This window comes from Rheinheimera pacifica, from assembly GCF_900108485.1.
GTDB lineage: Bacteria > Pseudomonadota > Gammaproteobacteria > Enterobacterales > Alteromonadaceae > Alishewanella > Alishewanella pacifica.
The window spans coordinates 1-361,581 of record NZ_FNXF01000004.1 but is presented as its reverse complement, the minus strand read 5'-3'; the positions used below and the strand labels follow the sequence as shown (position 1 = coordinate 361,581).

General features: G+C 48.7%; 344 protein-coding genes, 6 tRNA genes, 1 other RNA gene and 2 riboswitches. Of the genes, 123 read left to right on the top strand and 228 right to left on the bottom strand.

Translation table 11 applies throughout. From position 1 onward, the window contains the following. On the top strand, positions 1-288 hold a 288-nt coding region (locus BLW68_RS08160; protein ID WP_143039935.1), incomplete at its 5' end, for a transposase. On the opposite strand, the gene BLW68_RS08155 is transcribed toward BLW68_RS08160, so the two are convergent. The 3 genes from BLW68_RS08155 to BLW68_RS08145 all read right to left on the bottom strand — a co-directional run bounded on the left by BLW68_RS08155 (position 265) and on the right by BLW68_RS08145 (position 2,293). Then, the gene (locus BLW68_RS08155) at positions 265-795 is read right to left on the bottom strand and encodes a hypothetical protein (protein WP_092792129.1); all 531 of its coding nucleotides are present in this window, start codon (positions 793-795) and stop codon (positions 265-267) included. The two genes, BLW68_RS08160 and BLW68_RS08155, sit on opposite strands and share 24 nt — an antisense overlap. A gap of 85 nt (positions 796-880) precedes the next feature. Beyond that, the gene (locus BLW68_RS08150) at positions 881-1,366 is read right to left on the bottom strand and encodes a hypothetical protein (RefSeq protein WP_143039934.1); all 486 of its coding nucleotides are present in this window, start codon (positions 1,364-1,366) and stop codon (positions 881-883) included. Positions 1,367-1,462: 96 nt separating this feature from the next. Beyond that, positions 1,463-2,293, bottom strand: coding sequence for a hypothetical protein (locus tag BLW68_RS08145; RefSeq protein ID WP_092792125.1), 831 nt, complete (start codon positions 2,291-2,293; stop codon positions 1,463-1,465). 350 nt (positions 2,294-2,643) lie between these two features. Here BLW68_RS08145 and gloA point away from each other — a divergent pair, with 350 nt between their 5' ends. Beyond that, positions 2,644-3,045 (top strand): lactoylglutathione lyase, encoded by a 402-nt coding sequence (gene gloA / locus BLW68_RS08140; protein ID WP_092792123.1) that lies wholly within the window; start codon positions 2,644-2,646, stop codon positions 3,043-3,045. Between the two features lie 43 nt (positions 3,046-3,088). On the opposite strand, the gene BLW68_RS08135 is transcribed toward gloA, so the two are convergent. The 34 genes from BLW68_RS08135 to BLW68_RS07975 form a co-directional block, all read right to left on the bottom strand. Next, positions 3,089-3,883, bottom strand: coding sequence for a substrate-binding periplasmic protein (locus BLW68_RS08135; protein ID WP_092792121.1), 795 nt, complete (start codon positions 3,881-3,883; stop codon positions 3,089-3,091). A 112-nt stretch (positions 3,884-3,995) separates the two neighbouring features. Beyond that, complete coding sequence (locus BLW68_RS08130; protein WP_092792119.1) at positions 3,996-4,886, bottom strand: aspartoacylase; 891 nt, start codon at positions 4,884-4,886, stop codon at positions 3,996-3,998. Between the two features lie 133 nt (positions 4,887-5,019). Continuing rightward, entirely contained in the window at positions 5,020-5,226 is a 207-nt protein-coding gene (locus BLW68_RS08125) for a bacterioferritin-associated ferredoxin (RefSeq protein WP_092792117.1), read from the bottom strand. A 138-nt stretch (positions 5,227-5,364) separates the two neighbouring features. Further along, on the bottom strand, positions 5,365-6,567 hold the full coding sequence (locus BLW68_RS08120) for an ABC transporter permease (RefSeq protein WP_092792115.1): 1,203 nt from the start codon (positions 6,565-6,567) through the stop codon (positions 5,365-5,367). Between the two features lie 2 nt (positions 6,568-6,569). Beyond that, on the bottom strand, positions 6,570-7,376 hold the full coding sequence (locus BLW68_RS08115) for an ABC transporter ATP-binding protein (RefSeq protein WP_092792113.1): 807 nt from the start codon (positions 7,374-7,376) through the stop codon (positions 6,570-6,572). 23 nt (positions 7,377-7,399) lie between these two features. Then, positions 7,400-7,654, bottom strand: a complete 255-nt coding sequence (locus tag BLW68_RS21560) for a DUF3025 domain-containing protein (protein ID WP_281246197.1) — start codon at positions 7,652-7,654, stop codon at positions 7,400-7,402. Then, the gene (locus BLW68_RS08105; protein ID WP_092792111.1) at positions 7,627-8,154 is read right to left on the bottom strand and encodes a hypothetical protein; all 528 of its coding nucleotides are present in this window, start codon (positions 8,152-8,154) and stop codon (positions 7,627-7,629) included. Before BLW68_RS08105 ends, BLW68_RS21560 begins: the two co-directional genes overlap by 28 nt. Further along, positions 8,151-8,657 carry a hypothetical protein gene (locus BLW68_RS08100; RefSeq protein WP_092792109.1) on the bottom strand — a complete coding sequence of 169 codons (507 nt, stop codon included), beginning with the start codon at positions 8,655-8,657 and terminating at the stop codon, positions 8,151-8,153. Before BLW68_RS08100 ends, BLW68_RS08105 begins: the two co-directional genes overlap by 4 nt. A gap of 110 nt (positions 8,658-8,767) precedes the next feature. Next, positions 8,768-9,718: a hypothetical protein gene (locus BLW68_RS08095; RefSeq protein WP_092792108.1), complete on the bottom strand. Its 951-nt coding sequence runs from the start codon at positions 9,716-9,718 to the stop codon at positions 8,768-8,770. Next, positions 9,715-10,314 carry a hypothetical protein gene (locus BLW68_RS08090; RefSeq protein WP_092792107.1) on the bottom strand — a complete coding sequence of 200 codons (600 nt, stop codon included), beginning with the start codon at positions 10,312-10,314 and terminating at the stop codon, positions 9,715-9,717. Before BLW68_RS08090 ends, BLW68_RS08095 begins: the two co-directional genes overlap by 4 nt. Positions 10,315-10,599: 285 nt before the next feature. Further along, complete coding sequence (locus tag BLW68_RS08085; protein WP_092792105.1) at positions 10,600-10,968, bottom strand: hypothetical protein; 369 nt, start codon at positions 10,966-10,968, stop codon at positions 10,600-10,602. 284 nt (positions 10,969-11,252) lie between these two features. Further along, on the bottom strand, positions 11,253-11,423 hold the full coding sequence (locus tag BLW68_RS21090) for a Flp family type IVb pilin (RefSeq protein ID WP_177172185.1): 171 nt from the start codon (positions 11,421-11,423) through the stop codon (positions 11,253-11,255). A 73-nt stretch (positions 11,424-11,496) separates the two neighbouring features. Further along, complete coding sequence (locus BLW68_RS08080; protein ID WP_092792104.1) at positions 11,497-11,934, bottom strand: hypothetical protein; 438 nt, start codon at positions 11,932-11,934, stop codon at positions 11,497-11,499. A 530-nt stretch (positions 11,935-12,464) separates the two neighbouring features. Further along, on the bottom strand, positions 12,465-12,992 hold the full coding sequence (locus tag BLW68_RS08075; RefSeq protein ID WP_092792102.1) for a hypothetical protein: 528 nt from the start codon (positions 12,990-12,992) through the stop codon (positions 12,465-12,467). Continuing rightward, positions 12,989-13,495, bottom strand: a complete 507-nt coding sequence (locus tag BLW68_RS08070; protein ID WP_092792101.1) for a hypothetical protein — start codon at positions 13,493-13,495, stop codon at positions 12,989-12,991. The genes BLW68_RS08075 and BLW68_RS08070 overlap by 4 nt, the downstream gene beginning before the upstream one ends. Positions 13,496-13,503: 8 nt before the next feature. Continuing rightward, the gene (locus tag BLW68_RS21085) at positions 13,504-14,574 is read right to left on the bottom strand and encodes a hypothetical protein (RefSeq protein WP_177172184.1); all 1,071 of its coding nucleotides are present in this window, start codon (positions 14,572-14,574) and stop codon (positions 13,504-13,506) included. A 59-nt stretch (positions 14,575-14,633) separates the two neighbouring features. Then, positions 14,634-15,527, bottom strand: a complete 894-nt coding sequence (locus BLW68_RS08060) for an OmpA family protein (RefSeq protein ID WP_177172183.1) — start codon at positions 15,525-15,527, stop codon at positions 14,634-14,636. A 14-nt stretch (positions 15,528-15,541) separates the two neighbouring features. Then, positions 15,542-16,309 carry a TadE/TadG family type IV pilus assembly protein gene (locus BLW68_RS08055; RefSeq protein WP_092792097.1) on the bottom strand — a complete coding sequence of 256 codons (768 nt, stop codon included), beginning with the start codon at positions 16,307-16,309 and terminating at the stop codon, positions 15,542-15,544. Next, positions 16,290-16,748 carry a tetratricopeptide repeat protein gene (locus tag BLW68_RS08050; RefSeq protein WP_092792096.1) on the bottom strand — a complete coding sequence of 153 codons (459 nt, stop codon included), beginning with the start codon at positions 16,746-16,748 and terminating at the stop codon, positions 16,290-16,292. The genes BLW68_RS08055 and BLW68_RS08050 overlap by 20 nt, the downstream gene beginning before the upstream one ends. Further along, positions 16,745-17,098, bottom strand: coding sequence for a DUF192 domain-containing protein (locus BLW68_RS08045; protein ID WP_092792093.1), 354 nt, complete (start codon positions 17,096-17,098; stop codon positions 16,745-16,747). Before BLW68_RS08045 ends, BLW68_RS08050 begins: the two co-directional genes overlap by 4 nt. Position 17,099: 1 nt before the next feature. After that, positions 17,100-17,978 carry a type II secretion system F family protein gene (locus BLW68_RS08040; protein ID WP_092792091.1) on the bottom strand — a complete coding sequence of 293 codons (879 nt, stop codon included), beginning with the start codon at positions 17,976-17,978 and terminating at the stop codon, positions 17,100-17,102. After that, positions 17,971-18,825 (bottom strand): type II secretion system F family protein, encoded by an 855-nt coding sequence (locus tag BLW68_RS08035; protein ID WP_092792089.1) that lies wholly within the window; start codon positions 18,823-18,825, stop codon positions 17,971-17,973. Before BLW68_RS08035 ends, BLW68_RS08040 begins: the two co-directional genes overlap by 8 nt. A gap of 2 nt (positions 18,826-18,827) precedes the next feature. Beyond that, positions 18,828-20,534 (bottom strand): TadA family conjugal transfer-associated ATPase, encoded by a 1,707-nt coding sequence (locus BLW68_RS08030; RefSeq protein ID WP_092792087.1) that lies wholly within the window; start codon positions 20,532-20,534, stop codon positions 18,828-18,830. Positions 20,535-20,542: 8 nt separating this feature from the next. Continuing rightward, positions 20,543-21,853, bottom strand: a complete 1,311-nt coding sequence (locus tag BLW68_RS08025) for a type II and III secretion system protein family protein (RefSeq protein ID WP_092792085.1) — start codon at positions 21,851-21,853, stop codon at positions 20,543-20,545. A 1-nt stretch (position 21,854) separates the two neighbouring features. Beyond that, on the bottom strand, positions 21,855-22,811 hold the full coding sequence (cpaB, locus tag BLW68_RS08020) for a Flp pilus assembly protein CpaB (RefSeq protein WP_092792083.1): 957 nt from the start codon (positions 22,809-22,811) through the stop codon (positions 21,855-21,857). A 6-nt stretch (positions 22,812-22,817) separates the two neighbouring features. Beyond that, entirely contained in the window at positions 22,818-23,090 is a 273-nt protein-coding gene (locus tag BLW68_RS08015; RefSeq protein ID WP_092792081.1) for a hypothetical protein, read from the bottom strand. Further along, on the bottom strand, positions 23,090-23,773 hold the full coding sequence (locus tag BLW68_RS08010; protein ID WP_143039933.1) for a hypothetical protein: 684 nt from the start codon (positions 23,771-23,773) through the stop codon (positions 23,090-23,092). Before BLW68_RS08010 ends, BLW68_RS08015 begins: the two co-directional genes overlap by 1 nt. A gap of 11 nt (positions 23,774-23,784) precedes the next feature. Then, entirely contained in the window at positions 23,785-24,702 is a 918-nt protein-coding gene (locus tag BLW68_RS08005) for a hypothetical protein (RefSeq protein ID WP_092792077.1), read from the bottom strand. Between the two features lie 19 nt (positions 24,703-24,721). Then, positions 24,722-25,393, bottom strand: a complete 672-nt coding sequence (locus tag BLW68_RS08000; protein WP_143039932.1) for a hypothetical protein — start codon at positions 25,391-25,393, stop codon at positions 24,722-24,724. Continuing rightward, positions 25,390-25,938 (bottom strand): hypothetical protein, encoded by a 549-nt coding sequence (locus tag BLW68_RS07995; protein ID WP_092792073.1) that lies wholly within the window; start codon positions 25,936-25,938, stop codon positions 25,390-25,392. The genes BLW68_RS08000 and BLW68_RS07995 overlap by 4 nt, the downstream gene beginning before the upstream one ends. Positions 25,939-25,949: 11 nt before the next feature. Then, the gene (locus BLW68_RS07990; RefSeq protein ID WP_092792071.1) at positions 25,950-27,587 is read right to left on the bottom strand and encodes a pilus assembly protein TadG-related protein; all 1,638 of its coding nucleotides are present in this window, start codon (positions 27,585-27,587) and stop codon (positions 25,950-25,952) included. Between the two features lie 124 nt (positions 27,588-27,711). Beyond that, entirely contained in the window at positions 27,712-27,984 is a 273-nt protein-coding gene (locus tag BLW68_RS07985) for a pilus assembly protein (RefSeq protein WP_092792068.1), read from the bottom strand. A gap of 184 nt (positions 27,985-28,168) precedes the next feature. After that, on the bottom strand, positions 28,169-28,795 hold the full coding sequence (locus BLW68_RS07980; RefSeq protein ID WP_092792065.1) for a helix-turn-helix transcriptional regulator: 627 nt from the start codon (positions 28,793-28,795) through the stop codon (positions 28,169-28,171). 626 nt (positions 28,796-29,421) lie between these two features. After that, entirely contained in the window at positions 29,422-29,970 is a 549-nt protein-coding gene (locus BLW68_RS07975; protein WP_092792063.1) for a hypothetical protein, read from the bottom strand. A 337-nt stretch (positions 29,971-30,307) separates the two neighbouring features. Between BLW68_RS07975 and BLW68_RS07970 the strand changes: the two genes are divergently transcribed. Continuing rightward, a complete protein-coding gene (locus tag BLW68_RS07970; protein ID WP_092792061.1) occupies positions 30,308-31,807 on the top strand; it encodes an OmpA family protein in 1,500 nt (499 codons plus the stop codon). Here the strand turns inward: BLW68_RS07970 and BLW68_RS07965 are convergent. Next, positions 31,799-32,626, bottom strand: a complete 828-nt coding sequence (locus BLW68_RS07965) for a DUF3025 domain-containing protein (protein ID WP_092792059.1) — start codon at positions 32,624-32,626, stop codon at positions 31,799-31,801. The two genes, BLW68_RS07970 and BLW68_RS07965, sit on opposite strands and share 9 nt — an antisense overlap. A gap of 295 nt (positions 32,627-32,921) precedes the next feature. On the opposite strand from BLW68_RS07965, the gene asnB reads away from it, so the two are divergent. Further along, positions 32,922-34,586, top strand: a complete 1,665-nt coding sequence (asnB, locus tag BLW68_RS07960; protein ID WP_092792057.1) for an asparagine synthase B — start codon at positions 32,922-32,924, stop codon at positions 34,584-34,586. 69 nt (positions 34,587-34,655) lie between these two features. Here asnB and BLW68_RS07955 read toward each other — a convergent pair whose 3' ends face one another. After that, positions 34,656-37,844, bottom strand: coding sequence for an efflux RND transporter permease subunit (locus BLW68_RS07955; protein ID WP_092792056.1), 3,189 nt, complete (start codon positions 37,842-37,844; stop codon positions 34,656-34,658). Positions 37,845-37,847: 3 nt separating this feature from the next. Next, positions 37,848-39,068, bottom strand: a complete 1,221-nt coding sequence (locus BLW68_RS07950) for an efflux RND transporter periplasmic adaptor subunit (RefSeq protein ID WP_092792054.1) — start codon at positions 39,066-39,068, stop codon at positions 37,848-37,850. Between the two features lie 459 nt (positions 39,069-39,527). Here BLW68_RS07950 and BLW68_RS07945 point away from each other — a divergent pair, with 459 nt between their 5' ends. After that, complete coding sequence (locus BLW68_RS07945) at positions 39,528-39,836, top strand: isoamylase early set domain-containing protein (RefSeq protein WP_068230823.1); 309 nt, start codon at positions 39,528-39,530, stop codon at positions 39,834-39,836. A 51-nt stretch (positions 39,837-39,887) separates the two neighbouring features. Here BLW68_RS07945 and BLW68_RS07940 read toward each other — a convergent pair whose 3' ends face one another. Continuing rightward, the gene (locus BLW68_RS07940; RefSeq protein ID WP_092792052.1) at positions 39,888-41,003 is read right to left on the bottom strand and encodes a beta-ketoacyl-ACP synthase III; all 1,116 of its coding nucleotides are present in this window, start codon (positions 41,001-41,003) and stop codon (positions 39,888-39,890) included. A gap of 223 nt (positions 41,004-41,226) precedes the next feature. Between BLW68_RS07940 and tamA the strand changes: the two genes are divergently transcribed. Together tamA and tamB are read left to right on the top strand one after the other, a co-directional pair. Beyond that, entirely contained in the window at positions 41,227-42,951 is a 1,725-nt protein-coding gene (gene tamA, locus BLW68_RS07935; protein WP_092792050.1) for an autotransporter assembly complex protein TamA, read from the top strand. Beyond that, the gene (gene tamB, locus BLW68_RS07930; protein ID WP_092792048.1) at positions 42,948-46,700 is read left to right on the top strand and encodes an autotransporter assembly complex protein TamB; all 3,753 of its coding nucleotides are present in this window, start codon (positions 42,948-42,950) and stop codon (positions 46,698-46,700) included. The genes tamA and tamB overlap by 4 nt, the downstream gene beginning before the upstream one ends. Here the strand turns inward: tamB and BLW68_RS07925 are convergent. Further along, positions 46,697-47,464, bottom strand: coding sequence for a methyltransferase (locus BLW68_RS07925; RefSeq protein ID WP_092792046.1), 768 nt, complete (start codon positions 47,462-47,464; stop codon positions 46,697-46,699). The genes tamB and BLW68_RS07925 overlap by 4 nt on opposite strands. After that, a complete protein-coding gene (locus BLW68_RS07920; protein ID WP_092792186.1) occupies positions 47,461-48,231 on the bottom strand; it encodes a Nif3-like dinuclear metal center hexameric protein in 771 nt (256 codons plus the stop codon). Before BLW68_RS07920 ends, BLW68_RS07925 begins: the two co-directional genes overlap by 4 nt. A 136-nt stretch (positions 48,232-48,367) precedes the next feature. On the opposite strand from BLW68_RS07920, the gene BLW68_RS07915 reads away from it, so the two are divergent. Next, positions 48,368-48,745, top strand: a complete 378-nt coding sequence (locus BLW68_RS07915; RefSeq protein ID WP_092792045.1) for a hypothetical protein — start codon at positions 48,368-48,370, stop codon at positions 48,743-48,745. 6 nt (positions 48,746-48,751) lie between these two features. On the opposite strand, the gene BLW68_RS07910 is transcribed toward BLW68_RS07915, so the two are convergent. Further along, positions 48,752-50,011, bottom strand: coding sequence for a glycosyltransferase family 4 protein (locus BLW68_RS07910; protein ID WP_177172181.1), 1,260 nt, complete (start codon positions 50,009-50,011; stop codon positions 48,752-48,754). A 109-nt stretch (positions 50,012-50,120) separates the two neighbouring features. Between BLW68_RS07910 and trhA the strand changes: the two genes are divergently transcribed. Then, positions 50,121-50,762 (top strand): PAQR family membrane homeostasis protein TrhA, encoded by a 642-nt coding sequence (gene trhA, locus BLW68_RS07905; protein ID WP_092792043.1) that lies wholly within the window; start codon positions 50,121-50,123, stop codon positions 50,760-50,762. 36 nt (positions 50,763-50,798) lie between these two features. Here the strand turns inward: trhA and BLW68_RS07900 are convergent, their stop codons facing one another. Together BLW68_RS07900 and BLW68_RS07895 are read right to left on the bottom strand one after the other, a co-directional pair. Beyond that, positions 50,799-52,382: a S8 family serine peptidase gene (locus BLW68_RS07900; protein ID WP_092792182.1), complete on the bottom strand. Its 1,584-nt coding sequence runs from the start codon at positions 52,380-52,382 to the stop codon at positions 50,799-50,801. 242 nt (positions 52,383-52,624) lie between these two features. Continuing rightward, entirely contained in the window at positions 52,625-55,882 is a 3,258-nt protein-coding gene (locus BLW68_RS07895; RefSeq protein WP_092792041.1) for a sensor histidine kinase, read from the bottom strand. Between the two features lie 243 nt (positions 55,883-56,125). Here BLW68_RS07895 and trxB point away from each other — a divergent pair, with 243 nt between their 5' ends. From trxB to infA, 4 genes are all read left to right on the top strand, one after another. Further along, entirely contained in the window at positions 56,126-57,082 is a 957-nt protein-coding gene (gene trxB, locus BLW68_RS07890) for a thioredoxin-disulfide reductase (protein ID WP_092792039.1), read from the top strand. Positions 57,083-57,095: 13 nt separating this feature from the next. Then, positions 57,096-57,818: a leucyl/phenylalanyl-tRNA--protein transferase gene (gene aat / locus BLW68_RS07885; protein ID WP_092792037.1), complete on the top strand. Its 723-nt coding sequence runs from the start codon at positions 57,096-57,098 to the stop codon at positions 57,816-57,818. Continuing rightward, positions 57,811-58,512 (top strand): arginyltransferase, encoded by a 702-nt coding sequence (locus BLW68_RS07880; RefSeq protein ID WP_092792035.1) that lies wholly within the window; start codon positions 57,811-57,813, stop codon positions 58,510-58,512. Before aat ends, BLW68_RS07880 begins: the two co-directional genes overlap by 8 nt. Positions 58,513-58,606: 94 nt before the next feature. After that, entirely contained in the window at positions 58,607-58,825 is a 219-nt protein-coding gene (gene infA / locus BLW68_RS07875) for a translation initiation factor IF-1 (RefSeq protein ID WP_008610216.1), read from the top strand. A gap of 85 nt (positions 58,826-58,910) precedes the next feature. On the opposite strand, the gene clpA is transcribed toward infA, so the two are convergent. Then, entirely contained in the window at positions 58,911-61,178 is a 2,268-nt protein-coding gene (gene clpA / locus BLW68_RS07870; RefSeq protein ID WP_092792034.1) for an ATP-dependent Clp protease ATP-binding subunit ClpA, read from the bottom strand. Positions 61,179-61,232: 54 nt separating this feature from the next. Beyond that, positions 61,233-61,553, bottom strand: coding sequence for an ATP-dependent Clp protease adapter ClpS (clpS, locus tag BLW68_RS07865; protein WP_068230788.1), 321 nt, complete (start codon positions 61,551-61,553; stop codon positions 61,233-61,235). Positions 61,554-61,744: 191 nt separating this feature from the next. Here clpS and cspD point away from each other — a divergent pair, with 191 nt between their 5' ends. Beyond that, a complete protein-coding gene (gene cspD, locus BLW68_RS07860; protein WP_068230786.1) occupies positions 61,745-61,963 on the top strand; it encodes a cold shock domain-containing protein CspD in 219 nt (72 codons plus the stop codon). A 75-nt stretch (positions 61,964-62,038) separates the two neighbouring features. On the opposite strand, the gene BLW68_RS07855 is transcribed toward cspD, so the two are convergent. Beyond that, positions 62,039-64,267, bottom strand: a complete 2,229-nt coding sequence (locus tag BLW68_RS07855) for an NADP-dependent isocitrate dehydrogenase (protein ID WP_092792032.1) — start codon at positions 64,265-64,267, stop codon at positions 62,039-62,041. Between the two features lie 200 nt (positions 64,268-64,467). Here BLW68_RS07855 and BLW68_RS07850 point away from each other — a divergent pair, with 200 nt between their 5' ends. The 6 genes from BLW68_RS07850 (at position 64,468) to BLW68_RS07825 (ending at position 69,955) form a co-directional block, all read left to right on the top strand. Beyond that, on the top strand, positions 64,468-65,064 hold the full coding sequence (locus BLW68_RS07850; RefSeq protein ID WP_245728296.1) for a pseudouridine synthase: 597 nt from the start codon (positions 64,468-64,470) through the stop codon (positions 65,062-65,064). 16 nt (positions 65,065-65,080) lie between these two features. Beyond that, on the top strand, positions 65,081-65,536 hold the full coding sequence (locus BLW68_RS07845) for an NUDIX domain-containing protein (RefSeq protein WP_092792028.1): 456 nt from the start codon (positions 65,081-65,083) through the stop codon (positions 65,534-65,536). A 68-nt stretch (positions 65,537-65,604) separates the two neighbouring features. Next, a complete protein-coding gene (gene mnmA, locus BLW68_RS07840; RefSeq protein WP_092792026.1) occupies positions 65,605-66,729 on the top strand; it encodes a tRNA 2-thiouridine(34) synthase MnmA in 1,125 nt (374 codons plus the stop codon). A 1-nt stretch (position 66,730) separates the two neighbouring features. Further along, entirely contained in the window at positions 66,731-67,369 is a 639-nt protein-coding gene (gene hflD / locus BLW68_RS07835; RefSeq protein WP_092792024.1) for a high frequency lysogenization protein HflD, read from the top strand. A gap of 8 nt (positions 67,370-67,377) precedes the next feature. Further along, positions 67,378-68,748, top strand: coding sequence for an adenylosuccinate lyase (gene purB, locus BLW68_RS07830; protein WP_092792022.1), 1,371 nt, complete (start codon positions 67,378-67,380; stop codon positions 68,746-68,748). A 52-nt stretch (positions 68,749-68,800) separates the two neighbouring features. Next, positions 68,801-69,955, top strand: coding sequence for a ribosomal protein uL16 3-hydroxylase (locus tag BLW68_RS07825; RefSeq protein ID WP_092792019.1), 1,155 nt, complete (start codon positions 68,801-68,803; stop codon positions 69,953-69,955). 79 nt (positions 69,956-70,034) lie between these two features. Here the strand turns inward: BLW68_RS07825 and BLW68_RS07820 are convergent, their stop codons facing one another. Further along, positions 70,035-70,463: a DUF4826 family protein gene (locus BLW68_RS07820; RefSeq protein ID WP_092792016.1), complete on the bottom strand. Its 429-nt coding sequence runs from the start codon at positions 70,461-70,463 to the stop codon at positions 70,035-70,037. Between the two features lie 239 nt (positions 70,464-70,702). Here BLW68_RS07820 and BLW68_RS07815 point away from each other — a divergent pair, with 239 nt between their 5' ends. Then, positions 70,703-71,746, top strand: coding sequence for a Leu/Phe/Val dehydrogenase (locus tag BLW68_RS07815; RefSeq protein ID WP_092792013.1), 1,044 nt, complete (start codon positions 70,703-70,705; stop codon positions 71,744-71,746). A 45-nt stretch (positions 71,747-71,791) separates the two neighbouring features. Here the strand turns inward: BLW68_RS07815 and BLW68_RS07810 are convergent, their stop codons facing one another. Further along, a complete protein-coding gene (locus tag BLW68_RS07810) occupies positions 71,792-72,637 on the bottom strand; it encodes a patatin-like phospholipase family protein (RefSeq protein ID WP_092792010.1) in 846 nt (281 codons plus the stop codon). Positions 72,638-72,773: 136 nt separating this feature from the next. Here BLW68_RS07810 and BLW68_RS07805 point away from each other — a divergent pair, with 136 nt between their 5' ends. From BLW68_RS07805 to prsR, 3 genes are read left to right on the top strand one after another with little or no spacing between them, the layout of a single operon-like run. Beyond that, positions 72,774-73,520, top strand: coding sequence for a S1 family peptidase (locus tag BLW68_RS07805; RefSeq protein WP_092792007.1), 747 nt, complete (start codon positions 72,774-72,776; stop codon positions 73,518-73,520). A 38-nt stretch (positions 73,521-73,558) separates the two neighbouring features. Continuing rightward, positions 73,559-75,580: an XrtA/PEP-CTERM system histidine kinase PrsK gene (gene prsK / locus BLW68_RS07800; protein WP_092792003.1), complete on the top strand. Its 2,022-nt coding sequence runs from the start codon at positions 73,559-73,561 to the stop codon at positions 75,578-75,580. 34 nt (positions 75,581-75,614) lie between these two features. Then, on the top strand, positions 75,615-76,973 hold the full coding sequence (gene prsR / locus BLW68_RS07795; RefSeq protein WP_092791999.1) for a PEP-CTERM-box response regulator transcription factor: 1,359 nt from the start codon (positions 75,615-75,617) through the stop codon (positions 76,971-76,973). A 56-nt stretch (positions 76,974-77,029) separates the two neighbouring features. Here prsR and BLW68_RS07790 read toward each other — a convergent pair whose 3' ends face one another. The 10 genes from BLW68_RS07790 to tkt form a co-directional block, all read right to left on the bottom strand. After that, complete coding sequence (locus tag BLW68_RS07790) at positions 77,030-78,286, bottom strand: tetratricopeptide repeat protein (protein ID WP_092791996.1); 1,257 nt, start codon at positions 78,284-78,286, stop codon at positions 77,030-77,032. A gap of 1 nt (position 78,287) precedes the next feature. Continuing rightward, a complete protein-coding gene (locus BLW68_RS07785; protein WP_092791994.1) occupies positions 78,288-78,905 on the bottom strand; it encodes an energy transducer TonB in 618 nt (205 codons plus the stop codon). A 2-nt stretch (positions 78,906-78,907) separates the two neighbouring features. Continuing rightward, positions 78,908-79,312, bottom strand: coding sequence for an ExbD/TolR family protein (locus tag BLW68_RS07780; protein ID WP_092791992.1), 405 nt, complete (start codon positions 79,310-79,312; stop codon positions 78,908-78,910). Positions 79,313-79,324: 12 nt separating this feature from the next. Continuing rightward, positions 79,325-79,852 (bottom strand): MotA/TolQ/ExbB proton channel family protein, encoded by a 528-nt coding sequence (locus BLW68_RS07775; RefSeq protein ID WP_215397333.1) that lies wholly within the window; start codon positions 79,850-79,852, stop codon positions 79,325-79,327. Continuing rightward, positions 79,852-81,219 carry a MotA/TolQ/ExbB proton channel family protein gene (locus tag BLW68_RS07770; RefSeq protein ID WP_092791990.1) on the bottom strand — a complete coding sequence of 456 codons (1,368 nt, stop codon included), beginning with the start codon at positions 81,217-81,219 and terminating at the stop codon, positions 79,852-79,854. The genes BLW68_RS07775 and BLW68_RS07770 overlap by 1 nt, the downstream gene beginning before the upstream one ends. Positions 81,220-81,225: 6 nt before the next feature. After that, the gene (locus BLW68_RS07765) at positions 81,226-81,996 is read right to left on the bottom strand and encodes a DUF3450 domain-containing protein (RefSeq protein WP_092791988.1); all 771 of its coding nucleotides are present in this window, start codon (positions 81,994-81,996) and stop codon (positions 81,226-81,228) included. A gap of 248 nt (positions 81,997-82,244) precedes the next feature. Further along, entirely contained in the window at positions 82,245-83,309 is a 1,065-nt protein-coding gene (gene fba, locus BLW68_RS07760) for a class II fructose-bisphosphate aldolase (RefSeq protein WP_092791986.1), read from the bottom strand. A gap of 45 nt (positions 83,310-83,354) precedes the next feature. After that, positions 83,355-84,536 (bottom strand): phosphoglycerate kinase, encoded by a 1,182-nt coding sequence (locus BLW68_RS07755; RefSeq protein ID WP_092791984.1) that lies wholly within the window; start codon positions 84,534-84,536, stop codon positions 83,355-83,357. 13 nt (positions 84,537-84,549) lie between these two features. Continuing rightward, a complete protein-coding gene (epd, locus tag BLW68_RS07750) occupies positions 84,550-85,566 on the bottom strand; it encodes an erythrose-4-phosphate dehydrogenase (protein ID WP_092791982.1) in 1,017 nt (338 codons plus the stop codon). Positions 85,567-85,654: 88 nt separating this feature from the next. Continuing rightward, positions 85,655-87,652 carry a transketolase gene (gene tkt / locus BLW68_RS07745; RefSeq protein ID WP_092791980.1) on the bottom strand — a complete coding sequence of 666 codons (1,998 nt, stop codon included), beginning with the start codon at positions 87,650-87,652 and terminating at the stop codon, positions 85,655-85,657. A gap of 332 nt (positions 87,653-87,984) precedes the next feature. Between tkt and metK the strand changes: the two genes are divergently transcribed. The 10 genes from metK (at position 87,985) to BLW68_RS07695 (ending at position 96,175) form a co-directional block, all read left to right on the top strand. Further along, positions 87,985-89,133, top strand: a complete 1,149-nt coding sequence (metK, locus tag BLW68_RS07740) for a methionine adenosyltransferase (protein WP_092791978.1) — start codon at positions 87,985-87,987, stop codon at positions 89,131-89,133. A gap of 184 nt (positions 89,134-89,317) precedes the next feature. Further along, complete coding sequence (locus BLW68_RS07735; protein WP_092791976.1) at positions 89,318-90,889, top strand: AbgT family transporter; 1,572 nt, start codon at positions 89,318-89,320, stop codon at positions 90,887-90,889. A 106-nt stretch (positions 90,890-90,995) separates the two neighbouring features. Further along, entirely contained in the window at positions 90,996-91,724 is a 729-nt protein-coding gene (gene rsmE, locus BLW68_RS07730; RefSeq protein WP_092791974.1) for a 16S rRNA (uracil(1498)-N(3))-methyltransferase, read from the top strand. Positions 91,725-91,733: 9 nt separating this feature from the next. Beyond that, on the top strand, positions 91,734-92,696 hold the full coding sequence (gene gshB / locus BLW68_RS07725; protein ID WP_092791972.1) for a glutathione synthase: 963 nt from the start codon (positions 91,734-91,736) through the stop codon (positions 92,694-92,696). A gap of 24 nt (positions 92,697-92,720) precedes the next feature. Next, positions 92,721-93,278: a YqgE/AlgH family protein gene (locus tag BLW68_RS07720; RefSeq protein ID WP_092791969.1), complete on the top strand. Its 558-nt coding sequence runs from the start codon at positions 92,721-92,723 to the stop codon at positions 93,276-93,278. Beyond that, the gene (gene ruvX, locus BLW68_RS07715) at positions 93,278-93,694 is read left to right on the top strand and encodes a Holliday junction resolvase RuvX (protein ID WP_068230712.1); all 417 of its coding nucleotides are present in this window, start codon (positions 93,278-93,280) and stop codon (positions 93,692-93,694) included. The genes BLW68_RS07720 and ruvX overlap by 1 nt, the downstream gene beginning before the upstream one ends. Then, on the top strand, positions 93,678-93,920 hold the full coding sequence (locus BLW68_RS07710) for a DUF1653 domain-containing protein (protein WP_092791966.1): 243 nt from the start codon (positions 93,678-93,680) through the stop codon (positions 93,918-93,920). The genes ruvX and BLW68_RS07710 overlap by 17 nt, the downstream gene beginning before the upstream one ends. A 135-nt stretch (positions 93,921-94,055) precedes the next feature. Continuing rightward, a complete protein-coding gene (locus BLW68_RS07705) occupies positions 94,056-94,307 on the top strand; it encodes a superinfection immunity protein (RefSeq protein WP_092791964.1) in 252 nt (83 codons plus the stop codon). Positions 94,308-94,443: 136 nt separating this feature from the next. Beyond that, the gene (locus BLW68_RS07700; protein WP_177172180.1) at positions 94,444-95,469 is read left to right on the top strand and encodes a sensor histidine kinase; all 1,026 of its coding nucleotides are present in this window, start codon (positions 94,444-94,446) and stop codon (positions 95,467-95,469) included. Further along, positions 95,462-96,175, top strand: a complete 714-nt coding sequence (locus BLW68_RS07695; protein ID WP_092791960.1) for a LytR/AlgR family response regulator transcription factor — start codon at positions 95,462-95,464, stop codon at positions 96,173-96,175. The genes BLW68_RS07700 and BLW68_RS07695 overlap by 8 nt, the downstream gene beginning before the upstream one ends. 18 nt (positions 96,176-96,193) lie before the next feature. Here the strand turns inward: BLW68_RS07695 and BLW68_RS07690 are convergent, their stop codons facing one another. Next, entirely contained in the window at positions 96,194-97,078 is an 885-nt protein-coding gene (locus BLW68_RS07690; RefSeq protein ID WP_092791959.1) for a tRNA/rRNA methyltransferase, read from the bottom strand. Between the two features lie 139 nt (positions 97,079-97,217). Between BLW68_RS07690 and BLW68_RS07685 the strand changes: the two genes are divergently transcribed. Both BLW68_RS07685 and BLW68_RS07680 read left to right on the top strand, forming a co-directional pair. Next, positions 97,218-98,054: a 23S rRNA (adenine(2030)-N(6))-methyltransferase RlmJ gene (locus BLW68_RS07685; protein WP_092791956.1), complete on the top strand. Its 837-nt coding sequence runs from the start codon at positions 97,218-97,220 to the stop codon at positions 98,052-98,054. Positions 98,055-98,070: 16 nt separating this feature from the next. Further along, positions 98,071-98,871 (top strand): S1/P1 nuclease, encoded by an 801-nt coding sequence (locus BLW68_RS07680; RefSeq protein ID WP_092791954.1) that lies wholly within the window; start codon positions 98,071-98,073, stop codon positions 98,869-98,871. Here BLW68_RS07680 and BLW68_RS07675 read toward each other — a convergent pair. The 5 genes from BLW68_RS07675 to imuA are packed head-to-tail and all read right to left on the bottom strand — an operon-like array spanning position 98,844 to position 105,699. Further along, entirely contained in the window at positions 98,844-99,974 is a 1,131-nt protein-coding gene (locus BLW68_RS07675; protein WP_092791953.1) for a dienelactone hydrolase family protein, read from the bottom strand. The genes BLW68_RS07680 and BLW68_RS07675 overlap by 28 nt on opposite strands. Then, the gene (locus tag BLW68_RS07670) at positions 99,974-100,519 is read right to left on the bottom strand and encodes an isochorismatase family protein (protein WP_092791951.1); all 546 of its coding nucleotides are present in this window, start codon (positions 100,517-100,519) and stop codon (positions 99,974-99,976) included. The genes BLW68_RS07675 and BLW68_RS07670 overlap by 1 nt, the downstream gene beginning before the upstream one ends. Positions 100,520-100,530: 11 nt before the next feature. Next, positions 100,531-103,620 (bottom strand): error-prone DNA polymerase, encoded by a 3,090-nt coding sequence (locus BLW68_RS07665; protein WP_092791950.1) that lies wholly within the window; start codon positions 103,618-103,620, stop codon positions 100,531-100,533. 11 nt (positions 103,621-103,631) lie between these two features. Further along, positions 103,632-105,011: a Y-family DNA polymerase gene (locus BLW68_RS07660; protein WP_245728295.1), complete on the bottom strand. Its 1,380-nt coding sequence runs from the start codon at positions 105,009-105,011 to the stop codon at positions 103,632-103,634. Between the two features lie 19 nt (positions 105,012-105,030). Next, positions 105,031-105,699, bottom strand: a complete 669-nt coding sequence (gene imuA / locus BLW68_RS07655) for a translesion DNA synthesis-associated protein ImuA (protein ID WP_092791946.1) — start codon at positions 105,697-105,699, stop codon at positions 105,031-105,033. A 139-nt stretch (positions 105,700-105,838) separates the two neighbouring features. On the opposite strand from imuA, the gene BLW68_RS07650 reads away from it, so the two are divergent. Then, the gene (locus tag BLW68_RS07650; protein WP_092791943.1) at positions 105,839-106,150 is read left to right on the top strand and encodes a hypothetical protein; all 312 of its coding nucleotides are present in this window, start codon (positions 105,839-105,841) and stop codon (positions 106,148-106,150) included. On the opposite strand, the gene rlmC is transcribed toward BLW68_RS07650, so the two are convergent. The 13 genes from rlmC to BLW68_RS07585 form a co-directional block, all read right to left on the bottom strand. Continuing rightward, complete coding sequence (gene rlmC, locus BLW68_RS07645; protein ID WP_092791940.1) at positions 106,147-107,292, bottom strand: 23S rRNA (uracil(747)-C(5))-methyltransferase RlmC; 1,146 nt, start codon at positions 107,290-107,292, stop codon at positions 106,147-106,149. The genes BLW68_RS07650 and rlmC overlap by 4 nt on opposite strands. Positions 107,293-107,355: 63 nt before the next feature. Further along, positions 107,356-109,677 carry a penicillin-binding protein 1C gene (gene pbpC / locus BLW68_RS07640; protein WP_092791938.1) on the bottom strand — a complete coding sequence of 774 codons (2,322 nt, stop codon included), beginning with the start codon at positions 109,675-109,677 and terminating at the stop codon, positions 107,356-107,358. 30 nt (positions 109,678-109,707) lie between these two features. Continuing rightward, positions 109,708-115,542: an alpha-2-macroglobulin family protein gene (locus tag BLW68_RS07635; RefSeq protein WP_092791936.1), complete on the bottom strand. Its 5,835-nt coding sequence runs from the start codon at positions 115,540-115,542 to the stop codon at positions 109,708-109,710. A 127-nt stretch (positions 115,543-115,669) separates the two neighbouring features. After that, positions 115,670-116,191 (bottom strand): RNA 2',3'-cyclic phosphodiesterase, encoded by a 522-nt coding sequence (gene thpR / locus BLW68_RS07630; protein ID WP_092791933.1) that lies wholly within the window; start codon positions 116,189-116,191, stop codon positions 115,670-115,672. Then, positions 116,191-118,485: a YgiQ family radical SAM protein gene (locus BLW68_RS07625; RefSeq protein WP_092791931.1), complete on the bottom strand. Its 2,295-nt coding sequence runs from the start codon at positions 118,483-118,485 to the stop codon at positions 116,191-116,193. Before BLW68_RS07625 ends, thpR begins: the two co-directional genes overlap by 1 nt. A 181-nt stretch (positions 118,486-118,666) precedes the next feature. Continuing rightward, on the bottom strand, positions 118,667-119,320 hold the full coding sequence (locus BLW68_RS07620) for a hypothetical protein (protein WP_092791928.1): 654 nt from the start codon (positions 119,318-119,320) through the stop codon (positions 118,667-118,669). A gap of 194 nt (positions 119,321-119,514) precedes the next feature. Beyond that, the gene (nadS, locus tag BLW68_RS07615; protein ID WP_092791925.1) at positions 119,515-119,799 is read right to left on the bottom strand and encodes a NadS family protein; all 285 of its coding nucleotides are present in this window, start codon (positions 119,797-119,799) and stop codon (positions 119,515-119,517) included. Positions 119,800-119,829: 30 nt separating this feature from the next. Beyond that, positions 119,830-120,123 (bottom strand): addiction module antidote protein, encoded by a 294-nt coding sequence (locus tag BLW68_RS07610; RefSeq protein WP_092791923.1) that lies wholly within the window; start codon positions 120,121-120,123, stop codon positions 119,830-119,832. A 1-nt stretch (position 120,124) separates the two neighbouring features. Beyond that, positions 120,125-120,427, bottom strand: a complete 303-nt coding sequence (locus tag BLW68_RS07605; protein WP_092791921.1) for a type II toxin-antitoxin system RelE/ParE family toxin — start codon at positions 120,425-120,427, stop codon at positions 120,125-120,127. A 331-nt stretch (positions 120,428-120,758) separates the two neighbouring features. Further along, a complete protein-coding gene (gene lepB / locus BLW68_RS07600) occupies positions 120,759-121,679 on the bottom strand; it encodes a signal peptidase I (protein ID WP_092791919.1) in 921 nt (306 codons plus the stop codon). 218 nt (positions 121,680-121,897) lie between these two features. After that, complete coding sequence (gene nadS / locus BLW68_RS07595; protein ID WP_092791917.1) at positions 121,898-122,179, bottom strand: NadS family protein; 282 nt, start codon at positions 122,177-122,179, stop codon at positions 121,898-121,900. 93 nt (positions 122,180-122,272) lie between these two features. Further along, positions 122,273-122,854 carry a HutD/Ves family protein gene (locus BLW68_RS07590; protein ID WP_092791915.1) on the bottom strand — a complete coding sequence of 194 codons (582 nt, stop codon included), beginning with the start codon at positions 122,852-122,854 and terminating at the stop codon, positions 122,273-122,275. 62 nt (positions 122,855-122,916) lie between these two features. After that, on the bottom strand, positions 122,917-123,306 hold the full coding sequence (locus tag BLW68_RS07585; RefSeq protein ID WP_092792178.1) for a DUF1622 domain-containing protein: 390 nt from the start codon (positions 123,304-123,306) through the stop codon (positions 122,917-122,919). Positions 123,307-123,501: 195 nt separating this feature from the next. On the opposite strand from BLW68_RS07585, the gene BLW68_RS07580 reads away from it, so the two are divergent. After that, entirely contained in the window at positions 123,502-123,840 is a 339-nt protein-coding gene (locus BLW68_RS07580) for a YajD family HNH nuclease (protein WP_092791913.1), read from the top strand. Between the two features lie 46 nt (positions 123,841-123,886). Here the strand turns inward: BLW68_RS07580 and BLW68_RS07575 are convergent, their stop codons facing one another. Then, positions 123,887-124,837 (bottom strand): helix-turn-helix transcriptional regulator, encoded by a 951-nt coding sequence (locus tag BLW68_RS07575; RefSeq protein ID WP_092791911.1) that lies wholly within the window; start codon positions 124,835-124,837, stop codon positions 123,887-123,889. 174 nt (positions 124,838-125,011) lie between these two features. Between BLW68_RS07575 and BLW68_RS07570 the strand changes: the two genes are divergently transcribed. Next, positions 125,012-125,635 (top strand): glutathione S-transferase family protein, encoded by a 624-nt coding sequence (locus tag BLW68_RS07570; RefSeq protein WP_092791909.1) that lies wholly within the window; start codon positions 125,012-125,014, stop codon positions 125,633-125,635. Between the two features lie 44 nt (positions 125,636-125,679). Here the strand turns inward: BLW68_RS07570 and BLW68_RS07565 are convergent, their stop codons facing one another. Beyond that, positions 125,680-126,153 carry an NYN domain-containing protein gene (locus BLW68_RS07565; RefSeq protein WP_092791907.1) on the bottom strand — a complete coding sequence of 158 codons (474 nt, stop codon included), beginning with the start codon at positions 126,151-126,153 and terminating at the stop codon, positions 125,680-125,682. 285 nt (positions 126,154-126,438) lie between these two features. Between BLW68_RS07565 and katG the strand changes: the two genes are divergently transcribed. Next, positions 126,439-128,664, top strand: coding sequence for a catalase/peroxidase HPI (gene katG, locus BLW68_RS07560; RefSeq protein ID WP_092791906.1), 2,226 nt, complete (start codon positions 126,439-126,441; stop codon positions 128,662-128,664). 93 nt (positions 128,665-128,757) lie between these two features. Here katG and BLW68_RS07555 read toward each other — a convergent pair whose 3' ends face one another. Next, positions 128,758-129,567, bottom strand: coding sequence for a TlpA family protein disulfide reductase (locus tag BLW68_RS07555; RefSeq protein ID WP_092791904.1), 810 nt, complete (start codon positions 129,565-129,567; stop codon positions 128,758-128,760). Beyond that, a complete protein-coding gene (gene dsbG / locus BLW68_RS07550; protein ID WP_092792176.1) occupies positions 129,564-130,322 on the bottom strand; it encodes a thiol:disulfide interchange protein DsbG in 759 nt (252 codons plus the stop codon). Before dsbG ends, BLW68_RS07555 begins: the two co-directional genes overlap by 4 nt. A gap of 113 nt (positions 130,323-130,435) precedes the next feature. Here dsbG and BLW68_RS07545 point away from each other — a divergent pair, with 113 nt between their 5' ends. Both BLW68_RS07545 and BLW68_RS07540 read left to right on the top strand, forming a co-directional pair. Continuing rightward, the gene (locus BLW68_RS07545; protein ID WP_092791901.1) at positions 130,436-131,125 is read left to right on the top strand and encodes a response regulator transcription factor; all 690 of its coding nucleotides are present in this window, start codon (positions 130,436-130,438) and stop codon (positions 131,123-131,125) included. After that, positions 131,122-132,423, top strand: coding sequence for an ATP-binding protein (locus tag BLW68_RS07540; protein ID WP_092791899.1), 1,302 nt, complete (start codon positions 131,122-131,124; stop codon positions 132,421-132,423). The genes BLW68_RS07545 and BLW68_RS07540 overlap by 4 nt, the downstream gene beginning before the upstream one ends. Positions 132,424-132,428: 5 nt before the next feature. Here the strand turns inward: BLW68_RS07540 and ybaK are convergent, their stop codons facing one another. Further along, entirely contained in the window at positions 132,429-132,899 is a 471-nt protein-coding gene (ybaK, locus tag BLW68_RS07535) for a Cys-tRNA(Pro) deacylase (RefSeq protein WP_092791897.1), read from the bottom strand. Between the two features lie 132 nt (positions 132,900-133,031). Between ybaK and BLW68_RS07530 the strand changes: the two genes are divergently transcribed. After that, complete coding sequence (locus BLW68_RS07530; protein WP_092791895.1) at positions 133,032-133,829, top strand: DODA-type extradiol aromatic ring-opening family dioxygenase; 798 nt, start codon at positions 133,032-133,034, stop codon at positions 133,827-133,829. A gap of 110 nt (positions 133,830-133,939) precedes the next feature. Here BLW68_RS07530 and BLW68_RS07525 read toward each other — a convergent pair whose 3' ends face one another. From BLW68_RS07525 to BLW68_RS07515, 3 genes are all read right to left on the bottom strand, one after another. Then, positions 133,940-135,136 carry a M56 family metallopeptidase gene (locus tag BLW68_RS07525; protein WP_092791893.1) on the bottom strand — a complete coding sequence of 399 codons (1,197 nt, stop codon included), beginning with the start codon at positions 135,134-135,136 and terminating at the stop codon, positions 133,940-133,942. Continuing rightward, the gene (locus tag BLW68_RS07520) at positions 135,129-135,509 is read right to left on the bottom strand and encodes a BlaI/MecI/CopY family transcriptional regulator (protein WP_092791890.1); all 381 of its coding nucleotides are present in this window, start codon (positions 135,507-135,509) and stop codon (positions 135,129-135,131) included. The genes BLW68_RS07525 and BLW68_RS07520 overlap by 8 nt, the downstream gene beginning before the upstream one ends. Positions 135,510-135,595: 86 nt before the next feature. Beyond that, a complete protein-coding gene (locus tag BLW68_RS07515) occupies positions 135,596-136,621 on the bottom strand; it encodes a GlxA family transcriptional regulator (RefSeq protein WP_092791888.1) in 1,026 nt (341 codons plus the stop codon). Between the two features lie 122 nt (positions 136,622-136,743). Between BLW68_RS07515 and BLW68_RS07510 the strand changes: the two genes are divergently transcribed. Both BLW68_RS07510 and BLW68_RS07505 read left to right on the top strand, forming a co-directional pair. Further along, entirely contained in the window at positions 136,744-136,935 is a 192-nt protein-coding gene (locus BLW68_RS07510; RefSeq protein WP_092791886.1) for a hypothetical protein, read from the top strand. Positions 136,936-136,988: 53 nt separating this feature from the next. Next, the gene (locus tag BLW68_RS07505) at positions 136,989-137,636 is read left to right on the top strand and encodes an energy-coupling factor ABC transporter permease (protein WP_092791884.1); all 648 of its coding nucleotides are present in this window, start codon (positions 136,989-136,991) and stop codon (positions 137,634-137,636) included. A 52-nt stretch (positions 137,637-137,688) separates the two neighbouring features. Here BLW68_RS07505 and BLW68_RS07500 read toward each other — a convergent pair whose 3' ends face one another. The 5 genes from BLW68_RS07500 to BLW68_RS07480 form a co-directional block, all read right to left on the bottom strand. Next, entirely contained in the window at positions 137,689-138,039 is a 351-nt protein-coding gene (locus BLW68_RS07500) for a DUF4870 family protein (RefSeq protein ID WP_092791882.1), read from the bottom strand. Positions 138,040-138,181: 142 nt separating this feature from the next. Next, a complete protein-coding gene (locus BLW68_RS07495) occupies positions 138,182-138,793 on the bottom strand; it encodes a TMEM165/GDT1 family protein (RefSeq protein WP_245728294.1) in 612 nt (203 codons plus the stop codon). A gap of 255 nt (positions 138,794-139,048) precedes the next feature. Next, positions 139,049-142,102 carry an efflux RND transporter permease subunit gene (locus tag BLW68_RS07490; protein WP_092791878.1) on the bottom strand — a complete coding sequence of 1,018 codons (3,054 nt, stop codon included), beginning with the start codon at positions 142,100-142,102 and terminating at the stop codon, positions 139,049-139,051. Further along, complete coding sequence (locus BLW68_RS07485) at positions 142,099-145,362, bottom strand: efflux RND transporter permease subunit (RefSeq protein ID WP_092791876.1); 3,264 nt, start codon at positions 145,360-145,362, stop codon at positions 142,099-142,101. The genes BLW68_RS07490 and BLW68_RS07485 overlap by 4 nt, the downstream gene beginning before the upstream one ends. Before the next feature lie 192 nt (positions 145,363-145,554). Then, the gene (locus tag BLW68_RS07480) at positions 145,555-146,625 is read right to left on the bottom strand and encodes an efflux RND transporter periplasmic adaptor subunit (RefSeq protein WP_092791874.1); all 1,071 of its coding nucleotides are present in this window, start codon (positions 146,623-146,625) and stop codon (positions 145,555-145,557) included. 284 nt (positions 146,626-146,909) lie between these two features. Here BLW68_RS07480 and BLW68_RS07475 point away from each other — a divergent pair, with 284 nt between their 5' ends. Beyond that, positions 146,910-148,379 (top strand): OmpP1/FadL family transporter, encoded by a 1,470-nt coding sequence (locus BLW68_RS07475; RefSeq protein WP_092791872.1) that lies wholly within the window; start codon positions 146,910-146,912, stop codon positions 148,377-148,379. 75 nt (positions 148,380-148,454) lie between these two features. Here BLW68_RS07475 and BLW68_RS07470 read toward each other — a convergent pair whose 3' ends face one another. Then, positions 148,455-149,768: a DUF4397 domain-containing protein gene (locus BLW68_RS07470; protein WP_092791870.1), complete on the bottom strand. Its 1,314-nt coding sequence runs from the start codon at positions 149,766-149,768 to the stop codon at positions 148,455-148,457. A 235-nt stretch (positions 149,769-150,003) separates the two neighbouring features. On the opposite strand from BLW68_RS07470, the gene BLW68_RS07465 reads away from it, so the two are divergent. Continuing rightward, complete coding sequence (locus tag BLW68_RS07465; protein ID WP_092791868.1) at positions 150,004-151,257, top strand: alkaline phosphatase family protein; 1,254 nt, start codon at positions 150,004-150,006, stop codon at positions 151,255-151,257. Between the two features lie 35 nt (positions 151,258-151,292). On the opposite strand, the gene BLW68_RS07460 is transcribed toward BLW68_RS07465, so the two are convergent. Together BLW68_RS07460 and BLW68_RS07455 are read right to left on the bottom strand one after the other, a co-directional pair. After that, a complete protein-coding gene (locus BLW68_RS07460; RefSeq protein WP_092791866.1) occupies positions 151,293-151,715 on the bottom strand; it encodes a hypothetical protein in 423 nt (140 codons plus the stop codon). Positions 151,716-151,936: 221 nt separating this feature from the next. Next, a complete protein-coding gene (locus BLW68_RS07455) occupies positions 151,937-152,575 on the bottom strand; it encodes an NAD(P)-dependent oxidoreductase (RefSeq protein ID WP_092791863.1) in 639 nt (212 codons plus the stop codon). A 116-nt stretch (positions 152,576-152,691) separates the two neighbouring features. Between BLW68_RS07455 and BLW68_RS07450 the strand changes: the two genes are divergently transcribed. Beyond that, the gene (locus tag BLW68_RS07450; RefSeq protein WP_092791861.1) at positions 152,692-153,606 is read left to right on the top strand and encodes a LysR family transcriptional regulator; all 915 of its coding nucleotides are present in this window, start codon (positions 152,692-152,694) and stop codon (positions 153,604-153,606) included. Between the two features lie 89 nt (positions 153,607-153,695). On the opposite strand, the gene BLW68_RS07445 is transcribed toward BLW68_RS07450, so the two are convergent. After that, a complete protein-coding gene (locus tag BLW68_RS07445) occupies positions 153,696-154,700 on the bottom strand; it encodes a GlxA family transcriptional regulator (protein WP_092792174.1) in 1,005 nt (334 codons plus the stop codon). A gap of 151 nt (positions 154,701-154,851) precedes the next feature. On the opposite strand from BLW68_RS07445, the gene BLW68_RS07440 reads away from it, so the two are divergent. Continuing rightward, positions 154,852-155,742, top strand: coding sequence for an MBL fold metallo-hydrolase (locus tag BLW68_RS07440; RefSeq protein WP_092791859.1), 891 nt, complete (start codon positions 154,852-154,854; stop codon positions 155,740-155,742). Between the two features lie 287 nt (positions 155,743-156,029). On the opposite strand, the gene BLW68_RS07435 is transcribed toward BLW68_RS07440, so the two are convergent. The 5 genes from BLW68_RS07435 to BLW68_RS07415 all read right to left on the bottom strand — a co-directional run bounded on the left by BLW68_RS07435 (position 156,030) and on the right by BLW68_RS07415 (position 161,508). Next, a complete protein-coding gene (locus BLW68_RS07435) occupies positions 156,030-157,490 on the bottom strand; it encodes an SEL1-like repeat protein (protein WP_143039931.1) in 1,461 nt (486 codons plus the stop codon). A 45-nt stretch (positions 157,491-157,535) separates the two neighbouring features. Further along, positions 157,536-158,258 carry a DUF4328 domain-containing protein gene (locus BLW68_RS07430; RefSeq protein WP_143039930.1) on the bottom strand — a complete coding sequence of 241 codons (723 nt, stop codon included), beginning with the start codon at positions 158,256-158,258 and terminating at the stop codon, positions 157,536-157,538. A 43-nt stretch (positions 158,259-158,301) separates the two neighbouring features. Further along, positions 158,302-158,667, bottom strand: a complete 366-nt coding sequence (locus tag BLW68_RS07425; RefSeq protein WP_068230427.1) for a hypothetical protein — start codon at positions 158,665-158,667, stop codon at positions 158,302-158,304. Between the two features lie 84 nt (positions 158,668-158,751). Beyond that, positions 158,752-158,847, bottom strand: a riboswitch (cyclic di-GMP riboswitch). 147 nt (positions 158,848-158,994) lie between these two features. Continuing rightward, positions 158,995-160,203, bottom strand: coding sequence for an MFS transporter (locus BLW68_RS07420; protein WP_092791854.1), 1,209 nt, complete (start codon positions 160,201-160,203; stop codon positions 158,995-158,997). Positions 160,204-160,455: 252 nt separating this feature from the next. Further along, complete coding sequence (locus BLW68_RS07415; protein WP_092791852.1) at positions 160,456-161,508, bottom strand: aldo/keto reductase; 1,053 nt, start codon at positions 161,506-161,508, stop codon at positions 160,456-160,458. Positions 161,509-161,870: 362 nt separating this feature from the next. Between BLW68_RS07415 and BLW68_RS07410 the strand changes: the two genes are divergently transcribed. Further along, positions 161,871-162,323 (top strand): ferritin-like domain-containing protein, encoded by a 453-nt coding sequence (locus tag BLW68_RS07410; protein WP_092791850.1) that lies wholly within the window; start codon positions 161,871-161,873, stop codon positions 162,321-162,323. 67 nt (positions 162,324-162,390) lie between these two features. On the opposite strand, the gene BLW68_RS07405 is transcribed toward BLW68_RS07410, so the two are convergent. Further along, positions 162,391-164,160 (bottom strand): N-acetylglutaminylglutamine amidotransferase, encoded by a 1,770-nt coding sequence (locus tag BLW68_RS07405; protein WP_092792171.1) that lies wholly within the window; start codon positions 164,158-164,160, stop codon positions 162,391-162,393. 218 nt (positions 164,161-164,378) lie between these two features. Between BLW68_RS07405 and BLW68_RS07400 the strand changes: the two genes are divergently transcribed. From BLW68_RS07400 to BLW68_RS07390, 3 genes are all read left to right on the top strand, one after another. After that, on the top strand, positions 164,379-165,332 hold the full coding sequence (locus BLW68_RS07400; RefSeq protein WP_092791848.1) for an ATP-grasp domain-containing protein: 954 nt from the start codon (positions 164,379-164,381) through the stop codon (positions 165,330-165,332). Next, positions 165,317-166,150, top strand: coding sequence for a class II glutamine amidotransferase (locus BLW68_RS07395; protein WP_092791847.1), 834 nt, complete (start codon positions 165,317-165,319; stop codon positions 166,148-166,150). The genes BLW68_RS07400 and BLW68_RS07395 overlap by 16 nt, the downstream gene beginning before the upstream one ends. Positions 166,151-166,256: 106 nt before the next feature. Next, positions 166,257-166,667, top strand: coding sequence for a hypothetical protein (locus BLW68_RS07390; protein WP_092791845.1), 411 nt, complete (start codon positions 166,257-166,259; stop codon positions 166,665-166,667). On the opposite strand, the gene BLW68_RS07385 is transcribed toward BLW68_RS07390, so the two are convergent. Next, positions 166,664-167,767 (bottom strand): endonuclease/exonuclease/phosphatase family protein, encoded by a 1,104-nt coding sequence (locus tag BLW68_RS07385; RefSeq protein ID WP_092791842.1) that lies wholly within the window; start codon positions 167,765-167,767, stop codon positions 166,664-166,666. The genes BLW68_RS07390 and BLW68_RS07385 overlap by 4 nt on opposite strands. A gap of 181 nt (positions 167,768-167,948) precedes the next feature. Next, positions 167,949-168,482 (bottom strand): OmpA family protein, encoded by a 534-nt coding sequence (locus BLW68_RS07380; protein ID WP_092791839.1) that lies wholly within the window; start codon positions 168,480-168,482, stop codon positions 167,949-167,951. Positions 168,483-168,838: 356 nt separating this feature from the next. On the opposite strand from BLW68_RS07380, the gene BLW68_RS07375 reads away from it, so the two are divergent. The 5 genes from BLW68_RS07375 (at position 168,839) to BLW68_RS07355 (ending at position 171,996) form a co-directional block, all read left to right on the top strand. Further along, a complete protein-coding gene (locus BLW68_RS07375) occupies positions 168,839-169,249 on the top strand; it encodes a GreA/GreB family elongation factor (protein WP_092791836.1) in 411 nt (136 codons plus the stop codon). After that, positions 169,249-169,650, top strand: coding sequence for a nucleoside diphosphate kinase regulator (gene rnk / locus BLW68_RS07370; protein WP_092791833.1), 402 nt, complete (start codon positions 169,249-169,251; stop codon positions 169,648-169,650). Before BLW68_RS07375 ends, rnk begins: the two co-directional genes overlap by 1 nt. A gap of 126 nt (positions 169,651-169,776) precedes the next feature. Beyond that, entirely contained in the window at positions 169,777-170,172 is a 396-nt protein-coding gene (locus BLW68_RS07365) for a glutaredoxin domain-containing protein (RefSeq protein ID WP_092791830.1), read from the top strand. Positions 170,173-170,258: 86 nt separating this feature from the next. Beyond that, positions 170,259-171,017 (top strand): class I SAM-dependent DNA methyltransferase, encoded by a 759-nt coding sequence (locus tag BLW68_RS07360; protein WP_281246196.1) that lies wholly within the window; start codon positions 170,259-170,261, stop codon positions 171,015-171,017. 142 nt (positions 171,018-171,159) lie between these two features. Beyond that, entirely contained in the window at positions 171,160-171,996 is an 837-nt protein-coding gene (locus BLW68_RS07355; RefSeq protein ID WP_092791824.1) for an NHL repeat-containing protein, read from the top strand. A 20-nt stretch (positions 171,997-172,016) separates the two neighbouring features. On the opposite strand, the gene BLW68_RS07350 is transcribed toward BLW68_RS07355, so the two are convergent. The 9 genes from BLW68_RS07350 to BLW68_RS07310 form a co-directional block, all read right to left on the bottom strand. Further along, positions 172,017-173,009, bottom strand: coding sequence for a family 43 glycosylhydrolase (locus tag BLW68_RS07350; protein WP_092791821.1), 993 nt, complete (start codon positions 173,007-173,009; stop codon positions 172,017-172,019). A gap of 117 nt (positions 173,010-173,126) precedes the next feature. Then, on the bottom strand, positions 173,127-173,636 hold the full coding sequence (locus BLW68_RS07345) for a phosphoglycerate mutase family protein (protein ID WP_092791818.1): 510 nt from the start codon (positions 173,634-173,636) through the stop codon (positions 173,127-173,129). After that, on the bottom strand, positions 173,623-174,183 hold the full coding sequence (locus BLW68_RS07340) for a GNAT family N-acetyltransferase (protein WP_092791815.1): 561 nt from the start codon (positions 174,181-174,183) through the stop codon (positions 173,623-173,625). Before BLW68_RS07340 ends, BLW68_RS07345 begins: the two co-directional genes overlap by 14 nt. 39 nt (positions 174,184-174,222) lie before the next feature. Next, the gene (locus tag BLW68_RS07335; protein ID WP_092791813.1) at positions 174,223-176,265 is read right to left on the bottom strand and encodes a bifunctional 2',3'-cyclic-nucleotide 2'-phosphodiesterase/3'-nucleotidase; all 2,043 of its coding nucleotides are present in this window, start codon (positions 176,263-176,265) and stop codon (positions 174,223-174,225) included. A 2-nt stretch (positions 176,266-176,267) separates the two neighbouring features. Next, positions 176,268-178,604, bottom strand: a complete 2,337-nt coding sequence (locus tag BLW68_RS07330; protein ID WP_218141328.1) for a DPP IV N-terminal domain-containing protein — start codon at positions 178,602-178,604, stop codon at positions 176,268-176,270. Between the two features lie 124 nt (positions 178,605-178,728). Further along, positions 178,729-179,082, bottom strand: a complete 354-nt coding sequence (locus tag BLW68_RS07325; protein ID WP_092791812.1) for a BON domain-containing protein — start codon at positions 179,080-179,082, stop codon at positions 178,729-178,731. An 83-nt stretch (positions 179,083-179,165) separates the two neighbouring features. Beyond that, positions 179,166-180,434: a DEAD/DEAH box helicase gene (locus BLW68_RS07320; RefSeq protein ID WP_092791810.1), complete on the bottom strand. Its 1,269-nt coding sequence runs from the start codon at positions 180,432-180,434 to the stop codon at positions 179,166-179,168. A 57-nt stretch (positions 180,435-180,491) separates the two neighbouring features. Continuing rightward, complete coding sequence (locus BLW68_RS07315) at positions 180,492-180,797, bottom strand: DUF6172 family protein (RefSeq protein ID WP_092792165.1); 306 nt, start codon at positions 180,795-180,797, stop codon at positions 180,492-180,494. A gap of 195 nt (positions 180,798-180,992) precedes the next feature. Further along, positions 180,993-181,304 (bottom strand): cupin domain-containing protein, encoded by a 312-nt coding sequence (locus BLW68_RS07310; protein WP_092791809.1) that lies wholly within the window; start codon positions 181,302-181,304, stop codon positions 180,993-180,995. 221 nt (positions 181,305-181,525) lie between these two features. On the opposite strand from BLW68_RS07310, the gene BLW68_RS07305 reads away from it, so the two are divergent. Further along, on the top strand, positions 181,526-181,984 hold the full coding sequence (locus BLW68_RS07305; RefSeq protein WP_092791808.1) for a CreA family protein: 459 nt from the start codon (positions 181,526-181,528) through the stop codon (positions 181,982-181,984). 282 nt (positions 181,985-182,266) lie between these two features. Beyond that, the gene (locus tag BLW68_RS07300) at positions 182,267-182,893 is read left to right on the top strand and encodes a substrate-binding periplasmic protein (protein ID WP_177172179.1); all 627 of its coding nucleotides are present in this window, start codon (positions 182,267-182,269) and stop codon (positions 182,891-182,893) included. Between the two features lie 102 nt (positions 182,894-182,995). Here BLW68_RS07300 and BLW68_RS07295 read toward each other — a convergent pair whose 3' ends face one another. From BLW68_RS07295 to BLW68_RS07250, 10 genes are all read right to left on the bottom strand, one after another. Continuing rightward, positions 182,996-183,493 carry a DUF2059 domain-containing protein gene (locus BLW68_RS07295; protein ID WP_092791803.1) on the bottom strand — a complete coding sequence of 166 codons (498 nt, stop codon included), beginning with the start codon at positions 183,491-183,493 and terminating at the stop codon, positions 182,996-182,998. Positions 183,494-183,775: 282 nt separating this feature from the next. Beyond that, positions 183,776-184,408 carry a hypothetical protein gene (locus BLW68_RS07290; protein WP_143039929.1) on the bottom strand — a complete coding sequence of 211 codons (633 nt, stop codon included), beginning with the start codon at positions 184,406-184,408 and terminating at the stop codon, positions 183,776-183,778. A 162-nt stretch (positions 184,409-184,570) separates the two neighbouring features. Further along, positions 184,571-184,870: a HigA family addiction module antitoxin gene (locus tag BLW68_RS07285; protein ID WP_092791799.1), complete on the bottom strand. Its 300-nt coding sequence runs from the start codon at positions 184,868-184,870 to the stop codon at positions 184,571-184,573. A 10-nt stretch (positions 184,871-184,880) separates the two neighbouring features. Then, positions 184,881-185,159 (bottom strand): type II toxin-antitoxin system RelE/ParE family toxin, encoded by a 279-nt coding sequence (locus BLW68_RS07280; protein ID WP_092791797.1) that lies wholly within the window; start codon positions 185,157-185,159, stop codon positions 184,881-184,883. A 131-nt stretch (positions 185,160-185,290) separates the two neighbouring features. Beyond that, positions 185,291-188,182, bottom strand: coding sequence for an aminomethyl-transferring glycine dehydrogenase (gene gcvP, locus BLW68_RS07275; protein WP_092791795.1), 2,892 nt, complete (start codon positions 188,180-188,182; stop codon positions 185,291-185,293). Between the two features lie 105 nt (positions 188,183-188,287). Continuing rightward, positions 188,288-188,674 carry a glycine cleavage system protein GcvH gene (gene gcvH / locus BLW68_RS07270; protein WP_068230331.1) on the bottom strand — a complete coding sequence of 129 codons (387 nt, stop codon included), beginning with the start codon at positions 188,672-188,674 and terminating at the stop codon, positions 188,288-188,290. Positions 188,675-188,734: 60 nt separating this feature from the next. Beyond that, positions 188,735-189,814, bottom strand: a complete 1,080-nt coding sequence (gcvT, locus tag BLW68_RS07265; protein ID WP_092791793.1) for a glycine cleavage system aminomethyltransferase GcvT — start codon at positions 189,812-189,814, stop codon at positions 188,735-188,737. Between the two features lie 189 nt (positions 189,815-190,003). After that, on the bottom strand, positions 190,004-191,227 hold the full coding sequence (locus BLW68_RS07260; protein WP_092791791.1) for an FAD-dependent monooxygenase: 1,224 nt from the start codon (positions 191,225-191,227) through the stop codon (positions 190,004-190,006). Position 191,228: 1 nt separating this feature from the next. After that, positions 191,229-192,425 carry a 2-octaprenyl-6-methoxyphenyl hydroxylase gene (ubiH, locus tag BLW68_RS07255; RefSeq protein ID WP_092791788.1) on the bottom strand — a complete coding sequence of 399 codons (1,197 nt, stop codon included), beginning with the start codon at positions 192,423-192,425 and terminating at the stop codon, positions 191,229-191,231. Then, positions 192,426-193,007: a UPF0149 family protein gene (locus tag BLW68_RS07250; protein WP_092792162.1), complete on the bottom strand. Its 582-nt coding sequence runs from the start codon at positions 193,005-193,007 to the stop codon at positions 192,426-192,428. Between the two features lie 195 nt (positions 193,008-193,202). Here BLW68_RS07250 and ssrS point away from each other — a divergent pair. The 4 genes from ssrS (at position 193,203) to serA (ending at position 196,268) form a co-directional block, all read left to right on the top strand. Then, a non-coding RNA gene (gene ssrS / locus BLW68_RS07245) (6S RNA) lies at positions 193,203-193,387 on the top strand. Positions 193,388-193,423: 36 nt separating this feature from the next. Further along, complete coding sequence (locus tag BLW68_RS07240; RefSeq protein WP_092791785.1) at positions 193,424-194,044, top strand: 5-formyltetrahydrofolate cyclo-ligase; 621 nt, start codon at positions 193,424-193,426, stop codon at positions 194,042-194,044. 258 nt (positions 194,045-194,302) lie between these two features. After that, positions 194,303-194,959, top strand: coding sequence for a ribose-5-phosphate isomerase RpiA (gene rpiA / locus BLW68_RS07235; protein ID WP_092791783.1), 657 nt, complete (start codon positions 194,303-194,305; stop codon positions 194,957-194,959). 82 nt (positions 194,960-195,041) lie between these two features. Beyond that, positions 195,042-196,268 carry a phosphoglycerate dehydrogenase gene (serA, locus tag BLW68_RS07230; protein WP_092791780.1) on the top strand — a complete coding sequence of 409 codons (1,227 nt, stop codon included), beginning with the start codon at positions 195,042-195,044 and terminating at the stop codon, positions 196,266-196,268. 56 nt (positions 196,269-196,324) lie between these two features. On the opposite strand, the gene BLW68_RS07225 is transcribed toward serA, so the two are convergent. Then, a complete protein-coding gene (locus BLW68_RS07225; protein ID WP_092791776.1) occupies positions 196,325-197,122 on the bottom strand; it encodes a DUF481 domain-containing protein in 798 nt (265 codons plus the stop codon). Positions 197,123-197,289: 167 nt separating this feature from the next. After that, positions 197,290-198,708, bottom strand: a complete 1,419-nt coding sequence (gltX, locus tag BLW68_RS07220) for a glutamate--tRNA ligase (protein ID WP_092791773.1) — start codon at positions 198,706-198,708, stop codon at positions 197,290-197,292. Between the two features lie 200 nt (positions 198,709-198,908). Here gltX and BLW68_RS07215 point away from each other — a divergent pair. From BLW68_RS07215 to BLW68_RS07205, 3 genes are all read left to right on the top strand, one after another. Next, positions 198,909-198,984: transfer RNA gene (locus BLW68_RS07215), tRNA-Val, on the top strand. A 118-nt stretch (positions 198,985-199,102) separates the two neighbouring features. Continuing rightward, a tRNA-Val gene (locus tag BLW68_RS07210) sits at positions 199,103-199,178 on the top strand. Positions 199,179-199,599: 421 nt separating this feature from the next. Beyond that, the gene (locus tag BLW68_RS07205; RefSeq protein ID WP_092791771.1) at positions 199,600-201,225 is read left to right on the top strand and encodes a response regulator; all 1,626 of its coding nucleotides are present in this window, start codon (positions 199,600-199,602) and stop codon (positions 201,223-201,225) included. On the opposite strand, the gene BLW68_RS07200 is transcribed toward BLW68_RS07205, so the two are convergent. The 10 genes from BLW68_RS07200 to BLW68_RS07155 form a co-directional block, all read right to left on the bottom strand. Further along, positions 201,222-201,710 (bottom strand): DUF2919 family protein, encoded by a 489-nt coding sequence (locus tag BLW68_RS07200; protein ID WP_092791769.1) that lies wholly within the window; start codon positions 201,708-201,710, stop codon positions 201,222-201,224. The two genes, BLW68_RS07205 and BLW68_RS07200, sit on opposite strands and share 4 nt — an antisense overlap. Beyond that, on the bottom strand, positions 201,707-202,042 hold the full coding sequence (locus BLW68_RS07195) for a DUF3392 domain-containing protein (RefSeq protein WP_092791767.1): 336 nt from the start codon (positions 202,040-202,042) through the stop codon (positions 201,707-201,709). Before BLW68_RS07195 ends, BLW68_RS07200 begins: the two co-directional genes overlap by 4 nt. 1 nt (position 202,043) lies before the next feature. Continuing rightward, the gene (gene ligA / locus BLW68_RS07190; protein ID WP_092792159.1) at positions 202,044-204,077 is read right to left on the bottom strand and encodes an NAD-dependent DNA ligase LigA; all 2,034 of its coding nucleotides are present in this window, start codon (positions 204,075-204,077) and stop codon (positions 202,044-202,046) included. A gap of 108 nt (positions 204,078-204,185) precedes the next feature. After that, entirely contained in the window at positions 204,186-205,091 is a 906-nt protein-coding gene (gene zipA, locus BLW68_RS07185) for a cell division protein ZipA (RefSeq protein WP_092791765.1), read from the bottom strand. A 14-nt stretch (positions 205,092-205,105) separates the two neighbouring features. Then, positions 205,106-208,519, bottom strand: a complete 3,414-nt coding sequence (smc, locus tag BLW68_RS07180) for a chromosome segregation protein SMC (protein WP_092791763.1) — start codon at positions 208,517-208,519, stop codon at positions 205,106-205,108. A 93-nt stretch (positions 208,520-208,612) separates the two neighbouring features. Then, positions 208,613-209,230 carry a mechanosensitive ion channel domain-containing protein gene (locus tag BLW68_RS07175; protein ID WP_218141327.1) on the bottom strand — a complete coding sequence of 206 codons (618 nt, stop codon included), beginning with the start codon at positions 209,228-209,230 and terminating at the stop codon, positions 208,613-208,615. 24 nt (positions 209,231-209,254) lie between these two features. Continuing rightward, complete coding sequence (locus BLW68_RS07170; protein ID WP_092791760.1) at positions 209,255-209,749, bottom strand: YcgN family cysteine cluster protein; 495 nt, start codon at positions 209,747-209,749, stop codon at positions 209,255-209,257. 2 nt (positions 209,750-209,751) lie between these two features. Continuing rightward, positions 209,752-210,414, bottom strand: coding sequence for a fumarylacetoacetate hydrolase family protein (locus BLW68_RS07165; RefSeq protein WP_092791758.1), 663 nt, complete (start codon positions 210,412-210,414; stop codon positions 209,752-209,754). Between the two features lie 5 nt (positions 210,415-210,419). After that, positions 210,420-211,448 carry a lytic murein transglycosylase gene (locus tag BLW68_RS07160; RefSeq protein ID WP_092791756.1) on the bottom strand — a complete coding sequence of 343 codons (1,029 nt, stop codon included), beginning with the start codon at positions 211,446-211,448 and terminating at the stop codon, positions 210,420-210,422. A 25-nt stretch (positions 211,449-211,473) separates the two neighbouring features. Beyond that, positions 211,474-211,746 carry a YcgL domain-containing protein gene (locus tag BLW68_RS07155; protein WP_092791754.1) on the bottom strand — a complete coding sequence of 91 codons (273 nt, stop codon included), beginning with the start codon at positions 211,744-211,746 and terminating at the stop codon, positions 211,474-211,476. 165 nt (positions 211,747-211,911) lie between these two features. Between BLW68_RS07155 and minC the strand changes: the two genes are divergently transcribed. The 3 genes from minC to minE are packed head-to-tail and all read left to right on the top strand — an operon-like array spanning position 211,912 to position 213,703. After that, a complete protein-coding gene (gene minC, locus BLW68_RS07150; RefSeq protein ID WP_092791752.1) occupies positions 211,912-212,619 on the top strand; it encodes a septum site-determining protein MinC in 708 nt (235 codons plus the stop codon). 10 nt (positions 212,620-212,629) lie between these two features. After that, positions 212,630-213,439 (top strand): septum site-determining protein MinD, encoded by an 810-nt coding sequence (gene minD / locus BLW68_RS07145; protein ID WP_092791750.1) that lies wholly within the window; start codon positions 212,630-212,632, stop codon positions 213,437-213,439. Between the two features lie 3 nt (positions 213,440-213,442). After that, positions 213,443-213,703: a cell division topological specificity factor MinE gene (gene minE, locus BLW68_RS07140; RefSeq protein ID WP_068230267.1), complete on the top strand. Its 261-nt coding sequence runs from the start codon at positions 213,443-213,445 to the stop codon at positions 213,701-213,703. Positions 213,704-213,772: 69 nt separating this feature from the next. Here the strand turns inward: minE and BLW68_RS07135 are convergent, their stop codons facing one another. The 5 genes from BLW68_RS07135 to BLW68_RS07115 all read right to left on the bottom strand — a co-directional run bounded on the left by BLW68_RS07135 (position 213,773) and on the right by BLW68_RS07115 (position 221,235). Beyond that, positions 213,773-215,698: an alpha/beta hydrolase family protein gene (locus BLW68_RS07135; RefSeq protein WP_092791748.1), complete on the bottom strand. Its 1,926-nt coding sequence runs from the start codon at positions 215,696-215,698 to the stop codon at positions 213,773-213,775. A gap of 144 nt (positions 215,699-215,842) precedes the next feature. Then, positions 215,843-217,228: a DUF4397 domain-containing protein gene (locus BLW68_RS07130; protein ID WP_092791747.1), complete on the bottom strand. Its 1,386-nt coding sequence runs from the start codon at positions 217,226-217,228 to the stop codon at positions 215,843-215,845. Positions 217,229-217,374: 146 nt separating this feature from the next. After that, on the bottom strand, positions 217,375-218,508 hold the full coding sequence (gene rnd, locus BLW68_RS07125) for a ribonuclease D (RefSeq protein WP_092791745.1): 1,134 nt from the start codon (positions 218,506-218,508) through the stop codon (positions 217,375-217,377). Positions 218,509-218,571: 63 nt separating this feature from the next. After that, positions 218,572-220,227 carry a long-chain-fatty-acid--CoA ligase FadD gene (gene fadD / locus BLW68_RS07120; RefSeq protein WP_092791744.1) on the bottom strand — a complete coding sequence of 552 codons (1,656 nt, stop codon included), beginning with the start codon at positions 220,225-220,227 and terminating at the stop codon, positions 218,572-218,574. Positions 220,228-220,383: 156 nt separating this feature from the next. Continuing rightward, positions 220,384-221,235, bottom strand: coding sequence for a class I SAM-dependent methyltransferase (locus tag BLW68_RS07115; protein WP_245728293.1), 852 nt, complete (start codon positions 221,233-221,235; stop codon positions 220,384-220,386). A gap of 274 nt (positions 221,236-221,509) precedes the next feature. Between BLW68_RS07115 and BLW68_RS07110 the strand changes: the two genes are divergently transcribed. Continuing rightward, the gene (locus tag BLW68_RS07110; RefSeq protein WP_092791743.1) at positions 221,510-222,808 is read left to right on the top strand and encodes an alkaline phosphatase; all 1,299 of its coding nucleotides are present in this window, start codon (positions 221,510-221,512) and stop codon (positions 222,806-222,808) included. Positions 222,809-223,016: 208 nt separating this feature from the next. On the opposite strand, the gene BLW68_RS07105 is transcribed toward BLW68_RS07110, so the two are convergent. The 7 genes from BLW68_RS07105 to BLW68_RS07075 all read right to left on the bottom strand — a co-directional run bounded on the left by BLW68_RS07105 (position 223,017) and on the right by BLW68_RS07075 (position 228,154). Then, positions 223,017-223,529 (bottom strand): chalcone isomerase family protein, encoded by a 513-nt coding sequence (locus BLW68_RS07105; protein ID WP_092791741.1) that lies wholly within the window; start codon positions 223,527-223,529, stop codon positions 223,017-223,019. Continuing rightward, positions 223,513-224,013, bottom strand: coding sequence for a DUF2878 domain-containing protein (locus BLW68_RS07100; protein ID WP_092792151.1), 501 nt, complete (start codon positions 224,011-224,013; stop codon positions 223,513-223,515). Before BLW68_RS07100 ends, BLW68_RS07105 begins: the two co-directional genes overlap by 17 nt. Further along, positions 224,013-224,750, bottom strand: coding sequence for an SDR family NAD(P)-dependent oxidoreductase (locus BLW68_RS07095; protein WP_092791739.1), 738 nt, complete (start codon positions 224,748-224,750; stop codon positions 224,013-224,015). The genes BLW68_RS07100 and BLW68_RS07095 overlap by 1 nt, the downstream gene beginning before the upstream one ends. A gap of 61 nt (positions 224,751-224,811) precedes the next feature. Next, complete coding sequence (locus BLW68_RS07090; protein WP_092791737.1) at positions 224,812-225,114, bottom strand: hypothetical protein; 303 nt, start codon at positions 225,112-225,114, stop codon at positions 224,812-224,814. Positions 225,115-225,176: 62 nt separating this feature from the next. After that, complete coding sequence (tsaB, locus tag BLW68_RS07085; RefSeq protein WP_245728292.1) at positions 225,177-225,884, bottom strand: tRNA (adenosine(37)-N6)-threonylcarbamoyltransferase complex dimerization subunit type 1 TsaB; 708 nt, start codon at positions 225,882-225,884, stop codon at positions 225,177-225,179. Next, a complete protein-coding gene (yoaA, locus tag BLW68_RS07080; RefSeq protein WP_092791735.1) occupies positions 225,877-227,811 on the bottom strand; it encodes a DNA repair helicase YoaA in 1,935 nt (644 codons plus the stop codon). Before yoaA ends, tsaB begins: the two co-directional genes overlap by 8 nt. Positions 227,812-227,902: 91 nt before the next feature. Beyond that, the gene (locus BLW68_RS07075; protein ID WP_068230237.1) at positions 227,903-228,154 is read right to left on the bottom strand and encodes a hypothetical protein; all 252 of its coding nucleotides are present in this window, start codon (positions 228,152-228,154) and stop codon (positions 227,903-227,905) included. A gap of 453 nt (positions 228,155-228,607) precedes the next feature. Here BLW68_RS07075 and hisG point away from each other — a divergent pair, with 453 nt between their 5' ends. From hisG to BLW68_RS07025, 10 genes are all read left to right on the top strand, one after another. Then, on the top strand, positions 228,608-229,516 hold the full coding sequence (hisG, locus tag BLW68_RS07070) for an ATP phosphoribosyltransferase (RefSeq protein WP_092791733.1): 909 nt from the start codon (positions 228,608-228,610) through the stop codon (positions 229,514-229,516). A 2-nt stretch (positions 229,517-229,518) separates the two neighbouring features. Beyond that, positions 229,519-230,841, top strand: a complete 1,323-nt coding sequence (hisD, locus tag BLW68_RS07065) for a histidinol dehydrogenase (RefSeq protein WP_092791731.1) — start codon at positions 229,519-229,521, stop codon at positions 230,839-230,841. Positions 230,842-230,844: 3 nt separating this feature from the next. Beyond that, the gene (gene hisC, locus BLW68_RS07060) at positions 230,845-231,960 is read left to right on the top strand and encodes a histidinol-phosphate transaminase (RefSeq protein WP_092791729.1); all 1,116 of its coding nucleotides are present in this window, start codon (positions 230,845-230,847) and stop codon (positions 231,958-231,960) included. Further along, on the top strand, positions 231,957-233,027 hold the full coding sequence (gene hisB / locus BLW68_RS07055) for a bifunctional histidinol-phosphatase/imidazoleglycerol-phosphate dehydratase HisB (protein ID WP_092791727.1): 1,071 nt from the start codon (positions 231,957-231,959) through the stop codon (positions 233,025-233,027). The genes hisC and hisB overlap by 4 nt, the downstream gene beginning before the upstream one ends. Further along, positions 233,027-233,620 (top strand): imidazole glycerol phosphate synthase subunit HisH, encoded by a 594-nt coding sequence (hisH, locus tag BLW68_RS07050; RefSeq protein WP_092791725.1) that lies wholly within the window; start codon positions 233,027-233,029, stop codon positions 233,618-233,620. Before hisB ends, hisH begins: the two co-directional genes overlap by 1 nt. Next, positions 233,617-234,354: a 1-(5-phosphoribosyl)-5-[(5-phosphoribosylamino)methylideneamino]imidazole-4-carboxamide isomerase gene (hisA, locus tag BLW68_RS07045; protein ID WP_092791723.1), complete on the top strand. Its 738-nt coding sequence runs from the start codon at positions 233,617-233,619 to the stop codon at positions 234,352-234,354. Before hisH ends, hisA begins: the two co-directional genes overlap by 4 nt. Next, positions 234,336-235,109, top strand: a complete 774-nt coding sequence (gene hisF / locus BLW68_RS07040; protein WP_092791721.1) for an imidazole glycerol phosphate synthase subunit HisF — start codon at positions 234,336-234,338, stop codon at positions 235,107-235,109. Before hisA ends, hisF begins: the two co-directional genes overlap by 19 nt. Before the next feature lie 13 nt (positions 235,110-235,122). Then, the gene (hisIE, locus tag BLW68_RS07035) at positions 235,123-235,737 is read left to right on the top strand and encodes a bifunctional phosphoribosyl-AMP cyclohydrolase/phosphoribosyl-ATP diphosphatase HisIE (RefSeq protein WP_092792146.1); all 615 of its coding nucleotides are present in this window, start codon (positions 235,123-235,125) and stop codon (positions 235,735-235,737) included. 161 nt (positions 235,738-235,898) lie between these two features. Continuing rightward, positions 235,899-237,377 (top strand): sensor domain-containing diguanylate cyclase, encoded by a 1,479-nt coding sequence (locus BLW68_RS07030; RefSeq protein ID WP_092791719.1) that lies wholly within the window; start codon positions 235,899-235,901, stop codon positions 237,375-237,377. Positions 237,378-237,530: 153 nt separating this feature from the next. Beyond that, a complete protein-coding gene (locus tag BLW68_RS07025) occupies positions 237,531-239,684 on the top strand; it encodes a S46 family peptidase (RefSeq protein ID WP_092791717.1) in 2,154 nt (717 codons plus the stop codon). 170 nt (positions 239,685-239,854) lie between these two features. Here the strand turns inward: BLW68_RS07025 and BLW68_RS07020 are convergent, their stop codons facing one another. Both BLW68_RS07020 and BLW68_RS07015 read right to left on the bottom strand, forming a co-directional pair. Continuing rightward, positions 239,855-240,286, bottom strand: a complete 432-nt coding sequence (locus tag BLW68_RS07020) for a CBS domain-containing protein (protein ID WP_092791715.1) — start codon at positions 240,284-240,286, stop codon at positions 239,855-239,857. Between the two features lie 82 nt (positions 240,287-240,368). Beyond that, complete coding sequence (locus tag BLW68_RS07015; protein WP_218141325.1) at positions 240,369-241,232, bottom strand: EamA family transporter; 864 nt, start codon at positions 241,230-241,232, stop codon at positions 240,369-240,371. A gap of 313 nt (positions 241,233-241,545) precedes the next feature. On the opposite strand from BLW68_RS07015, the gene BLW68_RS07010 reads away from it, so the two are divergent. Beyond that, positions 241,546-242,829: a DUF3422 family protein gene (locus BLW68_RS07010; protein WP_092791713.1), complete on the top strand. Its 1,284-nt coding sequence runs from the start codon at positions 241,546-241,548 to the stop codon at positions 242,827-242,829. Between the two features lie 84 nt (positions 242,830-242,913). Beyond that, positions 242,914-243,609 carry a lytic transglycosylase domain-containing protein gene (locus BLW68_RS07005; RefSeq protein ID WP_245728291.1) on the top strand — a complete coding sequence of 232 codons (696 nt, stop codon included), beginning with the start codon at positions 242,914-242,916 and terminating at the stop codon, positions 243,607-243,609. 3 nt (positions 243,610-243,612) lie between these two features. Here the strand turns inward: BLW68_RS07005 and BLW68_RS07000 are convergent, their stop codons facing one another. The 3 genes from BLW68_RS07000 to BLW68_RS06990 are packed head-to-tail and all read right to left on the bottom strand — an operon-like array spanning position 243,613 to position 246,245. Then, entirely contained in the window at positions 243,613-244,035 is a 423-nt protein-coding gene (locus BLW68_RS07000; protein WP_092791711.1) for a CBS domain-containing protein, read from the bottom strand. A gap of 26 nt (positions 244,036-244,061) precedes the next feature. Beyond that, complete coding sequence (locus BLW68_RS06995) at positions 244,062-245,186, bottom strand: PilT/PilU family type 4a pilus ATPase (RefSeq protein ID WP_092791709.1); 1,125 nt, start codon at positions 245,184-245,186, stop codon at positions 244,062-244,064. A gap of 6 nt (positions 245,187-245,192) precedes the next feature. Continuing rightward, on the bottom strand, positions 245,193-246,245 hold the full coding sequence (locus BLW68_RS06990; RefSeq protein WP_068230172.1) for a type IV pilus twitching motility protein PilT: 1,053 nt from the start codon (positions 246,243-246,245) through the stop codon (positions 245,193-245,195). Positions 246,246-246,275: 30 nt separating this feature from the next. Between BLW68_RS06990 and BLW68_RS06985 the strand changes: the two genes are divergently transcribed. From BLW68_RS06985 to BLW68_RS06940, 10 genes are all read left to right on the top strand, one after another. Beyond that, on the top strand, positions 246,276-246,962 hold the full coding sequence (locus tag BLW68_RS06985; RefSeq protein WP_092791707.1) for a YggS family pyridoxal phosphate-dependent enzyme: 687 nt from the start codon (positions 246,276-246,278) through the stop codon (positions 246,960-246,962). Between the two features lie 8 nt (positions 246,963-246,970). After that, positions 246,971-247,786, top strand: a complete 816-nt coding sequence (gene proC, locus BLW68_RS06980; protein ID WP_092791705.1) for a pyrroline-5-carboxylate reductase — start codon at positions 246,971-246,973, stop codon at positions 247,784-247,786. A gap of 38 nt (positions 247,787-247,824) precedes the next feature. After that, entirely contained in the window at positions 247,825-248,364 is a 540-nt protein-coding gene (locus tag BLW68_RS06975) for a YggT family protein (protein WP_092791703.1), read from the top strand. Then, a complete protein-coding gene (gene yggU / locus BLW68_RS06970) occupies positions 248,361-248,657 on the top strand; it encodes a DUF167 family protein YggU (protein WP_092791701.1) in 297 nt (98 codons plus the stop codon). Before BLW68_RS06975 ends, yggU begins: the two co-directional genes overlap by 4 nt. Positions 248,658-248,698: 41 nt before the next feature. Next, positions 248,699-249,121, top strand: a complete 423-nt coding sequence (locus tag BLW68_RS06965; protein ID WP_092791699.1) for a DUF4426 domain-containing protein — start codon at positions 248,699-248,701, stop codon at positions 249,119-249,121. Between the two features lie 12 nt (positions 249,122-249,133). Beyond that, on the top strand, positions 249,134-249,730 hold the full coding sequence (rdgB, locus tag BLW68_RS06960) for an RdgB/HAM1 family non-canonical purine NTP pyrophosphatase (protein WP_092791697.1): 597 nt from the start codon (positions 249,134-249,136) through the stop codon (positions 249,728-249,730). 2 nt (positions 249,731-249,732) lie between these two features. After that, positions 249,733-250,875 (top strand): radical SAM family heme chaperone HemW, encoded by a 1,143-nt coding sequence (gene hemW, locus BLW68_RS06955; protein WP_092791694.1) that lies wholly within the window; start codon positions 249,733-249,735, stop codon positions 250,873-250,875. A gap of 95 nt (positions 250,876-250,970) precedes the next feature. Then, positions 250,971-252,818: a DUF885 domain-containing protein gene (locus BLW68_RS06950; RefSeq protein WP_092791691.1), complete on the top strand. Its 1,848-nt coding sequence runs from the start codon at positions 250,971-250,973 to the stop codon at positions 252,816-252,818. A 373-nt stretch (positions 252,819-253,191) separates the two neighbouring features. Then, complete coding sequence (locus BLW68_RS06945) at positions 253,192-253,365, top strand: YqaE/Pmp3 family membrane protein (protein WP_092791688.1); 174 nt, start codon at positions 253,192-253,194, stop codon at positions 253,363-253,365. Between the two features lie 47 nt (positions 253,366-253,412). Continuing rightward, on the top strand, positions 253,413-253,901 hold the full coding sequence (locus BLW68_RS06940; RefSeq protein WP_092791685.1) for a pyridoxamine 5'-phosphate oxidase family protein: 489 nt from the start codon (positions 253,413-253,415) through the stop codon (positions 253,899-253,901). 72 nt (positions 253,902-253,973) lie between these two features. On the opposite strand, the gene BLW68_RS06935 is transcribed toward BLW68_RS06940, so the two are convergent. From BLW68_RS06935 to BLW68_RS06910, 6 genes are all read right to left on the bottom strand, one after another. Next, positions 253,974-254,513, bottom strand: coding sequence for a DUF924 family protein (locus tag BLW68_RS06935; protein WP_218141324.1), 540 nt, complete (start codon positions 254,511-254,513; stop codon positions 253,974-253,976). Between the two features lie 11 nt (positions 254,514-254,524). Continuing rightward, positions 254,525-255,256, bottom strand: a complete 732-nt coding sequence (locus BLW68_RS06930; RefSeq protein WP_092791683.1) for an SDR family oxidoreductase — start codon at positions 255,254-255,256, stop codon at positions 254,525-254,527. 10 nt (positions 255,257-255,266) lie between these two features. After that, positions 255,267-255,788: a type II toxin-antitoxin system antitoxin DhiA gene (gene dhiA, locus BLW68_RS06925; RefSeq protein ID WP_092791680.1), complete on the bottom strand. Its 522-nt coding sequence runs from the start codon at positions 255,786-255,788 to the stop codon at positions 255,267-255,269. After that, positions 255,782-256,051, bottom strand: coding sequence for a type II toxin-antitoxin system toxin DhiT (dhiT, locus tag BLW68_RS06920; RefSeq protein WP_177172178.1), 270 nt, complete (start codon positions 256,049-256,051; stop codon positions 255,782-255,784). The genes dhiA and dhiT overlap by 7 nt, the downstream gene beginning before the upstream one ends. 121 nt (positions 256,052-256,172) lie before the next feature. Further along, a complete protein-coding gene (locus BLW68_RS06915) occupies positions 256,173-256,577 on the bottom strand; it encodes a VOC family protein (protein WP_092791677.1) in 405 nt (134 codons plus the stop codon). Positions 256,578-256,799: 222 nt separating this feature from the next. After that, a complete protein-coding gene (locus tag BLW68_RS06910) occupies positions 256,800-258,197 on the bottom strand; it encodes an aminotransferase-like domain-containing protein (protein WP_218141323.1) in 1,398 nt (465 codons plus the stop codon). 134 nt (positions 258,198-258,331) lie between these two features. On the opposite strand from BLW68_RS06910, the gene ccoG reads away from it, so the two are divergent. The 3 genes from ccoG (at position 258,332) to msrA (ending at position 262,849) form a co-directional block, all read left to right on the top strand. Next, positions 258,332-259,708, top strand: a complete 1,377-nt coding sequence (gene ccoG / locus BLW68_RS06905) for a cytochrome c oxidase accessory protein CcoG (RefSeq protein WP_092791673.1) — start codon at positions 258,332-258,334, stop codon at positions 259,706-259,708. 201 nt (positions 259,709-259,909) lie between these two features. After that, positions 259,910-262,174, top strand: a complete 2,265-nt coding sequence (locus BLW68_RS06900) for a GGDEF domain-containing phosphodiesterase (protein ID WP_092791671.1) — start codon at positions 259,910-259,912, stop codon at positions 262,172-262,174. A gap of 135 nt (positions 262,175-262,309) precedes the next feature. Then, entirely contained in the window at positions 262,310-262,849 is a 540-nt protein-coding gene (gene msrA / locus BLW68_RS06895; protein ID WP_092791669.1) for a peptide-methionine (S)-S-oxide reductase MsrA, read from the top strand. A 37-nt stretch (positions 262,850-262,886) separates the two neighbouring features. Here msrA and BLW68_RS06890 read toward each other — a convergent pair whose 3' ends face one another. Together BLW68_RS06890 and BLW68_RS06885 are read right to left on the bottom strand one after the other, a co-directional pair. Beyond that, on the bottom strand, positions 262,887-264,674 hold the full coding sequence (locus BLW68_RS06890) for a TonB-dependent receptor domain-containing protein (RefSeq protein ID WP_092791667.1): 1,788 nt from the start codon (positions 264,672-264,674) through the stop codon (positions 262,887-262,889). A 38-nt stretch (positions 264,675-264,712) separates the two neighbouring features. Continuing rightward, positions 264,713-264,898: riboswitch (cobalamin riboswitch) on the bottom strand. Between the two features lie 64 nt (positions 264,899-264,962). Then, the gene (locus tag BLW68_RS06885; RefSeq protein ID WP_092791665.1) at positions 264,963-265,445 is read right to left on the bottom strand and encodes a YajQ family cyclic di-GMP-binding protein; all 483 of its coding nucleotides are present in this window, start codon (positions 265,443-265,445) and stop codon (positions 264,963-264,965) included. Between the two features lie 93 nt (positions 265,446-265,538). On the opposite strand from BLW68_RS06885, the gene BLW68_RS06880 reads away from it, so the two are divergent. Next, on the top strand, positions 265,539-265,895 hold the full coding sequence (locus BLW68_RS06880; RefSeq protein WP_092792137.1) for a VanZ family protein: 357 nt from the start codon (positions 265,539-265,541) through the stop codon (positions 265,893-265,895). Beyond that, entirely contained in the window at positions 265,862-266,758 is an 897-nt protein-coding gene (locus tag BLW68_RS06875; protein WP_092791663.1) for a ketopantoate reductase family protein, read from the top strand. Before BLW68_RS06880 ends, BLW68_RS06875 begins: the two co-directional genes overlap by 34 nt. A gap of 2 nt (positions 266,759-266,760) precedes the next feature. On the opposite strand, the gene thiI is transcribed toward BLW68_RS06875, so the two are convergent. From thiI to pomA, 3 genes are all read right to left on the bottom strand, one after another. Then, positions 266,761-268,233, bottom strand: coding sequence for a tRNA uracil 4-sulfurtransferase ThiI (gene thiI / locus BLW68_RS06870; RefSeq protein ID WP_092791662.1), 1,473 nt, complete (start codon positions 268,231-268,233; stop codon positions 266,761-266,763). Between the two features lie 91 nt (positions 268,234-268,324). After that, positions 268,325-269,290, bottom strand: coding sequence for a flagellar motor protein MotB (locus BLW68_RS06865; RefSeq protein WP_092791660.1), 966 nt, complete (start codon positions 269,288-269,290; stop codon positions 268,325-268,327). Positions 269,291-269,293: 3 nt separating this feature from the next. Beyond that, the gene (gene pomA / locus BLW68_RS06860) at positions 269,294-270,061 is read right to left on the bottom strand and encodes a flagellar motor protein PomA (RefSeq protein ID WP_092791658.1); all 768 of its coding nucleotides are present in this window, start codon (positions 270,059-270,061) and stop codon (positions 269,294-269,296) included. 199 nt (positions 270,062-270,260) lie between these two features. Between pomA and xseB the strand changes: the two genes are divergently transcribed. From xseB to dxs, 3 genes are read left to right on the top strand one after another with little or no spacing between them, the layout of a single operon-like run. Next, the gene (xseB, locus tag BLW68_RS06855) at positions 270,261-270,506 is read left to right on the top strand and encodes an exodeoxyribonuclease VII small subunit (protein ID WP_068230093.1); all 246 of its coding nucleotides are present in this window, start codon (positions 270,261-270,263) and stop codon (positions 270,504-270,506) included. A 1-nt stretch (position 270,507) separates the two neighbouring features. Then, positions 270,508-271,395, top strand: a complete 888-nt coding sequence (gene ispA / locus BLW68_RS06850) for a (2E,6E)-farnesyl diphosphate synthase (protein ID WP_092791657.1) — start codon at positions 270,508-270,510, stop codon at positions 271,393-271,395. A 14-nt stretch (positions 271,396-271,409) separates the two neighbouring features. Beyond that, complete coding sequence (dxs, locus tag BLW68_RS06845) at positions 271,410-273,269, top strand: 1-deoxy-D-xylulose-5-phosphate synthase (RefSeq protein WP_092791655.1); 1,860 nt, start codon at positions 271,410-271,412, stop codon at positions 273,267-273,269. 59 nt (positions 273,270-273,328) lie between these two features. On the opposite strand, the gene BLW68_RS06840 is transcribed toward dxs, so the two are convergent. The 10 genes from BLW68_RS06840 to glyA all read right to left on the bottom strand — a co-directional run bounded on the left by BLW68_RS06840 (position 273,329) and on the right by glyA (position 283,596). Next, the gene (locus tag BLW68_RS06840; protein ID WP_092791653.1) at positions 273,329-276,361 is read right to left on the bottom strand and encodes a ligand-binding sensor domain-containing protein; all 3,033 of its coding nucleotides are present in this window, start codon (positions 276,359-276,361) and stop codon (positions 273,329-273,331) included. A gap of 26 nt (positions 276,362-276,387) precedes the next feature. After that, on the bottom strand, positions 276,388-276,867 hold the full coding sequence (locus BLW68_RS06835) for a phosphatidylglycerophosphatase A family protein (protein WP_092791651.1): 480 nt from the start codon (positions 276,865-276,867) through the stop codon (positions 276,388-276,390). Continuing rightward, positions 276,864-277,826, bottom strand: coding sequence for a thiamine-phosphate kinase (gene thiL, locus BLW68_RS06830; protein ID WP_092791649.1), 963 nt, complete (start codon positions 277,824-277,826; stop codon positions 276,864-276,866). Before thiL ends, BLW68_RS06835 begins: the two co-directional genes overlap by 4 nt. Before the next feature lie 33 nt (positions 277,827-277,859). Next, the gene (gene nusB, locus BLW68_RS06825; RefSeq protein WP_092791647.1) at positions 277,860-278,273 is read right to left on the bottom strand and encodes a transcription antitermination factor NusB; all 414 of its coding nucleotides are present in this window, start codon (positions 278,271-278,273) and stop codon (positions 277,860-277,862) included. Between the two features lie 17 nt (positions 278,274-278,290). Next, entirely contained in the window at positions 278,291-278,755 is a 465-nt protein-coding gene (ribH, locus tag BLW68_RS06820) for a 6,7-dimethyl-8-ribityllumazine synthase (protein WP_068230076.1), read from the bottom strand. Positions 278,756-278,873: 118 nt separating this feature from the next. After that, positions 278,874-279,983 carry a bifunctional 3,4-dihydroxy-2-butanone-4-phosphate synthase/GTP cyclohydrolase II gene (ribBA, locus tag BLW68_RS06815; protein WP_092791645.1) on the bottom strand — a complete coding sequence of 370 codons (1,110 nt, stop codon included), beginning with the start codon at positions 279,981-279,983 and terminating at the stop codon, positions 278,874-278,876. A 12-nt stretch (positions 279,984-279,995) separates the two neighbouring features. Beyond that, complete coding sequence (locus BLW68_RS06810; protein ID WP_092791643.1) at positions 279,996-280,646, bottom strand: riboflavin synthase; 651 nt, start codon at positions 280,644-280,646, stop codon at positions 279,996-279,998. A 3-nt stretch (positions 280,647-280,649) separates the two neighbouring features. Then, positions 280,650-281,792 carry a bifunctional diaminohydroxyphosphoribosylaminopyrimidine deaminase/5-amino-6-(5-phosphoribosylamino)uracil reductase RibD gene (ribD, locus tag BLW68_RS06805; RefSeq protein ID WP_092791641.1) on the bottom strand — a complete coding sequence of 381 codons (1,143 nt, stop codon included), beginning with the start codon at positions 281,790-281,792 and terminating at the stop codon, positions 280,650-280,652. Further along, complete coding sequence (gene nrdR, locus BLW68_RS06800; protein WP_068231240.1) at positions 281,792-282,247, bottom strand: transcriptional regulator NrdR; 456 nt, start codon at positions 282,245-282,247, stop codon at positions 281,792-281,794. The genes ribD and nrdR overlap by 1 nt, the downstream gene beginning before the upstream one ends. 95 nt (positions 282,248-282,342) lie before the next feature. Continuing rightward, complete coding sequence (gene glyA, locus BLW68_RS06795; RefSeq protein WP_092791639.1) at positions 282,343-283,596, bottom strand: serine hydroxymethyltransferase; 1,254 nt, start codon at positions 283,594-283,596, stop codon at positions 282,343-282,345. Positions 283,597-283,838: 242 nt separating this feature from the next. Here glyA and dinB point away from each other — a divergent pair, with 242 nt between their 5' ends. Next, on the top strand, positions 283,839-284,903 hold the full coding sequence (gene dinB / locus BLW68_RS06790; protein ID WP_092791636.1) for a DNA polymerase IV: 1,065 nt from the start codon (positions 283,839-283,841) through the stop codon (positions 284,901-284,903). Between the two features lie 65 nt (positions 284,904-284,968). Here the strand turns inward: dinB and BLW68_RS06785 are convergent, their stop codons facing one another. Beyond that, positions 284,969-285,181 carry a cold-shock protein gene (locus BLW68_RS06785; protein WP_068230058.1) on the bottom strand — a complete coding sequence of 71 codons (213 nt, stop codon included), beginning with the start codon at positions 285,179-285,181 and terminating at the stop codon, positions 284,969-284,971. Positions 285,182-285,452: 271 nt separating this feature from the next. Then, on the bottom strand, positions 285,453-286,763 hold the full coding sequence (locus tag BLW68_RS06780) for a DEAD/DEAH box helicase (RefSeq protein WP_092791634.1): 1,311 nt from the start codon (positions 286,761-286,763) through the stop codon (positions 285,453-285,455). Between the two features lie 146 nt (positions 286,764-286,909). On the opposite strand from BLW68_RS06780, the gene BLW68_RS06775 reads away from it, so the two are divergent. Together BLW68_RS06775 and BLW68_RS06770 are read left to right on the top strand one after the other, a co-directional pair. Then, on the top strand, positions 286,910-287,443 hold the full coding sequence (locus BLW68_RS06775; RefSeq protein ID WP_068230054.1) for a DUF2058 domain-containing protein: 534 nt from the start codon (positions 286,910-286,912) through the stop codon (positions 287,441-287,443). A 33-nt stretch (positions 287,444-287,476) separates the two neighbouring features. Continuing rightward, entirely contained in the window at positions 287,477-287,986 is a 510-nt protein-coding gene (locus tag BLW68_RS06770; protein WP_092791632.1) for a GNAT family N-acetyltransferase, read from the top strand. Here BLW68_RS06770 and BLW68_RS06765 read toward each other — a convergent pair. Then, positions 287,983-288,717: a class I SAM-dependent methyltransferase gene (locus BLW68_RS06765; RefSeq protein WP_092791630.1), complete on the bottom strand. Its 735-nt coding sequence runs from the start codon at positions 288,715-288,717 to the stop codon at positions 287,983-287,985. The two genes, BLW68_RS06770 and BLW68_RS06765, sit on opposite strands and share 4 nt — an antisense overlap. Positions 288,718-288,756: 39 nt before the next feature. On the opposite strand from BLW68_RS06765, the gene gloB reads away from it, so the two are divergent. From gloB to BLW68_RS06750, 3 genes are read left to right on the top strand one after another with little or no spacing between them, the layout of a single operon-like run. Beyond that, on the top strand, positions 288,757-289,524 hold the full coding sequence (gene gloB / locus BLW68_RS06760; RefSeq protein ID WP_092791628.1) for a hydroxyacylglutathione hydrolase: 768 nt from the start codon (positions 288,757-288,759) through the stop codon (positions 289,522-289,524). A 56-nt stretch (positions 289,525-289,580) separates the two neighbouring features. Further along, complete coding sequence (locus BLW68_RS06755; protein WP_092791626.1) at positions 289,581-291,185, top strand: LysM peptidoglycan-binding domain-containing protein; 1,605 nt, start codon at positions 289,581-289,583, stop codon at positions 291,183-291,185. A 21-nt stretch (positions 291,186-291,206) separates the two neighbouring features. Then, entirely contained in the window at positions 291,207-291,689 is a 483-nt protein-coding gene (locus BLW68_RS06750; protein ID WP_092791624.1) for a hypothetical protein, read from the top strand. A gap of 5 nt (positions 291,690-291,694) precedes the next feature. Here the strand turns inward: BLW68_RS06750 and BLW68_RS06745 are convergent, their stop codons facing one another. The 15 genes from BLW68_RS06745 to pspA form a co-directional block, all read right to left on the bottom strand. Beyond that, on the bottom strand, positions 291,695-291,907 hold the full coding sequence (locus BLW68_RS06745; RefSeq protein WP_092791622.1) for a hypothetical protein: 213 nt from the start codon (positions 291,905-291,907) through the stop codon (positions 291,695-291,697). A gap of 37 nt (positions 291,908-291,944) precedes the next feature. Further along, positions 291,945-292,871, bottom strand: coding sequence for a chemotaxis protein (locus tag BLW68_RS06740; RefSeq protein WP_092791620.1), 927 nt, complete (start codon positions 292,869-292,871; stop codon positions 291,945-291,947). A gap of 209 nt (positions 292,872-293,080) precedes the next feature. After that, entirely contained in the window at positions 293,081-293,725 is a 645-nt protein-coding gene (gene maiA, locus BLW68_RS06735) for a maleylacetoacetate isomerase (RefSeq protein WP_092791618.1), read from the bottom strand. 154 nt (positions 293,726-293,879) lie between these two features. Continuing rightward, a complete protein-coding gene (locus tag BLW68_RS06730) occupies positions 293,880-294,896 on the bottom strand; it encodes a fumarylacetoacetate hydrolase family protein (RefSeq protein WP_092791616.1) in 1,017 nt (338 codons plus the stop codon). 2 nt (positions 294,897-294,898) lie between these two features. Then, positions 294,899-296,047 carry a homogentisate 1,2-dioxygenase gene (locus BLW68_RS06725; RefSeq protein ID WP_092791614.1) on the bottom strand — a complete coding sequence of 383 codons (1,149 nt, stop codon included), beginning with the start codon at positions 296,045-296,047 and terminating at the stop codon, positions 294,899-294,901. After that, on the bottom strand, positions 296,040-297,113 hold the full coding sequence (gene hppD, locus BLW68_RS06720; protein ID WP_092791612.1) for a 4-hydroxyphenylpyruvate dioxygenase: 1,074 nt from the start codon (positions 297,111-297,113) through the stop codon (positions 296,040-296,042). Before hppD ends, BLW68_RS06725 begins: the two co-directional genes overlap by 8 nt. 214 nt (positions 297,114-297,327) lie before the next feature. Next, positions 297,328-298,890 carry a transcriptional regulator TyrR gene (gene tyrR / locus BLW68_RS06715; RefSeq protein WP_092791610.1) on the bottom strand — a complete coding sequence of 521 codons (1,563 nt, stop codon included), beginning with the start codon at positions 298,888-298,890 and terminating at the stop codon, positions 297,328-297,330. A gap of 199 nt (positions 298,891-299,089) precedes the next feature. Further along, positions 299,090-299,431 (bottom strand): 4a-hydroxytetrahydrobiopterin dehydratase, encoded by a 342-nt coding sequence (locus BLW68_RS06710; protein ID WP_068230013.1) that lies wholly within the window; start codon positions 299,429-299,431, stop codon positions 299,090-299,092. 9 nt (positions 299,432-299,440) lie between these two features. Then, positions 299,441-300,241, bottom strand: a complete 801-nt coding sequence (gene phhA, locus BLW68_RS06705; protein ID WP_092791608.1) for a phenylalanine 4-monooxygenase — start codon at positions 300,239-300,241, stop codon at positions 299,441-299,443. Between the two features lie 184 nt (positions 300,242-300,425). Then, positions 300,426-301,622: a trans-sulfuration enzyme family protein gene (locus tag BLW68_RS06700; protein ID WP_092791605.1), complete on the bottom strand. Its 1,197-nt coding sequence runs from the start codon at positions 301,620-301,622 to the stop codon at positions 300,426-300,428. Between the two features lie 103 nt (positions 301,623-301,725). Next, positions 301,726-302,739 (bottom strand): TIGR01620 family protein, encoded by a 1,014-nt coding sequence (locus BLW68_RS06695; protein ID WP_092791602.1) that lies wholly within the window; start codon positions 302,737-302,739, stop codon positions 301,726-301,728. Next, the gene (locus BLW68_RS06690) at positions 302,736-304,115 is read right to left on the bottom strand and encodes a YcjX family GTP-binding protein (RefSeq protein WP_092791599.1); all 1,380 of its coding nucleotides are present in this window, start codon (positions 304,113-304,115) and stop codon (positions 302,736-302,738) included. The genes BLW68_RS06695 and BLW68_RS06690 overlap by 4 nt, the downstream gene beginning before the upstream one ends. 18 nt (positions 304,116-304,133) lie before the next feature. Beyond that, on the bottom strand, positions 304,134-304,550 hold the full coding sequence (pspC, locus tag BLW68_RS06685) for an envelope stress response membrane protein PspC (protein WP_092791597.1): 417 nt from the start codon (positions 304,548-304,550) through the stop codon (positions 304,134-304,136). Further along, entirely contained in the window at positions 304,543-304,779 is a 237-nt protein-coding gene (pspB, locus tag BLW68_RS06680; protein ID WP_068229994.1) for an envelope stress response membrane protein PspB, read from the bottom strand. Before pspB ends, pspC begins: the two co-directional genes overlap by 8 nt. Positions 304,780-304,803: 24 nt before the next feature. Next, positions 304,804-305,475: a phage shock protein PspA gene (gene pspA / locus BLW68_RS06675; protein WP_092791595.1), complete on the bottom strand. Its 672-nt coding sequence runs from the start codon at positions 305,473-305,475 to the stop codon at positions 304,804-304,806. A gap of 184 nt (positions 305,476-305,659) precedes the next feature. Between pspA and pspF the strand changes: the two genes are divergently transcribed. From pspF to BLW68_RS06645, 6 genes are read left to right on the top strand one after another with little or no spacing between them, the layout of a single operon-like run. Next, entirely contained in the window at positions 305,660-306,745 is a 1,086-nt protein-coding gene (gene pspF, locus BLW68_RS06670; protein ID WP_092791592.1) for a phage shock protein operon transcriptional activator, read from the top strand. Positions 306,746-306,792: 47 nt separating this feature from the next. Beyond that, complete coding sequence (locus BLW68_RS06665) at positions 306,793-308,385, top strand: ABC transporter substrate-binding protein (RefSeq protein ID WP_245728290.1); 1,593 nt, start codon at positions 306,793-306,795, stop codon at positions 308,383-308,385. Next, entirely contained in the window at positions 308,382-309,398 is a 1,017-nt protein-coding gene (locus tag BLW68_RS06660; RefSeq protein ID WP_092791588.1) for an ABC transporter permease, read from the top strand. Before BLW68_RS06665 ends, BLW68_RS06660 begins: the two co-directional genes overlap by 4 nt. A 1-nt stretch (position 309,399) precedes the next feature. Then, positions 309,400-310,296 (top strand): ABC transporter permease subunit, encoded by an 897-nt coding sequence (locus BLW68_RS06655; protein ID WP_092791585.1) that lies wholly within the window; start codon positions 309,400-309,402, stop codon positions 310,294-310,296. Further along, on the top strand, positions 310,296-311,291 hold the full coding sequence (locus tag BLW68_RS06650) for a peptide ABC transporter ATP-binding protein (protein ID WP_092791581.1): 996 nt from the start codon (positions 310,296-310,298) through the stop codon (positions 311,289-311,291). Before BLW68_RS06655 ends, BLW68_RS06650 begins: the two co-directional genes overlap by 1 nt. Further along, entirely contained in the window at positions 311,288-312,055 is a 768-nt protein-coding gene (locus BLW68_RS06645; RefSeq protein WP_092791578.1) for an ATP-binding cassette domain-containing protein, read from the top strand. Before BLW68_RS06650 ends, BLW68_RS06645 begins: the two co-directional genes overlap by 4 nt. Before the next feature lie 48 nt (positions 312,056-312,103). On the opposite strand, the gene BLW68_RS06640 is transcribed toward BLW68_RS06645, so the two are convergent. The 13 genes from BLW68_RS06640 to BLW68_RS06580 form a co-directional block, all read right to left on the bottom strand. Beyond that, positions 312,104-314,011, bottom strand: a complete 1,908-nt coding sequence (locus tag BLW68_RS06640) for a SurA N-terminal domain-containing protein (RefSeq protein ID WP_092791576.1) — start codon at positions 314,009-314,011, stop codon at positions 312,104-312,106. Positions 314,012-314,201: 190 nt separating this feature from the next. After that, positions 314,202-314,474, bottom strand: coding sequence for a nucleoid-associated protein HU-beta (hupB, locus tag BLW68_RS06635; RefSeq protein WP_008220336.1), 273 nt, complete (start codon positions 314,472-314,474; stop codon positions 314,202-314,204). A gap of 209 nt (positions 314,475-314,683) precedes the next feature. After that, positions 314,684-317,080: an endopeptidase La gene (gene lon / locus BLW68_RS06630; RefSeq protein WP_092791574.1), complete on the bottom strand. Its 2,397-nt coding sequence runs from the start codon at positions 317,078-317,080 to the stop codon at positions 314,684-314,686. Positions 317,081-317,207: 127 nt separating this feature from the next. Continuing rightward, on the bottom strand, positions 317,208-318,488 hold the full coding sequence (gene clpX / locus BLW68_RS06625; protein ID WP_092791572.1) for an ATP-dependent protease ATP-binding subunit ClpX: 1,281 nt from the start codon (positions 318,486-318,488) through the stop codon (positions 317,208-317,210). A 54-nt stretch (positions 318,489-318,542) separates the two neighbouring features. Further along, positions 318,543-319,166, bottom strand: a complete 624-nt coding sequence (clpP, locus tag BLW68_RS06620) for an ATP-dependent Clp endopeptidase proteolytic subunit ClpP (RefSeq protein WP_197412113.1) — start codon at positions 319,164-319,166, stop codon at positions 318,543-318,545. Between the two features lie 105 nt (positions 319,167-319,271). Beyond that, entirely contained in the window at positions 319,272-320,582 is a 1,311-nt protein-coding gene (gene tig, locus BLW68_RS06615) for a trigger factor (protein WP_092791570.1), read from the bottom strand. 240 nt (positions 320,583-320,822) lie between these two features. Further along, entirely contained in the window at positions 320,823-322,076 is a 1,254-nt protein-coding gene (locus tag BLW68_RS06610) for a glutamate-5-semialdehyde dehydrogenase (RefSeq protein WP_092791568.1), read from the bottom strand. Then, positions 322,073-323,194 carry a glutamate 5-kinase gene (proB, locus tag BLW68_RS06605; RefSeq protein ID WP_092791566.1) on the bottom strand — a complete coding sequence of 374 codons (1,122 nt, stop codon included), beginning with the start codon at positions 323,192-323,194 and terminating at the stop codon, positions 322,073-322,075. Before proB ends, BLW68_RS06610 begins: the two co-directional genes overlap by 4 nt. A 211-nt stretch (positions 323,195-323,405) precedes the next feature. Next, positions 323,406-323,906 carry a GNAT family N-acetyltransferase gene (locus BLW68_RS06600; RefSeq protein ID WP_092792135.1) on the bottom strand — a complete coding sequence of 167 codons (501 nt, stop codon included), beginning with the start codon at positions 323,904-323,906 and terminating at the stop codon, positions 323,406-323,408. A gap of 297 nt (positions 323,907-324,203) precedes the next feature. After that, positions 324,204-324,280 (bottom strand) — tRNA-Pro (locus BLW68_RS06595). 23 nt (positions 324,281-324,303) lie between these two features. Then, positions 324,304-324,379 (bottom strand) — tRNA-His (locus BLW68_RS06590). A gap of 25 nt (positions 324,380-324,404) precedes the next feature. Continuing rightward, positions 324,405-324,481: transfer RNA gene (locus BLW68_RS06585), tRNA-Arg, on the bottom strand. Between the two features lie 66 nt (positions 324,482-324,547). Then, a tRNA-Pro gene (locus tag BLW68_RS06580) sits at positions 324,548-324,624 on the bottom strand. A 189-nt stretch (positions 324,625-324,813) separates the two neighbouring features. On the opposite strand from BLW68_RS06580, the gene folD reads away from it, so the two are divergent. Continuing rightward, the gene (gene folD / locus BLW68_RS06575; protein ID WP_068229955.1) at positions 324,814-325,671 is read left to right on the top strand and encodes a bifunctional methylenetetrahydrofolate dehydrogenase/methenyltetrahydrofolate cyclohydrolase FolD; all 858 of its coding nucleotides are present in this window, start codon (positions 324,814-324,816) and stop codon (positions 325,669-325,671) included. Between the two features lie 331 nt (positions 325,672-326,002). Then, positions 326,003-327,133, top strand: coding sequence for a serine hydrolase domain-containing protein (locus BLW68_RS06570; RefSeq protein WP_092791564.1), 1,131 nt, complete (start codon positions 326,003-326,005; stop codon positions 327,131-327,133). Between the two features lie 37 nt (positions 327,134-327,170). Here BLW68_RS06570 and BLW68_RS06565 read toward each other — a convergent pair whose 3' ends face one another. Continuing rightward, complete coding sequence (locus BLW68_RS06565) at positions 327,171-328,778, bottom strand: winged helix-turn-helix domain-containing protein (RefSeq protein WP_092791562.1); 1,608 nt, start codon at positions 328,776-328,778, stop codon at positions 327,171-327,173. A gap of 234 nt (positions 328,779-329,012) precedes the next feature. On the opposite strand from BLW68_RS06565, the gene BLW68_RS06560 reads away from it, so the two are divergent. The 4 genes from BLW68_RS06560 (at position 329,013) to BLW68_RS06545 (ending at position 332,828) form a co-directional block, all read left to right on the top strand. Next, positions 329,013-329,450, top strand: a complete 438-nt coding sequence (locus tag BLW68_RS06560) for a BlaI/MecI/CopY family transcriptional regulator (protein ID WP_245728289.1) — start codon at positions 329,013-329,015, stop codon at positions 329,448-329,450. Between the two features lies 1 nt (position 329,451). Beyond that, positions 329,452-330,843 (top strand): M23/M56 family metallopeptidase, encoded by a 1,392-nt coding sequence (locus tag BLW68_RS06555; RefSeq protein WP_092791560.1) that lies wholly within the window; start codon positions 329,452-329,454, stop codon positions 330,841-330,843. A gap of 99 nt (positions 330,844-330,942) precedes the next feature. After that, entirely contained in the window at positions 330,943-331,890 is a 948-nt protein-coding gene (locus BLW68_RS06550; RefSeq protein WP_092791558.1) for an alpha/beta hydrolase, read from the top strand. Between the two features lie 200 nt (positions 331,891-332,090). After that, positions 332,091-332,828 (top strand): hypothetical protein, encoded by a 738-nt coding sequence (locus BLW68_RS06545; RefSeq protein ID WP_092791556.1) that lies wholly within the window; start codon positions 332,091-332,093, stop codon positions 332,826-332,828. A 270-nt stretch (positions 332,829-333,098) separates the two neighbouring features. Here the strand turns inward: BLW68_RS06545 and BLW68_RS06540 are convergent, their stop codons facing one another. The 16 genes from BLW68_RS06540 to manD all read right to left on the bottom strand — a co-directional run bounded on the left by BLW68_RS06540 (position 333,099) and on the right by manD (position 353,182). Further along, a complete protein-coding gene (locus tag BLW68_RS06540; protein ID WP_092791554.1) occupies positions 333,099-334,070 on the bottom strand; it encodes a YiiX/YebB-like N1pC/P60 family cysteine hydrolase in 972 nt (323 codons plus the stop codon). A 90-nt stretch (positions 334,071-334,160) separates the two neighbouring features. Next, complete coding sequence (locus tag BLW68_RS06535) at positions 334,161-334,634, bottom strand: hypothetical protein (RefSeq protein WP_092791552.1); 474 nt, start codon at positions 334,632-334,634, stop codon at positions 334,161-334,163. Positions 334,635-334,771: 137 nt separating this feature from the next. After that, the gene (locus tag BLW68_RS06530; protein WP_143039928.1) at positions 334,772-335,014 is read right to left on the bottom strand and encodes a hypothetical protein; all 243 of its coding nucleotides are present in this window, start codon (positions 335,012-335,014) and stop codon (positions 334,772-334,774) included. A gap of 112 nt (positions 335,015-335,126) precedes the next feature. Then, positions 335,127-335,837 (bottom strand): hypothetical protein, encoded by a 711-nt coding sequence (locus BLW68_RS06525; RefSeq protein ID WP_092791548.1) that lies wholly within the window; start codon positions 335,835-335,837, stop codon positions 335,127-335,129. A gap of 388 nt (positions 335,838-336,225) precedes the next feature. Then, a complete protein-coding gene (locus BLW68_RS06520) occupies positions 336,226-337,173 on the bottom strand; it encodes an alpha/beta hydrolase (protein ID WP_092791546.1) in 948 nt (315 codons plus the stop codon). 61 nt (positions 337,174-337,234) lie between these two features. Further along, a complete protein-coding gene (locus tag BLW68_RS06515) occupies positions 337,235-338,401 on the bottom strand; it encodes a glycoside hydrolase family 43 protein (RefSeq protein ID WP_092791544.1) in 1,167 nt (388 codons plus the stop codon). A gap of 124 nt (positions 338,402-338,525) precedes the next feature. Further along, complete coding sequence (locus BLW68_RS06510) at positions 338,526-340,001, bottom strand: CehA/McbA family metallohydrolase domain-containing protein (RefSeq protein ID WP_177172177.1); 1,476 nt, start codon at positions 339,999-340,001, stop codon at positions 338,526-338,528. A gap of 4 nt (positions 340,002-340,005) precedes the next feature. Further along, entirely contained in the window at positions 340,006-341,319 is a 1,314-nt protein-coding gene (locus tag BLW68_RS06505; RefSeq protein ID WP_092791542.1) for a sugar MFS transporter, read from the bottom strand. Beyond that, positions 341,316-342,485, bottom strand: coding sequence for an N-acetylglucosamine-6-phosphate deacetylase (gene nagA, locus BLW68_RS06500; RefSeq protein ID WP_092791540.1), 1,170 nt, complete (start codon positions 342,483-342,485; stop codon positions 341,316-341,318). Before nagA ends, BLW68_RS06505 begins: the two co-directional genes overlap by 4 nt. Positions 342,486-342,509: 24 nt before the next feature. After that, complete coding sequence (gene nagB-II / locus BLW68_RS06495; RefSeq protein ID WP_092791537.1) at positions 342,510-343,502, bottom strand: glucosamine-6-phosphate deaminase NagB-II; 993 nt, start codon at positions 343,500-343,502, stop codon at positions 342,510-342,512. Beyond that, positions 343,499-344,389 (bottom strand): glucosamine kinase nucleotide-binding domain-containing protein, encoded by an 891-nt coding sequence (locus BLW68_RS06490; RefSeq protein ID WP_177172176.1) that lies wholly within the window; start codon positions 344,387-344,389, stop codon positions 343,499-343,501. The genes nagB-II and BLW68_RS06490 overlap by 4 nt, the downstream gene beginning before the upstream one ends. A gap of 32 nt (positions 344,390-344,421) precedes the next feature. After that, entirely contained in the window at positions 344,422-345,498 is a 1,077-nt protein-coding gene (locus tag BLW68_RS06485) for an acyltransferase family protein (protein WP_092791529.1), read from the bottom strand. Positions 345,499-345,511: 13 nt separating this feature from the next. Continuing rightward, positions 345,512-347,809: an alpha-N-acetylglucosaminidase gene (locus BLW68_RS06480; RefSeq protein WP_143039927.1), complete on the bottom strand. Its 2,298-nt coding sequence runs from the start codon at positions 347,807-347,809 to the stop codon at positions 345,512-345,514. Between the two features lie 80 nt (positions 347,810-347,889). Further along, positions 347,890-350,550, bottom strand: a complete 2,661-nt coding sequence (locus tag BLW68_RS06475; protein ID WP_092791523.1) for a TonB-dependent receptor — start codon at positions 350,548-350,550, stop codon at positions 347,890-347,892. Between the two features lie 187 nt (positions 350,551-350,737). Continuing rightward, positions 350,738-351,757: a LacI family DNA-binding transcriptional regulator gene (locus BLW68_RS06470; protein ID WP_068231220.1), complete on the bottom strand. Its 1,020-nt coding sequence runs from the start codon at positions 351,755-351,757 to the stop codon at positions 350,738-350,740. 216 nt (positions 351,758-351,973) lie between these two features. Next, complete coding sequence (gene manD / locus BLW68_RS06465) at positions 351,974-353,182, bottom strand: D-mannonate dehydratase ManD (protein WP_092791522.1); 1,209 nt, start codon at positions 353,180-353,182, stop codon at positions 351,974-351,976. 202 nt (positions 353,183-353,384) lie between these two features. On the opposite strand from manD, the gene BLW68_RS06460 reads away from it, so the two are divergent. Continuing rightward, positions 353,385-354,134 carry a FadR/GntR family transcriptional regulator gene (locus BLW68_RS06460; RefSeq protein WP_177172175.1) on the top strand — a complete coding sequence of 250 codons (750 nt, stop codon included), beginning with the start codon at positions 353,385-353,387 and terminating at the stop codon, positions 354,132-354,134. A gap of 19 nt (positions 354,135-354,153) precedes the next feature. Here BLW68_RS06460 and BLW68_RS06455 read toward each other — a convergent pair whose 3' ends face one another. Continuing rightward, positions 354,154-355,548 (bottom strand): MATE family efflux transporter, encoded by a 1,395-nt coding sequence (locus tag BLW68_RS06455; RefSeq protein WP_092791518.1) that lies wholly within the window; start codon positions 355,546-355,548, stop codon positions 354,154-354,156. A 134-nt stretch (positions 355,549-355,682) separates the two neighbouring features. Between BLW68_RS06455 and BLW68_RS06450 the strand changes: the two genes are divergently transcribed. Both BLW68_RS06450 and BLW68_RS06445 read left to right on the top strand, forming a co-directional pair. After that, the gene (locus BLW68_RS06450; RefSeq protein WP_092791516.1) at positions 355,683-356,567 is read left to right on the top strand and encodes a LysR family transcriptional regulator; all 885 of its coding nucleotides are present in this window, start codon (positions 355,683-355,685) and stop codon (positions 356,565-356,567) included. A gap of 290 nt (positions 356,568-356,857) precedes the next feature. Beyond that, the gene (locus tag BLW68_RS06445) at positions 356,858-357,913 is read left to right on the top strand and encodes an alpha/beta hydrolase family protein (RefSeq protein ID WP_092791514.1); all 1,056 of its coding nucleotides are present in this window, start codon (positions 356,858-356,860) and stop codon (positions 357,911-357,913) included. Between the two features lie 78 nt (positions 357,914-357,991). On the opposite strand, the gene BLW68_RS06440 is transcribed toward BLW68_RS06445, so the two are convergent. Beyond that, positions 357,992-358,300 (bottom strand): helix-turn-helix domain-containing protein, encoded by a 309-nt coding sequence (locus tag BLW68_RS06440; protein ID WP_092791512.1) that lies wholly within the window; start codon positions 358,298-358,300, stop codon positions 357,992-357,994. Continuing rightward, the gene (locus tag BLW68_RS06435) at positions 358,290-358,607 is read right to left on the bottom strand and encodes a transcriptional regulator (RefSeq protein ID WP_177172174.1); all 318 of its coding nucleotides are present in this window, start codon (positions 358,605-358,607) and stop codon (positions 358,290-358,292) included. Before BLW68_RS06435 ends, BLW68_RS06440 begins: the two co-directional genes overlap by 11 nt. Before the next feature lie 184 nt (positions 358,608-358,791). Here BLW68_RS06435 and BLW68_RS06430 point away from each other — a divergent pair, with 184 nt between their 5' ends. Beyond that, entirely contained in the window at positions 358,792-359,154 is a 363-nt protein-coding gene (locus tag BLW68_RS06430) for a hypothetical protein (RefSeq protein ID WP_092791510.1), read from the top strand. A gap of 118 nt (positions 359,155-359,272) precedes the next feature. On the opposite strand, the gene BLW68_RS06425 is transcribed toward BLW68_RS06430, so the two are convergent. The 3 genes from BLW68_RS06425 to BLW68_RS06415 form a co-directional block, all read right to left on the bottom strand. Further along, complete coding sequence (locus BLW68_RS06425; protein WP_092791508.1) at positions 359,273-360,562, bottom strand: hypothetical protein; 1,290 nt, start codon at positions 360,560-360,562, stop codon at positions 359,273-359,275. An 88-nt stretch (positions 360,563-360,650) separates the two neighbouring features. Further along, the gene (locus tag BLW68_RS06420; protein ID WP_092791506.1) at positions 360,651-361,316 is read right to left on the bottom strand and encodes a hypothetical protein; all 666 of its coding nucleotides are present in this window, start codon (positions 361,314-361,316) and stop codon (positions 360,651-360,653) included. Between the two features lie 27 nt (positions 361,317-361,343). Beyond that, the coding region (locus BLW68_RS06415) for an ATP-binding protein (protein ID WP_177172173.1) at positions 361,344-361,581 on the bottom strand (238 nt) is incomplete at its 5' end.

The window sequence follows — 361,581 nt, the reverse complement described above, 5'->3', positions numbered from 1 at the left end:
TCCTGGCGCAACAAATGGCAAACGCTATCAGCCTATTTTAAATACCCTGACTACGTCAGAACGGCTATCTACACCACCAATGCCGTGGAAGCCGTGCATCGCCAGTTCCGTAAACTGACCAAAACCAAGGGCGGATTCGCCAATGAAAACAGTTTGCTTAAGCTGCTTTATGCCGGTATCTTGCAGGCATCTGAGCGTTGGACACACCCGGTGCAAAACTGGAATCTGACGCTGTCACAGCTGTCGATACACTTCGAGGGGCGCTTAGACGCTCATATCGACCTGTGACCAAGCTGACACAGAATATTGAACACCCTCTGTTGTTACCTTGCCGTAGTAAGGGTTATTTTCGTAGCCCTCAAAACTTCGACCTGTTCTTTGTGCTATTTCCTCTACTAAATCTAGATCAAGATCATCTTCATCAAGCATCAATATTTCAAAGAGCGTATCTGAAGCCTTAATAGGAACATGCTGCTTAGTCGGAAGCGCAGCTTGGAGTTGCTCATAAACCGCGCGAATAATCCAAGTATCTACAACCTTTGGATCAAACTCTCTTGCAAATTCACAAATTGATAATCCATTACGCTCCTTGCACAGGTCAATAAAATGCCTTTCTACTTTGGGCTGATCGATTGCACTCCATACAACCACTAGTAAAGCTATTCCCGCAATAACAGCAAGATACCAAGGCTGGTATAAAACAATCGCCAATGAAACTGCAAGAAAGGCAATCAGAGCTGCTTTACTTGCTTTTCTAGGTTCGTACTTGGGCATAAACCTTGATGCTTGCTTCATACTTCACCTTGCAACGTAACGCCACGCGCATGCGCGCGAACTTGTGAGCGTCGCAGGGGCCGCAGGCCCCGAATGACGCGGTTTGTTATATTTTTTTGTGAACAACAATCGGCTCCCCTAACGCAAACCACTTCTCAGCCCACATAGATTCCCAGTCCGCTTTTTCTTCTATGTTTAAGTTGTTTATATCACTATTTACTTGATCAAGATCGATAAACATGGAACAACCGCCAGTCACGTAGAGACCATCGCTTGATACATGTGAAAATATAAGAAATCTACTTCCGATTTTCGGCGCTGGACCACCACAAGAATTAGTCTCTATATTAGTTTTTATAAACAAGACTCGCGGCACATCATGACTTTTCCAGACATCATGAACATGCATTTCTGTCTTATAAAATGCAGAACTCCAATCACCTGCAACTTTCTCAGCTTTTATGGCTGTAGCCGAGAAAATTGCATCATACTGTTGGAACTCTTCATCGAAACTTTTAGCTTTACTGACGCAAGAACAAGCAAACGCGTGCGTTGATATAATTGAAAGCAAAAGAAAGATACAAATTTTCAAAATGCGAGCCCCTGCAAAATATAACGCCGCTAGCACGCGCGGCTACGAAATGAAGGCGAAGCCGCAATGCAGTAGACGTCGCCGTGACTGGCCTTGTTATGTACGTTGTCGAATTTGACCACTGAGCTTGCTCTTAACCAACCTCGAATTAGGAGAGTATTTCTCAAGTAGCGCCTTTACCAAAAGCTCATCAGCAAATGAACAAAGCGGACCTAGTGTAATTGTAAGGCATGAAAGTTTTTTGGGACAAATGTCTACGTCTATAAACTCAGTTTCAGGAGCTAATCCACGGTAGATAGAATTGATAGCTGCATTTGATATTTCAGGAATATTTTGAGTTGAAAAACCGCCTGCTGGAGGAGGAAAGGCCAAAAGGTTGTACCTATATTCTTCTTGAAATGCCCAGACCTTATTTTTGTGAATAGCTAGATCACCTGCGCTGGGAATGCTCATATTTGCAGTCCCATCTGGATTTACTTTTAAATCAACAGCGTTCTCATACATACCCGTGACATCGTCTACATACTCTACCGCCTTTCCAAAATGTTCCTTCATTAAGAAACTGGGCATGATGAAATATTTATCAGACATCATTTGATTAAGAGGTATGGGAGATAAGGTATCATCTGTAACCGAAATATTTAAACCGGGCATTTCCGATGGATTTGGTTTCCTCATATGAAAAGGATCATAGCTAAACGTGATTCGAACACCTTTCATATCTGAAGTGTACATTTTCCATAACGGAATGCTTTCTTCCTCGTTAATAGTCCAGCAGCTTATGTAGATAAAACGGGAAAGATCATACTTACCGTAATTTTTTGATTCTTGTATGTCATCCACATTAGTTAAACGATTAAATCGAATCTTTTTAGAGTTTAGAATCAATGCAAGCGTTTCTATCATCGTGTAATGATGTTTGTTCATTCAAGTCCCTTGAGTACATAACGCTTATTAGACGGGTCGACCCGCTTTTAAATACAGGTTAACCTGCCTTTGTAAATTTAATGTACAGAACATTACACCGCTTCTTTAAAACTTACAATAACTTACAGGTACAGCTTATATTTGTGCCAGCGACAAATACGGGTTAACCCGCCTAACAAAGCACGAACCGGGCTTGGGCATTATATGCATACAAATACAGCGATTTTCAGACGTTAAATACCAACACCAATATCCGCTTTTGGCACTCTGCTATCCTGCCAGGGCAGCAGAATATGTTACCATTACCCCCTGCACTGCGAGTTTTAAGACCAAACCGGATAGGAGTTTGTATGAGAATGCTACATACCATGCTGCGCGTGGGTAACCTGGAAAAATCACTGGCGTTTTATACTGAAGTGCTGGGCATGAAACTGCTGCGCCAGTCAGAAAACACTGAGTATAAATATACGCTGGCGTTTGTGGGCTACGGTGACGAGAGCGAAAATACCGTGCTAGAACTGACGTATAACTGGGGTACCGACAGCTACGACTTAGGCAATGCCTATGGCCATATCGCACTGGAAGTGGAAAACGTATACGACGCCTGCGATAAAATACGCGCTAAAGGTGGCGTAATAAGCCGCGAGCCGGGCCCTGTAAAAGGTGGCACCACTGAAATTGCCTTTGTGCGCGATCCGGATAACTACGCTATAGAACTGATCCAGAAAAAAGACAGTTACGACACGCTTTAAGTTTGCCACAAAGTAAACAGCATAAAGCCAGCGTAAGCTGGCTTTAGTATTTTGGCTGAGCGGCAAAGTCTTCCAGCCGCCGGATAATCTGCTCGCTATACACAGGCTGGTAAAGCTTGCGCATGGTGCCATCGCGGTAGCTTTGCTCCAGTGCCGCTTGCCAGCGTGCAATACGCTCGTCTGACACATTGCGGGAAAACGCTAAATAGCGTCTACGCTCGCTAAAGTACTTCAGCATAACCAACTGGCTGCCAGCCGCTGCGGCATTGGCCGAAAACTCCGGAGCCGACAGCTCGCTGACAGCCATTAAATCGGCCCGGCCTAACAGCAGCATATCCAGACAATCGCCGGATTTACTGGTGAGTATCAGGTTTTTTCCTTCGGTAAAACCCAGCGCTTTAATTTCATCTATAGTGGCAGAATTACGATAATTACAGGCGATATAGTTTCCTGGCAACACAGTCAGGGGCGATATCTCCCCCAGGCGGTGTTTTAAGCCGTATAAAGCCATCTGATAATGCTTAAGCGGCCCAACCCATTTAAACCAGGGGTCACGCTCGGCTGTGCGCACGGTTTCAAACAACACTATATTAGGCCCAGCTTTGGCAATGTTCAGCGCCCGCCCCCAGGGCATCAGCTCAATATCACCGGGTTCATTTAGCCGTTGTTGCAGTATACGCACCAGGCTGGCTGTTACGCCGCTGACCTCGCCCTCCTCGTTCAGATACTCTCCCGGCGGGTTGTGCTCGGTAAGAAAACGCAGCGGCTGTGCCTTTACCACACAGCCTGAAACACATAACACTACACTTAGCACCCAGGCGCTTAATTTAACGTTCATTCGGCACCATTGACATAGCCAGACTGAATCATCGATAACAGTTTAATAACACAGTGATTGCCAAAAGAAAACTATAATAATTAACATGATACAGATGTCAGACCAAACAGTATTACTCCAGCGTAATAACAACTTTTTCATTTAATGACATCGCCAGATTATTGTCGTAATAGGCAGCTTCGTTAATAAAGGTTGGGTATACCGTCACGTCACCGTCGTAATAAATCTCAGTGCCATCAAACAGGGTAAAGATCGGATCGCCGGGGTTAATTGGCTGATAATCTTTGTCCTGCACATTTTTATGCACCATGCCCAGGCGCTCACCTTTTTCATTCATTGGCAGTTTAATGCTGTGCAGATAACGAAAAGCTTCTGTCTGTTTTGGTAACGCCGGCAAGGTATTGCTGTTGTACAGCTGAACAAAGTCAAGAATATGCCGCGTCATGGTGTCCATCAGCTCCAGCACGTCCTGGCGTAATACTGATTGTGGCTGTGGCCCTACTTCTACCAGTACACCGTAACGGCCAACAGTACACATCAGCGCGTGATCTTCGGCGGCAAAGTGATCTTCGTCACGGGAAATTATCGCTTCAGGCATCACCATTTTTACATAAGCGGCCAGCTGGTTATAAAACGGCCCTGCCTGGGTCAGTATTAAACAAGCGCCCATATTGCTGGTGGTGTTGTGTAAATCAATCAGTAAATCGGTTTTGGCGTTGCCCTTAGGGCCAAGCCGGGAATTAAGCACCTTGGCGCGGCTTTGTTCGTAATTGGCAAGCTCGGGGTTGGCTAAATCGGTATTTTTAAACTGGCGGTTTAAATCACTGTGCAGATAACGTTTGTTAGCATAATGCGCTTCTGGGTTGGCCCATACCAGTTCGGTATTAAAACTGGCGCGGCTGACTAAATCTGGCTTAGCCTGATATTGCTTAACTAAATAAATACCTGAAAATTCATTACCATGCACACCACCAACAATGGCAACCTGATTAATTTTATCCATAATTTTTCCATAACTGCTGCGGTTATACCAAGCATGAGCTTAGCCTAAATCAATAGCGTTATTATGACCAGTGCAGAGCGGAAAAAGAATAGAGACAGAATTTAAATGCCTGAAATAAGCATATAAATGCAAATTATGCAGCAGGTTGTGCCAGTTCTAAAGAGGCGTCGGAAATACGGACCAGTTCGTTATGTAGAATTTGTTGCGCCTGACAGGTACATTTACCACATTGGCTACCCACACCGGTGCACATTTTCAGTTCACGCATGGTGGATACACCTTCAGCCACTTTTTGTTTAATGGCCTTATCGGTAACAGCTTTACATAAGCACACGTACATAACAGTACTCCGTTAACACAACGCCGCCATTTTAATATTATTAAGAACCATTATCAATAGTATTTGTAAAATGGAATCTGTCGTAATAACAACGCCGGCAAAAGCCGGCGTTGTGTGGGTGCTAAAGCCTTGGCAGTATTAGCGAAACAGCACTTTCTCTTGTTGGAACCAGTGCACGCAAAATGCAATCAAGGCTGCCGCTATCGCTACAGACGAAGCAAAAATAAGGCAAATTAAGCTCAGCTCAGCAGTGCCTTTCATTAACTCTTTAATTGCAAGAGCAATATTAGTAATAGGCACAAGAGCGGTGCTGGCTGTTAACTCTATCCCAGGTGCCATAGCTACCATCAGAGGCATTAACACGATAATAGTTAGAGGACTGATATAGTTTTGCGCTTCTTTAAACGTGCGGGCGTAAATTGAAATGGCCAACAGCAAAGCAGCAAACATTGCTGAAGTAGGAAGTAAAAGCAAGAACATTAACATTAAGTCCGATACTGCTATGCTTTGCACTATATCAACAACAGCATCTGTTTTACTGAGGCCACCAATCACCATTCCCCAAAGACCTAAACTGGCAACTGTTATTAACGCCGTTAGCAACGCCGTGGTAAGTATCGTCATAAACTTACCAAGCACTAACGCCGTACGGGAAATAGGACAAATCAATAACGTTTCTAATGTTCCCCTTTCCTTTTCACCAGCGCCTATGTCTACAGCAGGATAGGCTGCGCCACTAAAGCAAAGTAAAATCAGCGCATAAGCCAAGATTGCACCTATCTTTTCACCAACATTTTCGCGTTTGTCAGCAGAATCCACTTTAACTACTTTTACCGGCTTTATAATGGCCGGCAATGCTCTCTCGTCAAGATCCAATTGCTTCAGCGAACGCTTTTGTAAGTCTTCGGTATAGCCCTGCAATACTTCATTAAAATAGTTAAACATAAAGTCATACTGTGAAGATTGGTTGTAAATAATTTTCCAGTCAACTTGCTCAAGCTGATTTTGTTTTTTGCTATTATCTGCCGGAATAATAACTGCAACATCAATTTTATCTTGCTTAATTGCCTCAATAAGCTGTGCTTCAGTGGTAGCAGAAACTTCCATTTGCTTAAAGTTTTTATGATAAAAAAGCGCCTCAGCAAACTCCGGAGCCTGCTCTTTGTTTACAATGACATATCGATGCTCTTGCTGTTTAGCCTTATTCGCGGTAAACGCCATCACGCTTCCAACGATACCAAACAACATCGGAAAAATGAAAATAGGTAGCAATATCACAAAAATAAGTGTTTTTTTATCGCGCACCAGCTCTAGCAGTTCTTTAAAATACACTTGCCACATAATTAAGCTACTCCCTGCTTTTCCGCACTAACATCACGCTTTAATAAAGATAGAAACGCTTCGCGTAAATCACCATTGCCGGATAACGCCCTGAACTGGCCGATATCACCGGAAAAAGCACTGATGCCTTTATCAATAACCACCACTCTGTCGCAAAGTGATGCCACTTCATCCAGATGGTGGGTAGAAAAAATCACCGGCGTACCGGCGGCTTTTAAGCCTTTGATAAAATCCAGCACCGTTTGCACTGTCATAATATCGAGCCCGGTGGTGGGCTCATCCAGAATCACCACTTTAGGGCTGTGCACCACAGCGCGGGCAATAGCGGTTTTTTGTTTCATACCGGTCGACATATTGTCGGCACGGCGGTTGGCAAAATCATGCATATTGAGCAGCGTAAACAGCTCGTCGATACGCTGCTTTAAGGCGCTCTCTTTCATGCCGTGCAAACGGCCAAAATAGGCGATATTTTCAAAGGCGGTTAGTTTGCCATACAGGCCGGTATCGGCCGATAAAAAACCGATTTGCTGGCGGGCTTTTACCGGCTGTTTTAATACATCAACGCCATTTAGCAGCACTGAGCCGGCATCAGGTTTTAATGCCGTAGACAGCATACGTAAAGTGGTGGTTTTACCGGCACCATTTGGCCCCAGCAGCCCCAACACTTCACCCGCGCCGCAGCTAAAGCTGACATTGCGCACCGAGTGAAACGCCTCTTTGCTGTAACGTACGTCTTGTTTTTCGGTATCCGATAACTTGCTGTTTTTACCCAGTGCAAACGCCTTGGCTAAATCCTGAATATCAATCATGCAACTGTCCTGTTGTCGGGGCTTTAGCGCTGACGCTTTGGCCGGAAATAGTCAGTATTGTGGTAAAACCCCGCTGTTTCATTGTCGTTATACCAGCGCGGTACGCCCAGCAACGGCAAAGGCGTTAGTTGTTGATTATCAAGAAGTACTGCCTCGTTAGCAATTTGTTCATGCAATTTTGCATCAACAAAACTGTAAGCAGCTGTTAAAACCGTTTTACAAGATGATGCATCGACACCGCCGTAAGGTTTTAGCAGCCTTGTTTGACATACCCCCAATTCGACTGGATATCCTGCTCAATCAGAACTCCCGGCGTTTGCACCCGCACACCAAATAAATCAAACTTAAACCGTTTAAGCTGTTCTGGCTTGATATCAAAGTAATCGTATAAATTTACACTAATAGTAACCGACTGCCGGGGTGGCAGTTCCAGCATCTGAGGGGCTTTGTCGCGGGTGTAAAGGTATTTTTGCCGACCAGTAAATAATGCCAGGCTGTCATCCTGGTTTTGTACAATAAAATGGTTCACCACATAGCTACCATCTTCGGCAAACTTATGTGCAGGCAGCATTAAGTTGAAGATATACTTCGGGGTGTCTTTATGCACAATATGGGTAGCATTCATTATCTCCACTTTAGCAATAAAGCGCTTACCCGGCGCTTCGCACTGCAAACTCAGTGTCGCCGGCAGATAGTTATCGTAAATCAACGTCCGCTTTTCTGCTGCATAGGCAGAGCCAAACATCAGTAACAAATACAGCACCCATAAAGGCTTCATTGGCGCGGCTCCCTTGTGCAGTAATCATCAAAATTCATTCTGTCTGACTCCACGCGTATAGACCGGATACTTCCGTCGGCAAACTCAACACCACCCCAATAACTCGTATACCAAATACGATTAAAACCCTCTTTCGGGATATAGTATTGCTCATCGAGATTTATAATACTTTGTAAAACTCCACCCGCCGGCAGCACCACACTAATATCCTCCAGCACCCGGTTTTCATAATGAAACGAATTTATTCTATCCCGCCGCGCAAGATCATTATTGGTAAAAATCTTAAAGCTATAGCTATTCCAGTAGCCAGCAGGGTCAACGTCTGCTAACTGCAATCGCAGCGGTTCATTAACGCGGTTGTAAAAACGCACTGTCGCCACATAGGGCCGCTCGCAGGTGAACTCCATCTCCACAGCAATAATATTCTCCAGTGCAGGTGCAAAGTCTTGCTTGGCCGACAATAAGGGTGCAAACGCTAACAATAAAACATACCAACGGCGCATATAGCCTCCTACCATTCCTGAGCTAACAACACTTTTAAAAAGTAATAACCATCAAGAATATACAGCAAGCGATGTAACAGGCCGAAGAGTCCGGATTTCTGACGTTTCAACTAATGAGTCTCTCGACATAATTTATCGCCTGCTTCGTGTCTCGAAAAACCCATAGTTGCTGTTTGCCCCTTTCGAAGGTGTGAATTCACTGTCAAATGAACCACATCTGCAGAAAGATTATGTTCAATTAGGCAAGGTATGGTGATGGTTAATTTATTTATTGCTTCATTAACGGTTACCAACGGATAGGAAAAACCGGAAAAGCGTAAATTCTTTTCTTTAATCGTCGAATCAATAACAACTAAATCACCTGATGGCATTGATAACCTATAAGCAACAGGCAAAGCATCAACAATTGTATTTTCTATTGATAATTTACCCAAAAAAGCTTCTGACTCGTAATAGAAAATTTGGCTACCGTAATAAGGCTTAGAAAGAGACATTGCTGGAAAATTAAATACAACATTTTCATTATATTCAGATTTTGAATCTCTAGCCGAAGGCTCTTTATACTCCCGCATAAATTCACGATATTGTTGCTCAAGTTTTACCCCGTCTTGATAGGTGTCGTCGACTGTAAGCTTAAAATTACCCCGCCCGCTAATATTTAACTTAACTAACTTAAAATACTCTTGCGCAAAACCGTCAACAAACGTTATGGATCGCGGTTCATCCATTTGCCAAACCATTGAAATACAATCTTGCTGAAACTCAGGACAATCTTTTTTTAGCATGATTGCATTCTGGTCAGTTAAAGACTTCAAAGGTAACTGTCGAAGTTCTTCTGATAAAAACTGCCAACTACCAGTTGCCGTAGTCATTGCAACTTCACTGATAACTCTTTGATTATCTTGCACCGTGGTTGAAAACACTATCGTAGTTTTACCATAAGGCTTCGGCAGCGTAGCTAAGATCTCATACTTTGTCCAAGGCAGATTATTTTGTGAGTACACAAAAAAACTACTGCAGGCTAAAAATAAATAAAATATCTTAGCGATGGTGATACTCATTCACAACCTCCTGCTGTTGGAGCTATAAAACAACTTCTCGCTTTACGCTGATAAGAATTAATTTCATTTATAAACTCTGTATCAAGTGCATTTAATCTACCTTCAACAGGATCACGCCTGAAAATACCTAGCGCGTTAAAATTATCAACCTGCCATGTAGTTGCATTAATCTCACTTTGCCATCTGAATCTGTTATCAATAGCTAAGCCAAGTTGCTTTCGGTAATTAATGTCATAAACATGAACTATTTCATGACCAACGATTGAAGCAAAGTGACGCTCTTCAAGTGGGTTATCTGGTCCCGTCAACTCAAGAACATTCACGAGGATAGTATCAGGATCGGTTGACTTAACCTGCATTAAACCGGGAATAGTATTATCTACTTTAAAGCGAATATTTTTTCCTTCAGGGAAGTAACTTTCAAACATCTGCAGTACTCCAAAACTTTCAACCGCCGCTTTAATAAAATTTAGATTATCACTTTGATAAATGGCCTTAACTAAAGATTCCGGTTCAGAACAGTCATCTGCCAAAGCCGATGCCGCCCACACATACATAGTGCCAGAGGCTTTTTGTGCTGCTGTCGCCGGGCACATGCCGCCACCTGAGCCCGAGCCAGAACCGCCTGAACTTCCACCACGGGCGTAGTAATCACCGAAGCCCTTATCCCGGCTGGCATCATCACGCGCTTTGCCGGCGTAGCTTTAGGCTAAATCCAGCATATCGCCCTTCTCTTGCTCTGGCCAATGACAACACCTGTTTATATACAGCTGTACCTGTGGCGTCTGCATGACCCACCACCACAAAGCTGCTGTTGGGGTATTGCCTGCAGCTACGCGCCTATATGCTGAAGTATCGCGGAAACCTCAGAAAGCGGGATCCTATTCTACGACAACAGCCCCCCCAGACCAGTCACAGTAATAAGCCACACCAAGGAAGTACTGTTCTCTTAACCATTGTTCATTAATTTCAGCTCTATCTTCAAATCGATACTTAACAGTAACTGTATAATTGTAGTTCAACAGGGGTTCCCTCAACTCTGTAACAATCCCATTCAGGCGTTGTGAACAAGCATCCGCCTGCTGCCTTTCTATTGTATGAAAATCAAGGCTTAGCATTACAGGTTGATTTACTGGCAAGGTTGAAATGTCATTTAAAAAACGTCTACTTAAATGCTTTAAACTAAACTCACAGTCAGCGCCAAACACAGGGGATATCGTAATAATAAATAAAAAATACAATAATCTCATACACACCTCACAACCAATGAAGATGGTGGTCTACCCGACAAAATTCGCCATAGTACTTCGCCATAAAATCGTTAGTTTTGCTAATCACATCAAGCTCTGAATGGAGCAACGGCAGTGTATTATGTATGAGCTCATGTACAACTATTCTTTGCAAACTAAACTTCACTTGTACACCTGCTGCACGGTGATCATCATTTTTTTCAATATAATCGTCAACACAATTAAACCAATCATCGTCGCTAAGATGTCCACACACCGTTTCCTCAAAATCACCTAAGTTTGCGTTATATGTCGTTCGTTCCCTGCCCTGCCAATTCCTGTGTAATAGCCGCCATCTGGCTGCGCTGTACACCACCAAAATAGCGAAACGCTGTAATACCGCTTATAGCGACTAACGCTACTATAATGGCATATTCTGTCATGCTCTGGCCCAGCGCCAGCCGCCGTTTCATCATCTGAAAACGTCTTTGTCACTTATGTCGGTGTCAATACAAAGAAAGTTATAAGTACTTTTAGCTAAAGATAGTCTTATTTCAGATTGGCAAGATCTCGAAAATCTTTAATGTAGACTCTCGTTTTCTCGTCTATATTTCGGGGTTCAATACTCATGCTCTTACAAAAAGTAAAAAAACCTCGCGCATCAGTTACAAATATATAGCGGGCGCCGACTGAGATAGTACCTCCACAAGAAGATTCGCTTAAGTTAGTACTGACATTAAATTTTCTTTCATCAGTCAGCCCTTTGAATCGTTCTTCAACCTCAACATCAGCGACAACATAAGAATAAGCTCCTTCATGCTTCATAAGCTTTGCAGAAGTTACAATTCCTATGAAAATATACTTATTGAATTCAAAATTCAGCATATCCAGCGCTGTAATTTCACTACAACTACAAGCATTAGCCCTACTAAAAAAAAGTGACAAAATAAAACCAAAAACCAACAGAGTACGCAAAAAGTATTTCATTTTTTATTCCTTACAAATCGAAAGGTAACGATTTAAAAACCACCACAAGAATAAATCTTCAAAATTAAACAGCTTTAATTTTTTTAAATTTACAAAAGCTGCAGAAATAAGATCTCAAGAAAGTATGTATCCATAATATTCTCTTTCAGCTTTTCATCGCGCTCTGACGTCCATGGTGGCATATGCAGAACTTCCAGTCGCCGACTCTCAACGTGTTCGATAGCGGCTTCTAATGTCAGATGCCTATCATGCACCACACCTACTTTATGTGAATACTCATGTACGATAGTTCCAGTTTATGTTTTTGCTCCGTATTTAATATATCAGCATCGCCAGACAATGCCGTGATTAGCTTGGCTAATACCGGCAATGCGGTTGTAACTCTATCTTCAAATTAATAACATGGCTAATGCATTGACATGAATCCGCTACCACCAACACCGTCTTACGAAAAGACGCGCTTTTCATCACATCAAACAACAAAGGTGCCTCAGTGCCTTTGTTGTTTGCCAGCGTCTAGGCCGCAGGTGTTAGCAGCCTTCGTTGAGATATACCCAATTCGACTGGATATCCTGTTCCATCAGGCTAAAAGGCGTGTGCACCCGCACACCAAATAAATCAAACTTAACCCGTTTAAGCTGTTCTGGCTTGATATCAAAGTAATCGTATAAATTTACGCTAATAGTAACCGACTGCCGGGGCGCCAGCTCCCGCATTTGAGGGGCTTTGTCGCGGGTGTAAAGGTATTTTTGCCGACCAGTAAATAATGCCAGGCTGTCATCCTGGTTTTGTACAATAAAATGGTTCACCACATAGCTACCATCCTCGGCAAACTTATGTGCAGGTAGCAATAAGCTGAATATATACTTCGGGGTGTCTTTATGCACAATATGGGTAGCATTCATTATCTCCACTTTAGCAATAAGGCGCTTACCCGGCGCTTCGCACTGCAAACTCAGTGTCGCCGGCAGATAGTTATCGTAAATCAACGTCCGCTTTTCTGCTGCATAGACAGAACCAAACATCAGTAACAAATACAGCACCCATAACGGCTTCATTGGCTTTGCTCCCTTATACAGTAATCATCAAAATTCATTCTGTCTGACTCAAGACTTATCCAGCGCTTACTACCATCGGCAAACTCGACATCCTCCCAATAACTACTGAAGCGAATAGAGGTAAAGCCCTGTTCCGGGATAATAAATTGCTCGTCCAGGTTAATAATGCTTTGTAAAACCCCGCCCGCCGGCAGCACCACACTAATGTCCTCCAGCACCCGGTTTTCATAATGAAACGAATTTAGCCGGTCCCGTCGCGCACGACCATTATGCGTGTCAATCTTAAATTCATAAGAATTCCAATAACCGGCCGGGTCAACCCTTATAAGCCGCCCCCGCAGCGGTTCATTAACGCGGTTGTAAAAACGCACTGTCGCCACATAGGGCCGCTGGCAGGTAAATTCCAACTCTACAGCAATAGCGTTCTCCAAAGCCGGCACAACGTCTTTGTTAGCTGACACATATGGCACAAACAGCAAAAATAAAACAATCCAAACGCGCATATGGCCTCCTACCATTCCTGAGCTAGCAACACTTCTAAGAAGTAGAGCTCGTCAATATTGTCTTTCAATGCTTCTTCCCGTTCCGGATCAAAAGGTGACATATAGAGTACTTTAAGCCTATCACGCTCAACATGAGCTGGTGTAAAACCTTTTTTATGATCCAGTCCTACCTTATGTGCATACTCATGCACTATGGTTAAAGCCTGTTCTTTAGGGTTATCTTTGAAGAAATCCTCTGGCAGATAAACATTTCGATTCACAATATTGTAACCGCCCTTAATGCCTGACGCGCTTGCCCTGAATACTTTCGAGGAGTCATCCCTTGCATGTTTCAGTTCAGTATCTATAGCTTGAATAACCGGTAACAATTCACTTTGCAAAAAGCTAAAGAGCATATCACCGCTACCACTTAAACCATAAAACCGGGCTATCCGCTCTCGCAATGCTTTTTGCTCTGCACTTAATGCATCACCATCGCCGGACAACGCTGTGATTAGCTTGGCTATGCGCGGCAGTGCAGTTGTAACTCTATCTTTAAACAGCTCTTTTTCACTATTAATTAAAGGTGATACTTTGATGGTTAAACTAAACTCTTCATGTATGACCCATTCCCGACACTCTTCTTCACTTTGTGCTGCCCACACATACATAGTGCCAGAGGCTTTTTGTGCTGCTGTCGCCGGGCACATGCCACCACCTCCGCCCGGAGGTGGGAAAATACCACCGCCAGGTGGAGTCCAGCCTCCTCCTGGTGGCGTCCAACCACCTCCTCCTTCACCTGAGCCCCCACCTGAGCCCGTGCCAGAACCGCCGCCTGTACTTCCACCACCGGCATAGTAATCACCCAAGCCCTTATCACGACTGGCATCATCACGCGCTTTGCTGGCGTAGCTTTGGGCTAAATCCAGCATATCGCCCGAATCCTGCCCTGCCAATTCCTGTGTAATAGCCGCTACCTGGCTGCGCTGTACTCCACCAAAATAGCGAAACGCTGTAATACCGCTTATTGCTACCAGCGCCACTATAATAATGTATTCTGTCATGCTCTGGCCTAGCGCCTGCCGCCGTAGAGTTATCATCAGCAAACATCCCTGTAAAGAAGGTTTAAATAAATGACCTGGCTACCGTCGCGGCAGCGTTAATTCGCTGCTACTAACACCGTTTTACGAAATGATGCATCCGAACCGGTGATACCCGCACCTGCTGCACTCAGCTGCCGGGCATCAACACCGTGCTGTGTTATCAGTTGCTTACGCACTTGTTCGGCCCTTGCTAGTGACAACGATTGATTATACAGCTCATTGCCACTGGTGTCGGCATGGCCTACCACCACAAAATGTTGTTGTGGATCAGCCTGTAATTGCGCAGCCATATGCCGCAGCGTAGCGTCAGAACCAGCCAAAGGTATGCTGCTGTCCAGCGCAAAATACAGCGTGCTACCGGTTACCAGTTGTTCAGCTTTATAATTGAACACCTCGTTAAACAACACCATATCCAGCATATGCCGTAATGAGGTGTCCGCCATAATCATATCGGCAACAACCCGTGGCTGACCATCAAGGTCGGCCACATGCAGCGCCACATAACCCATACCAATAGCTGCCGGTGCTTTGGCCAGTATATAAAACTGCGTGCCAGACTCGCCGTCTAACAATGGATCGGTCAGCGCTTGCCAACCTCTGATATCACCGCATATCTGTGCCTTGCATTGATACTCACTGACAAAACCATAGCGGGCAATTTTTTGCTGCAAGATGTCAAATAAAAACTGCGCAGTTAATGTTCGGCTGTAATCAGCAATTTTACGTAGATGTAACCCTGCCGCTGTTACCGTAGCCGAAGGATAATAGCCTTCTGAATGGCTTTCGCTGGACAGTTCACGGAGCATCACCGGTCCGGCAATCAGCTGATGCTCAGCACGTAGCCACTCTCGCTGCTTGACCAGTTCGCTTTGTAACGGAGCTTTAGCCTGAACTTGTCCGCATACCAACAGCAGCCACAGCCAGCTACTACGTTTAATAATATTAACCACTTGTAAGATCCTCATTAATTTAAATTACTGCCGTCTGAAACAACATGGCTTTGCATTCGAATAGTTGACTGAGACGTGAGCGCCATATACACACCACCATTCGCTAAACCAATAGCGTTACAAGTCTTCTGCTCATCGCTGGCAGTAAGAATACCGCCCCAAAAGCCTGACACCGCCGTATTAATTAGATTTTTCAATAACGGTACTTTCATGTTGTAACACCAGGCAGTTTTAATTTTCAATAGATTTGCATCCTGCACATTCATGTCAATCTCTTCACCACCTGAATTTAATTTCACACTTTGTGCAGATCGAAATAATAAATTATCATTCGGGATAAACTCATGCTCAGAAAAATTTGTTTCATACTGCAACTTCACTGAGCGCTTCACTTTAAAACGATCAAATATTGCTTGGGTTGGGCTAATAATGCTGACACTTTTAACATTGAATGCAGGCACTTTATCTATTGCCACCGCCATCGCTTTAGCCGTTCCATACGCAACTGACATATTAACCATTGCTAATGCGCTATCATCAACAGTTTTTCCTTTCATATACAGTGGCGTCATACCTTTTGCCAGCGCATCCCGCATTGGTGCGATTCGCGCATGATGCAAAGCCCCGGCCCTCGCAGCTTCAAATGTAGCAGTGTTAAGAGTCGCTTTAGCGCGATAAATGTAAGCAAACTCAAAGATGCCAAACAATAAGATAAAAAATATTGGCATCACAATAATAAATTCAGTAATTGATTGGCCACGGTTACCTTTCAGTGTCATCATGCCGGTTGCCTGATACTTTATTTAACTGTAACTGTAATTGCAGCAAATACTGATAATACGGTGAATCGGGCGCGATTTCTTGCTCTGCTATATCCAGCGTTGCAACTGCTTGCTTAACACGTACTAATGCAAGATTATGCCACGCACGGCCATCGGATCTATCAGCCGCCAGTGCTTGTTCATACTTTATTACTGCAGCATCCAACCTTCCTTGTCGACTATAAATATTACCCAACTTAAAATTTGCTTCACTATAATCAGGGTTGCGCTGCAACACCTGTAAATATAATGTTTCTGCAGTATTCAACCTGGCCTCATTATAGGCTTGGGTAGCTTGAGCCACTAACCGATAGAAAGACTGCTCTACAGGTTGCTCAAGCGGTGCAGAACTGCAAGCCGTTAGCGTTACCACGCCAACCAGATACCACCATTTATTCATTTATCCCTCACCACTAACTGCTGACCAACGGTTAAACTCATATATGCTATTGCACCTGCCGCAAGTTCCAGCGTGTGGCTGGCGCCGGCGTCAGAGCACCAACTAAAGGGGGCAAGTTCAGACACCGTACTGGTAATAACGAAGTCTTTGTCTATAAACACCACATCTATGCGATAGCGCATAAAAAACATATGGACTGCATGACAATTCGCCAACAGCATTCCCTGAGACAGTTGTAATGCGGGGCGGCCTATCAGCCCACGTAAGCGCCCCCAAAAACCTGCGGGCAACCATAGATGGGATAACAAAAGTTCATCCGAAAACCGATACAAAGCTTTATCTTTTAACACTTCACATAATGTCCATTAATTGGGTAACTATAGGAAAAAACAAAATAATGAATGTTGTCGGGAAGATAAACAGCACTAAAGGCCCCACTAATTTTACCGGTGCCTGCATCGCCAATTTCTCCGCACGCTGAAATCGCTCAACCCGACGTTGATCTGCTTGTATTCTTAACGTATTACCCACACTGGCGCCGGACTTTTCTGCATGCGCCAGGGCAGAGACAAGATTTGCTATCTCGCGCACCTGCACCCTTTCACTCATATTCCGCAGAGCTTCCAGTTTGCCCACCCCGGCTTTAACATCACGTAGCACTTTACTAAACTCAATATTCAGCGCCCCTGGCGGGCCTTTTTCTACTGCCTGCACTAAAGCCCCATTTAGATTCATCCCGGCTTCTACAGCCATAGTAATGAAGTCCAGGTATACCGGTAACATTCGGATAATTTCTTTTTCTATTTTCTTACGCCTGTCTGTTAAGTTAATTTCCGGAAATATAAAACCAAACAGCGCAAAGCCTAAAGGCACCAAACCAGGTGATATGTCCAACATTGTCATACACCACCATGAAAACAGCATAAATAACAATGCAGAACACAGTTTCACACCAAAAAATTGCTGAGGTGTCATCAGGTAACCTAAACCTGACTGACGTAACCGTATTTTAGTTTTTTCAATGTACTCCACGCCAAGATGCTCACCGATGTAATATGCAAAGAAATTAATTACCGGCCAGCATAGCCGCATTAACAATGGCAACGGATCCATATATTCACGGTCATCTGTCGGAATAGTTTTACGGATCTGAGCTATTGCATACACTGCGATAAAAACCGCCATAGCGACAACCACGCTAATTATTAAGGTAATAGATTTTTCAGACATCAATATTCACTATCTTACGAATAAAAAAGTAACCCAGGGCTTCCAGCGTTATAACTACCCCCACAACCACCCAGCCGTACCATGTTTGCCACAACAAAGCCATTTGCTCCGGTTCCATTTGATACAATACTAAACCCAGCAGAATAGGCAGGCCGGTCATAACATAACCCTGTGCCCTCCCCTGGGCTGTTAACGCGTCTATTTTTCCTTCCATCTCCAGCTTTCGCCTTAAAGTATCCGCCATTCTCTCGATTGTTTCTGCCAAGTTACCCCCTATTTCCCGTGATATTTTCATACCGGAAATTACCAGCTTCAAGTCAATCAGAGGAATACGTTGATACATGTTGTCTAACGCGTCAGCAAAGCTGACCCCTATCCGCACTTCACGCATAAAAAGATCAAACTCCTGACGAATAGGCCCTTTCATTTCAACTACTACTGATTCAATAGACTGCGTCAGGCTGCCGCCGGATTTCATCGCTGTTGCCGTCGCCTGAAGCATATCCGGCAGCTCTTGTAAAAATGATTTACGGCGACGGCGTTGTAGAATACGGAACACAATCGGCGGGGAAAAACCAGCTACTACACTAGAAATTAACGCCGGCGCCCAATGCCCCAGCATTAAAAAAACCAGGAAAAACACCGCCGCCAAGAAGGCAATATTCATCATGAACAGCTTTTCAGGCTCAATAAATAAAAATAAGTCAGACAATTTTATTTTAGCATTTTCAGTAAAGTTGGTGCGGTACAAACCAACAGCTCTGCTAAACAATACAGACACTATCCACGCAAGGATCGCTGCGGAGAAGGCAAAAAATAACGCCAGCAGCAGTACTTCTGTACTCATGCTCATAGCAGCTCGCGCCCTTCGGCAAAAATGGCAAGGTCAATATCAATGCCGCGCTTAGCCAAATCTTCATAGAACTGCGGTACGATACCGGTAGTTACAAACTTCCCTTGCACCCGTCCTTGTTCGTCATATCCAGTTTGTTGAAAGCGGAAAATCTCGCCCAACTGTACGCGATTACCTTCAACCCCTGAAACTTCGCAGATACTCGTCACTTTTCGGGTGCCACAGGCGAAGCGGGTTTGTTGCACAATAATATTTACAGCTGAAGATATTTGTTCACGAATAGCGAGAATTGGCAATTCCATACCGGCCATCATTACCATGACTTCTAAACGAGAGATACAATCACGCGGGCTGTTCGCGTGCGCCGTAGTTAAAGAACCATCATGGCCCGTATTCATTGCCTGCAACATATCCAGCGCTTCGCCGCCTCGGCATTCGCCTACAACTATTCTATCTGGCCGCATTCGCAAACAGTTTTTAACTAATTCCCGAATAGGTACTTCACCTTTACCTTCCTGATTTGATGGCCTGGCTTCAAGTGAAATTAAATTTTCCTGATACAGCTTCAGTTCAGCCGCATCCTCTACAGTAATAACCCGCTCATGTCTTGGAATAAAGTTGGACAGCACATTGAGCAGAGTTGTTTTACCCGACCCTGTCCCACCCGATATAATAATATTCTGTTTGTGTTTAACGGCCATTTCCAAGAAACGCACCATAACTTCATTCACCGAACCAAAATTAACTATGTGCTGTGCCGTAAGCTTCTCCTTCATAAACTTACGGATAGTAATACAAGGGCCTTTAAGCGCTATTGGCGGTACCACAGCGTTCACCCTAGAGCCATCTTTTAATCGTGCATCTACCGTTGGCGAAGCCTCGTCTATGCGTCTGCCTAAAGGGGTTACAATACGTTCAATTGCAGCCAAAACAGCTTTATCGTCAGTAAACGTGACTTCAGAACGGTAAATCCGCCCTGCTTTTTCGTAAAAAATTTCATCTGCCGCATTTACCATTATCTCGCTGATATCCTCAATCGCGATCAGCGACTCCAACGGGCCAAGCCCTACAGCTTCATTTAATACCTGTTCGGCTAATTGAGCTCTATTAATATTTATTGTAATATCAGCCATCTGTTCAATAATATTTTGAATCATTCGCTCAGTAAAAGAGCGCAGCTCATCATCCGACATACTGTTAACATTAATCCGCCGTAAATCCATTTGCTTTAACAGCTCAGCATGCACCTTGCTTCTTAAAGACCGTAGTTCTGATACATGCTGTTTAATTTCAGTAGCGGCAACCGCTGTGTGAGTGGTTTCATCAGACACTAACGGCATGGGTTGTACAGCTACAGTTTTATCTGTCAGCGCCACAACTGGCTGCTGTGGCTTATAATCCATATCACGCTTGGGCGTCTTTACTTTAATGGTGTAAGCATTAATTTCAATCAAATCAGTATCTGACAGCGGCCCATAGTCTTTTATGAACTCGCCGTTGACCCTCACTCCTGCCTTACCACTGATATCCGAAATATGTACACCATCGTCATTACGTTGCAGCCTGGCGTGCTTTTTTGCTACAAACCAGCCATGCAGGTTAACGAGACAGTCTTCATCTTTACCTAAAAAGCAACTTTCTGTTTGGCAAACAACATCAGCTACTCTGGTACCTTTATGGGTTTGTACGTTTATATGAAACATAGACACCCTTAATTTAACAATTGGTCGGTAATGGAATCAGCAGAGCGCAGCTGCTGCAGTTCTGATAATTGCTTAGTGACACTTTCAGGCAATTCTGTTAACACCCCGGCAATACGTGGTGTAACCAAAATAATTAACTCAGTGCGTCCCTCAATAAAATTACGTGAGGTAAACAGCTCGCCTATAATAGGAATATCGCCCAATAACGGCAGTTTACTTACTGCTTTACTGTCTTCAGTTTTCATTAAACCGGAAATCACCATAGTTTCGCCGCTACGCAAATTCACCACGGACTCGGTATTGCGCGTTAAGATGCCCGGAATACCATTTACCACCGTAGCAAAATCAATAGAACTCATTTCTGCCCGCACACGGGAAATAATATTACCGTCATCATCTGTTACTGGTTCAATATCAAGCTGAATACCATAATCCTGCATTTCAATCATTGGCTGGCCAAACTGATTCAATACCGCGATAGGAAACTGCCCACCTGACTGGAAGCTGGCCATCTCGCCACTGCGGGTACTTAAAGAAGGTTCGGCTAACATTCTGGCATTACCATCTTCTTTGAGTAAATTAATCATCGAGCTAATACCTGTCATAATGCCTGCATAAGAGTGAGCAGAAGCAGAGCCCAGACTAATCGCCGCTGGCGAGCCCTCAAACAAATCGATAAATGGGTTACCCTCACGGGCATAAGCGAAAGCCCCGTTGGCTTTAAAATTATGCACATAGCCTATTGAAGGCCCAAAAATACTACTGTCCCACTTAATACCTAATTGTTTGGTATACTTTTTATTAATTTCCAGCACCTGAACTTTCATGCTAATCATATCTTTAAATTCAACTTGCTCCGGTCGTACTAAAGACATCACATTTGGAAATTTGGTTATATGACTTTCGAACAGGTCTTTATCTTCCGGACGGACTTTACCTTCGGCAATAATAAAACCGCTTTCATGACGAAATGCTACATGAACAAAACTTTTAAAAATTGAACGCAGCTGCGTTAACTGCCTGTGTACATCTGCCGCCAATATACTGACTAAATAAGAATGTTTGCGCTCGCCCCGAGTCCAAATATGCAACTCGGTGTCCCCGGCCGCTTTGGGGATTAACAGCAGTTCACCGTTATCCAGCACAGTAGTACCTAAAATAGCGTCCTGGCCTATCGCCACCCGCGTAATATCACCGGGTTCAAGCGTTTTTACGGCCCCGACGTAAGTCTCTATTGTTTGTACCGAGGCTTCACCATCTGTAGCAAATACCAACACGGCCACACTACACAAAGTCCAAAAAGGGTTGAAAAACTTCATATTAATTTACTACCTGCGATGTTATTTGACTGGGCCGTATAACCAGAGGAACAGATACGTTACCAGTTGAGGTTCCTGTACGCGCGTCCAAGGTTTCTACTGTCATTTGCCGTACAGTAAGTCCGCCGTCAGCGCCACTGCTGCCGACAATCAATTGATAGCCCCCCATTACGCCTCGATTACCTTTTTTTATAAAATCAGCCAGGGTTAACGCATTACCTTTCATACGTGAATTATCTTCTTTGCCTCTGAGCATAAATGCCAGTTCGCCACTGTCCCTCGCTAATGTAAGCAGAGCCGCATCACGATAATTTACGCCTACCGTAACAGTGCCATAATCCAAAACAGCACTACCGTTTTTAAAATGAAAAAAGTCCTCGTCCCGAGTAAGCAACGAAACAGCATCTACCGACAAAACCCGCACTTTCTGTAACAGTGGCAACATTTGTTTTCCATCCATTGCGCTATGCCCTGGCGGGTCCTGCAATAATAAAATATCAACAAAGTCGCCCGGCAGCAGCATGCCGGATACCGCGTTTAAATTGTCAATGTCAATAGTCACAGCGCGCTCTGCAGGCCCCAGCAAATCAGAAAACCTGGCAATGCTATGGCCGCCAAGATAATGTGCGACCAACGGCTCGCCCTGCGACATAGCAAATGTTGTAATGCGGCCATTTACTGCAGAAAACTGCGCTGGTGTGATGACCGCGCCCGATACAAACTCAGCATCCACATCTGCAACCGCCATATTATCCGGACCAACCGCCTCACCAGGTGCCACATCACGAGAGGCCACAACAATAGTGATGGTTTCGCCCATCTCACGACGGGCCTCTGAGCGGATAATTGACTCTTTATTAGCCAGATATTGGCTGGCCAGCCAAAATGCCAATGCGGCGACCCCCAAAGCTATAACCAGCAACAGCCAACTTTTTTTACTTTGATCTACAGTAACCACGTAATGCTACTCCGAGACAGTTAAGGGTTTCATCTTTGCTGGCAACGGCTGAGCTGCCTGATGTTGTGCCGATATCAACGGCAAATCCGTCTGCAAATGGCTCAATGACTGTGCATATAGGTAGCTAGCATGATCCTGCTTTACGCCAGCGGTCAGCATCTGTAATACATTGCGGCTCTCGCCAGACACTTTGTCGCTGTATGGCATCAAGAACAACGTAACCAGTACAAACAAACCAACCAAATATTCAACAGCGCCAAATCCTTTTACTTTTTTCATTACACCCCCGTTTGAATCACCAGTAATTGGGTGACCCCGTTTACCCGAGTTACCGTTATATTCATCTCTGTATTGCCTTTTTTTACAATAAGCCCGCCAGCTTGCCGGTTTGCATCCTGTACAAAAGTGCTGATCCAACCGTCTGACTCCAGTCTTCGTTGGTAGAAAGCAACATTGGCGCTTACCGACAGCTTATTATGCAGCCATAGCATCCTGGTTTTGCGGCCGCCATCATCCGACGTCATATCATTAAGAACTTCGGTACCGCCAGGCATAGCAAAACCACTGCCCAAGGTAATTTTGTTGACTTTACTTACCGTTGGCAGATTCGATAACGAAATAAAGCCCTCTATAATACTGCTGGGTTGCTGGTTAATGCTGTACTGCACGGTATAAAGCAGACCTTTGTGCAAATGTGAAATAACATGCAGGCCCTCTACTTCTACCACCCGTATTTCATCCTGCCATTGCTGGCGGTAAAACGTTTCAATATCCTTAGCTGACTTAGCGGTAGTAAAGCCACTTACTGACATCGCCACGCCATTAAATTGCATTTGATCTGCCACGATGTGCAGGTTAAAAAACTCTGGCACGGGGAATTCGCGCTGCGATGCCATGGCAGTACAGCAAAATAAGGTAAAAACAAAAAAGCTCCATCTCTGGAAAGAACTAACTAATCGCATCCATGCATCCTTTATTCTCTATAGCGGTAACGGTAGGAGCGAAGTTGCGAATCAATACGCTGCACGCATTGTGACGGCGTAGATACTCTGCCCCGGCGGTCTATTACTCCCAAGCGCGAGCACGGTATAGCATCCACCTCTACCTTACCCAGCTGCAAATAGTCACTGCCTAGCTCTTTAGCCAGTGGGAAAAAACTGATTAAACCAAGAACACGATCAAAGCCAATATCATCCATAAAGCTGGTAATGGGCACCAGGCCCCGAATAGTCGATTGTGCCTGCGCTGGGCCGCCAATAGTCCAGCCTTCTGCTAACAAGGCATTTTGTCGGCGCGGGTTTAATGCCTCGGTGCCCAGCTCACTAAACCAGCTTAGTGGTTTAAGTTTTATCCCAACTTCAGCCTGATACAAACCCTCGGTGTTCAAACTAAACCCTGGTAGTAAACTAATAGCGTTCACCACTTTTTCCTGTAGCTCAGCCACACCAGATAACCCATGCTGAGTTGTAGCATGAGTTACCACAAAATGACTGCCCTCCGCTGCCGGCTCGTACATACTAACGCGCTTGGCTGTTGCTCTATCTGTTAACCTTAAGTTTGGATTAAGCGGCTCTGCTAATTCGGCGTCACGCTGCGCCAGCTTAATTGCTACATCTTTTGCCGATAGTATTCTGTTCTGAATTTCTGCTGCAATGTCACTGTCATTTTTGACCGGCGCATAGGCAACCGCCTCAGCAGGCAAAGCCTGAAAATAGGCGGTGCGCTCCCATACCGAGTAACGCGCCGACTGTTCCATATACTGGCGGCTTTCTATATAGCTAAATAACACCGGCAATAGCATTATCAGTGGCATAATAATAAAACCGGTTACTACCACAAACTCCGCCAGTACACCGCCTTTTTGCTGCCTGCTACCCTGCGCTAAGTTCATCTGTTCTTCGCCTAAAGGTTTATTGTTGCAAGCTAATAGGGTTATTCCGATATCTTTCGGACCAATGTGTATTAGGTAGCGCAATACACCATTGCCAAAAAGCTTCATTTATTGCGCGGTTGTCTTCTTTACTCAGTGTTGCTTTGTACTGCTTCACTAAACCAATATAAAAAAGGCCCAAGTCGTTATCTAATGATTCACCTTTCCTTTCGATATGCGTTGCTTCATCCTCTTTAAACATATTCATTAAAGTGGCAGTTTCAAAATTGTATTTGTCAGCTAGCCCGTCTAGCTTACCCAGCCCTACTAAACCACCTACACTGTCGTGACAATCGCGAACTTGCTTGTCAATATGTTTATTGGCAGCCAGCATTTCCAGGCGGCCATAACCAACATAAGCAGCCTGCAAACCTGTTTTCCCATCCAGCTTATCTGCCGGAAATAACGCAGGCTGCGACCAGTGAATATTATGCTCGGCCACCAGTTCTGCCGCGCTGGCATTGCCACTGCTGGCCTTCACCTCGTCCGCAGCGTCTATTATTTCCATACCTTGCTGTACGGCGACCGCAGCGTCTTTATATTCCTGCGCTTTATTCGCGACATCACTATCGCCACAGGCATTAAGTACGAATAAACTAATCCCAAAAGTTAACATTGATGTATGGCGTAATATCTTAGTGGTGAATATCATGGATATCCCATCTCCCTGTCGGCTTCACGTTGAAGACGTGCATCAAGTTTGTCTTGTGCTTCCTTAGTAAATAAATTAACTGGCAGTTCAGCCAAACAATGTCCCCAGTATTTGTCCTGCAACTTTTTTAAACTTTTTCTTGTGTAGCCGGTATAGTTTTTTTCTGCAAAATCACGCACCTGCCATCCCGAAACTAAAGTACCGTCTTCAGGATCTCGAATCTGTTTGTCATCAATATCGCGCATACTGTAATCTGACTCGGTAAAAGCGATTTCTTCACCTCCCTTTTTAAAAGCATCAAGCCAACTTGGGAGATGACTTGCTCTCAGCTTGCATTCCATCATCTTTTGATACATATGAAACTGACCATTGGCTATAGCTTCATACAACGCCTTTCGTTCCACCGGCTTATTCCAATGGAAATTCTGGTAATATCTGAAATCTTCTGCTTGCTCTTTTTTTGGCATTAGCAGTGATGGCTTTGCAATGACAAAAGGGCTAACAAATAAAGTAGTCAAAGTGATCAATAGTAATTTTTTAAACATAAATGAATCCTTTAAAACACCTTGTCTACAAGCACTGGTAGCGCTGCTTGTTCAGACGGTGCAAGAGTGGTTTGCCAAAATGGGTTGTATAAGTTGGCGTATTCGCGCAAGCCGTCATGTCGGCCCCATTGAATTTGCCAGGGCGCAGTGCGGCCGCGCACAGCCGGTTCTTGTGGCCGGGCAAAGTAACTTTTGGCACTGGCCATGGCATATAAACGGTTCGACGGCACCGAGCCGGTTTCAGCAATATCAAAGGTACTGCTACGGGTAAAATCGGTGGCATCAGCTTCAATATTGCGCCGCAGCCGCAATGCACTGGCGGGTTTAGAGATAAATAGCGTAAATGCGGGCATCTCATCCACTTTCTTATCTGAAGTAAGATCATGAAAATCGATCAGGCCGGTGGTATCTTTGATATTATTTTCCTCGTAGGACTCTGAACGGTGCCCACCTATAGCAGGGAGTCTTAACATCCTGAAAGCATTATTGTTGCTGCTGGCTGCGCCCCAACCCCGCAAATTGCCATTACTGTTATAATTCACATTCTGCCAGTTATTATTGGCTGTATGAGTATGCTGCATAGAATTTCGCAGTGCCCGGTCAGAATAATATCCAAAGGTGTTACCACTAATATCCTTATTTAGTGCATGAGCAGCACCCCAGCCCAAGGGTAGCTCAGTGGTTGTAGAGCCGAATATATAGCGCCAACGCTGCCAGGCGGAAATAGTATCAGCGGCGGTCCAGTTCCAGTGCACAGCATTTCTGCGTCTGGTGCCATCAGGTGGCATAGCAAAAAAATCAGAGCCACCATTTTTTTCTGCCCAGGCACTCATTATTCCCAAATTAAACCGACCAAACCATCGATAGGACCGCTGTGCACTAAAGCCGTCTCTCGAGTCATTTACCAGGTTGCCAAACTCAAAAAAGCGCTGAGTGGTTTTTTCATTACCACCAAACCGGCTTTGTTTAACTTTATCGCGGTCATAGCTTGCTATGGTCGTGTTCCAGTTATCAAAAAAAGCTTTAACGTTAAACGCAGATAAAATCACTGAGTTATCAACATCAGGATCGTTGCGGGTTAAAATATCTTCGTAAACCGCCTGAGCTGAGCCTAACGTCATACCATGATTCGCCAACTGTAAGCCGCCAAGAGCAGTGATAATGCCCTCTTGCAAAGCGATAAACCCGCTACCGCGCTCCAGTACTGAAACCATGGTGGCGGTTACCCGGGCAATGACATCTGTTATTCTGGCAATAACCGTACCCACACCGGGGAATAACTCCGCCAAATCACCAAGCGTTTCAATGTTTTGAGCAAATTCGTTTACCGCGCTACTCCATGACACCAGGCCAATATACTGACCAATCGCTACTTGGTTGGCCACCATAGCGCGGTTAGTAATGGCGATCATATTGTGATCACGGGTTTGGGTATTAACAACACTGTAGACGGTGTTATCAGCGGTGTTTTGCAAACGAATGCGCTCGGTTGCCACCCAGCCACTGTCATACAGCGAATACACCGCCAGCATAATGGCAGCGAAGAAAAATAGTATTAAAACGGAGGCGTAACCATCCTGCTTACCTAACCCAACGGGCTGTTTACCGATTTTTTTAACAGAACAGACTATTGAAAGGGTATAAGACATAAATTACTCATCCGTAAGCGCCACATTGATAATGCGCAGCAGTCCTAAAGCCGACAACTTTTTACTGGTAGACAAAAAACAGCCTGCCCTGATACGTTATTTAACCGGGACAAGCTGTTTAGATTTAATTCCCGCCTTTGGTAGCAGTTTGGTCGTACGTACTTAAACTCACATCCGTTGCAGCAACAGTTTTAGCTTTCTCACCCGCATCAGCCGCAACTTTTACTGCTGCAGCACTTTCCTTACCACCCAATTCAGAAGCCATAGCGGCGACTTGATTGCGGGCAGTTTTACCAAATAATGTAAAAGCACCAATAGCAGCTATAGCAATCAGTGCCACTATGATGATGTACTCTGTCATACCCTGACCTTTAACGCGTTTATTAATAACTCTCATGCTCACTCTCCATTTTTAACACAAAATTCACCTATAATTATATTAATAAATCACAAAAACAAAATACTCCATTTTAATTAAAAATAAATTAAATTTAGTTTCAATTAATAAAAATAATACTCCTTATGGAGCATGAAAATTAGCTAACAGATTGAAAATTTATGATTTTTAACGTGGGATTTAGTTACTCCGTGTTAAACAAGGCACTAAGCTGAGTTCGATTTTTAACTTTTGCTTTTCGTAAAATGCTTTGCATATGGGTTTTAACTGTATTTGGCGAGAGATGTAGGCTGGCGGCAATTTCAACATTTGCCAAGCCTTCAGAAGAAAGCTTAGCAATTAACTTTTCCTTTTTTGTTAAATTATGCAATGAATCTGAGAGCTTTTGCGTTCTTCGTTTCTGTAGTTGCTTGTAAACTAACTGCTCCAGCGCGGCACGTGAGTACCAAAGCCCCCCTTCATTTGCGACCCTAAGAGCTTTAACCATTTGGTCTAACGTCATATTAAGCGACATCACACCAATAAAACCTTGGTCTAAAGCAAAGACCTCTGCTACACGTGGATCTGAGTCTACCAATAACATCAGCGGTTGTTCTGATGTTACCGCCTTTATATCTATGCTAGCTAAGCCATCATCTACAATATTGCCAGACGCACGAAGTAACAACCATCGAGGTTCTGTTTCTCGCTGAATATAACTACTTAAGCCTGATATAGTTATCTGGCAATATGAAACAGAAAGTAAATCTAAACAGCTAAACACTGAAGCCAGGCCAGCATTTGTATCAGAAATAATTAAAACATCTGCCATTTATCATCCTTAATTTTAACTGTTACATCAACCTGCGATGCCTATTCCTGCCCGCAAAAAAATCACAATTTAACCACCTAACAAACCCTTTATAACGCACAACCAATCACACAAACCACCATAAAAGACATATTTACCCAAAAAATAAACAAAAACACTTTAACTAACGAATCAACCATGTCTTAGCTGCGCTGTACAGCACCAAAATAGCGAAACGCCGTAATACCGCTTATTGCTACCAGCGCCACTATAATGAGGTATTCTGTCATGCTCTGGCCCTGCCACCGTAGAGTTATCATCAGCAAACATCCCTGTAAAGAAAGTTTAAATAAGTGGCATGGCTAACTTCGGCAGGATTAATCCGCTGCTATTAACTATAAGTGGCATAATAATAAAGCCGGGGACTACCACAAACTCTGCAAGTACCCCGCCTTTTTTTGCCTGCTACCTTGCGCTAAGTTCATCTGTTCTTCGCTTAAAGGTTTATTATTGCAAGCTAATAGGGTTATTCCGATACCTTTCGGACCAATGTGTGCCACCACAAGCGCTTAGCATTAGTAAGCTGGCAGGTAGTGTTGAGGCCATACACTTGCGAAAAGAAGGGCGTAAAAGTGAGGTTTGTACTTTCATGGGTAGGCCATCTCTCTGTCTATTTCGGCCTGATTCTTGGCCTCAAGAAAATCTCGCGCTTCTTTGGTAAACAGTTTTACCGGTAGCTTAGCCAGACAATGGCTAAAAAACCCGTCCTGTAACTTAGCTAAATTTTTGCCGGTATAACCTACATAGTGCTTTTCGGCATAATCCCTTACCAGCCATTTTGACACATGATTACCGTCATCCGGATCGTGTATCTGATTATCATCCATATCCCGCATGTCAAAATCAGACTCGGTGTAACCAACTTCCTGCGACCCTTTTTTAAAGGCAGTAAGCCACTGTTCTAAATTATCAGCTTCTATTTGGCAAGTAGCTAACTTTTCCAGCATATGGTATTGGCCATTAGCTTTAGCTTCATAAATCGTTTTGCGCTCTATCGGTGTATCCCATTTATAAGGCTGGTAGTAGCGCATATCTTCCGGCTGCTCTTCTTTGGGCATTAGCAAGCGCGATTGTGCAGTGGCATAGGGGGTTAGCAGCACGGCACAAACCGCTACTGCAAATACGTGTTTAAACATCAACATCTCCAAATATCATTATCTGTTACAGCACACCAGCCGTGATTGAAAGTGGCAGTACCCTTTCATCTGACGGGGTCAAAGTATGCTACGGCCTCTTACTACCGAGTCGTGTAGCCAGCCTGCGCAGTACTGAATGATCCACTTTGCGCCCCAGCAGACGTTGTATCGGGCTCGAACCGGACCGAAAACTGCTGGCAGAGAATCATATAGCGGTTTACCTTGGCGATAACCAAGGTTATCATTTAAAAATAATACTAATCAATAAATTAACTAAAAATACTTTAATATATCAACTAAAATCCATTTAACTTAAATTTTTAACATTGAGGGTGTTATGCATTACCTGATTTTAAGCTTGCTTTTTGTTACAAGTTTTTCCCTGTTAGCCAAGTCAGATCATCCGCTGGTATCAGACTACCCGGGGGCCAGTATTTATCACCATGCTGTTAGTAACTACACTGACGTGGTGATACCACAGCATAAGGTGACTAACGACAAAGCTTTTAGTGGCGTCACAGTTACTGGCAAACAAACCGGGCATATTTATCGTATTCAAGGCGAGCATTCAGCTTTACATATTGCGGAAAATTATCTGGATGTGGTAAAGCGCTTAAATGCCAAGTTACTGTTATTGTGTCGTTCAGACTGCGGCCGCAGCTTTTCAACAAAATTAATACATGAATTACACTGGAGCAGTAGTATTTTCGGCAATTTATCCGACTTTTCCAGTTTTGATAAAGAACATTATTATATTCTGGCGCAACTAGGGCCTGACGATGCCCCCACTTATTTACAGTGGTTTATTAAACAGGCATCCGGCGACACCGTTGAGTTAGGCCAGATTATTACCGAGCCCCAGCAGTTGCAGTTGGGTCTGGTCAAAGTGTTTGAAGATGCTATCACTCCTGAGCCCATGCCAAGCCCTGCAGCCACTAGTTTAGGACCAGACCAGGCAAAAGGCGGCGATCACCCGCTTATTTCACGCTATAGTGGTGCCAAGCTTACTCATAGCAAGGTAACCGAGCACACTGAAGTACGACTGGCCACCGGCATTGCTGATGAACATAGACAAGTACCGCAGTTAGTTCTGGCTGGAAAGTCAACCTTGTTGCATTACGAGGCGAGTAAAGACCAATCTACTTTACAGATATTTCGTAATTATCAACAAGCACTAGAAAATGCAGGCTTTAAGCTGATATTTAGTTGCGAACATCAGGCCTGCGGCGACAATCAGTTAGCATTATTATGGCAAGGCAGCCCCGAGCGGAACCGCTTTAAAGGTTACTTAACTAACAGCAACTCCGCCAGAGACGATTACCGTATGCTTACGGCTTATAAAACAGTACATGAGCAGGATATCTATCTGTCGGTCGCTGTAAAGAAACACAATGAGTATAGCAATGTTGATATAGCCCACGATATTATTGAGCTAAGCACCATACAAACCAACCGGGTAAGTATTGATACCGCCTACCTGCAGAACGAACTGAGCCGCAGTGGCAAAGTAGTATTGCATGGTTTACATTTCGCCAGCGACAGTGCCACCCTGTTACCTGAGTCTGCCGATTCATTAAAGGTAATAGCTGCATACCTGACCCAACACGCCGAACAAGCCTTTTATGTGGTGGGCCACACTGATAACAGTGGTAGCCATAGCCACAATATACAGCTATCAAAAGCGCGTGCTGACAGCATTTTACAAGCGCTGGTTAAGCAAGGTATTAAAGCCGACAGGCTGCTGGCCGAAGGTGTTGGCGCTATGTCGCCGCAACAACATAATGGCAACGCCGGGGGTAAAGCAATAAACCGTCGGGTAGAACTGGTGTTACGGTAGCTTCTGTGTGCTACGCATGGGACGAAAATAGTCGTGGTTGAGATAAAACTGCGGCTGTTCGTTGGCTGCACACCACTTCGGCACACCCAGCAGGGGTAATGGTGTTAATTGCTCAGTGCATAGCAATGCACCATTATCAATCAGTGAGCAAAGCTGGTCATCAACGTACGCATAAGCAGCTGTTAAAGGCCACTGGCTAAAGCCGGCCGGCACTTCAATAAACAGAGCTTTAGCCGTTAAACCAATAAAAGGCGCCGTTGCCATTTCGTATATGGCATGGCCGAAAATCATTGGCCTTATGCCCTGCCACCAGTCACTGCGCTGCTGTACAAAGCTTTGCTGCCACTGATGTTGGCGCAGCAGTTCAGCATGTTCAAATGCAGCAGGTTCAAGGCATATAACCAGGCCGCATTCATCGAACAGCGTCAGTTTATTACGCAGTTTGCTACGCTGTTTCAGACCGTGCTGAGCAATTTCTGCCATATGCAGCTGATTTAACAGCGCTTTGGTTTTTGGGAATAAACACCAGATCAGCGCACCAAAAAAGTCGTGCCAGTTGTCCTTGCGGGTAGGTATGCACTGAGTGGCATAAATATATTCTTCATAGTAGCGGCCATCGGCGCTAATCGTGTCGTTATCGACAAAGCTCACGCCAGACTGCGGTAAGCACTGATTAAGCCAGCCAATATCAGGGTAATCTGTTAACTGCCCAAAGCGGAAACGCTGACATAAATCAGCAAATATCGGGTTGCCAAGCAGCAACGCTGTGTTCCAGTCTGCCGGGGGCGTAAAGCGGTTTTTTACTTCAGTTTTTTGCATAAGCCGTCTTGTCTGTTGCTGTCGCTGAAAACCCTCAGCATAAATTACTTATAAAAAGCGCGAAAAAGCGCTTGCAATTTTAGCATGGCATGGCACATTCAAGGGGTGCGTTTAGACGTACATACTGCCAAAACCACCCGTCATCTTTCAACCTACACGGGTGTTGGCTGCGACAATGCCCCCTATCACTTAGTTTAACTAAGCTCAAGGGATGAATTGTCTTGCCGCCTACGTGTAAGTTGAAATCTATAGGGTACAAAATGTGTTTACACAAAATTAATTAATAGAGGTTATCATGTGTTCGATATTCGGGGTGCTTGACATCAAAACTGATGTTAAAGCCTTGCGCCAGCAGGCGCTGCAGTTATCCAAGTTATTACGTCACCGCGGGCCAGACTGGTCTGGCGTGTGGAATAACGACAATGCCATTTTAGTGCACGAGCGCCTGGCGATTGTAGATACTGAAAATGGCGCCCAGCCCCTGATTAATGATAATCGAAATCACATTCTGGCAGTGAATGGTGAGATCTACAATCATAAGCAGCTCGAAAAAGAGCTGGCAAGCCCTTATCCATTCAAAACCAAGTCAGACTGTGAAGTAATATTACCGTTATACCTGGAGCACGGCGCTGATTTTATTGATCAGTTGCAAGGCATGTTTGCCTTTATTTTGTATGATGCCGAGCAAAACCGTTACCTGATTGCGCGTGACCATATTGGTATTATTCCGCTGTACTATGGCTACGACGAGCACGGCCAGCTGTTTGTCGCCTCAGAGCTAAAAGCTCTGGTGCCGGTATGTAAGCAAATTAAAGAGTTCCCGCCGGGCCATTACTTCGACAGTAAAGTTGGCGAACTGCGCAAGTATTATCAGCGTGACTGGCAAAGCTATGATGCCGTAAAAGATAACCCGGCCAGTTTAACTGAGCTAAAAGCTGCGCTGGAACACAGCGTAAAAAGCCACTTAATGTCTGACGTGCCCTATGGCGTATTGCTATCCGGCGGGCTGGACTCCTCGCTTATTTCAGCCATTGCCCAGCAATTTGCCAAGCGCCGGGTTGAAGATAACGACGAATCTGAAGCCTGGTGGCCACGCTTACACTCTTTTGCTGTTGGCCTGGCTGGCTCACCAGACTTAATTGCCGCGCAAAAAGTGGCAGATGCTATCGGTACCGTGCACCATACTGTGCACTTTACCGTGCAGGAAGGTTTAGACGCACTGCGTGACGTGGTGTATTTCCTTGAAACCTATGATGTAACAACCATTCGTGCCTCAACGCCAATGTATCTGATGGCACGTAAAATTAAAGCCACCGGCATTAAAATGGTATTGTCGGGTGAAGGCTCAGATGAGCTGTTCGGCGGCTATTTGTACTTCCATAAAGCGCCCAATGCGAAAGAGTTTCATGAAGAAACCTTACGTAAACTGGACCGGTTGCATATGTTTGACTGCAACCGCGCCAACAAAGCGATGTCGGCCTGGGGTATAGAAGCCCGGGTACCGTTTCTCGACAAAGACTTTATGGATGTCGCCATGCGCTTAAACCCACAACAAAAAATGTGTGGTGGCGGTAAAATGGAAAAACACATCCTGCGCCAAGCGTTTGATGGCCTGCTGCCAAATGAAATTTTATGGCGCCAGAAAGAACAGTTCTCTGACGGTGTCGGCTACAGCTGGATTGACAGCTTAAAAGCCCATGCCGAAAAAGAAGTGTCCGATCAGCAAATGGCCACTGCCAGCTTCCGCTTCCCGGTGAACACACCAGACAGCAAAGAAGCCTATTACTACCGGGTGATCTTTGAAGAGCACTTCCCGCATGCCGGCGCTATTGCCTGCGTACCGGGTGGTAAATCTGTTGCTTGCTCTACACCGGAAGCGCTGGCCTGGGATGCAAAAATGGCGCAAATGACCGATCCTTCCGGCCGCGCCGTACGCGATGTACATACCCAAGCTTATTAAGCTGTAAGCAAAACAACAAGGCCACGCAATTGCGTGGCCTTTTTTATGCGTCAGGTTATGTGCGGAACACTATTTCTGAAACTGTTCCTGTTGTGCCTGTGGCGCTACACGGGTATCAATTTTACGTTCTTTGCTGCGGAACAGGTTTTTCACGTCTTCCAGTATTACATACAGCGCCGGTATTAATATCAGAGTAATAATGGTGGCAAATAAAATACCAAACGCCAGCGACACCGCCATTGGCACAACAATTTTTGCCTGTAAGCTTCTCTCCAGTACTATCGGTGCCAGACCGACAAAGGTGGTAAGCGAGGTGAGCAATATTGCCCGAAACCGCTGCGCACCGGCTTGGGACACCGCCTGACGGATAGATAACCCCTCCTCACGCGCCCGGTTAACAAAGTCGACCATTACCAGCGAGTCATTTACTACCACACCGGCCAGCGCCACCAGGCCAAAGATAGACATAATGCTCATGCTCAGGCCAAGCACCATATGGCCGATCACTGCACCGACCAAACCAAACGGGATCACGCTCATAATAATCAGCGGCTGGCTGTACGATTTCAGCGGAATAGCCATTAAGGCATAAATACAGAACAGCGCAAACACCCCGGCTTTCATCAGGTCAACCTGAGCGTCCATTTCATCCTGGCTGGCCCCGTCAAGCTCACCGGTTACACCTTCATATTTAGCCGTCACTTCTGCGATTACCGTACGGCGCATTTCGCCTACGACTTTGCCAGGTTCAATGGTCGATTTATCGGCCGCGGCAGTAATAGTAACGGCACGCTCACCATTTACCCGGTTTATGGCGCTGAAACTGGGCTGCATGGTATAGCTGGCCACCTGATTAAACGGAATTTCGCCGCCATCAGCCGTACGAATGCGCATATTTTCCAGGCTGCCGACAGAGCTGCGTTCAGTACGTGGGTAACGCACCATCACTTTTACTTCTTCGCCATCGCGCTGTACCCGCTGCGCTTCAGCACCGTAAAAGCCATAACGTACCTGACGGGCCACATCTGACAGGGTTAAACCGAGTAAATGTGCTTCAGGTTTTAACTGCAGTACAATTTCGTCATTGCCGCCGAGTAAATTATCTTCAATATCATAAACACCGGCATACTCGGCTAACCGGCCTTTTAGCTCTTCGGTGGCCAGTTTCAGGTTGTCCAGATTGGTGCCACGAAGCTGCAAGGCAATGTCAGCCCCGCCGCCGCCAGCAGTTGAAGCATTAATCTTAAAGGCTTTCACACCGGGAATATCCGGCATTTCGGCACGCCAGCGGTTAGCAATTTCAAAACCATCAATTTCACGGCCTTCGCTTTTTTCCAGTTCAACCACCAACTGGCCGGCAGTGTCACTGTTTAAAAATACTAAGCGGTGCTTGATAATACTGTCGTTGTATTCTGCATATAACTTGTCGTTGGCCCGTACCAGTGCGGCTTCAGCTTCGCGCAGCGCATTTACTGTTGCCTGATTAGACGAACCTTCCTGCATGGTTAAATTGGCATTGATAAAGTCACTGGGGATATCGGGGAAAAACACCCAGCGCACAAAACCCCCGCCGAGCACACCAAACATCAGGATCAACATAGCCATAAAAGCGGCCATAGTGACATAACGGTAATGAATGCAGCGCTCAACAAACGGCTGATACCATTTTTGGATAAAGTGGTTCAGGCCGGACATCACTTTCATCCGCACGGCTTTTAGCGCATTGCTGCAAGCGCGACCACAGCTGTAAAAAATGCCTCTGCGCTGCGGATCCCACGGCTTGGTATCCATATTGACAATATGCGATGGCAAAATTAACTTGGACTCTACCAGCGAGAAAATCAGGCAAAGCACCACGACCCAGGCGATAGAGCCCCAAATTGGTGCCTGTGCACCACCTACCATTAACATAGGGGCAAATGCCGCTATGGTGGTTAACACGCCAAATGTAGCTGGCATGGCCACTTTTTTCGCCCCGGCAATGACCGAATCTACCGATTTACCGCGCTTTTCAATTTCGCTGTAGGCACTTTCGCCAATAATAATCGCGTCGTCGACTACTATCCCCAGCACGAGAATAAAACCGAACAAACTGATCATATTGATCGACACATTAAACATCGGTAGCGGTAGCATCGCCATAGCACCGAGGAAACACACCGGAATACCCACCATTACCCAGAATGCAATACGGAACTCCAGAAACAGTGTCAGTGCCAGCAATACCAAAAAAGCACCCATCACCAGGTTGTTGCTCATTAAATCGAGCCGGCCTTGCAGGTAGTAACTGGAATCGCCCCAATGCGCGATAGAAACGGACGACGGTAATTGTTTTTGTTTGCGCTCAACGTAAGCTTTTACCTGATCGGCAATTTTCAGTGTGTTGTCATCCCCCACTGCGGCAACCCGGATAGACACCGAATTTTTACCATCGAAGGTTGATAAATCTTCCCGTTCAATAAAACCATCGTTGATAGTGGCAATATCTTTTAACGCTAAGCGCGTGCCATCAGCAAAGGTTAGCAGCACTATGTCTTCAAAATCTTGTGAAAAGTAGGCCTGGCCTTTGGTACGCAGCAGGATATTGCCGCTGTCAGACTTAATCGACCCACCGGGTAAATCAACAGAGCTGCCGCGAATAGCACTGACAACCTGATCAAAGGTCAGCCCGTATTCTTTTAACTTTAACTCAGACAACTCAACAGACACTTCATAGTCGCGGGCGCCAACCACTTCCACTTTACTAACGCCCGGCAATTTACGCAGCTCATCGCGGATATCTTTAGACAACTCTTTTAACGTACGTTCAGTGGCATCGCCATACAACGACAACCACATAACATCGCTTTCAAACCGCACCCGGTACACTACCGGCTTTTCGGTTTGCTCCGGCAAGGATGAAATGGCCGAAACCTGGGTTTTAATTTCATCCATAACCTCCTGCACGTTGTAGTTATTGGCAATTTCAGCCCGCACTGTTGCCAGGCCTTCAACTGCAGTTGAGCGAATGCGCTTAATACCGTTAACACCACGCAGGCTCTCTTCAATTTTATCAATAACACCACTTTCTACTTCCTGAGGTGCCGCCCCCAGATAAGGCACGCGGATATTAACCTGCTCCAGTAATATTTCAGGAAACATCTGTTTTTTTATAGTAAAAACGGAGGCGATACCGGCAACCAGAATAATCGCCATCAGTAAGTTAGCCGCCACGCTGTTACGGGCAAACCAGGATATTAAACCCTTGTTGGTATCCATGCCTTACTCCTTGCCCTGGCTGGCCAGAACTGCGGTTTCAGGCTTAACGGCGCTTTCTGCTACTTGTTCGTTTACATCAGAAGCAACACGCACTACAGTGCCGGCCAGCGGGTTAGCAATAGCCGAGGTCGCCAGACGATCACCGTCAATAAAACCAGAACGGATATAAGCCGAGTGCTCGTCAGAGCGCTCAACGATCACCGGGCGAAATTGCAGTTGGCTATCTTTGTCGACTACCAGTACCTGCTGTTGTGCCAGCAGTAAATGCCGCGGGATCACCACTACTTGCTCGGTGGCATCTCCTAAAATTTGTGCCTGCACAAAACGGCCAAAACGCAACGGTGACTGCTTGCGGCTAATACGCTGATAAGGATCGGTAACTTCAGCAACGGCATAAATTACCCGGCTGCGTTCATCCAGCACACCTTCGGTGCGTACCAACCGGGCCGGCCATTGCATAATCTGGCCGGCAACCGCCGCGGTCAGCACGACTTCAGGCTGATTGCTGTTTTGCGTAAAATCAGGGATCTGTAAAAAGGCTAAATCGTTATCGGTCAGTGGTAACCTGATTTCAGCGATGTCAGTGCCGTAAATCATACCAACACTGGTACCACGGCTGATAAACTGCCCCAGGTTAGCATCGCGGCTTTTCACCATACCAGAGTAAGGCGCACGGATTTCTGTACGGGCTAAGTCGCGGTTAGCACGTTCCAGTTCAGCTTCTGCTGAACGCACTGTTGCCAGCGCTCCCGCCAGTTGCGGCCGGCGCAAACCCAACTCCGGAGCTTTACCGGCGGTAAAAGAGCGCCATTCTTCTTCGGCAACACGGCCGCGGGCTTTTTCTTCTTCCAGTGCCGACTGGGCATTGGCTAAACTGGCCTCTGCCGCCTTAACGTTGGTTAGATAGTCAGCTTGTTCTACCCGTACCAGTAAATCGCCTTTATTAAAAAAACCACCTTCAACGAAGTTTTCCGCCACTTCAACAATACGGCCATTCACTTCCGAACTTAAATTGGTTTCCAGTTTTGGCCGCACTGTACCTTGCGACTGAATACGGTAAATCAGGTCTTGCGAGGCAATCTGCTGCGCATTAACCAGTATGCCCGGGCGTTGCTCCTCTTTTTTCTCAGGAGGTTTTCGCATACTTGCCAGACCTATTGCCGCAACGACCGCCATTACGATAACGGCCACCGGAACAATGATTTTTATAATTTTTGCTGCCATGTTGTTTCCCACGATGCTGTTTTACTGACGCCATACTAAAACGCCAGCACAATAAAGTAACCTTGCGAATGTTACGCTTTGTATCAGTAACCGCAATGGCAGACTACTCTACAGAAATGATTCTGTAACCAGGCCACGCGGGATCGCATGGCAAAGCCTTATTTGTTGCGGTGCGGCCACTATTTTAGCCACGCCGGCGTTGCCGGTTTGTGCAAATAGCCATGTCCGCAGTGTAATATCTTGTTACAACTGCAGTTCTTTATTGTTGTACAGCCAAAAGTAAAAAAATAGTTATATCAACCTGCAAAATGGTTATTTGCCGTAGCGCGAAAAATTTTCTATGTTGGTGCTATAGCTGTTCTGATCATTAATTAACCATAAGGCTGGCAACACTGAATAACATTGGCCGGCTACAACAGTTTTAGTTAAGCATAATCCGTCACAATTTGAGGGCAATCTATGAGCATCAGTAAGCAATATTTAAAAACCAAACCACTGTGCAAAGTTACTTTTACGTTACCGGCCCATCGCGGTATTTCGGCAGAACAAGTAGCACTGCTGGGAGAATTTAATGACTGGGATCCGGCAGCGCTACCGATGAAAAAAAGTAAAAGTGGTGATTTTACTGCAACCGTCAATCTGGAGAAAAACAAGGAATATCAGTTCCGCTACCTGGTTAATGGTGGCACCTGGCTAAATGATGAAGCCGCAGACTGCTATCAGCCTTCGCCGGTGTCTTACGACAATAATTCGGTGGTCAGGCTGTAATATATTTTGGGATGACATCAGGCCGCAAAGCGGCCTGTGTTATTTTAACGCTCAGCACTTTTGTAATAGCAAACAGCCTACTGAATAACCTGCACCAAACGAGCACAAAATAGCATGATCACCCTGTTGCAAACCTTGTTTGTTCTTGTGAAACGCAATAACTGAACCGGCTGACGCCGTATTGGCATAGGTATCCAGCACCAGCGGCGCTTCCTCTGGCAAGGGATCACGGCCAAGAATTTTCTTTGCGGCAAAGATATTCATATTAATATTGGCCTGATGCAGCCATAAACGCTTTAACTGCTCTGGCGCTACCTGCTGTGCGGCCATTTCTGCCAGTATCACATCCGCTACTATCGGTAGCAGCTCTTTAAATACTTTGCGCCCTTGTTGTTTAAAAAACGGCGCCAGCGGGTCTGGTGGCAAACAATGTTCGGTATAGCCGACATCGCAACGGATATTATTAGAAAATTCGGTTTTAAGCCGCATGCCATTAATACGCCAGGCATTGTCACTGCTGCAACTTTCTTCAGCTTCAATAATGGTGGCGGTGCAAACGTCACCAAAAATAAAATGGCTGTCGCGGCTACGGTAATTTACCTGCGGCGAGGCAAATTCCGGGTTAACCACCAGCACCACTTTGGCCGTTCCACCGCGAATAGCATTTACCGCATTGCTGATAGCAAAAGTAGCGGAAGAACAAGCTACATTCATGTCAAAAGCATAACCGGCGGCGCCCAGTTGTTGCTGTAACTCAATTGATAATGCCGGATAAGAGCGCTGCATATTCGAGGCGGCGCAAATGATCAGATCAATATCAGCGGCAGTTTTATTCGCCTGCGCCATGGCCTCACGGGCGGCGACAACGGCCATTTCTACCATTTCCGGCAATTGATCTTCGCTGCGCCGGGCGAACACCGGCTGCATAACGGCGGGATCTAAAATGCCGTCTTTGTACAACACATGGCGCGCTTTAATGCCAGAGGCTTTTTCAATAAATTCACAACTGGAATGCTCCAGCGCGGCAACGTCGCCGTTGGCGATAGCAACAGACTGCTCAGCATTAAATTGATCAACATACTGGTTATAACTGGCGACGAGTTCTTCGTTAGTAATAACCTGCTCTGGCGTAAATAAACCAGAGCCACTGATAACAACATTTTTCATAGTACTAACCTTGTCTGATAACGGTTTTACTACCGTTTTAAAAGTGCCGTCAGTATAACTGAAGTTACACTCTCAGTTGTACCCTGGCGTTATATTACCGGCTTATTCAGTCACGATTTATGCTGCGCGGTGTACATTAGCAAGGACTGTAAGCCATAATAGCGCCAGTATTCACATATCTTTCATTATTTTGCTTATTTTAATACGGGATTTCTCAAGGCGGATGCAAAACCCAGGCTTACTGATCACTGCAGTGCTGGCAGCCACGCTAGGCATTAATTCGATCGCTTACGCGGAGTCATCATATCAATTTAAAATTAACGGCTTAAGCGGCCCTTTATACGACAATGTGGCTATTTACCTGCAAAAATACAGCGACGCCGACAATATGCCCGGCGTGCGTTTTCAGGCCACGGTGGAGCAGGAAGTGCATACCGCTATGCAAGCTCTGGGCTATTACGACAACCAGGTTACCGTTACCCACAACGCCGCCCAACCCAGGCTACTGCAAGTTAATGTGAAAACCGGTGAGCCGGTACGTATTGCGAAAAGTGATATTGAACTGTCTGGCGACGCCACCACAGATGCCGATTTTAAAGCCCTGCTCGCAGCACAGGCACCTAAACAAGGCCAGATACTGCACCATGGTGCTTATGATGGTTTTAAAAGTGCGTTAAAAAGCCTGGCTATGCGTAAAGGCTATTTTGACGCTGATTTTGAACTGGCGCGGCTTGAAGTAGCTCCAGAGTTAAAACAAGCCTTTGTGCATGTCCATTTTAATGCCGGTAAGCGCTACAAATTTGGTGCAGTAAGCTTTAGTGGCAACCAGATAGACGAACCGAGGTTGCAATCTTTAGTGCCTTTTGCCGAAAATGAATACTATCTGGCCAGTGAGCTGGGTGAGTTTAACCAGGCGCTGGCGGCTACCGGCTGGTTTTCTTCAATACTGGTAGAGGCTGATACATCGGAGATGCAGGATTTTACCCTGCCAATTAACGTGGCGCTGGAGCCAGAGCGGCGCAATATTATCGAAACCGGTATTGGTTATTCCACTGATGTGAAAACCAGGCTGAAACTAAACTGGAATAAGCCCTGGTTAAACTCTGCCGGCCATAGCCTGAGCAGTAAGCTGGCATTATCTGAAATAGAACAAAGCGTAGAAGCAGCATACAAATTACCGCTGGCCAATGTTGCTACTGATTTTTATCAGGTGCAGCTTGGTTTTCGTAATCGTGATAATCAGGACACCAAAAGCCGCGAGTCAAACCTGGTGTTGGAGCGCCACTGGTTGCTACGCAGCGACTGGTACCGTATCGCCTCTGTACGCTGGTTATATGAAGACTTTGTGCAGGCCGATCAAAACGATACTATCAGCCTGATTATGCCCGGTTTAAGCTACAGCCGTACCAAGCAGTCGGGCGGTTCAATGCCCTCTTCCGCCAACCGCTTATTGTTTGGTGTTGAAGTGTCAGATGAGAGCTGGGGCTCCGATGCCAGCTTTTTCCGTTTGCGCGGCCGTGCCGGCTGGATAGGCAGTGCTGGTAATAACCATCGTTTTGTAACCCGCGTTGATGCCGGCGCTATCTTGATGGAAAGCTTGTCACAACTGCCACCATCACTGCGTTTTTTTGCTGGTGGTGATAACAGCATCCGGGGTTATGGCTATGAGACTGTATCGCCACGCAACAGTGACAATGAGCTGACCGGCGGCCGCTATATGGTAACCAGCGCACTGGAATACCAATACCGGGTTAAAGGCAACTGGTGGCTGGCAGCATTCACTGATTACGGCAGTGCCTGGGACGATAGCCCCGACTGGGTGCAAGGCGTGGGTATGGGGGTGCGCTGGGCTTCGCCGGTGGGCCCTGTTCGCATTGATTTTGCCTGGGGCCTGGACGACCCGGGCAGAGGCTTCCAGCTGCATTTTGCATTAGGGCCTGAATTATGAGTTGGCAAACCACCAAGCGTTGGCTAAAACGCAGCTTAAAATGGCTGAACTGGACACTGTTAATCCCGTGTGCCGTATTAACCCTATTACTTTTCACTCTGCTTTACACCCCAGCCGGTTTACGTTTTAACCTGTGGCTGGCGCAGCATTTTGTTAGCGGTTTTAGTGTTGAGCGCAGCGAAGGCAGTGTACTGGGCGGTAACACCTTATATGATCTGCGCTGGCAGGATACCTCCACCCACCTGACGTTGGAGCAAAGCACACTGCAAATTAATAATGGCTGCTTTTTGCGCTTAACACTTTGTGTTGAGCAACTGACGTTACAAGGCATGCAACTTGAGATTGCAGCTAGCGACACCCCGCCCCCGCAGGATGCCCCCGCCCCTGCAAGCGGTTTATGGCTGCCATTTGCTATTGATATCAAGCAATTACAATTGAACAACGCCAGTGTGGCCGTTAGTGGTACTACATTAAACTGGCAACAATTTAGCACCAGCGCACAGCTGTGGGGCAATAAAGTACAACTTAACCAGCCGCGCTGGCATAAAGTGACATTAGCCCTGCCACCAACTACCGATACGCCAGCCAATGAACCCTTTGCCTACCTGGCGCCGGTATTAAGTGATATCAGGCTACCACTGAGTTTATTTGTTGATCGTTTCCGCCTGACAGATTTTACACTGCAGCAGCCGGAGCAGCAGACTATTAGTGAGCTGACCTTCAGCCTGCAAATGTCGCCAGAGCAAATAAACCTGACTCAGCTGGATATCAGCCACCCGATGGCCACGCTAAATGCCTCGGCCAGACTGCAGCCAAGCGGCAATTATCCGCTCAAAGCCGATATACGGCTGCGACTACTGGATACACAACTGGCCGGACAACGGCTGCGCGTTACCCTGGATGGCTCACTGGCCGACTTGCAACTGCAAGCCTATGCCAGCGAATTGCTTGAGGCTGACTTATCATTGTGGCTTAACCTGCTGGACAACACACTGCCGCTGCGGGCCAGCTTAAATGCAGCTCAGCTGCAATGGCCGCTTTCGGGCCAGGCCGACATCCAACTGGGCCAACTGGAAATAACAGCAAACGGTGATCTGGAGCAGTTACTTTTCTCCAGTCAGGTCGCACTAAGCGGTAAGCAAATACCACAAGCCAATATACAACTGAGCGGCCGCAGCAGCTTAACTGACGTCACGCTCGACAGCTTAATCATTAACACTCTTGGCGGTGAGCTTCGCGCCGAGGCAGAGCTTAGCTGGCAACAACAATTAAGCTGGCTGGGTAAGCTGCAGTTAACGCGGGTTCAGCCCGGCCAGTTCTGGCCGGACTATAGCGGCGAGCTAAATGGCAATATGCAGTTCAACGGCAACCTGACACCACAAGGTGGCTGGCAACTGGCACTGCCGCAGCTGGAACTTAACGGCACACTGCGTGACTATAAACTGCTGCTTGAAGGCAGCCTCACCGCGGCAGACCTGACAGGGCAAGGTGACTACCAGATAAACACTCCAGGCCTGACACTACGCCATGCGCAAAACCAGATCCAACTGACCGGCTCGCTGGATAAAGAATGGCAACTGGCAATGAACGTTGCCATACCTGCACTGGAGCAAACCATAAGTGGCGCCAACGGGGAAATCAATGCTGACTTCAGGCTCAGCGGCAAGCGCGACACACCACAGCTTAAAGGCACACTTAATGCCCGCGATCTGCAGTGGCAGGATGCCAGCCTGGAGCAGTTAACAGTGGATACCGATCTGAGCTTAAGCAGTGAGCAAAATCTAACGACGGCACTAACATTACAGGCCACTAACGGCAAATATCAGCAGCAAAATGTTGATCAGCTAAACCTGACCCTGAACGGCACAGAGTTACGCCATCAACTGACACTGGAACTGGCCAGCCCAGAGCATAATGCCAGTATTGCCATGACGGGCAGCTTAAAAGCGGGCGAATACTGGCAAGGCAGGCTGGTATCAGCACAGTTGGACAGCCTGCTGGGGCCATGGCAACTGGTTGACAGCACCGCTCTGGATTACCGCTTTGCCAACGCGCGCTTAACCGTACAGCCACACTGCTGGCAACAGGAGCAGGCGAACCTGTGTGCCATCAAGCCACTAAAACTCAGTGCAGAACATATAGAGCTGGACCTTGCCCTACAGCAATTTGATCTGTCAGCCCTGGATAGCTTTTTGCCCGAACAAATGGCAGTACAAGGCAGTGCTGATGCGCAAGTCAGTGCCAACTGGCAACAAGGCAAACAGCCGCAAGCGCAGGTTAAACTCAATGGCACCAGTGGCAACTGGCAATATCAGATCGAACAACCGCTAACACTGGGCTGGCAAAGCTGGCAGCTGGAAGCTGCCCTGGCCAAAGATACCTTAACCAGTACTTTGCAATTGCAACTGGATAACAACGCCAGCTTGCAAACTGAAGCCACCATCACCGACGTACAATCCTCTTCGCGTAATGTAGAAGGTAGACTGCTGCTGCAACAATTCAGCCTGGCCTTTTTACAACCACTGCTGGAGCAAAGCAGTGAGCTGGCCGGCATACTTAACAGCGACTTACGCTTTAATGGTGATTTAACCAACCCGGCCATTAACGGCAACCTGGCGCTAAGTGGGTTTAAACTCTCTGGCAGAGAGGCACCACTAGACGTTACCGATGCCAATATAGAACTGAAGTTTGCCGGGCAACAAGCCACTCTGGAAGGTCTGGTGACAACCAGCAAAGGCGAAATTAATCTGAATGGCGATGCACAATGGCCGCAACTGGATAACTGGCAAGCCGCACTTAAAGTCAAAGGCGATGAGCTAAGCCTGCAAATTCCTCAGGCGCGGCTGCAAATAGCGCCAGATTTAACCCTGACTGCCAAGCCAGGCCTGACATCACTTAAAGGCACAGTGCAAATTCCTGCTGCCCGGATCAGCATCGACAGCCTGCCACAAACTGCTGTCGGACTATCAAATGATCTGGTGTTACTGGATGAACATTTGCAACCAATCCCGGCAGAAGAAAAAACCGCTTTTGCTCTGCAAACTGATATTAATGTTGTGCTTGGCAGAAGAGTGCAATTATCGGCCTTTGGTCTGGAAACCCGCCTCAGCGGCAACTTAAGGGTGCGCCAACAGCCTAACCAGCAACCTACGGTGAACGGCGATGTAAACCTGCAAAATGGTACCTTTCGGGCCTATGGCCAGGATTTACTGATCCGCCAGGGAAAAATGAGCTTTAATGGCCCATCTGATCAACCCTTCCTAAATGTGGAAGCTATCCGTAACCCTGACAACATAGAAGACAATGTTATCGCCGGCATTCGTGTTACCGGCCCGGCCGATGAGCCAATCATTACCATTTTCTCTGAGCCGGCCAAACCGCAGGCTAATGCACTGGCGTATTTGCTAATGGGCCGCGATATCGGCAGTGATTCAGGCAGCACCGGTGCAGCCCTGACTACCAGCCTGATCGGCATGTCTATTTCGTCTACCGGCGCTTTAGTCGGCGAGTTAGGCGAGGCCTTTGGTGTGCGTGACCTGACACTGGATACCGCTGGTGCCGGGGATGACTCTCAGGTAACAGTGAGCGGTTATTTATCACGCGATTTGCAGATAAAATACGGTTACGGCATTTTTAATGCTATCGGCGAGTTTACCCTGCGCTACCGGCTGATGCGCAGCCTTTATCTGGAAGCTGTCACCAGCCTGGATAATGCCGTGGATTTACTGTACAAATTTGAATTTGATTAATCGGCCCTGAGTAATACATGCTGATAGCGTCCCAACGAGGCATAGGGCTCAGTACGGTTGTACTGCAGTTCCAGTGCCAGCAGCTGTTCAAAATGGCTTTGTTGCTGGCTGCGATCTTGCAGGTAATCATGAAAACAACGCACCCCGGTTTTAGCCAACAAGCGAAAACCGGCGTGTTCACACCAACGCAGCACATCCTGCGGTGGTAGTGGATGCTGCGGGTTTAAACTGACTTTTTTCTTCACCTGAAAATCTGCTGCGACATAATCAAAATTACCAAACAAAATATTGCCGAAGCGTTTGGCATCTTTGTTATAAAACATCAAAGATAATACTCCGCCCGGTGCCACCAGCTTGCGCAGCTGGGCAATAGCCAACTCGGGCTGAGCCAGCCACTCCAGCATAGCGTGACACAATACCAGCCGGTATTGTCGTTGGTGCGTTGCAGCCAGCTCTGCCAGCCCTATCTGGCTAAATGTTAGCTGCGTCAGGCCCAGCTCTTTCGCTTGCTGCTGTGCCAGCTGCAGCATCTGGGCAGAAATATCGGTCAGATGCACGCTATGGCCCTGCGCAGCCAGTGCCAGAGCTAACTGGCCCTGGCCTGCGCCAACATCGAGGATCTGACAAGGCTGTTGCAATACTTCAAGTTCAGCTAAATCACGCAACAGCACCAACTGGCGCAACTTGCCCTTGGTACTGTTGTATATATTGCGGCTAAACTTGGCGGCTATGCCATCAAAGCTACGATCGGTTTTTTGCTTCATGCCGGGTTATCAATATCAATAAATTGCACTTCCAGCCCCAATTGGCGGGCAATAAATTCGCCCAGTGCTTTTACGCCATAACGCTCTGTCGCATGATGGCCGGCGGCAATAAAATGAATGCCCAGCTCACGTGACAAATGAATAGTTTGTTCTGACACCTCGCCGCTGATAAACAACTGGGCGCCGGCAGCGGCAGCCTGCTCGATATAGCTCTGGCCACCACCTGTGCACCAGGCCAGTTTGCTGACAATATTACTGGCGGTACTGGGGTCAACAGCATGCAGCAACACCTGACGTTGCAAGGTTTTTTCCAGTTGTTGTGCAATTTGAGCAACACTCAGCGCCACCGCCAGTTCGCCCTGCATCAATACGCCGTTTGGCTCGGCTGCAGCAACAGCGGTAATATTTTCTGCGTTAAGTAATAAGCCTAATTGTGCGTTATTGCCAAGCAGCGGGTGCACATCCAGCGGTAAATGATAGGCCAGTAAATTAATATCATGGCGCAGCAGGGTTTGCAGGCGTTTTTTCTTGATCCCGGTAACCTGGGCAGTTTCATTTTTCCAGAAATAACCGTGGTGCACCAGTATTGCATCGGCATTTATGGCAACTGCAGCATCAAGTAAGGCCTGGCTGGCGGTAACTCCGGTTACCACACGGCTAATCCGGGCTTTACCCTCAACCTGCAAACCGTTGGGACAATAATCCCGGATTTTTTCACTTTGTAATTCGTTGTTCAGAAATCTGACTAACTGGTCGCGATCTATCATCGGCTGGTTTTCCGCTGCTGTTAATAGCCGCATTGTACTGCAACAGGTAAAAAAATCAGGCACATTTGTCTAACAGTGGCAAAATGTTGTATAAATAGCGAGCTAGTTGCTTAAATAATGTCTGTTAAGGATCCGTATGAGTAAATTGGACAAAGATCAGGTTGTTGCTGAATTTACCGCAGCCTACAAAGCTAAGTTTGGTAAAGCGCCACAACTGGAACAAAAACCCGGCTGGTTCAGCGTAGATGGAGATAAGAATATCCGTCTGGCAGAGCTGGCTGAATTAGGTGCCAGTTACAGTGCTGACAAAGCTACAACCCAAAGTACAGCTAAAGCCAAACCGGCAGCAGAGAAAAAAGCTGCCCCGGCCAAAGCTTCAGCCAAACCAGCTAAAAAACCTGCCGCCAAGCCTGCAAAAGCAGCCAAGACTAAAAGTGGTAATGGCCAGTCTGCAGCTGATATCTGGGCTGCACGGTTGGACGACAAACAACGCCAGCCCCGCGGCTATCGTTAACCAGCGTCAGTCTGGCTGTGTTAATGCAGCCAGACGCGTTTTTGCTTCAATCCACTGCCCCATAAATTTGGTACTGCGATAGTTATGATGCCTGAGCATCAGCCCGGTAAAATTCGCCTGGCGGTGAGGTTCTAACTGCTGCATTAAGTCGTTAAGCTGTTGCCAAATACGTGATTCATGTTGAGCCAGACTAAATTTTTCCTGCACTATATTAAAGCCAGCACCTTGCGCCCGTTGCCAAAGTTCACGCTGCTGATACAAACTTACCGCTGCCTGAGCGATGGTATCGCTATCTTGTGCAATAACACCGCCCCAATCGCCCTGTAGGGTCATCCCCTCTGCACCCACCGCAGTGGTTACATTGGGCGTGCCGCAGCGCATAGCGTCCAGCAGCTTACCTTTTAACCCGGCACCAAATGCCAGTGGTGCCAAACACACCCGGGCTTGTTGCATCACCGCTAAGGCATCAGCCGCCCAGCCCTTAATTAAAAACCCCTGCCTGGGGTTATGTAGCGCTGTGGCTTTGGGCGGCGGATAAGCCCCATAAATATGCAGCTCTGCCTGCGGCAGTTGTTGGCGGATTAACGGCCAAATCTCCTGCTTTAACCACAATACAGAGTGCCAGTTAGGAGCATGGCGGAAATTACCAATAGCGATAAAGTGTTGCCGCCTGTCAAAATCAGGCACTGGTGTTAGCGGTAATTCATCAAGCAAAAACGGGCAGTAGCACAGCAACGCCGGTGGCACTTTATAATGTTGCTGCAATAATTGCAGTTCAAACTCTGAAATGACCAAGGTTATATCACAGCGGTAAATGGCGGCTATTTCACGCAGCGCCAGTTCTGAATTTAAATCCTCTGCGACCATGTCTTTACCGGCATTAAAACTGTGCTGACGGGCATCACGCAGCGCATGGCAATCTTCCATATCCAGAATACGTAATGCCTGCGGGCAGGCCTGCTCTACCCGCCAGCCAAATTGCTCTTCCAGCATAAAGCGATCAAACATCACCGCTTGCGGTGCTTGCTGGCTTATCCACAGCTCAAAGCTACTGTCGTTTAAACTGATACTGTGCTCAGTTACGCCCAGCTCTGCCAGCGGATAACGATGCTGCCCCGGCTCAGCCGCACTGGCAAATTGAACCTGCCAACCTCGCGCCAAAAACAGCCGGATTAAACTCAGCATGCGGTAACCGGCAGCAGATGAGTTTGGCTCTGGCCAGACATAACCAATTATAATTAATAATGGCACCTTGCTAAGGGGCATAGCACCTCCGGACAAAACCGCCATTCTAACGGCAATTGATGTCAGGTAACAACTTGGCAGCGGGCTATGTCGTGCTAAGATACAGCATGCTTTGCGCAGGCAACCTGATATGACGACGACACCTTACTCCCCCATCGAAGAACACTTACATGCAATAAGCCACGGCATTGGCGCAATACTCAGCGTTGTGGCATTGATATTAATGCTGCAGCTATCTGTGCAGGCTAACGACAACTGGCGTTTGTTTAGCAGTATTATTTATGGCAGCAGCCTGATCTTGTTGTACAGCAGCTCTACGCTATATCACTCAATTCACCGTATTGAGATTAAACATCGGCTGCGGCAGCTGGACCATGCAGCAATTTTTATTCTTATTGCCGGTACCTATACCCCATTTACGTTAGTAAATTTACGTGATGACTGGGGCTTGCCACTGTTTGGCCTGATCTGGCTGGTCGCTCTGGCCGGCGTAATAATAGAGCTGGCTACAGCACTAAAATACAAAAAATTGTCATTGGGGTTGTATCTGGGGATGGGCTGGCTGGTGATTATTGCGATACAGCCGATGCTAAATAATGTTGATACCGGTGGCATGCTGTTATTGCTCGCAGGTGGCTTAAGTTACTCTTTTGGCGTTATATTTTATGCCTGGAAACGGCTTTTTATGCACCATGCTATCTGGCATTTATTTGTGCTCGGTGGCAGTGTACTGCATTTTCTCGCGGTGTATTACTACGTACTACCGGTTTAAAAAACAGGCCGGATTATTCCGGCCTGTTTGACGTTATCAGTACTGATAACTGAAGGTTACACCACTAAAGGCCGAGTAAGCACGGATCCCCACATGCCAGGTACCGGCTTGTGGATTATTAATGGTACAGACCTCATTATTGCCAGTAAGATAAGGCCGGCAGCTATAGGTTGTTGTGCTGGGTTCAGCACCATAGTTAACATATAAATCTGCATCGCCGGTGCCGCCAGAGATCTGGAAGGTTACTGTTGATACACCTGACGGGATTTGATAACTGCCTCTTAACCACTGGCCGCTGGTTGCCGACAGGTTAGGGAATGTCGCGCCACCAGTTGGTGGTGGGTTATTGCCGCCACCGCCGCAACCATTGTTGGTTAAGTAATCATGCGCCGCTTTAGCTTTTACAATACCCCAACCGTAAGAGGTATCACGCCCGGCTGCACCGCGGTCTTCCGCAGTAGCATTAAGCGCATTACGAATTTGTGCCGCAGTACATTGTGGGTGATTACTCCATACCAGCGCGGCAACACCGGCAACGTGAGGTGAAGCCATTGACGTACCACTGATACTGTTGTAACCGCCATTGTTCCAGGTGGAATTAACGCTAACGCCCGGGCCGGAAATTTCAACCTGAGAGTTGCGCTGTGAAAAGCTGGCTAAGGCACCGCTGGAGTTTACCGCTGCAACAGACACCACGGCGTTATAAGACGCCGGGTATGAGAAGCTGGTATTGCCAGCATTACCCGCAGCTGCCACTAACAACATGCCGCCATTGTAAAAGTTGGTCATGGCCGTATTTTCAGTCTGGTTAGACGAACCACCGCCCAGACTCATGTTTACTACTTTAGCGCCAGCATCTTTACAAGACTGAATAGCCGTGATCAGGTTTGACGCTGTGGTCCAATTGCCAGAATTATTGAAGATTTTAACAATGTGCACCCCAGCCTGACCGGAGCCAATAACGCCGACTACTCCGCTGTTATTGTTTAACGCCACCATAGTACCGGCAACATGAGTACCGTGACCGTTACCGTCCTGATACCAGTTACCATGGCCGGAAAACGAATACCCTGTTACACCAGAGTTTTGTAAATCTTCATGGCCAGACGTCCAACCGGTATCAATAACACACACTTTTGTATTGCCGGCACTGCCATCACTTACCTGATTGGCCTGCACCATGGTAATACCATAAGGTGTAGTTTGTGCCATCGGCGTGATGACATCCATCAGATAGCGTTTATGGTCTTCTTCAATGTATTCAACGTCAGGATTAGCCTGCAATAGCTTTAGCTGTTTAGGTGTCAGCTCGGCCACACTGGCGTGCACCGATTTTAAATGCGACAGCGCATTTACGTTGGCTTTTTGCAGTACTTGCTGCGCACGTTGTACCGAAAATTCAGCACGCTGCTCTGTGCCGGTAGCACTCATCTGTGCCACTGGTTCTTTAAATTTAATAATGTAACGGTTAGTTTTATCTTCTGTCAGCTCAACCAGGCTAAATTCACGCTCTGCTGCTGGCTCTGCTTTTTTTATACCTTCTGCTACAGCTACCGACGTCAGGCTAAGTGCAAAACAACCAGCAGACGCAACTGCCAGTATAGTTGTCATTTTTTTCATCGTGTTTTTCATTATAGTGCCCTTGGATTATAAGTTAAGGTCCATGTTGTACGTTCCGCGTCCTGCTGCTTAGCAATTAACCAGATAACCGTCATTGCCACCATTACAAAGGTCTTATAAATAATTTACAAATGTATGAGATAAACCCATTCCGGAAAAAATAGACAACTATCAGAAACAAAATAGTTTTTTGAGGTACAGTGCTGAAGTTAAAATTGATGATAAATACGTTTGTTAAAAAATCAGCCCATTACCGCAGGCTCATACTGCTGGGCTAGTTTGAACCAAAATACAGTGCCTTGCCCTGTTGAAGAGGTAAAGCCAATTTGGCCATGATGATTTTCGATGATCTTTTTACAGATCGCCAGGCCAAGCCCGGTGCCTTCTTTCGCCCGGCTGTCAGAGGAATCCGCCTGAGAAAACTTACCAAAGATATGCTTTTGAAATTCCGCCGGAATACCGCTGCCAAAATCTTCAACTTCAAACCTTATGCTTTGCTGCATCTCAACCAAGCGCACTATTACTACGCCTTGCGCCGCTGAAAACTTCACCGCATTGGAAATAAGGTTGTCAATTACCTGCCGTAGCCGCAGCGCATCGGCCTCTACCCATAAAGGTTGTTCCGGCTCAGATGCCAGTTGCAGTTCAACCTGATAACGGCTGGCATAAGGCTGCATTGCATTAACAGCGTGCCGGGTTAGCGCGCTGATATCCACTCTGGTGATATTCAACGTGAAGGTGCCGGCGGCAAATTTTTGTAAATCCAGTAAATCGTTAATCAACTGAGCCAGACGTTCACTGTTAGTTTGGGCAGTGTGCAGCATATCCTGATACAGCGCAGAATCCGCAGTGACAACCTTTTGCGTAATCAGCCCTATAGCGCCCCGTATCGCAGTAAGCGGGGTGCGTAATTCATGGCTTACCGTGGCAATAAACTCATCTTTTAGGGTATCCAGCCGTTTTAACTCCTGGTTGGTTTTTGCCAGCTCATCCAGGCTGCGCTCCAATTGCCTGGTTCGTAGCGACAGCGTAACAGAACTCTCCTCCAGTGCCCGGGTGCGTTCAGTAACCCGGGTTTCCAGCACAGTTTGTGCTTTAGCTTTATTTTCTACTGCCGCCTGCAGCAAACGGTTTATTTGTCTGACATGGCGTAAACGATACTGATGCATCAGCCACAGCAACAGGCTTGCAAGTGCAATCAGCGAATACACCACCCAGCTTTGCTGCCACCAATGTGGCAGAACATTTAAGGTGGCTACCTTTACCGGCTCACTGAAAACACCATGATTATTGGATGCTTTCAACCACAACGGATAGGTGCCAACCGGCAGGTTTGCGTAAAAAGCACTATTACGCTCATTCGCAATAACCCAGCTTTTATCAATACCTTCAAGCTGATATTGAAACTGGTTACGCTGTGGGTCCTGATAATCCAGAGCACTGAATTCAAAATTCATCGTATGCTGATCCGGCGACAACTTAATCACATCCCAGGGCTGCTTATGCGGTTTTGTTTGCAGTAGTTGGTAGTCAATCACCAGTGCTGATAACACCGGGTTTGGTATTCTCTGGTTACTTTGCAGCTGTTCGGGCTTTACCACTACCAGCCCGGCAATAGCACCAAATAAAATACCGCTGTCATCAGCAAATACCGCGTTGGTATTTAACTCAGAACTTACCATACCGTCATTACGGTTATAGTGAATAAAATGCGGCTGTCCGGCTAGCCTCAGCGCCAGCCCCTTCGGAGTCATAACCCATAGTTGCTGCTCTTGTTGCAACGCCCCCAGAATATCATTGTCCGGTAAGCTATCCTGTATTGTCAGCAACTGTTGCTCTGCTGTTGTCAGGTTAACCAGTAATAAGCCCTCGCGGGTGCAAACAGCCAGCTGCTCTGCATATTCACTGACACAGTGAACATCATTGTGCGGCAATCGTATACCCGAAGCGGCCGTTGTGTTGTGCTGCATAACGTTATCTGTAGCTAAATCTATCTGAAACAACCCACTATAACGTGTTGCCACCCATAGCTGCTGCGAAGAGCCAACAAACAGTTTTTGTACTGCATTACCCACCATATTGTCTGACAACCGGGTTAACCAGCGTTTGGCTTGCTGACGTTCAGGCTGCCAGGCTATAACGCCTTCTCCCCACATGCCCAGATAAAACCGGCCGGCAGCATCAATATGTAAATCTCTTACATTACGATTTACTACCTTAGCCAGCTCGAATGGCTCATCGGTTTTTATCAGCTCTGCCGTACCGTTATATTTTAACAACCCGGTATCAGAGGCAATATAAACCTCGCTCTGCGGTGTTGCGGCTATGGCGTTCACTCTGCTGCCCGTGCGGAAGAACTGGAAATCTCCGGTTGGCAGTTTAATACGATATATGCCATTCGAACTGCCAAGCCAAAGCGCATCTGGCTGTTTAAAAATAGCGGTAACAGAAAATGTTTTTTGTTCAGCCAGCGCCGCGGAGAAAGCACTGATATCATCAAATGCCTTACTGGATAAAATATTGCGAAACAACCCACTTTCCCGTGAACCCAGCCACAGCACACCGGAGTTATCCTGCAGGATACTGCGTACATTGACATTACCTAACTCGGCTGGTTTTACGCCATGCCCGGCCTGATGGTGTGGCGGCACACGATACAAGCCACTGTAACTACCGACCAATAAATCGTTGGTAGTGTTATCAGATGACAGTATGTTAATTAATGGCTCTGGCTCACCGCGCTGAGACAAAGGCACCGGCACAAACTGTTGCTGGCGGTTAAACAAAAACAACCCTTGCCGGCTGCCAACCCATAACTGTTGCCCCAGGGCATAAACCGCACGGATTTCGTTATCCCGGCTAAAATTAGCGGGTACTGAGTTGTCTGTATAGTTGACTAACTGATATACCGAACTTAAGCCTTTATCTGGCTGCCAGCTATGTAAACCGGCGGAGGTACCAACCCAGATCACCCCATCAGGCGTTTGGGTTAAACTCCAGATCCGCTGATCTGCCAATGCCTGTTCAGGCCCGGCCTGGCCGATATTCGTGATCTGAAACTGAGCATCTATCCGGCTTAAACCCGATGTAGTACCCACCCAGATATTACCGTCTGCGTCTTGCAACAAGCCCTGAATTTGATTTCCAGCCAACCCGTTTTCACTGGTATAACGGGTTAACTCTCCGGTTTGGGCATCCAGCCTTGACAGCCCAAGGCCCCAGGTACCGGCCCAGATATTATCGGCATTATCAATCAGTACCACGCCAACATCAGGTGTCTGATGACGTTGCAACTCGGTAGCGGTGAGCACAGCAAATTCAACAAAGCGGTAGCCGTCGTAGCGTAATAAGCCCGAGTTAGTCGAGCCAAGCCATAAAAAGCCGGTGCTGTCTTGTTTAACACTATAGATAGTGGCATTGGGCAGGCCGTCGTCAACGCCGATACGGACATAGTGCTGTTCAGCCGATGCGCCAGTGCAATATGCCAGCCACACCAACATACAGCGCACAATGAAAACTATCCCTATTTTCTGACCGTGCAAAATGCCCCCGACACTATCTGACAATCCAAGCAGCTAATATTAAAGCAGTTAAACTAAGCGGTACAGGCTAACCATAGCATAGCAAGCCAGGCTTTACAGTACGGCATAGATTAAATGTCTGGTGCCACTTTCGCTTGGGGTTGCATTCTTTTAGAATCGTCGCCATTACCGCTTTTAATTACGTAGTTTTCGGAGAAGTTCATGTCTGATGTTAAACACAGTCGCCTGCTTATTTTAGGTTCAGGCCCTGCTGGCTATACTGCTGCGGTTTATGCAGCCCGCGCTAACCTTAATCCGGTTTTAATTACCGGCATGCAGCAAGGTGGCCAACTGACCACCACTACTGAAGTAGAAAACTGGCCGGGTGATGCACATGGTTTAACCGGACCAGCCTTAATGGACCGTATGCGTGAACATGCTGAAACTTTTAATACTGAAATTGTGTTTGATCATATTCACACAGTAAACCTGCAGCAGCGACCTTTCACGCTTACCGGGGATAACGCCGTTTACAGCTGTGATGCACTGATTATTTGTACCGGTGCTTCAGCTAAATACCTTGGCCTACCGTCAGAGCAGGCATTCAGTGGCCGGGGTGTATCAGCCTGTGCTACCTGCGATGGCTTTTTCTACCGTAACCAGAAAGTCGCCGTAATAGGCGGTGGTAATACCGCCGTAGAAGAAGCCTTGTACCTGTCTAATATTGCTGCTGAAGTGCATTTGGTACACCGGCGTGACAGCTTTAAAGCCGAGAAAATTCTGATCGACCGTTTAATGGCCAAAGTAAACAACGGCAATATTGTATTACACACTCACTGTGAACTGGGCGAAGTGCTGGGCGATGACATGGGTGTAACCGGCGTACGGTTAACCTCAACCAAAGGCGAAGCAGATAAAGACTTAGCATTGCAGGGCGTGTTTATTGCCATTGGCCATAAACCCAACACTGACATTTTTGCCGGACAACTGGAGATGAATGGCGGTTACTTAAAAGTACAAAGCGGTACTGAAGGCAACGCGACGCAAACCAGTATTGCCGGTGTGTTTGCTGCCGGTGATGTATCGGATCATATTTACCGCCAGGCCATTACCTCTGCCGGTACCGGTTGTATGGCCGCCTTGGATGCCGAGCGTTATCTGGACGCGCTGAGCAAGTAAACAGGTCGCGCCTGTGACCATTTATTTGCCGCAGCTATCAGCCCACGATGTCAGCTTCCCTGCGCTGCATCGTGCGCTGGCCGAGCCTGATGGCTTGCTGGCAATGGGCGGAGATTTATCTGCGCCCCGCCTTATCAATGCTTACGCACATGGTATTTTTCCCTGGTTTAGTGAAGGCGATCCGTTATTGTGGTGGAGCCCCTCTGTGCGCGCCGCTTTTGCCCCCGATAGCCTCCAACTAAACCGCACGCTGAGAAAACAAATTAACCGCCATCAGCTACGCTTTAGTATCAATACCGCATTTACGCAGGTAATAGCACAATGCGCAGCTCCCAGAGCACGCCAACCCGCTACCTGGATCCTGCCCCAAATGCAGCAAGCCTATCTGCAATTACACTTACAGGGGCACGCCCACAGTATTGAAGTGTGGCAACAGGACCGCTTAGTTGGCGGTTTATACGGCGTGCTGGTTGGCAGCCTGTTTTGTGGTGAGTCGATGTTTAACCGGTTGCCGGATACCGCCAAACTGGCATTAGTTGCCCTGCAGCAACATTTACAGCAGGTTGCACCCGGCTGGATTGACTGCCAGTTACCTAACCCGTTTCTTATGCAGTTGGGGGCAAAAGAGATGTCACGTAATCACTATGTACAGTTGTTACAGCAATACCGCCAGCAAATAACACCGCCATCTCACTGGCAAGCCCGCACTATCGAATTGGACAGTGCCAATGCATGAGCTACGTTTTGGCCTGACAGCACCAGCCCCCTGCAGTTATCTGGATGCACAGCAGGAACAACTGGTGTTTTTACTGCCAGAGCAGCCAGTCAGTGCAGCGCTGTACCAGCAATTGCTTGAGCTTAATTTTCGCCGCAGCGGCGAGCAGGTTTACACACCACACTGCCCGGCATGCCGCGCCTGTGAGTCAGTACGCATTAACCCTGCTGCTTTTAATGGCAGCCGCAGCCAGCGCCGTTTACTTAATAAAGCGCAGCGTATCGGTTGGCAATACAAACTGAGCGCCGGTGCCAGCACAGATTATTTCCCGTTGTTTGCCGCTTACATCAGCCATAAACATGCTGATGGCAGTATGTACCCACCCGAGCAGGCTCAACTGGATGCCATGTTAAGTTGCTCATGGTTAAAAGTACGTTATCTGGAACAATACTATCAGCAGCAATTAGTGGCAGTAACTATTGTTGATGAAACAACAGAGGCTTATTCGGCGGTGTACACCTTTTTTCATCCCGATGTCTGTGCGCTCTCTCCCGGTATTTTAGCCATATTGTATTTATTGCAATGTGCCAGGCAGGATCAGAAAAACTGGTTGTATCTGGGTTATCAGATTAATGCCTGCCAGAAAATGGCCTATAAGGCCGCTTTTTTGCCGCAACAACGTTTTATTCAGGGACAATGGCATTCATTTGGCTAAAAAAGCGCTTGTTGCTTTACTTATGCCGATGATTTCGGCACAATCTGCGCAGTTTTTTTATGGTTCACCCAATATTAAGAGGCAAGTACGCTGAATGGCGAAGGAAGACGTAATTGAAATGCAAGGTACCATTTTGGATACCCTGCCAAATACCATGTTCAAAGTTGAACTGGAAAACGGCCATGTCGTTATCGCTCATATCTCAGGTAAAATGCGTAAAAACTATATCCGTATTTTAACCGGCGATAAAGTAACCGTAGAATTAACACCATACGACTTAACTAAAGGCCGTATCGTGTTCCGCCAGCGCTAAGCCGGCTTTTTTGCATTATGCCAGATAACACAAACCCGGCCTTGGCCGGGTTTACTGTTTTGCTGTAAAGCGATTTGCGTTAGCGTCAATCTGCCAGTGCAGCTTCTTCTGTGGTCTGATAAACAAAGCTTAGCTGACCATCAACCAGATCTACCCGCACATCACCACCATGCAGTAAACGGCCGAACAGAATTTCGTTCGCCAGCGGCTTTTTAAGCTGCTCCTGAATAACCCGGGCCATTGGCCGCGCCCCCATTGCATGGTCGTAACCTTTATCTGCCAGCCATTGCCTTGCCGCGCTGCTTAACTCCATTGATACCTGCTTTTTATCCAGTTGTACCTGTAAGTCACAGATAAACTTATCAACAATTTGCAGAATAATGTCCGCACCCAGATGTTGAAACCAGATAATGCCATCTAGCCGGTTTCTGAACTCCGGACTAAAAGTACGGTTTATTTCCGACAGCGCATCATGGCTATGATCTTGCTGTTTAAAGCCTATCGATTTACGGATGGTTTCCTGCACACCGGCATTGGTGGTCATTACCAGTACCACATTACGAAAATCAATCTTGCGGCCATTATTGTCGGTTAAGGTACCGTGGTCCATTACCTGCAGCAGAATATTATAAATATCGCTGTGGGCTTTTTCGATTTCATCCAGCAGCACTACTGAATACGGATGTTTTGACACGGCATCGGTCAGTAAACCGCCCTGCTCAAACCCAACATAACCAGGTGGCGCCCCGATTAAACGGCTGATAGCGTGGCGCTCCATATACTCCGACATATCAAACCGCAGCAGTTCAACACCCAGCGCTTTAGCCAGCTGTTTCGTCACTTCCGTTTTACCTACCCCGGTCGGGCCGGCAAACAGGAAGTTACCTATCGGTTTTTCTTCGTTGCCAAGGCCAGAGCGCGATAAGCGGATAGCCGAGGTTAGCACTTCAATTGGCTCATTCTGACCAAATACCACCAGTTTTAAATTGCGATCTAAATTCGCCAGCACATCTTTGTCTGATGCCGATACCGACTTCTCCGGAATACGCGCCATTTTGGCAATCACATGCTCAATTTCCGGCACATTGATGACTTTTTTACGCTTAGATACCGGCAATAACCGTTGGCTGGCACCGGCTTCATCTATCACATCTATAGCTTTGTCCGGTAAATGGCGCTCATTAATGTATTTGGCCGATAATTCAGCCGCCGCGCGGATTGCCTTTTGCGTATAGCGCACATTGTGATGTTGCTCGTAGCGCTCTTTTAAGCCGAGCAAAATCCGGGTGGTATCTTCCACACTCGGTTCAGCCACATCAATTTTCTGGAAACGACGCACCAGTGCGGTGTCTTTTTCAAAAATGCTTTTAAATTCCTGATAAGTGGTAGAGCCCATACAACGCAAACGGCCACTGGACAGCAGCGGTTTAATCAGGTTACTGGCATCCATCACACCACCGGAAGCCGCCCCGGCACCGATGACGGTATGAATTTCATCAATAAATAAAATAGCGTCCTTTTCCCGCTCCAGCTCTTTTAGTAAAGACTTCAGCCGTTTTTCAAAGTCGCCACGGTATTTGGTACCTGCCAGCAAAGCGCCCATATCGAGCGAGTAAATAGTGGCGTTGGCAATAACTTCCGGCACTTCTTTGTGCACAATACGGTACGCCAGGCCTTCGGCAATAGCGGTTTTACCCACACCGGCTTCCCCTACCAGCAGCGGGTTATTTTTCTTACGCCGGCACAATACCTGAATGGCCCGTTCAACTTCATGTTCACGGCCAATTAATGGGTCAATGTGGCCGTTTTTGGCCTGAACATTCAAGTTAGCGGTAAAGTTTTCCAGATACTTACTTTCGTCGCTTAGTGTTTCGCCGGCCTCTTCTGCCGTGTGTTCATCATGTTGCTCTAACTTTTCAGTTTTGGTTACACCATGAGAAATAAAATTCACCACATCCAGGCGGCTAATATCAATTTTCTTCAGTAAATATACCGCTTGTGATTCCTGCTCACTAAAAATTGCCACCAGCACATTAGCACCTGTCACCTCAGCTTTACCGGATGACTGTACATGAAACACCGCACGCTGCAGCACACGCTGAAAACCCAACGTAGGCTGGGTATCACGCTCCATTTCACCGTCGGGTAGCACAGGTGTGGTTGAATCAATAAAGCTGCCCAGTTCCAGCCGTAGTTTTTCAATATTTGCGCCACAAGAACGTAGCGCGTCACCGGCGGCCGGGTTGTCAAGCAACGCCAACAGCAAGTGTTCTACCGTCATATATTCATGACGGCGCTCACGCGCAAACCTGAAAGCCAAATTCAGAGTTAACTCAAGATCTTTATTTAACATACACCACTCCTAATCCACCTGAGTAACGACACCAGAATCATGCCAGGACTTACCTTAAGCGCGCTCCATGGTACAGAGCAGCGGGTGTTGATGCTCTTTCGCATACTGCGTCACCTGCTGCACTTTAGTTTCCGCAATTTCTGCGGTAAAAACACCACAAACCCCTTTCCCTTCGTAATGTACTTTTAACATTACCTCAGTTGCCTGTTCATACTGCATATTAAAAAAACGGCTTAACACATCAATGACAAAATCCATCGGGGTGTAATCGTCGTTATGCAGTACTACCTTATACATTGGTGGCGGAGCCACACGTTGCCGTGTCAGTTCCTCTAAACCACCATGTTGTACGTTACCTTCTTTATTTCCGCTCATAAACTATAGCCATGCCTGCGTATTCCATCAAAGGAGCTTTGGGTTAAATATTGGTAAAATTTTGGTTTAATTTTGCAAATAACTTGACTACATGGTCAAATTATCTACATTAGTTGTTGGGATCAACAACAATCCCGCCGTAAAGACTAAGAATACAGAATTTAGCTAACTTAGAGAAGGAAGTAAGTTGTATGGCTACCGGTAAAGTAAAATGGTTCAATAACGCCAAAGGATTTGGATTTATCCGTGAAGATGGCCGTGATGAAGATATCTTTGCTCATTATTCAACCATTAGTATGGATGGCTACCGCACGCTAAAGGCTGGACAAGACGTTGAGTTTGACTTGTCCGAGGGCCCGAAAGGCTTACACGCTGTGAATATTAAACTGCCCGGTGATTTGACAGAATAATATATTTGCTGTGCTGTAACCCAGACCGACAAAAAAAGCAGGCATAATGCCTGCTTTTGCTTATCTGCCAGCGTATTAAACGTTAGCCAGTGCCTGGTTAAAGGTATGGCTTGGCCGCATGGCTTTAGACGCCAGTTCCGGGTTTGGCCGATAGTAACCACCAATATCTACCGCTTTACCTTGTGCGCCATTAAGCTCCGCAACAATTGTTGCTTCTTGCTGTTGCAGTACTGTTGCCAGTTTGGCAAAACGGCTTTGTAACTCCGCATCAGCATTTTGCGCAGCTAAAGCCTCTGCCCAGTACATAGCCAGATAGAAGTGGCTGCCACGGTTATCCAGTTCGCCCAGCTTACGTCGTGGTGACTTATCGTTATCAAGGAACTTGGCCGTCGCAGCGTCCAATGCATCAGCCAACACTTTAGCTTTGTTGTTGCCGGTAACCTGGCTTAAATGCTCCAGTGATGCTGCCAGCGCTAAAAACTCGCCCAACGAATCCCAGCGTAAATAGTCTTCTTCGATAAACTGCTCAACGTGTTTCGGGGCTGAGCCGCCGGCGCCGGTTTCAAACAGGCCGCCACCGTTCATTAAAGGCACTACTGACAACATTTTAGCACTGGTGCCCAGCTCTAAAATCGGGAATAAGTCGGTTAGGTAGTCACGCAGTACGTTACCGGTTACTGAAATAGTATCCAGCCCCTGCTTAATACGTTGCAGTGAAAAACGGGTTGCTTCAACCGGTGACAGGATCTGAATATCCAGACCACTGGTATCGTGGTCTTGCAGATACGCTTTTACCTTGGTAATCAGCTGAGCATCATGCGCGCGGGCACTGTCTAACCAGAATACCGCTGGCGTGTTGCTTAAGCGGGCACGGTTTACAGCCAGTTTAACCCAATCGCGGATTGGCGCATCTTTTACCTGACACATACGCCAGATATCGCCCTGCTCTACGCTGTGTTCAAACACCACGTCACCTTTGCTGTTCAGTACCTGCACTTTACCATCGGCAGCAACTTCAAAGGTTTTATCGTGTGAACCGTACTCTTCGGCCTTTTGTGCCATCAGGCCAACATTCGGCACTGAGCCCATGGTGCGCGGGTCAAAGGCACCGTTTTTCTTACAAAAATCGATAGTTTCCTGGTACACACCTGCGTAGCAACGATCCGGGATCAGCGCTTTGGTATCTTTTAACTTGCCATCCGGGCCCCACATCTGGCCTGAACTGCGGATCATTGCCGGCATAGAAGCATCGATAATAATATCGCTTGGTACATGCAGGTTGGTGATACCTTTATCTGAATTAACCATCGCCAGTGCTGGCTGTGCAGCGTAACAGGCTTTAATATCTGCCAGCACTTCGTCTTGCTTAGCCTGTGGCAGCGTAGCAACCTTGGCAAACATATCACCGGCGCCGTTGTTAACATCAACACCCAGCTCAGCAAACAGCGTAGCGTGTTTATCAAACACCGTTTTAAAGAATACCGTTACCGCATGGCCAAACATTATTGGGTCTGATACTTTCATCATGGTGGCTTTTAAATGCAAGGATAACAGCACGTCTTGCTGTTTAGCCGCAGCAATTTCGCGCTGATAAAACTCACGCAGTGCATTTTTGCTCATCGTAGCAGCATCAATTACTTCAGCGGCCAGTACCGCAACTTTGTCTTTTAATACTGATACAGTGCCATCTTTGGCGACATGCTGAATTTTCAGCGTATCAGCATGAGCAAAAGTGGCTGATTTTTCGCTGCCGTAAAAATCGCCCTGTGTCATATGAGCAACATGAGAGGCCGAGCCAGATGCCCAGGCGCCCATACTGTGTGGGTTTTTCTTAGCATACTGCTTAACCGATGCAGGAGCACGGCGATCAGAGTTACCTTCACGCAGTACCGGGTTTACCGCACTGCCTTTAATTTTGTCGTAGCGCGCTTTAACATCACGCTCTTGCTCAGTCTTGGCTTCAGCCGGATAATCCGGCAGAGCATAACCCTGCTGCTGCAATTCTTTAATGGCTGCTTTTAACTGTGGAATAGACGCACTGATATTCGGCAGCTTAATAATATTTGCTTCAGGCTGATTCGCCAGCTCACCAAGCTCTGTCAGGGCGTCAGCAATGCGTTGTTCAGGTTTTAAGAAATCAGGGAAGTTGGCAATAATACGGCCAGACAGAGAAATATCACGGGTTTCTACCGCGATACCAGCCGCAGCAGAAAATGCCTGTACGATAGGTAGTAACGAATAGGTGGCAAGTGCTGGTGCTTCGTCTGTTTCAGTGTAGATAATTTTTGCAATTTCGTTTGACATGTTAGTTCCTGTAATGTGTTTGCGATCAGCTGGCTGATGCTGGCCAGTTCGCACCTTCATCCGGGCGATGTTGATGTTTTAAACGCATTTGTTGCTAAGCGGCGGTAGTATAGCAGCATGACATTCAATAAAATAGGCAGCCGGATGCTATGAATTTCAGAGACAAAAATACAGTGAAACCGTTGCGCAGCAGGCAGAATTTGCAAAATAATCCATATACGAAAAAACGCAATACGACCAAGGTCGGACAGCCGGTATTAGTGTTGTTCAACAAACCTTTTGACGTACTGTGTCAGTTTACCGATAACAGCACACCTGCGCGTGCTACCCTGGCAGATTTTATCACTGTGCCTGACGTGTATGCCGCCGGCCGGCTTGACCGCGACAGCGAAGGGCTTTTGCTGCTGACTAACTGTGGTAAAACCCAGCATCAGATTACCGATCCTAAACATAAAATGGCCAAAACCTACTGGGTACAACTTGAGGGTAATATCAGCGACGACGCTCTGGCACAGTTAAGCTCAGGCGTGCAGTTAAATGATGGCCCCACTTTACCCGCAACAGCGCAGCGCTTACCTGAGCCTGATGTCTGGCCGCGGCAGCCACCGGTGCGCCAGCGCGCCAACATTCCTACCTGCTGGATAAGTCTGACCATTACCGAAGGCCGTAACCGTCAGGTAAGGCGGATGACTGCCGCAGTGGGTTTCCCAACGTTGCGCTTAATCCGCGCACAAATTGGCGATTGGCACCTTAATCAATTAGCGCCGGGCCAATTTACCGTAATGGATCTTAAATAAGGATAGCCACCAACTCATGAGCAGAGAACTGCTACATCTTACCGTTGCTGCCATAGTGTATTTTGAGCACAAATTTTTACTGGTAGAAGAGCGCGATAAACTAACCGGACAGCGGGTACTGAACCAACCGGCAGGCCATGTTGAGCAGGATGAAGATTTGCTTAGCGCAGTAAAACGCGAACTGTTTGAAGAAACCGGTTTGGCGCTTGAACCCTCGGCCTGGTTGGGTATTTCGCAGTTAAAAGCGGCTAATGGTCATCGCTATGTGCGGCTGAATATAGTGTTTGAGCCCACCAGCCTGCCAGCACAGTACCAACCACAAGACAGCGATATTCTGGCATTGCACTGGTATAGTGCAACTGAACTGTTACAAACAGCCTTGCCGCTTCGCAGCCGTTTAGTCAGTGACGCTATCAGCTTATATACAGAAGGGGTACGCCTACCGCTGTCGCTGATCCAACCAACGCGATAACATGCGCAGCGGATAAATTTAATGTATAATCCGCGCCTTGTTTTTCCGGCCTTCAAAAGTGCAGTGTTATGCCAGATACCCGCTTAACTGACAGCTCAGCTAACAGCAGTAAAAAAGTCATCGTCGGCATGTCCGGCGGCGTAGATTCTTCCGTTTCAGCCTACCTGTTGCTACAGCAGGGTTATCAGGTTGAAGGCCTGTTTATGAAAAACTGGGAAGAAGACGATAACGACGAATACTGTGCAGCAGCTGAAGATATGCGCGATGCACAGGCCGTTTGCGACAAACTGGGTATAGTGCTGCATAAGGTGAATTTTGCTGCAGAGTACTGGGACAATGTTTTTGAGTACTTTCTGGCTGAATATAAAGCCGGCCGCACCCCTAACCCGGACATCATGTGCAATAAAGAAATTAAATTTAAAGCCTTTCTCGAGTTTGCTGCCGAAGCGCTGGGCGCAGATTATATTGCCACCGGCCACTATGTACAGCGGCGTTATGTTGATGGCCACTGGCAATTATTGCGCGGCCTGGACAACAATAAAGATCAAAGCTATTTCCTCTACACCATTGGTGAAGAGCATGTGGCACAAACGCTGTTTCCGGTGGGCGAGCTGGAAAAACCCGCCGTACGCGCGATTGCCGAACAGCAGGGTTTAGTTACCCACGATAAAAAAGACAGCACCGGTATTTGCTTTATCGGCGAGCGTAAATTTAAAGATTTTCTGCAGCAATACCTGCCGGCACAACCGGGCGATATCGTTTCGGTAGACGGCGATATTATCGGCCGCCATGAAGGCCTGATGTACCATACTCTGGGCCAGCGTAAGGGCCTGGGCATTGGCGGCCTGCGCGATGGCGGCGACGAGCCCTGGTATGTGGTTGGCAAAAATCTGGATACCAACCAGCTAATTGTGGCTCAGGGCCATGACCATCCGGGTTTATTATCTAAAGGTTTAATCGCTAACCAGTTGCACTGGACAGATCGTAAAGGCCCGCAACACACTTTGCGCTGCACGGTGAAAACCCGTTACCGCCAGACTGATATTGCCTGCAGCTTAACGCCTCTTGCCAACGGCAGCGTTGAAGTGCTTTTTGATACGCCACAAAAAGCAGTAACGCCTGGCCAGTCGGCCGTATTTTATCTTGACGATGTTTGCCTTGGCGGCGGCATTATTGATGTGGCTCTGAACTAATATGCAATACTCTCTTTCAACACAAATTATCGCTTTAGCCGGGTTAACTCAGGCACTGAAACTGGTGCAAACGGTCGCCCGCAGTACCACCGTAGATAAAGAGCTTCTGAGCACAATGCTGCACAGCGTTGCCGTTGTCGATGCTGAAGATCCATTGCAAATATATGGTAATCAGCCTGCCAACCTGAAAACCGGTTTACAGCTTATTGTTGACCAATTGGGCGACAAACCACAAAAAGATGTCGAACTGACGCGCTACATTGTCGGCGTACTGGCATTGGAGCGTAAACTAAGCAAAACGCCGGCTAATCTGAAAAAGCTTGGCGATAAACTGCAGCATTTAGAACGCCAGTTACAGCATTTCAGTATTACTGATGACAATATGCTGGCCAATCTGGCCGATATTTACTCTGATTGCATCAGCAGTTTAGGCGGCCGCATTCAGATCTATGGCCAACCTGAATTACTTAAGCTACCTGCCGTACAGCACAAAGTACGGGCGCTGTTGTTAGCCGCCATCCGCTCGGCGGTGTTATGGCGCCAGGCCGGTGGTAGCCGCCTTAACTTTATCTTTAAACGTCGCAAGCTGGTCGCGCAAGCAAAAGACATGCTGGCGCAACTGCCCTCATCAAGCTTATAGGAGCCTGTATGCAACTGAATGCCCTAACCGCTATTTCCCCCGTTGACGGGCGCTATGGCAGCAAAACTGTAGATTTACGCAACTACTTCAGTGAGTTTGGCTTAATTAAGTATCGCGTGATGGTAGAAGTACGTTGGTTACAGCAACTTGCCGCGACAACCCAGATTGCTGAAGTGCCCGCCTTATCTGCCGAGGCTAACCTTGTCCTGAATGACATTGTCGACAATTTCAGCTTAAGCGACGCTGAGCGGGTAAAAGAAATTGAACGCACCACCAACCACGATGTTAAAGCGGTTGAGTACCTGTTAAAAGAAAAAGTGGCCGACAATGCAGAGCTCTCTGCAATCAGTGAATTTATTCACTTTGCCTGTACGTCAGAAGATATCAACAACCTGTCGCACGGTCTGATGTTAAGCGAAGCCCGCGCTAATGTATTGCTACCGCAATGTGATGCGCTGTTAGACGCCATTAAGCAGTTAGCTAATCAGCATAAAACCGTGCCGATGATGGCGCGCACGCATGGCCAGCCAGCCTCACCTACTACCATGGGTAAAGAGATGGCGAATGTTTATATGCGCTTAAAACGCCAGCGTGATCAGATTGCCGGCGTAGAAATTCTTGGCAAACTTAATGGTGCAGTGGGTAACTACAATGCGCACTTATCGGCTTACCCACAGCTTAACTGGCATCAGCTGTCAGAGCAGTTTGTCACCGGTTTAGGCTTAAGCTGGAATGCGTTTACCACCCAGATTGAACCGCATGACTATATTGCTGAACTGTTTGACGCTGTAGCCCGCTTTAATACCATTTTGCTCGATTTTGATCGCGATGTTTGGGGTTACATTGCGCTGGGTCACTTTAAACAGCGCACTATTGCCGGTGAAATTGGCTCTTCGACCATGCCTCATAAAGTTAACCCAATCGACTTTGAGAACTCAGAGGGCAACCTGGGTATTGCTAATGCGCTGTTTAATCACTTGTCAGCTAAATTGCCAGTGTCGCGCTGGCAGCGTGACCTGACCGACTCTACCGTACTGCGTAATCTGGGTATGGGTTTTGGTTATACCGTTATTGCCTATCAGGCCACGTTAAAAGGCATCAGCAAGCTGGAAGTAAACGAAGCTAACCTGCGCGCTGAACTGGATGCCAACTGGGAATTGCTGGCCGAGCCGGTACAAACCGTTATGCGTAAATATGCTATTGAGCAACCGTATGAAAAGCTAAAAGAGTTAACCCGTGGTAAGCGTATTACACAGGCAGACTTACATGTGTTTATTGATAAGCTGGCATTACCCGACCAGGTAAAAGAGCAACTTAAGCAGCTAACGCCCGCCAATTATATTGGTGCTGCGGTAGAAATAACCGCCACGCTACAGTAACAGGCTAACAATAAGGCGCTGAATTCAGCGCCTTTTTTCTCAGGAATATCAAATGTATCAATTAAATTTGGCTGAACCTGGCATCACTGAATTTCTTAATGAATACTGGCAAAAAAAACCACTGCTGATTAAAGGTGGTTTTAAACATTTTGCCGATCCACTCACTGCAGATGAACTGGCTGGCCTGGCACTGGAAGAAGAAATTGAATCACGCATAGTCAGCTGTGCAGATAAACAATGGGATATGCAAACCGGCCCGTTTGAAGATTTCTCTGCTTTTGGCGATAAAGACTGGACCCTACTGGTACAAGCCGTTGATCACTGGCACCCAGAGGCCGCTAAGCTGCTGGACCCGTTTCGTTTTATCCCCAACTGGCGTATTGATGATCTGATGGTAAGCTTTTCAGCACCCGGTGGCGGTGTTGGCCCACATTTAGATCAGTACGATGTGTTTATTATTCAGGGTGAAGGCAAACGCCACTGGCGTGTTGGTATGCCAGATGCCAGCCTGCAGCAATTATGCCCTCACCCGCGTTTACTGCAGGTAAGCCCTTTTACAGCCTGTATTGACGTTATTACAGAGCCCGGCGATATTTTATATATTCCGCCAGGCTGCCCGCATGAGGGCATCAGCATTGAAAACAGCCTGAACTACTCTGTTGGTTTTCGCGCTCCGGCCCAAAAAGATCTGCTTACCGGCCTGGCCGATCACCTGATTGATCATGACATCACTGGAAAACGCTTTACCGATGCAGGGCGCAATAGCGCGCAATCGGTTGGGGTGATTACAGATGATGATCTGAGCAAAGTGCAGCAGTTACTACAACAACTGGTAAGTGATAAAACCATGCTACCGCATTGGTTTGGCAATTTAATTACCCGCGCCAAACATGAGCTGGATTTAAACGAGCCCGACCCGCATTACGGCGTCGATGAAATTGGCGAATACCTTGACGAAGGTTCAGTGTTAAGCCGTACCGGCGGCCTGCGCTGCTGTTATTATCAGCAAGCTGCTGATAGCGATATTCTGCTGTTTATTAATGGTGAACAAACCACGCTGCCAGCAAATGAGCTGCTCACTGCACAATTATTGTGTGATTACACTGAGCTGCAATCAGAGCAGAACCTGCATTTTAACCAGTCAGCCGAGCGACTGATGTTGTTGACCAGCTTAATTAATCAGGGTTATTGGTATTTTAGTGAGTAAATGCACGACACCTTAAAATATTGATAAAAAAAACCGCAAATAATGCGGTTTTTTATTATTCGTAAAGCAATAAATACAGTTAACTGACAGCTTCTGCCTGCCAAAGCTGATCCTGGCTGAACATATCGTACAGGCTATGTGCGCGGTTAATCAGCAAATTGGCAAAATCCTGCTGGGTTTTATCCTTGATGCCGGCATCAATAATCTGCTGGGCTTTTAGCTGCCAGTGCATTGAAAACGCTCTTACCGCATCTCTGGCGTTAGGCGCGGCAGCAAACGCCATATGATCGGTCGGCAGGTCGCCACTTATTACCCAATATGACTGCTTATCTTTAGTATTTAGCTTCCATACCGCCATATAAGGTGGCAAATAGCGGCTTTCTGACGCGGCAACATTGTCGGGTACTATACCTTTGCTGGCTAAATACTCGTTGGCCTTCTGAAACTGTGCTCTTACCCATTCTGCACGGGCTTGTTCAATTTGTTGCGAAGTTAACTGCTCACTCATTATACGACGTCCTGCTTGTAAGTTTTTGCTACTTTAGGTGACTGGCCACCGACAATCAAGTGTTGTCATACATTGTCGACAATCGCCTGGACAGACCAGATATTTTTTTGGTTTGATTCTGGTGAAACCGGGGTTGAAATGCTACATTTCGCCGCGCAAAAATGCCGCCTTCTGTGCGGCCATTAACCAGACATAATGGCCTGAGTATTTCAGGCTATCAATAAGCGGAGAAATCAGTCGTGGCGGTATTTAATCATTCTGAATTCGATAATCATGAACAGGTTGTATTTTGCAGCGATGCAGAAACCGGTTTAAAAGCAATTATTGCCGTGCATAGCACTGCACTTGGCCCGGCTGTAGGCGGCTGCCGCTTATGGGACTATGTCTCCGACGATGCTGCTTTGCATGATGTTCTGCGTTTATCCCGCGGTATGACCTACAAAAATGCTATGGCTGGCTTGCCTTTAGGCGGTGGCAAATCTGTTATTATCGGCGATGCGAAAAAAATTAAATCCGAAGCATTATTCCGTGCCTTTGGCCGTATGATCCACCGGCTGTCTGGCAGCTATTACAGTGCCGAAGACGTTAATATTACTACCGGCGATATTATGATCGTCAATAAAGAAACCCCTTTTGTTGCAGGTCTGGAAGGTAAAAGTGGTAACCCGGCACCTTTTACTGCTTTGGGTACCTATCGTGGTATTAAAGCTGCGGCTAAACACCAGTTTGGCTCTGACGATTTAACCGGCAAAACAGTTGCAGTACAGGGCCTTGGCAGTGTGGGGTTCTATTTATGCGAACACCTGCATAAAGAAGGCGCTAAGTTAATTGTTACTGATATTAATCAGGATGCCGTACAGCGCGCTGTAAGCCAATTTGGCGCTACTGCTGTGGGCCTGGATGAGATATATGCTGCGGATGCCGATATCTATGCACCTTGCGCTCTGGGTGCCACAATTAACGACGACACCATTGCGCAGTTAAAAGCCCGTATTGTTGCCGGCTGTGCCAATAATCAGTTAAAAGAAGCCCGTCATGGCGACGTTTTGCGCCAAAAAGGTATTTTGTACGCGCCGGATTACGTTATTAACGCCGGTGGTATTATTAATGTTGCCTCTGAAATGCGGCCCCAGGGTTACAGCGTTGAAGAATCAACGGCGAAAGTAAACGCTATCTACGATACGCTGCTGAATATTTTCCAACGCGCTGATGCAGAAAACCAAGCTACCAGCCTGGTGGCTGATTTAATGGCGCAGGAAATTATTCGCCGCGGCAAGCAATAATCGCTTAACGCAACCTACCTTAAAGCCACTGTCGCAGTGGCTTTTTTATTGCGTCTCAAATAACCCTGCCAACTTTAACGGCACTATGGCGCAAGCGGTCTGATAACCGGTGTCAAATAACTGCAGCTTCTGCTCTACAGTCAGGGCAAAATCGACAGCCGAGATGCTGCCGGTGTTGATCACTATCGTATTGTGCCAGTATTCAGCGTGTACATACTCGCGTGATACTGCGCTCATAAAGGTGCGGATCAGCATATAAATATACGATATCAGCGGGAAATAACGGCTGGTTTGTACAGGTTTGGCTTCAGCATCACTTTTTAACCGAAAGCAAATAAGCGGCAGCCCCGAGCCTGACCAGTCATGGTGCAAGGCATCTTCAGACAAAATGACCCCATCGGTCATAATATGATTTTTAAACGGCTGAAACGAAAAAAACAGCGGAATAGACATAGAAAAACGCACGGCCTTCGACACTTTAAGATGTGGTGTGTATAGCCGGTTAAACACCACGGGGCCCCCACCGTTAATATCTGTTGCCAGTACATGCAAATCATAGGGTAGATCGGCAAAGGTGACACCTTGCAACTGTTTGTCGAGCCAGGCTTCAAATTTATCACCATTACATAAGCCGCCGGTGCGCAATAGTGATGTAACTGAAAAACTCCAGAATTGCCTGAAATCAGTTTGCAATGCCAGTGCTTTGAGGCTGGCAAGATCCCAGCCGGTTGCATAAAGTGCCGCGACGATACTACCGCCAGACACGCCCACCAGATGCCGGAAACGAAATTGCATATCCTGCAACGCCTGTAGTATGCCAATATAACAACTGAGCCGGGTACCGCCACCCGAGAAGATAGGCACTATCTCTTTACCTGTACTAACTGGCATACAGCATCCTTTGCCTGAATATCCACTCCTTAGTATGGGGCAAATTCCGCTGCTTGCCATATAACACTGCAGCTATTTCAAGCAAATTGGGCTAGTATAGTGCCCTAACACAATAACTTAGATAGGGAATGTCTGAATGAAATATAAAGCACTATTGTGTATTGCACTGCTGTGGCATCTGGCCTTACCGGCTCAAGCTGCGCTGCAGGACAGCATCAAAAAAATAAAACCCTCTGTCGTGGCTATAGGTGTGTTTAGTCCGCTGGCATCGCCTCGTGTCAGGTTGGTTGGCACCGGTTTTGTTGTCGCCGATGGCAGTAAAATAGTGACTAATTATCATGTCATTGCCACAGCTCCGGATGTAAAACGCAACGAATCCTATGTTGTTTTATCCGGCCAGGCTGACAATATCCAAATTCACCAGATTATCGACACTAAAACGCAAACAGCTCATGACTTAGCGGTATTGACGATCGAGGCCAAATTGCCTGCGGCGACACTGGCCGATGCCGAATTTATTAATGAAGGAACTGAAATCGCCTTTACCGGTTTTCCTATTAGCGCCGTACTGGGCTTATACCCCGCTACCCACAGAGGTATAATTTCCGCGGTAACCCCCATTGCAATCCCGGCTGATCACTCCGGCCAGCTACAAGCTTCTGCGCTGCGTCAATTGCGCCAGCCTTTTATGGTGTATCAACTGGATGCAACAGCTTACCCTGGCAATAGCGGTAGCCCTTTGTTTGATGCAAACACCGCTCAGGTAATAGGCATTATTAATAAGGTATATGTGAAATCGACCAGAGAAGCGGTACTGAGCGATCCAAGCGGCATCACTTATGCTATTCCGGTAAAATTTTTGCTGCCATTACTAACGCAATAAGCAGCAAACACATTTTCAGCTTTTATGGATAGACTCAGATGGATTTATTAACAGAACTGGCGCTGGACCGGATTGGCTTTGGCTTAGCCTGTGTTGCTAACTTGTTTTTCTTTCTGCTGACACTCGCTACCCGGGTTAAAAACCTGCCACGCTCACTGCTGCTGGCCTGGTCGCTGTTTAATACAGTATGGGCAGCCTATTATATGCTGACAGGCTTTGCGCCATACGTTACGCCGGTATCTTTGCTATTAGAGCTCAGCCGGAATCTGGTGTTGCTGTTATTTTTACTGGCGGCACTTGGCAGTGCCGAGCAATCATTAAGCTTGCTGCTGAAAAAGCGCTCCGTACAGTTGTTAGTGCTCACCATAAGCTGCTGGGCATTACTGTGTTACCTGCAGCTGATTTCGATGAACCTGATTTTTACCGGCAGCCTGGCTATCTGCGTGCTGCAACTGGCATTGCTGGAAACAATGTACCGTAAAGCCGCTGCCAACCGCTGGCAATATAAACCTCTGGTGCTGGGCATAACGGTTTGCGCATTATTCGACTTTATTCTGCTGGCTGAATCGGCATTATTTGGTCAGGTAGATAACCAGCTCTGGTCAGCCCGCGGTTTTGTTTATGCTGCCATAGTACCGCTGCTGATTATTTCAGTGCGCCGCGTACAGGCCTGGGGCATCAATGTGTATGTGTCACGGGATATCGTGCTGCAAAGTTCGCTGGTGCTTGCTGCAGGTATCTACCTTTGCCTTATCGCTGTTGCAGGCTTTTATATTCGTTATATCGGTGGCACCTGGTCAAACCTGCTGCAAACTACCTTTTTAGTGCTGGGTTTTGCTATGTTAGCCGTATTGCTGTTGTCCGGTGCAGTAAGACGTAAACTAAAAGTATTTATTGAAAAACATTTCTTTGCTAACAAGTTTGATTATCGTGTGAAATGGCTGGAGCTGACACGACAATTACGGCTTGTCGATATTACCAAATCAGATCAATACCAGACTATTTTGCAAACCTGGATAAACTCTGTCAATTACAGCCGGGGCTGTCTGGTCAAACTGGAGGGCACTTCTGCGCTAACCACACTGGCCCGTATTAACCGCCCTGCACTGAATAACAGTGAAACAGAATTACTAAAACAATATGTACAACAATTTGCCGGTAAAAACTGGATAGTCGATCTGGCAGATAAAAAAGACCCATTTTGTCAAAAACATAATTTAAGTGACATTGATATCCAGTTAATTATTCCTATCCACTCCGACAATGATCTTTGGGGCTTGTGTCTGATAAACGCACCGGATGTAGACCGTCAGTATCTCAACTGGGAGCTGCGTGACTACCTGATGCTGGTGGCAGAGCAGATATCCAGCTATCTGCAGTTAATGCAAGCCAGCCAGAAGCTCAGTGAAAATGCCCAATTTGCTGCCTTTAGCCGGATGTCAGCTTTTGTTGTCCACGATCTGAAAAACATCAAAGCACAAATTGATTTAATGCTGACAAACAGCATAAAACACCGGACTAATCCTGAGTTTATCAATGACAGCTTCGATACGCTCGCCGCTATGCAGCAACGCTTGCAGAATATGTTGTCACAACTGAGCAGCAAACGGGCTGAGTCAAGTCAGGATACTATGATCAGTATTTCATCTGTTGTACGCGAGGTGATCACTCAGCGCTGTGCAGCCAAACAGCCGCTACCTCAATATAACGTGAGACGTGATGCAGAGTTGGTGTTAAACAAAGAACGTTTTGCCAGTGTGCTCTACCACTTAATTGATAACGCCCAGCATGCTACAGCCAGCGACGGTAAAATACTGATTGATGTTAACTGCGACGACTCACAGCTGTACATCAGCATCCAGGACACTGGCTGCGGTATGTCAGCTGAATTTATCAGCGAGCGTTTATTTAAGCCATTTGACTCAACAAAAGGTAATGCGGGTATGGGCGTAGGTGCCTATGATGCGCTACACTTTGCCAGACAGCATAATGGCCAGTTGCAGGTAGAAAGTACAGAAGGAGTGGGAACTACCTTTACGCTTATTCTTCCTTTACACTAATCACGTTTATTGATGTAAATACAAGGACTGTTTTATGAAGACCTTATTGGTCATAGAAGATGATATTGGCATCCAGAAGCAGCTGAAATGGAGTTTACCGGACTACGAACTGGTGTTTGCTCAGGACCGTTCTTCAGCACTGACACAACTAAGGCGGTATGAGCCAGAGGTTGTCACACTCGATCTTGGTTTACCTCCCGATCCGGCAAATGCAACCGAAGGCCTGGCGTGTTTAAGTGAAATACTGTCACTACAGCCAAACTGCAAAGTTATTGTCATCACCGGTAGCAATGATAACGATCATGCGCTTAAAGCTGTTGCGCTGGGCGCTTATGACTATTATCAAAAGCCGATTAATATCGATGTTTTAAATGTGATCCTGACCAGAGCCTTTAAACTTAGTCAGCTAGAAACAGAAAATCAGGCACTAAAAGCCGCCGGCGGCACAAGCAGCGATATTATTGGCAATAGTGATGCCATTATGCGCGCCTGTCGTACAGTAGAAAAAATAGCACCGACAGAAATTACCACTTTATTACTTGGCGAAAGTGGTACTGGTAAAGAAGTGTTTGCCCGGGCTATTCACCGCCAAAGTCCAAGGGTAAATAAACCTTTCGTGGCCATTAACTGCGCATCGATACCAGAGAATTTACTGGAAAGCGAACTGTTCGGTTATGAAAAAGGCGCTTTTACCGGCGCTAATAAAACCACGTTGGGCAAAATAGAATGTGCTAACGGCGGAACACTGCTGCTGGACGAAATCGGCGACATGCCACTGAGCCTGCAAGCCAAAATGCTACGCTTTTTACAGGAAAGGGTTATTGAGCGTGTGGGCGGACGTCAGGAAATAGAAGTCGATGTCAGAGTAATTTGCGCAACACACCGTAATTTGGCGGAAATGGTTGCAGTACAAAGTTTCCGCGAAGATTTATATTATCGGGTAAGTGAAATAACCCTGGCAATACCCCCGTTACGCCAGCGTGGCCACGATATTATTGTTATCGCTAAAGCATTACTGACGAAATTCAATATAGAGTTTAACAGCCACGTACAGGGCTTTTCAGACTGTGCTATGCAAGCTATGTTGCAGCATCCTTGGCCAGGTAATATTCGTGAACTGCAAAATAAGCTTAAATCAGCGGTAATACTGGCAGATAGCAAACTGATTACTGCGGACGATTTAGGCCTTAGCAACAAGGAAATGGTAAAAACCAGCACACTGCGTAAAGTAAGAGAGCAAGCAGAAACACAGGCGATACGCCAGGCTTATACACTTGCTAATGGCAACTTATCTAAAACATCAGACTTGCTGGGTATCACCAGGCCGACTCTTTATGCGTTAATTGATAAGTATCGCCTGCATGATTTAAGAAATGCTGAAGCTGAAATCTGAAATCTGAAATCTGTATAGAGTAGTTAAAAAAAACCCCACTTAAGTGGGGTTTTTTATTACAGCGTAATGCCGTTTTGCTTGGCTTTATCTTTGATATAAGATTCCCAGCCCCGCACCTGGCGCGACATAGCAGGATCTTTCTTCGCATTCATCAATGCAGCATAAGCTTCTTTATATTTCTTCTGATAGAAATAAGCATCCACTAAGCTCATATAGACACCGCTTGGTTTATCAACATTCATTGATAATGCTTTGTCATAAGCAGCAATAGCTTCATTATACTTCTGCACAGCAGAGTAAGCTGAACCCTGACGACGATATGCATCTGCGTCATTCGTCAGCTTAGCAACTTCGCCATAGTAATTAGCAGCCTTTAAAAACTCGCGTGCAGCCTGATAATTTGAAGCAATAAAAGTCAGGTTGGTTTTATCTTTCTTAACCAAACCGCTCTTCATATACTTTTCCATTATTGTAGCGGCTTTATAAGGAATGTTGTTATTCGCATACATCTGCGCCAACATTCTTATTTCAGAGTCTTTTTCCAGATACCCCTGCGAATAGGCTAATTGCAATGTAGACAATGATTTGCCAAATTCTTCAGTCAAGGTATAAAAATTACCCAGATAAACCCAGAATTGCTTATTTTCAGGGAAAAGCTGCACCATGGTTTCCACTACCGCTACTAACTCTTTGTAACGTTTAGTTTCATACAAAGCAGCCATCTTAAGCTGATAAGGCCCTTCAATCGGCTTAGGCGCAAAACGAATTGCATCATCTGCCGGTGCTAAAACCTTAGCATGCTGATCCATCAGATAATAAGCGTTCGCAATACGCATATAAGCATCTGAATTTTGCTCACCTGTGAACATCATCCAGTCTTCATAAGCTTTTATTGCAGCCTGATACTGCTTATCTTGCAATAACATATCTGCTAAAAGCTTCATAGAAGCCGACTGGTCAGCAAAAGTAAGTACATCTGGTTTTACTGCCAGCGTCAGATACTTGATTGCCTGCTTTTCGTCTTTGGTAGCATATAAGTTACCCAAAAAGCGATTCAGCGTAGCGGTATCAAACTCATTACTTGATTTAGCATTAAGCAACAAAGCGATTGCTTCATCCAGCTTCTCTTCGTTATACAGATCAAAGGCGCTAACCAGAACTTTACCAACCCGCTCGCCAACAATTTGTGTCTTACGGGCTTTACGTTCTTCTACTTTTGCCATATTTGGCTGTACAGCTGCAGAAACCGGTAAACACGCGCCTAACACTGTCATTACAACAAGAGCTGAAGTAAGTTTTTTAAACTTAGTCATATTAACCCCCTGCCATATCTAGTGTGAAGTCCAGCTGAACTTGTTGGCCAGTTTGCTTTAACGGCTTACCATCAACAACTTTCGGGCTGTATTTCCAGCGACGCAGTGCGCGGATAGCTTCACGGTCAAACACCCGGCGCGGCTCCGCTTCAATCACTTCTACTTCATCAACACTACCGTCTTCCATAATGCTGAAACGAAGTTTAACCCAGCCTTGCAAACCATCACGTGCAGCCTGCACAGGATAGCGCGGCTCAATACGAACGATTGGCGTTGCATCACCATCCCGCATCATGCCGGAAGGATCGCCTAACCCGCCTGCGCCTGCACCTAAACTAAGCCCAGGCATATTGAAACCTATTGCACCCGCAGCGTTAGCTGTTTCAGGCTCTGGCTGAGGCGCTTTAGGCGGCTGAGCCGGTGGTGGTGGTGGTGGCGGCGGTGGTGGCCGCCGGGTCTGTGTCTCTGAGTCAGGCGGCGTAGTGTTAATTTCAATAACAATACGCTCTTGCTCAACCGCTTTACGATCGCCACTCGACTTAAGTAAAGTGGCCATCATTAAGAACAACAGAAACGTTACCACACCACCGATTATTAACGATGTCAGGAAACGTACCATAATTACTTAGTCTCCCCGGCTATACTAATCACCAGAGATGGGTCAGCCGCTTTAATCTGATCCATAACTTCCATCACTATCCCGTGCTTAGCTTCTTTATCTGCCTGCACAATAATAGTGTCTGTTGGTGACTCTGCTCTTAGCCGTTCAATGTTCGCTGAAACACGCTCAACATCAACTGTGCGCTTATCCATCCAGATCTCACCGTTTGCACGGATAGCAATAAAGATAGTTGCGCTTGGCTTCTTTTGTGCCTGAGCAGCTTCAGGTTTATTTACGTCAATACCGGCTTCTTTTACGAAAGAAGTGGTAACGATAAAGAAGATCAACATGATGAAAACGATATCCATCATCGGCGTAATATCGATCTCTGCCGTTTCAGCTTCGCGAATACGTTTGCGGGCCATAAAAAACTCTCTTTAATGATGCGGTAAGCTATCGGCCAGGCTTGCTTTTTCTCGCTTCACCTGAACGTCTAACCGCGCACTGAAAAATACACCTGATATCGCCGCAACCAGCCCCGACATTGTCGGTATAGTCGCCATAGAGATACCTGTTGCCATGGTTCTTGGGTTACCTGTTCCCTGTGTCGCCATAATATCGAACACAGCAATCATCCCGGTAACCGTTCCCAACAATCCAACCAGTGGACACAGTGCAACCAAGGTTTTAATGAGCAGCATACGCTGATCTAATTTATCTGACGCCTCGGAAATCCAGCAATCACGGATCTTATGCGCATACCATGATGTGGTATCTGCTCTGGCATCCCAGCGGGCGATGATATCCTTTTTTAGCTTCGGATATTCAGCCTTAAGAAACCAGAACCGCTCTATCATCAATACCCACATGACGAAGAGTACCAGGGCGACAACGTATAACACGTTGCCACCGGTATGGATAAAATCCTGAACAGATTCCCACAGCTCTACTAGCTGGAGTATCATTAGGCTTTCTCCTTCTCCGCATGCGCAGCAATAATGCCAGCAGCCTGCTCATCTAAAATGTGCAGAATTGACTTGGCTTTTGAAGACACAATAGAGTGTACAAATAATAATGGAATTGCAGCAATAAGACCCTGAGCAGTTGTTACCAGTGCCAGAGAGATTGAACCGGCCATCAGCTTCGGATCACCTGTTCCGTACAGTGTAATTTGCTGGAACGTCAGAATCATACCGATAACAGTACCTAACAGGCCCAGTAACGGAGCCACTGCTGAGAACAACTTAATTAAACCGATACCACGCTCTACTTTTGGTGTTTCACGCAGGATAGCTTCGTCCAGTTTCAGCTCCAGGTTTTCTACATCAGCCGTTCTGTTCTCATGATATACACGCAGGATACGGCCCAGTGGATTGCTGTCTGACGGATTAGCCAGGTTTTTCAGTTGAGAGCGAATTTTGCCACCAACAACACTCAGAACAATAATACGCTCAAGCGCAATTAACATACCGATAAAGAATACCACAGTAATAATAATACCAACCTCTTCGCCTGCTAGGTAGTATTCAAACAAGGTGGAACGCTGTTGGTTTAAACGCAGTAAGCTGTTGCCTTTAGTCGGATCTAAATACAGACCAGCAATTTCACCACTTTTTGCCTTATGATATGCAGCTACAGAATTATGAATTTTAGACTGTGGCTGACGACCCAGAGGTTGGATTTGATCCGTGTCACTATTAAGGACCAGATACTCTGAATCAGTAGTCAGATGGAAAGTACCAAAACGCGTAACACGCTTAGTTTCAGTACCGCCATCCAGCTTAACTACCTGAGCATCAAACTTGGCAACTTTACCTGACTCAGTCATTTCAGTCAGTAATGCCATCCACAGCTCTTCCATCTCACCTAAAGTAGGTAATTCAGTAGCTGAGGCAACACTACGTAACGGTACGTCACGTCCAGGGTACTGTGCACTAACGATTGAACCCGTAATAGCACCGATAGACTGGTTAGCTGACTGGCGAACAACACCAAACAACTCGCCCATAGTACCCAGTGCACTTTCTAATTCCTGCTGCTTCTGACCGATCAGAATATCGTTGTCAGCGTATTCTTTTTGTAAACGCTTACCACGATTCTCTTCTTCAGTGAACTGTCTTTTAGCCGTATTTAGCAAGGCTTGCTTGTCGGCACGCTCTGCCAGAAACGCACGCTCACGCTCCTGATTAGCACGACCTTCAACGGTACGCTCTTTCTTTAATTGTTCTAGTAACTGATCCAACTTTTCGGTGTTGGCCGTTGCGTTAAAAGCAATACCAGCGGACAGAGTTACCGCTGCGGCAATTAACATTGACTTAAATGCTTGTTTCATGTGTTCTTACTCCGCTGCGATAAGTGGTACGCGATCCATCTCAAGCGTGGCTTCACGACGCGCCATCTTGATAAACTGAGATACTGATGACAGGTAAGAACCTGGCAGTTGTTCCCAGCTTGATGTTTGCTTGTTCCACACCCAGCCAGCGTTACCATCAAGTGCCAGCGCCATTAATGACAGGCGACCAACATGAACATAATCTACGGTGATTTCCTGACCATTCATTGGCAATGAACCCTGGAATGACGCCACTTCTGAACCGTAACCAACTTCAATGCTGTACGCTTCCAGAATTTGACGATACTGCTCAGATAATTGCACATCTGAACGGCCCATCAGTTCACGTAAATTCTCTACGCGGGCAATACGGCGCTCGGTACGCAGAGGAATATCAGCTTTAACAAACTCTTCCAGTGCATCAATCATGCGGAACATCAAAGGAACAGTACCTTTGCGGGTATCTTCCAGACCGTTAATCTGACGCTGAACAGAGTCTATCTGACGTTTCTGGTCGGCAACCAGAGTAGCTAAAAAGTCGTTATAAACTTTCAGGTTTTCAGTTTGATCAGTAACCTGACGGTACTCACCTAATAATTCCTGAGACTGCTCATATATAGTATTAATTTTTTCTTGAGACTGCACTGCTGCGCGCTGGATCTGACTACCTTCCTGGTGCAAAGCTTTTAAATCTGTTGCCAGTGCACTCGCCGAAAGGGCGAAAGTACCGGCCAGAGCTGTTGCAACAAGACTCTTGCGAATTTTATTGTTAAACATAGTTCCCAACCAATTATTGCTGATTAACGTAACCTGAAGTTGTAAGGACCCTGCCGTTCTTACAGACAGAAAAGGCCCTCGGTTAGAGGGTAAACCATCCGCATCATTACAGGTAAAAACGCCCTTGTCAATATAACACAGGCGTCTGAATGTCTGCTCTGATGCAGCTATTTATATGGCTTAGCCCCAAATTTATGCGCTATTAAACAAATAAGGTTCTATTTGTTATAGTTCATTAATTTTTTAGCTTATTTTATGTTCGGCGTCAGTTTCCCTGACACATATAACGCCACCATATCGTCCAGTGATATAGCTTTGATTTTACTGCCATGGCCTGCAGCGTTAAACGCTTCATACCGGGCAATACAAATTTCAGTCATCGCTTTTACCGATGCCTGTAAATATTTACGCGGGTCAAACTCTGCCGGGTGCTGTGCCATGTAACGGCGAATTGCGCCGGTAGAAGCCAACCGCAAGTCGGTATCAATATTTACCTTACGCACACCATATTTAATGCCTTGCTGAATTTGCTCCACCGGCACACCATAAGTCTCCGGAATTTTACCGCCATTTTCATTGATAATCTGCAGCCATTCCTGTGGTACTGAAGACGAACCATGCATTACCAGATGCGTATCAGGAATACGTTCGTGGATGGCTTTAATACGATCAATCGCCAGGATATCTCCTGTTGGCGGCCGGCTGAACTTATAAGCACCGTGTGAGGTGCCACAAGCTATCGCCAAAGCATCAACCTGGGTTTCCCTTACAAACTGTGCCGCTTCTTCCGGATCAGTCAGCATTTGATCATGACTTAGGATGCAATCAGCACCTATGCCATCTTCTTCACCGGCTGCTCCGGTTTCCAGTGAGCCTAAACAACCTAACTCGCCCTCTACCGACACACCACACGCATGCGCTATTTCTACAACTTTGCGCGTTACATTGGCGTTGTAAGCGTAATCCATTGGTGTTTTGCCATCTTCGCCTAATGAACCATCCATCATTACAGAAGAAAAACCCAATTGAATAGAGCGCTGACAAACACCCAGTGAGGTACCGTGATCCTGATGCATAACGACCGGAATATGCGGAAACTCTTCTACTGCAGCCAGAATTAGGTGGCGTAAAAACGGTGCACCGGCATATTTACGGGCCCCGGCTGAAGCCTGCACAATAACAGGGCTATCGGTTTTATCCGCTGCCAGCATAATAGCGCGCATTTGCTCAAGGTTATTTACGTTAAAAGCTGGTATGCCGTAGCTAAACTCAGCAGCGTGATCCAGCATTTGACGCAGGGAAATAAGGGCCATGAAATCCTCTCTTAATCTTTTAGGGTACAGTTATTAAAGGTATTATTATTGTGTTTTGCCGCGCTGTTCCAGTATAGCTACTGCTGGCAGGGTTTTACCCTCTAAAAACTCCAGAAAGGCCCCGCCACCAGTTGAAATATAAGAAATTTTGTCTGCAATATTATATTTATCTATCGCTGCCAGCGTATCGCCGCCACCGGCAATCGAGAAGGCGTCACTATCTGCAATCGCCTGTGCCAACTCTTTAGTTCCGGCAGCAAACTGCTCGAATTCAAATACACCTACCGGGCCGTTCCAGACGATAGTGCCAGCTGACTTTAAAATTTTAACCAGTTGTGCCGTTGTATCCGGGCCGATATCAAAAATCATATCACCATCATCAACCGCAGATACCGGTTTTAATGTGGCAACTGTAGTTTCACTAAATGCCTGCCCCACGACAACATCGGTTGGTACCGGAATATTGCCGCCACGGGCTCTGGCTTGTGCCATTAAACGCTGTGCTTCAGGGATTAAATCGGCTTCATACAGCGATTTACCGACATTATTACCATTAGCTGCAATAAAGGTGTTGGCAATGCCGCCGCCAACAATGAGCTGATCGACAATACCGGACAACGATTCCAATACTGTCAGCTTGGTAGACACTTTAGAGCCACCAACAATAGCAACCAGTGGCCGTTTCGGGTTTTTAAGTGCCGCCGCTAAGGCATCCAGCTCTGCCACCAACAGTGGGCCAGCACAAGCTACCGGGGCAAATTTAGCCACACCATGGGTTGACGCCTGAGCACGATGCGCGGTACCAAAGGCATCCATCACGAATACGTCACAAAGTGCTGCCAGCTTTTGCGCTAAAACGTCATCGTTTTTGCCTTCGCCCTTGTTAAAGCGCACGTTTTCAAACACCACCACCTCACCGGCGTTAATGTCGATACCATCAAGATAATTTACAGCTAAGCGTACCGGAGCCGCTAAGGCCTCTGCCAGATAATCCACCACGGGTTGCATGGATGATTCAGCATCATACACGCCCTCTTCTGGCCGGCCCAGGTGCGACATTACCATCACTTTAGCGCCTTTGCTCAGTGCCAGTTCAATAGTGGGTATTGCTGCTTTTAGGCGTGCATCCGAGGTTACTTTGCCATTTTTAACCGGTACATTTAAATCTTCGCGGATCAGCACGCGTTTGCTGTTAAGATCCAGATCGCTCATGCGAATAACAGACATTTCAAGCTCCTTATTATAAAGTCGGTTGCATCATGGCTCGCGCCGTGTCAATCATACGATTGGCAAAACCCCATTCGTTATCACACCACACCAGACATTTTACCAGCCGTTTATGGCTAACCCGGGTTTGCGAGCCATCAACAATGCAGGAATGCGCATCGTGGTTAAAATCCACTGACACCAAAGGCTCTTCTGTGTAATCCAGAATACCGGCCAGCTCACCAAAGCGGGCTTGCTGCAGCGCCTGATTCACCGCACTGATACTGACATCCTGATGCAGTGTCACACTTAAATCCATCGCCGTCACGTTTACCGTAGGTACCCGCACAGCTATTGCTTCAAAACGGCCGGCAAATTGCGGCAGTATGCGCTCAATCCCCAGTGCCAGCTTGGTATCTACCGGTATTATCGACTGGCTGGCAGAGCGGGTACGGCGTAAATCCGGATGGTAAGCATCTATTACCTGCTGATCATTCATTGACGCATGAATAGTAGTAATAGTGCCACTTTCTACGCCAAAATACTGATCCAGCACCTGAATAACCGGCACTATGCAGTTAGTAGTACAAGACCCTGCCGACACCACTGTCATATCCGCCGTTAAGCTGCTCTGGTTGATGCCATAGATAATAGTGGCGTCAATATCGGTATCTGCCGGGTGTGAGAACAGCACCTTTTTGGCACCTGCAGTTAAATGCCAGCTGGCATGCTCACGGCTGTGAAATACGCCGGTACATTCTAATACCACATCTATGTCAAGCTCACTCCAGGGCAGTGCCAGCGGATCGGCTTCTGCAAATAACGCTATGCTTGCACCATCAACGTTAATACCACCCTCATATGAACTGACGCTGAAACCAAAACGTCCGTGCGAAGTATCATACTTCAACAAATGCGCTACACCTTTTGCATCTGCCAGCTCATTAATGGCCACAACGTTAAGTTCATGTTGCCAGCCATTTTCATAAATAGCGCGTAAAATATTGCGCCCAATACGGCCAAAACCGTTTATTGCCAGTCTTATTGCCATCACACCACGCCATCAATACGCAAAAAATTACCACAAAAAAATGTATGACAAAAAAATGGGACCAAAGCTGATCCCATTTTATTAACTATTACGCCAGTAGCTGTTCTGCCGCCTCGAGCACTTTTGCAGTGGTAATACCAAAGTGTTCAAATAACTGCTCAGCCGGTGCTGATTCGCCAAAACTGGTCATGCCGATAATTTTGCCGGTTAAACCGACATATTTATACCAGCAGTCGGTAATACCGGCTTCTACGGCAATTCGTTTGCTTACTGCTGCCGGTAATACGGCTTCACGGTAAGCGGCATCCTGTTGTTCAAACACATCTGTTGATGGCATAGACACTACACGTACCGCCTTGCCCTGCTCGCTCAGCTTAGCTGCAGCTTGCATTGCCAGCTCAACTTCAGAGCCGGTGGCGATAATAATCAGTTCTGGCGTGCCATTGCAGTCACGCAGGATATAACCACCGCGCGTAATATCAGCCAGTTGCTGTGCATTACGCTGCTGTTGTGCCAGGTTCTGCCGGGTAAAAATTAAAGTGCTTGGGCCATCAGTGCGTTCAATCGCCGCTTTCCAGGCTACTGCAGACTCTACCTGGTCACACGGGCGCCAGTTCATCAAATTTGGCGTAGCGCGCAGCGCAGCTAATTGCTCTACCGGTTGGTGTGTTGGGCCATCTTCACCTAAACCAATAGAATCGTGGGTATAAACGAAGATTACCCGTTGCTTCATCAACGCGGCCATCCGCACCGCATTACGGGCATATTCCATAAACATTAAAAAGGTGGCACCGTAAGGTACAAAGCCGCCGTGCAGTGCAATACCGTTCATAATGGCCGACATGCCAAACTCACGCACACCGTAATAAATGTAGTTACCACTGGCATCAACACCGGTAAGTGGTTTGGAGCCTGACCAGATAGTCAGGTTAGAACCGGCTAAATCCGCCGAGCCGCCCATAAATTCCGGCAGTATAGGGCCAAAAGCATTCAGTGTATTTTGTGAGGCTTTACGGCTGGCAATATTGGCAGGATTAGCTTGTAGCTGATTAATATACGCCTGAGATTTCTCTGCCCAGTCTGATGGTAAATCACCGGCTACACGGCGGCTGAATTCTGCGGCTTGTTCAGGAAATGCTGCGCTATAACGAGCAAACAGCTGCTGCCAATCTTGCTGCTGTGCGCTGCCTTTGGCTTTGGCATCCCAATCGGCATAAATGTCAGCCGGAATATCAAACGGCGCATGCGGCCACTGCAGAAAATCACGGGCTGCGGCAATTTCAGTATCGCCCAGTGGCGCACCATGGCAATCATGGCTGCCACCTTTATTCGGCGCACCATAGCCTATAACGGTACGGCAACAGATCAGGGTTGGTTTACCGGTTTCGGCTTGTGCCTGTTTAATCGCGGCTTCTATAGCGGCGGCATCGTGGCCATCAACATTGCTGATCACCTGCCAGCCATATGCTGCAAACCGTGCAGGGGTATTGTCGGTAAACCAGCCTTCAACATGACCATCAATAGAAATACCGTTGTCATCCCAAAACGCAATCAGCTTACCTAAACCTAAGGTACCCGCTAAAGAACAGGCTTCGTGAGAGATACCTTCCATCAAGCAACCGTCACCTAAAAAGGTGTAAGTATGATGATCAACAATGTCGTAACCCGGCTGGTTAAACTGCGCGGCTAAGGCTTTTTCTGCAATCGCCATACCTACTGCATTGGTAATGCCCTGGCCCAGCGGGCCTGTAGTGGTCTCCACCCCCGGCGCATAACCGTATTCCGGGTGGCCAGGCGTCCTGGAGTGTAGCTGACGGAATTGCTTTAAATCGTCGATACTTAAATCATAACCACTTAAATGTAACAAAGAATACAACAGCATTGAGCCATGGCCGTTTGACAGAATAAAACGGTCACGGTTTGGCCACTTTGGATCCTGCGGGTTATGCCGGAGAAAATCACGCCATAACACTTCGGCAATGTCAGCCATACCCATAGGGGCACCCGGATGACCTGATTTAGCTTTTTGCACCGCATCCATGCTAAGCGCACGGATCGCATTGGCGAGTTGTTTACGAGATGGCATGTTCACTCCTGACATTGCGCGGCTTCTGTGTGACGAAGCAGATTATTATTTAGCTGAAATGTTAAGGCAGAAAGAGCGCTATTTTCCCAGAGCCCCTGCCAGATGGCAAATTTAAATCTGCTGGCATGAAGAATTTTCAGTCATGCAGATCTAACTGTCTGTACTAACGTAATAAGCAACTTAAAATAGCATTAAAGACGTCTGGGTGGCAGATTTTTCTGGCAATGCTTTAACGCATTCTCTAGAATACCCGCCTATTTTTTTGAGTTCGGCATGGCACTTTACGCCGTAACGGACTTAACTGCATTAACCTTATTTTTGGAATACAACAGATGGCACAACACATTTTTACTTCTGAGTCGGTATCTGAAGGACATCCGGATAAAATTGCCGATCAGATTTCTGACGCCGTACTGGATGCAATCCTGGAACAAGATCCTAAAGCCCGCGTGGCATGCGAAACCTTCGTTAAAACCGGTATGGTGCTGGTAGGTGGTGAAATTACTACTTCTGCCTGGGTTGATATTGAAGAAATTACCCGCAAAACCGTGCGTGAAATTGGTTACGTACACTCAGATATGGGCTTTGATGCCGATTCATGTGCAGTATTAAATGCCATTGGTAAGCAATCACCTGATATTAACCAGGGTGTAGACCGCGCGGATCCAAAAGAACAAGGCGCCGGTGATCAGGGTTTAATGTTTGGCTACGCCAGCAACGAAACTGACGTGTTAATGCCAGCCCCTATTACCTATTCTCACCGTTTGGTGCAGCGCCAGGCACAGGTGCGTAAAGACGGCACTCTGCCTTGGCTGCGCCCGGATGCGAAATCCCAGTTAAGCTTTATTTATGAAGACGGCAAGCCGGTGGGGATTGATGCGGTAGTATTGTCTACCCAGCACTGCGATACCATCAGCACAGCAGATCTGCGTGAAGCCGTAATGGAAACCATTATTAAACCGGTACTGCCAGCTGAATGGTTAACCAGCAAAACTAAATTTTTTATCAACCCGACCGGCCGTTTTGTTATTGGCGGGCCGATGGGCGATTGCGGCTTAACCGGCCGTAAAATTATCGTTGACTCATACGGTGGTATGGCACGTCACGGTGGCGGTGCTTTCTCCGGTAAAGATCCGTCAAAAGTAGACCGTTCAGCCGCTTACGCAGCGCGTTATGTGGCAAAAAACATTGTTGCTGCCGGCCTGGCAGATCGCTGTGAACTTCAGGTGTCTTACGCTATCGGCGTGGCAGAGCCTACTTCTATCAGTCTGGAAACCTTCGGCACCAGCAAACTGAGTGAAGATCAGCTGATTAAGCTGGTGCGCGAACATTTTGACCTGCGCCCTTACGGCCTGATTGAAATGTTACAGCTGGAACGGCCAATATACCTGCCAACCGCGGCTTATGGCCACTTCGGCCGTGATGAGTTCCCGTGGGAGCAAACAGACAAAGCCGAGTTACTGCGCCAGTACGCCAAGTAATTTTTGCCTGTCAGTCACATAAAAGGAGAGCCCGGCTCTCCTTTTTCACACTTGCTGTTAGCAAAGCAGAAGAGTAATTTCGCCTTATCATCCGGCCCTTTTTGTGTATGATAAGCCGTTATGTTGTATCCGGGGTCCTCTGTCGGTGAGCAGAGCGAAACAAAACTATAAGAAAGGAACATGTATGTCTCAACAAAACGCCGCCGCTGAAAAAAGCAGCTGGCTCAATCGTGCGCTTAACGCCATTGAAGTGGTAGGTAATAAACTACCCGATCCAGCCGTGTTATTTGCTTTATTAATGTTTGTTGTCTGGGGCCTGTCCTGGGCCCTGGCCGGTGTCAGCTTTAATGAAGTTGACCCCCGCACCGGTGCAGCTATTCAGGTAAATAACCTGCTGGCGGCAGATTCACTTACAGGTTTTATGGCCAAAATGGTCAATACCTTTGTTACCTTCCCGCCGCTGGGTGTGGTACTGGTTGCCATGCTGGGCTTAGGTGTAGCGGAATATACTGGCTACATAAATGCTGGCTTACGCTCCATTTTATCGGTAACGCCAAAAATGCTGTTAACACCGGTGCTGGTAGCAGTAGGTGTATTAAGCCATATGGCCGTAGATGCAGGTTACGTACTGGTTATTCCGCTGGGTGCGGTAATTTTCTATGCCGCCGGCCGTCATCCGCTGGCGGGTATCGCTGCAGCCTTTGCCGGTGTCTCCGGTGGTTTCTCTGCCACCATACTGCCATCAAGCCTTGACCCGCTGTTGTCTGGTTTAACTCAGGCTTCTGCACGTTTGTCGTCAGATCCGGCAGCAGCAGAGCTGGTGATAAGCCCGTTGAATAACTTTTACTTCACCACAGCCTCTACCGTGTTAGTTGTTATTATCGGCTGGGTTCTGACCGATAAATTTATTGAACCACGTTTAAAAGCCACTGCCGTAGATGCCGATGCAGCCGATCTGCCGAAAATGGACGTTTTAAAAGACAATGAGCGCAAAGGCTTACGCTGGGCTACCTTTGCCATGGTATTAAGTGCGGTGCTGTTGGTGGTATCGGCTATGCCGGAAACCTCAGCCTGGCGCTCACCGGTAAATGGTGAACTCACCCACTCTGCCGCCCCGTTGATGCAATCTATCGTGGGAATTATCTTTGTGTTCTTTTTAATTCCCGGTGTGGTGTATGGCTATGTATCTGGCAATGCCAAAGATCACCGCGATATTATCAAGGGCATGAGCAAAGCCATGAGCGGCATGGGCTATTACATTGTAATGGCATTTTTCTGTGCTCAATTTATCTATGCTTTTGGCCAGTCTAACCTCGGCGCCCTGCTGGCGATTAAAGGCGCTAACTGGTTACAGGAAATGGCTTTCCCGATGGGCTTTACTCTGATCGGTATCGTGTTTTTATCCGGCTTTGTTAACCTGTTAGTTGGCTCAGCTTCAGCTAAGTGGGCGCTGATTGGCGCCATTATGGTGCCTATGCTGATGGAGCTTGGCGTATCGCCGGACTTAACTCAGGCCGCTTACCGTGTGGGTGATTCTTCTACCAATATTATTACTCCGTTGCTGCCGTACTTCCCTTTAATCGTGGTGTTTTGCCAAAAGTATGTTAAATCAACCGGTATCGGTACCCTTATCGCACTGATGCTGCCGTACTCTGTTGCCATGCTGATATTGTGGACTGCTTTCCTGCTCGGTTTCTGGGCGTTGGACATTCCACTGGGTGTGGGTGCCAGTTACAGCTACCCTGCGGTAAACTAATCCGCGTTTAACTTTAACAACCCTGCTGCCGGCAGGGTTTGTTTTTTCTGTTGCTCGCAGTTGCCGCCTGCTACCATAACGGCATTGTTCAGTTGCTGAAGTTTTTATGCGTATTCCAAGAATTTATCACCATGGTGCCATTGCACTTAACCACGAATTTGCCCTGGATGACGATGCGGCCAACCATGTTGGCCGGGTGCTGCGCATGCCAGTTGGCAGCGAGCTGTTGTTGTTTAATGGCGATGGCTTTAACTACCCGGCACGTATCAGCAGCAGCGATAAAAAGCGCGTTAATGTTATTGCCACAACACAGCTGGAAAACCCGGTCGAGTCGCCACTGAAAATTCATCTGGGCCAGGGTATATCGCGCGGTGACAGAATGGATTTTGCCATTCAAAAAGCGGTAGAGCTTGGCGTTACTGAAATTACCCCGCTGTTTACCGAGCGTTGTGGCGTAAAGCTGGACGGCGAGCGTTTAGCTAAACGTAACGAGCAATGGCAAAAAATTGCTGTCAGCGCCTGTGAGCAAAGCGGCCGCAGTGTCGTGCCAACCGTGCATCCGGCCATTTCACTGGACAGCTGGCTTAGCCAAAGCACAAAAGAATTAAAGCTGACCTTGCATCCTTGGGCCAAAGACACCATTAAGACGCTTATACCCAACCACAATATCCGGTTAGTAATAGGCCCTGAAGGCGGTTTCAGTGAACAGGAAATGGCGCAAACCACGGCGGCCGGTTTTAGCGGCATTCAGTTGGGGCCACGCGTACTGCGCACTGAAACTGCAGCACTTACCGCTATCAGTGCATTACAACTGCAATTTGGCGATCTGGCCTGAGGATACAGCATGAGTAAACCGATAAAACTTGGCATAGTGATGGACCCTATTTCGGCCATCAATATCAAAAAAGACTCCAGTTTTGCCATGTTGCTGCAAGCACAGCAACGTGGTTATCAAATTCACTATATGGAAATGGCCGATTTATACCTGCTGGAAGGCCAGGCCCGCGCTGCAACTAAGTTATTAACGGTACAGCAAGATCCGGCTGGTTGGTATCAGTTTGGTACTGAACAGGATCTTGCCCTTAGCGAGCTGGATGTGATCTTAATGCGTAAAGATCCGCCGTTTGATACCGAGTATATCTACGCTACCTACATACTGGAACGGGCAGAAGATGAAGGTACGTTAATTGTTAATAAACCGCAAAGCCTGCGCGATGCCAACGAGAAGCTGTACACCAGCTGGTTTAGCCAACATACGCCAAAAACCCTGGTTAGCCGTGACGCCAAACGCTTAAAAGCGTTTTATCAGGCCGAGCAAGACGTGATCTTAAAGCCGCTGGATGGTATGGGCGGCGCGTCAATTTTTCGCTTAAAACCGGGTGATGCCAACGTCAGCGTGATCATCGAAACGCTTACCGAACATGGCAGCCGCTATGCTATGGCGCAGCGCTTTATCCCCGAAATAAGCCAGGGCGATAAACGAATACTGGTGGTAAACGGTAAACCCGTGCCATACTGTTTAGCACGTATTCCGGCAAGTGGTGAAACCCGTGGCAACCTCGCAGCAGGTGGTCGTGGTGAAGCCAGACCTTTGTCAGATTCTGACTGGGCCATTGCCAATGCGGTAGCACCCACGCTAAAAGCAAAAGGACTGATTTTTGTCGGTCTGGATGTCATAGGCGACAAGTTAACTGAAATTAACGTTACCAGCCCAACCTGTATCCGCGAAATTGAAGCGGCGTTTCCAATCAGCATCACCGGTTTGTTATTTGATGAAATTGAACAGCTGCTGGCAGCCCGCCAGTGACAACCACGTTGTAACGAGGTCACTATGCAGAGTTTTCAGAATCATTTTTTAATTGCTATGCCGTCATTAGATGATCCACTGTTTAAACGCAGTGTCGCCTATATTTGTGAGCACAATGATGAAGGCGCCATGGGTATTGTGATTAACCACCCGCTGGATGTGAAAGTAGCCGATTTGCTGCAGCAACTGCAAATTGAATACAACACCGAAAGCCCGGCGGCAACTGCCCATGTTTGCGCCGGTGGCCCGGTGCAACACGACAGAGGCTTTGTGCTGCATACCGCCAAAGAAGGTTACGCCAGCAGTATGCGGCTGAACGACAGCCTGATGGTGACAACATCAAAAGATATTCTGTTTGATTTAACTACAGCACAAGCGCCGGAAAAGTTTATTCTGGCGCTTGGTTATGCCGGCTGGACCGCAGGCCAGTTAGAACAAGAAATTGCCGACAACGCCTGGTTAATTATTCCGGCCGACAGCGATATTATTTTTGATCTAACCCACGCCGAAAAATGGCAAAGTGCTACGGCAAAAATTGGTATTAAGCCCTGGCAACTAACTAACGAGGCCGGTCACGCTTAATGAGTCGCACCATTTTAACCTTTGATTACGGTACCAAAAGCATCGGCGTGGCGGTAGGTCAGGAACTTACCGGCACCGCCTCACTGCTTAGCGCATTAAAAGCCCAGGATGGCACCCCCGATTGGGCAGTGCTGGAAAAGCTGATTAACGAGTGGAAACCACAGTTATTGCTGGTAGGGTTACCGCTGAATATGGACGGCACCGAGCAGCCATTTACCGTGCGCACACGCAAATTTGCCAACCGCCTGCATGGCCGTTTTGGCCTGCCGGTAGAGCTGCACGATGAGCGCTTAACTACCACAGAAGCCCGCAGCATGCTGTTTGCCGACGGCGGCTACCGTAATTTAGCCAAAGACAAAGTAGACAGTTTATCGGCCAAAATTATCTTCGAGAGCTGGTATGAACAACGCGCCTAAACCACCTGTTCAGCCTGGTTACTATCAGCATTATAAAGGTGCGTATTATCAGGTAATTGACTGTGCACGCCACAGCGAAACCGAACAGTGGCTGGTAATTTATCGTGCGCTGTATGGCGATTTCGGCCTTTGGGCCCGGCCGCTGGATATGTTTACTGAAAACGTTGTAATTGCCGGTGAATTACTGCCGCGTTTTCAGTACCTGGGCCAAACTAAACCAGAATAACCGACCCACTAACACCCTGTTTTATCCCCGGTTTTACCTCTTATCACCGTTTTTTACCGTTAATCACTTTTTTACCCTGTGCTGTGTTACGGGCAAGTATTCTTGCTATGTCACCACCAACAACAGGACAGCACCATGTTTGAACAAACTGAGTTTTTTCACCAACTAAGCCAGATGAGCCCGTTACTCTGGGTAGCCTTTATCCCCGCCTTTCTGGCGATTTATTTTTTACCCAGCATTATTGCCGGCTTTCTCAATCGCCGGCATCTGGGCAAAATATTTCTGGCCAATATCCCGGCCGGCTTTTCCTTAATAGCCTGGATGGCACTTATTGTCTGGGCTTTTACCGGTAAACAGAAAAAAGCGGCTGAACAAGTTACGCAATAGATAGTACACTGTGTTTATTCAGGTTTTTGCTTGCGCAAGTACTACGACAGCAACTATGACAACACTAACAACATTTCGCCGTAGCATCGCACCAGACAATTGCAGCAGCGCCTATTTATGGGCGCAGCTGTTTACAATGTTGATTTATCTCAGCTATTTTGTGGCCTATACCCTCCCCTTGCTAACGCCGGAACAGCCCCGCTTATATTGGCTGTTTTTGGTGAAATACAGTATTGAAGCGGCCTGCTTTGTATTGTTCAGCCATCTGTTGCTACGCCCGGTGTTAAAAGCGGTAAATATACGAACATCAAAACGCTGGCTGCTGTTTGCGTTACTAATGTTACTGGCTGCAGCATTACAAACTGCTATGTCTTTCTACTTGTCCAACATTGAGGCGCTTAAAGCTACTGATATAAGCAAGATAACAGTGTTATCGGAAAAGCACGACTCGCCGCTGCAAATGACTTTTAGTACCAGCTTTATGCTGATGGCCTTAACTGCCTCTTTTAGTGTGATGTATCTGGTGTGGGGAGCTGGCTATATTGCCTGGCAAAGCCGGCAGGCGCGTAAAGCATTGCAGCAACAGATGCAACAGGCACAGCTACAGCAACTGACTAACCAGCTTAGCCCGCACTTTTTATTTAATGCCTTTAACAGCATCCGCGCGCTGATTTTTGAAGATCAGCATAAAGCTGCTGATACGGTAACGCGGTTATCTGAGCTGTTTCGTTTTCACCTGCAGGCGCATTTACAGCCCGAGTCCACCCTGGCGCAGGAATGGCAGTTAACAGAGCAATACCTGGCCATTGAGCAAGTGCGGCTGGAGCAACGCCTGCAATTTAGCTGCGACATAGATAGCAGCCTCTGGCAACACAAACTGCCCACGCTAAGTCTGCTAACCCTGGTAGAAAACGCGGTTAAACATGGCATTGCGCCCAATATTGCACCCGGTAAGCTTTACATCAGTGCTAAGGCGACCGGTAAAGGCTGGCAACTAAGCGTAACCAACACCACCGCCGATGCAACGCAACAAGCCGGCACCGCAACAGGGCTGAGTAATTTACGCCAGCGCCTGCAGTTAATGTACGCCGGCAAAGCCGTGTTGCAGTTGCAGCAGGCTGATAATCAATTTAGTGCACAGTTGGAGTTTGGCCATGTATAACTGCCTGTTGGTCGATGACGAGCGCCTGGCCCGCAGCGAGTTAAAACGTCTGCTTAAGGCGTACCCGCAATGCGTTATTGTGGCAGAAGCCGGCAGTGGCGAAGAAGCCTTACAGCACCTGGCTGCTATGTCAATTGATCTGGTGTTTCTTGATATCCAAATGCCGGGTTTAACCGGCCTGCAACTGGCAGAGCATATTCCGGCTAATACTCAATTTATCTTTTGCACTGCCTTTAATAGCTTTGCTTTAGATGCATTTGAGCTAAACGCAGTAGATTATCTGCTAAAACCAATAGCACCTGAGCGGCTGGCTAAAGCGCTGCAAAAACTACGCCCGGCAAATGCCGATGCAGCGCCGCACTTTTTAGCAGAACAACATGGTATTTTGCTTAAATTCGGCGACAGCCAGCGTGTGGTAAGGCTAAACGAAATCAGCCGGTTTGAAAGCATCGGCAACCATGCTGCGGTGTATACGCCTTATGGCAAAAGCTTTATTCACAGCTCACTGGCAAAGATTGAACAAAAGCTCGACCCCGCGCTGTTTTTTAAAGCCAGCCGCGCCGACATAGTGCGTATCAGCGCTATCAGCCACATTGAGCCGGCGATAGCCGACGGCGGTTTAATTGCCATCTTGCAAGACGGCCAGCAGGTCGACGTAAGCCGGCGCCAGGCGCAGCAGCTAAAACAGCAGTTTAGTGCGTTTTAGCCGCTAACGTTTTAGCCACTAGAGCTGCTGGCGGTACCATTCGCCTAAGATCAGGCTGGCGGCTACGCTAACGTTCAGTGATTCCACTTTGCCCGAGCCTGGTATTTGCAGTGCGATATCGGCGCTTTTAGCGACGTTTTTTGACACGCCAAACATCTCTTCACCAAATACAATCACAACCTTGGCTGGAAGCGTGCTTTGATACAGCGAGGTGCCAGCATGGCTGGAGGTGGTAATAAGTGTATAACCGGCTTCTTTGCACAGCTGTAATGCCAGTGGCAGGTTGTCGCAACTTAAACCATCAACAAATTCACCACCGCCCTCAGCCGTGCGCAGTGCCGCGCCCGACTGCAGCAACTCCGGTTGTTTCATAATAATGCCGCCCACGCCAAAGTGCGCGCAGCTGCGCGTTATTGCGCCTAAATTGTGTGGGTTACCCACACCATCCAGTGCCAGCAAACAGTCGCGCTTACGGCTTTTTTGCTGCAAATACGCCGCCAGACTTTGCTGTGGTTTACGTTTTACCAGCAGCACTACGCCGCCGTGATGGCCGCTACCGGCTACTTTTTCCAGCTCAGCGTCATCAACAATATGGTAGGCCTTTTTAGCCGCGGCTAAATACTTCATTACATCAGCAAACTTTGCAGCCATCTGCTGTGACACATACAGCCGGATCAGTGCATCCGGGCGCTGATTAAATAACACCCGGCAAGCGTTTTCGCCGTACACCTTACCTTCGTCTTCCTGCACGCTACGCACGGCTTTAAACGGCTGCGCTTTATCAGTTGCAGGGCGTTTAGTTTTATTGGCTACAGGCCTGGTGTTTTTAGCACCGGCATCTTTGGTCCAGGGCTTGTGCAGAGGATTGGCCGCTTTGCCGCTTTTTGGCTTGTGTTGTGACATAAAATATCCTGCTGGCACCGCACAGCGGTGAAAATCAATAATGCGGCGGATTTTACCAGCTGCGAGGCAACAATACTTGTATTTTTCTGCGTGCGCAGTATGCTGACGGCCTTCAAATTTGCCGCTACAGGCCTTGTTTATGCTTAGTTATCGCCACAGTTATCATGCCGGTAATCATGCCGATGTGGTTAAACATCTGGTACAGGTGGCCATTGTTGACTACCTGCTGCAAAAAGATAAACCCTTTTGCTACCACGACAGCCATGCCGGCGCTGGCTTGTACAGCTTGCTGGCCGAACAGGCGCAAAAAACCGGCGAATACGCAGGTGGTATAGGTAAACTGTGGCAGTATCAGGCAACAAGCCCGGCACTGGCGCACTATATTGCACTGATAAAACAGCTGAATCCGGACGGCGAGCTGGCGTTTTACCCCGGCTCACCGAAAATTGCCGCTATGCTGCTACGTAATGGCGACAGCATTCAGGCTACCGAGCTGCACCCAACCGATTACCCCATTCTGGCCAGCCAGTTTGCCCGGCGCCGCCATAGCCGGATTGAGCATATGGATGCCTGGGCCGGTTTTAAAGCCATGCTGCCACCGCTGCATAAGCGCGGCCTGGTATTGATAGACCCACCCTACGAGCTGAAAACCGAATACCAGGATGTAGTAGTCGGCTTACAAAGCGCTTATCAGCGTTTTCCACAGGCGACCTATGCTATCTGGTATCCGGTAATAGAGCGCGCGGCGGTGGAAGCCTTTATCAGCGCTATTGTCGCTACCGGCATTAAAGATCAGCTACGCATTGAATACTGCCCGCAACCTGATAAAGCTGGCTTTGGTATGACCGGCAGCGGTATGCTGGTGATTAACCCGCCCTATACACTGGCGGCAGATATAAAGCAGGCACTGGCCGAGCTAAGCCCGCTGCTAAGCGCTGAGGGTGAATTTCAGGTGCATCAGTTAGTAACGGAATAACTTTGTGGAGTAGGTTATGCGTGTATTACTCGCTGCTCTGCTGCTAATAATCAGCCTGCCGGGCCAGGCGTTTAGCAAAACCGGCCATCAGCTGATTTGCGATATGGCATATCAGCTGGCAAGCGAAGATACCCGTTTGCAAATTGATAGCCTGTTACAACACACGCCCTACTCCGGTTTTGGCCCTGCCTGTTCATGGGCCGATGATATCCGCTTACAGCCAGAGTTTGCCTGGAGCTCGCCGCATCATTATGTCAATATGCGCCGCGGCGAAACTGCGGTTAGCATGGCGCATTGCCCACCACAAGGCTGTATTTTATCGGCGATTAACGATATGCAGCAGCGTTTGTATAACAACAATAACGACTGGCAGGCACTGCTGTTTCTGGCGCATCATCTGGGCGATTTGCACCAGCCGTTACATGTTAGCTTTTTGGATGATTTAGGCGGCAATCGCACGGCAGTGTATTTTTTTGGCTTGCCAAATAACCTGCATGGCGTTTGGGATTTTGCCCTGTTAAAACAGGCCGGTTATGAAACCGAGCATGATTCTCAAACAGGGCATACTAAAACAGCTACGCTGCTGAACACTATAAGCGCCGCGCAGCAGGCAAGCTGGCAACAAGGCGATGTGCTTAGCTGGGCAAATGAGTCGGCAAGCCTGACTATCGATATTTACCAGCGTTACCGGCCCGGAATGCTGCTGGGTGATGACTATATGCTGCTGTATCTGGACACCCTGGAACAACGCCTGCAACAAGCAGCTGTGCGTCTGGCGCTGCTGCTCGATCAGTCCCTTGGCGGCACCGCTAACTGAGTAGCTAACCAGCTAAACACCTGTTGTTGTTGTTCTGCGTTAAATTCATGGCCATAGTGCGGATACAGTGTAGTTGTCAGCTTATCTGCTGCGCCATGCGCCTGCCACACTTTTGCCAGTTGCTGATACGCCTGCTCTACCCCGGCTTGCGGCATCAGTTTGTCTTTAGCGCCATTAATAAACAGCATCGCTTTGGGTGCGGCCAGCGCCGCAATATCGGGCAGATCTAATTTTGCCGCCAGGCCCGGGTGCAGCATATAAAACGCTGATTGGCCTTTAAGAATATTATTACCGGGCGTGAGTAAATGCCGGTAACTGTTTAGCCAGGCTACGGCCACACCGGCTTTTATATCGTCGGTTAAGGCGGCCAGTTGCCAGGCACGAAAAGCCCCCATCGAAAACCCCAGCACCGCCAGGCGCGAATTATCAACCTCTGGCAACTGGTTTAAATACTGTACCAGGCGTAAATCTTCATAAGCCGCCATGCCGGCCAGCGAGCGGCCAAGCATAAACATATTGCCGGCCAATGCCTGCTGGGCGTCAAATTCTACCGGGCCGCGGTCACTCCAGCCCAAGGTATCGGCAGCTATCACCAGATAGCCCTGTTTGGCCAGTGCATCGCCAACGTAGTTGCCGCTAAAGTGCTTGTTTACCCATTGCTCTGCGCTTGCGCCGCGGCTATCTGCAGCCAAGGGTTTAATCAGTTTTTCTTTGCCAATATCAAAGCGGGCACCGTGATCGTGCAGCAGTAATACCGCTGGCGCAGGCTTAGCCGCATCGGGTTGTAATAGCAGCAGTTGTACCCGGCTTTGTTTAGTTAGCTGCACTGACCACAGCTGTGCGCTGTAACCATTGCGCTCTTCGGTTTTAAGTAGCTCGGCGGCAAAATCAACCGGTTCATCCGGCCATAGCAGTGCCTCGCGCAGTGCAGCCCGGCCCTGAGTGCGCCAGTGCTGAATATCGCTAAACTGCTCTGGTTGCCAGCTTAGCGGATAGGTTGTTTGTGGTATCAGTTGCTGATAAAAATCTGGCAGTTGCTGGTCAATCAGGTTATCGGCCTGCAATGGCAGCGCCAAAACTAACAGTAATAAGCCGTAGCGCATTAACGGATCCAGCCTTTGCTTATTTGGCGAAAAGTGTCTGTGCCGCAACATTCCAGCCACTCAAATGCCAGCATTTCTTTGCTGATAATCTGCGCCCCGGCCTGCTGCATGCGGCTAAGCGCCAGCTGTTTATTTTGCTCGGTGCGCGAGCCTACCGCTTCCACGACCACAAATACCTGATAGCCCAGCGCCAATAAATCTATTACCGACTGCAGCACACAAACATGCGCCTCGGTGCCCAGCACCACTATTTGCTTGCGCTCAGTGCAGGCCAGGCTGCTGGCAATATGCGGCTCTTTTAGTGCACTAAAGTGCATTTTTTGCAGCACCTGCGCTTCGGGGATCAGCTCTGCCAGCGCAGGCAGCGTGGCGCCAATACCTTGCGGATATTGCTCGGTGGCCCACACCGGCACTTCCAGTTGCAGTGCTACCTGCAATACCCAGGCAGCCGCTTGCTCAACTTCTTTATGTTCAAAAATAGCTGGTGCCAGCTTTTGCTGCATATCAATTAGTAACACCAGGCTTTGTGATGCTTGCAGTAACATAGCAGTTCCCGTTAATGAAAATCGCGTGAGGACAAACTAAGTTCGGCCAAAAGCGCGGATAAGTCAACCAGCTTACCGGCGATAATATGGGTTACTTCACCCTCGCGCTGTAAAATACCGTCTACCTGCAGGATATGCGCCGTTAAAAAGGTTTTCTGTTGCGCCTGGGCTGTGGCCAGCCATACCAGCACATTGGCGGTGCCGGTTTCATCCTCCAGCGACATAAAAGTTACCCCGGCTGCCGTGCCCGGCCGTTGGCGTAATGTTACCAGGCCGCTAACCCGCACCGGGCTGTTATGCCTTACCTGTGTAAGCCCTGCCACCGGTATGCTGCGGGGTAATTTATTGGCCTGGCGCAGTAACGCCATCGGATGCACTGCCAAGGTCAGGCCGGTGGCGGCATAGTCTTCCAGTACTTCGGCAACCGGGCCCGGTGCGGCTAAATAGCTGGGCTCTGCCTCGGCTATCTGCTGGGCAAGCCCTGTGGTTTCGGCACTAAACAGCGGTAAGCTATGCTGGTTATCCATCAGTTGCCAGCGGCTGTTATAACGATCACCACTGATACTGCTTAGCGCATTCGCGCTGGCTAACGCCTGTAAACTGCTGTGGCTAAGCCCGGTTTGGCGCAACTGGGCTAAATCCCGAAAGCCGCCGGCCGGGCGCAGCGTTAACAGCAACTGCGCCGCCGCTTTGCTAAAGCCTTTTACCTGGCGTAAACCCAGCCGTATTGCTTTACCTTGCTGCTCCAGGCTGTAATCCCACTGCGATTGGTTTACACATACCGGCAACACCGTCACGCCGTGGCGCCTGGCGTCCTGCAGCAATTGCGACGGCGTGTAAAACCCCATCGGGTAACTGTTAAGCAGTGCTGTGCAAAACGCCGCCGGATAATAGTATTTCAGCCAGGCCGACACATAGGCCAGTACGGCAAAGCTGGCCGAATGCGATTCGGGAAAACCATATTCACCAAAGCCGCAAATTTGCTGATAAATGCGCTCAGCATATTGCTGGGTGTAGCCGCGGCTTTGCATGCCGTCGATCAGCTTATGTTTAAACTGCAGCAGCTCGCCGGTTTTTTTCCAGCTGGCCATGGCACGGCGCAGCTGATCGGCCTCACCACCGGTAAAACCGGCCGCTACCATTGCCAGTTGGATCACCTGCTCCTGAAAAATAGGCACGCCCAGAGTGCGGCTTAATACGCTTTGTACTTCTGCCGAAGGGTACTCTACCGCCTCTTCACCGTGGCGGCGCTTTAAATACGGGTGCACCATATCGCCCTGAATAGGCCCGGGCCGTACTATGGCTATTTGCACCACCAAATCGTAGTAACAGGCCGGGCGCAGCCGCGGCAGCATGCTCATCTGGGCGCGCGACTCTATCTGAAACAGCCCGATAGTGTCGGCTTTTTGTATCATCTGATACACCGCCGCATCATCGCCCCGCGCGCTGATGCCGGCAATGCTTAAATCCTGTTGTTCATGCTGTTTTAGCAACGTAAAACACTTACGTATTGCTGTTAACATACCCAATGCCAGCACATCTACTTTTAACAGTTCCAGCGTTTCTAAATCGTCTTTATCCCACTGGATCACCGTTCTGTCGGCCATGGCGGCATTCTCTACCGGCACCAGCTCATACAAAGGCCCCTGGGAGATAACAAAGCCGCCAACATGCTGCGACAGATGCCGTGGTGCACCGCGCAGCTGCTCTACCAGTGTAATCAGCTGTTGTGTGGTTTGGCTGTTGCTATCCAGCCCCAGCGCCGCTAACTGTTGCTGCCAGCTTAAGTTTGGGTCACGCCGCTGAATATTTTTTATTAAAAAATCCAGCTGGCTTAATGGTAACCCCAGCGCTTTACCCACATCACGCAGCGCACTTTTAAAACGGTAGCTAATTACGGTGGCAGCCAGAGCAGCACGTTCACGGCCATACTTCTGATACAGATACTGGATCACTTCTTCACGGCGCTCGTGTTCAAAATCAACGTCTATATCGGGCGGTTCTTTGCGTTCGCGTGATAAAAAGCGCTCAAACAATACCTGAATTTTATCCGGATCAACGGCAGTTATCTCCAGGCAATAACACACTACCGAGTTAGCCGCCGAGCCACGGCCCTGATATAAAATGGCCTTACTTTTGGCAAACTGCACCAGATCGTAAATGGTCAGAAAAAAGTATTCGTAGTTAAGCTCAGTGATCAGTGCCATCTCTTTATCAATAATGGCCTGCACCCGCTTTGGCACCCCGGCAGGAAAACGCAATTTACTGCCCTGCACTACCAGCCCCGCTAAATAACTGGCCGCTGTTTCGCCTGCAGGCACCAGCTCGCTGGGGTACTGATATTTCAGCTCATCCAGTGAAAAAGTGCAGCGCGCGGCAATAACACAGCTTTGCTGTAATAAAGCGGTGCTAAAGAGTTTTTCCAGTTTGGCCAATGGCCGCAGCGCACGCTCGGCGTTGCTTAATAATTGCCGGCCCAGCTCTGCAATTGGCTTACCGGCTTTAATGGCGCTAACACAATGCTGCAGCGCCAACCGCTGTGGTATATGCATTAACACCGCACCACAGCACACCGCCTTTAGCTGGTATTGCTGCGCTAATTGCTGGCAATACGTAGTAAAGGCCGCTTCGTTATGGCTAAGCTGGCGGCGCATAGCCAGCCATAACCTGTCACTGTGATATTTTTGCAGCCAATTGGCCCAGTAGTTATCACTTTCGCTATCACCAGCCGGTAACCACAACAGCAGGCAATGCTTTAATGACATTAAATCCCACTCGGTTAAGCAATATTCGCCCTTACTACTGCGCCGCCGGGCATTGGTAATCACGCGGCACAGCTCGGCGTAAGCGGTTTTATCCGGGCACAGTAGTACCAGCTCCAGTTTATCTAACTGAAAGTAACTGCCGACAATCAGCTTAATATTCAGCGCTTGATCGTTAATCTGCCGGTAAGCCCGCACTATACCAGCCACCGAGCATTCATCCGTCAGGGCCAGCGCGTCATAACCCAGCGCAGCGGCCTGCTGCACCAGCTCCTCTGGGCTGGAGGCGCCGTGCAAAAAACTAAAATGGCTTTGACAAAACAGTTCGGCATAATTCATCGGCGCACCCGTCAGCTAAAAATACCCTGCACAAACCATTGCTGCTGTGCCGTGCGGTACAGCCACAACCATTGGCCTTTGCTGTTGCGGCCAATAAAGTAATCACGTTGGGCATCCAGCGCCCAGCCGTCTGGGCATAGCCGCTCCGGGCCATGGCTTATTTCTACCGTTTCGGTTAACTGTTGTGGTTTTGCCAGTAAAAATGCCGGCCGAAGCGCTAAGGCTGTTACCGCGGATTTGCCTGCCAGCAAAGGTAACGGCCGCTGGCTGGCCTGCTCTGGCAGGTGCTGGTTTTGTAATGTCAGGCCGCTGACGCAGTGATAACCTAAGCGGGCTTGTAGCAGCGACACCAGCTGCAATGGCGATACCGCACCCGGCACCGGCTGAAACAGATCATCACTTTGGCTCTGTTGCGCTACAAAAGCAGTGACCTCCAGTTGCAGGCCTGACACCGGTTCAGTCAGTTTTAGTTTATCCAGCTGTAACTGACATAGCTTTAGCCAGTTAGCCGCGCGATACTCGCCCTGCGCCGAGCCAATACTTAACCGGTGTGCTGGCATACCACGGAACAACAAACTCAGTTGCAACTGATGGCAGGCCGCATTTATCCGCTGTAGTTGCTGCTCCAGTTGCTGCAACAGAGCCTGTAGCGGCTTGCTAAGCACCGCAGTATCTATAATGTCGTACAACAGTTCGACATAACGGCTAAAGCTGTGCTCTGGCTTGATATAGTGCAACGCATGATAAAAGCTGCCACGTAAACGCCCCAGATAGCTGAGTAAACTGCTGTCAAAACGGCGGGCCAGCTCAGCCTGCGCTAGCGCCAGCAACTGGCCAAGCGTATTAATACCTAAACGCTGCAATTGCTGCTGGCTGTCAGTATCGAGCTCAGTAAAGCGAAGTGGGCTGTGATTTAGGGCCGTCGCAAGTGCATCAGGCTCCCCGGTCAGTAAATTTAACTGTTGCCGGGCCAGGCATTTGGCAGCAAAAGGGGTAGCGCCACTGGCGTAATAATAACGGTAAGGTAATAACTTCAGCTCGCGGCTCAGGGCCTGCCAGTAACCGGCTAAACCCTGATACAGCTGCAGCATATTGCACAGCCGGATATACAAGCCATCGGGCGGGTCCAGCGCTATATCAGCCGTTACCTGATACAACTGCTGCGCCACGCTTTGTAAAATATTCAGCTGCAACTGCGGCTGATACGGCAACAGCTGCAGGTTAGGACACAGCGCTGCAGCGGTACCCAGCGCCATATTCAGCGCAATACCACGCTGCCCGGCCACAGCGTTAAGCTGCACAATGCAGTGTTGCTCATTCACCACCGCCACTGGCAGCTGTTGTGCTGCTTCGCAGCCCAGGCTGTCGGGTTGCAGGGCCGGAAATTGCAAGTACAGATACAGCGCCAGACTAGCTGGCCTTGCGCCTGGCCTGCCAGTGTTGCTCAGTGGTAAAGCACAAGCCGGGCCAGCGGTTTTGCATATCTACCAGAAAAGGCGCAGCAGGCCAGCCACCTTTGCGTTTTTGCACACTTAGCAGCACGCCCTGGCGATGCGGTTGCAGCTTAATGCTTAAATTTACCGGTAAACTTAGCCCGTCCATTGGCCGGCGTAGTAATATCACACTGGCAGCGCCCTGCTCGGCCGCCAGTTGCAACCGCCTGGCCTGTGCCAGTTTCAGCGGTACCTGCCACAGCAATACCGAAGCACAGCAGCCGCTTTGCAGGCACTGCTCTGCTGCCCACAACGCATCTTTACTGGTTTTTGGTGTAACAATTACTAACTGTGACAACACTATACCGGCAGCACAAAGCATATCGGCGCAAGGCTGTGCCGGAGGCGAAATAAGCACTAACAAACGGCCACTGCTTTGTTGTTGCTGCAAATACGGCAACAGCAAACGCAGCTCACCAATGCCCGGCCCGGTTTGAATATCAATTAAGCCGCTGGCCGGAAAGCCACCGGCTAATTGCTGATCTAACTCAGCATAACCAGACGACACCGCCTGATAGGCAGTGTGCTGGCTATTGCCCTGCCATACCAGCTGCCGCCGTGCTAATTGCTCTAATAAAGCTGACATAAGCCACCCACATACTGTATTTAAATACAGTATATATTATCAAAAGCAGGAAGCAAGCACTGCCAAAGCCGCGGCTAGTTAAGCTGGCATTAAGCCGGGCCTGTTACAAAGGCAGCAAGCAAATAACGAGGTAGTTAACATGAAAACAGCCATTTTTGTGTTGTGCAGCGCTGCATTACTGTTTAGCCAGCTAGCACATGCCAAGCCGGATCAGGATAAAGGCTTGCCACCAGGCCTGGCAAAAAAGCTGGATAAGGGCCAGCCACTGCCACCGGGCTGGCAGAAAAAACTGTCACCCGGCCAGCTGCTGGCAGAAGAATATTACCGGCGTGGACGAGTGATCAGCCGCCCGAACACCGATGGCATCATCACTGTACAAATTGAAGGCACTATTATTGAGCTGTTTGAACACAGCCGTGAAATTGTCCGCATTCTGGACGGCAAACGTTAAGCATGTTTAACCAACAATGTCAGCACTTCATAATGGCTGCTGTGGGCAAACATATCAAACAGCTGCACTTTTAAAAGCTTATAGTCTGGCAATGCCGTAAGGTCTTGTGCCAGCGTTTGGGCATTACAACTGGAGTAAATCAGCCAGTGCGGCGCTAAGCGTTGTATATCCTGACATAACTCCTTACCCAACCCCCGCCGTGGCGGGTTAACCACCAGTAAATCCGGTGCCTGTGCTGCCGCCTTGGCAAAAGCTGCTGAATCCAATGCCTGAAACCGCACCCGGGTTAAACCCAGCTCATTAGCAGAGCGCTGTGCGCTGGCAATGGCTTTTTCTGCTATTTCAATCCCGTTTAGCTGTTGCGCTGCTGTCACGACATGCAGACCAAAGCCGCCCACGCCACAGAATAAATCCCAGATCTGCTTAAATTCGCCCTGCTGCTGTTGCAGCTGTGCCGCCCAATCTGCGGCTGTTTGGTAAAGCGCAGCAGCCATCACCGGCTGGGTTTGAAAAAAGCTTTGCGGGGTTAAATACAGCGGCACCTGATTTAACTGCTCGGCCAACAGCGTCTGCTCAGTCAGGATAATTTCTTCTTCGCCCTCCAGCAGCGCCGCTGGCTTGGGTTGCAGGTTAACCGAGCACACTTCAAGCTCTGGCCACTGCGCCAATAGCCAGGGCAGATGTTTTTTAATTGACGCCAGACAATTTTTTGAGCGCAATACAAAGCGCAGCATAAAACGGCCGCTGTGCAGGCTTTGGCTAAGCAGAATAAACTTCAGCTCACCGCGACGGGCACTAATATCGTAAGGGGTTAAATTCGCACGTTGGATAAAGGCTTTACACAGCGCAAAGGCTGGCGCAAACGCTGGCGGATACAGCGGGCAATCGGCTAAATCAACCGCTTCGCCCTGAGCATTCACAATGCCCAGCACTGGCTGCTCTGCCGTACCCAGCGCCACCATTTTGGCTTTATAACGAAAACCCTGCTCAGCCGATGCCACCGGCTCAAGCAGCTGTGCCGGTTTAAAGTCAGCCAGTAAGTCAGTTAACTGCTGCTGCTTTAATACCAGTTGCGCCGGATAGGGTTTATCCAGCCAATGGCAAGACTGACAGCGCTTAGCTGCAAAATGAACACAATGCATGGGTTATCCGCGGCAGTGAAAAATCGGCGCCATTCTAGCGCAGACTGCCGCTGTACGCACCCGCTACTGTACGCGCAAGCGCAGGCTGGCCACACCGCCCAAATCATCTACCACACGCAATTGAAATTCACCGGCTTCGCCTTGCCAGAATAAAGTCTCACCCGGCGTTACCGAGCCCAGATAACGGCTGTCAATAAACCAGTGCGCCTTGGTTACTGCGCCATCAAAGCTGGCTTGCAGGGCAATTTTTTGCTGCTCAGCTGTTTTACCTAACTGATAAGTTAACGCCTGCTGCGGTGAGCGGATTTGCGGTGCCTGTTGCGATGACGGCGACAGGCCGGTACAGGCATGCTGATAAGCCGGCGGCGGGGTTAATACAATACCGGACAGCTGATAAGCGCGGGCAATATCCGATGGCCAGAATTCAAATACTTTCAGCGCTGTTTGTGGTGGCTGGTGGTTACAGGCACGCAGCCCGGTGTCGGTATACACCGGCACGGCGCGGTGCACATCGGATACTTTAATTGGCGATACGCCGGGAATAAACCAGCCGGGCCGGGTTTGCGGGCAGTATTTATTGGGCAGCTCACCGCTGCGGCTGCACAATGCCACTTGCTTAAGGTTTAGCTTACTGCCTGCGGTGAACAAACGTTGCTCCGCTTGTCTATCGCGCGGCAACAGTGCCAACAGTTCAAATAACAACGGGCCGGCAGCTGTGCGCCCCACCAGATTAGGGTTGCTGCTGCCATCAAAATTGCCCAGCCATACCGCCAGCACATAATCACCGCTAAGCGCAATGGACCAGGCATCACGAAACGCATAAGAAGTACCGGTTTTCCATGCTACCGGCGTGCTATCTGTCAGTTCGCTCAGTAAACCGGCCTGTGGTTTGGCATGCTGGCGCAGCATGTCCAGCGTTAAAAACGCCGCTTCTGCGCTTAACAACAGTTGGGGTGCCGCCGCTGCTGGCTCTGCCTGCCACTGCAGTGCCTGCCAGTTACCGCCATTGCCCAGCATGGCATACAGCTGCACCAGCTGCTGCATACTCAGCTCCATACCGCCCAGCACCAGGGCCAGGCCGTAGTGCTCGGCGTTATAGCTTAACGGCACCTGTGCCTGTTTTAGCCAGTGGTAAAAATCCGGTTTGGTTAAACTGGCCTGTAACTGCACAGCCGGAACATTGCGGCTGTTAATCAGCGCTTCAGTGGCATTAACCGGGCCGACAAACTGGCGGTCGAAGTTTTCCGGGTTAAAACTGCCATAACGGCGCGGTAAATCGGTTAGCAGGCTTTGCGGATGAATAACACCCTGCTGCAGCGCCAACGCATAAACAAACGGCTTTAGCGCTGAACCCGGTGAGCGCAGCGCTGTTACACCATCAACCTGACCAGAGATCGCCGCATTATAAAAATCGGCCGAGCCAATCCAGGCCTGCACCTGCATGGTGCTGCGTTTTACCAGCAATACACTGGCGTTACTAAAGCCTTTATCGGCGTTACGGCGTAAATAGGCGGTAACCAGTTGCTGCATACGCTGCTGTAAATGTGGTTGCAGGCTGGTATAAAAGCGGCCTTCGACCTGGCGCTGAGCCTGTAACTGATTAATAAAATGCGGCGCAGCGTAGGCTAAATCGGCACGCTGATAAAACTTCAGCGGCAAACTTAAACGCTGTGCTGCGCCTGGCTCAGCAGAGGGATAATATTGCAACCACAGTGCCGCTAAGCGTTGGCGCGCCAGTTCTAATTGCTGCTCGCCTTTGGTACTTAGCGGGCTGCGCTGGTTCGGGTTTTGCGGAATAACACTTAGCGCTAAAGCTTCGCCCAGCGTTAGCCGCTGCGCTTCTTTACCAAAGTAAATCAGGCTGGCGGCGGCGACACCTTCAATATTGCCGCCGTAAGGTGCGTAGTTAAAGTAGGCTTCTAAAATCTCGTCTTTGCTAAAATGCCGCTCCAGATAAAGCGCATACGCCAGTTGCTGTAACTTACCGCTAAAGCTGCTGGTATTCAGATTAAAGCGCAGCCGCGCCAGTTGCATACTTAGGGTTGACGCGCCCTGACGCCGGCCACCTTTAACCACACCTTGCCAGAACGCGCGGCCAACGGCACTGATATCAACACCGAAATGATTATAGAACTGCCGGTCTTCATACAACAATGTGGCTTGCTGTAGCGCCGGAGCAATATCAGCTAATGGCAGACGCAGCCGGTAGCGCTGATCGGCCGCCAGCCGCAGGCTTAATAAGTCGCCATTGGCAGCAAAATAAGCACTGCTTTGCAGGTACTGGCTATAAAGCGCTGGCTTTGGCGATAACAGCAGCACTAATGCCGGTAGCAATAATATAACCACTACCCCTGCCAGCACCCTGCCTAACCACTTTTTTAACATCCCGTGTTGCACTACAGCCCCGGCAAAGTGTTAATTTACAGCAGCTGCGGTTACCACAAAGCGCCCGGCCGCTGTGCTGGCATACACTGACAAATCGTACATTGATTGTGCCGATACCGTTGGCAGCACAAAATTACCGGCGGCGGTTACTTTTACCTGATAACGCAGCTCAGTCATTTGCGGGCCAAAACCGGCGTAGTACACCACGCGGTCTTCACGGATATCAACATAGTCAGCGCGCCAGGGTCCGCTTTGGCGCGGTACTGAACTGCGCACCACAGCAAAACCGGCTGGCAGTAAATCGACTACCGCCACATTGCTGTGCCAACCGTCGGTTAAACTGCGCAGGCGCAGGCGCACGGTAAGCTCATCACCTTGTTTGGCAGTGCTCACCACTTTGCCGTCGGCATCAAGATAATCGCGCACTACCTCCAACTGCTGCGCTACGGCTTTAGCAGGCGCTGTTTTAGCAAAACCGGCTTCGCTTAGCGCATAAAACAGCTGCTGCTGGCTCTCTATCAGTATTTGCTCTGCTGCTGTGGTAAAAGCAGCACGCGGTATAGCGCTTTGGTTATCCGCCGGCGTTAGCGCCGTACGCGCAGCTTTGCCATCTAACTGATAAAACTTTGGTGGCGTGGCGGTAGCTTCGGTTTGTAACTGACCATAGGCTGACAACGCCAGCACCGTATAGGCCGAGGCAATGGTGTTATAATCGCCTTTAAACACCGGCTGCAATAACTGTAAAATGGCTTTACCATCCAGCGCTTTGGCTTGCTCAGCAAAATGGCTGGACAATAAATACACGTACTGCGCATCCAGGCTTAGCTGAGACTGAAACGCCGGGTTAGCAAAAGGCGGCAGCGGTGTGGCAATACGCGCCAGATAACCGCTTTGCAGCGCTGAGGTTTTACCTAAACGGTAACCGGATAACAAGCCGCGGGCCAGCTCTGGTTTTTGCAACAACTGATAACTGGCAGCAATATAAATAGCGGTAATATCAGCCTGCCACGCTTGTTTATGCTGTTTTTCCAGCCGTTCGTGTAATTCAACCAAATAATTGGTGGTGACTTCGCCGCTGCGGGTTAACAGGTAAATCGCATTGGCACGCAGGCGGGCCTGATACAAATTGGCGCCGCTTTGCCGCGCGACATTGCGCAAATACTCCAGCCCCTGACTGTACAGGTAATCCGGCACGGCCAGCCCCTGCTCGCGTGCGGCTAACAGGAAATGCATGACATAAATACTGGGGAAGTCGGCACTGCTGTAACCGCCGGGCCAAAAGCTAAAGCCGCCATCGCTTTGCTGGCGCTCAGCCAGCTTCTGGATCAGCACGGCAAATTTTTCGTTCAGCACCGGCCACTGCGCCTGATACGACGGTTGCTGCACTAACCCCACCCACGGGAACACCTGCGACACCACCTGTTCGGTACAACCGTGTGGATATTGCGCGAGATAATCGGTAAAGCTCTCGGCCAGCACCAGCGGGTTAGCCGAGGCAACAACATGTTGCCGGGCGAATTCGGCATACAGCGGATAACGGGTGTTAAGTGTTACCGGGCCTTTATCAGCAAAACCGGCCTGTAGCGTGGTGTGATAATGGCTGGCCGGGCGGATACTCAGGCTGATACTGCGGCTGGCCTGCTCGGTTAGCTCACCCTGCTGGTAGGTCGCACTAAAGCTTAAGCTGGCCTCGCCTGGTACTTCGCCGGCTTTTAAGCGAAAACGTGCACTTTGCTCGCTATTTTCGCTAATGCTAAGCAATTGCTCAGTTTCACCCACGGCAATAAGGCTATCAGGTAAAGTAAGCTGCACTTTAATGGCGGCATCCGGGCCCGAGCCTTTTACGCCATTCGCTACCGACACGCTGATATCAAACTCATCGCCGGGGGCTGCACTGGTAAGTACATCCGGGGTTAACACAAAGGGGCCGCGCACACGTAAATCCTGGCTGACCGCAGACAGTGCTTCATCGCTTACCGCTACCGCCATCAGTTTTAAATTGCCGCTAAAGCTGGCCGGCACTGTTACCTGCTGGGTAGCCAGTTCAGTACCGGCTTTTACCACGCCCAGCCAGAATACGCCAGGCTGCTCGGCCCTGCGGGCAAAGGGATTTAAGTTGCTGTCCAGCATTGCTGCTGCCATAGCACGGCGTGCGCTGTCACCGCCTACACCGGCTAACTGGCGTTTAAGTGCGCTAAATTCCGGCAGGATTAAATCGAGCATTTGCATACTGCGCACCTGCAAGGCGCGCTTTTGCAGGTAATGCGATAACGGATCGGGCAATTCGTAAGCTGCCACCTGCAAAATACCCTGATCCACGCCATACAGCAGTAAGTCGGCCGGCCGGTCGGTTTTATAGCCCAGCGTAAAGGCTTTACCGGGGCGCACTTCTTCCGGTGCTACCAGGCTAATGTTCAGCTCGCGCTTGCTGCGGTCAATATTAAACGGCACCACAGCGTAACTGAGCGGGCTGACAAAAAGTGCATCGGAATCGGCGCCACGCACAAAGCTAACGTTAATATAGGCATTACCTTCAATACCCTCTGGCAGCACTATATGCTGAATGCTGCTGGTGGTATCGGCGGTAAACCAGCTAAAGGCATGCACTTTATCGCTTTCAATGCTGATTAAGCCACTGCCGGTATAAGGGGCAGTAATATTCAGTTCAATGCGCTCACCCGCTTTATAATCGGTTTTATCCAGCCGCACGTTAAGTGCAGCGTTTTTCTCCAGCATAGCGCTGATATTACCAGCGCCTATTACGCTAAACGCCAGTTTACCCAGCAGCTGATCGCCTTTTAACAGTTGCAGCTCAAAATCACCGGCCGTGTCAGTTGGCAACTGATATTCAGTACCCTCTGTGGCAATGCTAAATGGCGTTTCGCTTACTGTTAGCTCCTGCACTATGCTCTGGTACTGGTAGGTGCCATCGTTTTGTTTAACTAAGCTAGATAATGGCCGTTTCTCTACCAGTTTCAGTGTTAATTCATTCAGCGCTATCTGCGCTAAACTGTTGTTAATGGCGATAAACTGCAAACTACGGCTTTGCTGTCTTTTCAGGTAGCTTAGCTCGCCATCGCTTTTTACCCCTACCAGCTCATTTAACGGCGATACCAGTGCGCTGCGTCTGTTTTGCACACTTTTTCCACCGCCGCCATCAAAACCTTCGGTGGTCAGCACCAGCCGGTAAGTACCACCGCTGTATTGCTCAAGCGGCAGCGTAAAACTGGCTTTACCGTCGGCATCGGTTTGCTGCTCATCCAGGCTCTGCCGTACACTGTTGCTGTTAAGTTGCTGCTCCTGCGGGGCAATAAAGCGATAATCTTTATATTCACTAAAGCTAAAACCTGCCGGGATCAGTTCAAATTTGGCGGTTACCCGGCGCTGCTGTGCCGGGGTGCCAAACAGGTTATCCAGTTGCACTTGCGCCACTAAATTTTGTGGCGATAACCAGCCTTTGCCCTGCTGGTTAAAACTGCTGCTGATTTTCAGAGTGTCGGGCTGAAATTCTTCCACTACAAAGCTAACCGAGCCTAAGTGCCGCTCGGTATTGCCCTTGCTGTCAAGCAGGCTGATATTGGCATAATAATTACCGGTGTCACTGTGTGGCTGGGTGTCCAGGCTAAAGGTGTGCATACCACGGCCACTTAAACTGAAGTTTTGCTGCCAGAAAGTACTGCCACGCGGCCCCTGCACCTGTATTTTTAACGGCAGCTTTTGCTCGGCCAGCGACAAATCGTTATGGCGGATAATGGCCGCCAGTTGCACCTGCTCACCGGGCCGGTAAATACCCCGGTCGCTAAACATATAAGCGCTTAATGCTTTGGCGCTGTTTTCATCCTGATAACGGCCACTGGTATTAAATTTGGAATAATCCAACTGGCGACTATAGCGATCATACGGAATAAAGCTGCTATCGGTTACGCCATTACTGCTGCGGCTAACCAGGTACACCACCGGCTGGCGTTCGCGTACAAAACCGCTGGTTTTGTCTAAGTTTACACTGCCCTGGGCATTGGTGGTGCCGCTTAACACCGCTACACCATTTTTGCCCAGCAGCTCTACTTTGGCGCCGGCTACCGGTTTGCCATCGGCCACCGACATGACAAATACCTGCTGGCTGCTGTCGCTGTTGTGTTTTACCAGTAAGCCTAAATCGGTTACCAGCACCAACCGCTTATCCAGTTGCTGGCCTTCGCTTTTCGGCCGGGCCGGGTCAAATTCGGTTAACTGAATAAAAAACACCCCCATGCCCGCTTCAGCCAGATACGGCTTTAACGCTAACGACAGGTAATTTGCCTGCTTGGCGTGGCTATTGGCCAGCGTAAAGGTTTTCTCGTAACTGCTGCTGATATTGCTTTCATCAAAGTTATAGTTGTAAAAATATGGCTGGCTGATATCGCCACCAGTCTGGCTGATAAAGTGGTTTAGCTCGCCCGGCAGCAATTTATGCAGTTTTACCCGCACGCCCTTAACGCCACGGCTTAGCAACTGCAAGGTTTGCTCACCGCTTAGCGTTAGCATGGCACCTTCACCCACTATCCGAGCTTCTTTCGGATACTGTGGCGCCTGCACCACAGCGCGGTATTCACTGGCCAGGGTAAAATCACTGGTCGATGATAAGCCTTTGGCTACACTAACAAACAGGCTTTGGCCTGGTGGCACATCCAGCTTAATGCTAAAGGCACTGTCGTTGGCTTCCGGCGTGGGCATCAGCTCAAAGCTGTGCAGGCTGGCTTGCTGTAATACGCTGCTGCTGACTTCGCCCGGCGCCCAATAGTTAGAATTACGCTGTGGGTGTTTTGGCAATACATACAGTTTCAGTTTGTTTTGCAGCTCGGTGCGGCTGATGCGATCAGTAAAACTTAACAGCAGCATTTGCTCTGGTTCTTGCTCGAGCTGTTGCTCAGAGCTACGGATAATGTCGGTGCGCAGCTCTTCTACTTTTAAAAAGCTGGTTTTATCCGGCACTAACAGCTGTTGGCTGTTTTCCCGGCTGGTTTTGCCACTGCCGTGTTGTGCTTTTACCCCGGCTTTTAATAACACAGTTAAATATTGCTCGCGCTCTGGCAGCGTTAACGCTGCCGATTGCAGATAGAGCTCGCGGCCGGTTTTATCTGCGCTGATGCTAAAATCCAGTGGCTTACCTTTGCTGCGAACATCACCGCCATCGGGGCGCATGGTCATCGACAGCTGGCTTTTCACGCTGTCGATATCTACCGGGTGGCTGAAATTTAACGTAGCGACTATTTGCCGGGTGGCTTGTTCGGTGGGGTGCTGATAAAAACGTAAGCGGTTAATAGCGCCGGTAAGTGGCACAGTATCAAAACTGTATTGTTGTTCTGCCAGTAAGGTACCGGCTGCAAAAATACTTTTATCCAGCTTAAGCTGGTAACGTTGCCCGGCGGGCCAGGCCTGTTGTGGGGTAAAAATTAGCGTGTTGTCATCCTGCCACAGCCACTTGCCAGCTATGGCCGGGCTTAAGCTGACACCTTCGCTTAATTCTTCGCCAATTAAATCCAGCCGGGCCGCTGAAAGCTGCGGTACCGGTGCAATGCGCCCGGCCTGATCGCTCATGTCATAGTTAAACTGCACGCGCAGTGCGGTGGGCTGCTCAACGTTGTCCTGATAATGCCCCAGTGCCGGGCTTTGCACAGTTGCCTTCACTTTTAGCGGTTTGGGTAATTGCTGATAGTAGTAATAACCAGCAACAGCGGCGGCAATAAGCACAACTAACGCCACTACAGCGCCCCAGAACTTAGCCGGGCGCTGCTTTACATAGTGACAAAACTGATGCAGCCAGTCAGGGGCCGTCCAGTTTACCGAGCCAAAAATTTTACGCAAAAATGACGCTGAGGCAGGCATAACCAATCCTTGTTAACGGGGTGTCGTTGTTCGGGTGTGTGCGCCGAGTATAAGTGGCGAAAATTAATCACTGATGAACTATAGCAGGTTGAGATAAAACTCTTAATCCCCTGAGGCTAAAGAGTTGTTATATCAGCATAAAGTGATAAAGCGGCAAATACTGCAAGCGCCCATCCCACTGCGTTGAATGGTACAGGACAAATTCATTGATCTGCAAAGTTAATGGCGCCAGCTGCTGATAATAATCTTCTGCACATACCGCGTGGCGCGCCAGAGTAATATGCGGCCGGTAGTTATCATGGCTATCGCTAAAGCCTTCTGCTTTACACAACGCCGCCACCTGCTGTTGTAACTGCAACAGTGCATCGGGTATTACCGAAGGCGCCAGATAAAGAATTTTCGGTTTGGCAAAGCAAGCCAGATGATCCAGCGTCAGGCTAAAGGCCGGTGCTTTAATTTGCTGTGCCGCTGCAACCAGCCGTTGTTGCTGGGTGGTATTAACCTGACCTAAGAAAAACAACGTTAAATGCAGGTTGTCGCTATCAACGGCTCTGGCCGCCGGGCATAAACCCAGCGCCTGCTGCTGATACGGCAGCAACTGCTGTTGCTGCGCCGGGGAGAACTTTAGGCTGAAAAACAGCCGCTGCATCAGCCTTTAGACCGCGGCGGGCTCTTCTGGCCCTGAGCTTTGCCTGCAGGGCTTTTAGCGGCAGGTTTGCCACTGGCGTTAAACGGCTTGTTACCCTGCGGCTTTTTGCCTTGCTTGTCGTCTTTTTCCCATGTTTCACGCTGGCTACGCTTAGCAATGGCCTTAGCCGCCGGGTTTAAACCGGTGTGACGGCTAAGTGCTGGTTGGCCACCTTTTTGTGGCTTTTTAAACTGCTCGTCTTTGCCCTCTTCCGGCACCAAACAGCCTTTGCTGCGGCCAATTAAATGCTTTAAGCCCATTTTAATTAAGGCTTCGCGAATTTGCGGCCAGCCTTTGGGGTCGTGGTAGCGCAGTATGGCTTTATGTAAGCGGCGCTGGCGCTCGCCTTTAGGCACCGCTACCACTTCATCATTGGCTTTGTTGATGTTTTTCAGCGAGTTCATTTCCGTGTGGTAAATGGTGGTCGCGTTCGCCATTGGGCTGGGGTAAAAGTTTTGTACCTGGTCCAGTTTAAAGTCACGCTCTTTTAACCACAGCGCCAGGTTAATCATATCCATATCGGTGGTGCCCGGGTGGGCAGCAATAAAATACGGAATTAAAAATTGCTCTTTACCGGCCTCTTTACTAAAGCGGTCGAACATTTCTTTAAATTTATCATAAGCACCCATGCCAGGCTTCATCATCTTCGACAACGGGCCACTTTCGGTGTGCTCGGGCGCGATTTTTAAATAGCCGCCAACATGGTGCTGCACCAGCTCGCGTACATAGTTCGGGTCTTCTACTGCTAAGTCGTAACGCACGCCGGAGGCCACCAACACTTTTTTAATGCCAGGCAAAGTACGCGCTTCGCGGTACAGCTCTACCGTCGGGCTCTGGTCGGTGTCCATATGCTCGCAAATGGTCGGGTACACGCAGCTTGGCCGGCGGCAAGTTTGCTCGGCTTTCGGGTTTTTACAGTTTAAGCGGTACATATTGGCCGTGGGGCCGCCAAGATCGGATATCACGCCTGTAAAGCCCGGTACTTTATCGCGAATATCCTTGATCTCCTGCATGATCGATTCTTTCGAGCGGCTTTGAATAATGCGGCCTTCATGCTCGGTAATAGAGCAAAACGAGCAACCACCAAAGCAGCCGCGCATAATATTCACCGAGGTTTTAATCATCTCGTAGGCCGGAATTTTCTCCTTGCCATACACCGGGTGCGGCACGCGCTGATACGGCAAGCCAAAGACTAAATCCATCTCTTCTGTAGAAAGCGGAAATGCCGGCGGGTTAACCCAGATATGCCGGTCGCCATGGCGCTGCATTATCGCACGGGCACAACCCGGGTTAGTTTCCTGGTGCAAAATGCGCGAAGCATGAGCATACAGCGGCTTATTTACGCTTACCTGCTCAAACGCCGGCAGCTTAACGTAGGTTTGCTCCCAAGGTTTTTGCCGTGGCGGCTGCACTAAAATCGGTTTGGCTTCTACTTCAGCGGGTTTACTCAGATCAATACCGGCTTTGGCATATTCCGAATAACTGCTGCAGCCAACATCATCGGCGCCATAAGGGTTGGAGATAGGGTCAATTTTGCCGATTTTATCAATAGCGGTAGAGTCCACACCGCGCCAGCCGGGTAATGGCTCTTTACGGATCACAGCCGTGCCACGCACATCGTGGATCTCGCTTACCGGCACACCAGAGGCAATACGATGTGCTACTTCGATTAATGGCCGCTCGGCATTGCCGTAGATTAAAATATCGGCCTTGGCGTCAAAAATAACTGAACGGCGCACTTTTTCTGACCAGTAATCATAGTGCGCAATACGGCGCAGGCTGGCTTCAATACCACCAATAATTACCGGCACATCTTTATAGGCTTCTTTACAGCGCTGGGTGTACACGGTAACCGCCCGGTCCGGCCGCTTGCCGCCAATGTCACCGGCGGTATAAGCATCGTCATGGCGCAGCTTTTTATCGGCGGTGTAGCGGTTAATCATCGAGTCCATATTACCGGCAGACACCCCGTAAAACAGGTTTGGTTTGCCCAGCCGCATAAAGTCGTCTTTGCTGTGCCAATCCGGCTGACAAATCAGGCCAACGCGGTAGCCCTGGGCTTCTAACATACGTCCTACTACCGCCATACCAAAGCTGGGGTGGTCTACATAGGCATCGCCTACTACCAAAATAACATCGCAGCTGTCCCAGCCCAGTTTATCCATCTCGGCGCGCGACATAGGTAAAAACGGCGCCGTGCCATAGCACTCGGCCCAGTATTTCGGGTAGCTGAATAAGTCACGCTCAGGCGCCATGCGTGCTACAGGGGCAGACTTGCGGGAAACGGTAGTAGCAACAGTGGACATAAATTAAGCACCAGAGTGTATCAAGGGCGCGTATTATACAAGGAGTGCAAGGGAAAGGCGAATGGTGGTAAGTTCTAATTGGCGCGTAAATCTCTCACGTAAAAATTCAATTTTTTACAATAGGTTGGACTTACACAAATACACCTAGTACTGCAGAATATAGAATCAGAAAAATTGACCATGCCTGCATTGTATAGCCACCGACATGAATTTCCTTCACCTTACCCAGCACGTGGTCACTACGTTGTTCAATATCGGATTCAAGCCGTTTAACACTGTCATTCACGTGACTTTCTAGCCGTCTTCTTTCCTCAGCTTCTTTAGCGATAGCTTTTCTGTGTATCTCAAGCGATGTTTCAATTTCTGCCAATCGTTCCTCAATGGAAATATCAGCTTTTTTAAATGTCATACTGACATCGCTGCCAACGTAAAAAAGAGGTACCCCCACCTCAACTTTCATTGAGTACTTTTGCTTGAACCACAAACGCCACCAAGCTTTTAGTTTGTTAAAAAAATACCCTACTAATTTAGTGCCAATGAGTGCGTTTAATTTTTTGTCCAGGTCCCACAAGAGAAGACCGATACCAGCGAACTGCGATAGAGCGATTGCAATTTTCCAAACCAGTTCGCTGGTATCTGAGGACATACAAGCAACATCGTAGTGTTCCCAGCACGTTTGAGAATATCTAAAGTACCAATACGTAAGCCATGAAATGGCCAGCATTGAGATGATGTGTATAGGTCCTCGGAGCAGCGCTCGCCAGCGTCCTTTCAGATGTTTCATTCAAAATGTCCTTATATCAATCAGGATCAAATCATGCCTTTGCCAGACTCTCTCAACTCCCACTAAACCAAGTTAGCCAGCCTTAAACTTGCTGTTACATTTACCGAAAAACCAAACTTGGTCAAGGCTTTATTTGCTGCAAAAACTAAGGGCGCGATTATGCGCCCTTACACTGATTTGGTGTACCGGCCAGTTTAGTGCGGTGCCAGTTGGTGGTAAAACTCGGGGTTGTCCTGAATAGTAGCCAACACTTTGGCGGCCAGGCCAGTTGGGTTACGCCTTTTACTCTCCCAGCTTTTAATGGTATCGACACTGGTACCCAGCGCTTGGGCTAACTGCGCCTGAGTAATGGCTAAACTTTCGCGCAGGGTTTTAACATCTGCCACTTTATGGCGGGTGACCCGGCTTGGAGCCTTACGCCCGTGTTTAATATCCACCGCTTCGGTCAGAGAATCCTTTAGCTCGTTAAAGATACTCATACTACACCTCGCACATTGCCCGATGACAATTTAAGCCGCTGGCTTGACACTGAATTGCAAGCCAAGTGCTTTGGCGACTTTTAGTACCGTGCTTAATTGCGGATTGCCATCAACGGATAGTGCTTTATATAAGCTCTCGCGACCCAGGCCGGTATCGCGCGCCAATGTGGCCATGCCTTTCGCACGAGCAATGTCACCCAGCGCTTTGGCAACAAAGCTGGCATCACCATCACATTCGGCTATTGAGGCCTCAAGATAAGCCGCCATCTCCTCTGGTGTACGCAGGTGCTCTGCTACATCGTAATCTTGCAGTTTTATGCTCATGTTACACCTCAAGGTTGTTTATCAATTGATACGCTAAATCGATATCGCCGCGCTGGCTTGCTTTATCGCCGCCACACAACAGAATGATCAGCACATTGTGCCGTTGCGTGTAGTACACCCTGTACCCTGGCCCAACATCAATTTTCAGCTCAGACACGCCCAACTTTAAATTGCGATAGACACCAGGATTACCAGCGGCAAGACGTTGTATCCGGGCCTGAATGCGTGCTCTGCCCTGAATATCTTTTAGGCCATCCAGCCAGCAGCTAAACTGCTCTGTTGCTTTAATTTGTTTTATGCTCATAGTGTATCCCTCAAGATACTTTTTGCAAGGTTATCTTGTGTTACAAGCAAATCTTGTAAGCGCACGCATGAAAAACTCACTAAATATTAACTTATACTCAACCTTAGCAATTGTTATAAAGTAAGCAAATTTTTGACAGGATGGCGTTAGGTTGTTGTATTGGTTCAAATACCAATTGCAAAAAAACAACCTTATCGAGGCTTTATCTTCAGAAAAAACTAAGGGCGCAATAATGCGCCCTTAAGTTGGATTGGTGTGGTGGCTAATTTAGTATGCAATCTGTTACCGGCTGAGCTAAAGGTTAATCGCAGCGGCCACACTGTGCGGTTAGTTAAAATATATACACCGCTTTACCCACTATATTTTGCTCAGGCACAAAGCCCCAGTATCTGCTGTCCAGACTATTGTCGCGATTATCGCCCATAACAAAATAATGCCCCGCCGGAACTTGCCATTCACCCAGGCGCATGCCCTGCTGACGGAAGTAATGTTGTATAAAGTCGGGTTTAGCTGTGTTCTGCTGGATTTGATACTTTTGCCCGTCCAGCGTCTCCTGATATTGTGAAATCTCACTCGCAGCTGCGCTATCCAATTCCACATTATCAATCAGCTCGTATTCTAAGCAGCCATCACATGCTCTGGTTAGATATAGGCGTTTATGTTGATAGTAAATTTTATCTCCCGGACCGGCTATTACCCGCTTAATAAAGTCTGGTGTTTCATTTCCGGGCTTTTTAAACACAACTATGTCACCACGTTGCACTGTCGCGGTTGATTTAGTTTGCAACACAGGTATTCCAGCATAAGAGTAGTTGCCATAACCATTTTTACTAACAACCACATAATCTCCGGTATTTAACGCCGGGCTCATTGATGCAGCGGGAATAGAGTAAAAGTCATAAAAAAACGTTTTCGTAACGAAAAGTGAAAAATATACCGTTACTACGCAGAGTAACGTTGCCCACCAACTAGCGCACCAGCTTCTTTTTTGTGAAACATCATACTTAGCACTAAGGATATACGCATGTATGGCACAAGCGATGGTAATGGCGTATGGCCAATGCTGAGCTTTGCCACCTTCTGAAAATAGTGCCGCGCTTATTGGATGCTGCGTAAGAAAAATGCAGCCCAGTGTCAGAGCCAGATAATAGAAAAAATAGCGTGGCCGGTTTACGTATAAAAATACGAAGGGTTGAAACAGCAATCCAAACAATACGGCAATCCAGCTGTTAGGTTTCCATTCTGTATACACATTACTTCCTTAAAAAAACGCCGAATCTGAAAAAACCTTCGGGGGCAGATCCAATTGTTACAATTCGCCGGAGCCGTTTAACTGCCACCGAGTAACGCTAGTCAGTTTCATATTTCCGCTACATTCACCGAAAAACCAAACCTGGTCAAGGCTTTATTTGCTGCAAAAACAAAGGGCTCAATAATGCACCTTTACGATGATTTGGTGTACTTGCCTGTTTAGTGCGCTGCCAGTTGGTGGTAGAACTCGGGGTTATCCTGAATAGTAGCCAGCACCTTGGCGGCAAGGCCGGTTGGGTTGCGGCGCTTGCTCTCCCAGCTTTTTATCGTATCAACACTGGTACCCAACGCTTGGGCTAACTGGGCCTGGGTAATGGCTAAACTTTCGCGCAGGGTTTTAACATCCGCCACTTCATAGCGGGTTACCCGGCTTGCTTGTTTTCGACCTTGCTTAATATCCACCGCTTCGGTCAGAGAATCCTTTAGCTCGAAGATACTCATACTACACCTCGCCTCGCCAGAAAAAGAGTACAGTGTACACCAAATGTACTTATTCGCTAATGCAGTTACTAATCAGAGTAAAATGCTGCGTGGTTATGTCGGCTTGGCCGACAAACCGATATAAACAACCTGTGCGCTATCACTGCTGCTTAACTGCACACTGCCCGCCTCATCAATCAAGCTAAGTGTATGCTGCGCTTCCAGCGTTATGCGCTTTTCGCCCAGCACTGCATTTACGCTGCCGCTGGCAATATAGATAAGCGTTTGCGGGCTTAGCGGCAAGGTTTGTACAGCGCTGCTAATAGTCAGTACCTGCAGCTGCGCCTGCACAGCATCGCGGCGGGTCATCAGGTTAAAGTCGCGCACGGCGCCATTTACTAAACTGCAGTGAATGGTAGTTTCACCGGCAAAGGAAAACGGCATAAGTGGCGCATCCAGTACCTGCGGGTTATCGCCCACACCATGTAAACAAAAGCCCTCGCCGGTAAGCAGCAGAATTATGCGGTCGATATTATCAAAACGGGAGAACGGGCCGTCGCTGGCTACTTCTGCAATAGATAAGCGCCATAGCATACCGTTGGCGTCGTCCTGTCGGCACAGCTGATGGGTAATGCCGCCGCCGTTTTGCCAGCGCTGGGTTTGCCATTGTTCTGGCGTGATAATTTCTAGGCTCATAGTGTCTCAATTAAATACGCTGGCCAAAAAGGCTACTTAACTTTATATGCCTTGGTTAATTGTTAATTGCCTGCACCATTTTTGGTTTCAGAGCCAGCCTGCTGCCAGGGCCATTTGCCGGTTAACTCCAGCTCCAGGGTAAAGCTTAAAAAGGTGCGGATTAACACCACCAGCGCCAGTACCCCCACGTTTTCAAAGGTAAGCTCCACCGCAACAGTATGAATAATGTCTGCCGCGATTAAAAACTCCAGCCCCAGCAAGATGCCCCGCCCCAGCTGCTGGCGCACCTGTTGCTGGATATCGCTCACTGCATCACCTTTTACCAGCCGTATGCCGGCATGCACCAGGGCGTAAATAGCAATGACAGTAATAATAGCAATGCCCAACAGCTCAATTGCCATGGCACACCACTCTGGCACTGAGCCAGCCATATTCGTTATTCCGTTTGTCATTTGTGCTCCTTTACTGCATTCAAACAGCTTTATTTTGCAATACCATGCAAAGCTTTGGCCAGCAAGACAATGTGGCTTTAAACTGCCAAAACAAGCATTGCTTAAGCGTGTATGGCTGTTAAAATCAAGCCATCTTTTATAACACAGCATGGGTATAACCCGCCGTGTTACTAAACCAAGTTAAGCAGGACAATTATGAGCAAAACCAACAGCGGTGCACAGGCCTATCAGCAACAAGAACAAGGTTATCGCGACAAGGCGTTAAAAATGTACCCCTGGGTATGCGGCCGTTGTGCCCGTGAGTTTGTGCATTCTAATTTGCGCGAATTAACGGTGCATCATATTGATCACAACCACAGCAATAACCCCTCCGATGGCAGCAACTGGGAGTTACTCTGTATTTATTGCCATGATAATGAGCACAATAAATTCCACGAGTTTGTGCTGTATGGCGGCACTACCGAGCAAAAAGTGGCACCGGCTACCCACAACCCTTTTGCCGATTTAAAAGCCTTGCTGAACAAGCCTAAGTGATATTTGCCAGCACGCTGGCGAAGCGCGAACCAGGGCAATGCTAACATTAACGCTGTGCAATGTTCATCAAACGCTCAGCCTGCTGCTTTAACGCGAGTTTTAGTTCAGGCGGCTCGATAATACTAAAATCAAACGGCAGTTGGCTTAGCCACTGCGCTAAGCAATAACAGCTGTCGGTGCGGGTGCTTAGCAGTAAGCCTTCGGCTTGAGGCTTTAACATCGATGCCGTTTCACCCATCGCCTGTGCTGCTGTGTGTTTGTCAGTATGCAGCATGACCTGCACATCTAAATTGCCCGGCATACCATAGAGGCTGCTGGTAAAATGCTCTGCCGTATCAAAATTCGCTGGCCGGTTAAAGCACTGCTGCAGCAATTCGATCTGTTGCAGACGATCCAGCCGGAAGGTTCGCAGCTCTTGCCTCAGGTGACAATAGCCACTCATATACCAGCGGCCGCTGCGAAACAGCAAACCGTATGGGTCAACTTGTCTGAAAACCGGCGCTTGCTGATAAGAGGCATAACGGATAGTAACCGAACGCTGCTGCTCCAGTGCATCTAATAACGGTGCCAGGTGCTGGCCAGATGTTTCAGTGTCAGATGCTGGCAATATTACTTTGATATTGTCGGCAATGGCCCGGGCGCGGGATTTCAGTTTAGCTGGCATAACCCGCTCCAGCTTGGCCTGAACGCTGCTGATGGCAACCTGCGTATCGGCCAGATTAAGGTTGTGTGCGGCCAATAAGCCCAGCGACAATGCCAGAGTTTCGTCATTGGTAAACATCATTGGCGGTAGTTTAAAACCGGCCACCAACATATAACCGCCGTCGCAGCCCTGCTCGGTAGTAACCGGAATACCCAATTGTTCCAGCGCCTGAATATAACGGCGCACTGTACGCTTATCTACCCCCAGCCTTGCAGCTAGCTCAGTGCCGCTTAAACGGCCATGAGACTGCAGCAGCTCTAGCAGGCTAAGCACTCGGATAGTCGGGCCGCTCATGTATATCTGCACCTGTTAATTTACGCTTCCTGTTGTTACTAACAGACACAAAATATAACCGATAATTAGGACGTATTCTGTCCTATTTGAGTTTTACAGTACCCAGGTAGCGAAAAAACCGCCAACAACCCACACTTATTAACGACAAAAAATAAGCAACAAGGAGTAAATAAAATGAAACCATTAACCTTATATACCAACCCGCAGTCGCGTGGCCGTATTATCCGCTGGATGCTGGAAGAGCTGAATGTACCTTACGAGGTAAAAGTGCTGCAGTATGGCCCTGAAATAAAATCGGCTGAATTTCTGGCACTAAACCCGATGGGCAAAGTACCGGTAATTACCCATGGTGATGTGGTAGTAACCGAAGCCGCCGCCATTTGTGCCTACCTGGCCGATCAGTTTGCCGACAAGCAACTGGCCCCTGCGCCCGATAGCCCGCAGCGCGGCAACTATTACCGCTGGTTGTTTTTTGCTGCCGGCCCGCTGGAGATGGCCACCACTGCCAAAGCCTATAATTGGCGCCTTGATGCCGACAACGCAGCCGCTGCAGGTTGTGGCCTGTATCAGGATACGTTAAATGCGCTGGAAACCGCTTTAACACAGGGCCCTTATATTTGTGGTGAGCAATTTACTGCGGCTGATGTGTATGTGGGCAGCCATATTGAGTGGGGTATGATGTTTGATACGCTGGAAAAACGGCCTGCTTTTACTGAGTACGTACAACGGTTGCAAGCACGGGAAGCTGCCATTAAAGCCAATCAACTGGATGATGCCCTGCTGCCAGAACCGGCCTAAGCATAAGTGCTTACGCGCCAGGCAACTGCAAAACCTGGCGCTTACTATAGCAGCAGTGCTTCGTCAATCGCAATAAACCGTGTAGCGGCTTTCATCAGCGCCTGGGCAGTTAAACCTTCTACACCGTATACCTCTACTTCGGTTTGGTACTTAGTGGTAAGTTTGTCTGCCAGCAGGCCAAAATCGCCATCGCCGGAGGCCAGCACCAGCACATCACTGTGCTGGCCGTACTCGATAGCATCCAGCGTTATACCCACATCCCAGTCACCTTTGGCGCTGCCATCGGCGCGCTGAATAAACGGCTTTAGTTTTACCTCAAAGCCGATGGCACGCAGAATATTTTGAAACTGGCGCTGTTTTTCATCACCGCGATCTATGGCATAAGCGATGGCTTTAACGACAGTACGCCCGGCGGTTACCTGGCGCCAAAAAGCGTTATAGTCAAAATTGCGCTGCCAGGCTTCACGGCTGGTGTAGTAGATGTTTTGTACATCTACCAAAATGGTAACGCTGGTCATGGCAAGCCTCTATTTGGCAATAGCCTGTAAGCTAACCGGCAAAGCATAAGGGTGCAACCCTTTTTACGCTGCCACAGCAAAGCCATTTGATTTGAACCATCCTATATAACCACAGACAAACCGACTGAAAACATTAACTAAATTTGTAATAGTCAATTCGAAAAAACGATTAGCACGATAGACAAAAGTGGCTTTCGCAGTTTAACCGTCAGGTCTATATTCAATGCATTATCAAAGCAGGTGCATGCAGTAGCCCTGAAAAACCCACGTTGCAAGGAGTAAAATATGGATAACAACAATAACGGCTCAGCCGGAAAATGCCCGGTGATGCACGGCGGTAACACCAAAGTTGGTGGTGCCGGCACCAAAAATATGGACTGGTGGCCTAACCAGCTTAACCTGAAAATTTTGCACCAGAACGACAAGAAATCGAACCCGCTGGGTGAAGATTTTAACTACGCTGAAGAATTTAAAAAACTTGATCTGGCAGCAGTAAAAAAAGATCTTGAGCATGTAATGACCGACTCACAAGACTGGTGGCCGGCAGATTACGGCCATTACGGACCTTTTATGATCCGTATGGCATGGCACGCTGCAGGCACCTACCGCACCGGTGATGGCCGTGGCGGTGCCTCTACCGGCAACCAGCGTTTTGCACCGCTAAACAGCTGGCCGGATAACGGCAACCTGGATAAAGCCCGCCGCTTGCTGTGGCCGGTAAAACAAAAATACGGTAACAAATTATCCTGGGCCGACTTATTTATTTTAGCCGGTAACGTTGCGCTGGAATCAATGGGCTTTAAAACCTTTGGTTATGGCGGCGGCCGGGCCGACATTTTTGAGCCGGAAGAAGATGTCTACTGGGGCGCTGAAACTGAGTGGCTGGCCACCAGCGACAAGCCTAACAGCCGTTACTCCGGCGAGCGCGATCTGGAAAACCCGTTGGCTGCTGTGCAAATGGGCCTGATCTACGTTAACCCGGAAGGCCCGGATGGCAACCCCGATCCATTAGGCTCTGGCCGTGATGTGCGTGAAACCTTCGCCCGGATGGCAATGAATGACTACGAAACCGTGGCATTAACCGCCGGTGGCCACACCTTTGGTAAATCACATGGTGCCGGTGATGCAGCTAACGTAGGCGCAGAGCCTGAAGCTGCGCCTATCGAACAAATGGGTTTGGGCTGGAAAAACAGTTTTAAAAGCGGTAAAGGCCGCGACACTATTACCAGTGGTATTGAAGGCCCCTGGACACCAACCCCCACCCGTTGGGATCACAGTTACTTTGGCGTATTGTTTGGTTATGACTGGCAGTTGGTTAAAAGCCCGGCCGGTGCGCATCAGTGGGCAGCAGTAAACCTTGCTGACAGAGATCATGCGCCGGATGTTGAAGATGCCAGCCAGCGTACCGTACTGGCGATGACAACTGCCGATATAGCCATGCGTGAAGACCCGGCTTACCGTAAAATTTCTGAGCATTTCCATAAAAACCCGGCCGAGTTTGCCGATGCCTTTGCCCGTGCCTGGTTTAAATTAACCCACCGCGATATGGGGCCAAAATCACGGTACCTGGGGCCGGAAGTACCAGCAGAAGATTTGATCTGGCAAGATCCGGTACCAGCGGTAGATCACGAGCTGGTTAATGACGCGGATATTGCTCAGCTAAAAACGACTATTCTGGCATCCGGTTTAAGCGTATCGCAACTGGTATATACCGCCTGGTCGTCAGCCTCTACCTTCCGTGGTTCAGACTGCCGTGGTGGTGCCAACGGTGCCCGTATCCGCTTAGCGCCACAAAAAGACTGGCAGGTAAACCAACCGGCCCAGTTGCAACAGGTGCTAAGTGTACTTGGCACTATTGCGCAAAACTTTAATGCTACGCAAAGCGGTAATAAAAAGATATCGCTGGCTGATATCATTGTACTGGCAGGCGTAGCCGCAATTGAAAAAGCCGCTAATGATGCCGGTGTAACCGTTGCTGTACCTTTTGCCCCTGGCCGTACTGATGCTACAGACGAGCAAACCGATGCAGAATCATTCGATGTGCTGGAGCCGGTTGCAGATGGCTTTCGTAACTATATGAAAAAGGCTTACACGATATCAGCTGAAGAGCTGCTGCTGGACAAAGCGCAACTGTTAACCTTAACCGCACCGGAAATGACAGTATTAGTCGGTGGTATGCGGGTACTGGATGCTAACTACGGCCAGAGCAAACACGGCGTATTTACGGCAAAACCCGGCACGCTAAGCAATGACTTCTTTGTTAACCTGCTGGATATGAATACACAGTGGGCTCCGGTGTCAAAAGACGCCCAGCAGTTTGAGGGCACTGATCGTAAAACCGGTCAGGTAAAATGGACTGCCAGCCGCGTCGATCTGATTTTTGGTTCTAATTCACAACTGCGCGCTATTGCCGAAGTGTATGGCGCCAGCGATGCGAAACAAAAATTTGTCACAGACTTTGTAAAAGCCTGGACCAAAGTAATGAATGCCGATCGCTTTGATTTAAAGTAATCACTGCCCTAAATAGGTGATAAGCAACAAACGGGCGCCGACACAGCGCCCGTTTTTTATGGATACTTTTTTATAGGTACTTTTTATGGCTGTTTAAAGTGAACTGTTACGCAGCTTGCTGATAGCAGCTGCCAGACTGGCATCAGATACCTCGCCCATATGGCTGTCTACCAGCTGGCCCTGTGCATCAAAATACAGCGTTACCGGCAGGCCAAAAGCACCGAACTGCTGCGGCACCTGCCCGGTGGTATCCAGCAGCACCTGCGAAAACTGTAACGACATTTGCGCTAAAAACTGTTTTACCGTGTCGGCGGGTTCACGCTGGTTTATCAGCACAAAATTAATATCAGGGTTGTTTTGTTCAGCTTTGGCCAATACCGGCATTTCACGCCGGCATGGTGGGCACCAGGTGGCCCAGAGGTTAACAATGGTAAGCTGGCCTTTGCTTTGCTGCAGGTTAACACTGCTACCATCTAACTGCGACAGCACGACATCGGGCAATTGCGCCTGTTGTCTGCCTACCGTCACCACGGTGATTAATACCGCAAATAGCGCTACGGTAGAAAGCGCACCGCTTAGCAAAGCTTTACGCTGTTTTGGGTAACGCTTTATCTGCAGCATAAGCATAATCATGGCAGCCAGTAAGGTAGCCGAAAAATCAAAACCCCGGTCGCGGATATCCAGCATTTGCCAGAAAGAGTCATAACTTTGCATAAAACGCAGTACAAAAACGATACGGCCAAATAGCAGGCTTACCAGCAACACGGTTAGCAACTGATCAGTAACCGGGCTTTGCTGCCTTTTCGCCACCAGAGAAGCGACAATCAGGCCCACTACAACACTAAACAACAACAGCAACGGCGGCACCGGTAACGCCAGCGGCCCTATATTAATGGCAATCATAAGTCTCCGAACATAGCTGCCAATATTGTGGCAGAGGGCATACCCTGTATCATCTGAATATCACCGTTAACATCACGGTAGAAACTGGTTGGTGTAGCAGCTACCCCCAGTTGTTGCATTAATACATTGTTTTTTAAAATAACGGCTTCACCTTTAGCTACCGCTGCGTTATCTATTTTGCTACCACCTTGCTCATAGCGCTGAATATGTTGCTGCAATGCCATAGCTGGGTCTTTCGCTCCGAGAATATTCGCAGCTTTGGCTAAACTATCCTGGCGTAAAATACCCACCATAACATGGCGAAGCTGTACCTGGCCTTTGTCGATAAAAGGCGCCGCCGCCTGGCGCAAACGATGGCAAAACGGGCAATTTGGATCAGTAAAGGTATAAATAATACGCGGTGCATCTGCTTTACCATCGGCCACCCAATCTGCCTGTTCCAGTTGCTGCCAGGCCAGGTTATTTTGCGGCGCACTGATTAACCGCTGCAACGCAGCCGTACCCAAGTCTTCACCTTTTGCGTTAATTAAACTGCCAATAAGTGCATGTTGGTTATCCGGCGTCAGGTAAATACTCAGCTCCCGGCCCTGCACTTTGGCGGCATAACCTTTAACACCCGCTTCAGTTTCAAAGGTACCGGCAATGGTAACACCTTGCTGCTTAATATACTTTATTACTGCGGGCTCTTCTGCAGCGCTGACGTAGCTGCTAAAACCGCTGGTTAACAGAAAAATACTGATACTCAAATTATTCATGGCAAGCTCCAACATGTTATGTTGCAGCAAAACTATGGGCTTTAGATTAAGTCAGCATTAATTCTGACTTAATCCTGTTAAACCATACTGATGCCCTCAAACCGGAGGCACCTATGCAGCTACTACTGATTGAAGATGACGCAGCAATTGCCAACGCCTTGATTGTCGCGTTGCAACTGCAACATTTCGAGGTGTATCACGCCGAAACGGCTACTTCTGCCGGGTTGGCAGTTAACGCATTTAACTTTGATATTATTATTCTGGATTTAACCTTACCTGACGGTGATGGCATAACCCTATTACGCAATTGGCGTGCAGCCAACATACTGACACCAGTACTTATTTTATCTGCCAGAGATCAAACTGCAGATAAAGTACGCGGCTTGCAGCAAGGCGCTGATGATTACCTGCTCAAGCCGTTTGACTTTGATGAATTGGTTGCCAGACTGCATTCATTACTGCGGCGCAGTGTAGGTAAAGCCAGCGCTATGCTGCAATACGGCCCTTTACAATTTGACCCGTCTGCAATGCAGGTTTATCTGAATAAACAGCCTGTCTCTCTAACCCAGAGAGAGGTGCGTTTGCTGGCTAAATTTATCTATTCACCCAGACAAATACTGACTACCGCACAACTGGAAGTGGCAATGTCGGGCCACGACAGCGAACTGGAAAGCAACGCGCTTAATGTGCATATTTACCATTTACGCCGCAAGCTGGGTGCCAACGTTATAGATACAGTACGGGGCCTGGGCTATCGGCTAGGTTCAGCGTTAAGCACAGACAACATGGCTAAACACCCATGAGTTTAAAACAGCGCCTGCTGGTTATGTTATTGCTGTCATTCAGCCTGCTGTGGAGTGTATCGGCATACTGGCTGTTTGTTGATCTATCAAAACAAATGCAACATACGCTGGACCAGCGCCTGGCTGCATCTGCCCGTATGGTGGCAGGTTTGCTAAATCAGCTGCCCCAGGGCTGGCAACAAAATAGCTCAGCCGTAGAATTGCCGGATATGCCTGCGGTTGCCTGTGAAATAAGCCTGAAAACCGGCGAAGTGCTGCTAAAAACCCATGCCGGGCTCAGTAGCAGTATGCGCCAGGCAGACAGCGGCTACAGCCTGCACCAAAAAGGCGGCGAAGCATGGCGGGTGTACACGCTAAAAAGTGACGAGCTGGTGATCCGCACTGCAGACCGGATAGCCGAGCGCCAGGCATTGTCGTGGCAAATTCTGCTCACTGCGGGCCTGCCTTTTATTATTGCGCTCTGTGGTAGCCTGCTGCTGGCAGCTTATGGTATTCACCGTGGTTTAAAACCCTTGCTGGCTCTGAGCGTTAAACTTAAACAGCACAACCCGCTAAGCAGCGAGCCTATCGCTATTCCATCAGCCCCGGCAGAGTTAACACCGGTACTTAATGCGCTGAACCATCACCTGGCTTACAGCAGCCAGCTGATCAGGCGGGAGCAAGCCTTTGCTGCCAATGCGGCACATGAACTGCGCACACCGCTTACCGCCATTAAAACCCATGCGGCGATCAGTAAACAGCTTTGCCAACCAGGCCCTGCGGCCGAACATCTTATATTGCTTGGTAACAGTGTTTTGCAATTACAACATACTGTTGAACAATTACTGCTACTGGCACGGCTGGACTCTGCCGGGAACTGGCCGGATGAACCAAGCCAGCCTCTGGCAGAAATTATTGCCCAGGCCTTGTCTAAGCTTAACAATATAGACCGGGTTGAATGCCTCAATATTGCACCGGTTTGCCCTGCACTACCGGCTGAGCTGCTGAGTGTTATGCTGCGTAATCTGTTGGATAACGCATTAAAATACAGCCTTAATACCGGCCTGGTGTGCCTTGATACTGCGGTTGAGCAATCAACTTTACACATACATATCAGTGATCCTGGCCCCGGAATCAGTGCAGATGATCTTAAGCAGGCCATGCAGCCTTTCTGGCGTAAAGGGCAAATACAGGGCAGCGGCCTTGGGTTGACACTGGTACAGAGTATTTGCCAACGGTTTAATGCCACACTCAGCTTTAGCCACACCCCGCAAGGGTTTACCGCTACGCTGACTGTGCCGCTGCAAAACCACAGATAGCTATGTTAACTCTGACACAGCGGTGCAAACTGTGCATTGAGCAGCCGACACAAATCTTCCGCGCTTAACTCAATTTCCAGCCCGCGCCGCCCGGCGCTAACATAAATAGTGGCAAACTGTTGCGCTGAGCTGTCAATAACAGTGGGCAACAGCTTTTTTTGCCCCAGCGGGCTCACCCCACCTAACACATAGCCAGTGCTACGCATCACATCTGCAGCATTGGCCATATCGGCCTTTTTTGCGCCCAGTGCCTTGGCAAGCTGTTTCATGCTGAGCAGTTGATCTACCGGCAATATTGCCACCGCCAGTTGTTTGCTATCCAGACTTAGCACCAGGGTTTTAAATACCTGCTGCGGCAATAGGCCAAGCTTTTCTGCCGCTTCCAGCCCGTAAGAAGCTGCGGCCGGATCATGCTGATACTGATGCACCTGATGCGCAATGCCACGCTGTTTAGCCAACTCAATTGCCGGTGTCATACAGCACTCCTTTTTGCATATTATTCGATTTTATCTGTTAAAAGTTGAGTTATTTCGCAACTTTTAATCTATTGCATAGCACGGTTAGCAAGCGTAGCCTGAACATATTATTTTGCCAACGAGCACAACGCAATGACCCCAACTCTGGCACCTGTATTGTATTTACCCCACGGCGGCGGGCCTTTACCTTTACTTGGCGACCCAAACCACCAAGCCCTGACACAATTTATTACCGGGCTTGGCAATAAACTGGCCCCACCTGCCGCCATACTGGTAATTAGTGCACACTGGGAAACTGCCCAACCGGCGCTTACTGCAGCTGACAACCCGGCATTGTTATTTGATTACTCCGGCTTTCCGGCGCAAAGCTATCAGCTTAGCTACCCTGCCCCCGGCGCACCAGAACTGGCAGCCGAAATAGCAGAAAAACTGCAGCAAGCCGGTTTTAGCACACAGCTAAATACCAGCCGCGGCTGGGATCATGGTGTTTTTGTGCCGCTACTTATGCTGCGCCCGCAAGCTGATATTCCTGTGCTGCAGTTATCATTGCTAAAAGGCCTTGATGCCAAAACGCATATCGCCTTGGGTGAAGCGATCAGCTTTTTACGCGCGCAAAACGTGCTGATTATCGGCTCAGGTATGAGCTTTCATAATATGCAGGCGTTTTTTAATACCAACCTGGTAAGCGATGCGCAGTTAGAGGCGTTTAATCAGTATTTTATCGACAGCCTGCAACCACAGTACAGTTATGCAGAGCAGGTGCAGCGGCTGATTAACTGGCAGCAAGCGCCTGATGCCCGATTAATGCACCCGCGCGAAGAACACCTGCTGCCGCTGCACGTTTGCTTTGGTGCCGCCAAAGGCGGTACAGCGCATGTACTGTTTAATGACAAAGTATTAAATAAAACTGTACTGGCGTTTGGCTGGTAAAACACCGACGCCCAAATGCAATAAAGCAGCGCCCTTAAACGGCACTGCGGTGTTAACGCTGCTTTATTGCACTTCTATCCAACTTGTATCCAACTTGTTTTGCTACACCATCAGCCCTTTTTTGCGGCCGGTGTTACGCTAACCCGCTCGATATCTGCTTGTACGGTATCCAGCTCAAAATCCAGTTGCACCATTTGCGCCAGATGCAGCTTGCCGGTAGCGGTATACTGCCATTGCGTCAGGGCACGTAATGCCTCTTTGTCAAATACCTGTTCAGGACTCGATTTCACGACACTGGCATTGATCACTTTACCTTGTGCATCGACATCAAATTTAATCTGCACATAACCTGAGATCCCCTGTTCTGCAGCTTGCAGTGGATAACGGGGTTCAATGCGCATAACCGCAGCAAGCTGTTGTGTTTTGCTAACACCAGCCATAACCGGTTGTTGCAGCAATAATGTAGCAGCAATCACCAGTGCCATTGCTCCCAGCACCACTGTTTTGCTGATACCTTGCTGACGCTGTAATTGCGTAATGCGTTGTTTCATAGTGTTAAAGTCTCCATAGTGATGAGTAAGCGGCCACCAGTTTGCTGATGACTGCTGCGTACTGCTTAATAAGGCATAACCATAAGCAATTCTTTCTGCCTTGCTGGCATTTTTTGTTACCAGTGCATCGCAGGCCAGCTCCTGGGCGTTGCGGTATTGCCGATACGCCAGCCACACCAACGGGTTAAACCAAAACAGGCTAACCAATACCAGAGCCAGGTAATTAAGATGTAAGTCGCCGCGGCGCCAGTGTGTCAGCTCGTGTTGCAGGATCAGTCGCTGCTGAGTTGCGTCAAAGCGGGTAAAAAAATCATGCGGCAGTATAATTCGTGGCGTAATTAAACCGGTGATATAAGGCCCGCTGCTGCTATCCGCCTGACGGCAATACGCTGGCGTATTAGTGCCACTAAGCGGCGCTGCACGGTTAAACTGAGCGCGGCCGCTAATATAACTAAGCAACAGAAAACTGCTGCACAGCATTACCCCGGCAAGCCATAACCAAAACAGCCAGTTAATGTTACCTGCTGCTGCCGTGAGTTGCTGTATTCCTACCTGATAGCGCTTAATGGCACCCGCTTCAACAACCTGCGGCAGTAGCGAGGTAATGGAAGCACAAAGCAGCAGAAGTGGCACTGCAGCCCACAAGGCATAAAGGGTGCGAGCCCCGAGGGGCTTAAGCAGATATTGCTGTGCTAACAACAAAGCGATGAGCAGTAGCGATAACGGCACCGACATTTGTAACAGGTAATCAGTCATGGCGCTGCTCCTGCTCCCATTCCGCAATCAATTGCTTTAGCTGCTGCACATCATCGGCGTTGAGTTTATTCTGGCTGGCAAAACCGGCTACCAGCGGTGCGACACGGCCGGCAAATATACGCTCAACAAAAGATCGGCCCTGCTGCAGCTGATAATCCTGCTCGGCAATAAGCGGGTAATATAAATAGGCCCTGCCATCTTTATCAAAGCCCAATGCACCTTTGCTTACCAGACGGTTCAGCAGTGTTTTTACGGTTTTCTCGTGCCAGTCTTTATCATTGCCCAGCGCTGCAACCACGTCGTTGGCGCTTAGCGGCTGACGCTGCCACAACACCTGCATTACGCTAAGTTCGGCATTGCTGATTTCGATCATATAAAAACACCTTATGGATTACACCTGTAATACATTTAATATTACAGATGTAATCTATAGGCGCAAGCTGTTGCTAAAATTATTTTTCAGGTTTCTGCAACAAGGCGTTCTGTCGGGCAGCAGTTAAAGGTGTCACCGAGCATAAACTTTTGCCGGTATTGGCTGGGGGTAAGTTCGGTGTAATTAAGAAATAACTTGCGAAACGAGCTGACATCTTCATAGCCCACTTGCAACACAATTTGCTCTATTGGCTGGTTAGTAGTTTCCAGCAAACGCTTGGCTTGCTCTACCCGTAAGCGCTGCAAATAATTCAGTGGCGTGTCATTCAGTGCGGTTTTAAAGCGGCGCAGCAAGGTGCGCTTGGTCAGATGAAACTGCTCTGCTAATTGATCCAGTACAAAAGGCTGCGCCAAATGCTGGCTAAGGTAGGTCTGAATTTGCACAATTAACGAATCGTTATGCTGCAAACCGATGGATAAGTCCATGTAGGGCACCTGCGAGGTGCGGTTGGGATCGGTCAGCATAATTTTTGCCATCTGCCGGGCAAACTGCTCGCCAGCTAACTGTTCGGTTAGCGCCAGGCACAAATTAATATAAGAGGTGGTGGCCCCGGCAGTTAGCAGGTTGCCATCCTGCACCAGCAGTTTATTCAGCTGCAAATGCACATTGGGGTGCAGGCTTTGGAATATCTCTTTAAAAAACCAGCTGCTGGTGGCATTGCGGTGATCCAGCAAGCCGCTGCCCGCCAGGATATAAGTACCGGTACAACTGGCCGCAATTAAACTGCCCCGCTCTGCTGCCTGATGTAAACCACTGTAATAGGCTGCTGATTGGGCGGCCAGTGCTGCCAGCTCGGCACGCCGGTACGCATAAGCTGGCGGTAAAATCAGCGCATCGGCCTGTTGCCACGGATGTGGCTGAACGGCTAACTCCACACCCGGCTTTAATTTAAGTGCCCTACCGTCTGGCGACACTGGGTAGCAATGAAACAACGGTGTTACTGTCTGCTGCTGCAACGCCCATAGCACATTGCAGTATTCAAAATAATCCAGCAGAGCAAATACATCGCTGCTGATGCTGTTGTGGTTAGCCAGTATGGCAATCTGTTTCATCTGTTTATCCTGCGCCGGCAATTTGTCACTATTCACCTTATTTTTATCAATAGTGACACTGCATTATTGTAAAGGCAAGGCCTAGAATAACCGGGACCTTAACAATACCAACAGGAGGCAGTATGAATAGCCTGACAACAAAATGGCTGACTATAGCCACATGGCTGGTGAGCTGGCTGGTTATTTTCTGGATCAACTTTGCCGCAGAGTTATCGCTGATGATGCACTTTTTTGCCATACCGGTGTTGCTGCTTAGCACGGCACTGGGTGCTGGCCGCTATCTGGAGCACTCTGACCACAACAGCGATGACTGAGCGGTAAACAGCCGTTACAATCAGAGGATGTTAGTACGGCGGAATACCAAACAATGACCAGCTGGCAAATTGCAGGCGCCTTTAGTGCATTAGCGGTATTGCTATATTTTTACCCGCGTGAGTTTATGCCCAAACTGAAGGCAGAGCCGGGTTACCAGCATTTTGTTTTCGCCTCGGTAGTGGTGCTGAGTTTATTGTGGAGTGTGCAGGCCGGTATTCAACCCGGGCTGAATTTGCATTTTTTGCTGCTTACAACCTTAGTACTGTGCCATGGCTGGCGTATTGCTAACTGGATTTGCCTGCTGCCGATGCTGTTATTGATAGCTTTTGGCAAACTGCCCTGGGCTGATGCCGGTTTATATGCATTGGTCAGTTTTATTCTGCCGGGTTTATTTAGTTATACGTTGTTTTTAGCCAGCTATCGTTATTTAACCCGCCACCTGTTTGTTTATATTTTTGTCGCCGGTTTTCTTACTGCGGCACTAACGATAGTGCTGCAAATCAGCCTTACATCGCTGTGGTTTGGCCTGGAGGGGCGTTACAGCTGGCATATTATAACCAATGATTACTGGCTATTAGCCCTGCTTATCTGGTTTCCCGAAGCACTGCTTAATGGCAGCGCAATAACACTGATGGCCATTTACCGGCCACACTGGCTGCGCACCTTTTATGATCGGGAATATTTATCACCCGAGCGTTAAAAGCGCCACAAAAAAAGCGAAGCACCTGGCTTCGCTTTTTAATGTTGGACGCTTAAAACATCCAGGTTTGTTCGTCCAGCACAGGCTCTTGTTTTTCCAGCTGTTTTAGCCCTTTAACGCTGCGGATAATTAACCACACTACCCAAAACAGCCAGATTAACCAGCCAACCAGCACAACAGTCAGTACTGCTGCTACAATCAAAAATACCAGCCCCATCCAGAAAGTACGGATTTGAAAGCGATAATGGCTTTGCAGCCAATCCGGGCCATCTTCTTTATTCACATAAGCAACGATAACGCCGATAATACCGGTAATACCAAACAATAAACCCACCAGATACAGAATATATACCAGCTTCGCCGTTGACGAATTAACTGCTGGCACTGCATTAAAGTCATTCATGACTTAGTCTCCTTTACTTCAGATATTGTTATTTTTAATAAAACCAGCGTCAACCCGATGTTAAGCTGACTCAACAGTTTCGTTAAGCAACATATCGGTAAATACAAGCTTAATCAATGGCTTCAATGCGCTAAACTGTTATTTACCCCAACATCATAAGCTGGTCAGAGCAGATAATATAAAACCCGAGCAGCATAAATACGGCACAAGCAGTACGGCGCGCCCAGTGCAGCGAGATTTTTTGCAGCAACCAGCTACCGGCATACACTACCGGCACATTGGCGGCCAGCATGCCCAGCGTAGTGCCTACAATCACCATCCATACCGCATTTTCAAAACTGGCGGCCAGTATAACGGTAGCAATTTGGGTTTTATCGCCAATTTCGGCCAGAAAAAACAACACGCAGCTGGCGGTAAAAGCGCCAAACCGCAGCACGCTGGTATCACCGCTATCGTCTTTATCAGGAATTAACAGCCATAGCGCTACCGCAATAAAAGAGCCGCCCAGCAGCCAGTTATGCCAGCCTGGCGGAATAAATTGCGCCACCCATACACCCAGCCACGCCGATGCCGCATGGTTAAGTAAGGTAGCTACTAAAATACCGGCGATAATCGCGCTTTTAGAGCGAAACCGGGCAGCAAGAAATAAAGAGAGTAACTGGGTTTTATCGCCAATTTCAGCAATTGCTACGGCGGTAAAAGAGGATAAGAAGGCTTCCATCAACTGCACCTTAGCGGGACATACATAAGACACAGCACCGGCTCCCGCTTTGGGCCAGTAATGTGTCTTAAGTCTCATCAATTCAAAGCAGGCTTTGAACGATACGGCCATGTGCAGGGGGCACAAGTATGTTGACCGTAGCGCAACCGTATAATACGGTTGCAGATTACTCCCTTAAGGCAGCGCGCATTCTAGTGAGTTTGCGCGCGTCTGTAAAGCGCTAATCAGCCACCTCACGCATGACAAGGATAACGCGGTTTGCTCATATCAACCCGCCTTATATTATCCTCATGCCCAGACTTTATCAGCCCAGCGTTTGGCGTTAGCGCGCCAGTTGGCCCAGGTATTTATCAGGTTAACCAGGCCCCAGTATGTCAGTGGCACCAGCACTAAACTGGTCAGGGTTGAAAACAACAAGCCGCCGATAATAGCAATGGCCATTGGCGCATAGCTTGGGCCGTCGCCGCCTATTTGGGTGCCGCCCATCGCCAGCGGTAATAAGCCCAAAACGGTGGTAGATACCGTCATCAGTATTGGCCGCAACCGCGATTCGCTGGCACTGATGATCAGTTCACGCAGGCTGGCCTCTGGCTGCTCCTGCCGGTCCTGATTGATCCTGTCTACCAGTACTATGCCGTTGTTTACCACTATGCCCATTAGTACCAGCATACCTATCATACCCATAATGCCCATGGTGGTGCCGGTAAACATAAAGGTCCAGAACACGCCTACCAGCGAAAACAATAACGAACCTATTACTGCTGTAGGTAACAGCAAGGATTCAAATAACGCCGCCATTACCAGGTAGATCATGGCAACAGCCAGCAACATATTGACCATCATCACCTGCTGCGATTCATCCTGCTGCTGAAAACTGCCCTGAAACGACCAGCGGTAGCCCGGTGGCAAAGCCAGTTTATCCATCACCTTTTTAATGTCTTCGCGTGCAGTATCCATTTTGTAATCTTTGGCCAGATTCATTCTGATGGCGATGCCGGTCTGGCGGTCAAAGCGGCGAATTTGATCCAGCCTTGGCATAGTGGTCAGCACGGCCAGTTGCTGCAAACTTATAACTACTCCGTCTTTGTTCAGTATTGGTAATGCCGACAGTTCAGCCAGTGAATGGCTTACCTTTTCATCGTACAGCACCCGCATTAACAGCTCGCCCTGCTCGGCACTTCTGAAGGTACGCAGGTTGGTGCCGCGTAGCGCCAGCGATACGGCATTAGCCACCTGCTGCGCATTTAAACCATGGCGCTGCAGTTGGTCGAGCTTTAACGTGATCTGAATTTCCTGCTGGCCGTGGGCAATCTCCGAGCTGACATCCTCCAGCCCGGTAACGGCAGCCAGCATCGGCTCAATATCGGCAGCCAGTTTTAGCAGTACTTCAGTAGAGCTGCCCAGTAAATGCACCTGCATACCCCCATTGTTGCCCCAGCCAAAAGAGGGTTTTGATCTTACCAGCGCTGGCCAGTCTTTGCGGATAGCATCTTTTAGCTGTGCCAGCGGTTGGCTTAGCTGGGGTTTTAAAATAATAATCGAGTTGGCATAACCGGCCCGGTAGTAACTGTACACCGACTCAATATCAAACTTGTCTTTGTTGGCATATAAATAGGCTTCCATAATGCTGACTTCAGCCTCTACTTCGCCCAGCGCATAGTTACCCTGCACATTGTAATTTAAAAAAATGCGGTCGCTGTCTTCGTTGTCGTTATCTCCACCCGATACCGCGCCCATAGGCACCACTATGCTGCCAAGCAACAACACAGCAATAAGTGCTGACCAGCGCGGGTGATACATAACCCAGCCCAGTGTTTTGCGGTATTTCGCTTCCAGCGCACCAGCCTGCTGCTGTTTTACCGGTTGCATGGTTAAGCGGGTGGTTAACAGCGGGATCAGTGTTAAGGCAATCAGCAGGCTAACCGCCAGACACAGGCAGATGGCAATGGCTACATGCTCTAAAAAGATGGTCAGTTCCATTTTCTGGCCAAGAATATTGGGCAAAAATACAATAGCAGTAGTCGCCGTACCGGCCACTACTGCCAGGCTTACCCGGCGCACACCGCGTGCGGTAGCCGTTTTTACATCACCACCGGCAGCGCGCTCACGAAAAATACTCTCGGTTACCACTACGGCGTTATCTACCAGCATGCCCACGGCCAGCATCAGCCCCATCATGCTGAGAATATTTAAGCTGTAGCCGAAGAAATACATAATGCCCAGCGCTATACAAATAGATACCGGCACGGCCAGTACCACCACCATAGTGGTGCCAATATGGCGCAAAAACAGATACAGCACGGCAAAGGATAATAGCGCTCCTACACCACCGGCGCTGAGTAAATCAGCCAGCGACGTTGTTACGCCTTTGGCGGTGTCGTCCATAATGTACAGGCTGATGCCATTAAACGCCGGATCGTCATCAGCAGCCTGCACCACTGCCAGCGCAGCTTTGGCCACTTCAACCAGGTTAGCACCCGACTCTTTATATACATTCATGCCCACCGCGTAGGTTTGATCCAGATGGCGGCCATCTTCACGTTTTGGCAGCTCCAGCTGCACTGTGGCCACTTCACGCAAGCTTAAGCCAGGGCGCAGCGGTAACGAGGCTATTTCTTCCAACTCACGGTACTCGCCTACCGGTTTTACCAGAATACTGTTGTCAATATTGCGCAGCTCACCGGCGGTCATGGCAAAGTTATAGCCCTGCAGCGTGCTTACCAGTGCAGCAGCATCAATATTCAGCGCGCGCATTTTATCCGGGTTAAGCCGAATTACTACCTGGCGTTTTTCCACACCGTACAGCTCAACTTTCGATACGCCCTGCACCCGCTCCAGTGGCCGCTTTATTTGCCGCTCCAGCAGATCGTACGCCATCGCCAGATCGCGTTCGCTGGAAATACGCAGCTGAAATATCGGCATATCGTTGGTGTTAAACTGAAACACCAGCACACGCTCAACATCTTTGGGCAGCAAATGGCGGATGCTGTCTAACCGCTCACGCACCTCAATGCTTTTGCTGTTAATGTTTTCTTCCCACTTAAATTCCAGCGACACCTCAGCGCTGTTTTCATTTGACCAGGAGCGCATTTGCTTAATGCCGGTTACCGTGGCCAGCGCCTCTTCCAGCGGCCGGGTAATAAGACGCTCAATTTCGGTAGGGGTGGCATTGTTGTACGGCACATTAATAAAAATTTGTGGAATATCAATACCCGGGAATTTCTCCAGCGGCAGCATACGGCTGGCAATTACGCCAAACACCAGCATTGATAAAAATATCATGCAAATGGTAACCGGCCGTGTCAGCGCAAAGCGGGTTATAGCAAGCGGTTGCTGGCTCATACGCTGATCTCCTGGTTACGGGTTTCCTGTATAACCGGCGTATCACGGCTAACCAGCGCATACAACACCGGAATAAACAGCAATGTCAGCATAGTGGCCAGCGCTAAACCAAAGATCACGGTAATCGCCATAGGCGCACGGATTTCACTGCCATCACCACCGCCCAGCGCCATCGGTAACAAACCCAGAATGGTGGTTAAAGTAGTCATTAATACCGGCCGTAAACGGCTGGCACCGGCTTCAATAACCGCCTGCTGCAATGCTATACCTTCGCCACGCAGTTGGTTAATGCGATCAATCAGTACAATGGCGTTATTTACCACTATACCGGCCAGCATAATAAGGCCAATAAATACAATAACAGACAGCCTGGTATCGGTAAGCCATAAGCCCAGAATGGCACCGGCACCGGCCAGCGGCACGGTAAACAGGATCAACAGCGGTTGTAGCAGGTTTTCAAATTGCGATGCCATAACCAGATACACTAAAAATACCGCCAGTAACAGCGCCATAGTTAATGAGGTATAAGCGCGTTGCATTTCTTCGCTTTGGCCCATTACCGCCGCCGTTACGCCGTAGGGCAAACGCTGTGCAGCTAAAATGGCGGCCGCATTTTGGGTGGCTTGCTCTAAGTCACCAAAGGCCAGGTTAGCACTTACCACGGCAACCCGTTGCTGGCCAATGCGGGTAATTTCGCTGGGGCCGGTTTCGCGCTCGATACGCGCAACAGCAGACAATGGCAACGGCCTGGCACTGCCGGGGTTAATAATCAGCTGTGCCAGTTGCTGCTCGGTTTGCCGGTATTGCTCAGCCAACCGCACGCGAATATCCACTTTACGGTCATTTACCGAATACTGCCCGGCCAGTTCACCACCAACATAAGCCGCCACTCTTTTGGCTACTTCGTGCGATGTCATGCCCAGTTGCGACAGCAAACCATGGTTAAAATACAGCGTAATTTCAGGTTGGCCGGGGCGCAGGCTGGTTTTTACATCAGTAAAACGTGAATCGGCTTCCAGCGCGGCAACCAGGTTGTCGGCTGCGGTTTTCAGCTCTGGCAGCTCATAGCCGGATAATTCAACCTCCAGCGGCGTGCTAAAGCTAAACAGCTGTGGCCGGTCTATTTTCACGGTAACGTCAGGCAACTGCGCCAGATAATCACGTAAAGTGGCTATTACCTGCTGTTCTTGCTGCGCATCTGTACCGTTTTGCAGCACTATATTCAAGCGGCCCCAGTGGCTGCCGCCAATGCTGGGATCGACCGTCATTTGTGCACCGGTACCGGCCTGGGCATAGCTGCGCTTTACCGCGCTTTGCTCTGCCGCAATCGCCGCCAGCCGTACTAATACTTTGTCGGTTTGCTCAATAGAGCTGCCTACCGGCAGTTGTACTTCAACATAAAACTCACCCTGGCTCATAGCGGGTATCACATCTGCTCCCAGCCGGGGTAACAAGGCAAAACAGGCACCGGCCAATGCCAGCGTAACCACTATCGTGACGCCTTTTAGCGCCAGCGCACCTTGCAGTGCATAGCGGTACAGCGCCTCCAGGCGGTTAAGCAGCCACTGTACCGCCCAAAGCAGAGGTTTAAATACCAGCGCCAGAGTGCGGCTGATCAGACGGAATACTAAGGTGAGCGCCGCAACCAGCAGCAACATTAAACCGCGCAACGCCCGGCCCAGCATACGCAACGGCCAGGTTGGCCAGTAATACCAGCGACGGATTTGTGGTGCAGTGTCTGGCTCTGATACCGGTGCCAGCGCATCAGCTTTAGCTTTACCCTCGCGTGCCGCCATAGTAGGAATAAGGGTTAACGCCACCACTAACGAAGCCAGTAAGGCAAAGGTGACCGTTAATGCCTGATCGCGAAACAGCTGGCCGGCAATACCTTCAACAAACACCAGCGGGAAAAACACTGCCACCGTAGTTAACGTAGAGGCCGTAATGGCCATCGCCACTTCACGGGTGCCGGTTTTAGCCGCGGTAAAGGCATCTTTGCCCTGCTCTTTGTGCCGGGCAATGTTCTCCAGCACCACTATGGCGTTGTCTACCAGCAAACCTACCGCCAGAGCTATACCGCCCAGGCTCATCATGTTCAGCGTAATACCCTGACCGTACATCAGATTAAAGGTAGCGATAACCGATACCGGTATCGATATAGAGATAATCAGCGTGGCCCAGACATTCCGTAAAAACAGATACAGCACCAGCATTGCCAGCAAACCACCGATAACAGCGGAGGATTTCACCTCATCAATGGCCTGTTTAATAAATTCAGACTGGTCATACACCAGGGTTAAGCGGTACCCGGCAGGCAGGGATTTTTCCAACCGGGGTAATTGTGCCAGCAGGGTTTTAGCTACCTGCACGGTATTGGCATCGCCCTCTTTATAAATGGCGACTTCTATCGCTTCTTTGCCATCGATATAGGTAATGCTTTGGCGGTCAACAAAGCTGTCGCGCACTTCAGCAATATCCGATAAACGGATCTGGCTGCCACCTACTTCTGCCACATATAAGTTTTCAATTTGCTGCAGGTTGGCAAACTGATTAATGGTACGCACCAGATAGTCGTAGCTGGGCGTTTCTAACCTGCCACCGGCCTGATTAAGGTTTTCCTGACGTAAACGCTCGGTGATCTGGCTGATATCCAGTTGCAACTGGCTGAGCTTTTCCGGATTAAGCAGAATTTGTATTTCCTGGCTCAAACCACCATCGGGCCGCACAGCGGCTACGCCGGGTAATGATTCCAGCGCCCGGCGTAAATCTTCTTCGGCAAAAGTACGCAGGCTAACCAGTTGCGCCGGGCTTAGCGCTTCTCCGGCGTTATCACGGCTTAATGCCAGCCGCACTATGGGATCAAGGTTAGGGTTAAAGCGCAATAACAAAGGCTTTTCAATTTCCAGCGGCAGCAGCAGTACGTCGAGTTTTTCCCGTACTTCCAGCGCGGCCAGATCCATATCGGTGCCCCAGTCGAATTCCATCACCACATCAGAGCGGCCTGAACGCGACACCGATTGGACTTTGCGTACGCCTTTAACAATACCGACAGACTCTTCAATCGGTTTACTCACCAGCTGCTCTACTTCGGCCGGGGCAGCACCAACAAATTCAGTACGTACAGTTAACGACGGATAAGATAGGTCCGGCAGTAAATTTACTGCCAGGCGGCCGGCGGCCACCAAACCAAAGAGTAAAATACCCAGTGTAAACATCCAGATAGTAACGGGGCGGGTTACAGCTATATCAACCAGCTTCATGGCATCAGGTCCTGTGTGCTTATATTATTGTTTTAATTATTCAAAAGTGTGTAGTTGAGTCACTTGAGTTGGCGAGAACCGGTTTACCCACACCAACACGCCGTGAACCCATCCCTGGGGGCTCGATTCGGCCTTCCTGGCCTGCAACGGTTGGCTTAGGGTAAGCCGATTCTCGCTGATAAAGTCCGGCTATTAAAACTCGCGTACTGTTACCACATTTACCAGCGCATCATCTTTCAATGCTGATTGCCCGGCAATCACCACCTGATCACCCAGTGCCAGGCCTGACAGTATTTCTACAGTATTATCAGCCTGATACCCCAAATGCACTTGCTTACGGCTAACTTTGTTTTCGCTGTCAATCACAAACACAGCCTGGCTGTTGTCAGTGTTCATCAGTGCGCGCTTGGGCAGTAATAATGCATCGGCTTTAACATCAAACTGTAACTGCACCTGGGCAAACATACCTGGTTTTAACTGCTGCTGTTCGTTAGCCACTTTTAATACCGCCCGCACCGTGCCAGAGCCAGCATCCACTACCGGAGAAATACGCACCAGTTCAGCGCTTACCGGTGTCATACCGGCAAATTGCAGCAACGCGGTTTGGCCAACACGGGCCTGCGCCAGTTGCTGCTCGGGCAAATGCACTACCGCTTCCAGTTGCTGGTTAGACACTATATGAAACAATGACTGGGTAACATGCTGGTTTACCAGCTGGCCGGTTTTAACATAACGGCGTGATACTACACCAGCAATTGGTGCGCGAATTTCGGTTTCTTTCAGCGCCAGCTCAGCCAGGTTTACCGTAGCCTGCAACGCGTCGTGCTGCCATTGCAGTTTTTCAAATACGTCGGCACTGATCAGTTTGCGCTGGTGCATTTCTTCCATGCGTTTTAATTCGCTGCTCAGGCGGTTTAATTCGGCTTTCTCTTTATTCAGGCTGTATTGCTGGCGCTCATTGTCCAGCACGGCAAGCAACTGGCCAGCGCTAACCTCATCACCTTCTTCCACCAGAATACGTTGCACTATGCCTACTGCTTTGCTGATCACTTCTGCTTCTGCCCGCGCTTCCAGTGTAGCCGTGGTGCGGTAGCTGCTACTGATTTCGCCATTGCGGGTCAGGGCGGCTTCTACCGGTACGGCGATAACAGCCTCAGCCGTCGTGGCGGCCGTTGAGCTGTTGGCCTGATTGCAGCCGGTTAACAAAACACTGGCCAGAATGGCAGCAGCAGCGGTTAGTTTAAAACTGTGTGACGTTTTCATGATTCATCCTTTGGAAAACAAAAAACTGAGCAAGTTAACACAGCTAATGCAGAGGCCATGCCAGCACCAAAAATAATAAATTCATTAATATTTTCAACGATATAAAAAACATTCATGCTGTTCTCCATTTTTGATGCCAGTTTTACTTGGTTAAAAACACTATTTTTTAGTCATTAACATCACGTTCAGCACGACCAAACTACAATTACGTGAGAGCTAGAGCCTGTACTCTAAGGTCTGACCTCTTTATACTGCGCTCTTTTTCACGTTCAACAGGTGTATATATGATTAGAAAATCTGCCGTTTCCTTAGCCGTTCTTTCCGCCCTTGTCAGTGTGACGGCCCACGCTGAAGGTTATAAATTATTCGAACAATCGGTCAGCAGCATGGGTAATGCTTATGCTGGCCGTGGTGCACAAATTACTGACGCCACTCTGGTTTACTCTAACCCTGCCGCCTTAACACAACTGGACGGTGCGCAATTGTCCGGTGGCCTTAATTTAATTAGCGCTAAAACCAATTACCGTAATGCGCAGGCACAAAGTGCAAATGGTCAGTCTGTTGTTGGTCGTACCGACGGTGAAAATAGTTTGAATGAACTGGTCCCTTTTGTGTTTTACAGCGATAAAGTGTCAGACAGATTAAGCTGGGGTATTGGTTTTTATGTACCCTTCGGCTTGTCATCTGATTACGACGATGATTTTGTTGGCCGCTACTTTGCCGATGAAACTGCCGTGCAGGTATTAAGCCTGCAGCCCGCTATTGGTTATAAATTAAATGAGCAATGGTCTATTGGTGGCGGTATTTCTATTAACCGCGCTGAAGGGACTTTATCTAAATTTAAAGATCACAGCGGCTTATGTGAGCTGGGTGAGCAAACTACTAACGCCATGTTTGGCGCACCGGTATACAACGATGCTTATTGCAACAGCCACTACAAAGTAGAAGGTGACGATATCGCCTTTGGTTATACGCTGGGTATTCACGGTGAACCGGTTGCCGGCACCCGCCTGGCACTAACCTACCACTCTGCGGTACGTTTTACCTTAAAGGGTGATTCAGAAATTACCAACACCCCTATTACCGGTGCTAATGTGGTAGGCAACCCTAACTATATGGTAGTGGCGCCAAACCTGCCGGCTATTGATTTATCTACCGGCAAACTGGCAGCAAACAGCCGCCTGACTGAAGCCAGCAAACTGGCGTTAACCACCCCGGCCAGTGCCGCTTTTAGCCTTGACCGACAGGTAACCGAAGCACTGTCACTGCAATTTAGCGCCGCCTGGACCCAGTGGAGCGAGTTTCAAAGCATAGATATTGTTAGCGACGACGCTAACCCTAGCATTTCGTTAAACACGCAATCAGCGGCAAACCTGAATGCTGAAGGTTATATTGGTTACATCCCGGAATACTGGCAAAACAGCTGGTCGTTTGCTGTGGGTGCTACCTATGTTTACCAGAGCGATTTAACGTTAAAAGCCGGTGTAGCGTTTGATGAAAACCCCATCAGCCAGGAACACAAAACCGCGCGTATTCCAACCGATGACCGGGTATGGGTAACAGTAGGCGCTAACTGGCAACTGGCAGATAACCTGAGCCTGGATTTCGCCTATGGCTACCTGTTTACCGGCGATGTCAGTGTGAACGAGCGTGAATACAACGTGCAGGATCAAGCCTTATATAACAGCGGCTATCAGGGCGAGTACAGTAATAAAGGCCAGCTATTTGCCGTTCAGGCCAATTACCGCTTTTAAGTTAGCAAACCCAACAAAGCAAAAAGGCGATCAGATGATCGCCTTTTTATTATCTGTGTTTTATCCGCTATTAAATTAATGCACCAGCTTTAATTTATAGCCTGACGGTGCAGCGTCATCTTGCTCGGCCAGCAGCATATAGTGCTCGCCCGGCGTTAACATTATGCTGTCGGTTTTATCCAGCAAGGTGGTACTGCCATTTTCTGCTACCTGCACCAACGCTATAGCGTAGTAGTCTTTTGGCAGGCTCAGGGTTTGTTGCTTTTTAAATGCCAGGTTTTTCACGTTGTATCTGGCATTGGCAATGGTTTCATTTGAACGGACAAAATAAAACTGCAATTGGGTAAAGTCTGCTACCAGGTTAGCAACTACCACATCATGGGCCTGCACCTGCGGTTTATCCGGTTCGGTCACGCTTAACGCTTCTACATTCTGTTTCTCATTGGCATATAACAACACAGCTTTACTGTTACCCGCGGCCACACTTAATAACGCGCTGTTTAGTAATAAAGCACCATCGCTGTCACGGGCCGATAAACTGTAGTCACCTTTTACCAGTGGCAAATAACCACTTAACTGGCCGGCAGCGACACTGGCAACGTTCTGGTTATCCAGGGCTACATTGATGTCCTGCTCCAGGCTGTTATATAAACGGAACTGGGCACTGGCATCGGTGTGATCATAAGCTGCTACGGTAGAAGAGTTCAGCACCACATCCACAGACAATTGCCCGGCTAACGGGCCAAACTTGTCACGTATAATCAGTACATAATTGCTGGTGTAAGCAAAATTGACGCCCTTAGCAACAAAAAGCGGCGTATTGCCACCTGCCTGTGTCAGGTACACATTAAATTTACCCAGCTCTTTACCGTTGGCAACTGAACTGACTTCCTGAAAAGATAACGAATCAACCAACTCGGCATCGGCAAAGCCTTTACTCTCGGCGCTAAGGTGGACATCCAGCGTTGGATACTGTGCAGATAAATTGGCCAAATGTAGCTTAAATTGTTTATCCAGGCTTTCATCACGCTTAAAGCTCAGGCTCAGATAATCAAACTGCGCGTCTTTTTGCGTAAGTATAAACAGAGTTTTATTACCCTCAGCCAGCGACATCTCTTTACTAAGCAATTTGTCAGCACTGGCCACATCGGCCAGTTCCAGTGTGTACGAATCGGGTGCTACAGCAACCAACGCACTGACATCTCCGTAAGTGGCAGTACCAATTGCTTTATCACCGGCTTTTAGCGAGGTGTTACCAGCATTAGCAGCACCATTGTAAAACTGCAGATAAGTTTCTGCTGTAGCATTATCACTGCTGCTGCCACCGCAGCCGGCCAAGCCCAGCAAGGCGCCAAGCGCCAACAGCCGTAAAGAGTAAACTGATTTCATGTAATCTTCCTGAGGGTAAAGTAACAACGGCTCAGATTAAGGATTTAACGCACTTAACGCTATGGCGCTTTACTATTCAAAACAGTTGGTTACGCTTAGTTACAAACTGGCTTTTTACGCTTTTAATTTTTGCACTGTGTTTTGTAGCATTTAGCTGGCACTTTGTCGGATCTGTCATCTTAGTTTGTTATTCAGATCGTACACTGCATACAGTTTTTACCGGAACCCCTTAGCTATGATCTTGTTGCGTATTATACAAATTACCCTGCTATTCAGCCTGATACCGGCAACCGCGGTTAAAGCAGAACAACCCGACAGCCTGCTGCTGATTTCAATAGATGGTTTTGCCGCACAGTACCTGCAGCAATACCCTGCTGCTAATATACATAAGCTGGCTGAGGAAGGCTTAACCGCAGAAAGCATGCAGCCGGTGTTCCCCAGCAAAACTTTTCCGAACCACTACAGCATTGTTACCGGCCTGTACCCGGCTAACCACGGTATTGTAGAAAACAATATATTTGATGCAGATTTCAATGCGACTTTCCGGCTAAGCAAGGCTGAAGAAGTAACCAATGCCCGCTGGTGGCAAGGCGAACCGGTGTGGGTTACGGCTGAATCTCAGGGCGTAAAAGCAGCCACGTATTTTTATCCCGGCTCAGAAGCAGCAATAAAAAATGTGCGTCCAAGCTACTGGCAACGCTATGACGGCAATGTCAGCCACAACGACAGAGTAGACTCAGTACTGCAATGGCTGGATTTACCCGCAGCAGAGCGGCCACGTTTTTTAACGCTGTATTTTAGTGCTGTAGATGATGCTGGCCACGCCTATGGCCCCAACTCGGCCGAAGTAGCCGCCGCTATAGCTGACGTTGATCAGGCAATTGGCCGCCTGCTGGCCGGTTTAACCCGGCGCGGCTTGTACAATAAGCTGAATATTATGCTGTTATCCGATCACGGCATGGTAGAAACTCCGCCGCAGCAAACTATCGTACTGGATAAGCTGTTTAACAGCAGTGACGCCGCCCTGACATTGTGGACAGCGGAAATTGTGTCTATCTTTCCCGCCGAAGGCAAACTGGAGCACATTTATCAGCAGTTAAGCCGCAGCTTACCGGCGCAGGCTAAAGTGTATAAAAAGGCTGATTTGCCCGCACGCTGGCACTATCAGAACAGTAAACGCATAGCGCCGCTGCTGGTGATCCCCGAGCCGGGCTGGCGGTTAATTCAGCAAAAAGCAGAGACTAACTACCAGCAAATGGCCGCCGAAGGCAAAACCAGTGGCAGCCATGGCTACGACAACGCCAGTGCATCTATGCAGGCTATTTTTATTGGCCACGGCCCGGCGTTTAAGGCCGGTAAAACTATTCCGGCGTTTAGTAATATTGAGCTGTATAACCTGATGTGCCGCATATTAGGGCTAACCCCCGCCGCTAACGACGGTAACCCGGCCTGGCCCGATTCTGTGTTGGGTAATACTGAGGCTAAATAACCGGTTTAATATCAACTGGCAGCTACGGTGGCCAGTTAAAGTTTATCCAGTTTAAAAAATACGCCATCCCACAACGTATAAGCCGTATTGTTCTCTGCTTTAATCAGCACTGCGCCTGGCGCCAGCCAGTCTGACGGACAACCAACGGTAAGTACTTCTGTGGCATCACCAACTATACTAAGCTGCACAAACCGGGCCCGGTACAACGAATAAAATTCGTCTTCCGCTAAAGTTGTAAGGGTAAATTGCGGCTTGTCGCATACTTCATCGGCAAAGCTCACTTTAGTATCGGTATAGGTTGCCTTAGTGCCAAACCAGGCTTTGGCGTCGTCCATGCCCATTGCACTGATGCCCGGGAATTTTGCATCGGTTACCCGCCACTGTCCCTGGTACCATTTGTTGTTATCATTTGAGCAAGACAACAGAAATAACATTAGTAGCAAGCTGATATAACGCATTAATAGCTCCTTAAGTTAGCCGACACATAAAAATCAGAATTAAATGGAACAGTAACCAAGCCAGCAAAGTTAATCAATACGGTGATGTTTCAGCGTTCTCATCTGTTTTAAATGCACCTTGCCACTGTCAATATAAAAAGCTAAAAAATGTACAAAGCTGATGTATCGCCGTAATTGAACTACCCGGCTTGGGTAACCGGGTAAATTCTGCTTGGAGCTGGCTAGTATGCCACGCTAAAACGCTTATTTATATGCTGCGGTTGCTCAACTTCATCCAGCATAGCTACAGCATAATCGCCGTTTGAGATACGGCTGTTACCTGCGCTGTCGGTGAGTAAATTATCTGAGCCCAAGCGGAAGCGGCCGGTTTTATCGCCAGGGAAAATCTCTGCCGCCGGTGATAAAAAGCTCCAGCTGAGCGCATTTTGCCCGCGCAGTTGTTGCAGTACTTCAGCGGCACCTTCGGCAGTAGCGCGATATTCCGCCGGAAAATCAGGGCTATCCAGTAAGCGGCTGCCATCGGGTAGCAGTAAGGTTGCTGCACCACCAACTACCAGCAAACGCCCCACCTTGCCTGCCGTTGCCGCGTTAAATACCGAATTAAATGCCTGTAAATAGTAGCCCTTTACGTCTTGCTGGGCGTGGCCGCTAAAGGCGCTGATCACTATGGCTTTGCCGGTAAGCAGTTTGGTTAACGCCGCGGTATCGTTAATATCCAGCCCTACCACCGTTAAGCCCGCTTTAGCCTCTACGCGCTCTGGCCGGTTTACCACCGCCGTTACCGTGTGGCCACGTGCTAATGCCTCTGCCGTAATGGCCGAGCCGATAAAACCTGATGCGCCTAAAATTACCAGTTCCATACTATTTCCTCACAAGGTTGCTGTCTGAACAATTAATGTGCAGGCATTATCGCGGCTCGATTAACATAGAAAAATAGCTTAATATTAAAATCACTGTTTAATAAATTAAAACAATCATGCCAAATCAAGCGGATCTAAATAGCCTGCAACTGGTGCAGCGTTTACAGCAGGCCGGCAGCTTTACCGCTGCGGCGGAACAACTAGGCTGCAGCAAAACTACTATTAGCCTGCAATTAAAAGCGCTGGAGCAGCAATTGGGGATCGCGCTGTTTCGCCGCACCACGCGCCAGCTTAGCTTAACCCGCGCCGGCGAGCAGCTGCTGCGCGACTGTCTGCCACTGCTGGACGAGCTGCAACAAGCGCTACAGCAATTGCAAAGCAGCGACAAGGTATTACAGGGCAAGCTGGTATTAAGCGCACCGGAAGACTACACCAACCGCATCCTGGCCCCCGCCGTGGTGGCCTTTATGGCGCTGCATCCGGCCTTAGAGGTGGAGTTTCGCAGCAGCGATCAGGTTAAAGATTTAATCAAAGAAGGTATCGATTTAAGCATTCGCGCCGGCTGGTTAAAAGACTCCGGCCAGCATGCCCGCAAGCTTGGCAACTTTGAGCAATGGCTACTGGCCGCCCCGGGCTATCTGGCCCAAGCCGGCACACCACAGCAACCGGCCGATTTAGCCAGCCAGCGCTTTATCGCTTTTACACCGCTTAGCCAGCCGCAGCAGTGGACTTTTAGCCAAACTAACCTGCAAACCGGGGCCACACAGCAGGTCAGCCAGTATTTGCCGGCAGCGCTTAAAACCAGCTCCACGCAAACGATAACAGCACTTATGCTGGCCGGTGCCGGCATGGGCATACTGCCCGACTACAGCGCCCGCGACCTGGTAAGCAGCGGCCAGTTGATCCGCCTACTGCCGGACTGGAGCTTAGCGCAAGCCGGTATTTACGCCGTATACCCGCCAGGCCGCTTTCGCCCGGCACGGGTAACCGCCTTTGTCGATTTTTTGCAGCAGTATCAGCAGTTGGTTTAGCGAATAGACTGTAATCCGTAGAACGAATAGGTCCAGTTTGTGCCAACAGCGGATATAAAAAAAGCTGTCATTTTATCGAATACAACTCATCACCCTTGAGAAGTTTTTTTCTTTACCGCAAAAGGTTCATTAGTATCGATGAGCTTCTCTGTGCCGAAGGTTTTCCGCCATGCACCAGGTGAAACGGCATGGCGTTGTTTGAAATGTTGCCGGAACGAAGTGGCGGTTTGAAATCCAACCTGCGTTGCTATTTGCTCAATTGACAGCGCTGTTGTTTCCAGCAACTCACGACTGCGTTGCAAGCGTTCTTTTGTTAGCCATTCTACAACCGTCATGCCCGTTGCTTTTTGGAATCGTCTGGTAAAGGTTCGTCTGCTCATCCCAGCCAGAGCAGAAAGTTCATCTATATTTTGTGATCTGGCGATGTTCTTACGCAGGTAATCCAGCAGCGTGTTTATCTGAGCTTCAGATGTTGAGCGGGCTATCGGATATTCTATAAATTGTGCCTGCCCCCCTTCACGATGAGGTGGGACTACCAGCAGTCGTGCTACCCGGTTGGCAATTTTTGCACCAAAAAATTTTCTGACAATATATAAACAGCAATCTAAGCCTGCACCTATGCCTGCCGAGGTAATTATCCTGTCGTCTTCAGTATAAAGCGCATTGGTGTCTAAATGCACTCCGGGAAATCGGCGGTTAAAATCTTGTTCGGCTAACCAGTGAGTACACGCCTTTTTTTCATTTAACAACCCTGCATAGGCCAAAGCGTAGGTGCCGTAACATAGCCCCACCAGGTAAGCCCCTCGTTGGTAAGCCGCTATGAGTGACTCCATCAGATTAGCTGCAGGCGGCTCGTCCAGCTTATGCCAACCCGGTACAATGATAATATCCATTGTGTTCAGTAACTCCAGGCCACCATCTGGTTGTGCCTGCATCCCTCGCTCAGCTTTGGCCACTTCACCATCAGGCGCGACAAGATATAAATCGAACAGCAGATCTTCAGGAAATATTGAGCCAAAAATCATCTGAGGCACGGAGATATGAAACGGACTGAATAACGGATAGAGTATCAAACCGACTTTTAGCTTTGTCATAACGGTCCCCGCAAGCTTTGAGATTGGAAGTATAACAAATTTTGGCCCAATTCTTTCGAACATTGTCATTCAGGTCAATTTTTACCTGAACAGCCCCCCGCTATCATGTGCACAGTGTTTTCACCAAACCTTATTAATATGGAGCCTAGTTATGAAACTACGAAACCTAATTTCCGGCATTGTCGTTGGTGCTGTTCTGATCAGCGGAACTACAGCAGCGCAGGCTGAGCAAAAAAACAGCGACACAGCAACCAAGCAAACACAAATTCAGCTAATTCGAAATGCCACGCTAAAAATTACTTATGCGGATACCACCTTCCTGATAGATCCGATGTTAGCGGAGAAAGGGGCTTATCCCGGCTTTGAAGGCACCTATCGTAGCCACATCAGAAATCCGATGATTGATTTGCCCATGACAGTTGCCGATGTTATTGCCGGCGTAGATGCGATTATTGTAACGCATACCCACTTAGACCACTGGGATGATGCCGCCCAGCAACTGTTGCCCAAAGAGCTGCCTATCTTTACTCAGAATGCGGCAGACGCTGAACTGATCAGATCGCAAGGGTTTAAGCAGGTTAGTGTGCTTGCCCAAAGCGCAGACTTTGCCGGTATTACCTTAACGAAAACCGGCGGCCAGCACGGTACCAATGAAATGTATACCATCGCACCGTTAGCCGAAGCCTTGGGTGATGCCATGGGGGTTATACTTCAGGCTCCGGGTTATAAAACGACCTATGTAGTGGGTGACACAGTGTGGCATGCCGATGTAGAACAAGCGCTGGACAACTATCAACCGGAAATTGTTATCCTTAATACAGGCTATGCGCAGCTCGAAGGTTTTGAACGCTCAATCATTATGGGTAAAGACGATGTAATCCGCGTTAATGCACTGGTACCAAAAGCAGCAATTATCGGTGTGCACATGGATGCTGTGAACCATGCTGCGCTTTCACGTGAGGAACTTCGCGTCTTCGTAAATGAGAAAGGTATTGCTGACAGCGTAAAAGTACCGGCGGATGGAGAGATACTGAAGTTTTGATTAGTTGGGGTCGGTATACACTGATATTCATTTGTGAGGTACAGAGTTTGTAATGATGTTGGATGCTGTCATTTGTTTGATGACAGCATTCTGCATTTTTCTTCCTGTTCACTCATTTTAGTCTGCAGAATGTCGGCTCTTCGATCTTAGCCGCCTGGCCACTGGAGAGTATGGGATCGGAGCTAGTACAGCTAATAAACCAATAAGCGGCTAATCGCAATTTCTGCTAGCGGCCGTTTTTTATAGTTATTGTCGGGTTTTCGCTCTGCCTGCTGCTTTGCACCAGCTTAGCTACACGCCTTCAGGTTTCGGGTTAAGCCAATCTCTTTTTGCTGCTCAAGGGCGACATTGCTACCCAGGTCTGCGGCTTTTTTAAGCCAGGCCAGCCCTTCCATTCTGCTATTTTGGCAATACAGTATTTTGCCAAGAATTGCGGCCGCTTCGATATGGCCCTGCTTGGCTGCTTGTTCTAAAAAGGAAATTGCCAGTTTGCTATTGCTCCTTACCAGTCTTTTAAAGACTTTATAAGACGCCTCAGCATTTTGAAATTTAATAGACATAACTTTGAGAATTTCCAGAGCTTTATCTTCATCAATTTCAACCTGAATACTACCGGTGTAGTACCCGGTATTCGCATAGCGTTCATTAAAGTCATGGATATTGTAGTGAAACTCAGCACTCTCAACGGCATACAGTAGATTGTCCAGCTCATCGAATAACAAGGATCCAAGATCAGCTAACTGTGTGCGATAACGTTGCACAATATCGCTTTGGGTAACGATGTGATTGGCTGCCGCTAGCAGCTCATCCGCCCCGTCTATCTTTGCAGCAGCAAGCTGTTTTGAGAACGCTATGGCTTGTTGTTTAAACGCTTCAGCTCTAAGGTGTTGCGCCAGGGAAGAATAGATAGCCAGTTCTTTTTCAACTGCAGGGCGATGGCCAAGTAAGGCTGCGTTATGCCGCCAAAATCTGGCGTCGTTTTCGTATTTATCGTTGCCGGCAAGCTGCTCAGCATCCGATCCAAACCGATATGCTTCATCAACGATTGACCACCAAAGAATTTGAAACTGTATATCACCCGATTCTGCTTTGGTCCGTATAAGTATTGCCTCTTTTGTTGGCGCGTAATAAGTTCCGAACTTGTGGCCTGAAGCCAGATCATTACCTGCCAACCAATTCCTGATCGAGCCAGCTTTTCCCAAGGTGCATTTTTCAGTAACAGATAAGTAGTTATTCTGTTCGATACTTTTTAAACAAGCATTATTGGGCAGCATAAAATATAAGTATGACAGAGCAGGCAAAGAAAAAAGCACGAGCAAAGGCAGCGCGGCTTTTCTCAAGCTAGATGCTTCCTTAAGCTGAAAAGGCTTAATTGAATGCTCACTGATGGCTTGCCATTCGAGTTTTGTCAGAGACTTTTTACTTGTTACAAATGCCACTCCAAATGGTATTGGCCCAGCCAGAAACCAAATCACTTTAGCCTGGAGCAAAAGCCCTACAGCAATGTATGCAACCCCGACAACCAACATCACGGGAATTCGGGCAGCGGAGGAATATAAACGCCCCACATACCGGGCAAACAGCCCGGCGATAGCCGGAAACACAAAGCAGGCGACGATAAGACTCAGAATGAAATGCTGCACCAGCAAGAGCAAGAACAATGTTGCCGGTACTAGTCCAATAACAGCTGCCAAAAGAGCGAATATTGGTTTTTCTTGCTGAACAAGTTTAGTGTACGCTTGTTCCATTTCTGCTCTTTCATACCGCATGGGAATACCTTGTTAACACAACATTTAAAGCCCGACTACGGCATCTGCTTGCTGCGGCTCGTTGGCAGGCTGATCTTTCGCTGCGGTAATCGCCCGTTGCTGGAATTGAGAGATCCGATTAACCAGCATTAATGTTACAGCAGCCAGAGCAATAGTAATTATCTCGCCTGCCTGACCGAGCAGGTTTAAGTTCAGCACTTCCGACAGCGGCATATTGTCCATTTTTCTCATCTGCCGGAATAAATATTGACTAAAAAAATTATTTACTAACCAGCAGAACCACCATAAAGGTAAAATCAGAGAACTGGCTGTTAAAGGAACATTTTTGGGTGACTCACTTACCTGCCATATTTCGCTCATTGCCTGATAAGGCTTCCACAGAGAAAACACCGGGATAAAAAACCAGCCAACCGACCAACCCGGAGAAAACTCCATGGTTATGTTGGTCAGTTGCTTTGCATTGTAACTAACCCGGTGTATCCATTTCAGAATAAGAAAGCCCGAAATAATAAAAACAACAAAATATAGGATACCCACAACCCTCTGACGAGCGTCATTGGCTATTGCATCAGCTGCAGCCGCCTGCTTAGAGCTGTAAAAACCCTGCTGAAAATTCTGCAATAGCTGATATTCGAGCCAGCCGGAAAACATGGCAATGATGGCTAAAACTATCTGCGCATACAAACAATACCTGACCCAACGGGTTAAGGCTGAGGCGTCTTTGACACCCGAATTTATAGTGTTCAAAATATATCCTTTGTGACAAGGTACTGACGTAATTGCATTTCGGTTACTTAGCGAGCTTCATTGGCGGCATTGTCATCCAGTTATCGTAGTATTTTACCTGCGTTGCCTTAAAACATTCGTCAACCTGCTCTTTCTCAGCATGCAGGGTTTTACACTGGGCATAGTGTGAATCTGCGCCAGTTTCATATAATCTTTTGGCGAGATACATACTCATCATAGCGTCGTAGTCACATCTGTTATTAGCAGCCTTATCTTGCTTCAGCTCGTCAGCTAAGGCCGAGATGCAGCGCTGTTTAAGCTTATCCTGATGCTCCGCAGTAGATATAAATGGTTTACTACTGCATGCAACCAAGGTCAAAGCGGTAGTTACAATAATGATTAGTCTCATATTTCCCTCAAAATAATTCATGGCCTGTTTTCAAGGGGAAACTGCTTAGAAAACATCCTTTTTATCAAAGGTTGTTTGAAATATATCCAAGATACATAGCTAAGCGAATGCAACCACTGCCATCATGCACTTTTCATAGAAAAGTTTTTAGATCAGTAGCTTTGCGTCCTGCCCTTTCGGTACAGTTTGCCCTTTAATTGTCTTAGCCTGTGAAGAAGCACTTAACAAAGTGTGAACTCAAGCTGAACACGCTGAAGCTATACAAATAATTACAAATTGACAAGTTATTTTTTAACGACTCCGGTTACCGTCTTGCAAGGCAAAATGACAGTTGCATAAGTAACGGCATCACTGGCTGCGGCGCATATCCGGCAGCCATACTGCCAGCATGCCCAATAGCGGCAACCAGGCACAAAGCTTAAAAATGTAGGTAATGCTGGTGGCGTCGGCCAGGATGCCCAGCACCGCGGCGGCAATACCGCTAAAGCCAAACATCATGCCGTAAAAAATACCTGAGATCATACCGATATTGCCCGGTACCAGCTCTTGTGCAAACACGATAATGGCAGAAAACGCCGACGACATTACCAAGCCTATCAGCACTGTCAGTACCGCTACACCAAACAGATTGCTGTAGGGCAACAACAAGGTTAGCGGTGCTGCGCCTAAAATAGATACCCAGATCACCGGTTTGCGGCCAATTCTGTCGCCCACCGGGCCGCCTATTACGGTGCCCACTGCTACAGCGGCCAGAAACAGAAATAAAAATAACTGCGAGTCGGCAACCGACACGGCAAATTTTTCAATCAGATAAAAGGTATAAAAATTACTCAGGCAAGTCATATACACATACTTGGAAAACACCAGCAGTGCCAATACCAGCAACGCCTGTTTGGTTTGCCGTGGCGATAAACCGTTATCTGCAACTACGCTGCTGCGCTTGTGCGCCGAGGCATGTGAGGCAATAACCCAACGGCTAACCCGCTGCAGCACAATAATGCCGACAATGGCAAACAGACAAAACCAACCTATGCTGCCCTGGCCGCGCGGAATAATAATCAGTGCCGCTAACAGTGGCCCGAGCGCCGAACCGGCATTGCCGCCCACCTGAAACACCGCCTGCGCCAGGCCATAACGGCCACCGGAGGCCATACGGGCCACCCTTGATGCTTCAGGGTGAAAGGTAGATGAACCCAGGCCAATCATCGCTGATGCCAGCAGCAACATGCTAAAGCTGTTTACCATACTCAGCATAGCCAGACCCAACAGCGTAAATACCATGCCAAGCGGCAATAAGCCCGGTTTAGGGTGTTTGTCGGTATAAAAGCCTACAGCGGGCTGTAACAGCGACGCGGTGATTTGAAAAATCAGCGTGATCAGGCCAATCTGGGCAAAACTCAGCAGATACTGCTGTTTTAACATCGGATAAATAGCCGGTAATACCGCCTGGATCAGATCGTTTAGCAAATGCACAAAACTAACCGCCCCAACCACCGGCAGGGCCAGTGCAGCAGGTGCTGCAGCTAAAGACGCCGCAGCCTTGGTAACGCCTGTCATAATTCTCCGGCGACGGGTAAATGTAAAAGGCGGCCAGTATATACTATCGGAACATTAGCAGAACACCGCCAAGCGCCAGGTTGCTGTTTAGCGGCGACATTTGCCGCAGTCCGGCTTCATATATGTTTCGCCTGTATTGCTACTGCTCCCTCCCTTGTTAGTAGCAGTGCTGGGTACCAAATACCGCTAACGGTTTAATAAAAATGCTTTGCTGAGCACCTGCCCCAAACAACAGCCGGTGCGGTTTCAATGCTAAAACGGTGCCGGGTATTGCTGTAAAAACAACGCCATATCATCCAACACAGCGTCGGTTAGTGGCAGTGCAAATGCCGCTATATTCTGCTGCAGCTGGGCCATGCTGGTAGCACCGATAATGGTAGAGCTAACGCCATCTACCTGGTTAATCCAGGCCAGTGCCAGTGCAGGCGCTGACATACTATGGCTGTGCGCCAATGCAGTAAAAGCCGCAATTGCGCTGTTTGACTGTGGCGTATCACGAAACAAACCGTTGCGCTGCAGCATACTCCAGCGAGTGCCCTGCGGGCGGGCACCATTAAGATATTTACCGCTTAAAGCACCGCCAGCCAACGGCGACCAGGGTAAATAGGCGATGTTTTCATGTACACACTGCTCAATTAAATAGGGCCAGTCTTTGGTATGCAACGGGCTGAATTCATTCTGAATAGATACCATGCGGGGTAAATTGTTCTCTGCGCTGAGGCTAAGGTATTGGCTGATACCCCAGGGTGTTTCGTTTGACAGCCCACAAAAGCGGATTTTACCGGCCTTTACACAGTTATCCAGCGCATGCAGCAAACCCAGCATCTGTTCAGTTTGTTGCTCGCCGTTAACGGCAGAAAACCCAATACGGCCAACCCGGTGCTTACCAAAATGCGGCGACACCCGGTTAGGCCAGTGCAATTGATATAAGTCGAGATAGTCGGTTTGTAAGCGTTGCAGTGAGGCATCTACCGCTTGCAACAAGGTAGCCGGTGTCATATCGCCGCCACCGCGCACGTGCATCAGGCCATTACCTGCCATTTTACTTGCCAGCACAATATCGCTGCGTTTGCTGTGGTTACGGCTAAGCCAGTCACCTATAATACGCTCTGTGCTGCCATAGGTATCGGCCGTAGGCGGAATGGCGTACATTTCAGCGGTATCAATAAAATTAACGCCCTGTGCCAGCGCGTAGTTAAGCTGGGCATCAGCATCGGCTTGGTTGTTCTGACAACCCCAGGTCATACTGCCTAAACACACTCTTGATATCTTAAGCTTGCTGCTGCCCAAAACGGAATATTGCATAACGACCTCTTTAATCTTATAACCACCGGCTGTTGTAACCTGTGCGGCACCTTAGCCCAATAGCAAAGCGCAGGCAACTTGGAGGTAAAAATTACCTATTTGTTAATTAAAATATGAAATTAATGCTGTTGCTTGTTTTGGCCAGGCCTTAACAGCCAGCTTTCCTGCGCTCAGTGGGGCATAAAATAAAGCCATACTAATCAATTAACTAAATAGAATTCCTTTGTTCTCTTGGGCTTATTTCTCAGCCTGGCCCACATACTGCACCGGTACTATTGTCCTGCTGCCTGGACATGTTCACCACCGGTTGACCAATACGGGTTACCGCTGAAGTTTTTCACTTAATTAAGGAGAACCTAACTATGGCACAGTTAAATACCCCAGAAATGAAGCATGTTTCCGATATTATTCAGGTGCTCAACAGCGGCATTGAGTTTTACAGCGACGCTAAGGAAAAAGTTAAAGATCAGCATCTGGCTCAGTTTTTTGATCGCATGTTAAATGCGCGCCGCATGGTAAAAGAGCGTTTACAGCCATTTGCCGTGCAGGAAGATGGTAAGCGCGAAGAAGGTTCTGCCTTTTCAGTTGAAGCGCGTAAAGTGTATACCAAAGTAATTGGTGCTATGTCGTCTGACAAAGATCATACCTATATCAGCCAGCTGGAAGAAGTTGAGGATAAAACCCTCGAAGAAATCCGAGCTGCGTTGAAAGAGAATCAGCCCCCGCAATTTGAAGCGGCGTTGTTGCAATCTATGGCAACCATGCAGGAATGCCATGATGAAATGCGCTCTCTGAAAAAGGCAACCAGCCATTAAGGTTGTAATTTAACTGCCTTTAAAAAGCCCCGCTGGCGGTTAACGTTAGCGGGACTTTGCTGTTGGGCTACTGAATATTATGCTGTTGCAACCACATTTCTAATAGCGTGACCTGCCACAATTTTGAACCAAAGCGTCCACTGAATTGTTCGGGCCGGGCCAGCATGGTGTCAATGTAATCCATATTAAACAATTGCCGCTGGCGTGCCACCGGCTGGCTAAATACTTCTTTAGCCAGTTGCAGATATTCACCTTGCATTTGGCGCAGTGCCGGCACCGGGAAATAGCCTTTGGGCCGGTCAATCACCGCGGCCGGAATAATCTCTCTGGCTACCTGCTTTAACAAATACTTACCACCGTCACGTAATTTCAGTTGGTGCGGCATCTGAAACGCCAGCTCTACTAATTCGTGATCCAAAAATGGCACCCGCGCTTCCAGGCCAAATGCCATGGTCATGTTATCTACCCGTTTTAACGGATCATCTACCAGCATAGCGGCGGTATCCAGATGCAACGCCTTATCTACCGGCAACTGGTCATCACAGCTGGCAAAATACTGCTGAATATAGCTTAGTGAATAGTTTCGCCGGCAATATTCAGGCGCCAGCACTTGTGCTAAGTGCGCTTCATCCCAGGAAAAATACGCATCGGCGTAGCACTGCGCCGCATTGCTGTCAGTGGTGTTTGTCATTGGCGGATACCAGTGATAACCGGCAAATACCTCATCAGCGCCCTGCCCGCTTTGCACCACCTTAACATGCTGGCTTACCGCTTGGGCCAGCAAATAAAAACCAATCACATCATGGCTTACCATCGGCTCTGACATCGCCTCAATACAGGGCCGCAAATGCTTAAGCAAGGTGTTATGTCTGGCATAAATTTTGTGGTGCCGGGTATCGTAGTGGCTGGCAATAAGGTCAGAGTATTTAAACTCATTGCCCTCTTCTTCTGCCACATTGTCAAAACCAATAGAAAAGGTATACAGCTGCTTTTGCCCCAGCTCGCTAAGCATACCAACCAGTAACGATGAGTCCAGCCCGCCAGATAACAGCACGCCCACCGGCACATCGGCTTCCAGCCGGCGCCTGGCACTGGCAAACAGCGCTTCTTTTAACGCTTGCTGCCAATCCTGTTCGCTGCGGCGGTTACTGTCATCAACGTCGCTATGCAGTTGCCAGTAACGGCCCTGCTGAATGTCGCCTGAGGCACTCACCTTCATCCAATGGCCGGGCTGCAACTTATGCACATCGCTAAACAAGGTATCTGCGCCAATAATGGCCCGGAATGACATATATTGATGTACACCCCGCGGGTTAAGTTTGCTGGGTACTTCTGCACACTTTAGTAATGATGGTAAGGTAGATGAAAACCAAAACCCGTTACCGTTATGGTGATAATACAACGGCTTAATACCCAGCCTATCGCGGGCAAAGAAGGTACTGTTGCTGTCGCGGTGCCAGATGGCAAAAGCAAACATACCATTAAACCGCGCCATACAGTGCTCTTGCCACTGGGCGTAGGCTTTTAAAATAACTTCGGTATCACTGGTAGAAAAAAACTGATGCCCCAATTGCTCCAACTCGTGGCGCAGGGCTTTGTAATTATAAATACAACCATTAAACACTATGGTTAACCCAAGCGCGGCATCATGCATTGGCTGTGCCCCGGCCGCAGTTAAATCAATAACTTTAAGCCGCTGGTGGCCAAAACAAACATTCCCCTGTGCTGCCAGGCCCCTGCCATCTGGCCCACGCACTGCCAACACATCTAACATCGCATCAACATAATGCGTTGATGCCTTACCCTGAAAACTAATTTCTCCTGCTATTCCACACATACTTATCCTCTGCATTAATTGCTTACGGCAGCGGGTAAAACCAGCCCAAACTGCCCTGAATTTCAGCATATCTGACAACATCATCAGGCTTTGACCTTAAGCCAACCTAATGCAGACTTTTTAAGTGTAGCCTTAATTGGCGGCCCTTACCGGGCAATACACCAATTTTCTTGTGCTACACTTAACTTTTAATCAACAATTGCCGAGGTTTAGTTGACGTGAATATTTGTATTTTATCGACCGATCAGGAGAAAGATGATCATCGGCTGCTGGAAGCGGCACGGGCCAAAGGCCATACTGCTGAGTTATATAATATCCGTGACATCAGTATGGTGCTGGATACCGACAAACCCACTATTTGCTGGCGCGACAAAGACATTACCAAAACCTTCGACGCTATTATCCCGCGCTTAAATGTTAACTTTACGGATTACGGCACTAACGTATTACAGCAATTTATTTGCGGCCGCACTTACGTTAGCGAATCACCTGCTGCGCTGCGGCTGGGCCGCGACAAATTAAAGTGTTTGCAGTACCTGCTGGCCAGGGGCTTGCCCTTCCCCGCAACCGGCATTGCCTACACGCCACATGGTTTTCGCCAATTGGCTAAAGTTATCGGTATGCCGATGATTATTAAGCTGATTGAAAGCACCGAAGGCACCGGTATTTTTCTGGTAAACAGCTTAAAAGAGATGGATAACATCGTCAGAACGTTCAGCCAGTTAGGCGCGTCCTACATTATTCAGCGCTTTGTCGCAGAAGCTGCCGGCACTGATATCAGAGCTTTTGTCGTTGGCGGTAAAGTAGTAGCCAGCATGTGCCGCCGCTCACAGGATGGCGATTTCAGATCAAATGTTGCGCTGGGTGGCTGCTCTGAACCTTATAAGCTAACCGCAGCCGAAGAGCAGATGGTGTTATCTGCCACGGCATCTATTGGTATCAATGTCTCCGGCGTGGATTTTGTTCGCTCTAACCAGGGGCCGTTGTTACTGGAAATTAATGTATCACCCGACTTTACCGGTGAGCAGGGCATTGAGAAGATAACCGGCATTAACATTGCTGATGCCATTATTGATTTTGCCGTGTCGCAGGTACATGGTTTTTATGAACAGCGCTTTAGCAGCGCCCGGGTACTGGAATCTCCGCGAGGTATCTTATGTGCCGATGGATAGCCTATACCGGTAAACCAATCTATCTGGATACTCTGGTTACCAAACCCGACCATTCGCTGGTAGTACAAAGCCGGCATAGCCAGATGAATTACACTAACAGCGGCCAGCGACTAAGCACGAATGGTGACGGCTTTGGTATTGGCTGGTATGACAAACGCGCCAGCCCGGGCCTGTTTAAAGATGATTTACCCGCCTGGCACAATACCAACTTGAATAATTTATGTCATCAGGTTAAATCTCATACCTTTATGGCACATATCAGAGCCACCACCACAGGAGATATCCAGCGTAGCAATTGCCATCCATTTAGTTATAAAAACTGGTTGTTTCAGCACAATGGCCATGTCAGCCACTTTCCTAAGTTGCGCCGCCAGCTGCAACTGAAAATTGCGCCAAAGTTGTACCCGCACTTACAGGGCACTACAGACAGTGAAACATTCTTTTTGCTGGCACTCACTTATGGCTTAGTGGAAAACCCCAAAGCAGCGATGCAAAAAATGGTGGCAGAAGTACTGCAAACGTTAAATCAGATTGATAAAAAAGGGGTACTAAACCTGTCCTGTGCTATCTCTGACGGCCATAAGCTTTATACGCTGCGATACTCACATAACGAGGCGCCCATGACGCAGTTTGTGTCAACAGACGCCAGCTGCCTGGCAGAATTTGACGACTCCAAACCACGAATTCCGTCTGGCAGTACTATAGTGGTATCAGAGCCACTGGATAATGTCAGTGATAAGTGGACAAAGATCGACAGCAACACTTTTACCACTATCTACCGTAACAACGTTACAACTGAGCGCTTTATGGACGATTAATACGTGGCTGGCACAAGGCCGCGGCGAATATAACGGGCGGCCACTAGCCGCAGTGCGGCGTTTTGTATCATAATCGCCACAGTTATTTTTAGCTTAAAGAGTGATTATGAAAATTATCAGTAGCCTGACCGCCATCCTGTTGGCTGTTGCATTAACTGCCTGCTCTGACACCCCGGGCGAGACTAAACTGAAACAACTGCTACAACAGCAGTATGATGCCAGATATGCTGGCTTAATGGATATTAACGACGTAAAGAAGCTTAATGGCTGGTCGGACAGTGATAAGCACTACACCGCAGAGGTGGCTTACAATATTGCGTTTAAAAAGTCTTTTGCTGCTTTTATGAACGAGCAAACCGAACAGCCCGGCAACCCACTGGAAAAAATGGTAACCGGCATGTCTGCCGGTATGTTAAAGCTGCAATACGGCGATTTTAAAGCCGGAGACAAATATCAGGTAAAACAACAAACCCTGACTTTACGCATGACAGAAAACGGCTGGATGTTAACTAACTAAGCCACTGGTGCACCGGCAGAACGCTCCGGCCGGTGCACTTGCTCTGGTAATACTGCCTGCTCAGCTAAATCACTTTTAACCAGCTGCATATCGTCCGGTTCAAGCGTTACGGTTTGCTCACCGGTGGTTTCTTCTTCCAAAGATAAGGTGATTAACAGCGGAAAGTGGTCTGAACCTATATTAGGTAAACGCTTTATTTGCTGTAAACTAAAGTGCCGGCTGTGAAACAGGTGATCCAATGGCCAGCGAACAAAAGGGTAAGCGGCATGAAAACTATTAAACATGCCCCGCCCGATACGTGGATCGACTAAACCACTTACTTTGCGAAATAAACGAGTTGTTTCTGACCAGGCAACGTCATTCAGATCACCGGTAACAATCAGCGGTTGCTTACACTGCGCCACACTAACGGCCAGTACCAGCAGCTCTGCATCGCGCTCAGAAGAACTTTCATTTTCGGTTGGGCTTGGCGGCGCCGGATGAACAAAATGCATCACTACCCGCAGGCCGCGGCTTAGCTCTACCTCGGCATGAATAGAAGGCACATCCGGCTCAACTAAAAACTGTACTGCGCCATTGTGCAGCGGTAAACGTGAATACACATGCATGCCATATAAGTTGTCCAGCGGACACTTGATGCTGTGCGGGTAATCAATGCTTAGCGTATCCAGTTGCTGCTGCCACCACAGATCAGACTCCAGCGTTACCAGTACATCAGGTTTATGTTGCTGTACCAGCTCAATAAGGGCTGGCGCATTACGGTTTGTCATCAATACATTAGCCGTAATTATTGACACTGTTTGCCTGTTGGCGCTGGCAGCTTTGGTTAACGGTACTTCTGTGCGGTGTAAGCGGGTATACGGCCAAATCCACCAGGCCTGTACAGCAAGACAGCCCAGATTCAGTAATATCAACACCTGGCTGGCTCCCTGCGTTACATCAAGCATGGCCAGTTGCATAACCAATAACAGGCCACTGAGCACCGCCAGCTGCAGACGGGGGAAATCCAGCCCACGTACTAACCAGTGTTTAATGCGGCTAAGAGGTAACAGGGTAAGTAACAACAAGATGGCAGTTAATACAGCAAAACTGGACAGCATTGATTATTCCGTTTCGTTAATAGTGTTTAACCCTAACTGATCCCATCGCCACAGGCAATGCAAAAGCATAGTCTGCAAACAGCTGGCCGGTGTTACGCCACCAACAACGTAATCAGCAGCCAACATAAACAACAACGGCCACCCGCAGGCAGCCGTTGTTGTTTATACTTAAAAGTAACGATTAGAACGCCACTACCAGCTCCACCCGACGGTTGGCTACTCTGCCCTGCGCCGTTTTGTTATCCGCTATCGGCTCTGATGGCCCACGGCCTTCAGCTAGCAGTTGCTCAGCCGCTAAACCCTGCTGCTGCATAAAAGCCATAACCTGCTCTGCCCGTTGTTGTGATAGTTTGTTGTTATAAGCCAACTGGCCGGAGCTATCGGTGTGCCCAAGCACGGTTACATGTTGATAAGTTATGCCTTTTAACGATTCTACTACTGCGCTTAACTGACGCTGTAATTCATTCCTGATACTGGCGCCGTCGTGCGAAAACGCCGTAATACCGGGGAAAGACACTTTAATAGCATTGTCAGCCAGCTCTGCCGTTGTTATACCCGCCACAGGTTGCAACCGGGCTGCAAACAATGTTTGTGACCTGGCCGTTTCCGCATTTACCGCCGCAGAACCTGCTGCAGTGTTGTTTGAAGTGCTGACACAACCGGTTGATATTAACGCCGCAATAACTGCGACGGAAAGCGATAACATGCGCAACATTTACACCCCGTTATTTAATGTTAAATACTGGCGCATACTTTAATAGCTTCACCCAACCCAATAAACACTTTTATTTAACAATAAGCAAAATAAACTACTTACTTATTTTCAATTATTCTGTTAGCTGTTTACTTAAAGTAGTGAGATACCTGATTGAACTTTAGCCCCAAATCCACTATGGTATCGCCATGCAAAGCCCTGAATGTTTTACTGCCTGCACGCCATGCGTGCTACGCCCTTACAATATTGCTATCGCCTTCCATTCCTGGGCCGGTTTTGCCCTGCGCAAAGCCGGCTGAACACTTTTTCTGCTTAAACCCTTGATGTCATTTTCGTTTCTCTGAACCGGAGCTTCGATGTTTTTCTGTTATCCCAAACGGCCTTATGGCGTCGTTAGCCGTGCTATTGCAGCACTGGCCTGCCAGCAACTGTTACCACTTAGTGTGTTGCAACTGGCAAACATTATGCATTTTATTGCCGACGATACGGCCCGGCACCGGCTTAGCAATAATGCCAGTTGTATCCGGCCTGGCAGTTCAGTGGAGCTGCACAATACCGACACCAACGAACGAGGCTGGTTGCAAGTGGTTTATCCGGCACAAGCCAGTTATCGCCGGGGCTGTATTTCTATTGTCTCGCCGTTAGGGGCTGCGCTGATTGGCAAGGCCCCCGAGGCCAGTATTGAGCTTACCGTACTGCGCCAGCGCCTGCATTTTCGCGTGCTGACAGTACTAAACGTAACACACCGACAACCCAGGAGATCTTAATGAAAACACCCGATATCACAGTGTCTACCACCGACTTTGACCGGCTGGATCAGTTGCTTAACGGCCTGCCTGCAGAGAGTATTGCCAGCAACACGCTGCGTCAGGAGCTGGAACGAGCCAATGTAGTAGCGCCACAACAATTACCTGACAATGTGGTAAGCATGAATTCTACTGTACGTTTTAGCTTTGCTGATGGTAAAAGCAGCTGTTTAACGCTGGTATACCCAAAAGATGCCGCCCAGAGCAGTACCATTTCAATACTGGCGCCGGTAGGCAGTGCTTTGCTGGGCCTGCGCGTAGGCGATAGTATTAACTGGCCACTGCCCGGTGGCGATATGTCAACGATCACAGTAGACGAAGTGCTGTATCAACCAGAGCGCGAAGGCGCTTACCACCGCTGATTTGCGCTATGCTGCGGTTATGCTGTTACAGCTAGCCGCAGCACAGGCATAACAACCGGCAAAATGTTACACTAATGCCGCTATTGCCGTATTGGCCGATAAACCCTTTAACCAGCAGAGTAGTATATGCGTTTATTTTTCCGCTTAATCCGTCTGATTTTAACCCCTTTTATGCTGTTAACCGAAAAGCTGACTACGCCCAAAGCCATAGTGCGCAGCGATGCTGAGCAAGCAGCTGTAGATGACGCCTGCCGCCAACTGGCACTGTACCAGTTCAGCGCCTGCCCGTTTTGCATTAAGGTACGTAAAGAAATGGCGCGGCTGGGGCTTAATATCAGCAAGCGCGATGCGCAGCATAACCCGCAATACCGTAGCGAGCTGGAAAACGGCGGTGGCAAAATTAAAGTGCCCTGCCTGCGCATTGAAACCGTCACTGGCGAGGTACAATGGCTATATGAGTCAGCTGATATTATCGCTTATTTACAGCAGCGGTTTGAGCACGTCTCAGCTACAGCGCAGTAACCGCCGCAGTCTGATAATCCTGCTTCGCAAAAAGGTTTAACTGCTATAAAATGCGCCACCTTAGTTTGCGTGGGCAGTAAACAGCGATGATGTCGTCCAATGCGTTATACACCGATTTATCCGGCTACTATGATTTAATGTGTTGCGACATCAACTACCCGGCGCAAAGTAATACCGTACACCGGCTGCACCAGTTGCTGGGTAATGGTGGCAAAGCCCATCTCGATTTAGCCTGTGGCACCGGCCCGCATATCCGCCACTTTATTAATTACGGCTACCACAGCATCGGGCTGGATTTAAACCAACCCATGCTGGATTTAGCAAAGGCGCGCTGCCCGCAAGCTCATTTTATGCTGCAAAATATGTGCAGTTTTACGCTGGATAAGCCGGTTGACCTTATCAGCTGCTTTTTATATTCCATTCATTACAGTGCCGGTATTGATCAGCTAAAACGGTGTATTGCCAGTGTTTATGCAGCACTGAACGCAGGCGGAGTGTTCTGCTTTAATGCGGTAGACAAAGACAAAATTTGCAACCACAGCGCCGTGCGTCACAGTACCACACACGACAACAGCCACTTTGAGTTTGAATCGCTGTGGCACTACAGCGGTAGCGGTGAGCAACAAGCGCTTAAGCTGCGCATTGCCAAAACCAGTGCCGGCAATACTCAGCTATGGCAGGATGAGCACCCTATGGTGGCCATCAACTTTGCCGAACTGCAAGCGCTGCTGTTGCCTTACTTTGAGGTGCATATATTAGCGCACGACTACGACAAAATATCACCATGGGACAACACCTCCGGCAACGCCTTATTTGCCTGTGTAAAACGCTGTTTCCCCGCGTAGTAGGCCACCTTACCGGCACTACAACAGTTTCAAATATGGAAAACTGCAGCTGTTAACTTTGCCGATAGCGGCTGCGGTTCGCATTGTGCCGCCCTGCACGCTATGCTGGCGACTTTACTAATGCCGCCCGGAGTTAATACAGATGAAAAAATATTTATCACTTTTACTGACTTTGTCCCTCCCCCTTAGCGCAAAACCGCAATTAGAATTACTCTGGCAAACTGAAGGCTTGCGCGTGCCAGAGTCGGTGCTGGTGCATCAGCAGCAAAATGATAAGTTTTTATTTGTGTCTGAAATTGATGGCGAGGGTAATGCGGCCGATGGCGAAGGTGGTGTAGCACTGCTAAATACCGATGGCAGCATGCGCGAGCATAACTGGCTGCGCGGTTTAAATGCCCCCAAAGGTTTGGCACAATACCAGGGCAAACTTTATGTAGCAGACTTAACCGAACTGGTGATTATTGATATTGCCACCGCTAAGGTTACGGCAAAAATTCCCGCGCCGGATGCGGTATTTTTAAATGACGTAACAGTAGATGAGCACGGCGTGGTGTATATCTCTGATACACGCAAAAACCGTGTGTATAAATATGCCGAGGGCAGCATCAGTATCTGGCTGGAAGATATTATTGCCGCTAACGGTTTAAAGAGTATCGGCAGCGACTTGTACATAGCTGCGGCAGACTTATTGCTAAAAGCGGATAAAAACGGCGAAATAACGCAAATAGCCAAAGGCTTCTCACAACGCGCCGACGGCTTGGAGCCGGTAGGTAACGGTGATTTTATTGTCAGCTGCTGGGCCGGTATTATCTATTACGTATACGCCGATGGCAGGATGGAAGCTATACTCGACACGCAGCAGCAAAAACTCAATACCGCCGATATCGGCTGGGATGCCAAAACTAACACCCTGTACGTACCGACTTTTTTCGGTAATTCAGTTAGTGCTTATAAGTTAACCCTGCCAGCGAAAAACTAAGCGCTGGCAGCTAAGCCGTATTAACGGCTTGTGGGTTTGCCCACACCTGTATCCGTTCTTTGTACCGGTTTAATAGTACCGTCGGCGTTAAACTGCAGATATTCTGCAGCGACATGGCGCTGGCGTTTATTGCAACCAGCTTCAGGGGTGTCGAGCCAGCGATGGTAAAACAGTAGCCACTGGCCGTTATACTGCACGATAGAATGATGATTGTTGCTCTGGTGCTCCTGCGCCATAAACTCGCCGCGGTACGTCCAGGGGCCAACCGGGCTGGTTGCCGTATAGTACGTTAGCACACGGTTATTTTCCGGCATGGTAAAGTAGTACAGGCCATTACGCTTAAATACCCAGGGGCCTTCCATTTTCGGTTCGTACCCGCCCATATCCATTTTAATAAAATCGCCGTCAATGCCACGCATATCGTCACGCATTTTTACCACGCGGTAGTCAAAATCAATACCATGGAAATACAGATAGGCCGTGCCGTCATCGTCAATAAATAACGCCGGATCATTGGCATAAGGCGTTCGCCATAGCGGTGCGCCTATCACGTCTTTAAAAGGCCCGGCGGGCGAATCGCTCTCTGCCACACCTATGCCCATCCACTTAGTGCTGTTTTTCGGGTTTGCTCTGTCTTTCACTCCGGTACCTGCCGGAAACACTAAGTAGTATTTACCGTTTTTGTAAGCAGCATCCGGTGCCCAGGCATAGTCATCGGCCCAGGCCAGATCGTCCACCGACAATACCGCGCCGTGGGCTGTCCAGTCGGTCAGGTTGTCGGTAGAAAACACATGCCAGTCTTTCATATGAAAATCTGCCTGGCATTCTTCATCATGCGAAGTGTAAAGATAGAGCCGGCCATCCTGCCAGACATGAGCCGACGGATCTGCAGTGCGAATGGGTTTGTTATCAAGCAGCAAACCAAAGTCCAGCGGGTTTTGCGCCAGCGCCGGAGTAATTATCACAATGGCCGCAATAACTAACGCAGCGCGCACGCGATCAAGTTTTAGCATATTCAGTACCAAAATTAGCGGAGTAATGCCTTATGCTGGCCTAAAGCATGCCGCTAACACCAGTACCATCGCCGGTTAATTAGCTAATGTTCCAGATATGAAACCCGTTGGCTATTGTCAGGAGCCGCTGGCTTGCTGGCAGATAAAGGCTTGCCGCTTAAGCGTTACACTGCTCTGCTCGCCCAGTTGTAGTTGGTAGAGTAAGCTGTACTCCTGCTCTGTTAATGCTGCCATGTCGATACCGCTAAGTAGCGATACCAGCTGTGGCACGGTGTTACTATGCCCTACTACCAGCACTGGTTGTGTATGTTTCAGTAACAGCTGCTGTAACTGCTCTGGCTGGCGCGGATCATAATTATTTACCGGTAGTTGTTTGTGCTCGGCAACGGCTGCAGCCGTTTGCCGGGTGCGCTGATACGGTGTGGCATACACGGCGGCCAGGGGAATGTTGGCAAAGTAATCAGCCAGTGCTTGTGCTCTGGCCCGGCCGCATTCTGACAAAGGCGGATCTTTACTGTCGTCTTGCTTTTCGGCATGGCGCACCAGATAAACTGTGTCAGCACTTAGCTGCAGAGCCAATAAACAGCTTAGCGCACCAAACCAGGCCAAGAGTTTATTGAGTTTCAACTTGAGGAACATCCATGCGGTACAACACAGCATCTACATCCCCCAGCGCATCGCGGTGCAGATAGCGTTTTACAAACTGCATACCCAATTTACGCATAACGCCAATTGAGCCGGCGTTATCCGGCACGGCAATAGCCGACAAAAACCGGACATTGCTATTGTTTGCCAGCACCGCATCGGCCACAGCCCGGGCGGCTTCGCTGGCATAACCCTGCCCCCAGTATGGCCGCTTAAAACGCCAGCCAAGTTCAACGTCATCGCGGCTTGGCGTGGCGGTATTAAAACCCATCGGCCGTATTAATACCCAGCCGATATAAGCGTTATCTTCTAACCGCCGCACCTGCCAGATACCATAGCCTTGCGCCGGGCTGCGGTACTGCATCATCCGCGGTATAAATATATCAACAATGGTTTGCATTGTTGTAAGCTTGCCACCGTTGAGGTAGCGCATAACTTCCTGATCCTGATCTACTTCAAACAGCAACCCGGCATCCTGTTCAGACAGCAGGGTAAAACTCAGCCTGTTGCTTGCAGCAATTTTCAACATACTCTTTCACTCTTTTCTACTATTGCGCTCTGGTCGTATCTACTGCAGCTCAATACGGTACTGGGCAAACCCCAGCTCGTCGGTGCCCAGCTTGGTCATGGGCCACTGCTTATAGCGGCGGACAAAGTCTTCTGCTGTTTTGCTGTCTTGCGTGCTAAAGCGGATATCCAGCACCGCGCTGCCGGCAACAGGCAGCAAACGCCAGTTATTGTCGGCCGCCGGGTTTACCTGGCCGCTGTATTGCCCGCTGGCCGCATCGTAGCCGGATTGCTGCCCGATATAACTTACCAGCGCTTCACGGTTGCTGTCGGGCAACTCCATTACTACATGCTCGCTGCCGGTACCGGCAAAACGGCCACCAAAAGCGCGGTAATTATTGGTTGCCACTATAAACTGCTTTTCGGCCAATGCTTTACCGCTAAATACTTTGCCGCTGTTGTCGGTATAACTCAGGTTAACAATACGCGAGGCAGTTGCGTTTAGCAGCTCACAGTCGCGGCCAAATTTAGCTGGCTGGGTCACATCTATCTGATAGTTTACGCCATCGATTACATCAAAATTGTAGGTCGGGTGTTCATAGTTAATCAGCTGTTGTGGTGCACTGCTGGTCACATCAATGCGGTTAAACTGGTTGGCCGAGCATTCCAGCCAGTCTTTTAATTCAGCACCGCTGAGTTTTACCGCCACCACAGTGTTGGGGTAAAGATATAAGTCTGCAGCATTGCGAAAGCTTAACGTACCGGCCGACACCTGAATGTACTGCTGCGCATCTGTCGGTGAGCTGCGCCGCCCGCCAGCTTTAAACGGCGATGCTGCCGATAGCACCGGCATATGCTGCAGCTCTGCCGGTAGCATAGCAGTAACTTTGGCTATCTGGGCGTTAGCTACAATTTGCACTGTAGGGTCATCCTGTACCTGGGCCAGAAAGCTATACATATCGGCCGACGCCACACCTATAGGCCGCTGCATAAAGTCAATTGTGCCCTGGTGTGCCTGCTGCACTGCGGTGTGAATACGTTTATCGGCCACCACCAGCGGTGCTTTTTTCACCCCGTCATAAATCGCTATGGCTTTGGCAGTGGCATCAGTTACCTGCCATTTGCCATGTTGCAGGCTAAGAGTAAAATCTACCTGGCCCATATTGTCGCCCCAACGCCCCGGCATTACGGCGGCAACGCCGTTAAGCAGGCCTTTTTCAATATCCGCCCCCGGCAAGTCACTGTAACGGGATGACGGAAAAACAGAATGGCTGTGGCCAAACAGCACCGCATCAATATCCGGCACCCGGGTAATGGCATACACTGCGTTTTCCGCATTCGCATCACCCGGGTTTTCGCTGGAGCCAATACCAGAGTGCGGGATAGCAATAACCAGATCGGCACCCTGCGCTTTCATTTGCGGCACCAGTTTTATTGCCGTTTCCACAATACCGGCCGCACGTACTTTGCCGGTTAAATGTTGTTTATCCCACAGCATAATCTGCGGCGGTACAAAGCCAATATAACCAATTTTTATACTGTGTTGATTACCTGCGGTATCTGTTACCACAGTGTCTTTGATAAGGTAAGGTGTAAATAAATGCTCGCCCTGTTTTATGCCGTTCCAGCACTGCGGCTGTGCACAATACACATTGGCATTAATATACGGAAAAGCGGCACCGGCCAGTGCTTTTTGCAGAAAATCCAGGCCGTAATTAAACTCGTGGTTGCCAATATTGCCCACATCGTATTGCAGTACATTCATGGCCTGATACACCGGGTGTACTTCGCCGTCAGCCAGGCCTTTGTGTGCAGCATAATCGCCCATCGGGCTGCCCTGAATTAAATCGCCGTTATCCACCAGCACGGTGTTAACGGCCCCCTGCCGGGCGACTGCTATCAGGCCAGCTGTGCGCGCCAGGCCAATGCTGGGATCTTGGGCGGCGGTGTAGTAGTTATAGTCCATAACATTGGCGTGCAGATCAGAGGTTTCCAGCACCCGCAGTTTTACCGTCACCGCTTGTTGTGGGGTGCTAACAGCACAAGACATCACACTCAGTGCCGCTGCTGACAGGCCTAATAAAGAGAAAGACACTTTAAACATAGTTAAATCCCGGCTTTTGCAGCCTGGCCAGAACCCAAAGTATTCCAGTCAGGTGTTGGCTGCTGTTGTAAATGACGCAGAAAAAAATCAAACTGGCGCCGCTGTATATAACGAATTGGGCCGCTGGAGCGCCCGGTACTGTGCTCTCCGCCCGGCACCAGCAGTAAATCAAAATCTTTGCCGGCGTTAATGAGTGCATTAACCAGTTGCATGGTAGAGGCCGGATCAACATTACTGTCCTGCTCGCCGTTAATGATCAGCAGTTGGCCCTGCAGCTTTGCTGCATGTTCTGTTACCGACGAGGCAGCATAATGCGGCCCTACCGGGTAGCCCATCCACTGTTCATTCCAGCTTATTTTATCCATACGATTGTCATAACAACCGGCATACGCCACACCTGTGGTATAAACCTCCGGATGAAACAGCAGCGCTGCTACCGTACTCTGACCACCGGCCGAAGCCCCATAAATGCCCACGCCTGCGGCCATATTGTACCAGGGGAATTGCTGAGCCGCGGCCTGATGCCACAAAATCCGGTCCGGAAAGCCGGAGTCGGCCAGGTTTTGCCAGGCCACATCATGAAAGGCTTTAGAGCGGTTGCTGGTGCCCATACCGTCAATTTGTACTACCACAAAGCCTAAATCGGCCAGCGCCTGCATACCTATTACTTTATCGCCGCCGGCATGAAAACCAAACGGCCAAAAGCTTTTGGGCACAAAGCTGTCGTGCGGCCCGGCGTAAATATTTTCAATTACCGGGTATTGCAGCTTAGGGTTAAAGTTTTGCGGCGTAACGATTAAACCCCAGATATCGGTTTTACCATCACGCCCTTTCGCCACAAACGGCTGTGGCGTTTTAAAACCGGCCTGGGTTAAACGGCTGATATCCGCTTTAGCCAGGGTGCGCAGCAATTTGCCATCACTGGCGCGGCGCAGTTCCGCCACGTTGGGTAAGTCTACCCGCGAATACAGATCGATATAATATTGCCGGTCAGCCGAAAAGCTCAGCTGATGATTAGCATTAGCGCTGGTAAGAGCGGTAAGGCCGCTGCCATCGAAGTTAATCCGGTAATAATGCACAAAATAAGGATCCTGCCCGGCATTGATGCCACTGGCAGCAAACCACAGTTGCTGCGCCTGCTCATCGATATGCAGCACCTCGCGTACACGCCAGCCGCCTTTAGTGATTTGGTTGTTTAACTTGCCGTCTTTGTTATACCAGTACAAATGCGCCCAACCGTCCTGCTCTGACAGCCAGATAAAACCCTGCTCCGGCGTTTGCAGCGGCTGATAAAATGCCGACCACTGATCAATAAAGGTGTTGCTGCGCTCTGTCAGTAGTGCCTTCGGCTGCGCCGTTTTGGCATCTACGGCAATAATACGCGCCAACTGGTGGCCGCGCTCGGTATAACGAAAGGTAAAACGGCTGCTGTCGGCCTGCCATTGCACGTTGTCCAGCATATAAGGCTGGCTGAACAGCTGGTTGTCTATCTGGGTTGCCTTCGCGGTTTTTAGCTGTAGCAGTACCGGCTGGTCAATGTCTACTGCATCACCGGGTTTGGGGTAAAGCTGAGTCAGGGTTTTGGGTTCCAGCTGATCTTGCGGCGATGATAAAACACGGCTAACAAAGCGTGCGGTACCGGGTTTTACTTTCATTACCAACAAAGCCGAGCTATCGGGCGCCCAGCGGATAGATTCAGCATCGTAAAACTGCGCTGCAGTGCCGTCCTGGCTTTGGTACTTAACCGTGCCATCTGCTGCCGTAACCACCAGATTATGCGCTATTACCTGCGCCTGATAAGCTGCATCGGGCGATTTACGTGCCGGATTGTGCGCTGGCGTGCGTAAATCTCTTACCACACCAAAGGCTTTAGGCTGATTTTGCCGGGTTAAGCTTTCACATGCTGTGCCGTTAAGCGCACACTGCCAACTTTGGTCATCATAATAAAACTGGATCTGCTGGCCATTATCGCTGTAGCGGAAACTATCAAACGGCAGTTGCAGCGCATTAAACGGCTGCCCTGTAGCAGCAGTTAATGCTTGGCTTATTAGCTGATGATCAAAAGCAGCTTCAGGTTTTGCCGCCGTTACCGTATCGCGGTAGAACATAAAACCGCCTTCCACGCTTAACTTGTAGTGAAAGCTGTGGCCAGTGGCGGCCCATTGCGGTTCCAGCATCAGATTGCGGGTAAGGTTAATCCAGTTATCGCGCAGCGACAGCGAACGCTCAATCTGTGCAGGGCTAACGTTCTGTGCCTGAGCAATGCCCGGCAGCAGCGTAATACTGCCGAACAGCATGGTGATACTGCATATGGCATTGCAATAACCGCTTAATTTCATAGGTGTTAATTCCATTACTCTGCTAAGTAAGGCTAACCTATAGAAAAACAGCGCTAAACAAAAGCGGCAAAAATAAATTCACGCTTAAAACACCACCACATCAGCCAGAAACACGGCTATCAGGCTAGTTATTTTTTACACTTATTTTATTTTGCACCGTATGCGCGCCCGCCGTGGCTAACGTGATCTGCTCGGCCAGCATACGTTGCTCTGGCGTATTTACTTCACCCACCAGCGTCACATCGCCTTTACGGGTTTCAATATGAAAGTTAAATGGCTTAAGCTGCTCTTCACGCTGCAGCGCCGCCATTACCGCACTGGACACATTGGCATCGTCCGCCAGGCCTTCTTTAACTACCACATTGTTTTCCGGCACGCCGGTTTTTTCATTAATAACATTTTTTTCGCAACCCGCCAGGCCAGCGGCCAATACACAGATTAAGCCCAACGCAATAACCGGTTTTACTGACGTATTCATAACTTACTCCTTAAAGATGTGAGTTTTAATACCGTTAAACACCATTAAGCGTGGCACAAAACTATGAACATGGCCTGACTAAGCTACTTAGCGCGCTGTGGCTTAGCTTTAGGCTTGGCCTTGTGGGACTTTTCCAGCTCTATCACGGTTTCGGTTGCTTTGTTAGAACGCCCGGTTAGTACCTTACGTGAGATACTTTTTAGCAGTGAACCACGGTTACTTACTTCAAAGCCCGGCTTAACGATACGCTTAATAGCGCTACCCATCAGCTTTTGAATACGCTCTAAGCTTTGCTCTTCTTCACGGCTGACAAAAGAAATAGCCGTGCCAGCTGCGCCTGCCCGGCCGGTGCGGCCGATACGGTGCACGTAGTCTTCCGGTAAATAAGGCAGGTTAAAGTTAATAACATAATCCAGCCCCTGAATATCCAAACCACGGGCGGCTACTTCAGTAGCAATTAACACCTGTAACTTAGCCGATTTAAAATCAGCAATAGCACGGCGGCGCGCGCCCTGGCTTTTATCGCCATGGCATACTGCGGCGTCAATTTTGCGCTGTTGCAAGCCGGCTAACAGTTGGTCGGCCTGCTCTTTGGTGCTGGTAAATACCAACACCTGAAACCAGTTGTGTTCTGCCAGCAGCTGCTCAAATAATTCAATTTTGCGGTTTTCTTCTACCGGATACACCACATGGTTTACCGTATCGGCTGCACTATTGGTTTTAGCCACACGGATTTGCTGATGATTATTTAAAATTTTGTGCGACAGCTCATTTACCGCAGGTGAGGTAGTAGCAGAAAACAGCAAAGTCTGGCGTTTAGCGGCTGTCATTTGCAGCAACTTCAGCACATCGGTGCTAAAGCCCATATCCAGCATGCGGTCGGCTTCGTCCAGCACCACAAATTCCACGTCACTTAAGATCACATTACCCAGGGCCAGATGTTCTAACAACCGGCCGGGGGTGCTTATCACCATATCAACGCCGGCGGTTAATTTATTTGCCTGGCCACCCATTTTTACGCCACCGTATAATGCCGTAACACTTAATGGCAAAAACTGCGCGTAGCTACTTATCGCATTGGCTAACTGCTCGGCTAATTCGCGGGTTGGTGTAAGGACCAGCGCTCGCGGGCGGCGTTCCTCTGTGGCTTTTGGCGTGTCCAGCATGCGTTGCAGCAGCGGAATAGCAAAGGCGGCGGTTTTACCGGTACCGGTTTGCGCGGTAACCTGTAAATCTTTACCGCGCCGAGCCGGCACAATCGCCTGAGCCTGTACCGGTGTCATCTCACTGTAACCGCATTCAACCAGCGCGCGCAGTAAATCCGGCGCTAAATCTAACGATGAAAATTGCATAAAAGTTCCTCTGTAGCACAGCCACAGTCAAAATAAGGGGGAAGCTGGTGATAAAAATCAGTCTGCGGCTTCGTCATGTAAACGTGGCTTATGCTGGCAAGCTCTGGCCAGAATTTCGACATAGAATTCCGCCAGCTGCTGTGCTGCGGCAGCATCAATATGTTTATTGATTTCAGAGGTAAAAATCTTCTCTGCTACCTGTTCTGAGGCGCCAAAGCGGCAATCGAACGTCCAGTAGTTCATACCGTCAGGCAGCGCTTTACGGCGCTCTCTGGCCAGATACTTTTTAATCTCGTACTTAATGGCATCGGTTAAACGGGCCGTATTCAGCTTAGAGTGAGTTAAAGCGAATGTTTTTTTCATCAAAATTCCTACAGGTGTGCACTCAAAAGCTGAACGCGCTAATAAACCGCGCATTGTACATGGATAAACCAAAGATAACTGCCACTATCTGCTGTTTGGCAGCAAAATCTAAGCAGTAAGCAACAACAACATTAGTGCAGCAAGAGCAGCACTAAGCGTAATGTATGCAGTGCTGATGTTAAAGAAAATGACTAACTAAACACTACCGGCCGTTTCTACCACTAAAATGCGTGCTTCACCTACCGGATGCGCAACATGCTCGCAGCCGATACCGGCGTAAAAAATATCACCGGCCTCTAACCGGCTAACCTGCTCTGTGCCAGCTTCGCGGTAATGCATATCCACAGCACCGTCCAGTACCACAAACACTTCTTCACCGTTATTGATATGCCACTTATACGGCTGATTGGTCCAGTGCAGCCGGGTAGTAATGCCGTTCATATTGGCAATATCCAGCGCGCCCCAGGCGCGGCTGGCGGTAAAATCTTTACTGCGGATTATTTTCATTACTTACCTTTATTGGTGCAGATATCCGGGTCTTATCAGTGCTTTGCTGCGTAAATTTAACTACCCTGTCCTGGGCCTGACAATAAACAACTCAACATAGAAAATAAAGCCCGCTTTGCTATGGTTTGGCTTTTTTTCCAGCGGTTTACGTGCCAGTATCGACATAATCAAAGTGTTGAAATAATTAAGTACAGCCAGACTTAAACTCAAGGAGCCCCACCATGCGCGCTGTTTACTGTGTATTACTGCTGCTGATGCTGGCAGGTTGTAACAAAAATGAAGTGGGCGACGTATCACTGGGCCTGTTTACCACCAAAGATATTAAGCTTGATGCCCTTGTCGACCCGGTGGTAACAGGCGTTACTTGTCATGTATCCAGTATCGAAGCCAACCTGAACTTGTCCGACCCGTCTGACAGCTCTATCGCCTGTCGCCAGACCGGCCCCATCACAGCCGATATGATTGCCAAAATAGATAAGAGTAAAAACGGTGAGGTGCTGTTTACCAAATCAAAAAGTATCTTCTTTAAAACCATGAAGATCCGCCGTATTTTCGACGCTGAAAACCAAACCCTGATGTATCTGTCCTACTCCACCAAAGAAACCTCCGGCAGCTTTAAGCACAGCTTATCGACCGTGCCGCTGTGGGGAACAGATGCCTATAGCGCGAAGGCGCAATAACGGGCGTGTAAGCTGGCAGTTGGTTAGCCTTGCATACGCCTTGCCTTGAGCCCATGCAGAATTAGAAATATTAACCTTAGTGTGCCACACTACAAAGTGTAAGAATAAGGAGAATTCTCTGCCTATGGTTTGATACCAATCCCACAGACAGACTCAGTACAATGTCGTCCGGAAGTTAATAATCCTATGAGACATTCAACCTGGTTCACACGGCTGCCTTTTTTGTTACTGTGCATTGGGGCAGCATTAAATACCAAGACAATTTTTGCCTATGAAAAACTTGTGCTTGCAGTCCCTGTTTTCCCTCCTTACAGCTACATTGATGAACAACAGCAATTAACCGGCAGCGGTACTGCAAAGGTAAAACAGTTACTTGAGTCTATGGGGCTTGAATACCAGTTCAGGGTAGTGGCCAATCATGGTGTAGCAACGGATTTAATGCAGAAAGGGCTGGTAGACGGTTTCTTTCTGGCAACGCAAAATCAGGCCAGAGACCAGGTAGGGGTAATGAGCGCCGCAGTAATGTACAACAACTGGACCTGGTTTTATATGCATGACAGCCCCCTCTCGCCAGCAAACCCTCATTTTCGTACTCAGGCAAAAATAGGTACGCGTTTAAATACCAATACCTATCAGTGGTTGCTGGACAATGACTACCTGATAGCAGCTAAAACCAGCGAGGCTTCAACTCTGATCATGATGCTGACAAACAAACGACTGGATGCGGTATTCTTGTCTGCGGACGTATTTTGGCATGCCCTAACCGAAGCGGGTATAGACAGGAGCCTGGTGCATCACACAACCCAATCGAGTCAGCCATTCAGTTGTTATTTCTCGAAGGCTTACTTAGCCAGAAATTCAGGGTTTCTGGAGCAATTTAATCACTTAGCAGTAACGGCGAAGGATTAGATATACCGCAGAATCGATATGGGCAGGTTCATTGATATTCCGGTAAAAGCAATTCAGCTGCGTACCAATGAAACTGCCCTTTTTGATCAGCTACGGTTATGTTTACTCACTTTTTTCTCTGGCTTTTTTCAAATCTGCAGCAAGTTGTTTTGCCATTACCTGAATTTCTGAAATTGTTTGCTGCATCATAGCCTGGGACATTTGCATAGACTCCTGCGTAACTACTGGCAGTTTTTTAATTATTGCCTTACCTGTATCGGTGCGATAGAACTTGAGCATATCGGACACCTCTTTTTCAGTAAAATTACGATCGTAAATATCAATGACCATCGGCTTCATTTGTTCCCAGCTCATAGTTTCACGCATGATATTAGTCATTTTGCTGAAATACTCATCGTATATTGGTTGCTCCGACGGTTGCACTCCCATTTGAGTAGACATATTCTGCATAACTACTTCCATTTGGGAGTACATAGTATCTACAACTGAATCCATATTCATTATTTGAACAAACTCTTCCAATTGTTCTTGCTTTGCATTTCTATCAGCTTGAACATTGATAGAGAACACTGTCAAAATCACTAAAACAAAATATCTCATTTCTTTATCCTTTTTAATTGTGTGACTGAAAGCTTTCTGTCGTGGGAGCTTTATCGTGCCATGTGAGCGGTTCCAATATAATTTGTTAACGAATCATGGACAAGTAGCCTCCTGTTACCTTGTAATTTCAAGGAAATAACAAAATTAAGTTACATATCAGCTTTTGGCTCATTGCTGCACCAGCAGCTTTGTTGGAATCATTAGAGCAACAGTAAAATAAAAAATAATCTCTAATGACTTAGATATTATTTCACCCGTTTCAGTGACTTGAGAATTGAGCTATTAAGGTGGACAACGAACCAGAGATAAAGACTCAAGCCCGAGCCAACCAACACGAACTTTGATACAAACCAGATCACCTTTTTTATAGCCCTCATATGTATACTTACCTACTCGGATTTGTAGCTTTTCCTTTCTATCTTGCATCACTAAATAACGTCCCGGAGGTCTGCTAGTACTGTGATATTTTCTTACTAACGGTCCTGAAGTGATGGCCTCCATTTTCGCTGGTCCAAGTTCATTTAACAACGGAACAAATGCTATTGAATAGCAAATAGCTGTTATAGCAATAGCTTCAGTATCCATTTTATGTGGCAGCACCCAAACAACAATGAATACAAGGGTAGTAGCGGGAACAAGGAGTAGAGTAAACAGCCCATAGTTTGTTATCTCCATGTCAGTCAAAACACGCAGCGCAACGCACGAGATCACGAAAAAAGACGGAAGAGCCAAATTACTTCTTCGATCAACTAACTTTACATCTTTGAGAACAAAAAGCTTCGGTATAAAAAGACTTAGCAAAACAGCAGACGGGAAAAAGAGCATGCCCGAGACGATGGCAAGATAGTCATGGCGAGGGAAAAAAACTATCCAGATACAGAGTCCAGCAGTAAAACAGAATAAAAATAATTTCAATTTCAAAGCATTATACTCGATCGATGGGGTCAATATTATCGATATTGCAGCCAGTAACATCCTCCAACAACATTCCCCTACTGATTATTGTACATAGTGAACTCAAGATAACTGCTATTTAGCGACAAGATCAAACGCTGTCTGGAATAGCTATGTTTACGTTCAAGCTGCATGGGGTGAAATATCTTTACTGATTTGCTCACCACTTAGTTGCTCGGCCAGTTTAAGGTCGTATATCGCCTGCAGATTAAGCCAGCTTTGGGCATCGCCGCCAAAATAGCGAGCCAGCCGAAGTGCCGTGTCGGCAGTAACACCGCGTTTTTCACGCACTATTTCGTTGATCCGTGCCGGTGTTACCCGAAGCGCCTGTGCTAAGGCATTGGCACTCATATTTAGTGGTAACAAATAATCTTCACGCAATACTTCACCAGGGTGTACTGCGCGCATGCCGTTTTTAAACATAACTCCCCCGTTAGTGATAATCGACAATTTCAAGGTCCCATGCATTACCGTCATGCCAGCGGAAACACAACCGCCATTGCTCGTTAATGCGAATACTATACTGCCCCGCACGGTTACCCTTTAAAGGCTCCAGCCTGTTTCCGGGTGGGCTACGCAAAAACTCTAATGTTGTTGCGGCTTCTAACTGAGTCAACTTGCGCGTGGCAACTTTTACAATAGCGGACCACCGGCTGGATTTGCCGGTTTCAAACAGTTGTTGTGTATCCGCACATTTAAAACTTTTGATCATAACCAATCATATATCGATAATCGATAAACTGCAAACTTGTCTTTTATACACAAACCAGCCGGTCTTAGCTGATAAAAAAACCCCGGCACGCTGGCCGGGGCTTTCAGTTATTACTGCAAAACACTAAACGCTTACCGATACGCTTCCGGGCTTGGGCAGGAGCAGATCAGGTTGCGGTCGCCGTATACGTCGTCGATACGGGTAACCGTTGGCCAGAACTTGTTCTCTGCTACAAAGGCTACCGGGAAGGCGGCGTATTGGCGCTCGTAGGCTCGGTCCCATGCCGGGTCGAAAATGTCTTGCATGGTATGCGGTGCATAGGCCAGAGGGTTGTTGTCCACTGTCCACTCGCCGGCTTCTACCTTGGCAATTTCGCTACGGATGGTGCTCATCGCTTCAATAAACTTATCCAGCTCGGCTTTGCTTTCTGATTCGGTTGGTTCAATCATCAGCGTGCCGGCTACCGGGAAGCTCATCGTTGGTGAGTGGTAGCCAAAGTCCATTAAACGCTTGGCAATATCCATCTCGGTAATGCCGCTGGCTTCTTTAAGCGGACGAATGTCGATAATACACTCGTGAGCCACACGGCCGTTAGTACCGCGGTACAGTACCGGGAATAACGGGTCGAGTTTTTTCGCCATGTAGTTTGCGTTCAGGATGGCGTATTGCGTGGCTTGTTTTAAGCCCTCGCCGCCCATCATGGCAATGTACATCCAGCTGATTGGCAATATACCAGCGCTACCGAACGGTGCGGCTGATACCGCTCCGTTGTTACTACCGGTGCCATCAATGCTTACCACTGCATGGTTAGGCAGGAATGGCGCTAAATGGCTTTTTACGCCAATAGGACCCATGCCCGGGCCGCCACCGCCGTGTGGAATACAGAAAGTTTTGTGCAGGTTTAAGTGCGATACGTCTGAGCCGATAAAGCCAGGTGCGGTTAAGCCTACCTGAGCATTCATATTGGCGCCGTCCATATACACCTGACCGCCGTAGCTGTGAATAACGTCGCACAGCTCACGGATACTCTCTTCAAATACACCGTGCGTAGATGGATAGGTAACCATAATGGCGGCTAAGCGGTCGCCTACTTCGGCGGCTTTGGCTTTTAAATCGTTCATGTCGATATTGCCGCGCTTGTCACACTCTACCAGTACTACGTCGTAGCTGGTCATGGCGGCAGTGGCCGGGTTAGTACCGTGCGCCGATACCGGAATTAAACATATATTACGATGGCCTTCGCCGCGGCTTTCGTGGTACTTACGAATAGCCACCATACCGGCGTACTCACCCTGGGCACCGGAGTTTGGCTGCATAGAGATATTGTCGTAACCGGTAATGTTTACCAGCCAGTCGCCCAGTTGGTTAATCATCTCGTAATAGCCTTCGGCCTGGTCGCGTGGCACAAACGGGTGCAACGAGCCAAACTCAGGCCAGGTTACCGGGATCATCTCGGCGGTGGCGTTTAGCTTCATGGTGCATGAGCCAAGCGAAATCATCGAGTGATTCAGCGATAAGTCTTTGTTTTCCAGCTTTTTGATATAACGCAGCATCTCAGTTTCGCTGTGATACTGGTTAAATACCGGGTGGCCCAGCACGCTGTCGTTACGCACTAAATCGGCCGGAATTGACTTGCTACCGTCTTTAACAATAGCGCTGTCCAGCGTGTCTACGTTTAAACCGTGGCCTGTGCCCAGTACGATATCAAACAGCTCTGCGATGTCGCTGCTGTTGGTCGCTTCATGGAAGCTTACCGCTAAAGAATCAGCAACGTCGGTACGCAGGTTAACACCGGCCGCTAAAGCACGGCTAACTACTGCAGCACGATCGCTTACTTTAAAGGTGATGGTGTCAAACCAGTGGCTATTTACTAATGCCACGTCTTTGGCTTGTAAGCCGGCAGCGAAAATATCGGCATTGCGGTGAATACGCTGCGCGATATTTTTCAGCCCCTGTGGGCCGTGGTATACCGCGTAGAATGAGGCCATATTGGCCAGCAACACCTGGGCAGTACAGATGTTCGAGTTAGCTTTTTCGCGGCGGATATGTTGCTCGCGCGTTTGCATCGCCATACGCAGTGCCTGATTACCGCGACGGTCTTTCGACACACCGATAATACGGCCCGGCATAGAGCGTTTGTACGCATCACGGGTAGCAAAAAACGCGGCGTGCGGGCCACCGTAGGCCATAGGCACACCAAAACGCTGGGCGCTGCCCAATACCACGTCTGCACCTAACTGGCCCGGCGCTTTTAACAGCATCAGTGCCATAGGATCGGTAGCCACAGCGACAATGGCTTTTTTCGCCTGTAACTGCGCAATTAATTCGCTGTCGTTACGGATATCGCCGTTAGTGGTTGGGTATTGAATTAAGGCACCGAATACGTCGTGCGCAGCAGCATCGGCCGCTTTGCCTACCAGGATGTCAAAACCGAACATTTCGGCGCGGGTTTTAACTACGTCGATAGTTTGCGGGTGCACATCATCGCTAATAAAGTACAGGTTAGACTTGCTCTTGGTTACGCGCTTGGCCAAAGCCATAGCTTCAGCGGCGGCGGTAGCTTCGTCCAGCAACGAGGCGCTGGCCAGCTCCATACCGGTTAAATCCAGCGTTAATTGCTGGAAGTTTAACAGCGATTCTAACCGGCCCTGGGCAATTTCCGGCTGGTATGGCGTGTAAGCCGTGTACCAGCCCGGGTTTTCCAGCACATTACGCAGGATCACATTCGGCGTTAACGTTGGGTGATAACCCATACCAATGTAAGATTTGAACATTTTGTTCTTTGCCGCAGCTTGCTTTAATACAGCTAACGCATCGGCTTCAGTGCGCGCCGGGCCGGTGGCCAGTGGCGTCGTCAGGCGGATATCCGCCGGTACCGTTTGGGCAATCAGCGCTTCAATGCTGTCTACACCCAGCTCACTTAGCATGGCAGCGGTTTCTGCCGCGTCCGGGCCGATATGGCGCTGAATAAATTCGTCGTGGTTCGCAAGTTGCGACAGGGTTTTCACAGCGGAGTTGGTCATGCCTTGAATGTCCTGGTAAGGTTTTGTTGCTACTAAAAGTTAAGCCCCGTGGCTTAACAGGTAACTACTACGGGCACGGGGCTTAAACGGATTTGCTAAGTTGGCTTACTCGTCGATAGAGTTTTTGTAGCCGGCAGCGTCTAACAGTGCTGACAGTTCAGCGGTATCAGACACTTTAATTTTAAACATCCAGCCATCTTCGTACGGGCTGCTGTTTACCAGCTCTGGTGAGTCGGCCAGTGCTTCGTTTACTTCAACAATTTCACCTGACAGCGGCGCATAAATATCAGAGGCAGCTTTTACTGACTCGGCTACGGCGCAGTCATCGCCCTGAGTTACGGCATCGCCTACGTCTGGTAATTCAACAAACACCATATCACCCAGCAGGCCCTGGGCATGCTCAGTAATACCTACAGTGTAGATACCGTTGCCTTCGTCGCGCGCCCACTCGTGGCTGCTGGCGTATTTCAATGTGTTAGGAATTGAGCTCATTGTTTGATCCTTAGCTGGTGTCGTCTTATTTAGTCTGTTTTTTTTAATTACTGTCACAGTTTAGATAACTTTCTTGCCCATGCGAACAAAGGCAGGCTTTACCACTTTAACCGCAACCATCTTACCGCGAATATCCACTTCGGCTGTATCGCCTGCAGTGGCCGGTACGCGGGCCATGGCAATACTGTAGCCCAATGTTGGCGAGAAAGTACCGGAGGTAATTTCACCTTCGCCGCCTTCTACCACTACGCGTTGGCCATGGCGTAATACGCCTTTTTGCTCCATCACCAGGCCAACCAGCTTAAAGGTGCCTTCGGCTTTGTGTTGTTCAATAGCTTTACGGCCGATAAAGTTGCGATCTTCCGGTGCCCAGGCGATGGTCCAGCCCATATTGGCTGCCAGTGGTGATACCGTTTCGTCCATATCCTGGCCGTATAAGTTCATGCCGGCTTCTAAACGTAAAGTATCACGCGCACCTAAACCGGCCGGTGCTACACCGGCATCCAGCAATTTTTGCCAGAAATCGGCGGCCTGCCCGTTGGGCAGCGCAATCTCATAACCGTCTTCACCGGTGTAACCGGTGGTGGCAATAAACAAGTCACCAGCCTGCACACCAAAAAATGGCTTCATACCGGCAACTGCAGCTTGTTGCTCAGCGCTTAATAAAGTGGCGACTTTAGCTTTAGCATTCGGGCCCTGTACGGCAATCATGGCGAACTCAGGGCGCTCAGTTACAGTTACATCAAAAGCCCTGGCTTCTTTAGTAATGTGAGCTAAATCTTTTTCACGGGTGGCCGAATTTACCACCAGACGGAAGAAATCTTCCTGCAGAAAATAGACAATTAAATCGTCAATCACGCCACCGGCTTCATTTAACATGCCACTGTACAGCGCTTTGCCCGGCACAGTCAGTTTAGCGACATCATTGGCCAGTAAATAACGCAAAAAGGCGCGGGTATGGGCGCCTTTTAAGTCAACAATAGTCATGTGAGAAACGTCGAACATACCGGCGTCGCGGCGTACCGCGTGATGTTCTTCAATTTGAGAGCCGTAGTTGATTGGCATGTCCCAGCCGAAGAAGTCGACCATTTTGGCCCCGGCTTCGAGGTGTTTGCCATGTAACGCAGTTTGATTAGCCATTGTTATGTCCTGCTTAATGTAAGGCCCGCAAGGCGCCGGAAATTCAGCGCCGCTGCTTAGTTTTAGTTAACTTATGCAGCATCGGCGGATAAAAAGGCGCTCGGATTATAACGCAAGGCTCCCGTTGCCAACAGCCCCAGATTAATTAGTTTTTGTAATGCGACAGCTGTAATTACCAAAAAAACTAACTCAGGCACTACGCGCGGTTTTTTCCTGTGGCTGTGCCAGTTTTGGCAAGTCGCCACTGTTGCCAAGGGCTGCAGCAATGATCTGACCTTTTAACCACGGCAACTGATTAATACCGCTCATACCAACAGCTCTTACCAGCTTTAGCAGCGGCTGCGAATTACTGAAACCACGCTTAAAAGCTTCCATCGCGGTAATCAGGGTTTGCGCCTCGGCCTTACGCCAGCGCTCATAACGGCGCAGCAGGCGGTTGTCGGTAAAGTCTTTATTGTCATTAACATATTCACTGATTAGTTCTGCTAATGCAGCAACGTCCATCAGGCCTAAATTCATACCCTGCCCCGCCAGCGGATGTATGCTGTGGGCAGCGTCGGCTACCAACACCACCCGGCCACGCAGCCAACTGCTGGCATAGCGCATTTTTAAGCCAAAGGCTTTGGGGTCATTATGCAACTGCAGTACACCCAGCACACTGTTGCTGGCAGCAGTAAGGGCCTGATTAAACTGCTGTGCCGGCATGGCCAGCAGCTGTGCAGCGCGCTCGGGGTTACAGCTCCAGACAATAGAGCATTGCTGTGGATCGGGCAGCGGTAACAGCGCCAGCGGCCCGGTCGGTAAAAACACCTGCCGTGCTGTATTCTGGTGTGGCTGTGTGGTGTCAATGGTGGCAACAATAGCCTGCTGCTCATAATCCCAGTGCGTAAGTGGTAGCTGCATGGTGGTGCGTACCATAGAATTTACGCCATCCGCACCTACCAGCAGGCGGCTTAGCAGTAGTTGCTGCTGGTTAATATTAATCAGCACATCGCGCTCGCTTTGTGCCAGGCTGTTAATCGTGCAGTTAAACTCTAAGCGTACATTGCTGTGCTGCTGTAATTGCTGATACAGCGCCACGCGCACTTGCTCGTTGTCGCAAATCCAGCCAAGTTCAGATAAACGCTCAGCTTTTGCATCAAACTCAATTCTGGCAAAGCTGTCGGCATCCCATACCTGCATGCGGTTATAGCTTTGTGCCGTAGCGGCAATAGCTGGCCAGGCGCCAATATGGCTAAGCACGCGCATAGAGGCCAGGTTAAGCGCACTGACGCGTTGATGGTTAATATTACTGCTATGCGGCGCGCCGCCTTGCTCCAGCACCACGATACTCAGCCCCAGTGGTGCCAGTAGCAAAGCCAGCGTTAAACCGGCGCTGCCTGCCCCGACAATAGTGACATCAACATTTTGCATTTTAGCTCCGCAGCCCCATGGCCTGTTCGGCCACAGGGCGTTTTAATTCATCGCACAGTGTCAGCGCCAGTAAACCGGTGTTACGTGCCAGCGCCATTAAGCGCGAGCGGTTAGAGAAAATACGTACCAGCGCATCGGTGGCGGTGGTTACGGTATTGATATCTAGCTGGCGGGCCTGCTGGTAGGCGCGCAGCATGGCATAACCGCCAATATCATGCGGCGCAGCGTTAACCTGGCGTACCAGCTCGGCAATATCGCGCAGTGCCAGGTTAAAACCCTGGCCGGCTATCGGGTGCACATTGTGCAAACTATTACCTAACAGCGCTGTACGATGGCGCACTATATCGCCGCTGACACGTAAACTCAGCGGGTAGCTGGCCCGGCGGCCTGCACCAGAGAATATCCCGGCACGGTACCCAAACGCCTGCTGTACCTGTGCTACAAAAGCAGTGTCATCAAGCTGCATTAATCTGGCTGCCTCATCCGGTGTGGCGGTATATACCAGCGAATAGCGCTGCCGGGTAAGCGGCAACAATGCGATGGGGCCATGTTCAGTAAAACGCTCAAACGCTGTGTGCTGGTGCCCCTCTGCTAATGCCAGATTGGCAATCACTGCATGCTGCTGATACTGACGCTCCAGCACACCAAAACCTGCCAGGCTGCGGCTGGGCGATAAACCACCTTCGGCAATCAGCAGTAATTTAGCCTGCAGTGCAGTGCCGTCATTTAATGTCAGCACCTGCTGTTGTTGCGTTGGCGTTATTGCCGCCAGGGTATTGGGAGCAAAGCGTTGCAACTGTTTATAGCCTGCCAGTTTTTCTGACAGCAGCGCGCCTAAATGCTCTACTTCCAGCACATAACCCAGCGCCTGTTGCTGATATTCCGCCGCACTAAGCCGGGTTTTACCGAAATGGCCGCGATCAGATACGTGAATATGCTCAATAGCACAGGCTTTAGGCTTAATATCTGCCCATAGCCCCCATCGCTGCAGCAAATCAACACTGGCTGCGGCCAGCGCTATGCTACGGCTGTCAAAACTGGCCTGGCTGATTGTTTCAGCCTGCTGTTCAATAATTGCCAGCTTAAGCGCCGGATTAGCCTGCAGTAATGCCCAGGCCAAAGTGCTACCGGCCATGCCGCCGCCACTGATCACTATATCAAACAGCGGGAGATCTGAAGTTACAGCAGTCTGTGTCATTTAATGTAAAGTCTTATTACCGACAGGTTTAGGGCTGAATTTCTGCCCCACTTCGGTGTAGCAGGCCAGCGCCATAATACGGATATGTTCCAGCACCAGGAAATATGCTTCTTCGTTTTCCTCGCTGCTGCCATCATCGGTGGTGTGAATATCAATACGGGTAACTTCGCTCAGTTGATCCAGTGCTTCGCGCACATCATCTGATACCAGCGACAAATCGGTTTGCTGTACAGCAAAACCGACCAGAAATGCCTGAGTCCATTCTACCATCGCATCCAGCCGCTCTGGCAGGCTGTCGTCGTCGCTTGGCAATAACATGCTGAAACTAAAATCGTTTTGCGCCAGTTCTTTGTGGGTAAGCTCAATTAGCCCGGCAACATGTTGCTTAACCTCTGCCGGTAATGCCTGGCCGTCATTAAGAAAATCGTGCAGCACCGGTAGCAATTGTTGCGCATCGGGCTCTACACCTGCACTTAATAAACCGGCAATTAAACCGTGCACTTCGGCAGCAGACGCCATAACATAAGCCTGATCCAGCTTGTAAGTCCACTCGTCGTAGGTTAATAAAAAAGGGCTGCTCATATAACTGTTCGTGCTGTGATTACCTGCCTTTATGCTACCACCCCGGCGAAAAAGCGCCAACCTTCGCACTGTAGTTTTAATAATGGCGTAAAGCGTAAACAAAAGTTGCTGAAAAACCATGCAACTAGCATAAGCCGGCACAAAACTGCGATGAATAACCTTATACAGGCCAAACTGCGGTGTTATACTCAAGCCTGTTCTCTGGATTGTTGGTGATCAGGTGGATGTCCCTGAGCCGATAATTGTTTTTACCTAGGGATTCTTCTGCGCTGCCAGTGTGCAAGCCCGGCCCGTACCGGGAAGCCTGAGGCAGCCATCTGACTCCCGCCTTGAACCTATGGTTCAAGGGCTAACACCAGACACGGCAATTTGGAGAACCTCTTTTATTCTGCCGCCATTCAGGCATACTCAATAGCATGACTACTGCCACACCCAATTCAGCTTTGCCCGACACTACAAGCCAGCGCCAGCAGCTGAGAAAAATTACCCGCACTAAAAGGCAACAGCTAAGCGCCGAGGCCCAGCAACAAGCTGCTACTGATTTAGCCGCAAAGGTGCTCGCCAGCAACATTATTGCGCCAGGCCAGCATATAGCACTGTATTTAGCCAATGACGGCGAGCTGGATACCTATCCGCTTATTCAGGCCCTGTGGCAGTTGGGCAAAAGCGTGTATTTGCCGGTGTTGCATCCCTTTGTAGCCGGTTATTTGTTGTTTGTGCGCTACGATAAAGACACCCTGCTCTACCCGAATAAATTCGGCATACCTGAGCCTTTACTAGCCTGCCACCGGCTGATGCCAGTGCAGCAACTAGATATTATTTTTACGCCGTTAGTCGCCTTTGATGCTGCCGGTAACCGCCTGGGTATGGGTGGCGGTTTTTATGATCGCACTTTGTCGCAGCTCTCCCCCGACAGCCACAGTCAGGTTATCGGCCTGGCGCATAACTGCCAGCAGGTAGATGCCGTGCCGGGTGAGGCCTGGGATATTCCGTTAAAGCAGATTATTACGCCGGCAAAATATTGGGTGTTTAGCTGAAACTCAGCGCTGAGGTTGTAAAAATCCGGCCACAATACCCGCTCTGGCTCGTCACAGCAACTCGCCCTACTGCCTGCGGCAGGGCTCAGACACTCTGTGACGACCAGATCGCGTTTCTGGCCTCCTTCTTTGGCCGGCGTTTACTCACTGCAACATCCGAAAACAACTGTTTTGCCGTTTTTCTGTTTTTGCCCTTTTGTCGGCAGGCCCTTTCGATATAATATCCATCTGTATGGCTAAACGAATTTGGAACAGCTGATGACACAAGATGAAATGAAGAAAAACGCTGCCTGGGCTGCACTGGAGTTTATCCCGCGTAATACCGTGGTTGGCGTGGGCACCGGCTCTACGGTAAATCATTTTATCGACGCCCTGGCCAGCATTAAGTATGACATTAAAGGTGCGGTGTCCAGCTCGGTACAATCTACCGAAAAACTCAAAGCGCTGGGTATCGAGGTGCTGGATCTAAACAGCATTGACAGCTTTAGTGTGTACGTTGACGGTGCCGACGAAATAAACGCGCAAAAACATATGATTAAAGGCGGCGGTGCTGCCCTTACCCGTGAAAAAATCGTGGCGGCGGTCGCCGATACCTTTATTTGCATTGTTGATCAAAGCAAACAGGTTGAAGTGCTGGGTAAATTTCCGTTGCCGGTAGAAGTGATCCCAATGGCCAGCAGCTATGTGGCGCGTGAGCTAAGTAAGCTGGGTGGCCGGCCGGTATTACGTGCCGGTGTCACCACCGATAACGGCAATGTGATCCTCGATGTACACGATTTAGTTATTACCGAGCCACTGGTATTGGAGCAGCAAATTAATAATATTGTCGGCGTAGTCACCAATGGCATCTTTGCGCAGCGCGCTGCCGACATGGTATTGGTGGGCAGTGCCACAGGTACACAGGTTATTCGCTAAATAACAGCTCAAGGCCACGAAAAACTATAACAATAATAACTAACCAACTGATTTTACTTTTAATTTATTGAAGAGACGTGACATGGAAAAATTTTCGCTGGCCAAAGACAAAATTAAAATATTGCTATTAGAAGGCTTGCACCAAAGCGCCGTGCAAAGTTTTAAAAACCAGGGCTACAGCAACATTGAGTATTTAAAAACTTCCCTGCCGGAAGACGAGCTGATCGAACGCATTAAAGACGCCCACTTTATCGGGATCCGCTCCCGCACCCAACTGACGGAAAAAGTGCTGGATGCTGCCAGCAAACTGGTGGCTATTGGTTGCTTTTGTATTGGTACCAATCAGGTAGATTTAACCGCAGCATTAAAACGCGCTATTCCGGTATTTAATGCGCCGTTCTCCAACACCCGCTCGGTAGCCGAGCTGGTGCTGGGCGAAATTATTATGCTGCTGCGCGGGATTCCGCAGCGCTCTGCGGCGGCCCATCGTGGCGAATGGCAAAAAACGGCGAATAACTCTTTTGAAGCACGCGGCAAAACCCTTGGCATTATCGGCTACGGCCATATCGGTACTCAGCTGAGCATTATGGCCGAGAACATCGGTATGCGGGTGCAGTTTTACGATATAGAAGACAAGCTGGTGCTGGGCAATGCGACCCAGGTTAACTTTGGTACCTTGCTAAAAACATCCGACGTGATCAGCCTGCATGTACCAGAGACACCACAAACCAAAAATATGATTGGCGAAGCCGAACTGGAATTAATGAAACCTGGCAGCATTTTAATTAATGCTTCGCGCGGTACTGTGGTGGATATTGATGCGTTAACTGAAGCGCTGCATAGCAAAAAGCTGGCGGGTGCTGCTATTGATGTGTTTCCGGTTGAACCTAAAGGCAATGAAGAAGAGTTTATCTCACCACTGCGCGCCTTTGACAACGTGATCCTGACACCGCATATCGGCGGCTCTACCCAGGAAGCGCAGGAGAATATCGGCTTTGAAGTGGCCGGCAAAATGGTGAAATACAGCGACAACGGTTCAACGCTGTCTGCAGTGAATTTTCCGGAAGTTTCACTGCCGGAACATAAAGGCCGTTCGCGCTTGTTGCACGTGCATAAAAACCAGCCTGGTGTACTAACCAAGATTAACGAAGCTTTTGCCCGGCTGAATATCAATATTGCCGGCCAGTACCTGCAAACCAACGCTGATATCGGTTATGTCGTCATTGATATTGATTCAGACGATGTAGAGCAGGCACTGAACGAATTAAAAAATATACCGGGAACCTTACGCGCCCGCGTATTACACTGATTTTTCAGCAAGTAAAATTCAAAGACAAAAAAGCCGGTTTTCACCGGCTTTTTACATCAGAACGTATACACCAACGAAGCTGACGTTTCAGTGTCAGTGCGTTTACGGTTTCCTTCGGGATCAGAGTTAAACTTCACCACAAAATTAAACCGCATTGACAAGCTACCTGCCAGCTGCGCAGTCAGACTGCTACGGCTTAGCAAGGTGGAGTTTTCACCATTTAGTGACATAGTGCTTTCCAATGTCTGGCGAAACTTAGTGGTATTGTACAACTGATAATCCAGATTTGCCGCCAGATACCAGATTAGGCCGGTGTTGGTGTTACCCGACGCCGCTTCCTGATGGCCAAAGCCAGGGCCGGTTTCCAGATCGAAGTAGTCGCTTTGTTTTTCATAAATCCGGTTACCATAACCTACCACCAAAGAAGCCTGCTCTGTAAAAGCACCAAACTTATCATGCAGATAGGCGCCACGGCCAAACACTGTTTGGCTGCCGGTAACAATTTTGTAGTTACTCTGGCCGGTAAGACCATAACGGCTGGCCGTCGTAACCTGATTCTTGTCGCCGGTGCTGGCATTGGTAACGTTGTTTTTTTGCAACAGGCTTTGCAAATGATAGCGGTTACGAAAATACTCCAGTTCATGCACCAGCTCACTGTTTGCCCGGATAGCAAAAGAGTCAGTGTTACCTGACGTCAGCAAAAAGCCCAGTTCCACATCACCTGTCACCGTACCAAAGAAGCCTATCGGCTGCAGTGGCTCTTCGCTGCTGGGTAAGTGTTCTGTTTCGCTCGCTTGTACCCCATACAAGCAAAGCATCAGCACAGCGCTGATACCTTTGTAAAAAGAAGGCATTATTCCGCTTGGTCACTCCTTTTGTATGATTAGTTACCCATGAGTCGAATTGCCATCCCGGTTGTTATTATTTGTTCCCTGCCTTTCGGCATTTTTATTGTATCAGCCAAAATAACCCTGCCCAGTGATACTGAACCGGGTTATCCGGGCTTTTAACGCTAAAATTATTATTGCTCTGTTTCTGCCGCGCGCTGCTGTACTGCAGCAATTGCTTTTTGCAACCGCGCCAGACTGCGTGTTTTGCCAATCAGAGCCAGCGTAATATCCAAAGCCGGTGAATTACCACCACCGGTAACAGCCACCCGCAGCGGCATACCAATTTTACCCATGCCCACACCCAGCTGCTCTGCCGTGGCGTTTATCGCATCATGAATAGCCGACACTGACCACTCGCTTAACGCATCCAGTTTGGCTGCAACGGCCTGTAAAGGTTCAAGCGCAACCGGGCGTAAATGTTTTTTCGCAGCATCAGCATCAAACTCACTGAAGTCTTCATAGAAATAGCGGCTTACCTCAACCATTTCTTTAAGTGTTTTTACCCGCTCGGCCTGAGCTTTCACCAGCTCGGTTAACGCCGGGCCATTGCTGATATCCAGTTTTTGCTCAGCAATATGCCACTGCAGCTGTGCTGCTACCTGCTCTGCTGGCAGGGTTTTCATATAGTGCTGGTTTAACCAAATCAGTTTATCAGTGTTAAATGCCGACGGTGCGCGGTTGCAGCTATCCAGGTCAAACAGCTGCACTAACTCGTCTTTGCTGAAAATTTCCTGATCGCCATGTGACCAGCCCAAACGCACTAAATAGTTAAGCAAGGCCTCGGGTAAAAAGCCGTTGTCGCGGTACTGCATTACGCCCACAGCACCGTGGCGTTTGGATAAACGCTTGCCATCATCACCGAGGATCATCGGTACATGAGCATATTTAGGTATATCAGCACCCAGCGCTGCCAGAATATTCATCTGCCGTGGTGTGTTATTCACATGGTCATCACCGCGGATCACATGGGTAATGCCCATTTTCCAGTCATCAACCACCACGGTAAGGTTATAAGTTGGTGTACCGTCGCTGCGGGCGATAATTAAATCGTCCAGCTCGCTGTTGGCAATTTCAATGCGGCCTTTAATGAGATCGTCAATTACCACAGTGCCGCTTTGCGGGTTTTTAAAGCGGATAACGAAAGGTTTGCCGGCCGGGTGATCGGTGCGGTCACGCCACATACCGTTATAGCGCGGCTTTTCACCGGCTGCGGTTTGCGCTTCGCGCATGGCATCAACTTCTTCCACCGTGCAAAAGCACTTATAGGCGTTACCTTCCGCCACCAGCTGTGCTACCACTTCTTTATATAAATCAAAGCGTTTAGTTTGGTAGTACGGGCCTTCGTCATAATCCAGCCCCAGCCAGGTCATGCCCTCTAAAATGGCATCAACCGATGCCTGAGTAGAACGCTCTAAGTCGGTATCTTCAATACGCAGAATAAATTTGCCGCCCTTCTTTTTGGCATATAACCAGCTGAATAAGGCAGTACGGGCACCACCAACGTGTAAATAACCGGTTGGGCTTGGAGCAAAACGGGTAACAAGAGACATAGTTTATCCATCACAGTGCAATAATGGCAGCTATTGTAACAATGCCGCGCGCCGGATGCACCCGCTAAGGCGGAGCAGCTACAACTGTTTTGTGTTAAAGCACGGCAGAATGTTTACTTTTGCAGCAGGCAAACCACAATTGCCAAAATAATGTTGACAGCTTTTTCATGCTCCCTATAATGAGCGCCATCAAACAGCGTGGATTGTTAGCTCAGCTGGGAGAGCACCGCCCTTACAAGGCGGGGGTCACTGGTTCGAACCCAGTACAATCCACCACTTGATGTCTTATCATGAAAAGCACCGCCCGCTCTTCACGACGAGACGGTGGACACTGATTAAAACCCAGTACAATCCACCAATCTTAAAAGTGTTTGCTGACAATTTGATATCCCATGGATTGTTAGCTCAGCTGGGAGAGCACCGCCCTTACAAGGCGGGGGTCACTGGTTCGAACCCAGTACAATCCACCACTTCCTGATACAAACCATAGCAAAGCACCGCCCTCTCTTTATTAAGACACGGTTGCCACTGCTCCGAACCAGTACAATCCACCACTTCCTGATAAAAACCATAGCAAAGCACCGCCCTCTCTTTATTAAGACACGGTTGCCACTGCTCCAAACCAGTACAATCCACCACTTCCTGATAAAACCACAGCAAAGCACCGCCCGCTCTTTATTAAGACACGGTTGCCACTGCTCCGAAGCATTGCATGCCGCCCCAGTACAATCCACCACTCTCTGATAAAATCATACAAACATCGTCCACTTCGTAACCATTTCTATTATTCTGCCCAAAAACAAGCCAGCAAATCTGATCTTCCGCTGTTCTGTATTGTTAAAAAGTTGCTATAGTAGCATCAGTACTCTGCCTGGGATCTGTTTTGCCTCTATGGAACCTGCCGTTAAACGCGACGAACGCATTCTGATAATTGATGATCAAAGCCTGAGCCAGAGCTTTTTGCGCTATGCGCTGGAACAACTGGGGTATCAGAATATCGCACTGGCTGATCGGGCTCAAACTGCCCTGCAGCTTTGCCGGCAAAATAGTTACGACTTAGTGATCTGTGATTACAACCTGTCTAAAGGCAAGGATGGCTATCATTTATTTGATGAATTAAAAACCCGCGGTTTGCATAAGCCTGCTTGCGGCGTGATTTTTATCAGCGCTGACACAGATCCTGCGCTGGTACACAGCGTGCTGGAATTGCAGCCGGATGAATTTATGGCCAAGCCGTTTGTTATCCGCGATTTACAGCAGCGTATTGAACGGGTGCTAAAACGCAAACAGTTGCTACGGCCAGTTTATGATTTGCTGGAACAAAATGCACCGGACAAAGCGCTACAGCATATCAATATTCAGCTTGGCAAAACTGAACTGCATAAGCTGTTTCCACTACTGCTGAAAATTAAAGGTGATATTTTACTGCAGCAAGCCAACTGGGATGACGCTACGGTGTTTTTTGCTGCCATGCTGCAAATTCAGCCGTTTAGCTGGGCCAGAATTGGTCAGGTGCGCTGCTTATTACAGCAAGGCCATGAACAACAAGCATTTGCTGAACTGGAAAAGATGTTAAAACGGCAGGAAACCAGGCTGTTTGCCCTGGACAACCTGAGTGAGCTGGAATTTCACCAGCAACGTTACCAGCAGGCTCAACAACATATTCTGGCTGCCGCTAACATAGCCCCGCGTAACTTACTACGCCAGCAAAAGCTGTTGCAGTTGTCACGGCTAAACCACGACTATGAAATTCAATACCGTGCCGCCCGCGATATGGTGAAATTTGCCCGCAATTCAATTTATGAACAACCCGATTTATATCTGAATATGGCGCGCGCCAGTATAGATTTTGCCCTCAGCACTGAGGACACTGAACAGCAATCGCGGCTGAACCGCCAGGCCACGTTGTCACTGAATATGGTGCAGCACCAATTTGCCAGCCATAAACTGACCGAGCAGCAGCAGGTATTGCAAGCCAGGCTGATGTACCTGCAGGACCATCGCGATAAGGCCCGGCAATTGCTGGCAGAACTGGAACCGCAACCTGAAATTACTTCACTGGAAGATGCGCTGGATAAAGCCAAAGCTCTGCATGAAGTGGGCTTAGCTGATGCATCCAAACAACTGTTCCGGCAAATTACCGAACATTGCCGTAAACAACAACCTGAGCCGGTTTTTATGCGCTACCTGCACCAGGAGCAGCAAGAGCGCGAACGTATGCCGCAGGGGCCAAGAGAGCTGAATAACAATGCAGTGCGCCTGTACCAGCATGGTAACTGGCAAGAGGCGTTTGCCGCTTTTGTTATGGCAGCCCAGGTTATGCCGAAAAATGCCGGCATAGCGCTTAACCTGTTGCAAACACTGCTAACAGCCCCCCGCCAGCTTTGTCCGCCGCAGCAACGCCAAAACCTGCTGCAGCAATGCCAGCAACTTATTGACAGCAGCAAACTAAAAGCCGGGCAACAGGAGCGTTATCTGCAGTTAAGGCAAAAGTACTTAAACGAAACCGCCGTTTAAGATTTACTTTTGCTGGTATCCGGTTCTGGCCATTCTGCAAACACTGCCCTTAACGTGCGCGAGCGCAACAGCCACAGACAGCCTATAAATAACAACACCGGCGATAAAATACGCCAGGGCGCGTCCAGCATTACCTGGGCAGGTAAATGCAGTATGGTGAGCAGCAGATCCACCGTTGCCACCGTTAACATCAACCCACGGCCAAAACGCCAGATATGCCGCCAGCCTGCATAGCCTTTGGCTTTACGCTGACTAAGTGCCGCAATGAGTAACAACAGCGGGGCCGCTACCGCACAGGCGAGGATAAAATCAGTCTGGCGCGGATAAAACAGCGCCAGCATATCCCGCTGAGCCTGTGGTAATGTCAGTACCAGCACCCAGCAAATATAGGGCCTTAACAACAGCACCAGCAACCAGTAAAAACGTAGCGGTACCTTGTGCAGGCCGTGATCGTCCAGCACCGGCCATAGCGGTGGCTGTGTCATAGCTGGCGCTTACGTTGTGCCAGTATGCCCAGCAACGTAAAAATGCCCAGACAAACCCATGGCAGCCACAGGGTACTTATTTTGCCAAGCTGGCCTGCTACCAGCGGTGTCAGCAAGATTGTCAGCGCACCATAACCAAAGGCGCACAGCAAAATAAAAATGCCGGTACGCCAGATAAAATGCATATGGGCAATCTGGCGGCGCACCAAGCGGTTTAAATCATCACCAAATACCACCAGACAGGTTGCTACCATAGCCAGGGCAATATCACGCACATAAGGTCGGAAAAAACTGCCCCAATCCAGTAACAACTGATAAAGAAAATCCGGCATCTTAGCTCACTCCGTACTGCGCAAATACATCCAGCATCTGTTGCTCACTCCACACCGGTACATTCAGCTCGGTGGCTTTGGCCAGTTTAGAGCCGGCATTATCACCGGCAATTACCGCATGAGTTTTCGCCGATACTGACCCCGACACCTTAGCGCCCAACCGTTGCAACCTGGCTTTGGCATCATCACGCCCCATACTGACTAAGGTGCCGGTAAGCACTATAGTTTGCCCGGCTAAAGGTTGTTCAGTTTGCGCCAGTTGCTCTATAACCGGCCAGTTAATACCGGCATCTTCTAAGGCTTTAATCACGCTTTGGTTATGTGGCTCGGCAAAAAAGCTTTTTACATGCTCGGCGACGACAGTGCCAACATCGGCAACTTCCAGCAGTTGCTCCAGCGTGGCCTGCTGCACGTTGGCTAAAGTGGCAAAGTGATTCGCCAGATTAAGCGCCGTAGCCTCGCCCACTTCGCGAATACCCAGTGCATAAATAAAACGCGGCAATGTCGTTTGTTTCGACTGCTCAATAGCCGACAGCAGCTTTAACGCCGACTTTTCGGCCATCCGCTCCAGCCCTACCAGTGCTGCCATATCCAGGCCATAAATATCTGCCGGCGTTTTTACCAGTTGCTGATCAACCAACTGCTCTACCAATTTATCGCCGAGGCCTTCTATATCAATGGCTTTGCGTGACACAAAATGCTTAATTGATTCTTTTAACTGCGCTGCACAAAATAAACCGCCGCTGCAGCGTGCTACGGCTTCGCCACTAACCCGCTCTACCTGCGAGCCACATACCGGGCACTGCGGTGGAAATACAATATCCTCTGCCGTTTGCGGGCGCTGCTCCAGCACGACCGAGACTATTTGCGGGATCACATCTCCCGCCCGGCGCACTATTACGCTGTCGCCTACTTTAACGCCCAGCCGTGCTATTTCGTCCTGATTGTGTAAGGTAGCATTACTAACAGTAACACCGCCCACTACCACTGGTTCCAACCGCGCTACCGGCGTAATAGCCCCGGTGCGGCCCACCTGAAATTCAACATCCAGTAAAGTGGTGAGCATTTCCTGCGCCGGAAACTTAAACGCAATTGCCCAGCGTGGTGCACGGGCAACAAAACCCAGTGCCTGTTGCTGGGCTAAATCGGACACCTTTATTACCACACCGTCTATTTCATACGCCAGTTGGCTGCGCCGCTGCAGAATGTCCTGATAATAAGCCAACGCTTGTTCTGCCCCGCTTACCAGACGAATTTCCGGGCACACCGGCAGGCCCCAGTCTTTTAACTGCATTAAACGCTGATAATGGCTTTGGCTGCTGAGCAGGCCTTGCGGATCATCAACTGCGCCCACGGCATAGGCATAAAACATTAATGGCCGCTGCGCACTGATTTTCGGATCAAGCTGGCGCAAACTGCCTGCTGCGGCATTGCGCGGGTTAGCAAACACTTTTTCACCGGCCGCACGGGCCCTGTCATTCATTTGCGTAAAACCGGCCAAAGGCATAAACACCTCACCGCGCACTTCCAGCACTGCGGGTAGCGCTTTGCCTTTGAGTTTTAATGGTACCGCACGAATGGTTTTCACATTGCTGGTGATATCTTCACCGGTATAGCCATCGCCACGGGTAGCAGCCTGCACTAATATACCATTTTCATAGCGGATGCTTACAGCCAGGCCATCCAGCTTTGGCTCACAGCAAAAGCTGAATTCAGCACTGTTATCCAGCCGCTCGGCCATGCGTTTATAAAATGCACTGAAATCGGCGGCATCAAAAGCGTTGTCCAGCGATAACATCGGGATGCTGTGGCTTACCTGGCCAAACTTTGCCAGCGGAGCTGCGCCAACCCGCTGGGTGGGTGAATCAGAGGTGATAAGCTGCGGATGCTCTGTTTCCAGTTGCTGTAACTGGCGGTATAAGCGGTCATATTCAGCATCAGGTACCGTGGGGTTATCTAACACATAATACTGATAACTGTACTCTTCCAGTTGCTGACGCAGTTGTTGCAGTTGCTGCAAAATAGCCTGACTCATAAAATAACTTTGCCTGTAAAAATTTACGCCTGAGTTTGCCATAACAAAAACGGCAGGACTACTGCCTGCCGTTTTAGCTGATGTTATTTTCGCCGTTCGCTGCCAGCTTTAGCCGTGGATCAAACGCTGGCGCTGAAATTCGCGGATTTTATCCACATAGTGCCGCACCGTTTGCACCGTTAACACGCTGCGCTGGCCATCCAGCACCTGGCCGCCGAATTCTTCTGCCAGTTTTTTTGCGGCATTGTGCATCAGGTTAAAGTTCTGCAGCGGCTCGCCAGGGCCGGGCAAGGTCATAAATAAACTTACGCCACGGGTGCCCAGCTTTTCGATATTTTCTAAGTCAAAGGTGCCGGGGTTAAACATATTGGCCAGGCTGAATAACACCGCGCCTGAGCCAGCACTGTCCAGATGACGGTGAAAAATATCCATTTCGCCGTATTTAAAGCCCAGTGTCAGTAATGACGACAGCAGATCCGGCCCTTTCATCTCTTTGCCTTCAGGCAATAACACATACAGGATCAGCACTTCGGCGGGCTCTTCTTCAACCACGGCTTCTGTTTGTGGCTCAGGCTCGGGTTCAGCCTCAACAGCATAGTCAGCCTCGGTGTGCAGCCTGGGTTCGTCATCATCTGCCAACGCAGAAAAATTCAATTGTGGCTCTTTGGGCTCGTCAAACGGCAGCTCGCTTTGCACTTCGGTCTTTACCGGCGCGGCCGGTGGGCGCTTTGCTGCTGCAGTTTCAGCGCGTTTAAACACTGATGTTTTTGCCGGCGAAACTGCCGGTTTCACTGCGGCGGTTTTATCGCCGGCTTTTATCACCCGCACCGCGCCTACACCCAGCTCGTCAAAGCCATCTGCTTTTTCTTCTGCGGCCTTAGCAGCCTGCTCGTCATAATACCTGTGCTTGGGCTGGCCGGCGTTTTTACGCACTGTCCATAACCCATGCAACAACAATGCGCCTAACACTAAGGCGCCGAGAATAATAAAAACCAAACGTAATTCGTCAGCCATAAGGTTACCTTTAATTAAGAGGCTGCTGCCATTTTAACAGCATCATCCACATCGACAGCAACAACACGTGACACACCGGGCTCCTGCATTGTCACGCCCATTAGCTGTGCCGCCATTTCCATGGCAATTTTATTGTGGCTAATATAAATAAATTGTACTGTTTCTGACATTTCCCGCACCAGATTGCAAAACCGGCCAACGTTGGCGTCGTCCAGTGGCGCATCTACTTCATCTAACATGCAAAAAGGTGCCGGATTAAGCCGGAAAATCGAAAACACCAATGATAAAGCGGTTAAGGCTTTTTCACCACCCGATAATAAATGTATTGTACTGTTTTTTTTACCAGGCGGTCGCGCCATGATAGTAACACCGGTTTCCAGTAAGTCATCCTCGGTCAGCGCCAGATAGGCACTGCCACCACCAAATACCTTTGGAAACAGCGTTTTTAAACCTTCGTTTACCTGCTCAAAGGTGTCTTTAAACTTTTGCCGTGTTTCTTTATCTATCTTGCGAATAGCCGTTTCCAGTGTTTCCATCGCTGAGGTTAAGTCGTTATTCTGTGCATCCAGATACTGCTTACGCTCAGCTTGCTGCTCGTACTCTTCAATAGCCGCAAGGTTTATAGGCCCAAGCCTGCCAACAGCGTCAATGGTTTTATCCAGCTGTTGCTGCCATAGTGCCTCTTCAGCGTCGGCCGGTAATTGCGGCAGAATATCTTTCATACTGGCCTGCTGCTCGCGCAGCAACTCCAGCATATTGTTAGCGCGTACACGATAACCTTCACTATCAAGGCGCAGCTCTTGAAGCTCGCTGCGCTTTTTATTCAGTATTTGCACAATACCCTGCTGCCCCTGCTCTAACTGGCGGATTTGTTGCTCGGTCGCGGCCAGTAATTCCTGCTGTGCAATCATCTGTTGCTCTGCTTCCTCGCGCTCCAGCAGGCTGTGTTGCAATTGCTCCTGCAATATCAGCTCGGGTTCATCGTCCGGCTGCAGCTTGTTGCTTAATTGGTTTAACTGCTCCTGTAACTGCTGTTGCTGCACTATGGCACGTTGCAAGCTTTGCTGCAGCGCGAGTAATTGCTGCTCAGCCACTTTTTGTTGCATCAGCAATTGCTGTTGCTGGCTGCGCTTTTGTTCAAACTGAGCGCGCAGTTGCTGTAACTGCTGCTGTTGGGTGCCGCTTTGGCTGTGTAACAGCTGCTGGTCTGCTTCGTGCTCCAGTAATTGCTCAGCGCTTTGCTCCAGTGCCTGCATCAGTTGCTCTATGCTCTCTTCCAGTTGCGCCTGGCGTAACTGCAATTGTTCGCGTTCTGTTGCCAGCTTTTGCGCCAGTTTTTGTGCTTGCTGCAGCTCTTGCTGGGCCAGTAACACGCCGGTTTGCTGCTGTTGTATTTGTCGCTGCACCTGCTGCAGGTTGTGTTGTGCCTGTTGCAGGGTATCGGCCGCCTGCTGCCGAGCCTGCTGCTGGGTAGCCAACTGTTCGGCGATGCTTTGCTGCTGTTGCTCAGCACTGGCCAGCTCAGTAACCAGCTGGGCTAAACGTTCCTGGCGCAGTAAATAACTGTCTTGCGCCGCGGCACTGGCCAGCAGCGCCCAGTTGCTGCCAAGCCAGTAACCCTGCTGACAGATAACTGACTGGCCGGCTTTAAGAGCGGCAACACTTTGCTGCGCTGCTGTTAATGTTTCTGCCAGCAAAATATGGTTAAAGCTGTCCGGATAAACGCCTGCCAGTATTACCTCAGCCAGCGTGCCCGCTATGGCTGGCTGTTTATTAGCCGTTACCACAGTGGCGGGTTGCCCGGGAAGTTGCGCCGCCACCGCAGCATGCTGCAATTGCCCCAATACCAGCGCAACAGCACCGGCCCAGCCGGGTTTAACCTGCAACTGGCGCAATAACTGTTGCTGTTCGTTATCCTGCTGCTTTTGCTGTTGCTGCAACTTTAGCTGCTCACGCTGCAGCATCTGCAGTTCACTATTGGCGTTTAGCAGCTCAGCTTCCAGTTGGCGGCTAAGCTGCTCATGCTGCTGTAAATCATCCTGAGCCTGGCTATGCGCCTGAGTATGTTGTTGCAACAGTTCTGTGGTGAGTTCAAGCTCAGCACTCAGCTGGCTAATGCGCAACTGCAGCGGCTCAAGCGACAGCTCTGTGGTTTCCTGCTCAAGTTGCTGTTGTTGTTGCTGTACCTGATTTAACTGTTGTTGCTGGTTCTGCAACTGCAACTGCTGTTGCTGCTGTTGTTGCTGTAAGCGAAAATGCTGCTGTTGCCAGTGCTGAAATGCCTGTTGTTGCTGTTGTTGTTCATCTTCCAGTTGCTGCAGTTGCTGGGTAAGTTCATCCAGTTGCTCGCTCAGTAAGGCCAGTTGCGGTTCGTCCTGTTGCAACTGTTGCTGCAGCTCAGTTTGTTGCGCCTGCTCGGTGGCAATAAAGTCTTCTGCCTGGCTCAGGCTGTGCCTGGCCTGCTGCATTTGTGCGCTGAGCGTTTGCTGTTGCTGACGCTGATGCAAAATTTGCTGCTCCAGCCGGCTGATCGTGGCACCTTGCTGATAAAACCGGCTTTGCACCAGATCCAACTGCTGCCTGCCATCCTGTGCCTGTTGTTTTAGCTCCAGCAACACACGCTGATCGCCCAGCTCCTGCGACTGAAATTTTTCCAGTTCGGTTTGCTGTTGCTGTAATTGTTGTTCCAGCGTGCTAAGCCGGTTGCTGTACTGCAGCCATTTTATTGTTGTCAGCTCGGCTTTAAGTTTACGCTCTTGCGCTTTAAGCTCTTTGTAGCGCTGCGCTGCTGTAGCCTGGCGTTTTAACTTTTCAATGTTTTTACCCAGCTCTTCACGCACATCGGCCAGCCGGTCGAGGTTTTCGCGGGTGTGTTTAATACGGTTTTCCGTTTCACGGCGCCGCTCTTTGTATTTGGAAATACCGGCGGCTTCTTCGATAAACACCCGCAGCTCTTGCGGGCGGGATTCTATCAGCCGTGAAATCATGCCCTGTTCAATAATGGCGTAGCTGCGCGGCCCAAGACCGGTGCCAAGGAAAATATCGGTAATATCGCGCCGGCGGCATTTGCTGCCATTTAAAAAGTAATTCGACTGCGCATCACGGGTAACAATACGTTTAATCGCTATTTCACTGCGATCAGCCAGGCCACCGGCCAGACGGCCTTCCGTGTTTTCAAATACCAGCTCTACTGACGCCTGTGACACCGGTTTGCGCTGCGACGAGCCGTTAAAAATAACATCTGTCATGGCATCACCACGCAGATTTTTAGCTGAGCTTTCACCCAGCACCCAGCGTACCGCATCAATAACGTTAGATTTACCACAACCATTGGGGCCAACCACAGCCGTCATCTGCTGTGGAAAAGGCACACTGGTGCTGTCAACAAACGACTTAAAGCCGGACAGTTTGATTTGTTTTAAGCGCATCTGGGCAACATAGTATTATTGTTATCATTGCTTTGGAGTTATCATTGCGTTGGGCAAAATGTAACAGCAGGCATTTGTGCTGTCACGAAAAAATCAATCACTTTTCTGGCCAATCAATACCTTACGCCGCCAGCGCTGGGCTTTTTCTACCACCGTATTACTCACCACTTTGCGGCTTTTCTTCGGAAATACGATAACAGGGCGCGATATTAACAGGTTATTCGGGTATACCACCTGCTCATTATCTTTAGTGCGCAGTACGGTGCTAAACAGGTTAATTTCAACAATACGACCTTCGAGATAATTCCCGCCGTCAATTACCCGCACTTCCATGCCTTCGGCAAAAGCTTTTTGCCCCAGCAGAATAAAAAATGCGGTAATATTGCTCAGCAAACTCCAGGCGGCAAATAACGCCACACCTATCACGGCAATCATGGACGATGCCAGCACCAGCAAACCACGGATATCAATACCCCAGATTATGCTTAGTACTACCACCAATAACAGCACCAGCAGAATATGAAACACCGCCGCTGCGCGTTTATTCATCTCGGCTTTGAGTTTACTGTGGGCGATAACCTGATACAGCAGCGGCATAACCCGGCGGCTGATAATAAAATACAGCACCACCACCGTTACACTAAGCAATAGCTGAACGGTGATCGGGCTAAAATGGGTAAACATTTGTTGAATATAATCAAAAAATGACACGACAGTAACTCCGCTCTGCGCTGTTTAATCCAAATCGTTTAATGGCCAGCGCACGATAAAATCTTCAAAGTCGTCCAGGTTTACCTGTAACTCGGAAATGGTTTTATTACGCACTGACATTTGCTTTTTATGCATTAAGCTTTTTTTGCCGCCGTTTAATAACGGATGCCAGTGCGGCAAGCCACGCCCTTCATGCAAACGCCGGTAGGCGCAACTGGTAGGCATAAAGAAAATGTGTTTCAGGTTTTCTTTTGTCAGCGCTATGCAGTCGGGCACCAGCACAGTGCGCTGGGTATATTCGGTGCACTCGCATTTATGGCTGTTTAAATAGCGACAGGCGATATTGGTGTAATGCACCTGTTCATCCTGATGCAGCACGGCTGTCGGCCCTTCGTCCTCGTCGTCGTCAATAAACTTATTTAAACAGCATTTGGCGCAGCCATCGCATAAGGCTTCCCACTCTTCAGTGTTCATTTCGTCCAGGCTTTTCGCTTCCCAGAACCGCTCTGCTAACGCCATTTTTAGTTTACCTTGCTATTTACTGTAAAAAGGTCGGCCAGTTGTAGCTGCAGCGTATCGCCAGAGCTGAGCGGGCCAACGCCTGCCGGAGTGCCGGTAAGCACGATATCGCCGGGCAACAGCGTAAAATGCTGACTCATTTCGCTGATAAGCTGGCTAATACCCCGGATCATATTAGCGGTATTGCCTTGCTGGCGTGGTATGTCGTTAACGGTCAGGCTGAATTCCAGTTGCTGCGGGTGCTGTACCCGGCTTTTTTCAACAAAACCGGCTACCGGACAAGCGCCATCAAAACCTTTGGCGATCTCCCACGGCCGCCCCAATTGCTTAAGCTGAGCCTGTATATCACGAAGCGTCAGATCCAGCGCTAAACTGTAACCCCAGATAGCCTCATTTACCGCAGCGTAGTCAGCCCGTCGCAGTGGCTTACCAATAAGCACAGCCAGTTCAGTTTCGTTATGCACTGCGCCCTGGGTAGCCGGAATCGCAAAACCGGGGGCCATTGCACACAGCGCGGTAGAGGGTTTAATAAAAAACAGCGCTTCAGGGGCCGTTTTGCTTTGCATTTCGGCAATATGATCCTGATAGTTCTGACCGATGCACACGACTTTACCGACAGGCAAGTCGATAAGATTCCCGCTAGTATTCAGGTGTTGATAAGCCATTAATATTAATCCTCAGCCACAATTAAATCGGCCAGATAGCCCACGCTGGTAACAAAGTAATAAGAGCGGTTCCAGTGCATCAGCACTTTGTAGTTGTCGTACGCCAGAAAGGCACGGCCACCTTCGCCATCGGGTAACACCAGCGCAGCTGTCAGATCACGGGCCGGTAAAGCCGTTTTATTCAGCCGCTGCACTCCCAGCTTGTTCCAGTCTGCCAGGCTGCGCTCAGATTGCGACCAGCGTCCCAGCCATTCATTGCGCTGCAGGCTGCCGCGGGCAATCGCATTGCCTGCATCAAAGCCCTCTGGCAGCAAGACTTCGCGGCCCCAGGTTTTGCTGTTATCCCAGCCTTGTTGCTTTAAATAGTTGGCAATAGAGGCAAATACATCTAGCTGATTAGTCCAGATATCTTTTTTGCCATCGCCATCGCCATCTTGTGCATAGGCCATAAAAGAGCTGGGCATAAACTGGCTTTGCCCCATGGCTCCGGCCCACGAGCCTTTCATATCATCCAGGCTGATATGCCCTTGCGCCAGAATATCCAGCGCATGATAAAACTCTTGCTTAAAAAAGGTTTCGCGCCGGCCTTCATACGCCAACGTGGCTAACGCCGATGGCACCGAATAGTTGCCCATGATGCGGCCAAAGCTGCTCTCCAGCCCCCATAATGCAACAATAAAGCGTGGTTGCACGCCATATTTCTGGCCAATTTTCTCCAGCTCAGGTAAATACTGCTGATAACGCTCGCGCGCCATTTTTATCCGGGTTTCGCTTACACGCTTGGGTAAATAAGTACTGAGGGTTTCGACAAATTCCGGCTGGCTTTTATCGGCAGAGACAATACGTTCGTGAAACGTCAGCGAAGCAAATACCGGCTCAAGCAATTCAGGCGCATAGCCTTTACTTAGCGCTTCTTGCTTTAACGTTGCGGTGTAGTCTGCAAAGCTTGGTTTGCTGTCGGTGGTTTGCTCCTGGGCTATTACAGCCACACTGAAAAAGGTACTTACGGCAACACAGATAAGAGATCTAAACATAAAAAAACCTATTGATAATGGGAAGTTACTGTTGTAACAGCTTTTTGTGTTCTGCCAGTAAGTTGTCTACCGGCGGCGGTATCTGTAAATAATAACCCTGCTGCTGCAATTGCTGTTTTACCTTCTCGATATCCGCCAGGGCTAAATGTTCCCGCCCGGCCAAATTGATTAGGGTAACCAGCACAGGCGTGCCAAAGGTTTGCAGCAGGGCTTCTGGCACCTTGCTAAAATCATCTCTGCGTTCAACATACAGATAGGTACTGTCTTTTCGCACACTTTTATAAACGGCACACAGCATCGAATAAAACCACGCATCAACCTTGCTTAACTAAGGGCTAAACTATAACATGACAGCCTTGTATTGCGTACCCGCAGACTCGCGGCAACGCAAATAAATGCCGGGGTTTGGCTAAGTGAAAACACCCGGTTATGGTAAATAATAACAAGTGCGCACTATACCCTTATGTCAGATCAGTCTTTGGAACTAAAAGGCAGCTTATTTCCTTTATCGGTGCTGTCATGTGCCGATCTCAGTGTCAGTTCACTCTCTTGGCAACTTAAGCAGAAGCTGGCTCAGGCTCCGGCGTTTTTTTATCAGGCGCCTATTATTCTTAATTTAGCGGATGTAGAGCAAGCTCCTGATTTTCATGCGATAAAACAACTCTTTACCGAGTTAAAACTGGTGCTGGTGGGTGTGTGTGGTGCCAGCAGTGAGTTAAAGCAACAAGCGCAGCAGGCTGGCCTGGCCGCATTACAACTGGCCAAAGACAGCAAAACTGCGGTAACCGCCAGCAGCAATACACGCCAGACAGCAGTGGTAACCAGCACAGTTAACGTACCGATGGACAGCAAAATTGTTGAGCAAACTGTGCGCTCTGGCCAGCAGGTATATGCCAAAGGTGCTGATTTAATTGTTAAAGGTACTGTTGGTGCCGGTGCCGAAGTCATTGCCGACGGCAATATTCATATTTATGGCACCTTGCGCGGCAAAGCTATTGCCGGTGCGGGCGGTGACAGCACTAAACGTATTTTTTGTTACAACTTACAGGCTGAACTGGTGTCTATTGCTGGTAATTACTGGCTTAGCGACAGCCTGCAAGGCGATTTTTGGGGTAAGCCGGCTTGTATAAAATTACAAGACGACCAACTGGTATTAGCAGAATTAGCGTAAGGATTTCACTATGGCAAAAATCATAGTAGTAACGTCAGGAAAAGGCGGCGTAGGTAAAACCACTTCCAGTGCTGCCATTGGTACAGGCCTGGCGTTAAAAGGCAACAAAACCGTTATTATCGATTTTGATATCGGACTGCGTAATTTAGATTTAATTATGGGCTGTGAGCGGCGCGTAGTGTACGACTTTGTTAACGTGATCAACGGCGAAGCCAATTTAAAACAAACACTGATCAAAGATAAGCGCACCGATAATTTATTTATTCTGCCTGCTTCGCAAACCCGTGACAAAGACGCGCTGACCAAAGAAGGCGTAGAACGGGTGTTAAACGAGCTGGCAAAAGATTTCGACTTTATTTTATGTGACTCGCCCGCCGGTATTGAAGCCGGTGCCATGATGGCACTGTATTTCGCCGATGAAGCAGTAGTAGTGACCAACCCTGAAGTATCATCAGTACGCGACTCAGACCGTATTCTCGGTATGCTGTCGAGCAAATCCCGCCGCGCCGAACAAGGTCTGGATGCCATTAAAGAACACCTGCTGCTGACACGCTACAACCCTGAGCGGGTAGAAAAAGGCGAAATGCTCAGCGTAGAAGATGTAAAAGAAATTCTGTCGATTGATTTGCTGGGAGTTATTCCGGAATCACAAGCCGTGCTTAATGCCTCAAACTCAGGCCAGCCGGTGATCCTGGATAAAGACAGCGATGCTGGCCAGGCGTATTTAGATACTGTTGATCGCTTGTTGGGTGAAAAAGTGCCGTTTCGCTTTTTAACCGTAGAGAAAAAAGGTCTGTTAAAGCGGATTTTTGGAGGATAAAGGATGTCATTACTGGATTATTTTCGCTCGAGTAAGAAAACCACCGCCAATACTGCCAAAGAGCGTTTACAAATCATCGTGGCGCATGAGCGCAGACGGCGTAACAGCCCGGATTATCTGCCGCAGCTGGAGCGTGATATCTTAGAGGTAATCCGCAAATACGTGGATATTTCGCCGGAAGATATTGCTGTGTCACTGGAGCAACGCGGCGATGAACTGTCGGTGCTGGAGCTAAACGTTACCTTCCCGGAAGATAAGCGTTAAAGTACTGCTATCGACAATAAGCCCGCTGAATGCGGGCTTATTGTTTTAATGTCGCTGTAATTTTCCGGCTTAATTAACGGCAATTTGCTGCACTGGCAACTGTAAATGGCTTTTCAGAAAACGATCCATCACTTTAAAAGTTTCCAGCCGGTGGCTGTTGGTGCTCAGGTAATGATCGCCGTCTTCCAGTTCAATATATTCTACTGATTTTTTCTTGCTTTTCAGTGCTCTGAACATCGCTGTGCTTTGTTTTACCGGCACAGAACGATCTTTAGTACCGTGTATTAATAATACCGGCACCTGAATTTTCTCGGCATGTGTCAGCGGTGATCGCTGCTCCAGCAGGTCGAAATTATCGCCTATTTGCTTTTTAACAATTTCATAATTGGTAAAATTGCGCTGCGATTTTACCAGCGCTTCTACATCAGTAACGCCGGCAAAACTTACCACACACTGATATAAATCCGGTGTTTTCACGGCGCCCATCAAAGCGGCATAACCACCGTAGCTGGCGCCAACTATGCAAATGTTTCCGGGTACGGCTATACCTTGTTCAATTAACCAGCGCGTACCGTCTTCTACGTCATCCTGCATTTGCAAACCCCAGCCTTGCAGGCCCATTTGCATAAAATCAAAACCATAGCCGTAAGAACCACGAAAGTTCATCTGCAGTACGGCGTAACCACGGTTAGCAAAAAACTGTGTCCAGTAGTCAAAACCATCATTATCAAAAGATATAGGCCCACCGTGTGGAAAAACAATGGTAGGCAATGATCCCTGCTGATAGCCTTTTGGCGTGGTCAGATAGCCTTCAATAGTTAAACCATCGCGGGCTTTGTATTGAATCTTTTGTTTTGCCGCCATCAACTCCGGCTCGAGTTGGCTGAATTTAGGCAGCAAAAACTGCATAGCTTTGGCTTTACGATCGCCTAACAAATAAGCACCGGCGTTGGTTGCACTGCTGGTTAATACTACATAGCGGTTTTGGTCATGGCTCATACTAACAATATAATTATCGGCATCAGGTAAGGCATCATCCACCGCCTTCTGGAACGCCTGATACTTAGGGTCTATATAGTCTTCGCCAATGGCAATAATCTTCTTGTCCTGCCAGGAGTAAGAAATATCAGCAGGAACATCGTAATCAGGATTGGCTTTTATCAGCTCAAGCTCTGGCTTGTCTTTAGCCAGATCAACTTTAAATATGGCTTTTTTGCCATTATGGTAGGCCGACACATATAACAGGTTTGGGTCTTCATCAAAGCCGATTGGCCAGATCGTCTCTTCTGATAAGGCTTCAAACTGCCACAGTAAGCGGAAGTCTTTACTGTTTGGTTTTTTTTCTTTTATCTGAAACTGAACATCGTCACGAAAAATAGCGATACGCGGTTTGTGTTGTCTGTCGGCAACCCAGTCGATCAGGTTCTCACGGGAATGTGCAACAATCTCAGACATAGCACCATCAAGACTAATTTTAACCACACTGGTGCCTACTCCATAGTTAAAGCCATCTAGCGCCAGCAAAAAATGCTCTTCATCTTCCGGCATTAACGCCACAATATTTGATTGAAATTGCGGAGTACGTACCAGTTTACGTTGCAGCTGCCCCCGGACAACACTACGATTTTTACCGGTTTCAGTGTCAATTACCATTAAACGGGTTTCAGTTACCGGCGTACCCTGGCGGTGAGAAGCATAATTTGCTTTCATTAATAACTGTTTATTATTGGCCCAGATAACCGAATAAATTGTCAGCTCTCTGCTATCAGCTTTCACCAGAAACTTCTGCTTTCCGGTTTCCAGATCAAACAGTTTTACCAGCACCAGCTGCTCTTTTTCGGTATCTACTGTCTGGATCATGGATAATTTAGTGCCATCGGGCGATAACTTTAACATGTCGATAGTTGGTGCGCTGGCAAAGGCTTCTACCGGCAATTCAGCAGCGTTAACCACGCTGAATAACAAAGCCAACACTACACTTATGCATCCTTTCATTATTATTCCTGATTTTATCAATAATGTTGCTGCACATTAGCAAAACCGGATTATCTCAGCAAAATATTTCTTTATATGTTTATAAAAACAAAGCCCGCTTAATGCGGGCTTCAATATCATGTTACGGCAGTGCCCGTTTTATACTCACGGCACAGTTACAAAGTCATCCATCAGGATTAAACCTATCATGGTTGCATCCAGATTTACGCCATCACGCGCTATGGCAGTGTAAATGCTATTTGCCTCCAGGCTTACCGGCGCTTCAATAGCTGCGGTTTTGCTACCGGTTGGCGTTACAGTAACCACATAATCACCGCCAGCCAGCGCAACATAGCCAGTTTCAGCTTTAAAGGGTACATTACTAAAAGCCGGTGTTGCGGTGGCAATATCACCATCAGCCGTGACATAAATATCTACATTACCCGCCAGCGTAGAGCCGTGCACAATACGCACTTTGGCTTCAGTTGCCACCCGCCGTGGCATATCCGCCAGGATCAGCGGTTCAACTGTCTCTTCACCCAGAGACCCTACTGCCAGCACGCTGTAAAAAGCGCCGGCCTCCACGGTAACGTCAGCATCGATCACCACTACACTATTGTCGGCATCGGCAGCAACTTTTACGTTGTAAGTATCAGGTTCTACTGCAACATAATCTGTAAAATCAGGGAATGCCAGCGCATCTACCAGCGTTATAGCGTCGTTGACTATCACATCTACCGCCGGGGCATCAGAGACATTGTGCACTACCCTTACTGATGCCGTAGCACCGGCATCCAGAATGGCCAGCTCGCTGCCATCCTGACCTACTGCTAACAGCGACACCGGCGATTCACCTGAATACTGGCTGTCAACAGCAGCAACAACCAGATCCGTACCTGCAGCGCTTAAATCCAGCGTACCGCTATCAAACACTACCGTTTCATTATCAGGTAAGGTAATACGCACGCGGTATGCAGCAGGGTCCAGCACTAATGGATCAGTAAAATCTTTAAATGAGAAGGTCACCGCCGGGGTGCCAAGTTCGGCGTCTGGTGCGGTAACATGTACACTGACTTCAGGCGCTGTAGAAGCAGCATGCACTACCTGCAGGCGGATTTTTCCCGCGGCTACGTCATCCACTGTACCGGTAACCACTAAAGGCTCAAGTGATTCCTCTGCAACCTTGCCAACAGCAAATACAGTGTAACGGGTTGCTTCTTCAAGTGCTAAATCCAGTGGACCTATTACCGTAGCGGTGTTGTCTTCCCCCGGTAAAATAGCATCAACCGCGATGCTGTAAGTCGCCGGAGGCAGTGACAGCACCTCTGATGCTTCGCCAAAGGCCAGGCTTTCTATAGCAGCATCACCATTGGCTAACACATTAACATTAGGTGCGTCTATCGAGGTATGAACTACCTGTACCGTAGCATCAACCACTACTGGCGGAGGCGGTTCTGGTGTTGGAGCGGGATCGTTGTCATCATCTAACCAGCAGCCTGTAAGAGACACTGCCAGCACTGCAGGTAAAGCAAAGCTTTTTATTTCATTCATTGTTGTAACCCTTCAGTTGTGAATTGCTGAAGTGTTACGCCAGGGTTTTTGCTGAGGATCAGCACAGTTTTATGACAAAAATCGAATAAAAATGTCGAAAAAAAGTACTAATCCAAAACAGACAAACCTACGTAGTGACGACTCTTTTACAGAGTAATATGTGCCGGAACAGGTAAAAATGGCTTTAAATATTCAGTACGCCACCCTTTTAAATACTCGGGCCTTGGCAACAGCTCGCGCTCTTGATCAGTTACCCGCCAGCACCAGTTCAGGTACTCATTAAGCTGGCGTTTTACTGACATAAATTCAGCCGGAATATTATGCTCAACCGATGCTTGTTTAATCGCTTGGGTAAGTTGGGTCACCGTTTCTTTATAACCGGCAAACTGCGACGGGTGATAAAAACGCTGTGGGCACTCTGTTTGCGGCAGCTCTTTCGCGGCACGTATCAGTTCAATCAGCGCCTTGGCATGGCGGCGCAGTTCCCGTGGTGGCATACCCGGAATATTCAGCAAGCTTTCAGCTGTTGCCGGGCGGCGTTTGGCCAGTTCAATAAGCTGAATATCTTTGATAATAAGCCCCAGCGCCAGATCCCGTTGCATAGCATATTGCTGGCGCCAGGCGGCTAACTCACGCAGCACCGCCAACTCTCTGGGCGTAAGCTGCCAGCTGTTTTTAATGTCCAGATACTTAAATTCCAGCGGTAATTGCTGCTCACGCCGTTGCATTAACTGTTGCCCTTCAGCCAGCAATAGTTGCTGCTGCATGGGTGTCATTTGCGCGGTAAGGTGCTGGTACAGCGGGAACAAAAAATGCACATCATTTGCCGCGTACTGCAGTTGGGTTTGTGACAAAGGCCGTGCCAGCCAGTCAGTGCGGGATTCACTTTTGTCCAGGATCTCGCCACTAAGTTGTTCTACCAGCCGGGCATAGCCCATGCTGCTGCCCCAGCCTAACAGCTCAGCTGCCAGCTGAGTGTCAAACAGTGGTGTTATCTGCATAATGCCAATTGTGGCCAGCGCTTCTATATCTTCACTACATGAGTGTAATAATTTGATCAGCTCCGGATTGGCAAACAGCTGCCGTAACGGCTGCCAATCGGTAATAGATAAAGGGTCCACCAGCGCCAGCTGCTTACCATCATATAATTGGATTAAACCCAGTTTAGGAAACAACGTACTTTGCCGGATAAACTCAGTGTCTACCGCCAGTAATTTACTGTTAGCTACCTGCTGGCAATAGGCTGCCAACGCGTTGTTTTCTGTGATTACACCAATCATCTGTTACCTGTTATACGCTAAAACAAAAGCCGGCTGAAGGCCGGCTTTTTGTAGTGTTGCACATTATCCGCGCAGTTCACGCCGCAAAATTTTACCAACATTAGTTTTTGGCAATTCTGTGCGGAATTCTACCAGTTTAGGCACTTTATAGCCCGTTAAATGTTGCCGGCAGTGCTGGATCACTTCCTGCTCAGTCAGGCTGGCGTCTTTCTTCACAATAAACAGTTTAACCGCTTCGCCGGTGGTTTCATTTGGCACACCCACAGCAGCAACTTCAAGCACTTTATCGCTCATGGCCACTACTTCTTCTATCTCGTTCGGATACACGTTAAAGCCTGACACGAGGATCATGTCTTTTTTGCGATCTACGATATAAAAGAAACCTTCTTCATCCATACGGGCAATATCACCGGTATAAAGCCAACCGTCCCGTAATACCTTTTCGGTTTCTTCCGGCCGGTTAAGATATCCCAACATCACCTGCGGGCCCTTTACCAACATTTCCCCAGGCTCGCCGGGGGCAACGTCCGAACCTTCTTCATCAACCAAACGAATGTCTGTAGAAGGCGCAGGTAAACCGATACTGCCATTAAAGCTGGTTAAATCATAAGGGCTTACTGTTACCAGCGGGCAGCATTCTGTTAAGCCGTAACCTTCCATCAGGCGGGTGCCGGTTACTTTCTGCCAACGCTCGGCCACCGGTCGTTGTACCGCCATGCCACCACCAATAGAGGCTTTAAGGCCGCTAAAGTTTAAATCGGCAAAGCCAGGGGTATTTAATAAGCCGTTATATAACGTGTTAACACCGGTGAAAATGGTGAAGTGAAACTTCTGCAGTTCTTTAACAAAGCCTTTCATATCACGCGGGTTGGTAATAAGCAGGTTGGTTGCACCATATTTAAAGAAAGTGAAGAAATTCGCGGTTAAGGCAAAGATATGATAAAGCGGCAGTGCCGTGACCACTTGCTCGGCACCTTTTTCCAGCAATTTATCAATACAGCCACTGACCTGCTCCAGGTTAGCGACCATATTGCGGTGCGTTAACATAGCGCCTTTTGATACGCCGGTGGTACCGCCGGTGTATTGCAAAAACGCTATATCTGAACCCTGCATATCAGGTTTAGTGTATTTAAGTGTTGCGCCTTGCTGCAACGCAGTATTGAAACGGATAAACTTTGTTAGTTTATACGCTGGGATCAGCTTTTTGACATACTTAACCACCAGATTGACCACCGCACCTTTTAAGGTACCCAGACGGTCACCCATCTTGGTCAGAATAACATGGTCAAGTTTCACCTGTGCTTCAACAGCTGCCAGGGTATGAGCAAAGTTTTCCACGATAATAATAGCTTTCGCTTTAGAATCAGTGAGTTGATGTTGCAGTTCTCTAGGAGTGTACAGCGGGTTCACGTTTACTACCGCACAACCGGCCCGCAACACGCCCATCAGCGCTATCGGGTACTGCAACAGGTTAGGCATCATAATAGCGACAGCATCGCCTTTTTTCAGCCCCAGCCCGGTTTGCAGGTAAGCGGCAAAAGCTGTGCTTTGCTCGTCCAGCTCACGATAACTGATGCTTTTACCCATATTAATAAAAGCGGTTTTATCCGGATACTGGGCAATGCTTTGTTCAAATATACTTAATAATGACGGGTAATGATCGGCATTAATTTCTGCGGGTACGCCTGACGGGTAACGTTTTAACCAAACTCTATCCACCGTCCTCTCCTCTTGTCTAAGGTTATTATTGTATAGGTATAAAACCATAAGCACGCAATCTGTTGCTGCGCTTTATTGCTTAAATAGTGTTTATTGGAGTTTTTACTCTAACAGCCAATCATCCCATAATTGCTGACGTTGCACAATTAGCGTGATTTACTCCAGTGGTTTTATAAATTTCAGCGTCATACGATCACTTTCACCAATGGCAATATACTGCGCTTTATTGTACTGCCCCATCGCCAATGTCGGCGGCAAGGCATAAACCCCTTTTGGATAATTTTTGGTATCTGCCGGATTAGCATTGATTTCACTGCTTGCCACCAGTTCAAAGCCGGCCTGTTCTGCCGCCTGAATAACATAAGCTTCATCCAGATAGCCTTCAACGGCAGAGCTAGAAATATCCGACAAGCGGGCAGATCTGTGTTCAACCATACCCAACACACCACCCGGTTTTAAGGCCTGAAAAATACTCTGCAAGGTACCGTATAAATGGCCGCTTTCATTCCAGATATGCGCATTACGAAATGTCAGTACCATATCAAACTGCTCTTGCTGGGGCGGCGAAAACCGTGGCGGGTCCAGTTCAATATTGGTTACCTCGCCAAAGTAATCACTTTGTTCAGCAACCCGCTGGGTAAGCCGTTCACTGACACGGGCCCAGAAAATACTACGCTCATCTTTTAGCGAGCCATCGTTATGGCGAAATTGCGCTAACGTCAGGTTGCCCTGGTCTTTGAGAAAAGGCGCCAGAATTTCGGTATACCAGCCATGCCCCGGCCAGATCTCTAATACTGACATCTGTGGCTGAATACCAAAAAACAACAGTGTCTCGGCCGGATTACGGTACTTATTGCGTAGCTTATGCTCTTTGCTACGTTGGTCGGCATCAGCCAGCTGCTGTAATACCAGCTTAGGCTCTTCAGCCACAACAGGGGGGCAAAGCCAGGTTAACCCGGCAAAGAAAAGAGAAAATATGACTGTCTTTCTTGTAGTTATAATCGACATACACCTGACCTTACTGATTGCTGACACCACCTAGCGCTGTTGTACACAGCTAGACTAAGTAAACTTACATACATTTAGCTACATTAACTACAGCTTCGATTGTTTAGTTTTAATTCAGTTCCCTTTGTGGCTAATTTAGACGGGCTTAGTATCAGAGACAAAATAAAACATTAAGCCTGACAAAATAGCGTTTTATCGACATAGGTTTGTCATCACCCCTGTATAAAGTACACTAGCAAACCAGAACATCAAGCTCTATATAAGGTAAACCTGCATGCGCCGTCTTTTGTTATCATTGTCTGTATTACTGGCCCCGGCTGTGGCACTGGCTGCTCCGAAAAATATTATTTATATGATTGGCGATGGCATGGGCCCGGCTTATCTGGCTGGTTATCGTTATTTCAGCGACGACAAAGCCACTGCCGAAGTAGAAAATACCATTTTCGATGAGTTATGGCTGGGCATGGCCAGCACCTACCCGGATGATGACACTTACGTTACCGACTCAGCCGCCGGCGCAACTGCGCTGGCTACCGGCTTTAAAAGCTACAATGGTGCTATTTCGGTCAACCGCCAGCATATTCCTATCGGCACTATGATGCAGCTGGCAAAAAAACTGGGCAAAGCCAACGGCATTGTTGCCAGCTCTCAGGTTAACCACGCTACACCGGCGTCTTTTTTGGCGCACAATAAAAGCCGGCGTAATTACAATGAAATTGCCGATATGTATCTGGATTACCGTATTAATAACATGCCGGTAGCAGATGTCATTTTAGGTGGCGGCACCCAGTATTTTATCCGTGACGACCGTAACCTGGTTAACGAGTTTAAACAGCTGGGCTTTCAATATACCGACAGCTGGCAGCAGTTAAATACCTTAACCAAAGCTCCGGCAATGGCGCTACTGGCAGAATCAGCTTTGCCAGCCGTATTAAACAGCGAGCAGGATAACCAACTGGCCACGCTGACCGAAAAAGCCCTGCAGCTGCTAACACCGGCTGAAAAAGGTTTTGTACTAATGGTAGAAGGCAGCCAGATTGACTGGTGTGGCCATGATAACGACATCGCTTGTGCGATGGCCGAAATGCACGACTTTGCCAAGGCTATTGCCGTGGCCAAAGCTTATGTTGATAAGCACCCTGATACTATTTTGGTGATTACTGCCGATCATGAAACCGGCGGTATGTCGTTGGGTGCGGCTGGTGAATACCAATGGCTGCCAGATGTAGTACGCAAAGTTAGCGCCACCGGGCGCAGTATTGCAGAGCAGCTGAAAAAAGCAGATTCTGATAACGCCGCTGTGGCACTTTGGGCAAAGCTAACCTCAATCAGTTTAACGGCAGAAGAGCAGCAGGCACTGTTAGCTGCACGGCAACAAGATGAAACTACGCTGCGCAAACTGTCAAACCAGTTGGTTGCAAAGTACTCCTACACCGGCTGGACCAGTGGCGGCCATACCGCTGCTGATGTTGCCGTGCTGGCGTATGGCAAAGATGCTAAAGACTTTGTCGGTTTTCAGGATAATACCCAGATTGCGAAAAAGCTGATCCAATATATTCAGCAAACTAAGTAGCATGCATCTTAGTTTACACTGCGAAGTGAGAACCGATTTGCTCTAAGCTAACCGTTGAAGGCATGGATGCCTGACAAATTCGCCGGGAGCGAATTTGAACAGCTCCGCTGGCCCGGCGGGTAAACTTCAAGGAAGAAGTTTATAGTCGAGCCCCCAGGGAAGGGTTCACGGCGCGTTAGCGTGAGCAAACCGGTTCGATGGTGTCACGTTAATTTATTGCAATTAACTGGCGGCGCAATTTAGGTGCGCTAGTATCAGGGTGCAGCCAGATATCAAAAAAAGCCGTGCCAAAAGTACTATCTTCCAACACACCGGTTTCAGCGCCGTTTAAATAAAACTTAACACTGCCATCATCTTGCAACAACGCGGCCAGCGTATCGCCCTTTTTCACATCCTGCCACAGGCTTTGTAACTGCTGCGCCCACTGCTGTTGCTGTGCTTTACTGCTGTGCCCCAGTTTTTGCCATTCATCTACAGTCGCATCAATAAACTGCTGTTTGGTAATATCGCGTTTATAAGTCAGCTCCAGCAATAAAGGCGCACTTTGCTGGTAATTCTCAAACTTACCATCTTGACTGGCTAAACGGGCATCGTATAACTGCCAGAACATATAGCGGTATGAGCCCTCGCCAACTGTTGTCAGCTCCGGCACTGCCGCCGCATTAAAACCAACGCCCCCGGCAAGGCCCAGCAGCAATAACAGACTATACGGCTTTAACATACCACCTCCTGCTTTGACCAAGCGCTATGGCAATAAGCGCCCAGACCACAATCAATACCAATGCAGAGTAAAGCTGCAACGGAAACTGCAAAGCACCGCCACTTAGCGCTGCCCCGCCCCAGTAAGATAAGGGGCCGCCGCTGGCGCCCAATATGGCCGCCAGCCAGGGTTTGCTCAGTACCTTGGCCATAAACTCCACTGCGGCCAAAGCAAACACTGCCCACAGCAGTACAAACCACAACGGCAATAGTGCCTCACCGCTAAACTGTATAACGTTCAGGCGCAGCAACAGCGTGTCGATGCCGATGCCTGCCAACAATATCAGCAGTACTGCAATGCGCCCCGCTTTATCCACCTGCCACAGGCCATAAAGTAAGTACGCTAAAACTGGCAGTACAGCCTGTTGCTGAAAATATACCAGCGAAAACCAGCACAGCTCAAAACCAATCAGAGCACGCCAGTTAAAACCTTGAGTGCGCCCCATTACTGTTTCATCCTTCTGGCTACACTGTTGCGCAGATCATACGGCAGTAATGACAACAGCTTTAACAGCAGGCTTAACCGGCGCGGAAAGCGGATCCGGCTTTTCCCCTGCGCTAAACCGGTATAAATACGGCTAGCCGCTTGCGTTACCGGCACTAAAAATGGCATCGAAAAATCGTTCTTCTGCGTTAGAGGCGTATCAACAAAACCCGGCTCAATTAAGCTGATACTGATACCGCTATCGGCTAAATCTACCCGTAAACTATCAACAAAATAGCTGACGGCAGCCTTGCTGGCGCCATAGGCTTCGCTACGGGTAAAAGGGAAAAAGTGTGCCATCGAACTTACAATGGCCAACTGGGGTGCTAAAGAAGCTTTTAGCAGTGGCATAAAGTATTTGGTGGCAGCCACTACAGCATGAAAATTAATGGCAAAGGTGCGTTCAAACGCAGCCAGATCGAGATTATTGGCATCAACATATTCGCAGGTACCGGCATTAAGCAGCAGTAAATCCAGCACCACGCCGTCATCGCTTAATTGCTGCGCAATACGCTGTAGCGCGGAGTTGTCGGTAAGGTCCAGCGGTAAGGCACGGATGCCGGGCTTTTGCTCCAGTTCGCGCAATTTATCGGCCGAACGCGCCACCGCATAGACTATCCAGCCATTAGCGGCGTAATGCAGCGCTAATTCGCGGCCAATGCCGGAGCTGGCACCGGTAATTAAACAAGTAGAAGTCATAACCGTTCCAAAACAAGTAAGTACTGTTAAGACTACGGCTAAAACAGAGAGTTGGATTTACTCAGGCGTAAAGATCAACACCCAGCATCGACTGCACTTCGCTGCGCCGTTGCTCGTTGGCCTGGCTTTGGTAGGCATCTATGGCCTGTTGGCTGCGTTTGTCTGTAGCTGAGCGGAAATTGTTTTGCTGACGGCGCTCATCGTCTAAGCGATCTACAACCTCTGAGCTGGCACGCACACCGCGGCCCTGTGGTAACTCAGTTACTGCCTCGTTGCGCGGCAGCGCACGGCGAGGCTCATTACCGGCAAATACGCTGCTAATGTTGGTGGTGGCATTCAGGTTCTGATTAACGTTTAACGTCATAGCATCATCACTTAAGCAAACTGGCTTAATTATAACCAGAAAGCATTAATAACCAAGTTATTTTATCTTCCGGGCAGTTTTTGCCAGGTCACATCATCACGCACATACACCGGTTCAGCCAGCTCTGCAGCAACAAAGTGCCCGGCGCCAAGCGCCGGCAGTGCTAAAGTCAGCATATCCTGTGCCGACGGATATAAAATATCAGCCGCGATAACGGCCTGCTGTTTATGCAACAGCGCTTCAGCATAAGTTTGCCAGCCAGTACCAACAGCATAAACCTCGCCATTCAGGCCAAAACCGCTAATATCCTCTGGCTTAATAGCTATCTCTGCAACACCTGGCTGCATCAGACCATTTTGCAGGCTAAAGCTGCCGATATACACCTCTGCCATGCGCGCATCTATCGCTGCTACAACCTGCGTTGCACTGTGTAAACGCTGCGCCGCCTGTGCCATCGCCGCTAGGGTAGATACGCCATATACCGGCACGTCGGCACCAAAGGCCAGCCCCTGGGTTACCCCCACGCCAATCCGTACCCCGGTAAAGCTGCCCGGGCCACGGCCAAATACAATGCCATCGAGCTGGTTAAGGCTGACACCGGCCTGGCTTAACAGCTGCTGCACCATAGGTAAAATGCGTTTGCTATGCTGCTGCGGGCAGACTTCGTCCAGCGTCAAAATATCCGTGCCAACCTGCAAGGCGACTGAGCAAGCTTCGGTGGAGGTGTCTAAGGCAAGTAATTTTATGCCGGCCACGGTGTCTTTAATCACTTTCGCTGTCCTGTTTAATCTGTTGTAAAAAGCTTACTGCCTCGTCCAGCGAGCGGGTGCGGCGCATTGGCGGTAAGCTGGTTAAAAATACTTCGCCATAAGGCTTGGTTACTAAACGGTTATCACAAATTACCATTACGCCGCGATCGGTCACATCACGAATTAAGCGCCCTACCCCCTGCTTTAACGTGATCACCGCCTGTGGCAGTTGCACTTGTGCAAAGGGATCCAACCCGCGCAGGGTGCAGTCTTCACTGCGCGCTTGCAACAGTGGTTCATCCGGTGAGGCAAAGGGTAGTTTATCAATAATCACGCAGCTGAGTGTATCGCCGCGCACGTCTACACCTTCCCAAAAACTGCCGGTGCCTAACAGCACGGCATTATCCAGTTTAACAAACTGCTCCAGCAATAACCGCTTGCCACTGCTGCCCTGCACCAACACCGGCTGGCGCACCAGATCGGGCAGCTGTTTTGCTACCAGTTGCAGCATGCGGTGGCTGGTAAATAAAAAGAAACAGCGGCCGTTATTGGCTTCTATCAGCCGAACGGCAATTTGCAACAACTGCCGTGCCATGCCCTGCTCGTGCGGCTCGCTCATATAGCGCGGTACACAAAGCAGTGCCTGCTCAGCATAGTTAAACGGGCTTTCTAGCAGCAGGGTTTTGGCGTTATTCAGCCCCATCTGCGCGGTGTAATGGTTAAAGCCGTTATTCACCGACAAGGTGGCCGAGGTAAATACCCAGCTGCGGTTATCAGCCGCCACAATGTCACGGAACTTGTCGGCAATACTCAACGGGGTTAAATGCAGGCTAACGTGCAACCGGGTAGTTTCATACCAGAGGCTGACGCCGTTTTGCTGCATATCAGTCAGCTTTAGCAAGCGCGCTTTACACAGCGCTAAGCGCTCAAAGGCGTTATCAATTAAATCGCTGCGGCCAAGGCTGCTTTTCATCACCAAATACAGCATATCTATGGCTTCGCTAACGCGGTTCAGTGCCGTTTGCATTTCGGGCTTTTGGTAAGCCTCGCGCCAGTTACCTTTAGTCGCATCGTTACCAAACTGCAGACGCCAATCTTTGATCAACTGCGCCACTTTATCCGCGGTTTTCGCCAGTTGCGGATGATCGCGTAGTTCGGTTTTACAGGCAACATCAATATCACGGCACAGATCGAGTAACAGCCGGCTGGAGACATTTTCGCCAAAGTAGTCACTGGCGATATCCGGCAATTGGTGTGCTTCGTCAAAAATAATCACATCCATTTGCGGCAGCAGCTCGCCAAAGCCGGTGTCTTTCAGCGCTAAATCAGCAAAAAATAAGTAATGGTTTACCACCACTAAATCAGCAGCCTGAGCCTTTTTCCGTGCTTTAAGTAAGTGGCAGTCTTCATATACCGGACAGTCTTTACCCAGGCAGTTGTCGGTGGTGCTGGTAACATAAGGTAGTGCTTTGGAGTCTTCAGCTATATAACTTAGCTCGCCGATATCACCGCTTTGGGTTTCGGCCGACCACTTTTTGATCAGGCTTAAATCCTGGATCAGCTGATCATCCTGCATCGGCACATGGTTGTAATGCTGCTCTAAGCGAAACAAACACAGATAATTACTGCGGCCTTTAAGTAACGCCAATTGTAACGGGCTGGCCAGGGCTTTAACCACCTTGGGCAAATCGCGGAAATACAACTGCTCCTGCAGGTTCTTGGTACCGGTAGATAACACTACTTTTTTACCGCTTAGCAGCGCTGGTACCAAATAAGCATAGGTTTTACCGGTGCCGGTGCCGGCTTCTACCACTAAGGCGCCCGGCGTTTCGATCACCCCAGCCACCGCCTGCGCCATTTCTATTTGCGCTTCACGGGCGTTAAAACCGGCAATATGCACAGCTAAAGCACCGCCCGGCGCAAAGGCGCTGGCAACCTGCTTACGCATAACAGCTCAGATTGTGATTAAAGAAAGTAGATAGCACTGAAACAACCGGCAGCAAAATAAGGCGGCTATTATGCCTTAATAGCGGGGAAATTCAGACAAAAATATCCAGATGACCGTCTTTATCAACATGCAGATCTTCTTCCGGTGTGGTGTAAGGTGCTGCCGGGTAGTCTTGCTGGCGACGATCACGTTTACGTGTCGGCCTGCTCAGGATCAGGTATTTCTGCTCATGTGGTTTTATCGGGCTTAAGCGCGCGTCCTTAAACACCGGCACCACCTGCTTTGGATCAGGCTCGACCGGCGTACCGGGTACGCGTTGTATAAAAGGCATAAAAGCATCCATCAACTTCTCCTCAAAGCGATTTACCCGTTATCGGCCGTCAGACGATAAACTTAAGCTCAACACAGCATTGACTATACAAGTTGACCATTTTTTACACTTAAAATTCCAATGGCAGAATTTTTCAAGAAAATAATTTATTACTACCCATGGCCAACAAACAAACAAAATAAATTAATTTCAATCACTTAAAAATAAACCAGTAATATATTCAAAACCAAAACAGGCTTGCACTTACTGCTGCACAAGGGTAACTTGTATAGCAACTTAACCAGCAAAACCCTGACTATGAATATTATTACTGTACTGCGCCATCATCATAGGTACTAGCCGTCCGCTTTGTCGGAGGGCTATGGTCTGGCGCTCCGGTGGTAAAGTAATAAACAAAAACCCCGCGCCCAGGCCGGGGTTTTTGTTTATTACTTTGTTCATTTTATTATCGTCACGGAGACCATTATGAGTCCGGCAACAGAATCTAAACGCTTACGTATCGCCATGCAGAAATCCGGCCGCTTATCGGTCGACTCTCAGGCGCTGTTTACCAGCTGCGGTTTAAAAATTAACCTGCGCGAGCAGCGGCTGATTGCTCATGTCGAGAATATGGATATCGATATCCTGCGGGTACGCGACGATGATATCCCTGGCCTGGTAATGGATGGAGTCTGTGATTTGGGCATCGTTGGTGAAAACGTGCTGGAAGAAGAGTCCTTGCAGCGCAAGCTCGACAACGACAGTTTTGATTACACGGTATTAAAGCGGCTCGATTTTGGCGGTTGCCGTTTATCGATTGCCGTACCGCAGGAAGAAAACTACAGCGGTGCAGCATCACTGGAAGGCAAAACCATTGCCACTACCTACCCGCGCCTGCTGGCCCGCTATTTAAAGCAGCAAGGCGTAAATGCCCGTATTGTGAATTTGAAAGGTTCGGTAGAAGTGGCCCCCCGCGCCGGTTTAGCCGATGCCATCTGCGATCTGGTGTCTACCGGCGCAACGCTCGAAGCCAATGGCTTAAAAGAAGTGGACGTGATTTACCGCAGCAAGGCGGTGCTGATCCAACGTAAAGGCTTAACCGACGAGCGCCAGCTTAAACTGATTAACAAACTGATGCCGCGTATCAACGGCGTAATGCAGGCTAATGAAAGCAAGTACATTATGCTGCACGCGCCGCGCGCCCGTTTAGATGAAGTCATTGCGCTGCTGCCGGGCGCCGAAAACCCAACCATGCTGCCACTGGCCGGCAATAGCGAGATAGTGGCCATCCATGTCGTCAGCAGTGAAACACTGTTTTGGGAAACCATGGAGCAGCTAAAAGCGCTGGGCGCCAGCTCGATTTTAGTGCTGCCAATTGAAAAGATGATGGAGTAGCTATGGTTGGGGTAATTAACTGGGCGCAATTATCAACAAGCGAGCAGCAAGCCGCACTGGCGCGGCCAGAACTTGCCGACTCTGCCAGCTTAACCGGCCAGGTGCGCTCGATTATTACGGCTGTGCGCCAGCAAGGCGATGAAGCGCTGGTGGCATACAGCCAGCAGTTTGATGGCCTAGATGCCAACCCGCTGCGCTTAAGCCCGGAAACAAAACTGGCACAGTTAAACCGCTTACTGCCAGAGCGTAAAGCGGCAATAGAGCTGGCATATGACAATATCCGTAAATTTCACGCCGCCCAGCTACCACGTGATATAGAGGTAGAAACCAGTGTTGGCGTAGTTTGCCAGCTAAAAAGCCGCGCCATTGCTGCGGTAGGTTTATATATTCCCGGTGGCAGCGCGCCGCTGCCCTCTACCGTGCTGATGCTGGGGGTACCGGCACAACTGGCAGGTTGTAGCCGTATTGTGCTGGTCACGCCACCAGGTAAACCAGACGCCGGCGATATAGCGCCGGAAATTTTGTACGCGGCTGAATTGTGCGGCATTAGCGAGATTTACACCATTGGCGGTGCCCAGGCGATAGCAGCACTGGCTTATGGCACAGAAACTATTGCCAAAGTGGATAAAATTTTTGGCCCGGGCAACCGTTATGTAACCGAAGCCAAGCAGCAGGTAAGCCAGGATGCCAAAGGCGCGATGATCGATATGCCGGCCGGCCCGTCTGAAGTGTTGGTATTGGCCGATAACAGTGCTAACCCGGCTTTTGTTGCCGCCGATTTATTGTCACAAGCCGAACATGGCCCGGACTCCCAGGTGATCTTAGTCAGCGACAGTGCTGATTTGATTAACACAGTACAAATTGAAGTGACAAAACAGCTGGCACAGTTACCACGCAAGGCTATTGCAGAAGCGGCCCTTAGCCATAGCCGTTATATTTTAACAGCTGATCTTGCGCAGGCGGTGGCTGTTACCAATGCCTACGCACCGGAGCATTTAATTGTGCAAACCGCTTGTGATGACGATCTGACAGAGCAGTTTACCAGCGCTGCCAGTATCTTTGTTGGTAAGTGGACGCCGGAATCGGCCGGTGATTATGCCAGCGGCACCAACCATGTGTTGCCTACTTACGGTTATAGCAAAACCGTGTCCAGCTTGTCATTAACTGACTTTTACCGGCGTTACACGGTGCAAAAATTATCCGCTGACGGTATACGCAATATCGGCCCGGCCATCGAAGTGCTGGCCACAGCAGAAGGCCTGCAGGCGCATGCTAACGCGGTAACCTTACGTTTAGCGGCCCTGACAGATCAAGCAAAGGATTAAACCATGAGCAACAGTATTAATACCCTGGCACGTGATGCAGTAAAAGCCATAGTGCCTTATGCCTCTGCCCGCAGCAGCATGAGCGGCGGTGCCATCTGGCTGAATGCCAATGAAAACGCGCTGGCGCCGGAGTATCAGCTTAGCGGCAGTTTTAACCGCTATCCGTCGTGCCAGCCCAAAGCGGTGATTGACAGCTATGCGGCTTATGCCGGTGTAACACCAGAGCAGGTATTGGTAAGCCGCGGTGCTGATGAGGGCATTGAGCTTTTGATCCGCAGCTTTTGCGAGCCGAAACAAGACAGCATCAGTATCTGCCCGCCTACTTATGGCATGTATGCCATCAGCGCGCAAAGTAACCAGGTGCCGGTAAATATAGTGCCGCTCACCGCCGATTTTACGCTGGATTTAGCCGCGTTATTTTCTACCACGCCCAAACTGGTGTTTATTTGCAGCCCGAATAACCCAACCGGCGATCTAATCCCGCGCGAGCAAATCATCGCCGTGCTGGAACACTACAAAGACAGCGCTTTAGTGGTGCTGGACGAAGCCTATATTGAATTTGCGCCGCAAGCATCAGTGGTTGATTTACTGCCGCAATATCCGAATTTAGTGATACTGCGCACGCTGTCTAAAGCCTTTGCTTTGGCGGGCCTGCGCTGCGGTTTTACGCTGGCAGCGCCGGATATTATTAATGCGCTAAAACAAATGATCGCGCCCTACCCGCTGGCCGAGCCGGTGGCGCAAATTGCCGCGCAAGCGTTAACGGCAGAGTCTGTCGCGCTGATGCAAACCACGGTAACCACGATAAACACGTTGCGGGCCGAGTTTATCGCTTATGCCAGGCAGCGCAGCGGCATTAATAAAGTGTGGCCCAGCAATGCCAACTATGTATTGCTGCAGGTAGACGACGCGGCAGCCTGCGTCGCAGCGCTGGCGCAGCAAGGTATTTTAATTCGTAATCAGTCCAGCCAGTTGGGCTTGTCGCAGGTGGTGCGGGTGTCTATCGGCAGCCCGGCTGAAATGCAGGCATTATACAGCGTAATGGACGACTACTTTAATGCGCCTGCAACCCGGCAACAGGCATCATTTCAACAAACAGCACAGAGAGAACGCGCATGAGTGGCCAACCTATTTTATTTATTGACCGCGACGGCACCATGGTAGAAGAGCCACCGATTGACAAGCAGCTCGATAGCCTGGAAAAACTGGCCTACGAGCCGGGTTTAGTGCCAGCGTTATTAAAACTACAGGCCGCCGGTTACCGTTTGGTAATGGTAACCAATCAGGATGGCTTGGGTACCGACAGTTTCCCGCGCGCAACCTTTGATGCGCCGCACGACAAAATGATGCAATTGCTTACCTCGCAAGGCATTAACTTTGACGACGTATTGATTTGCCCACACTTTGAGCGTGATAACTGCAGCTGCCGCAAACCGAAGCTGGAGCTGGTAAAAGACTATCTGCAGCAGGGCAAAATCGACTTTACCAACTCTTATGTGATTGGCGACCGGCTAACCGATGTGCAGCTGGCAGAAAATATGGGCCTGCCATCGTTTCACTACAACCGCGATAATCTGGGCTGGCAGGAAATTACTAAACGGCTGTTAAGCCGCGGCCGCAAAGCCACAGTGCGCCGTACCACGCGCGAAACTGATATCGAAATTTCGGTGGATCTGGACAGCAGCGGCAATAACCACTTTGGCACCGGTGTCGGTTTTTTCGACCATATGCTGGAGCAAATTGCCACCCACGGCGGTTTTTCACTGCAGGTAAAAGTGACTGGCGATTTGCATATTGACGATCACCACAGCGTGGAAGACACCGCGCTGGCACTGGGCCAGGCATTAAAGCAGGCGCTGGGCAACAAGCGTGGTATTAACCGCTTTGGCTTTGTGCTGCCAATGGATGAGTGCCGCGCCGAATGTGTACTGGATTTATCCGGCCGGCCGCTGTTTGTATTTAATGGCGAGCTGGGTGAAGGCGCCGTTGGCGGTTTAACACTGGAGATGGTGCCGCACTTTTTCAGATCAATAAGTGATGCCATGCTAATGACACTGCACTTAAGCATCACCGAAGGCAATAAACACCACAAGGTAGAAGGCCTGTTTAAAGCCTTTGGCCGTGCGCTGCGCCAGGCCATTACCGTATCTGGCGAAGCGCTGCCCAGCTCAAAAGGGGTATTGTAATGCAACTGGTGATTGTTGATACCGGCTGCGCCAATATCAGCTCGGTGTATTTTGCCTTTAAACGCTTAGGCGTAGACGCCACCATCAGCCGCGATGCCAAGCTGATTAAAGCGGCAGACAAGGTACTGCTGCCGGGCGTAGGCACGGCGCACAACGCCATGGCCAAGCTGCAACAGGCTGAACTGATTGATACGCTGCAGAGCCTGCAGCAGCCGCTGCTGGGTATTTGTTTGGGTATGCAACTGCTAACCGGCCACAGCATGGAAGGCAATGTAGCTTGTTTAAACCTTATTCCCGGTGAAGTGCTGCCAATGCAAAGCGCGGGTTTGCGCCTGCCACATATGGGCTGGAATACGCTGAAAAATATCGGCAACCATGCTCTGATGCGTGGTTTTACCGAAACAGACTATGTGTATTTTGTTCATAGTTTTGCTGTTGCATCCAGCCGGTATTCACTTGCGCTCTGCCATTATGGCAGCGACTTTGCCGCAGTGATTGGCAAAGATAATGTTGCCGGTGCCCAGTTTCACCCCGAACGATCGGGCAAAACCGGCGCGCGTTTATTACAGAACTTTCTGGAGTGGCAGTTATGATTATTCCGGCAATCGATCTTATTGACGGTAATGTGGTTAGGCTTTATCAGGGCCGCTATGACAATACAACTGAATACGCTTTCAGAGCTATTAACCTACGTAACCAATATGCCCAGGCCGGTGCCGATTGGTTGCATATTGTTGATTTATCCGGTGCCAAAGATGCCAGTAAACGTCAGTTGCCATTATTAACTGAGCTGATGACCGCCGCCCCGCTGCATATTCAGGTGGGCGGCGGTGTGCGCAGTGAGCAAGACTTAATTGACTTACTCGACGCCGGTGCCGGCCGGGTTGTGATTGGCAGTTTAGCTATCCGGCAAAGTAAGTTGGTACAAAGCTGGGTGCGTAAATACGGCGGCGAGCAAATTGTGCTGGCGCTGGATGTTGCCATCAATGAAAAAGGTGAGAAAACCCTGCCCTCACATGGCTGGATAGAGCAATCTGACATTACGCTGGAGCAAGTGCTGGACGGCTATATCAACGCTGGTGCTCAGCATGTGCTCTGTACTGATATCAGCAAAGACGGCACCTTGAGTGGCTCTAACGTGCAGCTTTATAAAGAGCTGGCGGCTAACTATCCGCAAATTCAGTGGCAGGCTTCAGGTGGTATTGGCTCGCTGGATGATATCCGCGCTTTAATTGGCAGTGGTGTCGCCGGGGTTATTTTGGGACGCTCCTTACTGGAAGGTAAGTTTACTTTGCAGGAGGCCATAGCATGCTGGCAAAACGGTTAATTCCTTGTCTGGATGTACGCGATGGTAAAGTGGTTAAAGGTGTACAGTTTCGTAACCATGAAATTATCGGCGATATAGTGCCGTTGGCACAGCGCTATGCACAAGCCGGCGCCGACGAGTTGGTGTTTTATGACATTACTGCATCAAGCGATGGCCGCGTGGTGGATAAAAGCTGGGTACGCCGTATAGCAGAAGTGATCGACATTCCGTTTTGTGTCGCCGGTGGTATTAAAACGGTGGCCGATGCCGGGAAGATTTTAGAAATGGGCGCCGATAAAATTTCGGTGAATAGCCCGGCGCTGGCCCGGCCCGAGTTAATTAACGAGCTGAACCACCATTTTGGCCAGCAATGTGTGGTGGTGGGTATCGACAGTTTTTTTGACGTTGCCAGTGGCCAGTATCAGGTATACCAGTTTACCGGTGATGAAAGCCGGACCCAGAAAACGCAATGGCTTACCCGTGATTGGGTGGCCGAGGTGCTAAAACGGGGTGCCGGAGAAATTGTACTTAACTGCATGAATCAGGACGGAGTGCGCCAGGGTTATGATATTGCCCAGTTAAGAAGCATCCGCGATATTTGCACAGTGCCGCTAATTGCCAGTGGTGGCGCCGGTACTATGGCGCATTTTACCGATGTGTTTAACCAGGCAGATGTAGACGGCGCCCTGGCGGCCAGCGTGTTTCACAAAGGTATAATTGAGATAGCAGCGTTAAAAGCCAAACTGATTGCTGATGGTATTAGTATCCGGCCATGATAAAAGGTTACTTATGAACGAAGAACAAATTAAAGCGCTAAGCTGGCCCGATAACCAACTACTGCCAGCCATAGTGCAGCATGCCATCTCCGGCAAAGTACTGATGCAGGGCTATATGAACCCAGAGGCGTTACAGCATACGCTACAAAGCGGCAATGTGACCTTTTACAGCCGCAGCAAACAGCGGCTGTGGACCAAAGGCGAAAGCTCCGGCCATACCCTCCAACTGGTTAGCATCGACAGCGACTGCGATGCCGACAGCATTTTAGTGCTGGCTCTGCCACAAGGCCCCACCTGCCATGTGGGTACCGAAACCTGCTGGCACGACAATAGCGCCAACAGCCCGCAACTGGCGTTTTTATATGACTTAGAGCAAGTGATAAAACAGCGTGAAGGCGCTGATCCTGCCAGTAGCTACACCGCCAGCTTATTTGCCAAAGGCGTAAAACGCATAGCGCAAAAAGTGGGCGAAGAAGGCGTTGAATCTGCTCTGGCCGCCATGGCAGGTGATAAAGAAGAGCTGGCTAACGAAGCGGCTGATTTAATTTTCCACCTGCTGGTACTGCTACGCAGCCAAAAGCTGGAACTGAACGATGTAATTAACGTACTGCAACAGCGGCATAAATAACATACCGCCACAACAACCAGCGGCAGTTAACTTTGCAAACTGCCGCTGGTGTACTCTTATCAGTTAACGGTAAGATGGCGGTAATATATAACCTTGACTACACTGTTAACCTTATCACGGTTAAATCGCAGTATATGTAAGCCGAGGCTAAGCAGATCCAGATGCAGGACGTATCCACCGGCAGTGCACTGTCACACCACCCACTTGATAATGAACCAGCCAGTAAACTGGTTACAGCTATTGATTTTTCCGCACTTAACACCGTATTTAGCAATATCCTGCAGTTAATGGGCTTTCCTGTGGCATTGCTAGATATATATGGCAAAGTGCTGGCGTCATCCGACTGGCCAGATACCCGCTTGGGTTTACCGCAACCATCCGAACTCTGCCAGCAAAGTTACGCTACACCAATAATGCTGGACGGCGAACATATTGCCAGTTTGCTTATCGGCAAACGACGGCAGAACATTGCAACTGCGGGCGAAATCCAGCCCGATAGCATAACGCAAATGCTGGTCCCTCTGACGCTACAAATTACAAAACTCAGCCTGATAAATGCCCGCTATCAGCAGCACCTGCAACAAACAACACTACAGGTAGCCCAGCACACGCAGGAGTTACTACTCCAAAATCAAATTTTAAGCCAGATTAGCGAAGGTACCGAACTAAAAAGCATACTTCACACTCTGGTGACTCAGGTAGAGCTGCTGCACCCCGAAATGCTGTGCTCAATTCTGTTGCTGGACGAAGATGGTAAAGCTCTGCATCATGGTGCAGCGCCATCGTTACCGGATAAATACAATAAGACATTAGACGGCATAACTATTGGCATGGGCGTAGGCTCTTGCGGTACAGCAGCCTTTACCGGTGAAACGGTTATCGTAACAGACATCAACACCCATCCATACTGGCAACCTTACCAGGCGCTGGCACAGCTGGCCGATGTGAAAGCCTGCTGGTCACAGCCGGTTAAAAATGCTCAGGGTAAGGTGCTGGGTACCTTTGCTATCTACCATCATCAACCGGCCACCCCTTCAGCTGAGCAACTTAATATTATAAAAGCCTATAGCAATCTGGCTGAGTTGGCCATTAGCCGTAGCCTTAGTGCCGCACAGATCCGGCGATTAGCGTTTTACGACAACCTCACCGGCCTGGCCAATCGCCGTTTATTGGAAGAACACTTACTGCAGGCGATAGCATCAAGCCAACGCGGCCAGAAATACAGCGGTTTAATGTTTATCGATCTGGATAACTTTAAACCGGTAAATGATATATACGGCCATAAAAAAGGTGACAACTTACTGGCAGACGTAGCCAGACGTCTGCTGAGTACTGTGCGTCAGGCCGATACCGTAGCCCGCTTTGGTGGCGATGAGTTCATTGTATTACTACGCGATATTGATACGGATGCCGAACGCAGCAAACACTATATGCAACAAATTGCCACCAAAATCACCCAGGTACTTTCCCGCCCCTATCCGTTGTCTGAAAACAATATGCATCAATGCGCCTGCAGTATCGGCCTGGTATTGTTTCAGGGTAACAGCAATAGTGATGAGCTACTGCGTCAGGCCGACACAGCTATGTATCAAGCCAAGCGGCTGGGCCGGAATCAGCCTTGTTGGTTTTCCGATAAATAAGCCACCTCTATCACCCAACGCTTGAACCGCGATAACTGTCGCATAGCGGCATTAGCCGCTTTAGCTGAGTATTGACAAGGTTCGCGCTGGCATCGACTATAGCTGCCGTCTTACGTGTAATATTCCTGTCAAAATTAAAATAAAAGAGTACTTATGAAAAAATCCATTCTGATGCTGGCGCTTGCCAGCAGTTTCGCTATGGCTGATGAAGGCATGTGGATGCCACAACAACTGCCGCAAATTGCCACCGAGTTAAAAGCTGCTGGTCTTGAACTGGACCCGGCTAACTTAAGCAAATTAACCGAATTTCCGGCTGCCGCTATTGTCAGTTTGGGCGGCTGTTCAGCATCTTTTGTGTCACCCAATGGTTTGGTTGCCACTAACCACCACTGTGTTTATGGCAGCATTGCGCACAACTCCACACCAGAAAACGACTTACTGGCCAATGGTTTTTTAGCCCAACAGCCAGGCGATGAAGTTGCCGCCGCACCGGGTAGCCGCATTTTTGTTACTAAAGCCGTAGATAACGTTACCGACCAGGTTATTGATGCCAAAACCGCCAAATTAAGCGGTAAAAAGCGCGTAGATGCCATTGAAGCTAACCAAAAAGCTATTATCGCTGGCTGCGAAAAAGACGAAGGCCACCGCTGCACCGTAGCGGCCTATTACGGCAGTTTAGAGTTTTATCTGATTAAACAACTGGAAATTAAAGATGTGCGTTTAGTACATGCCCCGGCTGAAGGTGTCGGCAAATTTGGCGGTGACACCGACAACTGGATGTGGCCGCGTCACACCGGTGATTACAGTTTCTACCGTGCTTATGTCAGCCCAGAGGGTAAATCGGCAGATTACAGCGTAGATAACGTGCCCTATAAACCGGATTACCATTTAACGCTGGCCAAAGACGGCTTAAAAGAAGGTGATTTTGTCATGGCGCTGGGTTACCCCGGCCGCACTAACCGCCACCGTTTACCCAGCGAAGTCAGCGACACCTTTGAATGGGCTTACCCCAATACCGTTGCGCAGTTTAAAGACACGCTGGATATTATTGCCCGCGAAACTGCCAGCAATAAAGATGCAGAATTAAAGTATGCCAGCCGTGTTGCCGGCTTAAATAACTATATGAAAAACCGCCAGGGCATGTTGGACAGCTTTGCTCAAAGCGACTTTTTACAGCGTAAAACACAAGAGCATCAAGCCCTTACTGCCTGGGTTAACAGCAACAGCGACAATAAAAAAGCCTACGCTAAAGACTTAACCGCAATAGAAAAACTGTTAAAAGAAAACCAAACCAAAGAGCGTGCCAATTACCTGCTAAACAATGCTACCCCGCGCCTGCTGGCAGCATCACGCGCACTGTATCGTTTGGCTCAGGAAAGCACCAAACCGGATGCTCAACGTAAAGCTGGCTTTCAGCAGCGCGATATTCCACGTTATAAAGCCTTTGTTGCCGGCATGGAACGCAACCTGGATGTTGGCGTAGAAAAAGCGCTGGACCTGCACAACCTGAGCAAATACGCCACTTTGCCAAAAAAACAGCGTAACGCAGATTTTGACAAAGCGATGGGCATTAAAGATGGTATGAGCAACGAGCAGCTAAAAAGCCTGATTGACAGCTGGTACGCCAACAGCGATTTAACTGATCCGGCTAAACGTACTGCCCTGCTGGACAGCACACCGCAACAATTTGCCCAAAGCAACGATGCTTTTGTTAAAGCTGCAGTAGCACTGTATAAAACCGATTTAAAACGTGAAGCCGAAGAAGAAGAGCTAGCCGGTAAAATTCAGCAGGCCTATGCCAGCTATATGCGCGCCAAAATTGCCTTTATGCAGTCTAAAGGCCAGGCAGTTTACCCGGATGCCAACAGCACGCTGCGGGTAACTTACGGTAATGTAAAAGGCCGCGCAAACGGCAATGAAGATGGCAACGCCTGGGCTCCCTTTACCACGCTGCGCGGTATTACTGCCAAAGCAACCGGCGAAGGTGAATTTAATGCACCGCAAAAACAGCTGGATGCGATAAAAGCCAAGCAATATGGCCCGTACAAGGTAGAAAGCTTAAATTCAGTACCGGTAAACTACCTGGCTACGCTGGATATTACCGGCGGCAACTCAGGCTCGGCAGTATTAAACAGCAAAGCCGAACTGGTAGGTTTAGCCTTTGACGGCACGCTGGATTCCATCATTTCAGATTGGGACTACAACCCGGACAACACCCGCTCTATTCAGGTAGATCACCGTTTTATGCTGTGGCAAATGCAGCTGGACGGCGCAGATAACCTGTTAAAAGAAATGGGTGTTAAGTAACCATCCGTAAAAAAGGGCCGCAAGGCCCTTTTTCATTCACAGCTCCGGGTCGAACCGACTTGTCCACACAGACACGCCGTAAATACCTCCCTGTAGGCTCGATTCCGGCATCCATGCCGTCAACGGTCTGTTTAGAACAAGTCGATTCTCACCAAAGTGAGTTCAATCGTCTAAGTTGCTTTTTCAAGTAATTCCGCCGCTAACCGGACAAAATCTGAAGAAGTCAGTATGCCCTTCAGTTTATTGTTTTCATCCACCACCGGCATACAGCCATGACGGTTTTTAACGAAAAAGCCCGCCACTTCTTTTAACGATTGATCCGGCGTTACTGCAGCAAAATCGGTGGCCATCATATCGGCTACCAGTTGCTGTTTTTCTTTACGCTCCAGCGCGGTAGCACCGAACTGCGCCATTAAGCCCATTACTTTAGCGATCATAATTTTTTGCGTCAGCATGCCAACCAAAATGCCATCGGCATCTATTACAGGAATATGGCGGATATTTTTGCCGCGCATTAAATCATGCGCATCTTTTAAACTGGCCTCCCGGGTGACACACAAAGGATCAGCCGTCATTAACTGGGCAACAGTGGTAATGGTCATAACAGTCTCCGTATCAGAACAGGTTAGCAGTTATACCGCATAAGGTAGCCCTTCAATTGGGGCTGGATCAAGCTTTTGCCGTTTAATCCGGCTTTGAACTTATTGAACTGCCAAGCGATGCCAATATAACCAGACCAATTGCCAGCCACTGCCATAGCGTAAGTAACTCCGCCAGAATAACAAAGCCTGCCAGCGCGGCTATTGCCGGCTCCATACTCATAAAAACACTAAAGTTTTGCGATGTCATATTGCGCAGTGCCACCATTTCCAGCGTGTAAGGCAAAGCACTGGATAAAATACCCACCAATAGCCCCAGTGGCAGCACTTGCCAGCTTAGCAGTGCCATGCCCTGGCTAACGGCACCTATTGGCACCAAAAAGGCAGCTGCCACTGTCATACCAAGTGCCACCGTAATGCCGCCAGAGGCCTGGGCATTGGTGCGTTTACCAAACAAAATATAGCCGGCCCAGCACGCACCTGCGCCAAGTGCTAATACCACGCCGATGGGGTCAAGCGCATCGGTACCACGCATATCGGGCAGCAGCAATAAAATGCCGGCAACGGCACAGGCTACCCAGATTAAATCGCGCTTACGCCGTGATAAAAACAGCGCTACAGCCAAAGGCCCGGTAAATTCGAGTGCTACGCCAATACCCAGTGGAATACGGGCAATAGCTAAGTAAAACAAAATATTCATACCGCCCAGACACAGGCCATAGGTCACTATTGCGTTCCAGTCACGCCGGTTAGCTGGCAGGCTGCGCCATGGCCGGAACACCAGCCACAGCACCAGCGCAGAAAACCCCAGCCGCAGCGCGGTAGTGCCTTCAGGGCCTATCAGCGGAAACAATTGCTTGGCGATAGAAGCGCCAGACTGAATAGTCAGCATTGCCAGCAACACACTGACCACCGCCACAACCAGATTACGATTGAGCACAATTGACATAAAGTTAAAACCCGACAGAACAGACAAAAGGTAAGAGCAATATTGTAACCCGCCGCCAGCGTTAAAGGTAACAGAGTGCGCACTGAATTATGCCGCGGCTGCGTTATTTCAGGGCAAACACCAGGCCACCAGGTATTGCCGAAACCTGCATTACACCAAGACGTAAAGAAAATATCATTTTACAGCAATGATTTAGGCCCATATTACTCTGTAGCTGGCACAGGCCAATGCACTGGCACATTAGCTGCTTTGCTTAACCTAACGGTATTTGTGCTCATTCCCGTTTTGTGTCTTCAGATCCAGGAGCATTATTATGACCGGACTACATAACCGCAGCCATCCACTGCGCGATGTACTGGATAAAGAACTGCAACAGCGCACCTTCCCGGCGTTAACGGCACCAAGCCGGCTGTGCCAGTTTATGCTTACGGTATCACCGGCCTCGCGCAGCAGCGAACTTAGCTTTATGCAACAACTGGCCAGCCAACAAGGCAGCCATTTTAGTGAAACCGATCACGACATTAACCTGCCACTGTTTGGCGGCAGCCTGCGGTTTGAAAAACATGGCGAGTTTTCCAGCTATATCTTTATTCAAAGTGGTAGTGAAAAGCAGCTATTTGATGATCCGCTGGATTTTCTGCCAGCGAAGAACTGGCTGGATAATGTTCCGGGCCAGATTTTCCGTGTAGTTCAGCTAAGTGTCATCACGCCGGCACAGCTAAAAAGCTCTGCCGATACCAACCAGCTATTTAACCCGGATAATTGCATCAGCAGTATGCTGGCCGGGCAAAAAGCCCGCATCTGGACCGACTTTCAAAAACATGCCGAAGGTGCCGGCCGTATGCTATTGCTGGATCAGGGCTTAAGCCCGGCAGCGCTGGGCCGTTTAGTGCAACAGCTGTTTGATCTTGGCAATTACCGCAAATTATCACTGCTGGGCTGGCCGCAATCGCGCCAGGCGCTGAGCAAACTAAATATGCTGGAGCAGCGCCTGTCAGATATTACCCAGCGTATAGAATTACGCCTGAGTGATGATGAGCATTTACTCAACGAAATTACTACCATGGCGGCCCAGACTGAGCACCTGATCGCCGAAACCAGCTCGCGACTGCAAGCCACTGCCGCCTATTACCAGCTAACACTGGACCGGATCAGAAGCCTGAACGAAACGCCGATAGAGGGCTTGTTGTCATTGCAGGATTTTACCGAGCGACGCTTAACACCGGCATTTCGTACCAGTGAATCGGTGGTATATCGCCAGCATGCATTATCTGGCCGTTTAGGCCGCTCTACTGAGTTGCTGCGCACCCGGATTAATTTAAAACTGGAGCAACAAAACCAGCAGTTGCTGGCGTCAATGGATAAGCGGGCAAAACTGCAGCTGAATATGCAGCAAATGGTGGAAGGGTTATCGCTGGTGGCTATTAGTTATTACGCCGTGCAGCTTAGTGACAAAGCCATTGATGCACTGGGTTACTGGCTGCCACAACTGGATACCAGGCAGTGGCAAAGTATCAGTGTACCGGTAGTGGTGGTTATTGTGGCAGCAGTACTGCTATGGATTAACCGCCAGTTGCACCGGGATAAAAGCCGCTAAAGCTTTTATCAACCGGTATAGCTTGAGCTTTTTGCGGCTTAGTGCTTTACTTTCAGTCCGCTTAATTTATGCATGGATGTTGCTTTGTCATCTGCCGGTGTTGCCATTGCTGTGTTTGCTTTAAGCTGTAGCCTGATGCTGGCGGCTGAGCCGCAAACAGCTGAAAAAAAGCAGCTTAAGCTTTCGCCAGACAGCAACAATACTACATGGCCGCAGGCGCAGACAAAAACTCCCCCGACTATTGCAGTATATAAGTCAGTTAAAAACGATGGCACTGCGATGTTTTCCGATCGCCAGCCGCTAAACCGGCCTTTTCAGGTGATGCGGTTTGACTGCTTTGCCTGCGATCCGCGATCAACAGTTAACTGGCATACGGTGCCACTGTATACCCGGCCTTTTGATCAGTTTATTGCCAAAGCCGCAGATGAACACCAACTGGACCCGGCGCTTATTCGTGCGGTTATTCATGCTGAATCGTCTTTTCGCCCATCAGCTGTATCACGAAAAGGTGCAGTAGGCTTAATGCAACTGATGCCCAACACCGCCAGGCAGCTTGGCATCAGTGATGCCAGTGCACCAGAGCACAATATTGCTGCCGGCAGCCGTTATCTGGCCCAGCTGTTAAAACAACATAATGGTGAGTTACCGCTGGCTTTAGCGGCTTACAATGCCGGTAGCAGTAATGTGCGCCGTTATAACGGCATTCCGCCTTTTGCCGAAACCCAGGCCTATGTTGAACGGGTGGCTATTTTGCATAAGCGCTATCAGCGCGCCGGTTAACAGCTAACTGGCCGGCTTGTGCAGCGCGGCGCGCAGTATGTCTTTCCATGATACCAGGCCAAGCAAATGCTTATACTCATCGATTACCGGCAGGCAGCTAATATTGTGCTGTAGTAACAACGCGGCGGCCTGCTTTACACCGGTAGTTTCACTGATAGTAATCACCGGGCTTACCATAACCTGATGCACTTTGCGCGAACGGATAAACAGCCCGATAGCCGGATCACTAGCGGCGTCCATTACCGGGCTGAGCTCACGAAAGTAATCTTTTACCGACACTATGCCAACAAGGCGGTTGGTGTGATCCACCACCGGTACATGCTGAAAGCGTGCCCTGGCAAATACATCGCGCAGTGAGGCCAGGCTGGCATCGGCCATGGTGGTGATCAGTTTGCTGCGATGCGTCATGATCTGTGCAATGCTCATAGCGACCTCACTGTAACAACGGCTGGTTAATTATCTTTATTTTCAAAACCTTCAATAGTAACACCAGACAGGAACCCCGCCCCTTTAGTATCACCACTGCGCAGCTTTATCATCAGACGTAAATCATTCGGCGAATCAGCATGGTGAATAGCATCAGCGTAGGTAATTTGGCCACGCTGATATAAATCGTACAGCGCCTGATCAAAGGTTTGCATACCCAGTTCGCGGGATTTTGTCATTACCGCTTTAATCTCGCCCATTTCACCACGGGCAATTAAATCGGCAATTAATGGCGAATTCAGCAGCACTTCAATGGCTGCCAGCCTGCCATGGCCATCTGCCGTGGGAATAAGCTGCTGCGCAACGATACCGCGCAGATTTAACGATAAATCAAACAGCAACTTCTGGTGCATCTCTTTGGGCACCAGATGCATAATGCGGTCAATTGCCTGATTGGCATTGTTGGCGTGCAGTGTGGCAATACACAAGTGGCCGGTTTCGGCAAACGACAACGCATATTCCATCGTGTCTTTACTGCGGATCTCACCAATTAAGATCACGTCCGGTGCCTGGCGCAATGAGCTTTTCAGGGCAGCCTCAAATGATTCAGTATCAATACCCACTTCGCGCTGGGTAATTAAACTTTTATGGTGCTCGTGCACAAACTCAATCGGGTCTTCTATGGTTAGAATATGGCCCTTGGAATTGCGATTACGGTACCCCAGCAAAGCCGCCAGTGACGTTGATTTACCGGTACCGGTGCCGCCGACAAACAGTACCAGGCCGCGTTTGGACATGATCACTTCTTTCATGATCGGCGGCAGGCCTAAATCGTCCACGTTAGGAATTTTGGTAATAATACGCCGTACCACCATGCCAGCGCAGTCACGTTGCCAAAATGCTGACACCCGAAACCGGCCCGCCTCGTTGGCAATAGCAAAGTTGCACTCTTTGCTGCTCATAAACTCCTGCTGCTGCTTATCATTCATTGCCGATAGCACCAGCTTTAATGACGCCGCATCTGTCAGGGGTGTTTCATCAATAGGCGTCATTTCACCGTTTATCTTTGCAGCTACCGGCATACCGGCGGTAACAAACATATCCGATGCTTTAACGGCTACCATTTCTTCCAAAAAATCAACTAGCTGCATAAGCGTTTATATCCTGCCCATGGCACCAAAGGTGTTTTTGTCCTGTGCTTTGGCCGCGGCATCTTTTTGCGATACCAAACCCCGGTTTACCAGATTTACCAGACATTGATCCATGGTTTGCATGCCATGCGATGCACCGGTTTGTATCACCGAATACATCTGAGCAATTTTATCTTCGCGGATAAGATTACGGATCGCCGGTATCCCAATCATAATCTCGTGCGCCGCCATACGGCCACCGCCCACCTTTTTCAGCAGCGTTTGTGAAATAACTGCGCGCAGTGACTCTGACAACATCGAGCGCACCATATCTTTTTCTTCACCGGGGAATACGTCAATAATACGGTCAATCGTTTTAGGGGCTGAAGTGGTGTGTAAAGTGCCAAACACTAAATGGCCGGTTTCAGCGGCGGTCATCGCCAGACGAATCGTTTCCAGATCGCGTAATTCACCTACCAGTATTACATCAGGGTCTTCGCGCAGGGCTGAGCGCAGTGCGTTGCTGAAACTATGGGTATCGCGGTGTACTTCACGCTGGTTAATCAGGCTGGATTTATTATTGTGCACAAATTCAATCGGGTCTTCTATCGTCAGAATATGGTCGTGGCGCATGGTATTAATGTAGTCAATCATCGCTGCCAATGTGGTACTTTTACCAGAGCCTGTTGGCCCGGTAACCAGTACCAGACCGCGTGGGTTTTCAGCAATGGTTTTGAAAATTTCCGGCGCACCTAAATCTTCCAGTGTTAACACTTCACTGGGGATAGTACGAAACACCGCCGCCGCGCCACGGTTTTGCACAAAGGCGTTAACCCGGAACCGGGCCAGGTTGGGCACTTCAAAGGAAAAGTCGGCTTCGAGGTGTTCTTCGTATTCTTTACGCTGCTTGTCAGTCATAATCTCGTACACTAATGCATGTACGTCTTTGTGAGTTAGCGGCGGAATATTCAGTTTGCGCACGTCACCGTCAACCCTTATTAATGGCGGCACCCCGGCGGAAAGGTGTAAATCTGACGCTTTATGTTGCACACTAAAGGCTAATAATTCGGTAATATCCATGACAATTTCTACTCCACGTTGCCAATCTTTATGAATAACATAGCAGAACAACTTAACCTCGCCTATCAGAACCTGACGGAAAAATGGCAGGCGTTGCCAGAGGCAAAAATAAAGCCTCAATTGCTGGCTGTAAGTAAAACCAAACCGGTATCTGCGGTGGTTGCAGCCTATCAGGCCGGGCAGCGCCAGTTTGCTGAAAACTACCCGCAAGAATTAGCCGAAAAAGCAGCACAATTAAGCAGTTATGCGGATATTATCTGGCATTTTATCGGCCCGTTGCAGTCGAACAAAACCCGGCTGGTAGCCGAAACCGCACACTGGGTACACAGTATCGACCGGCTTAAAATTGCTGAGCGTTTAGCGGCCCAGCGCCCTGCTGCCCTGGGGCCGCTTAAAGTGCTGTTGCAGGTTAATATCAGTAACGAACCCAGCAAAGCCGGTATTGCTGCGGCAGATATGCTGCAATTAGCAGCCGGCGTAAGTAGCCTGCCACAGCTGCAGTTAAAAGGGTTAATGGCCATACCGGCACCGGGCATGAGCGAACCGGCCTTTGCTGCTATGGCACAACTGTCTCAAACACTGCAGCAGCACTACCCGCAGGCAGATGAATTATCTATGGGTATGTCGGATGACTGGCCTTTGGCTCTGCGATATGGCGCAACTATGATACGATTGGGCACCGCAATTTTTGGCGCAAGAGATTACCACAAGGAATGACTACACAGATGAATGACAATACTGTTGCCTTTATCGGCGCGGGCAATATGGCACGCTGCGTTATTGCCGCCATGGTGCGCGCGGGTTATCCGGCACAAAACATTATTGCCGCCAACCGCAGCCAGCCTAAACTCACTGCACTGGCCGCCGATTTTGGCATTCAAACCACACTGGATAACATTGAAGCTGTAACCAAAGCCGACGTTATCGTGCTGGCGGTAAAACCGCAGATGATGCAGGAGCTGTGCGAAGTGTTAATCAGCGCCGCACCGGAAATAGCCGAAAAGCTGTTTGTTACTCTGGCAGCCGGTATTACCGTAGCGCGCTATCAGCAGTGGCTGGGTAATATCCGCCTGGTGCGTGCTATGCCTAATACCCCGTCGCTGGTGGGTTTAGGCGTTACCGGCTTGCTGCCACAGGGTTGCTCTAATTATGAAAAAGCCTTTGTTGATCATATGTTCAGTGGCACTGGTATGAATGTCTGGTTAGACAACGAAGCACAGATAGACCATGTTATTGCTGTTACCGGCAGCTCACCGGCGTACTTTTTCTTTTTTATGCAAGCGATGCAGCAAGTAGCAGAGCAACTGGGTTTCGACGCGGCGCAGGCAAAAAAAATGGTAGCGCAAACCGCGCTCGGCGCCGCCACCATGGCCCTGGATAGCGATCACAGTTTTGCTGATTTACGCGCACAGGTCACATCAAAAGGCGGCACAACGCACGAAGCGGTAACCACTTTTGCCAATCAGGGCCTTGAAAAAATGGTTTCAGATGCCATGTATGCCGCCATTAAACGGGCGCAGGAAATGGCGCAGAGTTTGTAATTTTCATCGTTGTTATAATTTAAGATGCGGAGAACCTGATGCAAGCTGTGTTATTTCTAATTGATACTGCGTTTAGTCTGTACCTGATGGTGATGATATTGCGCCTGTGGTTACAACTGGTGCGTGCCGACTTTTACAACCCGTTCAGCCAGTTTGTGGTAAAAGCCACCAACCCGCTGGTATTGCCATTGCGCCGAGTTATTCCCAGCATTGGCCGGCTGGACACCGCCTCGTTAGTGCTGGCATACAGCATTATGCTGGTAAAATTGCTGGTGCTGCAGCTTATTCAGTTTGGCCAGATAGCGCTGGTGCCCAGTTTAGTGTTGTCAGTTATTTTTCTGATAAAAGAAATTCTTACCTTGCTGTTCTGGATTTTAGTGATCCGCGCTCTGCTTAGCTGGTTTAGCCAGGGCCGTAGCCCGGTAGAACATGTCATGCACCAGTTAACCGAACCATTATTACGCCCGGTGCGTAATATTTTACCACCCCTGGGCGGGCTGGATTTATCGGTACTGGTAGTGCTGGTTGGCCTGCAATTTTTAAACATCCTGTTTAGTAACTGGTTTCCGGGTTTTTGATTGCAGTAACTCAGTGCGGGGCGGATATACGGTTAAAACTGTATATCCAGCCCAAAGCCAGCCGCGATGCCTGGGTGGAGCTTTATGGCGAAGAAATTAAAATCGCCATTACTGCGCCGCCGGTAGATGGCAAAGCCAACGCCCATTTGCAAAAGTTTCTGGCCAAAAGCTTCGCTGTTGCCAAATCACAGGTGGTTATTGAAAAAGGTGAAACCGGGCGGCATAAAACGGTACTGATTATTGCCCCGAAACAGTTGCCGCCGCTGGTGAAAAACCAGCTGGCAAGCGCTTAAACCACTATACTTAACCGCCTGAACCCATACCGAGGTGAACTATGAACCGCATTATTATTGCCCTGTTGTTGGGTTTTGCCGTTAGCTTTAGCGCTGCGGCAGAACAAAAAAAACAACTGGGTAACTGGGACGTACATTATATTGCCTTTCCTGCCCCGCTGCTAACACCGGAAATAGCCCTGCAATACCAGCTGCAACGTAGTAAATACAATGCAGTTATTAACATTTCTGTACTGGATAAAAACAACCAGCAGGCACAAAAAGTTGCCCTGAACGGCAATGCCAAAGATTTACAGGGCCGCCAGCGTAAACTGGAATTTACCGAAGTGGTAGAAGGTGACGCAGTATATTATCTGGCGCAGTTGCCGTTTTATCACGAGCAGCGTTTTAGCTTTACAATAACCGTGGCCAGTGGCAATGAGTCGCAGCTATTAACGTTCGACCAGACCTTTTACGTAGATTAAGAAGAGCTTTCGATGACACAACAAATTGTGCTGGCTACCGGCAATAAAGGCAAAGTAGCAGAGCTGTCGCAGATGCTGGCCCCTTACTACTACCAGATAGTGCCGCAAACGGAACTGGGCGTAACCGATGCAGACGAAACCGGCCTGACCTTTATTGAAAACGCTATTTTAAAAGCCCGCCATGCCGCGCTGGTTACCGGTTTACCGGCCATAGCTGATGACTCTGGCCTGGCGGTCGACGCCCTGGGCGGCGCACCGGGCATTTATTCGGCGCGCTACGCCGGTGAAGCGGCAACCGATGCCGCTAATATCACAAAACTGCTAACTGCATTACAAGATATCCCACCGGCACAGCGCACAGCGCAGTTTCATTGTGTACTGGTGTATTTACGCCACGCTGAAGACCCAACCCCGCTGGTATGCCATGGCGTATGGCATGGCGAAATTACCCAGGCCCCGGCCGGCAATGCCGGCTTTGGTTACGACCCGGTGTTTTACATTGCTGCAGAAGGCTGCACCAGTGCAGAACTGCCGCCCGGACGTAAACAACATCTTAGCCATCGTGGTAAAGCACTGGCGCAATTGCTTAGCCAGTTGCAGGCGCGTTAACCGTGGCGCTGCAGTTACCGCCGCTGGCGCTGTATATTCATATTCCCTGGTGCATTCAAAAATGCCCCTACTGCGACTTTAACTCGCACGCGGTAAAGCAAGGTATTCCGGAGCAGGAATATATCGCCCACCTGCTGGCCGATCTCGAGCAAGATTTACCCTTAGTAACCGGGCGTAACTTAAGCAGCATTTTTATCGGTGGTGGTACGCCCAGCGTATTTTCAGCCGCAGGTATTGGCCAGATTTTAACCGGAGTAAAACAGCGGTTAAACTGCGACGCCGATATGGAAGTCACCATGGAAGCCAACCCCGGCACGGTAGAGGCCGAGCGTTTTGCCGGCTATGTGCAGGCGGGCGTAACGCGGTTTTCTATTGGTGTGCAAAGCTTTCAAACGGCTCAATTACAAGCGCTGGGCCGTATTCATGATAGCGGCGAAGCCATACGGGCTGCCAAGTTGGCGCAGAATCTGCCCCTTGGCAGCTTTAACCTTGATTTAATGCACGGCCTGCCGCAGCAGGATGTTAACGGCGCGCTGGCCGACTTACAGCAAGCCATAGATTTAGCACCGCCGCATTTGTCCTGGTATCAGCTGACGATTGAGCCTAACACAGCCTTTGCCTCACGCCCGCCGGTACTGCCACCAGACGATACACTGTGGGACATTCAGCAGCAGGGGCTGGCATTGTTGCAGCAAAGTGGTTACCAGCAGTATGAAATTTCGGCCTATAGCAAACCCGGCCATCAGTGCAAACATAACCTGAACTACTGGCGTTACGGCGATTACTTAGGCATAGGCTGCGGTGCACATGGTAAAATTACCCTGCCATCACGTAATGCTATTTTGCGTACCGTGAAAATTAAGCACCCCAAAGGCTATATGGATATCAGCCGTGGCTATATGGACAGCCGCGAACAGGTTGAGGCCGACGATCGGCCATTTGAGTTTTTTATGAACCGCTTTCGCCTGCTGGAGCCCTGCCCGATAGCCGATTTTACCGCTTACACCGGCTTGCCGCTTAGCACGGTTACCAGCGCTATTAGCGATGCAGAGCAAAAAGGCCTGCTTAGCGTGAGCGCCACGCACTGGCAGGTTACCGATAAAGGCGCACGCTACCTGAATGATTTACTAACCTTATTTATCTAGGCCTGATTAACCTATCGTTGCGATACGCTGTCTTTTCATCTGTAACCAGTTGCGTAGAATAAAACCATTACTCTAACAATAAGACAGGAACCTATATGAAAACCGCCTTTACCCACAAAGCCTTGCTGCCACTTGCTATAACTGCTGCTTTACTGGCAGGCTGTGGCCCGCAGCAAAGCCAAAGCCCGCAGCACAGCAATCCACCGGCAACAGTGGTAACCCAATCTGAATCCGATAAAGCCAATGCTTTGTTTGAACAAATATTTATGGACGAAGTGCGCCGTGATCCGATCCGGCAAACCCGGCTGGGCATTAAAGATGACTACGATAAATGGCAGGATTTATCCGACGCCCACTTTGACGCAGACATCGCCCTTACCCAGCAGCATTTAACCATGTTAAAGGCCGTTGATGTCAGCAAACTGGACGACAATACCCGGATCAGCTACCTGTTGATGCAACAAAACCTGCAGCAAACCCTGGATGAAGCCAAATGGCGGCTGTACAGCTACCCGGTTAACCAGATGTTTGGTATCCACTCGCAGGTGCCGTCAGTGCTAATAAACCAGCACAGTATTAGCAGTGAAAGCGACGCTAAAGCCTATGTCGCCCGGTTAAATGCCGTACCTGCGTTGTTTAATCAGCTGCAGGAGCAACTGCAAAAACGCGCTGAGCTTGGCATTATTCCGCCCAAATTTGTGTTCCCATTGGTGCTCTCAGCCAGTGAAAATGTCATTAAAGGCGCGCCGTTTGATACCGGTGCCGACAGTACCTTACTGGCCGATTTCAGTAAAAAGGTCAGCCAGCTTAACATTGATGATCACAGCAAAAAATTGTTGATGGATGAGGCCAAAGTAGCGCTGTTAACCAGTGTTAAACCAGCCTACACCAGCTTAATCCGCTATTTAAATACGCTGGAGCAACAAGCCGATACCGTTGACGGTGTCTGGCGGTTTAAAGATGGCGCAGCATTTTACAATGATGAGCTAAAGCGCATTACCACTACCGATTTAACAGCCGATGAAATACACCAGATCGGCCTGGATGAAGTAGCCCGTATCCATGCAGAAATGCAGGCTATTATGCAAAAAACCAGCTTTGACGGTGACTTAAAAGCCTTTTTCCAGTTTATGCAAACCGATCCGCAGTTTTACTACCCGGATACCGAAGCAGGCAAAGCCGCCTACCTGGCAGAAGCCACTGCGGTTATTGATAATATGCGCACCCGGCTGGACGAGCTGTTTTTAGTAAAACCCAAAGCTGACATGATTGTAAAAGCAGTAGAAGCGTTTCGTGAGCAAAGTGCTGGTAAAGCGTTTTACCAACGCCCGTCGATGGACGGCAGCCGCCCCGGCATTTACTACGCCAACCTGTACCGCATGAGCGATATGCCCAAGTACGAGTTGGAAGCACTGGCTTACCATGAAGGTATCCCGGGCCACCATATGCAACTGGCTATAGCGCAAGAACTGGAAGACATGCCTAAGTTCCGCCGTTTTGGCAGCTACACCGCCTACATTGAAGGCTGGGGTTTGTATACCGAGTTACTACCAAAAGAAATTGGCCTGTATCAGGACCCATACTCAGACTTTGGCCGTTTAGCCATGGAGCTGTGGCGTGCCTGCCGTTTAGTGGTAGATACCGGTATTCACGCCAAAAAGTGGAGCCGTGATCAGGCGATACAGTACCTGTTGGATAACACGCCTAATACGCAAACCGCGGTAGAAAAAGCCATAGAACGTTATATCGTCATGCCCGCCCAGGCCACCGCCTACAAAATTGGTATGATCAAAATTGTCGAACTGCGTGAAAAAGCTAAATCTGAGCTGGGCGATAAGTTTGATATCCGCCAGTTCCACGATGTGGTGCTGAAAAACGGCGCGGTACCGCTGGATGTATTAGAGCAACTGGTAGACGAATATATTGCTGCCAGCAAAGCCTGATAGCATCTGGCTGCCTCACAATCCCAAGCCGGTCTGTTGACCGGCTTGTTGTTTTTCGTTGCACTGAACTATGCATTTTAAATACCGGTAAAGTTTGCACACTACGCTATAAATTATGCGCTTTGCTTCGGGCCACAGAGTAACCACGCCGGGGAATGTCTGTTAAGCGTAACGAACTCGCCCCTGCAGTAGCAATGGCGAAAACCCAGCCGCGAAAGGCCCCACAGAGCAATACTGCCGCATCCAGCAGGCTGCGCCACACCACTTTATTACAAACGGCATAGATAGTGCTTATATTAAATAGAGCAATGAGAAACAGAGCACAGAAAGTCGGGCAAGCACTGCATCTGACTTACTATCTAAGGAGCCTGTTATGGCAGTTACCGCAACCGATCCTATTAAAATCATTTTCGCAATAATCCTGCCACCGCTGGGAGTTTTTCTTGAAGTAGGCCTTAAAGGTCATTTCTGGCTTAGCATTTTGCTAACGCTGTTTGGCTTTATACCCGGCATTATCCATGCGCTGTATGTGATTTTAAAACACTAGCGCCGGTTGAAAAATACCCTTATTCCGATAAATAAACAGGAGGAATTATGTCCAGCCCGGAGCACAAACAAAAAATCTGGCATCTTATCAAACAGATAAAGACTGCCATGCTGACAACCCGCCATGGTGATGAGTTACGAGCCCGCCCTATGGTGTTAGTGCAGGACGAGTACGACGGCACACTGTGGTTTTATACCGATTTGTCCACGGAAAAAGTGCTGGAAATAGAGCGTGATCACGATGTTTGTTTAACGTTCGCCGATGCTGACCATCAGGTATATGTATCGCTGACCGGCGTTGGTCGCGCTACACGCGACAAAACGCTGATCAATAAGTATTGGAACCCGTTTGTTGCAGCCTGGTTTCCTGACGGTAAAGACTCGCCCAATGTCGGTATGTTGGAAATCAAAGTACAAAAAGGCGAGCATTGGGACAGCGACAGCAGCGCAATGGTAAAAATGTTTAAAACAGTGCAGGCGAAGGTTAAAGGCGAGCAGCCGAACCTTGGCGAGCACGAGAAATTCGGCACAAAATAGTAGCCTGTTTAACAGCAGCTAAATAACCGCGAAACATACTTCAAGCCGCCGCCAGCCTAACCGCTGGCCGGGCTAAAACCCCGAGCCAGGCTGTTTAAGAAACTCAATTTCCTCAGCTGTCGACGTACGGCCTAAAATGGCGTTACGATGCGGATAACGGCCAAACCGGTCAATTATTACTTTGTGTTTAAGCTCAAATTGATAATTCTCCACCGGGGCAAATTGCTTAAACAGCGTTTGTGCTTGCTGGTGAATAACCCGCGATTCGCTGTGCATATAGGGCATTAGTAAAAAATTACGCTCATCGGCATTAAGCTGCGCCAGCGCACTGACAGCCACAGCTTCTTGTGCAAGCACCAACGCCATGGCATCCTGCGCAAAGGCTTTTGCGGTATTACGGTAAATATTGCGTGAAAACTGGTCCAGCACAATAATTTCTGCCAAACGCCCGGCAGCACTTTCGCGCCAGCCAAATAACTCGCCTGCTGCAGCCTGCTGCAACAGTGGCAAAAAGCGCTGTTTAATCTGCGCGTCAAAATCAGGTTCTGACACCCACCATTGCTTAGGCTCTAATTCTTTAAACCAAAAATTTAGTACGTCTTTAAACATCATGGCCTCGTTGTTTATTTACCACCGGCTAAATCGATAAAAGAGCCGGTAACATAAGATGCCTCGTCTGATAATAACCAGACTATCGCATTGGCTACTTCATCAGCTGTGCCGCCACGCTGCAGTGGGATCTGCGACGATAAACGATCAATTCTGTTTGGTTCACCACCATCTGCGTGCATTTCTGTATAAATAAAACCCGGCCTGACGGCATTAACCCGAATACCTTGTGCTGCAACTTCCAGCGACAGTCCTTTTGTTAAAGAGTCCATCGCACCTTTAGATGCTGCATAATCGATGTATTCAAATGGTGCACCGGTTCGGGCAGCAGCTGACGACACATTGACGATAGCCCCCTGTGATTTGGTGCGTTTTATAAACTCACGCGAGCAAAGAAAACAGCTCGTCACATTAGATATCAGAACTTTGTTGAATCGCTCTACATCAATGCCTGCAAAACCAGATTGTGGTAGTAGAATTCCCGCATTGTTAACTAAATGAGTCACGGCACCGAACATTGCTTCAGTGGCATCAAACAAGGCGATGACATCACTTTCATTGGATACATCAGCCTGAAATGAAAATGCTTTACCACCCGATGCTGTAATTGCGCTGACCGTTGCGTTCGCACTTTCAGCATTGGCACGATAATTAACACAAACCTGGTACCCGCTTGAGGCTAGTAATTTAGCTGTTGCAGCCCCAATCCCCCGCCCACCACCTGTCACAATTACAACTTTACTCATGAAAAGCTCCTTACACCTTAAGTGCAGGCGTGGGAGGGATGCGATCTTTTGCCAACTCAATCACAGCATGCCCCAACTGAACCAGAGTAGCAAAGCTTGGTGTGGTTTGTGGTTTGAGTGAACGATAAGCACTGGTGCGGCTTTTAATACCGGCTTTGGCAATTACCTGACTATGGCCAAACTGTTCAACGTAAGCGCGGATGGCCGCCTGCAAAATATCAGGCCGGCCTTCCTGCATGGAATCCCAGGAGGCTTGCTTAATCACCTGCTCTATCTCCGTAACATTAACGCTTAAGTCTAACGCCTTATATTCGCCCTGCGTGGCATCGCGCAATGTAGCAGCAGACAGCTCATTTCCACTCCAGTTTAAAGAACCTTCTGCGGTTAAAGAGAATTTCTTAAAGTTCGTTATTGTTGAAAAAGGAGGGCGACAAAAATACTCAGATAAATCAGCTTTACCTTCAAAGCCGTCATTGAATTTCAGCGTAAGTGTATAATCAGCAATCCAATCTACGTCAATAATCTTTAACATAAATCCTCCAACTTCCCGGGATTTTGCCCTTTTACCGCTTTGCGCCACATATCCATTAATTGCGCACGGTGCGCTGCAATATGGCACTCTGCCCGTTTACGCTGTTTATTCGGTAAATACCCTTCCAGACATTCGCCCGTTTCAATCGCAACAATGACCTCATAGCCACCATACTTAACGTGTATATGAGGTAATTTATGCTGCTTGTTATCAAAGAAATACAAGCAGAAAGAAAGGCCCAAAAAGGCGTCTATCTCTGGCATAGCAATCCACACTCAGCGCAATGTGCTTACTATAGCAGCGTATCCTTAAAGAGACAAACTGGCAGGCACAATTACGCCACCAGCCAGCGGGGGCTTTGACGGCGTAAGCAGTGAAACAGGATTATTCTGCCGGAATAGCGGCAGGGTCCATCCAGAACGGTTCCCAGATATGGCCATCCGGATCGGTTAAGGCGCGGCTGTACATAAAGCCTAAATCTTGAACCGGGTTAATATCTGCTGTACCGCCTTGCTTTGCAGCATTATTCATAGCATCAACGGCTTCGCGGCTATCGCACGACAACGCCAGCATTACCTCGCTTGAGGTTGTTGCCGGAATAGGCCGGTTGGTAAACTGGCGCCACTTGTCATGGGTTAACAGCATTACGTTTATTGCTTTGCTCCAAACCATACAGGCTGCGGTGTCGTCAGTAAAATGCGGGTTGTTAGTAAAACCCAATGCGGTATAAAACGCCATTGAGGCTTTTAAGTCTTTTACCGGCAGGTTAACAAATATCATGCGGCTCATGCTGTTTCTCCGAATAGCAGTTATGAATCGTTGTTATAGAAAGTAGCTACAAATAATAGCTAACAATACAGCCTGGCAGGCTGCCTGCTTGTAGTCGGATAAGCACCGGCTAATTCGACAAGGCTAACGTATTTTCTTATTTGAGCGCGGGCGCCACAGCACAGCGGTATCTGGTAATGCGACAGCGAATCACACAAGCTGCCAGATTTTTGCAGCTGATATTTAAAGTAGCATACGGCCAAGTTCGATGAGGGCGTGTTTTCTGCTGCCAACAATAGGGTGGGCAAAGCTTAACCGCAGGTAGTGGTTAAAATCGCCACTATTGGAAAACATCACACCGGGTGTCAGTATTATGCCGCGTTCAAGGCACTGCAAATACAGCTGCTGGCAATTGATACCCTCATTAAGTTGCAGCCATAGCGCCAGCCCGCCTTGCGGCGTGGTGTGCTGAATATTGCCTGCCCAATCGCGCTGCAAACAGTTAATTAACTGCTCACGCTGATGTTTCAGCTGCTGGCGGTATTGGTTAAGGTGCCTTTTGTAGTGGCCTTCAGCCATAAAGCTGGCAATACCCTGCTGCATAGCCTGGCTGCTGGCTAACTGGCTTACCAGCTTTAAACGTGCCACAGCCTTTGACCAGCGCCCTGCTGCAATCCAACCGATACGCAGATCGCGAGATAACGATTTAGAAAACGAGCTGCACAGCATTACTCTGTCTTGCGTATCAAGCGCTTTCAGCGGTTTGGGCCGCTGGTGAAACCCCAAGTCACCATAGATATCGTCTTCAATTACGGCAAAATCGTGCTTATTGGCTAAGTTAAGCAGCCTGGCTTGCTGCGCAGCTGGCATACAGGCTCCGGTTGGCGTGGCAAAAGCCGGCGTTACCACACAGGCACTGATCTGCCACTTATCCAGCGCCTGCTCCAGGCTGTCAACATTCAGGCCCAACTGTGGCGAACTGGGTATTTCCAGTGCTTTAAGCTCAAGCTCCTGCAACAACTGCAGCACACCATAAAACGCCGGGCTCTCTACAGCCACAGTATCTCCGGGTTTGCAACTGGCTTTTAGCGCCAAAAATAACGCATGCTGGCAACCAGCAGTAATGCACAGGTCCTGGGCACTCAACACCAGGCCGGTGCTACGGTAATGCTCTGTGATCTGTAGCCGCAGCTCATATAACCCCAGCGGCTCGTCGTAATACATAGCTTTACTAAACGGTTGCTGGCGCAGTGCCCGGCCAATATGGCGCATTAATATTGTCAGGTGTGCGGGCTCAATCTGCGGGCCGCTTGGCAATATGTCAAAGGCGCCACTGCGGTTCATAATATCAAAAAACATGTCCGGCACCGTTACCACATTAGGCGCTGGGATATGCTGGCTAAACTGCGGGATTTGCACCGGCGCAAGCGCAAACTTAACAAAATAACCGGCCCGGCTTTTGGCTTCTATTACGCCCTGGGCTTCAAGCAAATGCAAAGCATGCTGCACAGTAGCCAGCGAACGCTGGTAGTGGCGGCATAACCAACGCACCGACGGCAGTTTTTCCCCTGCTTGCCACTGGCGGGCATTAATTTGCTGTAGCAGCTCGTTTGCCAGTTGTTGGTACTTAAAACGGCTCATGGCCATGCCCCCTTCATATGCTGTATCTATTTTATTTTATTTTTTTGTATCTGCACCTTTTTTCTGCTGCTACTTAAAATGCGCCTGCAACTGGCTGCACCGGCCGCTGCTGTTAATTGCCGCAGGTACTTGTTATGGCGTATTCTTTACCTCCTGAAGAACTGATTATTTTTTCTACCAAAGATAGCAGCGGAAAAATTTATATCCGTGAGCAACGCGGCTTTTATCAGCGCATCCGCCGCACGTTAAGCTGGCTGCTGATGGCACTGTTTATTGGTATTCCTTTTATTCAATACAACGGTGAGCAAGCATTTCGAATTAATGCCGGCCAACAAACCATCGAGTTATTTTCTATTATCTTATTTCCGCAAGACTTACTAATTACCGCCTTATTGTTTACGCTGGCAGCCTTTGTACTGTTTTATGTAACCCGCCTGTACGGCCGGGTATGGTGCGGTTATACCTGCCCGCAAACGGTATGGACACTGATGTTTGTCTGGATAGAGCGGCGCATAGAGGGCAGCCATAACCAAAGCCGGCGGCTGGATAACGCCCCGTTTAGCCTGAATAAGCTGGCTAAAAAGCTGGCTAAACATTTCAGCTGGCTGGCGGTGTCGGTTGTTACCGCTTTGGTATTTATGTCGTATTTTATTCCGCAGTCTGAACTGTACTCTACGTTCTTTGCCCTGCAGGCTTCATGGCAGGTATACGCCTGGGTCGGTTTTTTCGCTTTATGCACTTATTTTAATGCCGGCTTGATCCGGGAAAAAATGTGCCTGCACATGTGCCCCTACTCGCGGTTTCAGTCAGCCATGTTTAATACTGCGACCAAACTGGTAAGCTACAACGCCGGACGCGGCGAAGCTCGGGGGCCACGTAAGCGTGGTAGTGACAAACCGGCAAACTTAGGCGACTGCGTAGACTGTAACCTCTGTGTGCAGGTGTGTCCGGTAGGCATTGATATTCGCGATGGTATGCAATACGAGTGTATCAACTGTGGCCTGTGCATTGATGCCTGTGACCAGACCATGAGCCAGTTTGGCTATGCCAAAGGCCTGATTAACTACACAGCAGAGCACACAACCCGCACTGACCGCAGCGGACATTTGGCTTACGGCGTTACCATTTTAGTAACTATAGTGGCCATGCTTGGCTGGGGTATGGCCAGAACCAATACCGAGCTAACCGTGTACCGTGAGCGCAATGCGTTGTACCGGGTAAATGCGGATGGCGCCATTGAAAACACCTTTACATTAAACGTGATCAATAAAACCAAAACAGCAAGGCAGTATCAGCTGCAGGTAGAAGGTATGGCATACAGCCAGCTAAACAGCGACGCCACGCTTAGCTTGCAAGCGGGCGAGCAACGCCAGTTTGTGGTATCAATAAACACGATGGAAAAACCTGCTACATTATTCACGCCGTTTAAGTTTGTTCTGCTGGATAAACAAAATGCAGAGCGCGTAACAGAGCTATCGCAGTTTTATAGTGGTAATACCGCAGCCAGGTAGAGCTGGCTGCGATATTCACTGCTTATATTTGCCCAACTTATATACATTTTTATACACTGTTTAAAACAGTTTTCACTTTACTATTGTCCCGATACCGGTATTTGTTTACGCTAGGCTGTCATTTAACAGGACGTTAATAGCCAATGCGTATTTTCCGCTGTGCAAGCATGCGGGTCTCAAGCCTAATTTAGTGGACAATTCATGTTAAGCCGTATAAAAAATCTACTGTTATTAACTGAAACACACCTTAACTCGCCGTCCGTAACCGTATTACAACAAAGCGCATTACGCATTATTCTTACCTCTGGCTTGCTATTGGTATTAGCCATAGTGCTGCACAGTTCCTGGCAGGCGTATCAGGTTGGGGCCTGGTACACCATTGCTATTACAACCAGTTTTTACGCTATCTTATTGCTGGCATTGTATTTCTCCAGCCACCAGTTGGGCATTAGCCGGGTTATTTTATTATTTACCGTGTTTAGTGCCGGGCTTTGTATGTTGCTTTTTATTGATGATTTTGAGCTGTCAAAGCTGGGGGTTATTTTTGTTTATACTGCTCCGCTTATTGCGCTGTTATTTTTTAACAGTACTGTCACGCTGCTGGTAATGGCAATAAATGTGCTGCCGTTTTTATTTATTTTGTACAGTAATACACCGGTAAATTTGTTTAACTTTTCTATTACCTTACCGGCAACGCCTACTTACCTGCACAGCTTACTGTTTTTGTTTTTTAATCTGTGTATCCCGCTAACTATTATGCGCATGCTTAGCACACTAAACCGCAATGCCACCATGCTAAAAGCACAAAATGCCACTATCCTGGAGAGCAACCAGCTGTATCAGGATATTTTTAATCACCAAAGTAAAGCTACGTTACTGGTTACAGCTGACGGGCAAATTCTTAAAGCCAATGCTAAAGCACAGCAGACACTGGCGTTGATCAGTGCTGAACACGCCCATTTAACCGACATACTAAGCACGGCTGACCAGGGCAACGCTGAATTCTGGCTGGGGCATGATACGGAGTGCCAGTTGCTGGCAGATAATAGCAAACATCTGTTACTTAACCATCTTTGCAGCACCCGGCAGCAACATCATTTGCTGCAACTTGACGATATTACGCCATTGACGCTGATGCATAAAAAACTGGCCGCCAGCGAGCAGCAGCAGCATGAGTTGTGGCATAACTACGACACCCTGACCTCACTGCCTAATGCTGGTTTTTTATTACACCTGATACATAAGCAGCGTGAAAACACAGTAGCAGGCCTGATGATTATCCTCAGGTTATGCCACATTAAAGCCTTTAATCATCAAAACAGCTACCAAGCCGGCGATGAACTGCTAACCACCTTTGCCCAGCAATTACAAAACGTCTTACCAGAGCAGGTGATGTTTGGCCGCTTAAGAGGAGTAAAATTTGTTCTATGGACTGATTTGCTTAACAGCAACAGCTCGGTTAGTGAGCAGGTAACCCAATTGCGTAACCTGTTGCCTGCAGAGCTGAAACTGTCGGTTGGTAGTATACAACCGATGTATGAAATGGGTGTCAGCATAGCGACGTCAAACCACTTTAGCCCCGAAGAAATGCTGGAGCAATGTGAATCTGCACTGGAACTGGCCGATGCTTATAACTGCCCTGTCGCTTACTATCAGGCTGACTCTTTGCAGCAACGCAACCTCGATTTGCAGCTATTCGCCGATTTAAAACACGCCTTGCACAACGATGAACTTACGCTTTGGCTGCAGCCCAAAGTCACGCCGGATGGCACTATTCAAAGCTTTGAAGCTTTATTACGCTGGCCCCGTGCTGATGGCAGTTTTGTTACGCCAGAAACCATTATAAGGCTGGCCGAGCAGTACGGCCTGATTGGCGAGGTATCGTCAAAGGTGCTGAGTCAGGCTATCACTATAGTGCAGCAATTCAGAGCATTAGCGCTTACGTATCCGGTGGCAATTAATCTGGCAGGCTCTGACTTACTGGTACATTCGTTTTACAATGCTTTAATTGACGTTGCTACCCACCAACCTGATCTCCTTAATCAGCTTACACTGGAACTGACAGAAAACAGTATTATCAGCCACAAACAGCCGCTGTTTGACAAAATTCACGCCCTGAAGAAACTCGGTTTTAACATCGCCCTGGACGATTTTGGCACCGGCCAGGCATCACTGAGCATGCTAAGCAAACTGCCGGTGGATAAAATAAAACTCGACCGAAGCTTCGTTAAAGAAATACCGCATAACCCGGTGCAGGTTAGATTAGTGCAATCGGTGATCCAACTGGCTGCAGCACTGCAGCTAAAACTGGTGATAGAAGGTATTGAAACCGATATCCAGCGCCGTTTCTTAATTAAACTGGGCTGCAAACAGATGCAAGGCTACTTTTTTGCCAAACCGGCACCAGTGGCACACTGGTTAAAACAGCTGGCCACGGGCAAAGTAAACCGCGCGGTAACACTCTGAAATAACACAGGGTAGCTAACCGGCCTGATCGCTGCACACTGCTATAGCGTATTGCCGGTTATAAACTGGTGCATATCCTAATGTTAGGATACATTCAGTATTCGGTTACAAGTACTGGGCCACAGGAGAGACAATATGGCGATACAAACGGCGACTTTTGGTGCAGGCTGTTTTTGGTGCTTAGAGGCCGCAATGAATCAGGTTAAGGGTGTTATTCAGGCTTTAAGCGGTTATATGGGCGGTGAAAACAATTTTCCTACTTACGAGCAGGTATGCCGGGGAGATACCGGCCACGCTGAAGTGGTACAGGTGCAGTTTGAAAACAGCAGCATAAGCTTTGAGCAGTTATGTCTGATTTTTTTCAGTTTGCATGACCCTACCCAACTGAATCGCCAGGGTAATGACGTTGGTACCCAGTACCGCTCTGTGGTGTTTTATCATAATGACGAACAGTTACAGCTGGTGCGCGGCGTAATGGCTGAGCTTGAGCGTACCCAGGTATTTACTCAGCGAATTGTGACAGAAGTAAGCCCGGCAGGCCCGTTTTACGTGGCAGAGGAGTATCATCAGGGCTACTTTCTGCAACACCCCGGGCAAGGTTATTGCCAGTTTATCGTGGCACCGAAAATGGCCAAGTTCAGACAAAACTACGCTAAGCTACTCAAGCCAAACTAAAAAAGCGTGCCGAAGCACGCTTTTCTTACAACTGCATTTACTGCGGTGTATAGCTAACACTAAGACCGAAGTTTGTGCCTGCAGTGGTATAGCGATCATTGGTGTAGTAATTTTTATCAAACAGGTTATCAACCTTAGCTCGTAACGTTAAAGCCGATGATACGGTATAACTGGTGCCTATCCCCCATAAGGTAAAGCCGCCCAAGTATTCGTTAACGGCATACTGGCCCTGATAAGTATTACTCTGATAATCGGCGGTTACAAAAGCAGAAAATTTATTCCAGCTATGTCCAGCCCGCCAGTTGATGGTATGTTCCGGCCGTCTGGCCAGACGCAATCCTGTAAGGGTATTTTCGGTATCAGTCCAGCTGTAAGCAAAGCTCTGCTCAATACCGGCAACATCGGCCTGAATGGCCAGCTCGATACCGGAAATTTTTGCCTGTTCAATATTCTGCGGCATATAGTTCGCATCAAGCTGGATTAGGTTATCGACATCATTCTCAAACCAGGCCAGTTGCACACTACCATTTGCCGCACGGTAACTGATTGCAACTTCATCGGATAAGGTACGCTCAGGTGCTAAATCAGGGTTGGAGCTCCCCTCGCCCGGATAATATAAATCGTTAAAGGTTGGCGCTTTAAAAGCTGCTCCCCGGCTAATCCTTAGTTGCCAGGCATCAGTAAACCAGTAACCCGCCGCCAATTGCCAGGTGTTGTTGCCAGCATACTGCGTGGTTAAATCACGCCGTACCGAGCCATCTAATTGGACATTGTCCTGTTTAAAGTTCAGGCCGGTAAATAGCGCACGGTTAATCCGGCTGTCTTCAACGTAGTTAACACTAGAACGGCCAACGCTTTCCGAATACCAGTTCACCCCACCCAACCAATTCAGATTATTAGTGATGGCAGTGCTGGTTTGATAGTTAAACTCATCACGCTCAGTCACAAATGGGCTGCTGGAGTCCGGGCCATAGACGGTGTCATCATCCAGTATCCGGCTTAATTGTGCCTGATGCTGCCACTGCCCTAATTGATGCTCCCAGCCAAGCAGATAAGTACGATTAAGGGTATCGGCTTGGTCTTCAGTACCCCAACCTGTATCGAACTGATAAAAGCCAGAATTAATATCAAACTGAGCCCGTAACAAACCAAAACTGGTCTGATAATCGGCGGCCAGTTTAGCAAACCGCTGATCATAACCATCGCGATCCGGATCAAGATCTTTACGTACATTAAAGCCGTCAGCCTGGCTATAACCGGCAGTTGCTCTTACGGCAAGATCGCCAACTTGCTCGCTAACACTCACATCGGCACCCAACTGCCCATAGCTACCTACATTAGCATTAAGCTCTGTACCCTGAGCCTTGCGCGTAGTAATAGCGATAACGCCGGACAGAGCATCGGCACCATACCAGGCTGCGCGTGGGCCGCGTACTACTTCAATTCGTTCGATCAGTTCCAGCGGTAACATTGATAATGTTTTATAACCCAGCGTAGCCGAGCCACTGCGCACGCCGTCGATAATTACCAAAGTGTGCCCGGTATTACCGCCGCGGATATAAACACTGCTGTTTTGGCCACGGCCGCCATCGCGGGATAAATTAATGCCCGGCAGTTGCGCCAGTAAAGCAGGTAAATCATTAGCCTGGCGCGCAACGATATCGTCACGCTCCAGCACTGTTACGCTGGCCAGCACGTCTTGTTGTGGTGTTGCAGTGCGGTTGGCATAAATACTGATATGTTCAAGATTAGTGTGTTCAGTAGTGTTAGCTGCCGCAGAGCAGCAAGATGCGACCAGCACGGCCGCAAAAGCAGGTTTAAACATATAAGCTCCGAAAATGTGCCCACCGCACATTTAATAATGTTGAAGGTTTTTTTCCGGCCGGTCTCCGGGCTGACAACCTGCTTGCGCCTGTGCTCGCCTTCCCATCTTTTGACAGTGGCATTGAACACAGCTCAGTTGTTTACCGTTGCGGGGGCAGCTCTGGATTAACACCAGATTCCCGTTTACCTGCAGTTGACTGCAGCACCAGAAAAAGCGGCTCCCTGTCGGAGCCGCGTGCAGTTTACGCCATCAAGGAAAAATGTCAATAGATGGCTGGACGGCTAAAACTTAATCGCGGAAGTTTTTAAATTGGAACGGCTGGCCCAGCTCGCTGGTGCGCACCAATTGCATAACGGCCTGCAAATCATCACGCTTTTTACCGGTTACCCGCAGCTCTTCACCCTGGATCGCCACCTGCACCTTAATATTGCTATCCTTAACCAGTTTAACGATTTTTTTTGCCATCTCTTTATCGATGCCCTGCTTGATACTGACATGACGGGTGATAAATTTGCCGTGACGCTCTTCTTTTTCAATCTTGAAACTACTGACATCCAGCTGCAACTTACTGGCTTTAATGGCAAAAATATCAAACAGCTGCATCACTTGCTGGTCAGCTTCAGCGGTCAGCTCAATTTGCTCTTTATTCAGCTCAATTTTGGCGTTAACGCCACGAAAATCGAAGCGGGTCTCAAGTTCCCGTTTGGCATTCTCTACGGCGTTCTTCGCCTGATTCATATCAATTTCTGAAACAATATCGAATGAAGGCATGACAAGTCTCCTGTGCTTAAGCCATTCTGTCTGCTGGCGATTATAACCAGAAAACTGCTACAATCCGAGCGCCATATATCTTCGGGGGTCTTTGTGTCGCAAACATTTTATCGCTGGTTGTGTGTTTTCTGTTTTGTCGCTGCTACTGCCAGCTTTTTAGCTGAATTAAGCGGCCACCGCATTGGTGGCGGCATAGCCCATTTAGATAAAGTGGCACACTTCGGTATTTTTGCCATATTAAGCGCCTTGCTGTGGAAAGGCTTTAAACTCGGCCCCTGGCTGGCTTTTATCTTATTGGGTGCTTATGGTGGCGCTATCGAACTGGCGCAGCATTACTTTACCCGCCGTAACGGCGACTGGTGGGATTTGCTGGCAGATCTGGCCGGCGTAGTCAGTTTTTATCTGGTGCGGGCCCTGTGGCACAAAATTCGCCCACGCAGCCAGCGTTAAGCTGGACAGTTGTCGGCCAGGGCGCTATAGGTCTACTGGCTGCCAGCCGCTTCAAACTGGCAGGCTGGCCGGTACAACTCTGGCTAAGACAACCTGCTGCACTGGATATCCGCTTTGAGCAACACCCCCTTCATTTTAACTGTGCTACTGCGCCACTGGCAGCGGTGTTAATACCGGTAAAAAGCTATGCCGTACCCGCTGCTGTGCAGGCGTTATTACCGGCCCTGGCACCTGATGCCCAATTGGTGCTCAGCCACAATGGCATGGCCGCAACAGAACACATTTTGTCGTCGCTTAGCCCAGCACAGGGCTTATGGTTTCTGACCACGACCCATGGTGCACTAAAGCAAGGTGCAACTGTGCGCCATACCGGGCAAGGCCAAAGCGTGTTGTCGCCGTTAAACGCGGCGGCGAAAAATCAGCTTTTAGCGGTACAGCAGGCGATGGATATAGCCCTTGGGCCGGTTACACTAACCGGGAATATTCTGCCGTTTTTATGGCACAAGTTGGCAATTAATGCGGCAATAAACCCGCTGACAGCCCTCAATAACTGTAACAATGGCGAGCTGGCAAAGGCACAGTATCAGCCGCTGATAAGCCAGATCCTGGCCGAAGTATGCCAGGTGGCAGAAGCGGCAGGTTATCCGCTGCAATACGCACAAATGCTGGAAAAAGTGCAGCAGGTGATTCAAAACACGGCGGCTAATTTCTCGTCAATGCAGCAGGATATTGCGCACAGCCGCCGTACTGAAATAGACGCTATCACCGGTTATATCGTCACGCAGGCAGCACGCTATAACATTGCCGTGCCGCTCAACACACAACTCTTGCAGCAGGTGCTGCAATTACAGCACCGCGGATAAAGTTAAGGCCGGTAAACCGCTACGTTGCTAAAACCCTGATCCTGCAATACCACAGCCTGCAAACGGCTCATTACGCCGCGCTCACAGTAAAAATAGTATTGTTTGCTCTGATCAAGGCTAGCAAACTGCGATGCCAGGCGGAAAAACGGCAGTTCAACTACGTTATGTCCGTCAACTGTCAGCGGTTTAATATCGGTTTCTTCCGGGCTGCGAATATCCAGCACTACTGCACCGGCTGGCAATTGCGCCAGCTCAGTCACTACATGCGCCTGTTGCTCAGCCTGATAATCTACCGTGCGGATATCCAGCACTTTTGCCGCTTTTACTGCCTGCTCCAGCACGGTGAAATCAAACTTTTGTTCATTGGCCCGCACTTCTGACAATACTGCATTCACCGTGGGCTTTTTCGATATTACGCCGCAATATTCCGGCATACTTTTGGCAATATCTTCAGCACCAATTTTGCGGCACATATCAATAATTTCCTGCTTGTCCTGATAAATCAGTGGCCGCAGGATCAGCATGTCAGTAACCCGGTCTATCACGTTTAAATTGGTAATGGTTTGGCTTGATACCTGGCCAATACTTTCACCGGTAACGATGGCTTTAATGCCCAGGCTTTCGGCTACTTCGCTGGCCGCCCGCATCATCATCCGCTTTAATATTACGCCCATTAAACCGCTGTCGATGGTTTCTAAAATCTGGTCCACCACCGGGGCGAAGTTAACACTGACAAACTTTACTTTGTGCGACAGGCTGTATTTTTGCCAGATATGAAATGCCATTTCACGCACCCCAGCTTCATGGGCTGCACCACCGAGGTTAAAAAACAGGTAATGCGTGCGCAGACCTTTGCGGATCATCAGATAACTGGCCACAGCAGAATCATAGCCACCGGAGATCAGTGATAACACATCTGACTGCGACGGCAGCGGAAAACCGCCCATGCCCTGGTGCATCTTGCGCACCATAATCAGCCGGTCTTTTCTGATTTCCAGCGTTACGACCAGATCCGGTTTTTTCAGCTGCACTTTGGCACTGGCAACATGCTGGTTTAAGCCACCGCCAATGTAGCGCTCAGCTTCTATTGAGGTAAATTCATGATTACCGCTGCGGCGCACCCGCACGCTAAAGGTTTTATGCTCCAGCTGCGGTGCATATACCTCAAGTACCTGCTCAAAAATATCATGCAAGGAGGTAAAACTGCCCGACTGCATCTCCGCAAAATAGACAATGCCCGGAATACATCCCAAACGGTCAATTAAGCGCTGGCGCAGCGCTTCCTGCTGCACTGCAGCATCTGTCGTGTCGCAGCGTACTGTCAGGTGATCGAAGTTATTACTCACTTCAACGCCGGCATCTACCTGCTGCAGGATGGTTTTAAGGTTGCGCTCAAGTAACAGCGTTTGGCGTTTGCGCACCGATTTACTTTTAATAGCAATTTCGGGGTGTAATTTGATAAGAAATTCAATCATCAGGCAACAGCATAGTTAAGCAGGAAAAAAAGTGGCGCAGATTATAGCGGATCTGTACAGAAAGACCTAATCTGCGCGCTACTCAGAGTGATTAAGGCAACTGCTGGCTGGGAGGCTCCAGGCTTATCGGGTCTGACTCTTTGGCTTTACCCTGCATAATGGCAATTTCTACCCTGCGGTTACGCCGCCGGCCCTGCTCAGTGTCATTAGGCACTAGCGGCTTGGTGTCGGCATGCCCCACTACCACTAAACGGGTGCGGTCAAAGCCGGTTGCTTTTATTATTTCAGTGGCTACGGACACCGCCCGCTTGGCCGACAAATCCCAGTTATTACTATGCAGCTCATCCGCTACCTGAATATTATCGGTATGGCCGGTAACGGTAATTTCGCCGGGTACATCATTGAGTAAGGTACCAATACGCTGCACTATCGGTTTAAACCTGGGTTGTAAAAAAGATGAGCCCGAAGGAAATGAGCCGTTTTCACGGATACGGATAATAATTTGCTGGCCCAGAGATTCCAGCTCTATGGCGCCATCAACAATTTGTTGTTGCAGTTGCTCGGCCAGCTTTTTCACCATTTCATTGGTTTGCTCCTGCGCCGCCTGAGCTTCGGCTGTTGCCGCAGCAGATTCGCCATCCATAATTTCTTCAGCATTACTAACCGACTGGCCGCCGCTTAAGTCTTCACGCTGCTCTTGTCGCCCGCCGGCAGAATCTTCTTCACCAGCCTGAAATTCAATTACCTGTTGGGTAATTTCAATGGTTTGCTGCTGCAGGGTTTCAATCGGCGTAGGATCGGGGCGGCCCGGGCGAAACTCCATCGCAATCACGCTGGTACCTTTGGGAATATCTTCCACTTCAATTTTATTTTGCACACCAAAGGCAAACTTCATTGAGCCGGCAATCTGTTTAAACTTCAGCACATCCATTTCTGAAAATGCCAGCAGCAGGACGAAAAAGCACATTAACAGCGCCATTAAATCGGCAAAAGTGCCCATATACTGTGGTAAACCAGGCGGTGGACATTTGCATTCTTCTTCTGCGTGATCACTCATAGATTACTCCGCCGGGACCACTTCACGTTTACCCTGCGCTAAATAGTTACGCAGTATGCCTTCAATCACTTTCGGATTCTGGCCATCCTGTATGCCTAAGATAGCATCAAGGATCAGCTGGCTATTTAATTTTTCCTGCTGGTTACGGATCGCCAGTTTATCTGCCAGCGGTATAGCAATTACGTTGGCAATAAAAGCCCCGTACAAGGTGGTTAACAACGCCACTGCCATAGCGGGCCCTATAGCTTTGGGGTCGTCCATATTAGATAACATCGCCACCAGGCCTATCAGGGTGCCTATCATACCCATGGCCGGAGCCACATCCCCCAGGCTTTTAAAAATGGCAATTGCGGATTCATGGCGTTTTTCGGTCAGGCTGATGTCTTTTAACAAAGTGGCCCGCACTACATCGGCGTCATGGCCGTCTACCAGCATATTGACGCCTTTTTGCATAAACGCATTAGGTATTTCAGCCTCTTCCAGAGCAAGAAAACCACCTTTACGCGCTGAGTCAGCCAGTTGCACGGCTTTTTCGATCAGCTCTTCGGGCGATTCAATTTTAAACATAAAGGCTTTAACGGCTGCTTTGCCCGAACCAAAAAACTGGGTCAGCGTAAATTTAGAGATAACCACAAAGATAGAGCCACCAAAAACAATCAGTACAGATACTGTATCGGCAAACATCCCCGGAGCACCGCTGCTGCCCAAAATCATCGCCATGACAATAAAACCAATTGCACCTAACATACCAACGAGGGTAGCTAAATCCACTTTACTCTCCTTAATTGCAACACTACTGCACCAGCTATCTGTACAAGTTTATCTTAGACGATAGTTGTTTATCGACAACCACGCAGAATGATTAAGCATAAATTATGTAAAATTATCAATTTAGCCTTTCACATCCGCTTTCTGATTGACCATAATAGCCTGCTAAGGTACCTTTGCGCACACTTTTTCCGGGGGTAGTATGAGCAAGAAAAAAGCAGATTTAAGCCAGTTTGAGCAAACCTTGTCTGAACTTGAGCTTATTGTGCAGCAACTGGAGCAGGGCGAGTTATCACTGGATCAGTCTTTGCAGCAATTTGAACGCGGTATTACCCTGGCCCGGCAAAGCCAGCAGCTGTTGCAAGCTGCAGAGCAAAAAGTACAGATCCTGATGCAGCAGCAACAGCAGGAATCGTTATTACCCTTTGACCCGCCTGCAGGAGAATAAGGTGCAACCTGAACGTTTAGCCGTATATCAGCAACGGGTCGAACAGCATTTACAGCAATATATAGACAGCCGTACTGTTACCGATCAGCGGCTGTTGTCTGCTATGTCGTACAGTTTATTGCTGGGTGGCAAAAGAGTACGGCCATTTCTGGTGTACAGTTGCGGCACACTGCTTGGCGCCAGCCTGCACGATCTGGATGGCCCGGCAGCAGCGCTGGAAGCCTTACACAGTTACTCTCTTATTCACGACGATTTACCGGCGATGGATAACGACGATTTACGTCGTGGCAAACCTACCTGCCATAAAGCTTTTGATGAGGCCACTGCCATACTGGCTGGTGATGCTTTGCAAACCCTGGCTTTTGAGATATTAAGCGCACACCCGTATCAGCAGGTAGATAGCCGTAACATTGTAAAAATGCTGCAACAGCTGTCACAGGCGGCCGGCTATGGCGGTATGTGTGGTGGCCAGGCGATAGATTTAGCCCAAACCAACCAGCACACCAGCCTGGCACAGCTTGAACAAATGCACAGGCTAAAAACCGGCGCCCTGATTGAATGTGCGGTACATCTGGCCTGGCTGTGCAGCAACCGGCAAAATATAGCAGAGCGCGATGCCTTAGTGCAGTTTGCCCAAGCTTTAGGGCTGGCATTTCAGGTGCAGGATGATATTCTCGACATTGAAAGCGACACCAGCACACTTGGCAAGCCACAGGGTTCAGACACCAAGGCCAACAAATCAACCTACCCGGCCTTACTGGGGCTGGACAATGCCAAAGCCAAAGCACAGCAATTATATCAGGATGCACTAAACGCTCTGGCACGCTTACCGTATAACACTGATGAGCTACGCGCTTTTGCGCAGTATATTATCGAACGCAGGTTTTAACACAGGCATGGATTATGGCGTTAGATATTAACGATTACCCGTTATTAGCCAAGGCTAATTTACCCGAGCAGCTGCGTCAGCTGCCCCAAGACAAACTGCCCGCACTCAGTGACGAGTTGCGCAGTTATTTATTGCAGAGTGTCAGCCAGAGCAGTGGCCACTTTGCCTCTGGTTTAGGCACCGTCGAGCTTACCGTAGCTTTGCATTATGTCTATAACACCCCGTTTGACCGGTTAATCTGGGATGTGGGTCACCAGGCATATCCGCATAAAATTCTGACCGGCCGGGCTGAGCGTATGCACACCATCCGCCAGAAAGATGGCCTGCACCCTTTTCCGTATCGCGAAGAAAGCGAATACGATGTGTTGTCTGTCGGCCATTCCAGTACGTCAATCAGTGCCGCTTTGGGTATGGCCATTGCCGCTCAGCAGGCACGTAATAACCGCAAAGTGGTTGCCGTCATTGGTGATGGTGCTATTACTGCCGGTATGGCATTTGAAGCGCTGAACCACGCCGGAGAAGTACGCCCGGACATGCTGGTTATTCTGAATGACAATGAAATGTCGATTTCAGAGAACGTTGGCGCATTAAACCGTTATTTTGCCCGTATTTTATCCGGCAGTTTTTACACCAGCCTGCGCGAAGGCGGTAAAAAGATTTTAAGTGGTGTGCCACCGTTACATGAGCTGGCCAGCCGTGCTGAAGAACATTTTAAAGGTATGGTAACACCCGGTACCTTTTTTGAAGAGCTGGGCTTTAACTATATCGGCCCCATTGACGGTCACGACGTACTGGGGCTGGTAGATACCATCCGCAATATGCGTAATTTAAAAGGGCCGCAGCTGCTGCACATTGTCACGAAAAAAGGCAAAGGCTACGCGCCGGCAGAAGCTGATCCTATTGGCTATCATGCCGTGTCTAAATTTAACCCGGATGATAAAAAGCAACCGGCGAAAAAGGCTGGCCGGCCGAGTTTTTCCAATATTTTCGGCAACTGGATATGCGATATGGCCGCCCAGGATGAACGCTTACAGGCGATTACGCCTGCTATGCGTGAAGGCTCTGACTTAGTCCGGTTTTCTAAAAGCTACCCTAAACGCTATTTCGATGTCGCCATTGCCGAGCAGCATGCGGTAACGCTGGCTGCAGGCATGGCGATTGAAGGCTTAAAACCGGTAGTGGCTATCTACTCCAGCTTTTTACAGCGCGGTTATGATCAACTGATCCATGATGTTGCCCTGCAAAACCTTGACGTGCTGTTTGCGGTTGACCGTGCCGGTGTAGTCGGTGCCGATGGCCCAACCCATCAGGGTGCGTTTGATATAAGCTTTATGCGCTGTATTCCGAATATGGTTATTATGGTGCCATCAGACGAAGATGAGTGCCGGCAGATGCTATACACCGGCTATCAGTATCAAGGCCCTGCAGCCGTGCGTTATCCACGCGGCAGTGGTACCGGTATTGATGCGCAGCCACAAATGCAATTGCTGCCACTGGGTAAAGCCAAGGTGGTACGCCAGGGCGAACATACCGCCATACTGGCGTTTGGCCCGTTGCTAAGTGCCTGCCAGCATGCGGCGGAGCAGTTAAACGCCACCCTGGTAGATATGCGCTTTGTAAAACCACTGGATGAAAAGCTGTTAACTGAACTGGCGCAAAGCCATAAGCTGTTGGTAACGGTTGAAGACAATGCCATCGCCGGTGGCGCTGGCTCAGCGGTAAATGAGTTTATTGCCAAAGCACAACTGGCTGTATCAAGCCTGAACCTGGGCTTGCCGGATCACTTTATTAAACATGGCAGCCAGGAAGAAATTTATACCGAACTGGCGCTGGACAGCAACGGCATTCTTGCCAGTATCCAACAACGGCTTTAACCGTTACGTTAAAGCCACTAATTAATACCACTAGAAGCCCGCTGCTAACCAAGCCGTTATCAGCGGGTATTTTTCAGGTCAAAATGCGCCAGCCCGGCGGAAAGCAAACGTTCGACCTGCGCTTCGACATGGGATGAATCTTCAAATTCAAACGCATCAACCTGCTGATCAAATGTAATAGTGGCCACACCATTCTTGCCGGCATGTTTAACATGGTATAACGCCATTTCAGCCAGTTGTAATGATACTTCCCAGTTAATCAGCTGCCCGCCGAGTAATTCTAACGGATAAACAGCATACCCCACCGAGCAGGTTAACCGGGTACGATGTCCGTCCGGCAAATTAAATACCGTTTTAGCCACCAGCTCGTTCAGGCGGTAGCTAAACTGCTCTACCAGTTCAAGAGGTATATCACGCAGCACCAGCACAAACTCTTCACCGGCAAAACGTACAACATAATCTGAACCACGTGTTTCACGGATCAGTAAGCCGGCTACCTGCTGAATACAGCTGTCACCTGCGCTGTTACCAAACTGATCATTAACCTGTTTAAAATTATCTAAATCCAGATGAATTAACGCCACGCATTTACCCTGGGTTTGCATAGACTCACGGTTACGCTGAAAGTGTTCTATGTCCTTTGGCAGCTGCTCAAACATAAAGCGCCGGTTACGCAGGCCGGTTAAACTATCTTTATGTGTTAGTAATGCCAGTTGTTCATTTAATTCGTTCAGCTTCAGGTTGCTGTTTTCCAGCTCCTGTGTGCGTTGCTTTACCAGGCGTTCCAGCTGTTGTTGCTGGTGTACCGTATTACGTCGCAGCAGCCAAATCAGGCCGTACAGACAAAACAGAAACAACAACAACCATAAGCCACGGTATACCAGGGTTTCATCAAAACGCTTTGGTACAACAAGCTCCAGCTCCTGCGTTTGTGCAGCTGACCAGGGTTCGTTCTCCAGCCGGGTTTGTACGCGAAATACAAACCGGCCCGGCTCCAGATTGGTGTAAACCGCTTCACGCCGCTCTGCAGCGTCATGCCAGTTTTGCTCAAAACCTTTTAACTGATAACGAAACTGTAAGGCAGCCGGTTTGATAAATTCCAGCGCAGAATATTTGATGCTGATGTTGCGATCATCCAGCTCCAAAACCACACTTTGCTGCTCGGCGGCAATAACATAGGTTTGCTGCCCCTGCACCAGTTTAATTACCGGCTGCACTGGCTTATCCGCTTTACGGTTAAGCTCTGCCGGCACCGCCACCAGGCCCTTTAATGTTGGATACCAATACTGTTGCTGCCAGAACGCCACCTTGGCATGGCCAGCGCCGTTACAGCAACGCCCGGGTACAGTGCCCAACTGCCGGTCATGCGGCCCAAGTACATCTTGTATTGGCAGGTTATCCAGATTCGGCCGGTCAAGATCTGCTGCCCGCAGCCGGAAAATGCCTTTGTGACTACTGATCCAGATATAGTCGGTAGCGGTATCGTATGTCATGCTGACCACCGGGCTGTGGGGTAACCCGTTAGCCGTATGTAATTGGTACCAGCTGTTGTCGGTACGGCGAATAAAGATACCGTCATCCAGGGTGCTGGCCAGCAGGTGGCCGCCGGGCAACAACTGCAAAGCAGTAATGTAGCTGTTATATAACGCCGTACCCACGCCTAACCGGCTCAGGCGTTGCTGTTCATACAGGTACAAGCCGCGGGTAGTACCAAATACCAGCTGCTCGTCTTTTTGCTGTAATACCGTAATATGGCGGGACTCCAGCTCAGCGTTCAACGCAAAAGGTGTCAGCGTATTATGCTGATAGTGCACCAGCCCCATCACACCACCAATCCACAAGCCGCCATGAACATCCGCTTGCAACACTCTTACGGTAAAACCTTTTAAGCTATCGAACTGCGCCTTAAGCTGCTTTGTATCGCGCTGATACGCCAGTACACCGTTGTCAGTAGCCAGCCACATATGATTAGCATCCGGCCAGTAAATGTCATGCACAGTGCCACCACCGAGCTGTCCGGCATTAATCAGGCTGTGGTATTGGCCATCAGCCGTTAACTCGCCAATATCCGACTGCCCTGCCACCAACAAGGTATCTGACGGCGTAACAGCCACGCTGCGTACCACAGCATCTGGCTGATATGGCACTACCCGGCGGATATTTCCTACCGCAGCGCGGTACACACCATCGCTGAAACTGGCCAGCCAGATATTATTGTCACGGTCTTCAAAAATATCACTGAACCACGGGTAACTCCCCAATTCGTCGCCGGTAATGTGCTGCCATGGCTGTTTGGTATGTTTATGAAATAATTTGCGGTGCGCAGATATCCAACTGTTGCCGCGGCTATCACGCAGCAGTTTGTATACCGCTGTGCTGTTTTGATCCGGCAGCTGGCATTTTTTCACCTCGCCGGAGTCGGCGTCCAGATGATAAAAACCCGACTCACCGGCAATATGTAAGCCTTTCTCGGTCCAGTACAAATCATAAACAGGTGTCTGAATAAGCTCGGCCGGTAAGGTATAGCTTTTTACATTCCCATCTACATCCATGCGGTACAGTTGCTCAGACCCCATGATCCAGATATGTTCATCTACCAGCTCCAGCTGGCTTACCTGCGAAAGAATCTGTTGTACCCGGCTTACCTTGCCGTTTTGAATGCGAAACAGGTGATCAGCTGCTACCCAGATTTCACCGGGGCGGACTTCAATAATGGCGGTAACTTCAGATAATATCTGGTAGCGTTCAAATTGCAGTGTCAGCGGGTTAAAACCTGACAGGCCAGACTTAGTACCCACCCACATGTAGCCCTGGCTGTCATGCAGCAGCCGGGTCACACTATTGCTGGCCAGGTGGCGGTGACTTTCTTTGGTAAAATGCTCAAACTGCACGCCGTCAAAGCGGTTCAGGCCATATAAGGTGGCTAACCAGATAAACCCCTGCGAATCCTGGCTGACAGAACGCACTGAATTGCTGGATAAGCCATCTGCACTGTTCCAGTGCTTAATATCAAAGTCATACACCGACGGCTGGTTGTGGGCATGCAGGCTAAGAGAACACAACAATAAAAGCAACAGTAAGGCATTTTTCATTGGTGCGTTCTCTTTCTACTTTTTAGTTAACCCAGAGGTAAAAACGGTAATAACAGTTGCAATGACAGCAGCGCAGCAATACCCGCGACAATGTCGTCCAGCATAATGCCGGTTCCGTCATGCACATTTTTATCAAACCAACTTATTGGCCATGGCTTTACAATATCAAACAAGCGGAATAATACAAAACCCAGCAGTAGTGTTTGCCAATGCAATGGGGCCCATAGCATGGTAATGCCGTAACCGATAATTTCATCCCAGACAATGGCACCATGGTCATGTTCACCAATGTCACGGGCGGTCTGGCCGCATATATACACGCCAAGTACACTGCCAGCTATAACAAAAGCCAGCAAATAGATATTACCGGCCCACAGCAACAATATAACCAGCGGCACGGCAGCTAAGGTGCCAAAAGTACCGGGTGCCTTAGGCGACAAACCACTACCAAAGCCAAGTGCAAGAAACTGATACCATTTTTTCAGGTTAAACTGTGCAGTACTCATGCGAAGTGTTTAAAACCATTATGCTGGTAGTTAAATGGTTGCTCGCCCTGTTTCAGCTCCAGCTTACCGGCTGCACCGGTAACACGGCCAATACAGCTAACACCAATACCATAGGGTGACAATAAAACATCCAGCGACCCCCGCCGGGCTTCTGGTACCGTAAACAGCAGTTCGTAATCTTCACCGCCTGATAACGCCAGCTGTATTGCGGTAGCACTATCGCAACTGTCTTTAACAGCCTGCGACAACGGCAAGCGGGCAACATCAATACTGGCCCCTACCGCAGAGCGCTTCATAATGTGCTGAATATCGCTATACAGGCCGTCAGATAAATCCATGGCGCTGCTGGCAATATTACGCAGTGCCTGCCCCAGTGCCACACGGGCCGATGGATAATGAAAGCGTTGCAGAATATGGGTTTGATGTTTTTTGCTGACTTCATGTAAGCCCTGACACAGTTTCAGCCCCAGTGCGGCATCCCCCAAAGTGCCGGTAACATAAATATAGTCACCGACTTTGGCGCCGCTGCGGGTAAGGGCTTTACCGCGTGGCACTATGCCTTTGGCTATCATGGTCAGGCTAAGCGGGCCACGGGTGGTATCACCGCCAATTAACTGGCAATTATAGTATTCGGCGGTTTCGTGTAAACCAGCAGCAAAGGCGGCAACCCAGGGCTCGTCAACGGCAGGCAACGTTAGAGCCAGCGATAACCAGGCTGGCTCTGCGCCCATAGCAGCTAAATCACTGACATTTACTGTCACTAGCTTATGGCCCAGTGCACGGGGGTCATCATCAGGAAAAAAATGCGTGCCTACCACCATGGTATCGGTAGTCACCACCAGGTCATAGCCATCACGTACCTGCAGTACAGCACCATCATCACCAACACCGATGGCACTGTCGGCGCGTTTGGCGCCACAACTGGCAAAATAGCGGGAAATGAGTTCGAATTCACCCATAGAACTAAGAAGCCGACTGATGTCGGCTCTCCTTTAACTTGGACGCAGTACGCGTACGGCTTTATCCAGAATGCCGTTAACGAACTTGTGGCTATCGTCAGCGGCGAACGCTTTAGCCAGCTCAATAGCTTCGTTGATAATCACCTTGTACGGTACATCAAGACGGTATTTCAGCTCGTAAGCTGATACCCGTAATATGGCTTTTTCAACAAAATCAATTTCATCGAACGGCCGATCTAAATAAGGTTTTAATGCTTCATCCAGTACCGCATGGTTTTTTACCACACCGCGCACCAGATCCTGAAAATAGCCAACGTCGATATGTTTAACGTTAGTTTCCAGCAATAATTGCTGCTCAATATCTGCAATAGGGTTTTTGCTGACATGCCAGCTGTAAATTCCCTGTACTGCAAGTGATCGTGACTGACGACGGGCATTAGGTTTCATGTATGTGTCTCTTCCTGTTACAGCTTGGCCAGCAGGTTAACCATTTCCAGCGTCGACATGGCAGCTTCGCTACCTTTGTTGCCCGCTTTGGTACCTGCACGCTCAATGGCCTGCTCAATGCTGTCTACCGTTAGTACACCAAAAGCAACCGGTATGTCATGTTGCATCATTACCTGGGCAATACCTTTGGTGCATTCACCGGATACATATTCAAAATGTGGCGTACCACCGCGGATAACTGCCCCCAGGGCAATAATGCCGTCATATTTTTTACTGGCCGCAACACGCTGCACCGCCAGCGGTAATTCAAAGGCACCCGGCACCCGGATCACAGTAATATCCTGCTCTGCCACGTTACCAATGCGCTGTAATGTGTCGGTTGCCCCGCTTAATAAGCTCTCAACAATAAAGCTGTTAAAGCGCGCTACGACTAACGCAAACTTCTTACCGTTGGCAGAAAACCCTGCTTCAATAACCTGCATAAGTTGCCCTTAAAATCTGACCGCTGAAAATTAGCCGTGCATAATAGCACAACACTGCCTAAACCGGCATAGTCTTTGTAGCACAGGCTGACGCTTTCTTTACAAGCGAATAACCGGGTTATTCGCTAACGTAGTCCACCACTTCCAGGCCAAAACCCGACAAGGCATGGTATTTTTTCGGCTGGCTAAGTAAACGCATTTTCTTCACGCCCAGACTGGCCAGAATTTGCGACCCCACACCTACATTGCGTGAGGTGCCTTTCCACGGCGCGCTGCGCGGCTTTTCACCTTTATCTTCGGCTTCAAACGCCTGCACAGTGCGGATAAGCTCGTCGGTAGATTCATGTTTACCCAGCAATACCAGCACACCGCCATCTTTGGCAATGCGGGCCATAGCGGTATGCAGCGGAAAGCTGCGGTTTGCTGCCCGATCGGCCATTAATAAATCACTGAAAGTGTCATGTAAATGTACCCGCACTAAGGTGGGCTCATCAGCGCTGATATCACCTTTTACCAGAGCAAAATGAATTTGATTGTCGATGGTATCTTTAAAAGTCACCAGCTTAAACTCACCCACTTCGGTAGGTAGCTGGCAACTGGCAACTTGTTCTATGGTGGTTTCATTTAGGTTACGGTATTCAATTAAATCAGCAATGGTACCAATTTTAATGCCGTGTTTTTGCGCAAACAGCTCTAAATCTGGCCGGCGCGCCATGGTGCCGTCGTCGTTCAGTACTTCAACAATTACCGCGGCAGGTTCCAGTCCGGCTAAACGGGCCAGATCACAGCCGGCTTCAGTATGGCCGGCGCGCACCAGCACACCACCATCCTGCGCCATCAGCGGAAAAATATGCCCTGGCTGGACAATATCGGTGGGCCTGGCATCGCGCGCTACTGCCGCTTTTACCGTGCGGGCACGGTCTGCTGCTGAAATACCGGTAGTGACGCCTTCGGCCGCTTCAATTGACACGGTAAAGTTAGTAGAAAACGGCGATTTATTCGCATCAACCATTAACGGTAAGGCTAATTGGCTGCAACGCTTTTTCGTCAGCGTTAAACAAATTAAACCGCGGCCGTGAGTCGCCATAAAATTAATCGCTTCGGGCGTAACATATTCTGCCGCCATCACCAGATCGCCTTCATTTTCGCGATCCTCATCGTCCATCAGCACGACCATTTTGCCCTGACGGATGTCTTCAATAATTTCAGCAGGAGTATTCAGTTGCATAACAAACCTTATTTATAAAAAACCACGCTGAGCCAACAGCGCCATACTGACACCGCTATTGGCGCTGCCGTTGTCTTTACTGAGCAAACGTTCCAGGTAACGGGCAATTAAATCCACTTCAAGGTGTACCTGAGAACCTACTTTAAGCTGGGAAATGGTGGTTTGCTCTGCCGTGTGCGGCACTATGGTAAGCCTGAATGCATCACTGCTGAGCTCATTTACCGTAAGACTAACACCATCGATAGTCACTGAGCCTTTAGCGGCAATATAATGCGCCAAGGCGCTGGGTAACGTAAGCCAGATATGCCAGGCACGGCCGCTGGCTTCAATCTTTGTGACGCTGCTAACACCATCGACATGGCCGCTGACTAAATGCCCGCCCATCCGGGTAGTGGGCAACATAGCTTTTTCCAGATTAATCCGTTGCCCGGTTTTATACTGGCCGAACAAGGTATGTGCCAGTGTTTCTGATGATACATCAGCATCAAAGCTGTGCTTGCACAGTTTAGTTACCGTTAAACATACGCCGTTGCTGGCAATGCTGTCGCCCAGCTTTACATCGGAAAAATCCAGACTCTGGCTGTCGATAGTGACTGTAATATCGGTACCGCGCTGTTGTACCGCGCTGAGCTTACCTGTAGCTTCAATAATACCTGTAAACATAGGTTATCCCGTTACCCCTGTGGCCGTATGATTTACGGTGGCTGTAAGGCGTATGTCTGGCCCTACCATACGCATATCAGTCCAGCGTAATTCAGGCACCTGCGCCAGAGCAGTAAACTCAGGCAGCACTGCCAACGGCTGAGCAGTATTACCTAATAGTTTTGGTGCAAGATATACAATTAACTCATCCACCAGATTTAACCGTAACAGGGTGCCTGCCAGTGTAGCCCCTGCTTCTACCCATAAGGTGTTAACGTTTTCGCGCAGTGCTAAATGCTCCAGTAGCGCAACTAAATCAAACTGCGCTTTACTATCTAACGGGCAGTGGATCTGTCTGGCGATATTGGGTAATGGCCGTGAATTTTCAACCTTGCTGACACACAACAACACTTCGCCACCGTCATTAAATAGTGCCAGCTTGTGATCCAGGGTGCCGTTTCTGTCCAGAATCACCCGTTTGGGCTGGCGCAGTTCACCACTCTGCAGTGCTGTCACGCTATGCTGCAATTGCTCCGGGCGTAAATTCAGCCGGGCATTGTCGGCCAGCACTGTGGTGGCGGTAGATAAAATGGCACAGCTTTGTGCACGGTAATGCTGCACATCTGAGCGGGCGGCATCGGCGGTTAACCATTTACTGTCGCCGTTAGCCAACGCGGTACGCCCGTCTAAACTGGCTGCCAGTTTTAGCTGCACATAAGGGCGTTTGCGTTCCATCCGGCTTAAAAAGCCCGGATTTAATGCCCGCGCCTCTGCTTCGAGTAGCCCCACATCAACCTGAATACCGGCAGAGCGCAACATAGCCACGCCACGCCCGGCTACCTGTGGGTTCGGGTCTTGCATCGCTACCACCACACGGGCAACACCGGCAGCAATCAATGCCTCAGCACAAGGCGGCGTGCGGCCATAATGGCTACAGGGCTCTAGCGTGACATAACAGGTTGCGCCTTTAGCTGCAATGCCGGCTTCACGCAGAGCAGACACTTCGGCGTGGGGCCCACCGGCTTGCCTGTGATAACCAGACCCGACAACTACACCGTTATGCACCAGCACTGCGCCCACATTCGGGTTTGGGCTGGTGGTGTACCGGCCAAGCTCAGCCAGGCGGATGGCCTGGGCCATAAAAGTGGTATCAGCGGCGCTAAACATCAGGCTTTTTCCCCTAAGCGGGCAATTTCTTCACCAAATTCGCGGATATCTTTAAAGGAGCGGTACACAGAAGCAAAGCGCACATAAGCGACTTTATCTACTTTAACCAGCTCATCCATAATCAGGTTGCCCAGCAACTGGCTGCCCACTTCCCGCTCGCCGGTGGCACGCAACTGAGACTTAATTTTATTGATCAGCTGTTCAATCTGCTCGGTGGATACCGGCCGTTTTTCCAGCGAACGCAGCAAGCCACTGCGCAGCTTGTCTTCGTTAAAGGGTTCACGCGAGCCGTCGCGTTTAATAATGCGCGGCATCACCAGTTCGGCTGACTCAAAGGTAGTAAAGCGCTCATGGCACGCCAGGCATTCACGCCGGCGACGCACCTGATGGCCATCGGCCACCAGGCGTGAGTCAATTACCTTGGTATCGTCTGCATTACAAAACGGACAGTACATGATAGAAATCCTGCTAAGCTGCCAAAAAGCCAAAAAAGAAAGGGCCAGATAAAGAAATGGCCGCAATAGCGGCCATCATAGCACTTAATCAGCGTTTACGCATAAACCGGGAAACGGCTGCACAGCTCAGATACCTGGCCACGCACTTTATCAATAACACCGGCATCGCCACGGCTGTCCAGCACGTCACAAATAAAGTTTGCCACAGTGCGCGCTTCGGCTTCGTTAAAACCACGGCGGGTAATTGCCGGTGTTCCGATACGCAAACCTGAGGTCACAAACGGTGAGCGCGGATCATTCGGTACTGAGTTTTTATTTACCGTGATATGCGCCTGCCCTAACCAGGCATCGGCCTCTTTGCCGGTAATGTCTTTGTCTATTAAATCAAGCAGAAACAGATGGTTCTGTGTACCACCAGAAACCACTTTATAACCGCGTTGCTGCATGGCATCACACATCGCCACCGCGTTTTTCAATACCTGCTGCTGGTAAGTTTTAAATTCAGGCTGCAGTGCTTCTTTAAAGGCTACCGCTTTTGCCGCAATAACGTGCATTAACGGGCCGCCCTGGCCACCCGGGAATACCGCTGAATTCAGCTTTTTCTCAATTTCTTCGTTCTTACGGGCTAAAATTAAACCACCGCGCGGGCCTGCCAGCGTTTTATGTGTGGTCGTCGTAACCACATCCGCTACCGGTACCGGGTTCGGATATAAACCAGCGGCTACTAAACCGGCAACATGGGCCATATCAACCATCAGGTAAGCGCCTACTTTATCAGCGATATCACGAAACCGCTGCCAGTCAACAATACCGGAATACGCAGAGAAGCCGGCAATAATCAGTTTTGGTTTATGTTCCAGCGCCAGCGCTTCAGCCTGATCATAATCAATCACGCCAGTTTCCGGGTGCAGGCCGTACTGAACCGCTTTATACAGTTTACCGGACGAGCTGACATGAGCACCGTGAGTTAAGTGGCCACCATGTGCCAGGCTCATACCTAAAATAGTGTCACCCGCGTTTAACAGCGCCAGAAATACCGCAGAATTAGCCTGTGAACCAGAATGCGGCTGCACGTTAGCGTAATCGGCGCCAAACAGCTCTTTAGCACGGGAAATAGCTAAATCTTCTGCTATATCAACATATTCACAACCACCGTAGTAGCGTTTATGCGGGTAGCCTTCGGCATATTTGTTAGTCAGCTGAGAGCCTTGCGCTTGCAGTACCCGTGGGCTGGCATAGTTTTCTGACGCGATAAGCTCAATGTGCGCTTCCTGACGGTCGTTTTCATCGGTTATCGCTTGCCATAACTGTGGGTCGAAATCGGCAATATTCATATCACGCTTTAACATGCTTTCTCCTGGTGCGGCTTGCACGCGTAGTCTTAATCAAATTCAGCTGAATCAAAACTGGCTTAGTAAAATTGGCCGCCATTCTACCTTTAAATATGACTTTATGCACCCGCAATTTAGCCATCTAAACATCTAAATAATAAATGTATGGCTGGTTTAACCAGGCCACTCTGTGTTGCCAGCTTTACAATAGGAAAAACACAGCCTAATATACTGTATATAAAAACAGCCATGGTGTTGGCATGCGCAAAATTATACATATAGATATGGATTGTTTTTTTGCCGCGGTGGAAATGCGCGACAACCCGGCGCTGAAGCATATTCCTATTGCTATTGGCGGCTCACGACAAGCCCGTGGCGTAATCTCTACCTGCAACTACCCTGCCCGTGCTTATGGTGTGCGCTCAGCAATGCCAACCGGCCAGGCGTTAAAGCTGTGCCCTCACTTAACGCTACTCAGTGGTAATATGGAAAAGTACAGCGCGGCCAGCCGGCAAATCCGGGCTATTTTTGCCCGCTATACCGACAGCATAGAGCCATTGTCGTTAGATGAAGCTTATCTGGATGTCACCGATTGCCCGCTGTTTCATGGCAGTGCCACCCGTATTGCTGAAGATATCCGCCGGAGTATTTTTATTGAAACCGGCCTTACCGCATCTGCCGGTGTGGCACCGAATAAGTTTCTGGCAAAAATTGCCAGCGATGAAAATAAACCCGATGGTTTATGTGTTATTACGCCTGATGAGGTGAGCAGTTTTGTAAAAAAACTGCCGCTTAAACGCCTGCCGGGTGTGGGGGCAAAAACAGCCGAGCGCTTAAGTCAGTTGGGCTTAAACTACTGCGCCGATATCGCCACCGCCCCGCTGCCTTTACTGGTAAAACAGTTTGGCAGCCTGGCCGATAGCCTGTTAAAACGCAGCCAGGGTATTGATGAACGGCCGGTATGCAGCCGTGAACAGCGAAAATCGCTGGGAGTAGAACGCACGCTGGAACATGATTTACTGCAATATACCGAGTGTGTAGAAACACTGAGCCAGTTGCTGCCACAGTTACAACGCCGGCTGGATCACTACAGCAACACCGCGGCAGGACGGCTGACGCCGATTCAGAAAGTGGGTATTAAACTGAAGTTCAGTGACTTTCGCCAGACTACCGTAGAAAAACAAGGCCAGCCATTACAGCTTGATAAACTGCTGCCACTACTGGATGAAGCCTGGCAACGCCGCCAGCAGCAAGGGGTAAGATTAATAGGTTTACAAATAGGCTTTAAAACTGCGGCTTTACAGCAACTGGCCTTGCCGTTTTAATTAATTAGCACTCTGCAGATAACAGAAAACCGGCAAAAGCCGGTTTTATGCAAGCCTGGCCGGAATTACCCGATAACAGTTACGTTCTCAGCTTGTGGGCCTTTTTGGCCTTCAGTTACTTCAAAAGTAACTTTCTGACCTTCAACTAAAGTTTTACGGCCGGTACCATTGATCGCACGGAAGTGAACGAAAACGTCCTTACCACCATCACGCTCCAGGAAACCGTAACCTTTCTCTTCGTTGAACCACTTAACTGAACCGGAAATTAACTGTGACATAACACTCTCTTACTTTAACTAAATTTGCCAGCTCGCTGGCGACTTAAATATAACCGGTCATCTCAGCTGACTCGTATATATTTTCGCCCTCATTATCAGGTAAGCCATAGTAAGGGGTCAATAACCTTGCCTGCCGCACAGAAAATATTTTCTGCTTTGACCGTACCAGCAGCGTGAGCCACGTTACTGATAACCCTGTTGTTGTCAGCATGCTGAACAACAACAATTTTAGTGTAGCAGCAATACTGCTGAAAAAATAATCAGCACTAATTTATTTTTGCCGGCGCCTTACCGGTGCCAAACCATCGTCGCCACCTTCAAAAAACTGTGGTTTGTTTTTAACTACCGGCTTAACCGTTTTTGCTTTAGCTTTGCCCTGCACAGCCTTTTTACCCGCTACGGCTTTAACTGCTGCTTTTGCTACTTTAGGCTTGCCATCAAACTTAGCGGCCAATCCTTCCACTTCGCTAAAAGTGGTGGGCTGGCGTAAAAAAGCTTCAATCCGCTCTAATGCAGCAATATCTTTTGGCCCAACCAATGAAATGGCCTGACCTTTGGCGCCAGCACGGCCGGTACGGCCGATACGATGCACATACTCTTCTGCATGCTTGGGTAAGTCGAAGTTAATAACGTGCGATACCTGCAATAAATCCAGACCACGCGAGGCTAAGTCAGTCGTTACCAGTACCTGGTGTTTACCGGTCGCAAAAGCCTGCATTACCGCGTTACGGCTACTTTGCGTTAATTTTCCGCTTAACCCCACAGCGCTGCGGCCAAGCTGTTCACATAACTGCGCTAAGCGCTCGGCATCTTCGCGCGTGGCGGTAAAAATAATCAGTTGCTTAATATCATCCTGCTGTAAAAAGTGCTGCAGCAGAGCTTCTTTATGTGTCAGGTGATCGGCCAGGTAAAACCGCTGGCTGATATCCTGATGCTGTTGATGCGAGGCGCCAACAGCAACACGGTATGGGTTTTTCAGCAATGCCAGTGTCAGTTCATCAACTTCTGCATGATCCAGCGTGGCAGAAAACAGCAAGGTTTGGCGCAAACGGTGATCTGCGGCTTTATTGATCACTGTCAGCTGTGGCATAAAGCCCAAATCCAGCATCCGATCCGCTTCATCAAGGATCAGCATTTCCAGGCCATTAATAAATACTGATTTATGCTCAAGATGATCAACAAAACGGCCCGGCGTGGCAACAATAATATTTGGCTCGCGTTTAAGCAGCTTTTCCTGATCGTTAAAGTTTTCCCCGCCTACGATCAACGCTGACGTTAACGGTGTATTAGACACAAATAAGCGCAGCTGGGCATACACCTGTTTGGCTAATTCACGTGTCGGCGCCAGTATCAGCGCCCGCGCGTCACGCTTTGACAACGGCCGGCTTTTTAGCAAGCGTTGCATCATTGGCAACAAATAGGCCAGCGTTTTACCTGAACCGGTTTGCGATGACACGATTAAATCACGGCCAACCATCACAGCAGGAATAGCCTCATGCTGAATTTCAGTTGGCTTAACAAAGCCCAGATGCTGTACCGAGCGCATTAGCCGCGGATCAAGCGATAAATCATTAAATGGCAAAGTGAACCTCTTAAACCTTAAATTACCGCTATATAATACCCGAAGCTGGCAAATTGAGTTAGTTTGATTTCTTAACTGGCCACCTTTACGCTACTATAAGCGCAATAAGACAACCGCTAAAAAGCATTGAATGATCAGGGCACACCATGAGTAATGCACTAAAAGAACAACTATTAAAAGCTGGCCTGGCTGATGCCAAAAAGCTGAAAGCTGTAAAAAAAGAGAAGCACCAGCAAAAAGTTCAGGCCGGAAAAAACCAGAAAATAGTCAACGAAGCCAGTGTGCTGGCAGAGCAAACGCGCCAGCAGCAGATAGAGCGTGACCGGGTATTAAACCAGCAAAAACAAGCTGCACTGCAACAAAAAGCGATTGCCGCCCAGGTAAAACAGCTTATCAGTAACAACACCATTAAAGCTCAGGGTGAAGTAGCTTATAACTTTACCGATGGTAAGCTGGTTAAACGGCTGTATGTGAATAACAAACTGCATGACGAGCTAAGCCGCGGCCTGTTAGCCATTGCAAAGCAGGATGAGCAGTATTATCTGGTGCCGGCCGCTGTTGCCGAAAAAATTAAACAACGCCAGAGTGACAGCATTATTGTGCTGAACGTTAAGCAACAGCAGGTAGACGAAGACGACCCCTACGCCGATTTTAAAATTCCTGATGATTTAATGTGGTAAATCCCGCTTAGCCTTAGTAAGCAGAAGGTACAGATGAATACCCAATTGGTGTTAGCCAGCGTTGGTGAAATGCTGCAACTACAACACTGGTTTAGCAACGCAGAGCAACAACAAAGCTGGGGCGGTGATAACTTTGATTATCCGTGCACCGAGCTGCGTTTTCTGCAACTGCTATGCCGGCCAGGAGCACAAAGCTTTAGCTTAGTTGATAGCGATAACAATACCGTGCTGGGCTTTGGCCAGATATGTGACCGCTTTGCTTGCCATCATCTGGCCCGGCTGGTTATTCACCCGCAGCAACGCGGTAAAGGCCTGGCTAAAACGTTGATTAGTGAGTTGATTATTCAGGCGCTAAGCCAACAACGCCGCAACATATCGCTGTATGTACACCGCCACAATAGTGTTGCCCTGCAATGTTATACCAGCCTGGGGTTTGCGATTTGTCCGCCACCGGAGGCAGAAAATTCCCGCTTGCATTTTATGACGCTAGCGGCAGACGAGGCGATAACCAGCGTCAACCGCTACCTGCAACAGCAAAGCTAATCTGAGCGTTGTCTGGCGCTGACGCCTTTCACCTGTTGAGCAAAGGCGGGGCTTAATTGCCACTTAGGCTTGATCGGCGTCAGCGGCAACTCGCGTTTACGGGCTACCAGCAAATAGGCGGCACCAAAGTAATTCAGATACTGCTCATTACACAGTTGCCAGCGGGTTGCTTTATAGTCTTTTGCCAGCATGGCTGAACAAAAAAAGCGCTGCTCTGACAACACTTCAAAACCAATAAGATGCAGCCAGTCTTTAATGCGTGATGCGCTGAAAAACCGGCCTTGCCACGGATATTTCTGCGCCAGCCCCGGCAACCATTTTAAAAAACCGACAGCGCTGTATGGATTAATACCGCTGAGCAGTAAATAACCATCCGGCACCAACACCCGGTGTGCTTCACGTACCACATGATGCGGATCTGCAGTGTATTCCAGGCAATGGCTTAGCAGCACTGCGTCTACGCTGTTTTCAATCACAGGCAAAGCATCTGCTTCGGCCAGCATCAGGGCTTGCGGGCAATAGCGGCCGACACCGATATGATGCTGAATTTTGCAGTTGCTGGTGTCCAGCTGGCAGCTCAGATCACCGACTTTAAGCATGTAATAACCAAAAATCTGCTGCCACCAGGGCTGCAACTGACCGGATATTGCCTCAGACAGCGCCAGTCCTTGCGTAAACTGCCGCCAGTCAGACGGCGAAGTACGGTCTTTTTCGCTCAGTGCCGGTTTCATGTTAGATTAACAGCCGGATTTATTAAGGTGGTTGTCATTATGTATCACATTACTCCAGTGCCAGCGTTTGAGGATAACTATATTTGGGTGTTGTGTCAGCAAGACAACCCCAGTTGCATTGTAGTTGACCCCGGCGACGCGGGCCCGGTTTTAGCATTTTTACAGCAACAGCAAAAAATACCGGCGGCAATACTTATTACACACCATCATGCTGACCATACTGGCGGCATTACGGAGCTACAACAGCACTTTCCAAATGTCAGAGTAATAGGCCCGGCTATGGAACATAGCCGCATCCCGCAGCTTATAGAAACTGTGAACGACAATCAGGTGGTGGTCATTCCGCAATTAGATCTTACTTTTGCTGTCATCGCTTTGCCCGGCCATACTCTGGGCCATATTGCTTTTTATTCAGCACCCGTTTTGTTTTCTGGTGATACTCTGTTCAGCGCAGGTTGTGGCAGGCTGTTTGAAGGCAGCCCGCAACAAATGTGGCAATCGCTGCAAAAGTTGCTGGCTTTACCCGACAGTACCCAGATTTACTGTACCCACGAGTACACCCTGGCTAACTTAAAATTTGCTTTAACTGTGGAACCAGATAACGCGGCGCTACTCGAATACACGCAACGTTGTCATGATCTACGTTTGGCAAAACAGCCAACCTTGCCTGCAGAGTTAGCAAAAGAGAAACAAATTAATCCATTTTTACGCTGTACTAACAAAAACCTACAGCAGAAATGGCAAAAAGATAGCGCCTTGGCGCTGTTTAGCTGGTTAAGAGCCAGTAAGGACCAGTTTAAAAGCTGACTTGCATTCAGTGACCGAACAGGTAACATTCGATTTTTTACATGTGGAACAAAATAATGCTGAGAAGATTATCTGCCCTGGCTGGAGCCATGATCCTTGCAGGATGTGTTAGCACGGATAGCACTGACAAAACTAACATACCTCCTGTAGTAAAAGCCCCACAAACCAAACCGGCAGATTTTCATAAGCACGCCGCCAGCGCCGAGCAAATAGCCAATCGGTTATGGAGTGCAGGCCAGCCCTCGGGCAACGACATTATTGAACTTGATGCCACAGAATTAGAAGATTTATGGCAACGTATTCAGTTACAGATGAGCTTTAACGTGCCACAAACGCGGCCAATTGTAGAACAACGTAACTTTTACAGTAACCACCAGGCCTATCTGGACAGAGTCGCCAGCCGGGCCCAGCCGTTTTTATTCCATATCGTGCAAGAGCTGGAAAAACGCCAGATGCCATTGGAGCTGGCACTATTGCCTATTGTAGAAAGCGCCTTTGATCCCTTTGCCTACTCACACGCTGCCGCTTCTGGTATGTGGCAATTTATGCCTGCTACCGGCAAGCGCTTTGGTTTAAAACAAAACTTCTGGTATGACGGCCGCCGCGATGTAGTAGCGTCTACCCGTGCGGCGTTAGATTACCTGCAATATCTGCACGACAAACTCGAAGGTGACTGGCTCAACGCCATTGCCGCCTATAACTCTGGGGAAGGCCGGATCCTGGCGGCAATTAAACGTAATAAGCAAAAGCGTTTACCCACTGATTTCTGGTCGTTAGATTTACCGTCCGAAACTACGGCTTATGTGCCTAAGTTGCTGGCTCTGGTAGATATTCTTAAGCGTCCGGACGACTTTGATATTGTCTGGAAGTTTATTGCCAATGAGCCGAAAATAGATGTGGTAGAACTGAGTAACCAAATTGACCTGACAATAGCTGCTGAGATGGCAGGATTGAGCGTGGCTGAGTTACAGGCACTCAACCCTGGCTTTAGCCAATGGGCGACCGATCCTGACGGCCCGCATCATTTAGTATTGCCGGTAAATCAGGTAGAGACTTTCCGGCAGAAACTGGCGCAAACGCCAAGCAAAGACTTACTACGCTGGAAACGCTACACCGTAGCCAAAGGCGATACGTTGGGTAAAATAGCTCAAAAGCATGGCACTAATATCAGTGCCATTCAGCGCATAAATAAGCTGGATGGCAGCAATATTCGTCTTGGCCAGCATTTGATGTTACCGGTTTCTGCCGGCGACGAAGCAGATTACAGCTTAAGCCAGGTGGCCCAGGTACAGCAACAACAAACTAATAGCGGTACTAAGCTGGAATATACGGTTAAAGATGGTGATACCTTGTGGGACATCAGCCGTGAGCACAAAGTGACAGTAGCAGACCTGACTAAATGGAATACGTTAACGCAGCGCTCTACCCTTAAGCCAGGCCAGACACTGGCGATATGGCAACCAGCTGCAGCAACAGGTAACACCGCAGGCATATCCCGCACCGTTACCTACAAGGTGCGTAAAGGTGATTCTCTGGCCAGAATTGCCCAGCGTTTCAGCGTTTCAGTGTCTGATATTGTAAAGTGGAACAATATTAATACCGGTAACTACCTGCAACCAGGCCAACAGCTGAAACTGATGGTGAGTATGACACAGGTATAAACCGCTAACGGGGCTAGAGCCATGAAATTGCAATACCTGCTGCTAAGTACAGCATTACTGTTCACACCACTGAGCCAGGCACAGTTCGATATCAGTGGGGAGGGAAAAGTAACGCTTACCAACAACAGCAGCCAGACATTTGATTTCGGCTTTAGCTACTTTCGCCAGGATGGTACCTACCGCTTTATTGTTGGCCGCCAAAGCCTTAACGTACCATCCGTACCGCAGAAATATTCCATTGCTGTCATTCTGCAAGGCAACAGCCACGTCTGGGTACCCGATTTTATTAACGATCCAATCAGCAGTTTTGAACTACAACTGGAGCAATACTCCATCAAGTTGTTTGCTGATCCGCAGGCAGTAAATGCACCGGGAAACTTTGTGCTACAGCTAAATGATGAAACCTATTATTTTAATCGCGGTCCCGGCCAGATAAATTTTTATTTTACCGAAACCGGCATCCGCGATGTGCGGGTAGAAGGTATGTTTAAGCCGCGCAAATAGCCAGGTTACTCCGGCTCTTTCTGTAGCTGCAACGCTGAAACAGTGCCGGATGCTATACATAACAAAGGCGCAAGTAAGGTTAAAAACCAGCCTGCCTGTAAACCAATATCATGCCACCAGGCGTAACAAGCCGCCGTTAGCTGAAATATAATGCCGAACAAGCCCGCATAAACTAAAGCACGGTTAAGCAGCCTTTTGGGTAGAGAAAACACTTTCATTTTAATACCTGTTTACTTCTGCAATGCTGCATCAGCTTTAATCTGTCTGCATCCACTTTTGTACTGCAGACACCAGCTCGTCCGGGTGAAACTTAGCGATAAACTGATCTGCACCCACCTTTTTTACCATCGCTTCATTAAACACACCGCTAAGCGATGAGTGCAACACAACATGCATTTGCCGCAGTGCCGGATTAGCTTTTATTTCTGCCGTCAGGGTATAACCATCCATTTCTGGCATTTCAATATCAGAAATCAGCAACGGCACTTTTGTTGAAATATCGCCACCCAACTCTGCCGCCTTGGCGGTTAGCCAGTCCAGCGCCAGTTTACCGTCGTTGACCAGTTCAACCTGAATACCGATTGACGTCAGCGCCCGCTTAACCTGATTACGCGCTACGGCAGAATCGTCAGCTACCAGCACAATCAAATCTTTAAAGTTACGCTCTGTGGCTTTTACTTTTATATCTTCGCTGACCTCTTCGTTAACCGGTGTTATTTCTGCAAAGACTTTTTCTACATCAATAATTTGTACCAGCTTACCGTCAATTTGCGTAACAGCTGTCAGATAATGGCCTGCGCCCGCACCTTTGGGTGGTGGCATGATCTGATCCCAGTTTGTGTTAACGATGCGATCCACACCGCTGACCAAAAACCCCTGAGTGTGGCGGTTGTATTCGGTTACCAGCACATAAGCGGTAGATAAATCTTCAATACGTTTACCGCCGGTAGCCTGGCTTAAATCAATTACCATCACAGGTACACCGCGTAAATGCGCAATACCACGCACATGCGGGCTGGAACCTGGCATTTCTGTCAGCTCCGGGCATTGCAGCACTTCGCGCACTTTAAACACGTTTATGCCAAACGGCTGGGAGCCATACAACCGAAACAACAACAATTCCAGCCGGTTATTACCTACCAGATTTGTCCGCTGATTCACTGCGGCCATTAGTTTACTCATAATTTTGTACCTCTTGGGCTTTATCAGCCGCTGCGCGGTTAATACTAAACATGCGCTACTACAGCATGTTGCTGCCAGCTAAGCAATGCAGACTTATATCAGGAAGATAGAAATTTGTATAAGCATAGGCGAATATAGCTAATCGTCTAGCAAAACAGATGAAATGCTGCTGCCGTCATTACATCGCGGCAGCAGTATATTGTGCTGAGTTAGCTTAGCTGTGCGTCTGGTTGTTGCTCCGGGGCGGCCAGAGCAAAAGCAGCCAGTTGCTGGCAGTTGTGGTGCACGGCCATCACCGTTGGAAAGGCACTCATATCCAGCGCAAAGCGCTGAGCATTGTATACTTGCGGCACCAGGCACAAATCAGCCAATGTCACTTCATCGCCAAAGCAAAACTGCCCTGCGCTTTGCTTTAAGCGTTGTTCAAGTGCGTTAAAACCGGTGTTAAGCCAATGGCTAATCCAGTCTAGTTTTTGCTGTTCGCTTAATGCCAAAGGTCCGGTAAGGTATTGCAGTATACGCAGGTTATTCAGCGGATGCATATCACAGGCGATATCCAGTGCCAATGCACGCACTTTAGCCCGTGCGGCGGGTTCTTCCGGTAATAACACCGGTTGCGGATAGGTTTCGTCCAGATATTCTATAATGGCCAGCGACTGGTTCAGGCTAAGATCATCATCAACCAGCACAGGTACCAGTTCTGCCGGGTTTAGTGTTTTATAATCCGGGCTATGTTGCTCGCCGCCATTTTTAACCAGATGCACCGGCAGATTTTCAAACGTCAGCTGTTTTAAGTTTAGCGCGATACGCACACGATATGCTGCTGAAGAGCGCCAGTAGCCGTAGAGTTTCATTGTTATCCCCTGAAATTGAGCCAGGTAGAAGCACGGATGTACTTTTTTCCGCGACCGTTGAAGGCATGGATGCCTGAGTCGAGCCCCCAGGGATGGGTTTACGGCGTGTCGCGGAAAAAATGTACGCAGTGATGCTACCGAATCTGAGTCAAACTCAGGCTTTATATTGCACTACTTTCTGGTCAATGGCACCAAAGATGCTGTTGCCCTGCGCATCCAGCATTTCCATACGAATAGTATCGCCAAACTTCATAAATGCGGTGGTCGGCTTACCATCACGAATGGTTTCAATCATGCGGATTTCAGCGATACAGCTGTAACCTACTCCACCCTCGTCCACAGCAGTACCATATTCGGTGCCCTGCTTGTTTGATACTGTACCAGAGCCAATAACCGCACCGGCGCCCAGATTGCGGGTTTTCGCCGCATGCGCCACCAGCTGACCAAAGTCGAACGTCATATCGATACCGGCATTGGGCTTACCAAACAGTTTGCCGTTATAGGTAGACAGCAGCGGCAGATGCACACGGCCCTCACGCCAATTATTGCCCAGCTCGTCCGGCGTTACGGCTACCGGGCTAAAAGCGGATGACGGCTTAGATTGAAAAAAGCCAAAGCCTTTGGCTAGCTCATTCGGAATAAGGCCACGCAGCGATACGTCATTTACCAGCATCAGTAAGCGGATTTTGCTGCGCGCTTCGTCAGCGCTGCACGCCATCGCCACATCGTCGGTAATTACCGCTACTTCGCCTTCAAAGTCGATACCGTAGTCTTCGCTAACCACTTCAACATTGTCGCGCGGGCCGATAAAATCGTCCGAACCGCCCTGATACATTAACGGATCGGTCCAGAAGCTTGGCGGCATTTCGGCATTACGCGCTTTGCGCACCAGTTCAACGTGGTTCACATAAGCACTGCCATCGGCCCATTGATATGCCCGTGGTAAAGGCGATTCACACTGACCTTCGTCAAACGCCATTTCGCCGTCTACTTTGCCGCTGTTCAGCGCCTGATAAACTTCGTCCAGCTTTGGGCTTAACTGTGCCCAGCTGTCCAGTAATTGCTGCATAGTGGCGGCTACTGCCGGCGCTGCTACACAGCGGCTTAAATCACGGCTGACGACAACCAGCAAGCCATCACGGCTGCCATTTTTTAAACTTGCTAACTTCATTATTATTCCTTCGCCTGCTCTGGTTTTACTTTCCAGCTATTAACGTATTCCGGGTTTTCCGTCGCCAGCGCCGCAGCGCCCATCTCCAGCGCGTCGCGGGTATCAAGCATTACTGCCACTTCATCAGTAAATTTCTTTTTATACTCACGCCCGGCCGCAAAGGCTTTAGGGTGCGGGCCATGGGTAAAACCGGCCGGGTGGAAAGTGACCATGCCTTTTTCGATATTGTCGCGGCTGAAAAAATCACCGGCATGGTAAAACAGCACTTCATCGTAATCGTCATTGTTATGGTAAAACGGCACTTTTAACGCACCCGGATCGCTCTCAATCGGCCGGGGCACAAAGGTACACACCACAAAGCGCTGCGCAACAAAGGTAGTATGCGCCGACGGTGGTAAATGATAACGATGGCTCATCAGCGGTCGTATATCGCGCCAGTTAATGCGCATTACTGCTAAATCACCATGCCAGCCAATAGCATCCAGTGGGTTGTACGGGTAAGTAATCACCGATACCTGGCCGTGGCGTTTTACCTCAACCTGCCATTGCTGCTCGCTGTACTGCGCTTTAAAGGCAGCGTCAATTTTCGGCGTATCCAGCATGGCCGGGTCAAAAATAGCGTGATTACCTACCAGGCCTTTTTCCGGCAGCTGATAGCTGTCGTTAGTGGCTTCTACCAGCAGAATAAACATCGGCTCTTTTGGCTCTAACCGCCACATAGTCGAGCGCGGGATCACAATATAATCGCCGTCGCGCACTGTCATATGGCCGTAATCGCAATACAGCTCGGCGCTGCCTTCATGGATAAACAGCAGTTCATCACCGTCGGCGTTGCGCACCAGCTTGCTCATGTTGTCTTTAAGGCGCCAGGTGCGCATTTTACAATGCGCATTAAACAGCAGGTTGGGCACAGCCCACGGCGAATTAGTGTTATCGACACCAATCTCATTAAAGTTAAACAGGTGCGGTCGCAATGGCCCCTGCCAATCTGTCCAGCCGGTAGGCGCATGGCGGTGATGAAAGTGCGTGGCCGGGCCAAAAAAACCGCTGCGGCCGGTTTCACGCTCATATATCGCCTGCTCCGGGAAATCAGCATGCGCCTGTCTTGATACATCACCTTCCTTTAACGGAAACGATGCCCATTTACGCATTGCTTAACACTCCGCGCTGAATTTGATCTTCTTCGATAGACTCAAACAGTGCTTTAAAGTTACCCTCGCCGAAGCCTTCATTGCCTTTACGCTGGATAATTTCAAAGAACACCGGGCCAATCACGGTTTTGGTGAAAATTTGCAGCAAAATGCCGTCTTTCATCGGCGCGCCATCAATCAGAATACGTAACTCACGTAGTTGCTCTAAATCTTCATCGTGGCCCACTACCCGCTCGTTTACTTTGTTGTAGTAGGTTTCCGGCGTTGGCATAAAGTCCATGCCGCGGCTGCGCAGCGTGCGTACTGTTTCGTAGATGTCTTCGGTTGTCAGCGCAATATGCTGGATACCTTCGCCTTTGTATTCGCGGATAAATTCTTCAATCTGGGATTTATCGTCTGACGATTCATTAATAGGAATACGAATTTTGCCGCAGGGTGCTGTCATCGCTTTTGATACCAGGCCAGTGAGCTTACCCTCAATATCAAAATAACGGATTTCACGGAAGTTACCGATATTTTCATAGAAGCCAGCCCAGGTATTCATATTGCCGCGCATTACGTTATGCGTTAAATGATCCAGCACTTCCAGGCCAACACCGTGCTTGGTCATTTCAAGCTGCCAGTTGTCATAGTATTTAAAGTCAACATCGTACACTGAGCTGGCACCATAGCGGTCCACAAAATACAGCAAGCTGCTGCCAATACCGTAAACAGCCGGAATATTCAGCTCCATTGGGCCAATCTGGTTTTTATACTCTTTAGCACCGTTAGCTACTGCATGCTTTAACGCATGGGCAGCGTCTTTTACCCGAAATGCCATAGCGCACACACTTGGGCCGTGCTGACGGGCAAATTCTTCTGCCTGCGAGTTAGGCTCAGCATTAACAATAAAGTTGATATCGCCCTGCTTATATAACCAGGCTTGCTTAGAGCGATGCTGCGCTACTTCAGTAAAGCCCAGCGCATAAAATAAATCTTTTAACTTCTGAATGCCCTCGGCATTAGCAGCCGTGTATTCAACAAACTCGAAACCATCAGTTCCCAGCGGATTAGTTTTATCAGTCATTGTTATAGTCCTAAACTACGTCTTGGTTGGCGCTAATAATGCGCTTGCGCTAAAAAAAAGGAAGGGGGCAGCAAATAACAGCTTAATGCTTGCTAAACCGCTGTTTTGTAAAGCTGCTGATACAAAACCGCGACTTTCTGAAAAAGCGATCAAAAAGGGCCGCCAAATCGCTTTGGCAGCCCTGCTACAGTACAGTTTTACGCACAAAGTGTAGTTAAATTTTTACACTCTTACGATTAATACCGTAATCACGTAACTTATTGGCGATGGCGGTGTGGCTTAAACCCAGCTTTTTAGCTAACTGGCGCGAGCTGGGGTAAGCCGGAAACAACTTACGTAACAGATTAGCTTCAAAACGTTTTACCGCTTCGTCCAGGGTGCCGTCAAAATCCTGTTCTAAATAGCCAAAATCATTATTGTAGCTTGGCAGTTGCAGGTGCTCTTTATCGAGTTCAAAGCCTTCAAGCAGTGTAATGGCACGATACAGCGCATTTTCCAGCTGGCGTACGTTACCCGGCCACGGATAATTTTGCAGAAAATTAGCACAGCTATCAGTTAACTTCGGTGCTTTGCGGCCAAGCCGTGCGGCAAAACGGGCAATAAAAAACTCGGCCAGCGGGATCACATCCTGCTTACGATCACGCAATGGCGGTAAAGCCAGCGTCAGCACATTAAGGCGGTAGTATAAGTCTTCACGGAACTTGCCTTCCTGTACCATGCCGGGCAAGTCTTTTTGCGTGGTGCAAATTACCCGCACATCTACTTTTACTTCGTTTTCATCGGCTACACGGCGAAAACTGCCGTCCTGCAAAAAGCGGATCAGTTTGGTTTGCAGCTGGTGCGACATTTCGCCGACTTCATCTAAGAATACCGTGCCGCCATTGGCCAGCTCAAAAATGCCTTTTTTGCCTTCAACAGTACCTGGAAAGGCATTGGCGCCATAACCAAACAGCTCTGACTCCGCTACGTTGTCTGGTAACGAGGCGCAGCTCAGGGCTAAAAAAGGTTTACCGGTGCGGCTACTGGCAGCATGACAAGCTCGCGCCAGTAACTCTTTGCCGGTGCCGGTTTCACCCATAATCAGAATAGGCGCATCCAGCTGCGACATTTTTTTCGCTTCACGCACTACTTTACGCATTAAGTTACTGTGCGCCTGCAGAGTGTTAAAGCTTTCCTGATCACCTTTTTTAAACGCCACCATATGCTGGCCAAGCCGGCTTTCTGATTTTAAATTAATAACCGCACCGGCCAGAATTTCATGGCCGGTTTCATCCGGCACCATCACCGGCAGAATGTCTGCCACAAAGCGCTTGCCGTGAATTTCCAGCCGGCGTGTTTGTGCCAGCACATCATCGCCTTCTAACCAGCGTTGAAAGTTAAACCCTTTAACCATGCCCTGCAGTGACTGGCCGGCAATGGCGTTATGCTCTACCGACAACGCCTCCAGTGCGGCGTCATTAATTACCGTGACATTGGCTTTAATATCCACGGCAATCAGGCCATCCGGCAGGGTTTTAAGTAAGGTAGACAGTTCATTATGCTCACGCTCTGACGGCATAAAAGCGGTGGTTTTAACATCTTCTACGCCGGGGATGCGGCGCATCTTGGTCATTAACTCCTGAAACTTTTCAAAGTTTACCGTCGGAAATGACACGTACATCCGGCTTAAACTGGGATCGACTTCGATACCGCGCAGATCCAGCTGATAACTTACCAGTACATTTAATACTTCCTGTGCCAGGCCGAGCCTGTTCTGGCATTGAATTTCTAAACGCATACCGCAAAGTGTCCCAAGACCAAGTAATTAACAACATAATACGGTATAACGCTAAGAAGAGACCAGTAGTTTTGTAAAGAAATGTGAACAAAAAGACGATTTAGCAGGTTATTGCGACAAGTAGCAACTAAGACAACGCGGCAGTGAACAACAAAAGACAGCAATGAGTGGCGCCCCAGCACCACTCACCCAAAGAACATTAAGCGGACAGTAAAGCATCCGTTTTGGCTGCACAGATAAAGTCATTTTTATGCAAGCCTTTAATCGAGTGCGACCACCAGGTTACCGTTAATTTACCCCACTCCAGCAACAGCGCAGGATGATGCCCTTCGGCTTCTGCCAACTCAGCCACTTTGTTATGAAATGCCCAGGCTAACTTAAAGTTTTTAAACTTAAACTCGCGCTCCAGTTGCAAAATACCGTCACGCACTACCGGCGTCCAATCGGGGATCTGCCGCATTAACTCAGGCAGCTCGGCGTCAGACACTTTAGGCGCATCAGCGCGGCAGGCTTCACATTGCATTGCTTTTAATTCAGACATTCTGTAATCCTAACTTGCTTGTTTTTCTTTGGGCGGAAATTTTGGCGCATGCAGCCCCAATGCTCTGGCCTGTTCAACCAGCGCCATCATATCCAGATGGGCAATATCAAACAGCTGGTCAATACGTTCAATCATAAAATACACCGGCTGCATAATGTCGATACGGTAAGGTGTACGTAATACATCTACCGCATCAAAGGGTTTACGCTCAGGCACTGCAGATTCGAGTGCATAGGTGGTTTCACCCGGCGACGATAAAATACCGCCGCCATATATGCGTAAACCATCAGGTGTGTTTAACAAACCAAATTCAATAGTAAACCAGTATAAGCGGGCCAGATAAACGCGGTCCTGCTTGTTGGCTGACAGGCCCAATTTACCGTACATATGGGTAAATTCGGCAAAAGCCGGATTGGTGAGCATAGCACAGTGGCCGAATATCTCATGGAACACATCCGGCTCCTGCAGATAATCAAACTCTTCCCGGCTGCGGATAAAGGTCGCCACCGGAAACCGCTTATTCGCCAACAGCTCAAAAAACTTATCAAAGCTGATTAACGCCGGTACTTCAGCACATTCCCAACCGGTAGTAGCGCGCAATACCTTGCTGACTTCTTCCAATTGCGGAATGCGATCGGTTGGCAGCTGTAACTTTTCTAAACCAGCCATATATTCATCGCAGGCTTTGCCTTTAATGACACTTAGCTGGCGTGTGATCAGTTCATGCCAAATTTGGTTTTCTTCATCTGACCAGGCGATAAAGCCTTGCTCGTCAGGCTGACGGGAGACATATTTACTCGACTTACTCATAAACAACCTGTTGAATATTCTGTTATACGGGAGTGTCCCGCTTATCTGCTATTGAATTATTATTGCTGTAGCGGCAGATAATTAGTTAATGCGGATACTAAGCGATAGTGCGGCAAGAGTTAATCTCGTTGCCGCCTAAAGTTGGCTACAGCAGCGTAAACATAGCCTTACAACAGCTTAACTCTCAGCGCTGGCGTTGCTGCATTTTATCCAGTGCCTGCGCCAGATCGGCGATAATATCATCAACATGCTCTAACCCTACCGAAACACGGATTAAGCCATCACTGATGCCGGCCATTTGCCGCTCTTCTGCAGTGTAAGGGCTGTGTGTCATCGAGGCCGGATGCTGAATAAGCGACTCGGCATCGCCCAGGCTTACGGCCAGGCTAAGCAGACGACACTGGTTGATAAAATAGCGGCTGTCGTCCAGGCTGGCATTTAGCTCAAAAGCCAGCACGCCACCGGCGGCTTTCATCTGGTTGCCAATAAATTTAAAACCCGGGTGCGACGGTAAGCCGGGGTAAAACACTTCGCGCACCGCAGGGTGTGCCTGCAGATATTCCGCTACCGTCTGCGCATTGCTGCAGTGGCGCTCCAACCGCACCGACAGCGTTTTTAAACCGCGGATAATCAGCCAGGCATCATGTGGGCTAATGGTGGCACCCATATCTTTTAATGTGGTCAGTTTAATGGTTTTTATCGTTTCGGCGTCCGATACAATTAGCCCCGCCACTACATCACCGTGGCCGTTCAGGTATTTGGTAGCGCTGTGGATCACAATATTGATGCCGTAATCGGCCGGCTTTTGCAGCAACGGTGTAAGAAACGTATTGTCTATCACTGAAATCAGCTGATGGCGCCGGCAAAAATCACCGAGAAAGGCCAGATCCAATACCACCAGATTTGGGTTTATCGGTGTTTCGGCAAACAGCATTTTGGTATTAGGTTTAATCGCTTGCTCAACCGCAGCATGGTTTGTCATATCGACAAAGCTAACCTCAATGCCATAGCGGGCAAACATATGGTTAAACAGCGCAAAGCTGCAACCGTAAATGGCTTTACTGGCAATTAAATGATCGCCCTGCTGCAAAAAGGCCATAGTGCTGGCCGCCACAGCGCCCATACCGGTAGCCGTGGCAGCGGCATCAGCCATGCCTTCCAGCGCTGCTATTTTCAGCTCCAGCTCGCGGGTGGTCGGGTTACCCAGCCGGGTGTAAATATAGCCTTCAGCTTCACCGGCAAAACGGGCTGCGCCCTGCTCGGCATTATCAAAAATAAAAGTGGAAGTTTGGTACAGCGGCGTAGCTAAAGTACCGTGTTGATTTTTTTCTTTACCGGCGTGAATACACAGGGTTTCGGCTTTTTTATTATTGTCATGCATAAAGTTACTGCTACTGAAAGTTAAAGTCGCTGTAACAAATAGCAGAAACTAATATTAATGGAAGCACGCCAGACATCTTGCAGTCTGGCGGTATCAGAAAAGTTTATCCGGTACTGTCAGCTTTAGTTTGCGCAGCAGTGCTAAAACGTTGCAATAACGCACGGCCAAGCGATTTAATACTGACTTTGGCAGCAGCCGTCACCGGTAGTGGCCGCAACTGTTGCTGCGCCAGATTACCAAGGCGGGCCACCAATAAACCGGCAATCACACCCTGCCCGGCCCGGGCCGATAACTTAGCCGTTAACTCGCTGCCAATAACGTCGGATGCCATATCCAGCGCCAGCTCTGAGCCCCCAGCCCATAATAATGCCGCAAACAGCCGCTTTAACAGCACCATACTGCGCAGCTGGCCGATAGCGCCACCGTAAAGCTGTGCCAGTTCACGCACTAAACGGCTGCTGCGCCACAACACCAATATCATATCGGCCAACGCAAAGGGGCTTATTGCCACCGCCATACTGGTATCTGTGGCAGCGCGATAAATGATTTGCTGTGCCTGTTTATCCAGCACGGATAAAACAAAATGTTCAAACAACGCCAGTTGTTCTTCATCGCTATGCTCATCTTTTACTGCCGCGTGCCACTGGCTTATCGCAGCGCTAATATCAGGGTTTGCCGGCAAACTGGCAGCCACCGCCTGACACAGCTTTTGCGCTTCGCCAAATTGTACGCTGTGGCGGATACGCTGTGCGCTTTGCTGCCAATGCCGGTTGCGAGCTAAACGGCGCCATAGTTTTACTTCACGCCACACCAGGCTGGTTAGCAACACCAGTACAGCCACAGTAACCAGGCTGAGCAGGCCGCCCTGCAGCACACTTTGTTGCCAGCTGTGTTGCAACATTACCCCCCATTGCCAAACCGACAGCACGACAATAGTCAGCAAGGTTGCCGCAGACAAGCGCCACCACCAGCGGTTAGTTTTTACCGGCTTGGCAGGCTCTGCTGCAGGTGCACTGATAAAGTTGTCGTCGTGGTAATAACTGGCGCTTTTTAACTCAATGGCCTCTGGCGTCAGCTTTAGTTGGTTAAAATGACGGGCCTGCTTTAATTCGCTCATCGTAATTTGTCTCCAAGGATAAACTGCAGTACATGGTCCATCCGCACATGAGGTAAAGCCTGAGTATCGTTCCACGGCAGCGGCCGCAGTGGTAAAAAAGCGAACTTGTGTTGTTCAAACACCTCTTGAGGTGGCACGGTTGGCGGTATGTCGCCGGGGAAATAGGTCAGCGCCTGTTGATCCAACCCGGTACCACTGATGCAGGGTTGTGCCAAACCGTCCGCCTGGACAAAACCGCTGCTGCTGGCACGTATTGCGGCTATCGCCATGGCTTCAGTGGTAGCTGCCTGATACTGGCTGTTTTTCAGCGGCTGCTGTAATAACTGTTGCAACAGCAAAGTAAGGGCCTTGTGTTGCTCTGGCGTAGCATGATCAGACTTACTGGCTGCAAATAGTACTTTGCTGATTTTCGGCTTAAACAACCGGCTTAACAGGCTGGACGGGCCATAATTAAAGCTTTGTAAAATAAGCCGCAGGGCCTGCTGCAGCTCAGTAATAGCTGCATAACCGGCATTGAGTGCCGATAGGCAATCGACCAGAATAACCTGACGGTCAAGCGCTGAAAAATGTTGCTGGTAAAAGGGCTTGATTACATGTTTGCGATAGCTGTCGTAGTGCTGCTCTAACTGGGTTGCCAGGGCAGAGGGTTGCTCTGCCTGCTGCGGTAACAATGGAAATAACTGCAGCATAGGGGCGCCCGACAATACACCCGGCACCAGTAAACGGCCAGGCTGGTTTAAATAAGCACCGGGCGTTTGATGAAATTGTGTCAGTAACTGTTTATAGCTGTCAGTAAGCTGCTGCAGATGTAATTCGCTGGCGTCCTGCAAATCGGTGTTTTGCAGCAACTGTGCAAACGGTTGTGCCGCTGCACTGCGATGCGTTTTGGCAAACAACTGCCAGCTAAACTCACACCACTGGGCGTAACTCATATCCAGCATCGGTAAATCCAGTAACCATTCACCGGGATAGTCAATAATATCCAACGCCAGTTCGCTGTGGCTCTGCAAATGAGAGCGTAAACCTGACGCAGCTTTATAGCGCAATTGCAGGCTTAACTGACTCCACCCCGTGGTTGATGGTGGCCAGGCCGGTGGGGTTTGCTGCAGATACTGCAGGTTTTGCTCCAGTGGAAAGCGCGGCACTGCCAGTACCTGGCTTGCCAAACGCCCACCCAGATAGCGTTGCTCACGTACCACATCAAAAAATGGCAAATTAGACGGCTGATCGCCCTGCGTTAACTGATGCACTAATGAGGTAATAAACGCGGTTTTACCTGAGCCACTAAGCCCGGTAACTCCCAGGCGTAAATGACGATCAAAGGCACGGCCTGTCAGCTCGCGCCTTTGATGCTGAAGATGCTTAAATACATTCATAAGCTAAGGCTTACCACCCTAGAGGCTGTTAAATTCGCGGTTTAACTGAAATTTAGCTGATGTCACGTGGCGCTCAAGATCGCGCAACCGTAGCTCCAACCCATTAAACTGGCTGGCTAAATGCTGCAGCGCGTCTTTTGGCGCTTCACCGCGCTGCCATACCCGGGTTTTTACCTCTACCACCTTCTCTGTTGCCGGGCTTAAATCAGCCGTAGTTGTTGCTTTGAAGGCGGCCTTGGACTTTTTTTCCAGCACCACCCAGGCAGCAATATACAACACTGAAACCAACCCACCGGCACCGAGGAAAAATGCCGATACGGTAATAATACGTACCAGCCAGAGTTCCCAGCCAAAGTAGTCGGCAATACCGGCGCACACGCCGGCTATCTTGCCATTGGCATCATCACGTAACAGTTCACGTTTAAGTTTAGTCATGTGAAGATCTCCATTTGGGACTTTCTGCATCTAAAATGGCTTCGAGCGTTTTAATGCGATCAGCCATTTTCTCTGCCCGGTGTGCCAGATCATTTAACTGTAACAGCTCCTGATCTGACAACCCCTGCCCCATTTTGTTCTTGCTACGGTAATGCATGATTACCCAGATCGGTGCCACAAAAATCATAAACAGGATAATTGGTACACCAATGACTTCTGACAAATCCATGAGTTACTCCTAAACGCCTGCTGCTCAGGCGTCTTGATCTTTCTGGTTAACTTTAGCTTTTAATGCCGCCAGTTCATTGTCAATTTTGTCCTGTGCAGCCAGTTCAGCAAACTCATCTTTTAAGGTTTTCTTACCTAAGTCATAGGCTTCAACCTGAGCTTCCAGCGTATCAATTTTCTGCTCGTAACGCTCAAATTTATACATCGCATCGTTAATACGATTGCTGTCCAGTGTCTTTTTCACTTCCAGACGTGATGCCACCGTTTTCTGGCGCATCAACATAGACTTCTGCCGTGCTTTGGCATCTGCCAGTTTTTCCTGTAACTGTGCCACTTCGTCCTGCAACTTGCTGATATGCTCGTCCAGATTAGTAATGTCTGCTGCCACTGCATTGGCCTGATCCGCAGCTTTTTGGCGCTCAATCAGCGCAGAGCGCGCTAAATCTTCGCGTTCTTTGCTAAGCGCCAGCTCGGCCTTAGCCTGCCAGTCAGCAACTTCTTCCTGCAAACGGTTCACCACCCGCTGTAACTCTTTTTTCTCAGCGATGGTTTTAGCCGAAGAAGAACGAACTTCTACTAAGGTGTCTTCCATTTCCTGAATAATCAACCGGACCATTTTTTCCGGATCTTCGGCTTTATCTAACAGCGCGTTGATATTTGAGTTCACTATGTCTGAGAAGCGTGAAAAAATACCCATAATATTTACCTCTTAAATGACTGGTTTAGTACAACCTAATCTATTCAGTTTCCTTGCCAACTTTGCAAATTATTTTAAACCAATGATTAGTATCAATTTTTATTTATTTTGCATTAAAGCTTCTGCTGGCGGATATTATGAAATACACTACTAATTAGCCAATTTAACTAACAAATAGCACGCCATGAGCATAAAATTCAAACAAGATAATCTGGTGGGCCAGTCTAACAGTTTTCTGAATGTGCTGGATCAGGTCTCGCAAATAGCGCCGTTAGACAAGCCGATATTAATTATTGGTGAACGTGGCACCGGTAAAGAACTCATCGCCGCCCGCCTGCACTTTTTGTCGCAACGCTGGGATCAGCAATACCTTACGCTTAACTGCGCCTCATTAAACGAAAACCTGCTGGAAAGTGAGCTATTCGGTCACGAAGCCGGCGCCTTCACCGGCGCCAGTAAACGCCATGAGGGCCGTTTTGAACGGGCTCATGGCGGCACTTTGTTTCTGGATGAGCTGGCCAACACGCCAGGCTTAGTGCAGGAAAAGCTGCTTCGGGTAATTGAATATGGCGAATTTGAACGCGTAGGTGGCAGCCGTTCAATAAAAACCGACGTCAGGCTGATTTGTGCGACTAACGAAGATTTACCGGTATTAGCCGAGCAGGGCGAATTTCGGGCCGACTTACTCGACCGGCTGGCGTTTGATGTTATTACCTTGCCGCCAATGCGTGAGCGCCAGGAAGACATTATGGTACTGGCAGAACATTTTGCCATTAATATGGCGCGCGAGCTGGGTTTTGAGTTATTCAGCGGTTTTAGTGAAAAAGCCAAACGCACCCTGCTTGATTACCACTGGCCCGGGAATGTGCGCGAACTGAAAAACGTGGTAGAGCGCAGCGTATACCGCACTAATAATGCTTATGTACCGGTACACGACATTCAGCTAGACCCGTTTGAGTCACCTTACCGGCCCAGACAACGCATTAAAGCGCCGCGCCAGCAGGCACAAGCCTTGCCGGCTCAGGACAGCACGAATGCGTTGCCTGTTGCTACAACGGCCGTAGTTGCCGCAAAAAGTAACCTGTTCGATTTTAGCCAGGTGCAGGATTTTAAAACCCTGTCGCAGGATTTTGAGGTAAGCCTGATTAAACAGGCCCTGGCTGCCAGCCAGTATAACCAGAAAAAAACGGCTGAACTGCTGAATCTGACCTATCATCAGCTACGCGGTTATATGAAAAAATATCAGTTACTGGAAAGCCAACAAGCATGAATGTCAGCTTTGGTCAGATAATACTGCCAGCACCCGGACGCCATTTTTTGTCACTGTTTTTGGCAGCCTCCTTAGGCGCCTGTCAGCCGCAATTGCCTGAAACCGTGCGCAGTGGTTTAGTATATTGCTCTGAAGGCTCACCCGAGTCGTTTAACCCGCAGCTGGTAACATCCGGCACAACCATTGATGCTATCAGCCAGCAATTATATGACCGTTTGCTGGATATTGACCCGCAAAGTGGCGAGCTTAAACCTTTACTGGCCACCCAATGGCAAGTAAATGACCATGGCACTGTGTATGAGTTTACCCTGCGTCCGGATGTGCAGTTTCATCAAACCGAATACTTTAGCCCCAGCCGGGCCTTTAACAGCGAAGATGTGGTATTTACCTTTAACCGTATTATGGATAAAAACCATCCTTTTCATTATCAGGGTGGCGGTAATTACCCGTTTTTCCAAAGTGTTGACTGGGCCAATTTGGTTGAACGTGTGGTAGCTACCAGTGATAACACTGTGCGGTTTGAATTGAACCGGCCGGACAGCTCGTTTTTATCTAATCTGGCTACTGATTTTGCCGCCATTTTATCGGCAGAATACGGCGCTGCCGTGCTTGAGCAAGACCAGCCCGGTCGCATTGACAGCCATCCGGTTGGTACCGGGCCGTTTCGCTTTAAAGAGTATCAAAAAGACGTACTGATACGATATTACCGCCACAAAACCTACTGGCGTGAACTGGCTAAGCCAGAGCAACTGGTGTTTGACATAGTGCCAAACAATGCCCGGCGTATGGCGAAACTGTTTACCCACGAATGTGATGTGGTGGCCTTTCCGCGCGTGGCTGAACTTGGCCTGATCAGCCAGCGGCCAGATGTCGACGTGCAGGAAAGCACCAGTATGAACGTTGGTTTTTGGGCATTTAATACTGCCAAGCCGCCTTTTGACAACGCCAAGGTGCGGCTGGCACTGGCAATGGCTATTAACCGCGAAGCCATTTTACAGGCGGTGTATTTTGGTTATGCCACTGCAGCAAACTCCGTATTACCACCTACCTCCTGGGCTTATAATGCTGAGTTGCCGTTATTACCTTTTGATCAAACCCAGGCTAAAGCATTATTGGCTGAAGCTGGCTATGCCAATGGCTTTAGTATGGATATCTGGGCAATGCCGGTGCAACGCCTGTATAACCCTAACGCCTTGAAAATGGCCGAAATGATGCAGGCAGATCTTGCGCAAATTGGTGTCAGGGCCACGATAGTATCTTATGAGTGGAACAGTTTTCGCCGTAAACTCAGTAACAACGAGCATGACTCAGTACTCATTGGCTGGTCGGCCGATAATGCCGATCCGGACAACTTTTTCCGGCCGCTGTTAAGCTGCAGTGCAGCACAGACCGGCACTAACCGCGCCAACTGGTGTGATGCTAACTTTGATCGTCTTATCAGCCAGGCATTGCTGACATCGGATCAAAAACAACGACGCAGCTATTACATGGCGGCTCAGCAATATCTTGCCGAGCAAATGCCGTTGCTGAGCATTGCGCACTCGCAACGCTTTCAGGCGCTTAACAGCGACATCAGCGGCATTGACATTAATCCTTATGGCGGTATCTCGCTGGCAACAGCCGTTAAGGATGTTAAATGACCCTGTATTTATTGCGCCGTCTGTTTTTACTGGTTTTTGTCTTTATTGCTCTGAGCATACTGGCATTTAGCCTGGGGTATCTGTTTCCGGGTAATACGCTGCAAAATTTTACCGGCCTGACCGATATATCTGCTGAACTGGCCACCCAATTAACGGCAGAGTACCGCTTAGATAGCGGCTACATACAACAATATATTGCCTACCTGCAGCGTATTTTCAGTGGCGATTGGGGCCTGTCTTTTGCCAGTAAACAACCACTGCTGCAGGAAATAAAAATACTGCTGCCAGCCACTTTAGAACTGGCGGCTTATGCTCTGCTGGTGTCATTTTTTGTCGGTATTCCACTGGGTATTATTGCTGCAATAAAACCGGAAGGTATTATCAGCCGCATTATTTCCGCACTGGCGATAGCAGGTTATTCCATACCGGTATTCTGGTGGGCACTGCTACTGATTATGCTGTTTTCGCTTGGTCTGGGCTGGTTGCCAACGGCTGGTCGCATTGGCGTCTTGTATGAAATTCCGCATGTTACCGGTTTTATGCTGGCAGATATTCTGTTGGCCAACAGCCAGCACCAGACAGAAGCTCTGCTTAATGCGCTGCGCCACACATTACTGCCAACGATAGTGCTGGCAACCTTCCCCACCACCGTGATGATCCGTTTCACCCGGGATTCGATGCTGGATGTCTGGGAACAAAGTTATATAAAAACCGCACGCGCCAAAGGGCTTAACCGGGCGCAAGTACTGTACCGGCATGCTTTGCGTAACGCCCTGCTGCCGGTTATCCGTCAGATAGGCCTGCAATTTAGCACCCTTATAACGCTGGCGATGATTACTGAAGTTATTTTCTCCTGGCCGGGTATTGGCCGTTGGCTGATAGACAGTATTTATCAGCGTAATTACCCGGCAATTCAGGCCGGCTTACTGGTTATCTCAACCCTGGTTATTAGTGTAAATATGTTGACAGAAATCCTGCATACGCTGTTTAACCCTCTAGCAAGGAAGCGCTGAGATGGCCCGCTTTCGTTTATTACCGGATGAGCAACACGCCCGCTCGCCGCTGCTATTGCTATGGCGCGAATTTGCCCGCCAGCACAGTGCTATGTCGGGGCTGGTGTTGTTTATACTGTTTTTTCTGCTGGCCATACTTTCGCCACTGCTGACACCACATGATCCCTACATGCAAAACGATACCCTGCTGCTGATTGCCCCCTCATGGTCTGAACAAGGGCTGGTGCAATATCCGTTTGGTACCGATGATTTGGGCCGTGATATGTTCTCCCGTATGCTGATGGGAGCCCGCTATACTTTTGGTATTGCTCTTATTACGGTAGTGGGCGCTTTACTGATAGGCTTATTGCTGGGTGTACTGGCAGGTATGAGTAAGGGAGTCAAATCCAGTGTATTTAACCATGTGCTCGATTTAGCGCTGACAATCCCCTCCTTGCTGTTAGCCATTATTATCGTGGCCATACTCGGCCCCGGCCTGTTAAACACCTTGTGGGCCATTATGCTGGCTTTACTGCCACAATTTGTTCATAGCATACGTAATGCTATAGCCGAGCAGCTGAATCAGGATTATGTCACCGCTTACCGCTTAGACGGTGCCAGTAACTGGCAGGTACTGACCCGGCTTATTTTACCCAATATCTGGGAGCGGTTAACCGTGACCGCGACTATGGCATTATCAACGGCTATTCTCGACATTGCTGCGCTGGGCTTTTTAGGTCTCGGCGCCCAGGCTCCTACGGCAGAATGGGGCGCTATTATTGCTGACTCGCTGGATCTTATTTATGTTGCCCCTGTAGGCGTTGCACTGCCTGGGCTACTGATCTTTACCGCAGTATTGTCGGTTAATCTGGTGGGCGATGGCCTGCGTAACGCCATGAAAAAACGGCGGGAAAACTAATGCTGTTACTCGACATTAAAAACCTGACCATAGAGCTGAAAACTCCCGATGGCTTAATCCGAGCTGTTGACCGGGTTAATCTTAGTTTGCGTGAAGGTGAAACCCGCGGCCTGGTGGGTGAATCTGGCTCAGGTAAAAGCCTTATTGCCAAAGCTATTGTTGGCGTACTGAACAAGCGCTGGCTGGTCAGTGCCGATCGCTTTAACTGGTGTGGGCAGGATTTGCTGCGTCTACCCTACGATCAGCAGCGCAAAGTAATTGGCCGTGACATCGCCATGATATACCAGGAGCCTAGTCGTAGCCTCGACCCTACCGCAGCGATACTGGAGCAGCTCGAAGAAGCGATTCCCGACCACCTGTTGGAAGGCCCCTGGTGGAAACGCGGCTATCTGCGCCGGCGCAAAGCTATTGGTTTACTGCATAAAGTAGGTGTGCGCGACCATCAGGCTGTTCTGCAAAGTTACCCTTATCAGTTATCTGAAGGCGTTTGCCAGAAGATCATGATCGCTATGGCCATTGCCAAGGCGCCGAAGCTATTGATTGCTGATGAACCCACTACAGCGCTGGAAAGCACCACCCAGGCGCAACTGTTTCGTCTGCTGGCCAGCTTTAACCAGCTAAAAGGTACATCTGTATTGCTGATAAGCCATGAGCTGGAAAGCATAGCCCGCTATACCCAAAGCCTGAGTGTGTTGTACTGTGGTCAGCTGGTTGAAGCAGGCGAAACCGCCAGCATTCTCAAACAGCCTTATCATCCCTACACCCATGCACTGATTAAAAGCGTACCGGAATTTCAACCTAACCTGCAGCCGAAAACACCATTATATGCACTGCCTGGCAGTATTCCGGTGCTGCAGCATCTGCCTATAGGCTGCCGCCTGGGCCCACGCTGCCCCAATGCCCGCAAGGAATGTGTGAAAACACCCACCCTGGAGCGCTTACAAAATCATTACTACAGTTGTCATTTTCCTTTAACCGGTAAAAAAGACTTATGAACACCCTGCTTGAAGTCAGAGAGCTGTGTAAAACCTATCGCAAACAAAGCGGCTGGTTCAGTCAACGCAGCGTTATTGCCCTGCAAAATATCAGCTTTACACTGGCCGAAGGTAAAACCCTGGCCATTGTTGGTGAAACCGGATCGGGCAAAAGTACGTTGGCAAAACTACTGGTAGGAATTGAAAAACCAGACAGTGGCGAGATCCTGCTGGCCGGCCAGCCAGTTCAGATCAGCCACTACCGGCAATATAACCATGTGATCCGGTTTATTTTTCAGGATGCGGCAAAGTCACTAAACCCGCATCAGAAGATAGGCCAGATGCTGGATGACGTCTTGCGTTTTAGCACGGTATTAGACCCGCAGCAACGTAAGCAGAAAATCCGCCAGACATTAAAACAACTCGGTTTGCTGGATGAACACAGTGAATACTACCCGCATATGTTTTCCGGCGGTCAGTTACAACGGGTGGCACTGGCCAGGGCACTGATCCTTGACCCTAAACTGCTTATTTTAGATGAAGCGCTTACCGCACTTGACCCATCACTACGGGCACAAATTGTAAACCTGTTGCTGGAATTGCAGCAAAAATCCGGTCTGGCTTATCTGCTAATCACCAACCATTTGCGGCTGGTGCGCCATATCGCTGACGATTTACTGGTACTGCATCAGGGCACAGCGCTGGATTACGGTAACACTGCACACGTATTTGCTCATGCCGAGCATGACTACAGCCGCAAACTGATTAATAGCGCTATTACATAAAAAAACCGTGGCAAGCCACGGTTTTTTATCGATGTATCTGTATGTATGTTACTGAGTATCCGTCACGGCTTCACGCAGATTACGGCTTATGTCAGCTTTGGCTTTTAACGCTGCAATTACCGCACGGTAATGCTGTTCGGCTTGCTGCTCGGCCAAACGCTCCAGTTGGGCAGGTTCTGGCACCATTGTTACTTCGGCATCTTTCACTGCCAGCACAGATACCAGCGCAGTATCGCCATTGGCCAGCGTTGCCAGCTCAATAGCCGGTTTATCGGCCGGGCGAGGCATAGCGAAAGCTTTAGCACGAATTTGTCCATCCAGAGTGCCACCAAAGCGTGGTGTGTCTACAGACTGCTCCAGCGTCAACGATGCCTGCTCTGCCTGAGCCTTTAAACTGCTCTGTGCAGCGCCAGCCAATATCTCTTCGCCTTTCGCTTTAGCTAACAATGAGCTTTGCTCTGCGCGAACAGCCGCTTCCACCTGAGCTTTAACTTCTTCCAGTGATTGCGTACGTTTTGGCTGGTAATCGGTAACACGCACTACGATAGCGCGTTGATTATCCAGTTCAATAACTTCACTGTTTAGCCGCTCTTTAATAAAGCCACTATCGAAAATTTTACTCATTACTGCAGGTGCAGATAAAGGCGCAGTTGCTTCATTGCGGCTAAATAACGGTGTTGAAATGACCTTAGCATCTACCGCTGCTGCTGCATCTTCGAGTGTATCAGGCACTTCAAAACTCACTTCGGCCAAACGTTGCTGCACCTCGTAAAACTTTGCAGTTGCAGCATCTTGCTTAATGCTATTAGCTATATCTGCTGATACGTCAGCCAGCTCTTGCACCTGGGCTGGTTCCAGAGTAACCAGCTTAATAATATGGTACCCATAAGCGCTTCTTACCACAGGGCTAAGTTCGCCGGCTTCTTTCATACCAAAAGCAACGCGCTCGAATTCAGGGTCAACATCACCGGCTGCTAACCAGTCCAGCACACCACCGTTTTCTGCAGAAAAGGTATCGGCAGATTCTGCTTTAGCCAGCTGCGCAAAATCAGCACCGGCTTTTAACTGCTGTAAAATCGCCTCTGCTTTTGCGGCAACTTCTGCATCATCTTCTTCTGCTTCCAGCATAATATGCGCAACCTGGCGACGTTCGTCACGGGTGTAACGGGCTTTATTAGCCTGGTAATAATCGGCCACTTGCTGCTCAGTAACTTCAGTATCTGATGCCAGCGCTGCAGCGGATACCTCAACATAGTTAACGGCAACTTTTTGCTCTGTCTCAAATTGTTGCAGGTTCGTTGTGTAGTAGTCTTGCAGCATTTGCTCTGTCAGTTCTACCTTAGCGGCAAAATCAGCTGCGGCAATACGCACAAATTCGATATCACGGCTTTGTTGCTGTAATTTAGCCAGTAACTGCATATCTTTAACTGTGGCAAATTCGCTACTCAGTAAACCAATTAATAACTGGTTACGCGACATTTGCTCACGCATCAGTTCACGGAACTGATCCGGCTGATAACCGGCCTGACGCAATAAAGCCTGATAACGGTCATTATTAAACTGGCCGTCAACCTGAAATTCTGTCATACCGCGGATAGCTTCACGCACCTGATCATCACTAACACGCAAGCCAAGCTCTGCAGCAAATTGCTTTTGCAAGGTCTCGTCGATAAGACGTTCCAGCACTTCGCTACGAAAATTATTCATATAAGCGCTATCAGCTGCCAGGGTGGCGTACATTTCACCAAACTGCTGTTGCAGTCGTGACCGCTCATTCTGAAATGCCTGGTCAAAGTCTGCACGGCTGATTTTTTCACCGTTAACCTCTGCCACATTAACTTCAGCAGGTTTACTTAAATAACTGCCAACACCTGCTAATGCGAACGTCAGGATCACTAAGCCTAAAATAGACTTGGCAATGATTCCCTGCGAGCCTTCTCTGATTCTCTCTAACATCTTAGCACGATCTCTTTATTCATCTTTAACGGCTGGGAGGCAACAAAAACGCATCTTGGTTGCCGTAAAAAAAAACGCATCTTAACAGATGCGCTTTTTTTAGAGAAGCCTTTGGAAGACTGTGGTTACCGTATTAAGTAGCCTGGTACTCCCAAAATTGGCACTTTGCTTGTCTGTACCAAACTAAAGCTTAGTTACAGGCGTCTTTTAACGCTTTACCAGGCTTGAAAGAAGGAATTTTCGCAGACGCGATTTGAATAGTTGCACCAGTTTGTGGGTTACGGCCTGTACGGGCTGCACGCTCGCGTACGCTGTAAGTACCAAAACCAACTAATGCTACAGAGTCGCCTTCTTTAAGAGCTTCGGTAACAGCATCAATGAACGAATCTAAAGCACGACCTGCTGCTGCTTTAGAAATGTCTGCACCAGCAGCAATTTTGTCGATAAGTTGAGACTTGTTCACAATATCATCCCCTTCAATTGTTATTATTTTCAACAACTACACTTCATTAGTTCTGTAAGTGAGCTTCATCGTTATAACAAGCATTTTTCAGGCTTGCAAGCAAAAAAGCAGCAAAACTAACAGTTCTGGCTTTGACTGCAGCCCTTGTATAACAAGGGCTTGGTCGAAACTTTCCATAACTTAGCACAGCCAACAGGAATGAAAAGCCCCTACGCAGGATTTTTTTCCGTTTTTTTGCTTTTTGCTGGATTTTTTACCGTTTCTACCACCGAAACACGCTCTAATGGCTCTTGTAACGCCAGTTCCAGCACTTCATCTATCCATTTTACCGCGCAAATTTCGATATCACCTTTCACATTATCAGGGATATCTTTTAAGTCACGCACGTTATCATGCGGAATAAGTACCCGCTTAATACCACCACGGTGTGCTGCCAACAGCTTTTCTTTTAAGCCACCGATGGGTAAAACTTCACCACGCAGCGTAATTTCACCTGTCATAGCCACATCAGCCCGTACCGGGTTACCGGTTAAGCTTGATACCAGCGCTGTTACCATAGCAATACCGGCACTGGGGCCATCTTTTGGCGTGGCGCCTTCCGGTACATGCACATGAATATCGCGTTTTTCATAAAAGTCTTCATTGATACGCAAACCTGCGGCGCGGCTGCGCACTACTGTCATCGCCGCCTGGATAGACTCTTTCATCACATCACCCAGTGAACCGGTAAAAGTAAGTTTACCTTTGCCCATCACCGAAGCCGCTTCAATAGTCAGTAAATCGCCGCCCACTTCCGTCCAGGCTAAGCCGGTAACCTGGCCGATACGATTGCTGTCTTCAGCTTTACCGTAGTCGTAGCGCTGCACGCCGAGGTAGTCTTCCAGATTCTGCTGGTTGATCACCACCTGCTTTAAATCTTTGGTCAGCAATATTTGCTTTACCGCTTTGCGGCACAGTTTGGAGATCTCACGCTCTAAACTACGCACCCCGGCCTCGCGGGTGTAATAGCGGATAATGCCAATAATGGCGCTATCTTCAATGACAATCTCGCTGGTTTTTAACCCATTGCGGCCAATTTGCTTAGTGATAAGGTGCTGTCTGGCAATGTTCAGCTTTTCATCTTCGGTATAACCCGCCAAACGGATCACTTCCATCCGGTCCAGTAACGCCGCCGGAATATTCAGGCTGTTGGACGTTGCGAAGAACATCACATCAGATAAATCGTAATCCACTTCCAGATAGTGATCACTGAATGCTGTGTTCTGTTCAGGATCTAATACCTCCAGCAGCGCCGCGGCCGGATCGCCACGGAAATCCGACGCCATTTTGTCAATTTCATCAAGTAAAAACAGCGGGTTACGCACGCCAACCTTAGCCATTTTCTGGATGATTTTGCCCGGCATTGAACCGATGTAGGTACGACGGTGACCACGAATTTCAGCTTCGTCACGCACGCCGCCCAACGCCATCCGCACGTACTTACGCCCGGTAGCTTTGGCAACAGATTGCCCCAGTGACGTTTTACCCACACCCGGAGGGCCAACCAGACAAAGAATTGGGCCTTTTAATTTGTTGACCCGTTGCTGCACAGCTAAATACTCAACAATGCGCTCTTTTACCTTCTCCAGGCCGTAATGGTCTGCATTAAGAATTTGCTCGGCCACTGCCAGGTTTTTCTTCACCTTACTGCGCTTTTTCCACGGCACATTGGCCAGCCAGTCGATGTAGCTGCGCACCACTGTTGCTTCTGCCGACATTGGCGACATCATTTTCAGCTTTTGCAGCTCGCTACGGGCTTTATCTGCCACTTCTTGTGGCATTTGTGCCTGTTCAATTTTCTTATTCAGTGTTTCAAATTCGTCCGGCGCATCTTCCAGCTCACCCAGTTCACGCTGAATGGCTTTCATTTGCTCGTTCAGGTAATACTCGCGCTGGCTTTTCTCCATCTGCTTTTTCACCCGGCTACGAATACGGCGCTCTACCTGAAGAATGTCAATTTCACTCTCCATCATCGCCATCAGATATTCAAGCCGCTCGGTCACATCGAAGATTTCCAGCACTTTTTGCTTATCTTCAACTTTTAGCGGCATATGTGCAGCCATGGTATCGGCCAGCCGTGCCGGTTCATCTATACCGGTCAGGGCGGTTAATACTTCCGGCGGGATCTTTTTATTCAGTTTGATATAGCCTTCAAACTGATTAATGGCGGAGCGCAAAAACACTTCCTGCTCACGGCTGTCGACTTCGGCGGTTTCGATAATATCAACATAAGCAGCAAAAGCTTTGTCGGTTTCAGTAAATTCAGCCAGCCTGGCACGACGGCTGCCCTCTACCAATACCTTCACGGTACCGTCCGGCAGTTTTAGTAATTGCAAAATCGTCGCAACCGTACCTACTTCATATAGATCAGTCGCTGCCGGGTCATCCAGCGTGGCGTCTTTTTGCGCAACCAGAAAAATTTGTTTGTCGTTTTCCATAGCCGCATCTAGGCATTTAATCGATTTTGCCCGACCAACAAACAGCGGGATAACCATATGGGGATAAACGACCACGTCGCGCAGTGCCAGCACCGGCATATGCAAACGTTCAGCGTGTTCTGATGTCATTGATACTCTCTCGAATTTAGTTACTGCAGGCGCGAATATGTTTCAGTATATGGGGTTCGTTTTAAAAACTTCAATTACATATACGAAAAAGGAGCTGATTCAGCTCCTTTTTTTTCCTGTGGCAGGATTAATGTGACTCAGCCGCAACGGGCTCACTGCTCTGATAAATCAAAATAGGGTCGCTTTCACCGCGGATCACGGTTTCATCAATCACTACTTTTGACACATCCTGCATTGATGGCAGTTCATACATCGTATCCAGCAACACACCTTCAACAATAGAGCGCAGGCCACGGGCGCCGGTTTTACGCTCCATTGCTTTTTGTGCAATGGCTTTTAGTGCGTCTTCACGGAACTCCAGCTCCACATCTTCCATCGCAAATAACGCCGCAAATTGCTTCACTAAAGCGTTTTTCGGCTCGCTGAGAATTTGCACTAAGGCAGCTAAATCCAGTTCAGTTAACGTAGCCACTACCGGTAAACGACCGATAAATTCCGGAATTAAGCCGTACTTCACCAAATCTTCCGGCTCTACATCGCGGAAGGATTCACTTAAGCTGCGCGTACTTTCTTTGCTGCGTACTTCAGCACCAAAACCAATACCCGAACCTTTGGCACAGCGCTGCTCAATAACTTTATCTAACCCGGCAAAAGCGCCGCCACAGATAAACAGAATTTTTGAGGTATCAACCTGCAAAAACTCCTGCTGCGGATGCTTACGGCCACCTTGCGGCGGTACCGAGGCAACAGTACCTTCAATCAGCTTTAACAGCGCCTGCTGCACGCCTTCACCCGATACATCACGGGTAATAGACGGATTATCAGACTTGCGGGAAATCTTGTCGATTTCGTCTATATAGACAATACCGCGCTGTGCTTTTTCTACATCGTAGTCGCACTTTTGCAGCAGCTTCTGAATAATATTTTCGACATCTTCACCAACATAACCGGCTTCGGTCAGCGTAGTGGCATCGGCCATCGTAAAAGGCACATCCAGTAAACGGGCCAGCGTTTCAGCCAGCAGAGTTTTACCACTACCGGTTGGGCCTATCAGCAGGATATTACTTTTACCCAGCTCAACGTCTTGTTTATGCTGAGCACTGCGCAGGCGTTTGTAATGGTTGTATACCGCCACTGCCAGCACTTTTTTGGCATGATCCTGACCAATGACATAATCGTCAAGATGATGACGGATTTCACGCGGCACCGGCAATTTGTCGGCATCACGTTTCGGGGAAATGTCTTTAATTTCCTCACGGATGATGTCATTGCATAAATCAACGCATTCATCACAAATATAAACCTGTGGGCCTGCAATCAACTTACGCACTTCATGCTGTGATTTGCCACAAAAAGAACAGTACAACAGTTTACCGTTCTTATCGCCGTCAGTGCGGTGATCAGACATGTAACTACCTCTTTCACTACGGTGCAGCCCTGTAACGCAGGGCTGCCAAAATGATTACTTCGTTTCTCTATTGGTTAATATGGCATCTACCAGGCCATAATCCAAGGCTTGCTGCGCACTTAAGAAATTATCACGCTCAGTATCTTTGCAAACCTGCTCATAACTTTTATCACAGTGCTCGGCCATTAAGCGGTTTAATTTTTCTTTAATGCTTAAAATTTCCCGGGCATGAATTTCAAAATCAGTCGCCTGGCCCTGGAAGCCACCTAACGGCTGGTGAATCATCACCCGCGCATTGGGTAAACAATAACGCTTACCTTTAGTGCCACCAGATAATAAAAATGCGCCCATACTGGCCGCCTGGCCCACACATACAGTGGCAATATCCGGTTTGATATAACGCATGGTGTCGTAAATTGACAAACCAGCAGTAACAGAGCCGCCCGGCGAATTAATATAAATATAGATGTCTTTTTCCGGATTTTCTGATTCTAAGAACAATAATTGCGCCACAATCAGGTTGGCCATGTGATCTTCAACCTGGCCGGTTAAGAAAATTACCCGCTCTTTTAACAGGCGTGAGTAGATATCGAACGACCGCTCGCCTTTGGCTGTTTGCTCAATAACGATTGGTACCAGAGCGTTTACTATGTCATTTAAATGTTGCGGCATAGACATATTTCAGAGTTCCCTTTAAATGGCTGGGTTTTGCTGTTGCAGAAAATAAAATGGCCCGAACTGTTGTCCGAGCCATTAAAGCCGTCAAGCCAAAATAAGTCAACGTTAGTTGGCAGCTTGCGGGTTCATTATCTCGTCAAAAGCTGCTTTTTGTTCAGTCACTTTAGCGCCAGCCAGAATAACTTCAATGGCTTGCTCTTCCAGTGCTACATTGCGCATGCTTTGTAACAGCTCTTTGTTGCTGTTGTAGTACTGTACCACTTCTTGCGGATCTTCATAAGCAGAAGCTACAGTTTCAATTAACGCCTGAACCTTTTTATCATCTACTTTCAGTTCGTTGGTTTTGATCACTTCGCCCAGCAACAGACCTACTTTTACGCGGTCTTTAGCCTGCTCTTCGAATAATGACGCTGGTAATTCTGGTAACTGCTTAGGATCCAGGTTATTACCAAAACGCTGCAGAGCCTGTTTACGCAGTACATCTACTTCGCCGGCAATCAGTGCTTGTGGCACCTCTACGTCATTGTTAGCTAACAAACCTTTGATAACCTGATCTTTTACTTTAGCTTTAATATTCTGGTTCAGTTCGCGTTCCATGTTTTTACGCACTTCAACTTTCAGTGCATCAACAGTCGCGGTTTCTAAACCAAACAAAGTAGCAAATTCGTCAGTCAGTTCAGGCAGTACCTGTTGCTCTACGGTGTTTACCGTAACGGCAAAGCTGGCCGCTTTACCTTTTAAGTTTTCAGCGTGGTATTCTTCCGGGAAGGTTACGTCAACAGTAACTTGCTCACCGGCTTTCTTGCCGATGATACCGTCTTCAAAACCTGGGATCATCCGGCCCTGGCCCAGCTCTAAAGTAAAGTTAGTGGCTTTGCCGCCTTCAAACTCTTCACCGTCGATTGAACCGACAAAATCAATAATTACGCGATCACCGGTAGCCGCTTTGCCTTTTTTCGCTTCCCACTTCGCGTGTTGCTTACGCAGCGTGTCCAGCATTTTGTCTAAATCAGCATCAGCAATTTCAACAACCGGCTTGTTCACTTCGATTTTATCCAGGTTTTTAACTTCAACTTCCGGATACACTTCAAAGGTGGCTTTAAATTCTAAATCTTTACCCTGCTCCAGTTGGCCCGGGGCAAAAGTAGGTGCGCCTGCCGGAGTCAGTTTGTTGGCAATAATGGCATCATAAAAATGACGCTGCATTTGCTCACCGGCCACTTCCTGCAATACTGCCAGGCCATAACGCTTCTGGATCAGTGTTACCGGCGCTTTGCCCGGACGGAAACCGTCGATACGCTGACGTTTGGCCAGATCACGTAAACGGCTTTTTACTTCTGCATCAATTTTGTCGGCCGGAACAGTGATAGTTACTTGGCGCTCTAAACCCTGAGTGGTTTCCACAGAAACTTGCATCTTGTTACCTCAAATTCAAAAACGGGCGTGTAATGAACGCCTTACTAGTGTGATCTGGTATCAAAACGCAGCACTGAACCAGACCTGTTATAAAATAGGACGCGGCATTATAGCGGGGTAAATGTCTGACGTCGAGCCCTTAACAAGACCGTGCTAAGCACCCATGCAGACAAAATAAAAAACGCAGCATAGTCAATAAATTACTATTGCTGCGTTGGTTTTTTCCTGCGGTGGCAGCTGTTAACTGCGGGTTTGGCCGCTGCCGGTTACCACGTATTTTTCAGTGGTTAATGCCTCCAGCCCCATAGGGCCATAAGCGTGTAACTTACTGGTAGAAATACCAATCTCAGCACCTAAACCCAGCTCACCACCATCAGAGAAGCGTGACGAGGCGTTATGCATCACCACGGCAGAATCTACCTGGCGGATAAAACGCTCAGCATTGGCCTGATCGCTGGTACAAATAACTTCAGTATGCTGGCTGCCAAACTGGTCAATATGCGCCATAGCGGCATCCAGATCGTCCACTACTCTGATAGCAATTTCCGGCGCCAGATATTCCTGACCAAACTCGTTATCAGCTATTGGTTGGGCCTGGTTAAAGTAGCCGATGCTTGCTTTACAGGCATGGACGATAACATCGTGCTGTGCCAGCGCATTGGCCACCAACGGCAGAAAATCAGCGGCAATATGCTTATTAACCAATAAGCCTTCGAGTGCATTACACACGCCGGGGCGCTGCACTTTACCATTCAGTAATAACCCCAGCGCCATGGTCAGATCTGCGCTTTGGTCAACATACAGATGACATACACCTTTATAGTGCTGAATCACCGGAATACGGCTGTGCTCGGTAACAAAACGGATTAACCCTTCGCCGCCGCGCGGGATCACCAAATCGATATACGGATCCTGTTTTAACAGTGCCAGCATCAGCTCCCGATCCGGATCCGGCACTATGCTCACGACTTCATCGGGCAAATCATGTTCGCGCAGCGCTTGTTGCATCGCCGCAGCAATAGCCAGGCTGGTTTGAATAGCCTCACGGCCGCAGCGCAGAATAACCGCATTACCGGATTTAAAGCACAAAGCACCGGCATCAGCGGTAACATTAGGCCGCGCTTCATAAATCATACAAATAACGCCCAGTGCAATGCGGCGTTTTTCGATATTAATACCGTTGGGCCGCTGCTGAATATGGCGCGTAGCGCCCACCGGGTCAGGCAAGGCGATAATCTGCTCGATGGCTTTGGCCATGGCATCAATGCGGTCATGGTTTAGTGTTAAACGGTCAAGCATAGCGGCACTGGTGCCATTGGCACTGGCGGTGGCCACTTCATCTTTATTCGCATCCAGTATTGCAGCGCTGGCGCTACGAATATGATTGGCCATACTCTGCAGGACAAAATTTTTCTGCTCTGTCGTCAAATTTGCGACAGCTTTAGCTGCCTGTGACGCTTTAGCGGCGATTGTTGCCGCAACATCGGTACTCATAGTTTCTCCAGTAACATCATTTCGCTGCGATGGATCACCGCATCACTACCCGTTGGACAATAGCCAAGGTAAGAAGCTATATCGCGGCTTTGCTGACCTTTAATAGAAAACAATTCGCTGGCACTAAACCGGCTGACACCTTTGGCAATTTTACGCTTACCAGAAGCACAACGCACCAGTACGGCATCACCTGAATCGAATTCACCGCTAATGCTAACTATACCGCTACACAACAATGAGGCGCCCTGGCGGCATAAAGCCTCGACACAGCCATCATCGACCCATATTTCGCCTTTAGCTCTTAAGGTGTGGCGTACCCAATGTTTTTTAGCCGATAGGGGCTTGGCATGACCATAAAAAATGGTGCCCGGATTTTTACCCGCTAAAATACACTGAAAACCGTCAGGCTTGTGGCCATCAATAATAACCGTATCTATGCCATGTGCAGCAGCTTTTTCTGCCGCTTCAATCTTGGTATACATACCGCCGGTACCCACTTTAGATGACGCACCACCGGCCAGAGCATAAATACGCTGATCAATAATACGCACTTCAGGGATCAGGCTGGCTGTTGGGTCTTTGTTCGGATCTGCGGTATATAAACCATCAACGTCAGAACAAATAATCAACGCATCTGCGTTAGCAACAGTGGCGACCATAGCAGCCAGATTGTCATTATCGCCTACTTTTAGCTCATCAGTGGCTATCGTATCGTTTTCATTGACGATAGGCAGTATCTGATGGTCAAGTAACCGCTTTAGCGTATTCTGAATATTAACATGACGCACGCGATCGCTTAAATCACCGTGAGTAAGTAATACCTGTGCGCAAGGAAAGTCAAAACACCGGCTCCAGAAATTCATTAGCTGACTCTGGCCAACAGCTGCCATCGCCCGTTTGAGTGCGATAGGAACCCGTTGATGTTGAAAATTAAAATGGTGGCGGCCAGCAGCCACACTACCTGATGACACCAGGATCACTTCAAGACCCTGTAACCGGCACTGCCGGATAAATTCAGCGATGGGACGCAGGAACTGTTCACTACACCCCTGGTTTTCCGGCGCTATCAGGGCACTGCCAACTTTAAGCACGACCCGCCGCCAGGATGGGTTAATCATAACTCCTCCAATGGTTGTTCCGGCGGCTATAGTAGCAAAAACTGTAACCGGGCACCACCTTGGCTACAGTTTAGAAAAAAAAAGATCGGGACATTAAAAGCTTAAATTATTGATACAAATAAACTATAACTATTATGAATACCTACCATTCACAATAGTTAAGCTACAAAAAACCACTTAATCTGTAATTAAATTACATTTCCGTTAGTATTCAGGAGTACAGCTGAACATCTTTTAATGATGGTTGAACCTGTACTACTTTCTCAAAACTGAGGCCTAAACGGGTTAACACTTTAATTGACGGGAGATTACCGGCACTAACCAGGCCAACAATACGTTTGAGCTTAGCCTTCTGATAACCAAAATGCAGCACAGCAGAAGCCGCCTCAAACGCATAGCCCTTGCCCCAGAACTGAGGTACAAACGCAAAACCAATATCGGTTTCCTGCAGATAATCACGAAACAGCAGGCCGCAAAACCCAATGGGTATTTTGGTATCACTGGTTTCGACCAGAAATAAACCATAGCCATGTTGCTGATAACTTTTAATAGGCCCCTCAGCTAAGTAATGCAAAGCATCCAGCTTTGAACGCACACCGCGATCAGCAATATTTTCAATAAAAGAGGGTTCATTTAATAACTGACAGGTAAAAGCAGCGTCTGCTGCCGTAAGATGCCGGATACGCAAGCGTGGGGTTTCTGCAACTATCAAGATAATCATCCTTAATCTGATATTAAATAGCAGCATACAATAAGATTTAAGGATTTGGGAACTGGATTTTATTTTTTAATAAAAGAGAGAATACTGGATGTTAAAAATAATTTGCGTTAAATCAGGGAGAATGGTCGGTGATGCAGGATTTGAACCTGCGACCCGTGGGATTAAGAGTACCCAAACCAAGTGTGCTTATTTAACTTAGGGAGAATGGTCGGTGATGCAGGATTTGAACCTGCGGCCCGTGGGATTAAGAGTACCCAAACCAAGTGTGCTTATTTAACTTAGGGAGAATGGTCGGTGATGCAGGATTTGAACCTGCGACCCCTTGGACCCAAACCAAGTGCGCTACCAAGCTGCGCCAATCACCGACTATAAAAACTCAGGGGAAAGATGGGGTGGATGATGGGGTTCGAACCCACGACAACCGGAATCACAATCCGGGGCTCTACCAACTGAGCTACAACCACCACTGAAACTGTTTTGCGCTTGTTATGGCGCGCCCGATAGGATTCGAACCTATGACCCACGCCTTAGAAGGGCGTTGCTCTATCCAGCTGAGCTACGGGCGCACAATCTAAACCCTACCAAGCTACTTAACGGCAGCTAAAATACATTCTTAGCTACTGTCAGGAAGATGGTCGGTGATGCAGGATTTGAACCTGCGACCCCTTGGACCCAAACCAAGTGCGCTACCAAGCTGCGCCAATCACCGACTTTGCTGCACTGCTGCAACGGGGCGGAATATTACAGCCGCCTAGCAATAGCGTCAAACCTTTTTTTGCACAAATCAACTGATTGCCTATTATTTGAACCTATTGTGCCACGGGCATTGCAGGATGGAGTTCTGTGGGTAGCTGTGCGAAAATATGCCACAGTAAAATCATGGCAGAGACGTAAGCAAATGACAGCACAAATTATTGATGGCAAAGCCGTTGCCCAGGCAACAAAAGATAAAGTTGCCGCTCAGGTTCGCGCCCGGGTTGCAGCAGGTAAAAGAGCACCGGGCTTAGCCGTAGTGCTGGTAGGAGTAAACCCGGCCTCTCAGGTGTATGTAGGCAGCAAACGTAAGGCTTGTGAAGAAGTTGGCTTTCATTCTGTATCTTACGACTTACCCTCTGACACTACAGAGCAACAGCTGCTGGAGCTGATTGATAACTTAAATAACGACAACACTGTCGACGGTATTCTGGTGCAGCTGCCGTTACCTGCCGGCTTAGATTCATCCGCTATTTTAGAGCGCATAAACCCGCATAAAGACGTCGACGGCTTTCACCCATACAATATCGGCCGCTTAGCCCAGCGCATGCCAGCGCTGCGCTCCTGCACGCCTAAAGGCATTATGACACTGCTGCAAAGCACTGGTGTGAATGTAAAAGGTATGGATGCGGTGGTCGTCGGTGCCTCGAATATTGTGGGCCGGCCGATGGCGCTGGAGTTGTTACTGGCCGGTTGTACTACAACGGTATGTCATAAATTTACCAAAAACCTGGAAGCTCAGGTACGCCGCGCCGATTTACTGGTAGTCGCCGTAGGCCGGCCTGAATTTATTCCGGGCGACTGGGTAAAACCCGGCGCCTTGGTTATTGATGTGGGTATTAACCGGTTAGATTCCGGCAAACTGGTGGGCGACGTTGAATACGGCGCTGCGGTAAAACACGCGCGTTATATCACCCCGGTACCGGGCGGTGTCGGGCCGATGACCGTGGCCAGCTTAGTAGAAAATACGCTGGAAGCCTGTGAGCTGTATCACGACAGATAACTGACATAGCAAACGCCAATACAGCGGGAGCTATCCCGCTGCTTGCCCGATAGCCGGTTTACGAAGGAATGCCATCACACTATCCGCCAGCCAGCATGGTGGGCCGGTGACTTTGTAAGATAAACTTCCCGGGGCAGAGCTTTGGCTCTGGCCTTTTGATTGCTGACTACATTACCTCACCCAAAATCCACTCAAGTCAGCAAAGAAACACAGACTTCAGGCCCATTTAGTCCTTTATCAAATCTTCAGCAAATCTTCATGCTTTCTTTTGCGGTAAATAAAGGCCCGGCTGTTATGTTGCCGGGCACCGTCACTTAATAGGTAAAAAAAGATGAAGATAACACTGCTAGTCGCTGTAAAAATTATGATGTTTTTGGGCTTGGTTTTTGCTGCCACTCATACCCTGGCAGCGAACGCTATAGCCACAGAGCAGCAAATTGCGATTCAACCCATCCAGGCCAGCCATGACTGGCCTGTCTCTGAAGATAGCTACAACAAAGACTTAATCCGGGCGATGAATAAAAAAATTGCTGAAAAAGACTTCAAAGATATCAGCAGTGTGGTTGTAATTAAAAATGGAGCTTTGTTACTGGAAGAGTATTTTAATGGCAGTGAACGTTCATCGCTGCATGACCCGCGCTCCGTGGGTAAAAGTTTTGCGTCCACTATGCTGGGAATTGCCATAGCTGAAGGTTTTATTCAAAGCGAAAAGCAAACACTGAGTGAGTTCTACCCGCTGAAAAACTACCAACACTATTCAGCCCAAAAAGCCAATGTCAGCCTGAAAGATCTGCTGACGATGACTTCGGGTTTTGCCGGCAATGATTCAGATACGGCTTCACCTGGTAATGAAGAAAACATGTACCCGACTGAAGACTGGGTTAAATTCACTCTGGATTTACCGATGCAAAACCCAACATCTTCTGCCAAAAAATGGCGCTACTTTACTGCTGGTGTCGTGGTCTTAGGTGATGTGTTGCAAAAAACAGTGCCACAAGGCCTTGAAGCTTATGCCGATAAAAAGCTGTTTGCACCACTGGGTATCACCCAATACCAGTGGCAATACACACCGCAAAAAGTGGCCAATACAGCCGGAGGTCTTCGTTTAAGGGCATTGGATTTTGCCAAATACGGCCAGCTGTATAAAAACGGCGGCAGCTGGGGCAAGCAACAAATTATTCCTGCAGAGTGGGTAAAGGCGAGTTTAGCAAAGCAAACCGCCCGGACTGAGCAAAAGGATGGCGGCCATTATGGCTATTTGTTCTGGAACGATACCATTCAATCAGGTCAGCAGTCTTTTGAAGTGGCTTATGCCAGCGGTAATGGCGGCAATAAGATCTTTATTTTTAAAGATATTCCTGTGGTTATTGTGATCACAGCAAAAGCCTACAACAAAAAATACGCGCACCCACAAGTTGCGCAGATGGTAAGCGACTATATTTTGCCGGCTATTCTGCACTAACTAGGTGTGCCAATTAGCTCAGTTATCCGCTGTTGGATCAGATTTCTGGCGGCGGATAAGTTGCCAGAAACTCCTGGTGCATCTTTTCTCTGCGTTGGTTTATATTGTCAATTAACTGATAAAATTCAGGCCGCTGTTTAAGAGCTGCAAACAAAGGCGAAATAGCTAAATATTCGCTGTTTAAATACCCCAAATGCACAGCTTGTTGCAAATAACTCAGTGCCGCCTGTTCGTCCTTTACTGCCCACAAAGCAATTAAAGCCGCCTCAACGTAATTGATGGGCCAACTGTCACCGCTGGCCACTGTAACTTCAATGGCATTTAACCTTTTTATCGCCTCTTGTGCTGTCAATTGGTTGTTTACAATCTGCATCAGCGTATTTGGATACGTATTGCCAGAGCTCACCTCTGCTGCGGTGTTAAACCAAGGCAAAGACTTTTCCTTGCCTTCTAACAGCCAGACTAATTCAGCGTAATACACAAACACCTCGTCGCGTTTGATGTCCCGTTTCAGTACTTTTTCAATCTCTTTTTTCGCGGCGGTGAAACGGCCCTGGAAATACAAAAAACGTGGGTAAGCTGCGTTGATAAAGACATTGTCGGGGTAAAGCACAAACAGCTGCTGATAGCTAAGTTGTGCTTTTGAGGTGAAGTTCAGCAGTTCAAAAATTCGGCTGAGTTGCAAATCTGCCATGTGGTTATTCGGCAGCAGTTGTTTAGCTTTTGCCGTTAAATCATAAGCCTGGATCAGCTGCCCTTTTACTTCCAACAAATGAGCAGCCGACCCCATGCTTGCATAGTTTTTCGGGTCAAGTTGTATCGATACTCTATAGGCATCTAAAGCTTGGTCCAGGTTACCAAGACAATCCCAGGCATAAGCAAGCGCAGCCTGAGCTTTACTTTTATCACTGCTGCTGCCTTCAAGCGCAAGGGCTTGCATCGCATACTGTTTGGCTTCCATAGCGCGATCAGCGGGCTGGTTGTATCTGCAAACGGATTTACTCAGCGCTACACTTAAGCCAATAAGTGCCGCCTGATTGTGTGGCTCAAGTTTAAGTGCTTCGTTAAATAACTCGATGGATCTGTTGGTATTGTCGCCCTGCCCTGTATTGAAATAGTAATTTCCCCGCTCAATCAATAACTCAACCGGATTACTGGCGTGATTGCCGGGATTAATGGCGCTTGTCTCAGAAACTCCTGTGTCTTTACCCGCCACCCAATACAGTACTAAAGCAAGGCCCAGAAGTAGCAATACAGCAACTACCACAGGTGTGCTGGACGAAAATCGTGTTGGCTTCACCACTGACTTATCTATTGGCTTTGACAATAAGCGATAGCCTCGCCCACGCACCGACTCAATGTATTTAGGCTGCCTGGGGTCGTCATCCAGCGCCTTTCTCAGCAAGGTAATGCGTTGAGTAATGGTTTCGCTGCTTACAACGGTGTTTTTCCAAACGGCTGCAGATATCTGCTCCACAGTGCAGACTTTTTCGGCATGCTCCATCAAATAGATCAACAGTTCAAACGAGAGCTTGGGTAAATCCAGCTGTTGCCTGTCTGAACCAGCGGCCGCTGAATTTACAATGCGGTACACCTTGTATTCATCGGGTTCCACAATTAAATCCAGTAATTCCAATTGCCGCATCTGTTATTCCATAGAATAGTGAGGTGTTTTTTAATAGCTTTACTATAAGCGTTCAAACATTGAGATAAAACGAGTTTTGCTTGCGCTTTTTACTTATCCATCTTCGCAGCCTTTTCCGCCAACAAACGCCGGGCCAAAACACCCGTTTTAGCCTGGTATGGCATACTCGTTAACACCAACCTGCGACAAATGTCGCAAATAAAGCTTGACCTACTGTGACAGTTGTCGCACTCTATGGTTATTGATAGCCATAACACTCTGATACATATGCAGCAGCCTACCGCACCTGAACTGGAAATTCTTAAATTACTCTGGTCTAAGCAACCGCTTACGGCACGTGAAATCCACGACGAACTGGCAACGGTTCTGAGCTGGGGCTACTCCTCCACCCGCAAAACGCTGGAACGCATGGGTGATAAAGGCTTTATTGCCTGTGAAACCCTTGGCAATAAAAACAGCTATACCACACTGGTAGATAAAATGCCGACGCTGGCCGCCTTTGCCCAGGACTTTGCCAAACGGGTGTTTGAGCTAAACGAGCCTTTACCAGTAGCCATGTTTGCCAGCAGTAAACTGGTCAATGCTCATGAAATTGCTGATCTGGAAAAGTTACTGGCCGATTTAGCCTCGCCGCCGGTTACAGAGGCGGCAACAAAAAGCGACGAGGCCTGATATGGCGCAATACCTGTTGCTCTCGATGCTGTTATCTGTTTTGTGGTCTGCCGCACTTTGGGGTTTTAGCCAGCCGCTGTTAAAAAAAAGCCGCGCCATGCAACAATGGCCAGCCTTATACTGGTGGCTGCTGGCATTAAGTTTTTTACCCCTGTTACCGATACCGGTGCTGTTTAAGCACTGGACTATTCCCTCCGTATTGTTACAGGATACTGTGCATTCTGTGCAGGTGTTAGCGGCGCAGCCTATGCACCCGGCACTGCTTAGCACACCCGTTAATACAGGCTTGTACTGGCAAATAGCCTTAGCTTTTGTCGTTACCGTCAGCCTGATACAGCTGGCACGGCTGGCCAGGCAATGGCAGCAGCTGCAGCAGTTTATCCGGCACAGCACCAGGCTGGCACCTGACAGCCTGTTTACTGCGGCGCAATTGCAGCAAATTGCCCCTTTAGCGCAGCGTTTTACGCTGCGCCAAACCGAAGCGGCAATCTCACCTTTTATTGCAGGCTGGTCTAAGCTGACGCTGGTGGTGCCTGCCTATATCTGGCAGATGTCCGCCCAGCAGCGGCAACTGTTGCTCAGCCATGAACTGATGCACCTGCAACGGCGCGATCCACAGCAACTGCTTATTATGCGTATGCTGATAGCCTTGTGCTGGTTTAACCCGGTATTACAGCGGATAGAAGCCGCTTTTATCCGCAGCATGGAACTGGCCGTAGATAAAGCCGTACTGGCAACACAACCACAGCTGGCAGCGCTATATGGCCAAACCTTGCTGGCCAGCTTAACGCTAAACCAGCCCCAGAAAATGCCACAGCTGATGCCCGGTTTTATACAAGCCAGTGCAGACAAACAATTTTACCAGCAACGTTTGCAGCAGTTATTTCAACCTGCCGCTGCCGTGCCGTTATGGCAAAAATGGCGCACTGCCATACTATTGTGCTGCAGCACCTTATTGCTCAATACCGCTTTTGCCCAGCTTAACTTCACTACCCCACCCGCAACATGGCAGTTGCCTGTCAGCAATGTATCGGTTAGCTCATTTTATGCCGAGCAGCATCCGTTTAGGGATAACCGCCCGCATCAGGGGCTCGATTTTGCAGCCCAGCCCGGCACTACCGTAAAGGCTGCGCAAAAAGGCAGAGTGTTGATTACCGATGACACCAGCCTGCATCAGCGGTATGGCAAGGTGGTGTTAATTGACCATGGCCACGGTTATCAAACCTTATATGCGCATCTGGACGGTTTTGATGTGGTAGCAGGCCAAACGGTTGAACCCGGCCAGCCCATTGGCAAAGTTGGCGCCACAGGCCGGGTAACAGGGCCGCATTTGCACTTTGAACTACTGCTGCACGGTAAACAGCAAGACCCGGCACCTTACCTGCCACTGTAATTTTTAACTAAACACAAACCAATTTTTGCCCGCCCCTGCCGGGTAGGGGTTTTTATTGCCTGAAAAACGCTGTAACCATTAATAAAGAAGGAAAATCGCATGAAATTACCAGCACCGCTATACAAAACACCATTCTGCACAAGCCTATGCCTTACCCTGCTAACGCTACTCAGCCCGATAGCGCAGGCAGATACCAAAGCCAGCGCAGAGCAGGCTTTGGCACAACAGCAGGCTCCGGCATATGAGCTTAGCGATACCGCAGTACATCAGCTACCGAGCGCAAATGGCCGACACTATGAAGTGTGGATAGATTTGCCGGCGTCTTATGGTAAAACAACAAAAAAGCTGCCGGTGCTTTTTGTGTCAGACGCTAACTATGCATTCCCGCTTATCCGCAGCATTCGCAACCGCCTTGGCGCTGGCGGCCAGAATATAGAAGACTTTGTTATTGTCGGGTTATCTTACGCCAAAGGTGATACCCCTACCGACAGCCGCAATCTGGATTACACTCCAACCGCTACCCGTGCGGGCTATGGCGGCGCGGCTTTATATGCCGACTATCTGCAGCAACAGGTTATTCCGTTTGTACTGAAGCACTATCAGGTAGATCCAAACCGCAAACTCTTTGTTGGCCATTCCTATGGTGGCTTACTAGGCACACAAATTCTGCTAACCAAACCAGAAACCTTTGATACGTATATTTTAAGCAGCCCGTCGCTGTGGTTTGATAAAAAATACATGTTTAAACTTGAGCAACAATACACCGCACGGCAGCAACAGCTGAAAAAGCTTAATAAAACGCTACGGGTGCAACTGTATGCCGCCGAGTACGAACAAATAAAAGACGGCCCGCGCTATGCTAAATCAGTCAATATAAAGGCCGACATGCAACAGTTTGAAAAAACCTTAAAAAGCCGCAATTACCCCGGTTTACAGGTAGAAAGCCAGATCATTGCTGACGAAGATCATTTATCGGTATTTCCGTCGATGATCAGCCGTGCACTGGTCAAATTATTACCCGGCTACGGCCCTTATAAACCGGGTTGATAATCCGGCAACCCACAAAGCCTTATGCAGCTGCCTTGGTGGCCGGCTCGCCTGATTGTTTTGCTAACCCGCCAGTAATTTGCGCCCTGCGCAAAACCACAATACAACGCCGGATAAGCCCGGCGTTATTGCAAATAAGCTCTTCCATCGCGCTATAATGCCGGCATATTTTCATTGCAAACCCTGCTACGGGATCCACATTGGATAAAGTTACCTTCAAAGACTGGCTCTTTGCCCTGATTGGCCTGCTTTTTACTTTAAGTAGCTTGCTGATTATTCAGAAAGATTTTAATACCGGCATCACCACACTGGTGTTTTTTGGCGCCTGCTTTGCGGTGGCGGTGCATATTATTGTTCGCAAATTGCGCCTGCAGCGCCAGTCATTACGCACAGTAACCGTTGTCGGCGGCGAACCTATCCATGCATCCAAAAAGCGCATCGCCTTGCTTGGTATTGGCATGCTGGCATTTGGCAGCACCCTTATGCTGTTTCAGCCTGACGATAATAGAGTTTTCTACGGCATTACCCTGCTGATTGCCCTTACCGGTGCAGTGTTACTGGTCGGGTTATTTAGCGGCCGCCTGGCGAAAACCTATATCCAGTTCGACCCGTCAGGTTTTACCTTTGGCTACCCCAAAGGCAACGTCAGTATTCCGTGGGAAGCCATTACCGATTTATACCGTGGTGAAATCCACAATAATCAGGCGGTATTTCTGTCGGTTGCCGCGGAAAATATCTTGGTAGCACCGGCGTCTTACCTGGCTAAAGTAAATAAGCAAATGGCGTCATCCCGCAAATGGACCGGTGCTGATTTTGTCATTATGACGTCTACCTACGGTATTGATGCGCCAGTGTTAATGGCAGCAATAGAAAGGTATATCACCCAGCCAGAAGCCAGAGCAGAGCTGCTGGCTCAGCGGAAGTTAAGCGAAGATTGAAAGGCGGAAACCCGTGCTTATTGTGTTATCTGATAAAGCATTAACTAATGCATGCACTGAGTCAAACAGACTTTGATAACAAAAGGTGACTGCTCTGTCCGTCTGTTAAGAGCGAAAGCGGACATTAACGCCGCGTTAAGTAGTGAGCAACGCCACCACCACACTTAAACCATTGTGCCGTACATACTGCGGAGAGCGTTTTTGTGTAAAGTGGCGCGCAGCGACACACAAAAACGAGCGTAGCAGTATGTATCGGCGTGCAGCGGTTTGTTAGGTATTTTTAATGACATACTTAGCGGCTTCAATTCGCTTATTCATAAAATCAATTAATTTCTTATATAGATCCATTTTCATCTCAAAATATCTGAGAGGGAAACGGCCCCGAACATTCTGACACATTAGATAGTTGTGACTATAGAGCTGAGCCTGTTTTTCAGCACTTTCTAATTCGAATTCAGCTCGCTCCTTTTTATATGCACCGTCTATATCCAAAGACAAGAACAGCTGCCCATTGTACCGCCAAGGATTTTTTTTTAGTTCATAATCAAACATAGTTAGATAGCCCGATTTCACTACAATGTTAGTTATCTCCGCATCATAGGCTTGGTTATCAATTACAAATTGATCCAAGTTTTCAAAGCTTTGTATATCGCTTCGTGTAAGCTCCCTAACTGCTTTTAGAATATAATTTGTTATGTCCGTTTGTCTTTGGATCGGGCTATCACTCCTTGCGAACTCGACTTCATGATCCTCTGCAATCCGAAGGCAGCCATCTACGATGCTTGTATGCAAAGACTGCTGTAAGTCCTTAGGTGTGCAGTAATCCGAATTGTTAACGAGTCGCAAACCGGCATACTCATAAGATTGTGCTACTAAACGTGAGCAAAATTGCCTATTTAGTTTCTCACCACGGTAAAGAGGATTTCTCGTTCTTACAGCCTCTTTCACTGAATACGACGTTCCTATTTGAGAGCGAGCAAACATTATTGCTTGATCCACATAATTTCCGTCTAATACTCGGCATACCTCAGCATGTTTTTTGTTGTCAAAGAGCAATCGCTGAATATTATTTGAATGAACTCCCTGCCCGTCAGAGTGAATAAAACTTCCATCTCCGACATAGAGTATTGCATGAGAAAATTTACTAAAAGTGGATAAGCGAACCGCTTTGCTGATAGCCCCTACCTGAGAAGTCAGGATAATGTCCCCAGGTTTAAGCAAATTCATTTCAAATATATACATTCGATCGGCACTCTTACCTAACGCCCGCCACACACGCGAGCAACTTGTTGCGAGTCGAGCGCCCAAAGGGCGCGTTTTTGATGGCGATTGTTAGGAACCAAATTTAACCTTCTTGCAAACTGGTTTATCTTTTTGATTATGGTAGATGCCATAGTAAACCAATTTTTCTTTTAACAATTCGTCGTCTTGAATAGCCAATCCAATCCATTCTTCACCTGGTTCAAGCTTGGCTGGTAATTTGTTGTAACTGCCATCACCATTGATAATAAATTGATTAATTCTCTTTCTGAACCGTTCAAAGTGACTCGATGCAGTAAATCCATAAAAATGTGTAATCGTTGTTGCTGAGCTACCTGTATTAACGGCTTTAACAAATATATATTTTTGCCCCTCGCTTCCCGGAATAGGAGGTTGCAATTCCATATTTGGCGTCACAACAATTTTAATCCTCGCTCCAGACCGAAGAAAAACAACCACATTCCAAATAAGAGCAAAAGAAGCAATTATCGCTCCCCACCAAGCGGCATAATCACTTGCCTCCCATGATGTAAAATCAATAATCATGACTACCCCTTGGTTCCTAAAACTAACGCCGAGTGCAGCGGCAGTTTGTGAAGGGGCGTTTTGTGCTAGCGTAGCGACCAGCACAAAAAAGCCGCGAAACAAACTGTCCGACTGGCACGATTTGTTATGCATTTTATTCAAAAGTCTGTGGTGACATTAAGAAACGCTACTTTTCTGGAGTTTTCACTTTCGCCAAAAGTGATGCATGGTGAGCGATTTTCATCCCTGAAAGTCTCGGCAATCTGCACATCCACACCATCTATATCAAATACGTAAAATGGCTTATTCGGCTTTGCGAGCGACCCATCCTCAGTGTAGCCATATATTTCCAGATCAGGCTCTAGCTTCTCGAGTTTTGCAATTAGTTCTTTAACTTTCATCTCTATGCCTCTCGTTGAGGATTTGGCTTGCATAACGCCTCACTCACCGGAATTTTGGGCGTGAAGCGAGTAAAATTTCCGTGTGCAGTGACTTGTTAGCTTGTGACGTATCCTATTCGGGGTAGTAAATGCTTTCACCTACTAAATTTATGAGTGCAATTAAAAAGTGGTATGAAGAAGAGATATATCGTTGTAGTTCAAAATTTATTGAGTTCAGACTTTGGCCTTGGCAACCATTAAAACTTTCAAACTGCGACAATTGTTCATCAACATAATATAAGTGCTTTATTTTATTATTAACCACTCGTAGTTCATTAATACTGCTATATGAACTTATAGCTGTGACATCAATTCCAAAGTTTGACAGGCTTTGTTTCACTACATTCCAATGATGTGAAGAGTTGCCCTCAGGGTTAACAAGTTTGGCCGTCCGGTTAGTAAATTGCTCTATAGTCGCCCATAAGTTTATGATTAAACTTTCATTCGATATTGCCCTAACTTGTTCTTGCTCTTCTTTCCAATTGAAGTTGGGAAATGACATTCTAGCTAAATGCTTTTTTTCTTCAGAAATTTCATCGAACATATGTGCATAATGTTCATTAAACTTCTTGTATACCGGTTCATATTGTACCTTATTGCTTTCATAAACTGTCGTAACATACCGATGAAACATTACGATATCGTCAATTCTCTGCTGAGCTTTTAATCTCAAGCCAAACCTTTCACTCGAATGCTCTCCTTCAGGAAAAACAAAAAAATCGTCTTTAAGTGCTAAATAGGTAACATCTTGAGATTTTTCTAGTTCATCTAATGTAAGTAACATAAGCATCCTTTATTAAAATTTGCGATGAAATAACTTTTGCAAGCTAACGCTTATTCGACGGGTCGGCCCGTACTTAAACACGGGCTAACCTGCCTTTGTAAATTTAATGTACAAGACACTACACCGCTTCTTTAAAACTTACAATAACTTATCGGTACAGTTTATATTTGTGCTGGCGACAAATACGGGTCAGCCCGTCTGACAAATCACTTTTGGCTTTAGCACCGAATTGGATATAAATACAGCGATGTGAGTACAATGATACATACCAGATGGAATTTCTGCTTTTGGCACTTAACAGCTTGTCGGATTAGTTCAGAACTATCAGATAAAGTATTAAGCGCGGTATTTACACATGAAACAACCAGGCAGCTTCGCCGCCTGGTTGTTACTCTTTAACTTTGAACATGCCGTGCATTGTTAGCCAGCTTGTAAAGGCATTAAACCAGCCGGTACTGGTGGTTTCTTTGGGGTACATGCCAAAGCCATGACCGCCCTGCTCGTAAAAGTGAAACTCGACCGGCCTTTTGGCGGCATGCCAGCTCTTGATTAAACCGAATTCACCATTGGCAAAGAATGGATCGTCTGCAGCCAGCGCAACGAATAGCGGTGGTGCATCTGCTGGGACCTCTACCGCATCTATCGGACCGTAGATATTGCCAATAAAGGCGGGCTTAGCGTCTTTATCAACCAGCGTGGTTGCCATAGTAAGCATGGCACCGGCAGAGAAACCCAGCATACCAATACGGTCCGGATCGATGTTCCACTCTACTGCGCGGCTGCGGATCAGCGCGAAGGCTGCCCGGGAGTCTTCCAACTGCGGCGCGAGGCTAAGCTTCATCTGTGCCGGATCAGGCCGTGGCGGCCGGCGCCCGGTTGCCGAAAACATCTCGTCCATCGCCCGTTTAAATTCAGTCATGTCTGCCGGTGTTTGATTTAAGCGATACTTAAGCACAAAGGCTGCGATGCCCTGATTGGCCAGAGCCTGGGCAACCTCCCAGCCTTCGTTATCCATCGACAATGTGCGAAAACCGCCGCCGGGTGCAATGATCACAGCAGCTCCGCTGGCTTTTTTCGGATCGGGCAAAAAGGGGGTCAGCGTGGCAAGGGTAACATTGCGCACAAAGCGGCTGCCATACTGAGCATGCCATGACTCTTGCGTTTGCTCACCTGGCAGTGAGCCGGTACCGATGTCGATCGCCTTGCTCTGATTAGGCGGCGCTATCGGCGTCATGATGTCGTTTGCCTGCGCCAGGGCCTGCGCCGTAAATAAGCAAGCGGCCAGCACAAAGCCCCGTCGGATGCTGGCACACCTTGGTTTTAATATCTGTTGCATATAATGAGTTTCCTTTTTGTATTATCTGAGCTGTATCATCTAAATAGGGCTGTTAAACGCGCTATTTTTTAAACGTTCTGACAATAGGTTGAATGGTGCCATCTGCATTAAAGTACACTCTGTCTACGCACACTGATCTGCGGTAATTACCGCCTCCGGGCAGGTCGGCGCTGTGATAGGCCAGATAGGTGTTGCCGTTAAAATCGAACATCGCCGGGTGAATGGTCGTGGTGTTAGGCAGCGGTTCCATGATGATGCCCTGATACTGCCAGGGCCCGGTGGCGGATGTGCTGGTGGCATAGGCAAGGCTTTCCGGAAAACCCGCGGCATAGACTAAATAATAGAGTCCCTGGTGTTTTGACAGGTAAGGGCCTTCTTCAAAATTAGGCAAGGTATCAACAGTATGAATTTTAACCTTGCTGGTATCGCGGTTTTGCATATTGCCTGACGCATCCCGCGTGTAGCTTTCGCCTTTTAGATGGATTAAATCTGGCTCAAGCTCAACCCACCATAACTGCTGATTGCCCCAATACAGGTAGGCTTTGCCATCATCATCAATAAAAACTGCAGGGTCGATATTACGCCAGCTGTGATCTTTATCTCTGGCGGTATCTTCCAGCAAAATCATCGGCATGCCGCGTGGATCAGTAAAGGGCCCTTCCGGGCTGTCCGATACAGCCACGCCAATCGAAAAGCCAAAGTTGCCGTCGGTTTGGCCGCCTTCTACGGCTGCATAAAAATAATAGCGCGACTTACCCGACGGATCTTTTCGGTGGATAACATGATGGGCGTAAGCGTTGCCGGTTTTTTGATCTCCTCTGGCCCACTTAAAATCTGAGTAGCGCAGTACAGCGCCTTTATTTTGCCAGTTAACCATGTCTGTACTGGTCCATAACCGGTAGTCGTACATGCGATAATCTTTGCCATCCACTGACTGTTCATCGTGCGTGGTGTAAAGGTAAACAGTGTCATCTACCACCATCACGGCGGGATCTGCGGTATAGATAAAGTCCCCCACCTCGTTGGTTGGATCTTTGGTATCGTATTTAATAATAGGGTTGTCAAAGCTTGCGGGGGCGACAGCTGTAGTAGTTTTTTCAACAGATTCAGCTGTTTTTGCACTGCAGGCGAATAAGCCCAAAAGTGATATAACCAAACACAGCTGCACAACCCGGCTCAGATGCGCAAAGGGATTTCTATTGTGTATGGTGTTTTTGGCGATAAACATTGTAGCGTATCCTTACAATCATAATTGGATACGCAACAGTGTGTATAAGTTTTTCTCATAACGGAACGTTGATCCTTTTACGAATCCGTTTAATAGCTTTACCTTATTTGCTGCGCCTTACATATTACATAACCCTGATAAACACCGGGTTGCTGTAAAACCACAGATCATGCCACGGGTTTTCACCTTTTTCGTCCGGCTGCGGTTCCAGTTCGTCGCGCTGATTGGTACCGCGCAGGCGCAGATACTGATCGGCCGTTACTTTGCCAAGTGGCAGCTCAAACACACTAAAACCGTTTTGTTGTCGCCAGTCTTGCTGGTAAAAACGCTGCAATACCCGGGTCGTGCTGGTTTCATCGCTATTACGATCAACTGCCGGGCCGTTGATCTGGCCGATGATGGCATCAACCCTGGCTACCTGCGGGTTATAGCCGCCGGCGTTTAAGGTATCCGGATCACGGAAACGTACCCGCAGTACCAGTTCGTCTTGCGGTGTCACATTTAAGGTTTCACCGATACCGGAGCTACGATCTGAGCCTTTTATTGCAACTTCAACAAATAAGGCGTCAATTAAATCGCCGGTTACAGCAAACACGCGCCCGGCTTTTAAATTGTCGAAAATACTGTCGTAGGTTTTATCGGCGTAAACATAGGTTTTGGCGTATTCACCGGGCCAGAAATCGGCCCAGCCGTCGGTGTAATGACCGTGGCTGTCGGATACGGCAGTTACCCACCATTTGCGCCCTTCGCTAAGCAGGCTATCCCAAACACCACCTAAACGGGCGGTCATTTGATCATAGCCGCCCATGGTGGGGTAACCGGGGTATTCACCGCGCACACCGTCTGGCTTAAGGCTGCCATCGCGGTTAAATACTGCTGCCTGATGGCCTTCGGCACCACTCATGCCTATCACTACCTCAGGTGCAGTATCTTGCCAGTCACGTAATTGTTTGGGGGTAATTTTATTGTATTCACGAAAACCGGTTGCCAGCCGGCCTGGGTGATTCGCCAGCAATAAGGGTTTATCTGGTAAGGCATTCATGGCTTTTAATGCCAGCAGCATATAGGCATCATCGGCTTTGTCCGGTGACGGTGGCATGCCCTGGCGGCCATTGTATTTACTTTCTATTTCATACAGTTGCTGTGCTTCGGTTGGCCGCTTTGGCATAATAAAGGTGGCATGGCGGCCACCGGGGCTATTGCCCGGCACATCAAACTCCATACCGTAAAATTGCAGAATATGCGGCAGGACTTTACGCGACGCCAGCAATTCCGGGTAGGCTTGCTCCAGCGCCAGTTTGGCGCGGTTTGGCCCGCCGTGATCGGTAATCACCAGCCAGCTTAAGCCGTGGTGCGCCGCCATCTGGGCGTTCAGCGGAATGGAATAAATAGCATCACCGCCAATAATAGGGGTGGGCGGAAATACGCTGGTGTCCCAGCGTACGCTGTAATGGCTGTGCACATGATGATCACCGGCCAGCCACTGGCGCGTATCGCTTGCTTCGGTTGCCACCGGGGTTGCTCTGGTTAACGCAGGGCTGTTCTGGCAACCGGTCAGTATCGCTATGCTCAGGCTTAATATGCATACAGCCAACTTCATTAATTTACCTCTTTACAGCGATGTGCTTGGGCTTAGACCCATGCAGCGCGTAATACAAAATCATCGCATAACAGGGCAACAGCACTATATAAGCGCTAACCGGCCCGGTCTGCTCGGATAAGGCACCGTATACCAGCGGCAGCACGGCACCACCGGCAATACCCATAATTAATAAGGCTGAACCTTTGGGGGTTAGCGAACCTAAGCCCGCCAGTGCCAGTGGCCATACTGCCGGCCATACCAGCGCATTAGCCAGCCCCAGTAGCGCCACCAGGCTAACCGGATCCGGCAGCAGCGGAATACCGGCCCAGCCCCATAATAAGGCTGAAATAGCGGTGCTGCCGGCATCGGATAATAAGATTGCCAGCGATAATACCAGCCCCAGCCCGGCAGAAATGGCCAGTGCCTGGCGCTGTGACAGTAAGCGCGGCACTAACAATAAGCCTAAGCTGTACCCCAGTACCATAAAGGCTAACGTATAAGAGGTAAGCGTGGTGGCACCCGGTACTTTTAGTGCAGAGCCCAGCAAGCCAATGGTGTCACCTGCGATGACTTCAACGCCGACATAGCAAAACAGCGTAATAACGCCCAGCACCAGATGGCGGTGCTGCCATACCGAGGCATCGCCCGTGCCAGTGTTAACCGGCGCAGGCTCGGCCGGTAAATCAGGTAAGGCAGAAAAGCGCAGTGCCACTGCCAGTAGCAAAATGGCCACAGCGATACCGGCATAAGGCGTGATTAACTGCAGCGACAACATTTCCAGCTGTTGCTGGCGCTGTGCTTCGTCCAGCAAAGCCAGGCTTTCAGCTGTGATATGTCCCAGGTCCTGCAACACCAGCCAGGTAAATACCAAAGGTGCCAGCACACCGGCACTTTTATTTAAAATGCCCATTAGCGAAATACGCGCTGCGGCAGATTGCTCGGGCCCTACCCTGACCAGATAAGGGTTAGACGCCGTTTGCAATAAGGTAAGCCCTGAGCCCACGACAAACTGTGCCAGCAAAAACACACCAAACTGCTGGCTTAGCGCCGCCGGAATAAACAGCGCACAACCCAGTGCAATCAGGCCAAGGCCAATTGACATGGCATTTTTATAACCCGACCATATCAGCACCCGCGCCATTGGCAGTGCCATTACCACATAAGCAATATAAAAACTAAAGGCGATCAGTAAGGCTTCTACTTCACCCAGCTGGCATACCAGTTGTAAAAACGGGATTAAAGCACCGTTTAGCCAGGTAATAAAACCAAACATAAAAAACAGCACACCGATAATAATAATCGGTTGCAGGCTGCCTGCGGCTTTGCTCTGCGTCATACAACTCTCCTGTTATTGTTATTAATCCGGCTGCCTTGTAGCCAGCACTGCTGTAACTGTAGATCTGCATTAAGCAGCAACATATTGGCCAGCGCGCCCTGTTGCAGGTAGCCCATATCAGTATGCAGGCCACACAATACTGCCGGGTTAGTGCTAAGCGCTTTTAAACCGCTGCCAAGTGGCAATGCTAAATCATGCTGGTAATGACGCAGTGCCGTGTTCATATCCAGTGCCGAGCCAGCCAGCGTGCCATCGGGTAGCGTGAGCTTTAAGCCGTCGCGGCGAATTTCGGTATCCTGATAGGCTAAGCTTTGTAGCTCGCTGCCGGTATGTGCCATCGCATCGGTGACCAGGATCAGTTTGTCTTCACCTTTACATTGCGCAGCAATACGGGCAGATAACGGATGTACATGCAGATGATCGAGAATAAGGCCGCAATACACCTCTTTGCTTGCCAGGGCCGCCCCCACCATACCGGGTTCGCGGCTGGTAAGCGGTGACATAGCATTAAATAAATGGGTAAAACAGCGGGCTCCGGCGTCAATGGCGGCCAGCGCTTGTTCTGCCGTTGCGGCAGAATGGCCCAGGCTGACGATAACGCCCGCAGCACATAACTGGCGAATTTGCGCTACCGGCACTGTTTCCGGTGCCAGTGTCACCATAACGGTGCCCAGATCTTTACGGCAAAACAGTGCCAGCTCAGCATCGGATAACGGCCGGATACAGTCTGCCGGGTGAATGCCCCGCCGGGCGGTTGAAAGATGCGGCCCTTCAAAGTGAATGCCCACTATCGTATGCCCGGCTTGTGGTAACAGCGCAGCCACCGCATCGGCGGCATGCTGCATTACCTGCAATTTATCGGTAATAACCGTAGGCAGCATGGCGGTGGTACCAAACTGCAGATGCGCCTGGCTGATAGTGCGTAGCGCGGCAATATCCGGCTGCTGGTTAAATAACACGCCCCCGCCACCATTTACCTGAATGTCAAAAAAACCGGGGCAAAGCAGCCCCTGCAACTGTTGGCTGTGTTGTGCCGGTTTAACCCCGGCCTCAATAGCGCTGATACGGCCGTTTTGCCACTCAACCCTGACATCCTTTAGCTGCTGCCTGCCATCAAAGCACTGCGCCACATACAGGGTTTGCATAACGCTATTTGCCAAACTCATAATTTAACACTCGCAATTTAACACTCACAGCGTAATGGTCACTTTATTCAGCCCCACCGGGGCATCCGGGTTTTTGCCCATCGCCACCGCTATGGCTTCAATATCCAGATAAAAGCGCTGCATCAGCAATAATGGCTGCAGGCGCGGATGAATATCCGCCAGGGTGCTGTGCAGTGTTACTACCTCAGCACCGCGCTTTTTCACCTCACTGATTTGCACCTGGTGCGCAGCGGTACTTTCATCCTCCAGCGCCACATTTAACAAGGTCAGCGGCTGGTTAAGTAAGGATACCGGGCCGTGTAAAAACTCGGCGCTGCTAAAAGCTTCGGCCTGAATACCGCATACTTCTTTAATTTTAAGCGCAATTTCACGGCTGATGGCATAACCGAAGGCCCGCCCTAACACCACACAATGCCGCAATTGCTGCAGGTGCGCCAATTGCAACTGAGCCGGTTGCGCCAGTACGCTTTGCAGGGCTTGCGGCAAGCTGGTTAATGCGCCAAGCAGCGCGGCGTCCTGTTTCCAGTGCGCCACCAGCTGTAATATCGCCGCCAGCGTACACAAATAACTTTTGGTTGCCGCTACGGCTTTTTCCGGCCCGGCCAGTAACGGCACTGCATAGTCGGCCAGTGCCGCCAGTGGTGAGCTGATATCGTTTACCAGGGCTATTACCAAAGCGCCGCTTTGTTTGGCTGCGCGGGCTTGTGCCAGTATGTCTTCACTGCGGCCAGATTGTGAAATAAGCAGCACCAGCGCACGTTGCAGTTTAAGCTGACGGGAAAATAAACTGGCCACCGACGGCGCAGCAGCCGCAACCACCACACCCAGTTCTACCTCAATCAGATAGCGGGCAAATACGCCGGCATGATCAGAAGTGCCACGGCCGACAATATAAACAAAGGCCGGATCAAAGCCGCGAATGCGCTCTGCCACTTCTGCATATAAGCTGCCGTTGCTGTCTATTTGCTGTTGAATGCGCTGCCAGGTTTCGCTGGCTTCCTGTCGCATTAATGTCATATTACTTTCTCCAGAAAATACTGCCGGGCCAGTGCAGCAGCGCCAACTTCCGGCGAGCCCTGCACCGGGCTAAGTTGCTGTTGTAATGCTGCCGGTAATAATGCGGCCAGCTGCGGTGCTAAACCGCCAATCATGGCAATGCGGGTTGCGCCGGTGTGTTGCAGCCGTTGCAGTAAGGCCTGAATATACCCCAGACCCCGTGCTGTAATATCACAGGCATAAGGGTCGCCCTGTTGCTGTTGTTGCAATACCAGGGGTGCCAGCTGGCCGTACTCTGCCGCTTTGTAGCCCATGCAGCAGCTGATCAGATCGGTATTGCTGCTAACACCCAGGCGGCGGCAGATACTGCGGGTCAGTTCTGTTGCCGGTTGTAAGCCATCCAGCACGTCCAGCGTGGCACACACGCCCTGCCAGCCGAGCCAGGCACCGCTGCCCCGATCGCCCAGCGGAAAGCCCTGCGCACTAAATAGCCATTGTTCACCGTTGACACTGGCAAAAGCGGCTGTACCGGTACCGGTGATCAAAATGGCGCCATCTTGTGCGGCATGGGCACCCAGGCAGGCAATATGTAAGTCGGTGGTAACCTGCAGCGAAGCAAAAGGATGCTGCCAGTCCTGCATTAGCTGCTGTACCCGCGGCACATTCACACCGGCCAACCCCAGCACAACATGGCACTGTGCCTGTAGTGCTGTGGCAAAGCCGGCTTTTTGCAACACCAAATGGCAAGCCATTAGCACCGAATCGACGGTTTGTGTAAAATCGGTCGCCGGATTAGCTGGCCCTGCTATTGCTTCAGCCAGCAATTGGCCGTTGGCATTTTCCAGCCGGGCTTTACATTTGCTGCCACCGCCATCAACCCCGATAAAAAGTGGTTCGCTTTGCTGCACTAAAATCTCCTCAGACTGCACTACTGATGTCATTAAATTTTTACGAAGATTTTGCGCTGATACATCCACCATACCGGCAGATAACACAGGGCCACAAAGGCCGCTATCCATAGCCCGGCACTGAAAAACCGGCTTAAGCCAAGTTGCTCTGCCAACTGTAAATAACTGCCGTGTACCGACACACCTGCTAGCGGCAATTCCAGCAGTTTTTCCAGCGCCACATGCAGTACATAGGCAACGATGGCATTGGCGCCAAACACCAGCGGAATATGGCTGAACTTGCGGTATTGCTGTACATCGGTATACCAAACCAGCAATGCCAGTACCATGCTGGCCATACCGCTGGTTACCAGTACAAAAGAGCTGCTCCAGATTTGTTTAATCAGCGGAAACCATAAACTCCACAGGCAACCGAGCAAAAAGCTGCTAAACCCCAGCACAAACAGCAGCATTACCAGTTGCGGCAGGTGCTGCTTATATTGCAGTACCAGCCGGCCCATAATGACGCCAAATAAACCGCTGGCGATAGCCGGATAAGTGCTGAGCAAGCCTTCCGGATCCCAGCTGCCACGCCATAACATACCGGGCAGAAACTGGCTGTCGAACCAGTTAATCAGGTTAGCGTCGCGCTGCAGTTGCCCGGCACTAAGCCCAGGTGCCGGTACCAGTAAAATCAGCAACCAGTAACTCAGCAGAATAAATACCGTGATCTGTACCAGGCGTTTGGTACTGCAGTGCATCGACAGCAGTGAGCACGCCAGATACACCAGCGCAATACGTTGCAGTACGCCAAGAATGCGCAGCTCGGCAAATTTCAGGTAAATCAGGTTAACGAAGATGCCAAGGCCAAACAGGATCAGCGTGCGGCGCAAAATTTTTACCCGCACTGCGCTAAGCTGCTGTGCCGTGCGTGCTACCGGCTGTAACCCGATAGCCACCGCCACACCAACAATCACCAGAAAGAACGGAAAAATAAAATCGGCAAAAGTAACACCATCCCAGTAGGCATGGGAAAACTCGCCATAGGTGTTAGGGCTGTTCACCATAATCATAAACAGAATGGTTAAACCACGAAATAAATCTAATGCCAGCAAACGTTGTGATTGCATAGTGCCTTCCTGCTTAAAGGTTTGACGGCGGCGCTTTGCTAGCCGTTACCAGCTGCTGCAGCGCTTTTACGGCTGATACCACATCGGCCGGCACTGTTGATGCTGGTGGTAATTGCTGGTCCAGCCAGGCGTTTTCCCATTCGATTAAGCGCTGCTCCAGTGCGGCAGTATCCAGTGGCTTACCACTTAACGCGGCCTGACGCTGGGCATCGAAAAACACCTGCCAGCGCGGCAGATAAAAGTGGGCGTACATACCTTGCCAGGCTTTGGAGGCATAGTCTTTTAAGCTGCTGCCGCCCCAAATTGTTACCTGCTTACGCGCATTGCGCTCATAAAAGGCTGCCAGCTCCGGCGTGTCCGCGTAGGCGCGGGCATCGTTAACCCAGCTGTATAACGTTTCCTGCTGACCGCCAATTAATGCATCCACACCCAGTATCAGTTGCTCTGCCTGACGGCGGAAATTATCGCCCTGCTCCACTTTGCCCTGCTGATAGGCCAGGGCGGTATGTTGGAGCAGCATATCAATATGTTGGGTAACCGCATGGCGGGAAAAATCGACCAAATCATAGCGGAATAACGCCGTACTTTGCTCTTTCGCCGGCAGCGCGACCAACTGCTGCAATGCCTGATCCAGCAAGGCTAAGTCGCCCGGCGCACCGGTAGAACGCAGATACTCCGTTGAGGGCCGTTTAAATAGCAGATAAGCACCGGCTGAACCTTCCCACCAGCGCGGGTCCCAATACCTGGTGCTAAGCACGGCTTTGTACAGTTTATTCCAGGCCGACAGTAACGCCGGGCTGGTGCTGCCGTAACGGGCATTCAGGTATTGTTGCAACCACTCAGTTGGTGCGGTGGCTTGCCCTTGCCAGGCCACGTCAAACATATATTCGTATGCCGATGATGTGCCGTGGATCCCCTCCGGAAATACGCCATAGCCGGTTAAATTGCCTTTTTCTTCATGGTTTAGGGCATAAGCAGTTTTTTCGCGGTAGAAATCAAAATCGGCATATACCGGGTTACTGCCACCGTAATTATGGATAAAACCGAACACCCACTGCTTACCATAAAAACCTTTAGCGCCCTGCCACACGTCGTAGCGGTCGTTACCAATATCGTGGATCATCATTTTGTCATCCGGGATCCGGCTTAAAAATGCCTGAATAGACTCCAGATCCCAGAAATGCCGATCTGAGCCAAACATCCAGCCCTGCATTACCCAGGTGGCATTGGGCACAACCTGCGCCAATGACTGGTACAGTGCTTCGCCATAACCGGCCAGATCCTGATAGCGGTTATCGCTTGATACCGGCGGCAGCATTTCGTTAAAGGCATCCATCAGGTAATAGTGCTGCTCGCCATATTCGGCGTTGTATAACTCAATAAAGCGTTTGGCCACTTTGGCAAACAGCGGATCGGCAGGGTCCAGCCAGTAGGTGGGTTTAGGAAAACCACTCCAGGCTTTCATTTCAATAATTCTGGCGTCGGGGAACATTTTAACAAACTGCTCCGGCACATAACCGGAAAACGCCGGTACTACCGGTTTCATGTCGTAGCTGGCCATTTTTTGCAGGATTTGCTTTTGTAACTGATGTTTTTTATCGATATAAGCCTGTGGCAACGGGCCTTCATGGCCTTCAATATTGCCCATCCGCTGCCAGGGCGTAAACGCCGGGCCAGAGAAGTAAGCCGCCAGCTCTTCATCTGACACACCAAACTCACGCCACAGCTGCTGCCAGATATATTCCTGGCCTTCCATTGCTACCGGGTTATTTACCCCGTGCAATGCCATCCAGTCCAGTTCCTGCTGCCAGCGATCCCAGCTCCACCAGGGCGTGGTGTAACCATAAGCACAAACATTTAAGTAAGCGCGCTGCTGAAATAATGCCGTAACCCGCTCGGCCGGGTAATCGGCAAACTGCTGTGGCAACTGCACCCGGTTGCCCTCCCAGCTTACCGACATAGCGCCAATCTGGCGCAGATATTCATAAGTACCATAACTTAGTGCCGTTAACGCATTGGCACTGACATAAAGCTGGCCGCTCTTGGCCTCCACCTGATACCAATCTGGCAGTTCATCGTTAACCAGCGAAAAATGCACATGCGGCACAGCCTGGCCTGCCACCCGTTCAAACAGCTGTCGCACCGGCTCTGCAGCTGCACTGTTTTGTTGCTCTGCCACCAGGCTTTGCGGTTGCTCAACTACCGGGCTGCAACCGGTTAACAGCGCGCCAGCCAATAAGCAGGATGCCAGTACCTTACGGCGAAACTGAGACAAATTTAACGGGGATAAATTCATTGGGAATAAATGCATGGAGTGTCCTTTTTACTATCGTTTTTATAGTGAACAATACAGGGCCTGCCCCAGGCGGCAGGCCCTGTTACTACGGAGGCTTACATGCTAAAGCTTACACCCAGATAGTAGCTGCGGCCGATCACACTGGTGGTTTGCCAGGCACGGGTTTGCTCATCGCGGTAGGCTTCTTCATCTTTACCGGCTACGTTCAGTGCGCCAAAACGCATCGACCACTGATCGCTGATGGTCCAGCCTAGCAGCAAATCTACCTGATTACGGCCGTTTACTACCCGGCCTTCACGGGCAAAGAACGCATCGCTGCTGTCCTGCACATAGGGGCTGCGATGGTTCAGCGCTACGCGGGCACTGAATTGTTCATTTTCCCAGTAGGCGGTAATATTCCAGGTTTGCTCAGATGAATTACTCAGGGTAAAACCTTCGCTTTCATCCACCAGAATGCGGGTATAGTTAGAACTTAAACCAAAACCGGCTACCGGTAACAGGCTGTCCAGCCCCTGGTTCCAGCCAATTTCGTAGCCTTTTACGGTAAGGGTTGAACTGTCGTTGTAAATGGCGGTGATATCGTAAATATTGCCGCTGGCGTCAACGCATTCTGAACCGGCCATACTCAGGGCAGTGCCGTTGTATTGCGTTGGGCACACCAGCTCACTGACGGTACCGTTTTTAATATCTTTCTGAAACAGGTTTACCGTTAACGAATCACCCGGGCTGTAGTACCACTCCCAGCCTAAATCCAGCTGATTAGCCGTCAGCGCTTTTAGCTCTGGCTGGCCCAGGTTTACCGAGTAGGTGCGGCTGCCAACTGAGTTTGCGCCTGAGGTTTCTGACGGTGCTAACTGGGTATTAGAGGTCAGAATAGGCCTGACCAATACCTTGGCAGCAGCCAGACGCACCTGCATATCATCGTTCAGTGCCAGCACAAAGTTAGCACTTGGCAGGAAGTTGTTGTAATCATAGCTTTGGGTAATTTCACCAATCGCCAGTTTAATTTCTTCGTTGTCCGGGTGGGTGTCGCCGGTAAGATAAGTATTAACATCGCGCTTGGTTTGCTCGTAACGGCCACCAAAATTACCGCGCAGTGCCAAACCAAATACTTCGGTTTCAAAATTAGCCATCAGGTAGGCCGAGGTAATTTGCCGCTCCATTGAATAGCTGGACTGAGCAGCAAACAAAGTCGGCACCGTTACGCCTTCAGCCACCAGTGCATCACGGTAGGCCTGAATATTAGGTGCTATCCAGCTGTGCGGGATACTCATCTTATTGTCGAGAAAATCCGTTACCAGATAACCATACTCAGCCATTGACGGTAAATCTGCCGGATCGGCATCACCAATTGCAGCACGGTCGGTACGGTATACTTCACGCTCCAGTGTTTCTTTACGGTATTTCACGCCGGTAGAAATACTGGTAAAACCGTGCCAATCCAGCAGACGGGTGGCATCAAACTGCACCGCGGTTTCGTCTGAATTCATTCTACGGCTGGCGCCGTTAGGGTATTCATTACGCGGCATCGAAGCCGGGTACAGCGCAGGGTCGGCTAAATCTTCGGCAACATTAAACACCACGTTCGACGGGTTCGAGATATCCAGCGTAGCCTGGGAAATTACTGTCGCTAATATTGCCGCTTCTTCATTGTGTACCGCTTTGCCCGCGGTGTAATGCAGCACGCTGCTAAAGGCCCAGTCGTTCCAGTCGTAATCCAGCTCCAGGGTGTAGGCTTCTGATTTTGCGTCTTTCTGTTCCAGCTGGCGGTTATTTTCGGTGGTAAAGTTATTAATTTGGATCTGGTTATACACGCCATTTTCAGCAGCACCTAAACGGGTGATCTGGTTTTCATTAAACAAAAACACCTGCTGATTCAGATCCTGTTTGGTGTCATCGCCAGCATAAACGGCTGTAAATTTAGCTTCAAATTCGTTGCTGGGCCGCCACTGCAGGGTACCATTAAACAAGGTGCGGTCGGTTTCACGGTCAATACGGCGATAACGCGGCCGGCGCGGCGTAACATCGTCCTGTGCATCAACAAACCAGCGGTCCATCCAGAGGTTATCTACCCGGTCGTCTAACTGCTGATAACCCATGTTCAGCAACACACCCACGGTATTGTCGGCAAACTGGTCAATATAAGTAAAATTGGCTTTTGGTGTAACATCACCGCTGGGTGAAAATTCTGAATACTGGCCATTGGCCGACAGCAGAATTTTTTGCTCTCTGAATGACAAAGGCGAAGCGGTATCAATATTAATGGTGCCGGATAAACCGCCAGTATCCATATCAGCTGTCGGTGATTTAATCACCTCAATCAACGACGCCAGTTCAGTCTGGATAATGTCAAACCGAAAACCACTGGTAAAATCGGCGCTGGCCATCGTCTGACCGTTCAGGGTGGTGCGCGCATATTGCGAGCCAAGGCCGCGCACACTGATTGTTGAGCCACGGCCGTTAACGTTAGAAATTTGTACACCGGGAATGCGCTGAATAGCTTCAGCAATGTTTTCACTGGGAAATTTGCCGATATCTTCCGTGGTAATGGCGTCGGTTACCTTAGTATCCTGGCGTTTAATATCTGCCGCCGCCACTAAACTACCGCGGAAGGTTACTGAAATAACCTCATAATGATCATCATCAGATTCTTTATTTTGCTGTTGCTCCTGGGCCAGCGCCGGAAATAATAACGACGCCAGGATCGATGCAAGAACTGTTTTCTTACCTAACTTGTGCTGATTCAACCTGTTCATACCTGCGCTCTCTTGTTGCCAATTATGGTTTATTGAACGTCTTTGCCTTTGTACCAGTGTTTACTGGTCGGTGATTTATTAACCACTCTGAATTCAAGTTAGCACCACACTGTCAACGTTGTCAATTAAAAATATGACAACGTTGACATAAATTTTAAGCTATTGTTTAGTAATGAAATATTGGTTTTTACAAAGTAGAAACAGAATCACGCAATACCAACTGCAGCTCAAAGCCGCAATGTGCAGTTTGCGTTTCATTCTCCAGCATCAGGCTAATTAACAAGGCCGCTGCTTTGGCGGCAATTTCAGCGTTGGGTTGATGCACCGTGGTTAACCTTGGCCAGGTTTGGCGCGAGAACGGGCTGTTTTCAAAGCCGACTATCGATAAGTCTTGCGGTACGGCAAGTTGGTGCATACGGGCGGTAAATAAAGCACCGGCGGCAATTTCATCATTACAGCCAAACAGTGCTGTGGGTTTGTCGCCGCGTTGTAATAGCTGCTCGGTCATAGCGACACCGGAATCAAAGGTGAAATCACCGGTGATCACCAGTTGTTCTGACACCGTTAAGCCGGCTTCGCGCAGCGCTGCGCAATAGCCACGATAGCGGCCCAATGACGACTGGTGATCTTTGTGATAGCCCAAAAAAGCAATACGGCGGTGCCCCTGCGCCAGCAAGTGCCGGGTAATGTTAAAACCGGCTTGTTCATCGTCGACATAAATGGTCGGGCACAGATCATCCGGCGGTGCCGAGCCTGACACTATACGCACCACTTTGGCCTGCTGAGCCAGCAATTGCTGCACCAGTTCACGGTTTTCTGACAACGGTGGTGTCAAAATCACCCCACCCACCTGATTGCTACCAATAATGGTGGTCAACTCCTGCAACACCTGGCCAGAGTGAGAATCTGTCGGGTGGATCACCAGTTCAAAGCCCTTCTGGCGGCACTGCGATAAAATGCCGTTTTGCATTTCTATTACGTAATGGCTGTTAGGATTATCATAAACAAAGGCCAGCGAAAACGGCGCCGTGCGCATTAGCCGCGCCGTGCGGTTGGGCTGATAATTTAGCTGGGCAATAACCGCCTGCACTCTGGTTTTAATGTCATCGCTGACCCAGGCTTCGTTATTGACCACCCGTGACACCGTTTTAAACGATACCCCGGCCAGCCGGGCCACATCTTTGATGGTAGGTTTTTTGCTCGACATAGCGTCCAATAAGATTAACTAAGCATGCAGCGTGATTAACCGACTTTATACCGGCGCCCGCTGGCTGTCCAAATATCTTTCTGCTTACAACAGCTTAAGTTACACAAAAAACAAAGCCTGAACCAGTGCCAACAGCATTATCTGTGGCTCTGGTGCAGGCTTTAACCAACAATATGGGCTGCTTACCAGTTAAACCCTCTCACCAGTTAAACCCCATTACCAGTTAAACATAGTGCCGTCTTCTAACCGGTTTACCGGCAGATAGGCACGTTTATACGGGTATTTCGCCGCTTTGGCTTCGTCGATATCGACACCATGGCCCGGGGTATCGCCCACCTTCAGATAGCCATTATCAAAATGGTAATCGTGCGGGAACACTTCGTCAGTTTCATCGGTATGGCGCATATATTCCTGAATACCAAAATTTGGCACCCAGGTATCAAAATGCAGCGCCGCGCCCATCGTTACCGGGCTTAAGTCGGTAGCGCCATGGAAGCCGGTACGCACATGGTATAGCTCGGCTAAATGCGCAATACGGCGTAAATGGGTAATACCGCCGGCATGCACTATGGTGGTACGGATGTAATCAATCAGCTGTTCGCTGATCAGTTGCTGACAATCATGGATAGAGGCAAACACCTCACCCACAGCTATGGGCGTAGTGGTATGGTGGCGGAATAAACGGAAACCTTCCTGCAGCTCTGCCGGTACTGCATCTTCCAGCCAGAACAGTTTGTAGGGTTCCAGCGATTTACCCAGCTGTGCCGCTTCAATCGGTGTTAAGCGGTGATGGGTATCGTGCAGCAGATGATGCTCATAACCGTAGGTTTCGCGCAGTGTTTCAAACAGCTTGGGCACGCTGTTCAGGTATTTACTGGTAGACCACAGGTTTTCTGACGGCAAATCGTTATCTGCCGGTTCGTAATACATTTTATCTTTCGATACACCATAGGTACTGGCCAGGCCCGGTATGCCGGTTTGCGCGCGGATCGCTTTATAACCCAGCTCAATATACTTACCCACTTCAGCTACCGTTTCAGCAATATCCCGGCCATTGGCATGGCCATACACCATAACACCGTCGCGGCTGCGACCGCCCAGCAACTGATACAGCGGCATATTGGCGGCTTTGGCTTTAATATCCCACAACGCCACATCAATAGCAGCGATGGCGGTCATGCCCACCGGGCCACGGCGCCAGTAAGCGCCACGGTAGAAAAACTGCCAGATATCTTCTATCTGGCTGGCGTCGCGGCCAATCAGACAAGGGATCAGGTGATCCTGCAAATAACTGGCAACTGCCAGCTCGCGGCCATTAAGGGTGGCATCACCGATGCCATACAGGTCCTGATCAGTGGTGATTTTCAGCGTAACAAAATTTCTGCCCGGACAGGTTACAATAACTTTGGCATCAATGATTTTCATAGTGTTCCTCAACTAAAAACTTGAATAGTGCTGACCAACCGACTAAATTGGTCGGGCCAATTTATAGACACTAGCATCTGGACAGGCCAATTTACAATAAAAAATAATTGGTCCGGCCAATTTTTTTTAAAGCCTATTTTTTGAATAGCCAATTTTTTTTGAAAGCCGATTTTTTTGAAAGCCATTTTTTTGAAAGAGCATGATGACAAAAACTGTACAGACATTACCCAACACCAGCCCACAGCGCCCAACACCCGCAGGCGCAAGGCTTTACCTGCAAATTGCCGAAAAACTGGCCGGGCGGATCAGCGCCGGCGAACTTCCTCCCGGCAGCCGCTTACCGGCCGAGCGTGATCTGGCACAAAGTTATGACGTAAGCCGGCAAACGGTACGCGAAGCGCTGATCGCGCTGGAGGTATCCGGCCTGGTAGAAATTAGGCCAGGATCAGGCATTTATGTGCAAAAAGCGGCAGAAAACCGCCATGGCCTGAAAAGCTCAATAGTGGCTGACGACGCCCCCGGTCCGCTGGAAATTATGGAAGCACGCTTACTGCTGGAAGGCGATGCCGCAGCACTGGCAGCTGAGCGCATCAGCAATGAAGAGCTGCAAAAACTCAAGGCCTACCTGCAACAGATGACGCTGCTGGTACAGGCACAAAAAAGCACTGAAGCTGAAGCTTATGACGGCAAATTTCATCAGTTAATTGCCAGTGCTACCCGCAACAGCGCGCTGCAATCGATGATTGAATGGCTGTGGCAACTGCGTGAAAGCTCAGAGCTAAGCCGGTTATTTGCGCGAAAAATTCAGCAACAGGTAGCCGGGCCCAATATTCTGGCGCACGAGAAAATTTACCAGTGCATCAGCCGGCGCGACGCAGACGGCGCCAGAGCGGCTATGGAAGCGCATATCAGCGAAGTAACCCAGGCTTATTTACTGCTGATTTCCGACTAAAGCGTTAATCCCCCTTTAATTAACCGGCATCAAAAGTAGGATGCTTAGCCACTACTCTATTTGTATCGCCCTGCTGCTTATGCAGTTGCCTCAAGCCTTTGAGGTTAAGCAACAGCATCGGCAGTACAATCAGTACAAAGGCTATGTTGGATAACGGCACAGCCAGCCACACACCATTAATGCCAAGGAATTTTGGCAAAATAAACAGGAATGGCAGCTGAATTAACATATTGCCTAAGGATACAAACAGCGCCTGGCCACTCTTACCAACGGCAACAAAGTAAATTGCAGCCATAAACAAAAAGCCATCTAAAAACAGTGCCATCAAGTGCAGCCGAATACCGTTTTTACTTGCCTCAAGTAATGCATCGTTGCCTGAAGTAAAGATACCGATAAACAGCTGCGGAAAAAGATTAAGCAGTATTACCATAGCAATACCCGAGCCTACCGTGACAGAAAACGCCAGTTTTACCGTTTGCGTAATGCGCTGGTATTGTTTGGCGCCTAAGTAGTAGCTTACCGGCGGCTGCAAGCCGCTTACCAAGCCTTCGGCAAAGAAGTAGTAACAGCTGGCTAAATAACCGACAATCGCAAAGGCCGCCAATTGCGTGGTATCGCCATAGGCCATAAATTGCTTGTTATGAAACGCCATAACAAAGCTGAAATAGATAAACATCACCAGGTTAGATGAGCCTAACTGCACAATACGGCCAGCAATGGCTTTATCCCATTGCTTTATCGCCAGAGCGGTTTTGGCTTTTGATGACATAAAATATCGCAGACACAGCACACAGGTGGCCAGCTGCGCAATTAAAGTGGCGATAGCTGCGCCTTGTAATCCCATATCAAGATGGGCCAGAAACAGGTAGTCCAGCGCAATGTTTGTTAAAGCGCCGACGATAATAAACAATGTTGCCAGGTTCGGGCTGTCATCATTGCGCACCAGCATCGGCATAGCGCTGGCCCCAATGGATATAAGCGCACCAAACGACATGATCTGCACATAGCTCCAGCTCATTTGCATGGTTATGCCGGTTGCGCCTTGCAGCGTTAGCAGGCTTTTACCAAAGGTAATAAACACCAAGGTGGCGAATAAACCAATTAACACCACCAACACAAGCGCGGCAACCAGTGTTGCCTGGGTGGCTGCCAGATTGTTTTCACCGCGGTATTTAGACAACAGGCTGCCACCGCCCATGCCCACCAGCAAACCAAAGCCCATAATTAAACCCAGCAGTGGTAATGCCATATTAATGCCCGCCAGCCCGTTGGCACCAACAAAGTGGCCGACAAAAAAGCCATCAATAATTTGATACAAACCGCTGACTAACATGGCAACGATAGACGGCATAGCAAAACGCCAAAATGCGCCTGCTACAGAGTGTGGCGGCTGAACCGGTGTTACAACTTGCATGACCTGCTACCCATAGTGTGTAAACACCGGCATGATATATAAAAATAAGATACATTAAAGTTAGTTATCATCCGCATAGCGGATAGGTGTAAACCAAGCAACGGCTGTTAGCAGCACCGCTTAAGGAGATAGCAATGAACTGGACCTTAGATCAATTACTGGCCTTTGTTACCGCTGCCGAGCTGGGTTCTTTTTCCGCAGCAGCCAGGCAGCTGCACAAAGCGCAATCGCGCATCAGCAGCGCTATTGCTAATTTAGAACTTGATTTAGGTTTTGAATTATTTGACCGCAGCTCGAAATTCCCGGCCTTAACCGCACTCGGCAAAGAAATACTGCCCGAAGCACGGGCTGTGCTTAACCAATGCCTGCGCTTAGATGCAAGAGCGCTGGCGGCAGCCAATAAAGAGCCCATTTCGCTGCGTATCGCGATAGATGAAGCCTTACCGCTGGAAACCATTCACTCTATCTTTTCTCAGGTAGGCGATTTATTTCCGAACACCCATATGGTTATTACCAATGGCTCACAAGACGACATTGCCACGGCTATTGCCAGGCAAAAAGCCGACCTTGGTTTTATGCTCAGCAATAACGTTCTGCCAGCAGAGTTGACTTTACAGTCTTTGGGCTATTCTAAAAAAATATTGATTGTCGGTAACAAGCACCCGCTGGCCAATGCCGGTGTATTAAGCCTGTCGCAACTGCAGCAGTACCGGCAGTTTGTATTATGTAACCGTTCGGGCGAGAACCGCGAACATGCATTAAGCCCAAACCATTGGGATTTAGACAGTTACTACTTAATTTGTGAGCTGGTAACGCAAAATCAGGGCTGGGCAATAGTGCCGGAACATATCGCCAGGGCGCAGTGGTTTGTTGATCAAATAACAGCGGTAAAAACCGACTTTTTAAGCGATATATTAATTGAAATAGGCATAGTAAAACGCCTCGACAGCCCGAGCAGTGAAATCACTGAGTGGATAACAGAAAAAATGCGCCACTTAATAAACAGTCATGCTGTTTAGAAGAGTAACAGCTAAGATAACTGGATAACTGGGGTCAGATAAAAATTAAACCTGCTTCCGCCACCCTACCGGCCGCCCCCTTTGCCTCATTTGCTGCCGTCGCCCCGTCAAATCTGCCAATTCCTGCATAAACCTGTCATTATCCAGCGACATACCACTTTTTAACGCTTCTTGTTTTTACTGTTTATCCGGATACTGTTAGCGTGGAATAACCTGAAACCAAACCCTAAACCACTTTTCAGCGTATTAAGCGGGTTAGTTTTGGCTCGGTTTTAGAAAAGAGAATTTTTATGCGATCTCATATCATCATTAAAGCATCAGGCGCAGCCGCATTTATTGTTGCTTTGCTGATCTCTTTAATCGGATGCGCGCAAAAACCGGTAGCCGATAATGTTGTCTGGCAACAGCAACTGAATTTGCCCTCGGTAAAATACTCGGCAGAAGTTACTGAGCGCTTGTGGCTGAATATTGAAGAAATCAGTTTTAACTGGCTTGACCAAAGCAGAGATCGGGTTGTGCCCGCTTTGCTATTTAAACCTGCGCGTCAGCAAAAAGCCAAAGCATTAGTTGTATTTTCTCATGGCTTAGGGGGTTCGAAAGAGCGTTACGCTTACCTGGGCCAGTATTGGGCCAGTCAGGGCTATGCCAGCTTACATGTGCAGCATGATGGCAGTGATCGAAAAGTCTGGCGGGGCAGCAGGCTCACGCTACCCTTTCGCTTGATGGACGCGGCTGATTCAACCGAAGCCTTAGCCAGAGTTCAGGATGTGAAGTTTGCTTTAGACCAGATATTAGCGTCAACCCATGCCGCTGATTTTGATAACCAAACTATTGTGATGGCCGGCCACTCGTATGGTGCGAATACCTCAATGTTACTAAGCGGTGCCCAAGTGGAGCAAAACGGCGCCCTGGTCAGCCTGAAAGATGACCGCATCAAAGCGGCCATTCTAATTTCAGCCCCGCCTTTTTATAATGATCAGCCACTGGATAAAGTGCTGGCTGAAGTTAACATCCCTACTTTGCATATCACTACCACCGAAGATGAAATTCGGGTACCGGGTTTTTATTCATCGCCGCAAGACAGATATGACTTGTATAACGCCATGGCCAGTAGCTACAAAGTGCTGGCGGTGTTTAGCTCAGGCAGCCACAATATTTTTTCAGGCTGGCGTGGCAGCAAAGATACGCAGCCACAGCAGCAGGTGATCAAAGCCGCCACCCAGGCGCTATCCAGTGCTTTTATTGAACAGATAACCACTGATGACAGCCAGGCAATAAGCCTGTGGGCACAGCAACACCAGGCTGTGTTGTCTAAGTTTATTCGCTCAGATAATTGGGGGGTATAATTTACGGGCAGTTCAAAGTTAAAGCTGCTTAGGCTATTTAGTTTTTATCCTGCCGCAATTATTCGCAACTATTCCAGTTCAAGCCATTACTTCTTCTAGTATTTGCGGGTATTTCGACACAATTTTCAGCAAGGTTTCAGCTGCGCCTGATGGCTGACGCCTACCCTGCTCCCACTGCTGTAATGTGCGTGGTGAAATATGCAATGCCTTAGCAAATTGCGTTTGTGACAAGCCGCACTTCAGCCGCGTGGCGATAATTTCATTGGGTTCAACAGCATAGCTTTGGCCAATTCTGCCAGCTTTAACATCACGGATCGCCAGCAGCAGCTCTTCGCCAATATTGCGGCCAGCATCTCTTTTCAGCAGCTCTTTTTCATCAATCGGCATTGCCCATCTCCTGTGCTATTTGTTTCAGCAAGTGAGCCGGGATATTCTCCAGCGCACTCTTGGCGTAAATAACTAACAACACCAAAGCCCCGCTTTTAAGTCGAGTCGTGTAAATCACTCTGACTCCGGCGCGTTTTCCGGCTCCTGAGCGCGACCAGCGGATCTTCCTGCAGCCGCCGGAGCCCGGCACCACGTCACCCGCTTCAGGGGTGGCAGCTAAAAAAGCGGCAAATTCGGCTCGTTCTTCTTCAGTCCAATAATCAGGCCACAACTTGGTAAATAGCGGTGATTCAATGATTGTCAGCATAAGCGCACCATACGCCAAAGGAGTATAAAATTCAAGTTGGCGTGCCATTGTATGCTTACAACCAATCACCAGTGACAAGCCAAATTGATAATTATTTGTTTATAAATAGATAATTTATATATATGATTTCAATAATTTTTGCCAACACTAAAGTGGCAGCAAAGCGTCCTTACTACGGCAGGTTATGCATAAATTTGTGGCACAAATAAAGAATATGGTTGTACTAACCCTATTCGCTTTAGTCTTGTCTTCCTGCAGCAATGCCAGCGAGAGTGATGATATTTTCGGCCGCTGGGTAATGACAGAAGTGGTTTATGATGATGGCAGTGTCAATCAACTGGAAGCCGGTAATTTTGTTGATATTAATGCGGATACGATAACAGAGGTTATTAAGGGCTATGGCAACCGACAGTACCCCTACACCAGGCAAGACAATATGCTTACGTTAACTGCGGATGATGAGGAAATTACCTGGCAAATACTCATTGAAGCCACTCATCGTTTAGAATTTGCTACTCCGATAGGAAAATACAAGTTAACCCGCTGAGCAATCGTCCGCCTTGATGACAGATGAAGCAGTCTGTCTTGCTGATGGACAGCGATCTGGCTGCTAACGCGGTTAGAACAGCGGTTTTACCTATTGATACCGAGTAGGCTTATATATGTTATAAGGCGAGCCCATATATGATGTCAGAGAAAGAATTTTGAACTATCCTCCAGTGCCCACCGGGAGTAGACCAGACCGAAGGATTATTTTCTAAGTCTTGGTATATTACGCGTACCGAAACTTCTTTAAACTTTTTTTGACCGTCAACTTCAAAACATAGCTCTGCTATTACTTGAGTAACTGCAGCAGCTTGGTCATCTACACCCAATACTTTGAACGAAACCGGTACATGCTTCCCAAAGTCTTGCCGTGCCATGCCAGCTTTTTTGCCCTTAGGAGTATCGGTAAAGTATAGAAGGGCATCGGCGATGAGACCAAATCGCTTATTGCACCAATGATCTAAAAAGTCAGCCACTGCATGTTCAGGTGTATTTTCAGGCAGACTAGAAATATCTCCTTCAAAGGGCAGGTATGGAATATCCTCAGATATTCTTGGCTTCCATTCTTCAATCGATTTTTTCATAAGGTTTGTTTCAGAAATTTGCTTAAATAACTGTTTCCAAGTTACTTCTTCTTTTGGTTTTGGCTCCTTTTTTCCATCATCAAGTGCTCCAGCCCAGTCTCTCACGGCAAAGAGAGCAGCCCAACACTTTGCTGCCACTAATTTATTATCAAAGGCTAACTCTCGACCATGAAGGATCCCATTTCTGTACGGAATAGATATAGCTTCTTCATTAGTCTTATTTCTACCTTTAGTGAAAATTGAAGCTAGTGTTTGAAGGCCTGACTCATGAGCCGCAATGCAATCCCAAGCTGTCAGATCGACGTTCTCAGCAAAAAAGCCTACATGCTTCGAAACATCGTTTACGAGACCATCAAGCAAACTCAGCAATAACGGTATACACGCATGATATCTACCAGCTAAGTAATCCTCTTCGGCCAATTCCGCAAGCCTTACTCTTTTTCTAAAATCACGATTTCCATTAAATCGTAAGATCCCCCACTTTAATGTTTTTTCGTCATATGAGTCGGCTAAGAATTTTTCCGCCGCTTCCTTCCCTTCAGCATCATGAATATTTATTGCTTTCTGCATCACGTCCGTATTCATTGACTCATATGCGATCCAACCCAGATCCGTAAAACGTTCATTGAACTGGTCAGGTGCCTTTAATATTTCTGCTTGTTTTTTAATATTTTTGAACTCATTGAAGGCGTCTTCCATTTTAGGAAAGAGCTTACGAGCAAACGGAAAAGCCTTGTATAGACTCTCCAGGCTATCAAACGCCTCTAACTGCTTTAACATTTCTGCACTTGTAGGATTATCAATAATCTTCTTTGGCTTACTCACAATGCTTCCTTGAACTTATAAGGCCCGCCACAAATGCCAGCAACTTGCTGCGAGGAGCGCCCAACAGGCAAGTATTTGATGGCAATTGTTAAACCTTTGCGATACGCCGGACAGCTTCTACAATTAACGCCGAAAGTATTGCGGCGCTTAAGTTTGAAGAAGCAAGGTAGACCAATACGTCGATCGCCAAGTTAATAATTAGCCAAGAAAATAGATATACGCGGCGAAAGGCGATAACCTGCCAAAGCTTCGGTTTGAATACAGAAAACCGCGTCCTTGTACACTCAATCACTCTTTTATCATCATTCTTATCGTAGTCTTCCCGTGGTTCGATAAGAATGTACTGCAAAAAATACTTGTAGAACAAAACCTCAATTATTGATTTCCTGAATAGATTTGACCACATACCACTGGGTACATGCATCGATAGGTGCATAGCAACACCATACTCATCCGATTCATACCTATTAGAATTAAAGTTTCTGACTGAAGATGTTGTAACCAAACTCTCGATAAGCTCTTCACCAAACAGCACCTCAATAAAGCACAGATATACCCACCTGTACCAGGTAATGTGCTCTTTAACTTCGTTATTTCTAAAAGCAAACCCCTTAAAAAGGTTTTGCTTAGGGATTTCGGTATTATCTACAACTCGGTAATTTTTCATATTCAGGTATAACTGCGTATTTCGGTTTGTCCGGCCACCTGTTCCGGTTTCATCCGGCCAGGCGTTTCGGTGTGATCCGGCCAGCATGATCTGACCTTCGTTTATGCTCTCTTTTTACCCGACTTCTTCACCCTGAACCAGTGTTTTTTTACGTTGTGACTCACCTGTTAATTCTAGTCGGTGGGCGTTGTGGATCACTCTGTCTAATAGCGCATCTGCGACAGTCGGGTTATCCATCAGACCGTACCATTCTGAGACCGGTAACTGACTGACGATGATCGTGCTGCGTTGCTCGTAGCGATCTTCAATCACGTCCAGTAAATCACTGACTTGCTTACCTTTAAATCCCTCA

Bases quoted from the DNA above. Each gene is read 5' to 3' on its own strand.
- BLW68_RS08155 (WP_092792129.1), bottom strand. From the start codon at position 795: ATGAAGCAAGCATCAAGGTTTATGCCCAAGTACGAACCTAGAAAAGCA.
- BLW68_RS08145 (WP_092792125.1), bottom strand. From the start codon at position 2,293: ATGAACAAACATCATTACACGATGATAGAAACGCTTGCATTGATTCTA.
- gloA (WP_092792123.1), top strand. From the start codon at position 2,644: ATGAGAATGCTACATACCATGCTGCGCGTGGGTAACCTGGAAAAATCA.
- BLW68_RS08135 (WP_092792121.1), bottom strand. From the start codon at position 3,883: ATGAACGTTAAATTAAGCGCCTGGGTGCTAAGTGTAGTGTTATGTGTT.
- BLW68_RS08130 (WP_092792119.1), bottom strand. From the start codon at position 4,886: ATGGATAAAATTAATCAGGTTGCCATTGTTGGTGGTGTGCATGGTAAT.
- BLW68_RS08125 (WP_092792117.1), bottom strand. From the start codon at position 5,226: ATGTACGTGTGCTTATGTAAAGCTGTTACCGATAAGGCCATTAAACAA.
- BLW68_RS08120 (WP_092792115.1), bottom strand. From the start codon at position 6,567: ATGTGGCAAGTGTATTTTAAAGAACTGCTAGAGCTGGTGCGCGATAAA.
- BLW68_RS08115 (WP_092792113.1), bottom strand. From the start codon at position 7,376: ATGATTGATATTCAGGATTTAGCCAAGGCGTTTGCACTGGGTAAAAAC.
- BLW68_RS08105 (WP_092792111.1), bottom strand. From the start codon at position 8,154: ATGAAGCCTTTATGGGTGCTGTATTTGTTACTGATGTTTGGCTCTGCC.
- BLW68_RS08100 (WP_092792109.1), bottom strand. From the start codon at position 8,657: ATGCGCCGTTGGTATGTTTTATTGTTAGCGTTTGCACCCTTATTGTCG.
- BLW68_RS08095 (WP_092792108.1), bottom strand. From the start codon at position 9,718: ATGAGTATCACCATCGCTAAGATATTTTATTTATTTTTAGCCTGCAGT.
- BLW68_RS08090 (WP_092792107.1), bottom strand. From the start codon at position 10,314: ATGTGCCCGGCGACAGCAGCACAAAAAGCCTCTGGCACTATGTATGTG.
- BLW68_RS08085 (WP_092792105.1), bottom strand. From the start codon at position 10,968: ATGAGATTATTGTATTTTTTATTTATTATTACGATATCCCCTGTGTTT.
- BLW68_RS21090 (WP_177172185.1), bottom strand. From the start codon at position 11,423: ATGATGAAACGGCGGCTGGCGCTGGGCCAGAGCATGACAGAATATGCC.
- BLW68_RS08080 (WP_092792104.1), bottom strand. From the start codon at position 11,934: ATGAAATACTTTTTGCGTACTCTGTTGGTTTTTGGTTTTATTTTGTCA.
- BLW68_RS08075 (WP_092792102.1), bottom strand. From the start codon at position 12,992: ATGAAGCCGTTATGGGTGCTGTATTTGTTACTGATGTTTGGTTCTGTC.
- BLW68_RS08070 (WP_092792101.1), bottom strand. From the start codon at position 13,495: ATGCGCGTTTGGATTGTTTTATTTTTGCTGTTTGTGCCATATGTGTCA.
- BLW68_RS21085 (WP_177172184.1), bottom strand. From the start codon at position 14,574: ATGATAACTCTACGGCGGCAGGCGCTAGGCCAGAGCATGACAGAATAC.
- BLW68_RS08055 (WP_092792097.1), bottom strand. From the start codon at position 16,309: ATGATGACACTGAAAGGTAACCGTGGCCAATCAATTACTGAATTTATT.
- BLW68_RS08050 (WP_092792096.1), bottom strand. From the start codon at position 16,748: ATGAATAAATGGTGGTATCTGGTTGGCGTGGTAACGCTAACGGCTTGC.
- BLW68_RS08040 (WP_092792091.1), bottom strand. From the start codon at position 17,978: ATGTCTGAAAAATCTATTACCTTAATAATTAGCGTGGTTGTCGCTATG.
- BLW68_RS08035 (WP_092792089.1), bottom strand. From the start codon at position 18,825: ATGAGTACAGAAGTACTGCTGCTGGCGTTATTTTTTGCCTTCTCCGCA.
- BLW68_RS08030 (WP_092792087.1), bottom strand. From the start codon at position 20,534: ATGTTTCATATAAACGTACAAACCCATAAAGGTACCAGAGTAGCTGAT.
- BLW68_RS08025 (WP_092792085.1), bottom strand. From the start codon at position 21,853: ATGAAGTTTTTCAACCCTTTTTGGACTTTGTGTAGTGTGGCCGTGTTG.
- BLW68_RS08015 (WP_092792081.1), bottom strand. From the start codon at position 23,090: ATGAAAAAAGTAAAAGGATTTGGCGCTGTTGAATATTTGGTTGGTTTG.
- BLW68_RS08010 (WP_143039933.1), bottom strand. From the start codon at position 23,773: ATGCGATTAGTTAGTTCTTTCCAGAGATGGAGCTTTTTTGTTTTTACC.
- BLW68_RS08005 (WP_092792077.1), bottom strand. From the start codon at position 24,702: ATGAACTTAGCGCAGGGTAGCAGGCAGCAAAAAGGCGGTGTACTGGCG.
- BLW68_RS08000 (WP_143039932.1), bottom strand. From the start codon at position 25,393: ATGATATTCACCACTAAGATATTACGCCATACATCAATGTTAACTTTT.
- BLW68_RS07995 (WP_092792073.1), bottom strand. From the start codon at position 25,938: ATGTTTAAAAAATTACTATTGATCACTTTGACTACTTTATTTGTTAGC.
- BLW68_RS07990 (WP_092792071.1), bottom strand. From the start codon at position 27,587: ATGTCTTATACCCTTTCAATAGTCTGTTCTGTTAAAAAAATCGGTAAA.
- BLW68_RS07985 (WP_092792068.1), bottom strand. From the start codon at position 27,984: ATGAGAGTTATTAATAAACGCGTTAAAGGTCAGGGTATGACAGAGTAC.
- BLW68_RS07980 (WP_092792065.1), bottom strand. From the start codon at position 28,795: ATGGCAGATGTTTTAATTATTTCTGATACAAATGCTGGCCTGGCTTCA.
- BLW68_RS07975 (WP_092792063.1), bottom strand. From the start codon at position 29,970: ATGTTTAAACACGTATTTGCAGTAGCGGTTTGTGCCGTGCTGCTAACC.
- BLW68_RS07970 (WP_092792061.1), top strand. From the start codon at position 30,308: ATGCATTACCTGATTTTAAGCTTGCTTTTTGTTACAAGTTTTTCCCTG.
- BLW68_RS07965 (WP_092792059.1), bottom strand. From the start codon at position 32,626: ATGCAAAAAACTGAAGTAAAAAACCGCTTTACGCCCCCGGCAGACTGG.
- asnB (WP_092792057.1), top strand. From the start codon at position 32,922: ATGTGTTCGATATTCGGGGTGCTTGACATCAAAACTGATGTTAAAGCC.
- BLW68_RS07955 (WP_092792056.1), bottom strand. From the start codon at position 37,844: ATGGATACCAACAAGGGTTTAATATCCTGGTTTGCCCGTAACAGCGTG.
- BLW68_RS07950 (WP_092792054.1), bottom strand. From the start codon at position 39,068: ATGGCAGCAAAAATTATAAAAATCATTGTTCCGGTGGCCGTTATCGTA.
- BLW68_RS07945 (WP_068230823.1), top strand. From the start codon at position 39,528: ATGAGCATCAGTAAGCAATATTTAAAAACCAAACCACTGTGCAAAGTT.
- BLW68_RS07940 (WP_092792052.1), bottom strand. From the start codon at position 41,003: ATGAAAAATGTTGTTATCAGTGGCTCTGGTTTATTTACGCCAGAGCAG.
- tamA (WP_092792050.1), top strand. From the start codon at position 41,227: ATGCAAAACCCAGGCTTACTGATCACTGCAGTGCTGGCAGCCACGCTA.
- tamB (WP_092792048.1), top strand. From the start codon at position 42,948: ATGAGTTGGCAAACCACCAAGCGTTGGCTAAAACGCAGCTTAAAATGG.
- BLW68_RS07925 (WP_092792046.1), bottom strand. From the start codon at position 47,464: ATGAAGCAAAAAACCGATCGTAGCTTTGATGGCATAGCCGCCAAGTTT.
- BLW68_RS07920 (WP_092792186.1), bottom strand. From the start codon at position 48,231: ATGATAGATCGCGACCAGTTAGTCAGATTTCTGAACAACGAATTACAA.
- BLW68_RS07915 (WP_092792045.1), top strand. From the start codon at position 48,368: ATGAGTAAATTGGACAAAGATCAGGTTGTTGCTGAATTTACCGCAGCC.
- BLW68_RS07910 (WP_177172181.1), bottom strand. From the start codon at position 50,011: ATGCCCCTTAGCAAGGTGCCATTATTAATTATAATTGGTTATGTCTGG.
- trhA (WP_092792043.1), top strand. From the start codon at position 50,121: ATGACGACGACACCTTACTCCCCCATCGAAGAACACTTACATGCAATA.
- BLW68_RS07900 (WP_092792182.1), bottom strand. From the start codon at position 52,382: ATGAAAAAAATGACAACTATACTGGCAGTTGCGTCTGCTGGTTGTTTT.
- BLW68_RS07895 (WP_092792041.1), bottom strand. From the start codon at position 55,882: ATGTTGGTGTGGCTGGCATATTGCACTGGCGCATCGGCTGAACAGCAC.
- trxB (WP_092792039.1), top strand. From the start codon at position 56,126: ATGTCTGATGTTAAACACAGTCGCCTGCTTATTTTAGGTTCAGGCCCT.
- BLW68_RS07880 (WP_092792035.1), top strand. From the start codon at position 57,811: ATGCATGAGCTACGTTTTGGCCTGACAGCACCAGCCCCCTGCAGTTAT.
- infA (WP_008610216.1), top strand. From the start codon at position 58,607: ATGGCGAAGGAAGACGTAATTGAAATGCAAGGTACCATTTTGGATACC.
- clpA (WP_092792034.1), bottom strand. From the start codon at position 61,178: ATGTTAAATAAAGATCTTGAGTTAACTCTGAATTTGGCTTTCAGGTTT.
- clpS (WP_068230788.1), bottom strand. From the start codon at position 61,553: ATGAGCGGAAATAAAGAAGGTAACGTACAACATGGTGGTTTAGAGGAA.
- cspD (WP_068230786.1), top strand. From the start codon at position 61,745: ATGGCTACCGGTAAAGTAAAATGGTTCAATAACGCCAAAGGATTTGGA.
- BLW68_RS07855 (WP_092792032.1), bottom strand. From the start codon at position 64,267: ATGTCAAACGAAATTGCAAAAATTATCTACACTGAAACAGACGAAGCA.
- BLW68_RS07845 (WP_092792028.1), top strand. From the start codon at position 65,081: ATGAGCAGAGAACTGCTACATCTTACCGTTGCTGCCATAGTGTATTTT.
- mnmA (WP_092792026.1), top strand. From the start codon at position 65,605: ATGCCAGATACCCGCTTAACTGACAGCTCAGCTAACAGCAGTAAAAAA.
- hflD (WP_092792024.1), top strand. From the start codon at position 66,731: ATGCAATACTCTCTTTCAACACAAATTATCGCTTTAGCCGGGTTAACT.
- purB (WP_092792022.1), top strand. From the start codon at position 67,378: ATGCAACTGAATGCCCTAACCGCTATTTCCCCCGTTGACGGGCGCTAT.
- BLW68_RS07825 (WP_092792019.1), top strand. From the start codon at position 68,801: ATGTATCAATTAAATTTGGCTGAACCTGGCATCACTGAATTTCTTAAT.
- BLW68_RS07820 (WP_092792016.1), bottom strand. From the start codon at position 70,463: ATGAGTGAGCAGTTAACTTCGCAACAAATTGAACAAGCCCGTGCAGAA.
- BLW68_RS07810 (WP_092792010.1), bottom strand. From the start codon at position 72,637: ATGCCAGTTAGTACAGGTAAAGAGATAGTGCCTATCTTCTCGGGTGGC.
- BLW68_RS07805 (WP_092792007.1), top strand. From the start codon at position 72,774: ATGAAATATAAAGCACTATTGTGTATTGCACTGCTGTGGCATCTGGCC.
- prsK (WP_092792003.1), top strand. From the start codon at position 73,559: ATGGATTTATTAACAGAACTGGCGCTGGACCGGATTGGCTTTGGCTTA.
- prsR (WP_092791999.1), top strand. From the start codon at position 75,615: ATGAAGACCTTATTGGTCATAGAAGATGATATTGGCATCCAGAAGCAG.
- BLW68_RS07790 (WP_092791996.1), bottom strand. From the start codon at position 78,286: ATGACTAAGTTTAAAAAACTTACTTCAGCTCTTGTTGTAATGACAGTG.
- BLW68_RS07785 (WP_092791994.1), bottom strand. From the start codon at position 78,905: ATGGTACGTTTCCTGACATCGTTAATAATCGGTGGTGTGGTAACGTTT.
- BLW68_RS07780 (WP_092791992.1), bottom strand. From the start codon at position 79,312: ATGGCCCGCAAACGTATTCGCGAAGCTGAAACGGCAGAGATCGATATT.
- BLW68_RS07775 (WP_215397333.1), bottom strand. From the start codon at position 79,852: ATGATACTCCAGCTAGTAGAGCTGTGGGAATCTGTTCAGGATTTTATC.
- BLW68_RS07770 (WP_092791990.1), bottom strand. From the start codon at position 81,219: ATGAAACAAGCATTTAAGTCAATGTTAATTGCCGCAGCGGTAACTCTG.
- BLW68_RS07765 (WP_092791988.1), bottom strand. From the start codon at position 81,996: ATGTTTAACAATAAAATTCGCAAGAGTCTTGTTGCAACAGCTCTGGCC.
- fba (WP_092791986.1), bottom strand. From the start codon at position 83,309: ATGGCCCTTATTTCCCTGCGTCAAATGCTGGATCACGCTGCTGAGTTT.
- BLW68_RS07755 (WP_092791984.1), bottom strand. From the start codon at position 84,536: ATGTCTGTTATTCGCATGAGCGATCTGGATCTTAACAGCAAACGCGTG.
- epd (WP_092791982.1), bottom strand. From the start codon at position 85,566: ATGGCAATAAGACTGGCAATAAACGGTTTTGGCCGTATTGGGCGCAAT.
- tkt (WP_092791980.1), bottom strand. From the start codon at position 87,652: ATGCCATCTCGTAAACAACTCGCCAATGCGATCCGTGCGCTTAGCATG.
- metK (WP_092791978.1), top strand. From the start codon at position 87,985: ATGGCACAACACATTTTTACTTCTGAGTCGGTATCTGAAGGACATCCG.
- BLW68_RS07735 (WP_092791976.1), top strand. From the start codon at position 89,318: ATGTCTCAACAAAACGCCGCCGCTGAAAAAAGCAGCTGGCTCAATCGT.
- rsmE (WP_092791974.1), top strand. From the start codon at position 90,996: ATGCGTATTCCAAGAATTTATCACCATGGTGCCATTGCACTTAACCAC.
- gshB (WP_092791972.1), top strand. From the start codon at position 91,734: ATGAGTAAACCGATAAAACTTGGCATAGTGATGGACCCTATTTCGGCC.
- BLW68_RS07720 (WP_092791969.1), top strand. From the start codon at position 92,721: ATGCAGAGTTTTCAGAATCATTTTTTAATTGCTATGCCGTCATTAGAT.
- ruvX (WP_068230712.1), top strand. From the start codon at position 93,278: ATGAGTCGCACCATTTTAACCTTTGATTACGGTACCAAAAGCATCGGC.
- BLW68_RS07710 (WP_092791966.1), top strand. From the start codon at position 93,678: ATGAACAACGCGCCTAAACCACCTGTTCAGCCTGGTTACTATCAGCAT.
- BLW68_RS07705 (WP_092791964.1), top strand. From the start codon at position 94,056: ATGTTTGAACAAACTGAGTTTTTTCACCAACTAAGCCAGATGAGCCCG.
- BLW68_RS07700 (WP_177172180.1), top strand. From the start codon at position 94,444: ATGTTGATTTATCTCAGCTATTTTGTGGCCTATACCCTCCCCTTGCTA.
- BLW68_RS07695 (WP_092791960.1), top strand. From the start codon at position 95,462: ATGTATAACTGCCTGTTGGTCGATGACGAGCGCCTGGCCCGCAGCGAG.
- BLW68_RS07690 (WP_092791959.1), bottom strand. From the start codon at position 97,078: ATGTCACAACACAAGCCAAAAAGCGGCAAAGCGGCCAATCCTCTGCAC.
- BLW68_RS07685 (WP_092791956.1), top strand. From the start codon at position 97,218: ATGCTTAGTTATCGCCACAGTTATCATGCCGGTAATCATGCCGATGTG.
- BLW68_RS07680 (WP_092791954.1), top strand. From the start codon at position 98,071: ATGCGTGTATTACTCGCTGCTCTGCTGCTAATAATCAGCCTGCCGGGC.
- BLW68_RS07675 (WP_092791953.1), bottom strand. From the start codon at position 99,974: ATGCGCTACGGCTTATTACTGTTAGTTTTGGCGCTGCCATTGCAGGCC.
- BLW68_RS07670 (WP_092791951.1), bottom strand. From the start codon at position 100,519: ATGTTACTGCAAGCATCACAAAGCCTGGTGTTACTAATTGATATGCAG.
- BLW68_RS07665 (WP_092791950.1), bottom strand. From the start codon at position 103,620: ATGAATTATGCCGAACTGTTTTGTCAAAGCCATTTTAGTTTTTTGCAC.
- imuA (WP_092791946.1), bottom strand. From the start codon at position 105,699: ATGTCAGCTTTATTAGAGCAATTAGCACGGCGGCAGCTGGTATGGCAG.
- BLW68_RS07650 (WP_092791943.1), top strand. From the start codon at position 105,839: ATGAAAACAGCCATTTTTGTGTTGTGCAGCGCTGCATTACTGTTTAGC.
- rlmC (WP_092791940.1), bottom strand. From the start codon at position 107,292: ATGCATTGTGTTCATTTTGCAGCTAAGCGCTGTCAGTCTTGCCATTGG.
- pbpC (WP_092791938.1), bottom strand. From the start codon at position 109,677: ATGTTAAAAAAGTGGTTAGGCAGGGTGCTGGCAGGGGTAGTGGTTATA.
- BLW68_RS07635 (WP_092791936.1), bottom strand. From the start codon at position 115,542: ATGCCTGCCTCAGCGTCATTTTTGCGTAAAATTTTTGGCTCGGTAAAC.
- thpR (WP_092791933.1), bottom strand. From the start codon at position 116,191: ATGCAGCGGCTGTTTTTCAGCCTAAAGTTCTCCCCGGCGCAGCAACAG.
- BLW68_RS07625 (WP_092791931.1), bottom strand. From the start codon at position 118,485: ATGGCGCCTGAGCGTGACTTATTCAGCTACCCGAAATACTGGGCCGAG.
- BLW68_RS07620 (WP_092791928.1), bottom strand. From the start codon at position 119,320: ATGAAACATCTGAAAGGACGCTGGCGAGCGCTGCTCCGAGGACCTATA.
- nadS (WP_092791925.1), bottom strand. From the start codon at position 119,799: ATGAGTATCTTTAACGAGCTAAAGGATTCTCTGACCGAAGCGGTGGAT.
- BLW68_RS07610 (WP_092791923.1), bottom strand. From the start codon at position 120,123: ATGAGCATAAAACTGCAAGATTACGATGTAGCAGAGCACCTGCGTACA.
- BLW68_RS07605 (WP_092791921.1), bottom strand. From the start codon at position 120,427: ATGAGCATAAAACAAATTAAAGCAACAGAGCAGTTTAGCTGCTGGCTG.
- nadS (WP_092791917.1), bottom strand. From the start codon at position 122,179: ATGAGTATCTTCGAGCTAAAGGATTCTCTGACCGAAGCGGTGGATATT.
- BLW68_RS07590 (WP_092791915.1), bottom strand. From the start codon at position 122,854: ATGAGCCTAGAAATTATCACGCCAGAACAATGGCAAACCCAGCGCTGG.
- BLW68_RS07585 (WP_092792178.1), bottom strand. From the start codon at position 123,306: ATGACAAACGGAATAACGAATATGGCTGGCTCAGTGCCAGAGTGGTGT.
- BLW68_RS07580 (WP_092791913.1), top strand. From the start codon at position 123,502: ATGAGCAAAACCAACAGCGGTGCACAGGCCTATCAGCAACAAGAACAA.
- BLW68_RS07575 (WP_092791911.1), bottom strand. From the start codon at position 124,837: ATGAGCGGCCCGACTATCCGAGTGCTTAGCCTGCTAGAGCTGCTGCAG.
- BLW68_RS07570 (WP_092791909.1), top strand. From the start codon at position 125,012: ATGAAACCATTAACCTTATATACCAACCCGCAGTCGCGTGGCCGTATT.
- BLW68_RS07565 (WP_092791907.1), bottom strand. From the start codon at position 126,153: ATGACCAGCGTTACCATTTTGGTAGATGTACAAAACATCTACTACACC.
- katG (WP_092791906.1), top strand. From the start codon at position 126,439: ATGGATAACAACAATAACGGCTCAGCCGGAAAATGCCCGGTGATGCAC.
- BLW68_RS07555 (WP_092791904.1), bottom strand. From the start codon at position 129,567: ATGATTGCCATTAATATAGGGCCGCTGGCGTTACCGGTGCCGCCGTTG.
- dsbG (WP_092792176.1), bottom strand. From the start codon at position 130,322: ATGAATAATTTGAGTATCAGTATTTTTCTGTTAACCAGCGGTTTTAGC.
- BLW68_RS07545 (WP_092791901.1), top strand. From the start codon at position 130,436: ATGCAGCTACTACTGATTGAAGATGACGCAGCAATTGCCAACGCCTTG.
- BLW68_RS07540 (WP_092791899.1), top strand. From the start codon at position 131,122: ATGAGTTTAAAACAGCGCCTGCTGGTTATGTTATTGCTGTCATTCAGC.
- ybaK (WP_092791897.1), bottom strand. From the start codon at position 132,899: ATGACACCGGCAATTGAGTTGGCTAAACAGCGTGGCATTGCGCATCAG.
- BLW68_RS07530 (WP_092791895.1), top strand. From the start codon at position 133,032: ATGACCCCAACTCTGGCACCTGTATTGTATTTACCCCACGGCGGCGGG.
- BLW68_RS07525 (WP_092791893.1), bottom strand. From the start codon at position 135,136: ATGACTGATTACCTGTTACAAATGTCGGTGCCGTTATCGCTACTGCTC.
- BLW68_RS07520 (WP_092791890.1), bottom strand. From the start codon at position 135,509: ATGATCGAAATCAGCAATGCCGAACTTAGCGTAATGCAGGTGTTGTGG.
- BLW68_RS07515 (WP_092791888.1), bottom strand. From the start codon at position 136,621: ATGAAACAGATTGCCATACTGGCTAACCACAACAGCATCAGCAGCGAT.
- BLW68_RS07510 (WP_092791886.1), top strand. From the start codon at position 136,744: ATGAATAGCCTGACAACAAAATGGCTGACTATAGCCACATGGCTGGTG.
- BLW68_RS07505 (WP_092791884.1), top strand. From the start codon at position 136,989: ATGACCAGCTGGCAAATTGCAGGCGCCTTTAGTGCATTAGCGGTATTG.
- BLW68_RS07500 (WP_092791882.1), bottom strand. From the start codon at position 138,039: ATGAATGACTTTAATGCAGTGCCAGCAGTTAATTCGTCAACGGCGAAG.
- BLW68_RS07490 (WP_092791878.1), bottom strand. From the start codon at position 142,102: ATGAGCCAGCAACCGCTTGCTATAACCCGCTTTGCGCTGACACGGCCG.
- BLW68_RS07485 (WP_092791876.1), bottom strand. From the start codon at position 145,362: ATGAAGCTGGTTGATATAGCTGTAACCCGCCCCGTTACTATCTGGATG.
- BLW68_RS07480 (WP_092791874.1), bottom strand. From the start codon at position 146,625: ATGAAAACGTCACACAGTTTTAAACTAACCGCTGCTGCTGCCATTCTG.
- BLW68_RS07475 (WP_092791872.1), top strand. From the start codon at position 146,910: ATGATTAGAAAATCTGCCGTTTCCTTAGCCGTTCTTTCCGCCCTTGTC.
- BLW68_RS07470 (WP_092791870.1), bottom strand. From the start codon at position 149,768: ATGAAATCAGTTTACTCTTTACGGCTGTTGGCGCTTGGCGCCTTGCTG.
- BLW68_RS07465 (WP_092791868.1), top strand. From the start codon at position 150,004: ATGATCTTGTTGCGTATTATACAAATTACCCTGCTATTCAGCCTGATA.
- BLW68_RS07460 (WP_092791866.1), bottom strand. From the start codon at position 151,715: ATGCGTTATATCAGCTTGCTACTAATGTTATTTCTGTTGTCTTGCTCA.
- BLW68_RS07455 (WP_092791863.1), bottom strand. From the start codon at position 152,575: ATGGAACTGGTAATTTTAGGCGCATCAGGTTTTATCGGCTCGGCCATT.
- BLW68_RS07450 (WP_092791861.1), top strand. From the start codon at position 152,692: ATGCCAAATCAAGCGGATCTAAATAGCCTGCAACTGGTGCAGCGTTTA.
- BLW68_RS07445 (WP_092792174.1), bottom strand. From the start codon at position 154,700: ATGACAAAGCTAAAAGTCGGTTTGATACTCTATCCGTTATTCAGTCCG.
- BLW68_RS07440 (WP_092791859.1), top strand. From the start codon at position 154,852: ATGAAACTACGAAACCTAATTTCCGGCATTGTCGTTGGTGCTGTTCTG.
- BLW68_RS07435 (WP_143039931.1), bottom strand. From the start codon at position 157,490: ATGGAACAAGCGTACACTAAACTTGTTCAGCAAGAAAAACCAATATTC.
- BLW68_RS07425 (WP_068230427.1), bottom strand. From the start codon at position 158,667: ATGAATTATTTTGAGGGAAATATGAGACTAATCATTATTGTAACTACC.
- BLW68_RS07420 (WP_092791854.1), bottom strand. From the start codon at position 160,203: ATGACAGGCGTTACCAAGGCTGCGGCGTCTTTAGCTGCAGCACCTGCT.
- BLW68_RS07415 (WP_092791852.1), bottom strand. From the start codon at position 161,508: ATGCAATATTCCGTTTTGGGCAGCAGCAAGCTTAAGATATCAAGAGTG.
- BLW68_RS07410 (WP_092791850.1), top strand. From the start codon at position 161,871: ATGGCACAGTTAAATACCCCAGAAATGAAGCATGTTTCCGATATTATT.
- BLW68_RS07405 (WP_092792171.1), bottom strand. From the start codon at position 164,160: ATGTGTGGAATAGCAGGAGAAATTAGTTTTCAGGGTAAGGCATCAACG.
- BLW68_RS07395 (WP_092791847.1), top strand. From the start codon at position 165,317: ATGTGCCGATGGATAGCCTATACCGGTAAACCAATCTATCTGGATACT.
- BLW68_RS07390 (WP_092791845.1), top strand. From the start codon at position 166,257: ATGAAAATTATCAGTAGCCTGACCGCCATCCTGTTGGCTGTTGCATTA.
- BLW68_RS07385 (WP_092791842.1), bottom strand. From the start codon at position 167,767: ATGCTGTCCAGTTTTGCTGTATTAACTGCCATCTTGTTGTTACTTACC.
- BLW68_RS07380 (WP_092791839.1), bottom strand. From the start codon at position 168,482: ATGTTGCGCATGTTATCGCTTTCCGTCGCAGTTATTGCGGCGTTAATA.
- BLW68_RS07375 (WP_092791836.1), top strand. From the start codon at position 168,839: ATGTTTTTCTGTTATCCCAAACGGCCTTATGGCGTCGTTAGCCGTGCT.
- rnk (WP_092791833.1), top strand. From the start codon at position 169,249: ATGAAAACACCCGATATCACAGTGTCTACCACCGACTTTGACCGGCTG.
- BLW68_RS07365 (WP_092791830.1), top strand. From the start codon at position 169,777: ATGCGTTTATTTTTCCGCTTAATCCGTCTGATTTTAACCCCTTTTATG.
- BLW68_RS07360 (WP_281246196.1), top strand. From the start codon at position 170,259: ATGATGTCGTCCAATGCGTTATACACCGATTTATCCGGCTACTATGAT.
- BLW68_RS07355 (WP_092791824.1), top strand. From the start codon at position 171,160: ATGAAAAAATATTTATCACTTTTACTGACTTTGTCCCTCCCCCTTAGC.
- BLW68_RS07350 (WP_092791821.1), bottom strand. From the start codon at position 173,009: ATGCTAAAACTTGATCGCGTGCGCGCTGCGTTAGTTATTGCGGCCATT.
- BLW68_RS07340 (WP_092791815.1), bottom strand. From the start codon at position 174,183: ATGTTGAAAATTGCTGCAAGCAACAGGCTGAGTTTTACCCTGCTGTCT.
- BLW68_RS07335 (WP_092791813.1), bottom strand. From the start codon at position 176,265: ATGTTTAAAGTGTCTTTCTCTTTATTAGGCCTGTCAGCAGCGGCACTG.
- BLW68_RS07330 (WP_218141328.1), bottom strand. From the start codon at position 178,604: ATGAAATTAAGCGGTTATTGCAATGCCATATGCAGTATCACCATGCTG.
- BLW68_RS07325 (WP_092791812.1), bottom strand. From the start codon at position 179,082: ATGAATACGTCAGTAAAACCGGTTATTGCGTTGGGCTTAATCTGTGTA.
- BLW68_RS07320 (WP_092791810.1), bottom strand. From the start codon at position 180,434: ATGCAATTTTCATCGTTAGATTTAGCGCCGGATTTACTGCGCGCGCTG.
- BLW68_RS07315 (WP_092792165.1), bottom strand. From the start codon at position 180,797: ATGAAAAAAACATTCGCTTTAACTCACTCTAAGCTGAATACGGCCCGT.
- BLW68_RS07310 (WP_092791809.1), bottom strand. From the start codon at position 181,304: ATGAAAATAATCCGCAGTAAAGATTTTACCGCCAGCCGCGCCTGGGGC.
- BLW68_RS07305 (WP_092791808.1), top strand. From the start codon at position 181,526: ATGCGCGCTGTTTACTGTGTATTACTGCTGCTGATGCTGGCAGGTTGT.
- BLW68_RS07295 (WP_092791803.1), bottom strand. From the start codon at position 183,493: ATGAGATATTTTGTTTTAGTGATTTTGACAGTGTTCTCTATCAATGTT.
- BLW68_RS07285 (WP_092791799.1), bottom strand. From the start codon at position 184,870: ATGTTTAAAAACGGCATGCGCGCAGTACACCCTGGTGAAGTATTGCGT.
- BLW68_RS07280 (WP_092791797.1), bottom strand. From the start codon at position 185,159: ATGATCAAAAGTTTTAAATGTGCGGATACACAACAACTGTTTGAAACC.
- gcvP (WP_092791795.1), bottom strand. From the start codon at position 188,182: ATGACCAACTCCGCTGTGAAAACCCTGTCGCAACTTGCGAACCACGAC.
- gcvH (WP_068230331.1), bottom strand. From the start codon at position 188,674: ATGAGCTCAATTCCTAACACATTGAAATACGCCAGCAGCCACGAGTGG.
- gcvT (WP_092791793.1), bottom strand. From the start codon at position 189,814: ATGGCTAATCAAACTGCGTTACATGGCAAACACCTCGAAGCCGGGGCC.
- BLW68_RS07260 (WP_092791791.1), bottom strand. From the start codon at position 191,227: ATGCAAAATGTTGATGTCACTATTGTCGGGGCAGGCAGCGCCGGTTTA.
- ubiH (WP_092791788.1), bottom strand. From the start codon at position 192,425: ATGACACAGACTGCTGTAACTTCAGATCTCCCGCTGTTTGATATAGTG.
- BLW68_RS07250 (WP_092792162.1), bottom strand. From the start codon at position 193,007: ATGAGCAGCCCTTTTTTATTAACCTACGACGAGTGGACTTACAAGCTG.
- BLW68_RS07240 (WP_092791785.1), top strand. From the start codon at position 193,424: ATGACTACTGCCACACCCAATTCAGCTTTGCCCGACACTACAAGCCAG.
- rpiA (WP_092791783.1), top strand. From the start codon at position 194,303: ATGACACAAGATGAAATGAAGAAAAACGCTGCCTGGGCTGCACTGGAG.
- serA (WP_092791780.1), top strand. From the start codon at position 195,042: ATGGAAAAATTTTCGCTGGCCAAAGACAAAATTAAAATATTGCTATTA.
- BLW68_RS07225 (WP_092791776.1), bottom strand. From the start codon at position 197,122: ATGCCTTCTTTTTACAAAGGTATCAGCGCTGTGCTGATGCTTTGCTTG.
- gltX (WP_092791773.1), bottom strand. From the start codon at position 198,708: ATGTCTCTTGTTACCCGTTTTGCTCCAAGCCCAACCGGTTATTTACAC.
- BLW68_RS07205 (WP_092791771.1), top strand. From the start codon at position 199,600: ATGGAACCTGCCGTTAAACGCGACGAACGCATTCTGATAATTGATGAT.
- BLW68_RS07200 (WP_092791769.1), bottom strand. From the start codon at position 201,710: ATGACACAGCCACCGCTATGGCCGGTGCTGGACGATCACGGCCTGCAC.
- BLW68_RS07195 (WP_092791767.1), bottom strand. From the start codon at position 202,042: ATGCCGGATTTTCTTTATCAGTTGTTACTGGATTGGGGCAGTTTTTTC.
- ligA (WP_092792159.1), bottom strand. From the start codon at position 204,077: ATGAGTCAGGCTATTTTGCAGCAACTGCAACAACTGCGTCAGCAACTG.
- zipA (WP_092791765.1), bottom strand. From the start codon at position 205,091: ATGGCTGACGAATTACGTTTGGTTTTTATTATTCTCGGCGCCTTAGTG.
- smc (WP_092791763.1), bottom strand. From the start codon at position 208,519: ATGCGCTTAAAACAAATCAAACTGTCCGGCTTTAAGTCGTTTGTTGAC.
- BLW68_RS07170 (WP_092791760.1), bottom strand. From the start codon at position 209,749: ATGGCGTTAGCAGAGCGGTTCTGGGAAGCGAAAAGCCTGGACGAAATG.
- BLW68_RS07165 (WP_092791758.1), bottom strand. From the start codon at position 210,414: ATGGCTTATCAACACCTGAATACTAGCGGGAATCTTATCGACTTGCCT.
- BLW68_RS07160 (WP_092791756.1), bottom strand. From the start codon at position 211,448: ATGTTTAGATCTCTTATCTGTGTTGCCGTAAGTACCTTTTTCAGTGTG.
- BLW68_RS07155 (WP_092791754.1), bottom strand. From the start codon at position 211,746: ATGCTGTGTGCCGTTTATAAAAGTGTGCGAAAAGACAGTACCTATCTG.
- minC (WP_092791752.1), top strand. From the start codon at position 211,912: ATGTCAGATCAGTCTTTGGAACTAAAAGGCAGCTTATTTCCTTTATCG.
- minD (WP_092791750.1), top strand. From the start codon at position 212,630: ATGGCAAAAATCATAGTAGTAACGTCAGGAAAAGGCGGCGTAGGTAAA.
- minE (WP_068230267.1), top strand. From the start codon at position 213,443: ATGTCATTACTGGATTATTTTCGCTCGAGTAAGAAAACCACCGCCAAT.
- BLW68_RS07135 (WP_092791748.1), bottom strand. From the start codon at position 215,698: ATGAAAGGATGCATAAGTGTAGTGTTGGCTTTGTTATTCAGCGTGGTT.
- BLW68_RS07130 (WP_092791747.1), bottom strand. From the start codon at position 217,228: ATGAATGAAATAAAAAGCTTTGCTTTACCTGCAGTGCTGGCAGTGTCT.
- rnd (WP_092791745.1), bottom strand. From the start codon at position 218,508: ATGATTGGTGTAATCACAGAAAACAACGCGTTGGCAGCCTATTGCCAG.
- BLW68_RS07115 (WP_245728293.1), bottom strand. From the start codon at position 221,235: ATGTCGATTATAACTACAAGAAAGACAGTCATATTTTCTCTTTTCTTT.
- BLW68_RS07110 (WP_092791743.1), top strand. From the start codon at position 221,510: ATGCGCCGTCTTTTGTTATCATTGTCTGTATTACTGGCCCCGGCTGTG.
- BLW68_RS07105 (WP_092791741.1), bottom strand. From the start codon at position 223,529: ATGTTAAAGCCGTATAGTCTGTTATTGCTGCTGGGCCTTGCCGGGGGC.
- BLW68_RS07100 (WP_092792151.1), bottom strand. From the start codon at position 224,013: ATGGGGCGCACTCAAGGTTTTAACTGGCGTGCTCTGATTGGTTTTGAG.
- BLW68_RS07095 (WP_092791739.1), bottom strand. From the start codon at position 224,750: ATGACTTCTACTTGTTTAATTACCGGTGCCAGCTCCGGCATTGGCCGC.
- BLW68_RS07090 (WP_092791737.1), bottom strand. From the start codon at position 225,114: ATGACGTTAAACGTTAATCAGAACCTGAATGCCACCACCAACATTAGC.
- yoaA (WP_092791735.1), bottom strand. From the start codon at position 227,811: ATGCGTAAGCAGGTTGCCAGCGCCTTTGCGCCGGGCGGTGCTTTAGCT.
- BLW68_RS07075 (WP_068230237.1), bottom strand. From the start codon at position 228,154: ATGGATGCTTTTATGCCTTTTATACAACGCGTACCCGGTACGCCGGTC.
- hisG (WP_092791733.1), top strand. From the start codon at position 228,608: ATGAGTCCGGCAACAGAATCTAAACGCTTACGTATCGCCATGCAGAAA.
- hisD (WP_092791731.1), top strand. From the start codon at position 229,519: ATGGTTGGGGTAATTAACTGGGCGCAATTATCAACAAGCGAGCAGCAA.
- hisC (WP_092791729.1), top strand. From the start codon at position 230,845: ATGAGCAACAGTATTAATACCCTGGCACGTGATGCAGTAAAAGCCATA.
- hisB (WP_092791727.1), top strand. From the start codon at position 231,957: ATGAGTGGCCAACCTATTTTATTTATTGACCGCGACGGCACCATGGTA.
- hisH (WP_092791725.1), top strand. From the start codon at position 233,027: ATGCAACTGGTGATTGTTGATACCGGCTGCGCCAATATCAGCTCGGTG.
- hisA (WP_092791723.1), top strand. From the start codon at position 233,617: ATGATTATTCCGGCAATCGATCTTATTGACGGTAATGTGGTTAGGCTT.
- hisF (WP_092791721.1), top strand. From the start codon at position 234,336: ATGCTGGCAAAACGGTTAATTCCTTGTCTGGATGTACGCGATGGTAAA.
- hisIE (WP_092792146.1), top strand. From the start codon at position 235,123: ATGAACGAAGAACAAATTAAAGCGCTAAGCTGGCCCGATAACCAACTA.
- BLW68_RS07030 (WP_092791719.1), top strand. From the start codon at position 235,899: ATGCAGGACGTATCCACCGGCAGTGCACTGTCACACCACCCACTTGAT.
- BLW68_RS07025 (WP_092791717.1), top strand. From the start codon at position 237,531: ATGAAAAAATCCATTCTGATGCTGGCGCTTGCCAGCAGTTTCGCTATG.
- BLW68_RS07020 (WP_092791715.1), bottom strand. From the start codon at position 240,286: ATGACCATTACCACTGTTGCCCAGTTAATGACGGCTGATCCTTTGTGT.
- BLW68_RS07015 (WP_218141325.1), bottom strand. From the start codon at position 241,232: ATGTCAATTGTGCTCAATCGTAATCTGGTTGTGGCGGTGGTCAGTGTG.
- BLW68_RS07010 (WP_092791713.1), top strand. From the start codon at position 241,546: ATGACCGGACTACATAACCGCAGCCATCCACTGCGCGATGTACTGGAT.
- BLW68_RS07000 (WP_092791711.1), bottom strand. From the start codon at position 244,035: ATGAGCATTGCACAGATCATGACGCATCGCAGCAAACTGATCACCACC.
- BLW68_RS06995 (WP_092791709.1), bottom strand. From the start codon at position 245,186: ATGCAGCTAGTTGATTTTTTGGAAGAAATGGTAGCCGTTAAAGCATCG.
- BLW68_RS06990 (WP_068230172.1), bottom strand. From the start codon at position 246,245: ATGGATATTACCGAATTATTAGCCTTTAGTGTGCAACATAAAGCGTCA.
- BLW68_RS06985 (WP_092791707.1), top strand. From the start codon at position 246,276: ATGAATAACATAGCAGAACAACTTAACCTCGCCTATCAGAACCTGACG.
- proC (WP_092791705.1), top strand. From the start codon at position 246,971: ATGAATGACAATACTGTTGCCTTTATCGGCGCGGGCAATATGGCACGC.
- BLW68_RS06975 (WP_092791703.1), top strand. From the start codon at position 247,825: ATGCAAGCTGTGTTATTTCTAATTGATACTGCGTTTAGTCTGTACCTG.
- BLW68_RS06965 (WP_092791699.1), top strand. From the start codon at position 248,699: ATGAACCGCATTATTATTGCCCTGTTGTTGGGTTTTGCCGTTAGCTTT.
- rdgB (WP_092791697.1), top strand. From the start codon at position 249,134: ATGACACAACAAATTGTGCTGGCTACCGGCAATAAAGGCAAAGTAGCA.
- BLW68_RS06950 (WP_092791691.1), top strand. From the start codon at position 250,971: ATGAAAACCGCCTTTACCCACAAAGCCTTGCTGCCACTTGCTATAACT.
- BLW68_RS06945 (WP_092791688.1), top strand. From the start codon at position 253,192: ATGGCAGTTACCGCAACCGATCCTATTAAAATCATTTTCGCAATAATC.
- BLW68_RS06940 (WP_092791685.1), top strand. From the start codon at position 253,413: ATGTCCAGCCCGGAGCACAAACAAAAAATCTGGCATCTTATCAAACAG.
- BLW68_RS06935 (WP_218141324.1), bottom strand. From the start codon at position 254,513: ATGATGTTTAAAGACGTACTAAATTTTTGGTTTAAAGAATTAGAGCCT.
- BLW68_RS06930 (WP_092791683.1), bottom strand. From the start codon at position 255,256: ATGAGTAAAGTTGTAATTGTGACAGGTGGTGGGCGGGGGATTGGGGCT.
- dhiA (WP_092791680.1), bottom strand. From the start codon at position 255,788: ATGTTAAAGATTATTGACGTAGATTGGATTGCTGATTATACACTTACG.
- dhiT (WP_177172178.1), bottom strand. From the start codon at position 256,051: ATGCCAGAGATAGACGCCTTTTTGGGCCTTTCTTTCTGCTTGTATTTC.
- BLW68_RS06915 (WP_092791677.1), bottom strand. From the start codon at position 256,577: ATGAGCCGCATGATATTTGTTAACCTGCCGGTAAAAGACTTAAAAGCC.
- BLW68_RS06910 (WP_218141323.1), bottom strand. From the start codon at position 258,197: ATGAGCCGTTTTAAGTACCAACAACTGGCAAACGAGCTGCTACAGCAA.
- ccoG (WP_092791673.1), top strand. From the start codon at position 258,332: ATGGCGTATTCTTTACCTCCTGAAGAACTGATTATTTTTTCTACCAAA.
- BLW68_RS06900 (WP_092791671.1), top strand. From the start codon at position 259,910: ATGTTAAGCCGTATAAAAAATCTACTGTTATTAACTGAAACACACCTT.
- msrA (WP_092791669.1), top strand. From the start codon at position 262,310: ATGGCGATACAAACGGCGACTTTTGGTGCAGGCTGTTTTTGGTGCTTA.
- BLW68_RS06890 (WP_092791667.1), bottom strand. From the start codon at position 264,674: ATGTTTAAACCTGCTTTTGCGGCCGTGCTGGTCGCATCTTGCTGCTCT.
- BLW68_RS06885 (WP_092791665.1), bottom strand. From the start codon at position 265,445: ATGCCTTCATTCGATATTGTTTCAGAAATTGATATGAATCAGGCGAAG.
- thiI (WP_092791662.1), bottom strand. From the start codon at position 268,233: ATGATTGAATTTCTTATCAAATTACACCCCGAAATTGCTATTAAAAGT.
- BLW68_RS06865 (WP_092791660.1), bottom strand. From the start codon at position 269,290: ATGAGTGATCACGCAGAAGAAGAATGCAAATGTCCACCGCCTGGTTTA.
- xseB (WP_068230093.1), top strand. From the start codon at position 270,261: ATGAGCAAGAAAAAAGCAGATTTAAGCCAGTTTGAGCAAACCTTGTCT.
- dxs (WP_092791655.1), top strand. From the start codon at position 271,410: ATGGCGTTAGATATTAACGATTACCCGTTATTAGCCAAGGCTAATTTA.
- BLW68_RS06840 (WP_092791653.1), bottom strand. From the start codon at position 276,361: ATGAAAAATGCCTTACTGTTGCTTTTATTGTTGTGTTCTCTTAGCCTG.
- BLW68_RS06835 (WP_092791651.1), bottom strand. From the start codon at position 276,867: ATGAGTACTGCACAGTTTAACCTGAAAAAATGGTATCAGTTTCTTGCA.
- thiL (WP_092791649.1), bottom strand. From the start codon at position 277,826: ATGGGTGAATTCGAACTCATTTCCCGCTATTTTGCCAGTTGTGGCGCC.
- nusB (WP_092791647.1), bottom strand. From the start codon at position 278,273: ATGAAACCTAATGCCCGTCGTCAGTCACGATCACTTGCAGTACAGGGA.
- ribH (WP_068230076.1), bottom strand. From the start codon at position 278,755: ATGCAGGTTATTGAAGCAGGGTTTTCTGCCAACGGTAAGAAGTTTGCG.
- ribBA (WP_092791645.1), bottom strand. From the start codon at position 279,983: ATGCAACTGAATACTCCTGCTGAAATTATTGAAGACATCCGTCAGGGC.
- BLW68_RS06810 (WP_092791643.1), bottom strand. From the start codon at position 280,646: ATGTTTACAGGTATTATTGAAGCTACAGGTAAGCTCAGCGCGGTACAA.
- ribD (WP_092791641.1), bottom strand. From the start codon at position 281,792: ATGTTTAGCGCCGCTGATACCACTTTTATGGCCCAGGCCATCCGCCTG.
- nrdR (WP_068231240.1), bottom strand. From the start codon at position 282,247: ATGTACTGTCCGTTTTGTAATGCAGACGATACCAAGGTAATTGACTCA.
- glyA (WP_092791639.1), bottom strand. From the start codon at position 283,596: ATGTTAAAGCGTGATATGAATATTGCCGATTTCGACCCACAGTTATGG.
- dinB (WP_092791636.1), top strand. From the start codon at position 283,839: ATGCGCAAAATTATACATATAGATATGGATTGTTTTTTTGCCGCGGTG.
- BLW68_RS06785 (WP_068230058.1), bottom strand. From the start codon at position 285,181: ATGTCACAGTTAATTTCCGGTTCAGTTAAGTGGTTCAACGAAGAGAAA.
- BLW68_RS06775 (WP_068230054.1), top strand. From the start codon at position 286,910: ATGAGTAATGCACTAAAAGAACAACTATTAAAAGCTGGCCTGGCTGAT.
- BLW68_RS06770 (WP_092791632.1), top strand. From the start codon at position 287,477: ATGAATACCCAATTGGTGTTAGCCAGCGTTGGTGAAATGCTGCAACTA.
- BLW68_RS06765 (WP_092791630.1), bottom strand. From the start codon at position 288,717: ATGAAACCGGCACTGAGCGAAAAAGACCGTACTTCGCCGTCTGACTGG.
- gloB (WP_092791628.1), top strand. From the start codon at position 288,757: ATGTATCACATTACTCCAGTGCCAGCGTTTGAGGATAACTATATTTGG.
- BLW68_RS06755 (WP_092791626.1), top strand. From the start codon at position 289,581: ATGCTGAGAAGATTATCTGCCCTGGCTGGAGCCATGATCCTTGCAGGA.
- BLW68_RS06750 (WP_092791624.1), top strand. From the start codon at position 291,207: ATGAAATTGCAATACCTGCTGCTAAGTACAGCATTACTGTTCACACCA.
- BLW68_RS06745 (WP_092791622.1), bottom strand. From the start codon at position 291,907: ATGAAAGTGTTTTCTCTACCCAAAAGGCTGCTTAACCGTGCTTTAGTT.
- BLW68_RS06740 (WP_092791620.1), bottom strand. From the start codon at position 292,871: ATGAGTAAACTAATGGCCGCAGTGAATCAGCGGACAAATCTGGTAGGT.
- maiA (WP_092791618.1), bottom strand. From the start codon at position 293,725: ATGAAACTCTACGGCTACTGGCGCTCTTCAGCAGCATATCGTGTGCGT.
- BLW68_RS06730 (WP_092791616.1), bottom strand. From the start codon at position 294,896: ATGAAGTTAGCAAGTTTAAAAAATGGCAGCCGTGATGGCTTGCTGGTT.
- BLW68_RS06725 (WP_092791614.1), bottom strand. From the start codon at position 296,047: ATGCGTAAATGGGCATCGTTTCCGTTAAAGGAAGGTGATGTATCAAGA.
- hppD (WP_092791612.1), bottom strand. From the start codon at position 297,113: ATGACTGATAAAACTAATCCGCTGGGAACTGATGGTTTCGAGTTTGTT.
- tyrR (WP_092791610.1), bottom strand. From the start codon at position 298,890: ATGCGTTTAGAAATTCAATGCCAGAACAGGCTCGGCCTGGCACAGGAA.
- BLW68_RS06710 (WP_068230013.1), bottom strand. From the start codon at position 299,431: ATGTCTGAATTAAAAGCAATGCAATGTGAAGCCTGCCGCGCTGATGCG.
- phhA (WP_092791608.1), bottom strand. From the start codon at position 300,241: ATGAGTAAGTCGAGTAAATATGTCTCCCGTCAGCCTGACGAGCAAGGC.
- BLW68_RS06700 (WP_092791605.1), bottom strand. From the start codon at position 301,622: ATGCATGACAATAATAAAAAAGCCGAAACCCTGTGTATTCACGCCGGT.
- BLW68_RS06695 (WP_092791602.1), bottom strand. From the start codon at position 302,739: ATGAGCGAATTAAAGCAGGCCCGTCATTTTAACCAACTAAAGCTGACG.
- BLW68_RS06690 (WP_092791599.1), bottom strand. From the start codon at position 304,115: ATGAATGTATTTAAGCATCTTCAGCATCAAAGGCGCGAGCTGACAGGC.
- pspC (WP_092791597.1), bottom strand. From the start codon at position 304,550: ATGACTAAACTTAAACGTGAACTGTTACGTGATGATGCCAATGGCAAG.
- pspB (WP_068229994.1), bottom strand. From the start codon at position 304,779: ATGGATTTGTCAGAAGTCATTGGTGTACCAATTATCCTGTTTATGATT.
- pspA (WP_092791595.1), bottom strand. From the start codon at position 305,475: ATGGGTATTTTTTCACGCTTCTCAGACATAGTGAACTCAAATATCAAC.
- pspF (WP_092791592.1), top strand. From the start codon at position 305,660: ATGAGCATAAAATTCAAACAAGATAATCTGGTGGGCCAGTCTAACAGT.
- BLW68_RS06660 (WP_092791588.1), top strand. From the start codon at position 308,382: ATGACCCTGTATTTATTGCGCCGTCTGTTTTTACTGGTTTTTGTCTTT.
- BLW68_RS06655 (WP_092791585.1), top strand. From the start codon at position 309,400: ATGGCCCGCTTTCGTTTATTACCGGATGAGCAACACGCCCGCTCGCCG.
- BLW68_RS06650 (WP_092791581.1), top strand. From the start codon at position 310,296: ATGCTGTTACTCGACATTAAAAACCTGACCATAGAGCTGAAAACTCCC.
- BLW68_RS06645 (WP_092791578.1), top strand. From the start codon at position 311,288: ATGAACACCCTGCTTGAAGTCAGAGAGCTGTGTAAAACCTATCGCAAA.
- BLW68_RS06640 (WP_092791576.1), bottom strand. From the start codon at position 314,011: ATGTTAGAGAGAATCAGAGAAGGCTCGCAGGGAATCATTGCCAAGTCT.
- lon (WP_092791574.1), bottom strand. From the start codon at position 317,080: ATGACATCAGAACACGCTGAACGTTTGCATATGCCGGTGCTGGCACTG.
- clpX (WP_092791572.1), bottom strand. From the start codon at position 318,488: ATGTCTGATCACCGCACTGACGGCGATAAGAACGGTAAACTGTTGTAC.
- clpP (WP_197412113.1), bottom strand. From the start codon at position 319,166: ATGTCTATGCCGCAACATTTAAATGACATAGTAAACGCTCTGGTACCA.
- tig (WP_092791570.1), bottom strand. From the start codon at position 320,582: ATGCAAGTTTCTGTGGAAACCACTCAGGGTTTAGAGCGCCAAGTAACT.
- BLW68_RS06610 (WP_092791568.1), bottom strand. From the start codon at position 322,076: ATGAGTACCGATGTTGCGGCAACAATCGCCGCTAAAGCGTCACAGGCA.
- proB (WP_092791566.1), bottom strand. From the start codon at position 323,194: ATGATTAACCCATCCTGGCGGCGGGTCGTGCTTAAAGTTGGCAGTGCC.
- folD (WP_068229955.1), top strand. From the start codon at position 324,814: ATGACAGCACAAATTATTGATGGCAAAGCCGTTGCCCAGGCAACAAAA.
- BLW68_RS06570 (WP_092791564.1), top strand. From the start codon at position 326,003: ATGAAGATAACACTGCTAGTCGCTGTAAAAATTATGATGTTTTTGGGC.
- BLW68_RS06565 (WP_092791562.1), bottom strand. From the start codon at position 328,778: ATGCGGCAATTGGAATTACTGGATTTAATTGTGGAACCCGATGAATAC.
- BLW68_RS06560 (WP_245728289.1), top strand. From the start codon at position 329,013: ATGGTTATTGATAGCCATAACACTCTGATACATATGCAGCAGCCTACC.
- BLW68_RS06555 (WP_092791560.1), top strand. From the start codon at position 329,452: ATGGCGCAATACCTGTTGCTCTCGATGCTGTTATCTGTTTTGTGGTCT.
- BLW68_RS06550 (WP_092791558.1), top strand. From the start codon at position 330,943: ATGAAATTACCAGCACCGCTATACAAAACACCATTCTGCACAAGCCTA.
- BLW68_RS06540 (WP_092791554.1), bottom strand. From the start codon at position 334,070: ATGTATATATTTGAAATGAATTTGCTTAAACCTGGGGACATTATCCTG.
- BLW68_RS06535 (WP_092791552.1), bottom strand. From the start codon at position 334,634: ATGATTATTGATTTTACATCATGGGAGGCAAGTGATTATGCCGCTTGG.
- BLW68_RS06530 (WP_143039928.1), bottom strand. From the start codon at position 335,014: ATGAAAGTTAAAGAACTAATTGCAAAACTCGAGAAGCTAGAGCCTGAT.
- BLW68_RS06525 (WP_092791548.1), bottom strand. From the start codon at position 335,837: ATGTTACTTACATTAGATGAACTAGAAAAATCTCAAGATGTTACCTAT.
- BLW68_RS06520 (WP_092791546.1), bottom strand. From the start codon at position 337,173: ATGCAACAGATATTAAAACCAAGGTGTGCCAGCATCCGACGGGGCTTT.
- BLW68_RS06515 (WP_092791544.1), bottom strand. From the start codon at position 338,401: ATGTTTATCGCCAAAAACACCATACACAATAGAAATCCCTTTGCGCAT.
- BLW68_RS06510 (WP_177172177.1), bottom strand. From the start codon at position 340,001: ATGAAGTTGGCTGTATGCATATTAAGCCTGAGCATAGCGATACTGACC.
- BLW68_RS06505 (WP_092791542.1), bottom strand. From the start codon at position 341,319: ATGACGCAGAGCAAAGCCGCAGGCAGCCTGCAACCGATTATTATTATC.
- nagA (WP_092791540.1), bottom strand. From the start codon at position 342,485: ATGAGTTTGGCAAATAGCGTTATGCAAACCCTGTATGTGGCGCAGTGC.
- nagB-II (WP_092791537.1), bottom strand. From the start codon at position 343,502: ATGACATTAATGCGACAGGAAGCCAGCGAAACCTGGCAGCGCATTCAA.
- BLW68_RS06485 (WP_092791529.1), bottom strand. From the start codon at position 345,498: ATGCAATCACAACGTTTGCTGGCATTAGATTTATTTCGTGGTTTAACC.
- BLW68_RS06480 (WP_143039927.1), bottom strand. From the start codon at position 347,809: ATGCATTTATTCCCAATGAATTTATCCCCGTTAAATTTGTCTCAGTTT.
- BLW68_RS06475 (WP_092791523.1), bottom strand. From the start codon at position 350,550: ATGAACAGGTTGAATCAGCACAAGTTAGGTAAGAAAACAGTTCTTGCA.
- BLW68_RS06470 (WP_068231220.1), bottom strand. From the start codon at position 351,757: ATGTCGAGCAAAAAACCTACCATCAAAGATGTGGCCCGGCTGGCCGGG.
- manD (WP_092791522.1), bottom strand. From the start codon at position 353,182: ATGAAAATCATTGATGCCAAAGTTATTGTAACCTGTCCGGGCAGAAAT.
- BLW68_RS06460 (WP_177172175.1), top strand. From the start codon at position 353,385: ATGACAAAAACTGTACAGACATTACCCAACACCAGCCCACAGCGCCCA.
- BLW68_RS06455 (WP_092791518.1), bottom strand. From the start codon at position 355,548: ATGCAAGTTGTAACACCGGTTCAGCCGCCACACTCTGTAGCAGGCGCA.
- BLW68_RS06450 (WP_092791516.1), top strand. From the start codon at position 355,683: ATGAACTGGACCTTAGATCAATTACTGGCCTTTGTTACCGCTGCCGAG.
- BLW68_RS06445 (WP_092791514.1), top strand. From the start codon at position 356,858: ATGCGATCTCATATCATCATTAAAGCATCAGGCGCAGCCGCATTTATT.
- BLW68_RS06440 (WP_092791512.1), bottom strand. From the start codon at position 358,300: ATGCCGATTGATGAAAAAGAGCTGCTGAAAAGAGATGCTGGCCGCAAT.
- BLW68_RS06435 (WP_177172174.1), bottom strand. From the start codon at position 358,607: ATGCTGACAATCATTGAATCACCGCTATTTACCAAGTTGTGGCCTGAT.
- BLW68_RS06430 (WP_092791510.1), top strand. From the start codon at position 358,792: ATGCATAAATTTGTGGCACAAATAAAGAATATGGTTGTACTAACCCTA.
- BLW68_RS06420 (WP_092791506.1), bottom strand. From the start codon at position 361,316: ATGCTGGCCGGATCACACCGAAACGCCTGGCCGGATGAAACCGGAACA.